At 41.4% G+C, this 461373-nt stretch carries 418 protein-coding genes, 1 tRNA gene, 2 other RNA genes, 6 pseudogenes and 1 CRISPR repeat array (2 of these 428 only partly in view); of the genes and pseudogenes, 259 read left to right on the forward strand and 168 right to left on the reverse strand.

The features are described 5' to 3' along the window. The 3 genes from glnE to AU255_RS01595 all read left to right on the forward strand — a co-directional run. A protein-coding gene (gene glnE, locus AU255_RS01585; RefSeq protein WP_080521243.1) for a bifunctional [glutamate--ammonia ligase]-adenylyl-L-tyrosine phosphorylase/[glutamate--ammonia-ligase] adenylyltransferase crosses the window boundary here: on the forward strand, nucleotides 1-2268 show its 3' portion. The gene continues 585 nt to the left of window position 1, outside the view; only the last 2268 of its 2853 coding nucleotides appear in the window; the start codon falls outside the window, past its left edge; the stop codon is at nucleotides 2266-2268. Between the two features lie 141 nt (nucleotides 2269-2409). Then, complete coding sequence (locus AU255_RS01590) at nucleotides 2410-3402, forward strand: SPL family radical SAM protein (RefSeq protein WP_080521244.1); 993 nt, start codon at nucleotides 2410-2412, stop codon at nucleotides 3400-3402. Beyond that, nucleotides 3390-4109, forward strand: coding sequence for an SDR family oxidoreductase (locus tag AU255_RS01595; RefSeq protein WP_080521245.1), 720 nt, complete (start codon nucleotides 3390-3392; stop codon nucleotides 4107-4109). Before AU255_RS01590 ends, AU255_RS01595 begins: the two co-directional genes overlap by 13 nt. A 216-nt stretch (nucleotides 4110-4325) precedes the next feature. On the opposite strand, the gene nth is transcribed toward AU255_RS01595, so the two are convergent. From nth to AU255_RS01615, 4 genes are all read right to left on the reverse strand, one after another. Continuing rightward, nucleotides 4326-4961 carry an endonuclease III gene (gene nth / locus AU255_RS01600; protein ID WP_080521246.1) on the reverse strand — a complete coding sequence of 212 codons (636 nt, stop codon included), beginning with the start codon at nucleotides 4959-4961 and terminating at the stop codon, nucleotides 4326-4328. A 373-nt stretch (nucleotides 4962-5334) separates the two neighbouring features. Continuing rightward, entirely contained in the window at nucleotides 5335-6153 is an 819-nt protein-coding gene (locus AU255_RS01605) for a 5'-methylthioadenosine/S-adenosylhomocysteine nucleosidase family protein (RefSeq protein ID WP_080521247.1), read from the reverse strand. Between the two features lie 15 nt (nucleotides 6154-6168). Further along, nucleotides 6169-6525 carry a SirB2 family protein gene (locus tag AU255_RS01610; protein ID WP_080521248.1) on the reverse strand — a complete coding sequence of 119 codons (357 nt, stop codon included), beginning with the start codon at nucleotides 6523-6525 and terminating at the stop codon, nucleotides 6169-6171. Between the two features lie 159 nt (nucleotides 6526-6684). Beyond that, nucleotides 6685-7578 (reverse strand): hypothetical protein, encoded by an 894-nt coding sequence (locus tag AU255_RS01615; protein ID WP_080521249.1) that lies wholly within the window; start codon nucleotides 7576-7578, stop codon nucleotides 6685-6687. Nucleotides 7579-7773: 195 nt separating this feature from the next. Between AU255_RS01615 and AU255_RS01620 the strand changes: the two genes are divergently transcribed. Continuing rightward, on the forward strand, nucleotides 7774-8700 hold the full coding sequence (locus tag AU255_RS01620) for a branched-chain amino acid transaminase (RefSeq protein WP_080521250.1): 927 nt from the start codon (nucleotides 7774-7776) through the stop codon (nucleotides 8698-8700). Between the two features lie 258 nt (nucleotides 8701-8958). Here AU255_RS01620 and AU255_RS01625 read toward each other — a convergent pair whose 3' ends face one another. Further along, complete coding sequence (locus AU255_RS01625; RefSeq protein ID WP_080521251.1) at nucleotides 8959-10236, reverse strand: O-antigen ligase family protein; 1278 nt, start codon at nucleotides 10234-10236, stop codon at nucleotides 8959-8961. Between the two features lie 101 nt (nucleotides 10237-10337). Here AU255_RS01625 and msbA point away from each other — a divergent pair, with 101 nt between their 5' ends. Further along, on the forward strand, nucleotides 10338-12086 hold the full coding sequence (gene msbA / locus AU255_RS01630; protein WP_080521252.1) for a lipid A export permease/ATP-binding protein MsbA: 1749 nt from the start codon (nucleotides 10338-10340) through the stop codon (nucleotides 12084-12086). A 180-nt stretch (nucleotides 12087-12266) separates the two neighbouring features. Here msbA and AU255_RS01635 read toward each other — a convergent pair whose 3' ends face one another. The 10 genes from AU255_RS01635 to AU255_RS01680 all read right to left on the reverse strand — a co-directional run bounded on the left by AU255_RS01635 (nucleotide 12267) and on the right by AU255_RS01680 (nucleotide 23494). Next, complete coding sequence (locus AU255_RS01635; RefSeq protein WP_080521253.1) at nucleotides 12267-14900, reverse strand: UPF0182 family protein; 2634 nt, start codon at nucleotides 14898-14900, stop codon at nucleotides 12267-12269. Nucleotides 14901-15037: 137 nt separating this feature from the next. Further along, nucleotides 15038-16312: a dihydroorotase gene (locus AU255_RS01640; protein ID WP_080521254.1), complete on the reverse strand. Its 1275-nt coding sequence runs from the start codon at nucleotides 16310-16312 to the stop codon at nucleotides 15038-15040. Continuing rightward, complete coding sequence (locus AU255_RS01645; RefSeq protein ID WP_080521255.1) at nucleotides 16312-17283, reverse strand: aspartate carbamoyltransferase catalytic subunit; 972 nt, start codon at nucleotides 17281-17283, stop codon at nucleotides 16312-16314. Before AU255_RS01645 ends, AU255_RS01640 begins: the two co-directional genes overlap by 1 nt. Nucleotides 17284-17291: 8 nt before the next feature. Beyond that, on the reverse strand, nucleotides 17292-17801 hold the full coding sequence (gene pyrR / locus AU255_RS01650; RefSeq protein ID WP_080521256.1) for a bifunctional pyr operon transcriptional regulator/uracil phosphoribosyltransferase PyrR: 510 nt from the start codon (nucleotides 17799-17801) through the stop codon (nucleotides 17292-17294). A gap of 2 nt (nucleotides 17802-17803) precedes the next feature. Then, complete coding sequence (gene ruvX / locus AU255_RS01655; protein WP_080521257.1) at nucleotides 17804-18253, reverse strand: Holliday junction resolvase RuvX; 450 nt, start codon at nucleotides 18251-18253, stop codon at nucleotides 17804-17806. After that, the gene (locus tag AU255_RS01660) at nucleotides 18246-18812 is read right to left on the reverse strand and encodes a YqgE/AlgH family protein (protein ID WP_080521258.1); all 567 of its coding nucleotides are present in this window, start codon (nucleotides 18810-18812) and stop codon (nucleotides 18246-18248) included. The genes ruvX and AU255_RS01660 overlap by 8 nt, the downstream gene beginning before the upstream one ends. 362 nt (nucleotides 18813-19174) lie before the next feature. Then, nucleotides 19175-20383 (reverse strand): UbiH/UbiF/VisC/COQ6 family ubiquinone biosynthesis hydroxylase, encoded by a 1209-nt coding sequence (locus AU255_RS01665; RefSeq protein WP_080521259.1) that lies wholly within the window; start codon nucleotides 20381-20383, stop codon nucleotides 19175-19177. Continuing rightward, nucleotides 20380-21594 (reverse strand): 2-octaprenyl-6-methoxyphenyl hydroxylase, encoded by a 1215-nt coding sequence (gene ubiH / locus AU255_RS01670; RefSeq protein ID WP_080521260.1) that lies wholly within the window; start codon nucleotides 21592-21594, stop codon nucleotides 20380-20382. The genes AU255_RS01665 and ubiH overlap by 4 nt, the downstream gene beginning before the upstream one ends. 52 nt (nucleotides 21595-21646) lie before the next feature. Next, nucleotides 21647-22951 carry an aminopeptidase P N-terminal domain-containing protein gene (locus tag AU255_RS01675; protein WP_080521261.1) on the reverse strand — a complete coding sequence of 435 codons (1305 nt, stop codon included), beginning with the start codon at nucleotides 22949-22951 and terminating at the stop codon, nucleotides 21647-21649. Nucleotides 22952-22960: 9 nt separating this feature from the next. Beyond that, nucleotides 22961-23494: a UPF0149 family protein gene (locus tag AU255_RS01680; RefSeq protein ID WP_080521262.1), complete on the reverse strand. Its 534-nt coding sequence runs from the start codon at nucleotides 23492-23494 to the stop codon at nucleotides 22961-22963. A 217-nt stretch (nucleotides 23495-23711) separates the two neighbouring features. Between AU255_RS01680 and AU255_RS01685 the strand changes: the two genes are divergently transcribed. From AU255_RS01685 to ssrS, 3 genes are all read left to right on the forward strand, one after another. Next, complete coding sequence (locus AU255_RS01685; protein ID WP_080521263.1) at nucleotides 23712-23933, forward strand: TIGR02449 family protein; 222 nt, start codon at nucleotides 23712-23714, stop codon at nucleotides 23931-23933. Beyond that, nucleotides 23930-24229 (forward strand): cell division protein ZapA, encoded by a 300-nt coding sequence (locus AU255_RS01690; RefSeq protein WP_080521264.1) that lies wholly within the window; start codon nucleotides 23930-23932, stop codon nucleotides 24227-24229. Before AU255_RS01685 ends, AU255_RS01690 begins: the two co-directional genes overlap by 4 nt. Before the next feature lie 11 nt (nucleotides 24230-24240). Continuing rightward, nucleotides 24241-24418: non-coding RNA, 6S RNA (gene ssrS / locus AU255_RS01695), on the forward strand. 64 nt (nucleotides 24419-24482) lie between these two features. Here the strand turns inward: ssrS and AU255_RS01700 are convergent. From AU255_RS01700 to AU255_RS01715, 4 genes are all read right to left on the reverse strand, one after another. Beyond that, nucleotides 24483-25592 (reverse strand): GNAT family N-acetyltransferase, encoded by a 1110-nt coding sequence (locus AU255_RS01700; RefSeq protein WP_332889022.1) that lies wholly within the window; start codon nucleotides 25590-25592, stop codon nucleotides 24483-24485. A gap of 65 nt (nucleotides 25593-25657) precedes the next feature. Continuing rightward, nucleotides 25658-26293 carry an electron transport complex subunit E gene (locus tag AU255_RS01705; RefSeq protein ID WP_080521266.1) on the reverse strand — a complete coding sequence of 212 codons (636 nt, stop codon included), beginning with the start codon at nucleotides 26291-26293 and terminating at the stop codon, nucleotides 25658-25660. Further along, on the reverse strand, nucleotides 26294-26878 hold the full coding sequence (rsxG, locus tag AU255_RS01710) for an electron transport complex subunit RsxG (protein WP_080521267.1): 585 nt from the start codon (nucleotides 26876-26878) through the stop codon (nucleotides 26294-26296). Further along, nucleotides 26875-27882: an RnfABCDGE type electron transport complex subunit D gene (locus AU255_RS01715; protein WP_080521268.1), complete on the reverse strand. Its 1008-nt coding sequence runs from the start codon at nucleotides 27880-27882 to the stop codon at nucleotides 26875-26877. Before AU255_RS01715 ends, rsxG begins: the two co-directional genes overlap by 4 nt. A 154-nt stretch (nucleotides 27883-28036) precedes the next feature. Here AU255_RS01715 and AU255_RS01720 point away from each other — a divergent pair, with 154 nt between their 5' ends. Beyond that, nucleotides 28037-28411, forward strand: coding sequence for an SHOCT domain-containing protein (locus AU255_RS01720; protein ID WP_080521269.1), 375 nt, complete (start codon nucleotides 28037-28039; stop codon nucleotides 28409-28411). Between the two features lie 256 nt (nucleotides 28412-28667). On the opposite strand, the gene rsxC (AU255_RS01725) is transcribed toward AU255_RS01720, so the two are convergent. From rsxC (AU255_RS01725) to metH, 5 genes are all read right to left on the reverse strand, one after another. Next, nucleotides 28668-30125 (reverse strand): electron transport complex subunit RsxC, encoded by a 1458-nt coding sequence (gene rsxC, locus AU255_RS01725; protein WP_080521270.1) that lies wholly within the window; start codon nucleotides 30123-30125, stop codon nucleotides 28668-28670. Continuing rightward, entirely contained in the window at nucleotides 30118-30639 is a 522-nt protein-coding gene (gene rsxB, locus AU255_RS01730; RefSeq protein ID WP_080521271.1) for an electron transport complex subunit RsxB, read from the reverse strand. The genes rsxC (AU255_RS01725) and rsxB overlap by 8 nt, the downstream gene beginning before the upstream one ends. Continuing rightward, a complete protein-coding gene (gene rsxA / locus AU255_RS01735; protein WP_080521272.1) occupies nucleotides 30639-31214 on the reverse strand; it encodes an electron transport complex subunit RsxA in 576 nt (191 codons plus the stop codon). The genes rsxB and rsxA overlap by 1 nt, the downstream gene beginning before the upstream one ends. Nucleotides 31215-31224: 10 nt before the next feature. Then, nucleotides 31225-31791, reverse strand: a complete 567-nt coding sequence (locus AU255_RS01740; protein WP_080521273.1) for a plasmid pRiA4b ORF-3 family protein — start codon at nucleotides 31789-31791, stop codon at nucleotides 31225-31227. A 118-nt stretch (nucleotides 31792-31909) separates the two neighbouring features. Beyond that, on the reverse strand, nucleotides 31910-35575 hold the full coding sequence (metH, locus tag AU255_RS01745; protein WP_080521274.1) for a methionine synthase: 3666 nt from the start codon (nucleotides 35573-35575) through the stop codon (nucleotides 31910-31912). A 99-nt stretch (nucleotides 35576-35674) separates the two neighbouring features. Here metH and AU255_RS01750 point away from each other — a divergent pair, with 99 nt between their 5' ends. Then, nucleotides 35675-35860, forward strand: a complete 186-nt coding sequence (locus AU255_RS01750) for a DUF2970 domain-containing protein (RefSeq protein ID WP_080521275.1) — start codon at nucleotides 35675-35677, stop codon at nucleotides 35858-35860. A 92-nt stretch (nucleotides 35861-35952) separates the two neighbouring features. Here AU255_RS01750 and AU255_RS01755 read toward each other — a convergent pair whose 3' ends face one another. Next, on the reverse strand, nucleotides 35953-36393 hold the full coding sequence (locus AU255_RS01755) for a hypothetical protein (protein WP_080521276.1): 441 nt from the start codon (nucleotides 36391-36393) through the stop codon (nucleotides 35953-35955). A gap of 334 nt (nucleotides 36394-36727) precedes the next feature. On the opposite strand from AU255_RS01755, the gene AU255_RS21015 reads away from it, so the two are divergent. The 20 genes from AU255_RS21015 (at nucleotide 36728) to AU255_RS01850 (ending at nucleotide 57644) form a co-directional block, all read left to right on the forward strand. Next, nucleotides 36728-36856 (forward strand): hypothetical protein, encoded by a 129-nt coding sequence (locus AU255_RS21015; protein WP_269844753.1) that lies wholly within the window; start codon nucleotides 36728-36730, stop codon nucleotides 36854-36856. Between the two features lie 270 nt (nucleotides 36857-37126). Then, nucleotides 37127-39028: a DCC1-like thiol-disulfide oxidoreductase family protein gene (locus AU255_RS01760; RefSeq protein WP_080521277.1), complete on the forward strand. Its 1902-nt coding sequence runs from the start codon at nucleotides 37127-37129 to the stop codon at nucleotides 39026-39028. 1564 nt (nucleotides 39029-40592) lie between these two features. Next, entirely contained in the window at nucleotides 40593-42461 is a 1869-nt protein-coding gene (mnmG, locus tag AU255_RS01765) for a tRNA uridine-5-carboxymethylaminomethyl(34) synthesis enzyme MnmG (RefSeq protein WP_080521278.1), read from the forward strand. Next, nucleotides 42454-43071 (forward strand): 16S rRNA (guanine(527)-N(7))-methyltransferase RsmG, encoded by a 618-nt coding sequence (gene rsmG, locus AU255_RS01770; RefSeq protein ID WP_080521279.1) that lies wholly within the window; start codon nucleotides 42454-42456, stop codon nucleotides 43069-43071. The genes mnmG and rsmG overlap by 8 nt, the downstream gene beginning before the upstream one ends. Next, complete coding sequence (locus tag AU255_RS01775) at nucleotides 43068-43835, forward strand: ParA family protein (protein WP_080521280.1); 768 nt, start codon at nucleotides 43068-43070, stop codon at nucleotides 43833-43835. The genes rsmG and AU255_RS01775 overlap by 4 nt, the downstream gene beginning before the upstream one ends. A gap of 4 nt (nucleotides 43836-43839) precedes the next feature. Further along, nucleotides 43840-44733, forward strand: a complete 894-nt coding sequence (locus AU255_RS01780; RefSeq protein WP_080521281.1) for a ParB/RepB/Spo0J family partition protein — start codon at nucleotides 43840-43842, stop codon at nucleotides 44731-44733. A 105-nt stretch (nucleotides 44734-44838) separates the two neighbouring features. Next, nucleotides 44839-45207 carry an ATP synthase subunit I gene (locus AU255_RS01785; RefSeq protein WP_233144530.1) on the forward strand — a complete coding sequence of 123 codons (369 nt, stop codon included), beginning with the start codon at nucleotides 44839-44841 and terminating at the stop codon, nucleotides 45205-45207. A gap of 19 nt (nucleotides 45208-45226) precedes the next feature. Beyond that, nucleotides 45227-46003, forward strand: coding sequence for a F0F1 ATP synthase subunit A (gene atpB, locus AU255_RS01790; protein ID WP_080521282.1), 777 nt, complete (start codon nucleotides 45227-45229; stop codon nucleotides 46001-46003). A gap of 42 nt (nucleotides 46004-46045) precedes the next feature. Further along, nucleotides 46046-46330, forward strand: a complete 285-nt coding sequence (atpE, locus tag AU255_RS01795; protein WP_080521283.1) for a F0F1 ATP synthase subunit C — start codon at nucleotides 46046-46048, stop codon at nucleotides 46328-46330. Nucleotides 46331-46373: 43 nt separating this feature from the next. Further along, entirely contained in the window at nucleotides 46374-46853 is a 480-nt protein-coding gene (locus AU255_RS01800; protein WP_080521284.1) for a F0F1 ATP synthase subunit B, read from the forward strand. Further along, nucleotides 46853-47383 carry a F0F1 ATP synthase subunit delta gene (locus AU255_RS01805; protein ID WP_080521285.1) on the forward strand — a complete coding sequence of 177 codons (531 nt, stop codon included), beginning with the start codon at nucleotides 46853-46855 and terminating at the stop codon, nucleotides 47381-47383. Before AU255_RS01800 ends, AU255_RS01805 begins: the two co-directional genes overlap by 1 nt. A 21-nt stretch (nucleotides 47384-47404) precedes the next feature. Further along, the gene (atpA, locus tag AU255_RS01810) at nucleotides 47405-48946 is read left to right on the forward strand and encodes a F0F1 ATP synthase subunit alpha (RefSeq protein WP_080521286.1); all 1542 of its coding nucleotides are present in this window, start codon (nucleotides 47405-47407) and stop codon (nucleotides 48944-48946) included. A 12-nt stretch (nucleotides 48947-48958) separates the two neighbouring features. Continuing rightward, on the forward strand, nucleotides 48959-49825 hold the full coding sequence (gene atpG, locus AU255_RS01815) for a F0F1 ATP synthase subunit gamma (RefSeq protein ID WP_080521287.1): 867 nt from the start codon (nucleotides 48959-48961) through the stop codon (nucleotides 49823-49825). A gap of 40 nt (nucleotides 49826-49865) precedes the next feature. Next, the gene (gene atpD, locus AU255_RS01820; RefSeq protein WP_080521288.1) at nucleotides 49866-51242 is read left to right on the forward strand and encodes a F0F1 ATP synthase subunit beta; all 1377 of its coding nucleotides are present in this window, start codon (nucleotides 49866-49868) and stop codon (nucleotides 51240-51242) included. 23 nt (nucleotides 51243-51265) lie between these two features. Further along, complete coding sequence (locus AU255_RS01825) at nucleotides 51266-51688, forward strand: F0F1 ATP synthase subunit epsilon (protein ID WP_080521289.1); 423 nt, start codon at nucleotides 51266-51268, stop codon at nucleotides 51686-51688. 479 nt (nucleotides 51689-52167) lie between these two features. After that, nucleotides 52168-53538 (forward strand): bifunctional UDP-N-acetylglucosamine diphosphorylase/glucosamine-1-phosphate N-acetyltransferase GlmU, encoded by a 1371-nt coding sequence (glmU, locus tag AU255_RS01830; RefSeq protein ID WP_080521290.1) that lies wholly within the window; start codon nucleotides 52168-52170, stop codon nucleotides 53536-53538. 1 nt (nucleotide 53539) lies between these two features. Continuing rightward, entirely contained in the window at nucleotides 53540-55369 is a 1830-nt protein-coding gene (gene glmS / locus AU255_RS01835; RefSeq protein ID WP_080521291.1) for a glutamine--fructose-6-phosphate transaminase (isomerizing), read from the forward strand. Between the two features lie 77 nt (nucleotides 55370-55446). After that, nucleotides 55447-56130 carry a DNA-3-methyladenine glycosylase I gene (locus tag AU255_RS01840; protein ID WP_080521292.1) on the forward strand — a complete coding sequence of 228 codons (684 nt, stop codon included), beginning with the start codon at nucleotides 55447-55449 and terminating at the stop codon, nucleotides 56128-56130. Nucleotides 56131-56436: 306 nt separating this feature from the next. Then, complete coding sequence (locus AU255_RS01845) at nucleotides 56437-57372, forward strand: hypothetical protein (RefSeq protein ID WP_080521293.1); 936 nt, start codon at nucleotides 56437-56439, stop codon at nucleotides 57370-57372. 26 nt (nucleotides 57373-57398) lie between these two features. After that, on the forward strand, nucleotides 57399-57644 hold the full coding sequence (locus AU255_RS01850; RefSeq protein WP_080521294.1) for a hypothetical protein: 246 nt from the start codon (nucleotides 57399-57401) through the stop codon (nucleotides 57642-57644). An 88-nt stretch (nucleotides 57645-57732) separates the two neighbouring features. Here AU255_RS01850 and AU255_RS01855 read toward each other — a convergent pair whose 3' ends face one another. Further along, entirely contained in the window at nucleotides 57733-58074 is a 342-nt protein-coding gene (locus tag AU255_RS01855) for a group II intron maturase-specific domain-containing protein (protein ID WP_080521295.1), read from the reverse strand. Between the two features lie 22 nt (nucleotides 58075-58096). Between AU255_RS01855 and AU255_RS01860 the strand changes: the two genes are divergently transcribed. The 4 genes from AU255_RS01860 (at nucleotide 58097) to AU255_RS01875 (ending at nucleotide 60595) form a co-directional block, all read left to right on the forward strand. Beyond that, nucleotides 58097-58345 carry a hypothetical protein gene (locus AU255_RS01860; RefSeq protein ID WP_080521296.1) on the forward strand — a complete coding sequence of 83 codons (249 nt, stop codon included), beginning with the start codon at nucleotides 58097-58099 and terminating at the stop codon, nucleotides 58343-58345. Then, a complete protein-coding gene (locus AU255_RS01865) occupies nucleotides 58320-59084 on the forward strand; it encodes an exodeoxyribonuclease III (RefSeq protein ID WP_080521297.1) in 765 nt (254 codons plus the stop codon). The genes AU255_RS01860 and AU255_RS01865 overlap by 26 nt, the downstream gene beginning before the upstream one ends. A 35-nt stretch (nucleotides 59085-59119) precedes the next feature. Further along, complete coding sequence (locus AU255_RS01870; protein WP_198942516.1) at nucleotides 59120-59728, forward strand: uracil-DNA glycosylase family protein; 609 nt, start codon at nucleotides 59120-59122, stop codon at nucleotides 59726-59728. A gap of 261 nt (nucleotides 59729-59989) precedes the next feature. After that, a complete protein-coding gene (locus AU255_RS01875) occupies nucleotides 59990-60595 on the forward strand; it encodes a DUF4405 domain-containing protein (RefSeq protein WP_080521298.1) in 606 nt (201 codons plus the stop codon). Nucleotides 60596-60751: 156 nt separating this feature from the next. Here the strand turns inward: AU255_RS01875 and AU255_RS01880 are convergent, their stop codons facing one another. After that, entirely contained in the window at nucleotides 60752-62518 is a 1767-nt protein-coding gene (locus AU255_RS01880) for an ABC transporter transmembrane domain-containing protein (RefSeq protein ID WP_080521299.1), read from the reverse strand. 439 nt (nucleotides 62519-62957) lie between these two features. On the opposite strand from AU255_RS01880, the gene AU255_RS01885 reads away from it, so the two are divergent. From AU255_RS01885 to AU255_RS02025, 31 genes are all read left to right on the forward strand, one after another. Next, on the forward strand, nucleotides 62958-63653 hold the full coding sequence (locus AU255_RS01885) for an ABC transporter ATP-binding protein (protein WP_080521300.1): 696 nt from the start codon (nucleotides 62958-62960) through the stop codon (nucleotides 63651-63653). Next, a complete protein-coding gene (locus AU255_RS01890; RefSeq protein WP_080521301.1) occupies nucleotides 63650-66190 on the forward strand; it encodes an FtsX-like permease family protein in 2541 nt (846 codons plus the stop codon). The genes AU255_RS01885 and AU255_RS01890 overlap by 4 nt, the downstream gene beginning before the upstream one ends. Nucleotides 66191-66192: 2 nt before the next feature. Continuing rightward, complete coding sequence (locus AU255_RS01895) at nucleotides 66193-67335, forward strand: lipocalin-like domain-containing protein (RefSeq protein WP_080521302.1); 1143 nt, start codon at nucleotides 66193-66195, stop codon at nucleotides 67333-67335. A 242-nt stretch (nucleotides 67336-67577) separates the two neighbouring features. Beyond that, nucleotides 67578-67850 (forward strand): hypothetical protein, encoded by a 273-nt coding sequence (locus AU255_RS01900; protein WP_080521303.1) that lies wholly within the window; start codon nucleotides 67578-67580, stop codon nucleotides 67848-67850. Between the two features lie 331 nt (nucleotides 67851-68181). Beyond that, nucleotides 68182-69036 carry a KPN_02809 family neutral zinc metallopeptidase gene (gene ypfJ / locus AU255_RS01905; protein ID WP_080521304.1) on the forward strand — a complete coding sequence of 285 codons (855 nt, stop codon included), beginning with the start codon at nucleotides 68182-68184 and terminating at the stop codon, nucleotides 69034-69036. Nucleotides 69037-69142: 106 nt separating this feature from the next. Continuing rightward, on the forward strand, nucleotides 69143-70282 hold the full coding sequence (locus AU255_RS01910; protein ID WP_080521305.1) for an efflux RND transporter periplasmic adaptor subunit: 1140 nt from the start codon (nucleotides 69143-69145) through the stop codon (nucleotides 70280-70282). Next, complete coding sequence (locus AU255_RS01915; protein ID WP_080521306.1) at nucleotides 70279-70938, forward strand: ABC transporter ATP-binding protein; 660 nt, start codon at nucleotides 70279-70281, stop codon at nucleotides 70936-70938. The genes AU255_RS01910 and AU255_RS01915 overlap by 4 nt, the downstream gene beginning before the upstream one ends. A gap of 127 nt (nucleotides 70939-71065) precedes the next feature. Next, nucleotides 71066-72271: an ABC transporter permease gene (locus tag AU255_RS01920; RefSeq protein WP_080521307.1), complete on the forward strand. Its 1206-nt coding sequence runs from the start codon at nucleotides 71066-71068 to the stop codon at nucleotides 72269-72271. 201 nt (nucleotides 72272-72472) lie between these two features. Further along, on the forward strand, nucleotides 72473-73672 hold the full coding sequence (locus AU255_RS01925) for an ABC transporter permease (RefSeq protein WP_080523251.1): 1200 nt from the start codon (nucleotides 72473-72475) through the stop codon (nucleotides 73670-73672). A gap of 455 nt (nucleotides 73673-74127) precedes the next feature. Continuing rightward, nucleotides 74128-75387: a hypothetical protein gene (locus AU255_RS01930; RefSeq protein WP_080521308.1), complete on the forward strand. Its 1260-nt coding sequence runs from the start codon at nucleotides 74128-74130 to the stop codon at nucleotides 75385-75387. Next, nucleotides 75380-76648 (forward strand): hypothetical protein, encoded by a 1269-nt coding sequence (locus AU255_RS01935; RefSeq protein WP_080521309.1) that lies wholly within the window; start codon nucleotides 75380-75382, stop codon nucleotides 76646-76648. Before AU255_RS01930 ends, AU255_RS01935 begins: the two co-directional genes overlap by 8 nt. Before the next feature lie 57 nt (nucleotides 76649-76705). Next, on the forward strand, nucleotides 76706-77035 hold the full coding sequence (locus tag AU255_RS01940; protein ID WP_080521310.1) for a hypothetical protein: 330 nt from the start codon (nucleotides 76706-76708) through the stop codon (nucleotides 77033-77035). Nucleotides 77036-77186: 151 nt separating this feature from the next. Beyond that, nucleotides 77187-77498 carry a hypothetical protein gene (locus AU255_RS21260; protein ID WP_158083120.1) on the forward strand — a complete coding sequence of 104 codons (312 nt, stop codon included), beginning with the start codon at nucleotides 77187-77189 and terminating at the stop codon, nucleotides 77496-77498. Between the two features lie 331 nt (nucleotides 77499-77829). Beyond that, nucleotides 77830-80052 (forward strand): NADP-dependent isocitrate dehydrogenase, encoded by a 2223-nt coding sequence (locus AU255_RS01945; RefSeq protein WP_080521311.1) that lies wholly within the window; start codon nucleotides 77830-77832, stop codon nucleotides 80050-80052. Nucleotides 80053-80818: 766 nt separating this feature from the next. After that, nucleotides 80819-82501, forward strand: coding sequence for a type II secretion system ATPase GspE (gene gspE / locus AU255_RS01950; protein WP_080521312.1), 1683 nt, complete (start codon nucleotides 80819-80821; stop codon nucleotides 82499-82501). A gap of 1 nt (nucleotide 82502) precedes the next feature. Further along, nucleotides 82503-83720, forward strand: coding sequence for a type II secretion system F family protein (locus AU255_RS01955; RefSeq protein WP_080521313.1), 1218 nt, complete (start codon nucleotides 82503-82505; stop codon nucleotides 83718-83720). Between the two features lie 32 nt (nucleotides 83721-83752). Continuing rightward, nucleotides 83753-84178, forward strand: coding sequence for a type II secretion system major pseudopilin GspG (gene gspG, locus AU255_RS01960; RefSeq protein ID WP_080521314.1), 426 nt, complete (start codon nucleotides 83753-83755; stop codon nucleotides 84176-84178). Then, nucleotides 84169-84630 carry a GspH/FimT family pseudopilin gene (locus AU255_RS01965; RefSeq protein WP_080521315.1) on the forward strand — a complete coding sequence of 154 codons (462 nt, stop codon included), beginning with the start codon at nucleotides 84169-84171 and terminating at the stop codon, nucleotides 84628-84630. The genes gspG and AU255_RS01965 overlap by 10 nt, the downstream gene beginning before the upstream one ends. Next, nucleotides 84620-85024 carry a type IV pilus modification PilV family protein gene (locus AU255_RS01970; RefSeq protein ID WP_080521316.1) on the forward strand — a complete coding sequence of 135 codons (405 nt, stop codon included), beginning with the start codon at nucleotides 84620-84622 and terminating at the stop codon, nucleotides 85022-85024. The genes AU255_RS01965 and AU255_RS01970 overlap by 11 nt, the downstream gene beginning before the upstream one ends. After that, on the forward strand, nucleotides 85021-85686 hold the full coding sequence (locus tag AU255_RS01975; RefSeq protein WP_080521317.1) for a prepilin-type N-terminal cleavage/methylation domain-containing protein: 666 nt from the start codon (nucleotides 85021-85023) through the stop codon (nucleotides 85684-85686). Before AU255_RS01970 ends, AU255_RS01975 begins: the two co-directional genes overlap by 4 nt. Nucleotides 85687-85717: 31 nt before the next feature. After that, nucleotides 85718-86629, forward strand: coding sequence for a type II secretion system minor pseudopilin (locus tag AU255_RS01980; RefSeq protein ID WP_080521318.1), 912 nt, complete (start codon nucleotides 85718-85720; stop codon nucleotides 86627-86629). A gap of 1 nt (nucleotide 86630) precedes the next feature. Further along, nucleotides 86631-87734, forward strand: coding sequence for a PilN domain-containing protein (locus AU255_RS01985; protein WP_080521319.1), 1104 nt, complete (start codon nucleotides 86631-86633; stop codon nucleotides 87732-87734). Next, on the forward strand, nucleotides 87718-88299 hold the full coding sequence (gspM, locus tag AU255_RS01990; RefSeq protein ID WP_080521320.1) for a type II secretion system protein GspM: 582 nt from the start codon (nucleotides 87718-87720) through the stop codon (nucleotides 88297-88299). Before AU255_RS01985 ends, gspM begins: the two co-directional genes overlap by 17 nt. Continuing rightward, entirely contained in the window at nucleotides 88299-88898 is a 600-nt protein-coding gene (locus tag AU255_RS01995; RefSeq protein WP_080521321.1) for a hypothetical protein, read from the forward strand. The genes gspM and AU255_RS01995 overlap by 1 nt, the downstream gene beginning before the upstream one ends. After that, entirely contained in the window at nucleotides 88895-91189 is a 2295-nt protein-coding gene (gene gspD, locus AU255_RS02000; RefSeq protein ID WP_158083024.1) for a type II secretion system secretin GspD, read from the forward strand. The genes AU255_RS01995 and gspD overlap by 4 nt, the downstream gene beginning before the upstream one ends. A 149-nt stretch (nucleotides 91190-91338) precedes the next feature. Then, nucleotides 91339-92832 carry a right-handed parallel beta-helix repeat-containing protein gene (locus AU255_RS02005; protein WP_080521322.1) on the forward strand — a complete coding sequence of 498 codons (1494 nt, stop codon included), beginning with the start codon at nucleotides 91339-91341 and terminating at the stop codon, nucleotides 92830-92832. Nucleotides 92833-92835: 3 nt separating this feature from the next. Continuing rightward, nucleotides 92836-94515 carry a glycosyltransferase family 2 protein gene (locus AU255_RS02010; RefSeq protein WP_080521323.1) on the forward strand — a complete coding sequence of 560 codons (1680 nt, stop codon included), beginning with the start codon at nucleotides 92836-92838 and terminating at the stop codon, nucleotides 94513-94515. Between the two features lie 141 nt (nucleotides 94516-94656). Continuing rightward, complete coding sequence (locus AU255_RS02015; protein ID WP_080521324.1) at nucleotides 94657-94926, forward strand: hypothetical protein; 270 nt, start codon at nucleotides 94657-94659, stop codon at nucleotides 94924-94926. A 38-nt stretch (nucleotides 94927-94964) separates the two neighbouring features. After that, nucleotides 94965-96506: a hypothetical protein gene (locus AU255_RS02020; protein ID WP_080521325.1), complete on the forward strand. Its 1542-nt coding sequence runs from the start codon at nucleotides 94965-94967 to the stop codon at nucleotides 96504-96506. Between the two features lie 278 nt (nucleotides 96507-96784). After that, a complete protein-coding gene (locus tag AU255_RS19645; RefSeq protein ID WP_143735832.1) occupies nucleotides 96785-97117 on the forward strand; it encodes a class I SAM-dependent methyltransferase in 333 nt (110 codons plus the stop codon). A 154-nt stretch (nucleotides 97118-97271) separates the two neighbouring features. Continuing rightward, nucleotides 97272-102074 carry a M36 family metallopeptidase gene (locus AU255_RS02025; protein ID WP_080521326.1) on the forward strand — a complete coding sequence of 1601 codons (4803 nt, stop codon included), beginning with the start codon at nucleotides 97272-97274 and terminating at the stop codon, nucleotides 102072-102074. Between the two features lie 347 nt (nucleotides 102075-102421). Here the strand turns inward: AU255_RS02025 and AU255_RS02030 are convergent, their stop codons facing one another. From AU255_RS02030 to glf, 4 genes are all read right to left on the reverse strand, one after another. Further along, nucleotides 102422-103810 (reverse strand): glycosyltransferase family 2 protein, encoded by a 1389-nt coding sequence (locus tag AU255_RS02030; RefSeq protein ID WP_080521327.1) that lies wholly within the window; start codon nucleotides 103808-103810, stop codon nucleotides 102422-102424. A 13-nt stretch (nucleotides 103811-103823) separates the two neighbouring features. Then, complete coding sequence (locus tag AU255_RS02035; protein WP_080521328.1) at nucleotides 103824-104717, reverse strand: glycosyltransferase family 2 protein; 894 nt, start codon at nucleotides 104715-104717, stop codon at nucleotides 103824-103826. 58 nt (nucleotides 104718-104775) lie between these two features. Continuing rightward, nucleotides 104776-105837: a S1 family peptidase gene (locus tag AU255_RS02040; protein WP_158083026.1), complete on the reverse strand. Its 1062-nt coding sequence runs from the start codon at nucleotides 105835-105837 to the stop codon at nucleotides 104776-104778. A 396-nt stretch (nucleotides 105838-106233) separates the two neighbouring features. Then, nucleotides 106234-107400: a UDP-galactopyranose mutase gene (gene glf, locus AU255_RS02045; RefSeq protein WP_080521330.1), complete on the reverse strand. Its 1167-nt coding sequence runs from the start codon at nucleotides 107398-107400 to the stop codon at nucleotides 106234-106236. Nucleotides 107401-108611: 1211 nt separating this feature from the next. Here glf and AU255_RS02050 point away from each other — a divergent pair. The 3 genes from AU255_RS02050 to AU255_RS02060 all read left to right on the forward strand — a co-directional run bounded on the left by AU255_RS02050 (nucleotide 108612) and on the right by AU255_RS02060 (nucleotide 111870). Next, nucleotides 108612-108989, forward strand: a complete 378-nt coding sequence (locus tag AU255_RS02050) for a hypothetical protein (RefSeq protein ID WP_080521331.1) — start codon at nucleotides 108612-108614, stop codon at nucleotides 108987-108989. A gap of 32 nt (nucleotides 108990-109021) precedes the next feature. Next, nucleotides 109022-110875, forward strand: coding sequence for a hypothetical protein (locus AU255_RS19990; protein ID WP_080521332.1), 1854 nt, complete (start codon nucleotides 109022-109024; stop codon nucleotides 110873-110875). A gap of 104 nt (nucleotides 110876-110979) precedes the next feature. Continuing rightward, nucleotides 110980-111870, forward strand: a complete 891-nt coding sequence (locus tag AU255_RS02060; RefSeq protein WP_143735834.1) for a peptidylprolyl isomerase — start codon at nucleotides 110980-110982, stop codon at nucleotides 111868-111870. A 415-nt stretch (nucleotides 111871-112285) separates the two neighbouring features. Here the strand turns inward: AU255_RS02060 and AU255_RS02065 are convergent, their stop codons facing one another. The 8 genes from AU255_RS02065 to AU255_RS02100 form a co-directional block, all read right to left on the reverse strand. Continuing rightward, the gene (locus tag AU255_RS02065) at nucleotides 112286-113341 is read right to left on the reverse strand and encodes an acyltransferase family protein (protein WP_080521334.1); all 1056 of its coding nucleotides are present in this window, start codon (nucleotides 113339-113341) and stop codon (nucleotides 112286-112288) included. A gap of 114 nt (nucleotides 113342-113455) precedes the next feature. Next, entirely contained in the window at nucleotides 113456-114655 is a 1200-nt protein-coding gene (locus tag AU255_RS02070; protein ID WP_143735835.1) for a hypothetical protein, read from the reverse strand. Nucleotides 114656-114861: 206 nt separating this feature from the next. After that, complete coding sequence (locus AU255_RS02075) at nucleotides 114862-116196, reverse strand: NAD(P)/FAD-dependent oxidoreductase (RefSeq protein WP_233144531.1); 1335 nt, start codon at nucleotides 116194-116196, stop codon at nucleotides 114862-114864. Continuing rightward, nucleotides 116180-117175 carry a lysylphosphatidylglycerol synthase transmembrane domain-containing protein gene (locus tag AU255_RS02080; RefSeq protein WP_080521337.1) on the reverse strand — a complete coding sequence of 332 codons (996 nt, stop codon included), beginning with the start codon at nucleotides 117173-117175 and terminating at the stop codon, nucleotides 116180-116182. Before AU255_RS02080 ends, AU255_RS02075 begins: the two co-directional genes overlap by 17 nt. Next, nucleotides 117172-118188 (reverse strand): glycosyltransferase family 2 protein, encoded by a 1017-nt coding sequence (locus tag AU255_RS02085; protein WP_080521338.1) that lies wholly within the window; start codon nucleotides 118186-118188, stop codon nucleotides 117172-117174. The genes AU255_RS02080 and AU255_RS02085 overlap by 4 nt, the downstream gene beginning before the upstream one ends. A 220-nt stretch (nucleotides 118189-118408) precedes the next feature. Beyond that, nucleotides 118409-120280, reverse strand: coding sequence for a glycosyltransferase family protein (locus tag AU255_RS02090; RefSeq protein WP_080521339.1), 1872 nt, complete (start codon nucleotides 120278-120280; stop codon nucleotides 118409-118411). A 194-nt stretch (nucleotides 120281-120474) separates the two neighbouring features. Then, nucleotides 120475-120831, reverse strand: a complete 357-nt coding sequence (locus AU255_RS02095; protein ID WP_080521340.1) for a DMT family transporter — start codon at nucleotides 120829-120831, stop codon at nucleotides 120475-120477. Then, nucleotides 120828-121778, reverse strand: coding sequence for a glycosyltransferase family 2 protein (locus AU255_RS02100; protein WP_080521341.1), 951 nt, complete (start codon nucleotides 121776-121778; stop codon nucleotides 120828-120830). Before AU255_RS02100 ends, AU255_RS02095 begins: the two co-directional genes overlap by 4 nt. Before the next feature lie 517 nt (nucleotides 121779-122295). On the opposite strand from AU255_RS02100, the gene AU255_RS02105 reads away from it, so the two are divergent. The 11 genes from AU255_RS02105 to AU255_RS02155 all read left to right on the forward strand — a co-directional run bounded on the left by AU255_RS02105 (nucleotide 122296) and on the right by AU255_RS02155 (nucleotide 137051). Next, nucleotides 122296-123084 (forward strand): ABC transporter permease, encoded by a 789-nt coding sequence (locus tag AU255_RS02105; RefSeq protein ID WP_080521342.1) that lies wholly within the window; start codon nucleotides 122296-122298, stop codon nucleotides 123082-123084. Next, on the forward strand, nucleotides 123081-124298 hold the full coding sequence (locus AU255_RS02110) for an ABC transporter ATP-binding protein (protein WP_080521343.1): 1218 nt from the start codon (nucleotides 123081-123083) through the stop codon (nucleotides 124296-124298). Before AU255_RS02105 ends, AU255_RS02110 begins: the two co-directional genes overlap by 4 nt. Next, complete coding sequence (locus tag AU255_RS02115) at nucleotides 124295-125182, forward strand: lysophospholipid acyltransferase family protein (RefSeq protein ID WP_158083027.1); 888 nt, start codon at nucleotides 124295-124297, stop codon at nucleotides 125180-125182. The genes AU255_RS02110 and AU255_RS02115 overlap by 4 nt, the downstream gene beginning before the upstream one ends. 136 nt (nucleotides 125183-125318) lie before the next feature. Next, nucleotides 125319-125573: a DUF3144 domain-containing protein gene (locus tag AU255_RS02120; protein ID WP_198942517.1), complete on the forward strand. Its 255-nt coding sequence runs from the start codon at nucleotides 125319-125321 to the stop codon at nucleotides 125571-125573. Between the two features lie 133 nt (nucleotides 125574-125706). Further along, nucleotides 125707-128637, forward strand: coding sequence for a glycosyltransferase (locus AU255_RS02125; RefSeq protein WP_080521345.1), 2931 nt, complete (start codon nucleotides 125707-125709; stop codon nucleotides 128635-128637). A gap of 495 nt (nucleotides 128638-129132) precedes the next feature. Beyond that, a complete protein-coding gene (locus AU255_RS02130; RefSeq protein WP_080521346.1) occupies nucleotides 129133-130845 on the forward strand; it encodes a hypothetical protein in 1713 nt (570 codons plus the stop codon). A gap of 6 nt (nucleotides 130846-130851) precedes the next feature. Next, on the forward strand, nucleotides 130852-131820 hold the full coding sequence (locus AU255_RS02135) for a glycosyltransferase family 2 protein (protein ID WP_080521347.1): 969 nt from the start codon (nucleotides 130852-130854) through the stop codon (nucleotides 131818-131820). Beyond that, nucleotides 131820-132455: a class I SAM-dependent methyltransferase gene (locus AU255_RS02140; RefSeq protein WP_080521348.1), complete on the forward strand. Its 636-nt coding sequence runs from the start codon at nucleotides 131820-131822 to the stop codon at nucleotides 132453-132455. The genes AU255_RS02135 and AU255_RS02140 overlap by 1 nt, the downstream gene beginning before the upstream one ends. Nucleotides 132456-132495: 40 nt before the next feature. Then, nucleotides 132496-133362: a hypothetical protein gene (locus tag AU255_RS02145; RefSeq protein ID WP_080521349.1), complete on the forward strand. Its 867-nt coding sequence runs from the start codon at nucleotides 132496-132498 to the stop codon at nucleotides 133360-133362. An 89-nt stretch (nucleotides 133363-133451) separates the two neighbouring features. Continuing rightward, nucleotides 133452-134618 (forward strand): glycosyltransferase family 2 protein, encoded by a 1167-nt coding sequence (locus AU255_RS02150; protein ID WP_198942518.1) that lies wholly within the window; start codon nucleotides 133452-133454, stop codon nucleotides 134616-134618. Beyond that, nucleotides 134619-137051 carry a GtrA family protein gene (locus AU255_RS02155; RefSeq protein ID WP_080521350.1) on the forward strand — a complete coding sequence of 811 codons (2433 nt, stop codon included), beginning with the start codon at nucleotides 134619-134621 and terminating at the stop codon, nucleotides 137049-137051. Nucleotides 137052-137383: 332 nt separating this feature from the next. Here AU255_RS02155 and AU255_RS02160 read toward each other — a convergent pair whose 3' ends face one another. The 4 genes from AU255_RS02160 to gmk are packed head-to-tail and all read right to left on the reverse strand — an operon-like array spanning nucleotide 137384 to nucleotide 139827. Continuing rightward, nucleotides 137384-137848: a hypothetical protein gene (locus AU255_RS02160; RefSeq protein ID WP_233144635.1), complete on the reverse strand. Its 465-nt coding sequence runs from the start codon at nucleotides 137846-137848 to the stop codon at nucleotides 137384-137386. Beyond that, entirely contained in the window at nucleotides 137839-138234 is a 396-nt protein-coding gene (locus AU255_RS02165) for a hypothetical protein (protein ID WP_080521352.1), read from the reverse strand. Before AU255_RS02165 ends, AU255_RS02160 begins: the two co-directional genes overlap by 10 nt. Then, a complete protein-coding gene (locus AU255_RS02170) occupies nucleotides 138231-139184 on the reverse strand; it encodes a cytochrome-c peroxidase (RefSeq protein ID WP_080523255.1) in 954 nt (317 codons plus the stop codon). Before AU255_RS02170 ends, AU255_RS02165 begins: the two co-directional genes overlap by 4 nt. Before the next feature lie 28 nt (nucleotides 139185-139212). After that, the gene (gene gmk / locus AU255_RS02175) at nucleotides 139213-139827 is read right to left on the reverse strand and encodes a guanylate kinase (RefSeq protein ID WP_080521353.1); all 615 of its coding nucleotides are present in this window, start codon (nucleotides 139825-139827) and stop codon (nucleotides 139213-139215) included. An 85-nt stretch (nucleotides 139828-139912) separates the two neighbouring features. On the opposite strand from gmk, the gene AU255_RS19995 reads away from it, so the two are divergent. Next, nucleotides 139913-140140, forward strand: coding sequence for a hypothetical protein (locus tag AU255_RS19995; RefSeq protein WP_158083028.1), 228 nt, complete (start codon nucleotides 139913-139915; stop codon nucleotides 140138-140140). A gap of 498 nt (nucleotides 140141-140638) precedes the next feature. Here the strand turns inward: AU255_RS19995 and AU255_RS02185 are convergent, their stop codons facing one another. The 21 genes from AU255_RS02185 to nagZ form a co-directional block, all read right to left on the reverse strand. Then, on the reverse strand, nucleotides 140639-141826 hold the full coding sequence (locus AU255_RS02185; protein ID WP_080521355.1) for an efflux RND transporter periplasmic adaptor subunit: 1188 nt from the start codon (nucleotides 141824-141826) through the stop codon (nucleotides 140639-140641). A gap of 165 nt (nucleotides 141827-141991) precedes the next feature. Beyond that, on the reverse strand, nucleotides 141992-145087 hold the full coding sequence (locus AU255_RS02190) for an efflux RND transporter permease subunit (RefSeq protein ID WP_080521356.1): 3096 nt from the start codon (nucleotides 145085-145087) through the stop codon (nucleotides 141992-141994). Between the two features lie 1195 nt (nucleotides 145088-146282). Then, nucleotides 146283-146816: a hypothetical protein gene (locus tag AU255_RS02195; protein ID WP_080521357.1), complete on the reverse strand. Its 534-nt coding sequence runs from the start codon at nucleotides 146814-146816 to the stop codon at nucleotides 146283-146285. Continuing rightward, complete coding sequence (locus tag AU255_RS02200; RefSeq protein ID WP_080521358.1) at nucleotides 146806-147462, reverse strand: helix-turn-helix domain-containing protein; 657 nt, start codon at nucleotides 147460-147462, stop codon at nucleotides 146806-146808. Before AU255_RS02200 ends, AU255_RS02195 begins: the two co-directional genes overlap by 11 nt. Continuing rightward, nucleotides 147463-148056: a hypothetical protein gene (locus AU255_RS02205; RefSeq protein WP_080521359.1), complete on the reverse strand. Its 594-nt coding sequence runs from the start codon at nucleotides 148054-148056 to the stop codon at nucleotides 147463-147465. Then, the gene (locus AU255_RS02210; RefSeq protein WP_080521360.1) at nucleotides 148053-148259 is read right to left on the reverse strand and encodes a hypothetical protein; all 207 of its coding nucleotides are present in this window, start codon (nucleotides 148257-148259) and stop codon (nucleotides 148053-148055) included. The genes AU255_RS02205 and AU255_RS02210 overlap by 4 nt, the downstream gene beginning before the upstream one ends. Before the next feature lie 20 nt (nucleotides 148260-148279). After that, a complete protein-coding gene (locus AU255_RS02215) occupies nucleotides 148280-150376 on the reverse strand; it encodes a hypothetical protein (protein ID WP_080521361.1) in 2097 nt (698 codons plus the stop codon). Nucleotides 150377-150711: 335 nt separating this feature from the next. After that, nucleotides 150712-151476, reverse strand: coding sequence for a hypothetical protein (locus AU255_RS02220; RefSeq protein ID WP_080521362.1), 765 nt, complete (start codon nucleotides 151474-151476; stop codon nucleotides 150712-150714). A 170-nt stretch (nucleotides 151477-151646) separates the two neighbouring features. After that, nucleotides 151647-152978 (reverse strand): DEAD/DEAH box helicase, encoded by a 1332-nt coding sequence (locus AU255_RS02225; RefSeq protein WP_080523256.1) that lies wholly within the window; start codon nucleotides 152976-152978, stop codon nucleotides 151647-151649. Nucleotides 152979-153319: 341 nt separating this feature from the next. Beyond that, nucleotides 153320-153454, reverse strand: coding sequence for a hypothetical protein (locus tag AU255_RS21020; RefSeq protein WP_269844754.1), 135 nt, complete (start codon nucleotides 153452-153454; stop codon nucleotides 153320-153322). Between the two features lie 183 nt (nucleotides 153455-153637). Continuing rightward, nucleotides 153638-155782, reverse strand: a complete 2145-nt coding sequence (locus AU255_RS02235) for a toprim domain-containing protein (protein ID WP_158083029.1) — start codon at nucleotides 155780-155782, stop codon at nucleotides 153638-153640. Between the two features lie 602 nt (nucleotides 155783-156384). Next, nucleotides 156385-157170: an ash family protein gene (locus AU255_RS02240; RefSeq protein ID WP_158083030.1), complete on the reverse strand. Its 786-nt coding sequence runs from the start codon at nucleotides 157168-157170 to the stop codon at nucleotides 156385-156387. Then, on the reverse strand, nucleotides 157133-157339 hold the full coding sequence (locus AU255_RS02245; RefSeq protein WP_080521366.1) for a helix-turn-helix transcriptional regulator: 207 nt from the start codon (nucleotides 157337-157339) through the stop codon (nucleotides 157133-157135). Before AU255_RS02245 ends, AU255_RS02240 begins: the two co-directional genes overlap by 38 nt. A gap of 143 nt (nucleotides 157340-157482) precedes the next feature. Then, on the reverse strand, nucleotides 157483-158463 hold the full coding sequence (locus tag AU255_RS02250; RefSeq protein ID WP_080521367.1) for a hypothetical protein: 981 nt from the start codon (nucleotides 158461-158463) through the stop codon (nucleotides 157483-157485). Nucleotides 158464-158572: 109 nt separating this feature from the next. Beyond that, nucleotides 158573-158836: a type II toxin-antitoxin system RelE family toxin gene (locus AU255_RS02255; RefSeq protein ID WP_080521368.1), complete on the reverse strand. Its 264-nt coding sequence runs from the start codon at nucleotides 158834-158836 to the stop codon at nucleotides 158573-158575. Further along, a complete protein-coding gene (locus AU255_RS02260) occupies nucleotides 158823-159005 on the reverse strand; it encodes a hypothetical protein (RefSeq protein ID WP_080521369.1) in 183 nt (60 codons plus the stop codon). Before AU255_RS02260 ends, AU255_RS02255 begins: the two co-directional genes overlap by 14 nt. A 31-nt stretch (nucleotides 159006-159036) precedes the next feature. After that, nucleotides 159037-160302 (reverse strand): tyrosine-type recombinase/integrase, encoded by a 1266-nt coding sequence (locus AU255_RS02265; RefSeq protein ID WP_080521370.1) that lies wholly within the window; start codon nucleotides 160300-160302, stop codon nucleotides 159037-159039. Between the two features lie 219 nt (nucleotides 160303-160521). Beyond that, nucleotides 160522-161388 carry a YicC/YloC family endoribonuclease gene (locus tag AU255_RS02270; RefSeq protein WP_080521371.1) on the reverse strand — a complete coding sequence of 289 codons (867 nt, stop codon included), beginning with the start codon at nucleotides 161386-161388 and terminating at the stop codon, nucleotides 160522-160524. A 13-nt stretch (nucleotides 161389-161401) separates the two neighbouring features. Then, nucleotides 161402-162145, reverse strand: coding sequence for an S-methyl-5'-thioinosine phosphorylase (locus AU255_RS02275; protein ID WP_080521372.1), 744 nt, complete (start codon nucleotides 162143-162145; stop codon nucleotides 161402-161404). Between the two features lie 249 nt (nucleotides 162146-162394). Next, nucleotides 162395-162937 (reverse strand): hypoxanthine-guanine phosphoribosyltransferase, encoded by a 543-nt coding sequence (locus AU255_RS02280; protein WP_080521373.1) that lies wholly within the window; start codon nucleotides 162935-162937, stop codon nucleotides 162395-162397. Next, nucleotides 162927-163949: a beta-N-acetylhexosaminidase gene (nagZ, locus tag AU255_RS02285; protein WP_080521374.1), complete on the reverse strand. Its 1023-nt coding sequence runs from the start codon at nucleotides 163947-163949 to the stop codon at nucleotides 162927-162929. Before nagZ ends, AU255_RS02280 begins: the two co-directional genes overlap by 11 nt. A 169-nt stretch (nucleotides 163950-164118) precedes the next feature. Here nagZ and mltF point away from each other — a divergent pair, with 169 nt between their 5' ends. Continuing rightward, nucleotides 164119-165480: a membrane-bound lytic murein transglycosylase MltF gene (gene mltF / locus AU255_RS02290; protein WP_158083031.1), complete on the forward strand. Its 1362-nt coding sequence runs from the start codon at nucleotides 164119-164121 to the stop codon at nucleotides 165478-165480. A gap of 106 nt (nucleotides 165481-165586) precedes the next feature. On the opposite strand, the gene AU255_RS02295 is transcribed toward mltF, so the two are convergent. The 5 genes from AU255_RS02295 to clcA all read right to left on the reverse strand — a co-directional run bounded on the left by AU255_RS02295 (nucleotide 165587) and on the right by clcA (nucleotide 172899). Next, a complete protein-coding gene (locus AU255_RS02295; protein ID WP_080521376.1) occupies nucleotides 165587-167014 on the reverse strand; it encodes a PilT/PilU family type 4a pilus ATPase in 1428 nt (475 codons plus the stop codon). 82 nt (nucleotides 167015-167096) lie between these two features. Continuing rightward, a complete protein-coding gene (locus tag AU255_RS02300) occupies nucleotides 167097-168263 on the reverse strand; it encodes a PilT/PilU family type 4a pilus ATPase (protein WP_080521377.1) in 1167 nt (388 codons plus the stop codon). 285 nt (nucleotides 168264-168548) lie between these two features. Further along, a complete protein-coding gene (locus AU255_RS02305; RefSeq protein WP_080521378.1) occupies nucleotides 168549-169550 on the reverse strand; it encodes an IS110 family RNA-guided transposase in 1002 nt (333 codons plus the stop codon). 452 nt (nucleotides 169551-170002) lie between these two features. Next, a complete protein-coding gene (locus tag AU255_RS02310) occupies nucleotides 170003-171463 on the reverse strand; it encodes a pyridoxal phosphate-dependent decarboxylase family protein (RefSeq protein WP_080521379.1) in 1461 nt (486 codons plus the stop codon). An 83-nt stretch (nucleotides 171464-171546) separates the two neighbouring features. After that, nucleotides 171547-172899, reverse strand: a complete 1353-nt coding sequence (gene clcA / locus AU255_RS02315) for a H(+)/Cl(-) exchange transporter ClcA (RefSeq protein ID WP_080521380.1) — start codon at nucleotides 172897-172899, stop codon at nucleotides 171547-171549. 377 nt (nucleotides 172900-173276) lie between these two features. On the opposite strand from clcA, the gene AU255_RS02320 reads away from it, so the two are divergent. The 9 genes from AU255_RS02320 to AU255_RS02350 all read left to right on the forward strand — a co-directional run bounded on the left by AU255_RS02320 (nucleotide 173277) and on the right by AU255_RS02350 (nucleotide 178381). Continuing rightward, nucleotides 173277-173498 (forward strand): 2Fe-2S iron-sulfur cluster-binding protein, encoded by a 222-nt coding sequence (locus tag AU255_RS02320; RefSeq protein WP_080521381.1) that lies wholly within the window; start codon nucleotides 173277-173279, stop codon nucleotides 173496-173498. After that, nucleotides 173495-173638, forward strand: coding sequence for a hypothetical protein (locus tag AU255_RS20000; RefSeq protein WP_158083033.1), 144 nt, complete (start codon nucleotides 173495-173497; stop codon nucleotides 173636-173638). The genes AU255_RS02320 and AU255_RS20000 overlap by 4 nt, the downstream gene beginning before the upstream one ends. Beyond that, entirely contained in the window at nucleotides 173638-174129 is a 492-nt protein-coding gene (locus AU255_RS02325) for a hypothetical protein (protein ID WP_080521382.1), read from the forward strand. The genes AU255_RS20000 and AU255_RS02325 overlap by 1 nt, the downstream gene beginning before the upstream one ends. Beyond that, nucleotides 174113-174547 carry an XdhC family protein gene (locus AU255_RS02330; RefSeq protein ID WP_080521383.1) on the forward strand — a complete coding sequence of 145 codons (435 nt, stop codon included), beginning with the start codon at nucleotides 174113-174115 and terminating at the stop codon, nucleotides 174545-174547. The genes AU255_RS02325 and AU255_RS02330 overlap by 17 nt, the downstream gene beginning before the upstream one ends. Next, nucleotides 174544-174693 (forward strand): hypothetical protein, encoded by a 150-nt coding sequence (locus AU255_RS21265; RefSeq protein WP_080521384.1) that lies wholly within the window; start codon nucleotides 174544-174546, stop codon nucleotides 174691-174693. The genes AU255_RS02330 and AU255_RS21265 overlap by 4 nt, the downstream gene beginning before the upstream one ends. A gap of 100 nt (nucleotides 174694-174793) precedes the next feature. Next, nucleotides 174794-175522, forward strand: a complete 729-nt coding sequence (locus tag AU255_RS02340; protein ID WP_080521385.1) for an oxygen-binding di-iron domain-containing protein — start codon at nucleotides 174794-174796, stop codon at nucleotides 175520-175522. 53 nt (nucleotides 175523-175575) lie between these two features. After that, nucleotides 175576-175800: an NAD(P)-binding protein gene (locus tag AU255_RS20230; protein ID WP_198942519.1), complete on the forward strand. Its 225-nt coding sequence runs from the start codon at nucleotides 175576-175578 to the stop codon at nucleotides 175798-175800. A gap of 2 nt (nucleotides 175801-175802) precedes the next feature. Then, nucleotides 175803-177143: a phytoene desaturase family protein gene (locus AU255_RS02345; RefSeq protein ID WP_198942520.1), complete on the forward strand. Its 1341-nt coding sequence runs from the start codon at nucleotides 175803-175805 to the stop codon at nucleotides 177141-177143. Next, nucleotides 177140-178381, forward strand: coding sequence for an FAD-dependent oxidoreductase (locus AU255_RS02350; protein WP_080521386.1), 1242 nt, complete (start codon nucleotides 177140-177142; stop codon nucleotides 178379-178381). The genes AU255_RS02345 and AU255_RS02350 overlap by 4 nt, the downstream gene beginning before the upstream one ends. A gap of 436 nt (nucleotides 178382-178817) precedes the next feature. On the opposite strand, the gene AU255_RS02360 is transcribed toward AU255_RS02350, so the two are convergent. Then, entirely contained in the window at nucleotides 178818-179237 is a 420-nt protein-coding gene (locus AU255_RS02360) for an HIT domain-containing protein (protein ID WP_080521388.1), read from the reverse strand. Between the two features lie 82 nt (nucleotides 179238-179319). On the opposite strand from AU255_RS02360, the gene AU255_RS02365 reads away from it, so the two are divergent. After that, the gene (locus AU255_RS02365) at nucleotides 179320-180360 is read left to right on the forward strand and encodes a hypothetical protein (RefSeq protein WP_080521389.1); all 1041 of its coding nucleotides are present in this window, start codon (nucleotides 179320-179322) and stop codon (nucleotides 180358-180360) included. 484 nt (nucleotides 180361-180844) lie between these two features. Here AU255_RS02365 and AU255_RS20235 read toward each other — a convergent pair whose 3' ends face one another. From AU255_RS20235 to AU255_RS02485, 24 genes are all read right to left on the reverse strand, one after another. Next, nucleotides 180845-181021 carry a hypothetical protein gene (locus AU255_RS20235; protein ID WP_198942521.1) on the reverse strand — a complete coding sequence of 59 codons (177 nt, stop codon included), beginning with the start codon at nucleotides 181019-181021 and terminating at the stop codon, nucleotides 180845-180847. Nucleotides 181022-181212: 191 nt separating this feature from the next. Continuing rightward, nucleotides 181213-182214: an IS110 family RNA-guided transposase gene (locus AU255_RS02370; protein ID WP_080521378.1), complete on the reverse strand. Its 1002-nt coding sequence runs from the start codon at nucleotides 182212-182214 to the stop codon at nucleotides 181213-181215. A 442-nt stretch (nucleotides 182215-182656) separates the two neighbouring features. Continuing rightward, nucleotides 182657-183247 (reverse strand): electron transport complex protein RnfA, encoded by a 591-nt coding sequence (locus AU255_RS02375; RefSeq protein ID WP_080521390.1) that lies wholly within the window; start codon nucleotides 183245-183247, stop codon nucleotides 182657-182659. Nucleotides 183248-183427: 180 nt separating this feature from the next. Further along, the gene (locus tag AU255_RS02380) at nucleotides 183428-183859 is read right to left on the reverse strand and encodes a GtrA family protein (RefSeq protein ID WP_080521391.1); all 432 of its coding nucleotides are present in this window, start codon (nucleotides 183857-183859) and stop codon (nucleotides 183428-183430) included. Nucleotides 183860-183907: 48 nt separating this feature from the next. Beyond that, nucleotides 183908-185374, reverse strand: coding sequence for an ArnT family glycosyltransferase (locus tag AU255_RS02385; protein ID WP_080521392.1), 1467 nt, complete (start codon nucleotides 185372-185374; stop codon nucleotides 183908-183910). Further along, nucleotides 185367-186314, reverse strand: a complete 948-nt coding sequence (locus AU255_RS02390) for a glycosyltransferase family 2 protein (RefSeq protein ID WP_080521393.1) — start codon at nucleotides 186312-186314, stop codon at nucleotides 185367-185369. The genes AU255_RS02385 and AU255_RS02390 overlap by 8 nt, the downstream gene beginning before the upstream one ends. A 334-nt stretch (nucleotides 186315-186648) precedes the next feature. Next, nucleotides 186649-187332, reverse strand: a complete 684-nt coding sequence (gene rsxE, locus AU255_RS02395; RefSeq protein ID WP_080521394.1) for an electron transport complex subunit RsxE — start codon at nucleotides 187330-187332, stop codon at nucleotides 186649-186651. A gap of 219 nt (nucleotides 187333-187551) precedes the next feature. After that, entirely contained in the window at nucleotides 187552-188232 is a 681-nt protein-coding gene (locus tag AU255_RS02400; RefSeq protein WP_080521395.1) for an FMN-binding protein, read from the reverse strand. Beyond that, nucleotides 188229-189287: an RnfABCDGE type electron transport complex subunit D gene (locus AU255_RS02405; protein WP_080521396.1), complete on the reverse strand. Its 1059-nt coding sequence runs from the start codon at nucleotides 189285-189287 to the stop codon at nucleotides 188229-188231. The genes AU255_RS02400 and AU255_RS02405 overlap by 4 nt, the downstream gene beginning before the upstream one ends. Next, nucleotides 189280-190626: an electron transport complex subunit RsxC gene (rsxC, locus tag AU255_RS02410; RefSeq protein ID WP_080521397.1), complete on the reverse strand. Its 1347-nt coding sequence runs from the start codon at nucleotides 190624-190626 to the stop codon at nucleotides 189280-189282. Before rsxC (AU255_RS02410) ends, AU255_RS02405 begins: the two co-directional genes overlap by 8 nt. 35 nt (nucleotides 190627-190661) lie before the next feature. After that, nucleotides 190662-192008 (reverse strand): electron transport complex subunit RsxC, encoded by a 1347-nt coding sequence (gene rsxC / locus AU255_RS02415; RefSeq protein ID WP_080523257.1) that lies wholly within the window; start codon nucleotides 192006-192008, stop codon nucleotides 190662-190664. A gap of 349 nt (nucleotides 192009-192357) precedes the next feature. After that, on the reverse strand, nucleotides 192358-192690 hold the full coding sequence (locus AU255_RS02420) for a hypothetical protein (RefSeq protein WP_143735840.1): 333 nt from the start codon (nucleotides 192688-192690) through the stop codon (nucleotides 192358-192360). A gap of 383 nt (nucleotides 192691-193073) precedes the next feature. After that, nucleotides 193074-198095 carry a 2-oxoacid:acceptor oxidoreductase family protein gene (locus tag AU255_RS02425; protein ID WP_198942522.1) on the reverse strand — a complete coding sequence of 1674 codons (5022 nt, stop codon included), beginning with the start codon at nucleotides 198093-198095 and terminating at the stop codon, nucleotides 193074-193076. Between the two features lie 1408 nt (nucleotides 198096-199503). Further along, nucleotides 199504-200463, reverse strand: a complete 960-nt coding sequence (locus AU255_RS02435) for a vWA domain-containing protein (protein ID WP_080521399.1) — start codon at nucleotides 200461-200463, stop codon at nucleotides 199504-199506. 4 nt (nucleotides 200464-200467) lie between these two features. After that, nucleotides 200468-201031: an MxaK protein gene (locus AU255_RS02440; RefSeq protein ID WP_080521400.1), complete on the reverse strand. Its 564-nt coding sequence runs from the start codon at nucleotides 201029-201031 to the stop codon at nucleotides 200468-200470. After that, complete coding sequence (locus tag AU255_RS02445; protein ID WP_080521401.1) at nucleotides 201028-202011, reverse strand: vWA domain-containing protein; 984 nt, start codon at nucleotides 202009-202011, stop codon at nucleotides 201028-201030. The genes AU255_RS02440 and AU255_RS02445 overlap by 4 nt, the downstream gene beginning before the upstream one ends. Beyond that, nucleotides 202008-202907 carry a hypothetical protein gene (locus AU255_RS02450; RefSeq protein ID WP_080521402.1) on the reverse strand — a complete coding sequence of 300 codons (900 nt, stop codon included), beginning with the start codon at nucleotides 202905-202907 and terminating at the stop codon, nucleotides 202008-202010. Before AU255_RS02450 ends, AU255_RS02445 begins: the two co-directional genes overlap by 4 nt. Nucleotides 202908-202913: 6 nt before the next feature. Then, nucleotides 202914-203765 (reverse strand): DUF58 domain-containing protein, encoded by an 852-nt coding sequence (locus AU255_RS02455; RefSeq protein WP_080521403.1) that lies wholly within the window; start codon nucleotides 203763-203765, stop codon nucleotides 202914-202916. Nucleotide 203766: 1 nt separating this feature from the next. Then, complete coding sequence (locus tag AU255_RS02460; protein ID WP_080521404.1) at nucleotides 203767-204396, reverse strand: MxaP protein; 630 nt, start codon at nucleotides 204394-204396, stop codon at nucleotides 203767-203769. A 42-nt stretch (nucleotides 204397-204438) separates the two neighbouring features. Next, complete coding sequence (locus AU255_RS02465; RefSeq protein WP_080521405.1) at nucleotides 204439-205461, reverse strand: AAA family ATPase; 1023 nt, start codon at nucleotides 205459-205461, stop codon at nucleotides 204439-204441. Between the two features lie 351 nt (nucleotides 205462-205812). After that, a complete protein-coding gene (locus tag AU255_RS02470) occupies nucleotides 205813-206094 on the reverse strand; it encodes a methanol dehydrogenase [cytochrome c] subunit (protein ID WP_080521406.1) in 282 nt (93 codons plus the stop codon). A gap of 14 nt (nucleotides 206095-206108) precedes the next feature. Then, the gene (gene moxG, locus AU255_RS02475; protein ID WP_080521407.1) at nucleotides 206109-206585 is read right to left on the reverse strand and encodes a cytochrome c(L), periplasmic; all 477 of its coding nucleotides are present in this window, start codon (nucleotides 206583-206585) and stop codon (nucleotides 206109-206111) included. Further along, nucleotides 206585-207466 (reverse strand): methanol oxidation system protein MoxJ, encoded by an 882-nt coding sequence (gene moxJ / locus AU255_RS02480; RefSeq protein WP_408606468.1) that lies wholly within the window; start codon nucleotides 207464-207466, stop codon nucleotides 206585-206587. The genes moxG and moxJ overlap by 1 nt, the downstream gene beginning before the upstream one ends. A gap of 77 nt (nucleotides 207467-207543) precedes the next feature. Beyond that, on the reverse strand, nucleotides 207544-209355 hold the full coding sequence (locus AU255_RS02485) for a methanol/ethanol family PQQ-dependent dehydrogenase (RefSeq protein WP_080521409.1): 1812 nt from the start codon (nucleotides 209353-209355) through the stop codon (nucleotides 207544-207546). Between the two features lie 284 nt (nucleotides 209356-209639). Between AU255_RS02485 and AU255_RS02490 the strand changes: the two genes are divergently transcribed. Then, a complete protein-coding gene (locus AU255_RS02490) occupies nucleotides 209640-210290 on the forward strand; it encodes a response regulator (protein WP_080521410.1) in 651 nt (216 codons plus the stop codon). Nucleotides 210291-210639: 349 nt separating this feature from the next. On the opposite strand, the pseudogene AU255_RS02495 reads toward AU255_RS02490, so the two are convergent. Then, nucleotides 210640-210816 (reverse strand): annotated as a pseudogene (locus AU255_RS02495) (IS66 family transposase); the annotation flags it as partial. 504 nt (nucleotides 210817-211320) lie between these two features. On the opposite strand from AU255_RS02495, the gene zigA reads away from it, so the two are divergent. The 9 genes from zigA to AU255_RS02535 all read left to right on the forward strand — a co-directional run bounded on the left by zigA (nucleotide 211321) and on the right by AU255_RS02535 (nucleotide 216911). Further along, nucleotides 211321-212529 (forward strand): zinc metallochaperone GTPase ZigA, encoded by a 1209-nt coding sequence (zigA, locus tag AU255_RS02500; RefSeq protein ID WP_080521412.1) that lies wholly within the window; start codon nucleotides 211321-211323, stop codon nucleotides 212527-212529. Further along, on the forward strand, nucleotides 212516-212749 hold the full coding sequence (locus tag AU255_RS02505) for a hypothetical protein (protein WP_080521413.1): 234 nt from the start codon (nucleotides 212516-212518) through the stop codon (nucleotides 212747-212749). Before zigA ends, AU255_RS02505 begins: the two co-directional genes overlap by 14 nt. Before the next feature lie 6 nt (nucleotides 212750-212755). Beyond that, the gene (locus AU255_RS20600; RefSeq protein ID WP_233144532.1) at nucleotides 212756-213043 is read left to right on the forward strand and encodes a hypothetical protein; all 288 of its coding nucleotides are present in this window, start codon (nucleotides 212756-212758) and stop codon (nucleotides 213041-213043) included. Next, complete coding sequence (locus AU255_RS02510; RefSeq protein WP_233144533.1) at nucleotides 212997-213539, forward strand: ZIP family metal transporter; 543 nt, start codon at nucleotides 212997-212999, stop codon at nucleotides 213537-213539. The genes AU255_RS20600 and AU255_RS02510 overlap by 47 nt, the downstream gene beginning before the upstream one ends. A 10-nt stretch (nucleotides 213540-213549) precedes the next feature. Beyond that, the gene (locus tag AU255_RS02515) at nucleotides 213550-214218 is read left to right on the forward strand and encodes a DUF1826 domain-containing protein (RefSeq protein WP_080521414.1); all 669 of its coding nucleotides are present in this window, start codon (nucleotides 213550-213552) and stop codon (nucleotides 214216-214218) included. A gap of 58 nt (nucleotides 214219-214276) precedes the next feature. After that, nucleotides 214277-214471 carry a phosphoribosyl-AMP cyclohydrolase gene (locus tag AU255_RS02520; RefSeq protein WP_080521415.1) on the forward strand — a complete coding sequence of 65 codons (195 nt, stop codon included), beginning with the start codon at nucleotides 214277-214279 and terminating at the stop codon, nucleotides 214469-214471. Nucleotides 214472-214516: 45 nt separating this feature from the next. Then, complete coding sequence (locus AU255_RS02525) at nucleotides 214517-215506, forward strand: CobW family GTP-binding protein (RefSeq protein WP_080521416.1); 990 nt, start codon at nucleotides 214517-214519, stop codon at nucleotides 215504-215506. A 1-nt stretch (nucleotide 215507) separates the two neighbouring features. Then, nucleotides 215508-215738, forward strand: a complete 231-nt coding sequence (locus tag AU255_RS02530; RefSeq protein ID WP_198942523.1) for a hypothetical protein — start codon at nucleotides 215508-215510, stop codon at nucleotides 215736-215738. Nucleotides 215739-216092: 354 nt separating this feature from the next. Next, complete coding sequence (locus AU255_RS02535; RefSeq protein WP_158083034.1) at nucleotides 216093-216911, forward strand: TonB-dependent receptor plug domain-containing protein; 819 nt, start codon at nucleotides 216093-216095, stop codon at nucleotides 216909-216911. A 103-nt stretch (nucleotides 216912-217014) separates the two neighbouring features. On the opposite strand, the pseudogene AU255_RS21270 reads toward AU255_RS02535, so the two are convergent. The 4 genes and pseudogenes from AU255_RS21270 to AU255_RS02555 form a co-directional block, all read right to left on the reverse strand. Continuing rightward, nucleotides 217015-217123 (reverse strand): annotated as a pseudogene (locus AU255_RS21270) (transposase); the annotation flags it as partial. Nucleotides 217124-217126: 3 nt separating this feature from the next. Beyond that, nucleotides 217127-218097, reverse strand: a pseudogene (locus AU255_RS02545) (IS1595 family transposase). A gap of 47 nt (nucleotides 218098-218144) precedes the next feature. Continuing rightward, a complete protein-coding gene (locus AU255_RS02550) occupies nucleotides 218145-218588 on the reverse strand; it encodes a transposase (protein ID WP_332889046.1) in 444 nt (147 codons plus the stop codon). Then, nucleotides 218551-218922, reverse strand: coding sequence for a helix-turn-helix domain-containing protein (locus AU255_RS02555; RefSeq protein ID WP_158083035.1), 372 nt, complete (start codon nucleotides 218920-218922; stop codon nucleotides 218551-218553). The genes AU255_RS02550 and AU255_RS02555 overlap by 38 nt, the downstream gene beginning before the upstream one ends. A 95-nt stretch (nucleotides 218923-219017) precedes the next feature. On the opposite strand from AU255_RS02555, the gene AU255_RS02560 reads away from it, so the two are divergent. From AU255_RS02560 to AU255_RS02570, 3 genes are read left to right on the forward strand one after another with little or no spacing between them, the layout of a single operon-like run. Further along, nucleotides 219018-220343, forward strand: coding sequence for a TonB-dependent receptor (locus tag AU255_RS02560; protein WP_158083036.1), 1326 nt, complete (start codon nucleotides 219018-219020; stop codon nucleotides 220341-220343). Between the two features lie 21 nt (nucleotides 220344-220364). Next, a complete protein-coding gene (locus AU255_RS02565) occupies nucleotides 220365-221723 on the forward strand; it encodes a hypothetical protein (RefSeq protein ID WP_080521421.1) in 1359 nt (452 codons plus the stop codon). A 24-nt stretch (nucleotides 221724-221747) separates the two neighbouring features. After that, entirely contained in the window at nucleotides 221748-222521 is a 774-nt protein-coding gene (locus AU255_RS02570; protein ID WP_080521422.1) for a hypothetical protein, read from the forward strand. Between the two features lie 622 nt (nucleotides 222522-223143). Here AU255_RS02570 and AU255_RS02575 read toward each other — a convergent pair. The 4 genes from AU255_RS02575 to AU255_RS02590 form a co-directional block, all read right to left on the reverse strand. Continuing rightward, nucleotides 223144-224094 (reverse strand): YncE family protein, encoded by a 951-nt coding sequence (locus AU255_RS02575; protein ID WP_080521423.1) that lies wholly within the window; start codon nucleotides 224092-224094, stop codon nucleotides 223144-223146. Nucleotides 224095-224096: 2 nt separating this feature from the next. Continuing rightward, on the reverse strand, nucleotides 224097-224621 hold the full coding sequence (locus AU255_RS02580) for an SRPBCC family protein (RefSeq protein ID WP_080523260.1): 525 nt from the start codon (nucleotides 224619-224621) through the stop codon (nucleotides 224097-224099). A 90-nt stretch (nucleotides 224622-224711) separates the two neighbouring features. Beyond that, nucleotides 224712-225356, reverse strand: a complete 645-nt coding sequence (locus tag AU255_RS02585) for a response regulator transcription factor (RefSeq protein ID WP_080521424.1) — start codon at nucleotides 225354-225356, stop codon at nucleotides 224712-224714. Next, nucleotides 225353-226660, reverse strand: a complete 1308-nt coding sequence (locus AU255_RS02590; protein WP_080521425.1) for a sensor histidine kinase — start codon at nucleotides 226658-226660, stop codon at nucleotides 225353-225355. Before AU255_RS02590 ends, AU255_RS02585 begins: the two co-directional genes overlap by 4 nt. Nucleotides 226661-226752: 92 nt before the next feature. On the opposite strand from AU255_RS02590, the gene AU255_RS02595 reads away from it, so the two are divergent. Then, nucleotides 226753-227706: a PQQ-dependent catabolism-associated beta-propeller protein gene (locus AU255_RS02595; RefSeq protein ID WP_080521426.1), complete on the forward strand. Its 954-nt coding sequence runs from the start codon at nucleotides 226753-226755 to the stop codon at nucleotides 227704-227706. 52 nt (nucleotides 227707-227758) lie between these two features. Here the strand turns inward: AU255_RS02595 and AU255_RS02600 are convergent, their stop codons facing one another. The 3 genes from AU255_RS02600 to AU255_RS02610 all read right to left on the reverse strand — a co-directional run bounded on the left by AU255_RS02600 (nucleotide 227759) and on the right by AU255_RS02610 (nucleotide 229904). After that, nucleotides 227759-228280: a PepSY domain-containing protein gene (locus AU255_RS02600; RefSeq protein WP_080521427.1), complete on the reverse strand. Its 522-nt coding sequence runs from the start codon at nucleotides 228278-228280 to the stop codon at nucleotides 227759-227761. A gap of 77 nt (nucleotides 228281-228357) precedes the next feature. Beyond that, nucleotides 228358-228963, reverse strand: coding sequence for a LuxR C-terminal-related transcriptional regulator (locus tag AU255_RS02605; RefSeq protein WP_080521428.1), 606 nt, complete (start codon nucleotides 228961-228963; stop codon nucleotides 228358-228360). Between the two features lie 56 nt (nucleotides 228964-229019). Then, nucleotides 229020-229904 (reverse strand): (Fe-S)-binding protein, encoded by an 885-nt coding sequence (locus AU255_RS02610; protein ID WP_233144534.1) that lies wholly within the window; start codon nucleotides 229902-229904, stop codon nucleotides 229020-229022. 448 nt (nucleotides 229905-230352) lie between these two features. Here AU255_RS02610 and AU255_RS02615 point away from each other — a divergent pair, with 448 nt between their 5' ends. The 3 genes from AU255_RS02615 (at nucleotide 230353) to AU255_RS02625 (ending at nucleotide 233719) form a co-directional block, all read left to right on the forward strand. Next, a complete protein-coding gene (locus AU255_RS02615) occupies nucleotides 230353-230601 on the forward strand; it encodes an OadG family protein (RefSeq protein WP_080521429.1) in 249 nt (82 codons plus the stop codon). 90 nt (nucleotides 230602-230691) lie between these two features. Further along, nucleotides 230692-232482: a sodium-extruding oxaloacetate decarboxylase subunit alpha gene (gene oadA / locus AU255_RS02620; RefSeq protein WP_080521430.1), complete on the forward strand. Its 1791-nt coding sequence runs from the start codon at nucleotides 230692-230694 to the stop codon at nucleotides 232480-232482. Between the two features lie 109 nt (nucleotides 232483-232591). Next, nucleotides 232592-233719, forward strand: a complete 1128-nt coding sequence (locus AU255_RS02625) for a sodium ion-translocating decarboxylase subunit beta (RefSeq protein ID WP_080521431.1) — start codon at nucleotides 232592-232594, stop codon at nucleotides 233717-233719. A gap of 1065 nt (nucleotides 233720-234784) precedes the next feature. Here the strand turns inward: AU255_RS02625 and ahr are convergent. Both ahr and AU255_RS02635 read right to left on the reverse strand, forming a co-directional pair. Then, nucleotides 234785-235801 (reverse strand): NADPH-dependent aldehyde reductase Ahr, encoded by a 1017-nt coding sequence (ahr, locus tag AU255_RS02630; protein ID WP_080521432.1) that lies wholly within the window; start codon nucleotides 235799-235801, stop codon nucleotides 234785-234787. Between the two features lie 523 nt (nucleotides 235802-236324). Beyond that, nucleotides 236325-237002 (reverse strand): hypothetical protein, encoded by a 678-nt coding sequence (locus AU255_RS02635; RefSeq protein ID WP_143735841.1) that lies wholly within the window; start codon nucleotides 237000-237002, stop codon nucleotides 236325-236327. Nucleotides 237003-237307: 305 nt separating this feature from the next. Between AU255_RS02635 and AU255_RS02640 the strand changes: the two genes are divergently transcribed. Continuing rightward, nucleotides 237308-238573 carry a TIGR03862 family flavoprotein gene (locus AU255_RS02640; protein ID WP_080523262.1) on the forward strand — a complete coding sequence of 422 codons (1266 nt, stop codon included), beginning with the start codon at nucleotides 237308-237310 and terminating at the stop codon, nucleotides 238571-238573. Nucleotides 238574-238802: 229 nt separating this feature from the next. Then, nucleotides 238803-240383, forward strand: coding sequence for an IS66 family transposase (locus AU255_RS02645; protein ID WP_080520980.1), 1581 nt, complete (start codon nucleotides 238803-238805; stop codon nucleotides 240381-240383). A 157-nt stretch (nucleotides 240384-240540) separates the two neighbouring features. On the opposite strand, the gene AU255_RS02650 is transcribed toward AU255_RS02645, so the two are convergent. Further along, nucleotides 240541-241029, reverse strand: a complete 489-nt coding sequence (locus AU255_RS02650) for a YchJ family protein (RefSeq protein ID WP_080521434.1) — start codon at nucleotides 241027-241029, stop codon at nucleotides 240541-240543. A gap of 169 nt (nucleotides 241030-241198) precedes the next feature. On the opposite strand from AU255_RS02650, the gene gnd reads away from it, so the two are divergent. The 7 genes from gnd to AU255_RS02685 all read left to right on the forward strand — a co-directional run bounded on the left by gnd (nucleotide 241199) and on the right by AU255_RS02685 (nucleotide 247982). After that, the gene (gene gnd / locus AU255_RS02655) at nucleotides 241199-242644 is read left to right on the forward strand and encodes a decarboxylating NADP(+)-dependent phosphogluconate dehydrogenase (RefSeq protein WP_080521435.1); all 1446 of its coding nucleotides are present in this window, start codon (nucleotides 241199-241201) and stop codon (nucleotides 242642-242644) included. A gap of 410 nt (nucleotides 242645-243054) precedes the next feature. After that, complete coding sequence (locus tag AU255_RS02660) at nucleotides 243055-243624, forward strand: Uma2 family endonuclease (RefSeq protein ID WP_080523263.1); 570 nt, start codon at nucleotides 243055-243057, stop codon at nucleotides 243622-243624. Nucleotides 243625-243659: 35 nt separating this feature from the next. Continuing rightward, the gene (gene zwf / locus AU255_RS02665; RefSeq protein WP_080521436.1) at nucleotides 243660-245144 is read left to right on the forward strand and encodes a glucose-6-phosphate dehydrogenase; all 1485 of its coding nucleotides are present in this window, start codon (nucleotides 243660-243662) and stop codon (nucleotides 245142-245144) included. Continuing rightward, nucleotides 245141-245806, forward strand: coding sequence for a 6-phosphogluconolactonase (pgl, locus tag AU255_RS02670; RefSeq protein ID WP_080521437.1), 666 nt, complete (start codon nucleotides 245141-245143; stop codon nucleotides 245804-245806). Before zwf ends, pgl begins: the two co-directional genes overlap by 4 nt. 204 nt (nucleotides 245807-246010) lie before the next feature. After that, nucleotides 246011-246574, forward strand: a complete 564-nt coding sequence (locus AU255_RS02675) for a hypothetical protein (RefSeq protein WP_080521438.1) — start codon at nucleotides 246011-246013, stop codon at nucleotides 246572-246574. Nucleotides 246575-246901: 327 nt separating this feature from the next. Beyond that, on the forward strand, nucleotides 246902-247303 hold the full coding sequence (locus AU255_RS02680; RefSeq protein WP_233144535.1) for a hypothetical protein: 402 nt from the start codon (nucleotides 246902-246904) through the stop codon (nucleotides 247301-247303). Nucleotides 247304-247499: 196 nt separating this feature from the next. Beyond that, nucleotides 247500-247982, forward strand: a complete 483-nt coding sequence (locus AU255_RS02685) for an asparaginase domain-containing protein (RefSeq protein WP_080521439.1) — start codon at nucleotides 247500-247502, stop codon at nucleotides 247980-247982. A gap of 218 nt (nucleotides 247983-248200) precedes the next feature. Here AU255_RS02685 and AU255_RS02690 read toward each other — a convergent pair whose 3' ends face one another. Further along, nucleotides 248201-248731, reverse strand: a complete 531-nt coding sequence (locus AU255_RS02690) for an REP-associated tyrosine transposase (RefSeq protein ID WP_080521440.1) — start codon at nucleotides 248729-248731, stop codon at nucleotides 248201-248203. A 142-nt stretch (nucleotides 248732-248873) separates the two neighbouring features. Beyond that, the gene (locus AU255_RS21030; protein WP_080521441.1) at nucleotides 248874-249269 is read right to left on the reverse strand and encodes a type IV pilin protein; all 396 of its coding nucleotides are present in this window, start codon (nucleotides 249267-249269) and stop codon (nucleotides 248874-248876) included. Between the two features lie 224 nt (nucleotides 249270-249493). Here AU255_RS21030 and AU255_RS02700 point away from each other — a divergent pair, with 224 nt between their 5' ends. Beyond that, entirely contained in the window at nucleotides 249494-249727 is a 234-nt protein-coding gene (locus tag AU255_RS02700; protein ID WP_080521442.1) for an asparaginase domain-containing protein, read from the forward strand. Between the two features lie 127 nt (nucleotides 249728-249854). On the opposite strand, the gene AU255_RS21035 is transcribed toward AU255_RS02700, so the two are convergent. Then, the gene (locus AU255_RS21035; protein WP_080521443.1) at nucleotides 249855-250295 is read right to left on the reverse strand and encodes a type IV pilin protein; all 441 of its coding nucleotides are present in this window, start codon (nucleotides 250293-250295) and stop codon (nucleotides 249855-249857) included. A gap of 76 nt (nucleotides 250296-250371) precedes the next feature. Here AU255_RS21035 and AU255_RS02710 point away from each other — a divergent pair, with 76 nt between their 5' ends. From AU255_RS02710 to AU255_RS02725, 4 genes are all read left to right on the forward strand, one after another. Continuing rightward, the gene (locus AU255_RS02710; RefSeq protein ID WP_158083037.1) at nucleotides 250372-250905 is read left to right on the forward strand and encodes a GspH/FimT family pseudopilin; all 534 of its coding nucleotides are present in this window, start codon (nucleotides 250372-250374) and stop codon (nucleotides 250903-250905) included. Between the two features lie 19 nt (nucleotides 250906-250924). Beyond that, entirely contained in the window at nucleotides 250925-251776 is an 852-nt protein-coding gene (locus AU255_RS02715) for a PilW family protein (RefSeq protein ID WP_080521444.1), read from the forward strand. Nucleotides 251777-251988: 212 nt separating this feature from the next. Then, nucleotides 251989-253197 (forward strand): pilus assembly PilX family protein, encoded by a 1209-nt coding sequence (locus AU255_RS02720; protein ID WP_080521445.1) that lies wholly within the window; start codon nucleotides 251989-251991, stop codon nucleotides 253195-253197. A gap of 12 nt (nucleotides 253198-253209) precedes the next feature. Continuing rightward, on the forward strand, nucleotides 253210-254277 hold the full coding sequence (locus tag AU255_RS02725; RefSeq protein ID WP_080521446.1) for a PilV family protein: 1068 nt from the start codon (nucleotides 253210-253212) through the stop codon (nucleotides 254275-254277). A gap of 228 nt (nucleotides 254278-254505) precedes the next feature. Here AU255_RS02725 and AU255_RS02730 read toward each other — a convergent pair whose 3' ends face one another. From AU255_RS02730 to AU255_RS02745, 4 genes are all read right to left on the reverse strand, one after another. Then, nucleotides 254506-254898 (reverse strand): GtrA family protein, encoded by a 393-nt coding sequence (locus tag AU255_RS02730; protein ID WP_080521447.1) that lies wholly within the window; start codon nucleotides 254896-254898, stop codon nucleotides 254506-254508. Next, nucleotides 254895-257435 carry a hypothetical protein gene (locus tag AU255_RS02735; protein WP_080521448.1) on the reverse strand — a complete coding sequence of 847 codons (2541 nt, stop codon included), beginning with the start codon at nucleotides 257433-257435 and terminating at the stop codon, nucleotides 254895-254897. The genes AU255_RS02730 and AU255_RS02735 overlap by 4 nt, the downstream gene beginning before the upstream one ends. A gap of 226 nt (nucleotides 257436-257661) precedes the next feature. Next, nucleotides 257662-258417, reverse strand: a complete 756-nt coding sequence (locus tag AU255_RS02740) for an HvfC family RiPP maturation protein (protein WP_080521449.1) — start codon at nucleotides 258415-258417, stop codon at nucleotides 257662-257664. After that, on the reverse strand, nucleotides 258398-259249 hold the full coding sequence (locus AU255_RS02745; protein WP_080521450.1) for an HvfB family MNIO-type RiPP peptide maturase: 852 nt from the start codon (nucleotides 259247-259249) through the stop codon (nucleotides 258398-258400). The genes AU255_RS02740 and AU255_RS02745 overlap by 20 nt, the downstream gene beginning before the upstream one ends. Before the next feature lie 266 nt (nucleotides 259250-259515). Between AU255_RS02745 and aroG the strand changes: the two genes are divergently transcribed. The 25 genes from aroG (at nucleotide 259516) to AU255_RS02870 (ending at nucleotide 283790) form a co-directional block, all read left to right on the forward strand. Next, a complete protein-coding gene (aroG, locus tag AU255_RS02750) occupies nucleotides 259516-260586 on the forward strand; it encodes a 3-deoxy-7-phosphoheptulonate synthase AroG (protein ID WP_080521451.1) in 1071 nt (356 codons plus the stop codon). A 13-nt stretch (nucleotides 260587-260599) separates the two neighbouring features. Beyond that, nucleotides 260600-261577, forward strand: coding sequence for a sulfur carrier protein ThiS (gene thiS, locus AU255_RS02755; RefSeq protein WP_080521452.1), 978 nt, complete (start codon nucleotides 260600-260602; stop codon nucleotides 261575-261577). Nucleotides 261578-261640: 63 nt separating this feature from the next. Beyond that, a complete protein-coding gene (trmB, locus tag AU255_RS02760; protein ID WP_233144641.1) occupies nucleotides 261641-262267 on the forward strand; it encodes a tRNA (guanosine(46)-N7)-methyltransferase TrmB in 627 nt (208 codons plus the stop codon). A gap of 108 nt (nucleotides 262268-262375) precedes the next feature. After that, nucleotides 262376-264316: a dynamin family protein gene (locus tag AU255_RS02765; protein ID WP_080521454.1), complete on the forward strand. Its 1941-nt coding sequence runs from the start codon at nucleotides 262376-262378 to the stop codon at nucleotides 264314-264316. A gap of 201 nt (nucleotides 264317-264517) precedes the next feature. Next, a complete protein-coding gene (mpl, locus tag AU255_RS02770) occupies nucleotides 264518-265867 on the forward strand; it encodes a UDP-N-acetylmuramate:L-alanyl-gamma-D-glutamyl-meso-diaminopimelate ligase (protein WP_080521455.1) in 1350 nt (449 codons plus the stop codon). Nucleotides 265868-266068: 201 nt separating this feature from the next. Beyond that, the gene (locus tag AU255_RS02775; protein ID WP_080521456.1) at nucleotides 266069-267055 is read left to right on the forward strand and encodes a PstS family phosphate ABC transporter substrate-binding protein; all 987 of its coding nucleotides are present in this window, start codon (nucleotides 266069-266071) and stop codon (nucleotides 267053-267055) included. Nucleotides 267056-267438: 383 nt separating this feature from the next. Continuing rightward, nucleotides 267439-269688 carry an ABC transporter permease subunit gene (locus AU255_RS02780; protein ID WP_080521457.1) on the forward strand — a complete coding sequence of 750 codons (2250 nt, stop codon included), beginning with the start codon at nucleotides 267439-267441 and terminating at the stop codon, nucleotides 269686-269688. A gap of 37 nt (nucleotides 269689-269725) precedes the next feature. Beyond that, a complete protein-coding gene (pstA, locus tag AU255_RS02785) occupies nucleotides 269726-271384 on the forward strand; it encodes a phosphate ABC transporter permease PstA (RefSeq protein WP_080521458.1) in 1659 nt (552 codons plus the stop codon). Between the two features lie 56 nt (nucleotides 271385-271440). Then, nucleotides 271441-272277 carry a phosphate ABC transporter ATP-binding protein PstB gene (pstB, locus tag AU255_RS02790; RefSeq protein ID WP_080521459.1) on the forward strand — a complete coding sequence of 279 codons (837 nt, stop codon included), beginning with the start codon at nucleotides 271441-271443 and terminating at the stop codon, nucleotides 272275-272277. Between the two features lie 25 nt (nucleotides 272278-272302). Beyond that, nucleotides 272303-273019: a phosphate signaling complex protein PhoU gene (phoU, locus tag AU255_RS02795; RefSeq protein WP_080521460.1), complete on the forward strand. Its 717-nt coding sequence runs from the start codon at nucleotides 272303-272305 to the stop codon at nucleotides 273017-273019. Nucleotides 273020-273239: 220 nt separating this feature from the next. After that, entirely contained in the window at nucleotides 273240-274142 is a 903-nt protein-coding gene (locus tag AU255_RS02800) for a LysR family transcriptional regulator (protein ID WP_080521461.1), read from the forward strand. Beyond that, nucleotides 274135-274710: a methyltransferase domain-containing protein gene (locus AU255_RS02805; protein ID WP_080521462.1), complete on the forward strand. Its 576-nt coding sequence runs from the start codon at nucleotides 274135-274137 to the stop codon at nucleotides 274708-274710. The genes AU255_RS02800 and AU255_RS02805 overlap by 8 nt, the downstream gene beginning before the upstream one ends. A 20-nt stretch (nucleotides 274711-274730) precedes the next feature. Then, nucleotides 274731-275123 (forward strand): rhodanese-like domain-containing protein, encoded by a 393-nt coding sequence (locus tag AU255_RS02810; protein ID WP_080521463.1) that lies wholly within the window; start codon nucleotides 274731-274733, stop codon nucleotides 275121-275123. A gap of 88 nt (nucleotides 275124-275211) precedes the next feature. Next, the gene (gene typA / locus AU255_RS02815) at nucleotides 275212-277017 is read left to right on the forward strand and encodes a translational GTPase TypA (RefSeq protein WP_080521464.1); all 1806 of its coding nucleotides are present in this window, start codon (nucleotides 275212-275214) and stop codon (nucleotides 277015-277017) included. Between the two features lie 53 nt (nucleotides 277018-277070). Then, the gene (gene hisB, locus AU255_RS02820) at nucleotides 277071-277664 is read left to right on the forward strand and encodes an imidazoleglycerol-phosphate dehydratase HisB (RefSeq protein WP_080521465.1); all 594 of its coding nucleotides are present in this window, start codon (nucleotides 277071-277073) and stop codon (nucleotides 277662-277664) included. Between the two features lie 183 nt (nucleotides 277665-277847). Next, nucleotides 277848-278489 (forward strand): imidazole glycerol phosphate synthase subunit HisH, encoded by a 642-nt coding sequence (gene hisH / locus AU255_RS02825; protein WP_080521466.1) that lies wholly within the window; start codon nucleotides 277848-277850, stop codon nucleotides 278487-278489. A gap of 49 nt (nucleotides 278490-278538) precedes the next feature. After that, on the forward strand, nucleotides 278539-279294 hold the full coding sequence (hisA, locus tag AU255_RS02830) for a 1-(5-phosphoribosyl)-5-[(5-phosphoribosylamino)methylideneamino]imidazole-4-carboxamide isomerase (protein ID WP_080521467.1): 756 nt from the start codon (nucleotides 278539-278541) through the stop codon (nucleotides 279292-279294). Further along, entirely contained in the window at nucleotides 279281-280057 is a 777-nt protein-coding gene (hisF, locus tag AU255_RS02835) for an imidazole glycerol phosphate synthase subunit HisF (protein ID WP_080521468.1), read from the forward strand. Before hisA ends, hisF begins: the two co-directional genes overlap by 14 nt. Next, nucleotides 280054-280443 carry a phosphoribosyl-AMP cyclohydrolase gene (hisI, locus tag AU255_RS02840; protein WP_080521469.1) on the forward strand — a complete coding sequence of 130 codons (390 nt, stop codon included), beginning with the start codon at nucleotides 280054-280056 and terminating at the stop codon, nucleotides 280441-280443. The genes hisF and hisI overlap by 4 nt, the downstream gene beginning before the upstream one ends. A 93-nt stretch (nucleotides 280444-280536) precedes the next feature. Further along, nucleotides 280537-280854, forward strand: a complete 318-nt coding sequence (locus AU255_RS02845; RefSeq protein ID WP_080521470.1) for a phosphoribosyl-ATP diphosphatase — start codon at nucleotides 280537-280539, stop codon at nucleotides 280852-280854. 53 nt (nucleotides 280855-280907) lie between these two features. Further along, nucleotides 280908-281144 carry a twin-arginine translocase TatA/TatE family subunit gene (tatA, locus tag AU255_RS02850; protein WP_080521471.1) on the forward strand — a complete coding sequence of 79 codons (237 nt, stop codon included), beginning with the start codon at nucleotides 280908-280910 and terminating at the stop codon, nucleotides 281142-281144. A gap of 3 nt (nucleotides 281145-281147) precedes the next feature. Next, nucleotides 281148-281456, forward strand: a complete 309-nt coding sequence (gene tatB, locus AU255_RS02855) for a Sec-independent protein translocase protein TatB (RefSeq protein WP_080521472.1) — start codon at nucleotides 281148-281150, stop codon at nucleotides 281454-281456. Next, the gene (gene tatC, locus AU255_RS02860) at nucleotides 281443-282198 is read left to right on the forward strand and encodes a twin-arginine translocase subunit TatC (protein ID WP_080521473.1); all 756 of its coding nucleotides are present in this window, start codon (nucleotides 281443-281445) and stop codon (nucleotides 282196-282198) included. The genes tatB and tatC overlap by 14 nt, the downstream gene beginning before the upstream one ends. A gap of 396 nt (nucleotides 282199-282594) precedes the next feature. Continuing rightward, nucleotides 282595-283053, forward strand: coding sequence for a DUF3465 domain-containing protein (locus tag AU255_RS02865; RefSeq protein WP_080521474.1), 459 nt, complete (start codon nucleotides 282595-282597; stop codon nucleotides 283051-283053). After that, the gene (locus tag AU255_RS02870) at nucleotides 283053-283790 is read left to right on the forward strand and encodes a pteridine reductase (protein WP_080521475.1); all 738 of its coding nucleotides are present in this window, start codon (nucleotides 283053-283055) and stop codon (nucleotides 283788-283790) included. Before AU255_RS02865 ends, AU255_RS02870 begins: the two co-directional genes overlap by 1 nt. Here AU255_RS02870 and folK read toward each other — a convergent pair. Beyond that, on the reverse strand, nucleotides 283779-284288 hold the full coding sequence (folK, locus tag AU255_RS02875; protein WP_080521476.1) for a 2-amino-4-hydroxy-6-hydroxymethyldihydropteridine diphosphokinase: 510 nt from the start codon (nucleotides 284286-284288) through the stop codon (nucleotides 283779-283781). The two genes, AU255_RS02870 and folK, sit on opposite strands and share 12 nt — an antisense overlap. A 2-nt stretch (nucleotides 284289-284290) precedes the next feature. Beyond that, on the reverse strand, nucleotides 284291-284644 hold the full coding sequence (gene folB / locus AU255_RS02880; RefSeq protein ID WP_080521477.1) for a dihydroneopterin aldolase: 354 nt from the start codon (nucleotides 284642-284644) through the stop codon (nucleotides 284291-284293). A gap of 109 nt (nucleotides 284645-284753) precedes the next feature. Between folB and plsY the strand changes: the two genes are divergently transcribed. Then, entirely contained in the window at nucleotides 284754-285326 is a 573-nt protein-coding gene (gene plsY, locus AU255_RS02885; protein WP_080521478.1) for a glycerol-3-phosphate 1-O-acyltransferase PlsY, read from the forward strand. A 3-nt stretch (nucleotides 285327-285329) separates the two neighbouring features. On the opposite strand, the gene tsaD is transcribed toward plsY, so the two are convergent. Then, on the reverse strand, nucleotides 285330-286352 hold the full coding sequence (gene tsaD, locus AU255_RS02890) for a tRNA (adenosine(37)-N6)-threonylcarbamoyltransferase complex transferase subunit TsaD (RefSeq protein WP_080523266.1): 1023 nt from the start codon (nucleotides 286350-286352) through the stop codon (nucleotides 285330-285332). A 113-nt stretch (nucleotides 286353-286465) separates the two neighbouring features. On the opposite strand from tsaD, the gene rpsU reads away from it, so the two are divergent. The 10 genes and pseudogenes from rpsU to AU255_RS02940 all read left to right on the forward strand — a co-directional run bounded on the left by rpsU (nucleotide 286466) and on the right by AU255_RS02940 (nucleotide 296297). After that, nucleotides 286466-286699: a 30S ribosomal protein S21 gene (gene rpsU, locus AU255_RS02895; protein ID WP_080521479.1), complete on the forward strand. Its 234-nt coding sequence runs from the start codon at nucleotides 286466-286468 to the stop codon at nucleotides 286697-286699. A 6-nt stretch (nucleotides 286700-286705) separates the two neighbouring features. Continuing rightward, nucleotides 286706-287155: a GatB/YqeY domain-containing protein gene (locus AU255_RS02900; RefSeq protein ID WP_080521480.1), complete on the forward strand. Its 450-nt coding sequence runs from the start codon at nucleotides 286706-286708 to the stop codon at nucleotides 287153-287155. 13 nt (nucleotides 287156-287168) lie between these two features. Continuing rightward, complete coding sequence (gene dnaG, locus AU255_RS02905; protein ID WP_080521481.1) at nucleotides 287169-288911, forward strand: DNA primase; 1743 nt, start codon at nucleotides 287169-287171, stop codon at nucleotides 288909-288911. Nucleotides 288912-288956: 45 nt separating this feature from the next. Continuing rightward, a pseudogene (gene rpoD / locus AU255_RS02910) lies at nucleotides 288957-290779 on the forward strand (RNA polymerase sigma factor RpoD). Between the two features lie 24 nt (nucleotides 290780-290803). Next, a tRNA-Ile gene (locus tag AU255_RS02915) sits at nucleotides 290804-290880 on the forward strand. Nucleotides 290881-290978: 98 nt separating this feature from the next. Continuing rightward, nucleotides 290979-292139 carry a methionine adenosyltransferase gene (gene metK, locus AU255_RS02920; RefSeq protein ID WP_080521482.1) on the forward strand — a complete coding sequence of 387 codons (1161 nt, stop codon included), beginning with the start codon at nucleotides 290979-290981 and terminating at the stop codon, nucleotides 292137-292139. A 24-nt stretch (nucleotides 292140-292163) separates the two neighbouring features. Continuing rightward, nucleotides 292164-293456, forward strand: a complete 1293-nt coding sequence (gene ahcY / locus AU255_RS02925; protein ID WP_080521483.1) for an adenosylhomocysteinase — start codon at nucleotides 292164-292166, stop codon at nucleotides 293454-293456. A gap of 159 nt (nucleotides 293457-293615) precedes the next feature. Beyond that, nucleotides 293616-294461, forward strand: a complete 846-nt coding sequence (metF, locus tag AU255_RS02930; protein WP_080523267.1) for a methylenetetrahydrofolate reductase [NAD(P)H] — start codon at nucleotides 293616-293618, stop codon at nucleotides 294459-294461. 212 nt (nucleotides 294462-294673) lie between these two features. Then, nucleotides 294674-295417 carry a 16S rRNA (uracil(1498)-N(3))-methyltransferase gene (locus tag AU255_RS02935; RefSeq protein ID WP_080521484.1) on the forward strand — a complete coding sequence of 248 codons (744 nt, stop codon included), beginning with the start codon at nucleotides 294674-294676 and terminating at the stop codon, nucleotides 295415-295417. Then, entirely contained in the window at nucleotides 295407-296297 is an 891-nt protein-coding gene (locus AU255_RS02940) for a CPBP family intramembrane glutamic endopeptidase (RefSeq protein WP_080521485.1), read from the forward strand. The genes AU255_RS02935 and AU255_RS02940 overlap by 11 nt, the downstream gene beginning before the upstream one ends. A gap of 59 nt (nucleotides 296298-296356) precedes the next feature. Here the strand turns inward: AU255_RS02940 and AU255_RS02945 are convergent, their stop codons facing one another. Both AU255_RS02945 and AU255_RS02950 read right to left on the reverse strand, forming a co-directional pair. After that, nucleotides 296357-296839: a YajQ family cyclic di-GMP-binding protein gene (locus AU255_RS02945; RefSeq protein WP_080521486.1), complete on the reverse strand. Its 483-nt coding sequence runs from the start codon at nucleotides 296837-296839 to the stop codon at nucleotides 296357-296359. Nucleotides 296840-296852: 13 nt separating this feature from the next. Next, on the reverse strand, nucleotides 296853-298088 hold the full coding sequence (locus AU255_RS02950) for a multifunctional CCA addition/repair protein (RefSeq protein WP_080521487.1): 1236 nt from the start codon (nucleotides 298086-298088) through the stop codon (nucleotides 296853-296855). Between the two features lie 133 nt (nucleotides 298089-298221). On the opposite strand from AU255_RS02950, the gene AU255_RS02955 reads away from it, so the two are divergent. The 8 genes from AU255_RS02955 (at nucleotide 298222) to AU255_RS02990 (ending at nucleotide 305524) form a co-directional block, all read left to right on the forward strand. Continuing rightward, on the forward strand, nucleotides 298222-299022 hold the full coding sequence (locus tag AU255_RS02955) for a sulfite exporter TauE/SafE family protein (RefSeq protein ID WP_080521488.1): 801 nt from the start codon (nucleotides 298222-298224) through the stop codon (nucleotides 299020-299022). A 14-nt stretch (nucleotides 299023-299036) separates the two neighbouring features. Beyond that, entirely contained in the window at nucleotides 299037-299207 is a 171-nt protein-coding gene (locus AU255_RS02960; protein ID WP_080521489.1) for a rubredoxin, read from the forward strand. 199 nt (nucleotides 299208-299406) lie between these two features. Continuing rightward, on the forward strand, nucleotides 299407-300870 hold the full coding sequence (gene guaB / locus AU255_RS02965; RefSeq protein WP_080521490.1) for an IMP dehydrogenase: 1464 nt from the start codon (nucleotides 299407-299409) through the stop codon (nucleotides 300868-300870). Between the two features lie 239 nt (nucleotides 300871-301109). Then, a complete protein-coding gene (guaA, locus tag AU255_RS02970) occupies nucleotides 301110-302696 on the forward strand; it encodes a glutamine-hydrolyzing GMP synthase (RefSeq protein WP_080521491.1) in 1587 nt (528 codons plus the stop codon). After that, on the forward strand, nucleotides 302687-303154 hold the full coding sequence (gene tadA, locus AU255_RS02975) for a tRNA adenosine(34) deaminase TadA (RefSeq protein ID WP_080521492.1): 468 nt from the start codon (nucleotides 302687-302689) through the stop codon (nucleotides 303152-303154). The genes guaA and tadA overlap by 10 nt, the downstream gene beginning before the upstream one ends. Before the next feature lie 246 nt (nucleotides 303155-303400). Further along, nucleotides 303401-304117, forward strand: coding sequence for an SIMPL domain-containing protein (locus tag AU255_RS02980; protein ID WP_080521493.1), 717 nt, complete (start codon nucleotides 303401-303403; stop codon nucleotides 304115-304117). 97 nt (nucleotides 304118-304214) lie between these two features. Next, nucleotides 304215-304622, forward strand: coding sequence for a Dabb family protein (locus AU255_RS02985; RefSeq protein ID WP_080521494.1), 408 nt, complete (start codon nucleotides 304215-304217; stop codon nucleotides 304620-304622). An 11-nt stretch (nucleotides 304623-304633) separates the two neighbouring features. Then, nucleotides 304634-305524, forward strand: a complete 891-nt coding sequence (locus AU255_RS02990; protein WP_080521495.1) for a c-type cytochrome — start codon at nucleotides 304634-304636, stop codon at nucleotides 305522-305524. A gap of 226 nt (nucleotides 305525-305750) precedes the next feature. On the opposite strand, the gene AU255_RS02995 is transcribed toward AU255_RS02990, so the two are convergent. Then, a complete protein-coding gene (locus AU255_RS02995; RefSeq protein WP_080521496.1) occupies nucleotides 305751-307808 on the reverse strand; it encodes a hypothetical protein in 2058 nt (685 codons plus the stop codon). A gap of 161 nt (nucleotides 307809-307969) precedes the next feature. Next, nucleotides 307970-308239, reverse strand: coding sequence for a hypothetical protein (locus AU255_RS03000; RefSeq protein ID WP_080521497.1), 270 nt, complete (start codon nucleotides 308237-308239; stop codon nucleotides 307970-307972). 181 nt (nucleotides 308240-308420) lie between these two features. Here AU255_RS03000 and AU255_RS03005 point away from each other — a divergent pair, with 181 nt between their 5' ends. The 9 genes from AU255_RS03005 to AU255_RS03045 all read left to right on the forward strand — a co-directional run bounded on the left by AU255_RS03005 (nucleotide 308421) and on the right by AU255_RS03045 (nucleotide 315154). Continuing rightward, entirely contained in the window at nucleotides 308421-309221 is an 801-nt protein-coding gene (locus AU255_RS03005; RefSeq protein WP_080523268.1) for a metal-dependent hydrolase, read from the forward strand. Between the two features lie 1022 nt (nucleotides 309222-310243). Next, entirely contained in the window at nucleotides 310244-311224 is a 981-nt protein-coding gene (gene ltrA, locus AU255_RS03015; protein WP_198942524.1) for a group II intron reverse transcriptase/maturase, read from the forward strand. Continuing rightward, the gene (locus tag AU255_RS21275) at nucleotides 311176-311511 is read left to right on the forward strand and encodes a group II intron maturase-specific domain-containing protein (protein ID WP_198942525.1); all 336 of its coding nucleotides are present in this window, start codon (nucleotides 311176-311178) and stop codon (nucleotides 311509-311511) included. Before ltrA ends, AU255_RS21275 begins: the two co-directional genes overlap by 49 nt. Before the next feature lie 129 nt (nucleotides 311512-311640). Continuing rightward, nucleotides 311641-312045, forward strand: coding sequence for a DUF1761 domain-containing protein (locus AU255_RS03020; RefSeq protein ID WP_080521499.1), 405 nt, complete (start codon nucleotides 311641-311643; stop codon nucleotides 312043-312045). A 58-nt stretch (nucleotides 312046-312103) separates the two neighbouring features. Beyond that, on the forward strand, nucleotides 312104-312970 hold the full coding sequence (locus AU255_RS03025; RefSeq protein WP_080521500.1) for a patatin-like phospholipase family protein: 867 nt from the start codon (nucleotides 312104-312106) through the stop codon (nucleotides 312968-312970). 119 nt (nucleotides 312971-313089) lie between these two features. After that, complete coding sequence (locus AU255_RS03030; protein ID WP_080521501.1) at nucleotides 313090-313332, forward strand: DUF6868 family protein; 243 nt, start codon at nucleotides 313090-313092, stop codon at nucleotides 313330-313332. A gap of 465 nt (nucleotides 313333-313797) precedes the next feature. Continuing rightward, nucleotides 313798-314019, forward strand: coding sequence for a group II intron maturase-specific domain-containing protein (locus tag AU255_RS21280; protein ID WP_198942526.1), 222 nt, complete (start codon nucleotides 313798-313800; stop codon nucleotides 314017-314019). Between the two features lie 173 nt (nucleotides 314020-314192). Continuing rightward, nucleotides 314193-314771, forward strand: coding sequence for an HD-GYP domain-containing protein (locus AU255_RS03040; RefSeq protein ID WP_080521502.1), 579 nt, complete (start codon nucleotides 314193-314195; stop codon nucleotides 314769-314771). A gap of 74 nt (nucleotides 314772-314845) precedes the next feature. After that, nucleotides 314846-315154 (forward strand): hypothetical protein, encoded by a 309-nt coding sequence (locus tag AU255_RS03045; RefSeq protein ID WP_080521503.1) that lies wholly within the window; start codon nucleotides 314846-314848, stop codon nucleotides 315152-315154. 3 nt (nucleotides 315155-315157) lie between these two features. Here AU255_RS03045 and ssrA read toward each other — a convergent pair. The 4 genes and pseudogenes from ssrA to gcvT form a co-directional block, all read right to left on the reverse strand. After that, nucleotides 315158-315534, reverse strand: a transfer-messenger RNA (tmRNA) gene (gene ssrA, locus AU255_RS03050). A gap of 130 nt (nucleotides 315535-315664) precedes the next feature. Continuing rightward, nucleotides 315665-315877, reverse strand: a pseudogene (locus AU255_RS03055) (cold-shock protein). Between the two features lie 435 nt (nucleotides 315878-316312). Continuing rightward, nucleotides 316313-319192: an aminomethyl-transferring glycine dehydrogenase gene (gene gcvP / locus AU255_RS03060; protein ID WP_080521504.1), complete on the reverse strand. Its 2880-nt coding sequence runs from the start codon at nucleotides 319190-319192 to the stop codon at nucleotides 316313-316315. Nucleotides 319193-319227: 35 nt separating this feature from the next. Continuing rightward, entirely contained in the window at nucleotides 319228-320316 is a 1089-nt protein-coding gene (gcvT, locus tag AU255_RS03065) for a glycine cleavage system aminomethyltransferase GcvT (protein ID WP_080521505.1), read from the reverse strand. Between the two features lie 209 nt (nucleotides 320317-320525). Here gcvT and hemC point away from each other — a divergent pair, with 209 nt between their 5' ends. From hemC to AU255_RS03085, 4 genes are read left to right on the forward strand one after another with little or no spacing between them, the layout of a single operon-like run. Beyond that, a complete protein-coding gene (hemC, locus tag AU255_RS03070) occupies nucleotides 320526-321452 on the forward strand; it encodes a hydroxymethylbilane synthase (RefSeq protein WP_080521506.1) in 927 nt (308 codons plus the stop codon). A 25-nt stretch (nucleotides 321453-321477) separates the two neighbouring features. Beyond that, nucleotides 321478-322245: a uroporphyrinogen-III synthase gene (locus tag AU255_RS03075; RefSeq protein ID WP_080521507.1), complete on the forward strand. Its 768-nt coding sequence runs from the start codon at nucleotides 321478-321480 to the stop codon at nucleotides 322243-322245. Next, nucleotides 322238-323467 carry a uroporphyrinogen-III C-methyltransferase gene (locus AU255_RS03080; RefSeq protein ID WP_233144536.1) on the forward strand — a complete coding sequence of 410 codons (1230 nt, stop codon included), beginning with the start codon at nucleotides 322238-322240 and terminating at the stop codon, nucleotides 323465-323467. Before AU255_RS03075 ends, AU255_RS03080 begins: the two co-directional genes overlap by 8 nt. A gap of 15 nt (nucleotides 323468-323482) precedes the next feature. Further along, nucleotides 323483-324709: a heme biosynthesis HemY N-terminal domain-containing protein gene (locus tag AU255_RS03085; protein ID WP_080521509.1), complete on the forward strand. Its 1227-nt coding sequence runs from the start codon at nucleotides 323483-323485 to the stop codon at nucleotides 324707-324709. Between the two features lie 187 nt (nucleotides 324710-324896). Here the strand turns inward: AU255_RS03085 and cmoB are convergent, their stop codons facing one another. Beyond that, a complete protein-coding gene (gene cmoB, locus AU255_RS03090) occupies nucleotides 324897-325871 on the reverse strand; it encodes a tRNA 5-methoxyuridine(34)/uridine 5-oxyacetic acid(34) synthase CmoB (protein ID WP_080521510.1) in 975 nt (324 codons plus the stop codon). Beyond that, nucleotides 325868-326599, reverse strand: coding sequence for a carboxy-S-adenosyl-L-methionine synthase CmoA (gene cmoA, locus AU255_RS03095; RefSeq protein WP_080521511.1), 732 nt, complete (start codon nucleotides 326597-326599; stop codon nucleotides 325868-325870). Before cmoA ends, cmoB begins: the two co-directional genes overlap by 4 nt. Before the next feature lie 118 nt (nucleotides 326600-326717). Here cmoA and hemF point away from each other — a divergent pair, with 118 nt between their 5' ends. The 3 genes from hemF to AU255_RS03110 all read left to right on the forward strand — a co-directional run bounded on the left by hemF (nucleotide 326718) and on the right by AU255_RS03110 (nucleotide 329107). Continuing rightward, nucleotides 326718-327623, forward strand: coding sequence for an oxygen-dependent coproporphyrinogen oxidase (hemF, locus tag AU255_RS03100; RefSeq protein WP_198942616.1), 906 nt, complete (start codon nucleotides 326718-326720; stop codon nucleotides 327621-327623). A gap of 62 nt (nucleotides 327624-327685) precedes the next feature. Next, on the forward strand, nucleotides 327686-327937 hold the full coding sequence (locus AU255_RS03105; protein WP_080521513.1) for a hypothetical protein: 252 nt from the start codon (nucleotides 327686-327688) through the stop codon (nucleotides 327935-327937). 108 nt (nucleotides 327938-328045) lie between these two features. After that, complete coding sequence (locus AU255_RS03110) at nucleotides 328046-329107, forward strand: transglutaminase-like domain-containing protein (RefSeq protein ID WP_158083039.1); 1062 nt, start codon at nucleotides 328046-328048, stop codon at nucleotides 329105-329107. Nucleotides 329108-329172: 65 nt separating this feature from the next. On the opposite strand, the gene AU255_RS03115 is transcribed toward AU255_RS03110, so the two are convergent. Further along, nucleotides 329173-329760 (reverse strand): DedA family protein, encoded by a 588-nt coding sequence (locus AU255_RS03115; RefSeq protein ID WP_080521515.1) that lies wholly within the window; start codon nucleotides 329758-329760, stop codon nucleotides 329173-329175. Nucleotides 329761-330518: 758 nt separating this feature from the next. Between AU255_RS03115 and AU255_RS03120 the strand changes: the two genes are divergently transcribed. The 4 genes from AU255_RS03120 to AU255_RS03135 all read left to right on the forward strand — a co-directional run bounded on the left by AU255_RS03120 (nucleotide 330519) and on the right by AU255_RS03135 (nucleotide 335181). Then, entirely contained in the window at nucleotides 330519-331133 is a 615-nt protein-coding gene (locus AU255_RS03120) for a paraquat-inducible protein A (protein WP_080521516.1), read from the forward strand. A gap of 251 nt (nucleotides 331134-331384) precedes the next feature. Next, the gene (gene rnr, locus AU255_RS03125) at nucleotides 331385-333700 is read left to right on the forward strand and encodes a ribonuclease R (RefSeq protein WP_080521517.1); all 2316 of its coding nucleotides are present in this window, start codon (nucleotides 331385-331387) and stop codon (nucleotides 333698-333700) included. Then, nucleotides 333701-334444, forward strand: a complete 744-nt coding sequence (gene rlmB, locus AU255_RS03130; RefSeq protein WP_080521518.1) for a 23S rRNA (guanosine(2251)-2'-O)-methyltransferase RlmB — start codon at nucleotides 333701-333703, stop codon at nucleotides 334442-334444. A 5-nt stretch (nucleotides 334445-334449) separates the two neighbouring features. Next, a complete protein-coding gene (locus AU255_RS03135; protein WP_080521519.1) occupies nucleotides 334450-335181 on the forward strand; it encodes a hypothetical protein in 732 nt (243 codons plus the stop codon). Nucleotides 335182-335447: 266 nt separating this feature from the next. Here the strand turns inward: AU255_RS03135 and AU255_RS03140 are convergent, their stop codons facing one another. From AU255_RS03140 to AU255_RS03160, 5 genes are all read right to left on the reverse strand, one after another. Beyond that, the gene (locus AU255_RS03140) at nucleotides 335448-337049 is read right to left on the reverse strand and encodes a phospholipase D-like domain-containing protein (protein ID WP_080521520.1); all 1602 of its coding nucleotides are present in this window, start codon (nucleotides 337047-337049) and stop codon (nucleotides 335448-335450) included. A gap of 26 nt (nucleotides 337050-337075) precedes the next feature. Beyond that, nucleotides 337076-338581: an endonuclease/exonuclease/phosphatase family protein gene (locus AU255_RS03145; protein ID WP_080521521.1), complete on the reverse strand. Its 1506-nt coding sequence runs from the start codon at nucleotides 338579-338581 to the stop codon at nucleotides 337076-337078. Between the two features lie 107 nt (nucleotides 338582-338688). After that, entirely contained in the window at nucleotides 338689-340296 is a 1608-nt protein-coding gene (locus tag AU255_RS03150; protein WP_080521522.1) for a glycoside hydrolase family 57 protein, read from the reverse strand. A gap of 5 nt (nucleotides 340297-340301) precedes the next feature. Beyond that, nucleotides 340302-341129 carry a DUF4912 domain-containing protein gene (locus AU255_RS03155; protein ID WP_080521523.1) on the reverse strand — a complete coding sequence of 276 codons (828 nt, stop codon included), beginning with the start codon at nucleotides 341127-341129 and terminating at the stop codon, nucleotides 340302-340304. A gap of 288 nt (nucleotides 341130-341417) precedes the next feature. After that, complete coding sequence (locus AU255_RS03160) at nucleotides 341418-342296, reverse strand: IS982 family transposase (RefSeq protein ID WP_080521034.1); 879 nt, start codon at nucleotides 342294-342296, stop codon at nucleotides 341418-341420. 447 nt (nucleotides 342297-342743) lie between these two features. Between AU255_RS03160 and AU255_RS03165 the strand changes: the two genes are divergently transcribed. Continuing rightward, nucleotides 342744-343442: a urate hydroxylase PuuD gene (locus tag AU255_RS03165; protein WP_080521524.1), complete on the forward strand. Its 699-nt coding sequence runs from the start codon at nucleotides 342744-342746 to the stop codon at nucleotides 343440-343442. A gap of 273 nt (nucleotides 343443-343715) precedes the next feature. On the opposite strand, the gene glnD is transcribed toward AU255_RS03165, so the two are convergent. Then, complete coding sequence (glnD, locus tag AU255_RS03170; protein WP_080521525.1) at nucleotides 343716-346334, reverse strand: [protein-PII] uridylyltransferase; 2619 nt, start codon at nucleotides 346332-346334, stop codon at nucleotides 343716-343718. Further along, nucleotides 346331-347095 (reverse strand): type I methionyl aminopeptidase, encoded by a 765-nt coding sequence (gene map / locus AU255_RS03175; protein ID WP_080521526.1) that lies wholly within the window; start codon nucleotides 347093-347095, stop codon nucleotides 346331-346333. The genes glnD and map overlap by 4 nt, the downstream gene beginning before the upstream one ends. 286 nt (nucleotides 347096-347381) lie before the next feature. Between map and rpsB the strand changes: the two genes are divergently transcribed. From rpsB to rpiA, 11 genes are all read left to right on the forward strand, one after another. Beyond that, nucleotides 347382-348125 (forward strand): 30S ribosomal protein S2, encoded by a 744-nt coding sequence (rpsB, locus tag AU255_RS03180; RefSeq protein ID WP_080521527.1) that lies wholly within the window; start codon nucleotides 347382-347384, stop codon nucleotides 348123-348125. Between the two features lie 145 nt (nucleotides 348126-348270). After that, nucleotides 348271-349149: a translation elongation factor Ts gene (gene tsf / locus AU255_RS03185; RefSeq protein WP_080521528.1), complete on the forward strand. Its 879-nt coding sequence runs from the start codon at nucleotides 348271-348273 to the stop codon at nucleotides 349147-349149. 161 nt (nucleotides 349150-349310) lie between these two features. After that, the gene (pyrH, locus tag AU255_RS03190; RefSeq protein WP_080521529.1) at nucleotides 349311-350030 is read left to right on the forward strand and encodes a UMP kinase; all 720 of its coding nucleotides are present in this window, start codon (nucleotides 349311-349313) and stop codon (nucleotides 350028-350030) included. Nucleotides 350031-350036: 6 nt separating this feature from the next. After that, the gene (gene frr / locus AU255_RS03195) at nucleotides 350037-350594 is read left to right on the forward strand and encodes a ribosome recycling factor (RefSeq protein ID WP_080523269.1); all 558 of its coding nucleotides are present in this window, start codon (nucleotides 350037-350039) and stop codon (nucleotides 350592-350594) included. Nucleotides 350595-350605: 11 nt separating this feature from the next. Continuing rightward, the gene (locus tag AU255_RS03200; RefSeq protein ID WP_080521530.1) at nucleotides 350606-351361 is read left to right on the forward strand and encodes an isoprenyl transferase; all 756 of its coding nucleotides are present in this window, start codon (nucleotides 350606-350608) and stop codon (nucleotides 351359-351361) included. Nucleotides 351362-351413: 52 nt separating this feature from the next. Beyond that, nucleotides 351414-352286 carry a phosphatidate cytidylyltransferase gene (locus AU255_RS03205; RefSeq protein ID WP_080523270.1) on the forward strand — a complete coding sequence of 291 codons (873 nt, stop codon included), beginning with the start codon at nucleotides 351414-351416 and terminating at the stop codon, nucleotides 352284-352286. Continuing rightward, complete coding sequence (gene ispC, locus AU255_RS03210; RefSeq protein ID WP_080521531.1) at nucleotides 352283-353467, forward strand: 1-deoxy-D-xylulose-5-phosphate reductoisomerase; 1185 nt, start codon at nucleotides 352283-352285, stop codon at nucleotides 353465-353467. Before AU255_RS03205 ends, ispC begins: the two co-directional genes overlap by 4 nt. After that, nucleotides 353467-354828 (forward strand): RIP metalloprotease RseP, encoded by a 1362-nt coding sequence (gene rseP, locus AU255_RS03215; protein ID WP_080521532.1) that lies wholly within the window; start codon nucleotides 353467-353469, stop codon nucleotides 354826-354828. Before ispC ends, rseP begins: the two co-directional genes overlap by 1 nt. A 43-nt stretch (nucleotides 354829-354871) precedes the next feature. Continuing rightward, nucleotides 354872-355591, forward strand: a complete 720-nt coding sequence (locus tag AU255_RS03220; protein WP_080521533.1) for a DsbC family protein — start codon at nucleotides 354872-354874, stop codon at nucleotides 355589-355591. A gap of 134 nt (nucleotides 355592-355725) precedes the next feature. Next, nucleotides 355726-356394 carry a ribulose-phosphate 3-epimerase gene (gene rpe / locus AU255_RS03225; RefSeq protein ID WP_080521534.1) on the forward strand — a complete coding sequence of 223 codons (669 nt, stop codon included), beginning with the start codon at nucleotides 355726-355728 and terminating at the stop codon, nucleotides 356392-356394. Nucleotides 356395-356491: 97 nt separating this feature from the next. Beyond that, on the forward strand, nucleotides 356492-357151 hold the full coding sequence (gene rpiA / locus AU255_RS03230; RefSeq protein ID WP_080521535.1) for a ribose-5-phosphate isomerase RpiA: 660 nt from the start codon (nucleotides 356492-356494) through the stop codon (nucleotides 357149-357151). A 317-nt stretch (nucleotides 357152-357468) separates the two neighbouring features. Here rpiA and ppc read toward each other — a convergent pair whose 3' ends face one another. Further along, entirely contained in the window at nucleotides 357469-360360 is a 2892-nt protein-coding gene (gene ppc, locus AU255_RS03235; RefSeq protein WP_080521536.1) for a phosphoenolpyruvate carboxylase, read from the reverse strand. 835 nt (nucleotides 360361-361195) lie between these two features. On the opposite strand from ppc, the gene cas1f reads away from it, so the two are divergent. Next, nucleotides 361196-362143, forward strand: coding sequence for a type I-F CRISPR-associated endonuclease Cas1f (gene cas1f, locus AU255_RS03240; protein WP_080521537.1), 948 nt, complete (start codon nucleotides 361196-361198; stop codon nucleotides 362141-362143). A 7-nt stretch (nucleotides 362144-362150) separates the two neighbouring features. Here the strand turns inward: cas1f and AU255_RS03245 are convergent, their stop codons facing one another. Then, a complete protein-coding gene (locus AU255_RS03245; RefSeq protein ID WP_080521538.1) occupies nucleotides 362151-362372 on the reverse strand; it encodes a hypothetical protein in 222 nt (73 codons plus the stop codon). Between the two features lie 105 nt (nucleotides 362373-362477). Here AU255_RS03245 and cas3f point away from each other — a divergent pair, with 105 nt between their 5' ends. From cas3f to AU255_RS03280, 7 genes are all read left to right on the forward strand, one after another. Then, entirely contained in the window at nucleotides 362478-365825 is a 3348-nt protein-coding gene (gene cas3f / locus AU255_RS03250) for a type I-F CRISPR-associated helicase Cas3f (RefSeq protein WP_233144643.1), read from the forward strand. Between the two features lies 1 nt (nucleotide 365826). Next, complete coding sequence (gene csy1 / locus AU255_RS03255; protein WP_080521540.1) at nucleotides 365827-367293, forward strand: type I-F CRISPR-associated protein Csy1; 1467 nt, start codon at nucleotides 365827-365829, stop codon at nucleotides 367291-367293. Further along, nucleotides 367290-368471, forward strand: coding sequence for a type I-F CRISPR-associated protein Csy2 (gene csy2 / locus AU255_RS03260; protein ID WP_080521541.1), 1182 nt, complete (start codon nucleotides 367290-367292; stop codon nucleotides 368469-368471). Before csy1 ends, csy2 begins: the two co-directional genes overlap by 4 nt. A 40-nt stretch (nucleotides 368472-368511) precedes the next feature. Continuing rightward, nucleotides 368512-369555 (forward strand): type I-F CRISPR-associated protein Csy3, encoded by a 1044-nt coding sequence (csy3, locus tag AU255_RS03265; RefSeq protein ID WP_080521542.1) that lies wholly within the window; start codon nucleotides 368512-368514, stop codon nucleotides 369553-369555. Beyond that, on the forward strand, nucleotides 369552-370175 hold the full coding sequence (cas6f, locus tag AU255_RS03270) for a type I-F CRISPR-associated endoribonuclease Cas6/Csy4 (RefSeq protein WP_080521543.1): 624 nt from the start codon (nucleotides 369552-369554) through the stop codon (nucleotides 370173-370175). The genes csy3 and cas6f overlap by 4 nt, the downstream gene beginning before the upstream one ends. A gap of 151 nt (nucleotides 370176-370326) precedes the next feature. After that, nucleotides 370327-370752: a TA system antitoxin ParD family protein gene (locus AU255_RS03275; protein WP_080521544.1), complete on the forward strand. Its 426-nt coding sequence runs from the start codon at nucleotides 370327-370329 to the stop codon at nucleotides 370750-370752. After that, the gene (locus AU255_RS03280; RefSeq protein ID WP_080521545.1) at nucleotides 370739-371326 is read left to right on the forward strand and encodes a zeta toxin family protein; all 588 of its coding nucleotides are present in this window, start codon (nucleotides 370739-370741) and stop codon (nucleotides 371324-371326) included. The genes AU255_RS03275 and AU255_RS03280 overlap by 14 nt, the downstream gene beginning before the upstream one ends. A 145-nt stretch (nucleotides 371327-371471) precedes the next feature. Next, nucleotides 371472-375467: direct repeats of the CRISPR family, unit length 28 nt; unit sequence GTTCACTGCCGCACAGGCAGCTTAGAAA. Nucleotides 375468-375645: 178 nt separating this feature from the next. Here the strand turns inward: AU255_RS03280 and AU255_RS03285 are convergent. From AU255_RS03285 to AU255_RS03315, 7 genes are all read right to left on the reverse strand, one after another. Further along, nucleotides 375646-376911, reverse strand: coding sequence for an NRAMP family divalent metal transporter (locus AU255_RS03285; protein WP_233144537.1), 1266 nt, complete (start codon nucleotides 376909-376911; stop codon nucleotides 375646-375648). Nucleotides 376912-377215: 304 nt separating this feature from the next. Beyond that, complete coding sequence (ilvC, locus tag AU255_RS03290) at nucleotides 377216-378232, reverse strand: ketol-acid reductoisomerase (RefSeq protein ID WP_080521547.1); 1017 nt, start codon at nucleotides 378230-378232, stop codon at nucleotides 377216-377218. 153 nt (nucleotides 378233-378385) lie between these two features. Further along, nucleotides 378386-378877: an acetolactate synthase small subunit gene (ilvN, locus tag AU255_RS03295; RefSeq protein ID WP_080521548.1), complete on the reverse strand. Its 492-nt coding sequence runs from the start codon at nucleotides 378875-378877 to the stop codon at nucleotides 378386-378388. Next, complete coding sequence (locus AU255_RS03300; protein WP_080521549.1) at nucleotides 378877-380613, reverse strand: acetolactate synthase 3 large subunit; 1737 nt, start codon at nucleotides 380611-380613, stop codon at nucleotides 378877-378879. The genes ilvN and AU255_RS03300 overlap by 1 nt, the downstream gene beginning before the upstream one ends. 954 nt (nucleotides 380614-381567) lie before the next feature. Then, nucleotides 381568-382110 carry a DUF2380 domain-containing protein gene (locus AU255_RS03305; protein WP_080521550.1) on the reverse strand — a complete coding sequence of 181 codons (543 nt, stop codon included), beginning with the start codon at nucleotides 382108-382110 and terminating at the stop codon, nucleotides 381568-381570. A 246-nt stretch (nucleotides 382111-382356) separates the two neighbouring features. Continuing rightward, nucleotides 382357-384222 (reverse strand): malto-oligosyltrehalose trehalohydrolase, encoded by a 1866-nt coding sequence (treZ, locus tag AU255_RS03310; RefSeq protein ID WP_080523271.1) that lies wholly within the window; start codon nucleotides 384220-384222, stop codon nucleotides 382357-382359. Nucleotides 384223-384227: 5 nt separating this feature from the next. Next, a complete protein-coding gene (locus AU255_RS03315; protein ID WP_233144538.1) occupies nucleotides 384228-384575 on the reverse strand; it encodes a glycosyltransferase in 348 nt (115 codons plus the stop codon). A 540-nt stretch (nucleotides 384576-385115) separates the two neighbouring features. Between AU255_RS03315 and AU255_RS03320 the strand changes: the two genes are divergently transcribed. The 3 genes from AU255_RS03320 to AU255_RS03330 all read left to right on the forward strand — a co-directional run bounded on the left by AU255_RS03320 (nucleotide 385116) and on the right by AU255_RS03330 (nucleotide 388430). Then, nucleotides 385116-385958 carry a D-hexose-6-phosphate mutarotase gene (locus AU255_RS03320; protein WP_198942527.1) on the forward strand — a complete coding sequence of 281 codons (843 nt, stop codon included), beginning with the start codon at nucleotides 385116-385118 and terminating at the stop codon, nucleotides 385956-385958. A gap of 302 nt (nucleotides 385959-386260) precedes the next feature. Next, complete coding sequence (locus AU255_RS03325; protein WP_080523272.1) at nucleotides 386261-387703, forward strand: helicase HerA-like domain-containing protein; 1443 nt, start codon at nucleotides 386261-386263, stop codon at nucleotides 387701-387703. Between the two features lie 37 nt (nucleotides 387704-387740). Then, nucleotides 387741-388430, forward strand: a complete 690-nt coding sequence (locus tag AU255_RS03330; RefSeq protein ID WP_080521553.1) for a type 1 glutamine amidotransferase domain-containing protein — start codon at nucleotides 387741-387743, stop codon at nucleotides 388428-388430. Between the two features lie 55 nt (nucleotides 388431-388485). On the opposite strand, the gene AU255_RS03335 is transcribed toward AU255_RS03330, so the two are convergent. Both AU255_RS03335 and AU255_RS19660 read right to left on the reverse strand, forming a co-directional pair. Beyond that, nucleotides 388486-390201 carry a hypothetical protein gene (locus AU255_RS03335; protein WP_080521554.1) on the reverse strand — a complete coding sequence of 572 codons (1716 nt, stop codon included), beginning with the start codon at nucleotides 390199-390201 and terminating at the stop codon, nucleotides 388486-388488. A gap of 851 nt (nucleotides 390202-391052) precedes the next feature. Continuing rightward, complete coding sequence (locus AU255_RS19660; protein WP_143735843.1) at nucleotides 391053-391256, reverse strand: hypothetical protein; 204 nt, start codon at nucleotides 391254-391256, stop codon at nucleotides 391053-391055. Between the two features lie 807 nt (nucleotides 391257-392063). Here AU255_RS19660 and rapA point away from each other — a divergent pair. The 3 genes from rapA (at nucleotide 392064) to sodB (ending at nucleotide 396606) form a co-directional block, all read left to right on the forward strand. Next, nucleotides 392064-394814 (forward strand): RNA polymerase-associated protein RapA, encoded by a 2751-nt coding sequence (rapA, locus tag AU255_RS03345; RefSeq protein WP_080523273.1) that lies wholly within the window; start codon nucleotides 392064-392066, stop codon nucleotides 394812-394814. Nucleotides 394815-394852: 38 nt separating this feature from the next. Continuing rightward, nucleotides 394853-395647 (forward strand): tetratricopeptide repeat protein, encoded by a 795-nt coding sequence (locus AU255_RS03350; protein ID WP_143735844.1) that lies wholly within the window; start codon nucleotides 394853-394855, stop codon nucleotides 395645-395647. 377 nt (nucleotides 395648-396024) lie between these two features. Next, nucleotides 396025-396606: a superoxide dismutase [Fe] gene (gene sodB, locus AU255_RS03355; RefSeq protein WP_080521557.1), complete on the forward strand. Its 582-nt coding sequence runs from the start codon at nucleotides 396025-396027 to the stop codon at nucleotides 396604-396606. An 85-nt stretch (nucleotides 396607-396691) separates the two neighbouring features. Here sodB and AU255_RS03360 read toward each other — a convergent pair whose 3' ends face one another. Both AU255_RS03360 and AU255_RS03365 read right to left on the reverse strand, forming a co-directional pair. Then, a complete protein-coding gene (locus tag AU255_RS03360; RefSeq protein ID WP_080521558.1) occupies nucleotides 396692-397075 on the reverse strand; it encodes a ClpXP protease specificity-enhancing factor in 384 nt (127 codons plus the stop codon). Further along, entirely contained in the window at nucleotides 397072-397713 is a 642-nt protein-coding gene (locus tag AU255_RS03365; RefSeq protein WP_080521559.1) for a glutathione S-transferase N-terminal domain-containing protein, read from the reverse strand. The genes AU255_RS03360 and AU255_RS03365 overlap by 4 nt, the downstream gene beginning before the upstream one ends. 432 nt (nucleotides 397714-398145) lie before the next feature. Between AU255_RS03365 and AU255_RS03375 the strand changes: the two genes are divergently transcribed. From AU255_RS03375 to AU255_RS03390, 4 genes are read left to right on the forward strand one after another with little or no spacing between them, the layout of a single operon-like run. Then, nucleotides 398146-398445, forward strand: a complete 300-nt coding sequence (locus tag AU255_RS03375; protein WP_080521561.1) for a DUF6763 family protein — start codon at nucleotides 398146-398148, stop codon at nucleotides 398443-398445. Between the two features lie 12 nt (nucleotides 398446-398457). Next, nucleotides 398458-399309, forward strand: a complete 852-nt coding sequence (locus AU255_RS03380) for an ATPase (protein ID WP_080521562.1) — start codon at nucleotides 398458-398460, stop codon at nucleotides 399307-399309. Nucleotides 399310-399314: 5 nt separating this feature from the next. After that, nucleotides 399315-400379, forward strand: coding sequence for a homoserine O-succinyltransferase MetA (gene metA / locus AU255_RS03385; protein ID WP_080521563.1), 1065 nt, complete (start codon nucleotides 399315-399317; stop codon nucleotides 400377-400379). A 24-nt stretch (nucleotides 400380-400403) separates the two neighbouring features. Then, nucleotides 400404-400871 carry a nucleoside deaminase gene (locus AU255_RS03390; RefSeq protein WP_080521564.1) on the forward strand — a complete coding sequence of 156 codons (468 nt, stop codon included), beginning with the start codon at nucleotides 400404-400406 and terminating at the stop codon, nucleotides 400869-400871. On the opposite strand, the gene AU255_RS03395 is transcribed toward AU255_RS03390, so the two are convergent. Further along, nucleotides 400865-401299 (reverse strand): hypothetical protein, encoded by a 435-nt coding sequence (locus AU255_RS03395; protein ID WP_080521565.1) that lies wholly within the window; start codon nucleotides 401297-401299, stop codon nucleotides 400865-400867. The two genes, AU255_RS03390 and AU255_RS03395, sit on opposite strands and share 7 nt — an antisense overlap. 373 nt (nucleotides 401300-401672) lie before the next feature. Between AU255_RS03395 and AU255_RS03400 the strand changes: the two genes are divergently transcribed. Beyond that, nucleotides 401673-405683: a VCBS domain-containing protein gene (locus AU255_RS03400; RefSeq protein ID WP_158083040.1), complete on the forward strand. Its 4011-nt coding sequence runs from the start codon at nucleotides 401673-401675 to the stop codon at nucleotides 405681-405683. A gap of 662 nt (nucleotides 405684-406345) precedes the next feature. On the opposite strand, the gene lpxA is transcribed toward AU255_RS03400, so the two are convergent. From lpxA to pap, 4 genes are read right to left on the reverse strand one after another with little or no spacing between them, the layout of a single operon-like run. Then, nucleotides 406346-407122, reverse strand: a complete 777-nt coding sequence (gene lpxA / locus AU255_RS03405) for an acyl-ACP--UDP-N-acetylglucosamine O-acyltransferase (RefSeq protein ID WP_080521567.1) — start codon at nucleotides 407120-407122, stop codon at nucleotides 406346-406348. 7 nt (nucleotides 407123-407129) lie between these two features. Beyond that, complete coding sequence (gene xerD / locus AU255_RS03410) at nucleotides 407130-408014, reverse strand: site-specific tyrosine recombinase XerD (RefSeq protein ID WP_080521568.1); 885 nt, start codon at nucleotides 408012-408014, stop codon at nucleotides 407130-407132. After that, nucleotides 408004-408522, reverse strand: a complete 519-nt coding sequence (locus tag AU255_RS03415) for a methylated-DNA--[protein]-cysteine S-methyltransferase (protein ID WP_198942528.1) — start codon at nucleotides 408520-408522, stop codon at nucleotides 408004-408006. Before AU255_RS03415 ends, xerD begins: the two co-directional genes overlap by 11 nt. A 2-nt stretch (nucleotides 408523-408524) precedes the next feature. Further along, nucleotides 408525-410009, reverse strand: a complete 1485-nt coding sequence (gene pap / locus AU255_RS03420; RefSeq protein WP_080521569.1) for a polyphosphate:AMP phosphotransferase — start codon at nucleotides 410007-410009, stop codon at nucleotides 408525-408527. Nucleotides 410010-410108: 99 nt separating this feature from the next. On the opposite strand from pap, the gene AU255_RS03425 reads away from it, so the two are divergent. The 4 genes from AU255_RS03425 to fdxA all read left to right on the forward strand — a co-directional run bounded on the left by AU255_RS03425 (nucleotide 410109) and on the right by fdxA (nucleotide 412295). Then, the gene (locus tag AU255_RS03425) at nucleotides 410109-410549 is read left to right on the forward strand and encodes a YeeE/YedE family protein (RefSeq protein ID WP_233144540.1); all 441 of its coding nucleotides are present in this window, start codon (nucleotides 410109-410111) and stop codon (nucleotides 410547-410549) included. Beyond that, nucleotides 410549-410962 (forward strand): DUF6691 family protein, encoded by a 414-nt coding sequence (locus tag AU255_RS03430; protein ID WP_080521570.1) that lies wholly within the window; start codon nucleotides 410549-410551, stop codon nucleotides 410960-410962. Before AU255_RS03425 ends, AU255_RS03430 begins: the two co-directional genes overlap by 1 nt. An 8-nt stretch (nucleotides 410963-410970) precedes the next feature. Continuing rightward, nucleotides 410971-411795 (forward strand): sulfite exporter TauE/SafE family protein, encoded by an 825-nt coding sequence (locus AU255_RS03435; protein WP_080521571.1) that lies wholly within the window; start codon nucleotides 410971-410973, stop codon nucleotides 411793-411795. A 176-nt stretch (nucleotides 411796-411971) separates the two neighbouring features. Then, on the forward strand, nucleotides 411972-412295 hold the full coding sequence (fdxA, locus tag AU255_RS03440) for a ferredoxin FdxA (protein WP_080521572.1): 324 nt from the start codon (nucleotides 411972-411974) through the stop codon (nucleotides 412293-412295). 38 nt (nucleotides 412296-412333) lie between these two features. Here fdxA and AU255_RS03445 read toward each other — a convergent pair whose 3' ends face one another. Then, complete coding sequence (locus tag AU255_RS03445; RefSeq protein WP_080521573.1) at nucleotides 412334-412864, reverse strand: gamma carbonic anhydrase family protein; 531 nt, start codon at nucleotides 412862-412864, stop codon at nucleotides 412334-412336. 158 nt (nucleotides 412865-413022) lie between these two features. Between AU255_RS03445 and AU255_RS03450 the strand changes: the two genes are divergently transcribed. Both AU255_RS03450 and AU255_RS03455 read left to right on the forward strand, forming a co-directional pair. Continuing rightward, nucleotides 413023-414057: an SPFH domain-containing protein gene (locus tag AU255_RS03450; RefSeq protein ID WP_080521574.1), complete on the forward strand. Its 1035-nt coding sequence runs from the start codon at nucleotides 413023-413025 to the stop codon at nucleotides 414055-414057. Continuing rightward, nucleotides 414057-414716 carry a TFIIB-type zinc ribbon-containing protein gene (locus AU255_RS03455; protein ID WP_080521575.1) on the forward strand — a complete coding sequence of 220 codons (660 nt, stop codon included), beginning with the start codon at nucleotides 414057-414059 and terminating at the stop codon, nucleotides 414714-414716. Before AU255_RS03450 ends, AU255_RS03455 begins: the two co-directional genes overlap by 1 nt. 161 nt (nucleotides 414717-414877) lie before the next feature. Here the strand turns inward: AU255_RS03455 and AU255_RS03460 are convergent, their stop codons facing one another. Continuing rightward, nucleotides 414878-416458, reverse strand: coding sequence for an IS66 family transposase (locus tag AU255_RS03460; RefSeq protein WP_080521576.1), 1581 nt, complete (start codon nucleotides 416456-416458; stop codon nucleotides 414878-414880). A 650-nt stretch (nucleotides 416459-417108) separates the two neighbouring features. Here AU255_RS03460 and AU255_RS03465 point away from each other — a divergent pair. From AU255_RS03465 to AU255_RS03485, 5 genes are read left to right on the forward strand one after another with little or no spacing between them, the layout of a single operon-like run. Continuing rightward, nucleotides 417109-417762: a DUF938 domain-containing protein gene (locus AU255_RS03465; protein ID WP_080521577.1), complete on the forward strand. Its 654-nt coding sequence runs from the start codon at nucleotides 417109-417111 to the stop codon at nucleotides 417760-417762. Between the two features lie 2 nt (nucleotides 417763-417764). Continuing rightward, a complete protein-coding gene (locus tag AU255_RS03470; RefSeq protein WP_080521578.1) occupies nucleotides 417765-418343 on the forward strand; it encodes a beta-class carbonic anhydrase in 579 nt (192 codons plus the stop codon). Further along, complete coding sequence (locus tag AU255_RS03475; protein WP_080521579.1) at nucleotides 418343-419077, forward strand: SDR family NAD(P)-dependent oxidoreductase; 735 nt, start codon at nucleotides 418343-418345, stop codon at nucleotides 419075-419077. The genes AU255_RS03470 and AU255_RS03475 overlap by 1 nt, the downstream gene beginning before the upstream one ends. A 9-nt stretch (nucleotides 419078-419086) precedes the next feature. After that, on the forward strand, nucleotides 419087-419695 hold the full coding sequence (locus tag AU255_RS03480; RefSeq protein ID WP_080521580.1) for a DUF1326 domain-containing protein: 609 nt from the start codon (nucleotides 419087-419089) through the stop codon (nucleotides 419693-419695). A 10-nt stretch (nucleotides 419696-419705) separates the two neighbouring features. Further along, entirely contained in the window at nucleotides 419706-420440 is a 735-nt protein-coding gene (locus AU255_RS03485; protein ID WP_233144541.1) for a DUF2182 domain-containing protein, read from the forward strand. Nucleotides 420441-420831: 391 nt separating this feature from the next. On the opposite strand, the gene AU255_RS03490 is transcribed toward AU255_RS03485, so the two are convergent. After that, nucleotides 420832-421224: a hypothetical protein gene (locus AU255_RS03490; protein ID WP_080521582.1), complete on the reverse strand. Its 393-nt coding sequence runs from the start codon at nucleotides 421222-421224 to the stop codon at nucleotides 420832-420834. A 188-nt stretch (nucleotides 421225-421412) separates the two neighbouring features. Here AU255_RS03490 and mnmH point away from each other — a divergent pair, with 188 nt between their 5' ends. Both mnmH and selD read left to right on the forward strand, forming a co-directional pair. Continuing rightward, nucleotides 421413-422522: a tRNA 2-selenouridine(34) synthase MnmH gene (gene mnmH, locus AU255_RS03495; RefSeq protein WP_080521583.1), complete on the forward strand. Its 1110-nt coding sequence runs from the start codon at nucleotides 421413-421415 to the stop codon at nucleotides 422520-422522. Continuing rightward, nucleotides 422522-424723 (forward strand): selenide, water dikinase SelD, encoded by a 2202-nt coding sequence (gene selD / locus AU255_RS03500; RefSeq protein WP_080521584.1) that lies wholly within the window; start codon nucleotides 422522-422524, stop codon nucleotides 424721-424723. Before mnmH ends, selD begins: the two co-directional genes overlap by 1 nt. A gap of 333 nt (nucleotides 424724-425056) precedes the next feature. On the opposite strand, the gene AU255_RS03505 is transcribed toward selD, so the two are convergent. The 5 genes from AU255_RS03505 to trhP all read right to left on the reverse strand — a co-directional run bounded on the left by AU255_RS03505 (nucleotide 425057) and on the right by trhP (nucleotide 429862). Beyond that, nucleotides 425057-426466, reverse strand: coding sequence for an aldehyde dehydrogenase (locus AU255_RS03505; RefSeq protein ID WP_080521585.1), 1410 nt, complete (start codon nucleotides 426464-426466; stop codon nucleotides 425057-425059). 337 nt (nucleotides 426467-426803) lie between these two features. Beyond that, nucleotides 426804-427757, reverse strand: coding sequence for a 4-hydroxy-3-methylbut-2-enyl diphosphate reductase (gene ispH, locus AU255_RS03510; protein ID WP_080521586.1), 954 nt, complete (start codon nucleotides 427755-427757; stop codon nucleotides 426804-426806). Nucleotides 427758-427764: 7 nt separating this feature from the next. After that, nucleotides 427765-428250, reverse strand: a complete 486-nt coding sequence (rraA, locus tag AU255_RS03515) for a ribonuclease E activity regulator RraA (RefSeq protein ID WP_080521587.1) — start codon at nucleotides 428248-428250, stop codon at nucleotides 427765-427767. Between the two features lie 57 nt (nucleotides 428251-428307). Beyond that, nucleotides 428308-428502: a YgaP family membrane protein gene (locus tag AU255_RS03520; protein ID WP_080521588.1), complete on the reverse strand. Its 195-nt coding sequence runs from the start codon at nucleotides 428500-428502 to the stop codon at nucleotides 428308-428310. 13 nt (nucleotides 428503-428515) lie between these two features. After that, entirely contained in the window at nucleotides 428516-429862 is a 1347-nt protein-coding gene (gene trhP / locus AU255_RS03525; protein ID WP_080521589.1) for a prephenate-dependent tRNA uridine(34) hydroxylase TrhP, read from the reverse strand. 502 nt (nucleotides 429863-430364) lie between these two features. Here trhP and rpsF point away from each other — a divergent pair. The 5 genes from rpsF to AU255_RS03550 all read left to right on the forward strand — a co-directional run bounded on the left by rpsF (nucleotide 430365) and on the right by AU255_RS03550 (nucleotide 434320). After that, on the forward strand, nucleotides 430365-430808 hold the full coding sequence (gene rpsF / locus AU255_RS03530) for a 30S ribosomal protein S6 (RefSeq protein ID WP_080521590.1): 444 nt from the start codon (nucleotides 430365-430367) through the stop codon (nucleotides 430806-430808). A gap of 23 nt (nucleotides 430809-430831) precedes the next feature. Continuing rightward, complete coding sequence (gene rpsR, locus AU255_RS03535) at nucleotides 430832-431062, forward strand: 30S ribosomal protein S18 (RefSeq protein WP_080521591.1); 231 nt, start codon at nucleotides 430832-430834, stop codon at nucleotides 431060-431062. Nucleotides 431063-431081: 19 nt separating this feature from the next. Then, nucleotides 431082-432017 (forward strand): YybS family protein, encoded by a 936-nt coding sequence (locus tag AU255_RS03540; protein WP_080521592.1) that lies wholly within the window; start codon nucleotides 431082-431084, stop codon nucleotides 432015-432017. 16 nt (nucleotides 432018-432033) lie between these two features. Continuing rightward, nucleotides 432034-432483, forward strand: a complete 450-nt coding sequence (rplI, locus tag AU255_RS03545; RefSeq protein WP_080521593.1) for a 50S ribosomal protein L9 — start codon at nucleotides 432034-432036, stop codon at nucleotides 432481-432483. A gap of 532 nt (nucleotides 432484-433015) precedes the next feature. After that, on the forward strand, nucleotides 433016-434320 hold the full coding sequence (locus tag AU255_RS03550) for a 3-deoxy-D-manno-octulosonic acid transferase (protein ID WP_080521594.1): 1305 nt from the start codon (nucleotides 433016-433018) through the stop codon (nucleotides 434318-434320). Here the strand turns inward: AU255_RS03550 and AU255_RS03555 are convergent. After that, nucleotides 434264-434974: a ComF family protein gene (locus AU255_RS03555; protein ID WP_080521595.1), complete on the reverse strand. Its 711-nt coding sequence runs from the start codon at nucleotides 434972-434974 to the stop codon at nucleotides 434264-434266. The genes AU255_RS03550 and AU255_RS03555 overlap by 57 nt on opposite strands. Before the next feature lie 114 nt (nucleotides 434975-435088). On the opposite strand from AU255_RS03555, the gene bioB reads away from it, so the two are divergent. Genes bioB through bioD form a run of 5 tightly spaced genes read left to right on the forward strand, consistent with a single transcriptional unit; the run spans nucleotide 435089 to nucleotide 439476 of the window. After that, a complete protein-coding gene (gene bioB / locus AU255_RS03560) occupies nucleotides 435089-436075 on the forward strand; it encodes a biotin synthase BioB (RefSeq protein WP_080521596.1) in 987 nt (328 codons plus the stop codon). Nucleotides 436076-436080: 5 nt separating this feature from the next. Continuing rightward, complete coding sequence (bioF, locus tag AU255_RS03565; RefSeq protein ID WP_408606469.1) at nucleotides 436081-437241, forward strand: 8-amino-7-oxononanoate synthase; 1161 nt, start codon at nucleotides 436081-436083, stop codon at nucleotides 437239-437241. Beyond that, nucleotides 437238-438014, forward strand: coding sequence for a pimeloyl-ACP methyl ester esterase BioH (bioH, locus tag AU255_RS03570; protein WP_080521598.1), 777 nt, complete (start codon nucleotides 437238-437240; stop codon nucleotides 438012-438014). The genes bioF and bioH overlap by 4 nt, the downstream gene beginning before the upstream one ends. Continuing rightward, complete coding sequence (gene bioC, locus AU255_RS03575) at nucleotides 438014-438808, forward strand: malonyl-ACP O-methyltransferase BioC (RefSeq protein WP_080521599.1); 795 nt, start codon at nucleotides 438014-438016, stop codon at nucleotides 438806-438808. Before bioH ends, bioC begins: the two co-directional genes overlap by 1 nt. Further along, nucleotides 438805-439476, forward strand: coding sequence for a dethiobiotin synthase (gene bioD, locus AU255_RS03580; protein ID WP_080521600.1), 672 nt, complete (start codon nucleotides 438805-438807; stop codon nucleotides 439474-439476). Before bioC ends, bioD begins: the two co-directional genes overlap by 4 nt. A gap of 184 nt (nucleotides 439477-439660) precedes the next feature. Here bioD and AU255_RS03585 read toward each other — a convergent pair whose 3' ends face one another. After that, nucleotides 439661-440080: an IS110 family transposase gene (locus tag AU255_RS03585; protein WP_158083041.1), complete on the reverse strand. Its 420-nt coding sequence runs from the start codon at nucleotides 440078-440080 to the stop codon at nucleotides 439661-439663. Nucleotides 440081-440529: 449 nt separating this feature from the next. Here AU255_RS03585 and AU255_RS21285 point away from each other — a divergent pair. From AU255_RS21285 to AU255_RS03615, 6 genes and pseudogenes are all read left to right on the forward strand, one after another. After that, nucleotides 440530-440643 (forward strand): annotated as a pseudogene (locus tag AU255_RS21285) (dethiobiotin synthase); the annotation flags it as partial. Nucleotides 440644-440843: 200 nt separating this feature from the next. Further along, the gene (locus AU255_RS03595; RefSeq protein WP_080521603.1) at nucleotides 440844-441242 is read left to right on the forward strand and encodes a bacteriohemerythrin; all 399 of its coding nucleotides are present in this window, start codon (nucleotides 440844-440846) and stop codon (nucleotides 441240-441242) included. A 384-nt stretch (nucleotides 441243-441626) separates the two neighbouring features. Beyond that, nucleotides 441627-442787 (forward strand): cytochrome c oxidase subunit II, encoded by a 1161-nt coding sequence (coxB, locus tag AU255_RS03600; RefSeq protein ID WP_233144542.1) that lies wholly within the window; start codon nucleotides 441627-441629, stop codon nucleotides 442785-442787. Nucleotides 442788-442846: 59 nt separating this feature from the next. Beyond that, a complete protein-coding gene (gene ctaD, locus AU255_RS03605) occupies nucleotides 442847-444460 on the forward strand; it encodes a cytochrome c oxidase subunit I (RefSeq protein ID WP_080521605.1) in 1614 nt (537 codons plus the stop codon). A gap of 156 nt (nucleotides 444461-444616) precedes the next feature. Next, nucleotides 444617-445144 carry a cytochrome c oxidase assembly protein gene (locus AU255_RS03610; protein ID WP_080521606.1) on the forward strand — a complete coding sequence of 176 codons (528 nt, stop codon included), beginning with the start codon at nucleotides 444617-444619 and terminating at the stop codon, nucleotides 445142-445144. Nucleotides 445145-445154: 10 nt separating this feature from the next. Continuing rightward, nucleotides 445155-446021, forward strand: a complete 867-nt coding sequence (locus tag AU255_RS03615) for a cytochrome c oxidase subunit 3 (RefSeq protein WP_080521607.1) — start codon at nucleotides 445155-445157, stop codon at nucleotides 446019-446021. A gap of 204 nt (nucleotides 446022-446225) precedes the next feature. Here the strand turns inward: AU255_RS03615 and AU255_RS03620 are convergent, their stop codons facing one another. Then, nucleotides 446226-446474 carry a twin transmembrane helix small protein gene (locus tag AU255_RS03620; protein ID WP_080521608.1) on the reverse strand — a complete coding sequence of 83 codons (249 nt, stop codon included), beginning with the start codon at nucleotides 446472-446474 and terminating at the stop codon, nucleotides 446226-446228. 78 nt (nucleotides 446475-446552) lie between these two features. Here AU255_RS03620 and AU255_RS03625 point away from each other — a divergent pair, with 78 nt between their 5' ends. The 11 genes from AU255_RS03625 (at nucleotide 446553) to AU255_RS03675 (ending at nucleotide 457891) form a co-directional block, all read left to right on the forward strand. Then, nucleotides 446553-447296: an SURF1 family protein gene (locus AU255_RS03625; protein WP_080521609.1), complete on the forward strand. Its 744-nt coding sequence runs from the start codon at nucleotides 446553-446555 to the stop codon at nucleotides 447294-447296. Then, nucleotides 447289-447885 carry a hypothetical protein gene (locus tag AU255_RS03630; protein ID WP_080521610.1) on the forward strand — a complete coding sequence of 199 codons (597 nt, stop codon included), beginning with the start codon at nucleotides 447289-447291 and terminating at the stop codon, nucleotides 447883-447885. Before AU255_RS03625 ends, AU255_RS03630 begins: the two co-directional genes overlap by 8 nt. Nucleotides 447886-447891: 6 nt before the next feature. Beyond that, nucleotides 447892-449829 carry a signal recognition particle-docking protein FtsY gene (gene ftsY / locus AU255_RS03635; protein ID WP_080521611.1) on the forward strand — a complete coding sequence of 646 codons (1938 nt, stop codon included), beginning with the start codon at nucleotides 447892-447894 and terminating at the stop codon, nucleotides 449827-449829. 5 nt (nucleotides 449830-449834) lie between these two features. Beyond that, nucleotides 449835-450497 (forward strand): cell division ATP-binding protein FtsE, encoded by a 663-nt coding sequence (ftsE, locus tag AU255_RS03640; RefSeq protein ID WP_080521612.1) that lies wholly within the window; start codon nucleotides 449835-449837, stop codon nucleotides 450495-450497. Beyond that, nucleotides 450494-451483, forward strand: coding sequence for a permease-like cell division protein FtsX (gene ftsX / locus AU255_RS03645; RefSeq protein ID WP_080521613.1), 990 nt, complete (start codon nucleotides 450494-450496; stop codon nucleotides 451481-451483). The genes ftsE and ftsX overlap by 4 nt, the downstream gene beginning before the upstream one ends. 127 nt (nucleotides 451484-451610) lie before the next feature. Next, nucleotides 451611-451847: an RNA chaperone Hfq gene (hfq, locus tag AU255_RS03650; RefSeq protein WP_080521614.1), complete on the forward strand. Its 237-nt coding sequence runs from the start codon at nucleotides 451611-451613 to the stop codon at nucleotides 451845-451847. A 32-nt stretch (nucleotides 451848-451879) separates the two neighbouring features. Next, a complete protein-coding gene (hflX, locus tag AU255_RS03655) occupies nucleotides 451880-453145 on the forward strand; it encodes a ribosome rescue GTPase HflX (RefSeq protein ID WP_080521615.1) in 1266 nt (421 codons plus the stop codon). Between the two features lie 116 nt (nucleotides 453146-453261). Continuing rightward, complete coding sequence (hflK, locus tag AU255_RS03660) at nucleotides 453262-454455, forward strand: FtsH protease activity modulator HflK (RefSeq protein ID WP_080521616.1); 1194 nt, start codon at nucleotides 453262-453264, stop codon at nucleotides 454453-454455. A 2-nt stretch (nucleotides 454456-454457) separates the two neighbouring features. Then, nucleotides 454458-455315, forward strand: a complete 858-nt coding sequence (gene hflC / locus AU255_RS03665; RefSeq protein WP_080521617.1) for a protease modulator HflC — start codon at nucleotides 454458-454460, stop codon at nucleotides 455313-455315. Between the two features lie 77 nt (nucleotides 455316-455392). After that, nucleotides 455393-456586: an ATP phosphoribosyltransferase regulatory subunit gene (locus AU255_RS03670; protein ID WP_080523276.1), complete on the forward strand. Its 1194-nt coding sequence runs from the start codon at nucleotides 455393-455395 to the stop codon at nucleotides 456584-456586. 12 nt (nucleotides 456587-456598) lie between these two features. Further along, entirely contained in the window at nucleotides 456599-457891 is a 1293-nt protein-coding gene (locus tag AU255_RS03675; RefSeq protein ID WP_080521618.1) for an adenylosuccinate synthase, read from the forward strand. Between the two features lie 710 nt (nucleotides 457892-458601). On the opposite strand, the gene AU255_RS03685 is transcribed toward AU255_RS03675, so the two are convergent. Both AU255_RS03685 and AU255_RS20245 read right to left on the reverse strand, forming a co-directional pair. After that, entirely contained in the window at nucleotides 458602-458850 is a 249-nt protein-coding gene (locus AU255_RS03685) for a hypothetical protein (RefSeq protein WP_080521620.1), read from the reverse strand. A 55-nt stretch (nucleotides 458851-458905) separates the two neighbouring features. Beyond that, entirely contained in the window at nucleotides 458906-459289 is a 384-nt protein-coding gene (locus AU255_RS20245) for a hypothetical protein (protein ID WP_080521621.1), read from the reverse strand. A gap of 553 nt (nucleotides 459290-459842) precedes the next feature. On the opposite strand from AU255_RS20245, the gene AU255_RS03700 reads away from it, so the two are divergent. Both AU255_RS03700 and AU255_RS03705 read left to right on the forward strand, forming a co-directional pair. Further along, on the forward strand, nucleotides 459843-460646 hold the full coding sequence (locus AU255_RS03700; protein ID WP_080521623.1) for a spermine/spermidine synthase domain-containing protein: 804 nt from the start codon (nucleotides 459843-459845) through the stop codon (nucleotides 460644-460646). A 10-nt stretch (nucleotides 460647-460656) separates the two neighbouring features. Next, nucleotides 460657-461373, forward strand: the start of a protein-coding gene (locus AU255_RS03705) for a YgiQ family radical SAM protein (RefSeq protein ID WP_080521624.1). 1428 nt of this gene lie beyond the right edge of the window; only the first 717 of its 2145 coding nucleotides appear in the window; it begins with the start codon at nucleotides 460657-460659; its stop codon lies beyond the right edge, outside the window.

The following is a 461373-nucleotide window of genomic DNA, read 5'->3' on the forward strand; positions in this document are numbered from 1 at the left end:
GTTTTAACAGACAGAAAAGAGACCAGTTACGGCGAGTTTTTTAGTCGTATTTGTCGGCAGTTGGTTAAAATTCTGGATGAAATCACGGCGGATGGTTTTGTTTTTAGAACCGATATACGTCTGCGTCCCTTTGGTGATAGTGGCCCTGTCATTATGACCTTTGATGGTCTGGAAAACTATTATCAGACTCAGGCTCGCGAATGGGAGCGCTACGCCATGGTTAAGGTTCGTGCGGTTGCAGGTGACACGCGGGGTGGTGAGAAGTTTATGGAGCTGATTAAGCCTTTTGTCTATCGCCGTTATCTGGATTACGGCGCGTTTGAAGAATTACGTTCTTTAAAACAACAAATTACGCAGGAACTACAACGCAAAGATCGTATGGATAACGTAAAACTCGGCCCCGGGGGTATACGAGAAATTGAGTTTATCGGGCAGGCGTTTCAATTAATACGCGGTGGGCAGGATGTCGCATTGCAAGAAAGGCGTATTCAGCATATTCTGGTCTTGTTAGGCGAAAAAGAATTAATTTCTGCTGAAGACAGCCAGCAATTACTCAGTTCCTATCGTTTTCTGCGCCGAGTGGAAAATCATATTCAGGAATTTCAGGACCGGCAGGCCCACGATTTGCCAAAATCAGAGCGCGATCAGACCATATTGGCTTTTTCTCTAGGTTATGAGGGTTGGGATAGCTTTAAGGCTGCCCTGGACCAAGTGCGCATGCAAGTACACAATGTGTTTAAGGAAGTCTTTTCCATGCCAGATTCTGCTGCACAGAGTCCCTCTACCAGCACAGAAATATGGATGGGTTTAGACCATGAAGATAGTTCGCTGAATCGATTAGCGAAGCTAGGCTATCGTAAGCCGGAACAAATCTACAGTTTACTCAATCAATTTAAAAACACCTCTGCGATTAAGCGCTTAACCAGTAAAGGTGCTAGCAATCTGGATAAATTAGTACCGAAAATGATTGATATGCTCGCCAAAGAAAAAAATGCCTATGTTACTTTGCAGCGATTATCAGCATTATTTGAAAACCTGGCGGGACGCAATGTTTATTTGGCTTTATTAGTTGAGAATGAAAAAGCCTTGCAGCAGTTGATCACTCTGGCCTCAGCTAGTCCCTGGATTAGTAAGTATTTATCTACCTATCCGGCATTGTTTGATGAGTTACTGGATACACGTTCACTCTATGAGCCTTTGGATAAAGTAGCCTTGCAGCAGCAATTAGCGCAACTAATTGAAAATATAGAACTTGCTGATACCGAGCAGATGATGATAGCTTTACGCAAATTCAAGCATATCAATGTGCTACGTGTCGCGGCGGCTGATATTATGGGGGCCGTACCACTCATGGTCGTCAGTGATTATTTAAGCTATATCGCTGAAGTTATTTTAGAGCAGGCAGTAAAAATTGCCTGGCATATTCTGGCTGAAAAACATGGCATACCACCAGATACCAGTGATGAGAAAATGCGCTTCGGGATCTTGGGTTTTGGAAAATTAGGTGGCATAGAATTAAGTTATAGTTCTGATCTGGATTTAATTTTTATTTATGATTACCCTGATAGCTATGCTTTAACCGATGGAGGCAAAAAGATCACTAGTGCGCAGTTCTATGCAACACTAGGGCAACGTATTCGTAGTCTGCTTAATACGCAAATGTTATCGGGAATGGCGTATGAGATAGATATGCGGTTACGCCCAAACGGTGATTCTGGTTTATTAGTCTCTGATTTAAATAGCTATGAAAACTATTTGAAAGATCAGGCATGGACCTGGGAGCATCAAGCGCTCGTCCGCGGAAGGTTTATTACTGGTGACAAAGAAACGCAGACTAAATACGAAGCAATTCGCCATAGAATTTTATGTTTAACAAGAAATGAGGCAGAATTAAAGCAGAAAGTTTGCGAAATGCGCGAAAAAATGCGTGAAACACTGGATAAAAGTGATAAACAAAGCTTTAGTTTAAAACAAGGTATAGGCGGTATTACCGATATAGAATTTATCGTACAGTTTTGCGTGTTGGCCTGGGCGGAAAAAAGTCCCAGCCTAACAACATATACCGATAATATGCGTTTATTAGATACACTCGCTGAACAGAAATTGTTGAGCCAGGAATATGTCAGTGCTTTAAAGCAAGCCTATTGCATTTTTCGTGATCGCGGACATAAAGAAGCCCTGCAAGAAAATAAAGCCTTCGCCGCACAAGACGAGTTGGTTGAAATACGTCAGCAGGTTGCCGATATTTGGCAAGTACTGATGACCTAGATATTTTCATCTAAGATTATCCCTGATAAAACATTAGTAGAACCAGCCGAGAAAATGGATAGTAAGCTATAAACCTATAGCACTTGCTACATTTACAGAATAAAGTCTCTACTCCCCAGCATTTTTAAAGACTGCTATTGAATGATTGAAACAATCTATATAGAAGAAAATATCCTGCAACATCCACGCGTGTTAGATATCTGTGCGCGCTTTCCTAAAGCCAGAAAAATTACCTGTGGACGATATGGTGAAGTGTTTAACCCTAAAGCACAGAATTTTCGTATACAAAAGCAACAACCTGCCTTAATTCTTGCTGAAAAGTACCGTGGATTTATGCTCAAAGCACCTCCGAATTATGGAATCGGAGCTAAGCATAATTACTATTTTTCCCATATGTTGAATTGCCTGTATGACTGTAGATACTGTTTTCTGCAAGGTATGTACCAGTCAGCGAATTATGTCTTATTTGTAAATTACGAAGATTATTTTACCGATATACAACGACTTAGTGCAGTAACACCTGATCAGGCAGTCCACTTTTTTTCGGGTTATGATTGTGACAGCCTGGCTTTAGAACCGGTCACTGATTTTGTCCAGGAATTTTTGCCTGTTATACGCGCTATTCCAAATGCCTGGATGGAACTGCGCACAAAGAGTACGCAAGTGCGTCATCTTCTGGATACTCCTGCATTTGAACGCTGCATTGTTGCTTTTAGTTTTACTCCGGATGAAATTGCCAGTGCATTAGAACATAAAGCTCCTGCTATTTCCAAACGCCTGGACGCGCTGAATAAATTACAAAATCATGGCTGGCCAATTGGCCTCCGGTTTGACCCGATTATTTATGAAGACGAATACCAGCTGCATTACCAAAACTTATTTAAAACAGTCTTTGCTAAAATTAATCCCGATACATTACATTCCGTTAGCTTAGGCGTTTTTCGGCTGCCCGATAAATATTTTAAAAAAATACATAAACTGTATCCAGAGGAAAAACTCTTTGTCAGCCCACTGGAGTCAAAGCAAGGAATGATGTCTTATAAAACAGCACTGGAAGATGAAATGATGACTTTTTGTACGCATGAACTGTTGGCTTATATACCCGAAGAGAAATTTTTTCCGTGCAGCATGTAAAGCGTACTGTTTTAGTCACAGGTGCTAGCTCAGGAATAGGGCGAGCCTGTGCAGTTAGCCTCTTAAATCAAGGGCATGAGGTGATTGGCATATCCCGAAACTGTCAGCAATTTACGCATGCTCATGCGCTATTTAATAGTGTAGAAATTGATTTAAGTGATTTAACGTCTTTACCCAATAACCTGAAGCAACTGCTTAAACAGTATCCTGCTATCGATGGCATTGTTTTCAGTGCCGGTAAAGGACAGTTTAGCAGTCTGGAAGAATTTTCCTTTATCCAGATACAGGAAATCATGAATTTAAACTTTATTAGTCAAAGCTTTCTTGCCAAAGGTTTTTTGCCGGCTTTAAAAAGAAAACCCTTGGCCGATTTGATTTTTATCGGCTCGGAAGCCGCATTGGCAGGGAGTCGCAAAGGCTCTATTTACTGTGCTAGCAAATTTGCCTTGCGTGGATTTAGTCAGGCACTCAGGGATGAATGTGCAAAAAGTTGTGTGCGCGTATCTTTGATCAACCCGGGCATGGTTAAAACAGACTTTTTTAAGTCTTTGAATTTTGAACCAGGAATGCATCAAAGTCAGCACCTTTATGCAGAAGATGTTGCTATCGCAGTTAATTATATTATCAATGCTCGGGCAGGAATTATTATTGATGAAATAAACCTTAGTCCGGCAAAAAATGTAATTCAATTCAAAAATAATGCTTGATTTTTTTAAAAATACACCCTGCGACAATTTGTCACATTTTCATTTGCAATTAACTTAGATATGATATATGCAACTCTTAAATGCACTCCCAAACGAGATTAGAGTTTACCCTCCTCTTCAAATGCGACTTAACTCAGTTAAGACGCATTTTTTTTTGCCGGAAATTCTATTCTTAAGGTATGTAATTTTAGAGATAGCTATAATTCCCTCGGCTTATCAAACATAACTCTTGTCTTTAAACTCACATAAATCCTCAATCACACAGCTTGCACACCGGGGCTTTCGAGCAATACAGGTATAACGCCCATGTAGAATTAACAAATGATGGGCATCCAGTTTGTATTGTTTCGGGACGTATTTATCCAGTTTAGCTTCAACCTCTAAAACATTTTTCCCCTTTGCAATACCTGTACGATTAGATACCCGAAAAATATGCGTATCCACGGCCATAACCGGCTGACCAAAAGCCGTATTTAAAATAACATTGGCAGTCTTGCGCCCCACGCCCGCGAGTGATTCCAGTTCCTCGCGTGTTTTTGGCACTTCTCCCTGATAATCATCAAGCAGTTTACGGCATAGTTTAATGATATTAGCGCCCTTACTATTATATAAACCGATGGTTTTTATATACTCCTTTAAGCCCTCTTCACCCAGATCAAAAATAGCTTGAGGTGTGTTGGCAATGGGAAATAATTTTGCAGTCGCTTTGTTTACGCCTTTATCAGTCGCTTGTGCAGATAAAACTACGGCAATTAGTAATTCAAAAGTGCTGTTATAGTTCAGTTCGGTAACAGGCTCTGGAATGGCATCGGCAAGTCGAGAAAAGATCTCCAGACGTTTTTCTTTGTTCATCGGTGGTTGTGTTTACAGTTCGGTTTTGAGAGTGAAACAAAAATAGTGCAGGATAAATTTATTGCAATTCTAAAATTTCTTTAAAAATATATTTGCTATCAAGGTAGTTTAGGTTAGTTAAAACTTTAGCAAATATAATCAGATTAAAAATCTTCAAACAAACAAAATGCTTCCTGTCCTTTTACCAGTGAATACTCACATGCTGGTGAATTTTTTCATAAAGCAGATTAACAAGCTTTTCCTTTTAGGTTTGTTCGTGTTATTTGTGCCCTATATGCAGAGAGCTTGTTTACTGTACAAGCAACACGAACCTACAATGATTACCTTAAAATACTGGCTTTCCTAAAAGTACCAATCTCCAGTACACAGATACTTAAAAACCGCCAAATACTTGCTCGCCAATTTCCTTGCGTAAGTAATCCAGTACCACTTGTCCTGAGGTCGATGATAACTCTGTTAAATCCAGTGGTTTGCCGGGAATTAAAATGTTCCTTTTGTTTAATAAGCTTTTTAGCTGTAATTTTTCATTGCTACTAAAGTGTCGTTGGTCGACAATTTCAGCAAAGTGATTTGCTTCGTCAAATTTATCCAATACTGCTAATTGACTTAATTGCTGAACATATTCTTCGATAATCGGTAATGCCCCCTTTACCCAGAGACTAACTTGCCCCGCGTTGATTAACTCACTGGAATTGTTTTTATTGTCGGAAATGATTTTTATACACTGGATTAATTCACTAGAACTAAAGCGAATAGCCGTTTCATAAAATGCAGAGGATTCCATTTCATACAGCGATGCGGAGGGGTAATCTAGCTGTGCTTTAGCAACAGTTGTAATAGTGTATGTTGAACATGGGGGGGAGGCAACTAATTGCGGATAATAACAGCGCCCGCTGTCCTGATCGACAATTTTATCTGCACAAAAAATGCGCGCTAATGCATAGTGACTATGCCCGGCTATGCCAATATTAAATAGTACAGGCAACGTAGGGCTAGGAAATAAAGCCAGGCTATACGCTACACCCGCGGCCATCGCTGATTTCCCTATGCCAGTCACCGTTAGCGTGATATGGGCATTTCGATAAATCGTAAAGGCATTGATGGATACCTCTTTTTTTAATTTAAAATGTTCGATTAACGGCTTTGCTTCACAGGGCAAGGCAACAAATAAATAGCAAAAAGATTCAGACATAATGTGGCAGTTCGATTAGATAAAACCATGCTTGGTAATGGCGACAGATAAAATATACCCAAAACAGGCCAGGGCAGCTACAAAAGCACCCCAGCGTATAATGCCGGTACCCCGCATCGCTATTACACCAAAACCAATATACACCAGCAACATAATAAATTTGGTGACAATCCAGCCGAATTCACCGGCCAGCCAGTTACCTTGAAAGATTAAAGCGACACCACTAAGCAATAAAACGGTATCAATTACATGTGGAGCAATTTTTGCTATTTTGGGTTGCAGCCAGTCGGGTTTAAACTGTGCCAGCATGATACGTGCGATAAAGCCGCTAACAGACAGCAAGATAAATAGCATGTGTATAGATTTAAGCATGGTTTTTCCTTAGAAAAAAGTGAGGCCAGATACAATTAGCTGAATAATTGTATCTGGTAAAAAGCAACGGGTGATTGGCTAACAAATAAAAGCAACACTCAAGAATGAACTAAAATATTTGTAGCTGTTTATTTACGTCAGTTTAAGCTGCAAGCTGGTTTATTTGAATTTCCTAGATAACCAGTCAAAAGCATTTTTTGTCATGGCAACGAGTTTAGGAAAAAATTCTACTCTTATAATTCTTCCTATAAAAGCCAGACTATTAAGACAAAACTCAGCGATGACTTTTATTGACCGCTGACAAGGCGAGCCAGGCTCACAAAACCAGGGGTTGTTGATAAACCACATTTCCTTCAGTGAGACTACCCACATAAAAGCAAATGAAGCCCCCATGCCGGCACCGGCAACGATAATTAATGAAGCAAACATCGGGGATAGCTTGGTTAGCCACCAGGATAAAATATCAATAATCAGAAACGCATAAGGCATGCCAATAGCGATGCTTTTATACTTGCTCGAAGCCGTTGTTGAGAAACTAAAAATCAGCCCGACAAACATAAAAATAAAGCTGATACCAAATAAATGAATATGTGAAACCCGGGTTAATGAAGAGAATGTTGCACCTTCATCCTGTTTTGCGAGTTCTTTGATATTTTCAAATTTAGTAAAATCTGGAATGCCTGATGCGCCTTCGTTATGGCACATTTGACATTTAGCTTCGATAATTTTTTGAGGTTTTAGATTAGTAAATTCTTTTTCTTCTGCACCATCTCGAATCCATTGCATAAGAGTAAAATTTTCCTGCTCTGTGGCCTTATCTTTCATGGAGCCATTAAGCTTTTTTTCTAAAACAGTTCCTGAGCGGTTACCATAATAGCTGTAGACAATATCATCAATTGATAAACCAAATTTCCCATCGGCCATGCCATGAGTAAAGAGGATTTGAATTAAGGCAAAAAGATAGCCAATTGCAACGGTGGTCAAGTAGCCCGTAAATAAAATTTTTACCGGCGTGTCCAGTTCACTTAATGTGATTTTTAAGTCTTTATTCATAGTATGGGGGAGGTAAAATATTAGGAAAAAGATATTTTATATGATATATGGGTTTTCGGGAAACCTCATTGCCGTAGGATGGTTTATTTTTTTACAATGTCGAACAATACGATAAGCGATATCGCGATAATGACAGTATAATGTCGCGCAATAACAAGTAATATTTTTATACGTATATTTAAGGTGATAACAAAAATGACAACAATGGACGATAGAGACGGCAAAATCTGGCTAGATGGCAAATGGGTAGAATGGCGCGATGCAAAAGTACATGTGCTGACTCATACACTGCATTATGGAGCAGGCGTATTTGAAGGCTTAAGAGCCTATCATACTGATCAAGGTCCTGCTATTTTCAAATTGGCCGAACATACCGATCGTTTATACCGTTCAGCTCATATCCTGAATATGAAAATTCCTTTTTCTAAGGAGGAGATCAATCAGGCGCACATTGGCGCGATTAGTAAAAACAATCTGGATAGCGCTTATATTCGTTCCATGTGTTTTTATGGCTCTGAAGGTATGGGCTTACGTGCTGATAATCTTAAAGTACATGTTATGGTTGCGGCATGGGAATGGGGCGCTTATCTAGGCGCTGAAAGTATGGAGAAAGGTATTCGTATCCGAACTTCTTCCTATACACGTAATCATGTTAATAGCACCATGTGCAAAGCCAAGGCGAATGGGAATTACATTAACTCCATTCTAGCCCTGCAAGAAGCTTTAAGTAGCGGGTATGATGAGGCATTATTGCTGGATCATGAAGGTTTTGTTGCCGAAGGCAGTGGAGAGAACTTATTTATAGTGCGTAACGGTATTCTCTATACACCAGAAACCACCTCTGCATTAGAAGGAATCACGCGCGAGACAATCTTAACCATTGCCAAAGAGCAGGGTCTGGAAGTTAAAGAAAAGCGTATTACCCGTGATGAAGTCTATGTGGCGGATGAAGCCTTTTTTACTGGATCAGCCGCAGAAGTGACGCCAATCCGGGAATACGATAACAGACAAATCGGCTCAGGCGCTCGAGGACCCATTACTGAAAAAATTCAGAGTTTATATTTTGACTATGTACATGGTCGTAGAGGTGACCATTCTGAATGGTTGGCAAGAGTAAAGTAAACAGAAGGAATAAAAAAATTTTGTGCCTACAATTAGCGATAGGCACTTGATAGCGGTAATGGCCTGAATTTTGTGGAAAATATGCTGAATCTATTGAATGATAAGCGGTTCTGGCAGTCCATGAATAAAGTATTTAGCTGTAAATAGGCGATAGGACATAAATTCTGGATAGTTAAAACTGTGCAACATTCAGAAATATTGGAAAGATCGATCCCCCCCAATTTGTAGAAAATTAAACAATTACTCAGTTCTTATTTTTTATTCATTTATCTTACTTTCTATACTACTAATCATCCCTGCAATAATAGCGACCATGATTGCGAAAAATAAAATCATTACATGATGACCAAAAGAATAATTCGTTAGCCCAAAAATAAAATAAGCGCCTACTGTCAATAGGCCCAAGAAGCTTAAGTATGTCGTATTGTCGGTATGTTTTGTCATAAGCGAGCTATAAAAAAAATAACTACTGCCCCCATATAATGCCAAATAAGCTAACAAGCCAAATATTCCAGTGGTAACGAGGATCTGCAGGGATTCATTGTGTACATGACCATATAATTCTATGTTCTTAACTTCTCCAGCATCTATCTTGTCTTTTAAGGCTTGTTCGAATTGCCCTGAGCCTACACCCAATAAAGGATGTTCTATAATCATTATGCGTGCGGCTTTCCAAAGTTCCAGGCGTGTGCCTGTAGATGATTTAGTTGTATTAGATGTGTCGTTGGAAAAATAGGCTTCAGTATTGTTATAAGCTAGATCGATACGTGTATTAACATAACTATTTGAATAATAAATAAGCAGCATACCCAATATTATACATAGAGCGCTGAATATTTTAAGATTTTGTTTGCCTGGAAAATACAATATAAATAAACTCAGAAAAAAAGGTATGGCTATCCATCCTCCCCTTGCCCCTGAGATAATGGACCCTGTTATTCCAAGTATAAAAGCAAGTACTGAAACAGCAATAAAGGTATATTTATAAGGTACTTGCTTAACTAAAATTAAGCCCGCCAGGCTCATCATTCCTAATAATAGACTAATATTACCAAAATTTATTTTGATCATATGTCCAAGGCTAATATAGTCTGCTAGAGCATGATTAATCACATAATAATATTGATATAACGCAAAAATGCCTGCACCTAGACTGCCCATTAAAATACCTACTGTTAAGGGCATTATGCTGGTTTGAGTTTTTCTTAATGCTAAATAAATGGGTATCACCAAAACAAACCTTAAATAATAGTCTAGATACCTTAAATTAAGATCTCTTAAAAAAACATCTAACGCGATTACTATGGGTAAGACGAGCAAAGAAAAAATCAATATTTTTTCTTTTGTATTTAATTCAATTTTAATTTGAAAACGATATATTAGAACAGCTATGGATAATATTAAAATAACTATTGCAGATATATTTACTCCATGGCGGACCGTTAATACCAAAGCGGGCATTGTGAATAATGAGAGCGATAGAGATTGTGTAAAAAATTTATCCATAAGTCCTGTAATCAGTATTTTTGCTGTCATTTTTAGTTCATGCTAAGCTAGATATTTATCTTGGAACTTTTTTATACCTGAATGCATGATTTCAATTTGAGTTCAGCTTATATTATCGCTTAATTTTCTGTATGACCAAAACAACATCTAGTTTTAACATTTATAAACGCTTATTGAAGTATGTAATTCCTTATATTAGATTTTTTATCATCAGTGTTTTCGGGTTTATCATTGTCGCTGTTGCCCAGCCTTTGTTTGCCGAGTTGGTCAAATTTATTATTGAAACCATTGAACATGGTAGTGAGGCAGATAACAAATATCTGCCGGTTTCAATTATTGCGTTGGTTGTGTTTAGAAGCATAGGCACCTTTTTTGGCAATTATTTTCTAGCTAAAGTTTCGGTCAATGTTGTGCATAAACTACGGCAAGAAATTTTTAATCACTATACCAATCTTTCTACTGAATATTTTGACGCGCAAAATAGCGGTCATTTAATTTCTTTGATTACTTATAATGTCGCCCAAGTCACTAATGCAACAACTGATTCAGTAAAAACATTTGTCAGAGAAGGGCTAACGGCTGTAGGCTTAATTGCTTATCTGTTATGGCTTAACTGGCAATTAACGCTGATATTTTTTGTTATCGCTCCCTTTATTGCCATTATTGTCACTGTTGTTAGTAAAAAGCTCAGATCTCTTAGTAAAAATGTACAAGATTCTATGGGAGATATGACCCATATCACCTCTGAGCTAGTAGTAGGCAACCGTGTGGTGAAATGTTTTGGCGGCTCTGCTTATGAAATCAAGCGTTTTAAAGAAAGTAGCTTATTTAACAAACAGCAGTCGCAAAAAGTAGCTTTGGTTTCTGCCATTCAAAATCCGGTGATGCAGATATTGATTTCATTTGCTCTATCCGGCTTACTTTATTTAGCGCTCACTATGATGAGTGCAGCAAGTACAGGTGATTTTGTTGCTTATTTATTAGCCGCATTTATGCTGCCTAAACCTATTCAATTATTAGTTCAATCAAATAATGAGATTCAAAAAGGTATTGCAGCTGCCACTGATATTTTTAAAGCTTTGGATGTAGCTCCGGAACTTGATCAGGGTACTGTAAATAAAGCAGACGGGAAAGGCATTTTACAATTTGAAAATGTTTCATTCAGCTATGCCAATTCGGACAAGCTTGCACTTAAGAATATTAATTTAAATATTAAATCGGGACAAACCATCGCAATTGTGGGTGCCTCTGGAAGTGGAAAAACCACTTTAACTAATTTAATTCCGCGTTTTTATGACTACTCTACCGGACGCATTTTATTAGATGGTGTTGAAATCAATCAATATACTTTAAGCTGCCTGAGAGAGCAGATTGCCTTGGTTACACAAAATATCACCTTATTTAATGATACCGTATTCAACAATATTGCTTATGGTATTTTAAGTGACATTGATGAAGCCGACGTTTTAAAAGCAGCGAATGACGCCTATGCAACTGAGTTTATAGAATCACTCGCGAATGGCATGCAAACTGAAATTGGTGAGCAGGGTATCCAGTTATCTGGCGGTCAAAGACAACGTTTAGCCATTGCCCGCGCTTTGCTAAAGAATGCGCCTTTATTAATTCTGGATGAAGCGACTTCTGCCTTAGATACCCAATCAGAACGCTATATTCAAAAAGCACTGGAACATGTCATGGCGCACCGGACAACTATCGTCATCGCACACCGTTTATCTACTGTTGAAAAAGCCGATGTTATTTTGGTGATGGACGCTGGTGAGATCGTAGAGCGCGGTACCCATATCGATTTATTGGCGCAAAATGGCGTTTATACCAGGTTATATGCACTGCAATTTAGTGACAATCACTCCAATGAGTAATAAGCCAAGTAATAATCGATAGTGAAAAAAGCAACTGCGCCATGAGCGCAGTATAAACCGCTCCAGAAACTGGCTTAATGACACAGAAATTTATTCTTGTTCCCTTAGCAGCAAAATATAATAAAAGGCCTAGCAGCTAATAAAAGCTTTAGGCCTCAAAATTTTTAATATATTGCCTGTCTACTCTGCTGACGTTCCTGTTCCTTGCGCATCTTCAGCACTTTTTATAAACTTCGTTTTAAGCTTCTTAAAGGCAGACCATAGGGTAGTATCCATGACTACTTGATTACCTATGGAAACAATGACCCGGGTAAGTTCAGGAATCTTGGTTTTTGTTGATATCATATAAATGGGTTGTACATACAAGATAGAGTGATCCCCCATCGGTATTATTACCATTCGTCCTTTAGCCACAGTCGAGCCATGCTGATCCCATAAAGTAAATTGCTCAGATATGTCCGGGTCCTGATCAATTAATGCTTCAACCTGCGCAGGGCCATTGACCTGTATATCTTTACCAAATTTATAGATTTGTAAATAGGGCTTATAGCTATTTTTACCGCAGCCTTCTATATCTAAGGTGCCTGCAAGCCCTACCATGCTGAGGTTGCTGCGATTAATGGGCGTCATAGGATTAATCATTACCAGCTCTTCTCTATCATTACAATGAGCAAAGTCCAAGGTTTGATAATAGGGCATGACATAATTTTTATTTACTTGGGCAAATTGCCAGGTTTCAGCTTGTTCATAAAACAATCCAGGTTGCCTTTGATGGTATTTGGCATATATCATCATTTGCATATAATAGAGCTCACGAGGGTAACGTAAATGCTCCTGTAACTCTACTGGCAAACTTTCCAGGCTGTTAAAAACCCCGGGGTAAGCTATGCGATAAGCATTAATAATCGGGTCTTGAGCATCCGATATATAATACTTAACAGCACCATCATAGGCATCAACCACGATCTTTACCGAGTTACGAATATAGTTAAAGTTCTCTGTACCGGATAAAAAATCATCTCTGGCAAATTTAGACACAGGATATTTATCCGACAAGGTATACGCATCCTGAATCCAGTAAAACCGCTCTTTAGTAACTACTAAATAAGGGTCTTTATCCAGATGTAAAAAGGGTGTGATGGCATTAATTCTATCGACTATATTGCGTCTTAATAAAATTTTGCTCTGTTTAGAAATATTGGTTGAGAAAAAAATCTTCTCATCTTTCTGATAGAATGCAAATAAAAGTTTTCTAAACATTGAAGGGATCGGGACACCTCCTCTACCCTTATACGCGCCGGTTATATCTTTATCGCTGCCCGTTATTCCGAGCACATCCAAATCATTTGGCACAATGGCATAGGTGTAATCCTCCTGGCCATAATATATATCCGGCACTTTAACAGAAAAGCCAACATTTGATTGCATGTTCAAATCGCGCAAGTACCATATGATGGGATTTCCCGCATCCTGTGCAGCGGGAGTTATGACTGCCCCATAGCCATGCGTATAGCGCAAGTGTTCATTCTCCCAGTTCTTCGCAGCAGCAGGTATTTTATCAATATTCAATTCACGTGCTGACAAATTCACTTGCTGCAGGTGTTCATTTAAGTAATAACGGTCTTCATCGACACTGTGAAAATGATAATAGGGTCGTATACCTTGTAACTGTTGATAGCCGTCGATTAAAAATTCTCTATCCCATACCGGAATATTTTCAAAATGCTTTAAAGTTCCCCATTTTTCTATATCCTCACTAGCATCTAGATTAACTTTATAATCAACAATTTTGATATTATTTAAATCATATGCAGCCAAAGTAGCCTTAATATTATTTTCCATAAACTGGCCTTCCGTTAATACCGGATTAGGGCGAACAATAAAGGTATCAATCAGGCTGGGAATAAAGGAAATATTTTGTAAGCCTAGTGCTAATAAAAATCCACCTAGAGCAATAAAAATGGGGATCATAGTGCGATGTTGGCGGGAAAAAACATAAATAACAGCTGATATAAACATCGCTAGCACTGAAACAATGCTCAGCCAGATCAGCGGTAATTCATAGCGTATCTCGACAAAACCGGGCCCGAAAAATACGGGTTCATGTGAATTAATATACAGTAATGAAAAGCGATCCAGAAACAGTCCCCAAATCAAAAATGACACGGTAAAAGCAAATAATATTGCCAAGTGGATCTTGGCGCCTAGTGGATACTCTTTATTTTGATTGGGTACAAAAACATGTTCTAACCAATAAAGCGCAGTTACCAGAAAAAACAAGATAATCGATGAGTATAAGAGCTCTTGCTGAATAAGCATATACAGCGGGTAGGAAAACAGATAAAAACTCACATCCTGTCCATAAACGGGATCTACTATGCCCGATGAACTGCCAAAGAAATATAATAAAGCGGTTTCCCATTGACTGTAAAAAGGACTAGCTATCGCAATCGCGAGTATTAAAGATAATGGTGTATAGATCTTAATTGATCCATGCATAAAGATATCAGCAAAACTTTGAAAGCGTTGACGTTTATCGGCGCTGACCAGGATCTCATCAGGAGGACTTAAACCTAAATATCGTGAGGCAATCCAGAAATGAAAAAAGAATATGCCGAAAAATATTATGGTTACACCCCCCGAAAAAATAAATCGGTATAGCAGTCTTAACCAGAAATAGCCTTCAAAATTAAGCGAGCGGAACCACCATAAGTCGACAAAGAAATCGACAAAGACAAAATAAAACAGAATATAGACAATGACAGCAAGCAACGTCAGCGCTAATAAAGCGGGTACCAATTTCCAGTTCCGCATGGAAGCCTCTTTTTATGTGAATTAAGCAATAATTTATATTATTATAGCAAAGCCTAGTCCAGGACACTCCGAGAATAGACATCGTTGTCAGGGAAAAGTGTACGTTATCTAAGGTGAGTTTCAGGGGGCTTTAACTTTCATTGTGAATAAATGATTTTACCGGCCTGAATGGTTGTCGTTACTTTTCCGCGCATAGTTTTCTGCCAAAAAGGGGTGTTTTGTCCTTGGCTTTGCCATGTTTCACCATTAATTTGCCAATCCGTATTGACATCAAAAACACAGATATCCGCGACACTGCCAACGGCTAAATGTCCTGTATTAATGGTTAAAATTTTTGCTGGCGATGCAGATAAAATTTCAATACCTTTTGCCAGATCCAGATGACCTTGCTCAACTAGTCGCAACATCAGGGGTAAAACAGTTTCCAAAGTAGACATGCCCGGTTCCGTTTCCGGAAATGCGCCTAATTTTGCATCGATATCATGTGGCTGATGGTCACTACAAACGGCATCAATCGTGCCATTTTTCACACCACTAAGCAATGCTTCTTTATCTTGCTGGCTACGTAAAGGCGGCGATACATGATAATGACTGTTATATGGCAGCATATCTGCATCTGTTAAATGCAAGTGGTGCATGGCAACATCGGCGCTAACAGGCAGCCCTAATTGTTTTGCCTTGGCCATTATTACAACGGAACGTTTACTGCTTAAGCCGCGAAAATGCACCCTGCAACCCGTAAGATCAATAAGCTCTATACACTGCATTAAAGCAATCGTTTCTGCTGCCACCGGAATTCCTGGTAAACCATAGCGGCTCGCCATGGCTCCTTCATGAGCACAGCCTTGATAACTTAAGGCCCGCTCTTGTGGGCAATACATTAATAATAAATCATGTGTTGCCGCATATTCCATGGCTCGCCGAAGTATTAATAAATTTTGAACTGGAGTCTGTGCATGGCCCACCGCGATGCAGCCCGCCTGCTTTAAGGCATACATAGAGCTTAACTCTTTGCCGGCTAATTTGTGGGTTAAAGCCGCAATAGGGTAGATATGTGTATAGGCACATTGTTCTGCCTTATCTTTAATAAGCTCAAGTACGGCAGGGGTATCAATAACCGGTTTAGTATCAGGGGGAATACATAAACTGGTAAAACCGGCACTGGCTGCCGCACGCGTTTCTGACTGTATGCTTGCTTTATGAACCTGGCCTGGTTCGCGCAAGCGCGCGCTTAAATCGATAAAGCCGGGACAAACTATTTGTCCTTGTGCATCAATTCTGGTCTGAGGGGCGAATCCTTCTGGTGCTTTGCCAATAGCAACAACTTTTCCATCTTCTATATAAATTCCAGCCTGTTTATTAACGTCATTTCTGGGGTCAATAATGTGCCCATTAACGATTTCAATACGCATTATTCAGTCCTCATATTACACTGCATAGCCATCGACATAACGGCCATTCGCACGGCTATACCATTAGTGACCTGCTGTAAAATAACTGATTGTGGACCATCGGCAACACTGGATGAAATCTCTACGCCACGATTAATGGGGCCGGGGTGCATTACCATCGCATCTTTATTGGCGATCTTTAATTTATCATCCGATAGCCCAAAACATTTAAAATATTCGCTTTCACTGGGTAATAGCGCGCTATTCATACGTTCTTTCTGTAAGCGTAGCATAATGATGACATCGACATTCTTTAAACCAACCGTTAAATCATGATAAACGCTAACACCGAGGCTTTCGACTTGTGCAGGTAATAAGGTTTTAGGTGCAATGACTCTGACTTCTTCGGCACCAAGAATATTTAAGGCATGAATCTGCGATCTTGCCACTCGCGAGTGCAAAATATCTCCGACGATGGCTATGCGTAGTCCTGAAAAACTTTGCTTCACACGCCGAATAGTAAACATATCCAGCATCGCCTGAGTCGGATGCTCATGTTGGCCGTCACCGGCATTAATAACGCTAATACGTGGAGCTGCATTTTCAGCGATAAAGTGGGCTGCTCCGCTCAGTGAATGGCGTACGACAAACATATCGACCTGCATCGCTTCCAGGTTGCGAATAGTGTCTAACAAGCTTTCCCCTTTGGATGTAGCAGAAGTCGCAATATTCATACTCAAAATATCCGCAGACAGTCGTGTTGCTGCAAGTTCAAAAGTCGCACGAGTACGAGTGCTGTTTTCGAAAAATAAATTAACTATAGTCTTGCCGCGTAATAAAGGAAATTTTTTAACCTGTTGCTCAGACATATCAGCAAACGATTCAGCAGTATCCAGAATTTCTGTTAATAAGCTTTTCTGCAAGCCCTCAATACTTAAGAAATGTTGTAATTTCCCGAGGGAATTTAACTGTAAGTTCTTATTAGCAAGCATTACCTCTCCTATGCAACTGACTGAAAGTCAATATCCAGTGGTTCTGGTCCAGTTAACTTAACACGTTGCCCAGCAGCCAAATTCATCTTGGCACCAATACAATCAGGACGTATAGGGACCTGTCGGCCATCACGCTCAATTAAGACGCCTAAAATAACCTGTCTGGGGCGTCCGTAGTCAAAAATTTCATTCAGTGCCGCCCGAATGGTGCGCCCGGTATAAAAAACATCATCAATTAAAATAATATCGCGTCCCTCAACAGTTAAGGGTAATTTACTTTGCTTTACTTTAGGGTGTACACCAATTTGTGAAAAATCATCCCGGTAAAAAGAAATATCCAGTAAACCCAAAGGTTCTTTGACCTTAAGCCATTTGTGTATTTTTTCAGCGATCCAGACTCCGCCAGTGTGAATACCAATTACAATAGGATCTATGACTTGTCTTTGTTCCATCGCCTGAGTGATCGATTCCTCTAATTGATTCAGTAAAAGCGGAATTTTTATATGCTCAATTGTCATTATTATTGTTGATTTAGCCAGGATTGAAGGATTAATTGTGCTGCGAGCTGGTCCTGTACTTCCCACAGTTTACTTGCATTGACTTGAACATCATCATACAGCATTTGTTTTGCCTCGAATGTTGATAAGGCTTCATCGATCTGAAACACCGGCAGATTAAAGCGCCCACTTAATTGTCGGCAGAATTTTAGCATTCTGGGCGTAATGGGGTTATCGCTGCCATCAGCTTGTCGTGATACGCCTACAACCAATCCTTCAGGTTGCCATTCCTTAATTAGCAGACTAATTTTTCCCCAGTCTGGTACCTGGTTTAGCGAACGAATAGTCTGCAGTGGGCTAGCTGTTTTAGTCGTTAATTGTCCCACGGCCATGCCTATTTTTTTATTACCAAAATCAAAACCTAAATAACTTCCTGAACTTAAAGCTGCTAACACGGGATCCTGTTTATGCATGGCCTGCCTGGCTGGTTAACAAGTTAATATCCAGGCCCATTTTATTTGCTGCAGCACTCCAGCGCATGCTGATCGGAGTATCAAATACAACGCTTTCATCATATTGGGTGCTCAGCCAGGCATTACTTTTCATTTCTGATTCAAGCTGATCTTCGCCCCACCCCGCGTAACCGAGGGTAATCAGAAATTTTCTGGGGCCTTTACCTGCGGCAATAGCTTTCAATATATCTCGGGATGTGGTTAAAGACAGAGTATCAGAAACTGCAATACTGGATTCCCATGCGTCATCAGAAGTGTGATGCAACACAAAGCCTCGTTCTTGTTGTACAGGTCCACCAGAAAAAATGGGAATAGCAGCTATCTTATCGTCGGCAGCAACTAGATCCATTTGTTCTAAAATATCGCCCAGAGTCATTTGCATGGGGTGATTAATCACCAGCCCTAATGCACCGTCACTATTATGCTGACAGACAAAAGTAACGCCATGAAAAAAATTGGGGTCTATCAGGTTTGGCATTGCAATTAGCAAATGATTTTTAAAGGAGTTGATTTCTTGCATAAAAAACTCTGGGTAATTTTTGGCTAAAGGGTTTTAGTGTTACCAGTACCTGCTTCTGCCACATGACAATAGTTTTGCAATCAGAGAGTAGGGCATCAACATACATGCTTACTCCATGGATTTAATAAATCAGCTGTATCTTGAATTATCTACATTTTACTGCAACATCCAGAGCAATAGGAATTATTCTGCTGCAAAGTGTTTTTTAATGTTCTTCTACCTGTTGCATATATATCGTTAATTAATTCAGCAAATATGAGCACAGTAAGATATTAAGCTATCATTATTTTGACTTTGCATCCATAAAATAAGATTTTTTTATCCAACGATTATAGTTTGTAGCAGACTAAAGTCGGCCCTATTTAATCACGTGCAAATGCAGGTAAATCATCTCTTAGTCCCATGGCGTAACGGTTAAAATAATTTTTTAACCAACCACTCTGATTAACCCAGCTCATTCCTGTTCCGCGCAGTTGTCGAAAACCTTCATACTGAACACTATACATTTTATTAATTACATCCATGCTACTCATCATTGCCAGATTATCACCTTTGCGCCAGCGTTCATATTGGCGCAATAACTTATGACTGCCAATAGGCCTACCGGCTAGTTTTGCATTGATAATTAATTCGGCAATTGCTGCTGCATCTAACAAGCCTGCGTTTGCGCCCTGGCCTGCTAAAGGATGCATGGCATGAGCGGCATCGCCTATCAATACAAAATGCTCAGCTGTATATTGATTCGCGTATTGAAAACGCAACGGGAAAGCACCACGCGGACCAACCGATTGCATTTCCCCCAGAACACCATCTGAGGCATGTTCTAAATTCTGCAGAAAATCCTCATCAGTTAATGCCATATATTTTTGAGCCGTTTGATGACTGAGTGTCCAGACGATAGAACATTGGCCATTTTTTAAGGGTAAAAACGCCAGGGGGCCTTCGGGTAAAAAGCGCTGCCATGCAGTAAATTGATGATGTTTTTCTGTACTTACTGTTGCCACCAATCCATCTTGTTTATATTCCCAGCCCGTGGTTTGAATTCCCGCGAGTTGACGTAAGACGGAATCACGACCATCTGCTGCAATAAGGATGTCAGCTTCTAGCGTGTTTCCATCATCCAATACGATATGCGCAGATGTGCTGTCAAGTTGAATATCAGCTACTTTTGCAGGGTATATAATGCTGGCATCTGGAAGTGTTTCCAGCCTGTCCCATAAAGAGGCTACGGTCACGCGATTTTCAACTAAATGACCTAATTCAGAAAATTCAGTGTCGGCAGCATCAAAATCCAGTATACCGGCACTGTCTGCATCCCAGACATGCATATGATCATACGGGCCAACTCCACGCTCAACCATTGCGGGCCATGCTTCCACGGCTTGTAAAATATTTTGTGAAGCATGTGTCAGCGCTGAGACTCGAATATCTACAGGATCTGCAGGCCAGTCCCTTGGGGGCTTATATGCATCAATCAGTGCGATGTCAATTCCTGCTTGCGCCAAGGCACAAGCTGCAGTCGCGCCAACAATGCCGCCACCGACAATGATCACAGCGTATTTTTTACTCATACTCGCCTCCGTATGCCAATATGCGGCATACGTGCATTTAAACCCATGGCATATCGCGCCAGTTGTTTTTTTGCACCTGGTATTATATCTAACAAAGCCAGGCCTGAGTTTCTGGCTACTGCAAGCGATAACCATTGATTTGAAAACAGTTTGACGACACTATCTGTAAAATTAGCTACCGTATCATGGTCTTTTTGTCGTTGTTGGGCGTACTGTTCTAACAAGCTCGGCGCGCCAATATCACCACCTTTTTGTGCTTCATTTAAAAGCATTTCAGCTAACTGAACGACATCCCTTAAACCCAGATTAAATCCCTGTCCAGCGACCGGGTGTAATTGATGCACTGCATTGCCAATAATAACCACGCGTCCCGAATGCAAGCTTTTTGCCCGAATCAGACTTAATGGAAAAGATCGTCTCGGAGCCGTTAAGCTAAATTGCCCCAACTTATACCCGAAACATGCTTGCAAACTTGCTAAAAATTCGTCATCACTGTCCATAATAAGCTGTTCTGCCTCTTCCGTAGTTCGTGTCCAGACCACAGCATAGTCTTGTTTAAACGGCAGCAAAGCGAGTGGCCCTGAGCTAGTAAAGCGCTCATAAGCAATATTATTATGTGCTAACTCGGTTTTAATTGTGGTAACAATGGCTGTCTGCTGATATTCGGTAACCGCCTGATCAATCTCTAGCAAGTTTCTAACAGTCGATTGACCGCCATCTGCGCCCACTACTAGCCTGGCGGATATACTCAGTGAAGCGTCAAGCTGTTTTAAACTAACGTGCGCATGCTGCTCATCAGAAGCAATGCCTATCACGCGCGCCGGGCATATTTGCTCTATCCCTGCTTGCTCGACTAATTGTGCAACCACAGTTTCTAAATCACGAGCAGTTATCACATAGCCTAATGCTGCGACCCCTTCTTTTTCTGCTGAAAGTCGCGTTTTACCAAAATGTCCTTGATCTGAAACATGTATGGTCTTAATAGGTGTCGCCAATGCTTTAGCATGAGACCAGATACCTAAGGACTCTAACATTTTTACCGATCCACTCGCCAGTGCTAAAGCGCGATCTCCCGCTGGTGAGTTATGCAATTGCTCTGGTGTATTGGCTTCAGCAATGGCAATTTTCAAAGGACTGTTTTGTAGTGCTAATGCCAGGCAGTTTCCTGCCAAACCACCTCCCACAATAAATACATCATAATCCTGCTTCATGTTTTAATTCCCTGCTGTAGCTAGTTTGATTAAAGATAATGATCCAATTTCCTTAGCGCATAATGGCTTCAATTTCGGCGATTGTCTTGGGTATTGTGTGGCTTAAAACCTGATAGCCCTGCTGGGTAACCAGGACATCATCTTCTATACGAATACCTATACCTCGCCATTTTTCATCCACAGAGGTGCAATCTTCAGGTATATAAATTCCAGGTTCTATTGTTAACACCATGCCAGGTTCAAGCAGGCGCCACTCGTCATTTATTTTATAATCTCCAACATCATGCACATCCATACCGAGCCAATGGCCTATACGATGCATATAAAATAGTTTATAGCCTTCCTCGGCAATTAAAGTATCTACATCACCCGTTAATAAGCCTAGTTCGACCAAGCCTTTTGTTAATACTTCAACCGATGCTTCATGTGCTTTATTCCAGGGCGCATCAACTTTAATTTCTTGCATCGCGGCTGACTGAGCATCAAGTACCAATTGATAGAGTAATTTTTGCTCATTCGAAAATACCCCATTCACCGGAAAAGTACGTGTAATATCTGCGGCATAATGATCACACTCTGCTCCGGCATCAATCAAGAGTAAGTCACCGTCTTTTAACACCGCCTTATTTTCAGTGTAATGCAATACACAGGCATTTTCACCCCCTGCAACAATAGAAGGATAGGCAACAGCCCGTAAGCCATTATCAATAAATTCATGAATCATCTCACCTTCAATCTGATATTCATAACGCCCGGCCTTGCATTGTTGCATTGCTCGAATATGCCCTTTAGCCGAGACATCAATTGCTTTTTGTATGAGATTAATCTCGGCGGGACTTTTAATCAGGCGCATTTCATGCAAGGTATATTCTAAAGAAACAAGCTCACCTGGCGCACTAATACCACTGCGAGTCTGACTGCGTATATGCGTGATCCATTCCATCAAATGATGATCTAAATCAGAATCGCGTCCCATGGGATAAAAAACTTTATGTTTGTTTTCTAATAAGCCGGGCAAAATATCGTTTAAATCATCAATCGGAAAAGAATCATCCGCACCATAATCTTGCGTAGCTCCTTCCAGACCCGCATGGGCACCTTCCCATAAGGCCTTTTTTTCATCAAATTCCTGACAAAATAAAATATACTCCCCTTGTTCGCGCCCTGGAATAAAAACCGCTAAAGCATCCGCTTCATTAAAGCCAGTTAAATAGTAAAAGTCACTGTCCTGGCGAAAAGGATAATCGACGTCCCGGTTTCGAATTCGCGTGACTGCACTGGCAATAATTGCAATATTACCTTTGCCAACTTGATTCATTAATAGTTCACGGCGTTTTTTAAATTCACTTGCTATCATTGTTAATTCCTAATGCAGAACGCTTTTTTCAATAACGGGATTTAATTCACTGCGAATTAACATAACCGCTGCCCGCAAATATTCCTGAATCTCTACGAAAGCATTTTCAGTTTCTTCAATATCATCTTCATCTATATCGGTATCAAGTTTAGTAAATTCAATAATATCCTTTAGTACTTCATCCACTTCACCGGGCCACTCACTATTCGACTGTACTCGCCCCATGCCAAATAAAAAGCCCTGACACCATTGCATTAGTGCAGTACAGCGCAAAGCCACTGTCTCGTCTTCTGCGGGTAAAAATAAATCGAACACAAACTCATCGCTTTCCATTAACTCTTTGGTTTGCTCAAATAGGTCATTCAGGTCAACTTTATCATCTTGCAGTATGCTTGGGCCCTCTGAAAAAGCTTCATTTATCCAGTCACTTGCTTCCGTATTTTTATTCAGGCATAACATGGCAACGGCAATTCCGTGCACTTCTGCAGCGCTGTCAGCTGCATCTTTTTGTAGAATTATTGAATTAAGGTCAGAATAGCTCATTGAGTTTTAATATAGTTAAATAATTATCATGGCGTGTATATTACACAGATCTAGCAGTAAAAATTCGGGTACTTATGCTAACATAGATCATTGAGAGAATTTTACACTAAAGTGTATAATCTCAAGGTAAAAGGATGCAACATAAAAACAATATATACACTATTTTTAAAACCAGGCGATCAGTTTTGTGAGTTAAGTTTAAGATAATGGATCATTTATGAACTCAAATAATCAGTCATTCGACATTAACGAACTCGAGAATAAGCTAGAAGAGCTAATACAGCGATATAATTTTGTGCGCAGTGAAAATACCACGTTAAAAGTCAAGCAAGACGAGCTGGTTAAAGAAAAAGCAAAATTAATTGAAAAAACTAATATGGCTCGCACCCGCGTTGAAGCGATGATTAGCCGCTTGAAAACAATGGAGCATGGTTCATGAGCATCCAGCGTCACCCCGTCGCTGTTAGCATTCTAGGTAAAGAATATAAAATTATCTGTGCCGAAAATGAACAAAACGACTTAATCGCTTCAGCACTGCAACTAGATCATCAAATGCGAGCAATTCGTCTCTCAGGTAAGGTTTCTGGTGGCGAGCGAGTAGCTGTACTTGCAGCCTTAAATCTAAGTGTCGAACTACAGCAATCGAAGAAAAATAGCAGCCCTGACAGTTCCAGTTTAAGTAGCCGTTTAAATAAAATGTATCTTAAGATCGAAACTGCACTAAAAACCGTTTAGAATATACCCTGTATCTCCTACAGTGTTCGACAGTGGAGTGGGTGTTTCTTGGACCTATTCTGACCCCGGGAGTCGATTCTTGTACTGGTGCGCATGTCCGTTCGCGGAAAGCCTGAAATGCAGGATAGATACCCACTTGAACCTTTTGGTTCAAGAACGATGCTTCACATCGGCACAGGTGGGAGATACTACTTACTTTAACGATTCTACAGTTGCTTTCACCCGGGCTCTGCATTTTCGATACTTGAGAATTCTAAACATGGACCTTAAAAGGTAATTGTTTTAAACAGGCCTGTTTATATTGCTGAATTATTTCCTGTTCACGTTGTAAAAAATCAGCGATTAGTTTTTTAAACTCAGGATTTAGAATCCAGTGGGCCGAATAGGTGTTAACAGGTTCAAAACCGCGTGAAATCTTGTGCTCTCCTTGTGCACCGGAATCAAATCTTTGTTTGTTAGATTCAATACAGTACTCCAATCCTTGATAGTAACAGGCTTCAAAATGTAAGCTATGGTATTCCTCATAGCACCCCCAATAACGGCCATACAAAGTATCACTACCAATAAAGCTAAGTGCTGCACCAACATATACTTGACCATTATTCGCTAATACCAGTAATATCTGTTCAGGCATGGATTGCGCCAGTTGTTTAAAAAAATCAATATTCAAATACGCAGATTGGCCTCTTTTTAAATAAGTCATTTCATAAAACTGAAAAAATACTTGCCATTGCTGTTCAGTTACCTCAATACCCGAAAATCTCTGTAATGTAATACCTTGTTTAGTGACTTTAAGCCGTTCTTTATTTATATTTTTGCGTTGTCTGGAAGTAAAGGATTGCAGGTAATCATCAAAATCACGGTAATTTTTATTAAACCACTGGAACTGAACACCAACTCGAGTAAGCATATCGATTGGCAGTTCTTTGATCTGCGCTGCATCAGGAAAAAGACAATGCAGGCTGGAAATATTGTGCTGTGCTGAGTAGAGTTTGATCGTATCAATACATAGTTGCATGACGACAGCAACATCCACCCCGGTTTTAACCAAGATGCGTTGCCCCTGGCAGGGAGTAAAGGGAATAGCGTTAAGCCATTTTGGGTAATACTCCATTCCGGATTGATAATAGGCATCCGCCCATTGCTGATCAAAAACATATTCACCACGGGAATGATGTTTTAAATATAAAGGCATGGCTGCAATCAATTCCTGCTGTTCAAAAACAAGCAGATGCCTTGACTGCCAGCCTTTTTCATCGCTGATTGATTGACTTTGTTCCAGCGCCAATAAAAATTCATGGCGTACAAAAGGGTCGTTGTTTTGCACCAGCTTATTCCAACAATCAGCATTAACGTCGGACATACTGTTTATTTGCTTTATCACCATGAATGAACCCTTATCCCAGGCGTTTGAAAATAACAAATTGACTATTCTTTAATGGCAAACACATTTTTTGCGGCAATCAATAAACCCAAGGTAATAAATGCACCAGGAGGGAGTAACGCTAATAATGTCCCTGAATAATCATCTAACACATTGATTTGCCAGTTTTTAGCTGCCTCACCAAATAATAAATCAGCTTGAGAGAATAATGTTCCAGCCCCCACCACTTCTCTAATTGCACCTAAGGATAACAGTGCAAAACTAAAGCCCAGACCCATAGCCAGGCCATCTAGCAGGCTAGGCATGATACGGTTTTTTGAGGCAAAAACCTCGGCACGTCCGATGATGGCGCAGTTAGTGACGATCAGCGGGATAAAAATACCTAAGGTTTTATAAAGTTCGTAAAACCAGGCATTCATCAGTAGCTCGATGCTGGTTACGATACCGGCAATCATTAACACGAAAAGAGGTAGTCTGATTTCCGGTAGGATGTATGCGCGCAGCGAAGAGACTAATCCGTTTGATAAGATCAGTGTTAGCGTAGTCGCAATGCCCAGACCTAAGCTATTGATTACTGTATTGCTGACGGCTAGTAGAGGACATAAACCGAGGAGTGCGACTAGAGCCTGGTTATTCTGCCACAGTCCATTGGTGATAATTGCTTGTGTGTTATGTGCCATTTATTGAAAAATAATCTGCTGGTTTTGCTGAAAAAAGAGCCCTGTTTTCTTCACTTCATTCACAATCGCACGGGGGGTAATCGTCGCGCCGGTGAATTGATCAAAGTTGCCACCATCCTTTTTGACGGACCATTGACGTGTAGACATATCGCTTAATGATTTATGTGTAAAGCTTGAAATCCAGGCAGATTTTTTAATTTCTATTTTATCTCCCAAGCCCGGGGTTTCTTGATGCTTTAGCACACGTACTCCCGTTATTTTGCCTGCAATAGTTATACCTATAAGTAAACGTATGTCGCCATTATAGCCGTGGGTTGTAGTACTGATTAGAATGGCAGCAACAGGTGCGCCTGATTTCCTGGCCCGATAAATAGTATAGGTCTGTAACTGTATGACATCGTTTGACAGATCATTGTCATAGCTGTCTCGATGCAAAACGGTTTGCAAGTTGTCCAGTAAAGCCTGGCGTTCATTGTCTGCAATTTTGTTCTTAGTGGCATGAAATACCAGAGAAACCATGCCGACAATCATAAATGAAAACAGACCAACGCGTAGGGCAGCAGTTACTGGAGACGTCGACTTCATTGCTGTTGATTGACAGGTTTAGGACGCAGGTAATAATCAATGCCAGGTGCGGCAAGATTGGCTAATAATACCGCAAAGGCAATAGCATCCGGGTAGCCGCCCCAGGTACGAATAATGTAGATTAATACACCGATTATTAGCCCATATATTATACGAGCTGTATTGCCGGTTGCCGCACTCACAGGGTCGGTGGCAATAAAGAATGCGCCGCATAAGCTTGCACCGGAGAACAAATGAAATACAGGTGAACTAGCTGAAGTCGTATCTATAAGATGATAAATACTGGCTGGCACACATAAACCGAACAGTACGGCAGCAGGAATATGCCAGCTGATGACTTTGCGGTATAAAAGCCATAGCCCGCCTAATAAATAAGTGAGAGAAACTAATTCCCACCCTTTGCCAGCGATAAAGCCAAATATAGAGGATTTTGGCATTTCTGTTAGCGATAGTCCCGAAGCTGTGTAGGTTTTTATACTATCCAGAACAGTTGCGGAGCTGAGGCCATCAAATGATGCCTGCTCTAAAAAAATTAAATCAAGTGAATCAAACACCGGCAAGAAAGTATAGGGAGTTTGCCATGAGGTCATTTGCAGAGGAAAGGAAATTAACAAAAATACATAGCCTGCCATCGCGGGGTTGAAAGGGTTATATCCTAGTCCGCCATAGACTTGCTTGGCAATGATAATGGCAAACAGGGTGCCACTAACGCTAATCCACCAGGGGGCGATAGTTGGAATGGCAAGCGCTAAAAGAGCGGCAGTAATCAAGGCACTTAAATCACACAAATGGACTTTAACAGGACGTTTTCTTAGCCACAGGCAGGCTGTTTCGGCGATTAGCGCCGTACTGCAGGCTAACAATAGCTGTAGCAAAACAGTATAGCCGAATAACCAGAACATCACGCCTAATGCGGGAAGTAATCCGATCAGGACTTGGCGCATTACTCGATTAACGCTGGTGTTAGCAGGTATAAAAGGAGAGCAGCTAGTTGAAAATTGCATTAATTATTGGCTCTGGGGAGGCTAGAAAAACATATCAATTAGGCCCGTATTATGGCATGTTTATTGGGCAGGTGAAGTGCTGTGTTACAATTCAGCGCTACACATAATCACTGTCTTAAGTACAGTTTAAATCAATAATAATTTGGAGTACGCAATGCCTTTATTACATATGTTATGGTTGATGTTTTTATTTTTCCTGATGCTCGCCTGGATATGGGTGATTATCGGAGTCATTAGCGACATTTTTCGCAGTAAAGACTTAGGTGGCTGGGGCAAGGGTTTCTGGGCGCTGTTCATTATTATCATTCCCTGGTTAGGTGTGTTGTGTTATCTAATCGTCAGGGGGTCGGGAATGCAGGAACGCTCTCTGCATATGCTGGTGGAATCTGAAAAGATGCAGCGTGCCTACATTAAAGAAGCGGCGGGGGCTTCTGTCGCTGATGAGATCGCCAAGCTGGCTGATCTTAGAGATAAAGGTATCGTTACCGAAGAGGAGTTCAAGGTCCATAAAGCTAAATTGCTTGCTTGATTTGCAACTTCGACGTTTATAACCGGCTACTAAACAGTAGCTGAAGAAATTCAGAAGTTAGTGTTTCTTCTGAAAGCAGGGGGGCATGGCTTATGAACCTGGAAGCAGCAGTTGAACGCTATAAAACACTATAAGTGACGGAATATAAAATATAATGATCTCAACTGCGGTTTCCAGGATGATAGTGGTTTGCTTGCCTTGTAAGCCCAGTGAATTTTCAGCATTAATATTCAATTCTAGTGTGCTTAAGTTTAAATCAGACTTTTTTTCTTTCTGCCGCTGCTGCTTTCATTTTATCAATAGCTGCCTGACGTTTTTCTGTTTTTGCTAATTTTTCTTGTTCTTCTTTGGCTCTGCGTTGTTGTTGATTTTGATAACGATTTTTGGCCAAGTTAGCTTGCGCCAAGTGTTTTTCTTTTATAATAAGTTCACCTTTTGCGGCACGAAAGCTTTGTACTAAAGGTATATGGCTGGGGCAAACTATATCGCAACAACCGCACTCTATGCAGTCAAATAATTGATAGTCCAGGCATTGCTCATACTGTTTGCTACGGCTATACCAATAAAGTTGCTGCGGGAGTAATTCAGTTGGGCAGACTGTGGCACAATTACCACAGCGTATGCAAGGCACTGCTGATTGGCTCTCTGCCAAATCACTGGCCGTCATTGCTAACAAGCAGTTAGTCGCTTTAATCACGGCGATATCATCAGAGCTAAGTGCAAACCCCATCATCGAACCGCCCATAATCAGGCGCTGTACATCTTGCGTATAACCACCACATTGTTCAACTAAATGCTTTATTGGCGTGCCGATTTTTGCGCGTATGTTTTTGGCTTGTTTAATACCTTTGCCGGTCACCGTAATGATACGTTCAGTAAGTGGCATTCCCAGAAATATTGCTTGATAAACTGCATAGGCGGTGCCAACATTTTGACATATGAATCCATATTCGGCAGGCAGTAAACTGGGAGGTATCTGTATTCCTGTTAAAACCTCAATTAATTGTTTTTCGCCACCTGTGGGGTAAATGGCTGGCACCGTTAATATTTCCAGATTCTGCTGGCTTGCCGCTTTAAGCAATGCTAGTTGCGCAATCTGCATAGTATTTTCTATGGCTATGATGCATCTTTCAGCGTGCAAGATATATTGCATGATTAAAGCACCTTGTACGACTTGTTGCGCACAAGTTTGCATCAAACTTACGTCACAGCTGATATAAGGTTCACACTCTGCGCCATTAATAATAAGGGTGCGAATAGTCCGTTGAGTTTGCAGTTTTACTGCAGTGGGAAAAGCAGCGCCACCTAATCCGACAATTCCTGCCTGGGCGATTTTATTGCTTAACGTTTCGGGTGCTTCAAGCTGATAATTGAGACACGGGGTAGCGTGACATGCTTCATTCAGACCATCAGTTTCAATGATAATACAGGTATCTGCCAGACCTGAAGGGTGTGCGATTATACGTGGTGCGATGGCTTTTATAATACCCGAGCTTGCAGCATGAATCGGAGTAGCAAACGGATTTTGCGAGGATGCAATCACCTCCCCTTTAAGTACGCGCTGACCTTGATGAACAAAGGGCGTGGCATAGCAATCAGAGCGCAGAAATAAAGGATAAATTAACTCTGAAGGCAAGGTAGATTCACTTATTTCAGAGAGCAGTTTATGGCTGTTTAGCGCTATTCCTCCAGGGAATTGCCATTGCTTATTCATTGTTGATCATCCATTGCCACTGTCCTGGCTTATTTTCCAGGGGTAGCATAATAATACAATCAACTGGGCACGGTGCGATACAGAGTTTGCAGCCAGTACATTCAGATGCAAGAACGGTGTGCATTTGTTTAGCTGCACCTAAGATGGCATCGACCGGGCAAGGCGGAATGCATTTTACGCAGCCTATGCAGTCTTGTTCAATAATAAAGGCTGCAGCAGGAATGTCGGGTTTGCCAAAGCTCGCATTTAAAGGTTTCGGGCTTACGCCTAGGAGATTAGCAAGAGCTGCAACGCCTTCATCGCCACCTGGCGGGCATTGATTGATATCGGCTGCGCCACTGGCTATGGCTTCAGCATAAGGATGACAGCCTGGATATTTACACTGAGCACATTGAGTTTGGGGTAATAAAGCATCAATTTGTTCAACTAAAGGATCGCCTTGTACTTTTAAATACCTGGCCGCATAGCCTAGCCCCAAGCCTAGTAGAGCGAATAAAAAGCACAGTAATAACATCAGGCTAGTCCAATAAAACCCATAAAAGCCATAGACATTAAGCCTGCCGTAATTAATCCTATTGATGCACCTTGAAAAGGAGCGGGGACATCAGCAACATCAATACGCTCGCGAAGTGCGGCAAATAAAACTAGCACTAGCGTAAAACCAAGTGCAGTGCCTATGCCAAAGAGAATCGATTCTACAAAGTTGTGCTCAGCCTGAATATTTAATAAAGCGACCCCCAAAACAGCGCAGTTGGTGGTTATTAAAGGTAAGTATAGACCTAATGAGCGGTGTAAAACAGGACTAAATTTATGCACAATAATTTCAGTGAATTGTACAACGACGGCTATCACAACAATAAAGCTAATGGTGCGTAAATACAGTAAGCCTAGAGGTAATAGCAGATATTGATACATTATATAACTGCTAACAGAGGCAAGGGTTAAGACAAACGTTGTTGCCAGCCCCATACCAATCGCCGATTCCAGTCTTCTGGATACGCCAAGAAAAGGGCATAGTCCAAGAAACTTTACCAGAACAAAGTTATTGACTAAAACGGTACTGATAAGTAAGAGCAAGTAGTGTTTCATACACTATGATTTAACAATAATATTCCAGCAATAACTGATTGCTTTCTCTGCTGTCTACGGTGACCGGATCAAACCCATCTCCAATCCAGTCTAGCTTTTCTTCATATTCAGGATGTTTAGGGTCTTCGAGTATTGTCAGTAAGTCAGAGTAGCTCCAAATGCCACCTCCATCTTCAGATAGGTAAGCGCGCTTGCCGGTGACACAATAGGTTAGTTTTTTATCTGGATCAAAAGGGCGTATTTTTTCCAGAGTGACTGTATGTATCCAGCTATCACCAAAATCATATTCATAAATTAAGCTTTCCGTTTCATGCTTTGGTAGTTGAGATAAGCGAAACTTACTTTCTTCTTTTATGTCAAAATCAAAGTCATTATCTTTGATGCCATAGAATCCGTGATCTTTAGTTATATACTGATGCGAAAGAGAACTTGCCCAGCCCATCGGAACTTGTATGAACAAGTGAAAGGTATCTAATTTTATATCGTTGTTTGCTAGCAAGCATCGCCAGATAAGTGGTTTAGAGCCTTCTAGGGATGCTTTTAACTGGTAGGTGGTGCGTAGTTGTTTAGTGTTCATAGGTGGCCTGTATGGGCTAGCAATGCAGATTCAATACAACCCGAATGTAGTAAATTCAGCACTACCAGTGGCTGCAAGACTGGTAGTGTTTTTTGAACATTAGTCCTTACCTGATTTCTTAGTGTAAATGTGCAGCCAGCCACCGCTCTGTTTCTTCAACAGAAAGGCCTTTGCGCCTGGCATAATCTTCCAGTTGTTCGTTGGTTATTTTTCCGACATTAAAATACTGTGAATCAGGGTGTGAAAAATACCAGCCACTTACTGCCGCCGTGGGGTACATGGCAAAGCTATCGGTTAATTCAATAGTGGTATTAGCTTGAACATTTAATAGCTCAAATAATTTGCTCTTTTCAGTATGGTCAGGACAAGCAGGGTAACCGGGGGCGGGACGGATTCCTTTATAAGTTTCTTTGATAAGCTCCTCTTTGCTTATGTCTTCATCATCAATATAGCCCCAGTGGTTCTTGCGCACTTCAAGATGCATATATTCAGCAAAGGCTTCTGCTAGACGGTCGGCAAGCGCTTTAAGCATAATGGCATTATAATCATCAAACTCGCTTTCAAACTGGGCTAATTTCTTTTCTATCCCGATTCCAGCGGTTACAGCAAATCCACCTATATAATCAGCCTGCCCACTGTCTATCGGGGCAATAAAGTCAGATAAACAATAATTAGGACGTCCAGGTGCTTTAATATTTTGTTGGCGTAAATGATGCAATACAGCTAATTGTTCTGTGCGTGACTCATCAGTATATAAAATAATATCATCTCCATCGCTATTAGCAGGGAAGAAGCCAATAACTGCATTTGCTTGTAGCCACTTTTCGGAAATAATTTGCTTAAGCATCACTTGAGCATCTTCAAACAAGGCGCGAGCATGTTTGCCAACGAGCTCATCATCAAATATATCTGGATAACGACCTGCCAATTCCCATGTCTGGAAAAAAGGCGTCCAGTCTATATACCAAACCAGCGTTTCCAGCGGAAAACGTTCAATGACCTCGATACCTAGTTTTTTTGGTGGGACAGGTGTGTGGTTATCCCAAACAAACCTATTTGCACGTGCAGATTCCAGATTATGTTGTTTGGTCTTTGCTTTACGACCTTTATGGCGTTCACGGACTGCCGCATATTCATCACGAATGCCTTGTACATAATCTTGCTTGTGCTCTGAACTGAGTAAATTACCGGCAACACCAACCGCACGGGAAGCATCAGGGACGTATACAGTTGCGCCTGTGTAATTTTCTTCAATTTTTACGGCAGTATGCGCGCGCGATGTGGTTGCACCGCCAATCATTAACGGAATGGAAAAGCCCTGACGCTGCATTTCTTTAGCAACATGAACCATTTCTTCCAAAGAGGGTGTGATTAAGCCACTTAAGCCAATAATATCGACATTTTTTTCTTTCGCGACCTGCAAGATTTTTGCAGTTGGCACCATCACGCCTAAATCAATGATTGCATAATTATTGCATTGTAAAACCACACCGACGATGTTTTTACCTATATCATGTACATCACCTTTCACAGTAGCCATCAGGATAGTGCCATTAGTTTGTATTTCACCTGATTTTTCTGCTTCCATAAAGGGCATTAAATAGGCGACCGACTGTTTCATCACCCTTGCAGACTTGACCACTTGAGGTAAAAACATTTTACCTGCGCCGAATAAATCTCCAACAACATTCATACCATCCATTAGCGGCCCTTCTATAACATGCAGTGTTTTTTCTGCTTGCAGGCGCGCTTCTTCGGTATCTTCCATAATAAAATCGGTAATACCTTTGACTAGGGCGTGTTCCAGGCGCTTATTAACGGACAGTTTGCGCCATTCTAAATCTTCTTTTTTGTTAACAGAGGCATCACCACGGTATTTTTCGGCAATCTCTAATAGTTTGTCGGTTCCATTCGCGTCGCGGTTTAGTACAACATCTTCAACCGCATTACGCAATTCATCAGGAATATCTGCATAAATAGCGAGTTGTCCTGCATTGACAATCCCCATATCCATGCCGGCTTGTACGGCATGATATAAAAATACTGCATGAATGGCTTCACGTACCAGATTATTGCCGCGAAAGGAAAAGGATACATTGGATACCCCGCCCGATATCATGGCGTGTGGGCAGGTGCGTTTAATTTCACGGGTGGCTTGAATAAAATCAACGCCGTAATTATTGTGCTCTTTGATCCCCGTGGCGATGGCAAAGATATTCGGGTCAAAAATAATATCCTGGGGAGGAAAGCCCACTTGCTCAACTAAAATTTTATAGGCGCGTTGGCAAATTTTGACTTTTTTGGCAAAGGTGTCGGCCTGGCCTTCTTCATCAAAAGCCATCACAATAACGGCTGCACCATAACGACGCACTAATCTGGCATGATAGATAAAAGTTTCTTCACCTTCTTTCATGGAGATGGAATTAACGATCCCTTTTCCTTGAATGCACTTTAAGCCCGCTTCAATAATATCCCATTTTGATGAATCTATCATAATGGGTACCTTGGAAATATCAGGTTCGGAAGCGATCAGATTTAAAAAATGCACCATTGCATCTTTGGATTCCAACATGCCTTCATCCATGTTGATATCGATAATTTGCGCGCCATTTAACACTTGTTCACGCGCGACTTCTAAGGCGGTATCATATTCCTCTTCAACAATAAGGCGTTTGAACCGTGCTGAACCAGTGACATTAGTACGTTCACCAACATTGACAAATAACGAGTCAGCGCCGATGGAAAAAGGTTCCAGCCCAGCTAATTGACAGCGAATTTCTATTTCAGGTATTTTTCTAGGGGCATACGGACGTACAGCTTCAATAATTGCTTTGATATACTCAGGAGAAGTACCGCAACAGCCACCGATAATATTTAAATAACCGTTTTTTGTCCAATCTGCAATTTCTGCAGCCATCTCCTCAGGTGATTCATCGTATTCACCGAATTCATTTGGTAAGCCGGCATTAGGGTGAGCTGAGACGTAAGTATCAACATGAGTTGATAGTTCCTCTATGTATTGGCGCATTTCTTGTGCGCCCAGTGCGCAGTTAAAACCGATGGAAATAGGCTTTATATGACTTAAAGAATTCCAGAAGGCGAGTGCTGTTTGTCCTGACAATGTTCGCCCTGAAGCATCAGTAATCGTGCCTGAAATCATTACCGGTAATTCTATGTTATGTTGCTCAAAGTATTGGTCTATGGCAAAAATTGCGGCTTTTGCATTCAAGGTATCAAAAACAGTTTCAATCAGTAAAATGTCTACACCACCATCTACCAGCCCTTCTACGGCTTCACTATAGGCTTCAACTAAAGCATCAAAGCTGATATTACGAAATGCCGGGGCATTCACATCGGGAGACATCGAGGCCGTTCTATTAGTTGGTCCTAGGGTGCCCGCCACAAAGCGAGGTTTGTCAGGTGTTTGCAAGGTGGCTTCTGTAGCCGCTTGCCTGGCTATTTTTGCTGATTCAAAATTGATCTCGTAGGCCAGCGATTCCATGTTGTAATCAGCCATGGCAATCGTAGTGGAATTGAAGGTATTGGTTTCGATGATATCGCAACCTACATCTAGATAAGCTTTATGAATAGCTTTAATAATATCCGGCTGGGTCAACGATAGTAAATCATTATTGCCTTTTAAATCAGAATCCCAATCACTAAAACGTTGACCTCGATAATCCTTTTCTTCAAGGTGATAGCCTTGAATCATTGTACCCATTGCCCCATCTAAAAATAAAATGCGCTGAGAAAGATGCTGGATTAAAATTTCTTTTTTGTTCATGAGGATCACTTGACGTTGTTGCTATTGGGTTTGCTTAGTAAGGCTAAAGATGATTTACTTGGCGGCGTTATATAATTATTCTAAATGTACGGAGGGGTTATGTCTAAGCCTACACTTAAACAGGTTATTCAAAGCGTGTTTGCCGCCGCTATTGGGGTACAAAGTAAAGCAAATCGTGAAAGAGACTTTGAGCAGGGCTCTTTGTCTAGTTATTTAGTTGTTGGAGCGATTGCGACAATATTGTTTATTTTATCATTGGTCGCTATTGTAGCGTTTATTCTGTAAGAATATCTCTTTCAGTAGTTAACTTCAGTATGTTGCAAAGCAAAAAGCCCAGTTTGAGACTGGGCTTTTTTTTCGTGTTATGTGCGTGAAAACTATTCTTCTGATGTTTTGAAGCTGTTTTTAATGCCCACAAAAACATCCGTAATGCCACTAACAAGATTTGTTATATTAAGTTCTTGTTTTAGCATATATTTTGTTCTAATAAATGCAACACTTAGCCAGCCCATAAATAGCGGCATGATTTCAAAAAGGATACCTAATACAGTACCAAAGAACCCTTCTTGAATGCCGCCTGTGCCACCACTACTTGTTACTCTATCTCCAATATCGACTAGGTCACGGTCATAATTAGCGCCTACATCATTACTAAAGCCATCGATAATAAATATATTTATATTATAAAACAGAACCTGAACAACAATAAACAAGACTGCGGCACCTGCTGTCCAAATTATTACGTTCTCCGTTTTAGCCCGTACTGCTGATCTGTATATCCAGATCGCAATCAAAATTGTTAATACACCACCAAACATTTTTATCCCCTTAATTTTTTAGTTATTTTTTGAAACCTTATACCTACAAAATTATTATTATTCTGCGTCATGCAGGCCACAGAAATATTTAAGCAAATCACATTATAAACATCTCGGCTTTATTATGACAATTTATCAGTAAAAAATATAGTCCTTAGACAGGATTAGATACTCATTTCAAATTAGGTTCTTGGAGAGAGGGTTATGGCGTAATTGACTAAAGCAGAGCAACTAATTCTTGACTTCAAAAAATGATCACGTATTATATTAAGTTCATTTTATGTCATAATTTTGACGTAAAGACTATAATAAATTACAAGAAGGTAGGACACTCATGGGTGCAATATTAGACGTTACTGAAATGTTAAAAGAGCCAGAAGGTATGGCTATCGCTGCAGTAGTTATAGCTGCTGGTTATTTCTTCGTAAAATGGGTTTTCGCAGAGCATGAAGACGACGAATAAGTAATATGCTTTTTTAGTCTTGCTTAAAAGCCTGCGAGTTTTTGACTTGCGGGTTTTTTTATGCCCGTCACTTTTGTAAGTTTCTTTAAAGATTCACCGTATGTTTTTGCTGGCTATGAGTCGTTATAGTCTGTAGTCAATTCTAAGATCCTTCGCTATTTCAATTGCTCCTGTTTGGTTTTCATCAAAAACACTCTAAAGCCTAAACGCTGTCGTATAAGCGAAATTCCATTATAATCTGTAGTATTATTACATTTAGATGAGTATCAAATGCTAAGCAATATTTCACGTATTATTGAACGCTATTATTTGCGTTCAGCGCCTGTCTTTATTATTGGCATCTTTCGTATCTTTTATGGGATAGTCGCATTCCAGGAAATTATATTTCTCCTCTATTTTAATCACCTTATTTTTGACCCTATACCTTATATAGATGTAGAGTTTCCGATGATTCCCCTATTCTTGAGCTTATGGGCAATCGTAGCCGGGTGCGTTATTGTAGGTTATCGAACTCAGGTTGCCATCATTGCAAACTATATTTTCTGGATAGTCTTCGTAAATTTTACGCCCATGCAGCGAGATTTTGATGGAGGCTTTGATTTATTTATGATTGGTGTTGGTTTTTTTCTAATATTTATGCCAATCGGACGAGCCGTATCGATTGATAATTTACTGTATAAGCTACAATTTAAATATCAGAATAGTCCTGTCCTACCTGAAAGGTGTAGTGTTCTGAGTTTGTTATTTCCAGTATTAATTTGCCTGGGCTTTCTATACTTTGATTCCGTAATACACAAACTGTTTGCACCGCATTGGCTTAATGGTTTAGGGGGGTGGTTGCCATCCTCCATGCCTTATTATATGTCGGCATTAGATTTATCATGGATGCTAAACCAGGAAATTTTACAAAAATTCATTGGTTACTTGATACTGGTATTTCAATTTACCTTTATCTTTTTATTCTATCGACGCTCCTTTCGCCCTATTTTTTTGCTAGTAGGGGCTGGTTTGCATATTGGTATTACTATTAGTTTTAATATTTATCCTTTTGGCTTGGGGATGTTATCCGTTTATATCTTAATGGTGCCCTTTTCCTGGTGGGCAGCACTGGCTAATAGGTTTATTTATCAGACACCTCAGTTGGTTGTGTTTTATGATGGCGATTGTCCTTTATGTAATCGTACGGCAACGATTATTAATCATTTTGATCTATTACAGGCAGTTGCGTTTAAGGACCTACAAACACAGATTGATAGTGCACCCCAGTTGCAAAAGTATGATCAGCAAGTCTTATTAGCAGATTTGTATGCAGTTGATCTGCAAGGGCGTGTTTATGAGGGAGTTGATACTTATATTCAGGTTTTTCAGAAAATGCGTTATCTGGCTGTTTTTGCCTGGCTTATGCGTGCACCTGGTATTTACCATATAGCTAAAGCACTGTATCGCCATATTGCTGATAATCGTGCGCGTAATGTTTGTGATGAATTTTGTTTGCCGGCGGTTTCGATAAAGACCTACCCGGTGGATTTATATAGCCGGATTTTTGAAAACTATGCGGTGCAAAAACCTAAGCAGTTTAGATTCAGAATGGCTAAAATTTTTATAATATTGGTGATATTACAACTTAATAGTAGTATCCATTATGGTTTTTTGTACCGATTGTATGACTTATCAAGTGTTGAAAATCCGGTTGTAAATCAACTGCGTTTGCTGAGCAATTCAGTATTAATGCTATCGACAACTTTTTTAGGTATTACTCCGCATGCTCTTTATTTGCATGACCATTTTCAGGGCTACGAAGACTTGTTAGCGATAACTTATATTGACATGCAAGGATACGAGCGGTGGCTGCCTTTTGTAAATCAGCAGGGGCGTATGTTGGCCCCAAATTGGGGAAGAGTGCACTCCATGTGGGCTAATATTGCAGTAACACCAAATATTAACCCTGAAAGGCTTAGTAAGTTTATTATGAAGGTGACAGCATTCTGGGGGAATAAGGTTGGATTGGATCTTAATCATGCACAATTTATTATTAAGCATAAAAAAATAAACTCTCCTGTGCAGTGGCGTATTAATTTACGTAAGGACAACTTATCTGGGGAATGGATAACCGTCGGTATCGCCACCTGGAAAAACAAACATTATCAATTGGATCTACAGGCCATTAAATAGAGTTTTATTTTTTATTTCAATTGCTTATGGTTTTTGTGGGGATTTTATTAAATAATAATTTAAATCCTTAAAGAGTGCTTTTGATAGTTAAGATTTAAATAATTAAAAAAAATGGTGTTGCATCAAAACTATTGTCATGTTATAAATTGTCCCGTGCTTTTTATGAGTACGAAACAACAATAATAATTTTTATCCTGAGGAGGATGACATGAAAAAAGTATTATCACTACTAGCTATCTCTTTAATGTTAATCGGCGGAACTGGTTGTATGGACAACCCTGATGGTAGCAAGCAAAAAGTTTCTAGCTCTATCTCTTTGTAAGAAAATGTAGGAAAAAGCCCAGGAATAACGCCTGGGCTTTTTTATGTTAAATAGTTCTTAAACTTCAGCAGTAATATCTCGATTAGTTCCTCGTATTTCAATACTTCAGAATAATACTGTACTTAAGCTCAATTTTTCAGAAATGCATCTCTAGAGTTAAACATCATTGTCTTTTTTTATGTCTTAGCGATAAGATATAATCTTTCATATGTAATTTATTTACACCTACTCACCTTAAAAAATCAATTAAGCAGGAATTCACTCTTAAGCTTTGGAGTTTGCAATTTGATTTTAAGGTCTTCACTGGCATGCTGAGGTTCAATGGCATGCAGTAAAATAAGAGATATAAAATCAGTGGGTTAAGGGTTGCTGATCTTGGTGCGTAAAAAAGAAAGGTTTTAGTTGAGACTAATTTTATAATTATATACTGAGTGAGCAGAAGGATTTTTTCTGGTAGTTCGCAATAGACGAAAGGGTAATTTGCTGTTGAATTCCCTTAAAACTTTAGGCGATCCAGAAATGAAGCGCCTAAAGCATTAAAAATGCTACCTTTGTTGATTTCTGTCCAGAGATTTATATTTTCAGTTTGCTGGCAAAACACGCACTGTAATTCCCCAAATAAAAACCCTTTACATTTAATTGTTCTGCATTGTGCGCTGCTTGCTACCATCAGGATCATCCATGCAACCAGTTCCACCAATGAGCATCAATGTGATAGCTAAAACTGATAATATTTTTTTCATCATTTTCTCCAGATTATTATTATTAATTTATACTTACAATAAGTACGGTTTATTTATATCATGACTACCTTTTGGATGCAATAGTAAGTTAACTATGTCATGAAAGCCAGCGAGTTATATATGATTTGCTCTGCCATACAGGGTAAGTGAATTTAAGTAATTACCTTAAAATGCTTGACGCAGAAGGGAAGCGAAGCTTAAGTAAATGCGTGATAGGATTGAGAAGATATCATCCCATTTTTTATGTAATGCACACATCGCATAAAAAATAGGGTGAAGTCTTTGTGTTTGGCTTTGCGCTGGTATTTGCTTTTATTTTGGAAAAATAATGCGTATGTTTTGCGACCAGTTTATTGGTCTCAGGTACGTTGTTTTTCAGCTGCTTTTTGCGTTTCTTTATAGAATAATTTCTTATTGATGGTCGATAATGTTATTTCTTTTGTGCAAAACTCCTACGAACAAATTAAAATACTATTTTATTAAATTTTAAAATAAGTCTGTGCAATTTACAAAAGAATTCGATGTTATCGTTATTGGGGGCGGCCATGCAGGCACTGAAGCCGCATTGGCAGCAGCGCGCACAGGTGCGCAAACGTTATTATTAACGCAAAGTATTGAAACTTTAGGGCAAATGAGTTGCAATCCTGCTATAGGTGGTATTGGTAAAGGGCACCTGGTCAAGGAAGTCGATGCGTTAGGTGGTGTGATGGCGCGTGCAATTGACCATGCGGGTATTCACTTTCGTATGTTAAATGCCAGTAAAGGACCTGCAGTTAGAGCAACTCGAGGTCAGGCTGATCGTGCACTCTACAAGCAATTTATTAGAAATGTTCTGGAAAATCAACCAAATCTAATGTTGTTTCAGCAGGTGGTATCGGATTTACTGGTTGAAGCTGGGGCAGTTGTTGGGGTGGAAACTCAGATGGGTTTGCAGTTCAAGGCAAGGTCTGTGGTTTTGACGGCGGGTACATTTTTGGGAGGTAGAATTCATATAGGCCTGCAGAATTATACTGGCGGGCGTGCTGGAGATGCGGCATCTATTGCTTTAGCTGCGCGCTTGCGTGAATTACCGTTTAGGGTAGGTCGATTAAAAACAGGAACACCTCCTCGTATTGATGGTCGTACGATAGATTTTTCGCGCTTAGAACAGCAACATGGTGATACGCCAGTGCCGGTTTTTTCAGTTATGGGGAATGCCAATCAGCATCCACGGCAGGTCCCTTGTTATATAACCCGAACTAACGAGCAAACACATGACATTATTCGTGGGGGGCTAGATCGTTCGCCTATGTATACTGGGGAGATTGAAGGTGTAGGGCCGCGTTATTGCCCTTCTATAGAGGACAAAGTGGTACGTTTTGCCGAACGAACTTCACATCAGATTTTTATAGAGCCGGAAGGCCTGAATACCAATGAATATTATCCGAATGGCATTTCAACCAGTTTACCTTTTGATGTGCAGTATCAGTTTGTGCGAACTATGTTGGGTTTTGAGCAGGCAGAAATTGTCAGGCCAGGATATGCAATCGAATATGATTTTTTTGATCCAAGAGATTTAAAAACCTCTTTAGAGACAAAATATATGCCTGGTCTATTTTTTGCCGGTCAAATAAATGGAACAACAGGATATGAGGAGGCGGCAGCGCAAGGTTTAATTGCCGGGCTAAATGCCGCCCGTAATGCACAAGGTAAAGAGAGTTGGTGTCCTGCGCGTGATGAGGCTTATATTGGAGTTATGATTGACGATTTAATTGCTAACGGGACCATAGAGCCTTACCGAATGTTTACAAGTCGTGCTGAATATCGTTTATTACTGCGTGAGGACAATGCAGATTTGCGTCTTACTGAAAAAGGGCGAGAATTACAGCTAGTCAATGATCAACAATGGGCGTTTTTTATTGAAAAACAGGAAAACATTATCCACACACAAAAAAAATTGCAAGCAAAGTGGATAAGGAAAGGAAGTCCTGAGGCAGAACGAGTCGCTGAAATATGGGGAAGTACATTGACTAAGGAAGTGAATCTGATGGACTTGTTGCGTCGTCCTGAAGTTAATATTGAGCAGTTGATGAGCTTTTATGAAGGACGGGGCGTCTCTGAGCAAGTTGCGCAGCAAGTTGAGATACAGGCTAAATATGCGGGGTATATTGAACGCCAACAGCAGGATATTGACAAGGCGAAGCGCTATGATCATTTAATTATCTCAGCGGATCTGGACTTTAATCTGGTTAAAGGGCTGTCCAATGAGGTGCGCGAAAAATTTATAACCCAGCGTCCTGAAACATTGGGTCTGGCCTCTAGAATTCCAGGTGTAACACCGGCCGCTATCTCATTGTTACTTATTTATATGAAAAAGAACAATGGGTAGTGGTCGTGATCTTTTACAGTCAGGAATAGAGCAATTAGGTCTACATGCAACAGCGGCGCAAATTGACACCTTGCTGGCTTTTGTAACACTGATCGAGAAATGGAATAAGGCATTTAACCTTACTGCCATTTGTGATCGTGATGAAATACTGCGCTTACATATATTGGATAGTCTGGCCGTATTGCCTTTTATTACAGGTAACAAAATTATTGATGTAGGTACAGGAGCAGGCTTGCCGGGTATTCCTTTGGCAATTTTTATGCCTGAAGTGCAATTTACATTATTAGATAGTAATTCAAAGAAAACGCGGTTCGTGCAGCAGGCGGTATTAGAATTAAAATTAAAAAATGTAGAAATAGTACATGGTCGGGTGGAAAATCTGGCTCGTAAAGGTGAATATGATGCTGTTGTAAGTCGGGCATTTGCAAGTCTGATTGATATTATGGATCTGACAGAGTATTTGTTGCAGTCTGAGGGGGTTTTAATTGCGATGAAAGGGCAAATTCCTGAGCAGGAGTTAAAAAATATTTCCAGATCTTATTTGGTTAAATCAATTGTTGTTCCAGGTGTTGAGGCTGAGCGGTGTGTGCTGCGGATAAATAAACTATGACAAAAATAATAGCAGTAACCAATCAAAAAGGGGGTGTAGGTAAAACTACAACCAGTGTAAATCTGGCAGCATCATTAGCAGCAGCAAAGCGTAAAGTGCTATTGATTGATCTGGACCCGCAAGGAAATGCTGCAATGGGTTGTGGTATTGATAAATCAAATGTGGCATATTCCAGTTGTGATTTATTGCTTGAAGATATGCCTGTTTCTGAAATGATAATTCCTGTGCCAGAATTTGAATTTGATGTAATAGCCGGAAACTCGGATTTGACTGTAGCTGAAGTGCAGTTGATGAAAATGACACAACGCGAGCGGCGTCTTGCAAATGCGCTACAGCAAATTCAGGATGTGTATGATTATATTCTAATTGATTGTCCGCCTTCTTTAAATATGTTGACTCTGAATGCGATGGTTGCGGCCAATAGTGTCCTGGTACCTATGCAGTGTGAATATTATGCCTTGGAAGGTTTGTCTGCCTTAATGGATACTTTGCGAAATATACAGGAAAAGGCAAATCCAACTCTATACCTGGAGGGGATATTACGTACTATGTATGATAATCGCAGTCGGCTGACTAAAGATGTGTCAGAGCAATTGGTTGAATATTTTGCAGATAAAGTATTTCGCACCTGTGTGCCACGAAATATAAGACTAGCTGAAGCGCCAAGTCATGGCATGCCGGTTTTGCAATATGATAAAAGTTCTCGTGGAGCGGTTGCATATATTGCTTTAGCAGGCGAATTAATCAGGAAGGAAAACAAATAAGCTTATGGCAGAAATAAAAAGAGGCTTAGGGAAAGGGTTAGGCGCATTAATGGGTGATATGGGCGCAAAGGAGTCGGTTAAAAATAATACTCAAACCTTGCCGGTAGAATATTTACAGCGCGGAAAATACCAGCCAAGAAAAGATATAGACCCGGAGCGCTTGCAAGAGCTTGCTGAATCGATAAAAGTTCAGGGAATAGTGCAACCCATTATAGTGAGGGAGGTTGGTTACAACCGTTACGAAATTATTGCCGGAGAGCGTCGTTGGCGAGCCGGGCAGTTAGCTGGTTTAGCTGATGTGCCAGTGCTGATAAAGGAAATTGATGACCGAGCTGCGCTTGCCATTTCTTTAATAGAAAATATTCAACGTGAGGATTTAAATCCTCTGGAAGAATCAGAAGCTTTTCATCGATTAATAGATGAGTTTGATTTAACGCATCAGCAAATTGCGGAGGCAGTGGGCAAGTCAAGGGCGGCAGTAACAAATTTGTTAAGGCTGAATGACCTGGAAGGCGAGGTTAAGTCACTGTTGGCAAAAGGAAAGCTTGGAATGGGGCATGCGCGTGCATTATTGAGTCTGGAGTCAGTAAAGCAAATTGCTCTGGCAAATAAGGTTTACGAAGAGGGCTTGTCTGTACGTGTTACTGAAAAATTAGCTCAGGATGCGCAGCAAGAAAAACCCGAAAACAAAATGCATGTTTCAGTGCAAGCCCATGAAAGAGTCATGGATAGGGATACGCAACGCTTGCAAGAAGCGATGACAAGTTTTATAGGCGCTAAAACGACTATTAAGCATAAGCAAAATGGTCAGGGCTCTGTAGTCATAAGCTATAACAGTCTTGATGAATTAGAGGGTATTGTGTCGCGTTTTGATATACAGAAAGAAAATCTGGTATAAAAAAAGGGCAGTAACTATTGAGTATTATTTCATTACAGAAAATCGACCCTTGCTTAAATCTGTTTCGATAGATATAATTCACCCAATTATTCGAGCAGGTTTAGTGTGAGAAAGATATTTAAGCTCTCCATTGTAAACAAGATTCTTGTCATACAAGCTCTAATCATTTTGTTTGTTGTAGCATTTTTTTTCTTATTAGGCAGTGAATTAAGTGTTAAATCAGCGTTTTATGGCGGTCTGGCCGCGCTGATTCCTAATTTGTATTTTGCTCGAAAAATCAATAAACACAAAGGTCAAGAAGCAAAAAAAATAGTTCGATCATTTTATGCGGGAGAATCAGGCAAACTGTTCATCACCGTTATTATTTTTGCGCTTATTTTTCAAGATCCTAAAATAGATGTTTTGGCTGTGCTGACGGCCTATATTTCAGCATTAACAGTTTTTTGGTTTGCGTTATTAATACGCAAATATTAATTTTTGAAAGCGAGGCAGAATGGCTACTGAAGCACACGCGGCGGAAGGCGCAACAGGATATATTGTTCACCATCTAACACCGTTATCAGTAGGGGAAGGTTTCTGGACATTACACTTGGATACTTTGTTTTTCTCTGCGGTTCTAGGTGCTTTGTTTATCTGGTTTTTTAAGGTTGCTGCGGAAAAGGCAACTATTGGTGTGCCAGGAACCGGGCAGGCTTTTGTCGAAATGATTATCGAGTTTGTTGATCAGCAGGTCAAAGATTCTTTCCATGGAAGAAGTGATTTAATAGCGCCTCTGGGATTGACTATTTTTGTCTGGGTGTTTATGTGGAACTTTATGGATTTATTTCCCGTAGATATTTTACCTGCTGTTGCCGGGATGATGGGGATGGAGTATATGCGTGTTGTTCCCAGTACTGATTTAAATGCAACCTTTGCACTTTCAATCAGTGTATTTCTATTAATTATCTTTTATAGCATTAAAATTAAAGGTATTTTGGGTTTTGCCAAAGAATTAACCTGTACGCCTTTTGGTCCATGGATGATGCCGTTTAACTTGCTACTAAAGCTGGTTGAAGAAATTGCAAAGCCTATATCACTTGCCTTACGACTATTTGGTAACTTATATGCAGGCGAATTGATTTTTATTCTGATTGCTTTGCTGCCTTGGTATATACAGCCTATATTAAGTTTTCCATGGGCGATATTTCATATTCTTATTATTACTCTTCAGGCATTTATTTTTATGGTATTGACAATTGTATACCTAAGTATGGCGCACGAAGATCACTAAATAAATTCTATCATTTTATATAACAATACTTTTGGAGGTATTATGGAACTTGCAGCGTTGATTGCAGATGTACAAGGTATGACTGCTATTGCAGTAGGTCTGGTTTTAGGTATGGGTGCTCTAGGAACAGCGATAGGCTTTGGTCTATTAGGTGGTAAGTTCCTTGAAGGTGCTGCGCGTCAACCAGAAATGGTACCTATGCTACAAGTTAAAATGTTCGTTGTTGCAGGTTTATTGGATGCGGTAACTATGATTGGTGTTGGTATGGCATTGTTCTTTACATTCGCCAACCCGTTCCTATCTGCTGTTGAAGCGGTTGCAGGATAAAACACTCTCGTAAGTTATTTTAACAGCAACATGAGGAAGGCTAGTGAGTATTAATGCTACACTAATCGGTCAAATGATCACATTTACACTTCTGGTATGGTTTACCATGAAGTATATTTGGCCGCCACTAATTGACGCTATCGAAGAACGTAAAGCAAAAATTGCCGAAGGATTGGCCGCGGCTGAAAAAGGCCAGGAAGATATGGAGCGAGCAGCAAAAAAAGCTGCAAACGTTTTAAGAGAAGCGAAACAACAATCAGCTGATATTATCAATCTTGCACAAAAACGTGCGAATGAAATCGTTGAAGAATCAAAAGGCACCGCCAAGCAAGAAGGCGAGCGTATGATCGAAGCGGCTAAAGCACAAATTGAACAAGAAATGCAGCAAGCGCAAGAAGCAATGCGTAAAGAAGTCTCTACTTTAGCACTAAAAGCAGCGGGACAAATTCTAAAGCAAGAGATTGATAAAGCTAAGCACAAAGAACTCATCAGCAAAGTTTCTGAGCAATTAGGTCAAGCATAATGAGTGAATTAGCAACTTTGGCAAGACCGTATGCAGAGGCAGTATTTAAAAGAGCAAAAGAAGTTGGCAATTCTCAGGAATGGTCTGATACCTTAGCCTTTTTATCTGCCATAATGCAGGATGAGAGCTTAGCTGCAATTGTGAGTAACCCTAGAGTTGGCGAAGATAAATTAACGGCACTATTGCTGGATATTTGTCAGGATCAAATCGCTGGTGAAGCGAATAATTTTCTTAAGCTATTAATAGAAAATAGCAGATTAATATTATTGCCACAAATTGCGGAGTTATTCGAGAATTATAAAGCTGAAGATGAAGGTTATGTCGATGTTGATGTTATAACTGCTTATGCTTTAACCAAAGCGGAAGAACAAAGTTTTGCAACATCACTAAAAAAGAAGCTCAATAAACAAGTAAATATTCACGCAAGTGTTGATAAAACTTTAATGGGTGGCTTTCTAGTGAAAGCAGGCGACAGTGTGATTGACGGCTCTATTAGTGGTCAACTTCAACAATTAGCTAAAAGGATCTAACAGCTTAGACTGAGAAAAAATATGCAATTAAATCCATCTGAAATAAGTGATCTGATTAAGAAACGGATCGAAAATTTCGACGTCAATGTCGAAGCGCACACAGAAGGTACCGTAGTCAGTGTGACTGACGGTATTATCAGAGTTCATGGCTTATCACAAGCAATGCAAGGTGAAATGCTGGAATTTCCTGGAAACTCTTATGGTATGGCCTTGAACCTTGAAAGAGATTCTGTCGGTGTGGTTATGTTAGGTGCTTACCAACATATCACCGAAGGCGATACTGTCAAGTGCACAGGTAAGATTTTAGAAGTACCTGTTGGTGAAGCATTGCTAGGGCGTGTCGTTGATGCTTTAGGTAATCCAATTGATGGCAAGGGTGAAATTGATACTGATCAAATGGCACCTGTTGAAAAAATTGCTCCAGGCGTAATTGCCAGAAAGTCAGTTGATCAGCCTATTCAATTAGGTTTGAAATCAATTGATGCAATGGTTCCTGTCGGACGTGGTCAGCGTGAGTTAATCATTGGAGACCGTCAAACAGGTAAAACAGCGATAGCGATTGATGCAATCATTAATCAAAAGGGTACAGGCATTAAATGTATCTATGTTGCTATCGGCCAGAAACGCTCATCAATTTCGAATGTAGTGCGTAAATTAGAAGAGCATGGAGCAATGGAGCATACCATTATTGTCGTTGCTTCTGCTTCTGAATCTGCAGCACAGCAATTCATTGCACCTTACACTGGGTGTTCAATGGGTGAATATTTTAGAGATAAGGGCGAAGATGCGCTTATTATCTATGATGATTTAACCAAGCAGGCATGGGCTTATCGTCAAATGTCATTGCTGTTACGTCGTCCACCAGGTCGCGAAGCATATCCTGGAGACGTTTTCTATATTCACTCCCGTTTACTGGAAAGAGCTTCTAGAATCAGCGCGGATGAAGTAGAAAAAATTACCGGTGGAAAAGTAAAAGGTAAAACAGGTTCTTTAACAGCGCTGCCAATTATCGAAACTCAAGGTGGTGACGTATCTGCTTTCGTACCAACTAACGTAATTTCCATTACTGACGGGCAGATTTTCCTTGAATCTGATTTATTCAATTCAGGTATTCGTCCAGCGGTTAATGCGGGTTTATCTGTATCACGAGTGGGTGGTGCAGCACAAACCAAGATCATCAAGAAATTAGGTGGTGGTACACGTCTTGATTTAGCTCAGTATCGTGAATTAGCTGCATTTGCACAATTTGCATCTGATCTGGATGAAAGTACACGCAAGCAAATTGAACGTGGACAACGTGTTACAGAATTGATGAAACAAAATCAATATTCGCCTATGTCAGTTGCGGAAATGGGTGTTTCATTACATGCAGCGAACGAAGGCTTTCTAGATGATTTAGAGGTAAATAAAGTACTTGCTTTTGAAGCAGCTTTACAATCATATATGAAGTCAGCGCATGCTGATTTGTTAAAAACGATCAATGATACTGGTGATTATAGTAATGAAATTAAGCAGGCTATTCAGTCTGCAATAGAAACTTTCATTAAAACGAATAGCTGGTAAAAGGGGCTTCTAATGGCTGTTGGTAAAGAAATACGCACCCAGATTGCGAGTATCAAAAATACTCAAAAAATCACTCGCGCTATGGAAATGGTCGCTGCGAGTAAAATGCGTAAAACAAAAGACAGAATGAATGCTACGCGTCCCTACTCAAAAAAGATTAGCCAGATCATCAAGCATCTGGCTCATGCCAACCCTGAGTATAAACATCCTTTTCTTGTTAAGCGTGAAGTAAAACGAGTGGGTATTATAGCTATTAGCTCTGATAGAGGTTTATGTGGGGGGCTGAATTCAAATTTATTCAGAAAAACACTTAAACAACTGACAGTGTGGAATAATAATAATATTGAAGTTGATATTTGTACAATTGGTGGCAAAGGCGCAAGCTTTTTTGGTAGTTTAAAGATAAACAAGGTAGGACAGGTTTCTAAATTAGGTGATACACCGCACGTAGATGATATCGTTGGTATTATTAAAATAATGCTCGATGCTTATTATGCGGGAACCATTGATGAGCTTCATGTTATGTACAACCAATTTGTAAATACCATGACCCAGGCACCTACTGTAGAAAAATTGATTCCTGTTATAGCAACTGAGCTTGAAAACGAAGAATTGAAAGGGCATTGGGATTATTTGTATGAACCTGATGCTAAGGAAGTTCTAGAAAATTTATTAACTCGCTATATAGAATCAATTGTTTATCAAGGTGTAGTAGAAAATAATGCCTGTGAGCAAGCGGCTAGAATGGTTGCGATGAAAAGTGCTTCAGATAATGCTGGCAATCTTATTGATGAGTTGCAACTTGTTTATAATAAAGCAAGACAAGCGGCTATTACGCAGGAAATTTCAGAAATTGTTGCCGGTGCCGCAGCTGTTTAGATCTTGCAAAACAAAGTTAAGTAATTAAGAGGACGACACAATGAGTTCGGGTAAAATCGTTCAGATTATTGGTGCGGTTGTGGATGTGGAATTTCCACGTGAAGCACTACCAAAAGTATATGATGCGCTTAAAGTAGAAAGCGTTGGACTGACTTTAGAGGTTCAACAGCAATTAGGTGACGGCATAGTACGCGCAATTGCAATGGGAACAACTGATGGTGTTCGTCGTGGCTTAGAAGTAAGCAACAGCGGTGATGCGATCAAAGTACCTGTTGGACAAAAAACCTTAGGACGTATTATGGACGTCTTAGGTAATCCAATTGATGACAAAGGCCCAATTGGAGAAGAAGACAAATGGGTCATTCATCGTAATGCACCTTCTTATGCTGAGCAGGCTCCGGCCAGTGAGCTTTTAGAAACGGGTATTAAAGTCATAGACTTGGTATGTCCGTTTGCTAAAGGTGGTAAAGTAGGTCTGTTTGGTGGTGCAGGTGTAGGTAAAACCGTCAATATGATGGAACTTATCCGTAACATCGCGATTGAGCACAGCGGTTTCTCCGTATTTGCCGGGGTAGGTGAGCGTACTCGTGAGGGTAACGACTTCTACCATGAAATGACAGATTCAAACGTTATTGATAAAGTCTCGTTAGTTTACGGTCAAATGAATGAGCCACCAGGAAACAGATTACGCGTAGCGTTAACGGGTTTGACTATGGCGGAATATTTCCGTGAAGAAGGACGTGATGTTTTATTCTTCGTAGATAATATTTATCGTTATACCTTGGCGGGTACTGAAGTATCTGCGCTATTAGGCCGTATGCCATCAGCGGTAGGTTATCAGCCTACACTAGCTGAAGAAATGGGTGTACTGCAAGAGCGTATTACCTCAACTAAAACAGGTTCCATTACTTCAATCCAGGCGGTATACGTACCGGCGGATGATTTAACTGATCCATCACCTGCAACAACTTTCGCGCATTTAGATGCAACGGTTGTATTGTCTCGTCAAATTGCTGAGTTAGGTATTTATCCTGCGATTGATCCATTGGATTCAAGCAGTCGTCAGTTAGATCCTTTAGTCATTGGTCAGGCGCATTATGATGTTGCTCGTGGCGTACAAGGTATCTTGCAGCGTTATAAAGAGTTACGCGATATTATTGCGATTCTGGGTATGGACGAATTATCTGAAGAAGATAAATTAACGGTAACCAGAGCACGTAAAATTCAACGTTTCTTATCACAGCCTTTCTTTGTTGCGGAAGTATTTACTGGTTCTCCAGGAAAATATGTTTCACTAAAAGATACAATCGCTGGTTTCCAGGGTATTATTGACGGTGAATACGACGACTTACCTGAGCAAGCGTTCTATATGGTTGGTTCCATAGATGAAGCGGTTGAAAAAGCGAAAAAAATGTAAGTTATTAACTTATAGGTAATATTATGACCATGACAATACATGTAGATATCGTAAGTGCAGAACAGGAGATTTTTTCCGGATTAGCGGAAATGGTTTTTGCTCCTGCTGAACTTGGCGAAGTAGGTATTACTCCGCGTCATGCGCCATTAATATCAAAATTAAACCCGGGTGAAGTTCGCGTAAAAGTGAGCGATAAAGAGTACCAGGAATTTTATGTTTCAGGTGGAATATTAGAAGTACAGCCACACTTAGTGACGGTACTTGCTGATACTGCGATGAGAGCTAAAGATATTGATGAAGCAGCAGCTTTACAAGCGAAAGCTGAAGCGGAAGAAGCACTCAATGATAAGTCGGGTAAAATTGATTATGCAACAGCGCAAGCGCGTTTAGCGGAAGCAATGATGCAATTAAGGGCACTGGATAGACTCAGAAAACGCGGTTCTTAATTTTTATATTGAGCGTGCGCATATAAAAGCCCGATAGCGGATTCGTTATCGGGCTTTTTTTGTTTTAGAACGCAAGTTTAAAGCTTATTTTTAGAATATTACTCTTATCACTGTCGGTTAATAATGCGATAATTTAGTTTGCAAATAAGATCAGCTAGTGGCATCAATCGGTGTTGAGTAATCATGGATATTGTTGCATTTATAAATACTGAAAAATTAAAAACAGTTTCAAGTTATCCTCAACAGTACTTTATAATTAAAATTGGCTAGCCTTAGAAAAGATATTTATGATGCGTTAGCACGGTTAAAAAATCATAGTACTCGATTAAACGAAACCTATAAACAGGGCTTCCTGGAGTAGCGAGGGTTATTTTGTAACATTTCATATCTCGAATCTACAGACATTTCAGTATCACAGCCCACGCAGATTATCGTGGGAACTTTAAATTAATAAAAGCAGAGAGGCGAAGCGTAAGCACATGAGCGTAAAAACTATCATATTAGCCGCAGGGCAAGGTACGCGGATGCGTTCTGCATTGCCAAAAGTTTTACATAAAGTTGCTAATCGGAGCCTGTTACAACATGTATATGATACAAGTAAGCTAATTGATGAAAATGAAATCATTATTATTTATGGTCACGGCGGCGAATTAGTTAAGGAGACATTATCCAGTCTTGATGCTCAGTGGCTAGAGCAAAAGGAACAGCTGGGAACTGGTCACGCGGTATTACAGGCCGATAGTCTGATTGAAAATGAGGATACAGTGCTTATTTTATATGGCGATGTGCCCTTACTTACAAAACATTCTATCGATAGTTTATTAGCAAATGTTACCCAACAGAGCATGGCTTTGTTAACGGTTGCGCTGGAAAATCCTGCCGGCTATGGTCGAATAGTTCGCGATGATGCTGGAAAGATACGCAAGATTGTTGAACAAAAAGATGCATCGGCTGATGAGCAACTGATTGCGGAAGTTAATACAGGCATTCTTGCCGTAAAAGGTGATCAAATAAAAAACTGGATTACCCGCTTAGATAATAATAATGCGCAGCAGGAGTTTTACCTGACCGATGTCATAGAAATGGCTGTTAATGATGGCATAGTAATAAAAACCAGCCAGCCCGAAAATGTAGATGAAGTGCTAGGGGTAAATAATCGTAAACAACTCAGTCATCTTGAGCGAGTTTTTCAGACTAGACAGACAGACTGGTTAATGAAGCAAGGAGTCACACTACTCGATCCTGCAAGAGTTGATTGTCGTGGAACATTTACATCATTAGGGCAAGATATATCAGTGGATATTAATGTTATTTTTGAAGGTAATAACAGCATTGGTAATAATGTCACAATTGGTGCAAATACCATTATAAACAATTCAGTTATTGCTGATAATGTAGAGATTTTAGCCAACTGTATTATTGATAATGCAGTTGTTGGTGCAGAAAGTAGAATAGGTCCTTTCGCAAGATTACGACCACAAGCTGAATTATCTGAGCAGGTGCATGTGGGGAATTTTGTCGAAATTAAAAAATCGACAGTGGCTAAGGGCAGTAAAATAAATCATTTAAGCTATATCGGTGATGCAACGATTGGAAGCCAGGTTAATATTGGTGCGGGTACGATTACCTGTAACTATGATGGGGTGAACAAATTTCGCACAATTATACAGGACGGTGCATTTATCGGTTCTGATACGCAGCTTATCGCCCCGGTAATCGTGGGTAAAAATGCAACCATAGGCGCAGGATCAACGATCACTAAAAATACCCCGGATGCACAGCTAACATTAACCAGATCCAGACAAATCAGCATACAAAACTGGCAAAGACCCGTGAAAAAGGAGCGATAAAATGTGTGGCATAGTTGGTGGAATCGCGCAAAGAAATGTCGTCCCTATTTTAATTGAAGGCTTAAAAAGACTGGAATATCGCGGCTATGACTCGGCAGGGCTAGCGGTAATAGCAGATAACAAGATTCATAGACAAAGAGAAATTGGCAAAGTCAAAAGCCTGGAGAATTTGCTTGCAGCAGATCCATTTGCAGGCAATATCGGCATTGCACATACTCGCTGGGCCACGCACGGAAAGCCAAGCACCCAAAATGCTCATCCTCATATCTGTAATAATAAGGTTGCCATTGTGCATAATGGCATTATTGAGAATCATCAGGCGTTACGAAATACTCAAAAAGCACAGGGTTACAAATTTACCTCGGAAACGGATACCGAAGTGATTGCCCATCAGATCTATCATGAACTGGAAAGTACGAATAGTTTATTACAAGCCGTAAAAAATACTATCCAGCATTTAGAAGGTGCTTATGCACTGGGTGTACTCAGTAAAGACGATGAAAATACCTTAATTACCTGTCGCAAGGGAAGCCCATTAGTTATTGGCGTAGGCATAGGTGAATATTTTATAGCCTCGGATGTAGCCGCGCTTTTACCTGTGACACAACGCTTTATCTTTTTAGAAGAAGGAGATATTGCTGAGCTAAAAACGCATAGCCTGATTATTTATGATAAAGATGATCAGATTGTGCAAAGGCCAATCAAAGAAAGCAGCTTAAAAGCAGATGCAGTTGATAAGTCTGGCTATCGACATTACATGCTCAAGGAAATTTATGAGCAACCAAATGCCATAGCAGAGACACTAGAAGGCCGGTTTATTGATAATAAGTTGCAGGATGTCGCCTTTGGACATAATGCGGCAGAAGTATTTGACTCGATTAAATCGATCCAAATACTCGCCTGTGGTACCAGTTATCACTCCGGATTAGTTGCAAAATACTGGCTTGAAGAATTGGGGCACGTACCCTGCAATATCGATGTTGCCAGTGAATATCGCTATCGAGAACCGGTACTTGCTGATGGAACCCTGGTAGTGACTATTTCGCAATCAGGTGAAACAGCAGACACATTAGCTGCATTGCTTGAGGCAAAAAGACGAGGCGCGTTGTACTCTTTAGCTATTTGCAATGTGCCCGAAAGCTCCCTGGTTAGAGAGTCGGATCTGGTGTTAATGACCCGAGCGGGTCCGGAAATTGGTGTTGCATCTACAAAAGCGTTTACAACACAGTTAGTCGCATTAATGTTACTGGTTATGGCGGTCGGTAAACGCTTTGCCCTGAGCAAGGAAAAAGAGGCAGAAATTACGGCTGAATTATTTCAATTACCACGCCATATAGAAGATGTTCTACAGATTGATGATGAGATTAAAATCCTGTCAGAGCAATTTGCCGAAAAAAACCACGCCTTATTTCTAGGTAGAGGTACACATTACCCTATCGCAATGGAAGGTGCTTTAAAGCTCAAAGAAATCTCATATATTCATGCTGAAGCCTATCCGGCAGGTGAATTAAAGCATGGGCCATTAGCACTGATAGATGCTGAAATGCCGGTAGTAACAGTTGCTCCCAATAACCATTTATTAGAAAAGCTAAAATCCAATATACAGGAAGTCAGTGCCAGGGGCGGGCAATTAATTGTTTTTCTGGATGAATCTATTGTCAGTGAGCCTGATGAAAATGTGCAAATAGTAAGGATACCCAAAGTGAATAACCTGATTGCGCCGATTGTGTATGTTATCCCCTTACAATTACTTGCTTATCATGTTGCTGTACTTAAAGGAACCGATGTTGATCAGCCGCGTAATCTGGCTAAATCGGTAACAGTGGAATAGTATTTAACAGGCTGAGCATAATCACACAATGAATGGATTAAATTGAAGCGCAAGATAACCCAGCAATGGTCATAAACATGCAGAGTTTTGAGCAAATCTTTCAGCGTGCGGTAAAAAGAAAGGGCGGCGAAGATCAGCTGCAATTACTATTGCCCCCGGTAAAGTCTATACAGGAAGTCTGCTTGCAGAAGGATGACAGAATATTATCATGCATGACCAAGTGCATTTTTCAAGCAGGGTTTAACTGGAAAGTCGTTGAAAATAAATGGCCAGAATTTGAAATCGTATTTAAAAAATTTAAACCACAAGTGCTGGAACTATTATCAGCTGAAGACCTGGAAGTCATCGCCAAAGACGCACGCATAATCCGCAATATGCAAAAAATAATGACAGTGCCAATAAATGCACAATGGATAAATGAAATCGCTGATGAACATGGAAGTTTCGCAAAATTTATAGGTTTATGGCCAACATCCAGTATTGTTGAGTTGTTTAAGCTACTTAAGAAAAGAGGTGCGCGTCTAGGCGGAAACACAGGGCCAAGAGTATTAAGATTGGCAGGAATAGACAGTTTTATATTAAGCTCTGATGTATTGCAGGCATTGCGCCAGGCGGATATAGGCCTGTATGGCTCAGCAACATCAATGAAAGATATGCAATTGATTCAATCCGCCTTTAACGCCTGGCATAAAGAAACACAGTTGCCGTATACGCACCTTAGTAAAATACTTGCCTTTTCGGTGAGTGAAAACATCTATTAAGCCTGGGTACCTATCCGGTATATTTAGCTAATCCTTGCAAAAGCTGGTGACAGCACCGAAAAATGGGACCAGGCCCTAAGGTGTCCTGACAAATTAATTATAAAAAACATAGGGATATACTCTTTTTTTATATAAAATGGAATTAAGGAATAATTGTCCGACTAATATCAACTTATCAAGGCAATTTTCCCTGATATTAAAAAGACAGGCAAAGTTGCCTGATTGATATCGAAATATCAAGTTATCAGGGTAAAAGTACCTGATAAGTAATAGTTAGATACTAAACCTTACCAAGGAAATCGAATCATGTGTACATCTAATGCGAATAGAGCATTGATAAATCTTAATAGTACAATGCAGATAGCTGAAATTTTCATCCTCAGAGTAATTCCCTTGACAATGCTTGTTATGATAGTTACAGGCTGTCAAAGCACGCCAATTTATCAGGCTTTATTTAATAGAGAGGAGGTAATTGCATCAGCAAAGTCAAAGATGAAGCTAATGGTAGACAACCGAACGAATGGTTATAATGAACCTGTTAGTCTATGTAAATCTAATGGTTTAGATTACCTAACGGATGATGGCCGTAAAGAGCCTTTCAATATTGTTTACCCAATATCAGATTGTAAAAGCTATGCTCAATCTCTTATTTCGAAAGCAAATGAAGAAGATCTTGCTGCGAAATTGAAAATGGAAGCGGAGAAAAATGAAAAGCAACGTGAAGAGGATCAAAGGCGTGCCGAAGAAGCTAAAATAAAGAAGGCTGAAATAGCCGCTGAAGAAGCGGAACGAAAACGCCAGCATAAAGTACTTACAACCAAACTCAAATCAGGAAAGGTTGCGCCAAAAAACTGGAGGCAGGCTATAATCGCTTTTAGTGCCAATGATGGTGCTTTCTTAGCCAGTGCGCCCAAGATAAGACCAGATGGAAAAATATACAGTACACAAGGTACAATAGCACTTGGAAACAAAGATGACACATTCATAGCGAAGTGGTTCCCTACTGATGCTCAATTTCTCGTTATGAGACGTTTAGGAGCCCGTAGTCGTTCTAACTTAGAGCCTAGGTATTATAAAGTCAAAGTACCAAAATTATTGAGAAAAGAGTATTATGAGAAAGCTAAATTGGGTGGCATGTTTGTTTTTGTGGGGAAATATGTATCAAACGAAGACTATGCCACTACTAATGGCCAAAATAAATCTATGCCAGTTTTTGAGGCAACATATTTACAATTTATTTGATAATAATTTTTTAAAAGAAAAATAAAATGCTAGAAGTAAAAATTCAGGATGTTACTGAGAATATAGCAGTTCCCGCGCCGCTGGGAACGCAAGAAAATCAACTACATATATATCCCAGACTATACTTTGTTGAATCTGGTCAAGCTGTTCCTGATAATATATACACCTTGAAGCAAGGTCAAAGGGAGGAAATGTGTGATATAACCGCTGGACAAATTCGAGGGATAGGCTGGGTTGATAAAAACCAGCCAATCTACATTGTTCTCAAGTAAAGGTATCTAAATCGGGTAAGAGCTGGTTTCTCTCCAGCTCTCCCCACACCACCCTGCGTGCGGCTCCGCACAGGGCGGTTCATCGCCATTATGAATAATGGAACTTCACCCATTGCGCTTCAACCGAGACTAAACCTTGCGATTTTAGCCAGTTGTTATTTAAAGCAAGTTGTACCGCCTTGGTTTTCGCAAGTCGGTAATATCCCTTTGAACTCATACCTAACCTAATCGCCGCTGATTCGGAAACGCCGAGTCGCATCAGATTACGAATACGTGTGCGTATCCTGCGCCATTGTTTTAAATAGCACATCCTGATACGTCGTCGTATCCATTGATCCAGTAACGGTATCGGTCGGTAATATTCGCTCAACCCAAAGTAGTTTCCCCAGCCTGAAAAATGGGGGTCAGGTCCCGAATTGCGAATTAGTATTGTTTAGGGTATATTTTCAAACATGGCTAAACCTCTCAGACTTGAATATCCTAATGCTTTATATCAGTTTACCTCGCGAGGTGATCGACGTGAAGATATCTATGATGGTGATGGTGATGGTGATGGAGATCGACTAATTTTTCTGAATATACTGGGTAAGGTTGTCACAGATTTCAATTGGCTCTGCCGCGGCTATTGTTTGATGAGCAATAAGCATTTTTTCAAACATCAGATGGAATCAACACATGAAAATAATTTCCTGGAATGTTAATGGAATTCGTTCGGTACAAAGTAAAGGCTTTGCCGAAACGCTCGCGCAGCTTGATGCCGACTGCATTCTATTGCAGGAAACCAAGGCGCAGAGCGATCAGATCGACAAGGCATTGGAAGGTATCGATGATTACCGTATTTATTCCAACTGCGCAGAACGCAAGGGCTATTCCGGTGTGACTATTTTATCCCGGCAAGAGCCGCTGCAAATTATCGACGATATCGGCATAGCCGAACATGATCGCGAAGGCCGAGTAATCGTCGCGGAATTTGAACAATTTTTTCTGCTGGATGTGTATGTGCCGAATTCAGGCCAGGGTTTGTCAAGGCTGGATTACCGGAGAAGCTGGGATCTCGAATTTCTGGCTTATTGCCGGCAATTGCAAAGCAAAAAACCGCTCATCGCCTGTGGCGATTTCAATGTTGCGCACCGGGAAATCGATATCGCCCGTCCGAAGCCGAATTATAATAAGTCGGCCGGTTATACCCAGGCAGAAATTGACGGTTTTAGCAGATTCCTGGATGCCGGGCTGGTCGATACCTTCCGGCATTTTCATCCGGATACCATAGCTTACAGTTGGTGGAGTTTTCGCGCAGGCGCCAGGGCCAGAAACGTCGGTTGGCGGATCGATTATGTGTTGACCAGTGAAACGCTGATCAACAAAGTAAACCAGGCCTTTATTCTGCCGGACATAACCGGATCGGATCATTGTCCGGTTGGCATCGACATCAATTTTTAAGCTCAATGTGTCCAATGCTTATACGCGAACAGTATATGCGCGAACACCTCGCCGCATTAGCTAATTGCCACCGTTGCTCCGCGATGACTGGTCCGGTTGTGACCGGGAATCCGGTCCTGTCGCCGATTTTATTGATTGGCCAGGCGCCCGGCGACAAGGAAGGCGGCTTTGGTAAATCATTTGCCTGGACTGCCGGTAAAACCTTGTTCAAATGGTTCGATCGCATCGGGCTTAATGAAGAAACTTTTCGGCAGCGTGTTTACATGGCTGCGGTGTGCCGCTGTTTTCCGGGCAAAAATCCCAAGGGCGGTGACCGAGTGCCGAGTCTGGCCGAAATCGATAAATGCGCGGGCTGGCTGCAAGCGGAAATCGATTTTCTCAAACCCGATCTGATTCTGCCGGTTGGAAAATTGGCGATTAGCCAATTAATGCCGGTCAAAAGGCTCAACGATGTCATTGGCAAACTTCACTCTGTCAACTTTCATGGCCACTGCTCCGAAGCGCTTCCGCTGCCGCATCCTTCCGGCGCGTCAACATGGTATCGAACCGAGCCGGGCCTCGGGCTGCTCGAATCGGCATTGACGATCCTGCAAAACCATCCGGCCTGGCAGCAAATTTGTAATGAAAGTTATTACTCCAGTTAGCCGTTAAACAGGGTATAGACAGGTAATAAACCGACGTCATAATCGGACGGGTTACTTATTTCAAGGTCGTTACAAAGCAAATCTTGTTGATTAGGAAAACTAGCTTCTTGAACTTTCTCGTTATGTTGTACTGAATCCGCTTCAGACGCAAGGCAGGATACAAAACATGGGGCATGGCCCCAGGTTTTGACCTTCCATGTTTGCAACTGTACCCGTTAAATGAGAGACTCTAAAAGCAAATAAGTCAGCCAGGGAATTTTTATGAAACGCGTTAATCTTAACTTTATTATCGATGTCGTCGCTTTCGTTGGATTTATAGTATTGACAACTACTGGTGTTCTTATGCGATATGTACTGCCTCCAGGTAGTGGCCACTATTCCACAATCTGGAGTCTTGATCGACACGAGTGGGGGGGTATCCATTTCTGGATATCAATTGTCTTTTTTTCCATACTTTCATTGCATTTAGTGTTGCATTGGCGTTGGATAGGAGGTGTTGTGACTGGCCGGCCTAACCAAAGCTCAGGTTTGCGGGTAGGATTAGGTATTGTTGGGCTTGTTACTGTAGTGGCACTCGCCATATCCCCGTTGCTTGTTCCAGTAGAGAGTGATTTTACTAACAATGGAACATCATTCCTTTCTAGTCATAAATATGAGGATACTTTAATTAATGGTTCAATGACGCTCAGGCAGGTAGAAGAAATAACGGGAGTACCTGCTATTTATATTATCAAATTCTTAAAATTGCCTGAATCAATATCAGTAACAAAACAACTGGGTACTCTGAAAAGAAAATATGGATTTGAAATGAATGATGTGAGAGAAATTGTTAAAGCATACAAAAAAAATAATCAGGTCGTAAAATAGAGTATACACATGCGAATCGTCAGTGTATTGATAAAAAAGGGGGCAGAAAAATCGGGGCCAGGGCCCGAATTGTGAATTATTCAGGAACAAATAGGCTCCGGTCCTGAGGTATCCAAAAAATGAATTTAACAGCCTATCATTAAAATGAGTAGTTGATCACGACATCTCCCCAAACTGCAAAGCCGCCAGTCTGGCATAAAGGCCTTTTTGCTCAAGCAATTGCTGATGACTTCCTATGGCAACAATTTTGCCGTGATTCATAACAACAATTCTATCTGCCTTCAATACGGTCGCGAGACGATGCGCAATAACCAGTGTAGTACGGTTTTGCATTAAATGCTGTAGCGCATCCTGAACCAGTTTTTCACTTTCTGCATCCAGCGAACTGGTTGCTTCATCCAGTAATAAAACCGGCGCATTTTTAAGAATGGCACGGGCTATAGAAATACGTTGACGCTGGCCGACTGACAGCCTAAGACCTCGTTCACCCAGAAAAGTATCATAACGCTCGGGTAATCGCTGGATAAACTCATCGGCTGCCGCAGCTTTAGCGGCTGTTTTGATTTCTGCATCAGTGGCTGCAATTTTGCCAAAGCGAATGTTTTCCATCACACTGGTAGCGAATATTGAAGTTTCCTGAGGAACGATGGCAATATGCTGCCGTAGTTGTTTGATATCGGCCTGGGCGATGTCAACCCCGCCCAGAGTAATGCTCCCTTGTTGTATTGCATAAAAACGTAATAACAATTGAAATACGGTACTTTTACCGGCACCTGAAGGGCCAACGAGTGCAATCGTTTCGCCGGGTGCAATAGTCAGGTTGAAGTCATGCAGGGCTTGTTGTTCAGGTCGAGAGGGATAATTAAAAAAGATATTTTGAAAGTGGATGCTGTCATGTGTAAATGCGGGTAGGGAATGCGGATTTTTGGGTGACATAATTCCCGGTTGAAATTTTAATAACTCGAGGATACGCTCCATGGCACCTGCAGCACGCTGGATATCTCCCCAGACTTCACTTAATGCTGCGGAATTGGTGGCGACCATCACCCCATAAAGCAAAAACTGGCTCAGTTCACCCAACGATATTTTCCCCGCTTGTACCCATTGCGCGCCTAACCAGATAATTGCCATTAATCCACTGAAGACAGTAAATACCGCAAAGGCAGATAACAGGGCTCTAGCCGTCAAACGGTGTTTTGCAGTAGTGAATGAATTTTCTACCGATACATTAAAGTGATGGCTATAAAAATCCTCCAGATTGTAGGACTGTAGTACGTTTATAGCATTGAATGTTTCCCCGGCTATGCCGCTGGACTCGGCAATGCAGTCTTGATTTTTTCTGGATAAGCGCCTTATTTTCCGCCCGAAAAAGATTAATGGAAGTACAATCAAAAGAATGATGATCAGAATTAAAGCAGTAAGCTCCAGGTTAGTCACCGATAACATGATTAAGCTGCCGATAAGTAACAAGGTAGAGCGTAAAGTGATGGAAATGCCCGCACCGATGACTGATTGGACTAAAGTGGTATCAGTGGTCAGGCGTGACAAGACTTCGCCTGTGCGGGTAGTCTCAAAAAAAGCGGGTTCCATTTTTAAAACATGCCGATACAATTTAGAACGTAAATCGGCAACAATACGTTCGCCTAACCACATGACCAGATAATAGCGAGTTGCTGAAAACACGGCCATGACAACCACAATAGCAAGCAGTAATAAAAAATAGCGATTTTGCATTTCGCTATGCTGCAGTAAATAGCCCTGGTCAATAATCAATTTTACGGCTATTGGTAAAGCCAACGCTGCTGCCGCCGCAATAATCAATACGAAAAACCCCATCAGCATGCGTAATTTATAAGGCTTAAAAAAATCGATCAGTTGTATTAGTGAACTAAATCTGCGATAACGAGATTTTGTTTTGGGCATAAGGTTTTAAAGATGAGTGAAATTGATGAAAGGGCCTTTGGGCTAAATTATCATCTTTTGAAAAAATGAGTTAAAGTAAATTTATAGGGTGTTCTTCTGGAACGAGGACTAAGCACCCTGGGCAACCGTCTTTTTAGTGCCCATCTTTTATAGCACAAGCTCTTGGCAACCTCGTATGGCCCGATGGGCACGCTGTCGCTTTGCCCATCCTACAATTATGTAAATTGCCTAAATTTTTTTCATACACTTTGACCTGATATTGACTGACAGGTTTTAATGACGTGTTAGATAACACAGTCATTAATCTTATTCGCTAATTATCATGGTTTCTTGCTTCAATATCTTCATGTCCTTGATGGCGAAAAGCAAGCTCGAGGCTATGGAAAAATAATGCACATTGTGCTGTGCACCCAGACTGTCACTTATCAATTGGCTCAATATGATTAACAAACCCGCTGTTGAATTTTCTCAACTCAGTAAATATTATCAGGAATCCGGACAACAGCAGCTGATTTTTGAGCATTTGAATTTGTCTGTCGCTGCTGGTGAATTCATCGTTTTGCTCGGCCGCAGTGGTTCGGGAAAGTCAACATTGCTTAATTTGATCAGTGGAATAGACCAGCCTTCATCAGGAGATATCTGGGCGAATGGTGTTAACCTTTGCGAGTTATCTGAGCATCATCGTACCTTGTTTCGTCGTCATCATATTGGTTTTGTGTTTCAGGCCTATAATTTAATCTCGACACTGACAGTCGCTGAGAACCTGTTATTGCCTTTGGAGCTGATCAAGCCGATTGGTGATAATGACCGGGATAAAGTGAGTGATTTACTGGCGCAACTGGGACTGGCTGATCGCCTTGATACCTATCCTGATCGTTTATCCGGTGGTGAGCAACAACGGGTTGCCATTGCCAGAGCACTTATTCATGACCCGGATATTGTTCTCGCCGATGAACCGACCGGTAATCTGGATCTTGAGACCGGCGAACAAGTCATAGCGTTATTAGACAAGCTGGTTCGCGATGCGGGGAAAACTCTGATTATGGCGACCCACAGCCATGAAGTCATTGGTCAGGCCGATCGAGTGTTTGCCATCAATAACAAGGCGCTGCAGTTAGTGACTGATACCCTATGAGAAACATTCTTAAAAAAGCCAGCCGCAATTTTTTATACCGGCATCCCTGGCAGCTCTGTTTGGCCATTTTGGGGATTACCCTGGGTGTCGCCGTTGTTGTTGCTATTGACCTGACCCTGGATAGTTCGTTACAGACTTTTACCCGGACCACTCAAGCCTTGTCAGGCAAGGCATCACATAGAATTGTTGCCAGTGATGGTGGTGTGGATGAAAAACTTTATACTGCCTTAAGGGTTGAACACGGCATACATGTGTTATCCCCGGTCATTAATTGTTATGTAGTTTCATCTGCTGCGTCTGAAAACACCTTTAAACTGTATGGTATAGATCCGATGATTGAAAGTACATTTCAATCATCCTGGCAGCAGCAACAGGGGACAGGGGCAGGCAATGCACTGCGCTTGATAAGCGAGCCTAACACGGTGTTGATGAGTCGGCAGACTGCAGAGAAAATGGGGTTGCAAATAGATGATCAATTGAGCGTTATTACTGATACGGGGTCTTATGAATTAAGAGTCATAGACTGGTTACCTGAAGATGATGCGGTAGCCAGGGAATTGTTTGAGAATTTGCTGATTACCGACATTGCCACCGCACAGGAAATATTGGGACTAGTTGGTAATCTCAGTGCGATTGATGTGATGATAGCCTCTGATCAAGAAGCAAAAATACAGGCCTTACGCGAGGCTTTACCTGCTGATTTGTTATTGATGTCACTGGATAATCAGGCGGAATCACTACAGCAAATGACCCATGCCTTTGCAATTAACTTAAATGCTATGGGCATGCTTTCACTATTAGTCGGAATGTTTTTGATTTATAACACCATGACTTTTTTAGTGATTCAACGTAGACGATTAATAGGCAGTTTGCGTTCGATCGGTGTCACCCGGCAGCAGATATTTCAGCTCATTATCAGCGAAGCCTTGATACTGGCAGTGATAGGGACGGTTTTAGGCATAGCATTAGGCATTATTCTGGGGCAGGGCTTATTACATATAATTTCTGGCACCCTCAATGCTTTTTATTTTCGGATTGATCATAGCACATTAATATTAAGTCCTGTGCAGATTGCCAAGGGCATTTTATTAGGTATAGGGGCGACTTTACTGGCTGTGTTAACACCCGCCTGGGAAGCTACTCGACAATCACCGCAGCACACTTTATTACGTTCACAACTGGAGACAGATGTGCGGCGATTAATGCGCTTTGCTGTTATTGTGGCACTCCTGTTTATTCTTTGTAGTTTCTTGCTTATCTTGTTGTCAGGCACCAATGTCAGGCTGGGATTGATCAGTCTTTTTTTGCTGCTGTTCGGCTTTGCCTTACTCACACCAGTGGTTACTTTGTTGCTGATGAATTTGCTGGAGCGTACTTTAGGCCGTTCTTCCAGTATTTTTGCAAAATTACCGGTGCGTATGGTGAGAGCTGAAATCAGTAGAACCGGCATTGCGATAGCCACATTAATGATTGCCGTTTCTGTCTCGATAGGTATGGACATCATGATCGGCAGTTTTCGCCTAACTGTTTCCGAGTGGCTGCAAACGTCTTTACAAGCTGATCTGTATGTTAATTTATCCGGTAATACGCAGGCAGCCAATAAATCGGATAATGATCATATATTGAAAACCCGATTAGCTGGGCTGGAAGGAGTGGAGATGCTCAGTAGTGTTCTGCATACCAGGTTAATCCGTGACCAGACGCTGACTAAAGTGACAGTGTTTGAATTAAATCCAAAGTCCAAACAAGGGTTTATTTTTAAACAACAGGGTAATGGTGTCTGGGAGGCATTTACTCAGCAAAACAGTGTTTTCGTCACTGAACCCTACGCGTATCATAATCAAACCAAGATAGGTGACAAAATTCTGTTGCACACAGACCAGGGGGAGCAGGCCTTTGAAGTCATTGCAATCTATGCCGATTACAGTGGAGATCAAGGTCATCTTGCCATGAGTCGCAGTAATTACCAAAAATACTGGCCAGATTTAGGCTTTACTGGTATCGGAATTTATGCAGCACAGCAAGCCGATAGGCAACAACTGGAAAAGCATGTCAAACAACTGCTTAAACCCTATCAAAGCGTCCGATCCGAACAGGCTATTTACCAGGCATCCATGCAGATGTTTGAACAAACTTTCAAAATCACTGAAATCTTGCGCCTGCTTGCCGCCAGTATTGCATTTGTCGGCGTATTCAGTGCTTTGATGGCATTGCAATTTGAACGTACGCGGCAACTGGGTATATTGCGCGCGATAGGTATGACACCCATGCAAGTAGGCCGGATTATCAGCATTGAAACCGGATTAATGGGGCTGATAGCCGGCTTGTTTGCCGTACCAGTGGGTTTTGTTATGGCTTATGTGCTCATTTTTGTGGTTTATCAGCGTTCATTTGGCTGGACCATGGCTTTTCATTTGGATGCTTTTGTCATTGTTCAAGCCTTGCTACTCGCATTTTTTGCTGCCTTACTTGCCGGAGTGCTGCCTGCAACAAAAATGGCACAGACCAAACCGGCTGAAGCATTGAGGTCTGAATAACCATGAAAAAACTGATTTACGTACTGCTTATTGTTGTCATATCAGTGTCAGGCTGGTTATTTTTAGCGCAACAAGAAGTCACACCGTCTGCATCGAAACCGGCCTCCAGCAATAATAGCCTTTTGTCAGCGGATAATGAGACCTATGCTCGGGTGTTAAAGCCCAGAACATTTGTATTTCCACAAGATCATGGTGCACACGCTGATTACCATGTCGAATGGTGGTATTTTACCGGTAATATACAATCTGCAACAGAACGTAAATTTGGTTATGAATTAACCTTTTTTCGCTTTGCCTTGACACCGGAGCAAAAATTAACGACATCAAAGTGGCGTAATAACCAGGTATATATGGCACATTTTGCCTTGACTGATGTGCAAGATAACAGGTTTTATGCCGATGAACGCTTTAGTCGTGCCGGGAATAATCTGGCTGGCGCGGAAGCAGAAAAATATCATGTCTGGTTATATGACTGGCATGCTGAAGCGGGCGAAGAGCTCGGTTCAGGCATTCATTTAGAGGCTAGAATGGATGATGTTGCCATTTCTCTAGACCTCAAGTCAGAGAAAAAAATTGCCTTGCAAGGCGTTGATGGTTTTAGTCAAAAAAACGCAGAGCCAGGTAATGCCTCGTATTATTACTCTTATACCCGAATGGCAACGACCGGCAGTATTCAGGTTAATCAACAGTCATTTGATGTCACCGGTTCAAGCTGGATGGACAGAGAGTGGAGCAGTGCTTCATTATCGGCACAGCAAGCAGGGTGGGATTGGTTTGCACTGCAATTGTCCGATTCCAGCGAGCTCATGTTTTATCGTTTTAGACGTAAGGATGGAATGCAGGACATTAATGACGCCGGAGCTGTATTTAATGCCGATGGTTCCAAAATAAGCTTAAATTTTTCAGATATTGCGATTCAGGTTCTGGATTACTGGAAAAGCCCGCATACTCATATTACTTACCCGGCAAAATGGCATTTGTCCGTTCCAAAGTTAGGACTTGAACTGGATATCACGCCTTTAATCAACGATCAGGAACTCAATGTCAGATATCGTTACTGGGAGGGAGCAGTGAGGGTGACAGGCAAAAAGTACGAGCAGGGTATTAACGGGCAGGGTTATGTGGAACTAACGGGCTATCAATAATTTAAGTTTACTCTGACTTCAGTTATATTCACTTATTTCAGGGGCGTTACAAAGCCATCCTTGTTGATAAGGATGGCTACCTTCATGAACTTTCTCGTTATGTTGTACTGAATCCACTTCGGGCAAAAGGCATGGTACAAAATATTGAAGATTGGCCCTGGAGTAGTTATCTGGCGATGATCGATGAAGCGCATAAATTTGTTCTTGAAGGCGTTGGGCAGAATATTGATCTATAGTCTGAATTGAAAGGCCAGATATATTTGGGTGATGAAGAGTTTGTGTCGGCTATGCAAGACAAGATTGAAATAAGCCAAGATGACTGGAATATCCCAAAAAAGAAAAAAAGGGCGCTTGCAGAATCATTATCGGTGATAGCCCAGCAAGCTGAAGATAGAAATTCGGCGATCATGACAGCATATGCAACCAGGGTATATAGCCAGCGTGAAATCGGTGAGTATTTTGATTTACACCCCAGCACAGTGGTTATTATTGTAAGGCGCGCAAGTAATTCGTGATTCCCGACCTGACCATACTTGTTGCTACATGCTTTTTAGATATAGCATAATGATTCCTGATTATCCATAACTCTCAGCTATATTCGTCATTCCTGCATGCTTTTAGCAGGAATCTCGCGGGGTAAGCAAAGATTCCCGATAAAAGACTTCGGGAATGACGAGACTATTAACATACCGATATTTAAAAATTTTTTTAATCTGGCTGTGAGTTGTACGTAATCAGGTAATGATTTAACAAACAGTAAGCTTAATATAATTGTCTTAGACAATGCACAGAAACGAGAATTTTTGTAGCGCAGTTAATGTATGAAATAAACCCAAAGAGCGGATCATGAAGTGGCGAAATCGTAGAGTAAGCGGTAATATTGAAGATAGACGGGCATCAGGTCGCAAAAGCTCGAGAAAAGTGGGTGGAATAAGCGCCATCATTATTACCCTGGCAGCGATGTATTTCGGTGTCGACCCTGGAATTATATTTAGTCTGCTGGAAAATACCGGCGGGCAAAGTTCTAGTGTGCAACAGTCTACTTATCGTCCTTCAGCAGAGCAACAACAATTAGCAGAATTTACAGGTGTTGTTCTGGCGGATACCGAAGATACCTGGAATATGCTTTTTCAACAACAGGGAATACGTTATCAGGAGCCTAAACTGGTTTTATTCACCAATACCGTTCGCTCCGCTTGTGGACATGCAGAGGCTGCAATGGGCCCCTTTTATTGTCCCGGTGATCATAAAGTGTACATCGATCTAGGGTTTTATCAGCAATTGAAGACGGAGCATAACGCACCAGGTGATTTTGCCCAGGCTTATGTGGTTGCCCATGAAGTGGGGCATCATGTACAGAATTTACTGGGTATTTCCACTAAAGTGAATAAAGCGCAGCAACGAATGAGTAAAACTGAAGCTAATCAATTATCGGTCATGCTGGAATTGCAGGCTGATTGTTTCGCGGGGCTTTGGGCGCATCATACTCAAAAGGCCAAGCAAATTCTTGAACAAGGCGATGTAGAAGAAGCCTTAAATGCAGCTAGTCAAATTGGTGATGATCGCTTGCAAAAGCAAGCCAGAGGGTATGCTTCACCTGAATCGTTTACGCATGGTACGTCTCGGCAGCGAGTGCAATGGTTTAAAAAAGGTTTTGCAGAAGGAACAATGCAAGGGTGTCATACATTTTTATCATTGTAAGACCAGTTGATTTTTTTAACCGTTTCTTGCAAAGCTTATACACTTATTATACAAGTTCAGGATTAATAATTTGTTCCTTAATAAATAATACAGGGAAAAGGCGTATATGAACAAAAAACTATTACTAATTTGTGCGCTTATTTCTATTGCAGCAGCCGTGGGATATTATTTTAGCAAAGGTCCTGAACGTATAAGCGTGACCCAATATAAAGTTGCACAAGGTGAAGTTAAAGCAAGCATAGCCAATACGCGTGTCGGTACGGTCAAGGCATGTCGCCGTGCCTATCTTGCCCCTGCAATCGGCGGTAATGTTGCCCAGTTATATGTTAAGGAAGGCGATAAGGTCAAGAGTCAGCAACTGTTATTAAAAGTCTGGAACGATGATTTAACGGCGCAATTAATCCTGCATAAAGCACAAATAAAAGCGAACCAGGCCACAGCTAAGCAATTTTGTGAAATAGCGGCAGGCACAGAGAGAGACTCACAGCGTCTGTCGCGTTTAAAAAAATATGACCGTATTATTTCTGAAGAACAATTAGACCGAGCCGCCACGAAAGCAAGAGCTGACAGAGCGCAATGTCAGGCAGCACAGGTTGCAATAGAAATAGCCAGAGCAAAACTGGAGATTGTGAATACGGATATTGAACGCACTCTGGTACGTGCGCCTTTTGATGGGACGGTTGCTGAAATTAATGCTGAGCTCGGTGAATATGTGACCCCTTCACCGCCTGGTATTCCAACTTTACCACCGATAGATTTACTGGATATCAGCTGTTTGTATGTGTCTGCGCCTATAGATGAGGTTGATGCCCCGCAAGTAAAGGTGGGTATGAGTGCCTGCGTGAGTCTGGATGCTTTTGCAAAAAAGCGTTGTTCTGGAACTGTTTCACGTATTGCCCCTTATGTTTTGGAAAAAGAGAAACAGGCGCGTACCGTAGAAGTGGAGGTTAAACTCAGTGATGCAAAAGATTTACAAGAATTATTGCCCGGTTACAGTGCTGATATAGAAGTCTTATTAGCCAGCAAAGAAAAGGCGTTAAGAGTACCGACTGAAGCCGTACTGGAAAATAATCAGGTGTTATTAATTACTGCAGATGGTGTGCTGGAACAGCGGCAATTTAAACCAGGACTGGCTAACTGGAATTTCATCGAGGTTTTGTCCGGCCTGAAGGAAGGTGATGCGCTGGTATTATCGGTGGGTCGAGAAGGTGTTGAACCGGGTGCTTATGTGCGTGTGGAAGAATGATTCAATTAGAAAATATTCAGCGTACTTTTCAGGTCGGTGATCAACTGATCCATGCGCTAAACAATATCAATCTAACCATTAGCAAGGGTGAGTATGTGTCGATTATGGGGCCATCGGGGTCTGGAAAATCGACTTTATTGAATGTTATTGCTTTGCTCGATCAGCCTAGTTCTGGAAAATATATCTTGAATGGTCGGGATGTTACTCAGCTAGATGATGATCAACTGGCGCGTGTACGCAGAGAAAATATTGGCTTTGTGTTCCAGTTTTTCCATTTAATTCCAAGGCTCACTGCTGCAGAAAACATCGAAATACCCATGGTTTTGGCGGGGATTGCCGTTAAAGAACGCAAACAGCGAATTGCTGAGGCATTGGCGGCGGTTAACCTGGAGCAGCGGGCGACGCATCGACCTGATCAATTATCCGGAGGACAGATGCAGCGGGTTGCCATTGCCCGTGCGATGATAATGCGCCCGGAAATATTATTAGCTGATGAACCGACGGGCAATCTTGACAGCAAGACCGGCCAGGAAATTATCGCCTTACTAGAAAAGCTGAATCAGCAACAAGTTACTCTGATTACTATTACTCATGATCAAACAATAGGTGATCGTGCACAACGCTGTATCCATTTGATAGATGGAAAACTACAATGACTGCAGGAAAAAGACTTTATTTACAATGCATAGGATGTGCTGAGGAACGAAGCGTATCAACTGTGGATAATGCACCTCCTGCGCCGGCACTTTCTATAGTTTTTTTAGCTGCCTGGCATGACAAATCATGACCTTTAGCGATACTGTAAACCAGGCCTATGCTGCGATCAGGACTCAACCCGTTCGAGTGCTGCTGATTGTTTTAGCTATGAGTATCGGTATTACTTCAGTGACCGTGTTAACGGCTCTGGGCGAAAGTGCAAGACGCTATATCGTGAATGAATTTCAGACTTTGGGTACGCATTTAATTATTGTTTTACCAGGTCGAAGTGAAACAACGGGTGGGCACCCGCCTATTTTTGGAGAAACGCCGAGGGATTTAACCCTGGCTGATGCACAAGCTTTGTCCAGTAGTCGTCATATAGCTGCGATAGCCCCAGTGAGTATCGGTGCTGCGCCAGTTTCGATAAAAGGCCTGGAGCGGGAAGCTACCATTATTGGCTCCACGGCTGCATTTCGTGAAGTACGTCATTTAAGCATGGCGCAAGGGCGATTCTTACCTGAAACCGATGCTGATCAAGCGCTCCCTGTCTGTGTCATAGGACAGACGATTAAAGATGAAATGTTTGCTCAGCAACAGGCACTGGGACAGTGGCTGCGCATTAGTGATCGACGTTACCGAGTCATCGGTGTGCTGGCTTCCGAGGGAGAATCTATTGGCGTAGACTTTGATGATATGGTGATTATTCCTGTTGCGTCGGCGCAAACGTTATTTAATCGTTATTCATTGTTCAGAATTTTAGTAGAAGCAAAATCAAAACAGGGCATGTATAAGGCTGTTGATGAAATCAGAGAGATAATCAAGGCACGTCATGAAGGCGAAGATGATGTGACCCTGATTACCCAGGACAGTGTGGTCAGTACCTTCGATGATATTCTGACGGCACTGACCTTAACGGTTGCCAGTATTGCCAGTATTAGTTTAGCCGTGGCTGGAATCCTGGTGATGAATGTGATGTGGGTAAGTGTTACGCAGAGAACGGCTGAAATTGGTTTATTAAAAGCACTAGGCGCAACCAGGCGGCAGTTAATAAGCCTGTTTTTGATGGAAGCAGTGATTCTTTCAGTCGCCGGGGCGGTGTCAGGTATGTTGCTGGGGAAAATAGTATTAGTACTCTTACAGGCAGTCTATCCAAATTTTCCATTATTTTTGCCCGTCTGGGCTATCTGGGCGGCTCTGGCAGTCGCCTTGCTAACTGCCTTGATATTTGGTGTATTACCAGCGAGAAAGGCTGCTGATATGGACGCTGTAACAGCTTTGAATAAACGTTGAAATAAGGTGTATTGATCAAATTCCAGCGTTTCAGTATGAGTTTATATGCAGGGTATTTGCTATCATTAAGTTAAGGAATGTTTTTATTACACACAAAGTGTCACAAGTAGGTTGAGTTACGTTATCAACGCTGGATAATCTTACTCATCATTCGTCAGTTGGCGAATTTATGTCATGCCTGCTTCTAAATATGAGGTACTTATGCGTTTTAGCGATTTAATTAGTCATGCGTATCGATCTGTTATCAGTCATAAGTTACGCTCGAGCTTAACAGCGTTAGGCCTGATTATCGGTATTGCTGCAGTGATTATTTTAACCTCGATAGGACGCGGTATTCATACTTATGTACTAGCCGAATTTACCCAGTTCGGTACCAATTTAATCGCTGTATTTCCTGGGAAAACGACAACTCTAGGCCTGTCCGGTGCAACTATCAGTACAGTGCGTCCTTTAACAATTGATGATGCACTCGGTATTGCTAACCTGGATAATATTCTTGCTACATTGCCGCTGGTTCAGGGTAATGCACGAATAGAAGCAGGCAATAAACAGCGACGTACGACGGTGCTGGGAGTCGGCCCCTCCGTGCCTGAGGTGTGGAAAATAAATATTGCCAGCGGACGATTTTTACCCGCACATGAACAAGCTAATCCACGCGCATTTGCCGTATTGGGACATAAGCTGGCAGCCGAGCTATTTGCGGGAAGAAACCCATTGGGGCAGCGTATCCGCATTGGTAGTGACCGTTTTCGTGTGCTGGGTGTTATGGAGAAAAAAGGCCAGATGATGGGTTTTGATATGGATGATACGATTTATATTCCAACTGCAAAAGCCCTGGCTTTGTTTGATCGGGAAAGTGTCATGGAAATTGATGTTTTATATAAGAGTAATACAGCGGCAAGCAGTATAGAAAAATCCATTACACGTTTATTAATTACCCGGCATGGTGGCGAAGATTTTAGTCTGATTACGCAGGACCAGATGCTCAAAAGCATGGACTCTATTTTAAATATATTAACCTTGTCTGTGGCGGCTTTAGGGGGGATTTCATTGCTGGTAGGTTCGGTAGGGATTTTAACTATTATGACCATCGCTGTTACCGAGCGTATTTCTGAAATCGGCTTATTGCGTGCTGTTGGTGCTGAGCAAAATACCATTTTTATGCTATTTTTATTTGAAGCTTTAGTGCTAAGTCTTGTTGGCGGTGTTATCGGTGTCGGGTTGGGGATTTTGATTGTGCAGCTTATTGGTTTTGTTGTGCCTGGTTTACCTGTACAGTTAGCCTGGGTATATATTATGGCAGCATTTGCCGTGTCTTTGTTAATCGGTCTTCTGGCAGGAGTTGTGCCAGCGATGAAAGCAGCCAGACTACAGCCGCTTGACGCTTTGCGCACTGAATAGTTTAATCTGGTAACCGCAGTTAAGCGCTATAAAACACTATAAGTGACAGAATATAATAAGCGTAAATGCTTGTCACCTGTCGGGTGACTATACCTTGCTTCACGGTTTTGTGGATAAATCTGCGCACGAAATACTACGTTACAGCTCTTGCCAGGGGCTACGGCTATCGCTTGCGAACTGTGCCTTGTCTTTCACCCGCAGATTTTCCACAAAATCCGTGCTCAACAACGGTTTCCAGGTTCAATGCTTCCCTGCGTGGACGGTTTTGCATAACACGGAATAGTATGATGTAAAACGCTTTTATCCTGTTTGGCGGGCTCAGGATATTAAAATCAGGTTCAAAAATAAAGATTTGATGTCATTCTAAAAGCACAGCTTTGACTCAATACCAAGTAGTGTGTTAAAAGTAAAAGCATTTTTAGGCCTGTAATGGCCAGACAGAGAAATCGTTAAGCATGAATAGCCCAGAAAAAATAAAAATAAAAGCGGCTGGCGTCGGTTACTTAATTAATCGTATTCAGACTTTGTTTGTTGGCATGTTACGAATATGGACGATTCCTATCGTCTTAATGTTGAGTGTCGCATCCGGGTTTACTACATTTTATGGGATGTCGCATTTTATCATTCCATGGATCGCTTTGGTGATTACCGTGGCTATTCAATCTATCGTTGTCATTTGTACCCTGGAACTTGCAAGCATACACTGGCGTGCAAATCGAACTCGATATTTTTCAGTACTCTTTTCATTAGTGATTGCATTAATAGCCTCGGTCTCTTTTTCGTATTTTAAGTTTTATGAGGTCTCTGAGAAGGATAGCATTCATATTCAGCGTTTAAATCATATCAGAACAGATTTAAAATCATACCTTGATGAGGTGCTGTCATTTAAAAGCAAATTGCTGGCACAAAAGCGAGCGGAGCTGGAGCAGGCATCTAAAGATGTTTCACAGGCTTATTTTGGAACCCACCCTGAAATAGTTGCAGGATACCGCAATCAGGTCGGGAAAGGGCCTTTCTGGCAACGTTATAATGAAATTTATTTGGCAAAAAAACAGGCTTTAAGCGAGCTGGAAGTGAAGTTTTCGGCATTAGATGAAAGTGTCTATCAGTTACAACCCAGACTGGCTAATCTGGATGTTGCTGCCAATGTGGAAACAGCTTATTACGACCTGCTTAACAGTTTTGAAACGGTGCAGTTCAACGTTAATCAGCTGTCGAGTGAGTTTGGTCAGTCTTTGCCCGAGCCGCCAATGTTGCTGACCTATAAACAGTTTATAGAGGATGTCAAGCCGAGCATGGCCATGTGGAATGGCTTTTCATTATTTGCTTTTGGTTGCGCGGCTATGGTTGATTTTTTTACTGTGCTGCTCTCGTATCGTATGGAATTTACTGCGCCAGGTCCATTGACTGCTGATGAAGAAGATCTGGTTTTTGAATGTTTACGGCAATTTACTCAGTTTCGAATTAACGAAAATGATGAACTGGAAATGGTCATTGAGAAAACTAATATTGAGAAGGCTCGGCGCTACTCTGACTGGTCCCGGATGTTTGCAGTTGGTCTGCTATTGAGTCGCGGTTTTCTGAGAAAAATTGATAAAAATACGGTAGAGTTTGCACCTAATTTATATCCCTTAATTGCGGCAAAAATGGGTGATAGAATTACTAAATTACGCGCCGAAGCTGAGCTGGCCAGGCAAGTTGGTAAGCATGAATAATCCAAATACTGAAATAGAGCGATGGTTAATTGAAGGTAGTATAGAAAATGATCTGACGCTGAATTCTGATGTGTGGGAAGTAGTTTTTGATGAAGGACGGCAACTGGTTGTTAGTGATTTTGGGCCCTTTCAGAAATTGTATTTACGTCCGCAAAAATTTATTAAGCGTTTTTATCATACATTGTACCCGCTACCTGTTGAAGACTGGCAGGTGTGTGGTCAAATTCAGCTTTATGATGAGTTTTGCACCATTGATACGCAACTGGATATTCGCTTTCAGGCAACAATAGAATATGCTCAGCGGCAAATGGAGAACCTGCCTGAAATTAATGAGCATATAAAACATACCTATCTTAAATCAGTTAGTGACCAGGTAAGTAAACATTTACTTAATTTACAAAATGATGAATGGGTACGCTCTGGTCTGGGTGATATAGAAAACGCTATTGCAATTACGGTTAGCGAAATGCTCATGTTAGAAAATATTGAGGCTCAGGCCCGTTGTTCTATTCAGGCGACATTTATAGAGTTTCCGGATGTGCAGCTGGGTAAAGAAGCCGTCTATCTAAGTGTACTGAAAAAGAATTATGAAGTATCTGAAGAGCAGAGAACAGAGCGTTATCGTCAGGAATTGCAGGCACAGCAACAACAACGGACACATCAGCAAAAACAGCTGGAGCAGATGCAGCAAGATGCTGAATTAGAACGTCAGAAACAGGCCCAAGATGCGGAGTATCAAAGGCAGTTATTACTCGATCAAGAGCTGCTACAGCGAGAACAATTTGTTATAGAATCACGACTGCATACAGATAAAATTCAGCATGATAACTATCTAAATGATATTACTGTTGATGTTCAGCTTCAGGCGAAGATGGAACAGGAAAAACGCACAAGAAATGCGACGCAAAAATCACAAGCAGAAGAATTGAGTCATCAGGCTTTATTAAAAGATCAAAAATTAAACGCTGATATTGAGGCGTTTAAACATGAGCAGGCAAGCTGGTTAGCGGCAAAAGATAAAGCTCATGCGTTGGAGCTGGAAAAAGAACAGGAGCAAAAGAAATTAAAACTTGCCATGGAAGCAGCCAATAAAAAGTATGAAGAGCAATTGCAGCTGGAAATTCAGCAGGAGATCTATAACAACACGAAAAATTCTGATATTTATCTGCGTAGAGAAATTGAGTTACTGGAGTTGGATAAAAAACGCCTGGAGTTACAATTGGCGATTCAAGAAAGCCGCAAAGCGAGTGACCAAAGTTGATAAATACCGGGCAACAAGGCTTATTGTTTGCAGCTTCAACACAAGTGGAGAAAATAAATGAAAACAAAAGTAGAAGTCTATCCGGCAGACGAACAAGAAAACGGTGGTTTTTGGGTGTGTGTCTGTATCCATGTGGGTAGTTATTATAAGCATATGGAAAAAAGCCGTATTCATTGCCTGGATAAACAGGCTGTTGCTGATGCTACCTGGAATGCATTGCATCATAAAGTTTGCCCTGAATGCGGGCATGTCTTTTCAACGCACGGCTGGGAGGGCATAGATGTGCATTGGCGCGCCAATCATGAGCATATTATTAGCTATGAAGATGCCTGGAAATTAATCAGCAAGGACAAATATGTAGATGTCATGCTGGCTTCGGCAGAGTAAAGCGAGATTAGTATTGAGTGGAACAATTTTTGCTTTCTAACTGTAGCTGATTACTGTTCATCCGGTGACAGGGTATCAAGGAAATATAAATGCTCTCTTTGTGCCCGGAAAATTTAGAGGTATTTACACTATCCTGCAGCATAAATAAGCCATAGCAAAGGGTCGTAAAAGATCAGGGGGATTTTTTTGTGATAACCCAGACTGTGAGGTCATTTATTTTGCGCAGGATAATGCAGTTATTAAGGTCGATGAATTACGCACTATTGTGGGTATCAAGGCGAAAACAAAAGCTGCTCTTGTCTGTTATTGTTGCGGTGTTAGCTCCGCAGACGCCAAGCACAGTTCGAAGCCAAAGTATTTGTTATTAACCATTGTCAGGCAGCGTAAGTGTGCCTGTGCGGTACGAAATTCTTCTGGCAGATGCTGCTGCTTGAAAGGTTTTCCAAAAAACATGAAAAACTAACTTAGAGTTTTCTTGCTTGGTTCTTTAATTGCAATATTCGCGTAAATTGATGTTCAATGTTTTTTTGCACAAAAAGAGATAAAAAACATAAACTTAAGCAATGAGGATTCATAACACCCCCCCCCGTTTTCTCTATAATAAAAATGTTAAGTTCCTTATGATCATTTACTTATGCTATTCAGATGATATAAAACAGGCAAAGTTATTTTATAGCTATTGAATTTACAAAGCAGTATCGGCTAAATGCGCAGTATCCAGCTAGACTTAAGGCAGATTTTATTTAATCTGTATTCCATTACTTTCTTTTAACGACATACTCGATAACATAATTATGCCAAGTTCAAAAATTATCTATACCGAAACTGACGAAGCACCTGCTTTAGCTACTTATTCTTTTTTACCCATTGTTCAGTCCTATTTAAAAGCAGCGGGCGTTGCGGTGGAAACAAGAGACATATCACTGGCCGCGCGTATTATTGCTAATTTCCCTGATAATCTAACGGCAAAACAGCAGCAAAGTGATGCGCTTGCAGAACTTGGTGAATGGGCGAAAACAGCGGATGCAAATATCATTAAATTACCTAATATCAGTGCATCGATTCCCCAGTTGCATGCTGCCATAAAGGAATTGCAGCAGTCAGGTTTTGATATTCCTGATTACCCTGAAAATCCCGACAGTGAGGCAGCAAAGAGTATTAAATTGCGTTATGCCAAAGTGCTAGGTAGTGCAGTTAACCCGGTGTTACGTGAAGGTAATTCCGATCGCCGCGTGGCTGCTCCGGTAAAAGAATATGCACAGAAACACCCTCATTCCATGGGGGCCTGGGCAGCAGATTCTAAATCACATGTCGCCTCGATGACTGATGGCGATTTTTATTCTAGTGAACAATCTGCAGTGATTAAAACGCCCGGTGAAGTAAAAATTGAGTTACAGAGCGATAATGGCCAGGTTCAGGTACTTAAACAAAAAACACCCGTACTGCAAGATGAAGTGATCGATTCTGCAGTCATGAGTCGTTCCGCTTTACGCGCATTTTATGCAAAGTCTATTCGCGATGCGAAAACACAGGGTGTGCTCCTGTCATTACATTTAAAAGCCACCATGATGAAAGTGTCAGATCCTATTATGTTCGGGCATGCGGTTAGTGTTTATTATCAGGATGTGTTTGTAAAATATGCGGAAACTTTTAAGCAATTGGGTATAGACACGCGCAATGGGCTGGGTGATGTGTATGCAAAAATTGTTCAGCTGCCAGATGATCAGCTCAAAGCAATTGAAGCTGATATCCAGGCGGTTTATCAGACTCAGCCAGAACTGGCGATGGTAAATTCAGACAAAGGCATTACTAACTTGCATGTTCCCAGTGATGTTATCGTGGATGCTTCAATGCCTGCTACATTACGTTCTTCAGGGCAGATGTGGGGGCCTGATGGTCAGTTGCATGATACCAAAGCGATGATTCCTGATCGCTGTTATGCCGGAATCTATCAGGAAGTATTTGAGTTCTGTCAGCAGCATGGCGCTTTTGATGTGACAACGATGGGTAATGTCAGCAATGTCGGTTTGATGGCGCAGCAAGCAGAAGAATACGGCTCGCATGATAAAACCTTTGAAATTCCTGAAAGTGGTGTTGTACGAGTGACTGATAATACCGGGGAAGTGTTGCTGGAGCACAGGGTTGAGCAAGGCGATATCTGGCGCATGTGCCAGACTAAAGATTTACCTATTCAAGACTGGGTTAAATTAGCTATTAAGCGGGCAAGGGCTACCGGGCAGCCTGCGATATTTTGGCTGGATAAAAATCGGGCTCACGATGCTAATTTAATTGCCATCGTGGAAGGCTATTTGACATCACATGATACCCGCGGGCTTGATATTCAGATCATGTCTCCGGTTGATGCCATTCGTTACACATTAAAACGTGTGCAGGCAGGGACAAACACTATCTCAGTGACCGGCAATGTATTGCGTGATTATTTAACTGATTTATTTCCAATTTTAGAATTGGGCACCAGTGCAAAAATGTTATCTATAGTGCCACTACTGGCTGGTGGCGGACTATTTGAAACAGGAGCAGGTGGTTCAGCGCCAAAGCATGTGCAGCAATTATTGGAACAAAATCATTTGCGCTGGGATTCACTCGGTGAATTTTTAGCACTTGCTGTTTCTCTGGAAGAGCTAGGAATAAAAGCCGGGAATGCAAAAGCACTAGTGTTAGCTGCGGCTTTGAATATAGCAAATAGCCGTTTTTTAAATAATAATAAATCGCCGTCACGCAAAGTAGGAGAATTGGATACTCGTGGCAGTCATTTTTACCTTGCCATGTATTGGGCGCAGGCCCTGTCTGAACAAGATAATGATAAAGAGTTAAAGGCTAAGTTCAGGCCTATCGCGCAACAGCTAACGGATAATGAGCAGAACATTGTTGCACAACTCAATGCTGTGCAAGGTGTGCCAGTTGATCTTACCGGATACTACCATCCAGACAAAGCATTGACTGCGCAAACGATGCGCCCAAGCGCAAGCTTTAATGCGATTATTGATAGTCTTTAAAGGGCTGAGATGTAATTTGACCCCGGGGTTTTGAGAGTGGTTGGCACGGCCTCTCTCTAATGAATGGCCGTGTCGTTAAACGTAAATAAGTAGATTTCAGTCAAGTCTGGACTTTTCGCTCCCTGTGCTTTGAGTCCAGCATAGCAACCCCGGATTAAACGCTTGTTAAATACAGTATGCCCTGCTGCGCGTCCCTTGAACCTAGAAACTTCAGTTGAATACGGATTTTCCACAAAACCGTGAAGCGAAGTATAGTCACCTAACAGGTGACCAGTATTTACGATTATTATATTTTATATTCAGTCACTTATAAAGTTTCCTGATTACGTACGGCCCACAGCCATATTAAAAAATATTTTAATATCAGTATGTTAATAGTCTCGTCATTCACGAAGTCTACCCAGTCAAGCGTGGGCACAAGCTTTATCGGGAATCTTTGCTTACCCCACAAGATTCTTGCTAAAAGCGTGCAGGAATGACGAATATAGCTGAGAGTTATGGGTAATCAGGTAAAGTTTTATAGTGGCCAACTGCGGTTTCCAGGTTGAATGTTCTATACGCATGCCAGCCCTAGTTAATGGGTTTTAATCGTTACTTTTGTGAATAATTTTTAGTCCAATGTTTTTACTGAATACATATTTTTATGTGCTCTTTTTCAGTATAAGATCAAATTTTTGTTATACTTAGCCACTGAGCCGTTTAAAGTTAAACAAATCTCAACGTCAACTTCGCAAGTCATTGTATTTTCACCACTAAATAATCCTGTATGAGCCATCAACAATTTATTGATACGCTAATTGCTCAGCAATCACTGCGCGAAAATGATTTAAAAAAAGTCACAAAAATCAGAGAGCAAATGCAAGAGTCAGGGTTGCCTTTGTTGCTGGTGAGGTTGGGTTTGTGTTCCGAGAAAGATGTGGCTAATGCTTTAGCGACAGTGACAGGTTTGCCTATTGTGAAGCCAGAAGAATACCCTGATACCCCAGTTTTGCCTGAGCAAATTTCCTTGCGTTTTTTAAAAGAATTTCATCTAGTGGGTATTGCGGCAGATGAGAATAAAATTGTTATCGCGCTTATAGACCCCGAAAACAGCTTTGTAGTGCAATCATTGCGGTTGATTTGTGATATCGAAATTGAGTTAAGAATTGGTCTCTTATCGGATATCGATAAAGCAATCGAGTCTCAGTATGATGAAGGTAAGTCTCAAATGGGGCAAATTACCGGTAACCTGGATGCGAGTGATGCATTAGATGATATTGAACATCTAAAAGATTTGGCCAGTGAAGCACCGGTTATTCGTATGGTGAATCTTATTTTTCAGCGTGCGCTTGAAAGCAAGGCATCCGATATTCATTTTGAACCCTTTGAAGGCGTTTTAATTATCCGATTGCGCATTGATGGTGTATTACAGAAAATAGAAGGGCCACCGGCAAGTGCGACCGCGGCGGTTATTTCCAGAATAAAACTGATGGCTAAGCTAAATATCGCGGAACGACGTCTGCCTCAGGATGGGCGTATTAAAATCCAGATGCAGGGCAAGGAAATTGATCTGCGTGTATCGACAACACCGACTATGTACGGTGAAAGTGTGGTGATACGGCTATTAGATAAAGAAAGTGTGGTATTTGATTTTGCTTCTTTGGGTTTTGAAGAATCAAATCTGCAACAATTTATTGAAGTGCTGAGTAAGCCCCATGGTATTATCTTGATCACAGGTCCAACCGGGAGCGGTAAATCGACCACTTTATATACTGCTTTAAGTCAGTTGAATACCCCGGAAAGAAAGATTATTACCGTTGAAGACCCGGTTGAATATCAGTTAAACGGTGTTAACCAGATTCAGGCCAAACCTAAAATCGGTTTAACCTTCAGCAGTGCATTGCGTTCCATTGTTCGGCAGGATCCAGACGTTATCATGATTGGGGAGATGCGTGACCTGGAAACTGCAAAAATAGCCGTACAGTCAGCATTAACAGGGCATCTGGTATTATCTACCTTACATACTAATGATGCTGCGGGTGCCTTGGCCAGGTTATTGGATATGGGGCTGGATGATTATCTTTTGACATCCACGGTGAATGGTATTTTAGCTCAGCGCTTAGTAAGAAAATTATGCATGCATTGTCGAAAGCCTTATCAGCCATTAGCCGAGGTTATTCGGGAGAAAGGGCTAAGTCGCTTCTTGAAAAATGGGGAATTGACACTATATCAGGCTACAGGATGTAAAGAATGTGGGGGTATTGGTTATAGTGGGCGCTTGGCAATTATTGAACTTTTGGTTATGAATGATGCGATAAGAAAAATGGTTATGGAACATAAGGAGTCCGGATTGATTCAAGAAGAAGCGGTACGTGGCGGGATGATGTCAATTTATCAGGACGGTTTGGCGAAAGCAGCGAAGGGCCTGACCACTTTAGATGAAGTATTACGTGTAGCCACGGAAGCATAAAGTGACTCTATTTGCGTTTAAAGCGGTCAATCAGGAAGGTAATGTACAGGAAGGCACTAAAGAGGCAGAAAATGAAGCTGCTGTCGTAAAATTCCTGCAAGCTGAAGGTTTGATTCCGGTGAAGATATCTCAATCGGGTTTGAAAGCGGCTTATCTATTTTCCTTTAAGAAAGATAAGGAAGGTCTGAGCGAAAAAGAGATTGGTCTTTTTACTAAAGAGCTAGCAACCCTGTTGCAGGCAGGTTTACCGATAGACCGGTCTTTAGTTGTATTAATGGATCTGATTGAAGAGGATTCTAAAATACACAGGCTGATTCAGAATGTACTACAGCAGGTAAAAGGCGGAGCAAATCTTGCGGATGCGTTGCAATCTGAATCCAGTGCGTTTTCACGTTTTTATATCAATATGTTACGTGCAGGTGAGGCGGGTGGTAGTGTCGATACTGTGCTCGGGCAGCTATCTGAATATATAGAAAAGTCAAAAGAGTTAAAAGACACAGTCAGTACCGCCATGATCTACCCGATTATTCTTGTTATTATGGCGCTAGGCTCAGTGTTTTTATTGCTTACTTTTGTCGTTCCGCAATTTACTGAAATGTTTGAAAGCGCGGGTAAGGAATTGCCCATGTCTACTCAAATCGTGGTTGGCACGGCTGAATGGCTGCAAAGTTACTGGTGGTTGCTGTTCATACTCGGCACAGGCGCTTATTATACTTTGCGTTATGAACTGAGCATTGGGCCGAGAAAAGCGCGCTGGGACGGTGTTATTTTATCGATTCCATTGTTTGGAGAAATAATTCGTAATATAAGTACCACCAACTTTACCCGCACTTTAGGGACACTTCTTTCCAATGGCGTGCCCATATTAACGGCGTTAGGAATTGTTAAAGGAACTGTCAATAATCTTGTTTTAGTGCAGGCATTATCTGATGCAGAAGAAAATCTGAAGCAGGGGAAAGATATGTCCAGTGCCTTAATCGAATCGGGACAATTTCCTAAAATGGCAACCCAGATGATTAAAATGGGTGAAGAAACAGGTAAAATGGAAGAAATGCTAGAGCGAACTGCTAATACCTATGACAAACAGCTGAAAATAACCATTGAACGGATGCTGGCCATGATGGAGCCGATTTTAATTGTGACTTTAGGGCTGCTCATTGCGGGAATTATCATTTCCATATTGTCAGCAATTTTAAGTGTCAACGACTTGGCATTTTAATCAAGAAATTAACAATAAAGATGAGAACAAAAATGAAAAAAGCAAATAACGCGATACAGGGTTTTACTTTAATAGAGTTATTAGTGGTTTTAGCCATTATTGGGCTATTAGCAGGTTTGGTAGGACCGCAGGTTATGAAGCATTTAGGCGGCGCCAAAACTAAAACAGCCCGGGTGCAAATTGAAGATCTGGCCGGTGCGCTGGATATGTATAAGATGGATGTAGGACGTTATCCCACTTCTAGTGAAGGTTTGCAGGCATTAGTTGAAAGGCCGTCGAGCGCTCGTTCATGGAATGGTCCGTATTTACGTAAAAATAATGTCCCTCAGGATCCTTGGATTTATGATTATCATTATGTTTCGCCAGGTGAGCATGGCAGCTTTGATTTATACTCATTAGGTGCTGATAATGCCTCTGGCGGTGAAGGCGAAGATCAGGATGTTAATAGTTGGGAATAAATAAAAAAACATATCAGAGTAGAGGATTTACTCTAATAGAGTTGTTATTAGTCATCGTAATTATTGCTATGGCTGTGGCTGTTGCTGCGCCGAATATAGGCTCTGGAAATCAAACGGCCAGTTTAAATGCGACAGCACGAGAAATGGCTTCGGCATTGCGTTTTGCAAGAGGGCATGCGCTGACACATCGCAAAGAAAGCGTGCTTTTAGTTAATTTAGAGGAAAACTCTTACCAGCTTACCGACAGATCAAAAGTATTTAAAATAACCAAGGATATTACGGTGATTTTAGATATTGCCCAATCACAGATTATTGATGAAAATCATGGGGGAATACGTTTTTTTCCGGATGGCTCCTCTACAGGTGGGCGTATCTCACTGGAATTAGGTGAGAATAAACGTCAGATAGATGTCAACTGGTTAACCGGGCAAGTTGAAATTGATGACTGGTAAACCTCGCGCGCAGCAAGGCTTTTCCTTGCTGGAAATATTAATCGCCTTTTCAATTCTGGCTTTTTCTTTAACGGTCTTATTGAATATTTTTTCAGGAGGATTAAGGCGTACTATCGTTTCTGAAGAGTATCAACAAGCAGTGATCATAGCGCAGTCTAAACTGGCTGCTGCAGGTGTAGAAAATGTGCTGGATAATGGAATGCAGAGTGGGGATATAGAGAAAAGATTTTTTTGGTCTGTACAGATGCAAGCGTTTGATTTGGATGAGCTGGGTCTGGATTCAGAAAATCAAATTGTAGTGCCCTATCAGGTGACGGCCAGGGTAGAGTGGTTAGCAGGCAGGAATAACCGACAGTTTGAGCTGACTACGATTAAACTGGCCAAAGTACAATGAGAATAGAAAAAAAAGCAAACCAGCCGGGCTTTACTTTATTAGAAGTCTTGATCGGTATGAGTATCATGAGCATTATGATGCTGTTGCTGTTTGCCAGTTTAAGAACTTGTGTGCAAAACTGGAATGCCGGGGAGAAAAAAATTGCTCAGGTAAGCCAGGCAGCCATTATCCAGAATTTTTTGCAGAGTAAGCTGCACTCGACGGTGCCTTTAGATGGCAGTTTTTTAGAAGAGCCACAATTTTCATTCCAGGGCAACCAGGAACAGATACAGTTTGTTGCTGCCATGCCTGCGAGTGCAGGACGCTTGGGGTTGCAGTTGTTTAAAATGAGTTTGCGACCCGCGGACAGAGGGGAGCAGGGAAATAATTTGCAAGTTGAAATGCAACCTTTTTTTCCGCAGGGAGAAAGTGATGCACAATGGAGTGAAAAACCTGTTGTTATTTTAAAGAAAATTCATAGTCTGCAGTTTGCCTATTTTGGCCCTGATAATGATGCTAGAGATAGTGATTCAAGCTGGCACGACGATTGGCTAGAGAAAGATAACTTACCTAAATTAGTCAGTGTAGATATCGAGCTGCTCAATGGTGAAATATGGCCGCAACTTATTGTTGCCTTGAAAGTTGATAGTGCTTTTTTTGAGGCTGGGAGCGGTCGGTTTTAAGATATAATGAACGGGAAATTTATGGACGTTAATGAGAGAAAATAAAGGACTCGCGCTGGTTGTCGTTTTATGGGTGACTACTTTATTAACCATTATGGCCAGTAGTTTTGCCCTTACGATACAGAGAGAAACTGCGATTACTGGCGGCTTAAAGGATAAGGCAGAAGCCTTCGCGCTCGCTGAAGGGGGGGTTAATTATGCAATTCTGATGCTGATAAGCAAAGACACTGAAAAGCGCTGGCAGGCAAATAGTAGTTTGTATGAAATTAAATTCGCAGGTAAAAGAATTCGCATTTTTATCGCGGATGAGTCTGGCAAGGTAAATATTAATCTTGCCAGTAAAGAACAATTGCAACAATTATTTAGCTCATTAGTAGAAGAAACAATGGCTGATAGCCTAAGTGATGCTGTGCTGGATTGGCGTGATGAAGACGAATTACAGTCCATTAACGGTGCGGAAAAACAACAGTATGAAGGGGCAGGTTTAAAATATTCACCACGTAATGATTTGTTTAAAAGTGTCGAAGAAGTACAGATGGTGCTGGGCATGACTCCTGAAATATATCGCCAGCTAGAGGGAAAGATAAGTGTTTATACAAATAACAAGGACATTAACCCGGTAACCGCAACACGCGAAGTGCTGTTAACCTTGCCTGATGTTGATGCGGAGATGGTTGATGAGTATTTACTGCAACGTGCAGAGAGTGAACGTAACGGCGAGACTGTTGCTAAGCCGGATTGGTACAGTGGTGGCGGTAATAGCAATGTGTATATGATTATTGCCGAGGCAATGATAGATCAAGATGTCACTGAAAAGATAATGGCAATTATGAAACAAGGCAATGCAAGAAATGGCTTACCTTTTGAAATTTTGAAATGGACTGAGGATTATCCTATGCCGTCCTTATTTTCCCCTGGGAATGATGAGCGGGTCATAAATTAATATGTTAAACCTTGATAGTGAAATTAATATATCACTGTTTTTTAAATGGTGGTGGCAACAATTAAGTTTTTTTGTGCCGCGAAAATTTCTTGATGCCCTGGCGCGAGAGAAAAGCCTGTTAGTGATTGAGATTACAGCGGCGATAGCGAAAATAAGCTTTGTCAATAATCAGCAAGAAACTGTTTTAGGTGAATTTGAATTTAATGAACTGGCTAAAGAAGAGTTACAAAGCTTAATTGCCAACAACAAGCAATATAGCGATGCGAAAATTGTCTTGCGTGTTCCTGAGCAATTATCAGTCACTCAGGATGTTTTTTTACCTGCTGCTGCGGAAAGTAATCTGCGTCAGGTTATGAGTTATGAACTGGATCGCTATACCCCTTTTAAAGCAGATCAGGTTTACTTTGATTTTATTAAACTTGGTCCGGCAAATAATAAAGCATTGGTGCATTTGTTGCTGGTGTTAGTGAAAAAAGACAGTCTGGAAAGCATGTATCAGCATTGTCTTGAACTGGGGTTGCAGCCGTTTTATGCTGATTCTGCAGCGCGAGTAGTCGGCTTTGATGAAAGCGCTAATCAATATAATTTACTGCCCAGCGATCTGTGCCAGAAAGCGAATAAAAAGCCATTGTTTATCATGCTGGGGTCAGCCATGGTGACACTAATATTAATAATTATCTTAATGATTTTACCGATAAGTAGTGCAACAGACCAATTAAACGAATTAAAACAACGCGCACGGAAAGTTGAAAAGGTAGCACTAGAGATAGAAGATTCTAAAAAAAGCATAGACTATTTGTTTCAAGCAACCCGGGCACTGATAGATAAAAAAAAGGCGGCTTCATCTGTTATCGAGCTTATGAATAAAGTCACTGAGGTTTTTGGTGATGATACCTGGGTTTCAAATTGGCGTTATTATGATAATACCCTGCAGTTAACAGGGCAATCGGGTAGTGCCTCTAATTTAATCGCATCATTGGAAAAAACAGAATTATTTAGAAATACCAAATTTATATCTCCGGTAACAAAAGATAACAGATCTGGTTTAGAGCGTTTTAAAATATCCACTGAAGTCATAATCAAACAACATGCAGACGCTGAATAACACACAACAACGATGGCTTGCACTTGGCTTATTATTCGGGATTATTATCAGTATAAGTGCGCTTGTGGTTTTGCCCTGGCTGAACAGTTTAAATGAGATAAACGCCGATATAGATGAGCAGGTATTTCGCATTAAACGCTATCAGCGAGTCATCGCCAGTCGAGAAGAAGTTTTAATTGATATAGAGCAAGGGCGCAAAGAAATTAATGCTCTGGGCTATTTTAATACCCAGGAATCTTCTTCATTGGCAACCGCAGAATTACAAAACAGCATTAAAGCCATGGCTGTAAATGCAGGAGGTGAGCTAAGTAGTTCGCAGGTTTTACCTAATAAAGAACAAGATGGCTTGGTGCGCATTACTGTAAAAGTAAAACTGACCGGCGATATGGAAATGCTAAGATCCCTTTTATATGAGATCGAAGATAAAAAACCCTTACTGATTATTGACCATATTACGGTAATACCCGGGCCAAAGAGGCGTAATAGAAAAACGCGTAAAATAGTGGAGACAGGAAATGTAGTGGTAACCCTGGAAGTATCCAGTTACATGAGGAAACAAATGTAATGAAACAGCTTAAATGGGAGTACACGCTGAGCTTGTTATTTATGGCCTGCAGTGGGTTAATACTTATTTTGATATTATTACAGGATAGTTATAGTAAAAGTCATTGGGAGAACATTCTGCAGGAAATAGATAACGTACAGAGTTCGGGTTTTACCTTGCAAAACGTTCCCAGCACGCAATTTAAAGAACATGCGCTAACAGATTATCACCAGATGCTGGAAAGACCTTTGTTTTTTAAGGAACGCATACCAATTGTGCCGGAAAGCCCCGAAGAGGCTGGAGAAATAAATGCAGAGGATGAAGTAAAGCCTGCCGAGGAATTTGATATGACCCTGATTGGCATTATTGATACGCCCGTTGGTGCCTACGCCTTATTTTACAACCCCAAGGCTAAACCGGAAGAACCAAAGTTTCAACGCTTGAAACTAAACCAGGAAATCAATGGTTGGCAAATTAAAGAAATACAATACGATCGTGTCATTATTTCCGCTGATGATAAGACAGACGAAATATTATTGGCAAAACCGCGGGTGCATAAAGCAGGAAAAAAAGCACCTAAAACAAACCCTTTTAAACAGAAAATTAAGAAGGCAAAATGAATTCTTGTAGAAAACGCATTAGCTTTCTCGGCTTGCTAGTGATCAGTAGTCTTTCCTTAACTGCTTGTGAGTCGCTGAGCAAATTCCATCTGGGACCCAAATTAGGCATCAAAATACCGATTCAAGAAGAGGGTGTGGAGCTGGAAGATACCAGTAAAGACAAGACTGAGCAGTCAGACGCTTCAACTCAGAGTGGCGAGACAGAACCAAGTGATGCGGTGATATTTTCACAATTAGATAATAATGAAGATATCAAAACCGAGGATAAGGCTTTGCAGAATAAAAAGTATATCGGTTCTGGTAAGTTTATGGCTAAAACATTAAAGCCGGCTATCACACAATCAAGGGCAGATGGAAAATATTCAATCAATTTTGATGCCGCAGATATAGGTGAAGTTAGCAAAATTATCCTTAGCGATATGCTGGGCGAAAATTACATCTTGAACCCGGCAGTGCAAGGTAGTATCACTTTACAAACGACTAAACCCCTGCACAAGGATGACCTGTTGCCAACACTGGAAATGCTGTTACGGGCCAATGGGGCTGTATTAATTAAGCGTGATGGAGTGTATCGGATAGAGCCAGATGCAGCAGGGGTGCATTCTGCAGATGCTTCTCTTATAACCGGTATGCAACTTGCAACAGGCTATCAATTGAAAATTATACCGCTGCAATATGTAGGTGCAAGCGACATGGCAGAAGTATTAAAACCCGTTGTGCCTGCTAGTGCCATTATTAGAATGGATCTGGCGCGAAACTTGTTATTTGTTGCGGGAACCAAAGAAGAATTAGAAAAAATAATTGATCTGGTTAATACATTTGATGTTAATTATATAGCAGGCTTGTCGTTTGGTTTATTCCCTTTAGAAAATACCGAAGTAGCTAGTACTGTTACCGATATCGAAGCTATATTTAATAAAGGCGAGCAAAACCCGTTATCGGGAATGCTGCGTTTTATTAGCATAAAGCATTTAAATGCTATTTTAGTGGTGACCCAGCAAAAAGCTTATTTACAAGAAGCGCAGAAGTGGATAGCGAGGCTGGATCAGCAAAATGGTGTGATTGGCGAGGGCGGCGTGATTGTCTATAAAGTACAGCATGTTGATGCCACGGAGTTAGCGGCAACATTAAACTCGGTAATCAGTGGTATTGCAACGACTAAAAGTAAAGCCGTTTCGATTGCACCTGGACAAAGTTTAGCGACGATTAATAATCAAGTTAATCAGCCTGCAAAAACAGCAAAAGTAACGACTAGCAGTGCGCAGGGAAATGCTTCTTTAGAAGGTGTCAATATTATTGCCGATGAGCCTAATAATGCCTTGATTATTATGGCTGAACCACAGCAATATCGAACGCTGAGTAAAATCATTAAACATCTGGATGTTATGCCTTTACAGGTATTAATTGATGCGAGTATTGTAGCTGTTAAACTAGATGGCAGTTTATCATACGGTGTAGAATGGTTATTCAGAAATAGTGGGCCTGATGGTTTGCAGGGTGTGGGGATATCTGGAAACGCCAGTTCATTAACTAGCCTGGCTCTTGATGCAGCAGCTGGCGGATTTACTTATGGGTTGGTATCGACGGGTAATGATGTGCGTTTATTATTTAAAGCATTGGCTAAAGATAATAAAATTAATGTGCTTTCATCACCTACATTAATGGTATTAAATAATCAGGAGGCCACGATTAAAGTCGGAGATTCGGTCCCTATTAGAACAACTGAATCAACCAATACCAATGCGTCAGTAAACCCGATTCAGACCAGTAGTATTACAATGCTGGATACCGGGGTGATTTTAAAAGTAAAACCCAGGGTAAATGCTAGTGGTCAAGTGATTTTAGAAATAGACCAGAGTGTTGATACGGCTTCAACAACAGAGTCTTCTTCCATTGATTCTCCAACGATATTAAAACGACAGATACAAACATCGGTTGCGGTTGTCAGTGGGGAAAGCATCGTTTTAGGTGGCTTGATTAATGAATCACATACTTTTAACAATACTGGAATTCCTTTTTTAAAGGATATACCTTATGTGGGCTGGTTATTTGGTTCGGTATCAAAAAGTGTAGTTAAAGATGAGTTGATTGTGGTTATTACCCCTCGCGTCGTACAGAATAAAATTGATGCACGTAAAGTCACGGATGAATTTAAACGCAAGTTGACGGGCATATATTATGATGAAGATGAATGGACGCCAGGTGCGGATCAACCCTTAAGAGGTTATGATGGTATTGAAATACAGACAGAGCAGCAGAGAGTAGAGCCGTTTGTAGCAGAGGAGCCATAGTTGCGTATCAATCCTTAGTTGACACTAGCAGGTAGAGTATCGCTTTTGTTAGTATGGGTGCTTTTGAGTATATTAGCGAGCTATAGCACGTGTTGTGGTTCTTTGTTTCGCAGACTGGTTCTACCTTAAACAAGAAATGCAAGATAATTATGATACGCAGTAAAATCAAAAGCGTCATACTGAAAAAGAACCGCTTAAAACAACAGACATACTCCGAGCTTGTATATGCACAACCAAAATGGAAACTGTTTGCACGTATGGATTATGCGGACAAATTTTATAATCAACCCAGGCCCATTGATTTTGTAAAACAGCAAATAATTCATCAGCAGCGCAGTCAGAATGTAATTGAACTGAAAGCTGCAGACTTTAATGAAAGTAATTTACTTAATGCAATTCAGTCCCTGAAAGAACAGGGCGGTGAAGTTCGTTTGCCAGCAGCAACCCTGGAATTACGCAATGCCTTGAATCTTACGCCGGGTATTTGTCTAACGGGGGTAGCTGGGCGAACCGAGTTGATTTTTAAACAATCTGATTATGGCATTATTATTCAGGGCGCTGCAGATAAGCCTGCAGGACAAGTTAGCCTCTGCAATATCAGGATTTTTCATCAAGGTGAGCATAAGTTTTGTGCTGCTCTGTTGGCCACCCATACTCAGGCACTACATTTGGAAAATATAGAGATTATCTCTCCCAGAGGGGTGGGTGTTTTATTAGCAGACAAAGTATATCAAACTAAACTTATTAATTGCCGCGTGCAATATGCTGGCTTAGTCGGCTTTATGTTTATTCGGGATGTGCATGAAACCCTGATGCAAAATTGCACGGCAGAATACTGTCAGCAAAGTGGTGTTTTTTTAACAGATTTAAAATTACCTGAGCACATTGATGCTCTGGATTTTGCAGCGCAGTTACATCATACTGATCATGTTATTGGTAACTTTGCGCCGTTTGCACCAGAAGACCCTTCGCCTTATCGCACTGATATCATTGCTTGTGTTTTTTCACATAATCGTAAAATGGGTATAACCACAGATGGCGTTGCTTATTTAAGCGTTAAAAATACTGTGATTGCACATAATGATTGTGAAGGAATTACTATTGATAACGGGTCATGGGGCTGTATCATACAGAATTGTCATATCTATAATAATGGTTGGCGTGGATTACAGCATGAAGTGGAGCTAGGCATCGATTTTGTCAGTGAAATGGGGCTAATGGATGATGGCAGTTCAAAGGCGAAATTGCCGGGAATAAGTCTGGATAATGCGGCTTATACCCGAGTTGAAAATAATCATATAGAATGTAATTGGGGAGACGGGGTTAAGTTTGTGCGAGCAGCTTATGCAAGTACGATAGCCAATAACTTAATTGAAAATAATAACCGTGGTGTGAATGATCGATTTCATTACTTTGGTATATTAGTCGGTGTTGCCGAGAGGCAACATCCTGAACAATATGACTTTGCCAGTTGTAATAACCGGATTACTGCTAATGTTATTTTAGGCGCGCATTTTGCTGGTATTCATTTAACGGATAAGGTAACAGGGAATATTATTGAAAAAAACCGCGTCAAGGGAGCGACATTTGAATCAATTGAGGTTCACGCACTATCAGGTAATTTAGTCAGCACTGATATTTAGCGTATGCAAAAACAACGCTGGGGGAAAAGACTCCTTCGTAAATTAATGCATGTCATTCCTGGCGTTTGTTTAACAGCAAGATCTACCTGGCAGTGGTTACGCTATTATCCCGCTGTTACACCTGCAGCACAGTGTTTTACGCTATGGAATCAAACTGATGGGTGCCCCGATTATCAGCAGTGGGTTAATCAGCATAGTCTACAGTCTCTAAACGATTGGCGCTTATTAAAGCAGCAAGCTTATCAATGGCAATTGCCACCCAAAATCAGCATTGTTACACCTGTTTACAATACTCAGCCAGATGTGCTTTATGAATGTATTATTTCAATTAGAGCACAAGCCTATCCCTACTGGCAGCTAACTCTAGTAGATGATGGCTCTTCAAATGCAGAAACTCATCGTTTATTAGCGTCTGCAGTTTGTAACGATCCTAGAATTAAAGTCTGTTTTTGTGCTAAGACTCAGGGGATTTCCAGGGCAACTAATTTAGGTATAGAAAAATCTACCGGGGATTACGTGATATTTCTAGATCACGACGATCGTTTATCCCTAGACGCCCTGTTTTACGTTGCGGAAGAAATTCAGCAGCACCCTGAAGTTGATATAGTTTATTCTGACAGGGATATGATTTCCCCAAAGGGTAAACGTTACATGCATCTGTTTAAGCCTGACTGGTCGCCAGAAACCTTGCTCTCAGGCAATTATATTTTTCATTTAATGTGCTATCGGCGTAGCTTATTGAACCAGTTACAAGGATACCGCCCGGAACTGGATGGTTCGCAAGATTATGATTTAATTTTACGCGCTATTGAAACGCAACCGAATGTGCGGCATATTCAGAAAGTTCTTTACCATTGGCGGCAATATCAGGGATCTGTTTCATTAGATAGCAGCGCTAAAGACTACGCATTTAAAGCTGGCGTTTATGCACTAAATCAGGCTTTACAGAGGCGAGGTATCGCTGGCGTAGCCTCAGAAATAAAGAGTCTGTGGCGTGGTAATTACCAGTTAGATTTAGTTTCTCCTGATTTACATGAAATTGAAGTGATTAATATAGCTTCGGATATTGGGGCGGATGCCTATGCAGTATTTATTAATCAGTCAGTGCAACAAGCACATACTGGGAAACCCTTTATTGCTCTTCTAAGTGAGACACTGACTCCCGTTACAGATAATGCGTTATGCCATTTAGCAGCATGGTTAAAAATGGATGGTGTAGGATTGGCTAGTGGCAGCATTATTAGTGATAAAAATTGTCTAGATTATGTCGGTGCAACTTATAAAAAAGACGCTAGTTTACTGCGTCCTTATCAGGGTAGTTTGGTTGACGAAACAGGCTATATGGCCATCAGCAGGCTTGCCAGAAATATTAGTGCCCCCCACCCTTATTGTGTGCTGATCAGGCGCGATCTATGGCAGCAGTTAAATGGACTCAATAGCGACTATCAAGGCTATTATGCCTTATTGGATTTTGCATTAAGAGCTTTGGCAATAAACTGGCGTTGTGTAAGTGTTCCCCAGGCTCAGTTTATAAGGCTGGGACATGATTTGTTAAACCACTTTCCTGAGCAGGATAAACAGTTATTTTTCCAGCATTGGCAACACTGGTTAAAGCAAGGTGATCCTTATTATAATAAAAACCTGAATAGAGAAAACCCAGACAAGCTATATTATATAGCCTAGTAACTCTCGGACGAAAACAACTAAACTGCGGTTTACGGTGGACAATACGGAAGGTATAAATTTAACAACTATCTTTGCGTGCAAAATAATCTGAGGTAGTAGCCGTGATGAATGTAGAGTGTAATAAATGAGAGCAGAACAATGCGTAATTTAATTTTATTAATGATACTGTTCGGATTATTTCAAGGTACTGCATACGCTGAATTAACCTTATTAAAAGAACAACTCTTTACAGATTCTGAGGAGTCATTTCAACGCCGTACATACTCTTATGATTTTGACGTAAGCCCGCAGGGTAGGGTGCATGCTATATATTCCAAGCCCGTAGCAAATGAAGACCGTAGTCAAATAATATATGTTACTAAGCCTGTAGGGGGGGCTGGCCCGATGATGGGCAGCGTACAGTCTTAGAGGAATTCGGTTCCAGAGAATCAATTTCTACATGGATCATGCTGGATTCTGCAGGGGTGGCTCATATAAGCTATATTGTCAGAAGAGGTTTTGTCGATGCTAATGGCACGGTACATGGGAGTGGTTTGGTTTATCAGAGAGTTGACAATGGGGTGCTGTCACAAAAAATAAACGTTTCTTCTGGTAGTTTTAATACCAGAATGCAGCTTAATAGTCATAATCAGGCGGTTTTTGCTCGTGAAACTGAAATTTTCTTAAATGAAGACGGTACCCAGCGTGAGCGTCCTTTTCCAAAAGGTTTGCAATTGACTATACCTTCAGTAACAGCAAAAGATAGCTGGAAAAAAATGATTCTGGATTTACCTGCTGCTGTGGATTATAGATTAACTAATTTTATCTATGAAAATCAGCGCAACCGTTATCATCTTGCTTATGGTGATCAGGACGCAGCTTTTCTGAGGGAGACCTACCTGACTACTAATCCGCCAGTCACGCCAGAGAGTCCATTGGTACCATTTCCAGCAGGGGTGGGACATAGATTGTGGTATGCATATTCTGATAATGTGACGGATGCTCAGGGAAATTTAAAAACCAAGTCAACCTGGCAAACATCCATTATTGATAATAGCGGGAATATCTCCGAAAATGAATTCTGGACTGATCTGGTATTAGATCAAAATGGTACACCTTTCGCTGCTAGTTTCCGGTATGCCACTGATGCTCAAGGTATTCAGCAGGGGACGTCCAATATTATCGGTAAATTCAATGGACATAGCTGGGATTTACAAGTTGTCGCTGGTAAAACAACAGGTGCATCTCCTCACCGTGCGGGTATGGGATCCAAATTACTTATAGATGACGGCGGCGGGTTTCATGGTATCTGGGATAATTCACCTGATAAACCCATAGATGGTATTAACAAACCTGTACCGGGAGAGGAACGAGCAAATGGAACAGCGATGTACCGTTACAGTCCTGACGGAGTGTCCTGGCAAGCAGCAGCTCGGCAAGTAATTTTACCATTTTCAATTGAAGGTAACTGCCGAGCAAAGATTCATAATGGTAAGCTATTGTTGATGGTGCTAGGCGATGCGCGTGATGCCAGGGTCGTTTTTTCTGAATATACATTTCCGGCTCCGACTGATAACTTATTTGAAATATCTTCTGATAAAATGTTTTATGGTGTGGGAGAAACGATAAGATTACATGCGCGTCTGCAGGGCAGTGCAACGGGAGATTTTTACGTGGTAGTTGCAGGGCCTTATAATCTTGATAACGCCGGTAATCTAGTGCCTGTAGCGTCTACTTTTCAAAATTATTACTTGACCCCAGCTCTTGCCTGGGAGGCGTTTTCTGATTTGTCGACGATTCGACCAGTATTGAATAGTTTTACGTTAAAAACGCTCAGCCTGGATTTTTCCTTTCCTATGGCGAATATTTCAGAGCCCTTTGATAAGTCTGGAAGATATGTAGTATATAGCGCAGTAAATGCACCTGAACAAGCTTTGGGTGACTTTCTAACACCAATTTATAGCTATGAAATTCATATTTGTAATCAGCCAAATTGCAGTGAATTATAATTTTTGTTTTGACATAATTCCTTTAGGGTAGGTCTTTTCTATGGTTTTTCTTGATTACGTACAAGGCTCAGCCATTATGAAAAAAGCCTTAATATCAGTTTTTTATAAAAAACCGACTTCGTCATTCCTGCTAGCAACATGCAGGAATGATGAGCGAGCTTGAATATGGCTGAGGGTTATGGGTAATCAGGTAGTTTTTAGTTAACTGTTCAGATTACACTCATTCATTCCTTTATTGGAAGAGGGTTAGGGCAGTGACATTTTTTTAATATCCGGATATGGAGGAACGAAAGCTGGAAAATGATAGTGTGTACCATACTGAAGTGATTAAGGAGGCTGACCAATTGCCTTGTTCATGCCCGACTTCAGTAAATATAGATGTAGCAAATTTATACTACTCGTTTACAAAAATGGTACGTCCTCTTTTAGTTGTTGAAATCGGGTGTTTTAATGGTTTTTCCACATTGCATTTTGCACAGGCACATAGAGAGCAGGGGTTTGGTAGGATTGTTTCAAGAGATGCTTTTGATTGGGACGTTGGCGCTGGTAAAGGGGGCAGAACAGGCAGTAGGTGTTGTTTTAAAATATTTTTTACGCGGAACTTTGATTAATTTAACTTTATATTATATTATTTCATTAAAAAAGCATTCTCAGTGCTTGAATATTGTTGATATATTATATAGCTAGAACAATAAATTGCAGTTTTCCCCAAATGTCTCATTGATGTGAAAAAGACATGCATACTTAATTTCCTGGTGCCGATTTATGAAAAATCACAGCGTTATTTCCGTTCCTGTTGTAAAAGAGCAGATCGGCATTATTTTATTTGCTTTACTTGCACTTTTTTTTAGCGGCGTAAGCCTGGGCGGTGTCAGAGACGATACTAATGACCGGCATAAATTGCGAAATTTTGACCACAGGATTAGGCACAATGCGGGTTTTGAGAGAAAGCCGGGGCCTGAGCAGGTTAACGTTCAAAAACGACTTCAACGTATGTACCCTGAATTAAAAGTCAGATTTGACAAATGGACTGGCGTCGCCCGAACAGTTATCAACCCATCCGGGCACCTATCTGAAGTCGGCGCGGACCCCGTTGGCTCAGTCCAGTCTTTTCTCAGCGACAACCATCCCCTGTTCGGTTTGACACTAGACGATTTCAGCGGATACCAGGTGCGTAACCAGGTGTTTTCAAAATTCACGGGCGCGACCCATATTTATCTGCAGCAGAATTTTGAAGGAATTCCTGTTTTCAACGGCCAATTCAATGTCAGCATTGACCGAAATCAACGCATAATGATTGCCAACAATGATTTTGTTTCCAACCTCAGAGGCGCGGTCAACACCATTTGGCCGAGGATCAATGTGCGGAATGCCATAAGGTTGGCAGCCTTTAATCTTGGCGTTGATGCACCCGGCGCGATCAAAATACAGCGCGCCAAAAACAGCCAGAATCAACTGGTGCGCGCCAATTATCCGACTCTATCGCAACAGGAAATCACAGCCCAGTTGAAATTGCTGCCTATCCGTGATCGGGAAACCCGTCTAGTTTGGAATATCGTCACATACGGTCCTGACGATACCGATTTGTATGAGTTTAATATCGATGCCGTAACCGGTGAGGTCTGGACCCGTTTCGACCTGACCAACAACGCTCAGTTCCAGGTGTATGAACAACCTGCCGAAAGTCCCAATCACGTTGTCAGCCCGCTGACTTTACCACCCGGGGACGGGCGTAGTTTTGTCATCGACCCCGAAAGCATTACGGCATCACCATCGGGATGGTTTGACAACAGCACAGGCATCATGAAGGGAAACAATGTCCATGCCTGTATTAATGCAGATACCAATAATACGTGTGATAATTCTGAGCCGACCTGTAATGTAAGCGATCCATTATCTTTTTTATGTGATTTCACAATTAATCTATCGGCTGCACCATCAAACTCCCGACCGGCCGCAGTTACCAATCTATTCTACTGGAACAATTTGATCCACGATATTCATTACATGTATGGTTTTGACGAACAGGCGGGCAATTTCCAGGAAAACAATTTTAGTAATGGCGGCTCAGGCGGTGATTCAGTCGAAGCACATGCCCAGGACGGCTCAGGAAGCTGCAACGCAAGATTCACCACGCCATCTGACGGCTCTAATCCGAAAATGGAGATGTTCACCTGCAACAGCACGACTCCTGACCGCGACGGCAGCCTGGATAGCGGTATTATCGTGCACGAGTATGGGCATGGTATTACCAATCGCCTGGTCGGCGGACCATCGAACGTCAGTTGTCTGCAGAATAATCAGCAACCCGGTGAAGGCTGGAGTGATTTTTTTGCATTGGCCTATACTGCTAAAGAAGGTGACCAAGGCACAGATAGTCGCGGCATTGGAACTTATCTTTTCGGTCAGGCCGCAGACGGTATTGGCATTCGAACCCAATATTATTCCACCGATCAAAATGTTAATAATTTCACCTATAAATCCATCGCCGGCATGGCGGTTCCCCATGGTGTGGGTTCAGTTTGGGCGCAAGCGTTATGGGAAGTCTATTGGGCGCTAGTCGACAAGCACGGTTTCGATCAGGATCTACGTACCCCCGAACCGGGTTGGGCCGGGAACCAACGAGCGCTTTTTTATGTCACCGAAGGGCTTAAACATACCAACTGTTCCCCCTCGTTTTTAGATACTCGCGATGGTATTATTGCCGCTGTTGTCGACACACAAGACAAATTTGGTACGGAAGATTTTTGTACTGTATGGCAAGCCTTTGCCGATTTCGGGCTTGGCGTAGATGCAGCAACTCCAGGCAATACCGCAACCACAGCAACCAATGGCTTTTCAGTCCCGGTCGAGTGCCAATGCTCGCCCTGGGCTGTCGCAAATGGTGGGCCAGATCAGAATATTTGCCTTAATCAATCAGTTACCATCGGAACACCCGCACAACTCAATAACAGCTACAGCTGGTCGCCGGGCGGACAAAGCTCTGCAGAAATTACGATTATTCCAGCAGCGACACAGACTTACACATTGACCGCAACAACCTCTTGCGGCAGTGCCACGGACCAGGTAACCGTCTTTGTCGATGACGGTTCTACGCCGGTAGGGCTCAATCAGGATTTTGAAGACGATATTAGTGTCGGCGAATGGACCGCGACGGGTTTATGGCACCATGTCAATAATTCGGCCTGCGCCAGCCCCGGATATTCATCGGCAACCAAGGCCTTTGCCTTTACTCAGGATGCTTCCTGTAATTACAATAGCGGTAGCACCAGCACAGGCACTTTAACCTCACCGGCGATTTCCGGTATCAGTGCGACGTCGACTTTGACCTTTGATTATTTTAGACAGGTTGAATCGTATTCCGGTGGTGCTTATGATAAAACCGAAGTTGAAATTGTTACTGCGGCCGGCTCAACTATGGTATGGTCGAGAGACTCCACCGACGCATCCTCTAACGCCTGGACAACCAGCGAGTCTATCGATCTCTCGAGCTATGAAGGTCAGACGATTCAGATTCGCTTCCTGTTTAATTCAGTCGATAAAGTGAGCAACAATTATAAAGGCTGGTTTATTGACGACGTTGTAGTCACCGGCAAGTCAGCTTGCGACGGTATCGGAGCGCCGGAACCCAACGTGGTTATTAATACGCCTGCAAACGATACAGCGTTTACCGAAGGCGATACAATCACCTTCAGCGGTACTGCGACGGACTTTGACGACGGGGATTTATCGGCACAGATTGCGTGGAGCTTCACTACAGAAGGTTCCGCTGCCGGACCTGTAGTACTCGGTGCTAGTCCCGGTGCCTCGGTTTCATCCATACTGCCTTTAGGTACGCACACAGTCACCGCGACCGTGACGGATACCGATTCAAATACTTCTTTCACATCAATTATCGTGACGGTTAACCCCAATAACCCGCCAAGCATAGAGATTACTGCACCATCAGGCGGCCTGACTTATACTGAAGGCGATACAATCACTTTTGCAGCGACGGCAAGTGACACCGAAGACGGACCACTGCCGCAGGGAACTATCATCTGGAGTTCCAGTCTTGAAGGTGCCTCTATCGGAAGCGGTAGCCCGTTGGCATTAACAACGTTATCCGTAGGCGAGCACACGATCACCGCGTCAGTAACCGATTCCGGCGGGAAATCCACATCCTCCGCGCCGATTACCGTGACAGTTACGCTCAATAGTCCGCCAAGCATAGCGATTACTGCTCCATCAAGCGGTCTGACCTATACTGAAGGCGATACAATCACTTTTGCAGCGACGGCAAGTGACACCGAAGACGGACCACTGCCGCAGGGAACTATCATCTGGAGTTCCAGTCTTGAAGGTGCCTCTATCGGAAGCGGTAGCCCGTTGGCATTAACAACGTTATCCGTAGGCGAGCACACGATCACCGCGTCAGTAACTGATTCCGGCGGGAAATCCACATCCTCCGCGCCGATTACCGTGACAGTTACGCTCAATAGTCCGCCAAGCATAGCGATTACTGCTCCATCAAGCGGTCTGACCTATACTGAAGGCGATACAATCACTTTTGCAGCGACGGCAAGTGACACCGAAGACGGACCACTGCCGCAGGGAACTATCATCTGGAGTTCCAGTCTTGAAGATGCCTCTATCGGAAGCGGTAGCCCGTTGGCATTAACAACGTTATCCGTAGGCGAGCACACGATCACCGCGTCAGTAACCGATTCCGGCGGGAAATCCACATCCTCCGCGCCGATTACCGTGACAGTTACGCTCAATAGTCCGCCAAGCATAGCGATTACTGCACCATCAGGCGGCCTGACCTATACTGAAGGCGATACAATCACTTTTGCAGCGACGGCAAGTGACACCGAAGACGGACCACTGCCGCAGGGAACTATCATCTGGAGTTCCAGTCTTGAAGGTGCCTCTATCGGAAGCGGTAGCCCGTTGGCATTAACAACGTTATCCGTAGGCGAGCACACGATCACCGCGTCAGTAACTGATTCCGGCGGGAAATCCACATCTTCCACGGCGATTACCGTAACGGTTAACTCCATCACACCAGTAGCATGCGATTTTACTGAGGATTTCGAAGGCGATATCAGCGCATGGTCTGCCACAGGTTTATGGCATCTTGCTGATGATTCCACTTGTACTAGCCCCGCTGCCGGATATTCGTCGGCAACAAAAGCCTTTGCCTATACTCAGGATGCTTCCTGTAATTACAACAGCGGAAGCACTAACTCGGGCACTTTGACCTCGCCGGTGATTTCCGGTATCAGTGCGACTTCGGCTCTAACCTTTGATTATTTTAGGCAGGTTGAATCGTATTCTGGCGGCTCTTATGATAAAACCGAAATAGAAATTATCACAGCGGCCGGCTCCACCGTAGTGTGGTCAAGAGACTCAAGGAATGCATCGACCGCCGCCTGGGCACCCAGCGAGACGATAGACCTGTCTAGCTATGCAGGTCAGTCCATCCAGGTAAACTTCCGCTTTAATTCAGTCGATAGAGTGGGCAACAAATTTAAAGGCTGGTTTATTGATGATGTCAAGGTTACCGATCAGTCCACCTGTAACTGAATCGATGGCCAGGGGTAAACGGGATTATGCCCGTTCCCCGCCGTCAGTTTCCGAAACGGTTTTTGATATAGTGCAAGTTATCTGGATTGTAGCTTAAGCGCACTGGCAATTGATTTTTACTGTTCCACAAGCGCGATTTATCACGACACAACCGAGTTTATTAACATACGCCTGAGCAGGATAAGCCTTTATTTTTTAAAACTGACAAGGCTGGTTAGAAAATGCTGGTCTATACTATAATCTAAACTTCGCAAAAAATTGTAATACTAGCCAGAGTAGTACTTTTATTTGGGATGAGGTAGCCGAGCTGGATGAGCAACAGAACATTGCTCATCCTATGCGTTGTATTATTTACCCGCTTGGTACCATTTTTTAACGAAAGAAGGGAGCTGTCTAATAATCCTGGATAATTGTGGTGCAGGTCGTAAGCAAAAGTACTCATCATTAGTAAATAAATTTTCTCTGGCAATCCATGATAAAGGTAAGATCGTTTGATAGTCAGATTGTAACGCTATATCGAATTTATTACGCAAACGAAAATATTTAAGATATCGCGACAGTACAGATCTCGGCATGAGGATAGGAATTGTATTGGTTAATTGGCGTTGTGGATTATGCGGAGGAACAATATAAAACACTTCCAGTTCAGGGCGATTTTTCATTGCACTGACAAAAATATGTTCAATATTGCTTGCTTGCATATTAATAGTCCATGGAACGACAATTTTTTTAATCGCTGGATCATTTAGAATACGACTTATTGTCGCTATTTTCTCAAATTTATAAGGTAACTGGATGTTTTTTTTACCCATAGTGCCTTGCTCAAAGTCTGTAATTGCCTGTACATGTAATTCAGCTAAATCCGTTTTACCTATTAATTGATAATATAAGTATTTTTTCAATGTTCTGCGAATAGTGTTTTTAACCGCAAGCTTGTCGCTGTATTTATCTAATAAATATAAAACATTGCGGTTATCATAATAAAGTATCCAGTTAGGTACTTTAGCGGCTGCGGATAAGTGCCAGATGAGAGACTTAGCTGATACGGCTATACGATGTCCTGTTTTTGCAGTACGTAGACACCACTCGACATCATCAAAGTGAATAAAAAAATCCATCCACAAGCCTGTCTGTTTTGCTACGGGGGCACGGATCAATAATGAAGCTGCTGCAACATATTCGACGTCCATTTGGGGTTGGCAATGCATTAGTACCTGGCTTAAGTCGGCATTATCGACTAATAGATCATCTATCTGTTTGCCGCGCCAACTTGGAATTTCTTCATAATGCCGATTAAATAACAAATTGCCGTTTTGTAGATCAACAAATGCCCCCATTTCATTAATGCGCCATGGATAATCCAGTTGCATCATGGTTGAGCCGGCAACTGCAATATCGGGGTTGGCATCAAGCACTGCAACCAATTCACTCAGGGCATTTTGATGCACGACTACATCATTATCTAAAAGCCATAAATAATCATAGCGAGATTCGGCTTGATCATATGCCCAGGTCAGTCCGGTATTAAAGCCACCGGTACCCCCCAGGTTTTCAGTATTTCGAATAATCTGGATGTCATCAAATTGCGCTTTTAATGCCTCAACAGTGCCATCATTACTAGCATTATCAATAACTAAAATATCCAGCTGATCTCTTGGGAAAGTAATCGATGACAGGGAATTTAATAGATCAAGCACATAGTCTTTTTTATTCCAGGTAACAATGATAATAAGGATTTTTTTGTTGAATTCATGCGCGTCTTAATAATTGATGAATAAGGCTATTTTGTTTCCAAAAAGGCAGAAATGATTTGCGTAAATCAGGTGGTAAAATATTTTTTGTGAGCGGCGAAAATAAGCCATCCCGCACGGCTTTAAAATAAGTGGCTACTTCGTTAAACCTGATGGCACGAGTCAGACCAATCACCATACGTGATAAAATTAAATAGCTTGCTTGAGGCTGAGGGTAATAACGGCGTATGAGCCACAAGGTATTACGCGTAGGGAAAAACACGCGTCGCCACCCTGGTCGCTGGCTCGGAATGCCGCGATGGACAATAATGCAGGCAGGGTCATAAAAAATATCATAGCCGTGTAAGCGCACCTGAAAACTGACATCTATCTCGTTTTGGTACAGAAAAAAATCTTCTGGATACCAGCCGATTTTGGCAAATAAATCGCGCCGGATAATAAAGCCGCAACCTATAAAAAAAGGTGAGCGAGAAAATACATCGCTAACCGGTAAATGCCAGCTCCATTGCGGTTTACCGTCAGGCATTTGAATATGTGCAGCAATAACGCCTATGTCGGGATGTTGATCCAATGATTGCAGAGCATGGTCTATGCCAACAAGGCTGAGTGGACAGGAGTCATCATCTAGAATTAATATATATTCGCCTTGGGCAATATTAAAACCAGCGCTGTAACCGGCAATACCGCTGTTATCTGCCAGCAGAATACTGATAATATCCGATTGTTCTTGCAAATATTCCGCTGTACCATCTTCAGAACCATTATCAACAGCAATAATTTCTAGATCATCACGATGAGCACAGAGTTCTTGTAAGCGAGCACTGGTAACAATCGTTTCGGCCAGTTTATTAAAGTTAAGAAAAACAATACTTAATTTTATAGGTGTAGTCATTTTTTACTGCGGTATGGCTGTGTAAAGGGTGATTTGAGAATGGCTGCTACTCTGGGTTTCACTCAATAATAAAATGCTCGATATTGGAATATTCACTAAGACAGTTACCGTTATAGCTCGTGATCGCAACATAAAAAGCACTACCTGCATCTAGTTTTACAGAAAAATCAGTGGCATGATTCATATCAAGACTATAAATCGTCTGTGCGTCAGGATAAGGGGCATAATTCAAGCGATAGCCAGAAGTCTCGTTTACAGCATTCCAGCTTGCGGTAATTATATTACCATCAATCGTAAGCTTTAGAGATGTCGGAGCGGGTTTTTCAGCGGGCGTACAAATATGATCAGAAATAAACGTAGCGTAATTCTTAAGGCGTGTATAGACGCCAAAAAGATCAGGGGCTGCGCATTTATCAAGTCCCCAGCTGGTAATGCCTGCCTGACGCCAGGTACCGCTTTCAGTATCAAAAACAACGAGTGGACCACCGCTGTCGCCAGTGCAGGTGTCTCTTTCGCCCAGGCCGTCACCGGCACATAACATACCGTCGATAATGAACCCCATCATGGCTACATTACATTGGGAATTATCAATAAGTGGCAAGTCGACCTGTTGTAAATCGGCAGGTAATTGCAGGGATGACGTAGACATAGAGCCCCAGCCTAAAGCAATGGCAGGTTTTCCTGCATTGTCCTGTGCTGTAAAAGGAGCCAGAACATTAATCGGCGTATTGTGTGAAGGTGTCGCTAATTTGATTAAGGCGAGGTCATTTTCTAAGTTAAAATTATTATAAAATGGATGGATTAAAATTGAGTCTACCTGTATGCGTTTACCATTTACACTATCTAATTTAAGCTGTGCCTGATTAATAATCACATCAAAGTCAGTGTTTCCTTTATCAAACACGCAATGAGCCGCAGTTAATATCCAGTCTTGCGCAATCAGGCTCGCGCCGCAAAAAACATTAGTGTAATCATTAAAAATAAGGCCGGCCATCCAGGGCCACGTTGCTGAATCTGCAGTTGTTCCACCAATTATTTTAGCCATTCTTTCGCTTGCAAAAGCAATGTTGGTGCTGGCTATTAGCAGGCTTAGTAAAGTAATAATAATTTTTTTTAACATGTCATTGTTCTCCATGTAATGCAATTTAGTTCCCTTCTATGAAGATAGATATGGCAAAGCCCACAGGGTAAGCAGAAGCGCAGGTGCAATCATTCGCCAGGGTGTGCCTAAAATAACTATTCATTTTGGGCGCGCAGATAGCTTGCCTGAGCAACGCAGAGGCATTTTCCGCACTCCTTTTATATTGTTAACAATATAAAAGGGATAGCTAAAAATATACCTGATTACCCGTAACTCTCAGTCATATTTGTTATCCTATGCTTCTAACAGGAATCTCATGGGGGAAAGCAAAGATTCCAGATGAAAGACTTCGGGAATGACAAGACTTTTAATATACTGATATTTTAAAAATTATTTTAATATGCCTGTGAGTGATACCGTATTCAGGAAAATATATTAACCGGGACTGGCAAACCTGGCATCAAACACGTGTAATGCTCTGGCAACAATATCATCCATATCATAATAGCGATTTTCCGCCAAACGCCCGACTAAAGTAATATTCTCAAATTGCTCGGCAAAAGCAAGATAGCGATCCAGCTTTTGTTTATTTTCATCGGTAAAAACAGGGTAATAAGGGATATTCCTGCTCGGGTTATCGCGCTCAAAGTCCTGAGGAAACTCTCTAACAATTGTTGTACCAGGGGTGACTTGCTGGCTGATATGCTTAAACTCCGTAATGCGCGTAAAATCATAATCATTCGGGTAGTTAACCGTCGTTTTTTCCTGAAATTGTTGGCTGGACAAATGTTCAAATTTAAACGCTAGTGAGCGATAAGGCAGTTCACCAAAACGGCTGGCAAATAATTCGTCAATAAGCCCGGTAAAAATAAACTGCCCAGTAAATTCGCTTTGCATAAACTGCATTCTGCCGGTTTCCAGGTCAAGCTTAAAAACATCTTTAAAATCAGTATTTAACATCACACTAATATGAGGATGGTCGAGCATGTTTTGAAAAACTTTAGTATAGCCCTGTGCCGGAATCGCCTGATATTTATCCTGAAAATAGCGGTTATCGCGGGAAATATGCACAGGCACTCGCCCTGTTACTTCGGCAGAAATATCTTCAGGCTTTTTGCCCCATTGTTTAGCCGTATAATTCACAAAAATCTTTTCATAAATAAAATCAGCAAGAAATTTCAGTTCTTTATCGTTAATTTTACGCAATTCCAGAATAGGAACTTTAACACCGTAACCAAAGCGGTCAATTAACTTTAGCTCAAGCGAGTCGGCGAGAGATTTAGGTAATAAACTGTGCAGGCTATTCAGATTAAACGGTACGGGCACCTTTTGGCCATCGATAAATGCCAAAACCTCATGTTGATAGGGCCGCCATTCGGTAAACTGGCTAAGGTAGTCGAATACCTGTTTATTATCAGTATGAAATAAATGCGGGCCGTACTGATGAATTAAAACGCCGTGTTGATCAAAGCAATCATAACAATTTCCGCCTATATGCTGGCGTTTATCAATAACTAAAACACGTTGCTGTCGCTGTGTCGCAAGGCGTTCAGCAAGAACAGCACCAGCAAAACCAGCACCAATAATAATTGTGTCGAACATAGACAGGAAAACAGAAGTAAAAAGAGTATATTATATAGGTAAATCTAGATATTAGCTGTTAAAAAGCGGGAAGCCATGATTTATCATCTGGTAACGCAAATATCTTTTTAACCTGGAAACCGCAGCTGATTACGGATTTTGTTGGAAATCTGAGTGTGAAACACAAGCACGGCTCGTAGGCAATGGCCGTAGCCCTTGTCAAGAGCTGTAACGCAGTATTTCGTGCGCAGATGTATCCACAAAACCGTGAAGCAGTGTACAGTCACCCAGCAGGTGACAAGCTTTTACGATCATTATATTTTATAGTGGTCAACTGCGGTTTCTAGGTTTAAGAAACCAAGAAGTAGGGCGAAGCTTTAGCCCTTATGTATTGCTCAGCCGGCGGGTTAAAGCTTCGCCCAGCAAAATGACTGTGTTGCTGAAATTAGCTATGCGCTGTCATTTTGTTGTCATGTAATGCAAATATACTCAGTATGTCTAAGTGAAGAGGAGAAGGATATACATGTCGTTTAAGGGAGACGGGTTTTACAGTGACTCTATAATAATAGAGTAAGCGTACCTGTAAATGCTTGTCTATTTGCGATATGTCAGAGCGTGTAATGAGCTCATAAACTTTGTCTTTAAGTTGAGACAGTTTTTAATGGTCATTTGAATAGCATTCAAGAATGATGGTGAAATATAGGCGCAGCCTTAAGTTGATTTAAATAAAAAGCATGATTTGATCCCCCTCTGCTAATTGTGGCACTAATGCTGCTTGTAATTTATGAGGGCTGGTTTGATATTTGTCTAATTAGCTTGAAAAATAAGTAAATGGCCTTATATTTATTTGTCGTGGATAAGGCAGTAGAGTAGTAGAGAGCAAAATTGTAATTTCGGTCCCTATATTGGTGCGCTATATTTAAGCCGTTAGGGAGGTTTCTGATAAGGCACCTTAAACGTTAACTGAATACATCGAAAATCAATAGGGTCAACGGTGGCTTGTGAGCTTGAATTGATTTCGGAGGGCGTAAGAAAGCATCGGTTGTTAGGGTGCAAGTAAATTTTAAGCACAAGCTTGTATTTTTAAAAATGTTTACTATAATATGATCTTGAGTGGCATGGTTAAAGTGCTTTGCTATGAAGTGAACGATTTACTTGTTTTAGTATGATTAATTGGGGGGGGTGTCATTTAGGTGTATATAAAATCCATACAGTGGGGATTATTCTCGCTTATGTTGTATGTTTTAAGTGGATGCGCTTCTTATGCTGAGCGTAATCCAGAAAAAATTGTCAGGCAGCGAGTTGCTGAGCGATGGGATGCGTTAATTGAAGGCCGGCTAGAGTCGGCTTATTCTTTTGAAACACCAGAGTATAGGGAGATTTACTCCTTTCCGGAGTATAGAATGACAATTCATGGAGTAGGTGCCTGGCGTAAAGTTGAAATAGACGATGTTGAATGTGTAGATGACAAATGTGTTGCAAGTATTGTCATTTATGCTAATATTACCCTTGGTAAGGGTTTTGGGGCTGTTGATAGTAATGCTCCTGCAAAGGAGAGCTGGGTACGAGACTCGATATCAGAACAGTGGTTTCATGTCTCAGAGCATTAAGTTGTATAATTTTTTTAATTTTGGAGAAGAAAATGTTTAAAAAAACAAAAATTGCTGCAGCTTCTGCAGTAATATTAGGGCTGTCAAGTATGGCTGCGCAGGCTGATGGGGATCTCGGCGTTGCGTTAAATGCTGCTCCGTCAGGCGGACAGGTGTTAGTTTTTCCATATTATAATGTTAATAACGAATTTATTACGGTCTATAATATTACCAACACCACTGATGCATATAAAGCAATAAAAGTACGTTTTCGCGAGTCAGATAATTCAAACGATGTAATAGATTTTAACGTTTATATGTCTCCTCATGATGTTTATACCATGCAGCTTGAATATGCACCTGCAGCTGGGCCAGGAGAGGATTCAGGCGGTGTTAAGTTAACAACGACTGATAAAACTTGTGCTTATCCAGCAATTCCAGCCGATGGTTTATTATTTAGATATGGCGTCTATGCTTCTACTGTAGTAGAGGATGTGCGTGAGGGATATCTAGAAGTCATTGAAATGGGTGAAATTGATGAAGAAGCCTATGTAAGAAGAGGTCTTGAAGGGGATGGACAGCTCATCGCTAGTGAAGGTCTTTTGCATGATGGTGATGGCGTGCCTGCTGACTGTAGTGTAATCGACAGAGCCTGGAAGCAAGCTGTATTTGTACAGGGTGGCGCAGAATCAAATGGAAGTATGCCTGGTGATGTTGACTGGGTTAATCCACTAGCAGTAAATTACCCCATGCAACCAACCGAAAGTGACAGAGGCTACTATGGTTTGGAATCGTTAGAAAGTCAGGCTATGGATACAGGCTTACCAAACGAATATATAGCTTATCATGGAACGCCAATAACTGAGCCTAAAGGCGGTATAGTGGGTACATCAATTTTGGTTGATTTAGCGACAATCATTGGATTTGTTGCTGAACCAACTTCAATTTTAAATTACTCGGAAGACGCACAGCATTATTTGTCTCAAGATGATCACTTTTTCCATTTACCTTCACTTGCTTCAGGTAGCAATGAGTACGCTTATCGAGCGCAAGGGCAATTGGTAGAGTATGACAATGTAGTAAGAGATTGGGGTCTGGATGATAGGGATATTTTACCAAAAACTCATATTCCTTCAGGAATTAACCCTATGCCAGTTGCGGATGTGATGTTAGTGACTACTTTAGGTAATCAATATTTCCTAGGCCAGCCTGGAGATGCAATTAATACGGTTTCTGATCTAGTTGTTGCTGCTCCGATGAGAAAGCATGCGATCTACAATGATTATCAATACCATGCAGAGGGTACTTGGGATCCTTTAGTTGACCTGCCTGATAATTACATTGCAGTAGGATCTACTCCTTTTACAACTCCTGGTCAAAATGGCCAATTAGCTGATGAATATGGTTATTGGGAATATCTGCCTACAGCTTATGATGTAAATGCTGATGTAGTTTATTATGATAGAGAAGAGGCTAGCTATTCAGTTAAGACTCGTGACTTCTCTCCACCATTTGCAATAGTGGATGAAATTATCTTTGACAAAGAAGTTAATATTCTTTCTTTACATAGAGATGGTACTGATCCACTGGATAGTGTTTTAGGGTCTGAAAATAAAGTGGACTTGACAATGCAGCCAGGTTTCAACAATGGATGGATTTCTTTTTCATTTGCTGAGACTCTTACTCGTAGCTATAACTTAACGGGTGATCGTTATGAAGAGTGGTTTAGCGAAGGTATTTGTTTAAAAGGTTGTAGGTTTGATGCTTTTGGTGTGCCACTACATGGTTTTATGGCTTCCAGAGTACCTGCTAGAGGTGGATATGTTGGTGAAGCATTCCCACACTTTTATACTAGAGTTGGCGAGAACATGAGTCATATTGAAGACGACTTAAACGTTCTTCAGTAGGGTCAATGATGGAATAAAGTTAAATGATTAGTTTCATTTAATTTTAAATTAAGTAGAGAAGGGTGGTGTGTTATGCATCACCCTTTTTTTTTGGAGTTTGGAAAGTGATAAAAAAAATGATTATTGCTCTGTGCTATGGTTTTACAGCGATTGCACAAGCAGAGCTGGTAACAGATAAGCAAGGCCATCAAATTAGTAATAACAATCTGGAAGTTCTGTTGGAAACAGCGCCAGTCGATGCGCAAAAAAAATTACTCAATAATAAGGCGCAGCTTAATGAGCAACTGGAGCAGCTTTATCTGCGCAAAGTAGTGGCAGAAATGGCGGTAAACGAAGGCCTGGATAAGCAAGGCTTGAATGTTGAACGTTTAGAGGCGGTCAGAAATAATGCGCTGTTCGCGCTAAAGCTAGATGCATTAAGAAAGTCAAATAACAAAGATTACACTAAATATGCGCAGCAACTTTATTTTGCTAATCAAGCAGATTATCCTGTTGCAGCGCGTGTCGATGCCGCACATATTTTAATCTCGACTAAAAAATTATCAGATGCCGAGGCTTTGGCAAAAGCAGGGGAAATTAGGCAACAATTGATGCAGGGCGCTAACTTTAATGAGCTTGCATTGAAAGAATCTGATGATAAAACAGCAAAAAATAATAAAGGTGAGTTGGGCGTTTTTACCAGTAAGCAAATGGTAAAGCCTTTTTCAGATGTCGTTTTTGCCATGCAGGTTGGAGAAATATCGGAGCCGGTAAAAACAAAATATGGTTATCATCTAATCAAGCTGAATAAAATAATGCCTGCAGGCGTTAAGCCTTTTGATGAAGTTAAGGCAGACATCATTAACAAGCTAAAGGAAAAAGACTGGGTAACTGCAAGAACTGCGTTTTTTGCACAGATCGTCAAAGAGAATGAAATGCAGATTAAAGAGCTCGCTGTTGACGAGTTTGTAGTCAAAAAGTTAGATGAATTAGAGAGCAAAGCAACTATTAAATAAACTACCAGCTCCCGTTCCTGTTTTGAGCATCACTGCCCATTAAGTAGAGGAATATTTAATTACACACAAAGTGGTTACTGTGTAGTGGGTTAGCTTTTTTTGCGAAGCAATAAAAACGCCTATGAACTTAAGCTGGGATATTATATATTAGTAGGGCGTGGCTTTAGCCCGCCAATGCCAAGCATCTTGGGGGCTTCATAAATTGTTGGGTTAGTTTATCTCTGCGCTAGCGCTAGATAAGCTAACCCAGCCTAGTAACTTCTCATTATTTGCGGTCAAATTTATATAAAAATATCGCCATTCCCGAAGTCTTTTATCGGGAATCTACGTTGAGCATAGATTCCTGCTAACAGCATGCAGGAATGACGAGCTGAAAAAGCTGCTTGCACCCTTTAATAATTAGAAGTTACCCAACCTACAAGATAACTCGTTGTTTGATATATAAAATCCCACGGCTAAACAGTAGCAATAACTGCTGAAAAAAAACAGCCACTATAATACTGATTAAAAATAAGCCGACAAAATTTAACGCGTTATAAGCGCTTAAAAGATCGCGGTGTTGAATAAAAAAGCGGATCACCAGGAAATGGTATAAATAAAAGCTATAACTTATTTTACCCAGTTTTCGCATGAGTAGAGACATAAACCAGGGTAGATAAACAGGTAAAAATGAATAGGCTCTTATTAACACGACAAATAGCACAGCAATAAAATTAAGCCACAAAACACTCAGTCTGGCATAAGCCAGGGGCGTCTGCCAGGTCTTCTGGTGAAACCATTCCAGCAGCATGATAAAAACAAGTACGGCTATAATGACATAGAGTTTATGCTTCGATTCACCAGATTGATAGGCAGCTAATATACCTAATATAAAGTGACTAAGACATAGCACCAGTGAGAAGTAGTAGTCCGGCAAGGTTACTTTGAAATGCAATACCCAGTATGCTCCGCCAGACAGGCAGAGCAGATAAATCACAGTCAAACCAGCTCGCCCGGTTTTCTGAACTATCCACCATAACAGTGGAAAGCTCACATAACATTCCAGCAGGCGATTAATAAACCACAGGTGTCCTATCGGACCCGGATAAACGCCCAGATTGTAACTAAAAATAGCGAGCATAATCTCAGGATCAGGCATGGACGTGGTGAAAAGCAGGCAATAGACCGCAATACACAAATAGTAGGCAGGGAAAATGCGACCTATACGTCTGGTAAAAAAAGTTTTTAAATCAAGTTGATCTGAATATGCCTTAGCCAATAAAAAGCCGCTCAGTACAAAAAATAAATACACGCAAAAATAGCCGTGGTATGCAAGTAACTCCAGTAGGTTTGAACTTTTCAGTGGTGTAAAAAAAGCATGTGCTATAAAGTGCTCATAGTGAAATGCAAATATTCCGCATGCTGCTAGCGCACGAATATGGTTGATTTTATCTGAGTAGTTAGGCTGGATTAATGCAAAAGCAGGAAGCATGGTAAGAAACTATTGTGTAAATAAGATAAATGTAGGGCGCGGCTTTAGCCCGCCTTTTGCACGCATAATAATAGCGCGCTAAAGCCCCTCCCTTCAGTCATTCGCTACTCTTGATTACCAGGACGATTTTATTTGCGCCATAATTTCGTTTCTAATATAGCGAGTCTGTTTTTTGCATAAGTGTATTAACTGATTCTTGCTTTCTTTATTTATTAACTGCAGGACTAGCCCTAGAAATAGCAGGAAAATCAGCTCTTGGTAACCTATCACGCTTGAATTTCCATTACTGCCTAAATAGTGTTGAAAAAATTCAATATGCAGGCCATCAGCTGATGCTAGAAGGTAGAGCGTTCCGGCGATAGTGTAAAGCAAATACATGAAGTTCGAATGTACAGAAATGCCAACGATACAGATTGCCAGGTATTGATTGGCTATAGCTGATGAAAACACAAGCAATGAGATAGTATATAAATATAGACTATCAAGTGGCTTTTTACTGCGTAAGACCAGCCCAAGCAGTGTTAGTGTGCCCAAAAATAGCAAGAATACCGGAATTTTATCGACGATAACACCAGGGGCACTCCCAAACCAGAAAGGCGCATTGGAAAAAGAGCGATACAGAAAGACATGATTCAATATACCATCAGCACCTTCGGGCAGGAAAGGCAGAAAGGTCGCTAAAAAGAATGTATAGGGGATGCATATAGTCAGTAGCTTATCGCGCCAGCGGTTATTTTTAAATGCCAGCCAGAGCGGAAACAGAAACAGTATGTGTTTTATGGACAGAGATAACCCCAGCAGGACTAATCCCGCTAAAGTGCTGTAGCTAAGATGGTTCTCATTGTGGTCAATTGTTTTAACACTCAGCAGTGCGATGAAAATAGCCAGATTTTCGAACTGGCTGTGATAACCGGTAATAATAATTGCAATGGGGTTCAGGAAAAATAGCGTTGCGATTTTAAGTCCATACCAGCGATAAAGGCAAGTGGCTATGGCAATATCAGTCAGACTTAAAAAAGAGGTTACTTTCCAGCGTAAACTGAGTAGCGGATCAGAGGCAGGGAAAGGGAGATAATCCAGAAATGACAGGATATAAAACCAGACTGGCCCATAATTGTAACGTTGGGTTTCTGCGTAGACGTTGCCTCCACCAGCGGCAATATCAGCCACAATTCTATAGGAGGTTATATCAAAGTTATAACCTCTTTGGGCGATAGCTAAGCGCAGTACCGTGCCCAGAGTAATGACTAATATAAACCAGACAAAACCGGGGATGGTGTTATCAGAAGAATATTTGGTAAGTAATTTTCTCATATTTTGAATAGCTAAAGCTCTTGCACGCCTGTTTATCAATTTTATCGTTCCCATGCTCCAGCGTGGGAATGCATCTTGTGACGCTTTGCGTCACGGAACGCTGAGTGAGCGTTCGCGTATGAATTCCCACGGAGACCGTGGGGTACTATAAGATAGGATGCGTTTCGTGCCTCAATACACCCTATACTTTCAGATTTAATTAATCTTTATTTCTGAATGATGATCTTTGTTGCTAGACGCTTGCCTATACTGCGTCCTTCGCGTATCGCATAATTAGTGCCTCGGTCTTCCGGGTATATTTGCGCCATCGAGCATAAATATAAACCTGGTACAGGACCTTCATGTGACGGAATTATCTGACTATAATTTTTTTCTACCACGGGTTGTGACCAGCGTGCTTTCCATACATGGTGTGCTAGAATCCAGTCACGCTGCAAAGCAGGAAACATTTTCTGTAAATAAGGCAGTGCGTAATCAAGTACTTCATCAGCCGTCATTTGATACAGTGCGTCAGTATGGGGCAGATATTTTGACAGATAAACGATATGTCTCCCTGCATAGGTCTCCGGTCGTTCAAAATTAGTATGCTCAATAACACCGACAAAAGGGAAGCTGGGGTCGTTAACATTAAGCCAGTAAGTATTGGATAGTAAGTGTTTCAGTTCCAGAACCAGGCATACATTTGCCAGATAATTGATGCGCCGCAGGCTTGCAAGATAATCGGAGTCAGCCCAGCCCTGAATCATGTCGGCTACTAGAGGAAGGGCAGTAGTGACTAATACATGATCTACTGTGTATGTGCCGCTAGAAGATGTTATTTGCCATTGCTTAGCGACCGGGTGAATTGCAGAGACTTTTGAGCGGGTTGATACTAGTCCTCCCTGAGCCTGAATGTTTACGGCTAAAGCCTCGGCAAGTGCAACAAAGCCGCCTTTGAAATAAGCCAGGCGTTCCTCGCCGCCCTTGCCACGGCTACCACCTCTTAGTTTTAATTTATTCCAGAACCAGACGGCTGAGATTTCCTCTGCTACAGGACCAAACTTGCCTTTAAGTAGCGGTTCCCAGACTATTCGATAAACATTTTCACCGCCCAGCTCTTTAAGCCACTCTGCCGCTGTTTTATCTTCCAGTTCCTGCCAGTTTTTAACTCGCCGTGCGCGTAGTGCAAGTAATCCCAGACGAATACGATCCAGGAAAGGCAAAGGCGTAAAATTAAGTAAATCCCAGGGGGTGGATAATTTGAAAAAGTTATTGGCATAATAAACACCGGTATTGGTAGCATTTATACTTACATTTTCTTTTAGGCCTAATTCATCAATCAGCTGCATAACATGCTGGTCATTGGTAAACCAGTGATGGTAGAAACGATCGAGTTTTTCTCCTTGCACATCAAACGCTGAGGCAAGTCCGCCAATTTCAGCTTCGCTTTCATGAACGCTTACTTGAATGCCCTGTTTAGTGAGTTCATAGGCTGCTGCAAGGCCTGTAAATCCGCCACCGATAATGGCGACATGAGGCTGAGTATTAAGTGTCATATTCATTCTTTATACGTGGTTTCTGAATGTTATTAGCCAGTAGGTATAGGCCTCCAGTGAGTGTTGGAGGCAGCCACAACAGTGCGTGGACTAATAATGCATAGGCAGTCGATGCCGCCGTTGTATTGCCCAGGCTAGTCATGGCCTTAATGGTGAAATAGTCAAAGGTGCCGATATAGCCGGGGGTGCCGGGAATGAGTGTGGCAAGAGTTCCTACAGGTAAGGCTAGCCAGGCTGCCTGAGTTAATTCAATAGCGGGTAGTAATGCCATTGCCACACACCAGAAAAGCATACCTTCTGACAGCCAGGCTGCACATGACCAGAGTATTAATTTCAGCATGGTGCCTTTTTTTGCAAGGTGTAGCAATGTGTTCAAGCCTTTATTGATTTCAACCGCTAATTTATAGCCAAAACCGGGGGATAGTTTAATTATAATGCGATTTAGCACCCGTATTAGCGGGGTAAATAGACGGGGAAAAAGTAACACCAGGATAATGAGTAAGGATAATGATATTAACATCATGCTACCCACACCGGCAAAGCGTTCAAAGTCTAGATGAAACATCGTCAGCGCAGCACCCAGCATAAGTAGAACCATCAGTAAATCCAGCAGGCGCTCGACAAAAAGAGAGGCCAAAACGATGCCGGAACTGGTTTTTAGCTGACGATTAAAGGCAAAAGCCCGCATTACATCTCCGGAACGAAAGGGTAAGACATTATTGACAGCAAAACTTGCTAACAGTGGTCCGGCACAATTTTTAAAGCTTAGCGTGGGGGAATCTTGCAGCAGCATTTTGCGCCATCGGGCAATGCGGCAGGCATATCCGCAGCAGAATGCGACTAGCGCAGCAAAGATCCATTCTGGATTTGTATTAGCCAAAACACTGCTTAACTCAGCAAAATTAACTTGCTTTGCAATTAACCAGATAAAAAATGAAGCAAATACCAGACCTAAAGTAATTCGGGCCATTTGAGTCGCTTTCATTTACGCTTCACGATAGGGCTGTGAGAATTTACAGGCTCTTCATTAGAAAACCCAAGATATTCCTTGACGATATATAAAGGGCGCTGTTTTACTTCATTGTAAATCCGGCCTATGTATTCTCCCAAAATTCCGACACAGATAAGTTGCACACCGCCAAGAAATAGAATGGCAATCATTAACGCTGTCCAGCCTTCAACCCAGGTATCAGTAAAAAGGCGCATGCCGATAGCATAAATGATTCCTCCAAGTGCGATACAGGCAGCTAACATGCCTAAGCCAATTGATATCTGCAAGGGTTTGGTTGAAAAGGATAGTATTCCGTCGGTGGCAAAACGTAACATTTTTCGCAGTGGATATTTGCTTTCACCGGCAAAACGTTTGGCTCGGTTGTAGGGCACGGCAATCTGTTTAAAGCCAACCCAGCTGACCATGCCGCGTACAAATCGATCGCGTTCTGGCATTGCTTTCAGGGACTCGACAACTGGTCGTGTCATAAGACGGAAATCACCTGTATCCAGAGGAATCGGAACATCGGAGAGCTTGTTTAGCAAACGGTAAAAAACCTGTGCGCTATAACGCTTAAAGGCAGACTCTCCTGAACGTCTGCTCCGGGTACCATATACAACATCATACCCTGCTTTCCATTTCTCTATCATTTGATGAATAACGTCGGGCGGGTCCTGTAAATCGGCATCAATAAGCACAACTGCATCGCCTTTTGCCGCATCTATTCCTGCAGTGACGGCAACCTGATGACCAAAATTTCTGGTGAAGCTGATAACTTTAATTTTGCGGTCTTTAATTGCAGCAGCGCGTAATTGTGCAAGCGTATTGTCCTCACTGCCATCATCAACAAATATAAGTTCTGTTTCTAGATCAACACACTCAGTGCAGAATGCTTTAATTTTGCGTATTGTTTCCAGTATCACTAATTCTTCGTTGTAACAGGGAATGATTAGCGATAATAGGGGTAATGAGGCATCATTCTGTTGTTTTGAGGGCTGTATAGGCATAAATAAGGCTTAATATCTTTGTCGTTTAGTTAAAACTATGTTCGTTCCCAGGCAAATAATTGTCAGTATACTCTTATTTATAATCTCTTATAGGAAGTCGTATTGATTTGGACAAGGTTGAAAACGCATTTGAATTACAGTGCCCACATAGCAATGAAAGATTAATAAAAGCGCGTTGAATGATTAAAGGCTATGTAAGGCAAATGTTTATTTGCATCATCTAGGGGCTCTGTATGACGGCTGAGTTAGTATGACTATCTATACTTGAAAGTAGTGATTTTAATTTATCAGTGTACTGCGCTAAGTCAGTTTTTCCATGCCAGACTATTTTTTGCTGATGCGTATTTAGTTTAAATTTAGGTGTCGCTACTATCCATCCATTTTGACTGGTGGCAGTCAGGGAAATTTGAGTTTTATCTTGTATATTTATTGGAAACGCGCCTTGATCCGGTATATCAACGATAGAATATTGTAATCTATTTGGCTTTTCTCTCCATAAGGTTGCCGAGTAGCTTATGCCTTTAGGTTGAAAAAGCCAGTTTAGTCGTCCTTGCTCCTGACTAAATGTGATCTGCAACATTTGGTCTTTTCCCGAGTTTAGAAGGTTTAGTGAGTTATTGATGATGGGCTTGATATTGACAGGGCTAAAAGTGCCATTATGATATTGAAGAAACTGGATAGCAGAAAGATCTATTTGATGGTCATGGGCAATTTGATCTAATAGTAATAAACTATTTAACTTATTGACAAAAATAAGTGCCGGAGCGGGAATGTGTTTTTTTGAATTATCATATGCGCGGCGAGCTTCTGAACCAACAAAAGCCCAGTAATTTCCATTTTCATTCGCATCCAGGATCAGTGCTTGCTTGGAAAAGTCTGTTTCTAATGCAAAATGATACATCGCTTCTGATAATTGTACGTCACCCGTTTTGTGCCGTTTTTCATCTAGCAGGCCCATTACACTGGCAATAATCAACCCACATGCACTGAGTAACTTGATGACCGGCAGGGCTTGCAATGCAGGTGTACGATTATTATCGGATTTAGCGGGTTGAAATATAATGGCTACCCAGATACAGAGCGCTGTCCAGATCGCGAAAAGATATCTGTCCGGCTGGTTAATGCCCGGGTAAAGTGTCAACGGGAGCAGGGGGGCGAATAGAATGATGATAGCAACAATCAATAATGGTATGTTCAGTAGTCCTTTGCAGGCTGCTATTAATGACATTATAGCGACGATAACTACTCCGGCAAGGCCCCAGCCATGCTTATCGAAAAGCAAAAATGCGACATTTGCTAATTGTTTCACCGTACTTAAATAGTTTATATCACTTTTATTGGTAACATACCCGCCCACCCATGCGCCAAGGACTTCATGGCGCCAGAGGGTATACGCGACAGCGACTAATACAAATGGCAACATGGCCATCAGTCGCTGCTTTAAGTTGCCAGCAGGTATGACAAACAATAGCCCTATGAGAGGGACATAAATCTCTTTGCAAGTCATTGCCAGTGCATACAGAATGACAGCAGATAATAATTTATAGCGCTTGCCATGACGTAAGTAATGTGTGAAAAAGTAAAGACTTAACAAGGAAAAAAGCATCCCTGTTAAGTAATGGTTGTTCATTAGCTTCTGAGTTAAGTGAAAGGTAGGTCTTCCCGTGAGAAATAAGATGATTCCGAGTGCTGCGGAGGGGAATGGGAGCCATAACCTTAATAAGGCATATAGGGATAATGCGGAGCCAATAATGACAAGCAACAAATGGGCATAAAAACCTCCTGGTTCAAATCCAAATACCGACAGGTTTAGGTCATAAAACAAGGCATTCCAGGGCGTGACATTAGCACCCGACTGAGCGCGTGTTATTGAAGGTTCAAAAAAATATTGCCAAGGGCTGTATTCAGTGGCAAACATCAAATGAAAGCCATCATCAGATCGCCAATATCCTCCAAGCGCATCCGCATGTAAGATTATTGTTAACAAGACAGTCAGCGCAATGATCAGTGACCATTCAAGCCGGCTAGGCGTCGGGTTGCGGAGAAATTGTGTAAGCGCAGTGATGCTTTTTGAGCTAGTAAATGTCTGCATATTTATTTTAAGAAAAAATGAATCTTTAGCATAGAAAATGTAAATTGGCTGATTTGAAAATGGCGAATAAAATACGCTTCATTCCTGGGTATATAGACAATATTATTGCGGACTATCTGCTAACGGACAGCCTGGGTTTGAGAGCGTCTTGATGATAAAAATAGCTTGCTTATAAAGATAAATACTTTATTTGCTCAGGGATAGCGAACCAGACAATATATGCCAGAGGTTATGAGAATCATACCCAGAAGTTTCAAATAAGAAATGTGCTCACCTAAAATTAATATACTTGCTACAGCAACCAGGAGGAAGGTAGCTCCTGCCATGGCGGGTGCAGCCAGTGACAACGGCAGCAGGGCAAATATGCGTACAGTAAGCACGAAACTTGCACCGTAAAGTATGATTGCAACAATAATCCACGGAGTCAGCCATGGGCTTATCCATGCATCCCAGCCTTTAATTAATGTACGGTCTGATTGGCTGGCCAGTTTAATCGACACTTGCGCAGCAACATTGCATAATATGGCGATAATAGAAAGAAGCCAGATCATTTATTACTTCCCTGGTTTTTTTTGGGTTTTATCAGGTAGCTAGGGCGGCCTTTGACTTCTTCATAAATGCGCCTCAAATAATGACTGATAATACCAAGCCCCATAAGCACTGTTCCGCCGATGATAACGATGAGTAAATTGATGGTGGTAAAGCCATCAAGCGCAACACCTTGCCATTTTTGCCAAAGGCTCAATATACCTATTATAAGGCCGAGTGCTAGACTAAAAGCACCTGTCCAGCTCACAATGCGTAAAGGTAAGCTGGATAGTGCGGTTATATTATCTATTGCATAACAGAGTAGCCGAAATCGACTCCAGCGGCTCCCCCCCGTCCCTTTTCTTAATGCAACTTTAAAGGGTATCCGTGCTGACGGGTATCCTGACCAGTCAATCAGCCCGCGGAAAAAACGTTGATTCTCGGGGAACGCCAGGTAAGTATTTACAACATGCCGGTCAAGTAGCTTAAAGTCACATAAACCGCGAATATTCAGATGAGTGAAAAAGTGAAATAGCGCATAAAAAATATACGAGAAAACCTTACTCGCTATGGGTTCTCTACCACGATCGGCCTTAATCGCTTCAACAACTAAAACGCCACTAGACCAAAGTTTTACCATCTGTGGAATTAATTCAGGCGGATGCTGCAAATCGGCATCAAGTATAATAACTGCCTTTCCCTCTGCGGCTTTAAGACCGGCGTGTATCGCTGCTTCTTTACCAAAGTTACGAGTGAGTTCGATTAGGTGAATGCGGGAATCATTGCGTGCTAAGGCTGCAATTTTTTCCACTGTGTTATCTGTAGATCCATCATCTACAGCAATGATTTCAATTGGCATGTCTTCGCCACAATATGCCGCTGATAAGATAGTCTGTAGATTTTGGCTTATGTCAGAGCTTTCGTTGAAAATAGGAATGACAAGTGATATTACTGGGGACGGGGTTGGCATTGCCTTAATCTCAAGCTAGCTATGTGATTAAGCATTTTATGTTTTTTTTCAGGGAGTCACAATCTTAAATGAACCCCATTCACTAAAATAGTCCTGAACCTAGTTATGCGAACTGTTATTCCACAAGTGAGCAATAGTCATAATGATGAGATTTCTTATACACGTCACTTTATCAACCAGGCTGGATTTTTAGACTAAGGAATAGTGTAAGATTTCGGCCACTATAGACTTTCAGATAAATAACGTCCACATGCCCAAACAAAAATTCCAGATTCATAAGGGCTGTAAAGAATTTGAATGCAAATTTAATATCTGAGAATCGGTAGACGTTTTCTTGCTGAGGACTGAAAATCTGAGCGCGAAGGGGTTTTATCTATGACCAGATAGTATGACGTTGTTTATATGATGATGGGCTGTATTACATCTTTTATGATAAAGTATATAATTTTGTGATTGGCTGCTTCTTGTCGTAGAGCAACAGCAAAGATTGTTTATCAAATCAGTTTAGGAAACTTTCTTGACTATAGTAAAAACCGTTTTTTCTCACACTCATGTCTTGCGTTTGTTAATCACGCGGGATCTTTCCAGTCGATACAAAGGAACCATGCTCGGTATTTTCTGGCTGTTTTTACAGCCTTTGATGATGGTGGTTGTCTATTCATTTGTGTTTTCTGTGATTATGAAGGTAAGAATTCCCGGCATGGACAATTCTTATGATTTTGCTTTGTATCTAATGGCTGCAATGATGCCATTTTTTGCTTTTCAGGATGCCATTCTGGCAGCGAGTAACTCTTTGTTCACTGGCAGCTCTTTATTGCATAAATCTACCTTACCCGCCTTGCTGATACCGTTAGTACCCATGCTGACTACGGTGGTGACAGAGATTGTTGCCTTAGTTGTTATCGTGTTAGCGACTTTTTTATTGCTAAAACAAGTGTCCTGGTATTTGCTGTTATTACCTGTACTGATTTTGATCCGGCTTTGTTTAAGTATTGCTTTGGGTTATATGGTGGCCACTTTATCGGTATTTATTCAGGATTTGCGCCAGGCTTTGGGTTTGCTGCTGACAGTGTTGATGTTTTTAACGCCTATTGTGTACCCAGTCAGCATGATTCCGGCCGAGTTTATACCGATGAATAATTTAAATCCCATGTATCATTTGCTGGATGCTTATCGTGCAGTAATTCTTAGAGGAGAAATGCCTGATATCGGACTGGTCTATGTCGCAGGTTTTTCAATCGTGCTGTTATTCTTAGGTATTTATTTTTTTCAAAAATCCATAGCACGTGCCAAGGATTTTGTATGAGTGCTTTAATCGCAACTGATTTAGCCAAGGCTTATCGACGCTATCAGAAACCAATTGATAGCTTAAAAGAGCTGGTTTTTAGAAGACAGTATCATGAGCAATTCTGGGCATTAAAGGGTGTCAGTTTTCGCTGTGAACCAGGCGAGGTTTTAGGTATCGTTGGCGATAATGGTGCCGGTAAAAGTAGTCTATTAAAGCTCTTGGCGGGTACCATGCAGCCTACACAGGGCGAATTGATTGTTAATGGGCGCGTGTCAGCAATTTTGGAGTTAGGCTCGGGCTTTCATCCAGATTTTACCGGGCTGGAAAATATTCATTTGGGGTGTGCAATGCTGGGCTTGAGTGCTGAGCAAATTGCTGCAAAAGTGGATGATATTATTGATTTTTCCGAGTTAGCTGATTTTATTTATCAACCGGTTAAAACCTATTCTTCGGGTATGTTTGTGCGCCTGGCTTTTTCGGTAGTAACATCAGTTGATCCTGATATTTTGGTAGTTGATGAGGCTTTATCAGTTGGCGATCAGCATTTTCAGAAGAAAAGCATGGATCGTATGATGGCGTTTAAGGATCAGGGCAAGGCTTTAGTCTTTTGTTCGCATAGTCTTTATCATGTCAAAGAGTTATGTAAACGAGCCATATGGCTGGATAAGGGCGTGATTCAGGCACAAGGTAATAGTGGTGAAGTCATTGATCAGTATAATGATCATGTGCGCATGCAGAATAGAGTGTCCGTTGTTAAGCCTGTTCAATCTGAAAGCATAGAAAAGACGGACAAAAGTCAGTTAACGGCATATTTAGTGGATGCCTCGTTACTACGTGTTAAAAAGACAGGTGATGATGTCGTTATATACCGGACTGGTGACGCCTTCCGAGTAAAGGTGATGGCGCATAAACAGAGCAGTCTGGCTCTAGAAGATGTGCATATAGGCATTATAATCAAACGCAATGATGGTGTGCAGTGTTTTGGTGTGAGTACTGTCTTGGATAACGTTGCTTTATTTACTGGCGAAGACAAAAATGACCTGGGTGTGGTTTATGAGATTCCTGAATTAACTTTATTGTCCGGACACTATAGCCTGGAGATCTGGTTAATTGATACCACCAGTGCGCATGTGTATGATTCCATGCAAAGTTGCTGTGAATTTAAAGTCAGGCAGACAGGCACAGAGGTAGGAGTAACGTATCTTGAGCATCAATGGAGTGCGCCGGTATGAATTTACGCTTTAAATACCGTTTTTTATTGCCTTTACTTGCGCAGCTGCCGCAAAGTATAGCTTATCGCCTTGCCAGCTTATCTGGCCGATTTTCGCGAACTGGGTATGTAGCCGAAAAAAACGTGATTATTGAGCAAATGCAAACGGTTTTTTCCGAGAAAGGTCGGGATGCACTGGAGGCCAGCGCTGATTATTTTTTTGGTATGGTTGAACGTGAGGCTTTAGATACCTTTTTTTTTAGAACGCGTAAAACAGCCCGGCAAGTAGAGCAATTTATTCGGTTAGAAGATTTTCACCATGTAACAGATGCCCGGAAGGCAGGGCAGCGTGTCATTATCAGCAGTGGTCATTTTGGTCGCTTCTGGATGGCAGGTGTGGGTATGCAAGCGCAGGGCGTTTCAGTGGGAACTATTACCCGTGATGGTGGGGAAACAAATGAGCATGGCTTGCCTGAAGATGAATATCAGTATCGACTAAAAAAACTGGCCTGGCTACAACAATGTTTTGGCGGACCTTTTTTGGTTGAAGGAGATTCAGCTCGACCTATTTATCGTGCCCTGAATGAGCATGTGATGGGTTTATTTATTGATGTTCCTTATTCGGGCGATAAAAATGGCTGTATAAGTTTGCCTTTTTTAGGTAAAGAGACTCGTTTTCCTTTAGGTCCTGCAAAAATCGCAAAAAGGGCACAGGCGTTAATTGTCCCTTTTTATGTGTTCGAGTCACGGGCAGGGCTGCGCGCAAAATTTTATCCACCCATTGATACTGAACATTTAAATGAGCAAGACATTATGCTTCAGTTGGTTGGATTACTGGAACAGCAGGTTTTAGCTTATCCCGAGCAATGGTGGTTGTGGCAGGCTTTACCGTTAATGAGGCAGTAAGCTGGTTTTACTGCGCTTTATGTTTAGGGCGGGACCGAACCAAGAGCATACCGGAAAACTAAAATATCGCCCCATATTAGTGGCTGGTTTGCCATAAAACGAAATTAATGATTTATTTAAAAAATGAGTGTGAAATATGACTAAACCAACAATGCGTGAATACAATTTGCTATCCGAGCGATTTATTGCATTAGCGAATGAAATGAAAAATGAAGGTAAAAGCCAGCAGATGATTAATGCTGCATTAATGTCTGCATCCGGTATTTATGCGACTTATACGGCAGCCGGGAACGCTGGCGGCTTAAAGCCCTCAGGAGTTGATCAGGTGGTTGCGGTGTATAAAGCTAATCTGGAAAATGTGCAGAAATTAAAACAGCAACAAGTTGAGTAATCATTGTAGGGCAGGCTTTAGTCTGTTGATGAGTGCAGGTTTAATCTTGATATAAAAATGTTGGGATCTAGTGAGCTAAAGTTCGCTCTATAGCTGTAAATATCCAGATCGTCGAAGTTTGTTAATAATATATATGAGTAAAAAAAAATACCAATTTACCCTTGATACCGCTGAGAAAAATGACTCGCATATGGGTTTGGCGCGTCGCATTAAGCCTCAGCAGCGCATTCTGGAGTTAGGCTGTTCGAGTGGTTATTTATCTGCGTTTTTGCAACAGGAGCTGGCTTGTGATGTAGTTGGGGTGGATATTGATGCGGATGTTCTACAGCAGGCTGCGCCTTTTTGTGTGCAGGCTATTGTTGCCGATCTGGATACTGATACCTGGCTGGCAGAAATAGAGGGTCAGCAGTTTGATGTTGTTTTATGTGCGGATGTCCTGGAGCACTTAAAAAACCCTGCGGCAATGCTGACCAGTTTAAAGCCTTTTCTACATGCTGAAAGCTATCTTTTAGCATCGGTGCCCAATGTCGCGCATGCATCTATACGCCTGGAGTTATTGCAGGGACATTTTGATTATGAAACACTGGGGTTGCTAGATGATACGCATTTACATTTTTACACCCGGGATGGTTTAATTTCAATGCTAATGCAAGCGGGATATGTCTGTTGTGATATTAGCTATAGCATACAAGATTTGGCTGATGAAGTCATTGATCAGCATTTAGCAAATGCGGGTTTGCAATCATCCCCAATGGCGCGTGAATTATTGCATACTCCTGACGCCGTTGCGTATCAGTTTATTATTCAAGCGCGTCCGACACCAGAAGAATTGTTGCAGCATTTGCCTCAACCTTTAGCGCCTAAGCCTTTAGTGAGTTCTGGCGTGTTTTATGGTGAAAAACAAGAAAAGATAGTTGCTTTGGCGCATCAACTAGAGACCGAACTAGAACATAACAAACATCATCAAAAGCATATTGGTCAGCTTGAAGAAGTAATAAAGTTCTTAGAGCAACGATTAAATACCGAAGCTGAACATAATAAAAATCACCAACTGGCTATTAAGGCATGGCAGGAGTCGACGGTGGTTTTAGATGAAGCATTATTTGATTTGACGGCACAGTTACAACTAGAGCAGGAAAAAAATACCAGATTATCATCAGAGCAAGTTTTCTTAATGGATAGAGTTGCCTGTTTAACAGATAATATCCAGCATCTGGAACAGGTTTTACAGCGAGTACATAATAAAATCAGTTACCGCGTAGTGCGCGGAATGAAAAACACACCGAAAAAAATATCAGGTCTTCTAAGCAAGACAGAAAAGGCTGATAAGCATGAGTTGATTAATTTTTTCGATTATGACGCCTGGCTTACGGCACAAAGTCAATGGCATGAACAGGAATTATCGGCATATAGGGGAGACGTTAAGACATGGCAAAATCCACCAAAAATTGCTGTATTAATGCCGGTTTATAATCCAGATAAAGACTGTCTGGTCAATGCCGTAGAGTCTGTTTTGCGGCAGGTCTATGGCAATTTCGAATTATGCATTGCAGATGATGCCTCCACTGCTGGTTACGTGCGAGAAGTTTTGCAGTCCTATATGCGGAAAGATTCTCGGGTTAAAGTCGTTTTTCGTGAGCAAAACGGGCATATTTCTGCGGCATCTAACAGCGCCTTGTCATTAGTCGAGGCGGATTATGTAGCCTTAATGGATCATGATGATTTATTGACACCCGATGCCTTGTACTGGGTGGTAAGAAGCATACAACAGCACCCTGATGTACAGTTAATTTATTCTGATGAAGATAAAATGGATTTGCAGGGAAAGCGTTATGCACCCTATTTTAAGCCGGACTGGAATCCTGAATTATTGTTATCGCATAATTTTATTTGCCATTTAGGCGTTTATAAGACCGCGCAAGTCAATGCCTTAGGCGGCTTTAATCCAGACTTTGATGGGGCGCAGGATTATGATTTGGCATTACGTTATGTCGCAGGGTTAAAACTTGAGCAGATTGTACATATTCCACGCATTCTGTATCACTGGCGTGCCGTTGCCGGTAGTACAGCAAATGGCGTACATGAAAAACCCTATGCCGAAGCCAGGATTGAAAAAGCTGTAGCGAGTGCACTAGAACGCCAGCACCGTCCTGCAGAGGTATCAGCACATAAGCAGTTGCCAGGTGCGGTACGAGTACGATATTTATTACCTGAGGTATTACCGCTAGTCAGTATAGTGATACCGACGCGCAACGGTTTCCATTTATTACACCGCTGTGTGGAAAGTATTTTTGCCAAAACCACTTATCCTAATTATGAATTAATTATTATCGATAATGGTAGTAATGATCTGGTTTCGCTAAGATATTTACAGCGTCTTCAAGAAAATCCTCGGGTAAGTATTATTCGTGATGATAGCCCATTTAATTATGCAGCCTTAAATAACAAAGCCGTTGCTGAAGCCAAAGGCGAAGTTATCGCTTTATTGAATAATGACCTGGAAGTGATTAATGCTGACTGGCTGGATGAAATGGTCAGTCACGTAGTACATCCTGAGGTAGGCGCAGTAGGGGCTAAATTATATTACCCAGATGACACTATCCAGCATGCGGGCGTTATTGTTGGTTTAGGTGGCGTAGCAGGGCATTCGCATAAGCATTCGCCAAGAGATAACCCCGGTTATTGCGGCCGATTATTATTAGCGCAGAATTTATCAGCGGTAACCGCAGCTTGTTTGCTGGTTAGAAAAGACGTATTTGATCAGGTCGGTGGTTTTGATGAACAGCATTTATCTGTCGCTTTTAATGATGTAGATTTATGTTTACGTATTCAGGAACAAGGTTTTTATAATGTCTGGACTCCTTATGCTGAAATGTATCATTATGAATCTGCTAGTCGAGGTTATGAAGATACGCCTGAGAAACAGGCGCGTTTTAATAAAGAAGTCGCGTATATGAAACATCGCTGGGGGGAGGGCTTGTTAAGAGACCCTGCTTATAACCCCAATTTAACTCTTGATCGAGAAGACTTTTCTTTTGCCTGGCCGCATGCTAATAACATATAAGGTGCGGGTTCTCGATGTCGGTCGGGTTCTTTGTATCTCAACTTTCTTTGGATTATTTAAATATTATAAAGTGGACTAAAATCAGTTTTAACCAGGCATTAAATACCTATTCAGCCATTAGCAGGTGGGCGCAAAACCTGCTTTCCAGTAGATGCTCCGGTGTTGTTCAGCTTAGTTAAGTGTTGGATTTTTGTGAGATGATTAAATTTTTATTTTGCTTTACTTAGGCTTTATTGACTGTGGTTGAAAGCACAGAAAAGCTATCCCGCTTTGCTTATAAATATTATTAAACAGTCCTCATGCTCGTTGATTACAAAAAGAGTTTTTTGTGTTGTGTGTTGATAGTTTGATATCACGAGTATGCATCACGAGCCTTTAATTGATAAGAATCAAGTTGTAATGATTCTTGAGTTAATACAAGAGTGCGATTCATTATATTGAATTAACGACCCGCTAGAGTATTTTTCAGGAAAAATATTTTTATACTTTAATTATATGCCAAGAAATACTATTTTTTATACCCTGCAATTTATTGCTGTAGCAATTCCAGCATCATTAATTTTATATTATGCAATTCACTCTGGCGGGCTCCCTGATAATGATTACTGGGGAGAAATTGGGCAAATTATCAACCGGAAAAACGGTGAGTTGTCGGTTAACTTGCTGGACTGGATTAGGCGTAGTAATGAACATTACACCTTATTGCCAAAAGTAGTTTATGCCGCTAATTTAATTATCACCGGGGGGAATAATATAGGCCTGAGTCTGTTTGCCTGGTTTATGGCACTGCTACAGGTATTGCTGCTCTATCAGTTATTGCCGGTTAAAAAAAAACAATCGTCTGTTTTGTTTACGCTCTTGTTATTTGCTGTTGCAGCTTTTACATTCAGTCCGAGACAGGCTCATAACTGGATTTTAGGCATGAGTGGTGTCGCCTGGATTACGGCTAACTTTTTTTCTATTGCTGCTATTATTGCGCTGCAACGTTATTCAAGGAGTAACAACAGGACTAGTTTCTACTTGATTTTTGGCTTAAGTCTATGCGCTATCGCTACCTATAGCACCAGCCTGGCATTATTTCCTACTCTGATTATTGCAGCATTTTTATATAAATTAAGTCGTCAAGATCAGCTGTCGATTGCTATATTCGGCATAAGTATTTTAAGCCTCTATTTTTTGACTTATAGCACGCCTGCTCATCATCCTGCCATCCAGCAATCAGTGCTTGTGCTGGCGACTTATATATTCAGTTTTATCGGTGCTTTATTTACACTGGAATTGAATTATGCATTGATTAGCGGTATTTTTGGTGTAGTAAGTTCGCTGGTTATGATTGCCTGTATTTATCATAAAAAAACTTACTGGTTTGCTATTATTCCGTGGATTAGTATTCAGCTTTATGTGTGCGGCAATGCTGCGATGGCTGCACTTGCACGTTCTGGCTTTGGTTTAGAACAGGTATTCGCTTCTCGTTATGGAAGCCTGCCAGCATTATTCTGGCTGGCCTGGATTATGGTGGCGCTGACTTTTTGTTTGCAGCAGCGTGCAATTTATCGCCAGTTTTCTCTGGTTATTTTATTAGGTATCAGTAGTTTCCTTATTTTTAACACCTATCGGGTCGGGCAATTTGTTGCTGAACCTTTGTTGAAACGTGCAGCACAAAAGTCATTGTCACTTGCCTCTATATACTCCCGTGCTATTGATATTGAATTGATTAATGCAACAGGCCTGCCGCTTATTTCATATCAGAAAATGGAATCGATTACCAGAAGGCTTGCTGTTGCTGAGCATATTCCTTTTAATGGTTTATTTGCGCAGTGCCCTGAAGTAGGCAGCAAGGTTAACAATATTCAGCTCGCTGGCACTGAACAATTCCAGGGTGTTTTTGATCATGTAAGATTGCGCAATGATCAGATTATTGAAGCTCAAGGCTGGGCTTATGATAACGGCTCTGATCCAGGCTGTATTGTATTAACCAATCAGGATAATATTGTAAGAGGTGTTGCTATTTATGGGTTTGATCGTCCTGATGTTGCCCAGGCTATACCTGCTATAAATAAGGATCATACCGGCTGGCAGGGCTACGGAAAAGTGCATATGCATGATAATATAGTTAAAGTTTATATGCTGACAGCACAGGGATATTGGTTACCATTAAACGGAAGTTTTCAAATACTTCGCCAACCTCTTGAGTTTCAAAAAATATAAACCCACATGAAGTCATCAAATAGCAGTGCATTATTTTTAAGCTTTGTCATTCCAGTCAAGGATGAAGTGCAGACCCTGGCAGGCTTATATCAAGGTATCAGTGATGCATTAAAACAAAGGGATAAAGACTTGCGTTTTGAAGTTATTTTTATTGACGATGGCAGTACGGATGGTTCCTGGGCAGAAATGACCCGCTTGACCGAGCAATACCCAGATGCGATTAAAGCAATAAAACTGCGCCGAAATTTTGGTAAAGCTTTCGCCTTATCAACGGGTTTTAGTGAGTCTAAGGGCGATATAATTTTTACTATGGATGCTGATTTGCAGGATGATCCAGCAGAAATCCCCAAATTTCTGGATAAAATTGCGGAAGGTTATGATGTGGTGTCAGGCTGGAAAAGCAATCGCCAGGACCCTTTATCGAAGACCCTGCCGTCTAAATTCTTTAATAAAATAACTGCAAAATTGACCGGAGTTTCATTGCACGATTTTAATTGCGGATTTAAAGCCTATAAAAAAGAAGTTTTAGAGGGAATTAAGATTTATGGTGAATTACATCGTTATATTCCGGTTCTAGCGCATGAACTTGGCTTTATCAGCGCTGAAGTCAGTATTAAACACAATAAACGAGAATTTGGCGTCTCCAAATATGGCTGGGAGCGTTATGCGCGAGGGCTACTTGATTTACTGACCGTATTAGCGACTACCCGTTATCTGAAGAAACCGGGTCATTTGTTTGGTGGACTAGGGGTATTATCGGGTATTGTAGGCACAATTATTCTGAGTTATTTGGGAATACTCTGGTTGATTGACGATAGTCCTATCGGTACTCGCCCTCTTTTTGCTGTCGGTATTTTAATGGTTATTCTTTCTATCCAGATGATTTCTATTGGAGTATTAGCAGAACTGATTACCCGGCATAGCGACTCGGGACCAAGCGATAGTGCGATAGCAGATAAGCGAGGGTGTAGCTAATGGCAAAAACACCCCTTATTGAAGAGGGCCTGGTTGTGGGAACCGGCTCGGATAAATACGAAACTAAAAACCCTTTAGCACAATACCTTTTGCGTCAATTTGATAAGAGTATTGCCGAGCTGGTCAATTTGGCCAGGCCCGATTCAATTTTAGAAGTCGGTTGCGGGGAAGGGCATGTAACGGATATTTTATTAAAAAATTCTACAGCAAATATTCAGGCACTGGATATTTCTCAAACTATTGTTGATATTGCCAGGGACGCAATTGATTCAACTCGCGTTGATTTTCAGCAATTTAATATTTATGATCTGGCAGAGAAAGATATCGCCGATTTAGTGGTTTGTTGTGAGGTTTTAGAGCATTTAGAAACCCCGGAAACGGGTTTATTAAGGCTTGCTGAGAAAGCGGCGCCTTATGCCATTATCAGTGTTCCTCGCGAGCCGTTGTGGCGTCTGTTAAACTTTATGCGTGGTGCACATGTAAGCAACTTAGGGAATAGCCCCGGGCATATACAGCACTGGTCACAAAAAGCATTTATACAATTTGTCGAAACGCAGTTTGAAATTGTCAGCGTCAAAGCACCACTACCGTGGACGGTATTGTTGCTTAAATCCAGACAATTTAATAATTCCTGATACATTGTTAAAGAAAATACTCACCACTTTTGGCTCAGTTGTGGCAATTATTTCCCTGGGTTTTGTTGGGGTGCAATTATCCGAAAACTGGGATAAAGTCGGTGCCTATCAATTCACTTTTGCTTCACTTGCCGGTTTATTGTTAGGCGCGGTTGTCTATGCTGGCGCCTGTTTTTTTCTATCATCTGCCTGGTATCAGATTCTTAGTGCAATAAGTTCACATTCATTGTCGGTAAAACTTTTACGTTCGATTTATGCACGTAGTCAGATTGCGAAGTATATTCCAGGTAATGTTATGCACATTGCAAGTCGGCATATCATGCTCAATCGTCTTGGAATAAGTCATAAGCCACTTGCTGTGGCCAGTTTAGCTGAAATGATAGGTTTAGTATCGGCTGCCGTTACTTTTGCCATTATTGGTGGCACATTGTACGATTTATGGGGGGAGTATCTTAAGCCGCAACTACTTTATATAGGTCTGGCGGTCATTGCCATGCTCCTGGTGTTACTGCCTTTAATTCGTATTGCATGCCTGAAGTATATTCCTGCAAGCCATGACCTTTTAAAGAAGCCACGATTACAAGGGGCTCTGTTTCGAGCTTACCTGGAATATTTATTGTTTTTTGCGCTTGCCGGTGCGATTCTGGTGGCTCTGGTTTTTCAATTAGATGGATATGTCAGCTCAAATAGTGTCTTTGCTATTCTTGCCAGCTTTGCTATTTCGTGGTTAGCTGGATTTATTACCCCAGGCGCACCTTCAGGGATTGGTATTCGAGAAACTATTCTGGTGGTGTCGTTAGATAAAATTTTACTCGCTGGAAACGGAGCATTAATTGCGATCTTATTCAGGTTTATGACCGTAAGTGGGGATGTGTTGTTTTTTATCATTGCTGGCGGACGTAAGTAAAAATAATAGAACCTTGCTGTGTGAAGCAGAGAATAATCTTTGTATAATGCTTTATGTAGAAAATTTAACAACATAATCAGGAATTTGATGTGGAATTGACAATTTTAATGCCTTGCTTGAATGAGGCGGAAACGCTCGCCGTTTGTATAGAAAAGGCAGACTCTTTTATTAAGCAAAATAATATTGTTGGTGAAGTTGTCATTGCTGATAATGGCAGCACCGATGGTTCGATAGATATTGCCGAATCATTAGGTGCTAGAGTCGTGCATGTTCCTACACGAGGTTATGGTGCGGCTTTACAAAAAGGCATAGAAGAGGCTAAAGGTGAGTTTGTTATCATGGGTGATTCCGATGACAGTTACGATTTTAGCAATTTAATGCCATATGTAGAGCAGTTACGTGCGGGTTATGATCTGGTTATGGGCAATCGCTTCAAAGGAGGTATAGCTAAAGGGGCGATGCCTTTTTTACATAAATACTTAGGCAATCCAGTACTCAGTTTTCTGGGACGTTTGTTTTTTAAAATTCCGGTAGGGGATTTTCATTGCGGCTTGCGCGGTTTTCGACGCGATTCTGCGCTTTCATTAGGCCTGACTACGCCAGGTATGGAATATGCCAGTGAATTAGTCGTTAGAATGGCTTTGGCAGGCGGTTCAATCAAAGAAGTACCAACAACGCTATCTAAAGACGGTCGTAGTCGTCCGCCGCATTTAAATACCTGGCAAGATGGCTGGCGTCATTTGCGATTTTTGCTGATGTTCAGTCCTCGCTGGCTGTTTTTTTATCCTTCCCTTTTTATTCTTTTGCTTGGGGTCATATTAACCGTTTTATTGGCGCCAGGGGCAGTCAGTATTACACCAAATATTACTCTGGATATTCATAGCATGATTGTCGGTTGCTTTTGTGTGCTGGTGGGCCTGCAAGGTGTTTCCTTTGCCATTGTTGCCAGGCGCTATGCTGCTTTACGTGGCTTTTTACCGTTTACCAATCAAGTTCGTTATCTGGTAGATGCAGTCACTCTTGAGCGCGTACTGATTGTAGCGGCAGTCTTTTTTATTGGTGGTCTGGGTGGTTTAGCCTATTGTGTTAGCAACTGGTTTTCCGTGCACCTTGGAGCACTCGAGTATGGAAGTCTGGTGCGCGTATTGATGCTTGCGGGAACTTCTGTCGCGATTGCAGTGCAATTAGCATTTACCTCCTTTCTAGCTGAAATTCTGGAAATTAAAAGTAATAATTCATACCAAAAAGTTAGCTGAGTGATTGAATTAAACTGGAAAACGGTACGCTTTATTGTGGTGGGCATTTTGGGTGCGCTGGTCTATTTTATATGCAGCTATTTATTTTTGACCTATACCCGATTACCCGCCTTCCTGGCAAGCTTGTTTGCCTATGCCTGTTCATTTGGATTTGCCTATCTGGGTCAGAAATTATGGGCATTTCGCTCTGTTTCTCCACATAAGGTAACTTTATTTCGTTATGCTGTATTGCAACTGAGTTGCGCAACTTTCGCGGCTACTTTTACGCAGGTATTTGTCTCTTATACTGACTTATCACCTTTGTTGTTATCAGGTCTGGCTACAATGTTTACCAGTGGTATAAGCTATATTGTTTCTTCTTGCTGGGTGTTTGCCGATGCTTCAGAGCAGGAGGTTGCAATAAGGGCATCGTCTGACAAGCCAGGGTATAAATCAGTGTCGTCAGTATTTCTTATACAAAATCACTGGCGAGTAATGCTATTGATGTCGCTATGGTTAGTTGCTTGTACTCTGTTTAGCTACTTATATTATTACCTGCCCTGGAGTGTCAATTTATATGCCGGGCATGATGATGCATTGTTTGTTGGTCTTGCTAAATTTTTAGTTGCGGGGCATTGGTTAGGCCCTTATTCGCAATATACTTTAATGAAAGGCCCGGGGTATCCTTTATTTTTGGCATTGACTCATATACTCGGCTTGCCATTATATTTATTAGCAGCTATTTTGCATTGCATTGCGGTCAGTTTTTTTGCCTGGACTCTGTATCGACTTAGTCAGTCGCGCATCTTGTCTATATTGCTATTTGTCCTGTTATTATTACTACCATTGGTTATTTCCAGTGGCCGAATTATTCGCGATCAGATTTATCCCGATCAATTTTTATTGGGTTTTTCCGCATTGATTTTTAGTTTGTTTATTGCCAATACCTTTGTTAAACGGAGCATTACTGCGTTTATAGCTGGACTGGTGCTTGCATGGCTTTGGCTAACGCGCGAAGAGGGCGTCTGGATCTTACCTTCTGTTGTTTTGCTGACCGTTTTTGCGCTTTGGCAATTCTGGCGTAATAAATGCTTTAAACAAGGCATAGTAAGCTCTGTGTTAGTCGTTATTCTGAGTTTTTCCAGTGTACATATTGTTTTTCAATTTATAAATTGGCGGGCTTATGATCGCTTTATAGGACTTGATATCAAGGAAAAAAACTTTAAGGCGGCATTATCTGCATTACAAAATGTGCGTGTCGGTGAAGCCATTTCTCATGTACCTGTTTCTCAGGCGGCAATGTTAGCTATTTATAACGTCAGTCCTGGTTTTTCAGAATTGCGACATTTTTTTGATATAGACGGAATCGGTTGGCGTGATCATGGCTGTGGTTCTTACCCGTGGGCTTGCGGTGAAATTGCCGGCGGCTGGTTTATCTGGGCATTAAGGGAGGCTGCTGCTAGTAAAGGTTATTATCAGACGCCCACAAAGGCAGCGGATTTTTTTGCTAGAATCGCAAGAGAAGTTAATCAAGCCTGTACAGATCAGCGGTTAAGTTGTAGCAACAGTCTCAGCGCTTATATGCCCGAGATTTCCCAGCGAGATATTGATAAAGTTCCTGAAACTTTAGAGCAGTTACTTGATATGTTATTACTGAGTAATTTTTCTGCAAATAATATGCGTTTGCACTCAGCAATTGAGGGGGACTTTTCAGGTAAACGGTCGGTAATGGATTTTTTACATAGTCAGGATCGTTTTTTCCTGGACGAACAAGGCGTTGAGATTTTTGGCCGATATACAGCTATTAATGAGAATAATGAAGATTTAGATTTTTTAATAGCAAATAAACAAGGGCAACCTTCTGTCTATACCCTGAAACAGCTGTCTTCTAGAGCAGATATGCTTGGTTTCTACCCATTTGTTATGCAAACTCCTTGTTTAAAGGAGTGCAGTCTTTCGATTAGTGTTGGCGGGCAGGAAAAGTTTCATGAGTTTATTCCTGATCATGATCAAGTATTTAAACAAGCACAAGCGATTACGATAGGTAACTTGCAGGTTTTTTTTGAAAAAGTAGTCAGTGGTAAAAGGCAGTATACGGCTGTGGTAGGTGCAGGTGAAAAGGCAACACTGAAGGTTCGGCAGATGTTGTTTGAGGCCTTTAAGTTGATATTTCCAATATTACTATCATTGGGCTTAATTGCATTTTTTGTGCTCACAGTCTTGGCTTTTAAACAGCGACATTTTTCAGTTTTATTTGTACTCAGTGCCGCGCTATGGGGTGCGGTACTGGCCCGATTAACTATTTTATTTTTAGTGCATATCAGTTCATTTCCGGCTTTGGAAAAGTTATATTTTATGCCCGTTTACAGCTTGGTAATAATTGCTGCGGTGATCAGTTTATATTTATTGATTGAGTGGCTACGAACTCGTCCCGAACCAGAAATATTAACTTGAAAAAAGCTGTTCTCATTTAATGTGCTAAGGAGGCAAAAAGGCCTTTTCCTCAGAATGTGTAAACATTCAGCTGGGCTTAGATTTTTATTGAGAGCATTAAGATACTTAGCCCATCGTGGTTGCTTCTAGTGCTGAGGCTAAATTGAAAATATTTATTCTGTGGATTTAAAAGGAAACCTGATTACCCATGAGTTTCCGCCAAGTTAAAACAACCAACTACTGAGTACGTCATTCCTGCATGCTCTTAGCAGGAATCTAACCAACAAGGAATAGATTCCCGATAAAAGACCTCGGGAATGACGCGTTATATTAAGTGTTACTGTCACTTCACCCTAATTTGGCGGAGGCTTCTGGGTAATCAGGAAAGGAAATGAAAAAGAGGCCATTAGACGAACAAACAACAAAATTACACCAACAATGAGAAAAATAATTGAGATATAAAACCCTTTTCTCATTGTTCCGGTTTTGCCCAGAATCGATTGCAAATCAGCAATATACAGTGTAAGTAAAACATGCGATTGCTCCGTAACAACAGCATTGAACATATTGCTTAATAGGCTATTTAACTTATGCCGGTGGTCAATAATAATTTGAGCATGTTTTAATAATAACCTAAGCTGTTGTTTGGTTTTAGTGTTTAAAGTTACATTGACTGAGTCATTTTTAATGGTCTCGATCATTCCTGGTAGTTCAGACGGGTAGGACGAGTTGGTGCTTACATCTGATATGATAATGTTATGTTCCAGATTATTTAACTGCTCGATTAAATTATTAGTCTGACTTTGTTTTAGTAGCAGCTGTAATTGCGTGCTAGCTTCGGGGAAAAAAGCAGGGAATTTCGGTAAATCGCATGCAAACTTTTAAATTTTTCTGCCTCATTACTAAAGCTTAGTACCGACCTATTTAGCGCAATGCTCTCTGGCGTATCTAGTGAAAGTTGTTGTGTGAGCCTGGTTAAGTTTTGCTGAACAAGCGTAACATGGTCATAATCAATATGTTCTCCCCTGGAAACCTGGATAATAGCTTTACATAATAGAGAGGCTTGCTCATTAATATTCCAGATCAAATCCGTGTTTTTTTGATAATTCTTGTAGTCGACCTGGGCAAGGGAATAAAAACTTGTGGCTGATATTAGCATGGTCAGTATAAAGAGTAGAGGCAGGGCTTTTTTTACTCTATTCATAAAGCAGTGTTTTGATATTGCCCAGTCAAGGTTTTAAGAAATAAAACAATTTTATTGATATCTTGTTGATTCGACGCTCGACCGAGTTGGTAGCGCATCATGATTGCTGTTGCATCTGCTAATGTTTTTGTGGAGCCATCATGAAAGTAAGGTGCTGTTAAATCAATATTTCTTAAACTCGGAACTTTAAAAACATATTTATCCTGCTCATTTTGAGTTACCTGGAAACGACTTAAATCGGCAGCAGTGATATGACCTCTATCTGCAAAATAATCCCCCATCACACCAAAGCGTTGGTATAGATTACCTCCGACTGCAACTCCCTGATGGCAAGAAATGCAACCATATTGCTTAAAAAGTCTATATCCTTCAAGCTCCTCGGTTGTTAATACGTTGGGATTGTTTTTTAGGTATAAATCAAAACGGCTATTCGACGTGAGCAGGCTTTCTTCAAATTTCACCAGTGCAGACTTGATATTGATAATAGTTAGCCCCGTCGTAAATGCTTGATTAAACTGTGCTATGTAAAAAGGGTCCTGCTCTAGTTTGGATAGAACTTCAGCCCATGAGCTATTCATTTCTATAGGATTGCTGATTGGGCCATCTATTTGATTCAGTAAATCTGCAGCACGCCCATCCCAGAACTGGCGAAAGTTAAGCGAACTATTAAACACAGTAGGTGAGTTAATCAGGCCCTTGTTACCATTAACACCACTTGAGACAACTTGACCATCTGCGCCACCATATTTTAGCGAATGGCAGCTAGCGCAGGACAGCTGGTTATTTTCTGACAGACGAACATCATTGAACAGCAGGCGGCCTAATTCGACTTGATCAGGAGCACTGATAACAGGATCGGGGATGGGTTTTATCGGTTCATTTAACAGCGGTTTTGCGAGAGCAAAACGACAAACTAGAACAAGTAATAAGCTTGTTAAAAAGTTTGCCATAGTGAGGTGGAGGGACATGGAAAATTTATTAAACGAGTAAATCGACTAATAGCACCTTTAACTTTTCTTGTTGTCTCTGAATATTTAATCTGTTTGCCAGGATAATTGATTTCAATTCTGTTAATGCGGTATTAAAATCATCATTGACTATCAGGTAGTCATACTCTGCGTAATGACTCATTTCATTTACTGCATCCTGCATACGGCGGTCAATAACAGCCTCGCCATCTTGCCCGCGCTCTTTTAATCGGCGGCGCAAAACTTCTGTGGAAGGCGGCAATATAAATATACTGATGCTATCAGGAAGTATGCGCCGGATTTGTTCTGCACCCTGCCAGTCTATTTCTAAAATAACATCTTTACCGCTATTCAGGCTTTGTTCAACTGAGCTTTGAGCCGTGCCATAAAAATTATCAAAAACCTGCGCGTATTCAAGAAAAGCTTGTTGATGAATCATTTTTTTGAATGTATCAACTGAGGTGAAAAAATAGTCAATAGCGTCAATTTCACCAGGCCTCCGGGCGCGAGTGGTGTGAGAAACAGAGACTATCAGTTTATCCATATGAGGGATAAGTTTCTTGATTAAACTGGTTTTACCTGCACCAGAAGGTGCCGAGATAATAAAAAGTTTACCTTTGTTCATGTTGCTGCCTTTACTCTATACTTGAATCCGTGATATTTTCGTAACGGAATTTATTTATTATTGTCTGGTTTTTATACAGTTTAATGTGCAAAAAAGGAATGCTAAAAACGTCTGTGTGAGTTTGAATATAAGATTTTCTACAACTTTATACTTAGCGCAACAAAACAGTTGTAACATTGCTACTGTAATCTTGGCATTAAACGGCCAGGTAATCAATAAAATTGAGTTAAATGAAGGCAATCAAAAAGTCGTCATTCGCTGTGAAGGAGATAAACGCAGTTCGGTTATTGATCCATTATCCACAAAACCGTGAAACGGAGTATAGTCACCCGGCAGGTCACAAGCATTTATGATCATTATATTTTATATTCAGTCACTTATTGTGCTTTAAAACGGTCAACGGCGGTTTCCAGAATGATTGGAATTAAAAGGAGGAATCAATAGATTGGTTAAAGCTCATGCAAGAAATACCGGTGGGCGGTTGCTTTTGCTGGATCGAAATTGAAATAGCCCAAAAGAATCTTGGAGTCTATATGAACGGCGTGTGGAATATTGCCCTTTTGTAGACAAAGGCAGTTACTATGCGCATCGTTTCTGTCAATTGATCAGTGGTTTTTGTCGACGCACGAGTAAAAACACATTTAGCTTTATGCTGAGAAAACACTAAAAACGTTGATAAAATCTATTTGCACATTATGCTGTCTGGGCTTTATCCGGAAAAGCTCTAGTGGCTCGATGAGTGCAATCTTTGGTCTGTTCGGATGACCTGACTTTGACTATATTGAGGGCAGCCTCGCCAACAATTATTTTCTTAGGGCTTGCTATCGTCGGCCTTGACAGGCTGCACCAGGATACCCGGTTTTTTTATTTTCTGTAGGCCTTGAGATATCACCTGTTCTCCATTTTTCAGTCCTTTTTTTATCACCCAATAGTGTTTATAAGCAAAATCTTTTTTGACCATTCGTTGTTCTACCTTATTATCTTTGCTCAGGACATAAACAAAACTGCCCTGCTGCGTTTCCAATAGAGCGGTTTGCGGTATCAGCAATGCATTGGGAAGTTTGCCTACAGTCAGATTTAAAGGTACATACTGCCCTGGTATCAACATCAATCCCAGATTGTTTTGATCGTTTGGGTTTATTTTTCGATTGGGAAATATAGCTCTTGTCGCCATTGTATCGGTCTCGGGGTTATAGCTGGCACTGGTATAATCAACATGCCCCTGTTCAGGGTATATTGCCCCGTTAGGCAGAATCAATGTGCCGGTAATATCACTGCGTTTTTTTGGCCCCAGACCCTCATTTGACAATTCCTGAACTGTATAGGAATCGCGTCGGCTCACGTTGAAATCGACGTAAACTGGATTAAGCGAAGTCAAAGTCGTTAAATCAGTTTCCTGGGCGGTCACTATGGCGCCTTCATAGACCTGAGTTTCCTGTATCCAGCCGTCAAATGGTGCCACTATGAGGCAATATCCCAGATTTAGTGCAGCCTGTTCAATATCTGCTTTGTCTTTGTCTACTGAAGCAGCATACATTTTTTGCTTGGCGTCAGTGGCATCCCGTTTTTCTTTGGAAACAAAACCTTTTTTCGCCAACTCGTTATAACGTGCGAGTTCAAGGTTCCAGAACGCCAGACTGGCCTGATCTTTTTTCAACTGTGCATTGGCAGCATTCAGTTGTGCCTGAAACGGCCGCGGATCAATTTGATACAAAGGGTCGCCGGTTTTTACTTCAGTGCCTTCTACAAACAGACGCTGTTCGATATAACCCGAAACTTGCGGCTTGATAACCACATCTTTGTTAGCTTTGACGGTACCAGAGAACTGCACGATGATCGGTACAGTCTGCTGCAGAACCGGGGCAGCAACGACTTTTGGTGGCGGTGGCGGCACTTGTTGCTTATCTTTACCTCCGCAACCGGATAGCAGCGATATTGTCAGCATAATGCCGGTCAGTATGTTCAGGCCGCTGTAATTGCTATAGAGATGTTTAGGCATTGTACTCACCAGAGTTCCAGAGTTTAATATAGTGTATATATACAGGCTGGACAAAAATAGTCATTTAATCCGCCATGTAATAATTTAAGATGCTGTACCAGCACTCAAGCAGGATAACGCAGGAAAAATCTTGTTTTATCCTGAAGCAGCGTAAAATAACGCTGATCACGATGATTTTCGCTCCCGAAGACGCTCGATGATAACATAAAACAAAGGCACAAAAATGATCAACACAGTCGCCAGTGTTAAACCACCCACTACGGCTGTCCCCAATGAACGGCGAGCGTTAGCTCCTGCGCCACTGGCTAAGACCAGTGGCATCAAGCCGAGAATAAAAGCAAAAGCGGTCATTAGGATCGGGCGCAGACGGATTCGCGCAGCTTCCTTCGCCGACTCCAGAATGCCCATGCCATTATCATGCAAATCCTTGGCAAACTGCACGATCAAAATGGAATTCTTGGCTACCAGCCCGATCAGCATTACCAGACCGATCTGACCATAAACATCAAGATTCATATCGCGCAGTGCCAAAGCTCCGATAGCTCCCAGCAAACCCAAAGGGATCGCCAGCAAAATCATGATCGGCATGGACCAGCTTTCGTATTGCGCCGCCAGCACCAAAAAGACAAAAATTAACGACATGGTAAAAACCACCGGAGCAAGGTTGCCGGCCTCCTTTTGCTGGTAAACCATGTTGGTCCATTGATAACCGAAACCCTTCGGTAAATAGTCCGCCGCCAGTTGCTCCATTACCACATTTGCCTGTTCCGAACTATAACCCGGCGCGGCGCCTCCGTTAATCTGTACCGAACTGTATTCGTTGTAATGTGGAATATTATAGGGTCCGACGATGGAGTTGATTGTCACAAATGCGCTGAGTGGAATCATATCTCCATCCTTGTTGCGTACCTGCAATTGAGTGATATCATACTCACGAAACCGGGCATCCTTTTCCGCCTGCAGATATACCCGGTACACCCGGCCATATTTATTGAACTGGTTGACGTATAGCGACCCCAGATTTATCTGCAGGGTATTGAAAATATCGTCTAAATCAACACCCCTGGTCATGGCTTTTACCCGGTCCACTTCGATAAAACGTTGGGGTACTTCTGGATCATATGTAGTGTAAACACCTGCCAGCTCCGGTTTTTCATGTGCTTTGGCAATAAATTGCCGAACCACCTTGGTCATTTCTTCGACTCCAAGGCTGTTAAGATCTTGAATTTCAAAGTTAAAGCCGCCGGTGGAACCCAGGCCAGGAATCGGTGGCGCATTGGCTACCATAATCACAGCTTCGGGAAGCTCAGAGACTTTTGCCCGAAGGTGTGCCATGATCGCCTTAAGCTGGGTATCCTTGCTCTTGCGTTGATCATAGGCATCCAGAACTACAAAAAAAATCCCTGCGGCAGGATCCTGGATTCCATCGATCAGATCATAACCATCAATTTCTATGCTGTGGCTAACTCCGGGAACTTCTTTGGCAATCTCCTCTATCTTGCGCATTAATTGTTGAGTGCGTTGAAAAGAGGCTCCAGAAGGTAACTTAGACATGATAAAAAGGTAACCCTGATCTTCTTCGGGGACAAATGCGGCTGGAACCGACCAGAAAAGTACTAAAGATAGTGCGCACAACCCAAGAAATGCTATTACCACCAGCCCCCATAATCTGACCAGGGTTTCGACAGCGTTGGCATAGGTATTGGCCAGTTTATCGAAAGCCCGGTTGAAGGCACGAAAAAAAGCATGTTTCTCGCCTGTTTCAGGACGCAGAAAAACTGCTGCCAACGCCGGACTCAAGGTTAAGGAGTTGAAACCGGATAACCCCACTGATATGGCGATGGTCAAGGCAAATTGGTTATACAACTGGCCGGTCATCCCGGGAATGAATGACACCGGAATAAATACTGCCATCAATACGATTGTTGTCGCTATAATCGGCCCGCGTACTTCGGACATGGCCAACTCGGTGACTTTTTGCATATCTGTTGCACCGTTCTCTAAATGTCGGTTGACGTTTTCCACAACCACAATCGCATCGTCAACTACCAATGCAACCGCTACTACCAGCCCCAGTAAACTCAGGGTATTGATGGAAAAACCGAACGCAAGCATAAACGCCAGGGTACCGATTAGCGATACCGGAATCGCAATCGTAGGAATGAGTGTGCTGCGAAAATTCTGTAGAAAAAGAAACACCACCAGCATTACCAGAACAATGGCTTCTAACAGGGTTATCAACACTTCCCGGGTCGACTCATCAATAAAACGGGTGGTATCGTAGTGCACATCCCATTGCATATCTTCCGGGAAATGTTCAGCCAGATCGTTCATTGTGGCACGTACTTGCTTGGCGATATCAATGGAATTGGCATTGGCCAGCTGATATACGGCGATAGCTGCGGTAGGGCCTCCATCAAGATGAGTGGACCAGGTATAATCCTCGGAGCCGAGCTCTACTCTGCCCACATCTTTGATCCTGACCACAGTTCCATCCGGATTGGCGCGAATCACAATATTTTCGAACTGTTCCACATTGTCCAGACGCCCCAGAGCATTAAGCTGAAATGCAAATGTCTGGCCGATCGGGGCCGGTGGATCCCCCAACTTACCAGCCGCGACCTGGTTATTCTGTTCCTTTATCGAGTTTTCCACGTCCATTGCAGTCATCCCCATATTGGCCAGACGCTCTGGATCTAGCCAGATACGCATTGCATATTTACGCAGGCCAAAGTTATTGATCGACGCCACCCCTTCAATACGAGCCAGTCGGTCGGTGATATGGATATCGGCATAATTTTGCAGATAAGCTTGGTCGAGACTTCCTTTGGGGGAAGTCAAGTTGACGATCAGAACAATATTGCTGGACTGTTTGGTAATGGTCAGCCCTACCTGATTGACTTCGGGCGGCAGCTGCGACAGCGCCTGATTGCTGCGTGTCAACGCCTCCATCTGAGCGATGGATTGATCATATCCAACCTTGAAAGTCATGGTAATGATGGCATCACCATTGTTGGTGCTGTTAGAGGACATGTAAATCATCCCCTCGGCTCCGTTAAGCTGTTGCTCCAGCGGGGTCGTCACGGTTTTTGCAACGACATCTGAACTGGCACCGATATATTGCGTGGATACCTGTATCTGCGAAGGGACTAGCGGTGGATATTGGGCAATCGGTAATACCAGCATACTGATTATACCGGCCAGGATCATCATCAAGGCAATAGCGGCGGCAAAGATGGGGCGTTTGATAAAAAAATTCATTTCCGGCTGCTTCCTGATTGCTGATGATTCATTCGATTATAACGGGCATGGCTGACAGGCACTTTAAATTTTTACCAACCTAACCATTGATCCCGCTTTGTTTGTGCAAAATAGTATAGAGCATATATTTGTTTAATAGGCAATCAAAGGAGCAGCCAGTAATGCTGTTAACAATCAGTTAAATAATATATAAATCAATATTATATAGATACATATCTAGCTTGAAAACTGATCTTGCGCTAATAAATAATAGCTCACAAAAAAGATTTATTAAAAATTGTACCTTTAAAATAGCTGGTGGTACACGCAAAATATGCCCTGGTAAGGGGGATTTTATTGATACAGCCTATTAAAATACTACTCTATATTTTGTACTTGAATATTGATTGACGTATTAACCTATTGTTTTAATTTAAGTTAATTTGTCGGTTATATTTTTTGGTACACGCCTTGGTACACGTTTTTAATGAGTGCCTAATTAATTTGCTGATACAAGATAGCTTAGAATTTTAATTTGAACAAACAATTTATTCATAATAACTTTGGCATCTATTGCCACCAGATTGAAGACACAAAAAAACCGCATTGAAATTAGCGGCTATGTTTCTGTGTATTAAAATGTTGTACGCTAAATCTCATAACCAAAACGGACTTTCAAGTCCGTTTTGACCATCTCAATAAACTTACTATGTGGCTTTTGTTGGGTGGCATTTCACACACTAAATTAATTTGTGTCCTTCCAGGCGGACGGTTGATTGCATAACCAAATACGACTTTCAAGTCGCATTAGCAATAGATAATAGTTTTCAATTCTGAGTCAATATCCAAATATGCATCCGGGTGCACATTTGACAAAAGCCTAGCCTATCTTAGTGCGCTTTCCAGATAATTTGCGTTGCCGAGAATTCGGCCGCGTTAACGTTTCTAAGATGCTGAGATATTAGCATCATTGCTGTATTCTTTGGAGTTGCCTCTATCTAATATTTCAGTATTACATTTTTCATTTTGTAATACTGATTTACGATCACCACCATTCTCATTAAGCACAGGCACATTAGCCGCAATCTCTGTAATACCAATTACGCAGGCGGATCATCTTTAACCGGTGGTGTAGCATCCTGAACTGGAGCAGGTGGTGCAACAACCTTTTTAAGTGCAGCGGTCAAGATCCCTATTCCTATGCCAATCATTTTAATCAGTCCTTTGGGTCAAGGCCGCGCTCAATACGCATTAACCGACTTCGCTCATGGGCTTTATCCATAACTTTAATAAAGTTTTCCATAATGAATTCTATTGAAGTTTCATTTACATCGATAGCCGCATCAACCTCTACCTTATCGCGCCACTTGGCAGGTTGTCTGTTTCTTAGCCATAGCGACTGAGCACGGTAATCAGGTGGTATCTGCCTTTTTATTTCGATGATAGTTGTTCCACCATCGCCATCCGGTACCACTTTTTCTTCTATAACTGAGTGAGCACCAATAGCACTTTTATATAAACTTTCAGCCACATTAGCATCAGCCTGAAGCTTTCCGGCCTTTATGGACTGCCAAAACTCATGGTGTTTATCCTTCCACCTGTTCAATGTTCGCAATGATATCCCGAGTATAGGCGCAATATCTTTATCAACCAAGCCCAGCAAACACAGCTTATATGCTTGCTCTGCGTATTTAGACTCATATTCTATAGCTGGACGTCCACGTTTACGTTTAACCTTTTCATTTTTCATTTGGTAATTTCTCTAATTTTAGTTTTAAAACTTTCGCTCTCAGTAGTCTTGCTTGGATGACATTAATGGATCTCTTGAATTTTTCAATTGAATTAACCAGGTTATTGCCGCCTCGCATGTCGTCAAATTCAGAATTAAGCTCTCGAAACCTATCAAGGGATGTAAAAATGTTTTCCAATGAAATCATCGACTTTTTTACTAAATAATCGATTGAGTCAATTTTTCTTAAGAGCTTTTGTTGCTGCACAGCTTGGCTAAGTAGTTGATTTTTAAATTCTTCATACATCCATTGCCCCACCTGGCGTTCATAGCAAACAACCGGATCTCTTTCCCAGTCATCAGTTATGCCAAAAAGATAATCAATTGAAACATCGAAAACTTCAGCGGCTCGTCTGATTAATTCAAGCTGAACGTGATCCGCATCAAGCGCATTTTCAAGCCTGCCAAGATAAAACTCATCAACGCCAAGCAAATCAGCGGCCTGCCTTCTGTTCAATAGGCAAAGCCGGCGTGACTCCATTAATCGTGAGCCCACGATCGTCAGCATGGAAATTTCGGCCTTGTTACCTGGTCGAATAGGCTCAATTTTCGCAGGTTCGGGCTTACTCTCAGATTTTTTTAGCTCTGAATTGATGAGGCTTTGCATTTAAATCAGGTCTGAATACTGAATTTGGCATGTCGGGTTGTTTCTAAAACTCGTTTCGCTCTCCAAAAAATGATTATAGAAATAAGTTTCAGTAATAACCCCAACATCATAAAACGGCTTGTCTTGAATAAACTTTTTAAGCTTAGCCTCATCTTGTTTTAGTTCAATTATTTTTCTGTCTAAGTTGTCCAGCCTGGTAATAAGTTCATTTTCAGGCAAAACCCTATCAATCTCACTCGCTGAAAATCCCTTTTGTTGCAGCTCTTCACGTTTTTCCTTGTGGGATTTCTCAAGCCCAGGGCGCAATTTCTTCAGGCCTTCAATTCGATCAGGAATTTTATTAACGTATTGAAATGCTTGGTTAATTAACACCTCGTCGCGGTTATCTTGAAGGGCATTAGCTTGATTTAAAATTGACTGTTGTTCGCTTAAGATCTTCTCCATAAACTCTGAAAATTTACTGACCTTTTGTATTGCTGCCTCATCGAATGAAAGATCAGAGTGCTTTAGTTTTTTGATTGAGTCAGAAACCTGGGATAAAGCAGATAAAGAGCTTTTAGCTAATAAGATTTGTGTTGATGTAATTGTTTTCATTTATTTTTTTCCTGGTTAAGTTTTAATGATTCAATTGCTGATAGCGTTCTCGAGAGAGTATCAGCGGTTTCATTTTTGAGAGTTTTCTCTAAAAACTTGGTGGCTCGATTTCGAACCAGAGTTGCTTTTGTTGTGCCAATTGGCCGGCCTTGTGGGTTTTTTTTACGTCCCGCTGGTTTCAGCGTCTCCAATTTTTCGGTCATAATTTTATCCTCAAAATTAATTAAAAATTACGTGAACAGTGGGCTATACCACCCGTGGAAATATGTGCAATATCTCTATCTTCTACATCCTGGCCCACATCCCCTTTGTCAATCACAACATTGATTTGCTTATTGCAACTGCTATTTATTTGTGAAACTATTTCAGGTGCATCATTTATCTTACCGGCGGAATTAATAACCGGAACAGATGGGGATTTAATTGAGTTTGTCCCTGTTTTTTGCATAGCGGCACTTACTTTTTCAGCTAAACCAGAAATAGCCATTGCTCCATCAGCGGCATACTTTGATGCCTTAGTTCCATTTGCATCAGTCCCGTCAATACCATCTATAAAAAGTTTATTTGCACCACCTGCACCTTTTAAATGTGCAGCCTTAGCATAAGCGGCTATTTTTCCCGCTGAATCACCTTTTTTAATCGCACCAAAGCGCATACCGGTAGCTATATTCCTATTGGTGTATTTTGCAAAGGCTTTATCCTGTAATACTGAATCACTTAAGAAAGCCTCTTTTCCTCCCTTTCTAGCCCAGTTAATATCATTGTTTAAGAAGTCAGCTTGTCCGCCTTTAAACCAGTTTTTACCGCTTTTTTTCTTGGCCTCTTTAAGGTTTTTCAAACTAACAAACCCTGCGTCTGCAAGTGCATCCGCGCTAAATTGATATTTACCAATATAGCCATAATCATTTTCTTCTCTTGGATCACCACCTGACTCAGTTCTTTGCGTATCAGCGGCAAGTGCTCTGCTTTGTGCGTCTGTCAGGCCGTTTATATGCCCGCCTTTAAAATCAATACCCGCTTGAACAGGGTTAAATTTTTTCTTTATGCTTGTGTAAGATTTACCCATTGTCGTATTCTCTTTTATCCAATTGCCAGCATCTTTGAGTTTATTGGAGGCTTCCGCTAAATCTTTCTTTACATCAACGCCTGTTTTTTCTTTTATAAAATTATTAGCCGCCTCTTTTCTGTCAAAAAACCATCTCAATGTTTCTGTTTTTATGCTTTCCCATATACCCAAGAATTCTTTTGAAACAGCATCCCACGTACCGACTATTTTCCCAGGGATATCATAATCACGTAACGAGTTAACCCAACCACCGATGCTTTCACCAATAATCTGACCGGCTTGGTCACCAAAAAACATACCTGTAGCACCACCCACAACACTACCAATAACGGCTCCAACTGGCCCCGCAAATGATCCCGCCATTGCGCCTAATTTAGCACCAGCAAGCATACCGCCTACCGTCCCAGTAGCACCGCCTAATGATGATCCATTTTTACGGTCTTTTTCGCGCCTGCTTAAATCACTATCTTCTGTGTTAGATATACCAAAAATAGAGCCTACACCCGTGAGCAATGCACCTAGTAAAGGTATTTTCTTAAGTAATTTTGGTGCAAACCCAAGTAGAGACTTACCAGGCAATGAAGAACCACCACCCGACCTGTTTAATGTATTTTCTTCAATATCTTCAAGCGTCTTTGTTGTTGCTTTACTTGATTCACCCTCTTGTTTTCTAAAAAGATTTATTGATTTGAATATCTTTTCAAACCATGCAAGTTTTCTATGTTCAGACTTTTGCCCATAGGAAACTTGAAAACTTCTCGATAATGGCTGTGCGACTTCATTAAAAGCCTTAACAGAAGGATCTATACTATCCATTCCATTGGCTGTGGATATAGTGGAGCCCAGTTTATCAGCCAATCCATTAATGAAGCTTTTTCGCTCATTCTTTTGAGTATTATTTGATGTAAATCTACCCTTATTATCACGGCTACCCAAACTATTCTGTAAAGCCCCTGAAGATCTAAATCTCCCATTTGCATCACGCGCCCTAGATGGTTCACTAGCTGCTCTTGTCCGCTGCATTTGTGATGACCTGGCGTTTGGCGTGATTATCCTGGAACTTTTAATGCTTTGGCTTTTTGTTACTTTTACGCCTGCATAAGATCCATTAATAAGCGCATCTTTAATCAACGATAAATCTGTTTTTATTTTTTGCAGGAACTGATCTGCTCGTTTTATATCAGCAACAACTTCCCCGACTAAAAATCCTTGAGAATCACTTATCATTTTTTGGTCATTTTTTTTTGTATTCAAATATGGCTTAATTTTATTGGGTAAAAAAGTGGTTATTTGGCGGTTTTTCCGTGTTTAACCGCAATAAATTAACCACCATCATTGAATATAGGTAGACGTAAGTCATTGATTTTATTAGCCCTAACTTTAGCCCTGTCTGTGATTCATGGCTTATGAATCAATGACTTAGCTTTTTTTACAGTGCTCTATTGTTTGAAGAATCCCAATTGACTGGTAATCTTGGTTTCCCCAATTGGGGAATTTATGCTTATTTGAATTTTGCATCGATAATCAATATATTTTGATGGCTGAATTTTCAGCCGTCAGATTTTAACTAAATTGGCAACTTAATATATTTAGCTTGCATCATAGAACACTGCATCAGAACCGCTCAATCCCTTAACCACTTCACGCATAATCAGATATTTAACCTGGCGTGTTTTTGGTAAATGACTATCGAAAGCCGTCCAACCATCTACTTGAGCTTGCAGCCATTGAGGTACTTCTTGCTTTGATATGCCAATACTGCACAGGGCGTTAATAAAAAACCCGTCAAGGCTGATTACTTGGCGTTTACGCTCTTTATGGTCTGTCACATAGAACGCAATGCGTACATCATCAAAGTTATTAGCCTGTGAAATTAAATTACTATTATGTGAATTAGTTTTCACATGGTTATGCTTGACCGAAACACCAGTAATCACATTATTTTTCAATGTTACTTCAAGTAGCTGTGTAACTATCTCTACAGGTTGTGAAATTAAGTCCATATCTATCTGTGATTTTATTTCTACATCCTGTGAAACTATATTATCAGTAGGGTGTGAAATACTTTCTACAGTCTGTGAATTTATTTCTACAGATGTTTTCTGTTGACCTGGTTCAGGTATTTGCTTTGGCTTAGGCTCTGAACTTGTATCAGCTTTATCTAATTGCCCACCCTTTAAATACTCGTAAACCCTTAGTCTATCCTCGGGTGATAGCCTACGAACTTTAAGATCTATGCTCAATGCAATCTTGGCCTCTTTAGTTGCCCTTGCTATTTGCTCTTGTGACTTGGGGCTAATGCCCAATAATTCAGCAATCACTGGTTGTAATGCTGTTGTCCCGTCATAACTCATATTATTTAATCCTGTGAAATTATTTTATATGTGTGTGAATTTATTTACACAATATCACTGTGAATATATTTTATCTACATGTGATTTTATTTTCACAGTCTTAACGCGTTCATTTTGTATATGCTCCCAATACTCGTCATAGCTGATAAAGCCAAGTCTTTGTATTAATTTCATTGAATTACCTCAAAGCCTTGTTGTTCATAGATAGCTAAACGCTTGTTGAAGGCACTCACACCAAAGCCGCACTTATCGATAATGTCCAGGATATAAGCAAAGCGTTTACCCGTGTATGGTCTACGCGCTCTACCTATCGACTGAATTAATCTAGTTGCCGCAGGGCTTGCCTTATCGATAACTGCCGATACAGGGCTCGCAAATATAAGTGATGAAAGCTTTGGTATGTCCACGCCTTCACTTAGTAATGATAATGTACCTATAATTAATTGAGCATCCTGTGATTTCTTCATACGCTCAGCGCGAACCTTAGCAGGTAATTGACCATGCAATACCAGCGAATCAGTGCCACGCTCCTTAAGCATAGAGGCCAATAGCTCGCAATGCCTTATTTGGCTACACAAAATAATCGTCCCCATAGCCTGACTTGACTTAATGGCATATCCAACTATTTTTAAGTTTCTGCTTTCATCATCCACGAGTGCATTTAAAAACTCAGCCCAGCTTTCCACCTCAGTATTAAATTCATGCTGCACTGTTTTAATGCGTACAGGCAACACTTTACCCTCTAATTGATCCTCTTTTACTTCAGAACATATTTCACCAAGAGCCCCGTGGATCATAAACTCTAAATTGTCGCGCCTCTGAGGTGTTGCACTTAAACCATATCTATACTTGCAATTAAGTCCGTTTATCACGGTAAATGCCTGGCTTGCTGGCAGATTGTGGCATTCATCAGCAATCACTAAACCATAATTAAGTTGTGAGCAGTCACGTTTATTAAGGGTCTGGGTTAATCCTATGGTGAACTGTTCTCCTTCAGTGCTTTTGCCACAACCTATAAGGCCAGCATCTAATCCCGTAAATTGTTTAATAGCACCAGTCCATTGATTAGCAAGGTCTTTAGATTTAACGAGTATCAAAGTTCGCTGTTGTAATTGTGATGCTAATGCAATGCCTGAAACTGTTTTACCCGCACCTGTAGCGGCAACACAAACACCACCATTAGCAATAAGTGCCTTATTAACAAATTCGTGCTGGTAGTCTCTCAGGTCTCCTAAAAATGGGATATTTACAGGCACTTCATTGCGGTTATCGATTACTTCGGGGCTGAATTCCTGTAATAGATATTCAAGTATTCCAATTGGTGCTGTAAGTTCTCTCGATTGCTCAATTAATTGAATATAGCGTTCAACATTGTAGGTACTTCTGCCAAAATCTAAAGCATTCTGATACTTGGGATTATCAAAAGTGAATTGGTCAATAATCTTACGTTCATTATCGGGCGTGGTTTTAATTTCGATTTTGTTTGATAGCGTGATTTTCATAATAATATTTTTTATAGGTAACATAGGTAACAATACTCTTTAGACCTTATATTTAAAGGCTTTAAGTGTTACCTTAATTGTTACCTAATGTTACCTTTGTTACTTTGTATTGATTTATTGAGTAGCTGTTGAATGACTGTTACCTCATTGTTACCTTTGCTAAGGTAACAGCTAAGGTCAATAACTACGCGGCATGTAAGGCATTGTTACCTTTGTTACCTCGGTTTTCGTACTTAAAGTACCAGCATTTCCCTTGATTCCCGAACGCACGACTATTTTTAATTTCTGTGAATCCATCAACTAACTTTAATTGCTCGAGTAATTCAGTTTTATTCCAGGTTTCAATTGTAGGTACTTCTGCCAAAATCTAAAGCATTCTGATACTTGGGATTATCAAAAGTGAATTGGTCAATAATCTTACGTTCATTATCGGGCGTGGTTTTAATTTCGATTTTGTTTGATAGCGTGATTTTCATAATAATATTTTTTATATAATTTACAAATTTACAAACTATTGAAAGCCTTACGTATCAACGCTTACGCTGTAAGGTTATTTGTAAACTTTTGTAAGGACTGTAAAATTAATTACCTATATTTGAATTTTGTAAGGTCTTGTAAACTTTTGTAAGTTTTTAAAACCTTACACTACAGACCAGTATCTACAAGGCCTGTAGGTGTTTGTAAATTTGTAAGGTCGGTTTTTCTGTTTTGAAGTACCAACACTCTTTTGGTTTGTGCTTATCAATCACTCTTGATATTTTTTTTCCTGAAAATCCATCCACTAACTTTAATTGCTCGAGTAATTCAGTTTTATTCCAGGTTTCATTAGTAGATTTTATTGCTGTCGGCATGTGGACAATCAGGTGATGCTCATCATCACGACAAACGCCTTGTTGCTCGTTAAAACCATCGATACATTCCATGAAATAATCAGCTAACAATAACTCGCTCCTTGCTGTTTCAATCTTACTCATGGCCGATTGAAGGGTGAAATTAAGTAAATCATCTTTTATTGCTGGTTTAGCAATCTCCATGAATAACGAAACTCCAGCGTAGGCTACTGCATGATTTTTGGCTATACGATCAATTCCCACACCCTTGGAGCGTAAATAATCGGCTGTTTCATTAATAACGGCATTAATATCTTTTTCAAAATGAACGCGATTGCCCAGGATAAAATGCCCTATGCCTGCCAGCTGCTCAGGTGAATAAGTTTTTAATTGTTGCCATGATTTGTAGGTATCGTCTAAACCATCATGAGTAAATTTTATAGATACAACGCGCTCTTTGGCTGGTTTACTGACAAATTGCTCAACATTTTGCACAAATGCCAATGCACCTGTAAATTTAAGATCGTGCACCTGGTTATCATTTGTTGTTTGGGCCCGAACCTGTAAACTATTTCGGTTATATAGCGGCAATATCGAGTCATATTGAAATCTGCTATCATTTTTACGCCCCTCTAGCATTGCCGTGACCATGCTAGATTTTTGGCTAATAATTCTAAGTTCCCCTTTTTTAGTGTTGGCTCCACTCATAGCCAAGCCCTCAGAATCAATAAAGAAACATCTATTGAGTGTTGTGGTTAAATCAGTTTTGCCGCAATGTGGATCACCATGAAAGCTCATGAACGGGAAGAACCCAAACTCCTTAAAAATGAGATGAGAGAAGCATGTTGCTATCCAAAACCCTAGAGCAAGCATGCCCTTATCACCGTATGCTCCATGCAGATCACTAATGAATTTTCCAGCATCGACATTATGAATACGGGTAACGCTCTTATCCTGCCCGCTAAATGGCTTTAGTCTGTATTGATGAAAGTAGCCATCTCTATCAATCCCGTGGTGATTCCCATTTTTGTCATACATAAAATTATTAAACACATAACAATCAGAATGAGAGTCATAGCCCAGTGCCTGGCACTCGCGAACTTTAATAGGATTTTTCTTGAACAAGTATTCTGCTAGCAAAGTAAGATCGTAGCCATTGCCAAAAAACAATAATCTGTATTGCAGTAATTTAGATTTAAAGTCATTGAGTGCTGAAAAGTCGGCGCCTTTAAAGCGTATCGTGTTTATGCCCTCACGATTTGATACGGCATTGATGATATGACACAAACGGCTTTCATATTGCAGGCTGGCATCCTCAATCGAATAGGCGATATCAAGTATGCAATCCAGAAGTCTAGTGACCTTATGCTTTTCCGGCCCATCGTCTTTTAATTCAAATGATCCTTTATACGTTTGCCCTTTAAACTCAAAAACCATGTTGCTATATGGTCTTTGCTCACAGTATTTTTCGTAATAATCTTTTGCGCTATTTGCTAAAGCTAGGGATCCATTCCAATGACAACGCGTTAGTGTTTCGTTTTTTTTGTCACCAGATAAATCACCGCTTAGCAATAAATCATTCCAGTCTTTACCATTGGGTGGAATTCGCACATCAAAGCTAATTAAGTGCTCGGTAAGATATTTTTTAAACTTATTTAACGCTTTAATTCCAGCGATATCATTGTCAAAACCAAGTACGTAATTAACACCCGGTTTAAAACATTTTTCTGGATTATGAACGCTTGATAGCGTAGCAATGGCGGGTAATCCAGATTGCTCTAAAGCTAGTGCATCAAAAATACCCTCAACAACATAAACTTCTTCGGCTCCTATTACTGAATCAGTTTCGTAGCATTCGCCCTTGTAGGTTGTGAGCCTGGTTTTATTGCTACCCGTATAATCAATGAGTCGTTGGAATGTTACACCATCAAATTCAATGCTGACTGTAGGATAAGTTTTCCCTTTTTCAGTCACAGAACCTTGAGAAAAATTAAGGCTTGCCGTATCTATCCCCCGAGCCTGCAAAAATGCCTCAGCTGTTGCACGTGGGTTCGTTGGCGTGGGTTTAAATCGTTCTTCAAAAGTGTTGAATAAATCAGGGTAAAGCTCGCGAGTTAAAGTCTTGGCTCCGCACTGACTCATGCGATGACACATAACCACATTAGGCTCTTCGATATAGGCATACGCTTCATGTTTGCCGCAATCAGGACATACAATCCCGTCAATTTTACCCCCTGATTCCCGCGCCTTTGGGCTGTCGGACAATAAACGCTTTTTGATTTCAAGGTGTGTTTCTTTCCAAAAATCAGTCATTAGAAGCACCCCTAAATTAGTAAAGATATAAAGCGGTGCTTACCGCTCATATTGCGCTGTAAAACTGATTTCAGTTTGACACGTGGAAAAAATTCATCGCCCATGCGAAATGATTTATTTGATAAATTTTTCATTTTATTTGGCCTTTTTACGAGACAAATAACCAACAATAAGCTATACTTATGTCTCTTTTGTTTGTATAGCGTTTTTTAGTTTGTTGGTTATTATTAGGCCCCGTAAATTAATTAGTTTATGGGGCTTTTTTATGCCTGCTCATCAAGCGTGTAGGTGATTTCATCACCGTACTGATCCATCAAGGCTCCAAGTGCAGTAATAGCCTGTTCCTCCGTCTCATATTCACCTGAAACAAACGGCTCGTTATTGCGGGTGACGTTTAATAAATAAATCATAATGCAGTCGGGATATTGACGCGCCTGGTTGAATGTCACACGTTCAGCAATGAGCCGTTTTGTGCCTTTGGACAGCACATTGAATAATGAGGTTTTGCGCTGGTTGTTATGATCGATCTCGTCAAGCAGGCGCACTAGCTCCAGCGCATCATTTTTTAATGTTGTGAGGGTGTTGGTATTGGAATCAAGGCAAAATGACTCGATTGAATAACCGATTATCTCTGCCTGAATATGTAACGTTTTTTGTTTGGTTTCGCTAACAGAAATAGTCAGCGGTTTTTGGGTATTGGATTTAGGCATCGGCTTATGTCCTATATAGGGGAATAAACCACCGTCCTTGAGTGCAAAATCTTGGGCGATGGACTGTATCAAGTTTGCACTACCGGTATAGGCACCGGCCAACCAAATTAATGGTTGCTCAATACAGCCCACCATAAAGGATTTAACAGGGAATAATCCCTTGTTAATAATTTTTGATGGACATAAAAAAACCAGTTTAGATACTGGCCTTTTCTGGCCTATACTCGGAGTGCAAATTCCGGCCCCTGAATGTTTCAGAGGCGTGGTAATGATAGCGGCTGCTACTGAACTAGTCAACATATTAAACAGCACCATCGCGTCTTGACTCAATCCAAGCATGAATCTCTTCCGCTTTAAACGCTGTAATCCCGTCTGACAATTTTATTTTATCTGGGAAACCTGGTTTTTTTGCCCATCGCCAAATTGTTGAGATACTGACACCAAGGCATTTAGCCGCTGTTGCTGGTCTGATAAGTCCGGTTTCCGGAAGTTTTTTTGTAGCTGGCATATTGTGTTGCTCCTAGTTGATTTAATTTGAACTGGGAACAGTTTGCCTGCATTTTTTTGAGTTGTAACGTGGGTAAAACTCGCTTACCTAGGTAATTTGCCTAGGTAAAATTATGTTATAACTTAATGATTTTAAAGTTATTTTCATCCTAAAATATTTTTTAAGAAATATTTACCTTTTTCCTGTGTTGCGCCTTTAATGCCGCACATCTTGCGGTCTCGTAGCTCCCATACATTTTCAAAAGCACTAATTCCTATATTCCAGTGACTCTTTCCTTTGTGCCTATCTTTTAACACCTTAAGAAATAACTTCTTTGGTATGGGTAAGGCTAGTACGTCAATTTGTACTTTGCCCTGGGCAGTTTTAACAAGTAAATCAATAAAGTCCTCTAAATCTTTTAGACGCTTTTCATCGCCAATCCCTATTGAGTTAGTGTTGGTTTCAATTTTAGGCGAACACAAATGAACTTGAGAGCCATCAAACCAGTTAGCTATTAACCAATTTTCATCAAAAGGAATATGCTTCAAAAAGTCATCTTTATGAATAAGGCAGTCTTTTGCATATCCTATACAACGATAATCAGTAGGTTTTATCTGTGTGTTAAGTGTATGCTTTAATCCATTAAGTAATTGTTTAAGGTTTCTAGCACGAATATTATTTAAACGCTCTACAGGGTGGACTTCCTGAATTTCATCAGTTGGTGACGTGTCTTTAGTGGTTAAAATCCAGTAATTATCCTGCTCATAATATGTCACTTCCCCTCTATAATCAGAACAACTAGTACTAAGGCCTGATCCATTTCTTACTGCATTAGTGATAACGCCAATAAAGGTTTTAAGATTTGATGCTGCGCTGCTTTTTAATATTTCTGGATATGGATTTTCGTCCTTTCCTTCCATCCACTGCCATCCATTAATATCACCATAATGAGGCAATTCATTAGTACGGCATTTTTCAACCAGGTACTGGGAAAACCTAGCTCTCTCATTTTCATCATCAGAGGTTAACTCAACAATTTGCCTTATTTTAAGTCTGTCTGGTAATTTTCGATATTCAGCTCTTTGCCTTACAGTTAGTCCATTCAGTGATTTCAGTTCATTTAAGATTGCTTCGGGTAAAGCCATTTAACAACACTCCCGTTAAAAGTGTATTCGTTCCAGAAGGGTTACCAGTCAAGCGGGGAACGAGTCCGCCTTTCGGCTTGCATGGCCTAGACTGGTGATTAATTATAACCTAGTATTTATAAATTTCTTTACGGTGACCGATCTTAATAACATCAATCACTAGTACATCATCAAAAATAGAGTACACCACGCGATAATCGCCTGTTCTTATTCGATATGTATTAGTTGAACCTGTTAGTTTTTTGCACCCGCTTGGGCGTGGTTCATGTACAAGCCCTTGTAGCAAGTCGATTACTTTTGCGATAACTGGCTTAGGTAGTTTAAGTAGGCTTTTTTCCGCTGATTTTTTTAGCTCTACCTTATAGCAAGTCATTGGCTTTAAGTTTTTTAATTACACTATCAAGTGATACGGTAGGCTCGTTTTTTAACTCTGCAACAGTAGCAAGGTCTTTTAAATCCTCTAATAATTCATTGTATTCATGTATTGGCAAAATGACGGATATTTTTTGCCCTGATTTATCGGTTATAAATTGTTCGTGCATGGCTGTTCCTCTTTTATTGTTTAATTATAGCTTATGCTTTTTTTCGTTTAATGGGTATCACATTTAAGGCGACATTGCCTTCGCATATCTCCAGAAAATCAGCTAATGCTTGCAATGCTTGTTTACGCTCTTCAAAATAATCATATCGGTTATACACGCCCTCAACACCTTTGATCTTGTGATTAATACAGCGTTCTCCAATGTGTGGGGGAAAGCCTAGTGCCTCAATATGAGTTCTTGCTGTACGTCTAAAGTCATGAATAGTAAAGGTTTCTGAGCCCTCTGGCATAGCATTAAGAACCTTTTTAAGTGCTACGTTCAGGGTGCTTTCGCATATGTGGGGTAATCGTCTTTCCTGTACTTTTCTTGCTGGTAATAGCCACTCACTTGATTCTGATAATCCAATTAACTCATTAATAGAATCGATAGCCTGATTTGGTAGGGGGATTATGATTCCTGCTTTTGTCTTAGTATTGTCTTTGGTTAATGTCCAGGTTCCAGCCTCTAAATCAAAATCAGATAGTCTCGATTCTATAAGCTCACTTTTACGAACACCCAGCATCAACAATAAGCGCATGGTAATTAAGTTTGCTCGTGAAAAACCTTTAGCTTTACGCATAGCAGCAAAGAAATTTATTAATTCATCCTGGGCCAGGTATTTATCCCGTGATGATTCTTTACCACCCGCATCCGATGTTTCAAAAGCAGAGGCCGGGTTATATTCGACAATGTGACGCTTAACAGCATAATTAAACATGTGTTTCAGTATTCGCAATACGTCATTAGCCACTGTAGGCGCGCCACGATCAACAACGGCTTTAAGTATCGCGTCTATGTGCATAGGCTTTACCTGGTCAACTGCCAGCTTACCAATATAAGGCTTAATGTCTCTTTCAATTTTAGATCGTACTATATTAGGATGTTTAACATTTCCGGCTACCTGGTCATTAAAATATTTATCCGCTAATTGTCCCGCTGTAAAGGCATTTGCTTTGGCCTCCCTTTTTTCCACTTCCTTCGCTTTACGTTCACGTTTCTCATTCGCTACGTTATAGCCAAGTGACACCCGTGCGGATAATTCTTTGGCCTGTTTTCTGGCATCCGCTAAAGATAAATTTCCATAATCACCGATACCCAAAGTTTCTTGTTTACCAGCAAGCCTAAATCTAAATATCCAGCGTGGCGTTGAGAATGTTTTTCTGTATGAAATGTATAAACCATCGCCATCACTTTTGCCTTCAAAACGTATATCGCTTTTAATCCAACTCTTGATTTGTACATCAGTGAGATTTGCCATATTTCTTACACCCCTTATAGTTTGCTTGCTGCGCTAGTGTGTACCAAAGGATTGTGTACAAAACAGCTTTTGGTACACGTTTTGGTACACACTTTTCATGCGATTAGATGACATTATTATGCGATTAGATGATATAGGTTGCAACTCAACAGACATAAAAAAACCGCTTATGCAGCGGCTTTATTGGGTTTATGGTATTGCGTGAATACGTATGCTATATTATTCTATGTTCTGTACTTGTTCGCGCATTTGTTCAATCAGAACTTTAAACTCGATAGAAATTGCAGTCATCTCTTTATCCGCTGATTTCGAACCTAAAGTATTTGCTTCTCTATTCATTTCCTGCATTAAAAAATCCAGACGGCGACCAATAGGCTCACTTTGTTCTAAAATACGTAAAACTTCCATGATATGTGTGTCTAGTCTATCCAGTTCTTCATCCACATCTAGTTTTTGAGTTAATAGAACCATTTCCTGTTCCACGCGGTCGTTATTGACTTCGGTAACTAATTCAGCAATATGATGTTTAAACTTAGTGCGTAAGTGCTCTAAAACCAGAGGCATTCGGTTTTGTGCCTGCTTAAGTAGCTTCTGCATTTTTACGCAGCGGCTGGAAATTAGCTCGCTAAGTTGAGTGCCTTCACGTTGTCGTGCCAGTATTAAATTATCGATGGCTGTTTCTAAGAGTGCTACTAAGGCTTGTAATAAGGCCGTTTTGTCACTTTGTTTTTCAATCTGTATGCCAGGAAAAGCAAGAACTTCAAGTGCCGAAAAGGGTTGCGGCCTATCCATTATGTGTTCAATACTCTGAGTGGTTGCTAGTAAAGCTGAAACAGCATCCATGTCAATGCTTAGCTGTTGCTGCGCGAAACTATGTTTTTTAAAACTAAGGCTGCATTCGATTTTTCCACGCTTCAGATTATCACTGATAATACGGCGTATATCTGCTTCGGCAAACCGAAATCGCTCTGGAATTTTTAAACTGATATCACAATAGCGATGATTTACTGAACGTAGTTCGCAGTTTATCGTCAAGTTTTCAAAATCCATTTCGCTATTGGCAAAAGCGGTCATGCTATTTGTCATTTGTCAGATCCTATTAAGATGTGTGTAAGAAAAAGTGTTGTAATAATTGTTCTGTATCTGCCATACCCTGCCCAAGGTTTTTAATGATTTCCGGCATAGTAATTTCACCGGCGGACTTGCCGGCTGCCCAATTAGCTATAACAGCACAGCAGGCATAAGGAATTTCCAGTTCTCTGGCAAGTACTGCTTCGGGCATACCTGTCATACCTACCAGGTCACAGCCATCACGCTCCATACGCGCTATTTCCGCTGATGTTTCCAGTCTGGGTCCCTGTGTGCAGCCATAGACTCCATTAGTCTGTATATTTAGTTGCAGTAATTTGGCGCTATTTATTAATTGCTGGCGTAGATTTTCATCGTAAGGAAAAGTGAAGTCAATATGCTTTACTGCTTCCTTTTCTTCGGCAAAATAAGTATGTTCCCGGCCATAGCTATAATCAATGATTTGCCTAGGGATAGCAATACGTGCTGGATACATTTCAGGAGTAATACCTCCTACAGCTGCAACAGCAATAATTTGCTCTGCTCCGGCTTGTTTTAAAGCCCAGAGATTAGCGCGATAGTTAATTTTATGTGGCGCAATAGTATGAGGATCGCCATGACGCGCCAGAAAAATGATTTGTTGTCCACAAAACTCGCCTATGCTACAGGCAGAAGAGGGTGAACCATAGGGGGTCTGGTAATATTTTTGCTCAATGATTTTTATCGCTTGTATTTGAGTAAGTCCAGAACCACCGATAATTGCAGTTGTTTTCATTTTTGTACTTTACAGGGTTGGCAAGGTGTTTATTGGCATGAAGTGTAATAGCGGTTAGGGATGTACATAAAATAACTTAAACAAAATATTTATTGGGAGCGGGCTGACAGTCTGCGTTTCGCAGGCAAGCTGCTTGTATTCCCAAGCTGAAGAAATTATTTCAGGCACATTCTTTAGCTATTGCCGTTAGCAGAAAAAAGCTAAAGCTTTTTTACTCCTGTTTTTGTATCAAATAGTTTAAGCTGTCACTTACACTTCGGCGCAGGCATAGATCCCGGACGCATTACGCAAATATCCTTTATAATCCATACCATAACCATATATATAGTGGTTTGCAACTGATAAGCCTATAAAGTCAGCTTGTATTGGCTTTACTTTATCAAGCTGTTTTTCGACCAATACTGCGCTATAAATCTGGCTTGCTCCCTGTCCCTGGCAGTATTGGTAAATAGCTTTAAGTGTGATGCCTTCATCAAGGATATCATCAATAATAAGTATGTTTCTATTGTGCAGAGAACTTGCCGGTTTTTGTATCCAGTTCAAATTACTGCCGCTGGTTTGCTGACCATAACGGCTGACATTAATAGCATCGAGTGTTAACGGAAAGTTAAGCCTAATCATCAACTTGCCTGTAATGACTATACCGCCATTCATGACACAGAGTATGACTGGATTAGCTTTAGTCAGGCGAGCATTAATGTCTTCTGCCATTGCATCTATGGCATTTTCTACCTCGTTAGCCGAGTATAGTAAGAGGGCGTTTTTTTGTACCTGTTGAATTTCATTGAGCATAGGAATTAGACAGCTTGCTTAACTGTTCACTTACTGATTGCCATCTGCTGCTGGTTTTTAGCTGTTGCGGAGTCAGGCTGTTTTTGCCCAGCATAGCCAATAAGCGTTGTTCACGAATAGGGCCAGGTTCAATCGGAGTGCTTTCTAAAACCTGTTCCGCCGCAGATTCATTGTTACACACCAATATCATATCGCAGCCTGCCTGACGTGCAAGTTTGGCCCGTTCAGTAAAATCACCAACACAGGCCGCGCCTTCCATGCTTAGGTCATCACTAAAGACAGCACCATTAAAACCTAATTGTTTGCGTAAAATCTCGTTTATCCAGATAGCAGAAAATCCAGCAGGTAATTCATCAATTGCCGGATAAACGACATGTGCAGGCATAATGCCTTCTAGCCCTTCTTGAATCAATTGTTTGAAGGGTAGAATATCTTTACTATAAATACTGTCAAAATCCCGCTCATCAACCGGTAATGCCAAATGAGAATCCAGAGCAACCGCGCCATGTCCCGGAAAATGCTTGCCGGTAGCGGCCATTCCAGCGCTCTGCATGCCTTTTCTAAAGGTACTGGCGAGTTGACAGGTTAGTGCGCAATCTTTGGAAAAAGAACGGTTACCGATAATCTGGCTAACGCCACAGTCTATATCCAGCACCGGTGCAAAGCTAAAATCAACGCCTAGTACGAGTAATTCAGATGCCATTAACCAGCCCGCATTTTCGGTTAATGCCGGATTTTCTGCATAAGCAGCGACTGGTGGCAAGCGAGTAAATCCATTTTGAAAGCGTTGTACCCGTCCACCCTCCTGGTCTACCGCAATCAGTATGGCCCCCTTTCTTGCTGCTTTGATTTGTTGGCACAGTTCCGCTACCTGCAGTGGTTCAGCATAATTTTGGGCAAATAAAATAATAGCCCCGGTATTCGGATGGGCAATTTTTTCTTTATCGTATTGACTGAGCGTAGTGCCGGAAATATCAATCATGATAGAGCCAATGGGCAGCTGTTTTTTCATTTTTCTGTGCGAGTGTGTTAGGTTTTTTAGCTTAACAAAGCAAAGTAGCCAATGAATTATTAAGATAAAATAGACAATTATATACAATCTTTGCTATCATTATCAATTTTAGTATAAAAAGTTTTATTGTCAGGTCACTATTTCAACAAAAACCATGCGGAGAAAAATATTGTCCAGACTATTTAAAATCCTAGCATTTTTGATGATTTCTGCTTTCCTGTTTATCAGTTGTAGTGAAACCGAAACCGATCCGGTAATGAAAGATCTACTTCGACAGGATAAATTAATTGTACTGACACTGAATTCACAAACAACTTACTACCTTGGTACGGATGACGAACCGGCGGGATTTGAATATGATTTGACTAAAGCTTTGGCGGACTCACTGAATGTCGAAGTGGAATATAAAGTGCTCGATAATATTGAAGATTTGCTGAATGCTATCAACAGTGGAGAAGGTCATATTGCAGCGGCAGGATTGACACGAACAGATACGCGTGAACAGAAGTACCTTTTTGGCCCTGACTATAAAGCAGTGCAGCAACAAGTGGTTTGTCACCGTCAGTCTATACTTCCTAAAGATACCAGTGAATTACTAAACAGGTCAATACTGGTTGTCGCTGACAGTAGTTATGAAGAGGCTTTGCAAGAGCAACAACAAGACTACCCGGAACTAAAATGGGAAACCACCAGCGAGCTATCGGCTGAGCAAATACTGGAAAAACTGGTTAGCAAAGAAGTTGATTGTACCATAGTGGATTCCAGTGTATTTTCCTTGAATCACCGTTATTATCCCGATTTAAAAGAAGCATTCCCGTTTTCAGAAGAACAAAGTCTAGCCTGGGTGCTGCCTCCAGATTCTGCTGCTTTCAAGCAATATATTAATGACTGGTTTGAAAAATCAGAAAGCAACTCGGCTTTGAATATCATCGATGAACGCTATTATGGCTACGTTGATATGTTTGATTTTTATAATAACCATATTTATTTAAAGCGGATTAAATCGCGATTACAGGAATACGGATCTGCCTTCAGAGAAGTCGCAGAACAATATGAGATTCCCTGGACTTTACTGGCAGCCCAGTCATATCAGGAGTCTAACTGGAACCCCGAGGCGCTCAGCCACACCGGCGTTAGAGGATTAATGATGCTGACCGAGGCGACTGCTAAAGCAATAGGCATTAAAAAACGTACCGATCCCCACCAGAGCATTAAAGGAGGCGCAAAATATCTGAACCAGATGCTAAAAAAAGTGCCTGAGGATGTTGCAGCAGAAGATCGGATTTGGTTTGCTCTGGCTGCTTACAATATCGGTTTTGCACACCTGCTGGACGCCAGAAAACTGGCTAGCGAATTAGGTAAAAACCCGAGCACCTGGCTTGATGTAAAAGAAGTATTTCCGCTATTAAGCCAAAAGAAATATTATAAAAATTTAAAATATGGCTATGCCAGGGGTATGGAGCCAGTCAGATATATTGATCGGATACGTTATTATCAGGATGTATTAGTCAATTCTTTGCAGAGCGCATAAGCCATTTGCAATGATTTAGAAATTGAAACGCTATACTTGTCCAGGTTTTATGAGCTACTTTGGGGGGTAGGTTTTAGCCGGCACCCCAAACTTGACAAGTTAATAATTAACCAAAATTAATTTTTGCTTCCAGATCATTTTGTGAATCTGCATTTTTCAGAGTTTCTTCCAGGCTTATACGCTTTGCGTTGTATAATTCCAATAAGGCATCATCAAAAACTTTCATGCCCTTGTTGCCACTGGTTTTCATTGCCACTTTAATTTCATTCAAGTCACCCTTTAAAATCAAATTGGCAATATGCGGAGTGTTGATCATAATTTCAATGGCGGCACAGCGTTTACCCTGTAAATCAGGAATCAGGCGCTGGGAAATAACGGCGTTCAAGTTGCTGGAAAGATCCATAAATAATTGCTTATGATACGCCTGAGGGAACATATTGATAATTCGTTTCAATGCCTGGTTGGCATTATTGGCGTGTAAAGTGGAAATACATAAATGCCCCGTGTTGGCGAGTTCTAATGCCGCTTCCATCGTTTCGCGATCGCGAATCTCGCCAATTAGAATAACATCCGGTGCCTCACGAAAGCTGGCTTTCAGGGCGCGCGCATAAGAGGCGGTATCAACCCCAACTTCTCGCTGGTTTACGATAGATTTTAAGTTGGGATGTGAGAATTCAACAGGATCCTCGATGGTTAAAATATGTCCTGCAGCATTTAAATTCCGGTGATTAATCATTGCAGCTAAAGACGTTGATTTACCCGATCCGGCGCCCCCTACTATCAGTAATAATCCACGTTTATACATAATCAGTTCAGATAATACTTCAGGCAGATCAAGCTCTTCAGTGGTCGGAATAGTTGCAGGAATCAAACGCAAGACTATGCCTACGGTGCGGCGTTGATAAAACACGTTGACCCGAAACCGTGCACTGTCATCAGGAAGACTTATGACAAAGTCCAGATCTTTGGTTTTTTCAAATTCCTCAATCTGATCTGCGTTCATAATGGCATAGGCAGCTGATTTTGTTAACCCGGGTGTCAGTAGATAACTATCCAGTTCAACTGCGGCACCATAGACTTTTGTTTTAACCGAAGAGCCTGAAGTAAGAAACAGGTCAGAGCCTTCCATTTGGACAACTTTTTCCAGATAGGGCAGGATGTCTAACTGTTCTGCAGGTGCCTCGCCAAAGACTTGTATATTTTCCCGAACGGGCAAGCTTGCTATTGGATTGCGTTTATCTTTACTGATAATCAAAGAAAGTTCACCCTCCTGTTCTGTCAGTTCAATAATAAACTCGATTTCACCAAATAATGGTGCAGCAAACCTGAGTGATTTATCGATAGAAAACTCTAATCTTTGCGTGTGATCAGTCAGTTCTGTGAATAGCGTATGTAGTATTTCACTGCTTAATATGTTGCTACCAACTGCTTTTTCCTGTTTTTCTAGCCGTAAGCGAGGAGCTGAGCCAACATTTAAATGCAAACTGTCGGCATCTTTTTCGACCATTAATTTTATATAGGGTGAGATATCCATAGTGCTTGTATTCGTTTTTGAGTTGGACTGAATATAGGTTGTTTTTTTTCAAGGTATCCACAGTAGAGCGGTCTAGCTTGTTTTACATCTGGTCTTCATCATCAGCATCTTCTTCTTCTTCTTCTTCTTCGGTAGACTGTAGTGATAAGCCCCTGTTATCTATAGTACTGCCTGCATCAAATTTGACCTTTAGGCGTAACTCATTGGCTGAGTCTGCATTTCTAAGGGCTTCTTCATAGCTAATCCGGCCTTCCTGAAATAATGCAAAAATAGCCTGATCAAAGGTCTGCATGCCGAGTTCTCGTGATTTAGTCATAATAGCTTTGATGCCAGAGACATCTCCTTTGGCAATTAAATTCGAGATCAGAGGTGTATTAATTAAAATTTCAATGGCTGCACAGCGCTCGCCATCCAATGTTTTTATCAGACGCTGAGAAATAATGGCACGTACATTTAAGGACAGATCCTGTTTCAGTTTGATTTGTGTTTCTGCTGTAAAGAAGCCCAGGATACGATCTATCGCCTGATTTGCGTTGTTTGCATGCAATGTGGCAAGTGCCAGGTGACCTGTTTGTGAAAATTCTATGCCAAAATTCATAATTTCCTTATTACGAATCTCACCCAAGACAATGACATCAGGCGCCTGACGTAAGGTGTTATGTAATGCGATTTCCCAATCGCTAGTATCAACCCCCACTTCACGTTGCATAATGACGCAGTTTTTATGTTTATGTACATATTCGATGGGATCTTCAATAGTGATAATATGACCATAACTGTTTTCATTACGATGATCCAGCATGGATGCCATTGATGTTGACTTGCCGGAGCCTGTACCACCAACCATAATGATCAAGCCGGTTTTGGACATAATAATGTCTTTCAGCACAGCAGGCAGACCGAGTTTTTCAAAGCTGGGGATTTCAGCAGCAATAGTTCGTATTACCAGGCCTTGCATGCCTTGTTGAACAAAGGCGTTGACCCGAAAGCGACAAAGGCCTGCAGGTGCGATGGCAAAATTACACTCTTTGGTTTCTTCAAATTCTTTTAACTGCTTATCATTCATAATGCACTGGGTAAGCTCTTGTGAATCATTCGCAGATAAGGCCTGTGTTGACAGAGGAGTCATAATGCCTTTAATTTTTATGGCGGGGGGAAAATCAGCAGTAATGTATAAGTCAGAGCCATCTTTATCCAGCATTAGTTTTAATAACTTATGCATAAAGGACATTGCTTCATTTCTTTCCATAGGAATCTCTTTGTAGAAGGGTAAATAGCAGTCTTGTATTTAACAGAGTCTGATACAAACCGTAGGGTTTTTCAAGGAACTGGCCAATCTTAAATTATACCTTGCGCGATAATGGATTGCGAGGCACGTATGGCGCTTATACCTTGCGCAATAATGGATTGCGAGGCGCGTATGACGCTTAGATGTTTTGCTTGGAAATATGGGCTATCGTTTTAACACGGGACATATTGAAAACTGTAGATACTCTATTAAAACGCAAGCGTGAATGCATAAAAATTTATATTTTTATGCATTTATAGTGATAGGTAACGTATAAAAACGAGCCCCATCGAATTTTTTGTTAGTACGTAACATGCCATGGATGGCGTGTAATAATTTACGCATCACAGCACAGACCGCTTGTACTTTCTTTAAGCCATTATCCTCAATCAAGTGATGATAATAGCCTTGAATATTCGGCTCGAATCGGCTGGCAACCAAAGCTGGCATATACAAGGCCTGACGAATATATTTATTACCCACTTTGCTAATGCGTGGCTTTTTAGATACGCTACTACCTGAATCAAATATCCTTGGATCCAACCCTGCATGAGCAACCCACTGCCGCGCAGTCATATCCTTAGGCAAGATCATCAGTTCACTCAGTATTTGTACCGCTGAGGCTTGTGCAATCCCTTTGATGCCGGTGATTAATGTATAAGCTTGCTTCAGATCTTCATTTTGATGAATAAGGTTAAGTGCACTGTCGCGCAAGGTTTTAATTTGTGCGTCTAAAATATCAATCAACTGCTCTGTCTGTTCAATCACCAGCACGGGTGTTTCCACTGTTGATTCCAAAGCATGAAGCTGGTTTTTAGTTTGTGTTTTTTGCTTACTTAAGGCGGCAATACGACGCGCAGTCGCTCTTAAGCTAATACATTCATCGGCTGGACGCTCCCAGGCTTCAAAAGGCATTCTTTCAGCATAAATCGCTAAATTCTCTGCATCAATCGCATCGGTTTTGCTGCGCGTCATTAAGGCTTTAGCAAAGTTGTGTGCGGCTTTGGGGTTAATCACCATCACTTCAATACCGTCTGCTCGACTAAGAGCGACAGCTAAATCAAAATGATAGATGCCTGTTGCCTCGATGCAAACCTTTGTTTCTCCTTTAAGTTTTGTTAAAGACTGAATAATTGATTGATGACCTAAAGGGGTATTATCAAAGGATTTCGCTTTACGTGCCTTACCATTAACCATGACGACAACAACTAATTCCTTGCAACTCACATCAATTCCGACAGTATTCATTTTTTATCCCATATTAAGTATTACAATGATCACTGGTTTCCCAACCCTGACACTTCACCTACCGTCCTTGTGAATGCAGACTCAGAAGCATAGCTTACAGGTCTCAGATACTCCACGGCATGGATGACGAGGGTGGGGAGCCAATCTACGAGCAAGCTCAAAGCTTAAGGTTGGGCCGGCTTCCCCAGAAAATCAGTTATTACTATAATTGTTTTGTGTTAAATAATCTTGTGTTTAAGAGATATGTTTAATATACAAGGGCGCGGCTTCAGCCCGTCAATGCCAGAGATCATTTAAAGGCGAGCTAAAGCCGCGCCCTACAAGTCTATTGAATGTCCCGTCTTAAGTTTGTAGCCGAAATATGTATCAAATAATTTTCTTATCTTAGGCGCGCAGGCAGCTTGCTTGCGCAATGCAGACGGGCCGTCCGCGCTCCCCAAAAAACAGGTTGCTCAAGTTGTTGGATGCATATCCCTGAGCAGATTATTCCCGGTTTCAACAACTGCGTCTACCAGTTCTCTTGCATGTTGCTCGGTCGTTCTGGCCCCGACAAAACAAGGACGAATCACCAGGATGCCATTTAAGATTGTAGTGCTGGGAATGCAGCGCCCGTCTTGAACTAAATGGCGATGGATCTGCTTGTTGAGGTCGTTCAAGTTTTGTACTTTATCACTTACATATCGAAAACAGCATATCGACAAAGTAGGCTCCTGTACCACTTCCAGGGCAGGGTGTTTACGGGCCAAATCCGCCACCAACCGCGCCATATCATTATGGCGGCAAATGCGTTCCCGCATACCCGTTTTACCGATTTCACGAATTAATGCCCATACGACTGCACCACGTGAAGGCGCAGATAATTCAACGCCAAAATCATGGTAAGGAACCCCCATACTGAGCATGGAGTTTTGAATATTGTCATCATGACAAGCTCCTTCAAGATAATCCGCAGCCCCCTGACTAAAAGCCCGATTTAGAATACTACGGTCGCGCACATAAGTTGCACCGATTCCCACTGGAGCACCGAGCCATTTATGTGGATCGACAATTACCGAATCGGCGAGTGACAGGCCTTCATAAAGAGGCCGTATACGCGGATCAAGTATGCCGGGTAGACCATAAGCTCCATCCACATGAAACCAGATCTGGTATGCCGCAGCTATTTCAGCAATTTCACGCAGCGGGTCAATGGCACCGGTATTTGTCGTTCCTGCATTAGCCACTACTGCAACAGGTACAAAACCAGTGTTAGCATCTGCCTGAAGTTGCCGGCGTAATGCGTTTGGACATAACCGTCCGTTATTATCGGTAGCAATAGTAATGACAGCAGAGCGTCCCATTCCCAGTACAGCAGCAGCGCGATGAATAGTGCGATGGCATGCACTACTTGCATAAATTCGACAAGGCTTTTGTACGCCATTTTCAGCCGGATTAAGGCCCAGTCGTTCAAATGCCCATTGTCTGGCAGCTCCCAGTGCAACTAAATTGGCTACAGAACCGCCACTGCTATAGATACCTTTCATTGTTGAAGGTAGAGCAAACATCTCTGCCATCCATTGCAGGGATAGCTCCTCAAGATAGTTAAAAGCCGTTAAACCGACTCGTTGAGGCGCTGCAACAACACCACTCAAAGTGGCCAGTACCCCTATTGATGTGGCTCCGGTAGTGATGAAAGACGTGCAGCCTGGTTTCGGGACTTGAGATCCATTGGGGATGAGATGTTGTCCGATGATATCGAGTAGCTGTTCACAGCCTATGCCTTGATCAGGTAAAGGTCCGCCCAGTGCAGTTTTCCAGCTCTCTTCATTGCACATGGCATCGGGGTGCTCAAAACGAAGATAATTAGTCAGATCCTCGCCTAATCGCTGTAATAATTCCGGTAGTTTTCCGCACTCTGCGTGCTCTTGATACATGCTGCTATCCTGTTTTATGATGTTTAAGGCAAAACTTTAGCGCCATTTTAATGCATATAGAGTATGTGCTTTTGCTGGATCTTTCAGAGTTGTTTATCCCGCTTCAGTATACGCTGCAATAAAATACTGTATATCGGCTTTCCACCCAGTAATTCTGCAGTAACGGTGGCAGTAGCGACCGTTAATATTAAAGGCAGGATAAGTGTGTAGTTATTGGTTAATTCTATGCTTAAAGCGATTCCTGTTAGCGGTGCCCTGACTGTTGCCGCAAATAGCGCACCCATTCCTGCTACGGCAAATATGCCCGGTTGTAAATTTAGAGTTGGAAAATAGACGTTTACATAATGTCCGAACCATAAACCTAATAGCGTACCTAATGCCAGCATTGGCGCAAATATCCCCCCGGGTGCGCCGCTGCTATAACTGAGTATCGTGGTGCCAATACGTATGAAAAACAATACAATCAATAAACTGATCGCACCGGTATGTTGCATGGCCCAAAGTAGAGTCAGGTCTCCACTGCCGGTAGTTTCAGGCCATATACTGCCCAAATATCCAATGACACCTCCGGTGAGTAAAATTAATAAAGTGTTGTTTGAGCTCCTGTTCCTGGAAAACAAATCCAGGCCGATAATCAGATAACGGTTAAACAGTATGCCCAGGATGCCGAAGATCAGCCCCAGAATTAAAAACAGAGGTAATGACTTTAGTGGCGCTGCGGCAAAATGTGACATATTGATCGCCGGCACTTGCCCCATATACAATCGAACCACGACAGCCGCAACAAAAACAGCCATCGCAACGGCTTGGACCGAATAAGTTCCGTATTTAAACTGCGCACGCATCTCTTCCACAGCAAACAAGATTGCAGCCAGAGGCGTGTTAAACGCCGCTGAAAGTCCTGCTGCTGCACCGGCAGTTATGAGAGTATTTCTGTTGTCGCTGCTGGTTTTAAATATCACTGAGATCATATGTCCGATGTTGCCACCCATGTGTATGGTCGGTCCTTCCCGTCCCATGACCATACCGCTGCCAATGGTTAATACTCCACTAATAAATTTGATCGGGAGTAAGCGTTGCCAGTGGATGTCTCTGGAGCCTTCAAGAGCTCCCTCGATTTCCTGTACGCCACTACCTCCAGCTTCAGGGGCAAAACGGCGTACGATTAATACGGCCAGATATAGCATGAGTGCTGTACTGACGGCTGGCAGTAACCATTGTAGTATCGGATGCTGATTAAATTGTTGAATAAATCCATTACGCCATTGAAATACGGCATCGACACAGATATGAAACAAGGTGCCAATAATACCGGTTAATAGCCCGGTCAGCATGCTGAGTCCCAGCAACATAATAATGTATCTGGCGGGCATTAAAAATGCCTTGTTGAGGCGCGAAGAAAACTGGAAGGATTTTTTGGGGATGCTGAGTTTCATTAGTTCGGGGGTAGGGTTAAAGTCTGCGCCATTAATTCACAGGGTTCTGCTATGATATAAAAAATCATTTTAAGGTATTTGTCTTGCTGGTGCTATGCATTATAGTAAAGTGAAAGACACCATTGTTTCGGTGTCTTGCTCTCAAAAATTCAGTTCGCTATAAGGCTTTTCAAGCGTGATTGTGCGAAGTATATTTAAGTATTTTGTATCCGCATGGCGCTGGTGAAACCGGTTCAGCACCTGATGTTTACAGCCTTTGTTGCTTGTAATGCAGTGTAATTCTTAGGAAAAAATAGCATAGCATTGCGAGGATTGTTAGCTGCTATAAAGCGCACTGTAGTTGCGAGGAATATGACTCATTTTACGGAATAATGTATATGTCAGACTTTTTGTTAAATCGTCAACACATTAGCCACGACCTAAGCGAAGGAATGGTGTTACTCGACTTTCTGCGCAGGGACCAAAAGTTAACAGGCACAAGAGAAGCCTGCAGGGAAGGTGATTGTGGTGCTTGTCTGTTATTGTCAGGTCAACGTATTAATGGCAGCATGTATTATCTGCCAGTTATTAACAGTCATGCTGTAGAGAAAAAGCGATGACAATCATGCCTGTGTATTTTGGTATTGCCTTTATTGACTTAGTGAAAGCGATACAACGTTTTAACCCTGATTATACGCCTGTTTTTTCAGCACCGATGACTGCAGAGAAAGTTCTGTTAGCCTTGTATAGTAAAGCCTGATGGCAGGCATCAGCTGGCATAATGTCGTCACCGGGGCTGTCCTTTTTGCAGCGGGTGATAGTATAGGCACTCTGATAGCAGGAGACTTTTTGTATCAGCGTATGCTGGGGATGATGGTATTGGGCGGGAGTCTTTATGCCTGGGAAATCCCTTCTTATTTTGCGCATTTACAACGCCGGTTTAATAGGCAGGGATATCCGAATGCCTTTAAGCGCACCATCGCTGCCGGACTGTTTTTTAATCCTTTATGGATTGCCAGACATTTGTTGTTTATCAAACTGTTTTCCGGGCAATGGCAGACGATCTCGCCAGATATATTAGTGGTTGCTACGGAGTCATTTATCTTTTGTTTCCCGTTTTCCTTGCTGGCAAATTATTTGATTCAGAATGTTATTTTTTTTCGCTGGCGTTTTCTGGTCAGCTCTATTTATTCAGCATTAACGGTGATTTACTTTGCCTTAAGCGAGGTGCTTTTTGCAACAACAAGCTGAATTCTGGCGTCACTGCATTCATACTTTAAACAACAAGCAAGCCCTGGCTTTATTATTTGTCGTTGATAGCCATGGCAGTTCACCTGGCAAGGCAGGGGCTAAAATGGCCATTACTGCCGACGGGACACGATTTGGTACCCTAGGCGGCGGACAAATTGAATATGATTTATCTGAGCAGGCGCTTGCATTAATACAACAGGATAGTTGTTCGCGCTTGTTTTGTGTGCAACATAATGGTACAGGGCAGGTATGTGGCGGCTCGCAAACAGTTTTGTATTATCCTTGTACGCTGACTGATTTAACTGTATTGCAAGATATTCATAATGCTTTGCAGCAAAAACAAGTTTGGCAATTAGTTCTTATGCCGGGATTAGCCAGCATATTGAAGCGGGTGAGCAGGCCTATGTCTTTATCATGACCCATAGCCACCAAACAGACCAGCAGGTATTAGCAGAATTAATAAACAGACAGTATGCTTATATAGGCGTCTTAGGTAGCACACAGTTAATTGGCATTTTGAATTATTTTGCGCATGTATATTATTTTAAATGGTGTATGCTGTAATTGATCAAAACAGCCGAATAACGATAGAGATTAATCAGCTAATTCTGACTCAAATGCTGGTTTTAATGGTCGTGGTGGGCTATATTGCGAGGAGAGAATCATGAGCATTATAAATAGTGAATCGGGAACCAACGTACATGAAGTTTCCGACGGGATTTATCGCATCAATACGCCAGTTGTCATCCAGGGGGGAGGTGGTTTTTCATTTAACCAGTACCTCATTGTCGATGATGAACCCTTGTTATTTCATACAGGTCCACGAAGAATGTTTCCTCTTGTGCGTGAAGCAATTCAGAGCATACTTCCGGTCGAACGACTGCGCTATATAGCCTTTTCCCACGTTGAATCGGACGAATGTGGATCACTTAACGAATGGCTTGCCGTAGCTCCTCAGTCCATGCCTCTTTGTGGTACGGTTGCGGCCATGGTCTCAATTGAAGATCTTGCTGATCGTGCTCCTCGTGCTATCGCTGACGGTGAGATGATTTCTTTGGGCACACATCGTGTGCGCTGGTTTGATGCCCCCCATTTGCCACATGCATGGGAATGCGGCTTTCTGACTGAAGAACGCACGCGAACATTGCTATGCGGCGATCTTTTTACCCAGGGCGGCAGGGATTTACCCGCGCTTACAGAAACGGATATTCTCGGACCCAGTGAAGCCTTCCGACATGAAATGGATTACTTCTCACACACTAAAAATGCAGATATGATGCTTGAACGCCTGGCAGCTACTGAACCCACAACGCTTGCATGTATGCACGGTAGTGCATGGCATGGTGATGGGGCAAAGGTGCTGCGGGCTCTCGCTGACGCCCTGTCTGCTTAGTACAAAATCAAAAAAACCAGATTGTTTATTAATTCATTCCCGTAGGTGCCAAGATGCCAAACACACAGCCAAATTCAGCCCCCGACTATCTGATACTGGGTAGCGGACTTGCCGGTTTATCCTTTGCGGCATTAATGGCCAAGGCCGGAAAGAAAGTAAAAGTTCTTGAAGCGCATGAATTCCCGGGGGGTACGGTCATACCTTTGTTGAAGGTGACAAATACCGGTTTAATGCGCAACTGCATTATGTCTGGAATTGCGGAGCAGGGGAAACGGTAAACATGTTTCTCAGGAAACTGGGTCTTGAACAGGCGGTTACCTTTGAGCAGTACGATGCGAACGGTTACGATCATATGCGCATACCCGGGTACGAGCTGGATATCCCTTTTGATAAAGAGCAATTATCGGCACGCCTGGCTAAACTTTTTCCCGAACATGCCGGTCCAATACGTAATTTTATCAATGAAGTATGGCTCACCGCAGCGGAAATAAAAAAACTTCCAGAACATCCTGGTATTGCTTATGTGTTGAGCCATGCGCTTGGTAATCAGCGAGTTATTAAATATCACAAGTCTACGTTGCAGGATGTATTTGATGCATTTAAATTACCGCTAGAGGCGCAAACTCTTTTGGCTCTTCAGTGGCCAGACTTTCTATTGCCGCCAAAAAAACTTTCTTTCTTTGCCTGGACAGCTCTGTTTACAGGGTATTGCCGCGGTGCCTATTATCCAACGCATCATTTTGCACACGTTATAGATTCATTGGTCAAAGTCATTATGGAAAATGACGGGGAAATTATTTACCAGCAAAAGGTAACAAACTTCATCCTCGATGAAAATCGAGTGGCGGGTGTAAAAACCATAGACATGCAAGACCGTACTGTGTTTCAAGAGCATTATGGACAGGATATTATTTGTAATATTGATCCGCAACATGCGGCCGCTATGATTGGTAAGCATCATTTTTCCAGTTCCGTACGGGCTAAACTTGATTATGAATACTCGCCTTCGAATTTTGTCGCTTATTGTGTCGTTAAGGGCATTGATTTAAGTGATTTCGGTTTTGGCCGCTGGAACTTATTTCACAGCGAACAAGCTGATCTAAATAAAGCTTTTGACGATATGTATGATCGAGCCGATTACAGCGCCCTCAGTTTTGGCGTGACTACACCGGGATTCCTTACCGATGACCCTGGTGATTGTCCGGAAGGAGAGCAGATCATTCAGTTTATAACGGTTGCCAACTATCATTATTTTCATGACCTGAAGATTCGCGATGCAGGTGCATACAGGAAAATGAAAAAACAGATTTTTGACGCCATGATCGACATCATAGAGCAAAAATACGTGCCTAATTTCCGGGATTTTATAGTCTTTAAAATGACTGGCAGTCCGACCACCAACGAAAGTTTCTGTGCTGCCCCCGAGGGGAACTCCTATGGATCGAACCTGACGCCGGAAAATTTTTCTGCCGGGCGTCTGGATCACAGAACATCACTGAAGAATTTCTACTTTTGCAACGCATCATCAGGTGCGCCCAGTTTTACCGGTACAATCAGAACAGGTTGCGTATTGTACGAGAAGTTATCCGGCGATTCGGTCCTGGATGCAGATCTTTCATGAAAATTGCCATAGTGGGCGGCGGTGCGGCAGGCATGACGGCCGCTTATCTACTGGATAAAGTACATGATGTCACAGTGTTTGAAAAAGCACCGGTTCTGGGTGGAAATATACGCACGCTGAATAAAAATATTCGTTGTGACTCTCTGGATCATCGCATGACCCTCGATAACGGAGTGATCGAATTCCAGCGTGATAATTTCCCGAATTTTCATAAATTAATGCATGAGCTTCAGGTTAAACTCGAAGAGGTTCAAGTTTCCAGCGAACTTTTCCTTGCCAATGGTGATTATTACAAATCCACGGGAGCAATCCGTTATGGTTGTAAAACCAGATGGGAACAGATTTTCCAAACCCTTAAACAGACTCCTGTTATGTTGTCGTACTTGTGTATTCTTGCCAGGATAACTTTCGCTAGCCAGGATTCATTGCGTCATCGTCCGGTCTCAGATTATTTAGGTAATGATATCAGTGCGAGGTGGCTAAAAATGCTACTTATGTATGCTTATTCCATGCCTTATACAACGATTGATGATTTTCCGGCGGAAATTGGCATGCCATTACTCGCAAACTCGGGCATGTTTACCAGGTGGGATCGTATTGAAGGGGGCGTCTATACCTATATAGAAAAAATCCTGGCTGATTTTCGTGGCACAATTCATTGTGCTGCAAGGCTCGAGGAAGTCACCAGGGTTGCAACCGGTGTGCAAATAACAATGCTGAATGGGGAGCAGCAGCATTTTGACAAAATTATTTTCGCCACAACTCCAGGCCAGGTGCTGAACTTATTGAAAGATCCTTCGGAAAGCGAAATCAAGCGCTTTCAGGCGTGGAAAGAAAATGTTATCGATACGGTGATTCATTCGGATACTTCAATTTACAAAAATTTTGGTGTGACTTATTTTTGTGAATTTGATCTTTTCCAGAATAAAGGTAATCAAGGCTGTGGCTACAATGCTTATTTAGACCGCTTATGTGGCATAGACTCCCATTCGGATACCCATTTTAGCCTTGCCTATAATCTGCAACAACAAATAGCCGCGGAAAAAGTGATTGATACACAGCAGCATACAACGCCTGCTTATAATGTAGAGGCTATCCGTTATCGCCAGGAAGTTCTGGAAACAAACGGCGAGAATAATACCTACCATGCCGGCGCCTATCTTTATGATGGCTTACATGAAGGTGCCATCACCTCAGGTTTTATGGTATCTGATCTATTAGGTGGATTACGCTTGTAAGATCGGCTGGCGATGGTTATTTTTTCTGTCGTTAAAAATTGATTTACCTTTCATTGTTTTGTAGGCATCCTTCATTTCCCAGTTGACACTTTTGTTGTTTTTTACTTGGGAGCGCGGGGCTCGCCCGCGTATGGTTAATAAAAGGGCTACAAACTTAAGACCGGACATTCAATAGACTTGTAGGGCGTGGCTTCAGCCCGCCTTTAAATGATCTCTGGCATTGGCGGGCTGAAGCCACGCCCTACAGTTTTCAATATGTCCTGTGTTAAAAACGACAGCCAATAAAAGCGGGCAAGCTGCCCGCGCTCCCAGCACTTCAAAAATAGAGAAGTGTAAACTACTTTAGGGGTAATATGAAATATGCCGTTTTGTAGCAGAGGTTTATGCATAGTTTTCTCATATTCTGAGTTCAAAGCAGATCAATAAGGCATAAAAACTATTTTACTTTTGAACTATTTATTAATTCTTTCAGCAGGTCTAGCGTATTTTCAAGATCTTTTGCTGAATAGTCTTGTGCATCAAACTTTCCCCAAATGGGAGCCGGCCAGGCTTTGTCGGTTTTATATCTCACTACATGATGAATATGCAGTTGCGGAACCATATTACCCAGGGCAGCGATATTCATTTTATCGGCATGGTACAGGGTTGCCAGTTGCTCTGCGATATAGCTGGATTCACGCATTAACTGTTGTTGATCAGCACTAGCAAGCTGGTGTATTTCGGTGATATTCTCTCGCTCAGGTACCAGTATCAGCCAGGGGAACTGGCTATCATTCATCAGTAAAACACGACATAATTCCAGTTTGCCGAGTTCGGTACAATCTTTTTTTAGTGCAGCGTGCAGTGTAAAGGACATAAAAGCAGAGCGGGGCTTGAAATTTATAGTTAAAACAGTGTAACGTTAGTAACAGATAATAACAATAATAATAAAAGCCTTTATGACTACACTTACTGCTAGCCCTGCCCAAGGCAATGCACCGCTTGCCGTTTCTTATAAGCTATTGCTGAGCCTGTATGCCATTATCCCTTTATGCATGATTTTGCAACTGACCGACAGCTATGCTTTTGGTGGTGCTTTATTGCAATTTTTACCGAGTAGCCCAAGTCACTTCATCATCTTTCAATTGCTATTTGGTACGCCGCATATTCTTGCCAGTGGAATTTTAATCACGACTAATAAAGAATATTTTACTTTTTATCAGAAAAAAATTCTGTTTATGACTTTGGCGCTTATGCTGTTTTTTTCCATAGCGAGTCAGGTGCTTTCGTATTATGTGCTTTATATCATGGTCGCTTCGTGGACTGTTTATCATGTTTTAAAACAGCAGCATGGGGTAGGGCGAGGGATTTATCAATTGCCTGGCTGGGCATTTTATTTATTATTGTGGTTAAGCATAGGCGCGGGAATTAGCGTATATATGGGGATTTTTTTAAAAAATACTTTAACTGTTCAACAGGCAGAATGGGTTAAACAGGCGGCTGGTGGCCTGATTATTTGCTTACTATTATGCACTTTCTGGTGTCAGCGGTATGTAAAGACTCGGTTTGGTTGTTTATTTATGTGGTCAAACTCCTTATTGATTATTACCAGTTTTTATTTTTATGCACAGCAATATTATTTTCTGGCAATCTTAATTCCAAGATTGGTGCATGATGCAACGGCTTATGTTTTTTATGTGACGCATGATGTAAATAAGCATGCCGGGCATCCACAGAATTTTTTATATCGCTGGGCTGCAAAAATAAAGCTCAATGTTTTTATCGTGCTGCCGTTACTTTCCTTTGCCTTGACCTTTCTCTTACAAAGGTATGGAGATCAATGGGTTGATGCGCTTACGCAATTTTTCTTCGGCATGGAAATCAGGCAGGCAGTGACCGTGGGTTTGATCGGGTATTTTTCTTTGATGCATTATTACACCGAGGCATTTACCTGGAAGTATGGCTCGCCTTATCGGAAATATATACGTTTTAAGCCTTGATATAAAAATACCTGGCGCCGAAGCCGGCGTATAAGCATGGATAGTACGAACCAGCTTACAGGGCAGAACTGAACATTAATCAGATTTTAACTTGTCCACATCCATAGGACGTAATAGTTATTGTTAATATAGGATTTTTATTTAGCTATTATGCTGTCAATCCCGGATGACCGGAACGTTTTTCAGCAGGTACAGGATTTATTAATAAGATGTGGCCGCACGGATGATTGTCAAGAGCGCCTTACCGACGACATACAAAGCCGTGGTTGATTTGATTAGCTATAGCTTTCTAGTGATTTACGGCTAAGCGATCCATGTGTTTAATTTTATGTTTTAAGAATATAGTTCCTGAAATTGCCAGCCCAAGTGATATAAATGGCCAATTCATAAATGATTTAGCCGCGGTCAGTCTGACAGCATGGTAGGACGGAGGCAAAGGTTTGATTAACATTAACGATTAATAACTTATAGGGTTGGCGAAGATTTATTTCTCACACACGCCACCTTTACAGCCACAGTTTTTGCCGCAACCTAATCCTTCTTCTTTCATGGCACCAAATTCAGGGTGTTTGGCGGCATATTTCCTGGCGAATTGCTGGATATAGATCCAGGCAATCATCAGTACAAATATAACGGCCATTGCAATAATGAAATTTAGCATTTGTTTTCTCCGTAATTTTTGTGAGACACCTATTTAAGAGGAAAATAGCGCTAGGAGCGAAATAGCTTTAGCTATTTCCGTAACAGCAATAGCTGAAGAGACTGTGAAAGTATTCAATAATATACCTAAAAGGACAGGCTCCGTAGATACTCTATTAAAACGCAAGGGTGAATGCATAAAAATTTATATTTTTATGCATTTATAGTGATAGGTAACGTATAAAAACGAGCCCCATCGAATTTTTTGTTAGTACGTAACATGCCATGGATGGCGTGTAATAATTTACGCATCACAGCACAGACCGCTTGTACTTTCTTTAAGCCATTATCCTCAATCAAGTGATGATAATAGCCTTGAATATTCGGCTCGAATCGGCTGGCAACCAAAGCTGGCATATACAAGGCCTGACGAATATATTTATTACCCACTTTGCTAATGCGTGGCTTTTTAGATACGCTACTACCTGAATCAAATATCCTTGGATCCAACCCTGCATGAGCAACCCACTGCCGCGCAGTCATATCCTTAGGCAAGATCATCAGTTCACTCAGTATTTGTACCGCTGAGGCTTGTGCAATCCCTTTGATGCCGGTGATTAATGTATAAGCTTGCTTCAGATCTTCATTTTGATGAATAAGGTTAAGTGCACTGTCGCGCAAGGTTTTAATTTGTGCGTCTAAAATATCAATCAACTGCTCTGTCTGTTCAATCACCAGCACAGGTGTTTCCACTGTTGATTCCAAAGCATGAAGCTGGTTTTTAGTTTGTGTTTTTTGCTTACTTAAGGCGGCAATACGACGCGCAGTCGCTCTTAAGCTAATACATTCATCGGCTGGACGCTCCCAGGCTTCAAAAGGCATTCTTTCAGCATAAATCGCTAAATTCTCTGCATCAATCGCATCGGTTTTGCTGCGCGTCATTAAGGCTTTAGCAAAGTTGTGTGCGGCTTTGGGGTTAATCACCATCACTTCAATACCGTCTGCTCGACTAAGAGCGACAGCTAAATCAAAATGATAGATGCCTGTTGCCTCGATGCAAACCTTTGTTTCTCCTTTAAGTTTTGTTAAAGACTGAATAATTGATTGATGACCTAAAGGGGTATTATCAAAGGATTTCGCTTTACGTGCCTTACCATTAACCATGACGACAACAACTAATTCCTTGCAACTCACATCAATTCCGACAGTATTCATTTTTTATCCCATATTAAGTATTATAATGATCACTGGTTTCCCAACCCTGACACTTCACCTACCGTCCTTGTGAATGCAGACTCAGAAGCATAGCTTACAGGTCTCAGATACTCCACGGCATGGATGACGAGGGTGGGGAGCCAATCTACGAGCAAGCTCAAAGCTTAAGGTTGGGCCGGCTTCCCCAGAAAATCAGTTATTACTATAATTGTTTTGTGTTAAATAATCTTGTGTTTAAGAGATATGTTTAATATACAAGGTTGGGGTGAGATTGCGAACCCCAACAATCAATGGCTTACCTAGCCTCATTGTTGGGGTTTATGCTTCACCCCAAACCTACGCATAATACTTTCACAGTCTCTAAAGCTATTGTACTCCACTAACTATATCAATATTAGTTGATATAGTTAGTCTATTGGTTATTAGCGGACTGAAGTCCTTTTTATGCTGTCGCTCCACCAAGACCGGCAAAGCCCATAAACGTCAGGGATAAAATGCCTGCCAGCATCATGCTTAATGCGGCGGCCTGGGTAATATTGGGTAAATTAGATAATTCCAGTTTTTCCCGTAGTCCAGCCATTAACACTATAGCAAGAGCAAAACCGGCACCTGCACCTAAGCTGAAAGACACTGATTGTAAAAAGTCATATTCACGCGAAGTTTGAAATAGTGCAACGCCCAAAATGGCACAATTAGTGGTGATTAAAGGCAGGAATATACCCAAAGCTCTAAACAAAACAGGGCTGAATTTCTTAAGCACCATTTCAACTAGCTGAACAGACGAGGCAATCAAGGCAATATAGCTGATAAGACGAAGAAATTCCAGGTCAAACGCTGTTAGCACCAGATTAATACCATAAGAACAGGTGGAGCTGACAAACATGACAAACATGGTCGCCAGTCCCATATTAAAGGCGGTGTCGCGTTTAGCCGAAACTCCGACAAACGGGCATAGGCCTAAAAACATCGCTAGCACGAAGTTGTTAATCAAAAACGCACTGAGAAAGATAAAACTGAGAGATTCCGGGTTCATGATGTTACCTTGTCGAAATAAAGATTATAATTGTACAGGTTTTGGTTGTTCAGGAACGAGGGTTTAATAATACCCGAAAGTATGGCACAGGATTTTGGCTTCACAGGCGTGTTAGGAAAACAGGCGCATAGCAGGCTACGCAACTGGTTTTCTAGCGCGGCTGTGAAGCCAAAAGACAAGTCAGACTCGGGCATTATTGAATTCTCGTTCCTTAATGGGCCTGAACGTGTAATAGCGGTTAACCAGAAAATTACATAAAAAAACGATACCTGTGGCGATCACTTGCACATACCAGTAAGCAATATTTTTGGGTTGCGGGATTAGCTTAGGATAGGCGAGGTTCTTTAATAATGCAAATAATTCAGGGGTCGTCGCTAGCCAGAAAATTACTGCATTTAGCCCAAACATGGTACCGCTAACAATCAGGTAACGCATGAAAAATCGACTATGTGGTCCGCTCACCTTGAATGTCCAGTGAAATTGAATATGGTAATTCACTAAAAATCCACAGGCAGCGCCGATCATGCTTGCATGTAAAGGCGTGGTCAGCTGGTATTCCAGCAGAGCAATTAATGCGCAGAAATGTACCGCTGTGGCCAGGCCACCAGAAATAAAATAACGAAAAAAGTGTTGAAGAAGTTGTTGCGGTGCATACGCCGGTTATTTCTCTTTTAACAGTGCATATTTGCGGTACTCTGCAATAAGTTCAAAGTTTTGTAATAGGCTGGAAGGTAGTCTGGGGATATTATTTGTTTCCACAATTATATAATCTTCAACTGAATTAGTTTGTAATGCAGTTAGTGATAGTTCATCTATTTTTATACGTCCGGCGCGGCCTTGTGTGTGAAAGTCAATCGAAAACAAACGCTCGCCTGCATACGATAGCTGGCTTTTATCTGATTGCCTGGAATTTTTAAAAATTTCGACTAAATATTTCTGGTTTTTCTCAAAGTTTAATTTTTCAGGCGCAGTCCATACCAGTCCCATAAATAATAGACCAGCAACTGGAATGATTAGCCCCGCATACAGCCATTTGCTTTGCATGATCGATCTGATGTCAAAGCGCAGACATAGCATTTCAGTAACCATGATGGCAAAAGCAGGTAGCCCGGGTAATACATAAGTGTAAAGAATATTACCCGAAAAGGTGAAAAAAACCATAGGCGCAATAGCCCAAAATATTAGATAGCTGTGGAGACTTCCCTGACAGGAATTTTTGAGCGTAATGGTTTTATTTTTTCTTAAAGGCCAGCTTAAAACACTGCCTAAAAATATCAAAGACCAGGGGAAACTGGCAAATAGCCATAGCAGCCAGATTTTTCCTCGCGTATGCTTATGTGCAACTCCGTATAAATCACCATGCCAGCCTGGATCGACAAAACGCTTAAAATGCTCGCCGACTAAAAAATAATTGATAAACCCGGGGCTATCAATTTCCGCGATGATATACCAGGGTACCGCTATTAATAGCATCAGTGCAGAACCTTTAAACCAAGGGACCTGCTGCCAGGCGGCCAGCCATTGTTTTTCCAGAATAACCCAGGCAATAAGGGGCAGTAAGACTAATACGCCGACAATAGGACCTTTAACTAATAAGCCAAAACCCAAACCAACAAAGAATAAATAGCTCCATTGTCTGGCTTGTTGTGCATCTGGATTGTTTAAGGCATGCCAAAAGCCAATCATGGATAAACTGATACACAGGCATAAAGCCATATCGGTCATTACGGCACCGCTGGCAATAAAAAACAATGCGGTGCTTAATAATACGATGCTGCTGAAGGCTGCTTTATCCTCACTCTGTATTACTTTAGTGAAGCGGGAGCTCAGCCATAGCACCACGCCAGCTAATAAAAAGACTGGCAAACGCGCAGCAAATTCAGAATAACCAAAAAGCTTGAATGAGATGGCAGTTAGCCAGAAGGTCAGCGGTGGTTTACCCCAAAATGGCAAGTCATAATCAAAGGGTGGCATAATCCAGTTGCCAGTTTCTATGATTAAGCGTGGAATTTCTGCATACCGGGCTTCGGTTGGGTCGTGTAGCGGATATTCAATGATACCGAACAGGCGTGTTAAAATTGCAATAAAAATAATTGCCAGGGATAACTTACTGAAGGTTTTAATCATCTAATTTAACAGTATAGGTTTTTTTTATAAAATACAGTGGCCTTTGTTTGGATTCAATAAACATATGTCCGATATATTCGCCTAAAATGCCAATCGATAGTAACTGTACGCCTGAGAAAAATAATATAACGGTAATCAGTGTCGGGAAGCCTTGTATCGCTTCACCAAATAGCAGAGTCTTAATAATATAAAAAAGCCCTAAACCAAAAGCGCCAAGCGCGGTTATAAATCCAGCATAGGTCGCCAGTCTTAAAGGTTCTTGAGTAAAGGAAGAGATACCTTCGATGGCAAACTTGATGAGTTCCTTGTAGTTCCAGTTGGTTTCACCTGCAAGCCGAGGGTCTCTACTGTATTCTATGGCAGTTTGAGGAAAACCTATCCAGGAAAATAAACCTTTCATAAAGCGTTTACGCTCGCGTACCTGATTTAATGCATCGACAGCCTGGCGACTCATTAAGCGAAAATCGCCGACATTTTCCGGGATTTCATGGTCACTGATTTTATTAATCAGTTTATAAAACAGGTGCGCGGTAAATTTTTTAAAAAAATTCTCGCCTTTGCGTTCAATACGTTTAGCGTAGACCACATCAAAACCTTCGTGCCAGGCTTTGATCATCTCCACAATCAGTTCGGGTGGGTCTTGTAAGTCAGCATCAATGACCACAACAGCGTCTCCTTTCGCTTCATCAAGCCCCGCTGTCATGGCAATTTCTTTACCGAAATTACGACTTAAATCAATAATTTTAATGCGCTCATCCTGCTGCATGAGTTCGATTAAAATTGCTAAGGTCTTATCTTTACTGCCGTCATTAACGTAAAGCATCTCGACTTGCATATCGATTGTTTTAACAGCTTCGGATATGCGCTGCTGACATTCCTTAATCACTTCCTGTTCATTATGAAAAGGAATGATAATGGATAAAAGTTCGGTTGGTTTCATAGTTAATGTTTTGTGACGACGAGACAGCGTGGAACCTGGTAAACGATTTTCATCGTTATTGGGGCTTTGCCATTAAGTTAAGGCAACAGCACATCCTATGTCATTGTCTTAACTGAATGGCAGTAACGCAAAGCATGGGAACGAGATTTGTCAAAGTTAAGTGCGCAGTTACTTTTTAGTCTCTTGGATCTATCAGCATGCAAGGTAAAATCTCTAAATCGCTCTTTCTGTATGTAGATGACGACATTTTCGTATATAGGTTCCAGAAAAAACCTGGTAATGGTGAGCTGCCCTGCCATCAAATAGGTAGTTAAGAAATAACCGGAGCAAGTCTTTAGCTATAATTTTCTGATGGCAACTTACCGTGAGATATTGCTTCATCTCGTAATATTAATTTACTGGTTTTACGTTGTTTCAGATAATTAATCAGTAATAACCAGCAGCCTAAGACGATAAACCCACCCGGTGGTAAAATCATCACTACCCAAGGTTCAAACTGGGTGCTAAACACCTGATAGCCCAATAATTGGCCAGCGCCTAATAATTCTCTTACTCCGCCTAGCATTACTAGTGCCAGAGTAAAACCCAAGCCCATACCTAATGCACTCACTACTGATTTAGTGAATGAGTTTTTTGAGGCATAGGCTTCCGCACGGCCTAGAATTAAACAGTTCACCACGATTAACTGAATAAAAGCACCGAGTCTATTATATAAATCCAGACTCACCGCCTGAATAATATAATCTACCAAGGTCACAAAAGTGGCGATGATAATAATATAAGTGGTGATTCGCACTTGCTTGGGAATAAAGTTGCGTAAAGCAGACACCAGGGCATTAGAGCAAACAAGTACAAAAATACTTGCTATGCCCATGGCCAAAGAGTTCAGTACTGAATTAGTTACCGCCAAAACGGGGCATAGGCCGAGCATCATAACGAATACAGGGTTTTCTTTCCAGATACCCGTTGTAAAGACATCGAGTGTTAAGGGTGTTTCTTTTTTTGTGGCTTGAGTCATAATTCACCTCATTTTTTCTTGTTTCCACATTCAGCGTGGGAATGTATATTTGACGTTCTGCGTCATTTTATCAGCAGTGACACGCTTTAGTTCCGTAGGTTGGAATGAGATTGCGAACCCCAACAATCAATGGCTTACCTAGCCTCAGTGTTGGGGTTCATGCTTCACCCCAACCTACGCATAATACTTTCACAGTCTCTAAAGCTATTGCGCTCCAGCTTATTGCTGTCCTTTTTTTAATAGTTCTAAATTTTCTACAACAATCGGCAGTACCGCCTGCGCACTTTTATTTAACATGCGCCCGATTGCATTAGAAGTAATGGTTGAACCAGAAATGGCATCTATTTGCCAGTCATGTTGTTTAGTGCCATGACGCACTGTTTTAATCGCATTTTCTAATCCGGATTGTGCCATATTAATCTCTGCATCTAAACATTTAAAATTAGCTAAAAAATCTTTGTCAGTAGTGATTTTGGTGCCAAAACCCGGTGTCTCTGTGCTTTTCAAGACATCAAAACCAATTATACAGCCGTTATCAGGATTGTACCCATAGAGTATTTTAACAATATCCTGATAACCTTGTGCAGCTGCATTGATGGCCACACCGACCAGTTTGTTCTGTTTGTCATAACCCGCATAAATAAGTTCACCTACCGTTTTGTCATCAGCTAGAACGAGCTTATCTTGATCAACCACAAAAGTCAGACGGCTTTTTGCCAGGGGTAAAACCTTAAAAATGGCACGTTCTGTAGCCAGACGCTGGTTCTCGGCAATAATGGGCTTGGTAAATTCATAGATCAGAACTACCAATAAACCCGAAATCATTGCAACCGTGGCCAGGGTGCTGATTAACCTGGTGCTCGAAGGCAGCTCAGGAACCTGATTTTCTGGAGTGCTCATGATTTATCCTGCTTATTCTTACGCGCACCATAAATACGCGGTTGGGTATACGTTTCAATAATAGGCGTTGCCGCATTGCCGAATAAGATCGCGTACATCACCGCTTCGGTTAAACCGCCAAATAATCGAATAACAACGGTTAATATTCCCACTAAACAGCCAAACACGAAAATCCCCAATGGAGTCACCGGAGAGGCAACCATATCGCTAGCCATAAACACAGCAGCAAACATTAGACCGCCTGAAAATAACATAAATGCAGGCGAGGGATATTTATCCGGATCGATAAAATAAAAAAGCTCTGCGGATATTGCTGTACCAATTATAACGGCTGCAGGAATGCGCCAATCAAGCATTTGTTTGTACACTAAATACGCTCCGCACACTAAAATTAACAGGACCGATGTTTCGCCGGTTGAGCCTGCTACATTGCCCATAAATAAATCATAAGAATCGGTTATTATCCCTTGAAATTTCATCAGTGCTAAAGGGGTCGCACCGGTAAAGCCATCTATGGCCACTTGTATTGACCAATCCGCAGTAGGCAGAGGTTTCATAAAAGGCAAGGCCAGCGTCGAAGGTATAAACTCGACAAAACGGTCTGTAGCTAAGGCCGGTGTCCAGGTAGTAATAGACACAGGAAAAGCGGCTTGTACAAAGGCGCGCCCCACTAATGCAGGGTTGAAGAGATTAAAGCCTAACCCGCCAAACAAGGTTTTGCCCATGGCAATCGCAGTAAATCCGGCTACGGCACCCATCCATAAGGGAAACCCCGGTGGCAAGGTCATGGCCAGCAACAGTCCACTCACTGCCGCACTGGCATCCAGAATGGTTGATTTTTTACCTGACATTTTGCAGAAAAAATGCTCGGTTGCCATGCAGGACATTGCGGTTACCAGTATCAAAGCCAGCGCACTAATACCAAAATGATAAACAGAATAAATTACCAGAGGTAGCAAGGCATAGACAACATTACGCATGATTTGCGCAACAGTCGGTGCTTTACGGATATAGGGCGAAGTGCGTATATCAATTTTTAAATCAGATTTAGCCATTTTGTAGATGCCTTTCACGGTTTAGTGTTTTTGCAATTCTAAAGTATTGCACTAACGGGATATTAGAAGGGCAAACATAACTGCAGCAACCACATTCAAAACAGTCATTCAGGTGATATTTCTCTTCCATGACATCATATTGTCGTTTGGCCGCTAATAAACCGAGTTCAGATGGGTTTAAATTAATGGGGCATGCCTGCAGACAGCTGGAGCATTTAATGCAAGGTGATATGTCATCACGCCTGGTTGCTCGTTCATCAAGCACTAATACGCCGCCGGTGCCTTTGGTAATTGGCACATCAAGAGAACGTACCGGTATGCCCATCATCGGGCCGCCGAGAATGACTCCGGCTTCTTTACCTTTAAAGCCGGCATGATCCAGAATATAGCGTAAAGGTGTGCCAATCGGTGCCAAATAATTCCCGGGATTTTCCAGACTATCGCCGGTTACAGTGATCGTCCGCTCAATCAGTCCATGACCCTTGGGTAACAAAGCACCTATCTTGGCTAAGGTGGCAACATTAAAAATGGCTAATCCTGCGTCTGAGGAACGGCTTCCCGACGGGATCTCGATACCTAATAGCGAATAGGCAAGCATTTTTTGCGCCCCCTGGGGGTATTTAGTAGCGATGGCTTTGATGCGAATACTGTTATCATCTGGCAAGTGCGGTTCAATAGCATGTAAAACATCCATTTTATTATCTTCTATACCGATAATTGCCTTAGGCGCATCTACACATTTCATACTGATACGAATACCCTGCAATAAATGTTCTATTCTTTCTAACATAAGACGATGGTCAGTGGTTAGAAAGGGTTCACACTCACAGCCATTCACCAGTACGGTATGAATTGAGCAGTCTGCAGGAGTCTGCATTTTTACATGGGTTGGGAAAGCAGCACCTCCCAAGCCAACTATGCCAGTATTCTGTACTGCCTGAATGAGCTCCTCACGGGACATTTGCAGGTAATCGAACTGAATATCAGAGTCTAAAAGCTGTTGCCCGGAGCTGAGTGATGTGGTGATGATAATAGCTGCTTGCTTACCCCCCTGCGCTGTTTTAGCCAGACCAATTTCTTTGATCGTGCCGGTAACGGGCGCATGAATAGGCACAGACATAAAACCATCTGCTATGGCAATGAGTTCTCCGCGTGTGACCAGTTGACCTTTAAATACAATGGCTTTAGCAGGTTTGCCTACATGCTGTGCCAAAGGAACGATAATTTCAGGTGCAAAAGGCAGGCGACGCGTCGGTTTGGCGTTAGTTTCTGCCTTGTGTTCCTCAAGGTGTATGCCGCGAGGAAAGGTTTTTTTGCCAAATAATCTTAATAAGTTCATAAATTCCCTTTTACCGGTAGGTGTTTTTTAATTTGTTAGCTGTTTTGTAGATGTCTCTCTCGGTTTAAGGCTTTTGCTATCCTAAAATACTGAACCAGAGGGATATTCGAAGGGCAGACATAACTACAGCAACCACATTCAAAGCAGTCATTGAGGTGATATTTTTCTTCCATAACATCATATTGGCGTTTAGCGGCTAATAAACCCAATTCTGACGGGTTTAAGTTAATTGGGCATGCTTGTAGGCATTGTGTGCATTTGATGCAGGGCTGTATGTCATCACGTTTGGTGGCGCGCTTATCTAATACCAGCAAAGCTCCCGTGCCTTTAGTAATCGGTACATCCAGAGAACGCGCAGGCATGCCCATCATCGGGCCGCCAAGAATAAGCTCTGCTTCATCGCCAATAAATTCCGCATATTCCAGTAAAAAGCGAACCGGTGTGCCAATCGGTGCCAGGTAGTTGCCTGGTTTTTTTACGCCATCGCCGGTGATGGTAATAATGCGTTCGATTAAGCCTTGTTTTGCAGGCAGAAGCGCTCCCAGCTCAGCCAGGGTGGCCACATTAAAAACAGCTAAACCAACTTCGGACGGCAGGCCACCGGATGGAATTTCTATGCCTAATAAGGAATAAGCCAGCATCTTCTCTGCGCCCTGAGGATATTTTGTTTCTACGGCTTCAATCGTAATGGTACCGTCATCAGGTAAATAGGGTTTTATCGCTGTTAATACATTTAGCTTGTTATCTTCTATGCCAATAATTGCTTTTGGGGCATCGACAGTTCGCATGGCAATGCGAATGCCGAGTAATAAATTATCGATTTTTTCCAGCATAACCCGGTGGTCAGTGGTTAGAAAGGGCTCGCATTCGCAACCATTAACCAGTACTGTGTGAATTTTACGGTCTGGGGGAATGGCCATTTTTACATGGGTAGGAAATGCAGCGCCACCAAGGCCAACAAGACCTGTATTTTGTACAGCCTTAACCAGTTCCTCACGCGACATTTGCAGGTAATCGTTACGCTCACCAGAATCCTGGACCTGCTGACCAGAGTTTAAGGACGTAGTAATGATAATCGCTGGCTGTTTGCCCCCTTTCGCAGTAGGAGCAATATCAATTTCCTTGACTGTACCGCTAACAGGCGCATGGATAGGCACTGACATAAAGCCATCCGCTTCGGCAATGACTTCACCGCGAACAATATGCTGACCTCTAAAAACAATCGCTTTCGCAGGCCTGCCGATACTTTGTGCCAAAGGCACAACTATTTCAGCAGCAAAAGGCAGGCGACGCGTGATTTTAGCATTAGTTTCCTCTTTATAGGCATCAGGATGAATGCCGTGAGGAAAGGTTTTTTTGCCAAAAAGTTTAAGTAGGTTCATAAGTATTTTTTGCTTAATACCGAATGCAATATTACAGAATTTTTTAGTCTGTATAGGCATTTGGGTACACAGCGGATGTTTTTACGTTATTATTTTATACCATAAAGCGGGTTGCTAGATTGTTTAGTTGCAGGCGGAATCATTTTCAATCAATATCATCTTTCCATATTGATTGTTTTAACATATTTTTTCTCCCGGATTATTGCTTAATATTGAAAGATTGCAAAATCATAAGAAACTGAGATTTTAACCCGGCAAAGGCTGGATAAGGTGCTAAAGCTCCAGTTTCAGGCTGTTCAAGTATTATGACTATGACGCGTCTCAAACAACAAGAGCACAGCAACGAGCGTTATGCTTTATTTTCTTCCTGCCTGGAGTTTTCTAAAGCAAGTAAATAATGAATTAGATCAGCATGATTATCAGGAATTTTCCATTCCCGTTCTAACACGAAATTTCTTAACAAGGTATCTATCCAGGGACGGTTAGATTGTGCCTGATGGATAACAATCAGGAATGACTTTTCTTGAGTTATCAGGGTAAAGTCTTCAATCCATAAATTGGTGGCATCCTGCTCTCCAGAAAGCAGCATTTGTGCATAAAGTTTGCGCTCTTCAGAATTAAAACTGAAATCCGTCAGTTTTGCTACTCCTCTAGCTTTTTTATTTGCTGCCCATAGTATCATTGTCTTCGGAGTTTTTTTAATTACGAATTTTACTAAGGTTTTTTTATAACTCATTAAGTTTCAAATGAATGCATTCTTGTCGTATATGTTTATGGCAAATAGTTCAGGTCAAAGCGAAGATGCGCAGAGAATACAGAGTCATGTCTGACAGCAAGACATGCTGCACAATACGCTTCAGGTATTTAAACTATTGGGGGCACACATTTTAGTCTACATGAATTGGCAATATTGAATTCTCGTTCTCATAAGTGCTGGAACGTAGTTTTTGCAAGCCAGTGTGCAACACTACAGGTTTAAAGCCACGTTCTAACTTTCAGACATTCTATACTTCGCGCGGCCACTAGAAAACCGCATCCGTGACCGCGCGAAGTATAACAGCAGACTTACTGAAATTTTTCTGCGCGTTTAATTAATTTATCCAGGTTCTTCTCATTAGGGTTCCATGGTGTGCCCGGGTGAATAATCACGGCAGTACATTTTTCGGCGGCTTTAACAATATCTTCAAAAGTTCCGGCTGTCGGGTCAATGACAACGGCCTTTTTATCTTCATTGTATTTGAAGATTTTTGGATTAATCTCGACACATTCATCACACGTTGTACAGTCTGGCGTTTCTATCCAGACTGGATCATAGCCGCCAGCAGCAGGCGAAGCTTTTGCAGCAGTAGTCGTTGTTGCTTGTGGCGCTGCAGCACTGGCTGTCTGTGTTTTAGCAGGGGCTACTGCTGGTACAGGTACTTGAGGCGCATTCGCTGCCGGTGCAGCTGCTAAAGCCGCCGCTAATACGCTAACATCACCACCATTGCCGCCCGCTATAGACATTAAATTAGACGCAATACTTGATGCCATTTCCGCTTTCGCCTGGGCGGCAATGGCATCGACATCAATCTCCACTTTATCAACACCCGCCAAACCTTTTAAGGTGCGCCAGAAGTTACGGCGTTCAATGGTGGCATGGACAATTTCAGGGTCGATGCCTACGCGTACCAAAGTATTAGAATCAGGATGTACTGCGTAAACATAGGGCGTATGTTCTGCCATCTCATCATGCGATAAATCAATAAACTCATGTAGCGGCACCATGTCATCGTGCCATTGTGACGGTGCGATAAATTTAAAGTGCTTTTGAAAACGGCCTTCGGTCATGGCCCAATCCGCAAAGGTTAGTGGTACGGTCATGGTATCTTCAATGCCGTATTCATCAACATATTTAAGTTCGTAAGTGGTCCAGTCTTTGTCTAAGTCCGGATTGCCTTTGAGTGACATGCTTTTTTCCCAGGTGTCATCTTCACGTGGGTCGTAAGTCATTAGCGGATAAGCGCGTGCTTCAACGGCTAATTTGCTTTGCATATCGGCAGCATCGTCTGCAACGCCGTGTTCAGGCTGGCAAACCGCATAAATATTAAATACCGCAGGGCCGCGATAATTTAAACCGTCAATATAGCCTTCTATTAAATGATTTGGGTGGGCAATCGAGCTTTGCAGCGTGTAAGTAGTTCTGTGCGCCATGGCAATTAAACTCATTTCTTTGCGGCGCTCTGTTTTGCCTTTCCATTCCTTGCCATACGGGGCCATATCCGATACTTGTCCGGTAAAGCCTGAAGTACAGGCCTGACCTCCCGTATTAGAATAAACCTGAGTATCCAGAATCAATATTTTTAACGGCATACCCGACATAATACTGCGCGACAGGTTTTGTAAGCCTATATCGTACATTGCGCCATCGCCGCCTACTGTTACCACGGGTGGACACATTAAGTATTCTTCTTCGCTGAATTGGTGCCAGTCGAAATATTTGAAGAAATGGTCGCTTTCTTGTTTGTCGTATTTTCCGGCAATTTCCAATTCCGCCATGCGAATCGCTTTAAAACCATCCGCCATTTTGACCATATGCCCTTCAAAAATGCCCATCGCTAAAGACGGTGCATCCTGGAATAAATTATTCGCCCATGGAAAAGGGTAGGGGTTAAAAGGGAAAGTTGAGCCCCATACTGAAGAACAGCCGGTGCTGTTAGTGATGCCCATTTCCACACGGCCATTGCCGGTCACGCCTTGCGTATATTGCCATTTTAAATGCTTTAATTTAGCGACAATCTGTGAGGCCCATTTTAACCATTTGGCATCAATAGGGTCGCTGGCTTTACCTTCACTTAAAGAACTGCTTAACTTGGATAACGTTAAATCAACATTTTTATTCGCATCAATTGCAGCTTCGACCGCTTCTATATCACTAATATCCAGTTTTTCTGATAATTTCAAACGGATATGTTTTTCCATGCCTGTTATCAGCTGTTCAATTTTGGCCACTTGTTTTTTAGCACGCGGCTGCATTAGTGCAGTTACAGTGCCGGTAAATAAATGCACGATGGTTTTTTCACCACAGCCTAAACAAGCGCCATCGCCACAATTCATGGAAGCATAGGTGCGTTTATCCAGAAGCATGGTGGTTAGCGCGCCAACTTTTTCATCTAAATCATCAATACGTTTGTATTTAGAGTTCGAGGTTGGCAGATCGTTCCAGTATTCCCAGTCATTGCGTAGCGTTTTTATACTTTCGACGGTTTGTGGAGTTGGCTCTAAGGCTTCATCAGGACAAACCTGTACACATTCCATGCAACCTTTACAGGTCATCGGGTTAATAGTGATCGAGAATAAGCCGCCATTATTAGGGGTACGCTTATTTACCGCATCGTGGTATGGCTTGGTAATGGCAAATTTAAAGCTGCCCATGGCATCTTTAAACCATTCAAACTCCTGTTTGACCTCGGCCTGTTCGGCTTCGGGATATTCTTTAATGGTTTCGCCTATCGATTTATTAAAAATCGGGTCTAAAACGGTACCTTCTGATTTATCGGCAGTTAAGGCATGATATTTTTTTTCTACATTACGAATGGCACGGCGCAAATGCTTGACTGTTTTGCCGGTTTTTTCGATACGTTTGATATTGGTTTCAAACACTTCATTAACGCTGTTGATCAAGCCTGGAATGGCACTATCAGGGCAGACGGTATAACAGTCGCCACACGCAGTACAATTTTCCGGTATCCATACGGGATGCTCAAAGCGAACCTGTGTCATGTCCCGGTAAATGCCGCTAGCAGCAGGAATAATGCTCAGTGCAAGAAATGGGTCGGCCAGATTGTCATTGGCGCGGCCGTTAATATAATTGGTTCCCGTTTGCTCAAAGAAACGATGAATATCCGATAACGGATCGTCATTTGCCGGTTTTTGTAACAACATCAGTGGCGCAGTATTTTCTTTCTTAACTGCCCACGGAGCGACATCACCCACCTTCATTTCCTCAACCGCGAGGTGTTTAGTTTCGCTAAAGCCACGCTTTACAGTACGGAAATTTTCCTCAACTACCTGTTCGCCTTTGCCGCCAAATTTGGCTTTGATGGTGTCATGAATGGCTTGTAAAATATCGTCCTTGCTTTTCCCCGCATTTTTAGCGATTGGAGACGATTCAAAAAATGCACCCTGAAAAGCAATGCCCTGCATACGAAATTGTAAATCAGGGTGATTAGTTTCCTCGCGGGCGATTTTAAAGCCATCCAGGTACGCGACTTTGATGTTTTTATCAACGATATATTGTTGCGAGGCTTTCGGGAAAGTACGCCAGACTTCTTCAGCTGTTGCCAAATCACTTTGAATAATAAACACGCCATTTTTATTCAGGCCTGCCAGTGGATTTGAGTGTGTGAAAACGTTGGGATCCGGTGCTATGACTACATCTACATGCGCATATTCACAGGTAATGCGAATCGGCTCGGGTGCCGCTGATAAATAATAAGTGGTTGGCTGGCCTTTTTTCTCTGAGCCGTATTTGGGATTTGCTTTGATATTATAATCAAGCAAGTCAAACAAAGTCATTGCCAGGTTTTTACCTGTGGTGATTGCTCCCCAGCCGCCAACGGAATGCATACGCACGGTCAGCGAGTCTTTGGGCATTAAATTTGGATTTTCTGAGCCTTTTAGCGCTAAATCACGAATCGCCGGGTAAGCATCGACAACTGATTGCTGTTGAATTTCCTGCTTAGGCGAGTAGGCCTGGCTACGTACAAAGTCTATGCCCAGATAGAAAAATTTCTTACGCTTCCCCTGCGGTAGCATATTTTCTATCGCAGCAATAATGCCTTCGGGTTGTAAGTCACGACTACCCAGGCCAAAGCAGGCTGAATAAAGTGGTGAAGTGTCAGTGACTTTATTATAAGACGCATATTCAGGGAATGGGATTTCTTTGGCATGACCATTTTCAAAAGCCTTGGCCATGGCGTTACGGATTTCTGAAATGAGCGGCAAATCTTCTGATAAGGGCTGATCGGTGCGCTCCATAACAGTAATACCTTTACGACCTTTGGCAATAGCAGAAATCAGATCGCCAGGGAACGGGCGGAAAAAAGTCATATTTACTACGCCCACTTTAATATTACGTTTTTCACGTAAATAATCAGCGGTTGCCTGTGCAGTATGAATGACACTGCCCTGGGCTATAATCAGGTATTCCGCATCATTACAGCGATATTGACCAATACGATTGTAGCGTCTGCCGGTCAGTTCATACCATTCATCCATACACTCATCTGCAAAGTTTTGCACATGGTCAAAAAAGTAAGGCCGTTGACCGGCAACAGATTGCATGTAGGAATCCTGGTTTTGTACCACGCCAGACATCATCGGTTTATCGACATCCCAAACAGCAGGAATTCTACGCCGGCTTTCACCAAATATAATTCGTTGTGCAGGCGTTGGGCAGATAATAATATCGTCTGGTAGGCCTAAGAATTCTTCAATTAACTCACGTTCAGGTAATTGCAGGGCTTCAATTAAATGTGAAGTTAAAAATCCATCCTGAGCGACAGCTGCCGGATTTAAACTAAGTTCGGCAATTTTACGGCTAATTATATTTAGATCGGCCACCTCCTGATTATCTTTGGCAAACACCTGAATAAAACCAGTGTCGTCCATGCAATGATAGTCATCATGACCACAATGCACGTTTAAAGAAGCTTTAGTAATCGCGCGGCAGGCAATATTGAGCACATAGGGCAGACGTTTACCTACGGCAGCATATAAAGACTCATGCATATAGGCGATGCCTTGTGATGAGCTAAAGTTTGTGGCACGCAATCCGGTCATAGACATGCCTGCGGTAATCGCGGCTGCTGCATGTTCGCCTTCTGGTTCGACAAAAATAAGCGGGCGACCGGAGATATTTATATGCCCTTTGCTTTTTTGTTCAGCCCAGCCTTCACCCATATCAGTAGAGGGCGTAATAGGAAAAGCGCCGGCTGCATCACTGGCTTCTCGCTCACACATGACGACCGCTGCATTGCCATCCATTGCCATGCGAATACCCGGATATTTAAATTGTTTGTCTTTATCTTTTTTGCCGAAAATAGCCATTTGTTTTTCCTTCTAAAAATGGGTGTGTAGTCTTAATTGTACAATGGGGGTAATTTTTTTAAAATCTATAGGGTTACAGCGGTGGTAGAACCAGTATTTATTGCTTATTATCTCATATGTTTCCATGTAATAAACTAATCATATTCTGGGTTAGCCACCTGATATGGAGCAAATACTTTACTTATCTTTTTCTAACGCGGGAGCGAGAACAAAATAGTAGAATAGCGCTCAGGTCAGCGTTAATTGCAATGTTCGCTGCTTCATATAGACAAAGCCCTGATGCCTTTTGTTTGATTGGCAGCTTCTTAAGTTTGAGCATACAGAGAATGCAGTTCCATAGATGTATGGGTATTACTAATCACACCTTGATTAATAGCTCATTTAAGTGTGAATTAAGAGCTAAAAATTAGAAGTTAGTTCAGTCTTAGACCTTAAAATTTTGAGAAAGACATCATTTTCCCTCAATAATCAAGGTTAAAAATGGACTGGTAAGAACAACTAATAACAATACATTTATTTATTTGAAAATAAAGCAAATATGCGGATCGACACTTACGAAGTTGACTTCCAAAATTACTCTGCTATACAGCTTTTATTCAGCGACTTAACAAGGTTGCAGATGTTTTTGCTCCTTTATTTAAATCATTCAAGCAAGGGAAAGAGGCAAAAAATAATGGGTAAGCTTGGCTAATTGATTTATTGCCCGTTACATTAACGAAACTAAGTTACCGATTCAAAGTCTGGGTTACTCAAGGTATACAGGAGTAACGAGTGTAAGTAAATATGATGGCACGGTTTTTTGTTTGCGTTCGGACCTCACTTCATATTTATGAATTGTACGACGGTAAAACTTGTCAAAGACCTGATGCCAAAGTTGTTGAGCAGGAGCAACAATTAACTGTATTGGCGCCTGTTAAAAAACAAAAGCGGCAAAAATACTTGGAGCCGCTGGATCAAAGGCTATCGACCGCAGTTTCTCGAGTTCGCTAACCAATTGAGACTTTGTTTGGTTGGATCGAAAATGGGTATTGAATGTGTTGATAAAGTTCTTTATTACTTTGGACTGATGGCTCATGTACTTGGAAAATTATCAGCAGCCATGTTTTTCTGGAATTATCTACGTGCAAGCCCTTAATTCACACACTTAAAACGGGTATTAAAAGCCAATGCGAGGCAATAAGTAAGTAATAAAATATATTTAACATTTCAGGATAGGTAGAATGAAGTGTATTTTTTTAGGTATGTAATAACCCGTAAGGATGGGTGGCGAAATCCATCATTTTAGGTAGGATTGATGGATTTAACAAAAACGACGATCTACGCATCTACACGAGATATTGAAATAATAAATTTAGAATAAATATTAACAAGTATTTAATAAGGCCCATTTTTATACAAAGCATGATTTTCAATATTTTTTGGTCAAGTGCGGAAAATAAACCCAACCCAGTAGTATTAATGTGAAAATAGCAAAATAAGGACGATTATCAGATAAAATCTGCTGTTGTTTCGAAAATGCGGGGGTTTGTAGTACCTTACTCAATAATTCACTGCTTTCCAAGCGGTGGTATGCCCATTCAACTTGCTTACTGAGTTGTTGTAAATAAGGTTCGTACAAACGTGTTAAATGTTGATCTCCTGCTACTTTAGCGCTGCCGAAAGGGGCATTTCGCGCATTATAACCCTCTACGGGAACCGATGAAGTGGGCGCCATACCAAATGTTGAACGATGAGGAACATCATCTTGTTTATAAACTCCATGTTGTTGGCCTTGATTGTTGTATTTAGGAATAGGAACATTTTGCAAGCCCCCTACGCCAACTAACACCCCTTTCAGTTTCGTTTTTAAGCCGCTAAAATCTGTTTTATAGCGAGGGTTCACGGGCGGTGCTTCTTGCCCATCGGTAAAAAAAACAATATGGCTATCGTTGTTTTGTAATTGAGTAATTGTACTTGCAAGTCCTTTACTGATACGGCTATCTGCCGCCCATGCCATCCTCCAGTCTATACTGTTAATCACCTTGTCAATTTCTGCATACGATGCACAAACTTCGATGGGTTCAAATAATAAAGTGGATTTTCTTTCCGTAAAAAGTCCTAAGCCGATTTTAGATTGGCACGGGAGTTTCAATACCAGCTCATTCAGCGCCTGTTTAACAAGTTGCAGTCGACTAACGGCTTCATCTTTTAGCTGATAATCTCTAGCATTCATGCTGCGTGTTATGTCAATGATAAATGTAAAGTTATAAACGGGCTGAGATTTAATTATTTGAGGCTTAATAAATAAAGCTAACATCGCTAATAAGGCGAGGCTTAAACAATAAAACCGATAATCTTTCAGAATTTTTGATAATTGCTGTCGGTTCATAACTTTAAGGCAAACCACGAGGAAAGCCTGGCACGGTAGCCCAGAGTTTTGCTTTCTTTTCAGGGATGGGGTCATCCTTTTCCATAATGATTCGATCCATTTCTGGTAATAAACGCATGGCAACTTCTAAATTATATTTTGCATCCCAATAATGACTGTCCAGTGCCAAGGCTTGTCGGTAAGCTTGTTTTGCTAAGGCGGCCAGTGCCGTTGCTTCATTGATTTGCATGGAATCAGCAAGTTCAATAGCTTGTTCTAAATACGTGTTACCCAGATTATAGCGACTAATAGTTTGCATTTTCAGACTGCCTTGATTAATGATCTGGCTTAAATTGGCTTGCGCTTCTTTATAACGATGCTTCTGTTTAAGATATGTGGCATGCGCTAATAGTATCTCTGGATCACTATGCTTAGTCTGTTCAAGTGTTACATCCTGGCCTTGATTTAACTGAGCAATTAATTGATTACTACTCGCTATTTGATAGTAAGAAAAAGCGCTTTGCAGAGCAATGACCAAAACAATCATTAGTGTGCCCCAGTAAGTGTAATGGCGTATAGCTTTTATCATAGACGCACCTCTGCAAGTTTACAGGCCCATAACAGACTGATAAAAAGACTGGCGAATAAATAGCACTGGTTTGACAAATCTTGTTTAGGAATTTTTTCTACATAATGTAAGGGCATGTTTTCTAATTTGTTTATATCATTAATCGCTTCTTGTACGGCATCGGGATTTTCTGCCTGATAGGCTTTATAGGGAATCCCTAAGCTTTCAAAAAACAAATGTAGGTAACGTTCGGGCATTGCCCCTGCATTATCATCTCGTGGGTTTTCAGGTTTATCGTATAAGCCTGCACTATTTTCACTGCGCATAAAGATCCAGTACAAACGCACGTTATACTGCTTTGCCCAACGTCTTATATTGGTCTCACTGTCAGAGTCAATCACAGCCGCACCGTCAGAAACTAACAAAATAATACGTGAGCCAGTCTGGGTGCTTTGTTGTTGAAAAAAAGACAAGCCCATAGCCAGCCCTTTACTAATATTGGTATAAGCCAGTGCTGGTAAATCAGTGGCAGAAACGGCGGCAAGTGCGGCCTGTTTGTTTTCAGTCAATGGCATAAAAAATAGCGGTGAGGTACTATATCCGGCCACACCAATACGATCATGCTGACGTTTTTTTATGAACTCACTTAACAATCGCTTAGCTGCACTGGCTTTTGATTCTTCGCTGCCATCGGGGGCTTTACCCGCATAGGTATAATCCATACTTTTACTTCTATCCAGCAATAACACGATATGTGCACCATAACCAATGCGCTCCCTGCTCTGTTTGCCTCGATTTAAACCTGCTAAGGCTAAAACCAGACAAGTAATTGCAGCCATAGCAATCAATTTCAGCAAGACCGAAAAAAATGTAGAGAGTGTATCAGTGGGTAATATCTGTATTGAAGGATAAGAATTGTGACTCATACCATTATTAAATAAGGGTAATAATGTCAGCAGCAAAGCCAGCAATACCCAGGGATGATCGACAGTAAAATTCATCGTTTGCCTCGTTCTATCTGCAGGCAATGCTGGCACAATAGTTTTATTTTATCGTGATCATTTGTTCTAAGCTGACTATCAGCACTAAAATAGTATTGGTTTGAGTAATTATAAAACCAGACCAGTTCATTATTTAACTGTTGATACTGCGGAAACCGTTGATAAAAATCTGCCAATCGATGTTGAAATAAGGGCTTACCATTTAACTGATTTAACGCCTTATGCATGATGGTTAGCATATCAGACAAGTCATCGTCCGATAATTTAGCTAATTGCCGTGAAGGGTATTTAAATATCTGATATTTAGGTAAAAAAGTTAATAGACCATAGAGCCATGCGAGATAAGCGGCCAATATAAAGGCAATCAGCAAGCTGATGATCAAGCGATTAATTGCGTTGGTGTCATCCAATAAGGGTGCGGGGGTATCTGCACGCATATATTCTTTGCCCTCATCTTTTCTAATCGCCAATTCTCGTAGAGGAGCAGTTGTAAAATTCCAGCGTGGTACAGTTTTTTCTGTGGTGTTTCCAAACTGCTTGAATTGTAAAGTAACACTCGGTAATTCAAGCATTTTCACCTCTAAAGGTGCATAAAATAATTGATAGCTCAGGTCAATTTGATAACGAATCCCTGCTTTGACTTTGGTTTTATCAATTTTAATCCTATTCAAGTTAAGCCAGCGATTAACCTCGCCTTTGCTTGGTATGCTGCTGGATTGCAAAGCCAATCCGTCTCTAGCCTCTATAATAATTCGTCGCTTGATTTCATCACCAATCACATAACCAAAAGGACGCGGGTTTTGTACTTGGAATAATGTGACGGGGTCATTAATTGAGCTAGAGCATCCACTCAACAACAAACCTATAAAAAAAATAAAAATAATATTAAGCGACATCTGTTTTTAACCTGCAAGCTGTAAAAAATACTGGCTAATTGATTCGGCACGATACCCTTGCTTCAGAAATAGTGGTTCACAACCAAAGCTTCTAAAACAATGTTGTAATTGTTGTTTTCTTTGCGCAAATGCGGTTTGGATTTTCTTTTGCAACGATGGCCGCATCCACAAAGTGCGCGTTTTTCCTTGCTCCAGATCAGAAAATTTCACCACACCCCAGCGGGGTAAAGCACTGCTTTCATGTTGATCCCATAACACCAGAGGCACGACCGTATGTTTATTGAGTCTCTGCATTTGTTGTTGAATGTTGTTAATCGGCATATAAAAATCAGATAACAAAAACACCAAAGCAGAACTGTCCGGAAGATAATCAGCTGCTTGAGTAAAACTTTCGGCCTGACCAGTGAGAACACTTTGTTGAATCTGTTTAGCCATTTCAGTTACTCGTCCTTGCTGCAGATTTGCTGGTGAAATAAGTAGTTGAGGATCAATTAACTGACCACAGCCAACAAAGCCAAAGCGATCACCGGTCGCATGAGCAGACTTAGCAACTGACAACAGGCAATCAACAAGCACATGCTGTTTATTGTATTGCCCCTGATAGCTCATAGACGCGGATAAATCAGCCAGTAAAAAGACATCTAAACGGGATTGTTGCTGAAAAGACTTAACTTGATACTGAGCAAAAGGATTTAGCATGCTGGCTCTTAAATCAATATGCCTTGGGTCAGGCGCTGCAATCAGAGGTTTATGCTGTTTAAAAAGAAGACCATTGCCTACAATTTTACCTGCATGAGCGCCTGGAAATACATTGTATTGTGCGGCTTTTCGGTAATAAAAAATGTTGTTTTCTATCATCTTACGATTGATTAATAACCAGCATAACAAATGCGATCGTAAACAGCAGATAGACAGGCACACTATATTTTAAAGGACTGGTTACGATCAGATAAACAACGCCTGAGTAATTTTTATGTTGGCGGTTGTAAAGTGATTCACCCAGCAACCAAAGCAGTGAATTAGCAATAATTAATGCCACAATACTTAAGAAACTGGCCTCAGTAAACAAGAAGGATTTTGTCGTTAATAGATCCGCCCGTTCATTGGTATGAATCAAATTAGCCAGTAGAATTCCCAATATTAACGCGCCTTCATCAAAGGCAACCAGAAAAAAACCATAACTGAAATAACGAAAACGTTGGCAGTTTTTTTTGAACCGGGTTGATCTTTGATCCAGATAAACAAGAGGCAGACTCAGACAAAACAGTAATAACCCGATAATACTGATTAATGCCCAGAATTTAACCCCAATAGCCGAATTAAGTGAAGTTGTGTAATATGAGGCATAAGAGACACCACTAAAATGATCTAATCGTTCGGCAATAATGGCACAGACAAAGCCCACACCTGTCCAGTTTATATAAATACCCAGTAAATCTCTAAAACCACTTTCTGGGGTGATTACTTTAAAAAACGCTTGTTTAGTCATAGGTGTTTTATTTTTATCCTTACATAACTATTTTGTTATGGGTTATGGTGCGGCGATTCCCTCAAGAATGCCGGTAATGAGTTCTGGCATTAGCTGTTCTTGTCGATAGCTGTAAATTGGATTTAAAAAGATGCGGTGTGCCATGGAAACTTGAAATACAGCCTGTAAATCTTCAGGTAATAAAGTAGTTCTATTCTCCAGCCAGGCATTCACTTTGGCCGCACGAATTAAAAAGCTCATCCCTCTTGGGCTGGCGCCCGACTGAATCAGTTGATCCATTTCGACATCGATTAATTTAATACCGTATTTTTTTGGGTACTTACTGGCTTTCCATAAATCCAGGACATAATTTTTTAGCATGGCGCTAGGCTGAATACTTTGTTGAATCTGCTGGGCTAATTCATTTAATTGGTAATAGGCGATATTCCCTGTTTCCACTGTTGCAATTAACTTATCTACATCATGAAAGCGAGAGTTAAAAATGAGTTCTTTTAATAGACCGTCATCTGTTGGCATGTCTATATTGATTTCCATCATAAACCGGTCACGAGCAGCGGCAGGTAGCTCAAAGGTTTCTTCTTTTTCTATGCGATTTCTATCGGCAAAGACTTGAATATGAGGAAATTGGTATTCTTGATTAAAGGCGCTAATACTTCTTTCAGCCATTACTCTAAGTAGCAGAGAATGGACTTGTGGACGTGCCCGATTTATTTCATTAAAGAAAAAAGTCGCTAAACTGTCGCCTTGTTTCAGTAACGGTCCGGGATCTACTTGTGGTTTACCTTTATTATCCAGGTAGGTGTAATAAATCAAATCTGATGGCATTAAATCTATGGTGCCTTCAATTCGCTGATAATCCCCCCCTAAGCCTTGTGCAACTGCGCGCAGCAAGGTTGTTTTTCCAACCCCAACATTACCTTCAAGTAATACATGCCCACGAGCAAAAACAGAAATAACGCAATGTCTTACCGCTTTTTGTTGCCCTAGAACCGTATTGTTGATTTGTTGTTCGAACTGTAAAGCTAAATCTCGCCAGTCGCTAAGTTGATTATTCAAATTTATCATCCAAAAAAAACTCCAGCTCGGAGGAGAGAGCTGGAGTAAATGCTAATATTAGTCTTTACTGGAAGCAATTTGAGTCTTCCAGAAAGGGGCAGGGCGCACTTCGTGTATTTATCGTTGCAGGTTACAATCGCTGATTTCGTTGGCAGCCGTACGATTGAAACAGGCAAGTAGCTACCTATGACGCTATTTCAAAGCGTGACTTTCGACAAAGCTAGCATTTCCTGATTATGCAGCTTTCCCGCTTCCATGCAGGAAAATCAACTCAATATATATCTATGGCGATAATCACTCGAAGGTTGTGCCACATACACCTTGGGGGTGCAAGGGGTTAGCCTGCAAGATGAGGTGTCTTTAAAGCTCATCTACATCATAAACAAACGTACCTGTTTTATTAAAATGGGCTGAGCGCTGTTTATTGCGCGCTTCCATTTCTTTAATTGAGACCGATTGTTTATTCAGTTCGTTGGAGTCATGCTTGGGATCATACTTGCTACCAGCCACTTTAGCGGGGTAGCCTGGTTTTGGTTCCCAGCAATTTCCGGGTTCTTTACAATTAGTACCGTCATAAGCCTGAGCCGTAAACGATACAGATGCCGTTAATAAAACAGCAATTGATAATATTTTATTTTTCATCGTTATCTCCTGAGTTATTTTTTCAGCCATTTGGCTTTTTTTGGTTTCCCTGTGTAGATAGATCGTATCCAGGCCATAATTTGTAGCATTTCATCAGTATTGAAATTGCCGTACTGGGGACCCATCATGCCATTGGCTCCCCCAAATAAAATTTCAAATAAACCTTTGTCTGTTGCTATGGCAGGATAGGTCCAATAATCATCCGCCAGACCTGGTCCTAGCTTTCCTTCCGCCTCATGTCCATGACAACCTGAACAGCCTGTCATATATAGGCTTTCGCCATGCTCAATAGCTTCTTTATCTGTGTTATAGGGGTTCCTTCCATCTTTCATAAATTCTTTAAAAGCAGGGGTATCACCGCCTTTTTTGGCGAAACTCATATCTAATTCTGTACCTTGTATTGCATGTCGCAAGGTAATATCTGCCTGTGCAATATTACCGATAAAAGCAGTTGCTAATACTGTACTTGTTACAATGTGTTTAAATTTCATTATGTATCCTTATTGTTTGATAGCTGTACGACCTTCACTTCAGGTAATAAGGGGATGCCTTCAGCGTCTAAGAGATCATTGATTTCAGCTTTCTGCTGTTTAATAAAGTGATTCAGTCGTTCTAGTAAAGCCGTATCACCTTTGCGTACCGCCATAGACGTGCTGTAATGTTGGCCTACTTTTTTACCATCAGAACGGATGCTGTTATCTGGAATAACAGTCATTGCTAACAGTGTCGTGGACTCTTTAACATAGCGGGCTGCTGATGGCCCCCAAAGTACTGCAACTTCTGCTTTGCCACTGGAAACATCATTCACTAATTTACGGGTATCATATTTAACATACTGGTTACGGCGGGATTTAAAGCCTACTAATTCCTTGTTATAGTTAAACATATCACTGTATCGACCAATAGCCCGAATCATTACTTCCGAGGGTGTGCCTGGAATAAAGCCAATACGCTTCACTGAACGCAGTACGTCACTATCCCAGTCTTTTAAGTCTAAATCATCGTCTTCTCGTGAAATAAATGTATAAGCTGAGCGATAATAAGGTTCAGTGGTTAAAACCCGTGGGTCACCCGCATCTACACCAATAACAACATCACATAGACCTTTGTCTAAAAAGTCACGGATAAAATAACGCGGGTCTTTCCAGTAGACATATTTGATTTTACGATTCAGGTTTTGCCCCATTAAGCGGGTTAGCTTGTTTTCAAAGCCTTCTTCTTTTTTATTGGAGTAAGGCATTTCATCTTCTGCTGCGCAAACTTTAAGCTCCTCACCTGTTGGAGCCATGGCAATATCGGGTTGCGCGTTTACTACACAGCCCGTCATCAATGCTAATCCCATTAGGCAAGGTACTGTTGATTTTAGTATCATGTTGTTTTTTATCTGTCTGTATTTGAATTATTGAAAGAAGCACTTTTAGCTTCAGCTAAAAGTGCTTCTCCACTTTATTAATCCAGTGCAAAAACCATCACACCACCACCCATTTGTGTGTAATGCGCTAATTCTTTAAACGCGCCTACGGCACCTAAACCCGCAGTTGGATCTTGCAAATCAAACACTAAACCAACACCAGGCCAACCACCTACGCCATAATAGATAGCAACAAATTGTTTACCTTTGTGCTTGTAGGTAATCGGGTGACCAATTACCCCTGAAGGTAGTTTAAATTTCCAAAGCTCTTCACCGTTTTTAGAGTTAAGCGCTTTGATATAGCCGTCTAATGTACCGTAGAAAACCAGATCACCAGCTGTTGCCATGGTGCCACCCCAGACTGCAAATTTCTCAGCAACTTCCCACTTAAATTCGCCCGTTACTGAATCCATCGCTTTTACCTGACCCAGTGTACCTTTAGGACCTGGATACATATTAAGTGTTGCGCCTACAAAGAATTGTCCTGCCCGGTATGGCAGCATGAACGGTTCCCAATCCATACAGATATGGTTGGTTCCCATAAAGAATGTCTTTTTGACTGGGTCGTAAGACTCAATGCCCTGGTTATGGTAGCCCATCGCAGATGGACAAATACCTTTTGCTTCATGATCCATATGTGTTGAATATTCTGGATCACGAATTGGAAGGCCTGTTTTTAAATCAACTTTTTTAACCCAGTTAACCGTGTCATCAATTTTAAATGCATTGACTAAATCGCCATTTTCACGGTTTAAGGTATAAACCAGACCATTTCTATCAGGATGGGTTAGTAATTTAGTCATTTTTCCTTTGACCATTTGCTCCGATAAACCCATATAGTTCACACCAGCGTAATCCCATTCGTCATGCGGTGTTTTTTGGTAACCAAATTTTGCTTTACCCGTATTAACATCACGTCCCCAGATGGTCATCGTCCATTTGTTATCACCTGGACGCATGGTTTCGTTCCATGGTGCAGGATTGCCTGAGCCGTAGTAAATCATTTCCAGATCACTATCGTAAGCGTACCAGCCCCAGTTTGTACCGCCACCGATTTTCCAGGCATCATCCTCCCAGGTTTTAGTCCCTAAACCAAACTGTCCATAATGTGGATTGTCTTCATTAAATCCCTTACCTATACCTATATCTTCATCGGGTCCTGTCGCATACACACGCCATACCTGGGAGCCATCCTTAATCTTATAGGCCGTTGCATAACCACGCACACCTAATTCAGCCCCCGCACTTCCTACAATCACCATATCCTTGGCAACAAATGGCGCGGAAGTTAAAGTTGAGCCCATAGCGATATCTGAATTTTCCATTTTCCAGATCAACTCCCCTGTTTTTGCATTAAGAGCAACAACATGACCATCTAGTTGATCTTGAAAAATAGTCGGAGGGTAATCCTTAGTTCCTGGCGCATAAGCTAAACCTCTATTGACTACATCACAACAGGCAACAGCACGAGCTGCCGGGTTTTGCTTAGGCTTGTATTCCCATAAAATTTTATCTGGTTCATTTAAGTCAATCGCAAAAATATTGTTCGGAAAAGGAGAGTGGACATACATAATGCCATCGACCACCAATGGACCGCCTTCATGACCATTTAGAACTCCTGTTGAAAAAGACCAGACAGGTTTTAGATTATGAACATTTTGGATATTGATCTGATACATATTACTGTAATGACTGGCATCATAATCTTTGGTCTGCATCACCCAGTTAGTGTTCTGCTCAGATAAATCTTCCAGTCTTTTATTGGCATTTGCTTGCTGTGATATGGCGAGCATACTCGTAGAAACCAGTAGAGTAGTTACCATATTCCGAGCAAATTTTTTAATTTGCATATTTCCTCCAGATTGACTTTGTAGTAGAAAAGCATTCGCCAAATCATTTTGTTTTTTTTATAAAAACCCACCTGATCAAGTTAGCGATAAATCTGGCAAATGCTTGCGCCTATTTTATTTTTTTGCCCTCTTTTTGGATACGGAATAAGTGACTAATTAAGCAGGAATAAACCGCGATTTAACCCAGGAAAAATTCCTGCCGCTAGATACCTTCTATAAAAAGGAAAAGCTCCTATATCAATTCAAAAAAGAATTGTTCATGATGACTCATTTTTAAGTGATGAATTATGTCTAAAATTAGCGTATTACTTGTTGACGATCATGCCGTCGTAAGAGCAGGTTATAAGTCTTATTTGTCTCTATCGGAAAAAATAGGCGAGATCCATGAAGTGGACTCTGGTGAATCAGCCTGTCAACAGTATATGCAACAACCTGTTGATGTGGTGGTTATGGATTTATCCATGCCGGGTATGGGAGGGCTGGAGTGTATCCGGCGACTCATTAGCCGTGCCCCGCACTGTAAGATTCTGGTCTTCAGTATTCATAATGAGATAATTTATGCAACCCGCGCGATAAAGTCAGGTGCTAAAGGCTATATCAGTAAAAGCAGCCTGCCTGAAACGTTAGTCACTGCCGTCTGTTCTATCGCGCAGGGACATACCTATATAGATGCAGCCATGGCTCAACAACTTGCGGTTATTATGGTGACTGAGCAAGATGATGAATATAAAATTAAACAGCTTTCACCCAGAGAGTTTGATGTTTTTTGTCTACTAGCTAATGGAAGTAGCCCACGTGATGTGGCAGATAAGCTACATTTAAGTTATAAAACAGTTTGCAATCACAGTACCACCATCAAGGAAAAGTTGGCTGTTAAAACAATGGCAGAGTTTACCTTGATGGCTGCCCGGCAAGGGTTAATACAAGCTGAATAGAGCCATTTTCGCTCCTAAGCAATACAAGTCATGCTATATTGCCAATATAATTAACTCTGGCAGGTAATACAGAGGCGCTGGAAAGAAGTTTGTGAATACCCTGATTTCAAAGACTTACCCCCTAAGTTTGTGTAGAAGTTATTTCTGCGAGTAAGAGTCAACGCGAAATAGATGAGAAAAAACAGCTGTATTTTGAAGCAGGTGCAAAAGAGTTTTGGACCTGTGATGAAGGTGGAAGGGATGTATGCACATAGGCTTTCAGAAGTTAATTGGATGAGCGTTGCGAAATCCGACATGATTATGCACGATGCTTTGATTATGAGTGATGACACTTACACGGCATCACATCGCTCAGTGCATATCTGACATGGCAAAATATTTTAGCCCTGTCCATGCTACGAAAACACCCTGATATTTTTTGATGAACTTTTGTCATTCGAATGGCATTTTTAGCGGTATTAGTAGTAAAGGGAATAGCTTCATTTTCCAAAAAGCGCAACACATCCCCTTCAAAATTAAGAAGCCTTGATGTGTCAACACTTTTATGGAATCAAAACTGACGTAATGAAAATATCCGAGGTTTTATTGCTAACATCATGGCTGTATACAAATCTTTTTGAAAAGTAAAGTAATCGCTTTTAAAATATTATGATATGTTATATCATTACAATTTAATTTACACTATCACTTACTATTTTTTACTTCAACTGGGAATGAGCATCATATGAACCGAAAGCCCGATATTTGTTTTTGCCTCTTAGCGGTCGCGATTGCACCGACCACTTATGCAACCGAACAGCAGAACATGGATGAAAACATCTGCGATTCGACTTCGTATTTGCGCAACTCTGCCCCGAAAATAGGATTGAGGGTGATTTACTGATGAACGTGTTAAAAATTCATCAATCCATCGTCATGCCTGTGCGTTCAAAAAAAACTTGGGCTGCCCCTTACACGGCATCGATATTGATAAAGCGAGCCACTTACTCAGCTCTGTCCAAGAAAAACCAGCTAACAATATAAAAATTTTATGACTGAAAAACGCTTACCCGTCACCGTCTTATCAGGCTTTTTAGGCGCGGGTAAAACCACGCTGCTCAATCATATTCTTGCCAATCGCGAGGGCTTGAAAATAGCCGTGATCGTTAATGATATGAGCGAAATCAATATTGATGCGACGCTGGTTAAAAATGAAATCACGCTCAATCGTGCCGAAGAAAAACTGGTCGAAATGAGCAACGGCTGTATTTGCTGTACCTTGCGTGAAGACTTGCTGGTAGAGGTCGGGCAGCTCGCTAAAGCAGGCCGTTTTGATTATTTGCTGATCGAATCCACCGGTATTGCCGAACCGATGCCGATTGCCGAAACCTTTACCTTCAGAGATGAAGACGGCCTCAGTTTGTCCGATAGTGCCACGCTGGATACGATGGTCACCGTAGTCGATGCGGTCAATTTCATGCGCGATTATATGGATGCCATGTCGTTGAAAGAACTCAATGCAGGTCTGGGCGAGGACGACGAGCGCAATATCGCTGATTTACTGGCCGAACAGATTGAATTCAGCACTGTCATTTTAATCTCTAAAGCTGATTTGATTTGTAGCGATGAGCGGGACAATTTAACCACCATTATTAAATCCTTAAATCCTGAAGCAGAGATTATTCCGATGGTGATGGGGCAAGTGCCGCTACAAAAAATTATCAACACTGGACGCTTTAATTTTGAACAAGCCGAGCAAGCACCCGGCTGGCTGCAAGAACTGCGCGGCAACCACACGCCGGAAACTGAAGAATACGGCATTTCCAGCTTTGTTTACGCTGCTCGCAAGCCGTTTCATCCAAAACGGTTTTACGATTATTTGCATCGCGACGATTGGGACAACGGCACTTTGCTGCGTTCCAAAGGCTTTTTTTGGCTGGCATCTCGCCCCGAATGGGTGGGTAGCTGGTCACAGGCGGGCGGCACCATGCAACATGGTTGCGCTGGTCAGTGGTGGGCATCGGTGCCGGAAACGCAATGGCCAGAAGAGTATGTTGCTGATATTCAGGCCCATTGGCAAGCCCCGTTTGGCGACTGCCGTCAGGAGTTGGTGTTTATTGGCCAAAATATCGATGCCGAGCAAACGCGCAATGAATTGGATCAGTGTCTGTTGACTGATGATGAATTATCTGCCGGCGAAACGATATGGAAAACCTATCAGGATAATTTTCCCGCCTGGCTGGCTGATGAACACGCTTGATCAGGCTTTTCATGTCCTTGGCTCGCTATTGTTGATCAGCCTGGCTGTGTTATCGCTTCGGGTTCAATGTCAGCGATTAAAACTTACGTTTACCCGTGCCTTTGTGGCCGTGCTGCTAGTATTATTGGCCGATGCGGCCATGCACCTGCTTCCCGATGCGATTGCGTGCTTTATTTATGGCACACAAAAACACTACGTCTCAACAAACTTTTATGAGTGAGAAATCATGATCCTTTCAAGGGTAGTCATTGCCGGTACTATTGGCGCCAGTTTTCTGGTCAGCTTTGTCTCATTGTCCGGGCTGTTTGCCTTATGGGTTGAGACTGAGCGGCTTAAACGCATTATTCCTTATCCGGTTGCTTTGGCGGTCGGTGTTTTTGCTGGGCGATGCCTTTATCCACCTGATTCCCGATGCAGTCGCGCGGCAAGGCTCTATTTCCACCGTCTGTTTGACGGTATTACTGGGGATGTTTTTATTCTTCGTGCTGGAAAAACTGGTGCGCTGGCGTCATGACCATCACATCGATGTGCCCGGTCAAGACGAGGATATTCGCCCCATCGCCAAGATGAATTTAATGGGTGACGCCGTGCATAACTTTGTCGATGGCATCTTGATCGGCGGCAGTTTTATCGAGGATCCGGTGCTCGGTTTTACCACTACGCTGGCGATTATAGCCCACGAAATTCCGCAAGAAATAGGTGATGTCAGTGCGCTGGTGTATGGCGGTTATTCACCGGCAAAAGAGGTGTTGTACAACTTTTATTGCTCGCTGAGCGCCGTTGCCGGCGCGGTGTTTACCTTGCTATCCAGCCAGTTGGCCGAGTCATCGTTAGTCTTTTTACTGCCGATTGCAGCGGGTGGTTTTATCTACATCGCTGCCACCGACATGATACCGGCGTTGCACGAGCATTCCAGCATAACCCATCTGGTCGGGCAAACCCTTATCTTTGCTTTGAGCATTGGTTTTATGCAGTCCATCATCATCCTGGAACAATCTTTATTAAATTAATGAGGTCAATATGAGCGCTAACGCACACCATTTAGTACCCCCCTTTTATTTCAGATCTTACCTGTCTGATGAGTTGGCTGATTTAACACAAATCTACCAGCCCGCCATCAATCTTTGTGTGGTGCAGCGTAAAGTGGATAACGAGCTGAAACGCTTTGTCGAACATTTGTTAAAACAACCCCATCCAGTCGGTTTTGTAGAAATCATTAATGCTACCTCGTTCGATTTCATTAACTTATTGCCGCAGACAGAACATTTACCGGGTTACCAGGCATTTTGCAAAGACGTCGCCCATTTAGTGGCGATGTATTGCGACTTATTCGATCTGAGCCATGTTGGATTGCGTTTGCGCACCCTGGATCATGCCATGTGCCCCAGATTTCATACCGACGCAGTGACTTGCCGACTGGTTTGTACCTACGGCGGTGTTGGCACCGAGTGGCTGGAAGAGCCACATGTTGATCGACGTAAACTGGGTACGGGGTCAGGTGGTTTAAAGGATGAATGCTCAGGGCTGATTATGGATGCTGATGCCATCCAGACCATGCCCGCTTATGCGATTGGATTACTGAAAGGCTCGCGTTGGGAAGGCAATGAGCAATATGGCGCAGTACACCGTTCGCCGCAATTAACGCCCGACTCACCGAAACGTCTGTTATTGACGCTGGATTTTGCCTGAGATGAGGAAAAATGACCGTATTAACACTATTTACCGAACGCGATAAGAAATCTGCCGAATGATCGAACGCACAGAAACCTTGCCTATCGGCGCCAACCTGCCCTGGCCGGATGTCCTTGAGCATTTGCCGTTCAACGCCGACGCCCTGTTGTTGCTGGTTGATCAACTAGGTCCCGCTTGTCACACCGGACGGCGCAGTTGTTTTTACAACGCTGTGCGCGGCAACTGGGTCGAGATCATCAGCACACTATAATATTACAGAAAATAATTCTTTATAACCGCTATCCTGGAGAACCCAATGCTTGATCCTAATAGCTTCACACCTGTGCCCGTAACCATTTTGACCGGTTTTTTAGGTGCTGGAAAAACGACTTTGTTAAACCGTATTTTGTCTGAACAGCATGGTCATCGTATTGCCGTCATTGAAAATGAATTCGGCGAAGCCGGCATTGATAATGATCTGTTGATTCAGGGCGAAGAGCAAATTGTTGAAATGAACAATGGCTGCATTTGTTGCACTGTGCGCGGCGATCTCGTGCGCATTCTGGGCGAGTTGGCTGAAAAACGTGAAAACGGTTCATTGATTTTTGAGCGCGTAATAATTGAAACTACTGGGCTTGCCGATCCTGCCCCGGTCGCGCAAACGTTTTTTGTCGAACAAGATATTGGTGAATATTATTTGCTCGACGGGGTTATTACTGTCGTTGATGCCAAACATGCCCTGAAACAACTTAGCGAGTGTCATGAAGCCGAGGAACAAGTGGGTTTTGCTGACCGCTTATTATTATCCAAAACCGACCTGATAACGCCAGAAGAAGTGATTGAACTAGAAACGCGATTGCGCCTCATCAACGCCCGTGCGCCTATTGCTCATGCGCATTTTGGTGAGACCGACATCAGTGAAATTCTCGACATACGCGGCTTTAATCTCAATGCCATCCTGGAAATTGAACCTGACTTTCTGGGCGATGTCAGTCATGCGCACGATGCCGGTATCACGTCTTTTGTCTACCGTACTGAGCAAGCCTTTGATGCGGCAAGAATCATCGGTTTTATGGATGTGATGGTCCGCGATTACGGTAATGATTTATTGCGCTATAAAGGCATCGTGCATATTGCGGGTTGTGATCGTAAGGTGATTTATCAAGGCGTACATATGCTCCTCGGAGACAGTATTGGCGAGCTTTGGGCAGCTAATGAAGTCCGCCAATCGGTGTTAGTCTTAATAGGTCGTAACCTGCCTAAACAAGAAATCTACACGGCATTAGACAGTTGCAGGGTTATTTAATATGTTAACACGCTTAACAGGCGGGCGACTTTTCGATCCTGCCCAAGGATTAAATGGAACGATTCAAGATGTGTGGTTTCGTGATGGCATGATAGTTTCCCCGACTGAGGTCGGAGCGTTGCCAGATGCGGATATTGATGTCTCCGGCAAAGTTGTCATGGCCGGAGCCATTGATATTCATAGCCATATCGCCGGTGGCAATGTTAATACCGCACGTTGGTCAACCACATAAACCGGCTACCGTTATGCACAAGCGGGCTACACCACCGTCGTCGAACCTGCCGTGCTGCCAGCCAATGCGCTAGATGCGCATTTACAGATGGCCGACATTCCGAATTGAAGCTGAGTTTCCTCTAAGGTTACTTTTTCACTGCTAAAATATTTTTGTAAACCCTCGACAAAAATGTTATGTTATAACATAACAAAAATAAAAGACAATATGATGTCTTGCAAACGGTAAGCGAATAGCGTTCAAAACGGATCAGTTTGTTTATACCAGATCCTAACAATCGCCAGTTTTACTGGTAGCTAAAGAGATGAGATGTACCACTCAGATTTTAACCGAATAATAATATTAGGTATTTGCATGTCCAGTCCAAACGGTTTTATTTCAGTGTCTTTTGCCGAACCCGTTGATCTGGACGTCATGGAAATCCACGGCGCACCCATCAACACTATTCAATCACCCAAGGAAAGTTTATTGCAGGGTGATGCGCTACGATTAAAACAGAATGATACCTTAGGCAAAGTACTGGAAGGGGAATTAGGCGTGAGTAACGCTTCTTTTGGTCCGGGTGTCGGCATACCCGTTATTCGCGGCTTTTCTGGATCGCGCGTGCGGATGATGCAAAATGGTCTGGGTAGTCATGATGCGTCTAGTTTAAGCCCGGATCATGCGGTTGCGATAGAGCCAATTTTTGCAGAAAGCATTCGTATATCACGCGGCTCGGAAAATATTCGTTATGGTGGCAATGCCATTGGCGGTATTGTTGAGGTTGAAGATTATCGCATCCCTGAGCGACGCCAGGAACAACTTCTGAGCGGTTGGCTGGAAAGTCGCTACGATACCAATGGCAATGGGACGCACTCGGCATTTAGGATGAATCTGGAAAAGGACTGGCTGGGTATGACCATGGGAGGCTTTTATCGACATCGTAATGATACGCAAATACCGGGTTCCACCATTGACGAGAATAATATTGAACAACAATTCGGCTTAACCGACATAAATAATTCAAAGGGCACGATACCGAATACCGACAGTGAAAGTTACGGCGGTTTTGCCGGTGTTTCCTGGTTAGGGGAAAAGACGATGGCCGGTATGTCGGTCAATTATATCGACAATGAATACGGTGTACCCAGTGGCAGTAATGCTTTAGACCCCAATATTACATATCCCACTTAAATAGCGAACTTCATTGAGTGATTAACAAAGCTTTGAGCATTATCTGTACTGATGCATTTCAACCCTTCGGCATAAGCTTGATATAACGCTTCAACGGTTCGTGGTCTTTGTTTGCGTAAGTACTGTTTAATTTTATTCCATGCTAATTCAATCGGGTTAAGGTCAGGTGAGTAAGGCGGTAGGTAAATAAGCTTTGCTCCTGTCTTTTGAATAGGCTATGTCACCGTTAAGTATTGAAAATCACCCAGAGCAGAATGTAACAATTGCTCAGGGGTTAGATTGTGGTTCCGATCCATAATTCTGCACCAAGCCAAATAATTAGGTAAATACTTGGTGGCTACACCATGAAAGCGGTCTAGCCATGATTTAAAACGGTGGTGGTATGCATTGACATTTTGTATATGATAGGCCCCTTTAGTCACCCGCTGCCCTTGACTCATGTTAACGATTTCATGAGATACTTTTTCAGCTTTACAAAATGCACATAAGTTGGATTGCCATCACTCACAAGGAGGGCATCCTGGTCTAGTATTGGCTTTAAATGCGTATCAAGAACAATTTTGCTTATTGGGCCATTACCTGTCACAAAATCTACGGTTTGTTTTGAGCGATCACGAGCAATTAAAATGCAAATTTGCTCATCAGAAATCCCTCGCTTAGTCGCACAGCCCCCTCGTTTCCTTGGTTGACGATTGAGATGGCGTTCTCCTTTATGTGACTCAAGTAAGTAGGTTTCATCAGCTTCTGTAATGCCATGAAGAGCACTGGGACGATCCTGCTGAATCCAGCTTAAAAAACGGTGCCGCCATCGAAAGGTTGTATTTCGATGCACATTAATTTCTTTAGCTGCCTGCCGGACAGTCAATGATTCTGCGATAGCTCCTAAGTAATCAAGCCACTTTGACTTGAGGCGTAGATGAGCAAGAGGCGTTCCTGTCAAAGCATTAAATGTCTTTTTGCAGGCTTTACAGCGGTAGCGCTGAAGGCCATCTTTTATTCCATGCCTGTGGCTTTCGGTATGGGAGCAATGAGGGCATTTACCTTTGCTATCAAATATTGTTTCAATTAAATCAAAAACCTTAGGTTCGTCCTCTAGTTGATCCAGTGCTTTCGTTAGAACAGTGCGTTGATGGTGGTCAAGTTGATTTATTTCGGAAATGAACTCTAAAAACTCTGGGGCTTTCATAACTATCTCCTTAATTTACATGGGCTTTATTTACTTATACGCTCTTGTTATATGAAATTCCATACTTTACGGTGACATAGCCTTTGAATAAGATCCTTAATTTCATCTACTTTATGAACTGAGGCATTATCCATCACAACATAGTCACCTTCAGCGAGTAAGGGGCAAAGAAAATGCTTCAAAAAGTAGAGGAATACAAGTCCTGTCATGGTTCCTTCAAAATTTAAGGCGGTTTTCATACCGGCTGATGTCATTGCCCCGACCATACTTATACGCTGCCCTTTAGCAACCGGCGCTTCATCATAAACACGCTGATCTGACGGTGCTCGCCCATAAAGAGGTGAGAGATTCAGTCCTGCGCCCATTTCATCAAGAAAAATGAGCTTATCGAGCGATATATCGGCGATTTCAGTGCAATAGTCTATTTTTAGCTTTTTAGTTCGGTCACAATATTTAGCTGGATCGTACGGACTTTTTTTTATATCGAATATTCATACGCTTAAGAGCTCTATCCATTGAACTTTTCCCCATGCTAATACCAAAGTGTTCAGCATATCGGTCACAAAGATCATTTAGTGTCAAATCAGGCTTTTTTATTAGCCATTCTTTTATCTCAAGAGCACCCGCTTCATCTACTTTTGGTGCAACATGCCCGCCTACTTTTTTGGCTGCAATCATGCCAGTTTCCTGGTAATGTTGCCATAAGGTATAAACAAAAGAATAAGAAACAGCGAAACGTTTAGCTATATCAGGTTTACTTTGTTTGTCTATCTCAATAGCATTGAGCACTTTTTTTCGAATATCGACTGAGTAAGGGGCTGGCACAAAAATATGATTGATAACGGAGAACTGGGAAAGCTATAGTACATTAAAATTCAATTCATTAATACGGGAAATGTAATAGTCTGGATGGTCTTGAGTTGATACTACCACAACTTGAGGATATAAGCGGTTTCGAGGATGTTTTAGGAAAAGAGGCCTTGTATCCTGATATACGCATAGACCTGAAAAACATCCGCTATGATTTTAAAGGCGAATGGAACGATCCGATAGAGGGTATTCACAATATACGTTTTCTTTATGCCTATGTTGACTATCAACATACAGAAAACGAAGGCGGGTCAGTTTTTACAATGTTTGAAAATGATACCGGAGAAGGCCGTTTTGAAGTCGATCACCATTTTGGCGAGGATTTCACCGGCACACTTGGCGTGCAATGGACGGATCAGGATTTTTCCGCGTTGGGTATAGAAACCTTTGTACCGGAAACCAAAAAAAATTCCTGGGGCATATTCACCACCCAAAACTATCAATGGAATGATTGGCTCTTTAGCGGTGGGGTTCGTTTTGAACAGACAAAGATAGATCCCGATGCAGATAGCCTTAGTTTACGGGGCAGCGCATTACCGCCTGCCGCCTTACCGGATGAACTGAACTTTAACGCGGTATCAGGTTCGCTGTCAGTTACCTGGAGCATCATCCCCGAACAGGCCGATATTTATTTGGCGTTTGACTATGCGCAACGTTCACCCGATATACAGGAACTTTTATCATTCGGCCCGCATTTATCGACGCGTACCTTTGATATAGGCAATGTCGCTTTAAATAACGAAACCATGCAGCGTATTGACCTTGGATTCGACTGGCAATCCGATTGGCTGAACGTCAAACTGAACGGCTTTTATAACTGGATTGATGATTTTATCTATCAACGCAATACCGGTTTATTTTACGAAATTGATAATGAAGTGATTCGTCAGCGTTGTGTCAGTGCTGCAGAATGTGTGCCTATTTACGCCTATAACCAGCAAAATGCAAGGTTTGTAGGTTATGAGGCGGAAGCCAGTATGCCGGTCTTCGAGTCATCCTTTGCCACCGTCTCGTTGACCGTGTTCTCTGATTATGTACGTGCACGTTTTAAAAATGATGATGTGCCTCGCATACCGCCGTTACGCTATGGCGCAGAATTAAATGTTGGTAATTATGACTGGAACACAAGCTTACGTTATTCGCGTAGCGAGGCGCAACGCCATAGCGGAGCAAATGAGACTGAAACCGATGGCTATAACCTGCTCAGTTTCAGTGCTGATTATCATTGGGATGATACAGGCTGGGGAGATCTATGGGTATTTACCAAAGCAAGCAATCTATTGAACGAGGAAATCCGCAATCCTGTCTCCTTTTTAAGAAATTATGCGCCCGAGCCAGGCTTTAGCTTTGTTGTCGGCTTTCGGGCAGATTTTTAATAATAGTGGTACCAATTTATTATGTTGATAAATATATCAATCACACAAACGCTTTCTATCCTGTTGATGTTCGCTTTTGCGCCTATGGCGACAGCGGCTTCCATCCTGCACCTGGACGTAGAAGTCTGGGGCGAGGACGGTGCTTTATTTGCCGGCTATTGTCAAACACCTGGTGTAGCAGGTTGTGATCTGGATGGATTATTTGCCGAGCTGGGTTTACCGGAAGACAATTTGCCAATAGAAGCGGCCAGCGGCAAGCTGATTTTTATTGCTGATTTTCAAGATTTGTCCGGTGGTGACTTTAAAACCAAAAATCCTGGGTTTCGCTCCGTTCAAAGTGCCTTATTGCCCAATGAACTGCTCAGTTACCGGGCTTTGGGTCATTTGCGCTATTGGGATACGATGCAATCGGCCTGGGTGCAAGCGCCAGAATATGTGCAGATCGCGCTGTATGGGGGATTGGAAGCACTTGATGGACTGGCTACCGATTATGCGGCTTGCGCAGGTCAATTGCTTTGTTTTGACGCAGATAATTTCAATACCGAAAGCGCTACGGTTTTTTCAGGCGATGGTATTTCTGGCAGTCCGGAACTGGTTGTCGATCTTACTAACCAGTCAGGCATTTTACATACCCATCTAAGTTTTTTTCTGGAAAACCGGCAAGGTGAAACAGGCGGGCCAACAGGCGCATATTTAATTGAAATGCAATTACTGTCGAATGCGCGCGCCATTCCAAGTACACCATTTCTGATACTTTTCAATGCGGGTCTGGACAGTCGGCAATTATCCGAGGCCATATCGGCTTTAGTTGCTACTAACAACACTAACCCGCCTATTGTCACTTTACCTGATAACCTGGTTAACTCCCTCTCTATTTTAGGCGATGTGGATTTGGACGGTGATGTGGACAGAATGGATGTCGCCTTGATATTACTGGCCGAACAAAACCGGGAAGTAGTTCAGGCCGATAACATCATGTTTGATGTCGATGGCGACGGTCTAATTAACCGACAGGATGCTCATCATGCTAAAAGTCTGTGCAATCTAAGATTGTGTCGTATTCCCGAAGCCGGACAAATAGACCCAGTTATGCAAGTTGCCGTTTTCGACAGCAACACTGGACAACTGGCGTTAAATGACGTGCAAATCAACACGCTACATTATCAGGCAGTATTGCAGCAAACCGGTGAAAATCTTTTTACTTTGCAAACACATGACTCTGCCAGGACACGTTATACCTTACCGGCAAAATACAATGCCCATAGCGGCTTACTTGAAATACCTGCATTATCGGTAGAAAACCGATATTTTCGCGTCATATTGCGAAATATCGGAAACTTCACTTTTCAATTGGAAACCATTGAAGAAATTGAAAATTAACCTCCTCTATAAGGAAAATAAATTATGTTTAAAAAAGCGATTATTTCATCTTTGTTATTAGCATCCAGCTTCACAGCTCTAGCCGAAGAAGAAGCTCATTTGCATGCGGGTGATTTACAACCCTGGCGCATTGGCGCTGAAATAAATCTCAATAGTCAATTATTCGAGGTAGACTTTGGCGACCTGGGTGGCGGCGCATTCGCAACCGATGAACCGGGTGTTGATGTCAATGTAGAAAAAGGTGCCTTTCAACCCGGCAACTGGTTACAGTTTCAACTCCAAGGTCAATTACTATTCTGGGATGGCGACGAATGGACGACTGCAATGCCTAACGAAGAACATGTGAATATCATTGATGCTCTGGATAACACGGTGAGCATCGATGCTCATGGCGTTTCTGAAGGCTTAGCCGTCATTGGCGAGATTGATGCCAACGGCGCATTACATGCGCATATTGACTTTTCTCTACTAGATGCCAGTAATAATTTGAATGGTAGCCAGGGTGCTTACAGAATAGAACTCAAACTATTTGAGTCGGCTGCTAATAGCGATCTATCAGTTTCTTATGCGGCAAAGCCGGTGGTGATTGTTTTCAACCAAGGACTGGAAGAAGCCGAATTTGAGCATGCGATCGAAGCATTGGGTGATGATCCACATGAAGCAGTCATCTATGATGATGTAAGCGGCATTTTATCCATCCTTGAAGTCAAGGCCTTCGGTAGGCATTACAAAGTCGAATTACAAGACCAGGGCGATTTCCTCTTTAAATTAACGGATGCGGAAGAAATATCAGAGTAAGATGATCATGCAAATCATCAACATTAACTGGATCCTGCCAATGGTTGTAATTTTATAAGTTATTACTGGATAAGAAGTTATAAACCATTACTCGTTTTGGTTTAAATAGGGTGTTAAGCGCTGCTATGAGATACGTTTCTAAACTCTCTACAGCGTTTAGTTCCCTTGTGCGAAATAACCTGATGTCGCGCGCGATAATTACCTCAAAAATCATAAGATAACTGACTAAGCTGCAACTTTAAGATACTAAAATACAATTTAACAAAAATAAAAACCAAACCATATGGGCCGTGCTGTCTCACCGATCTCGACATCAATTTTTAAATCAATATAATATTTGATGCCCATATTGAAAAAGAACCAATATGAAGTGAAATTTAACCCTAATTTTATCTGACAAATGGATATAATTAAACTGATAGCGCGTAGGGTGAAATAGCGCAACGTTTTCCACCAAAAGATGGCAAACAAGCGCAGCAAAATTTAATCCCTTAGAGTACACCGTGATTTTATAACAGCAAATAAAGATGATTTTTTATCCACCGAGAATAGTTCACTGTTTCGTTTGTTGTTCAACAGGCCGGAAAATTCTATTGCGGTTCGCTTGATAAGCGATTGCTTGCTACTCAGTTGAACAGGCGATAGATTTTCCCGCAAACTGACCAAAAGCCCGACTTCCATCACCTACGTTGATTCGATTTATTTCTTTATCAGTTTGGCTGTTAAATACGCTTAAACTTCCATCAAACCAATTCAGCACAAATAAATGCTGATTTTCCTCATCCACAGCGATATTTTCAGGATACGCTCCCGTTTTTAAGGTGCGGATAATTTTTTGAGTTCTAGAATCAAGTACACTCACCGTATTTTCCAGTTGATTGCTCACATAAACTTTGTGATGTTCCCGATCTACTGCAACACCATATGGCATGCGTCCTACGCTGATACGTTTTATTTCGGTTAAATCCGCTAAATCAACAATACTCAGGGTGTTGCCTTGCGAATTTGCGATATAGGCAAATTTATCATCCATTGCAAGTGCAAAAGGTGCCTTTCCGACCGCTATGCTTTTAATCACTTTAAAGTAGTGAGTATCTAATACCGAGATGCTATTATCCTCTCTATTCAACACCCATACTTGTGATTCGCAGGCATTTGTAGCAATTCCTGCTGGCGACTTTCCAACTGTTATTTTTTTTATCATACGTCCTGTACCTGGATGAATGATCTTAACGGTATTGCTGGACCAGTCGCTAATAAAAAGCAGTTTACTAGCAAAAACAGCGCCAAAAGGGCTACCTCCGACACTTATGTGCTCTAAAGGAATTAGCTTTTCATTGTCAATAAAACTGATCATGCCCAGCTCGGGATAGGTAATTGCTAACCACGGATTATGCGAGCTAATAGCAATACCAGCAGGACCTTTGAGGGTAGGAATCGTGGTTTTTAATGTTAAATCAGTGCGTTTAAATACGCTAACACTCTCACCCTGCTGCTGATTAATATAGAAATACGGATTACTCGCTACGATAGAAGAAAAACCACACAACAAGGCAAAAGTTAAAAGCAACATATTTATTTTTCTAGTGTCTCTTTCAGGCCTTGTAATCCATTTTCAATAAAGCTGTTCATTGCTTTAACGGCTGCTTCATCATTGAGTCTTTTGGGGGGCGTGTTGCCTGTATCACCTCGATAATAACGACTCTTCCATTTAACTTTAGTATTATTATCATCTTCAGCAATTAATTGAATTCCTGTGGTATAAGAGCTCACTGGAAAGACATCTGTATTTTCAGTCTTTAAACGATAATTGTATTCATGATCAGCATCGCTAAAATAATCCAGACCTTCCTCTAATACACCACTTTCCATCGTTATACGCCGTTCGCTGCCAGATTCGTTTTTACCATCTCCTACGCTGGATATAACATCAGGATGCCAATTTGAAATATCATCAAAGTTTTTTATCACTGCCCAGACCTTGTTTATAGAAGCGTTAATAATAATACTTTTATCGGCTTTTTTAGGCGTTGGTCCGTGAGCGTTAGCTGCCATTGAAATAACTAAAAAGGGAATTATAAATAGTGTGCTTAATTTCATGTTCAACTCGTGTAAAAAGCGGCTATTATCAAACATAAAACAGGGGCTGTAACGGGAATTATTCTTGAGTTTGTGCGGGAATATTTCCCTTTAATGCTTTATTATCCCCAGCAATATTGCAATATGTGCTAATTCGGCAATGCTAGATACTTGTAGTTTTTTCTTAATCTGAGTGACGTAGTTTGCTACCGTTTTATAGCCTAAACACAATTCATCGGCTATTTTATGCGCTGTTAAGCCCTTAGCCAATAATCGGAAGACATCAAACTCTCGTGCCGAAAATGTTTGTGCGATGGCTTGAAAATCATGTTCAGAGACTTCATCAGTAATTTTATTGAGAAGCCCATGCTCAACGTAACGCTGCCCATTCTGAATACCTTCTATGGCGTCTGACAAAATTTCAGGCGCACTGTTTTTTGTAATATATCCTTTTGCACCTGCATTCAAAGCTCGGTTAACATAGACCTGTTCATCATGTATACTAAATACCAAAATATTTACCTTTTCATCACGTTGCACAAGACGTTTGATAGTTTCCAGGCCTCCGATACCTGGCATAGATAAATCAAGCACAATAATGTCCGGCTGACAGGACTGATAAAGCTGAATGGCTTGCTCTCCACACTCTGCTTCAGCGATCACTTCTATATTGGGTGAAGTCGCTAGCAGCAACTTAAACCCCGCTCTTACAACAGCGTGATCATCGACTAACAAAACTTTAATTTTACTGTTCATAATAGAGGAATTTCTGCCTTAATTTGCAGTCCTTTGTTTACTTGAGACTGTATTTTAAAATCACCGCCTAATAGCTTGATTCTTTCTTTCATACCTAATAGACCAAACCCGGATGAGAGTTGGTCGAGATCACAGCCTAGACCATCATCAGTAATTAATAAAATAAGTTTATCAGAATCAGGTTTGATTTGAAGACTGATATTGACCTGAGTGGCCTGTGCATGGCGGATAATATTAGTCAGACTTTCTTGAATCACTCGAAATATTTGTATCACGATGGTTCGGTCTATCTGGTCGACTGCATCATCATAATGCAAAGTAAACATAGTCGGTGTATTTCTGACTTCCCAATGGTGAAGTAAATCATCCAGCGTGGCTTTCAAGCCTAACTCTGTCAATATTAAAGGATGTAACTGTTTCATCATTGAGCGTACAACAGTCATTAAATGGTCGCAAATTTCAATCATGGATGTGGTTATTTTCTGCGTATCTGTTTTTTCATGTGCCGCAGTTACTGCCATCACTTTGATCGCCGTCAATGATTGACCAAACTCATCATGTAATTCTTGAGATAAGCGCTGCCTTTCTTCTTCCTGAATTTCCAAAGAATGCTGAGTCAAAGCTCTGTTTTGTTTTTCTGTATTACCCAGCACATCTGTCATATGATTAATTGCTTTGGCTATGTCATCATATTCTTGGGTAGAAAAATCAGCTAATTTCTTCTGGTAGTCTCCTGTTTCAATACCTTTAAGATGTTCAATGATTGAATGGATGGATTTTATGGTTTTATTAAACACTAATTGAACTGAAAGGAATGTCAAAAATACCAGAGCGAATAGAGAGGTAAAAAACGCAATACTTTCTTGCCAGACTTCTGAAATTTCATCCATCGGGTTGGCTTGAATAATCAGCTTCAAAGGTATGTTGTTAAGCGTTTCAATCGGATATTCTATTTTAGGGTATTCACCGAGCACTAAATTGATAAACCAGTCAGGCGGTGTTTTATCTAATTCATGCAATTGAGGGTGATCAGAAATATTCACAATCTCCCCTGACGATGTTTTCAGTTGAATATTTAAGTGCCGTGTCTGTTTCAGGCGACTCAAACGAAACATCCAGTCAGTTTGATGGGTTTTATTCGACCCTATCCCAATTTTAATTAACTGCAATGCCAGGCTAATGGAAGAGTCAACCTCGTTACTTACCGATTGTCGCGCTTGCCAAATACCAATAGAGCCTCCCAGGAAAAGAATACACAGCGAAATCAATAAAATTCTGACACTAATTTGGTAACGTAAACTCATTGGGAAAATTTCCTTATTTGTTGTGGCTATTCCAGCCATACACTGAAAGGTGCTATCTTGACACACTGTTATAATTTTACACGGGGTATACCATGAAGCAGATTTTAGCGGCTGTCTTATTTTTAATCAGTAGCCAGGTTAATTCAGAAACACTCTATGTCACACTGGAAAAAGATAACGCTTTGGCTGTTGTCGATCCCATTGCAGGTAAACTACTAAAAACGATTGCCATTGGTCAACGTCCTCGCGGTATTGTATTAAGTAAAGATCAGCAGCAACTCTATATTGCCACCAGTGACGATGATACCATTCAAATTATTGATATTAATACCTTAAAAGCAGTGGGCACGTTGCCGTCAGGGGAAGACCCGGAAACCTTTGCAATGAACCCGTCGGGTGATCAGCTTTATGTCTCGAATGAAGATGATAGTCTCGTTACTGTGATTGATATTAATAATGCTAAAGCCATAAAAACCATACCCGTAGGTGTAGAACCAGAGCCGGTAACCGTCAGTCCTGATGAAAAATGGGTGGTCAGTGCTTCTGAAGCTACCAATATGGTACATTGGATAAACCGGAAAACATTAACCGTTGAAGATAATACACTGGTAGATCCACGCCCCAGAGGCTTAAGCTTTAGCGCAGATAGTAAACGACTGTGGGTGACTTCTGAGATGGGTGGAACCGTAACCGTGCTAGACGTAGCAAGTCGTACCAAAGTTAAAACCATTAATTTTGAAATCCCTGGCGTAAGCGCTGACAAAATCCAGCCAGTTGGTATTATTGTGGACAAGGAAAATCATTGGGCTTTGGTGGCATTAGGACCGGCTAATCGTGTCGCGTTAATTAATGCCCAATCATTAGAAGTGGAAAACTATTTTTTAGTAGGACAAAGAGTCTGGAATCTGGCTTTCTCACCTGACCAAAAGCGGGTATATAGTACCAACGGAGTGAGTAATGATATATCTATTATTGACCTGAATTTGATGAAGGTCACTAAATCCATAGCTGTAGGGCGCTATCCCTGGGGGCTAGTGGTTAAGTAATCTGATGGGTTAGGTTTTAAAACCTAACCCGGTTTACAAGCGAGAGAAAAATTTACCTTTTTTCGTCCGCTTCTTCTCCAATTTCCCATTCCTCAATGGCAGTTTCGATAATTTTTCCTGTCGCGGCATCCACTTCTACTTTTGTTTCTACGCCTTTAGTATTAACAATATCAAACTCATATGTAGCATTACCATTGGCTTCAATTTCATACTCAACTTCTTCAATAACACCGGGATACGTTTTTAAAGCAATCGCTTTAGCATCCTCTTCAGTCACTTTCATTTTACTTTTGAAAGCCAGGCTATTAGCCGAGCTAACTTCTGATTCAGTTTCAAAGATTTTGCCGCTATTCACGTCACACATAAATTCCCACTCAAAGCCATTGGCATCTTCAAGTTCAAATTCATAGACAGCTTTACCTTCAATATTGAGTTTTTCTAATTTAACTAACTCTCCTGTTTTTTGTTTTTGGATTGCAGCAATACATTTTTCTATGCCTTGATCGGCTGCATATACGCTGAAAGAGGCCCCGATAGCAATAATAAATGCGCTATTAATAATTGATTTACTCATTGATAGTCCTCTGGAAAAGTAAAGAAAATTTCATTAAATCAGGAATAATTCCCATTTTTTGGGAATTCTAGCTTTTTTTAGTTGATTAGTCCATGTTTTTTTGCAAGTTTAAAAATGCTTTGTTGGTTCTTTATTTCTAATTTTTTTCTTAACTGCGCTTGACAATTAAAAGCCGTTTTAGTGGTTATTGACAATTGCTCTGCAATTGCTTGAATGGAATAGTCTTCAGCAAGCATGCAAAATACATCATATTCTCTGGCTGTTAATTGTTTAAAAGGTAATAATGTTTTCTTTATTTGTCGTAAGGCTAAAATTTGAATGAAATCAGGTTCTAAATAAAGCTGACCATGGGAAATAGATTGTAAACAGTCTTGTACTTTTTTCTCACCGGGTTGCGTTAGAATTCCTGATGCACCCAACTGTAGATATAGTAGTGACTGCTGAATATCAGTAGCATTAATCACAAGCCATTTTATGGCTTTTTTCTGCTGATATAACTGGATTTGTCGAGTAATTTCCTCCATACCTAATGCGGCATCAAAAAAAATAAGCCCAGATGTATGTTTATAGTTAAGAATATCTTCCAGCTTCGTTATTTCATGTAGGGTAATATCATTTAAACGTTGAAACAGTTTAGCACTAGGTGACTTTTTGATGGCTGAGGAAATGAGTATAATATGCATGACGTAATAAGCTGTATAACTTAGGAGCACAAAAACAGCTTTTTGTGCTCCTAAGTTTACCCTATCGGTAAGGAACCTGTACGATGTGGTTTCATACCTTCTTTGCCCTTACTTGCGTGGGTGGAGCCCAGTTTACTATCTAGCCAGACGATAGCGCCCGTTGGGCAGCGCTCAATAGGTGTGCGGTCAACATCAAAATCCTGATATTTTTCATAATTAATAACGGCTAGATTATTTTTTATTTCTATTAAGCCTTTTGGCGCATCAACAACACATTTTTCACACGCGGTACATGCTACTTCACATTCTTGTTGCGCGGTGTCGCCTTCATCTAAACTTTTACAGGCAACATAAAGCTTCTGGCTGACTGGCATCAGGGTAAATAAATCTTTGGGACAGACCACGACACAATCATTGCAGGCGGTGCACTTGTCTTCAATAACTATGGGTAAGCCATGCTCATCCATATAGATTGCGTCAAAGTCACAGACATCAGCGCAATCTCCCAGACCCAGACAGCCCCAGCTACAGCCTTTGCCGCCACCAGAAACGACGGAAGCAGCCTGGCAGGATTTTAAGCCCTCATATTTTGCGCGTGTGTAAGCAACATGAGTTCCGCCTGCACAAGCCAGGCGCGCAACTACTTTTTCATGGTCGCCCATACCAACTCCCAGGTAAGCTGCAATTTCTGCATTGCCTTCCGGTGAGTTGACGGTGCATGCTGACGGGTTTTTAGTGCCTGCTACGACGGCCTCGGCAAAAGGACGGCATCCAGGTGTGCCACAGGCGCCGCATTGTGCTTGAGGAAGCATGTCGTCTACTTCTTCAATACGCGGGTCTTCGTATACAAATAGTTTCTTATTGGCAATCGCCAGAATGATTGCAAGTACAGTGCCGAGAGCAATCATAAATAGAGCGGCAGTGACAATGGTTGAAATCATGGTAATGGTATTAAACTCTAGGAAGTAAAGACAGGGGGAATTATAATGTTCAGGCTTTGTACCTGATAACGCATCTTCAGCACTATTATAGTGTTTATTAAGGATATGACTATGACCGCAGGTTCTGAAAAAAAAGGCGGAAAGAGCTTGCTAATAATTGTATTCATTCCAATCCAGTCCTTGGTGGAGGTGTGTATAACTTATAAAAGTGATGACTGATTCTACAACTAATTTAAGCTGCACAAAATAGCATTTATTGTAAGGTTAAGGGGGATGTATTTAAATTAACTGTTAATTTTAGCATGAAAAAGGCTACACAAGACACGTAATGCTTGACTGTTTGCATAAAATCTGCGGTTTTTTTAGTGAGATGAAAGCGCATGCAAAGTTGTTAAATGCTTATATTTTAGCGATAATGCTAAAAATTTAATAACAATGGTCGGTAATTATGAATGAAGCGATGACACAAGGGGTAGAGTTGATGCTCACGGGAATGGGTATTGTGTTTCTTTTCCTTGTGATGTTAATTGCTGTAGTAAAATTAATGGCTTACTGCGTCGCTACTTTTATTCCTGAGGTTGACGTAACAGCAACTAGAGCAACACCTGTTCAGGCGGTTTCTTCAAATGCTATTTCTCCCAGTGTGACAGCGGCAATAACTGCAGCAGTCCATCAACATAGAGCGAAGCATAAATAAATATCCAATACCCACAAGGTAAGAGACTGAGCTGTTACCCACAAGGTAAGAAAATCTGCGGCTGAAAAGTCAGAGGAAATAATTATTATCATGACACAATCAAAAAAGCCGGTAGGCATAACTGAAGTCGTCTTACGAGACGCGCATCAATCGATTCTGGCAACACGTTTACGTATTGAAGATATGTTGCCTATTTGTGAAAAATTAGATCAGATAGGCTATTGGTCTATTGAATCCTGGGGTGGTGCAACCTTTGATGCGTGTATCCGTTATCTGGGAGAAGACCCGTGGGAAAGGTTACGTTTATTAAAAGCCGCAATGCCTAATACGCCACAGCAAATGTTGTTTCGCGGACAAAATATTTTAGGCTACAGGCATTATGCCGATGATGTAGTCGATAAATTTGTTGAGCGCTGCGTGATTAATGGTATAGATGTATTCCGTATTTTTGATGCGATGAATGATATGCGCAATATCGAACATGCGGTTAAAGCGGTTTTAAATACAGATGCACATGCACAAGGTACTATTTCATATACACTGAGTCCTGTTCATACTACTGCAAAATGGGTTGAGCAAGGCAGACAAATTGAAGACATGGGGGCTCACTCTATCTGTATTAAGGATATGGCGGGTTTATTAACACCTTACGCTGCTTATGATCTTGTCTCACAGCTAAAAAATGCTGTTGATATTCCCGTGCATCTACATTGCCATGCAACAACAGGTTTAAGTGTTGGCACTTTAATTAAAGCGATTGAAGCAGGTGTCGATAACGTAGATACAGCGATTTCTTCCCTAAGTATGACCTATGGCCATAGCCCCACTGAGTCTATTGTTGCCACTATGGCAGGTCAAGAACGTGATACCGGTCTGAATTTAGAAAAACTGGAAGAAATTGCCGCATATTTTAGAACAGTACGACTTAAATATGCAGAGCACGAAGGTAGCTTAAAAGGAGTTGATGGACGAATTCTATTGGCACAAGTGCCCGGAGGTATGTTGACTAATATGGAAAGTCAGCTAAAACATCAGGGCGCAGCAGATAAGTTTGATGAAGTGCTAAAAGAAATTCCACGTGTACGTGAAGATTTAGGTTTTTTACCTCTTGTGACTCCCACTTCACAGATTGTCGGTACCCAGGCGGTACTGAATGTAATGACTGGTGAGCGCTATAAATCAATTAGTAAAGAAACCGCAGGCGTATTAAAAGGTGAATACGGTAAAACTCCAGCACCTGTTAATGCTGAATTACAGGCCCTGGTTTTAAAAGACGGAGGCGAAGTTATTTCCTGTCGCCCTGCTGATTTAATCGCGCCAGAAATGGATGCTTTAGTTGCAGAAGTTCAGAATAAGGCAAAGCAGGAGGGCGTGACTTTAGCCAGTAATGTTGAAGAAGATGCCTTGATTAATGGTTTATTTGTCCAGATCGGCTGGAAGTTTATTGCTAATCGCGGTAATCCTGAAGCTTTTGAACCTGCACCAGACTCGGCAGCTTTTGCTGCAGCAAAAGTGCCAAAAACAGACGTGGAAAGTTATACTGTCAACGTTAATGGTGAGAGTTTTGATGTTGCCGTTGGTCCTGGTGGGGTGGGATTAGCTATTTCCACTGCAGCGCCCCCCCAGCCAGTTAATGCAGTAGCGGCACCCACAAAGCCACCGTTAGCAAGTGGCGCTGTTGTAGCGTCTCCATTAGCGGGTAATATTCTGAAAATTAATGTTATTATCGGTGCGGTGGTCGCTGAAAGTGATGTCGTCGTGATTATGGAGGCAATGAAAATGGAAACGGAAGTTCGCACTAGAGTTGCTGGTACAGTAAGCGCAATTAATGTTAAAGAAGGTGACTCGGTTACTGTTGGAGATACTTTGATTTCTTTATAGCTCTAAAAAGCGCTGTTCAAATCTATCTTTAATAGCATCCATTAGCTGCGCGTTAATGGGTGCTATTTTCTTGTTTACAACACACTTACTAAATAAATAGAGACATTCTATGGAAAATCTCAGAAGCTTGTGGCATAGCACGGGAATATACAACTTTGAAGGGCCACAGGTCATTATGATGCTGATAGGCTTTTTGTTGCTTTATCTCGCGATAAAAAAAGGTTTTGAGCCGTTATTATTAGTACCCATAGGTTTTGGAGCGATTTTAAGTAATATTCCGGTGGCCGGTATTGCTGAGCCTGGCGGCATTTTATACTACCTTTATGGTGGCATTAAAACGGGTGTTTTTCCGTTATTGATTTTTATGGGTGTGGGAGCGATGACCGATTTTGGTCCCATGCTGGCCAATCCTAAAACTTTATTATTAGGTGCGGCTGCACAGTTTGGTATTTTTACCACATTGCTAGGAGCAATAGCCTTAAATGTGATTCCAGGTATTGAGTTTTCTATGGCTGATGCGGCAGCTATTGCTATTATTGGGGGCGCGGATGGGCCAACAGCAATTTACGTGGCATCAAAACTAGCACCTGATTTATTAGGTGCAATTGCGGTCGCGGCATATTCCTATATGGCTCTGGTACCTTTAATTCAGCCACCTATTATGCGCGCGTTAACGACACCAGAAGAACGTAGCATAGAAATGCAGCAACTGCGTTTTGTAAGTAATACAGAGAAGATTATCTTCCCGCTGATGCTTATTTCTCTATGTACATTGTTACTACCCTCGGCAGCGCCACTGGTAGGCATGCTTTGCCTGGGTAACTTAATGAATGTCAGTGGCGTGGTTGAGCGGTTAAGCAAAACTTCGCAAAATGAATTAATTAATATCGTTACTATTTTTCTGGGCCTTGCAGTGGGTTCAAAAATGAGTGCAGATAAATTTTTACAGCCGACTACTTTAGGTATTTTAGCGCTAGGTGCGGTTGCGTTTTGTATCGGCACAGCATCAGGTGTTTTGATGGCTAAATTAATGAATAAATTCAGTCAGACTCCGATTAATCCATTAATTGGCGCGGCTGGTGTCTCTGCAGTGCCGATGGCTGCTCGCGTGGCCAATAAAGTTGGACTGGAAAGCAACCCGCATAATTTCTTATTAATGCATGCGATGGGACCCAATGTGGCCGGCGTTATTGGTTCAGCTGTAGCAGCAGGGGTGTTGTTGAGTTTGGTGAAATAGTCCAGTTTATCTGTAAACGCTAAAAAGCCCTGGTCAGTGTGTCTGTCCAGGGCTTTTTTTATGCGTAATTTCTTATAGCGGTCAACTGCGGTTTCTAGGATTATTAGGGCGGGAGCAAAAGTGTCGGGTGCTGTTGGTTCAGTTTTAAATGGGGTATATGGCCTATCTATGGGTTATATGACCCATTTATTTTCTTGTGAAGTTTAATTGAAGTATAAAAGTATCCTGACAGCGTATTTTACATTTCATTAAGTTATTGAAATTAAATGTATATAAATTTATTTTAAGGCGATTTATAAAGTCTAATAATTTATGGCATATATAATGCTTTAATACTTGCGATATGAGTGTTATTGATAGCGCGCTATATCCGATTTATTTGAATGTGTTTTTGTCAATAAGCAATTAAGGAGCGCGCAACAGGATAAGGCGTGTAATAAGGATGTTGGATTAGGAAAATGCAGAGCTGGATGCTTAATGCAGGGATTAAGGAACTGTTTTGGAAAAATCAGTATAAGCAAGGAGGACAGGGATGGCCGGATCAAAGTCTAGGGAAAGACTTTGGCTTTTTAGGATAATAGCGACGCAGGGAGTTATACAGGAAACAGGGAGGATTACAAGAAAGGATACAAGCAAGGACGCAAGGCAAGATGGTTCTACAGGGAAACTTAAGCAAGCAGAATTTTCATGTAGCTTACAGTGCAATAGGGATATAGGTAACTAGTTACCGGGATAATTATTTTGTTAAAAACCAGGCTTTATCTCTGTTGCGAATTCTCGCTTGAGAAAGCCTGCTATTTCGAGAGGAGTGCCTGCAAGTTTGGGCGCTCCTTTTGTCGTTTATAAGGAATGAATTGATATGGTTTGATAAAGTCGAGCACATATTAACAGCGACTTGTGGCATTATCCACAAAACCCGTGAAGTAGAGTATAGTCCCGCAGCAAGTGACAGGAATTTACGGTTTCAGTTGCTTATGGTTTTTTATGGTGGGTTAACTGTGGTTTCCAGGGTTATTGCAGGTGCACTCTTCTTTGTGCAACAAGTCGAATTAAGATGCCAATCAATCAAGAAAAATCTGTATCCAGTACAATCCGGTAGCGTGCTTTGCCTGATGCTAAATGCTCTAGCGCATCATTTACACGACTCATGGGAAAATGTTCGACTTGTGGGCGGATATCATGACGAGCAGCAAATTTTAGCATAGTTGTCAGGTCTACGGAGCTTCCGGTAGGCGAGCCAGAAATGCTTTTCTGGCCAGAGATTAAATCAAAGGCCGAAATTGGCATAGGATCCAGGACGGCTCCTACTACATGTAATCGACCATTGGGTTTTAAAGTTTTCAGAAGACTGGCCCAGTCCAGCGCAACATTCACCGTTACAATCAGCATATCCAGCGTATTGCTGGCCTGAAGCATAGCTGTCGTATCCTGGCTGGAAATAACATGGTGCGCGCCAAAACTTATCGCTTCTGCCGTTTTTGATTCATGCGAGGTAAACGCGCTCACTTCACAGCCCCAGGCTTTAGCAAACTTAAGCCCCATATGACCCAGTCCGCCAATGCCCACAATACCCACGTGATCAGTAGGCTTAACGTCAAAAGTGAGGAGTGGTGAAAATACCGTTACGCCTCCGCACAGTAAGGGTCCTGCGCTGGCAATATCCAGACTATCAGGTAGTGGAATAACCCAGGCCCAATGCGCTCTGAGTCTTTGGGAAAAACCACCGTGATGACCTACTATTGTAGGTTGTAATGTTGAGCAGAGATTATTATTGCCACCCATGCACTGATGACAATGCATGCAACTGCCGGAATTCCAGCCGATACCCACGTACTGACCAACATGTACGCCTTTAACCTGATTGCCAATTGCAATAACCCGGCCGATAGCTTCATGCCCCGGTACTACGGGGTATTGCGATATACCCCAGTCATTGTTGATGATGGATAGATCAGAATGACACAGACCACAATATTCAACCGCAATTTCAACGCCTTCTGGATCCAGTGCCCCGGGGTTAAAGGCGAAGCGTTCTAGTTTTTGTTTGGGGCCGTGACTGGCCCAGGCCTGGATTTCTGTCATCTGTCTGCTCCTGGTGAATTTACTAACCACCCTCTTTTTATCCGCTAAAAGTCTGGTGAGTTAGAGAGTTTGACGACTGAAAGTCGTGATACAGGGTAAATAGCCCTGTTGCCTAAGTTCACACTTGCTTTGTAAGCTAACCACTTAAACTTAAGCAACCATAGCATGGACAAAGGAGGTTTATCTCGTGCCCATCACTGATATCGTAAAAGATGGGCATGAAAAAGCGTTTTGCCCATCCTGCAAGTCTCTTTTTCTCATAATGACTATGAGAGATAAATCTGTTCGCCGAAAAGGTGAAGGTTTTAACCATTATAAATGGAAAATAAAATTACTTGATTACCCACAACTCTCAGCTATACCTCGTCATTCCTGCATGTTTCTAGCAGGAATCCAGTAGGTTAAGCATAGATTCCCGATATAAGACTTCGGGAATGACGATATCTTTAACATATTGATATTTAAATATATATTTTACTATGGCTGAGGGATATGGGTAATCAGCTAAAATTGTAAATTAAACTTACGGGTCGGGTTTATTTTCTGGAACAATCCAGTCATTCGTCACGACTCCGTGGGTATCAGTGAAAGATTTTTTAGTAAGCTCCCAGGTATCCTCGCCTATATTGATAAAGCGTCCATAGGTATCTATGTTATTCAGGTCGGTGAAACTGAACGGGCCGATAAATAACAGAAACGTAATGTCAGAGTAATGAGTTTCCGCATAAGCAGTTGGCGTCTGCGCGATAAGCCTGCCGTCACTGGTCCAGAAGTTGAGCTGAATCTGCGCACGTCCACGCTGAGCATTATCATGGAAGAGACTGACGGATGAAGTGCCCATCGAGCCTGGAATGGGAAAGCCGATAATGAAAGGATCGGTATCGCTACCGGCAAACTGCAGAACCGCCTCAATTACCGGAAGGTTTTCCGATGCATTGGTGGCAATATCCACTCCCAGAGAAATAAGATATTGTCGAAGCTGGGCGTGAGTCCAGCTGTCATCATGAGTATCGGGGGACACCACTGTTATTTTCCAGCGCCCATTGCGAACCGCTTTGAGAATTGGTAACTTATGTACTGCCCGAAGAATGGCTCCTCGTGTCAGCTGTTGTTCGAGAGCTGTCCGTCCGTCTATCATCATCCCGGGATTAAAACAACCGCTGATCAAAATACACAGAAATATGATGTATACAGTACGCATAGTGCAAGAAACAAATAATAAAATATTTAATTCAATTTTAACGTATTATTTTTGGCAATAAAATTTACTTCATTTTGTGTAATAAATATGCCTGCGAGAATCACCACCTAAGCACATGTTTATACGTTTTATTATGCAGAGATAGTGTCATTACTTAACAACAAAATGCATATAATACCGTATATGAATCACTACGATTGCATATTTGTCGCTGGAAGTGAATCTTAGTGGGCTTAACGCCCACGCAAATAGCGTGCATTGCACTAATTGCATTATCCTTTTCACCAGGTTTAACTAATCCGCCCATGACTGAAAACAAGACAGCTACTTTTTCTGCCGCCATTATTGGCGGAGGTCCGGCGGGGTTAATGGCTGCCGAAATGTTAAGTCAGGCGGGAGTAAAAGTTGATCTTTACGATGCGATGCCATCGGTAGGACGGAAATTCTTACTGGCCGGCAAAGGCGGATTAAATCTAACCCATGCCGAACCTTTTACCGATTTTGTGACCCGCTATGGTACTGCGCAAGCTGATATTGAGCCTTTATTAAATGACTTTAGTCCGCAAATGCTACGCGACTGGGTTAGCGACTTGGGCATTAGCACCTTTGTCGGTTCATCACAGCGCGTGTTTCCGCTGGAAATGAAGGCAGCGCCGTTATTAAGAACATGGTTACATCGCCTGCGCACAGCTGGCGTAAAAATACACACCCGACACCGCTGGCTGGGCTGGGATGCGAAACAGGCGCTACGCTTTAGCTACCTGGAAACAGAAAAAACAGTTATTGCCGATGTCATCGTGCTGGCATTAGGCGGTGGCAGCTGGGCTAAATTCGGTTCAGATGGATTATGGCTGCCTTTACTCGCGCAACGCAATATTGCTATCGCGCCATTGCAGCCCGCTAATTGCGGTTTTATCGTGGCCTGGAGTGATTATTTTCGCGAACGCTTTGCTGCGACACCGCTAAAATCCGTAACGTTATCTTTTACCGATGCTGCGGGACAATTACACACGAAAAACGGTGAGTTAATGCTCACGGCTTCAGGTGTGGAAGGCAGTTTGATTTATGCATTATCGGCTCCGCTGCGGGAAACTTTAAATGCACAGGGATCGGTTACAGTGTATCTGGATTTGACGCCTGATAAAGACTTGGCATGGGTCAAGAGCGCGCTTTCCCGCAGCAGAGGCTCAAGGTCTATGAGCAACCATTTACGTAGTAAAGTCGGCATTAGCGGGGCAAAATCAGGCTTATTACGCGAATATTTATTTACCAGCGAATTTTCCGATATAGCAAAGTTAGCTGCGGCTATAAAAGCCCTGCCGATTCAGTTAATCGCCACTCGTCCCATTGATGAAGCAATCAGCACCGCAGGTGGTGTGTGTTTTAGCGCCATGAATACACAGCTGATGCTTAAAAGCCTGCCGGGTGTATTTTGTGCCGGTGAAATGCTGGACTGGGAAGCGCCAACCGGTGGTTATTTGCTTAACGCCGCATTTGCCAGTGGTCGAGCAGCAGGCATAGGCGCGCTAAACTGGCTACAGTCTGTAAAAGCAAATAAAGAAACTGCATGACACACACACTTTGCCATCCAGGCAGGGTGGGGCTTTTAGTCTGCTTTGTATTGCCGACATTGCAAAATTATCTGCCGGCCGAAATATGCCATGAAATAGACTAACCTGCTTACCCACAACTCTCAGCCACAATGGAATAAAAATTTAAATATCAGTATGTTAAAAATATCGTCAGAAACTTCTCATTATCCACGGGAAAATATTAAAAAGTTGCTTTACAATATATTCTATGAACTCGCCTAAACCTGAATTACCAGAGATAAACAAAGAAGATCGCACACCGCTAGTCGATGTGTTATTGGAAATGCTTGCCTGGCAACAAAAGCAGATTGATGAGTTAGCACAAGAGATACTCAAGCTTAAAGGCGAAACCACAAAGCCTAAAATCAAACCGAGTACAATGGATAAGGAGGGTGCCCCAGGAAGTGATGACTCCTCATCAAAAAGGAAAAAAGGCCCAAGGCGCAGTAAAAAAGGCAACCTCAAAATAGATGAAACCCAAATTATTCAGCCGGATGAAATCCCGGAGGGTTCACGCTTTAAAGGGTATCAGGATCGTGTTATTCAGGATATTACCTTTCAAACTCATAACATTCGTTATCGTTTAGCAGAATATATAACGCCAGAGGGTCTTACGATTTTAGGTCAGCTTCCTGAAGACATTCAGGGAGGTAGTTTTGGTAAAAGCCTTATTGCCTTTATTCTCTATCAATACCATCACCAACATGTCACACAGCCATTACTACTGGAACAAATTCGTGATTTAGGCGTCGATATTTCGAGCGGTAAGCTCAGTTATATACTAACAGAAGATCTGGACGATTTTCATGCCGAAAAAGATGAATTACTGAAGACGGGATTATCCGTTTCTAAATATATTCATACAGATGATACTGGCGCACGGCATAAAGGGCAAAATGGCTATTGCACACATATTGGCAATGATTTTTTTGCCTGGTTCAGTAGTACAGAAAGTAAAAGCAGAATCAATTTTTTAAACTGTCTATCACAAGGCAAAACAACGCTTTATACATTGAACACAGGTGCCATTGAATACATGGCACAAAATAAGCTGTCTGTTGTAATCTTGGCGACACTGGAAAATATCAGTGTCTGCATTAACACGGCACCTGACTGGTGCGAATGGCTGGATCAGCAAGGCATCGTTAAACCTCGGCACAGAAAAATAGTCACGGAAGGTGCTTTGATGGGAGGGCTGCTAGACCAAGGCATTTCCTCTGACTTTTCAATTATCAGTGATGATGCAGGGCAGTTTAACGTCTTTGATCATGCCTTGTGCTGGATCCATGCCGAACGAGTGATTAATCGCCTGATTCCTTTAAATGACAGCCATACCAAGGCAGTAGATGACGCACGCGACCAGCTTTGGTCGATTTACCATGACCTGAAAGCTTATAAACTTAATCCTGTTACCGAACAGGCGAGCAGTATCAGGCAGCGCTTTCAAATCCTATGCAGTACCAAAACCTGTTACGAAACGCTTAACCAGGCCCTCGGGCGAATGGGGAAAAATCAACATGAACTCCTCCGTGTACTCGACAAACCCTACCTCCCACTTCATAACAATTTAAGCGAACGGGATATAAGGGATTACGTCAAGAAACGAAAAATCAGCGGGAGTACACGAAGTGATGCAGGGCGGAAAGCCCGTGATACTTTTGCCAGTCTCAAGAAGACCTGCCGAAAGCACGGCATGTCATTTTGGGGTTATTTAAAAAGTCGCTTACTGAAGTTAGAAGGGATTCCTCCGTTATCGGAAGTCATTCGTGCGGCCGCTGCCAGTGGATAATGAGAAGTTACTATCGTCATTCCCGAAGTCTTATATCGGGAATCTATGCTTAACCTACTAGATTCCTGCTAGAAACATGCAGGAATGACGAAGCATAGCTGAGATTTGTGGGTAATCAGGTAGATTAATGCAGTGTTAATAAACATAAATATTACGCCTATTTTTTTCCGCAGCAGCGCTTGAATTTCTTGCCACTTCCGCAGGCACAAGGTGCGTTTAAACCCTGATTAAAAGAACCCTGGTCTAATGCTATGGACTTTACCTTGCCGTCCAGGTAATACCAAAGCCCCTGCTTTTTGATAAAACGGCTGATTTCATTCATAACGCGTTGTTCGCCATCGATAGTGAAATAGGCTTTGAATTCTACAATCCCTTTATGGTCTTTTGCGCAACCATTTTTTATCAGCAATATCTCCAGTCGAGTCCATTCGCCGGTATCTTTAGAAAAATCAATTGTAGCCGGGCGCGTAGCCTGATCCCAGGTCTTTAGTAAATAAGCCTCATTATGCTGTGCATAAGCAGTAAATCGAGAGCGCATTAATGCTTCTGCGCTTGATGCATCAGAATGTCCGCTATGCAGTAATTCACAACACTGCGGGTAAGTTAAGCTTGAGCCACAAAGACAGTGAGCGGTATCAGTAGACATAATGGAGAGTATTAAAGCCAAAGATTAAAATTGTATAATAGCAAACATGCCCTGATTTCGGTAAAAATGCGTAAAAGAATAAGGCTAAAAACATCATTTTGCTGTATATTATTCACGTTTAAAACAGGCATACTCTGTTGTTATTACAATAATTTAGGTGAGCAAACGAATGAAAGCGGATATTGGGTTAATTGGCCTTGCGGTCATGGGGCAGAATTTAGTTTTAAATATGAATGATCATGGTTTTAAGGTGGCGGTACATAACCGTTCACGGGGAAAAACAGATGATTTTTTAAAAGGTCCTGCAAAAGACACTCCAATTACTGGTGCTTATTCTCTGAAAGAATTGGTCGATAGTTTACAAAGTCCTCGTGTTGTTATGTTAATGGTGAAAGCAGGTGATGTTGTCGATAGTTATATTGATCAGCTGACACCTCTACTGTCAGCAGGTGACATCATCATTGACGGTGGGAATTCTTTATATACGGATTCTAATCGTCGCACAGTAGCATTAGCGGAAAAAAATATTCTTTATGTCGGTTCTGGCGTTTCAGGCGGCGAAGAAGGTGCACGCCATGGGCCTTCAATTATGCCTGGTGGCAATAAAGATGCCTGGAAAACTGTACAGCCGATTTTGCAGGCAATTTCAGCAAAAGTAGACGGCGAGCCATGTTGTCAGTGGGTTGGTGAAAACGGTGCCGGTCATTATGTAAAAATGGTGCATAACGGTATTGAGTATGGTGATATGCAGATTATCTGTGAAGCCTATCAATTACTTTCAGAAGGTTTAGGTTTAAGTGCCGATGAAATCCAGGGTGTTTTTGCCGAATGGAATAAAGGTGTTTTAGATTCTTATTTAATTGAAATTACCACTAATATTCTGGGTTTTAAAGATGCAGATGGTGCACCTTTAATTGATAAAATACTAGATACGGCAGGGCAAAAAGGGACAGGAAAATGGACCGGTATTAACGCCCTGGATTTAGGCGCTCCATTAACGCTGATTGCAGAATCTGTTTTTGCACGCTGCGTTTCTGCACAAAAAGAAGAAAGAGTCAACGCTGCGAAAATTCTGCCCCAATCAACAACAAGTTTTTCTGGTGATAAGCAGGCAATGATTAAAGCGATTGGCGATGCGGTTTATGCAGCAAAAATTGTTTCTTATGCACAGGGCTTTGGCCTGATGCGTGCGGCAGAAAAGGAATATGGCTGGAAATTAAACTATGGCGGTATCGCGCTAATGTGGCGCGGCGGTTGCATTATTCGCAGCCAGTTCTTGAATGATATTAAGCAGGCTTATGATGCTAATCCGGAGCTCGATAACTTATTATTGGCTGATTATTTTAAAGATGCAATTGCTACAGCTGATCAGGGTTGGCGTGAGGCCGTTATATTGGGCGTGCAGTTAGCTGTGCCTACCCCAGCATTTTCATCAGCATTGGCTTATTACGACAGTTACCGTAGTGCACGTTTACCTGCTAACTTATTGCAGGCCCAGCGTGATTATTTCGGCGCCCATACCTATGAGCGTTTAGACAAACCGCGCGGTGAGTTCTTCCATACTGACTGGACAGGAACGGGCGGTAAAATGGCTTCAACGACTTATAACGCTTAATATTGGTATTTCATCTTGTTCCCATGCTCTGCGTGATACGTGTTTTTTACCGGATTAAAATGCTATGAAACGTAGGGCGCGGCTTTAGCCGCGCCTAATTTTGCTTATAATCTATGCTGATTACCCGCAACTCTCAGCCACAGTGGAATATAGGTTTAAATATCAGTATGTTAAAAACATCGTCATTCCCGAAGTGTTATATCGGGAATCTATGCTTAACCTACTGGATTCCTGCTGGAAACATGCAGGAATGACGAAGCATAGCTGGGAGTTGTGGGTAATCAGGCAATCTATTGGCGGACTGAAGCCGCGCCCTACAGGCTGGTTTTATAGGCAGTACAATCAGCATATGGATATGTCCGTTATTATCCTGATTTTAAGCTTGAAACCCATGTATAGGAGTTCTGATGATGCAAACTGCAGAAAGTCTTTTTTTTACAGTTGATAGTTATCTTGCCTGGGAAGAATTGCAGGAAGAGAAGCATGAATATGTCAATGGCGAAGTTTTTGCCATGGGCGGAGCACGAGGTGAGCATGTACTTGTTAGCTTGAATATGGCATCGGCATTAAAGCAGCATTTACGCAGAACGCCCTGTCAGACTTATATGTCTGATATGAAACTTCGCGTTGCGCAGATGGATGCCTTTTTTTATCCTGATGTTATGGTATCTTGCGCTAAAGAAGATCACCAGGCGGAGCAGTTTTTATCTTCTCCAGGTTTGATTGTAGAAGTATTGTCAGACTCAACTGAAGCTTATGACCGGGGGGCTAAGTTTTCAGCGTATCGACATTTATCGAGTCTTAAAGAGTATGTTTTGGTCGATATCAAGATGCGCAGTGTTGAGTGTTTCAGACGTACTGCTGAGAGTGAGTGGTTGATGCACGTTTACACAGATGAGCAAGTATGTGAATTTTTGAGTTTAGGTGTCTCTATTGAGATGGCCGTTATTTTTGAGGATATTGTTGATAGTCAACAGTAGCCAAACCCATTATTAAACAATTAAAGGAAAAAACAGTGAAAACTGACCCCTGTACTTATGTTATTTTTGGCGCAACGGGAAATTTAGCGCATATTAAATTAATTCCCGCGCTTTATCATCTTGATATAGAAAACCGGCTGGATGATGGAACCAAGATTATTGCTATTGGCCGCCGCCCCTGGGATAACGAAAAATGGATCTCAGAAGTACGCTTAATGCTTGAAGCAAAGGCACGAGGTGGTGTTGATGAAAAAGTATTTCAACGTTTTATTGGTCGCTTGCAATACCACAAAGGTGATTTGAAACAAGCTGAGTGTTATAGCAGTTTAGCGGTTTTACTCAGTGATACGGAGCAGTTTCCGCAGAATATCGCCTTTTATCTGGCGATTAACCCTGAAGACTTTAGCCCGGTTATTGAGCGCTTAAGCGTACCAAATTTATTAGAAGAAAAGCATTTCTGGCGTAGAGTCGTAATCGAAAAGCCTTTTGGCACTGATCTGGAAAGTTCACGTTCTTTACAAAAAAGAATCAGTAAACATCTGCGTGAAGAACAGATTTACCGTATCGATCATTACCTGGGTAAAGGTATGGTGCAAAATGTTCTGGTATTCCGCTTTGCCAATGCCATGCTGGAGCCTTTATGGAATCGTAATTATATCGATCATATCCAGATCACTCATTCGGAGCAGTTAGGGGTAGGTACGCGTGGTGGTTATTATGATCATACCGGCGCTATGCGTGATATGTTGCAAAGTCACCTGCTGCAGTTACTGACATTAGTTGCCATGGAACCGCCTGTGTCAATGAATGCAGAAGATTTACGCGATGAAAAAGTAAAAGTTCTAAAATCTATCCGTCCGATTCCTGAAGAAGCAGTACATGCCCAGTCATTTCGCGCACAATATTCACAAGGCCGTATCAATGGTGAAGATGTGGATAGCTATCTACAGGAAGAAGGTATTCCTGAAAATAGCGTGACCGAAACCTATGCTGCAATGAAGCTATACATAGATAACTGGCGCTGGCGTGGAGTGCCTATCTACTTGCGTACCGGTAAGCGCATGGAAAAAACACAATCCAGTATTTCCATCTGTTTTAGACATGCACCATCGCAACTGTTTAAAAATACCCAGGCGGAAAAAATCAATCAAAACTGGTTGTTGTTAGGCATACAGCCTGAAGAATGTATCCGTATGGAAATGACCGTTAAAGAGCCCGGTCTGGAAATGAAAACACGGCTGAGTAATCTGGATGCCAGTTTTCGCAATGAAAATGAGCAGCCATCAGATGCATACGAAGACTTGTTGCTGGATGTCATTGAAGGAGATCGTTCATTATTCTTGCGTTATGATGAAGTTGAATACGCATGGAAAATTGTCGATCCGATTTTAAATAAATGGGCTGTTGAGCGCGATTATATTGAAACGTATCCAGCAGGTTCCTGGGGGCCTAATGAGCGCCGCTTATTTGACAAGGAAAGTCAGCATTGGCGCAATACCTTACAGGCAGAAAAAAAATGACCCAGAATGTCAACTGGACATCTTATGATTCAATAGAATTGCTGGCAGAGGCAGTTTGTCAGCGAGTATTAGATGCAGCTGCAAAGGCAATTGCCGCCAAAGGTTCTTTCAAACTGGTTTTAGCGGGAGGCACGGCTCCCGTCAAAGCTTATCAGCTTTTGGCAGGCAGGCAGGCAGACTGGAGTCAGTGGCATATATATTATGGCGATGAGCGATGTTTGCCTGTGGATAATAGCGAACGTAATAGTCTGGTTGCCGAGCAGCAATGGCTGGATCTAGTGGCAATTCCCAGGACACAGATTCACCGTATTGCTGCTGAACTGGGCGCTGAAGCCGGTGCTGAGCAATATGCCAAAGAGGTTGCTGCGGCAGGTAGTTTTGATCTGGTACTGTTAGGCATGGGTGAAGATGGACATACCGCGAGCTTATTCCCGGGGCATGTGCACAATGTTAATGAACTGACTCATGCAGTACACAATTCACCTAAGCCGCCATCGGATCGGGTGACCCTAAGTGCAAAAGCCTTAAGTAATACGGCCGAGCTAATTTTTATTATCTCTGGTAATAAACAAGAGGCTTTGGCTGCATGGAAAAATCAGCAAGATTTACCGGTAACACACATATGTCCGGCCTCGGGTGTAGATGTGCTATTGAGTGTTTAATGAACTTCTTTAGTCAATAAATAAACTAACAGTAGGGCGGCGCTTTAGCCCGCAGGTAAATCATTATCTGCGGGCTAAAGCGCCGCCCTACGGTCGTTTAGGTTGCCACTCATATTATTCAACATGATTTTGAGCTGTGGCAGCATCAGTAAAAATAATTTCAAAGTGAAATAACAATAATAACTATAAAATAGGAGACCCTTAATGAAAGCCTGTGAATCAACTACTACCCAGGAAGAACACCGTGTCAATATTGGCCGTAATCATAAAAACATACCGCCATGGCGGCGCGGAATAGGCCTGGTACTGGTTTATTTGCCTATACTTACCTGGCCTTTTGTATTGACCAGTGCACTTTTATCCTATTACCATTTGAAAATGGTAGGTGCAGAAAACCTGAAAACCTTATTTGACTTTCTGCCCAAACGCGAAACTCATCGATATACCATGAAAAATCAGATTACCATGGATGCCAGTTTTTTCTTAAGTCTGGCGCAGACACGACTATACTGGATTTTAAACTGTACCTGGTACTGCCCGGTTAGTGTTGGCCTGTTTGAATGGCATGCCTATCTGGTAAAGCTGATTGAGAACTGGTGGTGTCCGTTTAACCATGGCAGAAAACAAGGCTACGATAATGCCAAAATTGACCAGTCATTTTGGCATATATATCCTGAAGACGAAGTAAAGCTGCATCAAGATGATCTGGAAAACCCGATATGGAATGAAAAATGCAGTCAGTGCGGTAGTGCAGATCAGGGAAAATAAGTTCACATACTTGACGGCCTTTGGATAAGGGCATATAAGGAACATAAGTTTCCTGATAATTGAAAAACTAAACATAGCAATATCTGGAGTTGTGCGATTATTCACCGGGCTTGGGCGTAATGAGGCAAACCTGTTTAAAAATACGCCTGCCTGCCCAGATATCTCGTAAAGATTGGGAAACTTCAGACCAGGAGTAAAAGAGCTTTAGCTATTTTGGCTACAAACTTTAAGACGGGACATTCAATAGACTTGTAGGGCGTGGCTTCAGCCCGCCTTTAAATGATCTCTGGCATTGACGGGCTGAAGCCGCGCCCTACAGTTTTCAATATGTCCCGTGTTAAAGCGATAGCCGCTAAAGCCCTTGTGCTCCTGAATCCTGATTCGTTAATCAAAAAAGGAGTTATCAAAATGAGTAACTGTTGCAGTGACCCGACAGAAATCCCCAAGGTTGATCCCAGAGATCTAGTGCGCGAGCAAACCCGCTATGGTGACCTGGTAAGAGAACTGTTCACCGGTGATCCGGAAAAGCTCATGATGCATGAATTAAGGGAAGCAAATGCCTATTTAAGAGAGCTGGCAGCATTGCACGCACACTACCCGTCAGTACGCCTTGCTGCAATAGCGCTACTGGAAAAACCCAGTTTGTCCGTATTGCAACGTATAGTCGATAAAGAGCCTGAATCAGAGATCGGCAAAGCTGTAAATGCACAGCTACAAAAAATGCAATGATAAGGAACATTCACGAAATAATATAAGCAACTTGTAGGATGGGCAAAGATCTTTTTCGTGCCCATCTTTATATAGTACGACCATCAGTAGCTATGCAGTAAAATGCTCTCCCGAAGCCCTTGAAGACCTGGAATCAATGGCTGAATATTATTGGTAAAGCCACCAGCTTTTTTTCAAAATAAATTTACTATCTCAAATGATACAAATATTTATCACCGGCGGCACATTAGACAAACGCTACAACGAACTGAATGGTGAGCTGGATTTCCCGGAAACACAGCTCCCTGCCATGTTAAAACAAGCTCGCTGTACTGCAGAAATTGACCTGCAATTGCTAATGCTGAAAGACAGCCTGGAAATGACTGACAAGGATCGGGAAGACATAAAGCAAAGCTGCATAGCCTCTAATGCACAACAAATCATCATCACCCATGGTACCGACACCATGGTAGCAACAGCAAAACACCTGGCTGAATCCATCAAGGATAAAACCATCGTGCTGGTTGGCGCAATGGTTCCCTATACGATAAAGCAGTCAGATACTTTATTTAACCTGGGCTGTGCGATAACAGCAGTGCAATTAATGCCGGCAGGTGTTTATATCACCATGAACGGCAAAGTATTTGACTGGGATAAAGTCGTAAAGGACAAGCAGCACGGAGAATTTAAAGTAATATAGGATATGTGTTGAGGAACGAAACGCATCACAGTCTTATGCCGTAAATGATGCGTTTCCTGTCGTCAACACATCCTATGGACTATTAGACTTTATGTTTTACCTGCATTTTTAAGCGCCGTAAGACAGATAAATTTTTATTCCTGTAATATATAGCTACCGATAATCCGTCATGTTCACCACTAATATAGGATGTGTTGAGGTACGAAACGCATCAATCTCTATTCACCGCCGTCAATAACAAATTCTCCCGAATGTCCCCAGTCCTTTGAATAGACACCTCTTGATACATAATGATGAAAACTTGAATAAGGCCAGTCACATGCATATTTTACCTGGCCATGTTTAACGGGATTCCAATGAATATAATCCACATGGCTATTAAAATCCTTCTGGCTGATAATCAAGTGGGCCCAGAAGCGACGTTGCCAAATGCCGCGTTCTTGCCGCTTTGTCCTGCTATGTGAAATATGCTCTCCCTTAGGTATTCCTCGAGAAAAATAACTTTTAAGCAATTTCCAGCGTGTTGAATAATCAGCATCTCCATCAGGTAGAGTCCAGATACAATGCAAATGTTCAGGCATAAATACAATCGCATTGATTGTGCAAGCGTGACGTTCTTTTACATAACGAAACGATTCCCGCAATAAATTAATTTCATCAACCAATAATGTGCTTTGATATCGATAAGCTAAATTAACGGTAAAAAACCACATAGCCCCTTTAACATATAGCCGCCGATAATCCGTCATATTCGCCTCCAATCCAATAGACCGCCTCTTAAAGCAAGAATTTGATGATTCACTTCCAATATAGGATGTGTTGAGGTATGAAACGCATCACAACCGTTTATCGCGCATGACGCGTTTCCTGTCGTCAATGCATCCTATGCGCTTATTTTCCCCAGCAATAGTCATCAACACCAGTAGCAGTTTTGTCGCCATTCTGGTCTATCGTGAAAGTGCCGCATTTAGAATCGGTATGCGGGCTTTTAGGTGCTGCAGAAATGCTATAAGCGGATGCCGTATTCCCGGAAACAGAAATTGTATAATAACCATCCGGTGATGTAGTCGATACACCAATATCTGATATTGATCCATAAGTCGTGTGATTAGCACGCCACTTTTCTTGTGCCAGTATCGCACTTAATAGAGCGGCCTTGGCATCAGCGCGTTTAGCGCGTTGAACATATTCAACATAGGCAGGCATAGCAATAGCCGCTAAAATTCCAATAATAGCCACAGCAATCATCAGCTCAATCAGCGTAAAACCCTTATTAAATTCTTTCATGGAATTAACCTGCTAAAATAAGAGGAAATACGCAAAAAGCATAGCACAGTATGGCCTAAAAAAAGGAGAGAAATATCTTAATTAGGTAGATACTTTCAAGGGTAAAATGACTATGAATAATACACGGGGTTTGGGATTTACTTTTCCGAACTTATGGTGACTATAGCGATAGCGGGAGTTTTAGCCTCTAATGCACAGCAAATCATCATTACTCATGGTACACCATGGTAAAAACAGCAACTTATCTGGCTTTATCAATCAAGGATAAAACGATCGCGCTGGTCGGAGCAATAATTCTCTTCACAATAAAGCAGTCAGATGCTTTATTTAACCTGTGTTGTGCGATAACAGCAGTGCAATTACTGCCAGCAGGAATCTATATCACTATGAACGGTAAAATATTTGCTTGGGTCAAAGTCGTAAAGGACAAGCAGCGCGGAGAAATTACAGCAATATAGGATGTGTTGAAAAACGAAACGCATCATAGTCTTATGCCGAGAATGATGCGTTTCCTGTCGTCAACACATCCTATGCGCTTTTCAAAGGTGGGGAGAAACGTTGCACCGCTACCTGGGCCAACCTAGCCTATGGCGTTGGGCATGCAACCGAGGCACTACTGGTAATTAGTGCATTTTGGTCGATTGTCAATGTTGCGCAAGTATCCTGGTTCTGTCCCCCAGTAGACTTTGGTGTTGCTGTAATGGTGAATGCAATCGCAGTATTTGTAATGACGGCAAAGGTATAGTAAGTAGATGCTGGTAGGCTAGTCGGTAGGGGGCTTGCTGTAGGATCAAGGAATTGGGCAAGTAGAGCAGATGTTGCGTAACCGGTATTTATTACTCTATATTTTTGCTGAGCCTGAGCTAAACGAGAAAGCTCTCCTTTAGCATCGTTACGTCGAGCTTTACGAACTGAATCTAGATAGGATGGAATTGCAATAGTAGCCAAAATACTAATAACGACAACAGTAATCATTAGCTCGATAAGCGTAAAGCCGGAAGTGTGATATTTTTTTTTAAAAAGCATAATAGATCTCTCAGAGCAAAGTCATAAATATAGTATAGTTTAAATGATACATATCCGATAAAAGGTACTTAATAATATGCATATTACACGGTTAAAACAGACGGGGTTCACTCTCACGGAATTGATGGTCGTTATTGCTATTGTCGGTATTTTGGCAGCAGTAGCCGTCCCGTCTTTTAATGATTCTATAGAAAGAAGTCGGCTTGTTAGTGCTAGTGAGGCAGTCATAGCCGATTTACGCTGGGCCAGAAGTGAAGCGATTAAACGTAATAGAAAAACTAGAGTCACATACACAACGGGCGCGTCATGGAGTTACACAATTATTGTTGATTCTAATAATAATGATACTTATGGGGATACAGTAGGTGGTATTGCAGATGAGACAATTAAATCAGTGACAGGGAGTAACTTTCCTTCTACAAGTATTTCATCAGTAGCTTTTAGTTCGGTAGCCTACACTACTTTTGATCCTGTCCGTGGTACGGCTAGTGCTGGGAACGTCATTTTAACCTCTTCAGCCTATTCAATTAAAGCAACGGTCAGCACATTAGGACGAACTAAGCTTTGCGCGGTAAGCAGTAGTTTTTCCGGTTACAGTGTTTGTCCATAAGATTAAAGAGGTATTAAATATGCAAAAATCAAAACGCCAAACAGGTCTTACTTTAGTTGAATTACTCGTTGGTATGCTGGTCGGCATGATTGTCATGGCGGGTGCCATCAGTATTTTTAGTAACTCCTTCAACAGTCAATCTGATAATATTCAATTAACTCGCTTGAATCAGGACTTGCGTGCCATGATGGATATAATGGAACGCGATATTCGACGAGCGGGGTTTGTAACATCTGATCCTGATAATAATTTTGCTTCATTGCAAGCTAATCCATTTTTTGACAGCGCCACTGGTGGTGCTACCACGGATATTGGTATTTATAACTCAGGTGCCTGTATCGTGTATTCCTACAATAGTGACAATGATAGCCCCCCCGTGGTGGATAGCAATGAGAGGCGGGGATTCTTATTGGACGGCACTAATTTAGAAATGCGTAAGTATGGAGCGACTAATGAAAACTGCTCAACAGGTGCAGAGTGGGAAACTATTACCGATCCTGGAATTGAAATCACTGCATTACAATTTACATTAACGACATCAACACTTAATGTCACAAGTATGATAAATGATGATGATGGTGATGGCACGGTAGAGCCAAGTGATTCAGATGGTATTCCTTATGGCGATGATGATGGTGATGGTTTATGTGACTGGACTGACACAAATAACGATGGTGTCCGAGATACTAATGAGCTTGAGGTCTGCAATACTTGTACGCGAGATGGTTCTCCACCTGATCCTGCCTGCCTTTATGTGCGCAATGTAACTATTTCACTCACCGGTCGTCTAGCTAATGATACAGCCGTCACCCAAACCATTACCGAAGAAATCCGCATTCGTAATGATAAATTTGTCGCCGCAGTTCCTTAAGGAACGAGGTTTTAATAATGCCTGAAAGTATCGCGCAGGATTTTGGCTTCACAGGCGTGTCAGGAATACAGGTGCATAGCATGCTACGCAACTGGATTTCTAGCGCGTCTGTGTAGTCAAAAGACAAGTCAGACTCGGGCATTATTGAATTCTCGTTCCTCACGTTAATACTAAAAACGCTTAAAACCGAAATAACACTTAGGAGGTTTCAAATGAAATCACTGCATATTAACAGCAAAGCAAAACAACAAGGCGCAGCGACAATATTAGTTGCATTGATTTTAATGATGATTATGGCAATTATGACGCTCACGATCTCACGAACTGGCATGTTAGAACAGCAACTGGTGGGTAATGATATACGCGCCAGAGAAGCTCAGGAGGCTGCGGAAGCAGGCCTGGAATATGCAATTGCCTGGGGAACAGAAAATCCTATAGCGAGTAGTATGACATGTACTTCAGCTAATGAAACAGACTGCCCGACTTTTGCTCAAGTAACAGGCTCGACCTCTTCAGAAGCTTACAATTACACTTTAACCTTTACTAAGGGAGCCGATGCTATCAAAGTCACTTCTGTGTCTCAAGGAGCAACAGATACTACCATATCGGCAACTTCTGAGACCTGGATTAAGCAAATCGCAGACTCCTTGTTTGGAGATGGTGATACTATGCCTGAACCTTGGGTTATCGCAGGTTGTATTACTTCAGCCCCCACCGGTAACCCAGGTACATTTATCTTAGGATCTAGTCATAATGCGGTAGTCTCTGGCACAAGTTCCAATGCGGCTTGCTTACCACAAGGACATTTAGATGTAACTAATTGGACAGATACCAATGGCGATGGCGTTAAAGATAGCGGAGAGGAGGGCGCGTCAGCTCCATTTAATACTGGCTTGTTTTCAGGTTGCCCTGCAACCGATTGTGCTTGGGATTATGCCTTTAAAATGAGTCTAGTAGATGCTAAGCAAAAAGCGACTGATGCAGGGCATGTTTATGGTGGTTCAATACCTTGCGGCCCATCTGGGTCACCGGGGATTTATATTATCAATAATGGCGGGCCAATTAATAGCGGTGATATCAGTGGTAGTTGTTCTGGTACTGGTGTTGATAACGCAACAATTGGTGAGCCTGGTAAGCCAATTGTATTAATTGTGCCAACATCGGCAGGTTGTCCTAAGTTTAATGGTGGCGTTACCATTTACGGTATTGTGTACTATGAATCAACTACAGCTTGCGCATCACAAGGCTGGGGAGGAGCTACAGTATATGGCTCAGTTATTTGGGAGGGTGATGTTGATAAACCTAATGCGAATACTGAATTTATTGAGGTCGATCACGGGAGTGGTAGCTCTTTGAATGATGTATTTCAGATGAGTATAGATGATGCTACCCGGATTCCAGGCACCTGGAAAGACTTTTAAGAGGGTTAAAAAATGAATAAAATTTTACGCAAAAAAATAGGCGGCTTTGGTTTACTCGAAGCAGTTATTGCGGCTTTAGTCGTTGGCGTGGGAATGCTAGGCCTGGCAAAGCTGCAAGGTGTTACTTTATTAAATAGCAGTGAAAGTCGTCTGCGTACCGATGCCTTAAATTTAGCACAGGAAAAAATGGAGGACCTGCGTACTTTTGCTAATAAGTCGGTATATTCAACATTAGCAGATGGGGGCAATGCCAATACGGAAGATATTATGGCGGGCGGTAATGCAAATTTTACCCGAGCCTGGACTATAGCAGACTGCTCGCTCGCCACGCTACCAAGCGGTTGTTCGGTGCAAGGAAGTTATAAATCTATTAATGTGAGCGTGACCTGGGCAGACCCTCAAGGAACCCAGCAGACTGTTCAATTAACTTCGTTTATCGCCGAAACAGATCCAGTGAAGTCGGGGTTGGTGCTTGCTCTTGGCGCAACATCAACATCCACTAGTTCTACATCATCCACCAGCTCAACATCATCCACCAGCTCAACATCATCCTCAAGTTCAACTTCATCCACAAGTAGTACTTCTACAAGTACCTCCACAACAGTACCAACGACAACAACAACCTTAGCTGGTGGAGGGATATGCAATTGTAAGTTTCAAAATTTAATCCAGGGTATTTCAGTTGAATCAGGCAGTGCATTATGCTGTACTGTACTGACATGTCTGACTGCTATTGCTAATGACATCGACACCCTAGAAAATAATTCATATTGGAGCGCCATTTGTTCCGGTGTGACGACAACAACGGCATCAACGACCACCACAACGGCTCCTACGACTACAACCACAGCCGCGCCGACTACGACTACAACTACGACATTATGTACTACTGTCGTAAGTGGTTCGCGGAAAAATAATAATTCTGTAAATTCAACGAATCCTTCAGGAGATTGTACTCAAGGAGATCCTTATAGTTGTACCGTTACAGCAGCTATGGGGACTATTATTATAGTTTCTGACACAAAAAGTAAATCTCAGTCTACTGACGCCAACTGTTCGAGCCAGACTGTAAATTTTTAGAGTATTTACAAAAATTTGAAAGCTTTCTCCAATAGGAGAAAGCTAGTATATAGTAGCTTGATGGGCACGCTATTGCTTTGCCCATCCTACACAGATTTTTAACTTGTTTAAGTTATTTCATGCACGTTCCTAAGCTGTTTAAAATAGTGTTTAAGTCTTGCCAAAAGAGAGGGAGTACCAGAGCTTCATTATAAACAGGAACAATGATGCTTAATGTGATATTGGAAGTCATATTTTTTTAAATACCCACAGTTTGCAGATGATAAAATTGCTTAAAATCAATAGCGTTTCGATGAGCACTTTTAAGCCCATGATATAAAACATGGTTGTTGATAGTGTTTTCAAGGTTAATAATAATGCGCTTGAGAGTGCTGTGTTAATAAGCCATAAACTTAAGTAGCGTAATAATGATGAGCTAAATTTTGTGTTTGAGGCATTGAAAGTCCAGAATTTATTAAGCATAAAGGCGGCTATTGCGCCTGCCGAGCGTGCGGCGATATTGGCGTGGATGATTGGCAACTGAAACCACAGCTGTAATATTGCAAAAAGAGTTATATCGACTAAATAGGCAATTCCTCCACTTAATATATAGCGTAAGGGCACTAATAAAGGGGTGTTCATTTATTTTTCAGTTGTTGCGTAAAGGCATGGTTAGGGTATCGGCTACGTAAACGCAATTCCAAAGATGAGGCCATCTCATCCTGCTTATCCATGCGGTGTAAACGCGCCAGTGTGTAGAGGCTTTCGGGCAACCAATAGCCATTATAATGATCAATTAACTTTTGATAGCGATGCTTACTTGTTGCTCTGTCACCATTCAGTTCATGCGCTTTGGCAGCCCAGAATAAGGCTTCCTCTTGAGTTGCAGGGCTGTTGCGTTGTCCTTCAATATGATCAAAATCATCCGCAGCTGTTTTATAGTCCTGTTGATTCATTGCTTTCCAGCCGCTACGGTAATAACGCTCGGGATCATGGTAATATGCATCAACATTAATGCCCGTTAGTAAGCAAAACCATATTAATAAACCTGAGCTAATAGAGCTAGGTAACGGTAATTGAGGGCGAAAGCTTCTGTTTTTTTCAGTTGAGATTGGGCGGCGCTTTTTTATATTGTAAAGTAAATAAAATACGATAGTACAAACCGCTAAAAGGCTGGTAATTTGTCCTAACTGGCCGATCAGTGTTGTTGCATACACCAATTCAACGTGAGTTGTTTCTGGAACAACTAACAAATACCCAGGCGCCGCCATATAAATTGCGCCTTTGCTAGTGAGTTGCCAACGAGGATGATAAGCTATTTTAACAATATGTGCCGTACCAGGCTGGTCGGTGGTAAATGTTATTTTTTCACGTTCAAAGTTGAGTTGTTGAATGTTCGCAGGTTTAGACTTTTTAAATATGATTTGTTCGGGAGCATTGTAAACAGGCCAGACATTGACATTTGGATAGCGTTTAAACCAGTTAAATGCATGTTCTTTCCAGTTGTTTTCATTAAAGTGACGTAACGGTAAAGAAGGAGACTGAATTAATTGACTTGTAAAGTTTTTTAAGCGATAAACGCTAAATGGCTGGGCTGTGGCAGTTTTTTGAAAAAGTGGGCTATTTTCAAGAGCGGCATTTGCTTTATCACTGCGTATTAACAGCTCATTTGCATGTAATAAATCCATATGCACTGCAGCTTTAGGAATATCCATTGAAGCACTCGGAAAGCGAACTAAGGGTGAGGATGGATATTGTGAAACTTCAGATTGCAGGTGATAAATAGCAGGTCCGAGGATGGCGGATTCCATATATAGCCCTTCTAATACAGGGCGTTGATTGAGGAACATGGGTAATGCTTCCAGCGCGCGAGTCGAGCCTAAATCATTATTTACTGGGGCATGTTCAAAAACCAAGCGTGGTGAATCAAGTTGACCGCTTAAAACAGGAAATAGCGATTTTAATACTTGCCAGGTGGGCTTGTCTTCATAGCCGCTATGGTTCCATGCAGACCAGTGTGAAGCTTGATGAGTGGTATGGTATAACCAGAACCCCATGAATAATATACAGCAGGCCGCTAAACTATGAATCAGTTTATGGGCGTAACGATAGGGTAGGCAGAGGCAAGCGATTTTAAGTGTTTCACCAAATACCCAGGCTGATAGGATGGATGCTAAAAGCCAGACATATGGAAAGAACCGAATGTCAGCAAGTCCTACACGGTTAGCGCTTACCCAAAATGTAATCGCTAGCAGCAACGTTGCGCTGACAAATGCGAGGGCACTATGGGAGCTCTTAGACCAATATTTACGCATAGCGGGAAAACAGTAAAAAACTGCACTCCCGATGCCTACAGCAAAAACCGGATATAAACTTTGGGGGAGATAATCGAGCCAGTTTTTTGATATATATGTGCCATCATTTGGAATAGTTAAGCTGTGCATTTCAAGCATTGGCCATAACCAGCCGGCTAATAGGCAAAATGCTAACCCATGAACTAATGCTAAATATCGTAATGAGGCTTTAAAGTTGCCGCAAAACAGTAAGAAAAAACTGCTAAAGCCGATAAGTAACAAGGCATATCCATGAGCAAAGCCTGTTAAAGCTTCTAGTAAGCCACCTAAAATCCAGAAATATTGCCCTTGTAAAGCTTTGATCCAAATCGTCAATGTAAGAAACGCAAATAGCATGCCGTAACTGTACGAAAATTCACCTGCTAGAATAGAAAGAAGATTGCCACCCCAGATTGAGTTTTGTTCATGCAGTAAAAAAGCAAGCACAGAGATGCCCGCAAAAAAACTGGTTAGGCGATTGTAGCCAAAGTATCGAATACTGAACCCATAAACAGTCACTGGCAAAATTATTGCCGCTGAGAAAACAGTCCATTTAAATGCTAAAGCAAAGGGTAGCCATTGATTGAGCAAAAAAATAATAATAAAAGGTAAGGGAAAGTAATAAGATAAAAAGGGAAACCCTCCAAATACTTCAGGTAACCACTGAGTCAAACCCTGTTGCGGAAAATATTGACAAAACTGAAAGGCGTAAAATACATGTGAGGCAGTGTCTCCCCCAGTAGGGAGACGATTTAAATTAAGCCAGTAAGGGTTGATGACGGCTATAGGGGTATACAGTAAAATTAAAATAGCTAGTATGTTCAACCAGTAGTGAAGCGAACGCATGATTTGTTTTGATAATAATGTGAAAATAAATAACAGGTTGTACTGGCATTGAGATGAAAAGAGGTATTTTGTTTGTCTTTTTGTGGCAATAAATAGGGGGTACCTTTTATCCCTAGAACACGGTTAGGCGAAAACTAAAGTATCGTGCGTAGCCCCATGTAGGGTGGGCAGTATTTTTTGCTCACCTTGTTGATGCAATAAACGGTGGGAGGAATGCCGCTCACCCTTATGCTACTAATATAATCTGCTTATCTATAAACTGCTGTATTGCCTCGATAGCTGAGTCGTGTAATGCTGCGTTCTGATTATCAGGCAGAACTGTTGTTAAGCAGTTGGCGATACTTATGGGTTGCTGGTTTTGTAGGGTCTGCAATAGATAAAAGCTCATGGCAGCAAGTTCAATGAATCTTACTGTATCTTCCTGATCACGGTAGACCACAAGATAGCTGGGCTGTGCGGGCGCTTGAGCGGGCAGGTAGTCGGGGGATAGTTTATGTACCGGGTAGTGATATGCTAAAGGCCAGGCCAGGGGGGAGAGGCTGATTGTTTGTGATACATCAGTTAGTTGCTGTGCCTGTGTTTCAGGCAGTTCTGCCCGGGAAATGGATAAGGCCATTTCCACCCATTCATAATGCGCAAGTTCCAGCATAAATGGGTAATCATCTGCGCTGGCGATCCTCTCCTGTTGCAGATACATAATAAATTCTTCAGGAATTTCTGAAAAATACGGTGTAGTGCTGGAGTGACGGGCAAAAAAATCCTCGGCGAGTTGCTGCCATTGTGCGTCGTTCAGGATTCTGCGTAAAACCGGGAAGTTGCTGGACAGGAAGCTTTCTACATTATTAAAGCATAGCTCGCGATACATTTGCATGCGTTCAGGCTTTATGTCTTCTGGGCAAGCCACGGTGGCAGGGTTACGGATATATGAGGTAAATTCTGCCTGTCTGGCTTTAAAGTCGACTTTATGCTGAGAGCTGTTCATTATGTGTGTGCCATGCGTTTTGTATCGATTTAATAATGCCTACTTCACGTTCAAGTTCAGCTACAGCGGGGATATTGAAGTCCCTTTCCAGCAGTGTCGGAAAAACGCCAAAGAGTTCGTAGGCTTTACCCAGCAATTGCCATACCGGGTCGATCACTGCAGCGCCGTGGGTGTCAACCAGAAAATCCTCTGCTTCAACATAGTGTCCGGCTATATGCGCATAACTGATGCGTTGCGCTGGAATCGCCTGTAAAAACTGTTCGGCATCGTAGTGATGGTTCACGCTGTTCACATAGATATTATTGATGTCTAGCAGTATGTCACAATCAGCTTCTGCAACCACGGCATTAAAAAAATCAATTTCAGCCATTTCCTGCCCCGGTGCGGCATAGTAGGAGGCATTTTCGATGGCTATTTTTTGTTGCAGAATGTCCTGTACTCGCCGTATGCGTTTAGCTACATGATGCACGGCTTCTTCTGTGAAAGGAATGGGCATTAAATCGTAGAGATGTCCTTCGTGACTGCAGTAACTTAAGTGTTCGCTATAAAACTTGATTTTATGTTGCTGCATAAAGTCTTTTAAGTCTTTGACAAATTCTTCGTCGAGCGGGTCTGTGCTGCCTATGGATAGCGATAAGCCGTGGCAGATGAAGGGATAGCGTTCAGTCATTGCAGCAAATTGTTTGCCGGGTTTTCCGCCCAGTGGCATCCAGTTTTCAGGTGCAATTTCATAAAAACTGACATTTTTGAGTGGCGCTGCCAGTGCCTGTTCAATAAAAGATCGGCGTAAACCAAGGCCGGCGTCATGTACCAGCTTTTGTGTATGTTGCATGATTTTCCCCCGGTTGTTGTGTTGGCTAGGCCGTTTTTGGAGCGGGACTATAATAAGCCTTATTCAAATATGGCGGTAGGGCGCGGCTTTAGCCCGCTTTGATACGTTTTTCTGGATATTGGCGGGTTTAAAGCCGCGCCCTACATAATTGGTTAAAATTATAGCCTTTCCTGTTTTAAAAAGGCAGGCTTATTTGTTGCTATATTTATGTGTTAAAATGCCGGATTAAATATTCTAATCGTGATAATCGTTTTTTCGTATAGCTAATGCATAGTCAATATAATACAGATAATTTAAGAATTCGAGAGACCAAAGAGGTTATGGCACCGGTGCAAACTCATGAAGAGTTACCGATAACCGAAGTGGCTGCTAAAACGACGACTGAGGCTCGTGCAGCAGTACATAATATATTAACTTCTCAGGATGATCGTTTGCTTGTCATCGTAGGGCCCTGTTCCATACATGATACCCAGGCAGCTCTTGAATATGCACAGCAACTAAAGGTGCTTCAAGAGGAGCTCAAGCAAGACTTGCATATCATTATGCGTGTTTATTTTGAAAAGCCGCGTACAACGGTGGGCTGGAAAGGATTGATTAATGATCCTGATATTGATGACAGTTTTAATATTAATAAAGGTCTGCGTGTTGCGCGCAAGTTATTACTTGATCTGAATACTCTGGGTGTGCCAGCGGCTACCGAATATCTGGATCTGATTACCCCGCAATATATTTCTGATTTGATCGCCTGGGGAGCCATTGGTGCAAGAACCACCGAGAGTCAATGCCATAGAGAGCTGGCTTCCGGCTTGTCTTGTCCTGTTGGTTTCAAAAATGCTACTGATGGCACCATTGAGATTGCCAATGATGCTATTAAGGCAGCAATGCAACCGCATCATTTCTTATCAGTGACGAATGCCGGGCATTCCGCCATTTTTTCGACCACCGGTAATGAAGATGTGCATATTATTTTGCGTGGCGGTACTGACGGGCCTAATTATGATGCGGTGAGTGTCGATAAAGTTGGTCAAAGTATGGACAAGGCAGGTTTAAAAGCGAATATCATGGTTGATTTAAGTCATGCGAATAGTTTAAAGCAATGTCAGCGACAGTTACTGGTTGCCGAAGATGTGGCTGAGCAAATAGCCGGTGGTGACCAGCGCATTATGGGGGTCATGATTGAGAGTCATTTAAAATCCGGGCGACAGGATGTCGTGCCGGGGCAACCACTGGTTTATGGGCAAAGTATTACTGATGGCTGTATAAGCTGGGCTGATACCACGATTTTGCTGAAGGATTTAGCACTTGCGGTGCAAAAAAGACGAACTGTAAAAAACTAACAGGAACGAATGAATGAATGTTTATGTAAATGGTGAAACGAAACAATACGCAGAAAAAACGACTGTGGCGGATATTGTGAGTGATTTGGGTTTAGCCAATAAACGTATTGCTGTTGAATTGAATAAAGAGATTTTACCTTTTGATCAATATGCACAAACCGGTATTAAAACGGAAGACAGACTGGAGATTGTGCAGGCGATTGGTGGTGGACAGGAGGATAGTTTTACTATTGCCGGAAAACACTATAAATCACGCTTATTGGTCGGTACGGGTAAATATAAGGATATGCAGGAAACCCAGCTAGCGATTGAAGCGAGTGGTGCTGAAATTGTAACCGTTGCTATCAGACGAACCAATATAGGCCAAAATCCGAATGAAGCTAATTTATTAGATATCATTTCCCCTGATAAATACACTATTTTACCCAATACCGCTGGTTGTTTTACTGCTGACGATGCAGTCAGAACCTGTCGTTTGGCGCGCGAGTTACTGAATGGGCATAAACTGGTTAAACTCGAAGTGCTGGCGGATCAAAAAACCTTGCTTCCTGAGATAGTCGAGACATTGGCTGCTGCTGCATTATTGGTGAAAGATGGATTTGATGTCATGGTCTATACTAATGATGATCCCATTATTGCCAAACGCCTCGAAGAGCTTGGATGCGTTGCAGTGATGCCACTTGCAGCCCCTATTGGTTCAGGTTTAGGTGTGCAAAACCCCTATAATATTCTGACTATCGTTGAAAATGCCAAGGTTCCTATTCTGGTTGATGCGGGTGTCGGTACGGCATCGGATGCTGCGGTTGCAATGGAGTTAGGGTGTGATGGTGTGTTAATGAATACTGCGATTGCCGCAGCCAGAAATCCGGTTTTAATGGCATCAGCAATGAAAAAAGGCATACAGGCTGGTCGTGAAGCCTTTTTGGCAGGTCGGATGCCGAGAAAACGGTTTGCTTCGGCTTCTTCACCTTTAGATGGTTTGATTGGGTAAGCTGTGCAAGAAGAAGGACGGGATGCGCCAAGAATAAAAAGTTTTATTCGCCGAATTGGGCGCATGACAACAGGGCAAAAGCAAGCACTGGATACTCTCTGGGAAAGATATTGTCTGGATCATGAGCTTGTGTATGATTTTGCAGTGCTATTCGGGCGTAGCGCCCCTGTTATTCTGGAAATTGGTTTTGGAAACGGTGAGAGCCTGGCGACAACCGCCGAACAAAACCCCGATAAAGACTATATTGGCATCGAGGTACACAAGCCAGGTGTCGGTAATTTATTGGCGCAACTAGAAAGAAAGGGCATTACTAATGTCCGGGTCTTTTATTATGATGCTATTGAAGTTCTGGAAAAATGTATTCCCGGGCAAAGTTTATCGGGAATACATTTATTCTTCCCTGACCCCTGGCATAAAAGAAAACATCATAAAAGACGCATTGTGCGGCCTGACTTCGTGCATTTAATTGCGCAGAAACTCATTTCAGGGGGGTATTTTCATGCGGCCACTGATTGGCAGCATTATGCCCAGCATATCTTGAAAGTTTTGACCGCAGCGGAGCAATTCTCTAATCAAAGTTCCAGTCAGGATTATTGTCCAAGGCCCGATTATCGTCCTTTAACAAAATTTGAACAAAGAGGGTTGCGCCTGGGACATGGCGTCTGGGATTTGATCTTTACGCGGCGTTAAAAAGTCAGGATGTTTTTTTTGCATTTTTTAGACTACTATTTATTCAAACTTATGTATGCAAATCAGCATTAGGCTTAATTGAATATCAGCAATAAAGGCACCAGAAGAATGGAATTTAAAACGCAGCTATATGAATATGCTCAATGGCGACATGAAGTTGCCCAGACAATTGAGATGTATCGTGAATGGTCTGATCGTTGTGGCCTAAGTAACAGAAAAAGTAGCGAGACACTATCAAATATGCTCCAGACCTTAAATGGAGAGCGTGTTACTTTGGCTTTTGCTGGTGAATTTTCTCGTGGTAAAACTGAATTGATTAATGCCCTGTTTTTTGCCGAAATGGGGGGAAGACTTTTGCCTGTGACTACTGAGCGCACTACGATGTGCCCTGCAGAGTTGTTTTATGACGCTGCTACTCCGGGTTACATGCGTTTGCTGAATATAGAGACCCGGCTTGAAGATACTTCCTTAATTGAGTACAGGGACAATTCTAGTAGCTGGAAACAAATTGATCTGGATTATGATTCTCCTGCACAGTTACAGGAAGCGTTTAAAGAATTATTTGCGGTTAAGAAGGTATCCCAGGAACATGCTAAAAATCTGGGCTTGTGGAATGAAGTTGAGGCCAGCGAGTTGGGTTTGCTTGATGCAGAGGAAGTAGAAATTCCATGCTGGCGATATGCTTTAATCAATCTCTCGCATCCTTTATTAAAACAAGGCTTATGCATTCTGGATACGCCAGGTTTAAGTGCTTTGGGAATCGAGCCTGAATTAACCTTGAATATTTTACCCGCCGCTGCGGCAATTATTTTTGTACTCGCCGCAGACAGAGGTATTACAAAAAGAGATTTTAAAGTATGGCATTACTACATTAATAATGTGCGAGGCCTCGCTAAGATTGAGATTGCCGTGGTGATGAATAAAATGGACATGCTGATGGATGAGCATTTGGATACAGCTGAGTACGATCGCTCAATTGCGGACCATGTTGACAATTCGGCTAAAATGTTAGGTTTTAATAGGCAACTTATTTTTCCTGTTTCTGCCAGGCAGGCTTTGGTGGCTAAAAATAAACATGATGTAGCGTTACTGGAAAAAAGCCATTTAGCAGGTCTTGAATCTTATCTTGCAGATAATGTTGTGTTACCTCGATATACGGCATTGAAACAAAAAATTACCCTGAACATCGATTTTTTGCTGAGTGAGTCTTTAAGTTTGAGCGAAGAAAAATATCAATATGCATTAGATCAATTAGAGGAGTTCAAGAAAATTGATTGTGATAATGCCGAAATGATGGATCATTTGTTGATTGAAACTCGTGAACGTCAACAGGCTTATTTGCTTAATGTGAAAAATTTTCAGGATAGTTATCGGTTTTTTGCAGTTCAGTCCGAGGTCTTAGTAGATTCGTTATCGAAAATCACGGTTGATGCAGTCATACAACGTAGCAAAGATGAGTTAATTCATAACCTTACTACCTATCATCTTAAGAAGAAGATTCAATTATTATTTGATGAGCTACGCGATTTATTGCAACACGCAGTTGAAGTTAATAATGAAACAGGAAACTTAACGAAAGAGATTCATAAAAAATTTGGTCATGAATATGGATTTAAAGATGTTGAGCTAAAGTTATTCAGCCTGAGTGAATATCAGTTTCAGTTAGAATGTATATTGGAAGAAGGTGAAATTTTCCGTTCCAGCGCTAAAACAACCATGACTGAACAAACAGTTGTGGTTAAAAAACTGTATAGCTTGATCATTTCTAAAGTTCGTAAAGTATTTAACCGGGCTCATCAAGATGCCAAATATTGGCGTAAAATGGTATTTTTACCTCTAATGCATCAAATTCAAGACCATAAAAAGCAAATAGATAGCCGCTTGCACATGTTGCATAAAATTAGCGGATCTAAAGAGGATGTTGCGGAAAATATTGCCTTTCTTGAGGAAAGGTTAATGTCATTAGGAAAGCAGCGCTCAGAATTACAGACGATTATTGGCGCGATAAAACTTGATGAGTATGCTGCGCTGATCCCGCGCATTGATTAGCTTGTTTGTCCAGTGCAGACGGGACTATTCGCGTGTCTCCAAAACAGAATACTGATAAAGTATTTGCTACGCATTCCTTACTATCTAGGTGTAAGCATCTTTCAGAAGCAGGCTTGTTGAGCTAAAAAAGCTTTTGCCTGCGCTAGCCTGGTCTGCATACACATCAATCTTTTAAGTTCGCACATTTAACAGGAGCGCTTTGTGCATATTCATATTTTAGGTATTTGCGGTACGTTTATGGGGGGGCTTGCCTTAATTGCCCGAGAGCTAGGGCATACGGTAAGTGGTTCCGACCAAAATGTATACCCGCCCATGAGTACTCAATTAGCTGAACAAGGTATACAGTTAATGCAAGGTTACAGTGCGGATAACCTGCAGTTTAAGCCGGATTTAGTAGTTATTGGAAACGCGATGTCGCGCGGTAACCCGGAAGTCGAAGCGGTGTTAAATCAGGGCTTAAAATATACCTCGGGTCCACAATGGCTAGCGGAATATGTATTGCAGGATAAATGGGTTTTAGCCGTTGCAGGAACCCATGGGAAGACCACTACGAGTAGTATGCTGGCCTGGATTCTGGAACATCAGGGTTTTAATCCGGGTTTTCTGATTGGCGGAATCCCTATGAACTTCGGTGTTTCAGCGCGATCAGGTGAGTCTGATTTTTTTGTGATTGAAGCGGATGAATATGATTCTGCTTTTTTTGATAAGCGTTCCAAGTTTGTCCATTACCGGCCACGCACAGCGATTTTAAATAATCTGGAATTTGATCATGCGGATATTTTTGAAGATTTAGCCGCCATTAAGCGTCAATTTCATCACCTGATCAGGACCATACCCAGTGAAGGGCTTATTATTTGCCCTGAAGCAGATAAAAATATACAGGATACCCTGGCTATGGGTTGCTGGACTCCTGTACAGCAAATCGCTATCGACCAGGATACAACATGGCAAGCGCAATTACTTGAGCAGGATGGAAGTCAATTCAGCGTTAGCTTTAATCAACAAGTCCAGGGTCAGGTTGAATGGCAATTAACCGGCTTGCATAATGTGTATAATGCTTTGGCTGCAATTGCAGCGGCACGACATATTGGCATACTACCTGGCGATGCAATCACCGCCTTAAAGAAATTTAAAAATGTGAAACGGCGTATGGAGGTGATTGCGAATATAAAGGGCGTTACCATTTATGATGATTTTGCCCATCATCCCACGGCAATCAAAATGACTCTGGAAGGTCTGCGTAAACATGTTGGCGCAGAGAAAATAATTGCTGTGCTTGAGCCGCGTTCAAATACCATGCGCATGGGTATACACCGTAAAACACTGGCTGAATCATTAGCTTTGGCAGAGCGAGTGATTATTTATCAGCCTGAAAATCTGGGCTGGGATTTATCCGAGCTAAAAGATTATGCAGATAATATTCAGTTGTGCAGCTCAATTGATGACATCATTAGTGAACTTGCTCGCGAAGTTCAGCCAAATAGCCATTTTTTGCTGATGAGTAATGGCGGTTTTGGCGGCATTTATCAGCGTTTACTCAATGAACTCTAAGTTACTGACACTATTTAGGGTGTAGGCTTTAGTCTGGGCCTGCCACCTTCCATCCTCATTTTCCCATAATGCTCTTATTGCTCATGCTTTCGCGTGGGCATAGAGAGTGAGTTCCCGCAGCGAAAATAAAGTCATGTCATAAGATTGTCATATTTCTTGTGCATAATAGACACTATATTAATCTGAAAATGAGAGTTTAAAATGAAAATGACGTCTAAAGTGAAGTCTTTAGTTGCTGTTGCTGGATTTGTTTCTGCATCTCTGGCAAGTAATGTAGCATTAGCTGTACAAACAGTTGATCCTGGCCTCGTTGAATATAAAAAAGAAAGTGGTGTTTCCGGTAATCTGTCCAGTGTTGGGTCAGATACTTTAGCAAATCTTATGACATTATGGGCTGAGGCGTTTAAACGTAATTATCCGAATGTTAATATTCAGATTCAAGCAGCGGGTTCTTCAACTGCGCCACCAGCGTTAACTGAAGCAACAGCTAATATCGGCCCTATGAGCCGTAAAATGAAAGATAAAGAGTTAGATGCTTTCGAAAAGAAATACGGGTATAAGCCTACAGCGGTTCCTGTTGCAATCGATGCTTTAGCTGTGTATGTGAATAAAGACAACCCCATTGAAGGGATGACTATTGCGCAAGTTGATGCCATTATGTCATCTACGCGTAAATGTGGCTATCCAACAGATATCTCTACCTGGGGTGAGGCTGGTTTGACAGGTAGCTGGAAAGACAAAAGCATTCAGTTATATGGTCGTAACTCAGTATCAGGAACATACGGATACTTTAAGAAAAAAGCTTTATGTAAAGGTGATTACAAAAATAATGTCAATGAGCAGCCTGGTTCAGCATCAGTTGTACAATCGGTTGCAACTTCCTTAAATGGTATTGGATATTCAGGTATCGGTTATAAAACATCGGGCGTTAAGGCTGTCGCTTTAACCAAAAATATAGGTTCGCCTTTTGTAGATGCAACACCTGAAAATGCTTTATCTGGTAAATATCCATTAGCACGTTTTTTATATATTTATGTTAACAAGAAACCTAATCAGCCTTTAGCGCCTCTAGAAAGAGAATTTATCAAAATGGTGCTTTCTAAAGAAGGTCAGCAGATTGTTATTAAAGATGGTTATATTCCTTTACCGGCTAGCGTGGTTGAGAAGAGTTTAGCTGAGCTAAATTAAACATACAACCGCATCTGTAATTGCGTGAAGTTTAGCCAATGCAAGAACAAGGAGAAACGGATTTTTAAATAAATAAGGATATTATGTGGCAGGGATGCCACTTTAATTTAGGTTTCATTTATCGTTTCTTTAACGTAATGTGTGAAAAAACTAAAAAGCCAGGATTCATGTTATGTGGTCCTGGTTTTTTTATGTCTGTATTCATGCATGGGCGCTTGCGAACTATGCAAATGCTTCAGTGACGCTTTATGTACAGAAATTAGCCTATGGAAAACCGTAAATGTGGCTGTGTAAAGTGTATAAATCCATTTCATAATTTTGTCATAATAGCCTTGTATAATAGGAGGATGATTTTTGACTCAATTTTTTCAAATACATAAACTATGCCAGCATCAAAACTTCAGATAAGCGCCACTTACCAAAAGTGGCGCAAGATAAAAGACCAAATAGCCCGCTATTGTGTTGTTGCTGGCGGTCTAGGTGTGATTGTCGCCATTGTATTAATCTTCTTCTATTTGATGTATGTGGTCTATCCGCTATTTGTCTCTGCAGAAGCGCATGAGCTACATCAGTACAAGGTACCTGAAGTATCTGCAGGTAAAACCCTTTTTCTAACCTCTGAAGAGCAGAATGAAGTTGGGGTACGTTTTACCAATCAGGGCAAGGCGGTTTTTTTTGCTGTCGATAGTGGTAAGGTCCTTAAAACGGAGTCTATCGGTGTGCCTGCAGGTGCGAGCATTACGAGTTTTGCTGTAGGCTCGGCATCTAAAGGCTTTGTAGTATACGGGCTGGATAATGGCGGGGTTATTGTAGTCAGGCATAAGTATGGCATAACGTATCCGAATAATAAGCGCTTAATTACACCGCAGTTAGAATTCCCCTTAGGAACACAAGCTCAGCAAATCGACCCGCAGGGGCAGGCTATTATTTATATTGCTTTTAGATCGAATGAGTCAGGCACAACATTTGTCGCAAAAACCGCAGATGAGCGGGTGTTATTAACAAGTTTTTTTAAAGAAGAGTCACTTTTTGCTGATGACGAGAGTATGGAACGTACTGATGTCACGCTGGATATCAGTGCTAAAAATCTTGAGTATCTGTTGTTAGATAAGGAGCAGCGGAATTTATATTTAGCAACTCATGATGGCGACTTAAGTTTGTTTGATATCAGCGATAAACAGCAGCCTGTGCTGATTCAGCATACGCATATTTTAAATGTTGGTGAGCAACTTAACAGTCTGGTTTTTTTAACCGGTGAATTGTCTTTACTGGCGGGCGACAACAAAGGCTTTGTCAGTCAGTGGAGTCTGGTGCGTGATGCAATGAATCACTATTCTTTGCAGAAATTACGCGTATTTAAGATTTCTGATCTACCCGTGATTGCAATAGATGCTGAGCAACGCCGGAAAGGATTTGTGACCGTTGATGCAGAAGGTGTTGTGGGGGTCTATCATTCTACCGCTGAAAGACAGTTGCTAAAGGTGAAAGTGACCTCCGCAGCGCCTGAATTATTAGTGATTGCGCCAAGAGCCAATGCTTTCATGCTAGAAGATAATCAGGGCATGATTCAAGTCTGGTCAGTTAAAAATGAGCACCCTGAAGTTTCGATAAAATCAATTTGGCAGGAAGTCTGGTATGAAAGCTATCCACAGCCGGCCTATATCTGGCAGTCTTCTTCATCAAGTAATGATTTTGAACCGAAGTACAGTTTAACTCCGCTGGTTTTTGGTACCTTAAAAGCCGCTTTTTATGCGATGCTGCTAGCCGTGCCTCTGGCTATTATGGGCGCTATTTATACCGCTTATTTTATGGCTGCTCCATTACGTAGAGTGGTAAAACCCAGTATCGAAATTATGGAAGCTCTGCCAACCGTTATTTTGGGTTTTCTGGCCGGACTTTGGCTGGCACCTTTTATAGAAGAACATTTAATGTCAGTTTTTAGCATATTACTGGTGTTGCCTGTCGCAGTGTTGCTATTTGCTTTTACATGGCAGTTATTGCCCGAGAAATTACGCTTGAAAGTGCCAGATGGATATGATGCCGCATTGTTAATTCCAGTTATTTTTTTAGCGACGCTCTTTGCTTATAGCATAAGCGCTCCTCTGGAAGACTGGCTGTTCAATGGCAGCATTATCGTCTGGTTTAATAACGAACTGGGTATAGGCTATGATCAACGCAATTCTCTGGTGGTTGGTATAGCCATGGGTTTTGCCGTGATTCCAACTATATTTTCCATAACCGAGGATGCTATCTTCAGTGTTCCTAAACATTTGACCGTAGGTTCTTTAGCCTTAGGTGCAACGCCCTGGCAAACCATGACTAAAGTCGTGTTGTTAACTGCGAGTCCAGGTATTTTTTCCGCAGTCATGATAGGTCTTGGGCGAGCGGTAGGCGAAACCATGATTGTATTAATGGCAACCGGAAATACCCCGGTGATGGATTTAAGCGTGTTTCAGGGTATGCGTACTTTGTCGGCTAATATTGCTGTTGAAATGCCGGAGTCTGAGGTGGATAGTACGCATTACCGCGTACTGTTTTTAGCTGCGCTGGTATTGTTCAGTTTTACCTTTGTTTTTAATACTCTGGCTGAATTAATACGCCAGCGTTTACGTGATAAATATAGCTCATTATGATGATTGATAATATAAGTTCAGTTTTAAAGGGTGCGGTATGATTCGTCAGTGGTTTAAAACAGGTGCACCGTGGGTTTGGCTAAATGCTGCTGCCGTAAGCTTAAGCTTGATTATGGTATTTGGTTTATTAATTTTGATAGCTATCCGGGGACTGGGACATTTTTGGCCTGCTCCTGTCGCTGCTTTTGAATATGTGGAAAAAGGCAGTGATCAGGCTAGCACGGTTATCGGCGAAATTGTTGAGTCCCAGGTACTCAAGCCTGAACTTGCCAAAGCAGCAGGTTATACGCCTGAACAGGCTGCAGCAGGTCTAACCCAGTATTTAATAAAAACAGGTAACCGGGATATCAGTGGCCTGGATTTTCGCTGGTTGCTGGGAAAGGATATCAAGCAAACTGATTACCCTAAGCTATTAATGGTGCTGGAACGCCGAGAATGGGGTAATTTCTATGGTTATTTAGAAAGCATTAAACAGGATGGCAAAATTGTTGCCGAGGGCGTTGACGCCTGGACTGCTTTGACAGCGCGTATGGAGCGTACGCTGGAAATTTTTGAACAAATTAAAGAAATTGAAAAGCATGATATTGGTGCGATAAATTACCAATTAGAACGATTACGTCTGAAGCAACGCAAATTTGAATTAGAAGACACGCTTGATGCACAGGCGAAACAAAGTATTGCTGTGCAGACAGCAGCGTTCGAAAAAAAATATCAGGCCTTACAAAGTCATTTAGCGGAACTAAATCAGCAAATTAAACGTGATACTCTGGTCGCTAAAGCAGCAAACGGACAGGAAGTTGAGATCGCATTAGCAAAAGTGGTGCTTTATTACCGGCCGAATGCAATGAATGTGTTGCAAAAAACAGGACATTATTTCAGTAAAGTCTGGGAATTTTTAAGTGATGATCCACGCGAAGCCAATACTGAAGGTGGGGTGTTTCCTGCCATTTTTGGGACGGTTATGATGGTTATGATCATGGCTGTTATCGTCACGCCTTTTGGTGTGGTTGCCGCCGTGTATATGCGTGAATATGCCAAGCAAGGCGTTATGACGCGTATTATCCGTATTGCAGTAAATAATCTGGCGGGTGTGCCGTCTATTGTCTATGGCGTATTTGGCTTAGGTTTTTTTGTGTATATTCTGGGTGGTAATATTGATGCTCTGTTTTTTCCGGAAGCCTTGCCCGCACCTACTTATGGTACTCCTGGTATGCTGTGGGCATCATTAACTTTGGCATTGCTTACTTTACCTGTTGTTATCGTTTCAACAGAAGAAGGCTTGTCGCGTATTCCCAAATCTATACGCGAAGGCAGTCTGGCTTTAGGGGCAACCAAGGCGGAAACATTATGGCGCACGGTTTTACCGATGGCCAGTCCGGCCATGATGACCGGTTTGATTTTAGCCGTGGCCAGAGCGGCGGGTGAGGTTGCTCCGTTAATGCTGGTGGGCGTGGTAAAATTAGCGCCGACACTGCCTCTGGATGGCAATTTTCCATTTATTCATTTAGATAGAAAATTCATGCATTTAGGCTTTCATATTTATGATGTTGGCTTTCAAAGCCCCAATGTTGAAGCTGCCAGGCCGTTGGTTTATGCCACTGCTTTGCTATTAGTCTTGGTCATTATTGGCTTGAATTTATTTGCTGTTGGCATAAGAAACCATTTACGTGAAAAATATCGAGCATTAGAAAATTAAATGCGTGACACTGCATTAACAAGAACATTAATTAAAAATATATTGAGTAATCCCCTATGAGTACAAAACCAGCACGTAGCCATGCCATCGACATGAGTGCTATAACACAAAGCAGTCATGGGCAGCAGACAATTGCTAATAAAACCAGTATTAATATCCACGATTTAAACCTGTTTTATGCTGACAAACAAGCCTTGCATAATATTAATATGCAGATACCTGAAAAACAGGTAACGGCTTATATTGGACCGAGTGGTTGTGGGAAATCAACTTTATTGCGTTGTATTAACCGCATGAATGATTTAGTAGATAGTGCCAGGATCGAAGGCAGTATTTGCATAGAAGGAGAAAATATTTATCGATCAGGCGTTGATGTTGCTGCATTACGTCGTCATGTTGGTATGGTGTTTCAAAAGCCAAACCCATTCCCCAAGTCCATATACGAAAATGTCGCTTATGGCTTGCGTATACAGGGAATTAATGACCGAAGGATCCTGGATGAAGCGGTAGAAAAGTCATTGCGTGGCGCGGCGATTTGGGATGAGGTAAAGGATCGTTTGCAGGATAATGCTTTAGGGCTGTCAGGTGGACAGCAACAACGTTTGGTGATTGCGCGCGCTATTGCAATTGAGCCGACCATTTTATTGCTGGATGAACCGTCATCTGCACTGGATCCGATTTCGTCATTAAAAGTTGAAGAACTGATTAATGAATTAAAAGCAACCTATACTATCGTTATAGTCACGCATAATATGCAGCAGGCCGCTCGTGTCTCTGATTTTACAGCGTTTATGTATATGGGGGATTTAATTGAATTTGGTGATACCAATACCATTTTTACCAACCCTGAAAAAAAGCAAACAGAAGATTATATTACCGGGCGTTACGGATAAATTACGACATTAAGCGAGCAAACAAATGGAAAAAAAACATGTAGGTCAACACATTTCTCATAAGTTTAATGAAGAAATAGAGGATATTCGCAATAAGGTTCTTATTATGGGAGGACTGGTAGAGCAACAAACAATCGATGCCGTTGAAGCTGTGGTCACCGGTAATATTGAATTAGCCGAAAATGTCGTACAAAGTGATAAAACGGTTAATGCTCTGGAGCAGGAAATAGATGAAGACTGTATGCTGATTATTGCAAAAAGACAGCCAGCTGCATTTGACTTGCGCTTATTGATTGGTATTTCCAAAACTATTACCGAGTTAGAAAGGACTGGCGATCAGGCGACACGTATAGCAGAAATGGCGTTTAAACTTGAAGACAATAATCGAGATTTATCAGACTACAGAGAATTAAAGCATTTATCAGAGTTAGTCAGACATATTTTACATGACGCACTGGATGCTTTTGCCCGCTTAGATGTTGAAAACTCAGTTGAAATTTTGACGCGAGATAAGGAAATAGATCAGGAATATGTGAGTGTTTTTCGCCAGTTAACTCTTTCAATGATGGAAGACAGCCGTAATATTAAACGTGCATTAAACATCATGAGTGTTATACGCTCTTTGGAAAGAATAGGTGATCATGCCTGTAATGTCTGTGATTATGTGATTTATGCAGTTAAAGGCGCAGATGTGCGTCATATGCCGGAAGATGAAATTAAAAAAACTGTCTTAGGAACGTAAATTTTTTTTGAAATGTACGTGACAGACTTATACATCACTGATATAGGGAACAGGTCTTTAGACTTTATTTAATAAAAGGAACTATAGAATACGCACTCTGAAATCGCCAATTTTATTTGGCAATTTTGTCGTTGATTTTTTATCCTGCCTAATATCAAGAAACCAGTGATTAGTCTATGCTATATAATGGATTCATTTTGCAACGTCTATTGGGTAGCTTATGGATAAATTAACAGCAATGAAGGTATTTGTCAGAGTTGCCAAAGCAGGTAGCTTTGTTGGTGGTGCGAAAGAAATGTCAATTTCCCGGGCAATGGCTACCAAACATATTGGACAGCTTGAAAGTCATCTGGGTGCGCGCTTATTTAACCGTACCACAAGGAGCTTAAGCTTGACTGATGTTGGTGCCGCTTATTTAAAACGTTGCCGTACCGTATTGGGCGATATTGACGAGATGGAAGATGCGGTGACGCAATTGCATACCGAGCCACGTGGGAAATTGAAAATTAGTTCTCCGCCCATTATTGGCGCATTATATATAGCACCAGCGATTTCGGAGTTTTTGGCTATCCACAATGATCTAACTGTCAATTTGGTTTTGCAAACAAATTTTGGTGACTTGGTGGATGAAGGAATTGACATTGCTATTACGTTTGGTGGTTTAGATGATACTAGTCATGTGGCAAAAAAAATAGCAAGCTCTCGGTTGGTTGTGTGTGGATCTCCTGCTTATTTTGCTGAGTATGGTAAGCCTTTGCTGCCGGAAGATCTGGAAAATCACAGTTGTTTGATTAACTGGACTTTTCCGCCGCGGAATAAATGGAAATTTAAAGGCCTGGAAGGTGAGAGAGAAATCCAGGTTCATGGACGTATGGAAACAAATGCGGCTGATCCGATACGTATCGCTGCCAAAAAAGATCTGGGGTTGGTTATGCTGCCAGAATATATTGTTGCTCGTGACATAGAAAAGGGCTATTTACAGGTTGTTTTGGATGACTATGCGATAGCACCGGTGGATATTCATGCTGTGTACCCTCATCGTAAATACCTGTCTGCGAAAGTGCGTGCATTTCTGACATTTCTTGAAGAGTGGCTAAGAACACGTTCTGCAGTACGTGAATAATCCGGTTGCCGACAAGTGGAATCGCATTTATGCCTCTGCCTCTGCTGCGTCGAATCCTGCAGCAGTGTTATCCGAGAATCTATTTTTATTACCACAAACTGGCACAGCGCTGGATTTAGCCAGTGGCCTGGGTGCCAATGCTCTGCTTTTAGCCAAGCAAGGCCTGACGACGCAGGCATGGGATATTTCAGCTGTCGCATTGTTTAAATTACAACAGCAAGCAGATGCTGAAGCCTTAGCAATAAAGACATTCACTCGTGAAATAAGCACGCAAAGTTTTTCTCCTAACTGTTTTGATGTCATCGTTGTCAGTCGATTTCTTGACCGTTCGATTTGTGATGCGATAATGGTCTGCTTGAAAATGGGTGGTTTACTGTTTTATCAGACTTATACGCAGCATAAAAAAATTGAACTAGGACCTAAAAATCCACGCTTTTTATTGGCAGAAAATGAACTACTAAGCTTATTTTCCTTGTTGAAGCTGGTTTATTATCGGGAAAACTCAGCAATAGGTGAGATACAGCAAGGTTTAAGGAATGAAGCTCTGTTCATCGGGCAAAAGGTTTAAGTATAACGAGTTATAAGTATATGATAGAGAATTTAACACCACACCAATCATGGGCTTTAATGCAGGCTAATCCAGATGCCGTGTTAATTGACGTCAGAACAAAGGTTGAGCATGATTTTGTTGGACATCCTTTGAATGCAGTTCATATACCCTGGAAAGAGGCCCCAGACTGGCAGCTAAATCCGGAATTTATTGCACAGGTCAAACGCGCTGTGAAGGATAGTTCAGTCCCTGTCTTGTTGCTGTGTCGCAGTGGTGCGCGTTCATTAGCAGCGGCAGAGGCCCTGCAGCAAGCAGGTTTTAAGCACCTGGTTAATATCCTTGATGGTTTTGAAGGCGATGTGGATAAGCATAAACATCGAGGCAATCTAGGTGGCTGGCGTTTTTCTCAATTACCCTGGGAGCAATCGTAGCAGAGCTTATTGACGTAACAAAAGAATTAAAAACTTAGATGTTTTCAAATTAGAAAACATAACATTTATTAACAATAGTACAAATAAAGTGATACAAAAACTGAGAAATATAGCAATCATTGCGCACGTTGACCATGGTAAAACAACTTTGGTTGATAAATTATTAGAGCAGTCAGGTACTTTTTCCGATCATGAAAAAACCTCTGAAAGAATGATGGATTCAAACGATCTTGAAAAAGAGCGTGGAATTACAATTCTGGCAAAAAATACTGCAATTGACTGGAATGGCTACCACATTAATATTGTGGATACACCAGGACATGCTGACTTCGGTGGTGAGGTTGAGCGTGTTTTATCCATGGTTGATTCCGTTTTGTTATTGGTTGATGCGGTTGATGGCCCTATGCCACAAACCCGTTTTGTCACTAAAAAAGCTTTTGCTTTGGGTTTAAAACCTATCGTTGTGATTAATAAAGTTGACCGTCCAGGCGCACGTCCTGACTGGGTTGTTGACCAAACTTTTGATTTGTTTGATAACTTGGGTGCCACTGATGAACAATTAGACTTCCCAATTGTCTATGCCTCTGCATTAAATGGATTTGCTGGTTTAGAAGCGGATGTATCAAGTGGCGATATGACCCCTTTATTCCAAACCATCGTTGATAAAGTGGCGCCGCCGCCTGTTGATGTTGACGCACCTTTTCAAATGCAGGTTATCACCCTGGATTATAATTCCTATGTAGGTGTTATCGGTATAGGACGTATCCAGCGCGGTAGCGTGAAGAGAAATATGCCTTTGACCTTAGTGGATATTGAAGGTAAAACGCGTAGCGGTCGTATGTTGAAAATATACGGATTCAAAGGCTTGGAACGTATTGAGGTAGATTCTGCACAGGCGGGGGATATTATTGCATTCTGTGGTATTGAAAATCTGCAAATTTCCGAGACTTTATGTCATCCTGATCATGTAGATGCGCTACCGGCATTATCAGTTGACGAGCCTACAGTGAGCATGACCTTTCAGGTTAATAATTCACCGTTTGCGGGTAAAGAAGGTAAATTTATTACCACACGTCAAATTTATGATCGATTACAAAAAGAATTGCAACACAATGTTGCTTTGCGTGTTGATCTAACTGATGATCCAGATAAATTTAAAGTGTCAGGCCGTGGTGAATTACATTTATCTGTCTTGATCGAAAATATGCGCCGTGAAGGCTTTGAGATGGGGGTTTCTCGCCCACAAGTTATTATCAGAGAAATTGACGGCGTTAAATCAGAACCCTTTGAAAATGTAACCATTGAAGTTGAAGAGCAACATCAGGGTACTATCATGGAAAAATTGGGTGACCGTAAAGGTGATCTAAAAGACATGGTTCCAGATGGTAAAGGACGTATCCGTTTAGAATATATCGTCCCTTCTCGCGGATTATTGGGATTCCAGACAGAGTTCTTAACAGCGACTTCAGGTTCTGGTTTGTTCTATCACGTATTTGATCATTATGGACCTGTAAAAGAAGGGGCTGTTGGTAGTCGTATTCGTGGAGTATTAATCTCCATGTCTAAAGGTAAAGCGGTAGATTACTCCTTATATCCTTTGCAGGCACGTGGTGAGCTATTAGTGGTAAATGGCGATGAAGTCTACGAAGGTCAATTAGTGGGGATTCATTCACGTACCAATGATTTGGTGGTTAATCCAACTAAACCTAAGCCATTAACTAACGTACGTGCATCTGGTACGGATGAAAGCTTGACCTGTGCACGAATCCAAAAAATGACTCTTGAGCAGGCGTTAGAGTTTATTAGTGATGATGAGTTAGTCGAGGTAACACCTAAATCAATTCGTCTGCGTAAAATTTTATTAACTGAAAACGAGCGTAAACGCGCGAAGTAATAATAGCATGGGGCGGGCAATGCTCGCTCCATGTATTTTAACAATGTAAAACGATGACAGATAGAATCGCAAGCGTTGAACGTAATACGTTGGAAACGCAAATTAGCATTAGCATTAATCTGGATGGTACTGGAAAGGCCAGTTTTGATACTGGTGTGCCTTTTCTTGAACATATGCTGGATCAAATAGCACGTCATGGCTTAATTGATATGGATATCTATTGTAAAGGCGATGTGCAAATCGACGACCATCATACGGTAGAAGATATCGGTATTACTTTAGGTAAAGCATTTGCTCGGGCTTTGGGGGATAAAAAAGGCTTGTTTCGCTATGGCCACGCTTATGTGCCATTAGACGAAGCCTTGTCGCGTGTAGTAATTGATTTTTCAGGTCGCCCGGGGTTACATTATGAAGTTGAATTTAAGAGAGCAATGATCGGCAGTTTTGATGTTGATTTATTTCGTGAATTCTTCCAGGGTTTTGTCAATCATGCGGGCGTAAGTTTGCATATTGATAATTTGAAAGGTATTAATGCACACCATGTTGCGGAAACAGTGTTTAAAGCAATGGGGCGTGCGGTACGTATGGCAATTACCGAAGACCCGCGTATGGCAGGGATAATGCCATCGACCAAAGGGGTGCTGTAGTTGGGACTGCAGGATTTAGCCTGCTTCTCTTCTACTTGAGTATTTAGCGCATTTTGCTTCAGCATATGCAGATAGCAACTTAATTAAAACGCATAGTGAAATCCAGCATATTTTAACAACATTAGAGATTGCTGGCTTAGCGTCTGTTTTATATATTTTTAAACGATTTACTTATTAATCCAAATGTCTTCTGTAGCAGTCATAGATTATGGCATGGGCAATCTCCATTCCATTGCCAAAGCTTTGCAACACGCAGCACCTGAAGTTGATGTCCGTGTTGTTTCTGATAAAAAATCCATATTATCCGCTGATCGTGTAGTATTTCCCGGTGTAGGTGCCATACGTGATTGTATGCATGCCTTACAAGATACAGAGTTAAACCAGGTCATTGCTCAAGTTGCTCAAACTCGACCCTTGCTCGGTATTTGCCTGGGAATGCAGGCTTTACTGACTAATAGTGAAGAAAATGGCGGTACTGAATGTTTGGCTATTCTGCCAGGCCAGGTTAAGCACTTTGCAGCAGATTTACATGCAGCCAATGGCGAGCGATTGAAAATTCCGCATATGGGCTGGAATCAAGTAGAGCAACATCATCATCCTCTCTGGCAAGATATTGCACAAAATAGTCGCTTCTATTTTGTGCATAGCTATTATGCGGAGCCTGACGATCCTGCTATCGTTGCAGCGACAACTGAGTACCCTGAAAAGTTTGCTTGTGCTTTAGCTAAAGATAATATCTTTGCTGTGCAGTTTCATCCTGAAAAAAGTCAAACAGCGGGATTACAGTTACTAAATAATTTTTTACATTGGGATGGACTGGCTTAATTTAAGCGATTTTCCTGATTTTATTTTCACTCTATATTGAGGCAAAAAAATGTTGTTAATACCCGCCATTGATTTAAAAGATGGTAAATGTGTACGTTTACGTCAAGGCCGTATGGAAGATGACACAGTATTTTCAGATAATCCAGTTGAAGTTGCTGGGCGTTGGGTTGCTGCAGGTGCACGACGTATCCATTTGGTCGATTTAGATGGCGCTTTTGCCGGTAAGCCAAAAAATGCTGATATTATTCATCAAATTGTTGCTGCTTATCCCGATGTGCCAGTACAAATTGGTGGCGGTATACGTGACGAAGAAACGGTCATCGCCTATTTAGAAGCTGGGGTGCAATATGTCATTATTGGTACTAAAGCGGTTAATGATCCGCATTTTGTTCGTGATCTAGCGCTGGCTTATCCAGGACATATTATTGTTGGTTTGGATGCTAAAGACGGTAAGGTTGCTGTTAATGGCTGGTCTAAGTTGTCACGTCATGACGTCATCGATATGGCGAAAAAATTTGAGTCATATGGCGTTGAAGCAATTATTTATACCGATATTTCTCGTGACGGCATGATGAATGGTGTTAATGTTGAAGCGACGGCTAAGTTGGCCGCGGCTATTAATATCCCTGTGATCGCTTCGGGTGGTATTACCAATATGGATGATGTTAAAGCTTTAGCTGCCGCCTCAGAAGACGGTATTATGGGTGCTATTACTGGTCGTGCTATTTATGAAGGCACTTTAGATTTTGCTGAAGCGGAGAAACTAGCCCAATCTTTTCCTAAAGGTCATTATGAGCTTAGCTAAACGAATTATCCCGTGCCTGGATGTTGATAATGGTCGCGTTGTTAAAGGCGTAAAATTTGTTGATATTCGTGATGCTGGAGATCCTGTCGAGGTGGCGCGTCGATATGACCGAGAAGGTGCAGACGAAATTACCTTTTTGGATATTACCGCAACACATCATGATCGCGATACCATCGTCCACGTGGTTGAACAGGTCGCTAGTGAAGTTTTTATCCCTTTAACGGTCGGCGGTGGTATAAGGAAACTGGAAGATATCCGGCGTATGCTGAATGCGGGGGCGGATAAGGTTGGCATTAACAGTGCGGCCGTTTTTAATCCTGAGTTTGTTCGCGAAGCCGCTGAGAAATTTGGTTCGCAATGTATTGTTGTCGCAATAGATGCTAAAAAAGTCAGCTGTGAAGGTGAGGCTAATCGGTGGGAAATTTTTACTCATGGTGGCCGTAAAGAAACCGGTATTGACGCCATTGAATGGGCGAAGAAAATGGTTGACTATGGCGCCGGTGAGATTTTATTAACCAGCATGGACCGAGATGGTACACGCGAAGGTTTTGATTTAGCTTTAACACGAGCTATTAGCGAAGCAGTGGCTGTTCCTGTTATAGCCTCTGGCGGCGTGGGTAATTTGCAGCATTTGGCTGACGGTGTTACCAAGGGTAAAGCAGATGCAGTTTTAGCGGCAAGTATTTTTCATTTTGCAGAATACAGCGTGCAAGAAGCTAAAGAATATATGCAGAAAGAAGGTATCGAGGTGCGTTTAGCGTGAGCGAGACATGGCTGGATGAAATACGCTGGACGGATGATGGGCTAGTACCGGTCATTGCTCAGCAAACGGGTTCGGGAAAAGTGGTTATGTTTGCCTGGATGAATCGTGAGTCTTTGGCTTTAAGTTATACAGGTGGCTATGCCGTTTATTGGTCGCGTTCACGTAATAAATTATGGCGTAAGGGTGAAGAATCCGGCAACAGGCAAAAGATTGTATCAATCTCTATAGATTGTGATGAGGATGTGTTATTGCTAGAAATAGAGCAAGAAGGCGGTATTTCTTGCCATACAGGCAGGGAAAGCTGCTTTTATAGAACTTTGCAGGATGGGGTTTGGCAAAAGAATTCTCCTGTCTTGAAAGATCCTGCAGAGATATATAAAAAATAAAAAATACTATAAGGCTTGGCTTTAGCCCGCCTTTAATGCGGAAACAGGCGGGCTAAAGCCACGCCCTACGCGCCATCTTTATAGGGAGTAAGTATGAGTGAAGTTTTAACTGAATTGGCTGTTATTCTGGAGCAACGCAAGCAAGAGTCAGCGGAGTCTTCGTATGTCGCGAGTTTATATGCAAAAGGTTTGGACACCATTTTAAAGAAAATTGGTGAAGAAGCGACCGAAACAGTTATCGCAGCCAAGGATGGAAATAAAGAGCAGATTATTTATGAAACGGCAGATTTGTGGTTTCATTGCATGGTATTGCTTGCCGAACAAGGTCTGCATCCTGATGATGTCTTAAATGAATTACAGCGACGTTTTGGTTTGTCTGGTCTGAAAGAAAAAGCGCAGCGTCAGAAATAAGCATGCTTCGCAGGGTGGCAGCGGGAAGTATAATAACCTAAAGAGGAATTATCATGGGAATCAGTGTAACTCAGTTATTAATTGTATTAGTCATTGTGATTGTTTTATTTGGCACCAAGCGTCTGCGTAATATGGGCGGTGATATAGGGGGGGCTATAAAGGGCTTTCGCTCAGCAATGAAAGAGGGTGAAGAAGATAAAAATCTGACAGAAAAAGAGAGTGATGTTATTGATGCTGAAGTGATTGATACCGAAGTGACAGAAAAAAAATCAGAGCAAGATAAAGTTTAAGCCATGTTTGATATAGGTTTTTGGGAACTTTGCATGATCGGTCTGGTCAGCTTGCTGGTTATTGGGCCTGAAAAATTGCCCAAAGTTGCACGTATTACAGGTTTCTGGTTAGGCAAAACCAGACATATGGTCGCTTCAGTAAAAGAAGAAATCAACGAAGAACTTAAGCAAGAAGAGTTAAGGCAGTTATTAAATGAGCAGCAGACCAAGATTGATTCCATGACTAAAGACCTGGACTTGAATGGTCAGGCAGAGCAATTTTTAGACGCAACTAAAGAACCGGTGGATAAAGAAAAGCATGGTGGAAAATGAAGAACAGGAACAGCCATTAATTTCTCATCTTGTTGAGTTACGTAATCGTTTATTAAGGGTTGTTGTAACAGTTTTGCTGATTTTTCTGGCAATGGCTCCTTTTGCCAACGAGATTTATAGTTTCTTGGCCAAACCCTTGATGCAATTTTTACCTGCCGATACATCGATGGTAGCGATTGATGTCGTCTCACCATTTTTAACGCCGTTTAAACTGGTTTTGGTCGCCTCAATATTTATTGCAATACCGGTTATTTTGTATCAATTCTGGGCTTTTGTTGCTCCTGGGCTGTATGCACATGAAAAGCGAATGATCGCTCCTTTGTTAATTGCCAGTACGCTTTTATTCATATTAGGAATGGTGTTTGCTTATTTTGTAGTATTCCCCCTGGTCTTCGGTTTTCTCACCTCTGCAGCACCTGTCGGTGTGTCAGTGATGACCGACATTGCCAAATATCTGGACTTTGTGCTGACGATGTTCTTTGCCTTTGGAATGGCATTTGAAGTACCCATTGTCACGATAGTATTGGTATGGGTAGGTGTTTTTACTCCTCAACAATTAGCTGAAAAGCGTCCCTATATTATTGTTGCCGCTTTTATCATAGGCATGTTTTTAACCCCGCCTGATGCTATTTCTCAAACTTTGCTTGCAGTCCCGATTTGGTTGCTATTTGAAACAGGTTTGTTATTTTCCCGCTTGTTTGTCAGAAAATCCGACTCTAAGCAGATAGCATCCGATAAATAAACGCTGCTTATAAATCGCGTAATCCACTAAATTACCTCATTAGGATACAGGAATCGGTCAATTTGAAGCAGAATTTCAATTAGATTTTTTCTCGGAATAATGGTGCGGATTATTACCATCAAGGCCTGTATTAAGCTGGAATGTATGTATACTTCGCGCGGCCACATATGCGGTTTTCTAGCGGCCGATTTTAGCCGATAGCTGCGTTGCTGAAACAGTTGCGTAGCTTGCTATGCGCCTGTTTCAGCGCCTTGCTTTCGACTAAAATCAACTCGCTATTTGTCAGCATCCGTGACTGCGCGAAGTATAGCTGCAACCTAGAGGTCCCGTGTTTTCAGATTCAAATCACTGCTGCAGAGAATCGTGCTCTGTATATTACGCTGAGATAGTCTCAATATGAAAAAAATCCTTATTTTATTAATAGCCGTTGCGCTAGTTATTTTTGAGGCTTACCAGGGGCAAGATTCGCCTTTATCCACGGAGGGATTATTACAAACTTTCACTAGTGACAATAGTGTAAATGTTAATGACGGCCTTCAACGTGCTTTTAAAAATAGACAAAGTGACCTGCAGATTCAGGGAAAAGGTGTAGTGATAAAAGTATTACGAGATGACACTAAAGGCTCAAGACATCAAAAGTTTATTATCAGGGCTGGAGCGGAGCAAAGCGTGTTGGTGGCTCACAATATAGATTTGGCACCAAGACTTGACGGTTTGAAAAAAGGCGATGCAGTTGAGTTCAATGGCGAGTATGAATGGAATGCAAAAGGCGGTGTTATTCATTGGACGCATAAAGATCCAAAAGGCTATCATGTTCCTGGATGGCTAAAATATAATGGCAGGATTTATCAATAATGACGGCAAAAAAAAATATTTTAATTACGGGCGGAGCAAAAAGAGTAGGTGCTCATTGTGTGCGCTATTTACATGCGCAAGGCGCTAATATTTTACTGCATTATCGTGCATCTAAAGACGACGCTGTAACTCTAGCTGATGAGCTGAATGGGCTACGGCCCGATTCCGTACGGATTTATCAAGCTGAATTGCAGAATATAAAAGCCTTGCAAGGATTGGCAAATGCAGCTGAACAGGCATGGGGCGGTGTAGATGTTTTAGTCAATAATGCCTCGGCATTTTATGTCACTTGTATGGGTGAGGTAACTGAATCACAATGGGATGATTTGCTGGGAAGTAATTTAAAGTCCCCCTTTTTCTTAATTCAGGCACTCACTCCAGTATTGCAAAAAAGGAATGGGTGTGTGGTTAATATAGTTGATATTCATGCAGAACGAGGATTAGAGGGATACCCCGTTTATTCCATTGCAAAGGCAGGTTTGGCGGCTTTGACAAAGATACTTGCTAAAGAATTAGCCCCGCAGATACGGGTTAATGCAGTGGCTCCAGGTGCGATTTTATGGCCTGATCATGAACTTGCAGAGCAACAAAAACAGGAAGTGCAGGCTAAAATTGCGTTGCAACGTACTGGTTGCCCTGATGATATTGCCAAGGCGATTGCTTTTTTAATTTATGATGCCGAGTATGTGACAGGTCAAGTCATAACGGTAGATGGCGGGCGTACCTTATTTAGCTAGGCTCTTTATACCTGGTAAATAGGGTATTTTCTGTTGCTTAGCAGTACTTTTATCGAATTCCTGCCAAAGTTTTTGGTAACAGATATTCTTGACGGGATGATGCCGTTCAGGCGCAATTTCAGCGAGAGGTTCAAGTACAAACGCATAATTGAGAATATCATTGTGCGGGATAGTGAGTGTTTCTGTGGAGATCACTTGTTGATCATACAAGAGTAGATCCAGATCCAGCGTGCGCGAGGAAAATTTTTCTTTAGTCCGTATCCGGTCGTGATCAGTCTCTATATTTTTTAGCTGCATGGCGATGTGTAGAGGGTCATGGTCGCTGTAAAAAGAAATGACCAGATTTAAAAAGGCATCTCCCGAAAAACCGACCGGTGCTGATTCATATACACTGGAATAGGTGAGGCTGCCAAACCTGTGCTGCAATACCTCAAGAGCAGAAGAAATATTATGCTCTCGATTGATATTGCTACCTATGCTGATAAAACAAAGCGGCATTTTTACTTCACGCCGCGTTCAATAATAATACCGACATCACTGGCACCGCTGATCGCACCTTTTTTATTCAGTGTTAGCTTGACCCAGGGGACCTTAAATTCTTTACGAATCGTGCTGATGATTTCTTCAGCAAGTTTTTCAACCAGAAAAAAATTACTTTGTTCAACAAAGCTTATAACGTGTTGGGAAACAGCCTTGTAGTCTAATGTGTTTTCTATATCATCTGTGGCAGCCGCTTTCTGGATGTCATGAGCCATTTCAATATCCAGAATAACTGTTTGTTTGGTTTTGCGTTCCCAGTCATAAATACCGATAATTGTATCAATTTTCAAGCCACCTAAAAAAATAATGTCCATTAAGACTCCAGTTATTATTATAATTACACCTATTGTTTAGGCAATTGTATCAGGGAATTTACCCTGTTATGCAGTAGTGAACTCATATATTTAAAAATAGGATAGAAAAATGATCGAATGGCTTTTAATCCCTGCTGCATATTTATTGGGCTCCATTTCCAGTGCAATTATTGTATGTAGAGTGATGGGGCTGCCTGATCCCCGTGCTGAAGGCTCCGGAAATCCGGGTGCGACTAATGTCATGCGGATTGGCGGGAAAAAAGCGGCTACAATTACTTTATTGGGTGATATGCTCAAAGGCTTAATACCAGTCTTATTGGCACAAATTTTAGATGTAGGTCCTGTCATTTTATCCGCGGTGGTTCTTGCCGCTTTTTTAGGTCATTTATATCCGGTTTTTTTTGGTTTTGCAGGTGGAAAAGGGGTGGCTACTTCTTTTGGTGTGCTGTTGGGAGCAAACTGGATGCTTGGTTTGGCCGTGGGTTTAACCTGGTTTGTCGTTTATAAGCTATTTAAAATTTCTTCTTTGTCCGCTTTAGTTGGGGCAACGCTTGCTCCTTTTTATGTTTATTTAATTATGGGTATGCAGCCACTGGTGTATGTGGCTGCTTTGATTGCAGTTATATTAATTTGGCGGCATAAAACGAATATTCAACGTTTATTGGCAGGTGAAGAAAAGTAACGTTTATAACTCATTTGTTTGTAACAATTCATCTATTGGCCAGCGAGGCCTGGCATTAATGCGTAAAGATTCCTGTTGTTGGGCTAACAGTCGCTGGCAGCCCGCATAGGCAATCATTGCGCCGTTATCAGTGCAAAATTCAGGCCTGGGAAAAAATATTTCAGCGCTTTCTTTAATGACCATCTGCGTTAATATTTGACGAATGTGGGTGTTAGCGCTAACTCCTCCGGCAACAACAAGCCGTTTTAATCCCGTTTGTTTAAGGGCGCGTTTGCATTTTATTGCCAGTGTTTCAGCAGTCGCTTGTTGAAAGGCAAGGGCAACATCAGCTTTGTCCTGTGCTGTTTGCTCGGTTTGGTTGAGTGTATTCATGGTAAAGGTTTTCAGTCCGCTAAAACTGAAGTCCAGGCCGGGGCGGTCGGTCATGGGACGAGGGAATTTAAATCGATTTGCCTGACCTTGTACTGCAAGCTTTGATAACAAAGGGCCGCCAGGGTAAGCCAGTCCTAGCATTTTTGCGGCTTTATCAAACGCTTCACCTGCAGCATCATCCAGAGATTCACCCAGCAGCTGATATAAACCGATACCTTTGACTTCGACTAATAGCGTGTGGCCGCCTGAAACCAGTAAAGCGACAAAAGGAAATTCTGGCGATTGCTCTTCTAACATAGGTGCAAGCAAGTGACCTTCCATATGATGCACGCCTATTGCTGGAATATTTAATGACCAGGCCAGGCTTTTGGCGGTAGCTGCACCAACTAACAAAGCCCCTATTAAGCCAGGGCCAGCGGTATAGGCAATGCCTTGAATATCTGTTTTAGCAAGCTGGCTGTGATGTAGGCATTCATCTATCAGTGGTATAAGTTTGCGTATATGATCGCGTGAGGCCAGTTCAGGAACAATGCCGCCGTATTCATTGTGCATCGCAACCTGGCTATATAAACTATGGTGGATAAGTCCTTTGTCGCTATGGTAGAGAGCGACTCCAGTTTCATCGCAAGATGTCTCAATTCCTAAAATGTACATTGATTTTTTGATTTTAAAAAAATTACTGCTATAATCGAGGGTTTCGCTAGCTGACAAGTATAGGGTTCAGCTGGCACAATGTGATTTTGAATTTTAGCAAACTGGAAAAATTTATGCCCGCAATTAAAGTTAAAGAAAACGAACCATTTGATATTGCTCTTCGCCGTTTTAAACGTTCATGTGAAAAAGCTGGTGTTCTGTCTGAAGTACGTCGTCGCGAGTTTTATGAAAAACCAACAGCAGAACGTAAACGTAAAGCTGCTGCAGCTGTAAAGCGCCATCTTAAAAAATTATCACGTGAGCGTTATGCGTTGAAAAATCTGCGTCGTGGCCGTCCACTGCTGTAAGCAAAGATGACTATTATGCAAGCTCGTCTTAAAGACGCAATGAAGCTGGCAATGAAAAGTCGGGAAAAAGTTCGCTTAGGGACTATCCGATTAATATTATCAGCGATTAAGCAAAGAGAAGTGGACGAACGTATTGTTCTGGATGACCAGCAAGTCATTGTTGTGTTGGATAAAATGCTAAAGCAGCGTAGAGAGTCAATCAGACAATATCGTGATGCGAGTCGAGATGATTTGGCTGCAGTGGAAGAAGCTGAAGTTTTGGTAATACAGGAATTCTTGCCTCAAGAATTGACTGAAGAAGAAATTAGTGACTTGGTTAAGTCGGCTATTGCAGATAGTTCGGCAAGCTCAATTAAGGATATGGGTAAGGTCATGGCAATATTAAAGCCGGCCATGCAAGGACGAGCAGATATGGCTGTGGTAAGCACAAAAATAAAGGCGATGTTAGCGACTTAAGGCTTAGCTGATTATGGCTGGCAAAATCCCCCGATCATTTATAGATGACCTGTTGGCCAGGGTTGATATTGTTGACCTGGTAGATTCTTATGTTCCGCTGAAGAAATCAGGTAGTAGTTATGTTGCTCGTTGCCCTTTTCATACTGAAAAAACACCCAGTTTTGTGGTAACACGTAATAAGCAGCTTTATCATTGCTTCGGCTGCGACGCGGGTGGCAACGCCATTAATTTTTTAATGGATTATAGTCATCTTAATTTTGTTGAGGCTGTGGAAGATCTAGCAGATTTTGTCGGTGTACCCGTGCCGAGAGAATCAGCTAATAGGGCAATAAAGAAGGATAATGTAACTGAAATTTTTCAGGTGCTTGAGCAGGTTGCTGGTTTTTATGTTCAGCAGTTACGTGAAAATGAGTCAGCTAAGGTAGCAATCGATTACCTTAAATCCCGTGGTTTGAGTGGCGAGATAGCGCGTGAGTATCAGATCGGTTTTGCGCCTGATGGCTGGGATACATTATTAAAGCGGTTTAATGCCCGGCAGCTTATTGAAGCGGGATTGGCGATACCCAAAGAAAATGGTTCGGTTTATGATCGTTTCCGTGGCCGTGTGGTTTTCCCTATCCGCGATAGAAGAAGCAGAAAGGGCCAAGTTTTGGGCTTTGGTGGCCGGGTTCTGGATGACTCTTTGCCTAAATATTTGAACTCACCTGAGACAGCTGTTTTTCATAAAGGACGTGAGGTTTATGGTTTGTATGAGTTGCTCGCCAGGAACTCAAAACCAGAACGGATTGTTGTAGTCGAAGGTTATATGGATGTGATTGCGCTGGCTCAGTTTGGTGCAGCTTGTGCGGTGGCAACTTTGGGAACGGCAACATCAAAGGAACACCTGGAATTATTGTTCCGCTTTAGTTCAGAAATTGTATTATGTTTTGATGGGGATAAAGCTGGAAGAGAGGCTACCTGGCGTGCAGTTCTATCGGCTTTTCCCAGTCTTAGGGATGGCAGGCAGGTAAAAATAATGCAGTTACCCTTGGGTAGCGACCCGGATACATTTATCAGAGATCGGGGGCTGGAAGAATTTGAGCGTAGTGTGCAGTCGGCACAAGCCTTATCGGATTATTTTTTTGCACGAGTTAAACAAGGCTTAAGTCTTCGTAACCTTGAAGGCCAGGTTAATTTAGCTAAAAAAGTAACTGAATATTGGGGAAATTTGCCAAATGGTGAATTTCAGCTGCAGATGGAAAAGCAGTTAAGAAGCCTATGTAATATAGAGGGGCTGGATTTATTTGAAAACCACGCTAAACTTAAAAAACAAATAGAGAATAAGAGGCTTGTTGACAAGCAGAGGCGCGACGATAATTCATTTACGCCTGTAAGAGTAGCTATTTCTTTACTGTTACAATACCCTGATTTTATAGAAGTAATTGAGCAAAAAGAAATAAACTGGCAGTCTATTAATTTGCGCGGTGCTGATTTGTTAAAAGAGGTGGTTGAAATTATTTTGCAGAGTCCCAATATTAAACCATCACAGTTGTTAGAATATTTTCGAGATCATGAATATGAGAAGCATGTTAAAAAAGTAGTTAATGATCATTTTCTTATTTCGGGAAAAGAAGAGCTAAAAGAAGAGTTTTCAGGCGCAGTAGATAGGTTAATTCAACAGGGAAGGGATGCTCGTTTTGCTGAGTTAAATGCAAATGTGAGTGACTTAAGTGCATATGAGTTGCAGGAAATGCTAGCACATACTAAGCGCAGATAGTGTAATTTTCTCATGCCATACGGCATGGATTTTTAAGAGTACATCATGAATCAAGAACAGCAGCAGTCCCAACTTAAACAATTAATTGCTAAAGGAAAAGCACAAGGTTATTTAACTTATTCCGAAGTTAATGATCACTTGCCTAGTGAAATAGTTGACCCTGAACAAATAGAAGATATTATTGGTATGATCAATGGCCTTGGTATCAAGGTTCATGAGTCTGCCCCGGATGATGAAGATTTATCTGAGGAAGTTGCCTCTGATGACGATGACGATGATGCAGAAGAAGTTGCAGCATTGGCTTCGGTTGATAGTGAGTTTGGGCGTACCACTGATCCAGTCAGAATGTATATGCGTGAAATGGGCTCCGTTGGTTTGTTAACCCGGCCAGAAGAGTTGAAGATTGCACGTAGAATTGAAGAGGGTCAGCGCCAGATTGTTCGGGCTGTTTCTCGCTCCAAGCTCGTTATTGACTCATTGTTTGCTGATTTTGCAACCATCGGAGAAGAAAATGGTTTGCGTTTAACCGATATTCTAAGTGACTTTATCGACCTGAATGAGCCAGATTATGATGATTCCAGAGTCGCTGCAACTCCGGTAGATGCTGCTGACAATGACGCGGATGACGCTGAAGATGAAGCTCCTGAGCCAACGGGTGCAACCTTTGAAGAGGCTCAAGAAAAAATTTCCGAAATTAGGGTAGCATATAAACGTGTTGAAGCTTCTATAAAAAAGCATGGCTATCAGCATGATAAAACTGAACAGGAATTTGAAAATCTTTCTGAGCGTTTTCTTGAAGTTAAATGGGCTCCTCAGTACTTCAAAAAACAAGTTGCTATGGTTGCGGGGATCACGAAAAGCATTCGTGAACAAGAAAGAAATATTATGGAGCTTTGCGTTAAGCAGGCGAAAATAAATCGTAAGGATTTTATTGATAATTTTATTGGCAATGAAGCAAATTTAAAATGGTTATCCCGCTTTGCAGATAAAGATGAGGCAATTGCAGCTGTTTTAAAGTTAAAAGAGAAAGAAATTAAAAGAGTAGAGGCGCATTTTGCTGCAATAGAAGAAAGTCATGGGTTGTCCATTACCGAGCTGAAAGATATTAGCCGCCGTGTGTCTATCGGTGAAGCAAAGTCCAGACGCGCAAAAAAAGATATGATTGAAGCCAATTTAAGACTGGTGATTTCAATTGCAAAAAATATACTAATCGCGGTTTGCAGTTTTTGGATTTAATTCAAGAAGGAAATATCGGTTTAATGAAAGCGGTTGATAAATTTGAATACCGTCGCGGTTATAAATTTTCGACCTATGCAACCTGGTGGATACGTCAGGCAATTACGCGTTCAATTGCGGATCAGGCAAGAACAATACGTATACCAGTGCATATGATTGAAACGATTAATAAATTAAATCGTATTTCAAGACAGATTATGCAGGAAAAAGGCAGAGAGGCAACGCCTGAAGAATTAGCGGTACATATGGAGATGCCAGAGGATAAGGTACGTAAGGTACTAAAAATTGCTAAAGAACCCATTTCTATGGAAACGCCGATAGGTGATGATGAAGATTCACATTTAGGTGATTTTATTGAAGATTCAAAGATGCTTTCACCGGTTGAGTCTGCTACAATAGAAGGCTTGAAAGAATCCACTCAAGGTGTATTAGCAGGGCTAACGGCACGAGAGTCGAAAGTGCTACGTATGCGTTTTGGTATTAATATGAATACTGATCATACGCTGGAAGAAGTTGGTAAGCAGTTTGATGTAACTCGTGAGCGCATTAGACAGATTGAGGCGAAAGCGTTACGTAAGTTACGCCATCCATCGCGCTCTGATCAGTTAAGATGCTTTTTAGACGCAGAATAATGCGCATCTAAAGTTTTAAGTTTAGGGCCCTTAGCTCAGTTGGTTAGAGCATCCGACTCATAATCGGCAGGTCCCCAGTTCGAGTCTGGGAGGGCCCACCATACATAGAAAGGCTGCCTTAGGCAGCCTTTTTTTTTATACCTGAGCGCATATACAGGTTCAGGGTTATATTTATCCCTTATTAAAGAAGGACCATAAAATGAGCAATAATTATATTTTTACTTCTGAGTCGGTCTCAGAAGGTCATCCTGATAAAGTTGCTGATCAGATTTCCGATGCAATTTTAGATTCTCTACTTGCAAAAGATCCTAATTCACGAGTGGCGTGTGAAACGCTAGTTAAAACTGGAATGGTTCTTATTGCTGGAGAAATTACCACTAATGCCTGGGTTGATACGGAAGAGGTGGTGAGAGGAGTCGTTAAAGAAATAGGTTATAACAGCTCGGAAATTGGTTTTGATTATGAAAGTTGCGCAGTCCTAAATGCTATAGGTAAACAATCTGCCGATATTTCCATGGGGGTTGACGATAGCGAAGATCATGAACAGGGTGCTGGAGATCAGGGTTTAATGTTTGGTTATGCCAGCAATGAAACTGATGTATTAATGCCTGCCCCCATTACTTTCGCGCATCTTTTAATGAAGCGTCAGGCAGAAGTGCGTAAAAATGGTACTTTGCCCTGGTTGCGCCCAGATGCAAAAAGTCAGATTACCTTTCGTTATGAAAATAACAAGCCAGTTGCCATAGATGCAGTGGTTTTATCGACTCAGCATTCACCTGAAATGGGCGGTAAACTACTAGAAGAAGCGGTAATGGATGAAATTATTCTACCTACTTTACCGAAAGAGTGGTTGCATGCAGGTACGAAATATTTCATTAACCCAACTGGTCAATTTATTATTGGTGGTCCTGTCGGAGATTGTGGATTAACGGGTCGTAAAATAATTGTTGATACTTACGGCGGTATGGCTAGACATGGTGGTGGTGCCTTTTCAGGCAAAGATCCTTCAAAAGTGGACCGCTCGGCAGCCTATATGTGTCGTTATGTCGCAAAAAATATTGTTGCAGCCGGACTGGCGCAGCGCTGTGAGATTCAAGTGTCTTATGCGATTGGTGTGGCTGAACCTACCTCTATCAGTGTGGAAACTTTTGGTACGGGTAAAATCAGCGAAGACAGGATGGTTGATATCATTAGAGATGTTTTTGATTTAAGACCTAAAGGTTTGATTGCTATGCTGGATTTATTAAAGCCTATCTATTTACCTACAGCTGCTTACGGACATTTTGGTCGGACTGAAGATACATTCAGTTGGGAAAAAACAGATAAAGTTGATGCTTTAAAAAGCGCTGCAGGTCTTTAACATTAAATAAACTGGATATTAAACATGAGTTCACAAGATTATAAAGTAGCCGATATGGCTTTGGCTGGATGGGGCCGTAAAGAAACATTAATTGCTGAAACGGAAATGCCAGGTTTAATGGCTTTACGTGAAGAATTCGGTGCAGCACAACCGTTAAAAGGTGCGCGTATTGCCGGATGTTTGCATATGACAATTCAAACTGCAGTATTGATAGAAACGCTAACTGCGTTAGGTGCTGAAGTACGCTGGTCTTCATGTAATATATTTTCGACACAGGATCATGCAGCTGCAGCAATGGCTGCAGCGGGTATTCCTGTATTTGCCTGGAAAGGTGAAACTGAAGAAGAAGCTGAATGGTGTATTGAACAAACCATTATTGGGCCTAATGGCTGGCGCCCGAATATGATTCTTGATGATGGCGGTGATTTAACCGTGATGATGCACACTAAATTCCCGGAATTAATGGCTGATGTTAAAGGGCTTTCTGAGGAAACCACGACGGGTGTATTACGTTTGTATGAAATGGTTGCTAAAGGTACTTTAAAAGTACCTGCATTCAATGTAAACGATTCTGTGACTAAATCTAAATTCGATAACTTATATGGTTGCCGTGAATCTTTGGTTGACGGTATTAAACGAGCTACAGATGTAATGATCGCCGGTAAAATTGCAGTGGTTTGTGGTTATGGTGATGTTGGTAAGGGGTGTGCGCAATCTCTGCGTGGCTTAGGTGCTACTGTTTGGATAACTGAGATTGATCCAATTTGTGCACTACAGGCATCAATGGAAGGTTTTCGTGTTGTGACGATGGAAGATGCTGCGCCACAAGCTAATATCTTTGTAACAGCAACGGGTAATTATCATGTTATTACTCATGAGCATATGCAAGCGATGAAAAATAACGCTATCGTGTGTAATATCGGTCACTTTGATTCAGAGATTGAAATTGCAGCACTACGCCAGTACACATGGGATAACATTAAACCTCAAGTCGATCATGTGATCTTTGCTGATGGTAAAAAAATAATTGTCCTGGCGGAAGGTCGTTTAGTAAACCTGGGTTGTGCAACAGGTCATCCTAGTTTTGTGATGTCTAATTCTTTCTGCAACCAGGTTTTGGCTCAGATGGAATTATGGGAAAATGCGGCTGATTACGAAAATAAAGTTTACATTTTACCGAAAAAACTAGATGAAAAAGTCGCTCGTTCGCATTTAGAACAGCTGGGTGTGCAATTAACACAACTGACATCTGAGCAAGCTGAATATATTAGCGTACCGGTTGAAGGCCCTTACAAAGCGGACCATTACCGTTACTAATATTCAATGTTGGTCCGGGTTATTTATCATGCAAGGTACAGAGCAGATAACCCGGCTCCGTTATCCAGGATTGATATTGGGCTTATGTTGTTTTTTACCAAACAATAATAAATCTAATCTGACCTACACTATATTATTGGCCCTTATGCTTAAAATATGATGATGACAAAAGAAAACAAGGCAGACTTATTTAGTTTTGAATTTTATCCACCCAAAACAGAAGAGGGGGCGGCCAATTTAGAACAGGTTCATCGTGATCTGGCCAAACTAAATCCAGACTTTTTCTCGGTAACATTTGGTGCTGGTGGATCAACACGCGATAAGACCTATGATACTGTAGTTAAAATTCAAAAAAGTGAAATAGCTGCTGCGCCTCATTTATCCTGTGTTGCTTCAACTAAAGAAAATATCCGTGATATATTAAAAAATTACCGCGAGCATGGCGTATCTAAAATTGTCGCCTTGCGCGGTGATTTACCTTCAGGCATGATGTCTGCCGGCGAATTTCGTTTTGCGAATGAATTAGTCGAGTTTATTCGGGCGGAAACGGGTGACCATTTTCAGATCCATGTTGCTGGATATCCAGAGATCCACCCTCAAGCCAAGAATGCCACTGAAGACTTTAACAACTTTAAACGAAAAGTCGATGCTGGTGCGGATTCAGTGATTACTCAGTATTTTTATAATGCAGAAGCTTATTTTTACTTTATGGATAAATGTGAAAAAAATGGCATAGATATTCCCGTTGTGCCGGGTATTATGCCGATAACCAATTATTCACAATTGTTTCGTTTTTCCGATATGTGTGGTGCAGATATTCCACGCTGGATGCGTAAAACACTGGAATGTTTTGGTGATGACAAGGCTTCAATTATGGCTTTTGGTGAAGACGTGGTGTCTAAATTATGCCAGCAATTACTGGATAATGGTGCACCGGGTTTGCATTTTTATACCATGAATCAATCAAAAGCAACTTTGGCAGTTTGGAATAATCTGAAGTTTTAATCAGTTACTAAACTTGTTATCAAAAAGGCAGGCAAGGCATAATATGCTTTGCCTGCCTTTTTTATTGCACTCGTTCCTATGCAGAGCGCAACGAGTCGAAAGCAAGAGCTTCAAGTCCTTCATGGTAAAGTAAGAACATTTGCCTGGAGTCAGTGCCAGATGCCCGCTTATATTGAACGAGTCCGGGTAAGCAAGGTGTTTTAGGAAAGATTATGAGAGTTTCACGATTATATGTTGCTATGCCTTTGGTTTTACATGAAACCATTGAGCTGGATGAAGATAGCGCCCATTACTTGCGTACGGTTTTAAGACTAAAGAAAACGCAAACAATTACCTTATTTAATGGTGAAGGTGGCGAGTATCAGGGCAAAGTTGTTGAGGTATCACGAAAACGTGTATTAATTGAGCTATTGTCTTTTACTAATCGGAGTGTCGAGTCAGGCTTGCATGTTATTTTAGGATTAGGAGTGTCGCGCGGCGATCGTATGGATTTTTCGGTGCAAAAATCAGTAGAATTAGGCATAGCAAAGATTACACCCTTGCAAACGGAACGGTGTGTTGTACAGTTAAAAGCAGAAAAAGGTCAGAATAAAGTACGGCATTGGCAGAAAATCGCACAGCATGCGACTGAACAAAGTGGACGTACTTTTAGGCCTACGGTTGAAGCTGTTGAAAATATTGAGGCATGGGTAAAGCAGCAGACTGGTCTTAAGCTTTTTTTAGACCCATTTGCTACGCGAACCCTTAAACAATTACAGCCAGAAGGTAGGCAAGTTACTTTATTAGCGGGGCCTGAAGGTGGATTTTCCGAACAAGAGCGTGAAATGGCAAAGCAGGCCGGGTTTATTCCCGTGCAGATGGGGCCACGCATTTTACGTACTGAAACAGCCGCGCTCACCGCTATAACAGCGGTACAGGTTTTATGGGGCGATTTAGGAAGAGAAGATGCTGAATAAAACGCTAATAAGCTTAATACCTTTTTTAGTGCTGCTGCTTTTTTCCATCATTGCCTGTTTTATCGGTTACGCAATCTTTATTTTGCTGGATGGGGCGGCTGAGTTGAGTCGAATTATAAGTCGAGTGACGCAGGTCATGCTGATTTTAAGTATATATCCGCTAATGCGCTGGTTAGATATCAGTATCGCAGATATGGGATTTGCGCCTGTTAAAGTATTTCTTAAGCAAATGACGGGAGGTATGGTTTTAGGTTTGGCTACTTTGTTGCCTGTGCTGGTACTCAACTATGCTCTGGGAATTACGGTTGTTGATATGCATAATGTTTGGGCTTTAGATAAGTTGCTTATTAGTTTGTTAGTGGCTTTTTTATTGGCTTTGATGATTTCATTATTAGAAGAGCCCATGTTTAGAGGGATTTTAATTTCTGCTTATATAAAGCGTATCGGAATAACAGGGACTATTTTCGTGAGTTCTTTGTATTATGCTGTATTGCATTTTATTAAAACAAAAACATCTATAGCCGTTGAAGAGGCTGAGTTTTCAGATAGTTTTAAACTTTTATTAGAAGCCTTTGAAAATTTATTGAATCCTGATAACTTTGGAGCTTTATGGGCATTAATAATGGTGGGATTTTTTTTGGCCGTAATGCGCACCCGACTGCAGCTTGGTCTGGCGTGGTGCATAGGTTGCCATGCAGCGTGGGTATGGCAGATTAAAATGGCGCATAAAATAACAACAGTAGATCAGAACTCGGAATTGCTTTATTTGGTCAGTCCATATGATGGTGTTATTGGTCCAATGGTAGCAATATGGTTGACTCTGGTTTTAGGTGTTTATCTGGCTTATGAGCAGTTTGTAAAAAATAAGCAACAGGGGTAGGCTTTAGCCTAAAAGTCTACCCCAACAAGATGACTATAAAATGAATAATAAAAAGGGTTTTAATCCCTGAAATTATTAAATTGCAATGGCTGTTCTAGCTCCTGCCCGCGCAAAATCTGCATTGTTTCTTGCAGGTCATCTCTTTTTTTACCGGTTACCCGGATTTTTTCGCCTTCAATGGCTGTCTGTACCTTAACCTTGCTATCTTTAATAATCTTAATAATTTGTTTTGCTAAAGGTTTATCAATACCTTCTTTAAGTGATAGCGGTTGTTGTGCTGTTTTTGCAGTTTCTTTTACATCGCCAGTTTCTAAGCAGCTAATATCTATGCCGCGCTTAGTCATTTTAGAAAATAAAATGGGCAGCATTTGTTGTAGCTGGAAAGGTGATGCGGCTTTCATCAAGATGGATCCATCATTTAATTCAAATTCTGCATTAGAGCCTTTAAAATCAAAACGAGCACCTACTTCTTTGTTGGCCTGGTCTATAGCATTTTGTGCTTCGTGCATATCAAGTTCTGAAACAATGTCAAAAGACGGCATATTAAATCCTGTTTTATAAATTTTGGGTGAAATGGTGTTTTATTTTACTAATTTCATGAGTGCGCAGTCTATGGATGGCTAAGCCAATTTCTTTACCTTGCAAATTTTCGTCCGTAACCGCTGTGCTATCTATGCACTTGGCAGCCTTTAAGGCTGCTCGAATATAATCCGCCTGGGGGTAGGGCTGATTTTCAAGCCCCTGGCGACCCCTGGCATCCGCTTCGCAGGCTAGCAAAAAATCACTGATTTGATTTTGCTTTTTAAAGGCACCTATACTGGCAAGCATATCGCATAGTGTGCCCGGCCGTAATTCAAAGGCGCGATGACAATGGGTATGGTATTGCATCACCTGTAAAGCCAGTTTTTGATGATTATTAGGTATTCGAAGGCGCTGGCAAAGCGTTTTCAATGCATTGATGCCCAGGGTCTCATGTCCGTGATGACTGGGCCATTTTTCAGCTGGCGTTAGAGCTTTGCCTAAATCATGCGTCAGGGCAGCAAAGCGCACCGTAGTTTTATCACTCAATAAAGCGGCCTGTTCCAGCACCATTAATACATGTATCCCGGTATCAATTTCCGGGTGATGCTGGGCAGGCTGCGGGACACCAAACAGGGCGTCTAACTCTGGAAAAATACGTGCCAGTGCATTGCAATCGCGTAAAGCCTGGAAGTAGGCGGCAGGTGATTGTTCGCTTAATGCTTTGGCTGTTTCAGCCCAAACTCGCTCCGGTACGAGGTGATCAATTTCACCTTGCACCACCATTTCATGCAAAAGTTTTTGTGTCTCAGGTGCAATACTGAATCCTAAGTGTTGATAACGGGCACAAAATCTTGCAATGCGCAATACCCGCACAGGGTCTTCACAAAAAGCAGGTGAAATATGGCGAAATATTTTGTTCTCAAGGTCTTTCTGCCCCCCGTAAGGATCGAATATTTCACCATTATCCATAATAGCCATGGCATTAATGGTCAAATCTCTGCGTATAAGATCATCTTCCAGACTAACATCGGGTGTGGCATGGACAGCAAAGCCTTTGTATCCGTGAGTGGTTTTTCTTTCGATGCGAGCCAGAGCATACTCATCTTTTGTTTCTGGATGCAGAAACACCGGGAAATCTCTGCCTACTTCAGTATAGCCACGTGCGATCATGGCTTCCGGCGTCTCGCCAATGACCACCCAGTCCCGTTCGCGAACAGGAAGCTTAAGGAGTGTGTCACGTACTGCGCCGCCGACTAAATAGGCTTTCATTATAAAAATAAGTTTTTAATTAAATGTAAATGCATGATAAATGATTCGCGGACTATTTGGAAATCTGCATTTTACTGAAAGACGAGTGTATAGTGTCAGGAATTGAATATTATAATGATTTATAGACAATAGAATGTTAGAAATATTACTTATTTGCCTTGCTTTTGGTTGCTTTTCAGGTATTTTAGCGGGGCTTTTTGGTCTCGGGGGCGGCTTGGTGCTGGTGCCTTTTTTCCTTTTTTTGCTGGAATCACGTGGCATCGCGAATGAATTGCTTATGTTGATGGCGGTGGCAACCTCATTGGCAACAATGATTATTACTTCTATAGCGGCAACCTTAATGCAGCATCGTCTGGGTGCTGTAATCTGGAAGAGTGTTTTTAATTTATCTTGTGGTATTTTGTTTGGGGTAATTATAGGTACTATAGTAGCTGATTCGATTTCATCTGATAACTTACGCTTTATCTTTGCCCTGTATATGTTATATGTCGCTATAGAGATGGCTGTGTCTAGCAAAATTGAAGCTAAGTTTAAGTCTCTTAGCGCGCGTACTATGACTATGTCGGGCTCTGTTATAGGTTTTGTTTCTGCGGTATTAGGTATAGGTGGAGGAACTTTGACGGTTCCTTTGCTGGCCAGGCATCAGGTGCCAATGCGCAATGCAGTTGCAATTTCGAGTGCATGTGGTTTGCCTATAGCGGTTGTGGGAACGATAAGCTATGCAATATTGGGATGGCAAAAAATGGGTTTGCCTGATGGCAGTGTGGGTTACGTATACATACCAGCCTTTTTAGGCGTAGTAATGAGCAGTATGTTAACTGCGCCTGTCGGTGCTAAATGGGCAAACAAATTGCCTACAAGACAGCTGAAGCGTTATTTTTCTCTGTTGTTGTTTGTAGTGGCAGCCAAGCTATTATGGGCTATTTTTAAATAAGTCAGGAGTTTGCCATGGTTGAATATAAAAAATATCGTTGTATGGAATGTGAACATATTTATGACGAGGAAAAAGGTGACCCAGATAGCGGTTTAGCACCGGGAACATTATGGGATAATATTCCCGAGGATTGGGCTTGCCCCGTGTGTGGGGCGCCTAAAAGCTTTTTTAAGCTAATGGAATAACCCCGGTCCTTTTATTGAGGAAGGCATTGCCATGTCTGCAGGGAGATGCTTCAAACTGTTAATACGTAAAAGTGACTTTTAGCAGGGTTGAAGTCCTGCCTTGCGCACATTTTCATGTATCTTCAGCTTATGCTATTAAACGCGCATTAAATTATAGTATAATGCTCGGTTAATTTTTATTGATTGGACGGAAGGTGTTATGCAAATTATACAGGAAGCCTTAACTTTTGATGATGTGTTATTAGTCCCTGCTCACTCAACAGTGATGCCGCGTGAAGTATCAATGAAAACACAGCTAACGCGCAAGATCTCGCTTAATATTCCACTGGTTTCTGCCGCAATGGATACGGTTACAGAAGCAAGATTAGCGATTGCAATAGCACAGGAAGGGGGTATTGGAATTATTCATAAGAATATGACGATAGAGGAACAGGCCCAGGAAGTCCGTAGTGTCAAGAAATATGAAAGTGGTGTAATAAGAGAGCCTATTACCGTGGCTTCAACGGCAACAGTCCGTGATGTTTTAGCGCTAACTAAGGAACATAATATTTCAGGTGTACCTGTTATTGATGGTAATGAATTAGTAGGCATAGTCACCAGCCGTGATCTGCGTTTTGAAACACGCCTGAATGAATCTATCGCTAATGTGATGACACCTAAACCACGGTTAGTGACTGTTAAAGAAGATTTTACTCAGGCAGAAGCTTTAAAACTGTTACACGAACATCGTATTGAAAAAGTGTTAATTGTTAATGATGATTTTCATTTACGCGGCATGATTACCGTAAAAGATATTCAAAAAGCGAAAGATTACCCTATAGCCTGTAAGGATGAGCTGGAGCGCTTACGCGTGGGTGCCGCCGTTGGTACAGGTGAAGGCACTGAAGAGCGTATAGCCGCTTTAGTTGAAGCCGGGGTTGATGTCATTGTGGTTGATACTGCACATGGCCATTCGCAAGGCGTGCTAGACCGTGTGCGCTGGGCGAAACAAAACTATCCTGACCTGCAGGTCATTGGTGGTAATATCGCAACTGCGGATGCAGCTTTAGCTTTAGTAGACGCCGGTGCTGATGGTGTAAAAGTAGGTATTGGTCCGGGATCAATTTGCACTACACGAATTGTAGCCGGTGTTGGTGTGCCGCAGATTTCTGCAGTGGATAATGTAGCCCAGGCTTTAAAAGGGACAGGCGTGCCTTTAATAGCCGATGGAGGCATACGTTACTCGGGGGATATGGCTAAGGCTTTAGCGGCAGGCGCATATTCAGTTATGTTGGGCGGACTGTTTGCAGGAACGGAAGAAGCACCCGGTGAAGTTGAGTTATTTCAGGGACGTTCTTACAAGTCTTATCGCGGCATGGGGTCGATTGGCGCAATGGCGCAACAACAAGGCTCCAGTGACCGGTATTTTCAGGAAGATACCGACTCATCAGATAAATTAGTACCAGAAGGTATTGAAGGGCGTGTGCCATATAAAGGCAGCTTAGTGGCGATTATTCATCAGTCGCTGGGTGGAATTCGTTCCAGTATGGGGTATACCGGCTGTGCAACCATTGATGAGTTACATGAAAAGGCGCAGTTTGTAAGGGTAACCAGTGCAGGTATGCGTGAAAGCCATGTACATGATGTAACCATTACTAAAGAAGCGCCGAACTATCGGGTTTAATAAGTAATCCAGTTGCAACCTTATATTTCGAGGCTCCTAGTGAGCCTCGATTTGTTTATAACCCAAGTTTTATATGACCGTAGATTGGAATAGATTTTTTTGCGCAGCAATAAAAACGTCATCAGGCATAATGCGTATTCCACCGAAAAATGTCGGTTTTCGCTTCGAGCTTTGCTGGTCGTTACTAGTGCTTCGCGAAGTAAGCTAACCCGACCTATAGAACAACCTAAGAGATCACCGTGAATCAACAAACAACAGACATTCATGCGCACAAAATTCTTATTCTAGATTTTGGCTCACAATACACTCAACTCATTGCACGACGCATACGTGAAATTGGCGTTTATTGCGAAATTTATTCTTGTGACTGCAATGATGAGGAAGTTTATGCGTTTAATGCAAAAGGTATAATTTTATCTGGTGGACCTGAATCTGTTACCGCAGGTAATACGCCAAGAGCACCGCAAGCAGTCTTTGATGCAGGCGTTCCGGTATTAGGTATTTGTTATGGTATGCAAACCATGACCGAGCAATTAAATGGCAAAGTAGCGTCTTCAGAGCATCGGGAATTCGGTTATGCGCAAGTCAGGGCGCGCGGACATTCTAAATTATTAACCGATATAGAAGACCATACTTCAGCAGAAGGGTATGGTTTATTAGATGTGTGGATGAGTCATGGCGATCGCGTTGTGACTTTGCCCGAAGGCTTTAAACTGATAGCAAGCTCTGATGGCGCGCCGATTGCAGGCATAGCCAATGAAGAGAAGGGTTTTTATGGTGTACAGTTCCACCCGGAAGTGACGCATACTAAACAAGGTGGACGGATATTAAGTCGCTTTGTATTGGATATTTGTGGTTGCGACGCCTTTTGGGACTCAGCACATATTATTAATGAAAATCTGCAAAGAATTAAACAAAAAGTAGGCAGTGATCACGTTGTTCTTGGTCTTTCAGGAGGCGTAGATTCCTCTGTCGTTGCTGCATTATTACATAAAGCGATAGGTGATCAGCTCACTTGCGTATTTGTTGATACCGGCTTATTGCGCCTGCATGAAGGCGATCAGGTTATGGCAACCTTTGCGCAAAATATGGGCGTAAAAGTCATTCGTGTTGATGCTGAACAACGTTATCTAAATGCGTTGGCGGGAAAAACTGACCCGGAAGAAAAACGTAAAATCATCGGTAATTTATTTGTCGAAATATTTGATGAGCAGGCGGGCAAATTAATTGATGCAAAATGGCTGGCACAAGGCACAATTTATCCTGATGTCATTGAATCAGCAGGTGCAGCGAGTGGTAAAGCGCATTTAATTAAATCACATCATAATGTCGGTGGTTTGCCTGAAAATATGACGTTAAAACTGCTCGAACCCTTACGCGAGTTATTTAAAGATGAAGTGCGTAAATTAGGTACGGAATTAGGGTTACCCTACGATATGATTTATCGCCACCCATTTCCAGGGCCGGGTTTGGGCGTGCGTATCTTGGGTGAAGTAAAAAAACAGTATGCCGATTTATTGCGTCAGGCTGATGCGATTTTTATGGAAGAGTTATACAAGCAGGATTTATATCAAACAGTGAGTCAGGCTTTTGCTGTATTCCTGCCGATTAAATCCGTTGGTGTGATGGGCGATGGTAGACGTTATGATTATGTCATTGCATTACGCGCAGTTGAAACGATAGATTTTATGACCGCGCGCTGGGCACACCTGCCGTATGATTTTTTAGGTCATGTTTCAACACGCATTATTAATGAAGTCGATGGTATTTCACGCGTAACCTATGATATTTCAGGTAAACCACCTGCAACGATTGAATGGGAGTAGCCTTAGCCGAAGATGAAGCCTGGATGCGTCATGCCATCAGGCTGGCGCAACGTGCTGAAGCACAGGGAGAGGTGCCGGTAGGTGCCGTTCTGGTTTTAGATAATAAATGTATGGCAGAAGGGTGGAACACGCCTATCACTGCCAATGACCCGACAGCACATGCTGAAATAATGGCTATTCGACTGGCGGGGCAAAGACTGGCTAATTATCGCTTGCTCGACTGTACCTTATATGTCACCTTGGAGCCTTGTGTGATGTGTATGGGAGCAATTGCCCATGCACGCGTTAAACGCCTGGTTTTTGGCGCAATAGATGCAAAACGTGGCGCAGTATGCAGTGCTTTAGAACTAGCTAATGCCGATTTTCTAAATCATCAGGTCGACTGGCAAGGTGAGATTCTTGCAGAAATCTGTGGCGATTTATTGCGTGATTTTTTTAAAGCGAGACGCAAAAGATAACAATATTTCGAGCAAGACCTGGATAGGTGCATAATACACTATTTATCCTGGGAGCACAGGCACAGGGGGCAGCTTGTCAGGGAAATGCTGCAGAAGCTCATCTGCACACCCAATAAATAGCCCGCCTAAGTTATATTTGCTACACATCCTTTAGTCCATTATGCTAACGGTTAGCCACACCCATTTCCTGGTTTGTATGATACTGAAAAATAGATATATTTAATTGTTGGATTACAGGAGAAAGACATGCATGAAAATAATAAATTAAGTGCTTTTATTCTGGGCGTGTTTATATTTCTCGGTCTCGCCGCTTTCGGTTATCAGTTAGGCAGCGCAGCCATCCGGGTAAAAGAATATGAACGCACGGTTACGGCAAAAGGATTATCCGAACGCGAGTATGATGCGGACATAGTCATCTGGCCGATACAATTTACTGAAACCAGTAATGATCTAACTCAACTTTATAAGTCCATAGAGGCGAGTAATTCAAAAATAACTGACTTTTTGCTGAAACAGGGCATAAAAGCTAGCGAAATAACACTTGCTTCCCCGGTTATTACCGATAAATCTGCACAGCAATATGGTGATGCCAAAGCAGAGTTCCGATACGCAGCATTGCAAACGGTCACCGTGTATTCCAAAAATATCAGCAATGTTCGCGATGTTATGAAATCTTTGCCAGTTCTAGGTAAAAGCGGGATAGCCTTTACCGGAAATAATTATCAGGATCAGACTGAGTATATTTTCACCCGGCTTAATGAAGTCAAGCCGGAAATGATTGAAGAGGCAACTCGCAATGCCAGAGAAGTGGCAGAAAAATTTGCCGCTGACTCAGCAAGCAAGCTGGGGAAAATCAGAAGGGCATCACAGGGACAATTTAGTATCAGTGCCAGAGATAAAAATAGTCCGCATATAAAAAAAATTCGCGTCGTTTCTACAGTTGAGTACTATTTGTCTGATTGATAGCCGCGTAGTAAGTTGTGGCTATCTTGTTAATGCATAACCTCAGCAAACTGCATGTCATCGTATTAAAGATATAATGCATATTTAGGAGAACTTTATGAAACGCCTTACATTATCCGTTTTATTGCTTACATTAGTGCCCCTGGTTATGTCGAATAGTGCTGTGGCAGAAAGCAAGAAAACTCAGCATAAAGCACATCATATTGTCATCATTTGGCTTAAGCAGCACGGCAATGAAAGTATGCGTCGTCAATATATCAAAGCAAGCAAACGCCTCGCCAAATTACCGGGTGTACTTGCTTATAATATTGGCACCGTAGCTGCCGTTAAGCGTGATTCATCAGTTCATGCGCTGGATGATTCCTACGATATTGCCATTTCCAGTACTTTCGAGAATCAACAGGCGCTGGAAAATTATTTAAATCATCCAGAGCATAACAAAATCATTCAAAACGCTCTAAAACCGTTAGTTGATAAATACAAGATTTATGATTTTGTTGAATAAATGGGTGTTGCATGGACATAATCAATTATGAACTACAACTGAGTTTATTACTGATCTTGATGCTTTTTTTCAGTAGTGCGCATGCGGAACAAGCAAGCTTAAGCATACGCAAAGATGATTTAATGGTTAAAACACTCACGGTTAAGCAATTCAGGCAGTTGCAAAGTGATCTCACATCATTAACCGTTGATAATCCGACCGATTCTAAAGTCCATGTTTACCAGGGTATTTTATTAAAGACTTTATTAACACGATTTTTTGGTAAAGATTGGCAACAATTCGATGCGCTTAAGTTTAGCTCGCAAGATGGTTATCAGCCTATTATCCCAATCGCCAATGTCATGGCACATACTGGTATGATTGCGATTACGGAAAAAGGTCAGCAAAGCTTAAGTCATTTGCCGCGCATCAATGGCGAAACTGTTAATCCGGCACCATTTTTTTTGATTTGGGAAAATATTAATGATGCTCCCGCTAGAACAGATGAGTGGTTAAGCTGGCCCTGGCAATTAACAGACATAGAGCTTACCCATTTTGCCCGAGAGTATCCAAATTCGGCACCACCCGCGACCGCCGATGAAAAAGTAACCCAAGGCTTTCTGGCCTTTCGGCAGCATTGCATGAAATGTCATGCGATTAATGGCGATGGTGGAGAGATGGCACCAGAATTAAATTATCCTGTTAACGTCACCGAATATTGGCAACCCCAATGGTTGGCACGTTTTATTGATGACCCTCAAAGTGTAAGAGCCAATAGTAAAATGATTGCTTTTTATCGGGATGTAGAAAATAGAGCGGCACTGATAGAAACAATTATTGCGTATTTAAAAAGAATGAAGAATAAGAAAATAACGGCAGCACCTAAAGCGGTCATGGAAACCAAAGGAAGCAGTAGCGATTGAAAAGCTGAATGTATCCTTTGCCCGCTATGGGGGAATCAAGGTTAATCAAGGGGAGCCTCAGCCAGCTTGATTTAAGTTTTTAAAAGATAAAAGGGGTCGAGTAAAAGGGCTACGACCCCTTCGACCCCTTTTACTTTAATTATTAAACCATCAATAAATCTATAACATATTGATTTATTGATGATTTAACTGACGGGTAGCGGTATTTCTAGCTGACCCCTTGATCCTACTTCGAGCGCAGATCAATATAGGTGACCGCCAACGGATCATCGAGGGCCTGCAGCACTTCCACCGTGTGGTTCGGACTTCCTTGCGTGTAGGTAACACCCTCAACTGGATTGTTGCCCGGACCGCCGGGGTTATAAAACGGCTTGTACCCTTCCTCCGTGGAGGGGACGTCGACCGCTACTATCTTGCGCATAACTTCCACGTCGCCCTTGAGGACGATGTCAATTTGGTTGTCCTTGTCTTCACCGTAACAATCATTTCCCTCGACCACTTGGCCGGGCGCCCCGAGCTCGGCGAGACCGACCACCTGGATCGTTTTACCATCTATGGTATAATCCTGGCCGGACTTTAGAAGCGGGACCAGATCCCCCGCGTTGTTCTTGACCTGCACGCGGAAGAACGTGTCGTATTCAGTGGGTTTAAGGCCCGTAACACCGTCAGGGGTGTAGCCGCCGGTAGTGTATACCCGAAGGCGGTACTGCGCATCGGCTCCGTAAAGGGCAGTCCCATCATTGGGCGTGTAGGCGGTAAAGCCTGGTGCTCCACCGTCCCCCACCGCCGACATGACGTTCAGTTTAGCGCCGACAAGTTTGGGTCCAAGCCCAGGCGTCTTGTACGGCGATCCCGGAGCGTCTGCGTACATCCCCACTGCCGATACCAACGAGCCGCCGGGACCGATCAACATCATGGGGGTATCATCCTCCACGACCTCAACCTTCGTCGGGAAGAGAACATCGGGATCGTCGAGGTCCAGGCGGTTTCCAAATTGCCCAAATAGTACGACGACGCCACGCTCGTTGTAGTCCGAATTAGGTGAGAACCCCCCGACGTCGGCCATCACCTGGCTGCCATCATTCAGGGTTACCATGAAATCGGTGCCCTGCACCGTACTCAGTAGTGGGGGATAGGAAAACTCAACGGGCATGCCACCGGCGTAAGAAACCGCTGGGGGGCCCCATATCCCCTCCACCATTTGCGGGCTCACGGCGGAGGTGTAGTTTGCCACCCCCGGCGTCACGTCTCCACAGCCACTCAGTGTGTTCCATGTACCTCCGGCTTCAATGACGGCGGGTTCACTCGCGGGCAAATCGGTCAAGTCAATACCTTCAATACCGATAATGTTGGAGAACCCAAGTCCAGCGGCCATCATCATCGGAGCCTGAACCCACAAGTCCGAGTTGATAACGATATCCAGGTGGAGGACCTGATAAGCACTCAACCCATCACCAGGAAGCGTAAGGGTCATGTCAGAGCCTTCTGGCTCGAAGATGATTTTGCCAATCTGCTTGCCGGCTTTCGTGATCAGTTCGAGTTCCACCTTCGCCAGGTCCGTCGCCACGCTGAAGTTCGCCGCAGCTTGCCTCGGCACTAGTTGACTGGAAACAACATTGCCTTCGGCATCCGAACCGACGATGCGGATTTCTGTGACATCAAGCGTGACGTTATCCTGCAACATCGATGTGGCATCCACAATCGTTCTCTTTGCGTAACATCCTCCGTTACACAATTGCTCATTAGCACCATCTAAGGTATCGAAAAAATACCATACTCCATTTAAATAATACCAAATTTCATTCAATGCACTGTCTATGGCTACAATTTCAACAGGTGACGTATAAAAACGAACATAATAACGGCCATGGCTATAATCCGTGCTGGAGTGAGGAGATAAATATTTCAAATAGACTGATTCAAGTTTATTAAAAATAATTTCAGCTTTTTCCTGTGTACTTTGTGAAAAAGCTGCAGTTAGTAATTCTTGATTTGTTCCAACATTGACAGGAATATTACCAAAGGTTCCTCCGACAACATATACTGAATCATTAGCGTTAACCCCTAGATAAATATTATTGTTATAAGGGCCGCGATAATATGGCCACTCGGGAGGGGAAATTTGGGTTGCTAATGCAGGACTAAAATATTGTGGAAAACCCTGTTCAGCAAGGTTAAAAATTTCTTCAGCCTGTTGACTTGTCACTACAGCCATAGCAAAGTTACTCACTAGCAGACCGAACAAAAAGCACAATAATACCAACTTCGTTGTCATAATTTTCATATTATATTCTTCTAAAAATGCACAGTTATACTTCTAAATATAACACTATTTAAAACACATTACTTTTAGAATCAGGACTTCCTCGATTCGCATGATATAAGTGCAAAAATAATGGGGTCAGGTCTTTGGTCTATGATTGTCTACGTATAGTTAATCATAGATCAAAGACCTGAATATCCCTCAGTGCTCTGCTGCCTGAAAACCAAAGCTGTTCCTCGTCTAGTCAGAAGAACAATGTTGGCATAGGAAGTATAATATCGATCTGCAAGCAGTAAATCATGTTTGCCGAGAGATTGAATCAAATAAGAAAATAGTGATGCTTCACCCGTTCCTTTGCCTTGATAAGGACCAATGGTATAATCAACACAGCTTCCCGTTGCTAATGACAACAAGCCTACCAATCGTACGATAGGAAATTCAATTATATCCAATACGTAGTTAAAGCCTAACTTTAAATATCCGAAAATCCTTATTATTCAAGTGCATGAGTTGCCACTGGTAACAGCATTACTGGCTAACCCCTTCATTTCCGACACAATCAGCCGAACCTCAAGATTTATTTTCAAAAAATATTTTACTTATTTAGCTCCCTCCCAAGGACAAGTCAATACTGTGGCCAACTTTAAAACGCATTTATCTGTTGCATCTATCGCTTCTAGTGGTGCTGCAAGTCTTGCAGTTAATATTCAATTAATTGATTTACTGGATGCGCCCTGGCTTATTTTAGTGGGGACTATTGGCGGATTGTTACCAGATATTGATTCAGATAATTCAAAACCAGCCAAATTACTGTTTCTATTATTGGCCATTATTAGCGCATTAACCGTACTATCCATATTTTCAATCTCACATGAAATAACGGAACTATTTAACCCTGATAAATTGGTTTGTGATTTATCAATATTTAACACCTCGAGCCTACTATCAGCATTGAGTGAAAAATGCATCTCCCTTTCCTTATTGTTAATTGTATTGACGACATTTGTTATCGTGCGCTATTTGTTATTTGCTGTATTTAATTCATTAACAGTACACCGAGGTGTATTTCATTCTATTTTGGCAGCAATATTCTTTGCATTGTTAGTCACCTGCATAGCTCATTTTTACCTCCAGCAAACAATCGAATTTTCGTGGCTCAGTGGCTTGTTTGTCTGTATAGGTTTCATCGTGCACTTATTACTGGATGAAGTTTTTAGTGTTGACCTGTCCAATTCCAGGATGAAAAAGTCCTTTGGGACAGCTCTGAAATTATGCAGTTACAACAGCTGGTCTGCATCCATCATAATGCTACTGTGTACTCTGACACTTTATTACACTAGTCCTCCTCTTGCCTCAACCATCAATAGAATATATTTACAAATCGCACCTACTCAGCATATTGCTTTCGAAGGGGGAAATGAGAAGTCAATATAGTTCACAAAATTCTAATTGTTATTGTAGTTGCCGCAGAAAGATTATGATTACGGCAAATAAGGACAAATTCACGGCAGACAGTACAAATAGCAAATGAGTTTTTCAACTGGCGGGCCCATTGCGATCACAGGCATCAAAGCAATAAAGGGCTCTGCTCCTGAGGTATCCCCACGAATTTAGACCGCCTCCAGCTTCTCAAAATATCCTTTCAACATCGTCTGCGCTAATTCCAGATAGTCCGCTGGAAGCTCAAACTGAACATATTTACACGCTATTCGAGCAAGGAAAATTACAGAATAGGGTGTTCGATTTTTACCGGTATTGACCCAGATATGCCGCTCAGTTCCGTACGTTAAAACCCATGGATCAATTAAGTCAACACTGTTTGCCGATTTTGATATAGCTATCAATATAAAGTACGTTACAATTTCAGATAAGAAACTTTTATTTAGAGCCTTGCAGAAAGTTAAACTATTACCAGTCAAGTAATTTAACAAGTTGCTGCATGCGGAAAGCTGCTTTGCAGCTTCTGGTGAGCAAGGCGTGTGTGTCGGGCATGGCACAGAACTAGAGAGGTGCAAGTCCTCTTGCCAGGTATTTGTGAAGCCGAAGGCTAGCGAAAGGACAAGGTTAATATCGTGAGGTATTGGCTGAAGGAAGTACAACGCAAAGTTGCGGGGTGACGAACAGGAACTGGATATAAGGTGTGACGTATTCGAGACCAGTGGGCACGTGACCATGAAGTCTTCCACTCACGCAAGGGATACGTTTTATAAATCCAGCATCTACGCAACGAAAGCTCTGTGCCTTACCCCGAGAGATCTGTTATATGTGCAAGGAAAGCACTGAAATCAAAGCAATTTGATTTGATCGTATAACAGAAGTCAGCAGAAGACATAGTAGGTGGTTCCTTCCTTGTACCACTGAAGGTCAGAACATTATTGGAGAATGAATAAGATGAAGTATTACGCCGTTTTCACAGACCAGTGGACGCAATCTTTCAATTAGAAAGGCAAACCGTAATGGGAAAAGCTTATACTCATAGCTCCAGCGAAGAACTATCATTGATGGCGCAAGTATTAGAAAGAAACAATCTACTGCAAGCGCTAAAACAAGTTGTCCGTAACAAAGGTGTTGCTGGTGTTGATGGAATGACAGTAGAAGAACTGCCTGACTATCTTACACAGCACTGGCCAGACATCAAAGCCAGACTGGAGACAGGAATATACAGTCCACAGCCTGTACTGCGAATAGAAATTCCCAAAGCAAACGGCAAGAAGCGAAAATTGGGTATCCCGACGGTCATAGACCGAATGATACAACAAGCCATCGCCCAAATTCTTAGCCAGCGATGGGAGCTGCAATTCCATCCCAACAGCTATGGGTTTCGTCCACTGCGGAGTGCCCAACAAGCGGTATGCACTGCACAAAGCGAAATAAACAATGGCAAGCAATGGGTGGTTGATCTTGATCTTGAATCCTTCTTTGACCGTGTGAATCATGATAGACTCATGAATACATTAAAGAGCGAGATCAAAGACAAAACACTGTTGCGATTGATCAATAGCTACCTCAAAGCAGGCATTGAAATTAATGGACAGTATGAGAAAACAACAGAAGGCGTTCCACAAGGAAGCCCGTTATCTCCATTACTAGCCAATATAGTGCTGAATGAGTTAGATTGGGAGCTGGAAAAGCGAGGCCACATCTTTGTTCGCTATGCCGATGATTGTCAAATCTATGTAAGCAGTCAGCGAGCAGGTGAACGGGTAAAACAGAGTATAACGTACTTTATAGAACATACCTTAAGACTCAAGGTCAATGAAAGCAAAAGTGCGGTAGATCGCCCATGGAAACGAAAGTTTCTGGGTTTTACCTTTAGCCCACGCCGAGGACATAAATTGAAAGTCTCCGAAGCAGCATTGGAGAAGCTCAAATATACGGTGAGAGGGCTATGTCGTCGAACACGAGGAAAATCACAAATCAAATTATTGCGGAGCTAAGAAAGTCCCTGCTTGGTTGGAAAGCATATTTTGGTATAGCCGAAGTAAAGAGTCCGCTACGTGATATAGATAAATGGATAAGACGGAAGTTACGGTGTTATTTATACAAACAGTGGGGTAGGTCAGGCTACCGAAAGCTCAGGAAACTAGGTGTCAAACGGCAATTGGCTTGGAACACTGCTAAATCAGCGCATGGCCCTTGGCGATTGAGTAATAGTCCAGCTTTGACTTACGGCTTGTCGAATAAATACTTTACAAACTTGGGGCTACCTTCATTGGTAGCATGATATGAAACGTAATAATGAACCGCCATGGTACGTGATCCGTATGCCTGGTGGTGTGGGAGGAGAGGTGCTGTGAAGCATCTCCCTATCCCGATTAAGCGTTTTTTTCACTAAACCGAAAAGGTGATCTCTATGGAATATTTTGGTCTTAATCTGGCTGGAATTCTTGTGGCAACTTTTATAGGAATGGCTTTAGGAGTCTTATGGTATTCGCCGCTTCTATTTGGAAAACGGTGGATGGAGAGTATTGGAAAAACACCAGATACATTAGGTGGTACTACTTTGCCAATGATAGGTAGCATAGTCGCTAATCTGATGACTGCAGTGGGTGTCTCTATTTTATTTTCATTTATTGACGTGGAAAGTTTATCGATGGGTATTGCAATTGGCCTAACTCTGGGATTACTTATTATATTTCCAGCTTTACTATCAGATAATCTGTTTTGTGGCTGGGGGAATCAGTTATTATTCATTCAGTCGGGCTACCGTGCTTTAAGTGTTTTGCTAATGTCGGTTGTCTCGGTATATTTTTCGTAGTTGCGCCTAACAAAGTGCTGCTGCGGAAATTAGCTCTAGTTAAACGAGTAAATTACATATGAAATCAGTATCTTTAGTTCTTGGTAGTGGCGGTGCTCGTGGATTGGCACACATTGGTGTAATTCATTGGCTGGAAGAGCACAATTACCGTATACAATCCATTTCAGGATGTTCTATGGGAGCCCTTATTGGTGGCATTTATGCCGCTGGGAAGTTGGATGAATTCGAAAAATGGGTTCGCGCAATAACAAAGCTGGAGATTATTACTTTACTTGATATTTCATGGAATAAAAGTGGACTGGTCAAGGGCGACAAGATTATCAACACTCTTATCGATCTCGTAGGCGATATGAAGATTGAGGACCTACCGATTAAATATACTGCGGTTGCAGCAGACGTAAACGAAGAAAAGGAAATATGGATTAATTCAGGGCGACTGTTTGATGCCATACGCGCCTCGATTTCTCTGCCTATGCTTTTTACACCTCACTATTATATGGGGGCGCACTTAATCGACGGCGGTGTACTTAATCCAGTTCCTATCGCTCCAACGTTCAGTGATAACACAGACATCACCCTTGCAGTAAACTTGGGTGGTAAATTGATTTCAAATTCTAATGCAATAGATATTAACGATCACCAGAAGAAAAAAAATAACGATGGAATAAATGAAAAAATCAATAATTATATACAACAGCTTAAGAACAAGATTGATCTCCCACAAGAAATAGACTGGGGAGCCTACGAAATAGCTAATCAGGCATTTGACGCTATGCAAAGTACCATAGCCAGACAAAAGCTAGCGGCCTATCCGCCAGATAGAAGTATTGAAATCGCGAGGAACGCCTGTGGCACACTCGAATTTGATCGCGCTGATGAAATGATCACACTCGGTTATCGCAAGGCTCAAGAGAGTTTCACTTGACAAAGGGTTCATATTCTTACTATCTTGTGTACAGTTAACAATTCGTTCCAGAGCGACATTCGTTAGGTTGCAGCCACTTATCTCAATCGTTGGATGCAGAAACATAAAGGAGACACATCATGGATATTCAGACAATGACAGCATTCTTTATGTGGTGCACCATCATAAATGGTGGCATATTCATTTTGTGGACAGTGTTTTCCATATTCGCCCCTGATTTTGTGTATCGCATGCAAAGCAAACTGTTCCCAATTTCCCGAGAAACCTACAACGTGGTCATTTACTCGTTTTTCGGGTTATTCAAGATCGTCTTTTTGGTCTTCAATGTTGTTCCTTACGTGGCGCTACTGATTGTCGGATAAAAAAGACCATCCAATTAGTCATTCAAACCGGTCGGGAATATGCCGCGTGCTTTAAATCAGGTCTGCAGCCCGGGGGCTTAATTCTGTCGTGTGTGTTGGAGATGGCACAGAAATAGAGAGATGCAAGTTCTATTGCCAGGTATTCGTGACACCGAAGGTTGGCGAAAGGACAAGGTTAATGTTGATGTTGATCTCGATCTTGAAACCTTCTGTGATCGTGTGATTTATGAAACGTTTGTGACCATGTTACAGGGTGAGATCCAAGACAGACCTTAATACTCAAGGTCAATGAAAGCAAAAGTGCGATAGATCGACCATGGAAACGTAAGTTTCTGTGTTTTACCTTTAGCCTACACCGAGGGCATACATTAAATGCCTCCGCAGCAGCACTGGAGAAGCTTAAATATACGGTGAGAAAGCTATGTTGTCGAACACAAGGAAAATCAATTTAATGCGGAGCTAAGAATGTCCCTGCCTGGTTGGAAAGCGTATTTCAGAATAGTCGAAGTGAAGAGTCCACGTGATATAGATAAATGGATAAGACGGACGTTACAGTATTATGTATACAAACAGTGGGATAAATCAGGCTACCGAAAACTCAGGAAGCTCGGTGTCTTGGAACACAGCCAAATCAGCGCATGGCCCTTGGCGGGGCTGAGTAATAGTCCAGCTCTGACTTACGCCTAATCGAATAAATACTTTATAAACATGAGGCTACCTTCACCGAGAAGAGCATGATATGAAACGTAGTAATAAACCGCCATGGAACGTGATCCGTATGTCTGGTGGTGTGGGAGGAGAGGTGTTGTGAGGTATCTCCCTATCCCGATTAGATCACACGGCAACCATTGGAGCATTCCATGCCAACCCTAATACGACAATCCGATTGCCTTGCAGCAGCACTTCGTAAACGAGATGCATACACAGAAGCTCACTGCGGCCGTGTTGAATCTCTGAGTGTGCAACTAGGGCTCCGGTGCCACCTTAACGCTTATGAAATCGGACTCCTACGAGTAGCTTCGAAACTACATGACGTAGGCAAGATCGGGGTCCCTGACTATGTTTTGTTAAAATCTGGAGACTTGGACGCAGGTGAGCTCGAAATAATGCGGTCTCACGCTGAGTTAGGGCAGGATATCTGTAACAAACTTCCACACAAAGACGCATCAAAGATTAGTCTTTATGTTCGGCATCACCATGAAGCGTTCGATGGCAGCGGCTATCCGGACGGATTGTCGGGAGAGCACATTCCAATCTACTCAAGAATCATATCCTTGGCAGATAATTATGATGCGATGTTGACAACGCGGTCTTATCATCGCGCTCGCTCCCATGCGCAGGTCATGGAAATAATGGAGTGTGAATGTGGGAAAAAAATTGATCCTTTTTTATTCGGGCACTTTGAAAAAATAGTGGCGAGTGCCGCGGGTGCCCCCTGACTGGCCTAAACTGGCGTTCAAGCGGAGCTTCGACTCTACGTTATGCATGATTCAAATCAAAGTAGGAGAAATTAATGGAGATTGATGACATAAAGGGCGATAAAGATGCTGCCAATCTGATTCTAGAATTAACTAAGAATTGGGATAAATCGGTTGAGCTTGGTAATTCTGAAGAATTGCCGCATTTTTACAGCGAAAACGTTGAATGTTTTGATATAGGCTCTCAAACCATTTTAGTAACACCGTGTTTGATGAAGTTAGGGTGGTGTTATCAAGAAGCTAAGATTTTATGGAGCCTTATAGGATGCTATAGGCATAAAAAAACCCGGAAACCTGGTATTAACAGGGTATTTCGGGTCTATTTTGAATCTTGTGAAATCTGAATTTGGTGGAGGCGGCGGGGATTGAACCCGCGTCCGCAAGCATTCCGCCTAAAGGTCTACATGCTTATCTCGTGCTTTTTATTTAACTAATGACTACCCGCCGAGCCAGGAAAATCATTAGCGATTTCGATTGAATTTAACGTTTTGAACTCCGAACCAAGTTCTGACGCGATCTTATGTAATGTGACTTCTGAATGTCCCGAAAGACGCTACACGCATAAGTACATGTAGTCAGAAGAATGGTGCTGTGTTTAAGCAGCTAAAGCCATTGAGTAGTTATCGTCATTTGCGAATACTTGTGTTCAGTAGGTTTTACGTGGTGTACTGTCCACGGCATGCACTCAAGGTTTTGCTACCCACGTCGAAACCAGGTCGCCCCCAGGATTGTACTAACAAAGAAGATTGATGCTTTTAATGAAGACTTCAAGAGCTAACATAAAAAGTATGCTGATTTTTGTGTGTGTTTTTTAAAAAGTCGCAGCCCATCAAGAGCTACGACTTGTTTAGCCTTTAGATAACGTTTACGTTTTCAGCTTGCGGGCCTTTTTGGCCTTGCGCAACTGTAAACTCAACTTGTTGGCCTTCGTCTAATGACTTGTAGCCGCCTGAGTTATTAATTTGTTGAAAATGTACGAAAACATCGGCGCCTGATTGTTGTTCAATAAAGCCATAGCCTTTATCAGAATTAAATCATTTTACGGTGCCAGTAGTTGTAGTAGACATAATGAGTCCTATAATATTTTTTATATAAAGCCTTAGAATAAGGCAGGTAAAGCTGATAATGAGGAAATTACTTAATGAAGAACAGGACGAGCGACTACAGAACAAACGGAAGAGACATCGAATTGGTAAAACAAGGGTAAATCAAATTTTCTAGCTGGAACCTATTATAAATAGATTATTAGGATTGTCAAATATTATTTAATTCTTATATTTGGGTATCACGTCAACTATCATAATTACTTAGACTCTCGCCAAACACTTTTTATGCTCAGATCTAAATGGAAAGTGACCATGATGTGCTTGAGTTATCATGCTTATGCAATTTTTATTTTTTGACGACAGCCGAATATCCGTGCTCAACTGCGGTTTCTGAGATTATCAGTTTTCTGGATACTCTAGTGTAAGATTGTTTTGTTTGAATTCAGTTCAAACCAACTATAAACAAGTACATTTTAAGTGGCGATCGCCATAAGTTTCATCGATACGACCGACAGGGGGCCAGTATTTATTTTCATATTGGCTGTTATCTGGAAAGAATGCCTGTTGTTTGCTATACGGGTGTGGCCACTCATCAGCGATTAGGCTTAATTGCGTATGTGGAGCATTAATCAATAGATTATCTTGTTTGTCAGCAACGCCGTTTTCTATAGCGGCTATTTCTTTACGAATGGAAATCAGGGCGGCACAAAACTTATCCAGCTCTGGCTTATTTTCACTTTCGGTGGGTTCTATCATCAGCGTTTCATGTACCGGAAAAGAAACGGTAGGCGCATGATAGCCGTAATCTATTAAGCGTTTTGCAATATCGTTTACGGTGATTCCGCTGGTTTTTTTAAAGGTACTACAATCTATGATGCATTCGTGAGCAATCCAGCCATTTTTCCCCTTGTATAAGATAGGGTAATGGGGGGCAAGCTTCATGGCTATGTAATTTGCATTTAAGATAGCGGTTAAAGTGCTCTTTTTAAGTCCTGCTGCGCCCATCATGGCAATATAGGCCCAGGGTATACTAAGGATATTGGCAGATCCCCAGGGGGCAGCTGAAATAGTGCCGATACTGGTTTCACCATTTGCTGCAGGGTTTACGCCGGATACAACAGGATGCACGGGCAAATATTCAATTAAATGCTCGCCTACACCAATAGGTCCAACGCCCGGACCTCCACCGCCATGCGGAATACTAAATGTTTTGTGCAGGTTAAGATGGGCGACATCTGCACCTATTTTTCCAGGGCGGGTCACACCGACCAGCGCATTAAAATTTGCCCCATCTAAATACACCTGGCCCCCGTGCTGATGGATAATCTGGCATATTTGACAGAATGATTCTTCAAATACGCCGTGTGTCGATGGGTAGGTAATCATGATGGCCGCCAGAGAACTGGAGTGCTCAGTAACAATTTCTTTAAGCTGTTCTAAACTTATATTGCCTTGTTTATCGCAAGGAATATTAACAATAGTGTAACCCGCCAAAGCTGCGCTTGCTGGATTAGTGCCATGTGCTGATTCTGGAATCAGGCAAATATTACGCTGACTTTCACCGCGTGATTGATGATATTTTTGAATGACTAACAAGCCACTGTATTCGCCTTGAGAGCCTGCATTCGGTTGTAGAGAAAATGCAGCGAAGCCGGTTAAATCACAGAGCATGTTTTCCAGTTCTTCAAATAACTGCTGGTAGCCCTGCGCCTGATAAGTGGGGATAAACGGATGCAGACTATTAAATTCATACTGCGAGATGGCTTGCAATGAAGTGGCTGAATTCAGCTTCATGGTGCAGGACCCCAAGGGAATCATGGATCGATCTAAAGCAATATCCTTAGCTGCCAACAAGCGCATATAACGCATCATTTCTGTTTCTGAATGGTAGAGATGAAATACCGGGTGCTGTAGAATCGAGTCTGTTCTAAGTAAAGAATCGGGTATGCATTCATCGATATTTTTATCGATTTCTATCAAGTCTGGTAATTTTTTACCGGGTAAGGCGAAGATTTTCCAGAGTTGCCGGATGAGCTTTCGAGAACTGCTTTGATCTAATGAAATACCCAAGGTATTGTTGTCAATAATACGCAGATTAATCTTCGCTTCTTCTGCTCTTGCGGCTATGCGATGTGCTTTGTAAGGAGTTTGTATGATAATGGTATCAAAGTAAGATGTGTTAATTACCTGATAACCTAACTGCTCGATCCCCTGAGCAAGGATTTGGCTGTAACGATGTACGCGTTGAGCGATCATTTTTAACCCGTATTCGCCATGATAAACAGCATAAAATCCTGATAAAACCGCTAATAACACCTGCGCTGTGCAAATATTGCTAGTCGCTTTTTCACGTCTAATATGTTGTTCACGGGTTTGTAAGCTCATGCGGTAGGCAATATTACCGTGACTATCCCTGGATACGCCTATTATTCTGCCAGGCATAGAGCGCTTATGACTGTCTTTACAGGCAAAAAAAGCGGCATGAGGCCCACCATAGCCCATAGGGACACCAAAGCGTTGCGCATTACCAATCACTATGTCGGCATCGAATTCAGCAGGTGCTTTGAGTAATACCAGGCTGAGTAAATCTGTGGCAATAGTAAGTAATGCGGATTTTTCGTGGGCTAGTTTGCCTAGCTGATGAAAATCCTTAATTTCGCCAAATGTGTCTGGATATTGGACAAGAATGCCAAAGCATTGCTGCTGTGCAAAATCTTCTAAGGGGTCACCTAATACTATTTTCAGGTCGAGTGGTTTTGCATGTGTTTGCAGAACAGCAATCGTTTGTGGATGACAGTGCTTATCGACAAAATAGTTATTCGAGTCACTTTTACTAAGGCGTCTGCTCATATTCATTGCTTCAGCAGCGGCTGTCGCTTCATCTAGCAGAGATGCGTTGGCAATATCCATGGCTGTTAAATCAATGATCAACTGTTGAAAATTAATCAGCGCTTCCAGTCGACCCTGGCTTACTTCTGCCTGGTATGGCGTATAGGCTGTATACCAGGATGGATTTTCAAGAACATTACGTTTTATGACGGCGGGCATGACGGTATCGTAATAACCCATGCCGATCAATGATGTGAAGGTTTTGTTACGCGCGCGTATTTTACGTAAATAAACGATTGCAGCACGCTCGCTGATGGCATCGACCAGCATTAAAGGGTCCTGATCGACTATATTGTCAGGAAAAGCTGTAGGGATTATATCCTCCAGTGATTGTAAGCCCAGTTCATTTAATGTTTCTTGAATTTGCCGGTCATTCGAACCTATGTGCCGATGCACGAAATTCCCACGCATTTCCAGTTCTGATAAAGGTGTTTTTGTATTGGTCATATTAAGTACCTTGGCAATAGGAGAGTAGTACCTGCTCAGCGGTAATAGCGATGTTTTACAAAAGGCAGCTGGGTAACGGTGACTTCAATATCTTTATTGCGTTGTTTGCAAGTAAGCTGGCTTCCAGGGGCAATAAGCTCAGTTATGACATAGGCCATGGCAACCGGTTTTTGTATGCTAGCTCCAAAGCTGCCACTACTGATATAACCGGCTTTATTGCCCTGCAGATCAAATAATTCGGTTCCTTCTCTGAGTATGCTTTTACTACTTGTTGCAATACCGACTCGATAGTGCTCTGCCCCTTCGAGAAATTGATAGCGAACTCTTTTAGCGCCTAAATAGTCAGTTCGATCTTTTGCAACTAGCCATGATAAATTTGCTTCTATTGCTGTGATCTCTACTGAAAGTTCATGACCATACAGGCAAAGTCCTGCCTCCAGACGCAGGCTGTCTCGTGCTCCTAAGCCTATAGGCAATACTTCGGTATGAGACAGCAGCAATTGCGCCAGATTTAAGACATTATTATTAGTAACGGAAATTTCAAAACCATCTTCACCGGTATAACCGCTACGGCTAATAGTGCAAGGGATACTATTAATGTGGGTTTGACGTACACTCATATAAGGCATAGTGCTAAATTGAGTGTCGTACTGGGTAAGTACTGTAACGGCTTGTGGTCCTTGAAGTGCTAATAGGGCTTGCTCTGATTGAAATGCAATCTGGCAGTGGTGAGGCAAGTGATTCTGCAGGTGTTGTAAGACAATGTTTTTACGCGAGGCGTTAACAATGAGTAGCAGGTGAGTGCCAAGGTTTGCAATGATCAAATCATCAATAATGCCTCCAGACTTATTGGTCAGCACTGTATAGCGTTGCTTTCCTGGAGGCAGGTTCTGTAAGTTGCTAGGGACTAGCTTCTCTAATTCAGCGGCGCATTGTGCTCCGTTCAGGTGTATTTGCCCCATATGGGAAATATCAAATAAACCAGCCTGGGAACGGGTATGCAGGTGTTCTTTAATTATTCCTGAGGAATAGTGTAGCGGCATTGCATAACCGGCAAAAGGGGTCATTTTCGCTTTCAGTTCAGCATGCAGTGAATATAATGCGGTTTGTTCAATAGTTTGCATAGCAATATTTATCTGGTTTCTGTTGAAAAAAGGTGCTTGCTACTTTTATTGTTTTTATTATTTCGTTTACTATAGTGGAAAAGAAATATTTGTGCGCATTTTTTAAGAAAAAATTAGTAGAACAATAAAAACACAGATAAATGTGCTAATAAACGGCATAAAAAAGGTACAATGTTCGGCGTTATTGCAAAAGGAAATTAGGAAAACTAGTGACACAGCGAATTATTAAAATAGCAACACGACAAAGTCCTCTGGCATTATGGCAGGCTGAAAATGTAGCGGAAAGACTACAACAAGCTCACCCCGGCATAAAAACCGAATTAGTGAAAATGGTGACTAAAGGCGATAAAATTCTCGACGCTCCTTTAGCTAAAATTGGTGGCAAAGGTTTATTTGTTAAAGAGTTAGAACAGGGCATGCTGGAAGGCTCGGCTGACATAGCGGTGCATTCCATGAAAGATGTCCCGGTTGAATTTCCGGAAGGGTTGCATTTGGCAGTTATTCTACTGCGCGAAGACCCTTATGATGCCTATGTGTCCAATCACTATAAGTCGATAGAAGACTTACCAGTCGGTGCGAAGGTTGGTACCTCTAGCTTGCGTCGTCAATGTCAATTTGCAGAGCGTCAACCGCATGCGCAAATTTTATCCCTAAGAGGTAATGTAAATACTCGGCTAGCCAAACTTGATGCGGGCGATTATGATGCCATCATCCTGGCGGCTGCCGGCTTAAAACGCCTGGGCTTCGAGCATAGAATTACTCAGTTGCTAGACAGCAGCGTCAGCTTACCCGCAATAGGGCAAGGGGCTGTCGGGATTGAATGCCGAATAGATGATATAGAGATGAATCAGTTACTGGCTCCATTACAAGACGTTGAAAGTACTATTAGAGTAAAGGCAGAGCGAGCCATGAATGCGCGTTTGAATGGTGGTTGTCAGGTGCCTATTGCCGGGTTCGCCGAGTTGCAAGGAGAGCAGTTGTTTATGCGTGGTTTAGTAGGCAAACCTGATGGTAGTGTTATGTATCGCGCGGAAAAAACGGGTCCTATGGAAGAAGCTGAGTCGATTGGTCGAGCGGTGGCTGATGAACTCCTGTCAAAAGGGGCGGGCGAGGTTTTAAAGGCATTATACGTATAAGTCTGAATAGCTATCGCCTGGAAAAATGTACACAGGAAAAAAAATATTAGTTACACGCCCCAACCATCAATCGGAAAATATGTGTCGGCTGATTGAACAACAAGGCTGGCAGGCTATTCGTTTTCCGGTGATAGCGATTAAAGCCAGGTCATTATCTACTCAGGAGATAAGGCGGGCGGAGAATATTGACCTATATCAGCAGGTTTTTTTTGTCAGTGTCAATGCGGTAAATTTTGCACTACAGATAATTAATGGCAAAATGAAGGGCTTGCAAAAAGTCTCTTGTATCGCGTTGGGCAACGCGACTTATAAGGCTTTAACAGCTCACGGAATTAGCAATATATTAGTGCCGGAGCAGGGATTTAATAGCGAAGCGATACTGGCCATGCCTGAAATGCAGGACATGCAAGGACAATCCTGTCTGATTATAAGAGGTGAAGGTGGCCGGGAGTTATTGGCAGCTAGTTTACAAGAACGTGGCGCAACAGTAGATTATCTGGAAGTATATAAGCGTGCGATGCCTATAACTGATAATCGTTTGGTAAGCGAATATTTGCAGCATAAGGCAGTATCTGCCATCCTTGTTTATAGTGGCGATGCACTGAATAATCTGTTAAAAATGCTGGCCAAACAAGATATTAATCAGAATTTGCTAAATACTCCTCTCGTAGTTATTAGCCAGAGAGTACAGCATTTGGCTAAAAAAATCGGATTTAAGAATATTGTTATTGCTGATGAAGCATCTGATGCAGCAATGATGAATGCATTATTGAATGGGGAAGAATGTGGCTGAAATTATAGAAGAACAAAATCAACAAAAGGTAGCACCAACTCCGGCGTCAACACCTAAGCAAAAGAAATCTGGCAATGGAGCCTGGTTTGGACTGGTTATTATATTAATTATTTTAGGCCTGGCTGGTGCAGGTTTTCTGCTATTGCAACAATTGCGTGATAAACAACAAGACCTGGGCGGCGTACTTAGTAAGGATTCTCAACAGATGCAGGAGTTGACTAAACAGATTTCGGGTTATCAGAATCAGTTAGTGGCAATTCAAACGCAATTATCCAGTTTAAGTGCAGAAGTAGGTAGTAAAGAAAGTAACTTTGAACATAAATTAAATGAACATAGCGACATACACAATCAACGTTTAACTAACGTCGCAGAGCGATTAAAAGAGTCCATACAGCATATACAAAGGCAGTTAGGGAAAACAAGAGGTGACTGGCTGGTTGCCGATGCGGAGTATTTATTAAGTGTTGCTAATCGACGACTGCATTTAATGGGCGATGTTGCGACCGCAATCGAAGCTTTAAAAGCTGCGGATAATCGTTTGCGTGAGAGCGGTGACACTGCGGCCTTTAAAGTGCGGAGCCAGATTGCTAAAGAAATATCCTTAGTTAAAAAAGTAGAAGTTGCAGATGTTGTGGGTATTTATTCAACGCTGGATATGCTGGAAGAAGATGTTGACAAGCTCAATGTATTTCTACCCTACTCGGGCAAGACGAAAGACCAGCAAAGCACAAGTAAAGTATCACCAGACACACCTGCGGCAGATGAGACATCTACTGATGATGTAAATGATATGCTAGATAAGGCATTGGTTGAAATTGAAGGTATCATTACTATCAGACGGTTAGATAATCCGGTAACGACAATCATTAGCCCAGAACAGAAAGCATTTATAACCGAGCAGTTGAGCACGAAGCTAGCTATTGTCAAGCTTGCCTTAGTTCAACATAATGATGCGCTTTATCAGGCCGGGATTGATGATGTTCAACAATGGTTAGATAAAAACTTTACTAAAGATGCGGAATATAAACACTTCCTCACTGAACTAGAGCAGTTAAAAAGGATACAGCTAAGAAGTAATTTCCCGGACATTAGTCAATCACTCAAAATGCTAAGAGATATTGCTAAGCTAAGACTGGATTCAGATCAAGCCTCTCAGTCGGAGCAAGAACCGGATATAGAGCCTAAACCCTTAACGCAACCTGAAACTCAGGAAGCTCAATAAAAAGGGAATTCTAGTATGAAAAATATTCTATTTTTTTTAGTAACATTAGTTACCGCTCTTGGTTTTGCCTTTATTGTTCATGAGTGGATGCTGCAATATAATGATCCGGGCTATGTGCTTATTGGTGTTGGTCACTGGGCTATGGAAACATCCTTAATTGTTTTTACTGTTGGACTCATTATCAGTTTCTTTATTTTTTATGTCTTGTTCAGGATTCTGGGCTGGTTAATTCGGCTTCCTGGGAAAATCAAAACGCGTGGTAAATCAGTTAAATTTAATCGTTCACAAGATGCCCTGATTGCAGGTCTGGTTGATTCAGCAGAGGGTAATTGGGAGCGCGCAGAAAGAACGTTGATCAAACACGCTTCAAATAGTGGTGCGCCTTTAATACATTATTTAACTGCTGCGCGTGCTGCGCATTCCCGGGGAGCAATGGATAAGCGTGATGAATATTTGCGTCGCGCAACCAAAGATGCTCCTGGATCGGAAATGGCAGTTGGCTTAACTCAGGCTGAACTAAATTTATCTCAAAAACAATTTAATCAGGCACTGGAAACATTAACAAAATTGCACTCTATTGATTCTTCGCATGCCAGTGTTTTAAAATTGTTACATCAAACTTATCAGCAGTTGGGGGACTGGAAAGCGATCCGTTCCTTGTTACCAGCATTTTATGAAAATAAAGTTTTTATGGAAGCGGAAGTGAGGTTATTAGAAGTAGAGACTTACAGTGTTTTACTTAAAGAAGCTTCAGAACATGCAGATGCACGAGAAATTCAGGAGCTTTGGGATAGTGTTCCTGAGCACGTTAAAACGATGTCGGGCGTCCCCGCCATTTATTACGCTGCAATGATAGAAGCAGGGGCGGGAGCAAATATTGAACAAGAACTGATTAAATCTTTAAATAATAAATGGGATATGACCTTGCTGGTTTTATTTGGCAGCGTACAGTCTATAGATTTTCGTGGACAGTTGGAAATGGCCGAAAAATGGTTATTGCAACATGGCAATGACGCTATCTTGTTACGTGTTTTGGGCAAAATTTCCATTAAATGTGAATTTTCCGAGAAAGCTAAAAAATACCTTGCTAAAAGTATCGGTGTTGAGCCGACTGTCGAAGCTTATCGTATTCTGGGAAACTTTCTTGCACAGGAAGGTGATCAGGAGCGTGCGAGTGAATGTTACAAGCTTGGCCTGGAGTTAGCTTCGACCCAAGTGATCAGTGTTGCTAGTGAAATGTAATCGTTAGTAACATTTACAGTAGGGCCGACTTTAGTCCGCTTAAAGTATTTTATCAGGCGTAACATGCTTTATTATTTTAGCTATTGCACTCCTGCTAATTGAATGGCATTAAGGGTTTTCCTGGAAATTTATACAGGAATGCTTTACATAATGCGTCATAAATTGCAGGAGCATGATAACTTGGGAATTAATCAATTGTTGCAACAAAAGTTGCTCGTCTGGGTGCCGGATGGCCTTCAATCGTCAAATCAGGATTATTCGGATCTAAAAAGTCCTGAAGAGAATTAAACGTCATCCACGGTGTCGAACGTTGTTCCAGCATACTGGTTTGATTTACATCTACAACACGTATATTTTTAAAACCACAGCGTTTCATCCAGCTTGCTAATGTATCGCAAGTAGGGAGAAACCAGACATTGCGCATGCGTGCATATCGATCTACGGGAACTAACACTTCGCCTTGTTTGCCTTCTATCACCAGGGTTTCTAAAACCAGCTCACCACCACTGCGTAAACAATCTCGTAAGTCTGTTAAATGATCAATTGGCGAACGACGATGGTAAAGTACGCCCATGGAAAACACAGTATCAAAAATATTGGTTTTTTCGGGTATCTCTTCTAGTGTTAGCGGTAAAACATACACGGGTGCTTCACCATATAAACGGCGTATTGCCTGAAACTGTAATACATGCAACTGCACAGGATCGACACCGATTACCATTTGCGCGCCGGCACCCAGCATGCGCCAACAGTGATAGCCATTACCACAGCCTACATCCAAAACCAGGCGGTTATCTAATGGAGTTATTTGATCTTTGATCCGTTCCCATTTCCAGTCGGATCGCCACTCGGTGTCAAGGTGTAAATCAAATAAATCGTAAGGTCCTTTACGCCAGGGAAACAGGTTCTTTAAGCCAGCATCAAGCTGCTGCCATTGTGTTTTAGATAGTTCATCTGCTCGACCAATTTTGAAGCCCTCATTATTAAGCTGTAGACTAGGATTTTTCGGGATAGGTAATTGTTCAACGGCGGCATTCCACTTGGAGAAATTACCATGTGCTTCAGGATTAAGTTTTTGCTGAATTTGACCGGGTAAGATTGCACTCCAATGTTCTGCATTTCTTGTTGTCAGTAGCTCGTAGAGCGGTTGATAGTCAATCATTTCAGGGCAATTATGGACGCAAAATTAAAATATTGAAACCAGACCTCGGCATTATCAAAGCCCGATTGTAACAGTCGGTTTTTATGTTGGGTGAATGTTTCAGGGATTAACACATTTTCTAGTGAAGCGCGTTTTTGACTGATTTCCATATCACTATAGCCATTCGCTTTTTTAAATGCATGATGCATCTCGGTTTGTAAGGATTGCTGTCTTAAATCACTAAAAAATAGTTTTTCAGAGAGAACTAATAAGCCACCAGGCCGTAGTCCGGCATATATCTTCTTAATAAAGGCATTGCGGTCAGCCAGAGGGATAAATTGCAAAGTAAAATTCAATACAACTACTGAGGCATTTTGTATTTTAATATCCTGAATATCGCTACACACCAGTTCGACAGGAATTGATGCGGTATCTCTTGTTATAATTTTTTCACAACGTGATAGCATGGCAGTCGAATTATCTACAGCAATAATTTTACAGTTTGCTGCGGATATTTTATGCCGCATGGACAGCGTAGCGGCACCTAATGAGCAGCCCAGGTCATAACAAACGCTATCCGCCTGAGCAAAGCGGCTGGCTAGCAAGCCAATAGCAGAAATAATAGCACTGTATCCAGGTACAGAACGTTGTATCATATCCGGGAAAACATCGACGACGCTGGCATCGAATTTAAAGCCATCGATATCGCCCAGCGGACTTGCGTATAAGGTATCTTTTTGTAAATTCATTGTAATTATCATAAAAATAGAAAGTTAATTTTACTTAAAAATTACCACTTTGTACGCAGAAAAAACTTTAAGGAGAAAATGAATAGTGACTCAGCTTAATAAAAATCAACCCAGCCAAATTCAAATTGAACAAGTAAAAGCATTTTTATTCGGTTTGCAAGATAGTATTTGTACAGGATTGCAAGCCGAAGATGGCGGCGCCGTGTTTGTCGAAGATTCCTGGGATAGAGAAGAAGGGGGTGGTGGGCGATCAAGGGTGTTAACTAATGGAACGATTTTTGAACAGGCAGGCGTTAATTTTTCCCATGTATTTGGGCAGAAACTTCCGGCTTCTGCCACAGCGAAACGACCAGAGCTGGAGGGGCGTGATTTTCAGGCGATGGGCGTGTCTTTAGTGATGCACCCACATAATCCTTATGTACCGACTTCACATGCAAATGTACGTTTTTTTATCGCCGAAAAACCGGACGAAGATCCCATTTGGTGGTTTGGCGGTGGCTTTGATTTAACGCCCTTTTATCCTTATAAAGAAGATGTGATAGCCTGGCATAAAACCGCAAAATCTGCTTGTGATCCCTTTGGTAAAGAGGTTTATGCAAAATATAAAAAATGGTGTGATGAATACTTTTACCTCAAACATCGAGATGAGACAAGAGGTGTGGGGGGGCTATTTTTTGATGATTTAAATGCACCAGGGTTCGAGGAAAGCTTTGCTTTTATGCAAAGCGTTGGAGAGCATTTCTTAAAGGCGTATTTGCCGATAGTACAAAATCGTAAAGCGACAGAATATGGTGAACGCGAGCGTAATTTTCAGCTCTATCGTCGTGGACGGTATGTTGAATTTAACCTGGTCTACGATCGCGGCACTTTGTTCGGTTTGCAATCAGGAGGACGTACCGAATCGATCCTAATGTCCATGCCGCCCGTTGTGCATTGGAAGTATGACTGGAGCCCTGAAGAAGGCAGTCCTGAAGCAGTATTGTATGCAGATTATTTACATGCCAGAGACTGGCTGGCAGAATAGATTTTTTGAACGGGTGTTTCAGTCACTAGTCACTTATTATTGAAAATATCAAGGCGGGCATAATGCGGATTAAATTCTTAAGCAGCAGCTTATTTCTAATTGTATTCACGGCATGCACAACGAAAGTAGTCCAGGCACCTAAAACGGTAATGTTGGGTTCAGACCGGGATGCTCATGCATGCATTTCATCAGCAGGTTATAGATGGTGTGCGGTTACTCAGCAATGCGAACGCCCCTGGGAACTGGCAAAAATGCAGAAATTTGCCAACACACGGTCTGCATTTGATAAATATTGTGAAAATCCTGAGCAGTAGTCGCACTTTGAAGATCAGAGAACGTTATCAAACCACAATTAAATTTAATGAGTTGCAACGTACATGCAAACCATAAAGAAAAAGGAGAAAGTTTTCTTGAAGATATTGATGACAAATCAATTTTATAGAACTAATACGTCGACTGACAGAGTCTGGACAGCCCCCTTTGGCTGGATACATGTCTTGTTATTCTGTCTGTGTTTATTGATAACAGAATCCTGTATTGCCGGTGAAAAGCAGGGGTTTATAAAAATTAAAGTTGATTTAAAGGTCTCTCAGTCATCACAAGTAGCAAAAATATGGATACCTTATCCTGTTTCAGACGAGAATCAACTGATTGAAAATATGGCTATTAAAGGTAATTTTGTAAACTCTGCGGTTTATACAGAACCCCAAAGTGGCGCATTATACTTCTTTGCTGAATGGCCGAAAGAAATTCAGGAAAAAGACATGGAAATGGGCTTTAAAGTAAGTACTAAAGAACGCAAAAATACAAATTTGCTAGATACAGGTGCGCCAGTTCCTCTTGAAATACAAAAGTATTTAGCGTCAGACTGGTGGGTTCCAACCGAAGGGCAGGTAGCAGAAATTGCCAATAGCATACAAAAAGACAAAACCGGCATTTTAGAGAAAGCACGCGCTGTTTATGACTGGGTGGTCGAAAACACCTATAGAGATCCTAATGTAAAAGGATGTGGTCTTGGTATCGTCGAAGTTACTTTAAGTAAACGCAGTGGAAAATGTGCTGACCTAGGCTCTGTCTATGTGGCTTTGGCTAGGAATGTCGGCGTTCCGGCAAGAGAAGTGTTTGGTCTCAGACTGGGTAAAAAAGCAAACCAGGATATTACTGGTGGTTATCATTGCTGGGCAGAATTTTACTTGCCTGGTGCGGGCTGGATTGCAGTAGACCCAGCTGATGTAAGAAAGAAAATGCTGGTTGATAAATTAGAGCTGGCCGATGTAAAGGAGCTTCGTGAATACTTTTTCGGAGGGGTTGATGCAGACAGAATGGTGCTCGAAACAGGCGGCAGAGGAATTACTTTACAACCTGCACAAGAATCTGAGCCTGTTAACTACCTGATGTATCCGTATGCAGAAATTAATGGCAAGGCATTAGATTACTTTGATCCGGAAAATTTTCGTTATTCAGTTCAATTTAAACAACTATAGCACCTCACCAGACTGAGCCAGGCTTGAGTTTCCTTTGTTGTATTCTGCTAGTCTTCAAGTGAGCTTTAAGTAGCCCGTTTCTTGCGATACCAGAATACACCGAGCGCAATAAACGCCAGCGCAAAAACTATGCTGTTTGCCTGTTGTATATAGATAATAACGCTTTCACCATAGTGAAAATACAGCGTAAAGAAACTGATAGTCGAGATTGTACAGGCTAGCAAGTCGGACAAGGCAAATTTGATAAAATTCATTTTCCCCAGGCCTGCAGTTAAAAACAGCGCATTTCTAACGCCAAATGGGATGAACCGGCCTAATAATAAAGTAATCACCCCGTATTTTTGATAGTACGCATGAATCTTGGAAATTCTTTCGTGAGACACCATATTGGCAAAAAAGCGGATCTCAAATATCTTTGGTCCGATAAACCTGCCTAAACAGTATGAGATAAAATCAGAAAAAAAGGCCCCCAGATAAACAGCCATGAACAAGTGAGGCAAATAATCAGGGTGCTTGCTGGCCAAAAGAGCGGAAATAAAAATCATGACATCTTCAGATACTGGGATATTTAATCCAGCTAATAGCAACGCGCTAAAAATAATAAAATGGGCATGATGGATATGAGCGTGAATAAGTTGTATCAGTTCTTCCATTGCTGTTTTTGTGTGTTTAAGCGAACAAAAATATTTTATATTATGCCTCGTTTATATGAGCGAGGGACTTGTTTTTTAGCTGACCGGGAAAACGACGCTTTTGCAAATTGATTGATCTGATGCTCTTCAGACAATTTCAGTTAAAGACACATTTGGATATTCCTTTATCGAAGCCCCCTCAAACCTAGAAACCGCAGTTGACCGCTATAAAACATAAGTGACTGAATATAAAATATAATGATCGTAAAGGCTTGTCACCTGTTGGATGATTCTACTCCGCTTCACGGTTTTGTGGATAAATCTGAGCACGAAATACTGCGCTACAGCTCTTGCCAAGGACTACGGCCATTGCCTGCGAGCTGTGCCTTGTCTTTCATACGCAGATTTTCCACAAAATCCGTAATCAACTGAGGTTTCTAGGTTAAATAGCCTTCGTATTACTGACTTAACAAAGCGGTATATGCCATCTTGCAGGCAAGCATTATGCTTAAAGAAACTGTCACTTTTGTGTTGGTGTTATGGCTGTTTGTTTTAGTTGCTCATATTTATTTCTAATGATATTGTGAATCAGATTTTAAAATAGTCCTGTTATCTTAAACTATTCCAGGTTGGAGCAGCTTATGAAGCTCTGGTATATTAATTTAGTGTTACGCATAGCTAATGACTCATCTTGTGCAATATGTTAACAACCTCTTTTATCGGGTGTTTTTAAAAAGTAGAATATACATTAATTTACCGAAAAATATGAAAAATCACTCATGAAAAAATACCTTCCAGCATTCCTGTTTATTCTGTCTATTGGCTTTTTAATTTCAGGCATTATTCAGCCTTTTATGACTATTAAGGCAGACATCAATAAGCAAGAATTATTCGATATTGCAGCGAAAGAATTTTTGCCGCCTGATCAGCAAGGTAATGATTTTATTCAACATATGTTGCAATCGGTATTACAGGAAGTTAATTTTGAAGGCTCTATTACAGCATTTGAAATTACTCGCAGTTTATTAGAAACGATGAGTGAACTGATTTCGCATGATCATGTTATCGTTGGCTTGTTGATCGGTTTATTTGGTCTGGTTATTCCGTTTTTAAAGATTGTTCTTACGTTGATTGCTTTACTTTTAGCATCAGGAAAAACCAGAAATGATCTGTTATTAATCAACAGTGTGTTAAGTAAATGGTCTATGTCTGATGTATTTTTGATGGCTATTCTGGTTGCCTTTTTTACGGTAAATGCCAATGCACAAACGATTAATACTATACAAATGAGTGCTAAGCTAGAATCAGGTTTTTATCTGTTCGCTACTTATTGTTTATTAGCGATTATTGCGAGCCAGTTAATGCAATTCCAGAAAGAGAAAACTGAGGAATAAAGAGTGTCATGCGAAATCCATGCTGATTTAATAACAGGGCTTCAGAAGAATTAAGTATTGATACTGGAAATAGACGACAACTTGATATGATGCTTGTCGTTCAATGATCGATTTAAATTGCGTGCTGGTGAAATTAATTGCAAACCTCCAAGAGGTAAACATTTGCACGGTATTATGTATCTTGCGTTATGATGGCGACTATATACTTTTTGGATATAAAAAACTTTGAATAAAAAAAGATTATTAAATTTATGAGCAAAGACTCAGATAAAGGTTTGGACTTTAGTACCATAACCGACCCTTATGCACAACGTGAGGCTGAGAAATATGAACAGCCGATACCTAGTCGAGAATTGATTTTACAACTGATCGAGAAAGGTGGGCGACCGATAGGGCGAAAGCAAATTGCGGAAGCGTTTGCACTGGAATCAGATGAGCAATTAGAGGCCTTACGTCGACGCTTAAGGGCTATGGAACGTGATGGGCAGCTATTGTTTAACCGCCGTCAGCAATATTGCCTGGTTGATAATCATGATTTAATCCCGGGGCGAATCTTAAGTTACCCTGACGGTTTTGGCTTTTTAAAGCCTGATGACGGGGGGGAAGATTTGTTTTTATCTCCACGGGAAATGAATCGTGTGTTACATAATGATCGTGCCCTGGTGCGTGTTTCAGGAACGGATAGAAAGGGGCGTCGGGAAGGTAAGATCGTAGAAGTATTAGAGCGAAACACCAAACAAGTGGTCGGGCGCTTTATAAAAGAACATGGCGTGCAATTTGTGCAGCCGGATAATAAAAAAATCACCCAAAATATTTTGATTCCTGGTGGCAAAGGAAATGGCGCTAAAAAAGGTGATATGGTTGTCGCGTCCATCATCGAACAGCCTACTTCAACAAGTCAGCCTATAGGAAAAATTACTGAAGTGCTAGGTGCGCATATGGCACCGGGTATGGAAATCGATGTTGCTATTCGCACTTATGATTTACCTAGCGTCTGGCCTGACGAAGTCATTGAGCAGGTTAAGCCATTTAAAAAAGTGGTTTCCGAGGAAGCGAAGCAAGGCCGGGTTGATATACGCAATGTACCATTAGTTACAATTGATGGTGCCGATGCGCGTGATTTTGATGATGCCGTTTTTTGTAGTAAAACGCCTAATGGCTGGAAGCTCCTGGTAGCGATTGCGGATGTATCGCATTATGTGCAACCGGGCAGTGCTTTAGACCTTGAGGCAAGAAACCGGAGCACCTCGGTTTATTTTCCTGAGCAGGTTATTCCGATGCTGCCCGAGATATTATCTAATGGGTTGTGTTCAATAAATCCTGATGAAGATCGTTTGTGCATGGTCTGTGAGATGATTATTAATGCTCAGGGACAAGTAACGCGTGCGAAATTTTTTGATGCAGTGATGTGCTCCCATGCGCGGTTAACCTACGATAAGGTATCCGCAATGCTGGAACATAATAATAGTAAATTAAGAAAACAATATAATGCTGTACTGCCTCATTTGGAGGAAATGTATGCTTTATATAAAGCCATGCGTGGGCAACGTGAAATACGTGGCGCAATGGATTTTGATACTCAGGAAACGCAAATTGTTTTTGCTGCAGACCGCAAGATTGAGAAAATTATTCCGGTACAGCGTAATGACGCGCATAAACTGATAGAAGAGTTTATGATTGCTGCGAATAGTACAGCAGCGCGTTATTTGAATCGTAAAAAAATGCCGCGCTTATTACGTATTCATGAAGGTCCTTCAGAAGAAAAAATTCGTACATTAAAAACCTTTCTAGGTGAAGTGGGTTTGCATATGGGCGGGGGTGACAAACCAACTCCTGTTGACTATATGCATTTGACCAATAGCATAAAGGACAGACCAGATGCGCATTTAATTCAGACTGTGTTATTACGCTCTATGTCACAGGCAGTATATAGCCCTGAGAAAAAGGGGCATTTCGGTCTGGCATTAGAGGCTTATACTCACTTTACTTCACCTATACGTCGTTATCCTGATTTAATGGTTCACCGGGCAATTCGGCATTGTTTACAGGGTAAAGCGCCAGAAAGTTTTTATTGTGGTTTTCCTGATATAACCACTCTGGGTGAGCATTGTTCATCTAATGAACGGCGTGCAGATGAAGCAACACGTGATGTGGTCAGCTGGCTAAAATGTGAATATATGCAGGACAAAATAGGCGAATCTTTTGCCGGTGTTATTTCTGCAGTTACCAGTTTTGGATTTTTTGTCGAGCTTTCTGATTTATATGTTGAAGGTTTAGTGCATGTGACGTCCCTGGGGCAAGATTTTTTTAAATTTGATCCGACAAGTCACCAGTTAAAAGGTGAGCGAACTGGAGTATGCTATCGGCTGGGTGATAGCGTGAATGTAACAGTCATCAGTGTAAATCTGGATGATAAAAAAATGGATTTTGATTTGGTCGGCATACCGCGCAGAGGTGCGCCGCAGTCTGTAGAAAAAAGTTCGAAAAAGCCTAAACATGATGATAAGAAGAAATCTAAGTATAAAAAAAGGAGAAGTAAAAGTAAGCCAGGTAAAAAGGGTGTGTAAATGAATCTAGCTAAAATATTTGGCGTTCATGCTGCACAGTCAGCACTGGATTATGCCCCTAAAAAGATCAAGCAAGCCTGGGTAGATCAGAAGAGACAGGATGAGCGCGTCTTGTCTATCGTTAAAGGGCTACAAAAGCATAACATCAGAGCCGAAAAAGCGGATCGTAAAAAGCTGGATAATTTGTCCAAAGGCAGCAATCATCAAGGTATTATTTTAGAAGTTGAAATGCCAGCGATGCGCTCTGAAAGTGATTTAAAAGCCGTGGTTGAAAGTGCCAAACAAATACCATTTTGGTTGATTTTAGATCATGTACAAGATCCGCAAAATTTAGGCGCTTGCTTAAGAACGGCTGATGCGGCGGGGGTGCAAGGCATTATTATTACCAAAGATCAAGCGGTAGGTATCACGCCTACGGTATGCAAGGTAGCCAGTGGTGCTGCGGAAATGGTACCTGTTTACCAGGTGACTAATTTAAGTCGCACCATTAGCTGGTTAAAAGAACAAGGTATCTGGATCGCAGGTGCAGCAGGAGAGGCAGAGCAGACCATCTATGCTACAGATGTTAATATGCCACTGGCTTTGGTAATGGGTGCTGAGGAAAATGGCATGCGTCGATTAACCCGTGAACAATGTGATTTTTTAGTGAAAATTCCAATGCAAGGGAGCGTCGAAAGCTTGAATGTTTCAGTTGCAGCTGGCGTATTGATTTATGAGATTTTTAGACAACGGTTGGGGACTTAGAGCAATTGAGCATTCTTGATCAGTTAAGAAAGGAGGCAGACGAGAAAAAAAACTCTGAGCAACAGCAAGTTGATCTGGAGCAGTTACAGGCGCAACGTTATAAAACAGAAATTTTGCCTAAAATGCAGGAAATATTTAAATACATGCAGGAATTGGTGAAATATTTAAATTACCTTGATGTGCCTGTACAGGTGAAAGAGTATAGTTCCCGTTATCCGCAACTGGGCTCCTTAATGCAAAAGGATTACAGAATTAGTACCGATAGTTTTGGTGGTTTAGCAGATATAGATAAACTAAAGCATATTAATATTACTTTTTACTGTGAAGGTGAGGGGACGTTTGAGTATGTCGTACGCAGTAAAACAGATATTGAAAAGGAAATTGCTTTTTTACACTCCAAACGCTTAAGCAATAAGACTCATAGGGTCCCAGGTCATAAAAACGAAGATATACTTAAGTTTCTGGTATTGCGTAAAATACCGGTACGTTTACGTTTTGAAGTGGATTATGAAAAATCACTTATAAAGGTCATCATTAATAATTATTCACAATTTTCTATTTATACGGAATCATGGCAGGCAGAAGCAATTGACCACGATTTCTTAGATGCAGTGACACGATATTTATTGCGTAAAGATTCTGAATTTATTAAACCTGATATTACTGATGAAGAGCGTAATTCCTTACGCAAAAAACTAGCTAAGATTAAGAAAACTGAGCAGGGAATATTTTGGTGATATTTAATTTCTCAGGAAACAAAAAACAGTAAAGGGGCATTTGTTAAATAACTTAGGCAACTCATTTTTTGGGAGCGTGGATAACCTGTTTGTGTTTTGCAGACAAACTGTGCCTGAGACCCTAAGATAAAGGCATTATGTTAGGTTAAGGGTGAGTTTTTTTTCTTCGTGCAATTTACTTTTTCAACCAGGAGTAAAAAAGCTTTAGCTTTTTTACTCCTGGTTTGTAGTAGATTAAATATCGTGATGCGCCTAAATAATTAACGCTAATAAATCCTGAATGATTGCTGTATTTGTTCAAATTCATGCAGATAAGGTTTTGCAACTTCGTGATTAGCTGCAATAACGACTAAATCATGCGAGAAAACGGAGGTGTTATACCAGTTAAAACTACCATCGATAACAATATAATCATCAATAATGCAGTATTTTGAATGAATCGGAGAATACGGCACTGGGTGGTCATCTTGTCCATAAACGAGCCCCACATGAACTCCAGAGTTTCTTAAGCGCTCTATAACCGGTAGCAAGGGGCGATTTAACTCCTCTTCCATACTCCTTTCAACGCCAATCTTACCTTGCCTGGCCAAATGTCCATTAAACAGAATATGTACATATACGCCTCTATTTTTAGCGTTGATTAAGGCGCTAATAACACTGTCATTATAATTACCTAACAATTCACCAATCAAAAATAAGCTAATTTTAATTGAGTGTTTCGCACGGTTTATTTCCGCCAGAATGGCATGATGCGGAAGATAATTTTCTCCATTCGCCATGAAGTGTCTGCCAAAGGTATAGAGTAAATTAAAGTGGCTTAAAGGATCTATACCATAGCGCTGGATAACGCCACCGCGCTGACTTTGAAAGATATTATCCAGTATTCGACACATGCCCTTGGAATGAAAGGTCATGCCAGATTCCCAGTTGGCCCACCAGCGTTCAAAAGTAATATTAAACGACCCCAAAATACAATCTTCATCATTAAAAATAATGAATTTGGTATGCATATCGGGCTCGACTTCTATTAAGTGATGATCAGGGCTGCAAACTACACCAATCAATTCAACCCCTGCACTTTTTAAACGTGAATAATTATGGCTATTGGTCATGGTCATTTTGCGCCAATCTACCAGGCACTGGACAAGTACTCCTTGTTCACTGGCATAAATCAAATGACTGGCAAAATCGGCATCATCAATACAATCCACACTGACTTTGATGGTACAAAGCCGGTCATGATTTGCATGTTTGCAATGAATTACCTTATCGATCAAATCGTGGATATAGCGTTTAGGGTGATAAGGGTGATTAGGCTGGCCTTTGGTGAATTTAGGTACCAGGTGTAAAGAGTCAAAATGATGATTTATCCAGTCGACATCAGCTTGTAATTCATGGGCTTGTAACTCATAAGTGCGGTAATGATTCTGAGTGGAATGCAGACTGTTTATCTCTCTGTATTGCGGTGTGTCAGAATCAGCATGCAATTGCGCCCAGTCCATAAAAATATATTCTTTTTCCGATGGAATGGAGTGCTCGTCCTGATGAATAATAAAGGAAAATTTGACACAATTGATGACACCAAAAGAATTGGAGTAAGGGTGTATATAAAAATCTCGGGTGCGGCGTTTATGATGATTCCATTTAATATCATAGGCATCTGTATCAACAATGTATGTTTCGCAGATATTATGTTGACGATAGACTTTAAGTACGATTTTTAGGTTAATCTGAGCGCCATGAAACATTTCAAATTCAATTTTTCCCCAGCGAAGAAAAAATTGATGATTAAAATCATTTACTCGCGCAAATGACCCTCCTAGTTCACCATGCACTGGTTTGGCAAAATGCTCAGCTATTTGTTGCATACCATTACCTTTTTGATTATTTTTTGTTAAAGAGATTCAAAAGTCATTAAATAGCCGCAGTGATCAGAGACACGCCCATAATCTTCATCTGTAAAAATAGTCCTTGCGGAAGTGGCTCGTAACTGAGCATCTTTATCCATAAAGATATAATCGATGCGGTAATCGTCAGCAAGCAAGTCTTGCCAGTGCGCATCATTTACCTTGAATATTTTATCAAACACGCCTTGTTTATTCACGGCTAGATATTGATCTTCGTATTCACCCGAATCAACCACCATTTGATAACCATTTGCTCCAGCTGTTATATTAAAGTCACCACATAATAAAGTCGCTTTAACATCATCGTTTTTATTGTTTGCGGCCCATTCACGTAATCGATGAAATTGCTCCTGAAAACCACCTTCCAGCCAACTTAAATGTGCTGAAAATATATTTATAAATCCAATATAAGGCACATAGGCGCGAGCGGTGACGACCTTTCTTGAATTGATATCGTAAATATCATGACTATCTGATACATACCGGGATTCGTGATTTGATAAAGGATAACGACTTAGCATTGCAACCCCCTCTCTATATTTGTCAAAGCCTAAATGAGACCAATCGTGGTATATATGAAAAGGTTCGGACAGACGGTCATTAATAATTCTGGCAGAATTAGATTGCCAGTCTCCCTGGCCGTCATTCCAATATTCTGCGACTTCCTGCAAGCAAACAATATCTATATCCAGATCATTAATAGTGTTCGCTATGGTGGTGAATTTTTTATCCTGATTTTCTTCCTGATAGCAATGTAGATTTAATATCAATACCTTGAGTTGCTCTCGTTGAAAGGAATAATTATGCCCTTCATTATTATCCCAGACTGTTTGCTTATTATTTTCACAACTGATGACATATTTTAAGTTAAACAGCTCCGTATGGTGGATTTTGCCTACCCAGAGTTGAGTTCCATATTGATTCGGGTTTCGTGCATTGCTATGAAATGTTTTATTCCAGTAACAGCGTTGATATTCACAAACTGTTTCTTTGGACGTTTTCCAGTCATTGATAGTCCAGTGGATGGTGACTTTTGTGGCGGCAAAAGATTGATCGACGGCAGCAGTCAGGTCAATAGTTTGCTTATCACCTTGTAACTGATTTTCAAAAGCAACATTTTGTAAAGGCTGTTTATCCGTCAGTTGAATGCCTGAATCAGCTTCGCTCCTGTAATTATTGTTGTCATTATTGAGAAAATATTCATTATCAGCAACCCGATAACGGATATTAAATTCAATATTTCCAGGGAGTGATAGTTCTTCAGTTAAGCTTGTTGTAACACTTGCAGACCAATATTCCTGGCCATTGCCCAGCATACTGTGATATTGCGCAGGCAGTTGTTGCCAGATTTTATCTTCTCCAGCCCAAAAAATGTCAACTTGTTTATCATAGCCGATATTTTCAAGCGCCAAAAAAAACGTTAGTTTCTGTTGAACATGCTTAGCCTTGCGAATGATGATATTTTCTACATAGAGCAGTTTAATTTTATTCATGCTTAATAGTACTCCTTGGTAGGCTTATATTATTGGCAGAGTTTTTACCTAAGGGTCAAGTCAAATTTTAATCGTATCAAGAATTTACACGCATTTGTTATCAACAATTACTCAAGATTTTGTTTTGGTACATTGAAATTTCGAAAATCAGTATTTGGAAAAACATCATCTAAAATTTCTAGAGCACTTAACTCGCGTTCATTTATAGCATTATTGCGAATACTATCACGTAAATAATTAAATCTTGCTAAATGATCGGTGATACGTTTCGTTGCGTATTCAACGGTGGTCCCGGTTTGCATGATAAAGGGCCAATCCGATGCCTGGGCCAATAATAATGAACGTGCAGCCTGATTCAAGGCTCTTTCCTGCAGTGGGCTGGCTTTAACTCCCTGAAAAGTGATGGCTAGTTTTTCCATATCTGCTCCCGCTTTGTGTAATAAGGGATATATCCAGTCGTTGGTTTCATTAATCCAGAAGTTAGAATAGCCCTGATCGCCCCAGGTAGATGCGGACGGTGTTGCTACCTGATGGTCTGAGACTTGTTTTAAATAATCAGAGCAACTAATTGTTTTTACCCCGTTAGTATTTTTATCCGCAAAACGCAGTACCCATTCCAGCCACTGTGGCCCTTCAAACCACCAGTGCCCGAAGAGTTCGGCATCATACGGCGATACTATGACTGCGGGACGATCCATATCGGTGCTCAGTCGATTGATTTGTTGTTGACGTTTGTTGATAAAATCCTGCGCATGTAACCGGGCTTTATATGATGCCTGTCGAGGCTGATATACTTCTTTGGGGAGATCAGCTCCCGTTACCCGGTGATATTTAATGCCGGTATTAATGCGAATATGTCCGTCCAGAATATAAGGTGCAATATAGTCCATATCCAGATCGAAACCAATATCCCTGTAATATTCGCGGTAGTCGTAATCTCCCGGATAGCCTTCATGTGAGCTCCATACTTGACGTGATGATTCTGGGTCACGAGCAAAGGCCATAACATTATTACCACAATTCAGTGGTGCATAGACACCATTTCGAGGTGATTCACTGGCATTTTCGATACCGTGCGAATCTACAAAGAAATAATTAATGCCTGCATTTTTCAGGTGCTTTTCCAGTCCTGGATAATAACCGCATTCGGGTAGCCAGAAGCCAGACGGGGGGAAACCAATATGCGTTATAAAGGTCTCAACGCCGGTATTGATTTGATTGCGAACGGCTGCTTCACTTCTATTCAGTAATGGTAAAAAACCATGCGTAGCCGCGCAGGTAATCAACTCCAGATTTCCAGCCGTATTAAACTTCTTAAAGGCAGTTAATAAATTACAGTCATATTGATTAGCAAATATATCCAGCGTATCCAGATATAAGCGTCTATACAGCCTGGCTAATTTTTGATATTCCGGCGTACTTCTGGTTCTGATAATTTCTTTTTCTGCCAGTTCTAATCGGTTATTTATATAGTTTATGTAGCGCGACTGCAATAACTGATCGCTTAACATTAAAATAAGCGGTGGTGACAGTGAAAGAGTCAATCTATAATTCACACGATCCTGGTGCAATCGTTCAAGAGAGCGAATTAACGGCACATAACATTCTGTAATTGCTTCAAATAACCAGATTTCTTCAAAAAAACTATCGTATTCCGGGTGGCGTACAAATGGCAGGTGTGCATGCAGAATAATACTAAGAAATCCTTTTTTCATCGGCACTAAAATAAACGGCCTGGACCGGAAGTATTGTTAATTTTAGTCTTGGTTGTTTTAGAGGATGTATGCGTTTTTGCAATTTGTTTTGCTAGCGTCGAATGAGACGAAGTAGTTATACTTTCGGCGTCACTTTCTTTTTCAAATACTTTTAAATCGTAACCATAGCCCTGAAAATTTTTTAAAATCAGAGCCTCAGACCAGGGAACTTCAGCATTTGTTTCAGTAACATAATTATCTTCCGATGGTTGTTCAGTTTGTGGGATATTTTTACTTTCAATAACGTGGTCTTCAGTGACCTGATTTTTTTGTGGCTGATGATTTCTTATTAGCTTGTCTTCCTGTGTCTGGCTGAATTGTAAAGCATTTACAGTGTTATCGATGTTGATCTCAGATACTGGACTTTGGCGTGGAACATGAATGGTCTCGGCAGTAGCCAAAGCACTGAAACTATCGTCTGCGTTGATCTCGCCGATAACAGCTGAATAGGCTGATGCAGCAACTGGCAAATGCACTTTTTGCCGGTTCTGAAATCCCTGCACCTTGATATCGAAACTTAATTTGACATTGCTGGGATCTGCGCTGAGTTCGGGTAAAGTGTAAATTCTCAAGGCCAATTGCTTATCTAGATGTTCGATTATATTTTCAGTTTCGCTTTGTTTCAGGTTCCAGTAAGCGTAAAGATTAACTGGGTCAACTGGCATTAGCACAAGCTCTGGCAGGTGTCGGTTATCATGAGGGGCGTATGACTGAGTCACTTTCTCGCTAATATCTAATAAAACTTGTTGAGAGATTTTGCATTGAGGGTTAAATCTTGACTTCCAAAATTTCATGGTTAATCAATTTGTACGCGAACGTTAGATTACATTTTACTAAGGTGCGGTATGTTACCACCCCTCCCTTAGAATGGGACGCTTTCGAATATAAACGTTTAAAAGCATAATTAAGTGCCAGGAAGAGCGAACTAGCATTCTATTATGATCAGAAACGCGCATAATTTTCACCGCATACCTTAGATTATACAAGTTACTTAAGCGTATGCAAGTTGCGGCATGAAGACGAAGGCGTTCATTTAAAAAAACTTCTGCAAGCCTTAACTAACCTGAGTTCGGGATAAGACGTCATAACAAAGGTAATAAATCTTCTCTACGTAAGTTGAGTGCAGGCTTTTTTTCCTGGTAAGAATAAGCAACTAAACAAGCAACAATATTGATCATATAATTCGTAAGCGAACGATGTCTAGAGTGCTCAAGCTGAAAAATATTTTTAAGTTGATCATTGATAGTTTCAATAATGCTACGCTTTCTCAATAAAAGTGCATCAAAAGCAGCTATGACTCGTGGTTTCATATTTTTCTTGAGAGTTGTGATTAACTCAACATCATCGGTTGCTAAAAGTTCAGTGAGTTTTTTAGAAATATATCCTCTATCGCCAAAAAGCTTTCCAATCAGATTTTTAGCCAATTTTGGTACGGGTTTACGGTCATCAACATTCCCTTTCGTGATTGAAAAAGAAAGTATTTCCCCTCGATCATCCACAATAATGTGTAATTTAAACCCATAGAACCAGCCCGTAGAAGACTTGCCTCGTTGGGCCACATCTTTGAAAGTTTTATGGCGCGGAATACGAATATTTTTACAAACGCAAAGGGGTGTTGAATCAACAAATGCAATACCTTCACTTCGGCCACAACGTGTTTGCATAAAAGCCGTTAAAGGACCGATAATATCGGGCAATAATTCAATGAAACGGTTATAACTCGGCACCTTTGGGAAAGCTTTAGATAAGTTTTTGGGCAAGTAGCGTAAATAAAACCATTTAAATGTGTCATACCCTGACTGATGATAGTAAACAATCAAAGTAATTATTTCACTGGGGCTAATGCAACGCTTTTTCCGTCTTTTCTTTTCACCGTTTTCTATTTGGGTTTTCTCCCAGTGGGGTAAAAAGGTTTTACAAAAATCATCTACATCACAAAATAATCGGGTTAAACTTAGCATTGGGCAGTCTTAGAAAAAATAAATTCTTGGTTGTTTCTATTTTTTCAGATTTTCAAAAGACTGCCCACCTTTTCTTATCCCGAACTCAGGTTAACTATTATATGGACAATACGTGTAATAGTTAATCTTGGTGAAGAACTTAATTAATAAATTAAAGCTAGCTATTAGCCAGAATGGCAGATCTGTTGTTAAGCAACCTTAATGACAATAAAAGCGACTAATATCTATTAGTTAACGCTGAGTTTGATGCAGCAAATAAATTATTTTTCCCTCTCCTTTTATTTAGTAAAGCCTTTACTGGCAACATATCGCATAAAATTCTCAGGAACCGTAGTTTTTTGATTTAGTATTATTGTTTGACGAAAAAGCCTTAGTCGTGCTTATATTTAGTATCACAATCATAGGATTGTGTAGATTTACAATAATTATAATAAATGAGGAATGAGTATGGAATTAATTACAACAAGTCTCGGTGTAGAAATGCTTTTGCGCTGGGGACATTTTATGGCTGGTATTACATGGATAGGTTTGCTTTATTATTTTAACTTTGTTCAGACTGAATATTTTAAAGAAGCAGATGCTACATCAAAATCAGATGCTATACAAAAATTAGTACCCAAGGCTTTATGGTGGTTTCGTTGGGGAGCGATGTTTACTTTATTAACCGGCCTGGGTATCTTTGCTGTTCGCGGTGGTGGAATGTCTATGGATATTTATGTAGGCGCACTACTAGGCTTATTTATGTTTTTAAACGTCTGGTTAATCATTTGGCCTAATCAGAAAATTGTTATTGCATCGGCAACTCAAGCTGCGGGAGGTGGGGTTGCCTTGCCTGAAGCGGCAGGTGCATTAGCTACAGCAGGCTTGGCATCACGAACCAATACACTATTTTCTATTCCGATGCTATTTTTCATGGGAGCGTCTGCTCACTACCCACATAGCTTTAGCATATTAGCGTTTCTTGTTGCTGTTGTTGTTATCGTCGCTCTTGAATTCAATGGTGCTTATCCTGCTATTAAACATATTGATGTATTTAAGAAGCTGCCTGAGGGCGGTAAGATGAAACTGTATGCCAGCGTCAATGGCGTGATCTATTGTGGACTGGGTTTAACAGTTATCTTGTTTTTGATTCTAGATTTGTTATAAGTTCAAACTAGTACAACTGAAGTTTGTGCGGTAGTTCTATTGTCCTGAGCTACCGCATCTCTTACACTGAATTTATTTGATCAACAATACTCTCCTGCCATTTTTTTTCCCATTCTTAAATTCCTTAAATGCTGCTTAATAAAACTGTACTGATATGAGTTTAATTAGTTAGCATCGAAAATAGTGAAGAGTTGATCCTGTATGGCTTCTGGCTTAAGACGATTACGAACGATATCCAGGTCTACAGTAAATCACAACTGATACCGTTATGTATTAGTTTTCCAGTTGCTGCTTTAACTCATCAATAAATGTCTTTTGCTGTTCGGGGCTGATCAGCTGTTTGTCCTGTGTGGTCAGGATAAACATATCTTCCGCGCGGCTACCAATAGTAGTGATTTTTGCATTCAGAAGATTGTAGTTATACTTCCTGAAAAGCTGGCCTAATTTTGATAGCAGGCCTGGGTGATCGGTGGTTATTAACTCTAAAGTATGAGAACGGTTTTGTGGGTCTGGATGGAAATACGCTTTGGTAGTGATAGGGAAATGCTCTGCCTGGCGTGATTGTGGGTGTAAATTTTGATCAAGTTTACTGTGTTGGTTTTTTAGTTGTTGCTTAACAGTAGAGCAAATATGAAGTTCTCTGTGTAGGTCGTTAATTGGAGCGCCAGATTGTTCCAATACCTGAAAACTATTTAGCGCGTATTGGTTATGCGAGGTAATAATTCTTGCATCGAGAATAGTCAATCCCAGTTTATCTAGCGCTGCAGTGGTACGTGAAAATATAAAGTCTTCTTGTTGATGGAGTGCATAGATAAACACTTCGGCGCTGCCACGTTGAGTTTGAGGTCGCAAAAGCACTAAAGGTAGGTCTTGTTCTGAGCAGTTAAGGATCGCAATGGTATGCCAGATAATTTCATCGGGATAATAGCGGAGAAAATAATCGGAGTTGATATGCTGCCAGGCATTTTTTATGCTGGTGTCGGAAATTCCTTTTTTTATCAGCTCCTTGCGAGCTTCAGTTTTTGTTGTCTGGATAGTCTCTTGCTGATTAACGGGATTTTCCAGTCCGCGTCTCAAGGCGTTATGAGTTGCAATGTAAAGCTCTTTAAGTAAAGAGTCTTTCCATGAGGTCCATAGTGAGGGGTTGGTTGCTCGAATATCTGCAACGGTGAGTAGATACAGATAGTTTAGATATTCTGCTTTGCCAACTTTTACTGAAAATTCATGGATGACATCTGGGTCACTAATGTCTTTACGTTGAGCTGTGGTAGACATGATTAGGTGGTTTTTTACTAGCCAGCAAATCAACCTGGTATCGTATTCCGATATGTTGTGATCGACACAAAACTTTTGTGCTATGACTTGGCCTAGTTCGGAATGATCTCCTTTTTTACCTTTCGCAATATCGTGGAATAATGCGGCTATATATAATATATGGGGTTTTGGGATTAATAGAAATATATCATTACAAAAAGGCATTTCATTGTTGTGCCTTGCCAGGGCAAAGCGGCGCAGATTACGGATGACAAATAGCGTATGTTCATCAACGGTATAGATATGAAACAGGTCATACTGCATACGCGCAACAATATTGCCAAAACTAGGTAGATATGCAGCTAATACACCATAACGATTCATATAGCGTAACACATGAGTGATACCTCGTGGCTGGCGTAAAATATTGATAAATAGTTCGCGGGCCTGGGGGTCTTGGCGGAAGTTATCATCAATTAAATACAGGTTACTTCTAATAAGTCGAATCGTTGTCGCTCTAATGCCTTTGAGAGAGGGTGTTTTTTGCAGTAACAAGAATATTTCTAATAATGCGCGCGGGGAAGTTTGAAAAACAGTCACACTTCGTGCGGCAATATATCCTGCTATGCTATCAAACTTGTCGTTTATGACTTGTGCTTGATAGGTGTTGTCATCATGGGCTAGGCAGTGTTCGTTGAAAAATTGTAATAGTGTTTCATTGAGGCGCTCTAATTGCATCACTGTTTTAAAATAGTGTTGCATAAATTGTTCTACACCCTCGTTATTTTGTTGTTCGGTAAAGCCGAACCAAATTGCCAGGTCGCGCTGGTAATCAAACAATAAACGATCTTCACAGCGACCTGTTAGTAAATGTAGAGCAAAGCGAATTTTCCATAATAACTCCTGTGCAGAAAATAATTCCTCATATTCGGACTGTGGAAGAAAATCATATTTGGTTAATTCACGTAAAGTCTTACACTGGTAGTGATGTTTAAAGACCCAGGCTAAAATTTGTAAGTCTCTCAGGCCGCCTGGGCCTTCTTTTATATTGGGCTCCAGGTTGTAGGCTGTATTATGAAATTTTGCGTAACGTAACTGCTGCTCTTCAATTTTAGCTTGATAAAAGGCCTCGGAAGACCAGGGGCGTGTCTCTGCTAGCTGAGTGCGGAGAGTCGCGAGTAGCTCGTCATTTCCGATCAGATGACGAGACTCCATCAGGTTGGTTAAGATGGTTTGATCCTCAGTGCAGGCTTTTACGCATTCAGAGCTGCTACGCACACTTAATCCCAGCTTTAAACCGGTATCCCAGAGAAAGGTGCAAAACGCGCTGAGCTGCTGTTTGTCATTCTCAGTGGTGCTGTCATGAAATAGCACCAAAATATCGATATCCGAATAAGGAAACATTTCTTGTCGACCGTAGCCACCGACTGCAATTAAGGCAAAATTTTCTATGTTATGAGTAATAACACGGGTCCAGATGAGGAGCAGTAATTTATCGATAAACTTTGATTTGGCGAGCAAAAAATCTTGAATAGGTTTTTGCGGTGAGAAACTGTTTTTTAGATGGGTATTATGCAGTTTTATCGCCTGTTTAATCTGTTTGGCTCTGCTCAGATCTTGAGTATTGATAGTGTTCACCGCTCTTCTTTGCGTAAAGTCAGTATCTCATGTCCTGTCGGGGTTACAAGAATAGTATGTTCCCACTGAGCTGAGAGAGAGTGGTCTTTGGTAATTGCTGTCCAGCCATCTTTCAATACTTTCATATGACGTTTGCCAATATTGATCATTGGCTCTATGGTGAGTATCATATTTTCCTGGAGTGCAATTCCTGCGCCTGGTTTGCCATAATGTAAAACTTGAGGTTCTTCATGAAATTTTTTTCCGATGCCATGACCACAGAACTCGCGAACAACTGAATAACGATTGGATTCGGCATGCTTTTGTATGGCATAGCCTATATCACCTAAAGTACAACCGGGTTTAACTTGCTCTATCGCAAGCATTAAACATTCCTGAGTAATGCTGCATAAGCGTTTGGCGTGAGGCGCGACTTCGCCTACGTAAAACATTTTGCTGGTATCACCATGATATTCATCTTTAATAACAGTGATATCAACATTAATAATATCCCCTTTTTTTAATTTTTTATCGTTGGGGATACCGTGACAAATTGTATAATTTACTGATGTACATATTGATTTCGGAAAACCGTGATAATTTAGTGGTGCAGGAATGGCATCCTGCTCATTAATGATGTAATCATGACAAAGCTGGTCAATTTCGTTGGTAGTAATGCCCGGAACAATATAGGGTTCAATGAACTCAAGCACTTCTGCAGCAAGTTTACCGGCGATACGCATTTTTTCGATTTCAGCATCTGTTTTAATGGTGATGGTCATGATTGTAAGCTTAAGGAAAATAAATGAATGGTTATGGTATCAGACTTTGAGAGTAGATAAATTTTAACAGGGTATTCGTTGTTGTAAACAGATAAATATGGTATAAAGATAAGTTCATTAGTACTTTAGCGCGGTTAATAAAAGGAGTCGTGCGAAGTATGATTAAAACTCACATTTATCGTCACAGTTGGTGGGGTGCCCGTTTTTTATAAAACTGGTTTCTGGCTGGGATAGGTGGAGGCGTAACCCTTTCGGAATAGTTTCCGAAAAATTATTGGAGAAAAAAATGGCCGCAGTATCAATGCGTCAAATGCTAGAAGCAGGTGTACACTTTGGACACCAAACTCGTTACTGGAACCCGCAAATGGCGCCTTATATTTATGGTGCACGAAGCAAAATTCATATTATTAATCTGGAAAAAACACTTCCACTGTTTAATGATGCGATGAATTATGTAGGGCAAATGACAGCAAATAAAGGTAATATTTTGTTTGTTGGTACCAAAAAATCTGCACGTAAAGCGGTTGCTGAACAAGCTATCCGTTGCGGAATGCCTTATGTTAATCACCGCTGGTTAGGTGGTATGCTGACTAACTTTAAAACGATAAAAAAATCAATCGGTCGTTTAAAAGAGCTGGAAGCAATGACAGCAGATGGTTCTATGCAGCAACGTTTCAGTAAAAAAGAAGCGCTGGGCATGGAACGAGAAATGGAAAAGTTAGAGCGTAGCTTAGGTGGTATCAAAGACATGCGCGGAACGCCAGACGCTATTTTTGTACTGGATGTAGGCTACGAAAAGAATGCGCTGAGTGAAGCGAGAAAATTAGGTATCCCGGTTATTGGTATTGTGGATACAAACAACTCACCTAAAGGTGTTGATTACATTATTCCTGGTAATGATGATTCAATTCGTGCTGTTAAGTTGTATGCAGAAAGTATTGCGACTGCTATTTTAGAAGCGAAAACAGCAAGACTGGATCTTTCAGCTAAAGCTGATGAGTTTGTTGAGCAAGTAGCTGGCGCTGAATAAACTAGATGGCAAACAACAAGCCGTTGCTTGTTGTGTTGGTTTTTTTGGACGCCCCCATTTGGGGGCGTTTTTATAGAATTAGACTTGAGTTTTTGATGCAGTAAAGTCAATGATTCAGGTTAAAGAAATTTAAGGTATATATAGCATGAGTGTAACTGCTGCAATGGTTAAAGAACTGCGTGAAAGAACGGGTTCTGGAATGATGGAATGTAGAAGAGCGTTGGTTGAAGCCAATGCTGATATGGAGCTTGCAATCGAGAACATGCGTAAAGCAGGTTTGGCGAAAGCGGATAAAAAATCAAATCGTATTGCTGCTGAAGGACGTATAACAGTAGCGCAAAGCCCCGATACTAAGCATGCCGTTATTATCGATGTTAACTGTGAGACCGATTTTGTTGCAAAAGGTGATACTTTTAAAGAATTTGCCAATGCAATTGCAGAGGCGATTTTAGCAGCAGATGTGAATACGGTAGAAGAAGCATACGAGCTTAAGTTAGCCAATGGTAAAACCATTGATGAAGCTCGCCGCGGATTGATATCTACTTTAGGTGAAAATATCACTTTAAGACGTTTTCAAAAAGTAGCAACTGAAGGTGGTACAGGTTTTTATTTGCATGGCGAAAAAATTGGAGTATTAGTTGAGTTAGCAACAGCGGATACTGAATTAGCTAAAGATGTTGCAATGCACATCGCAGCAAGTAAGCCTATGTGCATTGCTGAAACTGATGTACCAGCTGAAACTGTTGAAAAAGAAAAAGCGATTTTTGTTGCACAGGCTGAAGAAAGTGGTAAGCCAGCAGCAATTATTGAAAAAATGATTGGTGGGCGTATTAAGAAATTCCTCGCTGAAGTTACTTTGGAAGGTCAGGCGTTCATTAAAGATGATAAAGTTACTGTTGCCCAGCTTGTTGGTGGTAAAGGCAATAAGGTTCTAAGCTTTATTCACTTTCAAGTGGGTGAAGGTATAGAGAAAGAAGAAGGTGATTTCGCCGCTGAAGTTATGGCGCAAGTCCGCGGTAGTTAAGATTCGTGTCAGACCTTCGGAGTTTTTACTCCGAAGGTTTTTCAAGTCTAGAGATGCAGACAGGAGCACGCATATTAACAATAAATTAACGGATTATAATTTATTTATGCACACGCAAGGCATTATAAAATACACATTAGCCACAAAATAGGAAAGTAGTTATGACTAAACTCATTTGCCAAAGAATTATGCTTAAGTTAAGTGGTGAAGCTTTAATGAGTGAAACTGGCGGAAATATAGATCCCGCTATCGTAAAACGCCTGGCGACAGAAGTAAAAGATCTCTGTGACGCTGGTGTAGAGGTTGGTTTAGTCATAGGTGGTGGGAATATATTACGTGGAGCGGAGCAGGCTGCGGAAGGCTTGAATCGTGTGACAGGCGATCAGATGGGCATGCTGGCGACAGTAATGAATGCCTTGGCAATGCAGGATTCATTGGAATTTTTAGGTCAGCCTGTTCGTGTTATGAGTGCTTTAAAAATTAATCAGGTTTGTGAGGATTATATTCGACGCAAAGCTGTTAGGCACCTGGAGAAAGGGCGCGTTGTAATTTTTGCAGCAGGGACAGGAAACCCCTTTTTTACTACAGATACTGCGGCAAGCTTAAGAGCGATCGAAATTGATGCACATCTGATGATTAAGGCGACTAAGGTAAGGGGCATATATTCGGCAGATCCTGAAAAGGTTGCAGATGCGGTTTTTTATCCAGCATTAACTTATGACGAAGCACTTGATCAACGCTTGAATGTCATGGATACGACGGCATTGGTGCTTTGTCGGGATAATGATTTGCCCATGCGGGTTATGAATATTTTTGAACCAGGTGCCATTATGCGCTTGATGCAAGGTGAAGACATAGGCTCACTTATAGAGCGAGGATAAAAAATGATGATTAGTGATATTCAACAAGACGCATCAGCTAAAATGGAAAAGAGTATTGATGCACTTAAAAAAGGTTTTACAAAAATAAGAACGGGCCGTGCTCACCCCAGTTTGCTGGATCAGGTTGTGGTGTCTTATTATGGTACTGATACACCCTTGTCTCAGGTAGCGAACGTTGCGGTTGATGATGCCCGTACTTTAGCAGTAACACCATGGGAAAAAAGCATGATGCAAGCGATTGAAAAGGCGATTATGTCCTCGGATTTAGGTTTGAATCCAGTGACCAATGGTAATGTTATTCGTGTTCCGTTACCTATGCTAACGGAAGAGCGTCGTCGTGATTTAGTTAAAGTTGTTAAAGCAGAAGCTGAAAATGGGCGTGTCTCTATTCGTAGTATTCGCCGCGATGCAAATACAGAAATTAAAGAAGCATTAAAAGAAAAAATGATTTCCAAGGATGAAGCACATGCAGGCGAAGAGAAAATTCAGAAAATTACCGATGAGTATATCAAGCAGGTAGAAAAACTTTTAGAGGCAAAAGAGGCTGACTTATTGTCGATATAAGGCATATCATTATGCAAGTTGAACCAGGCGAAAAGGATAAATCGCTTTATCCCAAACATATAGCCATTATCATGGATGGTAATGGTCGCTGGGCGCAACAGCGTCATTTACCACGAATTATGGGCCACCCGTCTGGAGTGAAAGCCGTGAAACGTGTGGTTAGGTTTTGTGCTGAGCAGGAAATACAGGTTTTAACTTTATTTGCTTTCAGTAGTGAAAATTGGCGCCGTCCTAAAGAAGAAGTTTCTAAGTTAATGGGGCTTTTTATGTTGACCATGCAAAAAGAAGTTAAAAGCCTGAATAATAACAATATTCGCCTTCGATTTATTGGTGAGCGCGCTAATTTTTCTGAGAAAATTCAGCAAAAAATGGCTAAAAGTGAACAGCTAACGGAGAATAATACCGGCCTAACGCTGGTGATTGCTGCAAATTATGGTGGTCATAGAGATATAACCCTGGCTTTAAGAAGTATCGCTGAACAGGTTAAAGCCGGAATTATTGAGCCTGATGAGATCGACGAGACCATGATTGCCGACGCTTTATCTGTTCCAGATTTACCTGATCCTGATTTATTTATTAGATCTGGCGGGGAAAAGCGAATTAGTAATTTTCTGTTATGGCAACTTGCCTATACAGAATTCTATTTTACCCCTGAACTTTGGCCGGACTTTAAAGCAGAAACCATGCAAGCTGCGATTGATGATTTCCTCACCCGGGAGCGTCGCTTTGGTCGTACCAGTGAACAAGTTCAAAGTATGTCTAACTAGACTTTAATTGTTTACCGTCTTTTTTATAACCTTTTTAGAAAATAATAAAAATATGTTACTTCAACGCGTTATTACGGCCTCAGTATTAGCACCATTGGTGGTGTTGGCTATCTTCATATTGCCCCACGTTTATTTTTCTCTTGTCTGGGGAGTCGTTTTATTGATTGCGGCCTGGGAATGGGCAAATTTGGCTGAAGTCAAAACAGTATTTGGCAAGGTTTTATATCTGTTTACTTTGCTGATACCTATGTTATTCCTGCATTTCTGGACACAAATACTGGAAATCCTGGTCCAGTTAACTAATTGGCCGGAAATTCGAAACTATTCAGTTGGTATTGAATTTCTGATGATTCCAGCTGTTTTATTCTGGTTTTGGATAATGCTTAAAATACGCAAGTCTGGAGCTGAATTATTAGAACTCAAGTTAAGTCTGGGTAAAAGATTATTTATTGGTGGTTTTGTATTGATTATAGCTTGGTTCTTTTTATCGCGATTAATGGTATTAGAAGAACCTGCGATGACAATGTATTTATTCCTTCTTATTTGGGCAGCTGATATTGCAGCTTATTTTGCAGGGAAAAAATTTGGTATAACCAAGTTGGCGATTGAAATTAGCCCGGGGAAAACAGTAGAAGGCATGTATGGTGCGATAGCCGCTGCAGTCGTCATGGGCTTGTGTTTTACACTTTACTTTGGCTTTTCTGTATTAAGTATCATAGACTTTGTATTGCTTTCAGCGATTACCGTACTGGTTTCTATTTATGGTGATTTATTTTTTAGTGCTGCAAAACGTATCCGTGGCGTCAAAGACAGCGGCTCTATTTTGCCGGGTCATGGTGGTATTCTGGATCGTCTGGATAGCTTTATTGCTGCGATACCAATATTTTATGCGGGTGTTTGGTTTATTCGCTGGATGTATTCATGAAAGGGATATGTATATTAGGAGCCACAGGCTCTATAGGTGTTAGTACTTTAGATGTGATAAAACGCCATGCTGATCAATATAAAGTGATTGCATTAACAGCAAATACTAATATTGATGTGTTGTTTGAACAATGTTTAGAGTTTAAGCCCGAATATGCGGTAGTGGTTAATACCGCAAAGGGCGCAGAATTTAAAGCTAAAATAGCAGGTACTGTCATAGCGGATATGACCGTACTATGTGGCCCGGAAGCTCTGGTTACTGTCGCTACTCTGACATCAGTCAACTCTGTGATGGCTGCTATTGTAGGGGCTGCGGGTTTATTATCTGCTTTGGCTGCTGCCCAGGCAGGTAAAACGGTATTACTTGCCAATAAAGAGTCGCTGGTTATGTCAGGTGACATTTTTATGCAGGCAATTAAAGACTCGGGTGCCGTGTTATTGCCCATTGATAGCGAGCATAATGCAATTTTTCAGTGTATGCCGGCTAACTATACAGCCGGGCATGATGCGCCTACAGCAAGACGTATACTATTAACAGCTTCAGGTGGACCTTTTAGAACAACACCACTTGATGAGCTGGCAAATGTAACAGTAGCGCAAGCAGTCGCACATCCTAAATGGGATATGGGCAGAAAGATTTCTGTTGATTCAGCTACCATGATGAATAAAGGCCTGGAACTTATTGAAGCCTGTTTATTGTTCAACATGCGGCCAGAGCAAATTCAGGTTGTGATTCATCCACAAAGTATCATTCACTCGATGGTGGATTATGTAGACGGTAGTGTTCTCGCGCAGATGGGTAATCCTGATATGCGCATTCCTATTGCTCATGCAATGGCATGGCCAGAACGTTTTGATTCCGGTGTTGCTCCCCTGGATATTTTTGCGGTTAAACAGATGGATTTTGAACCTGCTGATTTACAGCGGTTTCCATGTTTACGTCTTGCAATGGAGGCCATTTCAGCGGGTGGTATTATGCCAACTGTTTTAAATGCTGCCAACGAGTGTGCCGTTGAGTCCTTTTTGAATGAACAAATACGTTTTACGGATATTCCTGTCGTTATTGAACGCAGCATGAAGAAATTTAGTGCAACTCAAGCTGATACATTAGAGCATATTCTTGAAGCAGACCAGCAAGCCCGTGAGCAAGCGCATTTAATCATTAAAGAATTAGTCGTTTAATGGATACTTTAAATTCCCTGTTTTATTTTGCTGTCGCGGTTGGCTTGCTGGTTGCGGTTCATGAGTTCGGACACTTTTGGGTAGCCAGGAAAACCGGGGTAAAGGTGTTGCGTTTTTCAATCGGCTTTGGCAAGGTTATCTGGAAATACCAGAAAAATAGTGCGTCGACCGAGTACGTATTATCAGTTATTCCTCTGGGTGGCTATGTCAAAATGGTCGATGAGCGTGAGGGAGAAGTTTCTGCAGCCGATTTACCATATGCCTTTACCCGGAAGTCTTTATGGGCGCGCACAGCTATTGTTGCAGCAGGGCCTGTATTTAACTTATTACTGGCGGTAATTATATATTGGGCCGTGTTTATGCTTGGAGAGACAGGCATGCGTCCTCTGGTAGGTGCCGTTGAGCCTGGTACACTCGTAGCGCAGGCAGGTTTTGTTGAAGGCGAAGAAATTGTTAACGTAAATAATATAAGGACGGTGACCTGGCGAGAGACCATCGAAACAATCATGTCATCAGTAATGGATGCTGAGCAGGGCTTGCCTGTCGAAGTAAAAACTGAAGATGGTGTTCTGCTTACCCATACATTAATCATACCTTTCGACGTCAGTCAGCAACCGAAGCGGTTATTTGAAGAGTTGGGTCTGAATGCCTGGCAACCCCCTTTACCGCCTGTGATAGGCAGAGTAATTGAGAATAGTGTTGCTGCACAAGCAGGTCTGCAACCGGGGGACTTGATTATTAGTGCGGATGGCATTGAATTGACGGACTGGATGGACTGGGTAAAGTATGTTCAAGACCATGCAGGGCAGGTTATGAACTTGTTAATTGAACGTGATGGACAGGCGCTGACTATTGCACTGAAACCAGAAAGCGTTATTGAGAATGAGAAGATAACAGGTAAAATTGGTGTTGGTGTACAGGTTCCGGAAGGTTTGCAAGAATCCATGATGGTCGAATACTCTTTGCCTCCTTTACAGGCATTGCAAGCAGCCGTCGAGCGTACCGTGTATTATTCCGGTGTCACCTTAAAAATGATGGGTTATATGTTTATTGGCAAAGCATCGGTGGAAAATTTAAGCGGACCGGTTAGTATTGCAAAATATGCAGGAAAATCAGCAGAAATGGGTCTGGTATCCTTTTTAAAGTTTTTAGCAATAGTCAGTATTAGTTTAGGCGTACTCAATTTATTACCTATCCCGGTTTTAGATGGAGGACATCTATTAATGTTTGCCATTGAAGCAATTAAAGGCAGTCCTGTGTCTGATAATGTGCAAATAGTTTTTCAGCAAATTGGTATGACAGCATTGTTAGCATTGATGGCTTTGGCAATGTTTTTAGATATAGAGCGCTTATTTCAATAACGAACAGCCCCTAAGGCCATGTTCTTAATTCTATGGATTAATTATGAAAAAATTTATACAGATTTTATTAGCAGGTAGCTTGTGTTTATCTGTTTTTGCACACGCGGATGTGGATAAAGAAGCACTGAAAACAAAGTTAAAGGAAACCATGCCCTCATTGACTATTGAGGATATAAAACCTTCAGAAATAAAAGGTTTGTATGAGGTTATGGCTGGTGCAAATATATTCTATGTTTCAGAAGATGGAAGGTATCTTATTCAGGGGCGCATGTTTGACTTAGTGGACAAAAAAGATCTAACTGAAGAAAAATTAGCTGTGGCTAAAGCAGCTTTGATCAATGCAGTGCCATTAGAAGAAATGATCATTTTCAAAGCACCTATGCAGAAATATGTGATCAATATTTTTACTGATATCGATTGTGGTTATTGTCGTAAGTTACATTCAGAAATTGATCAGTATATGGCAGAAGGCATCACTGTAAGGTATTTATTCTTTCCACGCGCAGGGAAAGATTCGGAATCATATAAAAAGGCAGTTTCAGTCTGGTGCTCGGATGATAAAAATGCAGCATTAACAGCAGCTAAAACCAGCACAAATCCACCACCTGAAAAGACCTGTAAAAATCCGGTAGAGAAACAGATGGCTTTAGGTGATGAGTTAGGCGTGCGTGGTACACCGATGATGATTAGCCCAAAAGGGTATGTTTATCCAGGTTATATGCCTGCCAAAAAATTAGCTGAAGCGCTAAGTCAGGAACAATAAAAAAGTAGGTCAGAACGATAGTTCGCTAAGTTTAGATAAGAGGCATAGAGCTATGTTACGATTAAATTTGCATACAAAACACTGCTGGCACTATGCTACAAAATATAAAAAAATAATTAAATTGGAGAAATGATATGACTGATAACTGGATTGCACCTTCTATTCTTTCAGCGGATTTCGCAAGATTAGGCGAAGAAGTAGATAATGTTTTAGCCTCAGGTGCGGATGTTGTGCATTTTGATGTAATGGATAATCACTTTGTACCAAATTTAACTATTGGACCATTGGTTTGCGAAGCCCTTAGAAAACATGGTGTCACTGCACCCATTGATGTTCATTTAATGGTACAGCCTGTTGATCGTATTATTCCTGACTTTGCAAAGGCAGGAGCGAGCATGATTACTTTTCACCCTGAAGCTTCTACGCACATCGATAGAACGTTACAGATGGTTCGTGACCTGGGTTTAAAATCAGGTTTGACATTTAATCCGGCGACGCCTTTACATTATCTTGATTACGTAATGGACAAAGTTGATATTATTTTATTAATGTCAGTGAACCCTGGTTTTGGTGGACAATCGTTTATTCCTGCAACACTGGATAAATTGCGTGAAGCAAGAAAAAGAATTGATGATAGCGGCTATGATATTCGCCTGGAAATTGACGGTGGCGTAAAAGTAGATAATATCCGTGAAATTAAAGCCGCCGGAGCAGATATGTTTGTTGCCGGATCTGCTATTTTTAGTCAGCCGAATTATAAAACGGTTATTGACGAAATGCGTGCTGAATTAGCGAAAGCTTAAGCTTGAGAGACAAGCAGATAGGTAAGTTGGCTAAAGCGTAGCGTAGCCAACTTTTTCCTGTTTTAAATGTTACGTAAACAGTTAGGAAAATAGACGCATGACACAAGACGAAAGCAAACGTAAAGCTGCAGAAGCGGCTTTACCCTATATTAAAGACGTTTCAATATTAGGCGTAGGAACAGGTTCTACTGTCAATCATTTTATTGATTGCCTCGCGGACTTTAACTTGACAAAAGATATTCAAGGTGCGGTTTCAAGCTCAATTGCAACCACAGAAAGGCTGAAAAAAATCGGTATTCCAGTGATGGAATTAAGCGAGTCAGGCAATCTTGATGTGTATGTAGATGGTGCTGATGAAGTTAATCCACTAAAACAGCTTATTAAAGGTGGCGGTGGTGCTTTAACGCGTGAAAAAATCATTGCTGGAGCAAGCAAACAGTTTGTTTGTATCGTTGATGAAAGCAAAGTGGTTAAAGTTTTAGGGAGTTTCCCGCTGCCTATCGAAGTCATCCCAATGGCACGTAGCTATGTCGCACGCGAAGTAGTTAAATTAGGCGGACAACCGGTCTGGCGTGAAAACTATATTACCGATAACGGTTGTGAAATTATCGATGTACATAATATGGAAATTGCAGAGCCATTAGCCCTGGAAAGGTTAATCAATAATCTTGCTGGCGTTGTTTCAGTCGGTATTTTCGGCTTAAGACCGGCTGATGTAGTGCTGATTGCAAAAGAGTCTGGCGTAGAAACTATGTAATATCAAGATTTATACTTCGCACGGCCACGGTTGCGAAGTATATCTTTCTACCATAATGTAGAATACGTCGGATAAAAAAAGGGCTGGTTTGTATTATAAAATATGCAAACTGGCCCTTTTTTTGTTTAATTCTTTGGTGCTACTAATAAAAAATTACTCGCTGGTTTGATTGAACCCGTCTTGTTTGGTTTTCAACGGCCTCGTTAGATATCAGTAAAAAATAGCACTTATCAGAAACGTAATTTATACCTGACTCCTGATTATTTTGACTGATCCCCCCCTCCGAGGGGGGGGGAAAGACAACCTCAGTGACTTGATTAGCCAGTGTTACGCAAACCAGCCGCAATGGCATTGATACTGTTCAGAAGCTCAGGCAACCAGAGCGCTTTTTCTTCTTCGGAGATCTGGTCTGACTTGTAGCGTCTTAGCAGGGCAATTTGTATATTATTTAGAGGCACAAGATAGGGATTTCGTCGGCTCAGTGAAAGTGCAAGACTGGGTGTGTCTGCCATTAAAGTCTGGTTACAACTGATTTCAAGAATGCGTTGTTCTGCACGCTTGTACTCATCAGCAATCAGAGTATAAACCGTTTGTGCAACTTGCTGGTTCTGTCCAAGCAGACTGTATTGTGCACCGATATCGAGATCAGTTTTGGTCAGCGCCATCTGGATATTGCTGACCAAAGCTCTAAAGAACGGCCAGTTCTGATACATCTCTTTGAGTTGCGCATCACCATGCTGTTCAATCCAGTTATCTAAAGCATACCCCGTGCCTTGCCAGGCTGGGAATGTTAGTCGCGCTTGAGCCCAGCCAAAGATCCAAGGAATGGCTCGGATTGAAGATTTAGATAAATTCCCCTTTTTACGGTGTGACGGGCGAGAACCAATATTCAATAATCCAATCTCGGTCACCGGCGTTGCTTCGTAGAAGAAGTTAAAGAACCCTTCAGTATCGTCGGTCAGTTTTCTAAAACAGGCTTCGCCATCTTTCGCCAGTTTTTGCATGACCTCAAAGTACTCAGGGTTATCCTTCACTTGACTTTGTACAACGCCTGTACTGGCTTTCATAAGGCCAGTTACGCCCAGTGAGAGTTCATACATTGCTGTTTCAGTATTACTATATTTGTTGGACAGTACTTCACCCTGTTCGGTGAATTTAATGGAGCCGCGCACTGTTCCTGTCGGTTGTGAAAGGATGGCAAAGTGTGTTGGTCCGCCACCACGGCCAACGGTTCCACCACGCCCGTGAAATAAACGACAATCTACTCCGTGCTCATCAGCTAATACCATGATTTGCTGCTGCGCCACATAGAGTCCCCAGGCAGAAGATAAGTTGCCACCATCTTTTGCCGAATCAGAGTAGCCGAGCATGATTTCCTGCTGGTTACCGGATGCTTCAAGCAGAGCCTTGTAGGTGTCGTTCTCAAATAATGCCTGTGTGACTGGCACAATATGTTCTAAATCGACGATGGTTTCAAATAGTGGTGCAATTTGAATATCGCAATAAGGTTTTCCCGCGTTATAACCTGCCAGGCCTACCTGATGAGCTAAAAACAACACTTCCATAATATGGCTGGCTTCATGCGTCATTGAAATAACATAGTTATTAAAAGCCTTTTCACTGATGTCTTTACGCATCTCACGAACAACGTTAAACACCTCCAGAACTTCTTTGGTCATATCATCAAGAGCGAGGTGTTGAATATCGATGATAGTTGCAGAAGCAACATGCTGGGCAAGAATATCCAGTTTTTCTTTTTCTCTCAGGCTTTTGTAATCGACACCTAGATGCGAAAAAAGGTCAGCGACCGCTTCGGTATGTACAGTAGATTCCTGACGAATATCCAAACGCATCAGATAGAAGCCAAAAGTCTTAACCAGGCGAATCAAATCCTTTAATTCTGCATTTGCTACATTTTCATCGCCATGACTACATAGGGAGTGATGAATCAATTCCAGGTCATCCAGGAAGTCAGATTCAGAGTGATAGGCAAAGTGGCTTTTATCGATGGGGTCATCATCAATACGTGCTTCAAGATATTCGATATTCTGCTGTAGTTTACCGTGTATCAGGGCCAGTAAACGACGGTATGGCTCATCTTTAAATCGCTCAGGACGTTTTTTAAAAACAGCAGCAATTAAATGATCATCTGCGTTTTCTGAGCGCTGAATAACATCTTGTGAAATAGGACTGATAAAGCGCGAGTGCGTGAGTTTGGAACCCAGATCAAGAACCCGTTGCTGATATTCATAGATGACAGCCCGGGACTGTAACAGTAGGGCCTGAACTGTTGTGTTATGCGTTACAAATGGATTACCGTCTCGATCTCCGCCTATCCATGAACCAAAGCTCAGGAAGTTTGGCGTTTCAATGTTATCGTCAGGGTAGTGTTTAGCAATGGCACGTTCCATGTAGCGATAAACCTCTGGAACGGCATCAAATAACGACTGACGAAAGTAGTATATTCCGTTACGAATTTCATCTTCCACAGTTGGTTTTTGGCGGCGCACTTCATCGGTCTGCCAAAGCACTTGAATTTGCATCTCAAGCATTTGATAAATAGAATCTTTTACATATTTATTATTGTAAGTATCTGCTTCATTCAAGGCGCCGATGTCGAGGAATATTCTTCTTAAGTTATCCATCACTGCGCGTCGTTTTGATTCTGTCGGATGGGCAGTGAAGACAGGAATATAGTGCAATTTATTTAATAGCGTCTGCACCTGTCCAGCATCCAGGCCTTGTGCTTTGAGTTCACCTATAGTATTGAGCACAGAACCCGTCCAGAATGGACCTTCTGACTTAAGCTGGCTTTGTCTTTCATGATACTGGTGTTCTTCTTCTGCCAGATTGACTAAACTAAAATATAAATTGAACGCGCGAATAATCGGTGCAAGTTCTTTTGCCGATTGAGATTCGATAAATTCGGTGAGTTCAGCTTGTAATGCTGGATTTTCTGCTTGCTCAAGTTGCAAATAACCAGTACGTAGCTTTTCTACAGCATCAAAAGCGGACTCACCAACTTGTGATTTAATTACTTTACCAAGAATATTGCCTAGTAATTTAATACGTGCTCTGAGAAGTTTATCTCGAATTTCGGTATCTGCGGTAATGCTGTTTTTAATAGGATTTATAGCAGTGTCAGCCTCGGTATAAGATTGATTACCCTTAGCTGCGCTGGATGGTAAAGTCTCGTTTTCTATATTCATGTGTTTACCTGTATGTTCGGCAACTACGCCGATAGGTTCAATTAAAATTACTGGTTTAACTTTACTATTTTGGCTGTCATTTAGCTAGCTGATTGCACATAATTCTCAGAGGTTCATGAGTGTTCTCCTTAAACCTAGAAACCGTAGTTGAGTACGGATTTTGTACTCAGATTTTTCCACAAAACCGCGAAGCAGAGTATAGTCACCCAAAAGGTGACAAGCCTTTACGATCATTATATTTTATATTCAGTTACTTATAATGTTTTATTGCGGTCAACTGCGGTTTCTAGGTTAAAACATAAGCCAACGTAAATGGGGTCTACCATAGAATTTTGCAGCAATTCACAAGTTAGGATTAAGTGGTAAAATTGATAAAAACGTTCCTGACTACCCATAACTCTCAACTATATTCGTCATTTCTGCATGCTTTTAGCAGGAATCTCAGAGGGTAAGCAAAGATTTCCGATATAAGACCTCCGGAATGACGAGACTCTTAACATATCGATATTTTAAAATTTACTTTAATATGGCTGTGAGTTGTACGTAATCAGGAAAACTTTTACCTTAAAATGAACTGATAAGTGACAACAAATCGATTTTCAGATACATAATCTTGCACACTGTGCGGTAATATAGAGAGTATTTAGGTCTATCAGGATAAAAAGTGTGCCATCACTATTTTTTTGTCGCTGCAATTTATTGAAGGTCTTATTTTATCATTTTTAGGCTGTTCAATCCGACAAGCTCCAAGACGAGCGTAAATCGGCTAGGCTTAAAGGAAAAGTTAGACCCCATTTTTCCACAGAATAACTTTTAGTAAAAAAGGACATATTACATGGAACAACTAACGGACTTAAAAGCCATACTGCATTCCAAACGAGCTAATATCTATTATTTGGAAAAATGTCGTGTGATGCAAAAAGATGGCCGAGTGCTTTATTTAACCGAAGCCGATACCGAAAAACAATATTGGAATATCCCGATAGCCAATACCACCTGCATACTCTTGGGTACTGGCACCTCCATTACCCAAGCCGCCGTTAGAATGCTCGCCTCAGCTGGCGTATTAATTGGTTTTAGTGGTGGCGGTGGAACACCCTTAATAGCTGCCAATGAAATCGAATGGCTCTCACCGCAAAGCGAATACCGACCCACAGAATATGTACAAGGCTGGATGGCTTTTTGGTTTGAAGAAGATAAACGCTTAAAAATCGCTAAACAGTTCCAGCAACAACGCATTACTTACATGCAAAAGATCTGGGGTAATGACCGAGAACTGAAAAATGAAGGATTTAGCCTGGATGATCAGGATATCCAGCAAGCATTGACCCACTTCTCTGCAAAAATAGAACACTGTCAAGATGTCACTAATTTATTATTAATTGAGGCACAGCTCACCAAATCCCTGTATAAAATCGCCGCCAACAACACCAAACAAAAAGACTTTGTGCGTCAGCATGACAGCATTGATGATGCTAATGCCTTCTTAAATCACGGTAATTATTTAGCCTATGGATTAGCCGCCACCACACTCTGGGTGCTAGGCATACCACATGGTTTTGCAGTGATGCATGGTAAAACCCGACGCGGAGCCTTGGTCTTTGATGTCGCGGACTTAATCAAAGATACCTTGATACTCCCTTGGGCCTTTATCTGCGCCAAAGAACAAGCCACCGAACAGGAATTTCGCCAGCAATGCCTACAAAACTTTACCCAACATAAAGCCCTGGATTTTATGTTTGAAGCCGTTAAACAAGCCAGTGTAGAAGGTAAAGACTTATGATGGTCACTTATCTATGAGCTAATTCTGCATTATTTTTTATTAGCTGTTCTAAACTGGTTATTTCGCCGGTTTTTTTATAGTCTGCATAAGATTCATCCGCTCGTTTAATGGCTTCTTGCTCTGGTTGATAATCAAGAATAAAGCTTTTTATCAACTCAGAAATACTCACCCCTTTTTCTGAGGCAATAGTCACTAATTGATTTTCTAATTGTGGGTCTAAAGTAATCATGTTTCATACTCTTTGTTGGGTTGAAAAAGAAAATATTTTAACACTAGATCATTAAAAATGATGATTGAGGATGTTTTAAATGAGTTTAAAGGATAAATAGCTATGATGGTCACCTTCGTCTCACAATGCGAACACAAAGCTCTCAATAGAACCCGCCGCGTATTAGATGCCTTCGCAAATCGTATTGGCACCAACACCTGGCAAACGGTCATTACTGAAGATGGCTTGGATGCGGTTAAAAAATTATTACGCAAAACGGCAACGAAAAATACGGCCGTTTCGTGTCATTGGATACGGTCGAGGAGTCGCAGTGAATTTTTGTGGGTGGTGGGGAATAGAAGAAAGTTTAATTTTGAAGGGGTTGTGCCGGTGAATTATACACAAAAGGAAATAACCCAATATATGGATAAAAATCAATGGCAAACACTAAATGTAATTCAATACGCAGCGGCTATTTCTGCGTTATTTCATGACTTTGGTAAAGCGAATACATTATTTCAAAATAAAATTAACCCTGATAAAAAAACAAATTCATTTGAGCCTTATCGCCATGAGTGGGTATCGCTAAGGTTATTTCAAGCATTTGTGGGCGATAAAGATGACATGCAATGGCTAAATACATTGAGCCAAATTGAATGCGATGAATTTTCTAAGTGTTATAAGGATGGCTTGAATGGAAGAAGTGTTGCTGATAATCATCCTATTGAAAATTTACCACCATTTGCTAAATTGGTCGCTTGGCTTATTCTTACACATCATAAACTGCCGATTTATCCTAAATGGAAAGTAAATCAACCTCCACGTTTAGAATATGTTAATCAATGGTTTATTGGTGAACATAGTAATTTTGATGCTATCTGGAATTCACATAACTGTAAAGATCCAGAACTAGAAAAATTGATAGCACAAAACTGGACGTTTAAAAAATTACCTGTAGCGAGTATGCAATGGCGTTCCAAAGCTTGCATGGTTGCCTCTGAGGTTAGAACAAAATTACAACCATTGTTACAACAAAAAACCGATTGGCTAAATGGTCAAATTTTTACAACACATCTATCACGTCTTTGCCTAACTTTAGCGGATCATTATTATTCTTCTCAAAACATCACGCCAGAATGGCAAAACCCTAATTACGATGTTTATGCCAATAGCGATAGAGAAACAAAACAGCTTAAGCAGAAACTTGATGAACATCTTATAGGTGTTGCTCATCATGCCCAGAAAATTGCCAAAGCATTGCCTAAATTTAATGCTAGTTTGCGTTCATTGGAGGAAAACTTTTTCCTTTCTAATAATGTAAGCAAGAAACATAAAGAAAAATTTGGTTGGCAGGATGATGCAAAAAAGTTAGCGGGGCAAATGAGTAAAACCAGTATTGAGCAAGGTTTTTTTGGTATTAACATGGCTTCTACTGGAAAAGGAAAAACATTAGCTAATGTAAAAATAATGTATGCACTTGCTAATGAGACAGGACGGGTAAGATTTAGTGTTGCACTTGGTTTAAGAACGCTGACATTACAGACTGGGCGAGAATACAGAACAGAATTAGAGCTTACAGATGAAGAACTAGCTATTGCAGTCGGTGGTACGGCAGTAAAACAACTGTTTGAAAATGAAGAAAATAAACGCATAAATATAGAAGAGCAAGCAACTCAACCCGAAACGGGGAGTGAATCACAGGATGAAATTTTAGATAAAGATTTATATGTTGATTACACAGGTGATATTTACCAACATAGTCTCAGTGAATGGACAAAGACAAATGATTCGTTAAATAAGCTTATTCATGCGCCTATTTTAGTCAGTACCATTGACCATTTAATGCCAGCCACAGAAGGGACAAAAGGTGGTAAACAAATTCCTGCCATGTTGCGTTTATTAAGCTCTGATTTAGTGCTGGATGAACCCGATGATTTTGGGCTTGAAGATTTACCTGCATTATGCAGGTTAGTAAATTGGGCGGGTATGTTAGGCAGTCGAGTTCTATTATCGACAGCTACCATGCCACCAGCTTTAGTTTATGCCTTATTCCAGGCCTATCAGCATGGTTGGGGAGAGTATGCTAAAGCCAATATTTCTCATTGGAATGGTGAAATTGCTTGCGCTTGGTTTGACGAGTTTAAAAACACTTACAAAGATGGGCAAGAACAATACAAAGACTTCCCATTATTTAAAAAAGCACATGAAAATTTTGTAAAAAAACGCATTAAGAATCTGAATGCCGAGACTAAACCGCAACGAAAAGGGAAGATTATTAATGTTGAGGACTATGAAGGAATAACGGTTATTGCCATTATGGCAAAAGCCATACAGACCAATGCAATAGAGCTGCATAAAAATCATCATCAAGCTCAAAATAATATCAATATTTCCATTGGTTTAGTGCGTATGGCAAATATTAACCCATTGGTTGCAGTTGCTAGAGAGCTATTGAAGTTAGATGCTCCCGCAGATATTTGTATTCATTACTGCATCTATCACAGCCGCTATCCTCTAGCGATACGTTCTCATTTAGAAAGTAAGCTGGATAAAATTCTTAATCGTAAAAAACCAAATGAGATTTGGCAACAAGACGGGATAAAAGATAAATTGCAAGAACATCCTCAAAATAATCATATTTTTATTGTTTTGGCATCGCCTGTAGCGGAAGTAGGGCGTGATCATGATTATGATTGGGCAATTGTTGAACCCAGTTCAATGCGTTCTATTATTCAATTAGCAGGGCGTGTGTTAAGGCATCGAGATGACATACCTGAAACGCCAAATATTCTTTTACTGAATAAAAATTATAAGGCTCTTTCTCCTTTAAATAACAATATTTGTTTTGAAAAGCCAGGATTTGAGTCAACGGAATTGAAGGTCATTAAATCACATGATTTGAATGATGTTTTAACCGCCAAACAATATGAAGAAATTAATTCTATTCAGAGAATTACACTGCCAGAGCAATACCAAACGATTGGAGGCTGTTATAAAAATTTAGTTGAGCTAGAACACAAGGCTTTGGTTAAAAAACTGTTATCAGGAAATGAACCCGCTAAATTATGGTGGGAAAGCAACCCCCAATGGTGTGGCGAAATGCAAAGGCAACAGCGATTTAGAGATTCAAAAAAAGATGAAGCTTATTATCTTTGTCTTAAAGATGAGCATTCAAATACCTATTGGCAATGGAAAAATGAAGCTGTTTATCCTCCAAAATTAGGTGATCTAAGTGGTATAGAAATTAACGATGATGTACCGATCGAATTTGGAAGTAATAGTCATTTTTGGTTTGATTTAAGTGCAAAAACAATCTATTTCGAATTAATGAATGACCCAAATATTGATATGGATGATTTATTAGCAATTAGTTATCGTTTTGGTGAAGTACGTTTAATTGAATATAACAAAAATGAAATTAAACAATACAGTTATCACGAAAATTTAGGGCTGTATCAAAAAATAGGAGATTAGGATGAGTGAAGAAGCCAGAAAGCTTGAAAGCTGGGAAAGTGTGATTGTTGATTTTTTTGAAAAAAAGATAGCACAGTCCAAACTTTATAAAGTAAGAGAGTATATTGAAAAGAAAGACAAAGATATTAATTCAGAAAAGGATATAAAGAAGGTTGAAAAGCTAATTAAGGCAAAAGAAGACAAGCAAAATGAACTAAATGAATTAAGAATTGACGCTCCTTCAACTGAGATTAGGCTGTGGATAGATAAAGCAAGTCAAACAAAAATTGCGAAAGGAAAAAGAATAATTAAAGCAACTCATGTTTTAAGATTTTCTCATAGCTCCTCATTATCTGATGGCTTTATGCTGGAAGAAAAATCTAATGATATGATTCTTACAACGTCATCACTCAAAAAAACGCTCACATATGATTTAGCTCATAACAATGGTGCATTAATTACTGTATCAAGGTTTTTAGCTTTGAAGTTATCAGAAAAACTGATAATTGACTTAATTATTGATGGAGATTATAGCTTTTTAAACCCATTTGCTGAAAATCAAGAGCAGCTTGAAAAGTGGAGTAATGGATTCGATAAAATTGTTGAAGAAAGAGAAATTAAAACAGCAGATAAAGCTAAGCAAATTTACTTTCCTTTAATTAAAGGTGATGAACAAGTTAGTATAGATAATATTAACTACCATTTAATTACGCCTTTATTTTCATCTTCTTTAACTGAAGAGTTTTTTACTATTGTAAGTAACCTTAAGTTTGGTAAAGAACAAGAAAATATTAGGAAGCAATTAAAAGTAAGTAATGAAAACTCACCTAAATATCACCATAAAGCATATATTGATTTCCCAAGTTTAGGAATACAAAAATTTGGAGGCGCACAACCACAAAACGTTTCAATGCTTAATAAAAACCGCAGTGGAAAGAGTTATTTATTTTCATCTCAACCCTCTACTTGGCAAAGCCAACTCAAGCCGCCTATTTATAAAGCTTCTTTCTTCGATAATTTTAGCACTAGCCATATTAATGAAGATATTAATTATCTTCGTGATTTTTTGCTTCGTTTTGAACGTATTGACCTAAGTATTAAAGACCCTAAACGTTACGCTCATCTAGTCCGTTGGGTGAATAGCATCATTGATGAAGTTTTGTTTTATACCGCGAGCATTCAAAAACTGCCGCCTGATTGGTCTGCAACAGATAAGATTAAATTAAAACCTGAACACCAATATTTTCTTGATCCTTATCGAGCCGAAAAAGAGTTTCAAAACCAACGTTTATCCACAGATTGGCAAACGATTGTTTGTAATGATTTTGCCAGATGGCTTAACAATAAACTAATAGGTCAAGAGAAAAAATTTACCCCACAGTCTGGGCATACACGTCTATGGAAAAAATTATTTGAAGAACCACTAAGAGAAGATGTTGAAGCCATTAAAACGGAAATCAAATATAACCAACAGGAGAAAAAGGTATGAGCCAGTATATTCTGCTAAATCGAATAAAAGTACAAAATGCCAATGCAATTGCTGGTTTTACTTGGGGCTTTCCTGCGATTACCCATTTTTTAGGCTTTACTCATAACCTCGCTCGCAAACTGGCAGAATCCGATAGATTTAAGGATATTTCTTTAACAGGTTGTGCGGTCATTTCACATCAGCATCATGTGCATACTTACCGTTCCTCTTATGATATTGAGTTTACTCAAAGCCGTAACCCGCCTTATTTAGATTCACATAATAAAGCAGATACGCCCCCCGTCATTGAAGAAGGAAAAATGAATATGACGGTTTCATTGCTGATTGGCTATGAAGGCAATATAGGCAATCGTCAAGATAGTTTTATCAAATGGCTTAGCAAAACCTGTCTTTTACAACGTTTAGCAGGAGGCACAATCCTTAATATTAAAAACATAGAGTCTTACACACTAGATGAAAATAACATAAGAATCATCAAACGTAAGTTATTACCAGCGTTTGTATTAATAGATCGTTCTAATTTCCTAGAAGAACACTATCAAACAAAATTGACTGAAAATAATGAAGTTGAATTACTTGAGGCATGGCTGGATTTTGTGGCTCTCAAGCAAAAAGCACGGCCTAAATCGGATTTAATCAACAAGTATATCCAGACATTAAATAAAAATAATTCAGATAACCTACAAGAAACTCAATTGTTTGAGAGTTGGCAAAAACATCTGCAAACGCCTTACCAACAAGAGCTTATTCCCGATGAGCTAATAACTTATTTTAACGAACTGGAAAAAAGCAAAGCCCATGAAAAATTGTTAGCACAGTGGCAAAATTATTGTAAACCCGATGAAAAAACCGATGCGGATTGGGAGTATATCGACAAACCTAAAACAGGCTATTTAGTTCCCATCATGACAGGTTACAAAGCCATATCCAAAGTTTATGAGAACAAGGATGTAGAAAACACCCGAGACGATGAAACCGATGTTTGCTTTGTTGAATCAGCTCACAGCATTGGTGAATGGCAAAGTGTGCATCGGCTAAAAAATGTAGACGAAATCAGTCACTGCTTATGGCACTACGATTACGAAGAAAACTGGTATTTATGTAAACAAAAGCAAATACAACAGCAAGAAACGAGTAATAACGAAATTATCATTGAAAATCCAAATGATGATTTCTGACTAAAACACTATTATTTAATTAAATGACAAGGAAAAAACAATGACTATGAAATTACCAAGCCTACTTTCATTTGAACGCAAACTAGAAACCTCTGATGCACTGATGTATTCAGGTAATTGGAGTGATATTGGTATTGAAACAATAGAAAATGAACAAGAAATAGAGGGTAAAATTAGAAAAATTGAACGACCAGCTTGGAAAGAAATTCCTATTACTAAACGTAATAATCGTTCCACACAAAGTGCTTACGGTATTGATGATGCAAAAAAATCTGAGCCTAATCCTGTATCATCAGATAGTGATGATGCTAATTTACCGCATAATAAAGATACCTTAAAAGTCAGCTACACATTAAGAGTTATTGGAAATGTAGGTAAACCTTTTGCTTGTAATGTTCCTGATTTTGAAACCTTAATTACCGAAAAAGTTAAAACTTTTAAAGAGAGTGAGACAGGACTAAAACAATTAGCTTCTCGTTATGCTTATAACATTGCTAATGGGCGTTTTCTATGGCGTAACCGAGTTTGTGCTGAAAACATAAAAATACATGTCTTTCATGGTGAAACAAATCCTCCTTTAGAATTTACAGCGTATGATTTTGCATTAAATAATTTCGATGAAAATAGTGACAATAATAATCTCAAAAAATTAACCGAAGTTATTCTAACAGGGTTAAATAGTCATGAAGACTTTATCTTTCTTAAAATTGATGCTTATGTAAAACTGGGCAATGGTCAACATGTTTTTCCATCTCAAGAAATGAATATGAATGAAAAAGGTAAAATATTATTCAAGCTGAATGAATGTGCAGCCATACATAATGTAAAAATAGGGAATGCCTTAAGAACGGTTGATAATTGGTACGATGCTGCTGAATTCCCAATAGCGGCAGAACCCTATGGTTCAGTGACACAAAGTGGTCAAGCCTATAGAAAAAGTAAAAATGATTTATACACGCTTATGGAAGCATGGGTAAATGAAACAGAAAACAAACTGAATGATAATGATAAAAGTTATATTATTTCTAATTTGATTCGTGGTGGTGTTTTTAGTGGAGAAAGTAAAAAAAAGGCTAAGAAATGAAATACTACATAGAACTAACCTTAATACCCAATGATGAAATCCCGCTTCATTTTCTCTGGGAAAAACTCTATCAACAACTGCATTTAGCACTGGTCGAAAACCTTATTATTAAGGAAATTAAAAAAAATATTAAAGGTGAAGAAATCGAAAAAAAAATATCAAAAGTTGGTGTTTCTTTCCCCAAGTACAATAAAGAAAAATGCTATTTGTGCAATAAATTACGCTTATTGGCATTGGAAAAAGAGTATCTGGAAGCCTTAAATCTGGATAAATACTTTGCTAGACTTACAGATTATGTTCATCAAACCTGCATAAAAGAAATTCCAGTAGATAAAATCACTGGTTATGCTTTTTTTAAGCGTGAGCAAGTTAAAAGTAATAACGAACGATTGGCCAGACGTAGAGCAAACAAAAAGGGTATTTCCAATGAACTGGCACTTAATTTTTTTACAAAAAAAATGGAAGTAAAAAGCAAAGCACCATTTATTTACATTAAAAGTCAAAGTAATGGTAAACGCTATCCTTTATTTATTTTGATGGAGGAAGCCAGTATAAAGTCTGAGAGTGCAGAATTTAGTTCTTATGGACTAAGTAGTATTAGTTCTGTGCCTATTTTCTGAAAATTTAGAGAGAGGGGGAGCTGTGACTAGGTTTTACCCAAGTGTTCACTGCCGCACAGGCAGCTATAGCCCATGGTTTTGAAACGGCAACGCCATATTGTAGCAATCTGCTACAATATGGCGTAATAACAATCAATAATGAGATTTAACTATGGCAAAAGCAGCGTCTCCAATTCGGTTACAACAAAGTTTAATGCAAGCGGCAGAATTATCGGCCAAACGGTTTCACCGTAGTACAGCAGAACAAATTGAATATTGGGCTGATCTGGGGCGGAGTGTGTCATCAGTCTTAGATCCTGATGTATTGTTATCCGTAGTATCAGGCGTGGTTACAATAAAAACAGAACCTGTTTTTAGTTCCAGTATTGACCCAGATAAAGTTTTTCAATCACTGGAAAATGACCGCAAGGAAGGAGCCTTAAGCAATACGATCACAACGAGTGCTATTAATTACCAAGCCTCAATAAAACATCCTGGGTATTTGGAACAAATTGACCCAGCGGGCAATATAACAACCGGCCAATTTGAGAATGGGCAGTTTATAGCGCTAAAGGCTGAGTTGCTTGAAAAAAGATAAACAGCTTTGGCTGCTTGCGGGTGGTAATGGCGCAGGCAAAAGTACGTTTTACCAAACACGACTACAACCCTTAGGGTTGCCTTTTATCAATGCAGATGTATTGGCAAAACAGCTTTATCCTGAGCAGCCAGAACAACACAGTTATGAAGCCGCTAAAATTGCCGCAGCGATGCGTATGCAATTATTACAAGAGGGGCGTAACTTTTGTTTTGAAACGGTGTTTTCGCATCCGTCAAAAATAGACTTTGTGGCGCGAGCAAAAGCAATGGGTTATCAAATTGTACTGGTATTTATCCATTTAGAACTCGTCTCGCTTAACCAGGCACGAATTGCACAGCGAGTGAGTGAAGGTGGGCACTATGTACCAGAAGAAAAAGTCCTTAGCAGAATTCCCAGAGTATTACACAATATTCAACAAGTTTTGCCTTTATGTGATCACAGCTACCTATTAGATAATTCACGCTTCGATAATCCTTTCCAGCAAATCGCTGAAATACACACCGGACAACTTTTAATACAAAAAGAACCGTTGCCAGCGTGGGCACAAGAATTGCTGAAAGATTATTTGGATTGAACACAGGTTATTTTGACCAAAGTTTTTTAAGCTCTTTAAAAATATATATAAATTAATAAGTTATAAACGGCAAAAAATTATTGGTGTTTTGATGGAAAAAAACCTAACTGCCTGTTGTAACTATTTTTTTGTGCTTTATACTGTAGTTCACTGCCGCACAGGCAGCTTAGAAAAAAGCAAAGGCTTTACGATGAAATAACGGGTTGTTCACTGCCGCACAGGCAGCTTAGAAACATTGCAGTCAAATGAGTTTGTAATAAGTGTGGTTCACTGCCGCACAGGCAGCTTAGAAAAGCTATCTGGAATTAATCTCAATTCACCGTTTGTTCACTGCCGCACAGGCAGCTTAGAAAAAAGTATAAGGGTGAGGATAAAAATGGTTTAAGTTCACTGCCGCACAGGCAGCTTAGAAAACGCGCGCTTGATTGGGCCGAGGGATTAAGAGGTTCACTGCCGCACAGGCAGCTTAGAAAGTGATTATGGGGTTTTTCTGCGCACAGCTAAAGTTCACTGCCGCACAGGCAGCTTAGAAAGATGCAAGTGTTCTAAGCTCTAATAAAAAAGGGTTCACTGCCGCACAGGCAGCTTAGAAACGACAGTATAAAATTGGATGATGGCGGGGAAAAGTTCACTGCCGCACAGGCAGCTTAGAAAGCCATACATGCTATTAAAAATACTAAATGAGCGTTCACTGCCGCACAGGCAGCTTAGAAAGGCAATGTGTACTCACCATCAACTGACAAGCCGTTCACTGCCGCACAGGCAGCTTAGAAATGCTAACATTGCTACGTTAAAACCGATAACCGGTTCACTGCCGCACAGGCAGCTTAGAAAGTCATTGCAAAGTTAAAAGAAAAGAGCTGGGTGTTCACTGCCGCACAGGCAGCTTAGAAAAGCGGCGCTTTAAGCAATTTATTAATCAAACTGTTCACTGCCGCACAGGCAGCTTAGAAAGGTTGAATTAACCATGGGACATCCTAATAGTAGTTCACTGCCGCACAGGCAGCTTAGAAAATAGAAACTGATGGGGGTAGAGGTTATACGGGGGTTCACTGCCGCACAGGCAGCTTAGAAAGACTGAATTAACCATGGGACATCCTAATAGTAGTTCACTGCCGCACAGGCAGCTTAGAAAGTCTGGTGCGGATCTTGCAATTATCCCTCACTGTTCACTGCCGCACAGGCAGCTTAGAAAAGTAGAGTACCCATACAAGTTTAAAAACAATCCGTTCACTGCCGCACAGGCAGCTTAGAAAAGGTAGTTACTCATGTGCCAGGGCGTTTGTCAGGTTCACTGCCGCACAGGCAGCTTAGAAAGTTTAAATACATAGTTAAAATTGAAGATGTAAGTTCACTGCCGCACAGGCAGCTTAGAAAAGGCAGACCTTTTAAGTCTGATAAAAAGCAGCGTTCACTGCCGCACAGGCAGCTTAGAAATGGTTTTAATGTTCTGCATAAAATATTAGCTAGTTCACTGCCGCACAGGCAGCTTAGAAAAATGCTGATTCGCCTTCCTTTGATACTACTGAGTTCACTGCCGCACAGGCAGCTTAGAAATAGCAACAATTGTTCATCTTCGGCACACGAACGTTCACTGCCGCACAGGCAGCTTAGAAATGGAAGCGAGGATCATTATTTAATAATTGATAGTTCACTGCCGCACAGGCAGCTTAGAAATACTTCAAATGGTTCTAGTGATGAATCGCGCCGTTCACTGCCGCACAGGCAGCTTAGAAAAGGAGTCAGTCTGATGACGGGGTTCGCGTGATGTTCACTGCCGCACAGGCAGCTTAGAAACATTGAAGTTGATCTTCCTAAAACTAATTGTTGTTCACTGCCGCACAGGCAGCTTAGAAATTCTACTATGAAGGATGTTACATGCTTACGCAGTTCACTGCCGCACAGGCAGCTTAGAAATATAAGGTGTAAATTGCCTGATGGGTCACAGGGTTCACTGCCGCACAGGCAGCTTAGAAAAACTACAGCTTGCAATTCTGTATTCGATGAACGTTCACTGCCGCACAGGCAGCTTAGAAAATCATCACAAAAGTATTCAGTTGGACAAACTCGTTCACTGCCGCACAGGCAGCTTAGAAATGAGCGTTTTAGTCGTTGGGGATCTTCAAGTAGTTCACTGCCGCACAGGCAGCTTAGAAATAAATTAAAATATCCTGGCGGTTTTAAATTTCGTTCACTGCCGCACAGGCAGCTTAGAAATGTTCCAGAAAATGACACGGCACAAAACAATGGTTCACTGCCGCACAGGCAGCTTAGAAAGGCATAGTATATGTTGGTCTCCTGAGCTAAGTTGTTCACTGCCGCACAGGCAGCTTAGAAAATTACTTTAATTAGCACATCTATTTTTAAATTGTTCACTGCCGCACAGGCAGCTTAGAAAATATTGGTGATCCTGCACTTCGCCGATTTCGCCGTTCACTGCCGCACAGGCAGCTTAGAAAAAGTTCTGAATGTATAAAAATTTCAATTTCCAGTTCACTGCCGCACAGGCAGCTTAGAAATTATTCGTGCTTATGAATCTATAATTTATTTTGTTCACTGCCGCACAGGCAGCTTAGAAACAGGACATGGGTCTGTTTACTTTTTTAAAGATGTTCACTGCCGCACAGGCAGCTTAGAAAAGTACGGCCAGTGATGGGACAATTACCAAGTTGTTCACTGCCGCACAGGCAGCTTAGAAATGAAAGCATGATGACTAAGAATTCGCCATTAGGTTCACTGCCGCACAGGCAGCTTAGAAACGCTTCAGTGGTTTGAATAGTGGCTTTAATCGGTTCACTGCCGCACAGGCAGCTTAGAAAACGTTAGATGCGCAGCCAGTTTATGTCACAATGTTCACTGCCGCACAGGCAGCTTAGAAACAACGAAAAATTAGGGCCATCATCTAAAACAACGTTCACTGCCGCACAGGCAGCTTAGAAATTTTGAGGGTAGGCCGGATTTTCGTGAATCTTGTTCACTGCCGCACAGGCAGCTTAGAAAGATACAAAAGGTAATTTTGCTTTACCAGCGATGTTCACTGCCGCACAGGCAGCTTAGAAAGGTTGATGCATTTATGGATGATAGGCTGTCTAGTTCACTGCCGCACAGGCAGCTTAGAAAACTGATAAAAGGGAAAAGCCATCTCAGGAATGGTTCACTGCCGCACAGGCAGCTTAGAAAACCTGACGAATTTCATTATTTCCACTCCAACTGTTCACTGCCGCACAGGCAGCTTAGAAAAATTATGAACATCTAGTTTAAGTTCAGAAATAGTTCACTGCCGCACAGGCAGCTTAGAAATTCTTCATGTCCTTCGGGTCACGAATCTCCTGGTTCACTGCCGCACAGGCAGCTTAGAAATACTGACAAGCTGCATGAGATCCATGATGCGATGTTCACTGCCGCACAGGCAGCTTAGAAACTGTAAACTGGATGGCCACGCCGCATACTCGAGTTCACTGCCGCACAGGCAGCTTAGAAACATTGGGCATATAGCGGAGATCAGGATCAGCGGTTCACTGCCGCACAGGCAGCTTAGAAATACCGGAACAAACAAATTATATTGCTAGTCAAGTTCACTGCCGCACAGGCAGCTTAGAAAGCTTGGAAGTGAAACACTTGTCATTTCAACAAGTTCACTGCCGCACAGGCAGCTTAGAAACAAATAAATATCGACATCGGCTTTCAAGCTATGTTCACTGCCGCACAGGCAGCTTAGAAAAGTACAACACGAACTCATCGACCAACCCACTAGTTCACTGCCGCACAGGCAGCTTAGAAAACGGATAGCTAACCGGCAATCTATGGGCAGCAGTTCACTGCCGCACAGGCAGCTTAGAAAATTCCAATGCTTTGCAGCATATTCAAAGAATTGTTCACTGCCGCACAGGCAGCTTAGAAAACGCCGGTGACAATGCCACGGTAGTTCTGGCCGTTCACTGCCGCACAGGCAGCTTAGAAAAGGAAGTGCTCCATTTAAAAATTGGTCAGAAAGTTCACTGCCGCACAGGCAGCTTAGAAAAAAGTGTGGAGTACTACACTGGCCGAAGCCCTGTTCACTGCCGCGCAGGCAGCTTAGAAAATTGCGTGATGGCCGCTCGATCCCGGTGACATGTTCACTGCCGCACAGGCAGCTTAGAAAATAAATAGCGTGTTACGTGTTACGTGTTACGTGTTACGCGCTACGTAGTTCACCGCTGTACAAGTAGCTTCAGTATAAAGTCATGTTGATGTTAAGGTGATACGATTTAATTAAAGTTAAGCTGATCTCAATGATTTTGATGAGTTATTGTGTGTGTTTCATTCCAGCAATAGCTGTTTTAAAGTAGCAAATAAGCAATTGAACAAGCAACCATAATGACCAGGCTCAGCCAGCACCAAACCCACATCACTTTCCCGGGGCGCGCATAAGCGGGCACACTTTTACCAAGCATAGCCAGCGTATTTAATCCAGCAAGTACAGGACCAACTACAAATGCGATTATGGTTGCAACTTTAACCATGGCCTGCATAGATGTTAAAAAGAAAAACAATATCAATACCGTGCCTGCAACTGTAAAAATCAACCAAAAAAGATAATGTCTTTTCTGGTTTTTATGATTCATCATTTCTGGAAACAGTAACTCACTGGAGGCACTGAGTGTTCTGGGGTATGCATCCAGACAGGTCGGTGTGGTGCTGAACATAGTGGTAAATGCCGCTACCGCAACAATGGGGTATGCCCAGCTACCCAGTGATTTCTGGTATAAGTCCATTAATTGTCCTGCAAAGACTGTACCATCCGGGCTAAATGTTTCTCCGCTGCCATACATAACCAGCCCGCCCAGTAATAAAAAGCAGATGGCGAGAAAAGCAGTGCCAAAAAAACCTACGCGAAAATCAAATAATGCGGCTTGCATATCGGTGGTTTCACCTGAGCTTTCATTGTTTGATTCTGCCCAGATAGAGTGCCAGACGGAAATATCGATCGGTGCAGGCATCCAGCCCAAAAATGTAGCCAGGAAAATTAAATGCGCTGTTTCATTAAAGGAAAAATGTACCTCTGCGGTTTTGTAATAGCCTGGGTTATTAAAGATCAGCATGGTCACTGCTAATACTGATGTAATTGACAAAATCAGAATAATAATCTTTACCAGTTTATCCAGTAACCTGTATCTGCCCGTTGCCAGCAGAATAGAGCAGAGTATTAGCAGCCCCAGACTAATCAGTACGGCTAATCTTTGAGGATCAAGCCCGCCTAAGGATTCTAAATGGAAAATGTTGATTAACAAGCCTGCTGTCACTACTGTCACAGCAGACTGGGTGATCAGCATGGACATCAAGGTGATTGCGATATAAATCCAGACTCCCCAGCTGCCTGATTGTTTATATCCATGAAGAATATTACGACCGGTTGCTGCTGTATAACGAGGTCCGAATTCAAAAAAAGGATATTTCACCAGGTGAATGATTAAAATAGCCAGGATCAGATCAAACCCGAACATGCCGCCCGCTTTGGTGGATTGAACCAGATGGGAAACGCCAACAGCTGCGCCTGCATACATAAGGCCGGGGCCAAGTTGGGATAATAAACTTCTTTTGGTCATTTTCATATGTTGCAGTGCCCTCGGATTTTAAGACAATTTGTCTTTGTCGACTGTCTATAAGTTAAGGTCTTCATTCTGTGTCTTGTCGCATTGGGCGGAGGAGTGCGTAGCGTGATGATATGGATTCTGCTCTGTAGAAAGGCATTCCAATTCAGGTAAAGGAATCAGAGTGAGTCAGGTTGTTAGTTGGATATTTGCAAGTTGGAATGGCGGGCGTTTTCCGGTTGCATGCTTAAATTATTAATCAGGCATAAAAAAAGCCCATCAAAAATGGGCTTTTCTGTACAGCTATTGTGGATTAAATCTAGTTTTTAGTTTTATCAACAATTTGGTTTGCGGCAATCCAGGGCATCATAGCGCGAAGTTTTGCGCCTGTTACTTCAATTGGATGCTCGGCATTTAAACGACGTTTAGCGGTCATTTCAGGGTAGTTGGTCATACCTTCCATGATGAATTTTTTGGCGTATGCTCCTTCTTGAATGTTTTTAAGTGCTTCACGCATTGCTGCGCGGCTTTCTTCGTTAATGACTTTAGGGCCAGTAACATATTCGCCATACTCTGCATTATTAGAAATTGAGTAGTTCATGTTTGCGATACCACCTTCAAACATTAAATCAACGATCAATTTTAATTCGTGTAAACATTCAAAATAAGCCATTTCCGGCTCATAACCTGCTTCTACTAATGTTTCAAAACCCATTTTCACAAGCTCAACAGCGCCGCCACATAATACCGCCTGTTCGCCGAATAAATCAGTTTCTGTTTCTGCGCGGAAAGTCGTTTCGATAATACCTGAACGACCACCACCAATGGCAGAAGCGTATGACAGGCAAATTTCTTTCGCTGTTCCTGAGGCATCCTGATGGATAGCGATTAAATCAGGAATACCACCACCACGCGTAAACTCAGAGCGTACTGTGTGTCCAGGTGCTTTAGGTGCGATCATGATCACATCTAGGTCAGCGCGTGGAACAACTTGATTATAAAGAATGGCAAAACCGTGAGCAAAAGCGAGTGCTGCACCTTGTTTGATGTTAGGCGCAATTTCTTCTTTATAGAGTTGTGACTGAAATTCATCAGGCGTTAAAATCATAACTACATCTGCGTTGGCAACTGCAGTTGCAACATTTTCAACCTTTAGACCACAAGCTTCAGCTTTAGCAACAGAGCTGGAGCCTGCGCGTAAACCAACAACAACATCAACACCTGAGTCTTTTAGGTTGTTAGCATGCGCGTGTCCTTGTGAACCGTAGCCAATAATAGCAACTTTTTTACCTTTGATGATTGAAAGGTCAGCGTCTTTATCGTAATAAACTTGCATTTGTTTTCCTGTATTTTAAATAAAATATTTCATTAAGAATGTGCAGATCATTGCAGGATGGGGCGCTAGCAGCGGCTTTGCAAAGTCGAAAAATGAGCCCCATCTTGTTAGCCGTGTATGCTATTTCCTGCGCAGTTCTGGTTTGTCTGTTGTTTATAAATGTAAACCATTTTCACCGCGCGACATGGCTGTAGGGCCAGAGCGAACGGTTTCAATTATGCTGTCTGCATCGAGTGCAGCGACAAATGCATCCAGCTTATCAGATGCTCCGGTCATCTCAATAACATAACTGTTGCTGGTGACATCAATGATCTTGCCGCGAAAAATATCTGACAGTCGATTGATTTCGCCGCGTGTCTCATCGTTGGTTTTAACTTTTACCAGCATCAGTTCGCGCTCTACATGCGCTACTTCGGCAAAATCGATCAGCTTAACAATATCAATTAATTTGTTAAGTTGCTTGGTAATTTGCTCAATAATATCTTCACTGCCGCTGGTCACCAGTGTCATTCTTGATAACGTCAGGTCTTCAGTTGGTGCAACGGTGAGTGATTCAATATTATAGCCGCGCGCTGAAAACAGACCTGCGACACGTGATAAAGCACCTGCTTCGTTTTCGATAAGAATAGAAATAATATGTCTCATTATGCGAGCTCCCTGTCGATAGGTGTGCCTGGTGCTACGCGTAAAGTCATTTCCTGATGGCCTTTGCCTGATTCAATCATAGGGTAAACGTTTTCAGTTCTGTCAGTGATAAAGTCAATAAAAACAGTGCGATCTTTCATGGCAAATGCTTTTTCCAGTGCCGGTTTTACATCCTCAGGTTTTTCTACACGTATGCCAACATGACCATAAGCCTCAGCCAGAGTAACAAAATCAGGAATGGTATCCATATAGGAATGTGAATAACGGCTTTCATAGGAAAACTCCTGCCATTGACGCACCATACCCATATAGCGGTTATTTAAATTAATAATCTTAATCGGCGTTTTATATTGCAAGGCGGTTGAAAGCTCTTGTATACACATCTGAATGCTGGCTTCACCGGTGATACAGGCTACATCAGCATCAGGGAACGCTAACTTTACCCCAATGGCAGCCGGAAGGCCAAAGCCCATCGTGCCTAATCCTCCAGAGTTAATCCAGCGACGCGGCTTATCAAAAGGATAAAATTGTGCTGCAAACATCTGGTGTTGACCCACATCAGAGGTAATATAAGCATTGCCTTTAGTCACTTCATAAAGCTGTTCAACAACGGCTTGTGGTTTGATCAAATCACTGTCGCGATCAAACTCCAGGCATTTGGCTTCGCGCCATTGATCAATCTGGCTCCACCAGGCTTCAAGTGCTTTTTTAGACGGTCTCTTTTTGTGTTCTTTTAATACGTCCAGCATTTGTTCAAGCACTAGCTTAACATCGCCAACAATCGGCACCTCGACTTTAACCGTTTTTGAAATAGACGCGGGGTCAATATCGATATGGATAATAGTGGCATGCGGGCAAAATTCAGCTAATTTACCGGTCACGCGATCATCAAAACGCACCCCGATAGCGAGGATAACATCACTTTCGTGCATGCCAAGATTTGCCTCATAAGTGCCATGCATACCCAGCATGCCAACAAACTGCTTATTAGTTGCAGGGTAAGCACCTAAGCCCATTAAGGTGTTGGTAATGGGGAAGTTAAGCATTTGTGTCAGCTCGGTAAGCTCTGCACTTGCATTTCCCAAGACCACGCCACCGCCAGAATAAATCATCGGGCGTTGTGCATTTAAGATCAGATCAACAGCTTTTTTAATTTGTCCCGGATGCCCTTTAGTTGCAGGGCAATAAGAACGCATTTTGATTTTTTTAGGATATTTATACGGTACCTTGATATTCGGATCGGTAATATCTTTTGGAATATCCACAACAACCGGGCCTGGGCGACCTGTCGTAGCCACGTAAAATGCTTTTTTCAGGGTCTCTGCAATATCATTTACATCTTTAACCAGGAAATTATGTTTAACGCAGGGGCGGGTAATGCCGACCATGTCGACTTCCTGAAAAGCATCGCTACCAATCACTGCACAGGGCACCTGACCTGAAATGACCACCATGGGAATAGAATCCATATAAGCCGTGGCAATTCCGGTTACTGCATTAGTCGCGCCCGGACCAGAAGTAACCAGAACCACGCCCGGCTTACCTGTTGCACGCGCATAAGCATCAGCCGCATGAGTTGCGCCTTGTTCATGCCTGACTAAAATATGTTTTACATCTTTTTGATGGAAAATTGCATCATATAGATGTAATACTGCACCGCCAGGATAACCAAAAAGAAATTCTACACCTTCATCTTTAAGACACTGAACGACTATCTGTCCGCCACTGAGTTCCACTTTTAATACCCTCTTTAAAACTCATACTATACTTATGCAAAAGCAGCAGGCAGTAAAACTGATTTCTGCTGTTAGTGCTGGCATAGCTGAAATTAAAACCCGAATTGAAAAAAAGCACATTTTTTATGGGCTAATTTTCTGATCTAAGTTTATAAAAAATCTATCCAAAATAGCTGAAAATAGCTGTTTCGTCAAGAATTACATTTGTTTTCGTAGCTTGGGAAGCGGGCCGTTCGCAAGTATATTGCTGATTTTTTCTCCTTCTCATGCGGCCTCGTGAATAAGTTGATTGTGATGATCTGCACCCCTATATGAATTCCCGTGAAAATCGTAGGGATTAGCACAAAGAGCATGGCGGAATCGAAGATAAATGCTATTTTTTTGATAAGGCTCAGACAATCGGGTCTCACGGAAAATAACTTGATACCCTATAAGCCAAATGTAGGTTGGCGCTGAGGCACGAAGCTCAACAAATTCAGCGAAATATCCTGTTGGACATTGCAAGCTCAGTACCAACCTGTGCATTTAAGCTTCACTTTTCATAATCCTAGAAACCGCAGTTGAGCACGGATTTTGTGGAAAATCTGAGTGTGAAAGACAAGGCACAGCTTGCAGGCAATGGCCGTAGCCCTTGGCAAGAGCTGTAACGCAGTATTTCGTGCTCAGATTTATCGACAAAACCGTGAAGCGGAGTATAGTCACCCAACAGGTGATAAGCTTTTACGATCATTATATTTTATATTCAGTCACTTATAATGTTATATAACGGTCAACTGCGGTTTCTAGGATAATGATAAACGCACCCACCCTAAGGGCTATAAATTGCTATGAGAGTTGGAGTTTGAAAAGAAAACCGTCTAAAAAAGCATGCTATTTTTACGTAAACATTGCAGGCCTAATTATTGTTGCTGAGGTTCTCCGAATATTCCAGCCCGATATGCAAGACGATTTTGTTTAACGTGGCGTATGTTTGGATGGCGGGGTATATCGCTGATCCAGAGTTCTATCTATCTTGACGGCAAGACTTTCTACCGTTTTCACCGTGAGCTGTTTATTCGGGCCCTTGGCTTCGGAGATGTAATTTCCTACCAGCTTTGCATCGCTGACACGGACTAAATGTCCCATTAAATAGGCAAATAAAAAGCTGGGTTTATGCAGCCTGCCAACCAGCACATAATCAGCACCATATTGTTTAGCCAGATTTGCAGCAATATCATCATGGTCAAATAAATAACCAGTACCTCCCGTAGCATTTTTCTGATCTATTAACGGTATATCAATAATCACATAATCCGCTGTTTTAAGCTCTGCTTCCAATAGAGGTTTTATGGACGCTGTGCGTTCAATTTCTGCAGCTGTACGTGGAATCAGGGTTAAGTCTTTAAGCTCAAAATCAAGAATTGCAATTTTGGTTTCTGCACTAGCGCTAAGACTGAATAGACATAATACGCAAGGAATGAATAATCGAGAAATCCATTGGCAATTAAATATGTTCATAAAAAACTCTCGTGATGAAATAGCAACTCAGATAGATCGTAGGGCGGTGCTTTAGCCCGCTGATTATGCATTATCCTGTTTTGAAATGGTTGTGATCTTTGAGCATTAGCAGGGGGGGGCGTGTTTGCTATCAAAAATGTTACAAACTTCTTGATCTATTAATTTCGTGACTATATTTATACTGCCCAAGTATAAATACTCGCCTGACTTTGATGGTTCAGTCGCATTTCCAGCAACTTAATAAGACTAAATTGCTGGTACAGCATGATTATTCTCGAATAAATATACGACAGTCCATCTGTTCAGTTTACCTTGTTTAATAGATTCCATGGCATCTGGTGTGCTGCTAAATAATAATTCACCCGAATGATCCGTCTCTATTTCGACGGATTGATCACCTAAATTAGCCAGTAATTTTAAGATCGAATTATCGTTTATCTGCCAATGCACTATTAATGCTTGATGCTTGATAACCCAATAACTGGATTTCCCACCTTTAATATCTTTCAGCAAAGGTTGTAGACGCAAACGCCTGATACGTAATAATTCCTGATGATATTTCAGCCATTGCAAATGCGGCAATATATTTATTTCATCCCAATCTAGCTTCGCGGACATAAAGGTGTCAGTGGCGTTGGGTAATTGAATTTTATTCAATATCTCTGGGTCGTTATATTCAGTGAATCGAGAAAACTCTTGAAATCGACCTTGAGCAATTTGCTCGCCTAATGGGTCTGGGAAATCAACAAAGTAGGTAAAAGGCTGGCTGCAAGCCCATTCCTGCCCCATAAATAATAAAGGCGTGGAGGGTGATAATAATAAAATAGCGGTGGCGGCCCGCAATGCTTCTGCTGGACATAAATTTGCTAAGCGTTCACCAAATGCTCTATTGCCTACCTGGTCATGATTTTGTAAAAAATTCACAAAAGCAGTCGGGGGTAAATCTGTACTCATTTCACCGCGTAATTTACCATTGCGATAAGCGGATACCTCACCTTGATAAGCAAATCCTTCGCTCAGACAACGGCCTAAATATTGAATAGGGTGTTGACTATAATCCTGATAATAACCGCTATTTTCGCCAGTTAACAAGATATGCAGCGCATGATGAAAATCATCGTTCCATTGAGCAGTATAAAAATTATACGGATGTTCGGGGCTGGGGCTTAGGTAATGCGCAGTATTATGATCATTTTCTAACACTAAATGTATCTGCCGATCATAAGCCAGGTCTTTGCGCACTGCTTCCGCTAAACATTGCAGAAAACCGGGTTCATATGAATCAAATATGGCATGTACGGCATCTAATCGTAAACCATCGAAATGATATTCTTCTAACCAGAATAAGGCATTATGTATAAAAAATTGCCGCACGCAATGGCTATTTTTACCCTCAAAATTAATCGCGTTACCCCATGGTGTTTGCAAGTCGGAAGTAAAAAAGTCAGGTGCATAATGTGCCAGATAATTGCCTTCTGGGCCAAAATGGCTGTACACCACATCATTGAAAACCATTAAGCCTTTGGCGTGTGCACTGGCAATTAAATCCTTCAGTTCATCCGGTGTCCCATAACTACTATCGGGTGCAAAAGGCAGTACGCCATCATAGCCCCAATTGCGTTGCCCCGAAAACTCGGCAATAGGCATCAACTGTATGGCAGTTACCCCCAAATCAACTAAATAATCCAGCTTATTTTTGACGCCATTAAAAGAACCTTCTTCGCTAAAGGTGCCGACATGAATTTCATAAAAAACCGCGCTCTCCCAAGGTAAGCCTTTCCATTGATCATCTGACCATTGAAAAGCATGAGGGTCTATAACCTGACTGGAACCATTAACATCCTCAGGTTGATAGCGTGAGGCGGGGTCAGGAATATATAATTCATCATCGATTCGGTATTGATAATAAAAACCTTTATACGCGAATTGACTAATAATACCGAACCAGCCATCATCTTCAGCAGCCATCATAAAGCGTACTTCTGGTGCCAGTCCTTGTAAGCACAGTTCAACTTTCTTGGCGCCTGGTGCCCATAAGCGAAAACTTATGCGACCATCATCAAGTATTTTAGTTCCAAAAGGCATAAGGTGATTGCGTTGTACAATTGACATGATTTTTAGCCCCATTCTATGCGATTTTCTGAGCCATACTGTAAGCCCAGCATTAAGGTTAAGTATTCGCGTACACATTGTTGTGATTTATGTCCTATATCCGGCATTTTTTGCTGGTTATGAAATAAATAACGAATACGTAATTCTACACCTTCTAGTGTACTGACTAAAAAGCCGGTATGAAAGTTAATCACTTGTAATCGGATACCCCCGGTATCGCCACCGATAGTCGGCTTGCCTTGGCATAAGGCTTTAGTCACTGTCAGGCCAAAAACTTCTTTAGTTGATTTTTGCAGAATAACATCCGCTAAACGTTGTAAGGCATTAATGCTGCGATGCGCGTCCGGGGGCAAGATCAGCACCTTAATATTAAAGTCATCTTCTGCGGCTAATCGAACTTCAACGACAGTATGTAAAAAAATAAAATGACGATAGTCTATAGTTTCTCTTCTTGGTTTAATGGCATTTTCTAGTTTTTATCCTACGTATTCCCGTTGGTTGCCGTAGAATATCTACTCTTAATTACGGCTTATTGAGTCGATATTCAACACTTGTCGATCCCGGATAGACGTTTGCTTTTCAGGTATTGAAATAAACAGTTAATAGTTGTCAGGATCAGCTTTGTAATAGGTGCATTTAGTATAATCTTCGTCAGAAATTTATTACAAGTTCAGTCCATCTGAAAAAATATGTACAATTCTATTCGTACGATTACCTAGGAATAACTACCTGTAGCATTCATAGCTTTAATACACATTAATCCTGTCTTATTTATGCATTAAGCATGGTAATGAAGGAAATATATAAATCGGAGTAATAGTATTAATATTCAACAATTAAATACTGATTTTGGTATTGAAAATCAAATTTTATGCGTCGCAGGAAAGGGGGGCTTGCCTTGTATACAAGTGAATAACGCTAAAGCCTCGGCATTAATTTCCATCTATGCTGGTCAGGTTTTATCATTTAAGCCCGTTAATCAAACTGAAGATTTTATGTTCATCAGTGAGAATGCCTATTTTGCCGAGGGAAAAGCAGCTAAAGGCGGTGTTCCCATTTGCTGGCCCTGGTTTGGCGCGGCTACTGAACTGGATCATATCACTCAGGAAAAGAAACCAGACCATGGATTTGTGCGCACACGTTTCTGGTCAGTTGTTACGGCTGAGATGCTGGATAATGGCGATACTAAAATAGTCCTTGAGATCAGCGATACAGAAGAAACCCGAAAAATCTGGCCTTATAGTTTTAATCTTATATTAGAAATCCTGATATCTGATTCGCTTACTCTTCAGTTAACAACACGTAATACCGGCAAGCAGCCTTTTTCTATCACAGAAGCCTTGCATACTTATTTGAATGTCGGTGATGTAACACAAGTCGAAGTTTTGGGTCTGGAAAATACCGAGTATTTAGATAAAAATTCGGGTTTTGCTAAAGCCTATCAGGCTGGAGTAGTCAAGATCTTCGAACCGACAGACCGTATTCATAGCGCTATTACACATCAGCTGATACTGGCTGATCCGGATTTTAATCGCAAAATTAAAATCAGTTCGTCAGGGAATCAAAATGTTGTAGTGTGGAATCCATGGATTGAGGGTGCTACTACAGTTCAGGATCTGGATAAAGATGACTATAAACGCTTTATCTGTCTGGAAGTTGCAAATGCAGCAGGGCATGATGTGGAAATTAAGCCCAATTGCGAATCCAGATTAAAAGCTAATTACAGTGTTATTTGAGTTTGAGCAATCAACTTCCCAGCGTTAAACTTCAAACCGGTCGAAGTTCTTAAAAAACTGCGCTGGCCTCCTGGTTATTTTTTGCTATTGCTATCTTGCATTATATAAAGCCAGGTATACAAAATTATCGCTGATAATCTTTACGTGATTCTGATGATCCAGGAGCTGATAAATTAATTATGCTAAGTCTGATGGCCGCAGAAATGGGTGGTTTTCTGGTGTTATTAATAGGCTTTTTCATTCAAGTCTTTTAGTATACAGTTAGTATTCAACAGTTAACACTAGGTGAAAAAGGGATGGCAATGCAGGAAATATTAATTGGCGCAAATGAGAACAGGCAGGTAATAATGGATGCCGCCATGGGTAATCGCCATGGTATGATTTCTGGTGCAACCGGGACGGGTAAAACAGTGACTTTGCAGATTCTTGCAGAGGGTTTTTCACGCCTCGGTGTGCCGGTGTTTATGGCGGATATTAAAGGTGATTTATCGGGTATGGCCAAAGCAGGTCAGATGCATGAAAAAATCACTGAGCGTGTACAGAAAATCAGGATAAATAATTTTCAGTTGCGTGCCAATCCCACCGTTTTCTGGGATATATTCGCACGTAATGGTCATCCTGTACGTACCACTATTTCTGAGATGGGCCCTTTATTACTCAGCCATTTACTGGAACTGAATGATACTCAGTCCGGGGTTCTGTATAGCTGTTTTAAACTTGCTGATGACCAGGGCCTGTTATTGCTGGATTTAAAGGATTTGCGTGCGATGCTCAACTGGATGGCAGAAAATTCCAAAGATCTGAAATCAGAATATGGCAATATTTCTTCAGCCAGTGTCGGTGCTATTCAGCGCCGCTTGCTGGTATTGGATGAACAGGGCGCGAGTGAGTTTTTTGGTGAACCTGCGATAAAAACTGATGATTTCCAGCGTACTGATTTTTCCGGCAATGGTGTGATTAGCATCCTCGATGCAACTGAATTAACCTCAAAATCGCCCCGATTGTATGCCGCGTTTTTATTATGGCTACTGTCTGATTTATTTGAAACATTACCCGAAGTTGGCGATGCTGACCGGCCAAAACTGGTCTTGTTTTTTGATGAAGCACATTTATTATTTGATCGTGCGCCGCGAGTGCTGGTGGACAAAATCGAACAGATCACGCGCTTGATACGTTCCAAAGGGGTAGGTATTTATTTTATCAGCCAGAGCCCTCTGGATATACCCGGAGATGTATTAGGCCAGTTAGGCTTGAAGATCCAACATGCATTAAGAGCGTATACGCCGAAAGACCGTAAAGTGATTAAAGCGGTAGCTGAAACTTTTCGTAGTAATCCAGCGCTGGATACAGAACAGGTCATTAAAGAATTAAAAACCGGTGAAGCACTGGTTTCGGTGTTAAATGGAGATGGTAGTCCAACACCCGTTGAGCGTATTTTGATGCGTCCGCCTGAATCACAAATCGGTGCATTGTCAGAGGCTGAGCGTATCGAAAGTATAGGTCGTTCGCCTTATAAAAATCGTTACGATCAGGATGTAGATAGAGAGTCTGCCTATGAAATGCTCAAACAAAAAGCAGAGCAAATGGCACTAGCAACTGAGCAGCAGGAAAAGTCAAAGAGTAGTCGTAGCCGTCAATCGGCAGGAGAAGCCATGTTAAAAAGTGTAGCTCGTAGTGTGGGTAGTCAGTTGGGTAGACAGATAGTCAGAGGGATTATGGGGTCATTATTTGGTGGGCGGCGATAATCTTTTTTTACGAGTTAAAAATCACAAAGGAAGGTACATGAAGATTCTAATGATACTTACATCACACGACCAGCTTGGTGATACAGGCATGAAAACTGGATTTTGGCTAGAGGAATTTGCTGCGCCATATTATATATTTCAAGATGCAAATGCCGAAATTACCCTTGCATCCCCTAAGGGAGGGCTGCCCCCTCTGGATCCCAAAAGTGATGATCCTGCCGCTCAAACGGAAGTGACCCAGCGTTTTAAAAATGATCCAGAAGCCCAGGTTAAGTTGGCTAATACGCTCAGGTTAGAGGAGATTTCAGCTGAAGATTATGATGCAGTGTTTTATCCCGGAGGCCATGGGCCGTTATGGGATTTAAGCAATAATGCTGATTCAATTGCCATAATTGAATTAATGTATGCGGCGGGGAAGCCTGTAGCAGCTGTATGTCATGCTCCAGCAGTCTTGCTGCACGCTAAATCAGCGGATAATAAGCCATTGATTCAGGGAAAGTCCGTAACCGGTTTTAGTAACACCGAAGAAGCCGCTGTTCAGCTTACCAATATAGTCCCTTTTCTGCTTGAAGATAGCCTAAAAGCAAAAGGCGCTAATTATGCAAAAATCGACAACTGGCAATCTTATGCTGTGACAGATGGAAATCTGGTAACAGGGCAAAACCCCGGATCATCAGCAGCTACAGCAAAAGCGGTATTAGAATTACTTCAAGAAAATCACTCCTGATTGAAACGCATGTATTTATCACGGAGATAAATACATGCGAATTCTGGAAGCTTTACTATTGTTTAGCTGTGGCAATAAAAAGTTCAATATGCATTGCAGCAGAGCTCAGATGTAAAAGTTTATTTAACCGACAAATAACGGGTTCAATGTTTGCTCTATGCAGGTTAATAAATTCACCTGGTTGGAACTTGCCATCATTAAAAATCAGACTGTCTGATGAGTTAAGTGCTTTTATACCCTGTAAGAAAATTGCCCATGCATAAATAGCATCATGACTGGGTACGGAAATATAGGAAATTTCAGATCCCAGCGCTAATAGCTTGATGCCTAATTGCAGCTTATTTTCAGTTAACTGAGCTAACCTGCAGACTATGCCGATCTCCAAGCTATTGTGATTATTTATACCGATAATATCGCCAATTTGTACTGTTGAATGGTTAATGTCTGTATCAAAAATAATCCTGTAGCCTTTGATGCTACTATTTACTATATAAAATGTATCCGGGTTAATAGGCGCATCGCTTTGAGGCGATGGATCAGATGTAGCCCAGATATTCTTTCTAAGAGCATACTTCTTTGCTTGATCAAGTTTGCTTTGCTCGTTTCTTAATAGTCCTATTCGATGATGATCTCTCATTATTGCATCTAATGGTTCATAACCCTCCGTGACTAATTGAATGTCCGGGACTGCCCAGCCTCCAGCAACTTTGGAACTTGTTTGATCAACGTGATTTTTATTTTTTGCAACAGGTGTTAATGGGCTGGCATCGTGCAGTTGTTTAATAATATGATTAAAGCCAATAATGCCATTGTGCTCAGTTTGTTGATTAAAGCGGGTGAACTTTCGTCTTTGTGACAGACTTAAAGATTTCGATGCCTGTATGATGTGCTCGCGATTTATGGCTTTTATAACGCCTGTTCCAGGTGCCTCATGCGTTGCGTTTTTGTTAATTTGTATGGCAGCAGTGTAAGCAGAAAAAAAACGTATTGCGCCTTGTTCGGATTGTTTAAAGTGGGTTAAATTAATAGGTGGCTTATCTGTTGTTAAATTCAGCCCAGAGTATTGGGACGTTTTTTCAACAGGAAATTTTGTGTCCAGTAGCATTATGGAGGTGTGTTTTTCTACACAAGCAGAAATAGTTTGCATGTCGCGTGGGCGAAATTGCTCTAATTCACAGTGGTGAAGTGCCAAAAGATGTTTGAATGCCTTGCTAACGGTGTTGCTGTGATAACCATGTTGCTCAATGTTTATATCCTGAATTTCAAGTTTAGATGCTAAGCCATAGAACTTATAAGCCTGTTTCCAGAAGTCAGTGTAAACTTGTTGATAGACTTCAGAGATATAAATATAAGCATTAATTAAAGCTTGCAGGCCATAAAATAATGTCACTACGTTCGACAGTTCACTTGTTTTAATAAGGCAGCTTTCGAAGCCATTAGCCAGTTCTGCATATATGGATACAATATTTTGTATATTATTCCTGTCATGTTTTGCAAGCGGAAGCGAGCTATTTAAAACAGGTTCGCTCAGCGGTGTTAAAAAAATAAGCATGGATTTATATATGCTTTGCAGCAGCAATGATTTTTGATGCTTAGATAAGGTATTTTCCTGATTAATAGCCAGTATCGCTAATAATACCTGATGCTCTTGTTCGGTAGTGGAGCTATTTTTCAGAGATAAAAACCATTGATTAAATGCCTTTTCGGTTAATTTAAAAGGAACCTGGAAGTGAGTTTCAATATGAGTCGTATTAAATTTATATGTATCCATTTTTATCCTTCAATAAAATCATCATGCTTCATTTACATATATTAAAAATAATAACCACGTCCTATCTACGTGGCTAGGTTCATAGGCTTTAATCTGACGAAGTTTTAGGTCTGCTCATGTAACCTGGTATGTCTGTTGTTACAACATCGAATTTTGGTTGATAAAGTGTTTTTTTAAGTATCAAAAAGCACACGGGTTTATGCTGAGCGATTAGAGGGTTAAAAACTATAGTAACTACTCAGCGTATTTAAATAATCGAATGAAGATATAAAGCAAATTCTGGCTGCTTTCCTTCAAATACAAGCATCATTGCCTGCGTTGCACTCACTCCGTGTTTACGACATGTTGGTAGATACCCGCTGACACGGCAAAATATTTCAGCGCCACCGGTACTACGCAAACACTCCGATATTTTTTGATGAACTTTGCTTATTCGTGTCGCATTTTCCGCAGCATTATAGGAAAACGGCACACAGATTTGTCATAAAGCGCAATACATCCTCTTCATAATTATTAAGCCTTTCCAGTAAGTTTCTAGTCTTAGTGCGTTTAGCGCTTCCTCGTTTTACTTCTGTACAGCTATTTAGGCAGCGGATATTTAATGACCGCTTTGCCGAGTAATTCTCTATATTGCACTTGCCTTGATCAGCTTCTTTATCCGTCAGTATGCCCCCGCTTCATTAACAACACCATTAATTTTCTCAAGTAATTGTTTCATTTCATGTGCTCATTCTTGTTTTCCTTGTTCACAAACACGCGTTAACTCTCTCAAGTGATGCGCATTACAGAGTGAATAGGTGTAGTCATATTTATAGTAGGGTTTCCAGTGATCATAACATCAAATGCCATAATTACTGGGTAAAATCGCACAACATATTCATGGTTTCTGTGCAGCATCTGGCATGAGGAAAGAAGTGTGTCCATTGATCATTTGGACGTCCCATGTCGCCAATGGCGCTTACCATTAATATTAATGCCTGTTTTATCTGTATAAACACACGATGATTCGACAAAGTGTTCTTTGCTAGTCGATTCAAACTCGGCTTATTGTTCATGCGTCTGTTGATAGAAATTATACAGCGAACGTTCGCTGCTTGGCATGTCTAGTTGATCAGCAAGATACTTTTGTATTCGACTGTATAGTGATAGCTGGTATTGAGATAAATAAACCGCATGGGCCTTTGCTCCATGAGCATATTGTACGGCTTTAGTGACCTCATCCGGAAAAGCACTGACCTTGTGATAAGAGGTCGATTAACCAAAATCACTCTAGCTTCAGGCGATAGGGGCTTTTTCATTTTCCTTGATAATGAGCCGATAGACTAGTTAAACTCTATCCATAATAAAGCGGACTAAATGATCTTCAGATACATAATCTTGCCCGATTATCCTCGAGTTTCCGCCATTTTAAAAACCACTCACTAATGAGTATGTCATGACTTATGTTCTTAGCAGGAATCTAACCAACAAGGAATAGATTCCTGATAAAAGACCTCGGGGATGAAGCGCTATATAGTGTGTTACAGTCACATCACCCTAATTTGGTGTAATCAGGTAATCTTGAGCACTAGGCGGTAAGAAGATATAGGGAGTATCTTGGTCTGAGGATTAAAGTTTGCTATCACTATTTGTCTTGTTGCTGTCATTTAATACAGGTTTAAATTTATCATTTTTAAGTTGTTAAATCCGACAGACACCTACTGGACTATATAAAAAGAGATATAATACACTTTTATTTAGAGCTATTGTATAAGATTTCAGAGATGATTTAGATCAAACCACTAGCGATGAAAAAATCAGTGAACTTTGAGTGTTAGTCAAATGTGTAAACAATTATTAAAAAAGAAAAGGATTGAATGTTAATGATTGGATTTGTAGTCGGGCAACGATGGATAAGTGCTTCAGAACCAGAGCTAGGACTGGGCATAGTGACAGCAGTGGCAGCTAATCGAGTGACTATTTCATATTTAGCCAGTGATGAACGCAGAGTTTATGCGCAAGATAACGCGCCTTTAACCCGAGTGCGGTTCTCGATAGATGACAACATTGAAACTAATAACGGGCAGCAGGGGCGTGTAACAGCCATTAATGAATATGAGGGCGTTATTCATTACCAAGTGTTGAGTGAGCAAGGAAAAACCATTTCTGTTGATGAAACGGCTTTGAGCCATCATATTCAGTTTAACAAGCCACAAGATAAGTTATTTATTGGTCAGGCAGAAGAAGGGCGTTGGTTTACATTACGTTATCAAACCTGGCAGCATTTGCACCGCCTGCATAAGAGTCAGGTGAAGGGGTTGCTCGGTGCGCGCACATCTTTAATCGCTCATCAATTGTACATAGCTCATGAAGTTGCGCAGCGAGATAAAGTACGGGTTATGCTGGCCGACGAAGTAGGGTTGGGTAAAACCATTGAAGCGGGCTTAATTTTGCATCATAGATTACACATGGGCTTGTCAGAGCGCATTTTGGTCATTGTTCCTGAAAGCTTGTTACATCAGTGGTTGGTTGAAATGTTTCGGCGTTTTAATTTAAAATTCAGTCTTTTTGATGAGTCCCGTTGCGAGGCATACGAGGATGATAACCCTTTTCTGAGTGAACAATTAGTTTTATGTAGTCTGGACTTTTTTACACAAAATCCACATAGAAGAGAGCAGGCTGTTCAGTCCGGCTGGGATATTGTTGTAGTGGATGAGGCACATCATCTGCAATGGACTGAGCACGCCCCAGGAAATTCCTATTTGTTTATTGAGCAATTAGCCGAGCATACATCAGGCTTGATTTTGTTAACGGCAACGCCTGAGCAGTTGGGTAAAGAAACGCATTTTGCTCAGTTAAGATTGCTCGATGCAGATCGGTTTTATAGTTTTGAGCAGTTTCTTGTGGAGCAGAAGGAATTTGAGCCTATTGCTCGTTTAGCAGAAAAGATAGTACATCAGATTCTGCTAAATGATGTAGATAAAAAATTATTAGCTAGCTTAGTCGATCAAAAATTAACAACAGATTTTTTACATAATATAGAGGACATAACGTTAAGGCAGGATGTGATTGATCAGTTAATTGATCGACATGGAACGGGGCGTATTTTATTTAGAAATTCGCGTCATGTGGTACAAGGCTTTCCTCAGCGAGAAGTCTATACTTATCCTTTGCAACAGCAGACAGGAGAAAGTGAGAATATTTATCTGCAATGGCTCGTGACACAGTTAAATGCGCTGGATAAGTTTCAAGTTTTATTGATTTGTAAAAATACCGAAACAGTCATCAGTTTGCATAAACAATTGCGTGATAAATACGCGTTTAATGTCGCTGTGTTTCATGAGGGAATGAGCATTATTGAGCGTGATAGGGCGGCTGCCTATTTTGCGGATCAAGATGCACGGGTACAAGTATTGCTTTGCTCGGAAATTGGCAGTGAAGGTCGTAATTTTCAATTCGTACATCATTTGATTTTATTGGAATTACCTGAAAATCCTGATTTATTGCAGCAAAGGATTGGTCGACTTGACCGAATAGGTCAAAAGCATATTATCAAGATTCATGTGCCCTATATTATAGGTAGTAAACAACATAGCTTATGCTGTTGGTATGAAGAAGGGTTAAAGCTGTTTCAGGTAAATAGCAATGCGGCAAGTGAGGTGTATCGGTTACAAAAACAGCCTCTTACAGAGGTTTGTTTGAGTAAGGAGCAACAAGGATTAGACCCGCTTGTTGTTTCGGGAAAAATGCTTCTAGCCGAAATTGAAGCGCAAATGCACCAGGCTCGAGATGTATTACTAGAGTTGAATTCCTATCGGCAAGAAGTTGCCGAGAATCTTATCACTGCTATTGAAAACATTTCACAGCCTCAGGTCTTGTGGCGATATATGGAGGATATATTTGATTGTTTTGGCGTAGACTCTGAGTACCATTCTGAAGACTGTGCTATTTTGCAAGCAGGTCAGTTGCAGAGAGTTAGTCATTTTCCAGGTCTGCCCGAAGACGGCGTAACAGTAACGGTAAATAGAGAGATTGCTTTAGCGCGAGAAGATATGCAATATTTAACCTGGGAGCACCCTATGCTGGTGTCAGCAATGGACTTGGTGTTATCTGGAAATATAGGTAATGCAGCATTAAGTATTATCAAGCATAAGGAATTAGTCGCTGGGCAGTATTTGCTGGAATGTCTTTTTTTAGTTGAGTGTAGTGCACCTATGTCATTGCAATTAAGCCGTTTTTTACCTGCAACACCGATACGTATTTTAATGGATCAAAAACAGCAGGACTTAACGGCGTATTTTCAACATGATGAATTGTACGAAGTGGAGGATAAAATTGAAACGGAACAAATTGCTGCATTTATAAATGGTGAACATAAAAATATTAATGCCATGATTGCCAGTGCTCAACAAAAATCTGAAACAATCATGCAGGCTATTATTAGCCAGACTAATACTGAGATGCTTAAGGTCCTAGCCAAGGAAATAAAGCGTTTAGATGCGTTGCGCCATGTAAATTCAGGCATAAAACCAGAAGAAATAAGGACATTAAAAAACAGCGCAATTGCATCTCATGGATATATTAAAGGTGCTAAATTGCGCTTGGATGCAGTTCGATTTATCATAACAAGTTAGGTATGACAATCTGGTTGTTTAGCAGGTAAAGTTGATTATTGCTTGATATGCTGGGTGTTGGTGGAAGTTATAATAATAAAATTCAAGTATTGAGGAAAAAAATGGGCTTATTTGGTTCGATCGCTGGTAAATCAAAAGTAAAGGCGGCTAATAAAAAAGTACAGAAAGCGCGAGTAAATGATGATGTTGCACAAGCTGAAAAATTGTTAGCTGAAGCAATGGTTATTTATGAAAGTATACCGTCTGGTAATTCTGCTTTTAATGACGCGCTGTATAACTGGGGGATGGCGTTGCTATACTCGGCTCGATTAAAGCAAAATGCTGAGTCAGTCGCTCTTTACCAGGAAGCGGGAAAAAAGTTTTCATATTGCCTGGTGGCAAAACCTGACTATTTAGGTGCGGCTCTGGACTGGGGTGTTGCTTTAATGGAGTTGGCTTCTTTACAAAACGCTACGGATAAAGAAACAAACTATGTTTTGGCAAAAGAAAAATTTACCATTGCAGATAATATACAAGAAGGGGTTGCCAGTTATAATTTTGCTTGCTTACACGCTGTGCATAATGAGTTTGATGCTTGTAAAAAAGCGTTAGAGCGTGCTCTGGATTACGGTAACCTGCCTGATAAAGAAGATATTTTAAGCGATGCGGATATGAGTATTGCTAAAACGCAGCCCTGGTTTAATGATTTTATTGTTTCAATTGATGCACCTGAAAGTGAAGAAGATTCAGAGCAAGATAAAAAATCTGAAAAAAAATCTAAAAAAATTGTCTATAGTAATACTACGGTGCGTACCGATGGATATAAGGTTGAATATGACAAAAAAGAAAAATAGGGCGTAGTTTTTTTGTGCCTGCGTGGTGATCCTTGATCTGGTAAATGATTTACGTTGATAATTGTCTGTAATATTGCAAGGCAATAGTTGCTAATCTGTAAGCATGTTATTTATCTTTGCAGTGCGGGCGACTTGCTTGGACTACACCGTAGATGTAGTATTGCCGCTCTCCCCAAATATGTTAGCCACGTTAATGGATATGCTTCCTGTAGCATGTTGAATATAATTCTGTACTAAAATACTTGGTATTCATTGGATTAATAACTTATACTCATTGCATACAACAATAATATGGATATTTTGCTAAAATATTACCATGATATCCAGTTTAATTGGTGTTGATGAAATTTTAATTATACTATTTAGGAGAATGTTCAATGGTCTATGAATTACCTGCTTTACCTTATGCGAAAGATGCATTAGTGCCTCATATTTCTGAAGAAACTTTAGAGTTTCATTATGGTAAGCATCATCAAACCTATGTGACAAATTTGAATAATTTGGTGCCAGGGACTGAATTTGAAGGTGCTTCATTAGAAAGCCTGGTAATGCGTGCATCTGGCGGTATTTTTAATAATGCTGCACAAGTATGGAATCATACTTTTTACTGGAATAGTTTGTCACCTAATGGCGGCGGTGAACCAACGGGTGCTTTAGCTGATGCAATTAATGCAACTTTTGGGTCATTTGCTGAATTTAAAGCAGCATTTACTGCGTGTGCGGTGACAACTTTTGGTTCTGGCTGGGCGTGGTTAGTAAAAAATGCTGATGGTAGTCTGGAGCTGGTTAGTACAAGTAATGCGGCTTGTCCTTTAACCGCAGGTCAAACGCCTTTATTAACCTGTGATGTATGGGAGCATGCTTACTATATCGATTACCGTAATGCGCGTCCAAAATATCTAGAGGCTTATTGGGCGCTGGTTAATTGGGATTTCGCAGCTGAGAATTATGCTGGATAAGCTTAAGGAAAAATAAGGTGTTTTACACGCCTTTAAGCTAAGAAAAAAGCCTGAATTTGTAACGAACTCAGGCTTTTTTATAGTTTTATTTTACCACTCGAAGATGCGGTCGTGCTGGAGGCGGTGAATTTTCAGGCGGAGGCGTATCATCCTCTTCTTCATCTTCCAGATCAAAGACCATGCCTTTGCCATTTTCTTTTGCATAGATAGCCATCACGGCGGGGACAGGTGCAATAATATGCATGGATTGTCCATTGAAGCGGGCATTGAACTCAATCGCTGTATTGCCCAGCAACAAGTCCTGAATTGCTTCAGGGCGCATATTAAGGACAATTTTGCTATTTTCAATATAATCCTTTGGTAATGCCGCATGGGGGTGCGTCGCATCGACCAGTAGATGAGGCGTTAAATTGTTATCAATAATCCATTCATAAATGGACCGGATAAGATAGGGTTTTAAAGATGTCATTTTTTGACGGGTACTTTAGCCATTTCTTGCTCTTCTTCGCTTAAACTTGCATGGAAGGCATCCCGCTTAAAGAGTCGTTGAGCATATGCGTCAATGACACTTGCGCTTTCAGGTAAGTCGATACCGATATCAGGTAAGCGCCACAGTAAAGGGGCTAGTGAACAGTCGATTAAAGAAAAATCTTCGCTCAGAAAAAACTCATTAGCTGCAAACAAAGGGACTGCTGCAATAAGGCTCTCTTTAAGCATTTTTTTCGCACGGGCAGACTTTTTTTCTCCTGAATTGAGTATTTCATCCAGTAAATGATACCAGTCCTGATCTATACGTTTAATGATCATACGCGCATTAGCTCGAGAAACAGGGTCCATTTGATGCAGTGGTGGATGAGGAAAGCGTTCATCCAGATATTCCATAATGATGCGTGAATCATATAAGACCAGATCACGCTCAACTAATGTTGGTGAAGTGCCATTAGGGTTGAGTTCCAATAGACTTTCTGGTGGATCGCTAGGATCAAAATATTCAATTTCTGCAGTGACACCTTTTTCGTGCAGGGCGAGTCTTGTACAGTGACTTAGCGCGCAAGTAGGCGAAGAAAATAATGTCATGACTGAACGACGAGTATTAACAGTTACCACGAATCATAACTCCAAATTAGTTAAAGATTTGACAAATTCAATCATTATAGCATACCTCATTGTAACTAGTTTGAGCGTATTTGTTATTTCAGACAAACTCATTATGAAAATAACCTGGCCGGCTTTAGGTTTAGGTGAGCAAGCAATTCGACTTTCAGGTGTATATGACCGGCTTTGATGCTAAACAAGGCAATTTTTTTATTCGGTTTTTTTATAATGTAAGCGATTAAAACACTCTTTCCTCATTTTTACAAACCCATACTCTAGTCTTGCAATCTATAACTCATAGGCTTAACATCGCATTAAAACTACTGTTAAAATGCGCTCTGCAGAATATATGGCAGTTGGATGAAATGGATAGATATCAAGCTATTTTTTTGTTTTTTTAGCTGAAAAATATTTTACTAGAACATACACAACAAGGAATTAATTATGGCTACTGTAACTGACCCCGTAATCGATCAATGGTATAAAGATGTAGAAAACAAGCTATTATTTAAAGTCGTTGCTATTGAAGAGAGTGATGACAGCATTGAAGTGCAATATAATAATGGCGATATAGGCGAATTTGATAATGAAAGCTGGTATAACTCAACTTTTGACTTTATAGAAGACCCGGAAGACTGGAGCGCTCCATATGATGATCTGGAGGCAGATGATTTGGGCTACTCTAACTCAGACACTCGCCGCAGCGACCTGGACGACACGCCACTAAAAGAATTTCTGGACTAGGAAAAAAGCTGCATGAAAATGAGTTCCGAGGAGTTCCTGCAATGGAACTCCAAAAGCATTACGCTATTAGCTATGTCTGGCGCAGGAAAAACAACACTGGCAAACAAATTACCCCGAGAAAAATGGTTTCATTATTCCGGAGATTACCGTATTGGTACCAAATACTTAGGTGAACCCATACTGGACAATATTAAACAACAGGCAATGGAAGTGCCATTTTTAAGAGACTTGCTACTCTCTGATTCTATCTATATTTGTAATAACGTTACGGTAGATAATCTTACTCCTGTTTCCAGCTTTTTAGGCAAAATAGGTGATAAGGACCAGGGTGGTTTGACACTTGACGAATTTAAACGCAGGCAAGCTTTACATCATAAAGCTGAAATAGCAGCCATGTTTGATGTCGGTGAATTTATTCATAAGGCGGAGGATATTTACGCGTATAAAAATTTTATTAATGATGCCGGTGGCAGTGTTTGCGAATTAGAGTGTGAAGAAGTGTTGGAGTACCTGGCGCAACAGACGCTGATTATCTACATCAAAACCTCAGATGCATTGAATGAGACAATTATCAATCGTGCTAAAACTTCGCCAAAACCGCTTTATTATCGCGAAGCATTTCTGGATGAAAAGCTTGCGCAATTTATGCAGCAACACCACTATACTGATGCCAATACTCTCCCGCCTGATGAATTTGTCAGCTGGGTTTTTCCTGAATTATTTAAGTCTCGCTTACCTCGCTATCAGGCGATTGCCGATAAATATGGCTATACATTAGATGCATGCGATGTCGCCAGGGTAGGCAGCGAAGATGACTTTATTCAGCTTATTGCGGCTGCGATAGCCGAGCAAACACCGAAATAAATGCTATGCCTCTAGTTGCTCACACTCAATTACCTACATTCCAGCGCCTAAAAGAGGAAGGTGAGGATATTCTTAATCCTGACCGTGCTACCCATCAACATATCCGCGAATTACATATAGGCTTTCTTAATATAATGCCTGACGCAGCATTGGAAGCGACTGAGAGACAGTTTTTTCGACTGGTAGGCGCCTGTAATCAAATCGCCCAGTTTCATGTACACCCTTTTACAATTAAAGGTTTGCCCAGAAGTGAAACAGCACAAGCACACATCAGTCAATACTATGAAACCTTTGAACAGCTTAAACAGGATGGCCTGGATGCCTTAATCATCAGTGGCGCAAATGTGACGCATGAACATCTGCAGGAAGAAGACTTTTGGCAACCTTTAACGGAAGTGTTTGAGTGGGCCAAGCAAAATGTCACTTCTATTCTTTGTTCTTGCCTGGCAACACATGCATTAATTCAATTTTGCTATGGCATAGAAAGAACCCGCTTACCAACCAAACGCTGGGGAGTTTATTCGCATAAAGTGATAGACAGAAAGCATCCATTAACCGCTGAGATCAATACCCGTTTTGATGTACCGCATTCACGCTTTAATGAAGTCTTTCAAGAAGACCTGCAACAACATAGTGTTAAAGTTCTGGTGACCAGCTCTGAAGCCGGTGTCCACCTGGCGGTAAGCCCGGATGGTTTTCGCATCGTATTTTTTCAAGGTCACCCTGAATATGATGATATCAGCTTATTGAAAGAGTATAAACGCGAAGTGATGCGTTTTATTAACCTGGAAATTGATGAATATCCTCCTGTCCCAGTGCATTATTTTAATTCTGAAGCACAAGCTATTTTCCATGCGTATGCCAAACAAGTGCAAGCTGCACAAAAAAATCAGCTCCCTATTCCCTCTTTCCCTGATCAGGAAGTTGAACCTTTTTTAGACAATACCTGGCGAGATACAGCAAAGGCGGTGTTTAATAATTGGTTAGGAAAAGTATATCAAATAACCAATCAGGACAGGCGCCTGCCCTTTATGCCGGGGGTAAACCCGGACAACCCTCTTGATTTATAGTCATAGCATAACGCTAAGATTTGCATGCATGCAGTTTTTTTACAACAAGCAATAGACCTGGCCGAAAGAAATGTACATGCCGGTAACGGCGGGCCGTTTGGTGCGCTCGTCTGCCTGGATCAAAAAGTCATTGCCGCCTGTAGTAATAGCGTTAGCTGCAACAACGATCCTACCGCCCATGCAGAAATACTGGCAATCCGTAAAGCATGCGCTGAATTAAACACATTTCGATTAACTGATTGTGTGCTTTACAGTAGTTGCGAGCCCTGTCCCATGTGTCTGGGTGCTATATACTGGGCTCGCCTAAATCAGGTTTACTTTGCCTGTAACCGATATGATGCTGCACTGGCCGGGTTCGACGACAGCTTTATTTATAATGAAATTGCCGCTTCAGCGGAAAAAAGAATAATTACTATGCAACATATTGAGCTAAAAGAGTCACTTAGGCCTTTTATTGCATGGCAACAACAGGGAAATAAAATTCTCTATTGAGTTTCCTCTGCATTTTCTGTAGCAACGTCTTCTGAAACTGTCGCTTTATCTCTGATTTTAATTAACCAGCCATCTTTAGCTTTGCATTCAGAAGTATTATGTGCACTGACATGTATTCGCGCATACTTTCCAGTTAACGATGCTGGTAACTTAGCTGAAACAGCATAAAAACTATTTTTATCAACTATATTAAGCTCTAAAGGGACATTTTTTGCAGCAGCCTTAATTGTAGACGGGTCTGCATACCCCGAAACTGTAAAAGAAATCTCGGATTCAGGGTCAACTTCTGCTTTATGCTCAGGTGAAAAGGTTTTAAACTGAGGGTCTTTACAAGTTGTCTCGACATTACCTGCATTATAAGCAAAAGCAGAACCAGCAAAGCCAATACTAGTTATTAAACTAGCTGAGATTAAAGATTTTTTTATCATTATTTTGTCCTCTTTGTTTTAAGCAATAGGGATGAAGTTTAATGCGGTTTATAATAGATATCCCAAAGTTCTCCATACCCATGTAAAAAGTGTGACAACTAATTCAGACTCGCGTAGAACGGACTTTAGTCAAGTTTAAGGGTATTAATACTCACAGAGATCATAACCCGCACACAAATATTTTATCATTAATGATTTAGCTAAAGAACAATAATTACCCATGCGACAGCAAAACATCTAGATGATTGATTTTAAATTATTTTTTAATTTTAAAAAAAGACTAAGCACAAGCAAAACGCTTGACTATAAACAAAAACAAACTAAACTTCCAGACTACACTAATTGCCGGCAAGGTTTTAGACAATCTCTCTCTATGCATATAAAACACATCTCACTATTAGCAGCGCTTCTTTTATTTAGTTCATTTAATGTCAGTGCTTTGAGTATTGGAGGGAATACTGGTCCCATTAAGACAGATCCAGCACCAGCCAATAGCTTTCCAGATGCCAATGATGATCATAATTCTACAGTAGTGATTTCTAATACTTCTGCATCCGGCGACGTTAGCGCTAATGATTTTTACGCTACTAGCTTTACCTTGGGAGGGTCATGGGTCGGTACTTATGGGCTTATCACCGCATTCGATTCAAATGGTGAATATACTTATGAGCTTTTTGATGGCACTACTAATGATAGCTTACCTTCAAACGGTATTGGAACTGACCGTTTTCAATATACTTGTCTAAACGCAACAGGAAACTCTGATGCAGCATGGCTTATCATTGATGTTCGAGCTAGTCAGATCAAACCTCCAGTCGCTCAAGATGATTATAATTCTACCGTTGTCAACGTTTTAACATCCGCAACAGGCAATGTAGGGGATAATGATCTTAATGGAAGCATATTCACATTAAATGGTTCAAAAACAGGACAATATGGTCTGCTTACCTCTTTCACTTCAACAGGTGCATATACCTACGAACTTTACGTCAACACTAATAGCTCTAATTTGCCAGCTAGCGGTGTAGCGACTGATGTTTTTACCTATACTTATGCAAACGAAAATGGCGTTACAGATACCGCTACGCTGTTTATAGATATCAGTGCAAACCCTGCTAAACCAATCGCCAACGATGACAGAGATTCCACTATTGTCGGTGTATCAACATCTGTAACAGGCAATGTTAGTATTAATGATCATTATGGAAGCAACTACTTTCTCCTGGATTCAAAAGTAGGTCAATATGGCTTTCTTACTTCTTTCTCTTCGACCGGTGAATATACCTACGAGCTTTACGCGAGTACTGACAATTTCAGACTACCTTCTAATGGCGTTGCCAACGAACATTTCAAATATACCTATGCAAATGAAAGTGGCCTTACGGTTACCGCATGGCTGGTTATAGATGTCAATCCTAATCCTAATCAGCCTATTGCAAATGATGACTATATATCTACTATTGCTGGCGTATATACTATTGCAGAAGGCAATGTTGGAATTAATGACCGTTATGGCAGCATCTTTACACTCGAGACCTCATGGACGGGGAAATATGGATCGATCACCTTTTTCGATTCGGAAGGCAAGTATACTTATGAACTTTTCGAAGGCACTGATAGTACCAAACTGCCTGCTGATGGAGTGGGTATTGACCGTTTCAGATACACTTATTCAAATGCCCAGGGCTCAAGCGACACAGCCTGGCTAATTATAGATGTCAGCTCTAACACAACCTTACCTATCGCTGAAGATGATTTTAATTCTGCCGTAATAGGTTTTCATACAGTGGCAACAGGTAATGTAACAGACAATGACCGTTACGGGTCTATCGCTACACTCTATGACTCCGGCACCGGTTTATATGGTACGATCACTTCCTTTTCTGCAACCGGTGCATATACTTACACTCTTTTTGAAGACGCTGACCTTACATTACCTGCTGGCGAAGTCGCAAGGGAGCGCTTCTTATATATTTATTCCAATGCACAAGGTTTAAGTGATTCGGCATGGCTAACCATTGAAGTAAGCGCCAATCCAGTCCAGCCTAAAGCACCTATCGCTAATGATGATTATATTTCTACTGTCATTGGCTTATATCCCACTGCCACCGGAAATGTCAGTAACAATGATTTTTATGGCAGCATTTACTCGCTTGATCAATCATGGTTAGGTCAATACGGTGCGATCACTGCATTTAACTCAGAGGGCGAATTTACCTACACGCTTTATGACAGTACCACTATTGCCAGTCTACCAGCCGACGGCGTTGGTATTGATAGTTTTACCTATACTTATGCTAATGACAAGGGGATAACAGCTAACGCCCGGATTATTATCGATGTACGAGGTAACCCTACCCATCCTATCGCTAATGATGATTATATTTCTACAGTCGTTAACACGCTTACTACGGCAACCGGTAATGCTAGTATCAATGATCTTTATGGTTCTATCTATACGCTACCCGGCTCATGGGTCGGCCAATATGGCTCGATTACCTCATTTAACTCTGATGGAACATTTAGCTACCAACTTTTCGCAAGTACGAGTAATGAAAGTTTGCCGGTTGATGGTCCCGGAATTGAGCGCTTTCAATATACTTTAGCTAATGCAAAAGGCATCACTGATACTGCCTGGATTATCATAGATGTCCAGCCTGACCCTGCGCAAGCAAATACGCCTATTGCGAATGCGGATCAAGCCTCTGTGGTCATTAATGCTCGTCCGACGGTATCTGGTAATGTGATTGATAATGACCGGTATGGCACCATAGTCAATTTCACTGGATCATCGACAGGAAAATATGGCTTTCTTGACGCCTCAGGTACATCCGGTCAGTTTACCTATCAGTTATTTCCGAGTACCACTAATATAGACTTACCTGCTACAGGAACTGACACAGAAACATTTCCCTATACACTTTCAGATATTGATGGCAAAACAGATACATCTATATTACTGATTAATGTCACTGCCGACCCTAGTGGCTCTGACACACTGATTGCAAGAGATGATCATGCAACTTATATTTCCAACAAGACCTTATCACTGGCAGGCGATGTCACCCTTAACGATTCAAATGGTGATTATGTAGTCCTTACCAGTCCGCCAAGCACTGAATATGGTCGCATTGTATTACAGTCCAACGGTAGCTACATTTATGAGTTGTATGAAACATCATTCAGCGTTATTAAATTAAAAGCCGGTGAAGTCGTGACAGACGAATATATTTACCAATATTTCACCAACGCAGGAGCAAGTGCAACAGCTAAACTCATTGTTCAAATTATCGGCAACCCTGTTGATGCAGATGGCAATACTATTTTTGAGAATCCATTTGATGAACCTTATGATAATGTTGATGTGGAATTTAACGACAGTTCTGGAGAGGCCACACCGCTTAATTCAGGCAGAAATATCAAAGGCCATCTGCATGAGCCAGGTGATAAAGACTGGTACTATCTAAATAGTGCGGGCAATGAGATTATTACGCTGGAGGTTTGCCCGGTAGGCACCAGTTGTTTTGGTAAAAAAAGCTGGGTACTTTATGTATTTGATAGCGCTGAAATCGCTGGCAAGGAAGCGGATACAGTTGCTTTGCATCGTTGGGTCGATGAAACAGGTACTAACAAAAATTTGACTGGTTCCCCCATTATCAAATCAGTGGCGGGCGAATCAAACCATATGTACCTGGCTTATAAAAAGGGCTTTTTTGATGGTGCTTTGATAGGTATCGTAGATCCTTGCTTTGATACTTTAAACGCCGTTGATATTGGTGTGGGTGATGGCGCAAAAGATTACTTTATTGCTATATCATCTCCTCTTAAAGGTGATTCAGGCGGTGCAGACTCGTGTGGAGAAGGTTCTGTTGTTTTAGAGCGGCCGGGACCACCAGCAGCAGGAAAGGATGCAGAAGACATTGCAAAAGTATATGCAACCACTGAAGAGTATATTGAAGTTTTTCCATACAGTGACGACCAATATGCTATAAAAATCACTAGCACCGGGCTTCCTCCGTTATTAACAGACGCGGCAGCCTTAAGCTCTGCCACTTTTGACTCCAATACGGGCGCACTTGAGGTTCCTAAAGTGCGGGTTAATGATCAAGTATTTCAGGCTTCGTTGAATTTACAAGCTCAAGAGGCTCGTAGCGCTAACAATACGCTAAAATTTACTTTATCGGATATTGGCGCTCTAAACCTTGAAGAAATGCTAGATGCTTACCGCGCAACCTACAACCCTGCAAACCAGCAGGTCTTGATTCCGCGAGTAACACATACAAATACCGGAGATGCCTATTCAGTTATTTTGCAATATCATGTTGGCAATAATGAAGGCGCTGATGCCTGGCTTGAAGCAATCAGTATTGTAAAAATTGAATAAATACCAACGGTATACTCCGGGCGGTGACGGTTGTGCTGTTCTAACACTAGAAAACCGCAATCGTGGCCGTGCGAAGTATCACTAAATCGCCTTGTTCTTTTCCGGCAGGCAAGTTTATTAAATATATTGTATAAGCAGTTTTTAGCCTTGTTTATTTATTGTTCACGACTAAAAACTGCTCCAGCAATTGTAATAACCTCTCTACCCAACGCGTCTTGAACTGAGCAACCTGTGTAAGCTATTGACTCTAAAGTCTGTCGCTGTTAATCTCAGAGGGCGCTCTGTAATATTATCTCTTTGGTGACTTTCCTGGTTAATCTTTTCTACTTTCAGAACACCGGAACTCAGTCTAATAAAATCAAAAGCTTACTGACTTTTCAAGATAATAAGGTGAGACTTAAATGCGTAGGTTGGTGCTGAGCTTGCGAAGCCCAACAGGATATTTCGCCGAATTTGTTGGGCTTCGTGCCTCAGCGCCAACCTACATTAAGCTTACAGGCTATCAAGTTATTTTCCGTGAGATCAGGTTGTCTGACTTTATAGCGATACTTGTACTCATTGATTTTCCTGATTCCCCAGCAATTCACAGCTAATTTCCGCAGGTCAACTATACCTGTATCATGGGCCTTGAACTCAAGCAGTGTTTGAAGGCTATTCAAGTTCTATTTCCGATCTAATTCCATAAATCCATGCAGTCCGCGTTTGGATTTGATGGCCAGCCATTGCTTTAAATATTTTATTTCTTCGGTATTCTCAAGGTGCTCAATACTTGCATTTTGCCTAAGCAATCTAAAAGCGCTAGAAATGATTTTATAACGATCGCCTGTAATTCCGGCGCGTTTTAAGCCTAAGGTGTTTAAACGGTAATGTTTGGCTGGATAGCCTGCAATTAAACAAAAGGGAATAACATCTTTATTAAGTCCTGTTGTACCCTGAACAATGGCATAAGAGCCGATTCGGCAAAACTGGTGAGCAACAACACTGCCTCCCATAAAGACTCTGTCACCAATTTGGACAAAACCGCCTATGGCCACATTATTGGCAAAGATAGTGTGATTGCCTATCTGGCAATCATGGGCAACATGACTGTTATTCATAAAAAAACAGTTTGAGCCGATGCGGGTAATGCCATTTACTTCCGAGGCTCTATGTGCAGTAAAGCCTTCTCTAAACGTGTTATTGTCGCCTATTTCCAGCCAGGAAATTGTTTCTTCTTTAAAGCTGGTGTCTTGTGGCAAGTCGCCTAACACGACATGGGGATGTACTGTATTGCCTGTACCCATTTTAGTGTAGGGACGGATGACAGCATGGGGTCCAATTTTACAATTATCGCCAATTTGAGTATGGTTTTCGATAACGGCAAAAGGGCCGACAGTAACATTTTCGCCTATGCTGGCGTGTTCTGCGATATAGGCACTAGGGTGGATGTTTTGCGTCATTTAGATGTTAGCCTCGTGGATGATAGTGTGAATGTAGATCTTTTAATCGCTCATTGGCGATATGGGTATAAATTTGAGTGGTGGACAAGTCACTATGACCCAATAAGAGTTGTACAACGCGTAAGTCAGCGCCGTGATTTAATAAGTGTGTAGCAAAGGCATGGCGGAGTGTATGTGGCGATAGCTCTTTGCTGATGTCTGCCTTTTTTGCATAGCGTTTGATGATATGCCAAAATGCCTGGCGCGTCATGCCTGTGCCCCTGTTGGTCACAAAAACAACATTGCAGGGACGCTCGGACAACAACGCTTTGCGGCTATGTTGCATATATTCTTCCAGGCAATCCATAGCTTGTTCGCCAATGGGGGTCAGGCGTTCTTTATTGCCTTTGCCTGTGATGCGTAATACCCCCATGCGTAGATTAATCTGATGGGTTGTTAATGAGACGAGCTCTGAGACACGCAAGCCAGTTGCATAGAGCATTTCCAGCATGGCTTTGTCGCGAGAGCCTAATACCGAACTAGGTTCTGGAGCGTTAAGCAGTAACTCAACATCGTGCTCAGATAAAGACCCAGGTAACCGGCGCCCAATGCGTGGAGTATCTATTAAAGCGGTAGGGTCGGAGTCAATATGATTTTCGCGTTGCAAATAAGTGTAGAAGCGCCTCAGGCTAGATAAAATTCTAGCTGAAGAACGCGAGCTAATGCCTTGCTCATAGCGTTGGCTGAGAAACAAGGCTATATCACTATTGCTGGCCTGATTTAAAGGCTTTTTAGCTAAACTTTTGTTGAAAATACGTAAGTCACTGGCATAAGCGCTCAGGGTGTTTTTACTTAGACCGTTTTCTACCCACAGGGCATCGATAAAGGCATCAATTAGCTGCTTAGATGTCATGAATCAACATTTTTTCATGTTGTAAAAGCGCTGCTTTTATTTTCACCAGCTTTCCTGTGCTTGCTCCGGCATAGCCACCGATACCTGTCATGGCAAGTACCCGGTGGCAAGGAATAATAACCGGGAACGGGTTTTGGCGGCAGGCATTAGCTAATGCTCTGGGGGAGGTATCTAATTCCTTGGCTAGTTCACCATACGTTCTGGTCTGTCCTAGAGGAATTAGGCTCAGCGCGCGCCAGACTTTGTGCTGAAACTCGGTGCCTTGTTGTAATAGAGCCGTGCTGATGGCTATTTTACCGGTTAACCAGTAGTGATTCAGTTGTTGTTCGAGTGCCGTGGGTGAGGCTCCCCTCTCAGCCTCTAGTGGAGGCGCTAAAAGCCATTGCAGCTTGCATAACAGCTTGCCTCGCATCTGTATTGCCAGCGAACCTGCAGGGGTGGTGTAGCAATACGTTAGCAGCGGTTCTGGTTTTTCTAGCGTCTGCCAGTTTAGTTGAGAATGAGACATTGTTAATCCAGAGATTTTTCCAGTGCTTCACAATAAGTTTTGATAACCTTGATTCGGGCAAAGCGTTTGTTATTTGCCTCAACTAAAGTCCATGGGGTGGTCTGTGAGCTGGTGCGGGCAACCATATCATTGACAGCAAGCGAATACTCATCCCATTTGTCGCGATTGCGGTAGTCCTCTTCAGTGATTTTGTGTTGTTTATAACTGATTTGCTCGCGTTGTTTAAAGCGGTGTAATTGTTCGTCTGGATCGATATGTAACCAGAATTTTAACAAAACAATGCCGTGATCAGTTAAGGCTTCTTCGAGGTTAGTGATTTCAGAGTAAGCACGAGTCCATTCCTGTTCGCGGGCAAAACCTTCAACTCGTTCGACCAGCACCCGACCATACCAGCTGCGGTCATAAATGGTGATACGACCGGCGCGCGGCATATGTCGCCAAAAACGCCATAAATAGTGTTGTACGCGTTCTTCATCGGTCGGGGCGGCAATGGAAATGACCTGATAGTTTCTGGCGTCAAGTGCATGCGTGAGGCGCCGGATTGCTCCTCCCTTGCCGCCTGCGTCCCAGCCTTCAAAAACCAGGATACTGGAAATCTTTTTCTGATGAGCAAGCCTTGCCAGCTTGTTAAGCTTGCCTTGATAAAAGTTTAATTGTTCATTGTATACTTTTTTATCTAATTCCAGGCTGAGGTCCAGTGAATCTAAAATTTTAGGTTGATTGCCATGAATGATCTGTGGAGATTGAGTTGGTTGAGGCATGCTTTGTATCAATTCATGCGTTTCGATATGTGCTTTAATTTTATCCAGAACATGTTGCCCTACAGTAAGACTACTGTAGCGGATATCACTGCCATCGATAATCCGCCAGGGGTTTTGTGTGCTACTGGTTTCTTTTAATACCGTTTCAGCGACACTGGCAAAGTCATCGTACATTTTTAGATGTTTTTTATCTCGTTCGGTAACTTGCCATGCTGTTTCGGGGTTCTTTTCCAGTAGTTTCAAGCGCTTTTTTTGTTGTTCTTTTTTTAAGTGTAACCAGCATTTTATGATTAATGTGCCGTCGTCAGCGAGTTCTTGCTCTAATTGCTTGATTTGCGTGAGTTGTAACTGTAAATCAGTATCTGTTATATCATTGTGCACACGCAGAGCTATAGGGGCGCTATACCATGAGCCAACATAAATGCCTATTGTGCCTTTTGCGGGCATGGTACGCCAGAATCGCCAGAATTTGGGGCGCTCGAGTTCTTCATCACTAGGAGAGTCGTAGGCATTTGTGCGCATATAGCGAGGGTCTAGCCATTCATTAAGTAAATTAATAACATCGCCTTTACCTCCGCCATCAACACCTGAAATTAAAATAATGACAGAAAAGTTATACGCGCTTAATTGCTGCTGTATGGTTAATAATTGCGTGCGTAAGGTGGGTACTTTTTCATTGTAGTCAGTTTTACTGACGGTGTGTCCTAATTCAGCGATTTCAAACATAGCAGTGCTTTTTAGTTAGTTTATAAAGAGGAACAAGTACAGGTGTTTGCTACCAAGCCATTCAAGCCCTTATAATGACGCAATTTTAAATTAATCTCAATGGGTAAGTCTTTGGAAAATTTTACACCTGTTTCTGCTTTGTCAGGAGGAGCATTAATTGGTTTAAGTGTAAGTTTGCTGCTTTTATTCAATGGCCGTATGGCGGGCATCAGCGGAATTATGAATGGAATGTTTAGCGCCCCTAAAAAGGAAGAAATCTGGCGTGGTTTATTTCTAATGGGACTGATTCTCGGTGCATTTATATTCCAGTTACTGACTAATAATAGCTTGCAATTACGTCTTGGCTATCCGATCTTGCTAATTATTTTGGGTGGTTTCCTGGTCGGTTTTGGTACCAGAATGGGGAATGGATGTACTAGCGGGCATGGTATTTGTGGTATTGCCACTTTTTCGCTCAGATCGATTGCTGCAACAATAACTTTTATGTTAAGCGGCATGATAACCGTTTTTATACTTAAGCACTTGCTAGGAGTTGCTTAATGATAATCAATCTGATTGCATTACTGGCGGGAATTATTTTTGGCTTAGGTTTGGCTTTATCGCAAATGATTGATCCCAATAAAGTGTTGAATTTTCTGGATGTAACAGGAGACTGGGACCCAAGCCTGGCCTTTGTTATGATCGGTGCGTTAGCGGTGACTATACTAAGCTTTCATTTTATTTTAAAGCGTTCTGCCCCGCTATTGGATTCTGGCTTTCATGTGACTAAACAAGTTATTATTAATAGGCCATTATTATTAGGCGCCGGACTTTTTGGCATAGGGTGGGGAATGACCGGTTATTGCCCGGGGCCGGCAGTAGCAAGTTTAGGGCTGTTTTCAGTTGAAGGTATTGTTATGGTCATTGCCATCTACGCAGGTTTTTTTAGCCAGCGCTGGATAGCCAATAAATAAGTGCAGAAATGGAATATTTAGAAGTTGTTGTATCCTTTATCCTGTCTTTTGAATTAATACATATTGCAGCGGGTAGTTTAGTCGGCTTTGTGATTGGTTTGACAGGTGTTGGTGGTGGCTCATTAATGACACCGATACTGGTACTGGGCTTTGGCATTGCTCCGACAATCGCCGTGGGTACCGATCTCTTATATGCGGCAATCACTAAATGTAGCGGTATCTTTTTTCATCATAGAAATAAAACAGTAGATTGGAGAATTGTAGGCTTATTGGCTGCGGGCAGTGTGCCTAGCTCTATTATTACAGTTGTTTTGCTGGAACACATTAAGGCTGCCGGATTTAATTTTGACCGATTAATGATGCTCACCTTGAGCATTATGCTGGTGCTCACATCATTTATTATCTTAATTAAGGGACAACTGGTTTCTTATGTTAGTCATTATCATGGAGATTCAAAAGTTGTTATCTTGCTTAAAGCATATCGTCCTCATCTCACGGTACTTTCAGGTGTTGCTTTAGGCATATTGGTGACCATTTCTTCAGTGGGAGCCGGGGCAATTGGTTCTGCTATTTTATTTTTACTCTATCCGCGTAAAAAACCGGTAGCAATTGTCGGTACTGATATTGCCCATGCAGTTCCCTTGACCGCGATTGCGGGGATGGGGCATATGCATTTTGGTTCAGTAGACTACGAGTTGTTAGTTGGTTTGTTGGCAGGTGGAGTCCCTGCGATTTATTTAGGCAGCTTGGTTGGTAGATATATTCCAGATCATTGGTTGAGAATTGCGATAGCTTTAATATTATTTGCCATGGGTGTAAAGCTGGCTCTATAAGCGGCATTTTTAATTTTTCAAAAGAACACGTCTAATAATGTGCAATTTCCCATTTCTTTCTGATAGAATGTTATGCTAATTTAGTATCTGGATGATCTATTTGGATAGTTTAAAGTGTTGCCCAGGCGCAGTTTAAACACATAATTTTTAATGAATTTTATAAAAGGTATTTTAGTATGACTTTTGTAGTTACCGAAAACTGCATCAAATGTAAATTTACGGATTGCGTTGATGTATGTCCTGTTGATTGCTTCCATGAAGGACCTAATTTTTTGGTTATTGATCCTGATGAATGTATTGATTGCACGCTGTGTGAGCCTGAATGTCCTGCAGAAGCGATTTTTTCTGAAGATGAATTGCCAGAGGGTCAGGAACAGTTTATCGAACTTAATGCAGAATTATCTCAAATCTGGCCGGTTATTACTGATGTCAAGGAGCCTGAAGCAGATGCTGAAGACTGGAATGGCAAACCAGATAAAATAGACTTACTGGAAAGATAATAAGGCGTGTGCTAAAAATCTAGGTGAGTAAGCTTTGCTTACTTGCCTAAATATTCATTTTTTAGCAGGACATAATGTGCGGATGAATATTCCAGAAATTCTTTTTCGCTATCGCTTAAAGCACGCGTCTTTTTAGCGGGTGAACCGATATAAAGATAGCCGCTTTGTAAAACTTTTCCTGGCGGAACTAAAGCGCCAGCTCCGAGCATCACATAATCTTCTAAAACGGCATTATCCAGAATAATGGCGCCGATACCGATCAGGCAATAATTACCCACAGTACAAGCATGTACGACCGCCCTGTGTCCTATGGTGACTCCTTGGCCTATTTTTAATGGCGCCTCCTCCTGGGCAAATTTCCCTGCATGAGAAACATGTAACACGCTACCATCCTGTATATTCGTGCTTGCGCCAATTGTCACACTGCCGACATCGCCTCGTATGACAACGGTAGGCCATACAGATACATGATCTGCTAATACAACATCGCCAATAATAACGGCACTGTCATCAATATACGTCCCCTCGCCTAGTTGTGGGAAGGTGTTTTTAAATGCTCTAAGAGGCATAGACATTTCCTGCTTTATTCAAATATTATTCATTATGATACGGTTATTTCAGGTATTATTCAGCTATTAAATAATAGCTAGCACAGTTGATTTCTGGAAAATTGAAATGCTTTATTATCAACTTGGCTATTAAATATAGCGCAATTTAAGGAGCATTTATGGCACTGTTTGATGGTATAAGACGACAATTACGTACGGTTATTCAATGGGAAGCACCTGCTGAAGGTGCTTTATTCCAGCAATGGCAGGGTAATGGGGATGAGCTAAAGAATGCATCAAAATTAATTGTTGCTTCTGGACAAGGGTGTATTTTTGTTTATGAAGGAAAAGTGAAAACCGTACTCAATGAGGCGTGCCTGGTTAATTTAAAAACGGATAATATTCCTTTCTGGACGACAGTTAGCAAGTTTATGCAGTTTTTTGAAAGTGAGCATAAAGCGCATATTTATTTTTATAGGCGCACAAAAATTCTGGATCAAAAATGGGGAACGAGCTCACCTATTAAGTACGATGATCCAAAATATAAATTTCCTGTCACTTTACTTGCTTATGGAAACTACAGTTATCGTATTGATGATCCTAAAGCATTCTTTGTTAATGTCGTGGGCGCTGAAAATAATTTTTACATCGAGGATTTCCGCCAGGTCATGTCCAGTCGCCTGGTTCATCCCTTGACTGATTTTCTGGCAGAAAGTCGATATTCCTATGCTGAGATCGATGCTAATCGTGAAGAAATTGCAGCAGGGATGGATGCTCAATTAAAGCAGGAATTTTTGAAAATGGGTTTTGCAATTACTGATTTTCGGATTGAAGGTACTGATTTTGATGAAGATACTTTAAAGCGGATCAACAGAATTGCAAACTTAACAGCAGAGGCACAAGCTGCTGAGGCGGTAGGGTTAGACTATACAGGTATACAGCAATTGGAAGCAATGCGCGAAGCAGCAAGAAATGAAGGCGGTGGAGCGGGGTTAGGTATGGGGCTGGGCGCCGGCATGGGTATGGGGCAGATGATGTCGCAAACGATGGGAGCTAACTTTTCTACGGCTAATAATGGTTCGAGTGCTGACACGGATGCTTCCAGTTCTGAGCTCATGCAAAAACTAGCGCAATTAAAAAAAATGTATCAGGCAGAATTAATATCAGAAGATGAGTATAGTGCTAAGAAAAAAGAAATTCTGGATAGCATGTAATGGCACGATGTAAGAGTTGCTCAGCCCCTCTGCTGGCAAATACAAATCGTTGTCAATATTGCGGCGTACGCAATGATGTAGATTTGCAGTCAAAGCCTTATGTCATGACGCATAAAAAGGCCTCTGATCGGTTGTGTCCACATTGCAATAAACCATTACAAACCATCCAATTGCAGTTAGATGAGCAGCTGTTTATTGAGCGTTGTGCCGACTGTTTAGGCTTGTTTTTTGATTTGGGAGAGTTGGATATTTTGCTAAATCATTCGGTTAGTCATGTGAATTCAATTAATCTGGCACATTTAGATAATATTAATGCAGACCGCTATCATAAAAAACAAGTTGTAAAATATATTAAATGTCCTGTCTGTCGAGAGTTTATGCATCGTAAAAATTTTGCGCACAAAAGCGGAGTAATAGTGGATAACTGCCGCTTTCATGGTCTTTGGTTAGATAGCGGGGAAGTCATGCACTTGATGGAATGGAAGAAAGCAGGCGGGCAGTTATTACATGAGCAGGGGCAACGGAAAAAGACGCATAAAGTCAAGCAAACTCAAGTAGCACGATCTAAGCTGTGGGATGCTTCTGTTAACCAGAGCTCATTTGGCCTGGAAACAGATGTGCTGGAATTTTTAGCGTCCGTCGTTCAAAAAATACTCTAGTGAAAAATTTAATTAAATAACCCTGAATTCAGATTTTCCCAATACTCAATTCCGCTTTATATTGTGCAAGTTCAGGACTGTGGTGAATATAAACTTCACAACAGTCACCAGGCCGAGCAAATACGCTTAGCTATTTTTGCTTTGGCATAGGTAACTTCTCATTATCCACTGGCAGCGGCCGCACGAATGACTTCCGATAACGGAGGAATCCCTTCTAACTTCAGTAAGCGACTTTTTAAATAACCCCAAAATGACATGCCGTGCTTTCGGCAGGTCTTCTTGAGACTGGCAAAAGTATCACGGGCTTTCCGCCCTGCATCACTTCGTGTACTCCCGCTGATTTTTCGTTTCTTGACGTAATCCCTTATATCCCGTTCGCTTAAATTGTTATGAAGTGGGAGGTAGGGTTTGTCGAGTACACGGAGGAGTTCATGTTGATTTTTCCCCATTCGCCCGAGGGCCTGGTTAAGCGTTTCGTAACAGGTTTTGGTACTGCATAGGATTTGAAAGCGCTGCCTGATACTGCTCGCCTGTTCGGTAACAGGATTAAGTTTATAAGCTTTCAGGTCATGGTAAATCGACCAAAGCTGGTCGCGTGCGTCATCTACTGCCTTGGTATGGCTGTCATTTAAAGGAATCAGGCGATTAATCACTCGTTCGGCATGGATCCAGCACAAGGCATGATCAAAGACGTTAAACTGCCCTGCATCATCACTGATAATTGAAAAGTCAGAGGAAATGCCTTGGTCTAGCAGCCCTCCCATCAAAGCACCTTCCGTGACTATTTTTCTGTGCCGAGGTTTAACGATGCCTTGCTGATCCAGCCATTCGCACCCGTCAGGTGCCGTGTTAATGCAGACACTGATATTTTCCAGTGTCGCCAAGATTACAACAGACAGCTTATTTTGTGCCATGTATTCAATGGCACCTGTGTTCAATGTATAAAGCGTTGTTTTGCCTTGTGATAGACAGTTTAAAAAATTGATTCTGCTTTTACTTTCTGTACTACTGAACCAGGCAAAAAAATCATTGCCAATATGTGTGCAATAGCCATTTTGCCCTTTATGCCGTGCGCCAGTATCATCTGTATGAATATATTTAGAAACGGATAATCCCGTCTTCAGTAATTCATCTTTTTCGGCATGAAAATCGTCCAGATCTTCTGTTAGTATATAACTGAGCTTACCGCTCGAAATATCGACGCCTAAATCACGAATTTGTTCCAGTAGTAATGGCTGTGTGACATGTTGGTGATGGTATTGATAGAGAATAAAGGCAATAAGGCTTTTACCAAAACTACCTCCCTGAATGTCTTCAGGAAGCTGACCTAAAATCGTAAGACCCTCTGGCGTTATATATTCTGCTAAACGATAACGAATGTTATGAGTTTGAAAGGTAATATCCTGAATAACACGATCCTGATACCCTTTAAAGCGTGAACCCTCTGGGATTTCATCCGGCTGAATAATTTGGGTTTCATCTATTTTGAGGTTGCCTTTTTTACTGCGCCTTGGGCCTTTTTTCCTTTTTGATGAGGAGTCATCACTTCCTGGGGCACCCTCCTTATCCATTGTACTCGGTTTGATTTTAGGCTTTGTGGTTTCGCCTTTAAGCTTGAGTATCTCTTGTGCTAACTCATCAATCTGCTTTTGTTGCCAGGCAAGCATTTCCAATAACACATCGACTAGCGGTGTGCGATCTTCTTTGTTTATCTCTGGTAATTCAGGTTTAGGCGAGTTCATAGAATATATTGTAAAGCAACTTTTTAATATTTTCCCGTGGATAATGAGAAGTTTCTGGCATAGCCAATAACACACTGTAATACCGCCAAATACACTGGATGTCATATCTCATAATTCTGGATGGTTAAACTCATTTCTTCGTCGAAAGGACATTTGCTGATACACAGATATTGCCTTGATTGCTTGAAGTTAGTGAAATGTTACAGTCAATATATTTTAAGCCCTAAAATAATCTAAGTTATAGTTTTCAATATTCAGGGCACATTTCTAGTGCTCTCGATTTGATACGTTTCTTAAGAAAACAAGCTGTCGTTAATGTACTATTTTCAACTACTACTGACACAGCTCCTGCACTAATTATTCACTCGCATGTATCAATTTGATAATAAAAGTTTACATAAAATCAATAGACATTAAACAGGGATGAGAACGATATATGCGCAGGGTGCTCTTGAATATGAATTTCAATTTTTGAAGTAATACTGCACAACATAGATAAATAAAAAATAATAAGTTATTGTTTTATATTGAAAAATTAAATGGTATGGAATATGCTGCCTTCTTTATAGAAGGCTGGCATTAATTACAGTTAGTGTTCTAAATGGATTATAAAATATAAAAAAAACAATACTAATAAACGAGGTTCCTATATGAGTACTGAAAAACCCCCTTTAGATCCACATCCTTTAAGTGAATACGTCGCGTGGGCCGGTAATCGTAACCGTGAACCTATCTTAGGGGTCTTAAAAGAGAAGTTACCCAAAGATTCAGGCCGAGTACTGGAAATGGCCAGCGGTAGCGGTATGCATATCAACTATTTTGCTCCACATTTTGAGCATTTGCATTTTCACCCCTCGGACAGAGATGTTGATGTTTTTGATAATATCAAAAACCTTAGCCGCGAGCATGGAAATGACAATATCGCAGATCCGGTTCATCTCGATTTAACTAAGCCAGAAACCTGGTTTAATGAAGAAATGAAAGGTTCTTTCGCTTCTATTTTCTGCATTAATATTTTTCAGGTTGCGCCAATTTCTATTGCTGATGGCATGATGGAATGCGCGGAACACTTACTGAGTGATGAAGGTTTTTTGTTGATTTATGGGCCTTTTCAAGTCGAAGGTGAATTTTCAACAGAATCAAACCAGGAATTTCATCAGACTTTAAGTTCAGCTGGGGTGCCTGAATGGGGGTTAAAAGATGTTGCTGATTTAAAAGCGGCTGCAGCGAAACATGGGCTGGAATTAAAAGAACAAATCAGCATGCCGGCTAATAACTTTTCTCTTGTCTTTGGAAGAATTTAATTATGTCAAAAATACTGACTGAAGTTTTACGTGCTAACAGGAACTATAGAAGTGATTTTGATAAAGCTGATTTACCGATGCCGCCAGGACGTCAATTTGCCATTCTAACCTGTATGGATGCCAGATTAGATCCCGCCAAATATGCGGGGCTTGCTGAAGGTGACGCGCATGTTATTCGTAATGCCGGTGGTCGTGCCAGTGATGATGCTATACGTTCTCTGGTCATTTCTTACAAACTCTTAGGTACCCGCGAATGGTTTGTTATTCATCACACGGATTGTGGCATGGAAACCTTTACTAGTGAAATTATGACTGAACTGCTAAATAGTAGCCTTAAAACCGCGTCAGTTGATGCAGATGGCTGGCACGATTGCTGTGAAGGCCCAGGTTCAACAGAAGGTAAATATATTAACTGGCTTACTATTAAAGACCAGGCGATAAGTGTTACTGAAGACGTTATCAGAATTAAGTCGCATCCCTTAGTACCGTCTGATATTCCGGTTTATGGTTATATTTATGATGTTAAAACCGGCGGTTTAATTGAAGTACCTACAGCAACTGAAGCGGGTCAGGCAACGTAATGAGTCAGCAACCTTCAGCGGTTATTATTGGAGTTGGACCGGAACGCGGTTTGGGTGCCACATTGGCAAAACACTGTGCTGCAAAAGGATTACATGTCTATATAGCGGGGCGTAGTGAAGAAAAACTTCTTCAAGTGGTTAATCGTATTGTGGAAAATGGCGGTCAAGCGACTTCCGTGGTAGCTGATGCGACGCAAGAATATGATATTAACCATTTGTTTGATGTTATTCATTTTGATGGTGCTGCACTAGAACTTGCTGTCTACAATGTAGATAGCAATATTCCTGCGCCTATTTTAGAGACTCAGGCAGAAACTTTTACCAGGCTATGGCAGCAAAATTGTCTGGGTGCTTTTTTATTTGGCAAAGAAGTCATTGAGTGTATGCTACCTAATAAACAAGGCACTCTTATTTTTACCGGTGCCACCGCCTCTCTAAGAGCAAAACCACCTTTTACAGCGTTTGCATCGGCAAAAGCGGCATTAAGGTCATTAGCGCAAGGCTTGGCGCGAGAATTTTCTCCCGCAGGTATTCATGTTGTGCATGCTATTATAGATGGTGTGATTAATGGTGACCGTGCTGCCCAACAATTTCCTGATTATTACCAATCCAAAGGCGAAGAGGGTATGCTAAATTTGGAGGCTATAGCCGAAACTTACTGGTCTATGCATTGCCAGCACCCTAGTGCATGGACACATGAATTAGATCTTAGGCCTTTTAAAGAACCCTTTTAGGTGAAAATAATGACTGAAAAAAATGATTGGAAATTACAAGGCAGTTATTTTGAAACTTGTAACTGTGAAACGGCTTGTCCTTGCATTTGGTTACAAGATCCTTCAGAAGGTGACTGTAAATTATTGGTCGCCTGGCATATAGATACAGGTCACCTTGAAAACAAAGCTCTGGACAACCTTAATGTCGCACTGGCCTGTTATGCACCGGGCAATATGAAGGACGGTAACTGGCAAGCGGCTTTATATATAGATGATCAAGCGGATGATGCTCAGGTTGATGCCATTACCCAAATTTTTAGTGGCCAACACGGAGGGCATTTAGCCATTTTGATGAGTTTTGTTACTGAAGTCTTAGGCATCAAAAAAGTTAAAATTGATTATCAGGAAGATGGCAAAAAACGCAGGATGTCCATTCCTGGCATTGCCCAGGCAGAAATAGAAAGCATTCAAGGTATCACAGGGAGCGAGTCGACTATTAGCAATCCACCGTTATGTGTTGTCAGTAGTCATCCTTCAATCGTTGCCAAATCCAATCAGTATCAGTATCAGGATTTTGATAAAGACTGGCAGTTCAGTGATCGTAACGGTTACTACTCAGCCTTTACTTATCAGCCTTAACTTATTGCCTGTGCCGAAAATCCTTATTCTACTTATTGTTATTACTCTCACCGCATGGGGCTTTCTGGTATATCAATATTGGCAAATGAATACTTTGTCTATGTCGGAAATGTGGATGCCGCCCGAATCGGCCTGGCAATGGCAACTCACTGATTTTGCGGTTGTCTATACGATGTGGGCAGCCATGATGGCGGCTATGATGCTACCTTCTGCTGTGCCGATGATTAAAGCATATAGTAAAAGCTGTCAGCAACGTTATGGAAATGACGCGCCTTTCAGCATTCTTTTTAGTCTCGCTTATCTACTGGTCTGGCTGGTATTCAGTGTGCTATTAACCGCATTGCAATGGCAGTTACACGGATTGCAATGGCTTTCCGCCATGATGGAAAACAGCAATGCGTTTTTAGCCGCCGGTATCTTGATTATGGCAGGCATCTATCAGTTTACAGCATTGAAGAATGCCTGCTTGCAGCACTGCCGCTCACCCTTCAGTTTTTTGTTAAATTCCTGGCAGAATGGCAGACAGGGCGCTTTTAATATGGGGCTTATTCATGGCGGTACCTGTTTGGGATGTTGTTGGGCCCAAATGTTGATTATGTTTGCTGTTGGTGTTATGAACATAACGGCGATGGTACTCATCACTTTATTTATTCTGCTGGAAAAGAGCTTGCCTGCCAATGAACAACTCCTCAGTAAAACAGCAGGGGTGATGTTATGTGTTTGGGGCGGCTTTATTTTACTGTAAAAACTTTCTTCTTCGAGTTTTATAAAGGTGCCCTTTTTATAATCAAATCTTTGCTATAAACCGCTTGTTATCGGCGTAAGAAATTAGCTGCTATTTATATGATACTTATTTACATTTCATATAATGCTTTTGGTACACACCGGTCACTATTGCTGATTTGCAAATGACAAGGGAATCACATGCCAATCTGACTGACTGTAATAAATTGATAGCAGCATTTCAATTTGCGATTTTATTGTGATCAAATTTGACAATAAAATAAGCAAAGCCTGGTTGGTATCACTTGTTACAAGCGTTATTTCCTGATTTTTGATCGACAAATATGTAGCAATAGCTTTAAGTCAGTACTCTAAACAAGGCAGAACTGACTGTGTTAAATTAGCGCTTTAGATTAAGCATCTTCCTGTTCTGGTCTTTCAGCTTTGAGAAGTTCGGCGATAAGCTCTACGTGAGATGACATGTGTGCCGGGACAGGAATTTCCCATTCTTTTTTTGCAATACGGGAAAGAATATTACCCAGCCAGATGCGGTTCGATGTGGCTTGTTGAATGACAAATTTGTAGGCCCCCTCTTCGGTAATAATGGCAAAGTCTTCCAGCCAGACATCAATCGTTTCTGATTCACCAACGAGTTGTATTTGTACATATACCTGTCGCGTTTCAAGGTCAAAATTAAAACCTGTTAATGCTGCTATGTCTTTAAGAACGATATTTGCTATCAATTTAACGACGCTATTGGGGGTCAGTTTTATGGCTATTTTTATTATATTTGCTTTAAAACTCATTTTTTTACCTCATTCTGATAATGTATGTTCTTTCATTTTACCCTTTCTTTACTGAGCATATTTAAATTGTTATAAAAATCGACCTGATGATGTACAAGTATCAGCTATAATAAAAAGCTAATATTCTATCGGTTAAAAACATACACCTCCGTTATTTCCGAAATTAATCAATATTGAGACGGCGTATAATGATCAGGCAAGATGCAAATGATTACCTAAGGCTTTTTTTACAAGACATACCCTTAATGGATGTCCGGGCACCTGTTGAATTTAATAAAGGGGCTTTTCCAAATAGCCAGAATATTCCCATTCTTGATGATCAGCAGCGCGAAGCCGTAGGTACTTGTTATAAGCAGGATGGTCAGGATGCTGCGATTGCTTTAGGTTTACAGCTGGTCACTGCTGAAATTCGTGAACAAAGACTGGAGCAATGGAAACGGTTTGTAAATGCTCATCCAGAGGGTTTTCTGTATTGTTTCCGTGGTGGTTTGCGTTCACGCACGACACAAGCCTGGTTGAAAGAGCAGGGGATTGACTACCCGCTTATTAAAGGCGGCTATAAAGCCATGCGCACTTATTTGTTGCAGCAAATGGAAGTCAGTTCAGAACAGATTCCATTGGTGATTTTAAGTGGATTTACCGGTTCAGGAAAAACACATGTCTTAAAGAAAACCAGTCATCATGTTGATCTGGAGGCACTGGCTAATCATCGGGGCTCTGCTTTTGGTAGTGATGTGAATGATTTTCAGCCTACTCAGATAAACTGGGAAAATCAATTATCAATTGATTGCCTCAAGCATCGACATCACTATCCACAGTCAGGATTATTACTGGAAGATGAAAGTAAACGTATAGGGCGCAATATTTTGCCGGATTGTATCCACCAGAAAATGGAACAAGCACCCTATATATTCCTTGAACGCGAGCTGGAGCAGCGTGTAGCAATTATCCGTGAGGATTACTTTACAAGCAGTTGGCCGCTTTATCAGCATCAATTTCAAGATGCGGCGGATGAAAAGTTTTCCTCTTTTATGCTGGGGGGGCTGGCGCGTATAAAAAAACGTCTGGGAGGCGTTCTTTACCAAAACATAAATGCCTCTTTTACGCTGGCTTTGGAGCATTTATTTGCAACGGGTAAAACAGAACTATTTGACGCAGGTATCCGTTTGTTACTGCAGAAATACTATGATCCTATGTACCTGTATCAGTTAAAAAATAAACAGCGTGAGCTTTTATTTCGTGGGGCCGAGTCAGAAATTCTGGCCTGGGCTGATGATCACTTAAAGACGATGACATAATGAACCTGGTGCCGATATTTAAAGATCTTGTATTAGTCGGAGGCGGTCATACCCATGCACTTGTGTTACGCAAGTGGGCGATGAATCCGTTGCCGGGTGTGCGCATTACCTTAATCAGCCCTCAGGCTTTGACGCCTTATTCAGGGATGCTACCTGGATTGATTGCGGGGCATTATAGTTTCGAACAAACGCATATCGATCTGGTGAAATTGTCATTGTGGGCTAATATTCGCTTTATTCAAGACAGCGTGACGGCAATTGATGCTGCAAGCAATACTTTAGAATTGAAGAACCGTCCTGCTACAGAGTTCGACGTGGTTTCTATTGATATCGGTTCAACACCGAATCAAAGCATTGAAGGCTCTGCTGAATACACGACACCGGTTAAGCCTATCAGTGAATTTTATCAGCGCTGGAATCAAATTCAGAAACACGCTCAACAACAAAAAATTAGATCGCTGGCGGTTGTTGGCGGTGGCGCCGGCAGCGTTGAAGTTATTATGGCTATCGCTTTTAAACTCAAACAGTTTAATACATCTATACAGTATCATCTGATAACAGCCGCTGATGATATATTGCCCGGCTATAACCGCACAGTCATAAAGCGAGTAAAACAACAGCTTAAAAAATATCATATTGAAATTCATAGCTCGACCCGGGTTGCCAGGCTTGGTCAAAATACTATTTATTGCCAGAATGCCGATTCGATCGTAGCTGATGAAATTATATGGTGTACTCAGGCGGCAGGTTCAACATGGTTACAACAAAGCCAAATTGAGTGTGATGATGCGGGGTTTATGAAAGTCAGGCAAACCTTGCAATCTTTAAGCTACGAGCATATTTTTGCGGCCGGTGATATTGCTAATATGGTTGCAAATCCCAGGCCGAAAGCTGGCGTGTATGCAGTAAGACAGGCAGATACTTTATTTCATAATCTGCGTGCGGTGTTGCTCGATAAATCATTGCTTGAATATCGACCACAGGATGGTTTTTTGAGCTTATTGGCTCTGGGTGAAAAGCGAGCAACCGGCTCAAAATCATTGTTTAGTTTCTCTGGCGATTGGGTCTGGCGCTGGAAAAGTTCGATTGATAATAAATTTATGCATCAGTTTCATCAATTACCCGTGTTGCCGATGGCTTCCGCAACGATGATTAATCCGGCGCTCATAGCAGATGCAGAAAAAACAGAGCAACATGATCCGTTAAAGCGCTGCACTGGCTGTGGAGCAAAAGTGAGTGCGAGTGTGTTACAGCAAGTGCTTAACGATGTGCTGGGTATCGGTTACTATCAGCCCCAGGATGCGGTGCGCATTAGTAACAATGCCGAGATTATTTATCAAAGCGTTGATGCCCTGAATGCGTGTATTGACGACCCCTGGTTGTTTGGGCGGATTGCGGTTAACCATGCGCTGAGTGATCTGTATGCAATGAACCTGAAACCGGAGTCAGCACAGCTACTCATTACCCTGCCTTATGCCGGTCAATCTATACAAAAAAGGCAATTAAAGGCGCTATTGCAGGGAATTTCCTTACAACTTGAAACCCTGCAATGTCGTTTTGTGGGCGGGCATACTTCAGAGGCAAGCGAGCTTTCAGTGGGCTTAGTGGTTAATGGTATTCTGCAGGATAAACCTTTATTTAATAAACAAGGTTTAAATCCCGGTGATAAGCTGGTTATCTCCAAACCCTTGGGAACAGGAGTGATACTGGCCGCTGCAATGCAGGATAAATGTGATGGAGTGATTTTTAATCAGGCCATACACTCTATGTTGCAAGCAAATGACCAGGCAGCAAGGGTTCTGAGCAAACTTAATGTCAAGGCATGTACCGATGTAACAGGCTTCGGGCTGTTAGGGCATTTGCATGAACTGTGTCTGGCATCGGCTTGTTCCGCCAGCCTGAATTTAAATGCCATTCCATGCTTGCCAGGTGCCGAAGCGCTAGCCCGAAAAAATATTAAAAGCAGTCTTTACGCGCAAAATCTAAAGACTTTTGCGGCAATGCAATGGCCAGACGCGATCACTCAGCAATCCCGTTTCAATCTGCTTTTTGATCCGCAGACCTCGGGTGGATTGCTGGCTGGCATACCCGCTAAGACCTATATTGAACTTGATAAAAGCTTCCATCAGCAGTTTTATACTATTGGCGAAGTGTTGGCGTTTGATGATTCATTAGTGCGTATTCAAATTCAGGATACCTGACCTTATTCTATATAAATCAAAATCTTACTGACTTTTTAAGATGCCAAGGTGAGACTTGAATGCGTAGGTTGGTGCTGAGCTAGCGAAGCCCAACAGGATATTTCGCCGAATTTGTTGGGCTTCGTGCCTCAGCGCCAACCTACATTAAGCTTGCAGGGTATCAAGTTATTTTCCGTGAGATCAGGTTGTCTGAACCTCAAGAAATGTCTGAGCAAACCCATAGTTACTCTCTAAATTTAGTTGACAAATAAGTGGCCGCTCTTGTCTTTTAAATTATACCCGAGTGACTGGCCTGTTGTTGCATTCCGTGACACAGAACCTATAAACGAAGAATCACTTCAGAAACTTACGCAGCAGATTTATTTTATTACCATACGGCGCATAAGTTAAGGGATTATCCATCCAGCTAGCGCTCTTAAGTACACCTTTTTTATGTGAGAAACATTCAAAACCATCAAAACCATGGTAAGCCCCCATGCCACTTTCACCGACACCGCCAAATGGCAAATGATGATTACCTGCATGGAAAATGCAGTTGTTAATGCAGGCTCCTCCAGACTGAATAGTGTTAATGATTTCCTGCTGAACTGCCTTGCTTTCACTAAATAAATAACAGGCCAGTGGATGATGTGGTAATTGATCTACAATGTTATAAACTTCATCCAGCGTTTCATACTCCAATACCGGTAAAACCGGGCCAAATATCTCATCGGACATCACTTTGTCAGCTAAAGTTACATCACGCATCACCGTAGGCGCAATATAGCGAGTTGCTGCATTGCTTTGTCCGCCAACTATCACTTTTTTTTGATCAATTAGGCCGCAAATACGCTGAAAATGGTTGTCACTGACGATACGTGCAAAATCAGGGCTGGTACTGGCATCTTTACCATAGACTTTGATAATGCGCGCTTTAATCTTGTTTAGAAACGTTTCTTTTAGTGATTTATGCACTAAAACATAATCCGGTGCGACACAGGTTTGCGCTGCATTCAGAAATTTACTACTCACTATACGATTAACAGCAATATCCAGCTTGGCGTCATCATGGACGATACACGGGCTTTTTCCGCCTAACTCCAGAGTAACAGGCGTTAAATTTTTAGCCGCAGCACTCATAACAATAGAACCGACTCGAGGACTACCGGTAAAAAAGATATGCTCAAATTTTTGTTGCAGTAAAATCGTAGTTTCGTTGACTTCACCTTGGATATAAGCAATATATTCCGGGGCAAAGGTTTCACTGATAATTTTGCGAATAATCGCACTGCAGGCAGGTGTCATCTCCGATGTTTTTATGACAGCGGTATTGCCTGCTGCCATGGCAGCAATCAAGGGCGCAAAAGTCAGCATTACTGGATAGTTATACGGTGCGATAATCAGATTAACACCCAACGGAGAATAATAAATACGGCTGGAGCCCGGCTGGGTCAGCAGCGCAGTCATGCGCCACTTTGGCTTCATCCAGCTTTTGAGTTTACTCAGTGTTGTTGATAAATCATGAAGTGTAAACCCCGTTTCAGATAGATAGGATTCAAACTCTGGCTTGCCCAAATCCTGTTTTAAGGCGACATGCATTTCAGTTTCGTATTTGATCAACGCAGCTTTAAGTTTTTGCAGATTATCACTGCGGCTCTGATAACTTTTGGTTGCACCTGATTTGAAATAATCATGTTGCTTGGCAACTATCTCGATAATTTCTTGTTCAGATGTTGCTTTATTGTTTAAGTTATCAGTCGTCATATTTATATTTCCATAATGTTTATAAAACAGTAGAGTGGAATTTGTTCCGCTGTTAAACGAGCTTAGTAGTTTAAGCAGGCTAAAGCCGGTTCTACCTCTTTATACAATTTAATACGCCTGCATCGATTTAGTGCCCAAAACAGATAAAGAATAGTACATTCACACATATAGCTAATTAACAGGAAATGACTTATCAAATTTACATTTTTTTTAAAATCTCAAATGTGACAGAAACATCTTAATTTATGATTTAATCTGACAGACTCCTGGGAGAGTGGACAGATTTTTCTTGTCCACATAAATATTAACCAGCCTGATAGCCTGTCAGTCAGTTTGATCAGCGTTGTTGCATATGTAGTTGTAATTCTCTAGGTAATGTAAAAACAACTTTTTCTTCAATGCCTTTAATCTCAGTGACTGTTTCGCCGCCCCATTCCTGTAATTGTTTAATAACTTCCTGTACAAGTACTTCAGGAGCGGATGCGCCTGCCGTTACACCGACAACATCAATACCAGTGAACCAGTCTTTATGCATGTCACTTGCAGTATCAATCAAGTAAGCTGACTTCCCTAGTTGCTCTGCAATTTCCCGTAAACGGTTTGAGTTAGAGCTGTTAGTTGAGCCCACAACCAGAATAATATCAGCTGTTTCAGCAAGGTCGTGAACAGCATCCTGACGGTTTTGCGTGGCATAGCATATATCATCTTTCTTTTGCTCTTGAATATGCGGGAAGTGTTCGTGCAGTGCATCGACCATGATGCTGGTATCAGTCATTGATAAGGTGGTTTGAGTTACGTAGGCTAGATTTTTCGGGTTATTAACTTTGACAGTTTTGACATCCTCGGGTGTTTCAACCAGGTATATAGCGCCATTCTCAGTGCACTTTTCATATTGCCCCATTGTGCCTTCTACTTCAGGGTGGCCTGCATGTCCAATCAGGAAAACCTCTCTATCCGCTTTAGCATGTTTAGCAACCTGAATATGAACTTTTGTAACCAGAGGGCAGGTTGCGTCGAAGACGGTAAGGTTTCTTTCTACAGCTTCTTGCTGTACTTTTTTGGACACACCGTGTGCACTAAATATCAGATAAGAGCCTTCAGGGACATCGGATAATTCTTCTATAAAAATAGCGCCTTTTTCTCTGAGACCGTCAACTACGGTTCGGTTATGTACGACTTCATGACGGACATAAATTGGAGCGCCAAAAGCTTCGAGAGCACGGTCAACGATTTCAATTGCGCGGTCTACGCCAGCACAAAAACCTCTAGGGTTAGCAAGTTCAATTTTCATGGTTTTTTTAAGTTAATGGATTTTGGGAAACAATAATGCCGTCGTTATCTGCATAGAGATAATGATCGGTTTTAAAATGAACGCCGGCAAACACACAGGTATTATCACGTTCTCCAGGCCCTTTTTTATGGCTTTTTAATGGGTACGTGTGTAACGCGCGAATGCCAATGGGCAGCTGGTTAATCACATCAGAGTCGCGGATGCAGCCGTAAATAATAATGCCCTGCCAGCCATTTTGGTAAGCAGTATTTGCCAGGTTTTCGCCAAGTAGAGCACAGTGGAGAGAGCCTCCTCCGTCAATGACTAAAATGCGATGGCTAACTTTTTTTTCTAATAATTCACGTATTAAAACATTGTCTTCAAATACTTTAACGGTGCTGATTTGTCCAGAAAAACAGCGCGTTGAGCCAAAAGCTTTGAAAATGGGTTCAGCTATTTGAAAGTCGGCAGCTGATGAATGCTTGTCGCAAAGGTCGGCAGTTGTGAATGTCATGCAATAATATTGGGATAGTAAGGCATAGAATCAAGCTTCTATGCCTTGTGATGTTGTTTATTCTGTGTCACTTGTTTTACAGGTTGATATGCCTAAAGGTAGATAAGCTGGACACCAGTTAATCAAGCCTGTTGCTATGGGAATAATGCCAATGGCACCCCACCAGGATTGAAAATATGCCCCCGCTGCAATAATAATGATGCCTGCAGCAATTCTAATTTTTTTATCGAGTCCACCAACATTAGCTTTCATAATTCTTGCCTCATTAAAAATAACGGGCTAATAAGCCCAGTTTATTCTGGAACGCGGGGATGGGAATTTTAACTTCATAGCCGCCGCCTGATGCTACCTGCATTTCATGTCCATACATATCTTCCATGCGTTTGACGATAATATCATGATTTCCATCTGGGTGTATAAACTCCAGTTTGTCACCAACTGAGAACTTATTTTTTACCAGAATTTCAGCGAGTCCCGTGTTTTCATCGTAAGCCCTGATTTCACCGCAAAATTGTTGCTGATGGCTTTTAGAGTAGCCCGATATATAGTTTTGATGTTCGTGGGTGTGGTGGCGTTGATAAAAGCCATCGGTATAGCCACGATTGGCAAGGTTTTCTAATATACCAATCAGTTCGGGTTGAAAATCTCTACCTGCCAAGGCATCGTTTATCGCCTGCTTATAGGTTTGCGCTGTTCTTGCAACATAATAATGCGATTTGGTGCGACCTTCGATTTTTAGGCTATCGACACCTATTTCTACCAGACGATGCACGTGTTCAATAGCGCGTAAATCTTTGGAGTTCATGATATAGGTGCCGTGCTCATCTTCCATGACGGGTAAAAGTTCTCCCGGGCGACCTTCTTCTTCGAGAAAGTAGACTTCATCAGCAAGCGGATGGCGCTCAGCACCGCCACAGTTGGCGGTGCTGGCATTTAAGTCGTTCATAGAGATGGCGCTGCCATCCAGAACAAAATCACCTTCTGCATTTTCATGGGCTGGTTTGGTGTCATATTTCCATCGACATGAATTGGTGCAAGTGCCTTGATTAGGGTCGCGATGATTAAAATAACCTGATAATAAACAACGTCCGGAATAGGCAATGCAGAGTGCACCGTGGACAAAAACTTCCAGCTCCATATCGGGGCATTCCTGACGGATTTCGGCAATTTCATCAAGTGACAACTCGCGCGATAAAATAATGCGTTCAACCCCCATTGTTTGCCAGAATTTAACGCTCGCAAAATTGACTGTATTGGCTTGTACGGATAAATGTATCGGCATGTCAGGCCAGTGTTCACGGGCCATCATGATTAATCCCGGGTCGGCCATAATGAGTGCGTCAGGTTGCATGGCAACAATAGGTGCAATATCCTGGATAAATGTTTTAACCTTGGTATTATGGGGAATTACATTGGTTGCCAGGAAAAATTTTTTCCCTAAAGCATGTGCCTCGGCTATGCCTTTTGCGAGATTTTCGTCAAGAAAGTCATTGTTACGTACCCGTAGGCTATAACGCGGTTGCCCTGCGTAAACAGCATCTGCACCGTAAGCGAAAGCATAACGCATATTTTTTAAAGTGCCAGCAGGGGAAAGTAGTTCGATTTTTTTCATGATTTATTATAACGGTGATTGTTTATATATTTTACCTGATTGCGTGCTGCTAAAATAGTTTAGATATTTTGTGATAATAGCTTATTTAGCCAGTTTATTTTTTATGTTCACTGATGAAGCCTAATTGGCTGACATTTATTCAGTTTTAAATTCGTTTTTATTATTAAGCAAGACATAAAATGTGTGAAGGACGAAGAGGCAAATGATTGTTTAATAAGAGGATGAGCATTAAACGGGGGGTGTTTTTTTGTCATCGAAGTTATCGCAATAAAATACAGGAAATAAATGCTGCAAAACTTTTCAAGTTTTTGATGTTTCTTAGGGTAAGCTGAATGACACTGCCGGAAATAAGCCCGTTATTTGCAGGTAAGTCTTAAATCAACTTTTTTGCAATATAAGTAAATATAAAATATAATGCTCGGTTCTTTAATGGGGCGTCAGAACCCTCCTTGTCTTACTATCTATTTTAAATGATAGAAGGCTTTAACCCGAAAGGAAAATTATGCGACATTATGAAATTGTCTTTTTAGTTCATCCTGATCAAAGCGCTCAAGTGCCGGCAATGATAGATCGTTATCGTGCATCTATTGAGGGTGCATCAGGATCTATTCATCGCTTGGAAGATTGGGGGCGTAGACATCTAGCCTATCCAATTAAAAAGCTGCAAAAAGCACATTATGTATTGATGAATATCGAATGTGATCAAGCAACTCTTGCTGAGTTGGAAAGTAGCTTCCGTTTTAATGATGCGGTGCTGCGTAGCATGACTTTATTGATGGCAAATGCGGTTACTGGAGCATCGGTTATTGCATCAGCATCTGTAGAAGAAGTTAAGGCAGAGAGAGTAGCGCCTGAAGTGCAAACTGAAGAAGCTGTTGCAGAGCCTGAAGCAGAAGCAGCAAAAGCAGAAGATGCTGATACTGATTCTGATTCTGATAACATTTAATAAAATACATAGAGGTTAAGCTTATGGCACGTCAAATGAGACGCAAAAAGCATTATACTTTTGGTGCGGAAGGTGAAAGCAATGCAATCGATTATAAAAATATCGAACTGCTTGGTGAATTCGTAACTGAAACAGGAAAAATTGTTCCTAGCCGTATTACGGGAACGACTGCAAAAAATCAAAGACAAATAACAACCGCTATTAAACGTGCGCGTTATATTGCCTTGATTCCATTTTGTGACGCACACGAATAATTAACATCAGGTTGGCACAGTGAATTTTTTAGCGAATTTTATTATGAAAGGAAGAATGCAGGCGATGGCGGTTGCTTCTTCTTTTGCTTTGCTTTCACTTCTTATGCCACCTGTCAGTATTGTAAGTTCAGCAACAGTAGCATTGATTACATTGCGCCGTGGAGCGTATGAAGGCTTGTTGGTATTATTCAGTGCCAGTCTTGCTGCTGCAGCATTAGGTTTAATGGTTATAGGTAACTTCCAATTTGCTTTTGGCTATGTGCTTGTTTTGTGGCTTCCGGTCTGGGTGCTGTCAATTGCATTGCGCGAAGGCCGACATTTGTCGCTGGCTTTTGAAATCGCTTCTGCATTAGGCGTGTTGTTTGTTATAGGTTTTTATGCAATTGCTGAAGACCCTGCTCTGTATTGGCAGACAGTGTTGAATGGAATGATTCAGCCTATGTTGCAGGCATCTGAAGTGCCCGTAGAGCAGATTGAGCAGACGGTTGTCATGTTGGCCAAATATATGACCGGCATTATTGCGATAGGATCTGTTACAGGATTATTACTAGGCTTGTTATTGGCACGCTGGTGGCAGGCTAATCTATATAATCCCGGTGGTTTTGGCCGCGAATATCTGTCTCTGAGTATGCCGTTGCGTTTTACTATGGCGACGATTATCATTTTTATAATTGCTGCGGTAACCAGCGGAATAGTTTCAGAGCTGGCATGGAACATAGGTATTATTTTATTTATGTTGTATGCCTTTATAGGAACAGCCATTTCGCACGCTTTAATATCGACCTTTAAGGCGAGACGCTTTTTATTGCCGTTCTTTTATATAAGCGTTTTTGTTGTTCCACATATAGTGATACCGGTAGCGATTATTGGTATCAGTGATACGTGGCTGAATTTACGAAAAAATATCCCCCCCCATCCAGTACTTAAAAGTATTGTGAAATCGGTATGCCGATAACTATGAGGAATTAAAGATGGAAGTTCTTCTTCTTGAGAAAGTTGTAAACCTAGGTAACCTAGGTGATAAAGTAAGTGTGAAATCAGGATATGCTAGAAATTATCTGGTTCCACAAAAAAAAGCTGTAATGGCGACAAATGAAAAAATTGCTGAATTTGAAGCGCGTAGAGCTGAACTTGAAAAAGCGGCTGCTGAAAAATTAGCGAAAGCTCAAAAAAGAGCAGATGCATTGAACAAAATTGAAGTTGTTATTGCTCATAAAGCCGGTGACGAAGGTAAGTTGTTTGGCTCTGTAGGTACGCAGGATATTGCTGATGCAATGACGGCTGCCGGCACTGACGTTGATAAGAGTGAAGTGCGTTTACCTGAAGGAATTATCCGTTTTATAGGCGAATATGAAATTAGCGTGAACCTTCATGCCGATGTCACTGAAACGGTAACAGTCCAGGTTGTTGCAGAAGTCTAAGTTTTGATAGCATTAATTTTCGCTGGTGTGGTAATTAGCCATTCCAGCGATTTTTTTTGTTCTAAATTTAAGTCGATTTATAAGTCTAGCTCCCTTTAGAATATGGTGCTTGCAAGCCAATACACGCTGGTATTGCTGAATATCATCAAGCATTATCCTGGAAACCGCAGTTGAGCACGGATTTTGTGGGAAATCTGAGTGTGAAAGACAAGGCACAGCCCGCAGGCCGTAGCCCTTGGCAAGAGCTGTAACGCCGTATTTCGTGCTCAGATTTATCCACAAAACCGTGAAACGGAATATAGTCACCCGACAGGTGACAAGCATTTACGATCATTATATTTAATATTCAGTCACTTATAATGTTTTATAGCGGTCAATTGCGGTTTCTAGGATTATGCATGAGCCCATGTTTTAACATTAAAATCTGGCTCTCTGTTCCCGTTTTTTAGTATATCGTTCGTATATACTTCATCTTTTTTTGTATTATTTTCTTGAGGTATTAGCCCAGTGCTTAGGCGTGGATATTGACACTATGTATTACTTCTATATTGCTTTGTTTTACCTGCTATTACCTTTTTGGTCTATTTTTCATTATGTCAGAGGGCTAAAGAAGAAAGATTACCATGCTCGATGGAAAGAATTTTTAGGCTTTTATGCAAAAAATCATGCTCAGCAAGTCATCTGGCTGCATGCGGCATCAGTTGGCGAAGTTGAAGCCGCCAATGCCTTGATTAATTATTTTCACGATAACTCTGTTTATCCTGTGTTAGTAACCACAAGTACAGAGCCTGGATATCAACGTGTTCTGGCTTTGCAGGGCAATAGAGTCGAGCATGTGTATATGCCTCTAGATATGCCTGATGTCATGTCGCGTTTTTTTAATCATTTTCAGCCCCGGTTAGTGCTGATTATGGAAACGGAGATCTGGCCGGTTTTGTTCACAAAGTGTGCAAATAAATCGATTCCTCTCTTTATCGTTAATGCAAGATTGTCCGAAACATCTGCTAAAGGTTACCGAAAGCTGCGTTTTTTCTTGCAAAAAGTCTTTGCTGGTATTTCAGGTGTTATTGTACAAACAGAAGTGGATGCATTGCGCTATCGTGATATAGGTTTAAACGCAGAAAAAATCAGCGTATCAGGTAATATTAAGTTAGATATGATAATTCCTGCGTCTATAAACGAACAGGCCGCGCAAATTAAGCATAATTTATTCCCCGGGCGCCTGATTTTTATTGTTGGCAGTACTCATCAAGGAGAGGAAGGACTTTTTTTAAGTGCATATCAACGTTTAAAGCAACAATTTCCATCGCTATTATTAATTTTGGTGCCACGTCAGCCAAAACGAGCGCATGAAATTTCCAGCTTATGCCTGGCAGATAAGCTTAGTGTTGTCAGGCGAACAGAAAGTAAGCCCTGTGCGGAATCTACGGATGTATTTTTGGTGGATACTATTGGCGAACTGAAGCAAATGTATGCGGTTGCAGAGTGTAGTTTTGTTGCGGGTAGTATGGTGCCTATTGGCGGGCATAATATTTTTGAGCCGATATTACTGGATGTGCCGGTATTATTTGGACCCTACATGAAAAATTCTGAACTATTAGCCCAGCAGTTACTTGATGCGAAAGGGGCGGTGCAATGTTTTAATGTGGAAGATATTGTTAACAATGTGGCGCTTGTCCTGAGTCAGCCACAAGTGAAAAATCAATTGGTGAGTGCAGGGCGTGTTTTTGTTGAGCAAAATAAGGGCGCGTTAGGCAGAACGGTGGAAGTAATTAATCGTTTATGTGGCACGCGCACAAACCCAGACATCAACCTGACTGACACCACTCGACTTTAGGGTTTTAGCCAACTCATTAGCTGTTGCGCCAGTGGTCATTACGTCATCCAAAATAGCAATATGTCTGGCTTTAGGTGTTTTTATCATCTTAAAGGCATTTTTAATATTTTTGTGTCTTTGCTTTGCTGTTAAGGAAATTTGATGAGGTGTGTTTTTTACATGTAGACAACAGTTGTTATCAATAGGGATAGACAATTTTTGCGCAATAATTTTGGCGATTTCCAGAGTTTGATTAAAGCCCCTTTGCCGGTAACGTTTTGGGTGCAGTGGTACAGGAATAATGAGTTGTGGAAGCTCCGCATTTGTAGCTAGATAGTCTGTGAGTAGCAGACCTAGTAAACGAGAATTTTTATAGGCACCATTAAATTTGCAGCGATTAATCAGGTAACGCATTGCTCCCTTATGCACAAAAGGTGCATAGGTTCTATCAAAAGCGGGATGATTCTTCAGGCATTCACCGCATAATTGTAGATTCAGGCTGTCGCTTGCAAATGGTTTTGCACAACAATAACAATGATTTCCTCCTTTTATTAACCCGTTGTAACAGGACTGGCAGAGGTCCATGTGCTGCATGCCTCGATTTCCACATAAGATACAGCTAGGCGGTAGCAAACTATATTGTATAATATCGTACCAGTTGTTTACTATTTTCATTATATTAGGTTGATTAGTTTTGACTTAATCGATCATCCTGAAAAAATTAGTTGTGCTAGATGTTGTGAGTAACTGATTTTTATTAGAATAATACTGACCGTGGAGGTTAACAGAATGTCATCACATCCAATTAATGCTAATTCTATACTACGTCATAACTGGCAGCTAGAGGAAGTGAAAGCTTTATTTAGCCAGCCGTTTAATGACTTGCTTTTTCAGGCGCAAAGCATTCACCGCAGTCATTTTGATCCCAATGAAGTGCAAATCAGCAGCCTGTTGAGTATTAAAACCGGTTCATGCTCGGAAGATTGCGGGTATTGTCCGCAAAGCGCGCGTTATGATTCAGATTTAACGCCAGAAGCACTGATGCCCGTTGAGGAGGTCTTGAAATCGGCACAACAGGCAAAGGAAGCCGGTGCCTCACGTTTTTGTATGGGTGCTGCCTGGCGTAGTCCTAAAGATAAAGATGTCGCACGAGTCGTAGAAATGGTGAAAGGTGTAAAAGCATTGGGTATGGAAACCTGTGTGACTCTGGGGATGCTAAGCGATGAACAGACTAAAACCTTAAAAGAAGGCGGTCTGGATTATTACAATCATAATCTGGATACTTCAGAAGATTATTATTCAGAAGTGATTACTACCCGAACTTATCAGGATCGTTTGGATACTTTAGAACGAGTACGCGATGCCGGTATTAATGTCTGCTGTGGTGGTATTGTCGGCATGGGTGAGAGTGATGATGACCGGGCAAATCTATTAATTGAATTGGCGAATTTACCTAAGCATCCGGAAAGTGTGCCGATTAATATGCTGGTACAAGTGGAAGGCACACCTTTGATGGGGACCGATAAGCTGGAGCCATTTATGTTTATTCGTATGATTGCCGTCGCACGTATTTTAATGCCGCATTCTCGGGTCAGGTTGTCCGCAGGGCGTACAGATATGTCTGATGAAATGCAGGCTCTGTGTTTTTTTGCAGGCGCAAATTCTATTTTTTATGGCGATAAGTTATTAACGACTGATAACCCCATGACGAATCATGATTTAGCTTTATTTGATCGTTTGGGTGTGCGGTCAGCTGGTTCGAGCTACGCAAGCTAATGTTGATGGATTCGAGTGGTCTAGCGGAGTCACTTGAGTTATTAAAGCAGAACAATTTATATCGCTCCAGACGGGTGATTGATTCTGTCCGGGGTGTCAATGTACTGGTGGATGGTCGAGAGCTTATAAATTTTTGCAGTAATGACTATTTAGGCCTGGCGAGTCATCCGGATGTCGTCGCATCATTCCGGCGAGCAGCTAATCAATATGGTGTTGGTAGTGGCTCTGCGCATTTAGTTTGCGGGCATGGGCGAGAGCATCATGCTTTAGAAGATGAACTGGCGGAGTTTACCGGGAGAGACCGTGCCTTATTATTTTCAACGGGTTATATGGCAAATCTGGGTGTTATAACGGCGCTGATGGGCAAGGGTGATGTTATTTATCAGGATAGACTGAATCATGCTTCTTTATTAGATGGCGGTTTAATGTCTGGAGCACGATTTAAACGCTACTTGCATAAAGATATGCACAATTTACAACAAAAAATGCATATCCAGTCGCCGGGGCAAAAAGCAATGATTGTAACGGATGGGGTATTTAGTATGGATGGTGATTACGCCCCTTTACAGGCATTGTCTGCCTTGGCACAGCGACAGGCTGCTTATTTAATGGTAGATGATGCGCATGGCTTTGGTGTGTTAGGTGCCACTGGTGCTGGTTTGGTGGAGCAGTGCCAGTTAAATCAACAGCAAGTGCCTGTGTTAGTCGGTACATTAGGCAAGGCATTTGGTACCAGCGGCGCATTTGTTGCGGGTTCTGACGTTCTGATTGAAAGCATCATTCAAAAAGCCAGATCCTATATTTATACCACAGCTTTACCCCCGGCTATTGCCGCTGCAACTAGAACAAGTTTGCTTTATGTTAAGCAAGATAATTGGCGTAGAGATAAACTAAAGAAACTGGTGCAACGTTTTCAGGCAGGTGTCAGGCAAATAGGTTTATCATTAATGCCTTCTGAATCGGCTATTCAGCCTATTATGCTAGGTGGCAGTCAGCAAGCAGTACAGGCCAGTGATTATTTATTTCAACAAGGATTTTGGGTCAGTGCGATACGTCCACCGACTGTACCTCAGGGAAGTGCGCGCTTACGTATTACCTTTTCTGCCTTACATAATGAACAGCAGGTTGATCAGCTATTGAGTGCCTTAGAGTATTTGCCGGTATGACGGCTTTGCATCAGGAAATATACGGGCATGGTGAGCCGATCGTCATGCTGCATGGCTGGGCAATGCATACAGGGGTATGGCGAGATTTTGCGCAATTGCTGGCGGCAGAGCATCAGGTTGTATGCCTGGATTTGCCAGGGCATGGACGAAGCGCGAGTATTGCTCCTTATACTTTAGACGCAGTCGTGGATGCAATCTATACACAGCTACCTGAAAAGGCGAGTGTATTGGTGGGCTGGTCACTGGGTGGGAATATTGCATTACGACTGGCGGAAAAATACCCACAGCGAATTAAATCCTTACTGCTGATTGCCAATAACCCGCATTTTATCGAAATAGAGTCATGGCCAGGAATGCCTCCCCAGCTTCTTCAAGAGTTTGCTAATAATTTACAAAACAACTGTATGCAGACCTTATGGCGATTTTTGAGTTTGCAGGTGCAGGGGAAGGCAGATGTCAAATCCAGTTTAAAGCAAATTAAACGGGCCATGCAAGAATGTGCTCTACCTGATCCTGATGCCTTGATGGCTGGCCTGAGCATGTTACAGACAATTGATCAAAGAGACGCTTTAAGCAATTTAAACAAACCTGTACGGATGATTTTAGGAGAGTTGGATACCCTGGTGCCGGTATCTGTAGGTAAGCAGTGTCAGTTATTATCCGCGCAGATTGATATAAAAGTTATTCCCGGAGCGGGACATATACCTTTTATCTCTGATCAAAAGCTGTTATTGACTCTTATACAGGAATTTATGTTACGGAGTAATCGTTAATGGCAGGAATTGCACTGGATAAAAGACACATCAGACAATCCTTTGCCAATGCAGCGCAAAGTTATGATGCAATGGCTGTTCTGCAACGCCAGGTGGGGCGTGAATTAATCGCTCAGCTTTCCTTCTCGCATGATGCTTTAGTGGTCGATGTAGGCTGTGGGACTGGTTTTTTTACCCAGCAATTACGCGACAGATCGGTTTTAAAAAATATTATAGCTTTGGATATAGCAATGCCTATGCTAATTAAAACCCGGCAACGGCTAAATGATAATAATGTTCCATTACTGTGTGCTGATGTGGAGCGGCTGCCAATAGCAAGTTTTAGTATTGATGCGATAGTGTCTAATTTAGTCTTGCAGTGGTGTCAGGGTTTAGATCAGTTATTTGTTGATGTGCGTCGAGTTTTACGAGCTCAGGGTCAGTTTGCATTTTCTACCTTTGGCGAGAGCGCGTTGTGGGAGTTAAAATCGGCTTGGGCGAAAGTTGACGATTATCCGCATGTAAATGATTTTTGTAGTTTGCCGGAAATTAAACAATTCATGCGGGCAGCAGGCTTCATAGATGTGCAGTTAGAAAGTCGTGTATATCAGGTCAAATATGGAAGCGTTATCGAACTTATGCGTGAGTTAAAAGGCATCGGTGCGCATAATGTTAATCAGGCACGTAATAAACAGTTAACCACTAAGAGAAATTTACAGTCTTTGCTGGCAGCTTATCCAGTAGATGATGACGGCAAGATTACGGCAAGCTATGAAATTATTTATGTACAGGCAAGATCAGGACAGAACATATGAGCCAGGGTTATTTTATAACTGGAACAGATACCGGAATAGGTAAAACCTGGAGCACAATTTCCTTAATGCAGTATTTTAAAAATCAGGGTCAAACTGTCCTTGGCATGAAGCCTATTGCTTCGGGCTGTGATCAAGTTGATGGGTGTTTAAGAAATGAGGACGCGCTATTAATACAACGGCAAGCATCGCTAATTCTACCCTATGAAGATGTCAATCCTTATGCATTTGCCTTGGCAGTTTCACCGCATATTGCTGCTGAACAGGCGGGTGTTGAGATAGATCTGGATAATATTGTTGAAAAATATCAGCAAATTGAAAAACTTGCTGATGTTGTGCTGGTTGAAGGCGTAGGCGGGTGGTTAGTGCCTTTGAATGCACAGGAAGATGTGGCTGATTTAGCTTTAAAACTGGATTTACCCGTTATTGTAGTTGTAGGTATCCGTCTGGGATGTATTAATCAGGCAAAACTGACATTTGCAGCTATACAGCAGTCAGGGGTGCAGTGTCATGGCTGGATTGCTTCCTGTATTGATCGGGAGATGTTGATGTTAGATGAAAATATACAGACGCTCTGTCAGTCGACAGAGATGCCATTATTGGCTGTATTGTCATATATGGAAAAGCTGGATCCTGAATGCTTTTCCAGGGAGGTTCGCGCTAAACTTTGATACCGCAAATCAGGGCGATTTTAAAAAAACCAGCAACTGGCTAAAAGTCAGGTTTCACTTGATGAATCCTTTGTGAATTTATGGGGCAAAGTGGTTATGATCATATCAGCCAGGTAGGGTGGGCAGGTTTTTTGCCCACCTTGTTTATGGGCAAATGGTAAAGCTGTTTGTCCACTCTACCAGGCTATAATTCGCAATTCGGGACCTGAACACCTTTAGCGAGCGGCAAGTGATCCTGAAGTTGAAACAACTCAAGCATTTTGTGAGTATCAACCAAATCAGATTTTGCGGGTGCGGGAAAGATCTCTTTAAACCGGGCGAGCTTGAGGTTGTTGACGTTGTAAAGCTGATAACCGTGGCTCTGAATCTGGCTATCCAATGGTCGAGCCCAGCCATTGTAACCTTCCATAGCAACGTCTACAGGTAGATTGTATAAATGCTCTTGCAGCTTAATACGGCTAAAAAAATACTGAAACCCTGCTGGTGTATGCGTAATCGAAAATTCATCCAGAATCCCTCCCTCAGAAAGGCCAATAGCCACATAATGCTCGTGACTACCGATATCAACTGCAACTTGTAAATGGGCTAAATTATGAATGTTCATGACGGTCTCCATAGGTCAACGTTAACAGTGGATACAACACCATCCTGCGTCTCGTCTACTTAGTAGAGCCACAAATGACCCCAAAAAAAGCCACATGAAATCACTCGGCACCATCCCAATAAAGACGTCTCGGACGGCGCAAGTGGCGGGGGCGGCATTTCAAGTTCGAGCCGTTACCCTAAAGTACGACGGACCCCGTGAGCCACACCCCCACCAAGTTCAATTTTACACCCCTGGCAAGATGCCCGCCACTTGCTTTGAAGAGAATTCCTGGTTGCTAAATAATCAAAAAAAATTCGGCTTGCACTTGTAGATATAAATATATAGATAACTTTTCCTATAAACATCATATCTATTACTCACTTGTCATTTCTCTCCATAATTCTATAGTAGACCCTGTTCCCCTGGCTGATTTAGCTCTAAAACTGGATTTACCCGTTATTGTCGTCGTGGGCATCCGTTTGGGCTGTATTAATCAGGCTAAATTAACATTTGCGGCATTACAAAAAACCGGGGTAAATTGCCTGGGCTGGATTGCTTCTTGTATGGAGCGGGATATGCTGATGCGGGATGATAATATACGCACGCTGCGGTCAGTCGATAGATGTGCCTTTGCTGGCAGTATTGCCTTATATGGAAAAGCTGGATCCTGAATATTTATCCAGGAAGATTAGCGCTAAACTTTAAAACCATAAAAACTTTAAGTTTATATGGTTTTATGTATAATGTCCTCTCCAATAATAATTAAAAAACGGAGAAAATAATGGCTTTAATCACTTGGACAGCAGAGCAATATGGTACTGATGTGAGTTTTGCAGATGATGAGCACAAAGTATTGTTTGGTCTATTGAATAAATTATATGATCTTGCCACAGGTGGTGCTGATCGTGCAGATATAGGGAATGCACTGGATGCTTTAATTGCCTATGTCGTTGATCATTTTGCGCATGAAGAAAAGGAAATGGATGCCAAGGGATATGCAGGGCTAGCTGCTCATAAAGCAGAGCATGATGCACTGGTTGGTATTTGTGCTGATTTACAAAAAAAATTCCACGCTGGTGATATAGAAGTGACTGAAGATACGGGCACTTTTGTTAAGAGTTGGCTGGATAGTCATATTCCTGCATTTGATATGCCTTATGCAGGTGCATTAAACGGCTAAATGTATACAGTACATTGTAATCAGAAAGGGCCTGTGAGTTTTCTTGCAGGCCCTTTTTTATTGACTAATAAAGTACAGTTAATAATGATGTGTGATTTTGATGTATATGATTTAAGTAAAAATATAAGGAAAGAGTATGTGGTTTAGTACATATATTAATTTATAAAGCTTTAAAAGAGAAAAACATCCCTAGCTTAGCAGAGACTCATGAGTTAAAATTACGAAGTTTTTTGTGATAACAATAAAAAGGATTGCGGCAAAGGGAGTAAAAGCTGATCACAACGATTTTGGAACAGGAATAGCTCATATTTAGACGCTAGGTCGACGTTCCGCGTTTAATGCATTCAATCAGTTTATTATTAATAGAGAGGAGGTTACTCCGTGGTGAAAACAAAGCAATTATTCGCAGGTCTGGCCCTGATGACCATTGGTCTAGGGCCGGCTCAGGCGAACTATACTCTTAACTTAATGGAGGGTGTGACATCAATTAGTCGTGATGTATACGGTCTACATATGTTGGTGTTGTGGGTTTGTGTATTCATAGGTGTCGCAGTATTCGGTACCATGTTTTACTCAATCTATTTTCATCGTAAGTCGAGAGGATATAAAGCATCGAATTTTCATGAAAGCACCAAAGTGGAAATTCTTTGGACGATCATACCAACGGTGATTTTGATTGTGTTAGCTATTCCGGCGACTAAAGTCATGTTGGAAATGAATGACACGAAAGATTCAGAGATGTCCATTAAAGTCACGGGCTGGCAATGGAAGTGGGAATATGAATATCTGGATAGCGGAATTCGCTTTTTTAGTAGTCTTGATGAGGCAAGTAATAAAGCACGGCAGCTTAATTCAGGTATTGATCCTCGAACAGTGCCGAATTATTTATTAGAAGTTGATAAGCCATTAGTCGTGCCTGTTAATACTAAAATTCGTTTTCTATTTACTGCTGCAGATGTTATTCACTCATGGTGGGTGCCTCAATTAGGCTGGAAAAAAGACACCATTCCAGGTTATATAAATGAATCATGGACATCAGTAGATAAAGCAGGAACCTATCGTGGGCAATGTACAGAGCTTTGTGGCAGAGATCATGGTTTTATGCCAATTGTAGTCATTGCAATGGAAAAGCCTGACTATGAAGCCTGGGTTGCCAAGCAACAAGGTATTGCAGTTGAGAATGCGGCTGCAGCTGAGAAAGATTGGTCTCAAGAAGACTTGATTGCAAAAGGTGAGAGTGTGTATGCGAATAACTGTGCATCATGCCACATGGCAGATGGCGCAGGTTTGGCAGGTACTTTCCCTTCTATTACCGGGAGTTCAGTCGTAACGGGTGATATAAATGCTCAAGTTGAATTGATGCTCAAAGGTAAAGGTATGATGCCAGCTTTTGGGCAGATGCTAGATCCTGTTGATTTTGCTGCGGTGTCTACTTTTATTCGTAACGGTTTAGGGAATTCAGTCGGCGATTCAATTCAGCCTACAGCAATAAAATCTTTACAAGCAGCTATTCCTGCCGTCAAGTATGACGATGATGACGAATAATATATTTCATCATCGAGTATTGCATCGAATTCTATATAGTATTTTAAGAGGTATTAATTATGTCTGCTGTTGTAGCTGAGCATGAACACGATGATCATCATGATCATGGGCCTGAGAAAGGCTTATTAAGGTGGATAATTACCACCAATCATAAAGATATTGGTACGCTGTATTTGTTATTCGCACTCGCCATGTTTTTCGTTGGCGGGACAATGGCATTGATTATACGTGCTGAATTATTTGAGCCGGGTATGCAGTTTGTCAGCCCGCAATTCTTTAACTCAATGACCACGATGCATGCCCTGGTCATGGTATTTGGTGCAGTTATGCCAGGCTTTGTCGGCTTTGCAAACTGGCAGATACCGTTGATGATTGGTGCGCCAGATATGGCATTACCAAGAATGAATAATATGAGTTTCTGGCTATTAGTCGCTGGGATACTTATGTTAGCCAGTACTTTATTTATGGAAGGGGGGGCACCTGCATCAGGCTGGACTTTATATCCACCTTTAGTATTGCAAACTGGCGCAGCCTTCCCTTTCGCAATTTTCTCGGTACATTTATTGGGTATCTCGTCGATTATGGGAGCGATTAATATTATCGCAACTATTTTGAATATGCGTGCACCAAAAATGACTTTGATGAAAATGCCATTATTCGTCTGGACATGGTTGATTACTGCATTTTTATTGATTGCGATCATGCCGGTGTTTGCTGGTGCGGTAACCATGCTATTAACCGATCGTTTCTTCGATACCAGCTTTTTTGATGCGGCCGGTGGTGGTGACCCTGTGCTTTATCAACATATTTTCTGGTTCTTCGGACATCCTGAAGTGTATGTGATGATTCTGCCTACTTTTGGTATTGCTTCTACGATTATTCCAGTATTTGCGCGTAAGCCATTATTTGGTTATAGCTCTATGGTTTACGCGACAGCAGCGATTGCATTTCTATCCTTTATCGTTTGGGCGCATCACATGTTTACTGTGGGTATGCCGATAGCAGGTGAGCTGTATTTTATGTATGCAACTATGCTCATTGCGATTCCTACTGGCGTTAAAGTGTTCAACTGGACGGCCACCATGTGGCAAGGGTCAATGACTTTTGAAACACCAATGTTATTTTCAATTGCTTTCGTAGTGTTATTCACTATGGGTGGTTTTACCGGCTTAATGATGTCCTTGGCTCCGGTTGATTTTCAGTATCATGATACGTATTTTATCGTGGCGCATTTTCATTACACTTTAGTACCCGCTTCAATCTTTATTTTGATGGCTGGGGGTTATTTCTGGTTACCTAAATGGACTGGAAATATGTATGATGAAAGACTGGCAAAATTTCATTTCTGGTTATCGGTCATTTCAGTAAATATCTTATTCTTTCCGCAACATTTCTTAGGCTTGGCAGGTATGCCGCGTCGTATACCAGATTATGCAGTACAGTTTACTGACTGGAATATGGTTTCCAGCATTGGTGCGTTTATATTTGGCTTTAGTCAGTTGTTATTTCTTTATATTGTGATTAAAACAATTAGGGGCGGAACCGGTGAGAAAGTTACGGATGAAGTTTGGGAAGATGCGCATAAGCATGGTTTAGAGTGGACTTTGCCTTCGCCAGTGCCATACCATACTTTTGCCACTCCACCAGAAAAGATTCCAACTGAACACTTCTAAGGAGTTATGTTGCCTTTGCCTGCATCGCATTGAAAATATGCAGGCAAAGTAAGCTGAAACAATGAAAACTAAAACAAAAAATATTTTGACTGCGGTCGTGTTAACGGTTGTGGTGATTACAATTTATGTTTTTGCTGTTATAAGAGTTACTTCTTCGTGAAGCCTGATTTAGAGCAGAGGAATAAAAAAACAGTACGTGCCTTGCTTCTTTTAGTGCTAATGATGTTTTTATTTGCAGTTGCCTTGATACCTTTGTACGATATTTTGTGCGAAATTACAGGCATTAATGGAAAAACCAGGCAAGAACCTTCTGCTTTAAATTATACGACTGATACACAGCGAGAGTTAGCGTTCGAATTTATTACTTCAAAAGGTGCGGGTACCCAGCTAGACTTTAAAGCGGATAAGTATCAGATAAAAGTACATCCTGGCGAAGTCATAAACATGACTTATACAGTAACTAATAAAACAGACAAACGCATGTTTGCCAAGGCAAATCCTAGTGTTACGCCAGGGCCAGCAGTGAGCTATGTTAAAAATACTAAGTGTTTTTGTTTTGCAACACAGGTTTTTGAAGCAGGAGAGACTAAGCATCTTGAGGTGCAATTAGTCGTTGATCCTGCTTTACCTAAACATTACAAAAGACTGACATTTGGACTTACATTTTATGATACTACAAATTAAATAGGGGATAATGATGTCTACAGGCGCATATTACATTCCACATAAGGCAACCTGGCCGATTGCTGCAACGGCGGGTTTATTGACCTCATTAGCGGGTTTTGCAAATTACCTGAATGGTAATGCTGCAGGATCTACTTTCATGCTGCTGGGTCTGGCTATTTTTATAGTTATGCTGGGTGGCTGGTTTACGCTGCAAGCTAGTGAAAGTGAAACCGGCACATATAACCATTATGTAGGAATTTCTTACCGTATGGGGATGATGTGGTTTATCTTTTCTGAGATTATGTTTTTCGCAGTATTTTTTGGCACACTTTGGTATACGCGAAATTTATCAGCCGACTGGTTGTCAGGTATAGGTGATGGGCCAGGACGCTCTACAGCGATGTTATGGCCTTCATTTCAGTCAGTATGGCCTTCCAATGGTCCTGGTCATATTGGTGGTGAATTCGAGCCTATGGGTGCTTTTGGCTTACCTTTGCTTAATACTTTGATCCTGCTAAGCAGTGGTGTGACCTGCACCTGGGCGCACCATGGATTACTTGCCAAAAATCGCCCGCAACTCATTAAAGGTTTAGCAGCGACTGTTATTTTAGGCTTTTTATTTGTCGCCTTCCAGGCGATTGAGTATCAAGAAGCTTACCATGAAATGGGGCTTACATTGGGCTCTGGAATCTACGGTTCAACTTTCTTTATGCTGACTGGTTTTCACGGTGCGCATGTATGCATTGGTGCTATTATTCTGACAGTGGTTTTATTTCGCAGTTCTAAAGGTCATTTTACTCCGGAAAATCACTTTGCCTTTGAGGCGGCTGCCTGGTATTGGCATTTTGTTGACGTGGTATGGCTAGGTTTGTTTATTTTTGTTTATTTGTTATAAACGAATTGCCGAGCAAAAAAGCACTGCCTTGTTATAAAGGCAGTGCTTTTTTTTTGCCAAAACCAAGTGTCGCTAATAGTTTCAGGCAGTAGCGTCGATTTTAGCCCGCAAACGATGTGTGTCAGGAGGGGGCTGAGGAACGCAGGATAATCAGTTACGTTCCTGTGCTGGCTGCGTTGCTACCAGGCGCAAATTTTAAATTAACTATTTTTGTTGTTCAGCCATTTTTTCTTTCTGCAATTGCATTTGCATGCCTATCCCTGATGGCTGGATAAGTCCACTCATTAAAGCAATAGCCAGCAAGATAAATAAAGCGAGTGAAATACTAATTCGGTAGGTCAGAGCTTTGACTGTTTTCTCTGAAGACTCTTTATTTTTTATGAGATGAAATAATGCAATACCTAGGCTGGCGATAATCGATAAAAAAACCAGAATAATAAAAATCTTTAGCATAATGTTAAGATGTGCAGTAAGTAAAAAAATAATAGTTATATCTTAATACATAACAAACATAATAGTAACGATCTATCAATGAAGCCGAGTTTTAGTATATGCCACTGTAGAATAAAGGTTCTACCACTGATTGTTTTTATTTGTGTGCTCGCATTACTTCTACGACTGGGATTTTGGCAGTTAAGCCGAGCTGAAGAAAAAAGGGAATTATTGGCTAATCAATATTCAAAGATGCAAAAAGAGCTACAACCTATAGGTGAATTATTAGCTGAAAGTAATGATCTAAGATATAGGCGAGTTATAGCAGAAGGACACTATGATACGCAGCATCAGATTTTATTAGATAATCAGATTCATGATGGAAAGGTGGGTTACTTTGTTTTAACCCCCTTTATTCTTGCGGATGAGAATAAAACTTTATTAGTCAACCGGGGGTGGGTGTTGATGGATAAGAACAGGCAGGAGATGCCGGATATTGATTTTAGCCCTGCTGCAGAAAAGTTATCCATTATCGGAGTGCTTAATCATTTTCCAGACGTTGGCTTGGTATTGGAAGGAGCTGATGAGCCAGGGAAAGGATGGCCCTCCTTAGTGCAGATAATAAATAAACAAAAAATGACTAAAAAATTGAATCAGCCAATTATAGATTTACAGTTACAGTTGTCAGTCGAAGAGCCTTATGGCTATGTACGCGAATGGCAAATCCATACACGTATTCCCCCAGAGAAGCATACCGCTTATGCCTTTCAGTGGTTTGCACTTGCGGCTACTTTAACTCTTTTACTCCTTTGGACAAGTTGCAGAACACCAAAAAATGATTAAGCAAATACAGAAAAACCATCGTACGATTATTATTTTAGCCTTAATGACGATTATTCCTTTTTCGTTCGCATGGTATTTAACGACAGATCCCGATTTCAAGCCCTCTGCAACTAATAAAGGCGATTTAATTATTCCTGTGATTACAACGGAGGACTCTGATTTACAGGGGATTGATGATTTTTCAATTAACAATATTGGGCAATTGAAAGGCCACTGGGTGATGTTGAATATTATTCCTGCAAATAATTGTAATAAGCTTTGTGTAGAAGCCATTCATGCCACCAGGCAGTTACGTTTAATGCTCAATAAAGATTTAACGCGTACCCGACGTGCTGTTATTGTTATGCAGGGTCAACAAGAGGCTGAATTTCAACCTTGGTGGGATGAAGATGATCGCTTAATAAAGGTGAAGCCGTCTCCTGCATTGGCTATAAAAATCAAGCAACAGTTGGGCGGTAAGATCGCGGAGGGCAGGTTATTATTAATGGATCCACTTGGAAATATTATGATGCAATACTCGTCTGAGTTTGATCCGTATGCTGTTAAAAGTGATTTGAAAAAATTACTTAGAATTTCTCAAATTGGGTAGACAGATATGTTCAGGTTATTTACATTTTTAGTTTGTTTTTTGGTTTTAGTACTGACAGCAACAGGAATATACCAGCGTGTTACGCATGTTGATATGGTGTCATGTACCGAACTTTCTGGCTGTTATGCACAATTGACGGAAATGCTCAGTCAGACAGCAATCAGTAGTCAAGCTGTAGTGCAATTAATCCATTATACAAGTGCTTTTGGCTTGCCGTTATTTCTTGGTGCAATGCTAATTACGAGTTTTGGGTTAAAAACAGCGCGCCTTAAAATAATAATTTACACAGTTTTATTAGCCGTTTTAGTCGCTTTACAGATTCAACTGGACATGCATCAAGAGTTTCTGCCAAGTCTGGCCGTTTCTCATTTTGTACATTATTTAATAAGTGCATTGGCCTTATTCCTTGGCTTCAGTGTTCTCTTAAGCAGCCAGTCTGGCTACATTAAAAAAACCGATGCCAGCAGTCAATGGTTACTCTATTCAGGTGCCATTCTTTTGCTGCTGCAACTGTTATTAGGTGCATGGCTTGCTGCAAATAATGCGGCATTGGTATGTGGTGACTTCCCGCGTTGTTTAAACAGCTGGTGGCCACAGGCAGATTACCAAAATGCATTTAATTTGTTTGCCCCTTTATCCTTTAGTGCAAAAGTTGCTTTGAACTGGATGCATCGCATCCTGGCAGTAGTGATTTTTGTATTTCTGACCTGGCTTATGCTGCAAGCGACTAAAAATCGTGTTAAACAAATACGCTGGGCCGGTGCAGCAATAAGTATATTATTGCTGCTTCAATTTGCTGCGGGTATAGGCATAGTCAAGATGGCTATGCCAGTATGGCTAGTGGTTATTCATAGTATTAATGCACTTGTTTTGATGTTGCCGCTAATCGCCATTCGCTTTTATAGCAGATATACAAATCTAGATCAGCAAAAAGAAGTAGCGACTCAATTAATTGATCATGAGCCGTTAATCCCTGTATCTGAATTGGCAGCAGTGCAGCCTGAGCCGGTCGAACCTGAATCTCTGTATTTACGTTTAAAATCACAATTAGGCAAGACACGCACAGGTTTAGGTGCTGCACTTTCAGTGATTACTTTTGCGAATAGAAAAATTGATCAGAATTTACTGGAAGAGATTGAAACCAGCCTGTTGATGGCTGATGTTGGTATGGATGTTACAACGGAAATTATTGCCAGGCTGGAAGAAAGTGTAGAGAAGCATCAGGTACAAGATGTTAATGCCTTATCTGCATTGCTTAAGCAGCAGCTGCTGAAATTATTAGAGCCAGTCAGCCACCCTTTAGTGATTCCTGAAAAACAAGGTCCTTATGTCATTTTAGTTGTCGGTGTAAATGGCGTGGGAAAAACCACAACCATTGGCAAGCTGGCGCAAAGATTACAGCAGCAAGGGCATAGTGTCATGCTGGCAGCGGGGGATACCTTTAGAGCTGCGGCAGTAGAGCAGCTACAAGTGTGGGGTGAACGTAATAATATTCAAGTGGTCGCTCAGCATACAGGTGCTGACTCTGCATCGGTTATTTTTGATGGTGTACAATCTGCACAGGCAAAAGGGATAGATGTGCTGATCGCTGATACAGCAGGCCGCCTGCACACCAAATCAAATTTGATGGAAGAGTTAAAGAAAATCAAACGCATTACCTCTAAAGTAGATGCAACTGCACCGCATGAAGTACTGCTGGTATTGGATGCGGGAACAGGACAAAATGCGCTTTCTCAAGCTGAACACTTTAACAAATCGGTTGAATTAACCGGAATTGCACTAACCAAGTTAGATGGTACAGCGAAAGGTGGTATGATATTTGCGTTGGCTAAACAAATTGGGGTGCCTATTCGTTTTCTTGGTGTAGGAGAGGGTATAGATGATTTACAAGACTTTAATGCAGAACAGTTTATTGATGCATTATTTGGCGAAGATGCGCATTAAAGCTTATGTTGACTGTTGATCATGTATTTAAGCGCTATGCAGATGCAGGCGATGCCTTACTTGATGTGAGTTTTCATCTAGGAAAAGGTGAGATGGCATTTTTAACGGGTCACTCAGGTGCAGGAAAAAGCACCTTGTTAAAACTGATTGCCGCAATTGAGCGTTGCTCGCGTGGACAAATACTGTTTGACGGGCAAAATCTGAATCGATTAACTGATAGGCAAGTTCCCTACTTACGACGTAAGTTAGGTCTCATTTTTCAGGACTATAAGTTACTGTTTGATAAAACGGTATTTGACAATGTTGCGTTGCCAATGGTTGTTGCTGGTGTAGGGCCGCATGAAGTTGCCAGACGTGTACGTGCATCATTAGATAAAGTTGGCTTGTTGGGTAAAGAGAATAAGTATCCCCTGGCTTTATCGGGAGGAGAGCAGCAGCGCATCGGGATAGCTCGTGCCGTTGTTAATAAACCGGCATTGATTTTGGCGGATGAGCCTACTGGAAATCTGGATCCTGAATTATCCGCAGAAATTATGCACTTGTTTGAACAATTTAAGCAAGTTGGCGTCACTGTTTTAATTGCCACACATGATATAGATTTAGTAAGTAAATTAAATCATAAGGTGTTGAAATTAGAACATGGCAGACTGTTGGGGCAGCACGCATGAAACCCGTTAGAAAAGCACGAGGACAAAAAGTCAGAAATAGCAATATTATCAAGCGTGGGCCAGAAAACCGCGTTTTAACCAGTCTGAAGCTACAAACTCAGTCGCTTAATTCTAGCTTGCTACGCCTGTTAAGAGCTCCTTTTACATCGGCAATGGCAATTATAGTCATGGCGATAGCAATCGCTTTGGCGGGTAGTTTTTATGTTTTAGTGAATAACGCTCAGCAACTGGTTGATTCCTTACAGACTGGAAAACAAATATCTTTGTTTTTACATGAGAAAATTAGTGACGATGAGGCCAGGGTGCTAGCTCAGAAATTACTGACTAATGAGGCGATAGAAAATGTAAATGTCATATCCAAACAGCAGGCATTAGCAGAATTTCAACAATATAGTGGTTTTGGTGCGGCCTTGAATGCGCTAGAGAGCAACCCGCTGCCTGCAGTAATTCAGGTCTTTCCTAAAGATTCTCTAACGAAAGCCAGTCAGCTAAAAGAACTATTGCAACAAATGCAGCATGAGCAAGCGGTTGATTTTGCGCAAATGGATATGCAATGGCTTGCACGTTTACAAGCCATCATGAAAATGGCAAATCGCGTCGCGCTTATTTTAACGGGCTTACTGGCAATTGCCGTGTTGTTTATAATTGGCAATACCATACGCTCTGAATTGCAATCACGTAGAGATGAAGTGATTGTGACAAAATTAGTAGGAGGAACCAATACTTTTATTTGTCTGCCTTTTTTATACACGGGTTTTTGGTATGGTTTTATATCAGGTGTATTGGCGTGGTGTGTTATTAGTTTGATATTATTAACGGTTAATACTCCGATAGAGCAATTAGCGTTACTCTACCAAAGTCAGTTTCAAATACAGTTTTTGAGTTTTAGTGAATCAATCTATTTGCTGATGGCATCATCTACTTTGGGAATGTTAGGTGCATATACAGTAGCTAGGCATCAATTAAGCATATTAAAGCCAGAATAGTATTGAATTTTAGCATTGCGTCCTTATATCTTGTAAAGCGGACTAATTATCGGTAAGGTATCGATTCAGGTAGTTTTGAATTACCCTGATCGGGCAAAACAAATAACAAAAAAAAAGGGAGAAAAACATGCCAAAAAATCAAAATTTACAGGATACTTTTTTAAATTCACTTAGAAAAGAGCATACTCCTGTATCTATTTTTTTAGTGAATGGCATTAAATTGCAAGGCCGTGTTGATTCATTTGATCAGTATGTTGTTATGCTAAAAAATACTATGGTGCAAATGGTTTATAAGCATGCTATCTCAACTATAGTTCCAGGTAAACCCGTGACTATGATAAATAAAGAAGTTGGAGTTGAATAATTTGAGAGCCCGTATAAGCAAGGAACTTAACCTTGTTTGATCGCCCAGAATCCGGAGAAAGAGCTGTTCTGGTGCATATCAATCTTTACGAAGGTCAGGAAGATTTAAATGAATTAAAAGAATTGGCGAGGTCAGCAGGAGCAGAAGTTGTTCATGTCTTGACAGGATCACGCAAGTATCCTGATGCTAAGTATTTTATCGGTTCCGGTAAGTTAGAAGAATTAAGGGCAGTCATTGAAGAAACAGAAGCAGATCTTGTGCTGTTTAATCATGTGTTAACGCCTAGTCAGGAGCGTAATTTAGAGGCTGCACTGGAGTTCCGTGTCGTTGATCGAAATGGTTTGATTCTGGATATATTCGCACTGCGTGCAAAATCATATGATGGAAAATTACAAGTTGAACTGGCACAGTTAAATCACTTGTCTTCGCGTTTGACCCGTGGATGGACTCATCTGGATAGGCAAAAGGGTGGGATAGGCATGCGTGGAACGGGGGAAACTCAGTTGGAGGATGACCGACGACAGGTCGGTGCACGTATCAAATTAGTGCAAAGCCGTCTGGAAAAAGTTGTTAAGCAGCGTCATCAAGGGCGTGCGAGGCGAAAGCGATCTGAAACGCCAGGTTTATCCTTGGTAGGTTATACTAATGCGGGGAAATCTACATTATTTAATCGTCTGACCGGCGCAGATATATATGCGGCAGATCAGTTGTTTGCGACGCTGGACCCAACGCTAAGACGCTTTAAATTACCTAATGCTGCAGAAGTTGTGCTGGCAGATACAGTTGGTTTTATCCGCCATTTGCCGCATGAATTAGTGGCTGCATTCAAATCAACTTTGCAGGAAGCAACAGAAGCTGATTTATTGTTACATATCATTGATGCTAATGATGAGTATCGGGCTGAAACTATAGCTGAAGTCAATCGTGTACTTAAAGAAATTGGTGCTGATACTAATCAGCAACTGGAAGTATTTAATAAAATTGATCTTCTCGATGACTTTGAGCCACATATAGATCGTAATGATCAGGGGTTGCCTATACGTGTTTGGGTATCAGCAAAGACAGGAGCTGGCATGGGCCTGCTGTTACAGGCATTGGCGGAAATATTTTCCGCGACTAAAGTTACCCGCTTATGTCATTTATTACCTAGTCAGGGCAGCGTGCGAGCAAAATTGTTTTCAGTTGCTCATATTATGCAGGAAGATTTTACCGAGCAGGGTGGGTGGGATTTGCTGGTAGAAATTGATCAACAGTACATGGGGGTCTTAGGAGATGTGGATGTTGAAGAAATTATTTAACAATGATTGTGTAATAATGAGTTTTTTAGGATAATTGCTGAATATAATAATAGGAATTTGGCTAGGTGTTTGATTAAATATAATTAATTTTTGCAGTATAAATGTGGAGTTAGAGAATGTCTTGGAATGAACCGGGCGGCGATAAAAACAAAGACCCTTGGAGTGGTCGCAACGAGGAAAATGGACCTCCCGATTTAGATGAGGCGATTCGTACGCTACAAGATAAATTAGGCGGCTTGTTTGGTGGCAATAAAGGCGGAGATGGCAATGATGATAATTCTCCTCCTTCACTTAAAGGCCTGGGATTTTTGGCTATAGGTGCAATCGTTCTCTGGGGGGCGAGTGGTTTCTACGTTGTTGATGAAGGAAATCGCGGTGTTGAACTACGCTTTGGTAAATATGTTGCGACAACTCAACCTGGTTTGAACTGGAAGTTTCCAGCACCTATTGAGAGTGTCGAGATTGTTAATATTTCTCAGGTACGCTCTTTAGAAGTTGGATATCGTTCAGGTGCCGGCAGTAAAGGGTCTGTTGCACAAGAAGCACTGATGTTGACTAAAGATGAAAATATTGTTGATGTACGTCTAGCTGTTCAGTATCAAGTGAATGACGCAAAAAAATATTTATTTAATATCCTCAATCAGACTGCTACTTTGAAACAGGTGACTGAAAGTGTGGAGCGTGGGGTTGTCGGTGGTAATACAATGGATTTTGCGCTAACTGAAGGTCGTAGTCAGATTGTTGCCGATATTAAAACTGAAATTCAGCAGGTTATGGACTCTTATGACTCGGGTATTATTATAACCAGTGTTAATTTACAGGATGCCCAGCCACCCGATCAGGTGCAAAGTGCTTTTGAAGATGCCATTAAAGCTCGGGAAGATAAACAGCGTCTGATTAATGAGGCAGAAGCTTATGCCAATGATATTGTGCCTAAAGCGCGAGGCGCGGCAGCAAGACTTATGCAGGAGTCAGAAGGTTATAAATCACGTATCATTTCTGCAGCAGAAGGGGATGTGAGTCGTTTTACACAGATTTTAAAAGAATATAAAAAAGCACCTGAAGTGACTCGGCAACGTATTTATCTAGATACGCTGGAATCGGTTATGAGTGGTACTGATACAGTCATGGTTGATGTTAAAGGTGGCAATAATCTTTTGTACTTGCCATTAGATAAGCTGGGAGCTAAGTCAAAGGCAGTAAATAAGCTGGTTAATACCTATCCATCAGATCCAACAGTAAATCAGCCTTTCAACGCAATCAACACGCCTCGACCTTCAAGTCGTGGTCGTACAGAGAGAGGACGCTAAAAATGTCACAAAATAAAATTTTAGTAGGCCTTGGTGTTGTATTTACTCTTGTCATGATGAGCATTTTTACTGTTTCTGAAACAGAAAAAGCAATTAAGTTTAAATTTGGAGAGATTGTTGCATCAGACTATAAGCCCGGTTTACATTTTAAAATTCCTTTCATTAATAACGTCAAGAAATTTGATTCGCGAATTTTAACACTAGATTCTACGCCAGAACGTTTTTTAACGGCTGAAAAGAAGAATGTGATTGTAGATTCATTTGTCAAATGGCGAATTGGTGATGTGACAACGTTTTATACTTCGGTTGCGGGTGATACCTATCAGGCGAATGTGCGTTTAGATCAAATTATAAAAGATGCGTTTCGTAGTGAATTTAGTAAACGTGATATCAAACAGTTGGTATCCACTGATCGCAGTGTCGTACGTGAGGCGCTAATAGCCAACACGGCAAGCGCAGCTGCCAAGTTGGGTATCGATATTGTTGATGTTCAGGTAAAACGTATTGATTTACCTAAAGAGGTGAGTCAGTCTGTTTATAGTCGTATGGAAGCAGAACGTGCCCGGGTAGCGCGTGAGTTTAGATCGCAGGGTTCAGAGGCGGCAGAACGTGTTCGTGCGGATGCAGATAAGCAAAAAGAAATTATTTTAGCGAATGCTTATCGCGATGCTGAGGTTACTAAAGGACAGGGTGATGCGACCGCATCTGAAATTTATGCTAAGGCTTATGGTCAGGATGTTGAGTTCTATGCTTTTTATCGAAGCATGGCAGCCTATAAAGAAACTTTTGCTAACTCGGCAAACCTGATGGTCACAGAACCAGATTCTGATTTCTTTAAATATTTCAAACAAATGAAATAAGTAAAATTATTTACGTGGATTGAATGAAAAAACGCTTCGCTTATGCGGAGCGTTTTTGTGTGAATTGGATAATTATCATGTTACATAGAGACCCTTGGCTGCTGCCAGATGGTGTTGAAGAAATTTTACCTGAAGATGCGCAATACTTAGAAAGTTTAAGACGTCAGTTACTCGATGTTTTTGAGTGTTGGGGTTACCAAAAAGTGGTGCCGCCTTTTATCGATTATTTAGATTCACTATTAACCGGGTCTGGACATGACCTGAATTTACAGACCTTTAAATTAACAGATCAGCTTAGCGGTGAAATGTTAGGCATACGTGCTGATATGACACCTCAAGTCGCAAGAATTGATGCGCATAGTTTAAGTCATCAACAGGTATCACGCTTATGTTATGAGGGCACTACATTACATACTCGTGGTGATGCTCTAGACAAAACCCGAATTCCTATGCAAATTGGAGCTGAATTGTTTGGTCATGCAGAGATTGATAGCGATATCGAAGTTATTCAGCTGATGCTTGAAGTCCTGGCGATGGCAGGGTTGAAAAATGTGCATCTGGATTTAGGACATGTAGGTATATATCGTGGGCTTGTTGCTCAAGCAAACTTGACGGAGCAGCAAGAGTTAGAGCTATTTGAGGTATTACAGCGTAAAGCTAACAGTGAACTCGTCGAACTATTAGAAAAATATGCGGTAGCGGCAGATTTACAAACTATTTTTTTAAGCTTGCCTAAGTTAAATGGTGATAAATCAGTATTGGCTAAAGCAAGAACAGTTTTTGCCACAGCAGATACATGCGTCAGTAATGCTTTAATGCAACTTGAGGAATTGGCGGATATTTTACACAGTTATTATCCTGCATTAACCATAAGTTTTGATCTGGCGGAATTACGTGGATACCACTACCACACAGGTATGGTATTTGCTGCATTCGTTGCTGAAGTGGGTAAAGAAATTGCGCGTGGCGGACGCTACGATAATATCGGCCAGATATTCGGCAATGCAAGGCCGGCCACGGGCTTTAGTGCAGACTTAAAAGTTCTGGCAGCGCTGACTAAAAAAAGTCAAACAGCAGCAGACATTGTAAAAATCTTTGCACCTTTTGTGCTGGGTGATCGTGCTTTGGATGAAAAAGTGCGTGACCTTCGGGCTAGTGGCAACATAGTCATTAAACAACTATCTGGACAGCAAAGTAATGCTGAGCATTTAGCTTGTAATCAAATATTGGAAAAAATTGATGAGAACTGGGTTCTTGTCCCGTTAAATTAATCTGGAACTGTTATGGGTAAGAATGTTGTAGTGATCGGCACGCAATGGGGCGATGAAGGCAAAGGTAAATTAGTTGATTTATTAACCGATCAGGCAAAGGCTGTCGTGCGTTTTCAAGGTGGCCATAATGCCGGGCATACTTTGGTTATTGATGGCAAAACGACTGTTTTACATTTAGTTCCTTCGGGTATCCTGCGTGAAGACGTACAATGTTTAATCGGTAATGGTGTAGTGTTATCCTCCGAAGCCTTACTGAAAGAAATAAAAATACTGGAAGATGCAGGGATTCCAGTGCGTTCACGTTTATTAATCAGTGAAGCCTGTGCATTAATTTTACCGATTCATGTCGCGATAGATCAGGCTCGTGAAGTAGCTAAAGGTGATAAAGCTATTGGAACTACGGGGCGGGGTATTGGTCCGGCTTATGAAGATAAAATCGCCCGACGCGGAGTGCGTGCAGGAGATTTGTTAAATACTGAACTGTTTACTGAAAAACTCAGAGAATTAACTGCGTTTCATAACTTTATGCTCACTGAATACTACAAAGTGCCGGCAGTTGATTTTGAGGTTATGTTAGCGGAGACTTTGATGTTAGCCGAGCAAATAAAACCGATGCTAACTGACGTTGCAGAAAAGTTACATAACTATCAGGCTCAGGGAAATAATGTATTATTTGAAGGTGCTCAAGGTGCTTTGCTGGATATCGATCATGGGACCTATCCATATGTAACTTCATCAAGTACTACTGCTGGCGGTGCGGCTACAGGTACTGGTATAGGTCCTTTAGATATTGATTATGTTTTAGGTATTACAAAAGCTTATTCAACCCGCGTGGGTAACGGTCCATTTCCAACGGAATTAGATGATGCCTATGGTCAACATCTGGGAGAAAAAGGCCATGAATTTGGTGCGACAACAGGGAGAAAAAGACGCACTGGCTGGTTTGATGCTGTTTCCATGCGCAAATCTGCTCAATTAAACTCCCTGAGCGGCATGTGTCTTACTAAATTAGATGTATTAGACGGTCTGGATAAAATTGGAATTTGTATAGCTTACAATATTGCTGGCGAAGAAGTGACCGTTGCTCCGTTAGGTGCAGAAAAATATGCGGCCTGTGTACCTGTTATCGAATATATGGAAGGCTGGACAGATGTAACCAGAGGTATTACTGAGCTAGATAAACTACCTGCAAATGCGCTAGCTTATATTAAACGTTTAGAAGAACTTGTAGGTGTTGAAATTTCTATCTTATCGACTGGTCCGGAACGCAATGAAACCATTGTTTTGAAAAATCCATTTGTGTAATTCATTTGCAAGCCCCAATCTTTAGTGAGGGCAAGTGAGCAGTTCAAAAATTTGGCAGATTCAACTTTGAAGTTCTATTCCAGAAATCATGCTACTTCACGCTCAGTATTAAAAAATACAGCGTGAAGGATGTCATATTTTAATGTTTTTTGAAGTCGATGGTTGAGCTTATTCATGACAGCTTCGACTTCCTAATTACTTATATTCACAAAGCTACAGCCTTTAGCAATGTATTGTCTTATCAGCTCATAAGTGTCCACATTCAATCCTCGCTCCCAGGAAGCGTATGGATGGGCGAAAAAGAAATTAGTTTCTAGTTTTTCCGACAGCATTCCCTGACCCACAAACTCTTTGCCATTATCTGCAGTAATAACCATTATCTGCAGTAATAATATGTGTCTTATCCAGATAAGGCGCAAGTAGTATGATAATGGCCTCTGAAACGACTTTGGCCTGTTTGCTATCGACCTTTATAATCAAGGTGAATTAGAGCCCTGATCCACTATCGTCACCAAGGCCTACCTTGTGGTTTTTACGAATGACAGCATCATCTCACTGTCCGCGATTCGTGTCTTGTTTTTTTCCTTCAGAGGGGAGCCAGTTCAGGAATTTTTCATTCATTTGTATATTATCTTGCATCATAGTCTCCATATGATTTGAGCACTTGGTGTATATCGCTGATTGTTTTCAATTATTTCACTTTATCTCTTTCATGTTTTTTCTATCCAGGCAATGCATTTCCAATGAGCGGACAAACGTCTTAATGTGCAGCGTTGTTGAATATCAGATATAAATCCTGGAAAGGATAAAATTGCATTGATATGCTCAACGATTGCTTCTGCAACAAATTGGTTTTTATCTTGTAGGTATAATCGAATGAGCATACCGGTTCTTATTGCTATTTGCTCAGGGCTATCATTTGCTGAAATAGCAAAAATTGGGTATGGGTTTGGGCTCATGTTTTTTACTTATGACTAGAATTGAGTGGTTAGTGAAAAGGCGGCGTATCAAGGTTCATTTTCCAGCGAGGCAATTTTGTAGGCAAAGCTTCATTAGGCATTGCTTTGAGCCTGAATCTAAACATCGGATGTCTGCAGCGCAAATTTGCTTATTTTTTAAGAGCTCATTTAATTTCTCTTTGCTTATTTCTAGGCAGATGGGAAGTGAAGCTTTATTGTTCGCTGCTTTTTGTATCCTGCGGGAAACTACTTTAGGAATAAAAAATAAACCATATATGAAAAGTACGGGATGTGTTGATGCACGAAGCGCATCAAAAAAAATAGTAAGAAGTTCATGTTGTTTATCTTTATCTTCAGATAATAGTATCTCGACTTTTATTTGAGGAAAAAAGTTTAATAGTAGTGTTCTATGCAATTTAAAGTCGTTTAAAAGGTACATAACATACTCCATGTTTAAAAAGTTATATTAATATTATTGCAAATGATTCTTGTTTGCAATAATTTTTTTATTGATCTGCTTTATGAAACTCAAGTCATTGTTTTTGACTTTTCACAAATGAGCGGGGGTTGTTTATTTTTGCGAATGTTCATTTTGGGCGTCTTTGTCCACAACGCGGCAAAAGCTTACCGGGATTAATTAAAAACTGCGCTGCCTTGATTCGCCCTGTATCCACTTATAAAAACCCTAAATGGGATTTTATTTTATTGCCTCAAATAGCTTGACGCGATGTCGGAAAGCCTTGTATTTTCTCGACATCAAAAAAACGCTCCGAGAATACATCCGGCTATATCACTATCATGGGCTAAAAAACCTTCACTTTGCTTAGGCCCCGCTTCCAGGATTTTCAGCGAATGTTTAATAACCAAGAAAAATGGATAAATTCTTAGTATAATGATCTTTAGTCTATACATATCGTATAGTGCACTTCCCGATTTTTTTGGCAACATAAGCATATAGTGCCTAGATCTCTCTCCCTCTTTTTTAGTGATTTATGTACAAATACAACGGTCTACTCATCCACCAAGAGCAAGATGAGCAAGGCCTAATTGAAATTGTCGAAACTGACGGCGTACGTGCTTTACATTTTGGTACGTATCCCAGGCAAAGTAGTATGCTTACTGATACACCCAATGAGTTACATTCAAAATATATCAGAGCGATGATGGTATGGCTTTTATTTAAAGAGCAGCCTGAGAATGTTTTGATGATTGGAGTGGGCGGGGGGTTATTAAGTAAATATTTACTCTTTCAATTTCCTCAATGCCGGATAAAAGCGATAGAGTTTCGTCAGGCAATCATCAAAATTGCCCGGCGTTTTTTTGCTTTACCCCTTGATCCTCGCTTAAAAGTTAAAATAGGCGATGGGGCTCATTATATCAAGCAACAAAGTCAAAAAATGCCGGAACAACATGATTTAATTATCATTGATGCCTTTGATGATGAAGGTATGGCTGATACCATGCAAGGGATCAGTCTATTTTCGGCTTGTAAGGAATTGCTCACCGATCACGGATTATTAGTGATAAATTTATGGGGAACCGATAAGGATTTATTTAGGCAAATAAGTTGGGAGATGAGCTCAACTTTTGACGGGAAGGTGTTGTTTTTACCAGTGCGCGGACGAGGTAATATCATCGCTATTGCCTTTGCGGATGGGGTGGGTACTTTCTCAATGAAAACATTAAAGGCACGAGCAAAGCTGCTTGATGAACAGTATCAAATTGAATTTTTAGATTTTATTAAAGATTTAAAAAGAAACAATAGTAAAGAATTAAAACGAGTAATAAAAGCATGAATATCCAAATATGAACATATTTGACGCCAAACATATCTTTTCCTACCGGAAATATTGGGCGCAACGTTTTGGAACGGCACAAGAATTGCCAATGAGCAAAGCAGAAATGGATATTCTGGGCTGGGATAGTTGCGATGTCATTTTAGTGACCGGGGATGCTTATATAGATCACCCGAGTTTTGGCATGGCTCTGATTGGTCGAGTACTGGAAGCTCAGGGCTTTCGTGTAGGTATTCTTTCCCAGCCCGATTGGCAAAGCGCGGAGGATTTTACTCGCTTAGGCCGGCCTAATTTGTTTTTTGGTGTAACTGGGGGCAATATGGACTCCATGGTCAACCGCTACACAGCCGATAAGAAAATTCGTTCTAATGATGCCTATACTGCAAACGGTGAGGGTGGCAAACGACCCGATAGAGCGGTCAATGTATATTCCCACCGATGCCGTGAAGCCTATAAAGATGTGCCGATTATTATTGGTGGTATCGAAGCGAGTTTAAGGCGTATTGCACACTATGATTACTGGTCAGATAAAGTCAGAAAATCAGTTTTACTGGATTCCAAAGCTGACTTATTGGTGTATGGAAATGCGGAACGTCAAATTACCGAAATTGCACATCGTTTGGCAGCAGGAGAATTGATTACTGATTTAAAAGGTATACGCGGCACAGTACATTTTGTAAAACAAGTGCCGGCTGGCTGGACTGTTAAAGACTCTTCCGATATTGAT

The sequence above is a fragment of the Methyloprofundus sedimenti genome (genome assembly GCF_002072955.1).
GTDB lineage: Bacteria > Pseudomonadota > Gammaproteobacteria > Methylococcales > Methylomonadaceae > Methyloprofundus > Methyloprofundus sedimenti.

Excerpts from the sequence above, each read along its gene's own strand:
- AU255_RS01920 (WP_080521307.1), top strand. The coding sequence starts at position 71,066 with ATGACCTTTAGCGATACTGTAAACCAGGCCTATGCTGCGATCAGGACT.
- atpD (WP_080521288.1), top strand. The coding sequence starts at position 49,866 with ATGAGTTCGGGTAAAATCGTTCAGATTATTGGTGCGGTTGTGGATGTG.
- AU255_RS02110 (WP_080521343.1), top strand. The coding sequence starts at position 123,081 with ATGAGTGCTTTAATCGCAACTGATTTAGCCAAGGCTTATCGACGCTAT.
- AU255_RS02715 (WP_080521444.1), top strand. The coding sequence starts at position 250,925 with ATGCAAAAATCAAAACGCCAAACAGGTCTTACTTTAGTTGAATTACTC.
- csy3 (WP_080521542.1), top strand. The coding sequence starts at position 368,512 with ATGACTATGAAATTACCAAGCCTACTTTCATTTGAACGCAAACTAGAA.
- AU255_RS03325 (WP_080523272.1), top strand. The coding sequence starts at position 386,261 with ATGCAGGAAATATTAATTGGCGCAAATGAGAACAGGCAGGTAATAATG.
- AU255_RS02370 (WP_080521378.1), bottom strand. The coding sequence starts at position 182,214 with ATGAATACTGTCGGAATTGATGTGAGTTGCAAGGAATTAGTTGTTGTC.
- AU255_RS02870 (WP_080521475.1), top strand. The coding sequence starts at position 283,053 with ATGACGGCAAAAAAAAATATTTTAATTACGGGCGGAGCAAAAAGAGTA.
- rseP (WP_080521532.1), top strand. The coding sequence starts at position 353,467 with ATGGATACTTTAAATTCCCTGTTTTATTTTGCTGTCGCGGTTGGCTTG.
- zigA (WP_080521412.1), top strand. The coding sequence starts at position 211,321 with ATGACTGAAAAACGCTTACCCGTCACCGTCTTATCAGGCTTTTTAGGC.
- AU255_RS02365 (WP_080521389.1), top strand. The coding sequence starts at position 179,320 with ATGACTACACTTACTGCTAGCCCTGCCCAAGGCAATGCACCGCTTGCC.
- AU255_RS02120 (WP_198942517.1), top strand. The coding sequence starts at position 125,319 with ATGACTAAACCAACAATGCGTGAATACAATTTGCTATCCGAGCGATTT.
- trhP (WP_080521589.1), bottom strand. The coding sequence starts at position 429,862 with ATGAAAAAAATCGAACTACTTTCCCCTGCTGGCACTTTAAAAAATATG.
- AU255_RS01740 (WP_080521273.1), bottom strand. The coding sequence starts at position 31,791 with ATGAACACTAAACAACTACGCACCACCTACCAGTTAAAAGCATCCCTA.
- AU255_RS02255 (WP_080521368.1), bottom strand. The coding sequence starts at position 158,836 with ATGACTTGCTATAAGGTAGAGCTAAAAAAATCAGCGGAAAAAAGCCTA.
- AU255_RS01675 (WP_080521261.1), bottom strand. The coding sequence starts at position 22,951 with ATGATAGCAAGTGAATTTAAAAAACGCCGTGAACTATTAATGAATCAA.
- ilvC (WP_080521547.1), bottom strand. The coding sequence starts at position 378,232 with ATGCAAGTTTATTACGATAAAGACGCTGACCTTTCAATCATCAAAGGT.
- AU255_RS01935 (WP_080521309.1), top strand. The coding sequence starts at position 75,380 with ATGAATAATCCAAATACTGAAATAGAGCGATGGTTAATTGAAGGTAGT.
- AU255_RS03275 (WP_080521544.1), top strand. The coding sequence starts at position 370,327 with ATGGCAAAAGCAGCGTCTCCAATTCGGTTACAACAAAGTTTAATGCAA.
- AU255_RS03115 (WP_080521515.1), bottom strand. The coding sequence starts at position 329,760 with ATGGAAGAACTGATACAACTTATTCACGCTCATATCCATCATGCCCAT.
- AU255_RS01975 (WP_080521317.1), top strand. The coding sequence starts at position 85,021 with ATGAGAATAGAAAAAAAAGCAAACCAGCCGGGCTTTACTTTATTAGAA.
- gspD (WP_158083024.1), top strand. The coding sequence starts at position 88,895 with ATGAATTCTTGTAGAAAACGCATTAGCTTTCTCGGCTTGCTAGTGATC.
- AU255_RS01985 (WP_080521319.1), top strand. The coding sequence starts at position 86,631 with ATGTTAAACCTTGATAGTGAAATTAATATATCACTGTTTTTTAAATGG.
- AU255_RS02300 (WP_080521377.1), bottom strand. The coding sequence starts at position 168,263 with ATGGAAAGAAATGAAGCAATGTCCTTTATGCATAAGTTATTAAAACTA.
- AU255_RS02205 (WP_080521359.1), bottom strand. The coding sequence starts at position 148,056 with ATGAAAACAATTACATCAACACAAATCTTATTAGCTAAAAGCTCTTTA.
- AU255_RS02450 (WP_080521402.1), bottom strand. The coding sequence starts at position 202,907 with ATGTCGCTTAATATTATTTTTATTTTTTTTATAGGTTTGTTGTTGAGT.
- AU255_RS03120 (WP_080521516.1), top strand. The coding sequence starts at position 330,519 with ATGAAAAAATACCTTCCAGCATTCCTGTTTATTCTGTCTATTGGCTTT.
- gspE (WP_080521312.1), top strand. The coding sequence starts at position 80,819 with ATGAGCCATCAACAATTTATTGATACGCTAATTGCTCAGCAATCACTG.
- nagZ (WP_080521374.1), bottom strand. The coding sequence starts at position 163,949 with ATGAAAAAACAGCTGCCCATTGGCTCTATCATGATTGATATTTCCGGC.
- AU255_RS03105 (WP_080521513.1), top strand. The coding sequence starts at position 327,686 with ATGCGGATTAAATTCTTAAGCAGCAGCTTATTTCTAATTGTATTCACG.
- AU255_RS02090 (WP_080521339.1), bottom strand. The coding sequence starts at position 120,280 with ATGCAGACATTTACTAGCTCAAAAAGCATCACTGCGCTTACACAATTT.
- rraA (WP_080521587.1), bottom strand. The coding sequence starts at position 428,250 with ATGACATTCACAACTGCCGACCTTTGCGACAAGCATTCATCAGCTGCC.
- AU255_RS02130 (WP_080521346.1), top strand. The coding sequence starts at position 129,133 with ATGCCAAGAAATACTATTTTTTATACCCTGCAATTTATTGCTGTAGCA.
- AU255_RS02700 (WP_080521442.1), top strand. The coding sequence starts at position 249,494 with ATGGTAAAAACAGCAACTTATCTGGCTTTATCAATCAAGGATAAAACG.
- rapA (WP_080523273.1), top strand. The coding sequence starts at position 392,064 with ATGATTGGATTTGTAGTCGGGCAACGATGGATAAGTGCTTCAGAACCA.
- AU255_RS02650 (WP_080521434.1), bottom strand. The coding sequence starts at position 241,029 with ATGTCTACTGATACCGCTCACTGTCTTTGTGGCTCAAGCTTAACTTAC.
- AU255_RS01925 (WP_080523251.1), top strand. The coding sequence starts at position 72,473 with ATGCGTTTTAGCGATTTAATTAGTCATGCGTATCGATCTGTTATCAGT.
- hflK (WP_080521616.1), top strand. The coding sequence starts at position 453,262 with ATGTCTTGGAATGAACCGGGCGGCGATAAAAACAAAGACCCTTGGAGT.
- AU255_RS02685 (WP_080521439.1), top strand. The coding sequence starts at position 247,500 with ATGATACAAATATTTATCACCGGCGGCACATTAGACAAACGCTACAAC.
- AU255_RS02525 (WP_080521416.1), top strand. The coding sequence starts at position 214,517 with ATGCTTGATCCTAATAGCTTCACACCTGTGCCCGTAACCATTTTGACC.
- AU255_RS01625 (WP_080521251.1), bottom strand. The coding sequence starts at position 10,236 with ATGACAGCAAAAATACTGATTACAGGACTTATGGATAAATTTTTTACA.
- AU255_RS01895 (WP_080521302.1), top strand. The coding sequence starts at position 66,193 with ATGAAAAAACTGATTTACGTACTGCTTATTGTTGTCATATCAGTGTCA.
- folK (WP_080521476.1), bottom strand. The coding sequence starts at position 284,288 with ATGCCGCTTTGTTTTATCAGCATAGGTAGCAATATCAATCGAGAGCAT.
- AU255_RS20230 (WP_198942519.1), top strand. The coding sequence starts at position 175,576 with ATGCCAAACACACAGCCAAATTCAGCCCCCGACTATCTGATACTGGGT.
- AU255_RS02515 (WP_080521414.1), top strand. The coding sequence starts at position 213,550 with ATGAGCGCTAACGCACACCATTTAGTACCCCCCTTTTATTTCAGATCT.
- AU255_RS02390 (WP_080521393.1), bottom strand. The coding sequence starts at position 186,314 with ATGAAACCAACCGAACTTTTATCCATTATCATTCCTTTTCATAATGAA.
- atpE (WP_080521283.1), top strand. The coding sequence starts at position 46,046 with ATGGAACTTGCAGCGTTGATTGCAGATGTACAAGGTATGACTGCTATT.
- AU255_RS01865 (WP_080521297.1), top strand. The coding sequence starts at position 58,320 with ATGAAAATAATTTCCTGGAATGTTAATGGAATTCGTTCGGTACAAAGT.
- AU255_RS01640 (WP_080521254.1), bottom strand. The coding sequence starts at position 16,312 with ATGCGTATTGAAATCGTTAATGGGCACATTATTGACCCCAGAAATGAC.
- ispH (WP_080521586.1), bottom strand. The coding sequence starts at position 427,757 with ATGAAAATTGAACTTGCTAACCCTAGAGGTTTTTGTGCTGGCGTAGAC.
- aroG (WP_080521451.1), top strand. The coding sequence starts at position 259,516 with ATGCATAGTCAATATAATACAGATAATTTAAGAATTCGAGAGACCAAA.
- AU255_RS02445 (WP_080521401.1), bottom strand. The coding sequence starts at position 202,011 with ATGAATTTTACTGTCGATCATCCCTGGGTATTGCTGGCTTTGCTGCTG.
- ahcY (WP_080521483.1), top strand. The coding sequence starts at position 292,164 with ATGAGTTCACAAGATTATAAAGTAGCCGATATGGCTTTGGCTGGATGG.
- glf (WP_080521330.1), bottom strand. The coding sequence starts at position 107,400 with ATGTTCGACACAATTATTATTGGTGCTGGTTTTGCTGGTGCTGTTCTT.
- AU255_RS02520 (WP_080521415.1), top strand. The coding sequence starts at position 214,277 with ATGATCGAACGCACAGAAACCTTGCCTATCGGCGCCAACCTGCCCTGG.
- AU255_RS02935 (WP_080521484.1), top strand. The coding sequence starts at position 294,674 with ATGAGAGTTTCACGATTATATGTTGCTATGCCTTTGGTTTTACATGAA.
- AU255_RS02240 (WP_158083030.1), bottom strand. The coding sequence starts at position 157,170 with ATGCTTGGATTGAGTCAAGACGCGATGGTGCTGTTTAATATGTTGACT.
- AU255_RS03110 (WP_158083039.1), top strand. The coding sequence starts at position 328,046 with ATGACAAATCAATTTTATAGAACTAATACGTCGACTGACAGAGTCTGG.
- AU255_RS03520 (WP_080521588.1), bottom strand. The coding sequence starts at position 428,502 with ATGAAAGCTAATGTTGGTGGACTCGATAAAAAAATTAGAATTGCTGCA.
- AU255_RS01605 (WP_080521247.1), bottom strand. The coding sequence starts at position 6,153 with ATGTCTGAATCTTTTTGCTATTTATTTGTTGCCTTGCCCTGTGAAGCA.
- AU255_RS20600 (WP_233144532.1), top strand. The coding sequence starts at position 212,756 with ATGATCCTTTCAAGGGTAGTCATTGCCGGTACTATTGGCGCCAGTTTT.
- tatC (WP_080521473.1), top strand. The coding sequence starts at position 281,443 with ATGGTGGAAAATGAAGAACAGGAACAGCCATTAATTTCTCATCTTGTT.
- hfq (WP_080521614.1), top strand. The coding sequence starts at position 451,611 with ATGCCAAAAAATCAAAATTTACAGGATACTTTTTTAAATTCACTTAGA.
- AU255_RS03505 (WP_080521585.1), bottom strand. The coding sequence starts at position 426,466 with ATGACGACTGATAACTTAAACAATAAAGCAACATCTGAACAAGAAATT.
- AU255_RS02275 (WP_080521372.1), bottom strand. The coding sequence starts at position 162,145 with ATGAAAACAACTGCAATTATCGGTGGTTCTGGACTTACTCAAATACAA.
- pap (WP_080521569.1), bottom strand. The coding sequence starts at position 410,009 with ATGTTTGAAATCGCTGAATTAGGACACACCGTCAGTAAAACTGACTAC.
- AU255_RS03025 (WP_080521500.1), top strand. The coding sequence starts at position 312,104 with ATGAAATCAGTATCTTTAGTTCTTGGTAGTGGCGGTGCTCGTGGATTG.
- AU255_RS01870 (WP_198942516.1), top strand. The coding sequence starts at position 59,120 with ATGCGCGAACACCTCGCCGCATTAGCTAATTGCCACCGTTGCTCCGCG.
- AU255_RS02600 (WP_080521427.1), bottom strand. The coding sequence starts at position 228,280 with ATGAGTAAATCAATTATTAATAGCGCATTTATTATTGCTATCGGGGCC.
- AU255_RS02800 (WP_080521461.1), top strand. The coding sequence starts at position 273,240 with ATGGATAAATTAACAGCAATGAAGGTATTTGTCAGAGTTGCCAAAGCA.
- AU255_RS02035 (WP_080521328.1), bottom strand. The coding sequence starts at position 104,717 with ATGACTACACCTATAAAATTAAGTATTGTTTTTCTTAACTTTAATAAA.
- gnd (WP_080521435.1), top strand. The coding sequence starts at position 241,199 with ATGAAAGCGGATATTGGGTTAATTGGCCTTGCGGTCATGGGGCAGAAT.
- AU255_RS02845 (WP_080521470.1), top strand. The coding sequence starts at position 280,537 with ATGAGTGAAGTTTTAACTGAATTGGCTGTTATTCTGGAGCAACGCAAG.
- map (WP_080521526.1), bottom strand. The coding sequence starts at position 347,095 with ATGACCATCACCATTAAAACAGATGCTGAAATCGAAAAAATGCGTATC.
- AU255_RS19660 (WP_143735843.1), bottom strand. The coding sequence starts at position 391,256 with ATGAACAATAAGCCGAGTTTGAATCGACTAGCAAAGAACACTTTGTCG.
- AU255_RS01890 (WP_080521301.1), top strand. The coding sequence starts at position 63,650 with ATGAGAAACATTCTTAAAAAAGCCAGCCGCAATTTTTTATACCGGCAT.
- AU255_RS02170 (WP_080523255.1), bottom strand. The coding sequence starts at position 139,184 with ATGGCAAACTTTTTAACAAGCTTATTACTTGTTCTAGTTTGTCGTTTT.
- AU255_RS01615 (WP_080521249.1), bottom strand. The coding sequence starts at position 7,578 with ATGAATAAAGACTTAAAAATCACATTAAGTGAACTGGACACGCCGGTA.
- AU255_RS01760 (WP_080521277.1), top strand. The coding sequence starts at position 37,127 with ATGCTAAGCAATATTTCACGTATTATTGAACGCTATTATTTGCGTTCA.
- rplI (WP_080521593.1), top strand. The coding sequence starts at position 432,034 with ATGGAAGTTCTTCTTCTTGAGAAAGTTGTAAACCTAGGTAACCTAGGT.
- AU255_RS01880 (WP_080521299.1), bottom strand. The coding sequence starts at position 62,518 with ATGCCCAAAACAAAATCTCGTTATCGCAGATTTAGTTCACTAATACAA.
- AU255_RS03620 (WP_080521608.1), bottom strand. The coding sequence starts at position 446,474 with ATGCTAAAGATTTTTATTATTCTGGTTTTTTTATCGATTATCGCCAGC.
- AU255_RS02680 (WP_233144535.1), top strand. The coding sequence starts at position 246,902 with ATGTCCCGTGTTAAAGCGATAGCCGCTAAAGCCCTTGTGCTCCTGAAT.
- AU255_RS03140 (WP_080521520.1), bottom strand. The coding sequence starts at position 337,049 with ATGCAACAAATAGCTGAGCATTTTGCCAAACCAGTGCATGGTGAACTA.
- fdxA (WP_080521572.1), top strand. The coding sequence starts at position 411,972 with ATGACTTTTGTAGTTACCGAAAACTGCATCAAATGTAAATTTACGGAT.
- AU255_RS02460 (WP_080521404.1), bottom strand. The coding sequence starts at position 204,396 with ATGACTAAACAAGCGTTTTTTAAAGTAATCACCCCAGAAAGTGGTTTT.
- bioB (WP_080521596.1), top strand. The coding sequence starts at position 435,089 with ATGTCATCACATCCAATTAATGCTAATTCTATACTACGTCATAACTGG.
- gspM (WP_080521320.1), top strand. The coding sequence starts at position 87,718 with ATGCAGACGCTGAATAACACACAACAACGATGGCTTGCACTTGGCTTA.
- AU255_RS03430 (WP_080521570.1), top strand. The coding sequence starts at position 410,549 with ATGATAATCAATCTGATTGCATTACTGGCGGGAATTATTTTTGGCTTA.
- selD (WP_080521584.1), top strand. The coding sequence starts at position 422,522 with ATGAACCTGGTGCCGATATTTAAAGATCTTGTATTAGTCGGAGGCGGT.
- ltrA (WP_198942524.1), top strand. The coding sequence starts at position 310,244 with ATGGGAAAAGCTTATACTCATAGCTCCAGCGAAGAACTATCATTGATG.
- AU255_RS02725 (WP_080521446.1), top strand. The coding sequence starts at position 253,210 with ATGAATAAAATTTTACGCAAAAAAATAGGCGGCTTTGGTTTACTCGAA.
- AU255_RS02455 (WP_080521403.1), bottom strand. The coding sequence starts at position 203,765 with ATGATAGAAAACAACATTTTTTATTACCGAAAAGCCGCACAATACAAT.
- cas6f (WP_080521543.1), top strand. The coding sequence starts at position 369,552 with ATGAAATACTACATAGAACTAACCTTAATACCCAATGATGAAATCCCG.
- atpG (WP_080521287.1), top strand. The coding sequence starts at position 48,959 with ATGGCTGTTGGTAAAGAAATACGCACCCAGATTGCGAGTATCAAAAAT.
- AU255_RS03075 (WP_080521507.1), top strand. The coding sequence starts at position 321,478 with ATGTACACAGGAAAAAAAATATTAGTTACACGCCCCAACCATCAATCG.
- metK (WP_080521482.1), top strand. The coding sequence starts at position 290,979 with ATGAGCAATAATTATATTTTTACTTCTGAGTCGGTCTCAGAAGGTCAT.
- sodB (WP_080521557.1), top strand. The coding sequence starts at position 396,025 with ATGGTCTATGAATTACCTGCTTTACCTTATGCGAAAGATGCATTAGTG.
- gmk (WP_080521353.1), bottom strand. The coding sequence starts at position 139,827 with ATGAACAAAGGTAAACTTTTTATTATCTCGGCACCTTCTGGTGCAGGT.
- AU255_RS02985 (WP_080521494.1), top strand. The coding sequence starts at position 304,215 with ATGAAACGCCTTACATTATCCGTTTTATTGCTTACATTAGTGCCCCTG.
- AU255_RS02990 (WP_080521495.1), top strand. The coding sequence starts at position 304,634 with ATGGACATAATCAATTATGAACTACAACTGAGTTTATTACTGATCTTG.
- AU255_RS02345 (WP_198942520.1), top strand. The coding sequence starts at position 175,803 with ATGTTTCTCAGGAAACTGGGTCTTGAACAGGCGGTTACCTTTGAGCAG.
- ilvN (WP_080521548.1), bottom strand. The coding sequence starts at position 378,877 with ATGAGACATATTATTTCTATTCTTATCGAAAACGAAGCAGGTGCTTTA.
- AU255_RS03490 (WP_080521582.1), bottom strand. The coding sequence starts at position 421,224 with ATGAGTTTTAAAGCAAATATAATAAAAATAGCCATAAAACTGACCCCC.
- glmU (WP_080521290.1), top strand. The coding sequence starts at position 52,168 with ATGAGCGTAAAAACTATCATATTAGCCGCAGGGCAAGGTACGCGGATG.
- AU255_RS03040 (WP_080521502.1), top strand. The coding sequence starts at position 314,193 with ATGCCAACCCTAATACGACAATCCGATTGCCTTGCAGCAGCACTTCGT.
- rpsB (WP_080521527.1), top strand. The coding sequence starts at position 347,382 with ATGGCCGCAGTATCAATGCGTCAAATGCTAGAAGCAGGTGTACACTTT.
- AU255_RS02530 (WP_198942523.1), top strand. The coding sequence starts at position 215,508 with ATGTTAACACGCTTAACAGGCGGGCGACTTTTCGATCCTGCCCAAGGA.
- rsxG (WP_080521267.1), bottom strand. The coding sequence starts at position 26,878 with ATGAAGTCGACGTCTCCAGTAACTGCTGCCCTACGCGTTGGTCTGTTT.
- AU255_RS02995 (WP_080521496.1), bottom strand. The coding sequence starts at position 307,808 with ATGAAAATTATGACAACGAAGTTGGTATTATTGTGCTTTTTGTTCGGT.
- metH (WP_080521274.1), bottom strand. The coding sequence starts at position 35,575 with ATGAACAAAAAAGAAATTTTAATCCAGCATCTTTCTCAGCGCATTTTA.
- AU255_RS02070 (WP_143735835.1), bottom strand. The coding sequence starts at position 114,655 with ATGAGAAAATTACTTACCAAATATTCTTCTGATAACACCATCCCCGGT.
- AU255_RS02950 (WP_080521487.1), bottom strand. The coding sequence starts at position 298,088 with ATGAAAGCCTATTTAGTCGGCGGCGCAGTACGTGACACACTCCTTAAG.
- AU255_RS03450 (WP_080521574.1), top strand. The coding sequence starts at position 413,023 with ATGGCACTGTTTGATGGTATAAGACGACAATTACGTACGGTTATTCAA.
- gspG (WP_080521314.1), top strand. The coding sequence starts at position 83,753 with ATGAAAAAAGCAAATAACGCGATACAGGGTTTTACTTTAATAGAGTTA.
- AU255_RS19990 (WP_080521332.1), top strand. The coding sequence starts at position 109,022 with ATGTTTAAAAAAACAAAAATTGCTGCAGCTTCTGCAGTAATATTAGGG.
- dnaG (WP_080521481.1), top strand. The coding sequence starts at position 287,169 with ATGGCTGGCAAAATCCCCCGATCATTTATAGATGACCTGTTGGCCAGG.
- AU255_RS02635 (WP_143735841.1), bottom strand. The coding sequence starts at position 237,002 with ATGCGTACTGTATACATCATATTTCTGTGTATTTTGATCAGCGGTTGT.
- atpB (WP_080521282.1), top strand. The coding sequence starts at position 45,227 with ATGGCTACTGAAGCACACGCGGCGGAAGGCGCAACAGGATATATTGTT.
- hflC (WP_080521617.1), top strand. The coding sequence starts at position 454,458 with ATGTCACAAAATAAAATTTTAGTAGGCCTTGGTGTTGTATTTACTCTT.
- AU255_RS02575 (WP_080521423.1), bottom strand. The coding sequence starts at position 224,094 with ATGTTGCTTTTAACTTTTGCCTTGTTGTGTGGTTTTTCTTCTATCGTA.
- AU255_RS02640 (WP_080523262.1), top strand. The coding sequence starts at position 237,308 with ATGACTGAAAACAAGACAGCTACTTTTTCTGCCGCCATTATTGGCGGA.
- AU255_RS03425 (WP_233144540.1), top strand. The coding sequence starts at position 410,109 with ATGGGTAAGTCTTTGGAAAATTTTACACCTGTTTCTGCTTTGTCAGGA.
- AU255_RS03395 (WP_080521565.1), bottom strand. The coding sequence starts at position 401,299 with ATGATAAAAAAATCTTTAATCTCAGCTAGTTTAATAACTAGTATTGGC.
- AU255_RS01715 (WP_080521268.1), bottom strand. The coding sequence starts at position 27,882 with ATGCAATTTTCAACTAGCTGCTCTCCTTTTATACCTGCTAACACCAGC.
- metF (WP_080523267.1), top strand. The coding sequence starts at position 293,616 with ATGATGACAAAAGAAAACAAGGCAGACTTATTTAGTTTTGAATTTTAT.
- AU255_RS02945 (WP_080521486.1), bottom strand. The coding sequence starts at position 296,839 with ATGCCGTCTTTTGACATTGTTTCAGAACTTGATATGCACGAAGCACAA.
- treZ (WP_080523271.1), bottom strand. The coding sequence starts at position 384,222 with ATGTCAATTGTACAACGCAATCACCTTATGCCTTTTGGAACTAAAATA.
- AU255_RS02165 (WP_080521352.1), bottom strand. The coding sequence starts at position 138,234 with ATGAATAGAGTAAAAAAAGCCCTGCCTCTACTCTTTATACTGACCATG.
- AU255_RS02565 (WP_080521421.1), top strand. The coding sequence starts at position 220,365 with ATGTTGATAAATATATCAATCACACAAACGCTTTCTATCCTGTTGATG.
- AU255_RS03400 (WP_158083040.1), top strand. The coding sequence starts at position 401,673 with ATGCATATAAAACACATCTCACTATTAGCAGCGCTTCTTTTATTTAGT.
- cas3f (WP_233144643.1), top strand. The coding sequence starts at position 362,478 with ATGGTCACCTTCGTCTCACAATGCGAACACAAAGCTCTCAATAGAACC.
- cas1f (WP_080521537.1), top strand. The coding sequence starts at position 361,196 with ATGGAACAACTAACGGACTTAAAAGCCATACTGCATTCCAAACGAGCT.
- AU255_RS02005 (WP_080521322.1), top strand. The coding sequence starts at position 91,339 with ATGATACGCAGTAAAATCAAAAGCGTCATACTGAAAAAGAACCGCTTA.
- AU255_RS03685 (WP_080521620.1), bottom strand. The coding sequence starts at position 458,850 with ATGAGCCCAAACCCATACCCAATTTTTGCTATTTCAGCAAATGATAGC.
- AU255_RS03470 (WP_080521578.1), top strand. The coding sequence starts at position 417,765 with ATGTCAAAAATACTGACTGAAGTTTTACGTGCTAACAGGAACTATAGA.
- msbA (WP_080521252.1), top strand. The coding sequence starts at position 10,338 with ATGACCAAAACAACATCTAGTTTTAACATTTATAAACGCTTATTGAAG.
- AU255_RS03615 (WP_080521607.1), top strand. The coding sequence starts at position 445,155 with ATGATGTCTACAGGCGCATATTACATTCCACATAAGGCAACCTGGCCG.
- AU255_RS02745 (WP_080521450.1), bottom strand. The coding sequence starts at position 259,249 with ATGCAACATACACAAAAGCTGGTACATGACGCCGGCCTTGGTTTACGC.
- AU255_RS02710 (WP_158083037.1), top strand. The coding sequence starts at position 250,372 with ATGCATATTACACGGTTAAAACAGACGGGGTTCACTCTCACGGAATTG.
- ahr (WP_080521432.1), bottom strand. The coding sequence starts at position 235,801 with ATGACAGAAATCCAGGCCTGGGCCAGTCACGGCCCCAAACAAAAACTA.
- AU255_RS02140 (WP_080521348.1), top strand. The coding sequence starts at position 131,820 with ATGGCAAAAACACCCCTTATTGAAGAGGGCCTGGTTGTGGGAACCGGC.
- AU255_RS02865 (WP_080521474.1), top strand. The coding sequence starts at position 282,595 with ATGAAAAAAATCCTTATTTTATTAATAGCCGTTGCGCTAGTTATTTTT.
- AU255_RS02010 (WP_080521323.1), top strand. The coding sequence starts at position 92,836 with ATGCAAAAACAACGCTGGGGGAAAAGACTCCTTCGTAAATTAATGCAT.
- AU255_RS01860 (WP_080521296.1), top strand. The coding sequence starts at position 58,097 with ATGGCTAAACCTCTCAGACTTGAATATCCTAATGCTTTATATCAGTTT.
- AU255_RS01645 (WP_080521255.1), bottom strand. The coding sequence starts at position 17,283 with ATGCTTGCTAATAAGAACTTACAGTTAAATTCCCTCGGGAAATTACAA.
- AU255_RS20245 (WP_080521621.1), bottom strand. The coding sequence starts at position 459,289 with ATGTACCTTTTAAACGACTTTAAATTGCATAGAACACTACTATTAAAC.
- bioH (WP_080521598.1), top strand. The coding sequence starts at position 437,238 with ATGACGGCTTTGCATCAGGAAATATACGGGCATGGTGAGCCGATCGTC.
- AU255_RS02085 (WP_080521338.1), bottom strand. The coding sequence starts at position 118,188 with ATGCCTATACAGCCCTCAAAACAACAGAATGATGCCTCATTACCCCTA.
- AU255_RS03390 (WP_080521564.1), top strand. The coding sequence starts at position 400,404 with ATGCATGCAGTTTTTTTACAACAAGCAATAGACCTGGCCGAAAGAAAT.
- tsf (WP_080521528.1), top strand. The coding sequence starts at position 348,271 with ATGAGTGTAACTGCTGCAATGGTTAAAGAACTGCGTGAAAGAACGGGT.
- AU255_RS03020 (WP_080521499.1), top strand. The coding sequence starts at position 311,641 with ATGGAATATTTTGGTCTTAATCTGGCTGGAATTCTTGTGGCAACTTTT.
- AU255_RS02020 (WP_080521325.1), top strand. The coding sequence starts at position 94,965 with ATGCTGGATTCTGCAGGGGTGGCTCATATAAGCTATATTGTCAGAAGA.
- AU255_RS02660 (WP_080523263.1), top strand. The coding sequence starts at position 243,055 with ATGCAAACTGCAGAAAGTCTTTTTTTTACAGTTGATAGTTATCTTGCC.
- AU255_RS03415 (WP_198942528.1), bottom strand. The coding sequence starts at position 408,522 with ATGTCTCATTCTCAACTAAACTGGCAGACGCTAGAAAAACCAGAACCG.
- AU255_RS03460 (WP_080521576.1), bottom strand. The coding sequence starts at position 416,458 with ATGAACTCGCCTAAACCTGAATTACCAGAGATAAACAAAGAAGATCGC.
- AU255_RS02220 (WP_080521362.1), bottom strand. The coding sequence starts at position 151,476 with ATGAGTTATGACGGGACAACAGCATTACAACCAGTGATTGCTGAATTA.
- AU255_RS03445 (WP_080521573.1), bottom strand. The coding sequence starts at position 412,864 with ATGCCTCTTAGAGCATTTAAAAACACCTTCCCACAACTAGGCGAGGGG.
- AU255_RS01930 (WP_080521308.1), top strand. The coding sequence starts at position 74,128 with ATGAATAGCCCAGAAAAAATAAAAATAAAAGCGGCTGGCGTCGGTTAC.
- AU255_RS01680 (WP_080521262.1), bottom strand. The coding sequence starts at position 23,494 with ATGAGCTATTCTGACCTTAATTCAATAATTCTACAAAAAGATGCAGCT.
- AU255_RS01845 (WP_080521293.1), top strand. The coding sequence starts at position 56,437 with ATGTGTACATCTAATGCGAATAGAGCATTGATAAATCTTAATAGTACA.
- AU255_RS03475 (WP_080521579.1), top strand. The coding sequence starts at position 418,343 with ATGAGTCAGCAACCTTCAGCGGTTATTATTGGAGTTGGACCGGAACGC.
- AU255_RS01780 (WP_080521281.1), top strand. The coding sequence starts at position 43,840 with ATGGCAGAAATAAAAAGAGGCTTAGGGAAAGGGTTAGGCGCATTAATG.
- thiS (WP_080521452.1), top strand. The coding sequence starts at position 260,600 with ATGAATGTTTATGTAAATGGTGAAACGAAACAATACGCAGAAAAAACG.
- AU255_RS03360 (WP_080521558.1), bottom strand. The coding sequence starts at position 397,075 with ATGACATCTTTAAAACCCTATCTTATCCGGTCCATTTATGAATGGATT.
- AU255_RS02305 (WP_080521378.1), bottom strand. The coding sequence starts at position 169,550 with ATGAATACTGTCGGAATTGATGTGAGTTGCAAGGAATTAGTTGTTGTC.
- rlmB (WP_080521518.1), top strand. The coding sequence starts at position 333,701 with ATGAATCTAGCTAAAATATTTGGCGTTCATGCTGCACAGTCAGCACTG.
- AU255_RS02075 (WP_233144531.1), bottom strand. The coding sequence starts at position 116,196 with ATGAATATGACACTTAATACTCAGCCTCATGTCGCCATTATCGGTGGC.
- AU255_RS02440 (WP_080521400.1), bottom strand. The coding sequence starts at position 201,031 with ATGATAAAAGCTATACGCCATTACACTTACTGGGGCACACTAATGATT.
- ruvX (WP_080521257.1), bottom strand. The coding sequence starts at position 18,253 with ATGCATAAACAGGATCCCGTGTTAGCAGCTTTAAGTTCAGGAAGTTAT.
- AU255_RS02190 (WP_080521356.1), bottom strand. The coding sequence starts at position 145,087 with ATGAATTTTTTTATCAAACGCCCCATCTTTGCCGCCGCTATTGCCTTG.
- AU255_RS21020 (WP_269844754.1), bottom strand. The coding sequence starts at position 153,454 with ATGAAAATCACGCTATCAAACAAAATCGAAATTAAAACCACGCCCGAT.
- AU255_RS02185 (WP_080521355.1), bottom strand. The coding sequence starts at position 141,826 with ATGCCTAAACATCTCTATAGCAATTACAGCGGCCTGAACATACTGACC.
- AU255_RS01755 (WP_080521276.1), bottom strand. The coding sequence starts at position 36,393 with ATGTTTGGTGGTGTATTAACAATTTTGATTGCGATCTGGATATACAGA.
- AU255_RS02955 (WP_080521488.1), top strand. The coding sequence starts at position 298,222 with ATGTTAGAAATATTACTTATTTGCCTTGCTTTTGGTTGCTTTTCAGGT.
- AU255_RS02225 (WP_080523256.1), bottom strand. The coding sequence starts at position 152,978 with ATGAAAATCACGCTATCAAACAAAATCGAAATTAAAACCACGCCCGAT.
- AU255_RS03145 (WP_080521521.1), bottom strand. The coding sequence starts at position 338,581 with ATGAATAAAATTAAACTGCTCTATGTAGAAAATATCATCATTCGCAAG.
- AU255_RS03435 (WP_080521571.1), top strand. The coding sequence starts at position 410,971 with ATGGAATATTTAGAAGTTGTTGTATCCTTTATCCTGTCTTTTGAATTA.
- AU255_RS21265 (WP_080521384.1), top strand. The coding sequence starts at position 174,544 with ATGACCCATAGCCACCAAACAGACCAGCAGGTATTAGCAGAATTAATA.
- AU255_RS02780 (WP_080521457.1), top strand. The coding sequence starts at position 267,439 with ATGCCAGCATCAAAACTTCAGATAAGCGCCACTTACCAAAAGTGGCGC.
- AU255_RS01690 (WP_080521264.1), top strand. The coding sequence starts at position 23,930 with ATGAGCATCCAGCGTCACCCCGTCGCTGTTAGCATTCTAGGTAAAGAA.
- AU255_RS02605 (WP_080521428.1), bottom strand. The coding sequence starts at position 228,963 with ATGCATATTATACTCATTTCCTCAGCCATCAAAAAGTCACCTAGTGCT.
- AU255_RS01805 (WP_080521285.1), top strand. The coding sequence starts at position 46,853 with ATGAGTGAATTAGCAACTTTGGCAAGACCGTATGCAGAGGCAGTATTT.
- AU255_RS02470 (WP_080521406.1), bottom strand. The coding sequence starts at position 206,094 with ATGAAAAATAAAATATTATCAATTGCTGTTTTATTAACGGCATCTGTA.
- tatB (WP_080521472.1), top strand. The coding sequence starts at position 281,148 with ATGTTTGATATAGGTTTTTGGGAACTTTGCATGATCGGTCTGGTCAGC.
- AU255_RS01660 (WP_080521258.1), bottom strand. The coding sequence starts at position 18,812 with ATGCAAGAAATCAACTCCTTTAAAAATCATTTGCTAATTGCAATGCCA.
- AU255_RS02200 (WP_080521358.1), bottom strand. The coding sequence starts at position 147,462 with ATGCAAAGCCTCATCAATTCAGAGCTAAAAAAATCTGAGAGTAAGCCC.
- AU255_RS02900 (WP_080521480.1), top strand. The coding sequence starts at position 286,706 with ATGACTATTATGCAAGCTCGTCTTAAAGACGCAATGAAGCTGGCAATG.
- AU255_RS19645 (WP_143735832.1), top strand. The coding sequence starts at position 96,785 with ATGGAGGAACGAAAGCTGGAAAATGATAGTGTGTACCATACTGAAGTG.
- AU255_RS01885 (WP_080521300.1), top strand. The coding sequence starts at position 62,958 with ATGATTAACAAACCCGCTGTTGAATTTTCTCAACTCAGTAAATATTAT.
- AU255_RS01945 (WP_080521311.1), top strand. The coding sequence starts at position 77,830 with ATGCCAAGTTCAAAAATTATCTATACCGAAACTGACGAAGCACCTGCT.
- AU255_RS02375 (WP_080521390.1), bottom strand. The coding sequence starts at position 183,247 with ATGAACCCGGAATCTCTCAGTTTTATCTTTCTCAGTGCGTTTTTGATT.
- AU255_RS02400 (WP_080521395.1), bottom strand. The coding sequence starts at position 188,232 with ATGAGCACTCCAGAAAATCAGGTTCCTGAGCTGCCTTCGAGCACCAGG.
- AU255_RS01980 (WP_080521318.1), top strand. The coding sequence starts at position 85,718 with ATGAGAGAAAATAAAGGACTCGCGCTGGTTGTCGTTTTATGGGTGACT.
- tsaD (WP_080523266.1), bottom strand. The coding sequence starts at position 286,352 with ATGTACATTTTAGGAATTGAGACATCTTGCGATGAAACTGGAGTCGCT.
- pyrR (WP_080521256.1), bottom strand. The coding sequence starts at position 17,801 with ATGACAATTGAGCATATAAAAATTCCGCTTTTACTGAATCAATTAGAG.
- tadA (WP_080521492.1), top strand. The coding sequence starts at position 302,687 with ATGGGAGTAGCCTTAGCCGAAGATGAAGCCTGGATGCGTCATGCCATC.
- AU255_RS01700 (WP_332889022.1), bottom strand. The coding sequence starts at position 25,592 with ATGTCCGACGTTAATGCTGATTGTTGGAATAAGCTGGTGCAAAACAAC.
- AU255_RS03330 (WP_080521553.1), top strand. The coding sequence starts at position 387,741 with ATGAAGATTCTAATGATACTTACATCACACGACCAGCTTGGTGATACA.
- rsmG (WP_080521279.1), top strand. The coding sequence starts at position 42,454 with ATGGGTAGTGGTCGTGATCTTTTACAGTCAGGAATAGAGCAATTAGGT.
- metA (WP_080521563.1), top strand. The coding sequence starts at position 399,315 with ATGCCTCTAGTTGCTCACACTCAATTACCTACATTCCAGCGCCTAAAA.
- rpe (WP_080521534.1), top strand. The coding sequence starts at position 355,726 with ATGACTGATAACTGGATTGCACCTTCTATTCTTTCAGCGGATTTCGCA.
- AU255_RS02195 (WP_080521357.1), bottom strand. The coding sequence starts at position 146,816 with ATGAAAAATGAAAAGGTTAAACGTAAACGTGGACGTCCAGCTATAGAA.
- AU255_RS03555 (WP_080521595.1), bottom strand. The coding sequence starts at position 434,974 with ATGAAAATAGTAAACAACTGGTACGATATTATACAATATAGTTTGCTA.
- AU255_RS21275 (WP_198942525.1), top strand. The coding sequence starts at position 311,176 with ATGTCGTCGAACACGAGGAAAATCACAAATCAAATTATTGCGGAGCTA.
- AU255_RS02260 (WP_080521369.1), bottom strand. The coding sequence starts at position 159,005 with ATGCACGAACAATTTATAACCGATAAATCAGGGCAAAAAATATCCGTC.
- AU255_RS02940 (WP_080521485.1), top strand. The coding sequence starts at position 295,407 with ATGCTGAATAAAACGCTAATAAGCTTAATACCTTTTTTAGTGCTGCTG.
- AU255_RS01635 (WP_080521253.1), bottom strand. The coding sequence starts at position 14,900 with ATGCGGAACTGGAAATTGGTACCCGCTTTATTAGCGCTGACGTTGCTT.
- AU255_RS03595 (WP_080521603.1), top strand. The coding sequence starts at position 440,844 with ATGGCTTTAATCACTTGGACAGCAGAGCAATATGGTACTGATGTGAGT.
- AU255_RS03465 (WP_080521577.1), top strand. The coding sequence starts at position 417,109 with ATGAGTACTGAAAAACCCCCTTTAGATCCACATCCTTTAAGTGAATAC.
- rpiA (WP_080521535.1), top strand. The coding sequence starts at position 356,492 with ATGACACAAGACGAAAGCAAACGTAAAGCTGCAGAAGCGGCTTTACCC.
- AU255_RS03165 (WP_080521524.1), top strand. The coding sequence starts at position 342,744 with ATGGAATTAATTACAACAAGTCTCGGTGTAGAAATGCTTTTGCGCTGG.
- AU255_RS02690 (WP_080521440.1), bottom strand. The coding sequence starts at position 248,731 with ATGACGGATTATCGGCGGCTATATGTTAAAGGGGCTATGTGGTTTTTT.
- AU255_RS02980 (WP_080521493.1), top strand. The coding sequence starts at position 303,401 with ATGCATGAAAATAATAAATTAAGTGCTTTTATTCTGGGCGTGTTTATA.
- ctaD (WP_080521605.1), top strand. The coding sequence starts at position 442,847 with ATGTCTGCTGTTGTAGCTGAGCATGAACACGATGATCATCATGATCAT.
- bioC (WP_080521599.1), top strand. The coding sequence starts at position 438,014 with ATGGCAGGAATTGCACTGGATAAAAGACACATCAGACAATCCTTTGCC.
- AU255_RS02675 (WP_080521438.1), top strand. The coding sequence starts at position 246,011 with ATGAAAGCCTGTGAATCAACTACTACCCAGGAAGAACACCGTGTCAAT.
- AU255_RS02115 (WP_158083027.1), top strand. The coding sequence starts at position 124,295 with ATGAATTTACGCTTTAAATACCGTTTTTTATTGCCTTTACTTGCGCAG.
- AU255_RS02505 (WP_080521413.1), top strand. The coding sequence starts at position 212,516 with ATGAACACGCTTGATCAGGCTTTTCATGTCCTTGGCTCGCTATTGTTG.
- AU255_RS02535 (WP_158083034.1), top strand. The coding sequence starts at position 216,093 with ATGTCCAGTCCAAACGGTTTTATTTCAGTGTCTTTTGCCGAACCCGTT.
- hisA (WP_080521467.1), top strand. The coding sequence starts at position 278,539 with ATGTTGTTAATACCCGCCATTGATTTAAAAGATGGTAAATGTGTACGT.
- rnr (WP_080521517.1), top strand. The coding sequence starts at position 331,385 with ATGAGCAAAGACTCAGATAAAGGTTTGGACTTTAGTACCATAACCGAC.
- AU255_RS02385 (WP_080521392.1), bottom strand. The coding sequence starts at position 185,374 with ATGATTAAAACCTTCAGTAAGTTATCCCTGGCAATTATTTTTATTGCA.
- AU255_RS01620 (WP_080521250.1), top strand. The coding sequence starts at position 7,774 with ATGACAACAATGGACGATAGAGACGGCAAAATCTGGCTAGATGGCAAA.
- AU255_RS03305 (WP_080521550.1), bottom strand. The coding sequence starts at position 382,110 with ATGAACATATTTAATTGCCAATGGATTTCTCGATTATTCATTCCTTGC.
- AU255_RS02015 (WP_080521324.1), top strand. The coding sequence starts at position 94,657 with ATGCGTAATTTAATTTTATTAATGATACTGTTCGGATTATTTCAAGGT.
- AU255_RS02420 (WP_143735840.1), bottom strand. The coding sequence starts at position 192,690 with ATGATACTATGGGCAGCAAATAAAAAAGCTAGAGGAGTAGCAAAACTG.
- AU255_RS01665 (WP_080521259.1), bottom strand. The coding sequence starts at position 20,383 with ATGAGTAAAAAATACGCTGTGATCATTGTCGGTGGCGGCATTGTTGGC.
- AU255_RS03455 (WP_080521575.1), top strand. The coding sequence starts at position 414,057 with ATGGCACGATGTAAGAGTTGCTCAGCCCCTCTGCTGGCAAATACAAAT.
- tatA (WP_080521471.1), top strand. The coding sequence starts at position 280,908 with ATGGGAATCAGTGTAACTCAGTTATTAATTGTATTAGTCATTGTGATT.
- oadA (WP_080521430.1), top strand. The coding sequence starts at position 230,692 with ATGACACAATCAAAAAAGCCGGTAGGCATAACTGAAGTCGTCTTACGA.
- AU255_RS02570 (WP_080521422.1), top strand. The coding sequence starts at position 221,748 with ATGTTTAAAAAAGCGATTATTTCATCTTTGTTATTAGCATCCAGCTTC.
- ftsE (WP_080521612.1), top strand. The coding sequence starts at position 449,835 with ATGTTGACTGTTGATCATGTATTTAAGCGCTATGCAGATGCAGGCGAT.
- AU255_RS03030 (WP_080521501.1), top strand. The coding sequence starts at position 313,090 with ATGGATATTCAGACAATGACAGCATTCTTTATGTGGTGCACCATCATA.
- AU255_RS02320 (WP_080521381.1), top strand. The coding sequence starts at position 173,277 with ATGTCAGACTTTTTGTTAAATCGTCAACACATTAGCCACGACCTAAGC.
- AU255_RS02960 (WP_080521489.1), top strand. The coding sequence starts at position 299,037 with ATGGTTGAATATAAAAAATATCGTTGTATGGAATGTGAACATATTTAT.
- AU255_RS03335 (WP_080521554.1), bottom strand. The coding sequence starts at position 390,201 with ATGGATACATATAAATTTAATACGACTCATATTGAAACTCACTTCCAG.
- AU255_RS01970 (WP_080521316.1), top strand. The coding sequence starts at position 84,620 with ATGACTGGTAAACCTCGCGCGCAGCAAGGCTTTTCCTTGCTGGAAATA.
- AU255_RS01840 (WP_080521292.1), top strand. The coding sequence starts at position 55,447 with ATGCAGAGTTTTGAGCAAATCTTTCAGCGTGCGGTAAAAAGAAAGGGC.
- gcvT (WP_080521505.1), bottom strand. The coding sequence starts at position 320,316 with ATGCAAACTATTGAACAAACCGCATTATATTCACTGCATGCTGAACTG.
- ypfJ (WP_080521304.1), top strand. The coding sequence starts at position 68,182 with ATGAAGTGGCGAAATCGTAGAGTAAGCGGTAATATTGAAGATAGACGG.
- lpxA (WP_080521567.1), bottom strand. The coding sequence starts at position 407,122 with ATGACGCAAAACATCCACCCTAGTGCCTATATCGCAGAACACGCCAGC.
- pstB (WP_080521459.1), top strand. The coding sequence starts at position 271,441 with ATGAGTACAAAACCAGCACGTAGCCATGCCATCGACATGAGTGCTATA.
- trmB (WP_233144641.1), top strand. The coding sequence starts at position 261,641 with ATGACAACAGGGCAAAAGCAAGCACTGGATACTCTCTGGGAAAGATAT.
- mnmH (WP_080521583.1), top strand. The coding sequence starts at position 421,413 with ATGATCAGGCAAGATGCAAATGATTACCTAAGGCTTTTTTTACAAGAC.
- AU255_RS02360 (WP_080521388.1), bottom strand. The coding sequence starts at position 179,237 with ATGTCCTTTACACTGCACGCTGCACTAAAAAAAGATTGTACCGAACTC.
- AU255_RS02645 (WP_080520980.1), top strand. The coding sequence starts at position 238,803 with ATGAACTCGCCTAAACCTGAATTACCAGAGATAAACAAAGAAGATCGC.
- AU255_RS01915 (WP_080521306.1), top strand. The coding sequence starts at position 70,279 with ATGATTCAATTAGAAAATATTCAGCGTACTTTTCAGGTCGGTGATCAA.
- AU255_RS01995 (WP_080521321.1), top strand. The coding sequence starts at position 88,299 with ATGAAACAGCTTAAATGGGAGTACACGCTGAGCTTGTTATTTATGGCC.
- rpsR (WP_080521591.1), top strand. The coding sequence starts at position 430,832 with ATGGCACGTCAAATGAGACGCAAAAAGCATTATACTTTTGGTGCGGAA.
- AU255_RS02730 (WP_080521447.1), bottom strand. The coding sequence starts at position 254,898 with ATGAACACCCCTTTATTAGTGCCCTTACGCTATATATTAAGTGGAGGA.
- AU255_RS02405 (WP_080521396.1), bottom strand. The coding sequence starts at position 189,287 with ATGGCTAAATCTGATTTAAAAATTGATATACGCACTTCGCCCTATATC.
- AU255_RS03380 (WP_080521562.1), top strand. The coding sequence starts at position 398,458 with ATGAAAATGAGTTCCGAGGAGTTCCTGCAATGGAACTCCAAAAGCATT.
- rsxE (WP_080521394.1), bottom strand. The coding sequence starts at position 187,332 with ATGACTCAAGCCACAAAAAAAGAAACACCCTTAACACTCGATGTCTTT.
- rsxA (WP_080521272.1), bottom strand. The coding sequence starts at position 31,214 with ATGAAACACTACTTGCTCTTACTTATCAGTACCGTTTTAGTCAATAAC.
- AU255_RS03480 (WP_080521580.1), top strand. The coding sequence starts at position 419,087 with ATGACTGAAAAAAATGATTGGAAATTACAAGGCAGTTATTTTGAAACT.
- AU255_RS02245 (WP_080521366.1), bottom strand. The coding sequence starts at position 157,339 with ATGCCAGCTACAAAAAAACTTCCGGAAACCGGACTTATCAGACCAGCA.
- AU255_RS02065 (WP_080521334.1), bottom strand. The coding sequence starts at position 113,341 with ATGCTTCCTGCTTTTGCATTAATCCAGCCTAACTACTCAGATAAAATC.
- AU255_RS03625 (WP_080521609.1), top strand. The coding sequence starts at position 446,553 with ATGAAGCCGAGTTTTAGTATATGCCACTGTAGAATAAAGGTTCTACCA.
- AU255_RS02625 (WP_080521431.1), top strand. The coding sequence starts at position 232,592 with ATGGAAAATCTCAGAAGCTTGTGGCATAGCACGGGAATATACAACTTT.
- AU255_RS01720 (WP_080521269.1), top strand. The coding sequence starts at position 28,037 with ATGCCTTTATTACATATGTTATGGTTGATGTTTTTATTTTTCCTGATG.
- AU255_RS02590 (WP_080521425.1), bottom strand. The coding sequence starts at position 226,660 with ATGAGTTTACGTTACCAAATTAGTGTCAGAATTTTATTGATTTCGCTG.
- AU255_RS21015 (WP_269844753.1), top strand. The coding sequence starts at position 36,728 with ATGGGTGCAATATTAGACGTTACTGAAATGTTAAAAGAGCCAGAAGGT.
- rsxC (WP_080521397.1), bottom strand. The coding sequence starts at position 190,626 with ATGAACTTATTAAGATTATTTGGCAAAAAAACCTTTCCTCGCGGCATA.
- AU255_RS02485 (WP_080521409.1), bottom strand. The coding sequence starts at position 209,355 with ATGCAAATTAAAAAATTTGCTCGGAATATGGTAACTACTCTACTGGTT.
- AU255_RS02100 (WP_080521341.1), bottom strand. The coding sequence starts at position 121,778 with ATGCCAACCCCGTCCCCAGTAATATCACTTGTCATTCCTATTTTCAAC.
- AU255_RS02040 (WP_158083026.1), bottom strand. The coding sequence starts at position 105,837 with ATGTTAAAAAAAATTATTATTACTTTACTAAGCCTGCTAATAGCCAGC.
- AU255_RS03285 (WP_233144537.1), bottom strand. The coding sequence starts at position 376,911 with ATGACCAAAAGAAGTTTATTATCCCAACTTGGCCCCGGCCTTATGTAT.
- AU255_RS03045 (WP_080521503.1), top strand. The coding sequence starts at position 314,846 with ATGGAGATTGATGACATAAAGGGCGATAAAGATGCTGCCAATCTGATT.
- AU255_RS02080 (WP_080521337.1), bottom strand. The coding sequence starts at position 117,175 with ATGAAAGCGACTCAAATGGCCCGAATTACTTTAGGTCTGGTATTTGCT.
- AU255_RS03150 (WP_080521522.1), bottom strand. The coding sequence starts at position 340,296 with ATGAAAAAAGGATTTCTTAGTATTATTCTGCATGCACACCTGCCATTT.
- phoU (WP_080521460.1), top strand. The coding sequence starts at position 272,303 with ATGGAAAAAAAACATGTAGGTCAACACATTTCTCATAAGTTTAATGAA.
- rpsU (WP_080521479.1), top strand. The coding sequence starts at position 286,466 with ATGCCCGCAATTAAAGTTAAAGAAAACGAACCATTTGATATTGCTCTT.
- rsxB (WP_080521271.1), bottom strand. The coding sequence starts at position 30,639 with ATGTTATTACTGTGCTTTTTATTCGCTCTACTAGGCTTGGGGCTAGGC.
- AU255_RS01910 (WP_080521305.1), top strand. The coding sequence starts at position 69,143 with ATGAACAAAAAACTATTACTAATTTGTGCGCTTATTTCTATTGCAGCA.
- AU255_RS02735 (WP_080521448.1), bottom strand. The coding sequence starts at position 257,435 with ATGCGTTCGCTTCACTACTGGTTGAACATACTAGCTATTTTAATTTTA.
- AU255_RS03700 (WP_080521623.1), top strand. The coding sequence starts at position 459,843 with ATGTACAAATACAACGGTCTACTCATCCACCAAGAGCAAGATGAGCAA.
- AU255_RS01685 (WP_080521263.1), top strand. The coding sequence starts at position 23,712 with ATGAACTCAAATAATCAGTCATTCGACATTAACGAACTCGAGAATAAG.
- hisB (WP_080521465.1), top strand. The coding sequence starts at position 277,071 with ATGACAGATAGAATCGCAAGCGTTGAACGTAATACGTTGGAAACGCAA.
- hisH (WP_080521466.1), top strand. The coding sequence starts at position 277,848 with ATGTCTTCTGTAGCAGTCATAGATTATGGCATGGGCAATCTCCATTCC.
- AU255_RS02615 (WP_080521429.1), top strand. The coding sequence starts at position 230,353 with ATGAATGAAGCGATGACACAAGGGGTAGAGTTGATGCTCACGGGAATG.
- hisF (WP_080521468.1), top strand. The coding sequence starts at position 279,281 with ATGAGCTTAGCTAAACGAATTATCCCGTGCCTGGATGTTGATAATGGT.
- AU255_RS03375 (WP_080521561.1), top strand. The coding sequence starts at position 398,146 with ATGGCTACTGTAACTGACCCCGTAATCGATCAATGGTATAAAGATGTA.
- AU255_RS02125 (WP_080521345.1), top strand. The coding sequence starts at position 125,707 with ATGAGTAAAAAAAAATACCAATTTACCCTTGATACCGCTGAGAAAAAT.
- AU255_RS20000 (WP_158083033.1), top strand. The coding sequence starts at position 173,495 with ATGACAATCATGCCTGTGTATTTTGGTATTGCCTTTATTGACTTAGTG.
- AU255_RS01705 (WP_080521266.1), bottom strand. The coding sequence starts at position 26,293 with ATGGCACATAACACACAAGCAATTATCACCAATGGACTGTGGCAGAAT.
- cmoA (WP_080521511.1), bottom strand. The coding sequence starts at position 326,599 with ATGAATTTACAAAAAGATACCTTATACGCAAGTCCGCTGGGCGATATC.
- AU255_RS01850 (WP_080521294.1), top strand. The coding sequence starts at position 57,399 with ATGCTAGAAGTAAAAATTCAGGATGTTACTGAGAATATAGCAGTTCCC.
- guaB (WP_080521490.1), top strand. The coding sequence starts at position 299,407 with ATGCAAATTATACAGGAAGCCTTAACTTTTGATGATGTGTTATTAGTC.
- AU255_RS03245 (WP_080521538.1), bottom strand. The coding sequence starts at position 362,372 with ATGATTACTTTAGACCCACAATTAGAAAATCAATTAGTGACTATTGCC.
- AU255_RS02310 (WP_080521379.1), bottom strand. The coding sequence starts at position 171,463 with ATGTATCAAGAGCACGCAGAGTGCGGAAAACTACCGGAATTATTACAG.
- AU255_RS01825 (WP_080521289.1), top strand. The coding sequence starts at position 51,266 with ATGACCATGACAATACATGTAGATATCGTAAGTGCAGAACAGGAGATT.
- moxG (WP_080521407.1), bottom strand. The coding sequence starts at position 206,585 with ATGAAATTTAAACACATTGTAACAAGTACAGTATTAGCAACTGCTTTT.
- rsxC (WP_080521270.1), bottom strand. The coding sequence starts at position 30,125 with ATGAATAAGCAATGGCAATTCCCTGGAGGAATAGCGCTAAACAGCCAT.
- ftsY (WP_080521611.1), top strand. The coding sequence starts at position 447,892 with ATGTTCAGGTTATTTACATTTTTAGTTTGTTTTTTGGTTTTAGTACTG.
- AU255_RS02510 (WP_233144533.1), top strand. The coding sequence starts at position 212,997 with ATGTTTTTATTCTTCGTGCTGGAAAAACTGGTGCGCTGGCGTCATGAC.
- AU255_RS03630 (WP_080521610.1), top strand. The coding sequence starts at position 447,289 with ATGATTAAGCAAATACAGAAAAACCATCGTACGATTATTATTTTAGCC.
- AU255_RS02050 (WP_080521331.1), top strand. The coding sequence starts at position 108,612 with ATGTTGTATGTTTTAAGTGGATGCGCTTCTTATGCTGAGCGTAATCCA.
- AU255_RS02720 (WP_080521445.1), top strand. The coding sequence starts at position 251,989 with ATGAAATCACTGCATATTAACAGCAAAGCAAAACAACAAGGCGCAGCG.
- ispC (WP_080521531.1), top strand. The coding sequence starts at position 352,283 with ATGAAAGGGATATGTATATTAGGAGCCACAGGCTCTATAGGTGTTAGT.
- AU255_RS02435 (WP_080521399.1), bottom strand. The coding sequence starts at position 200,463 with ATGAACCGACAGCAATTATCAAAAATTCTGAAAGATTATCGGTTTTAT.
- AU255_RS21280 (WP_198942526.1), top strand. The coding sequence starts at position 313,798 with ATGTCCCTGCCTGGTTGGAAAGCGTATTTCAGAATAGTCGAAGTGAAG.
- AU255_RS02280 (WP_080521373.1), bottom strand. The coding sequence starts at position 162,937 with ATGCTCAATGAAATTCAACAGGTACAAAAAAACGCCCTCTTACTATAC.
- AU255_RS02595 (WP_080521426.1), top strand. The coding sequence starts at position 226,753 with ATGAAGCAGATTTTAGCGGCTGTCTTATTTTTAATCAGTAGCCAGGTT.
- AU255_RS20235 (WP_198942521.1), bottom strand. The coding sequence starts at position 181,021 with ATGCTAAATTTCATTATTGCAATGGCCGTTATATTTGTACTGATGATT.
- AU255_RS03160 (WP_080521034.1), bottom strand. The coding sequence starts at position 342,296 with ATGCTAAGTTTAACCCGATTATTTTGTGATGTAGATGATTTTTGTAAA.
- AU255_RS02810 (WP_080521463.1), top strand. The coding sequence starts at position 274,731 with ATGATAGAGAATTTAACACCACACCAATCATGGGCTTTAATGCAGGCT.
- AU255_RS02325 (WP_080521382.1), top strand. The coding sequence starts at position 173,638 with ATGGCAGGCATCAGCTGGCATAATGTCGTCACCGGGGCTGTCCTTTTT.
- AU255_RS02270 (WP_080521371.1), bottom strand. The coding sequence starts at position 161,388 with ATGACAAATAGCATGACCGCTTTTGCCAATAGCGAAATGGATTTTGAA.
- AU255_RS02610 (WP_233144534.1), bottom strand. The coding sequence starts at position 229,904 with ATGATTTCAACCATTGTCACTGCCGCTCTATTTATGATTGCTCTCGGC.
- nth (WP_080521246.1), bottom strand. The coding sequence starts at position 4,961 with ATGAACAAAGAAAAACGTCTGGAGATCTTTTCTCGACTTGCCGATGCC.
- glmS (WP_080521291.1), top strand. The coding sequence starts at position 53,540 with ATGTGTGGCATAGTTGGTGGAATCGCGCAAAGAAATGTCGTCCCTATT.
- AU255_RS03550 (WP_080521594.1), top strand. The coding sequence starts at position 433,016 with ATGTATTACTTCTATATTGCTTTGTTTTACCTGCTATTACCTTTTTGG.
- xerD (WP_080521568.1), bottom strand. The coding sequence starts at position 408,014 with ATGACATCTAAGCAGCTAATTGATGCCTTTATCGATGCCCTGTGGGTA.
- ftsX (WP_080521613.1), top strand. The coding sequence starts at position 450,494 with ATGAAACCCGTTAGAAAAGCACGAGGACAAAAAGTCAGAAATAGCAAT.
- AU255_RS01875 (WP_080521298.1), top strand. The coding sequence starts at position 59,990 with ATGAAACGCGTTAATCTTAACTTTATTATCGATGTCGTCGCTTTCGTT.
- folB (WP_080521477.1), bottom strand. The coding sequence starts at position 284,644 with ATGGACATTATTTTTTTAGGTGGCTTGAAAATTGATACAATTATCGGT.
- AU255_RS02465 (WP_080521405.1), bottom strand. The coding sequence starts at position 205,461 with ATGATAAATTTGAATAATCAACTTAGCGACTGGCGAGATTTAGCTTTA.
- AU255_RS01590 (WP_080521244.1), top strand. The coding sequence starts at position 2,410 with ATGATTGAAACAATCTATATAGAAGAAAATATCCTGCAACATCCACGC.
- AU255_RS02350 (WP_080521386.1), top strand. The coding sequence starts at position 177,140 with ATGAAAATTGCCATAGTGGGCGGCGGTGCGGCAGGCATGACGGCCGCT.
- AU255_RS03200 (WP_080521530.1), top strand. The coding sequence starts at position 350,606 with ATGCAAGTTGAACCAGGCGAAAAGGATAAATCGCTTTATCCCAAACAT.
- AU255_RS02740 (WP_080521449.1), bottom strand. The coding sequence starts at position 258,417 with ATGAACAGCTCTCAGCATAAAGTCGACTTTAAAGCCAGACAGGCAGAA.
- moxJ (WP_408606468.1), bottom strand. The coding sequence starts at position 207,466 with ATGATACTAAAATCAACAGTACCTTGCCTAATGGGATTAGCATTGATG.
- rsxC (WP_080523257.1), bottom strand. The coding sequence starts at position 192,008 with ATGAACCTACTTAAACTTTTTGGCAAAAAAACCTTTCCTCACGGCATT.
- AU255_RS02250 (WP_080521367.1), bottom strand. The coding sequence starts at position 158,463 with ATGGCTTTACCCGAAGCAATCTTAAATGAACTGAAATCACTGAATGGA.
- AU255_RS02135 (WP_080521347.1), top strand. The coding sequence starts at position 130,852 with ATGAAGTCATCAAATAGCAGTGCATTATTTTTAAGCTTTGTCATTCCA.
- AU255_RS01750 (WP_080521275.1), top strand. The coding sequence starts at position 35,675 with ATGTCTAAGCCTACACTTAAACAGGTTATTCAAAGCGTGTTTGCCGCC.
- AU255_RS01940 (WP_080521310.1), top strand. The coding sequence starts at position 76,706 with ATGAAAACAAAAGTAGAAGTCTATCCGGCAGACGAACAAGAAAACGGT.
- csy2 (WP_080521541.1), top strand. The coding sequence starts at position 367,290 with ATGAGCCAGTATATTCTGCTAAATCGAATAAAAGTACAAAATGCCAAT.
- clcA (WP_080521380.1), bottom strand. The coding sequence starts at position 172,899 with ATGAAACTCAGCATCCCCAAAAAATCCTTCCAGTTTTCTTCGCGCCTC.
- AU255_RS21030 (WP_080521441.1), bottom strand. The coding sequence starts at position 249,269 with ATGAAAGAATTTAATAAGGGTTTTACGCTGATTGAGCTGATGATTGCT.
- AU255_RS02775 (WP_080521456.1), top strand. The coding sequence starts at position 266,069 with ATGAAAATGACGTCTAAAGTGAAGTCTTTAGTTGCTGTTGCTGGATTT.
- AU255_RS02295 (WP_080521376.1), bottom strand. The coding sequence starts at position 167,014 with ATGGATATCTCACCCTATATAAAATTAATGGTCGAAAAAGATGCCGAC.
- plsY (WP_080521478.1), top strand. The coding sequence starts at position 284,754 with ATGATCGAATGGCTTTTAATCCCTGCTGCATATTTATTGGGCTCCATT.
- bioF (WP_408606469.1), top strand. The coding sequence starts at position 436,081 with ATGGATTCGAGTGGTCTAGCGGAGTCACTTGAGTTATTAAAGCAGAAC.
- AU255_RS01775 (WP_080521280.1), top strand. The coding sequence starts at position 43,068 with ATGACAAAAATAATAGCAGTAACCAATCAAAAAGGGGGTGTAGGTAAA.
- AU255_RS03155 (WP_080521523.1), bottom strand. The coding sequence starts at position 341,129 with ATGAAATTTTGGAAGTCAAGATTTAACCCTCAATGCAAAATCTCTCAA.
- AU255_RS02585 (WP_080521424.1), bottom strand. The coding sequence starts at position 225,356 with ATGAACAGTAAAATTAAAGTTTTGTTAGTCGATGATCACGCTGTTGTA.
- gcvP (WP_080521504.1), bottom strand. The coding sequence starts at position 319,192 with ATGACCAATACAAAAACACCTTTATCAGAACTGGAAATGCGTGGGAAT.
- atpA (WP_080521286.1), top strand. The coding sequence starts at position 47,405 with ATGCAATTAAATCCATCTGAAATAAGTGATCTGATTAAGAAACGGATC.
- pgl (WP_080521437.1), top strand. The coding sequence starts at position 245,141 with ATGACCCAGAATGTCAACTGGACATCTTATGATTCAATAGAATTGCTG.
- pstA (WP_080521458.1), top strand. The coding sequence starts at position 269,726 with ATGATTCGTCAGTGGTTTAAAACAGGTGCACCGTGGGTTTGGCTAAAT.
- AU255_RS02210 (WP_080521360.1), bottom strand. The coding sequence starts at position 148,259 with ATGACCGAAAAATTGGAGACGCTGAAACCAGCGGGACGTAAAAAAAAC.
- AU255_RS01610 (WP_080521248.1), bottom strand. The coding sequence starts at position 6,525 with ATGCTTAAATCTATACACATGCTATTTATCTTGCTGTCTGTTAGCGGC.
- AU255_RS02340 (WP_080521385.1), top strand. The coding sequence starts at position 174,794 with ATGAGCATTATAAATAGTGAATCGGGAACCAACGTACATGAAGTTTCC.
- AU255_RS03205 (WP_080523270.1), top strand. The coding sequence starts at position 351,414 with ATGTTACTTCAACGCGTTATTACGGCCTCAGTATTAGCACCATTGGTG.
- rpsF (WP_080521590.1), top strand. The coding sequence starts at position 430,365 with ATGCGACATTATGAAATTGTCTTTTTAGTTCATCCTGATCAAAGCGCT.
- AU255_RS02265 (WP_080521370.1), bottom strand. The coding sequence starts at position 160,302 with ATGGCAAATCTCACTGATGTACAAATCAAGAGTTGGATTAAAAGCGAT.
- bioD (WP_080521600.1), top strand. The coding sequence starts at position 438,805 with ATGAGCCAGGGTTATTTTATAACTGGAACAGATACCGGAATAGGTAAA.
- AU255_RS03585 (WP_158083041.1), bottom strand. The coding sequence starts at position 440,080 with ATGAACATTCATAATTTAGCCCATTTACAAGTTGCAGTTGATATCGGT.
- frr (WP_080523269.1), top strand. The coding sequence starts at position 350,037 with ATGATTAGTGATATTCAACAAGACGCATCAGCTAAAATGGAAAAGAGT.
- cmoB (WP_080521510.1), bottom strand. The coding sequence starts at position 325,871 with ATGATTGACTATCAACCGCTCTACGAGCTACTGACAACAAGAAATGCA.
- AU255_RS02095 (WP_080521340.1), bottom strand. The coding sequence starts at position 120,831 with ATGATCTGGCTTCTTTCTATTATCGCCATATTATGCAATGTTGCTGCG.
- AU255_RS02025 (WP_080521326.1), top strand. The coding sequence starts at position 97,272 with ATGAAAAATCACAGCGTTATTTCCGTTCCTGTTGTAAAAGAGCAGATC.
- AU255_RS03675 (WP_080521618.1), top strand. The coding sequence starts at position 456,599 with ATGGGTAAGAATGTTGTAGTGATCGGCACGCAATGGGGCGATGAAGGC.
- AU255_RS03085 (WP_080521509.1), top strand. The coding sequence starts at position 323,483 with ATGAAAAATATTCTATTTTTTTTAGTAACATTAGTTACCGCTCTTGGT.
- csy1 (WP_080521540.1), top strand. The coding sequence starts at position 365,827 with ATGAGTGAAGAAGCCAGAAAGCTTGAAAGCTGGGAAAGTGTGATTGTT.
- AU255_RS02425 (WP_198942522.1), bottom strand. The coding sequence starts at position 198,095 with ATGGCTATTTTCGGCAAAAAAGATAAAGACAAACAATTTAAATATCCG.
- AU255_RS03220 (WP_080521533.1), top strand. The coding sequence starts at position 354,872 with ATGAAAAAATTTATACAGATTTTATTAGCAGGTAGCTTGTGTTTATCT.
- pyrH (WP_080521529.1), top strand. The coding sequence starts at position 349,311 with ATGACTAAACTCATTTGCCAAAGAATTATGCTTAAGTTAAGTGGTGAA.
- AU255_RS02765 (WP_080521454.1), top strand. The coding sequence starts at position 262,376 with ATGGAATTTAAAACGCAGCTATATGAATATGCTCAATGGCGACATGAA.
- ppc (WP_080521536.1), bottom strand. The coding sequence starts at position 360,360 with ATGAATATAGAAAACGAGACTTTACCATCCAGCGCAGCTAAGGGTAAT.
- AU255_RS02580 (WP_080523260.1), bottom strand. The coding sequence starts at position 224,621 with ATGAAATTAAGCACACTATTTATAATTCCCTTTTTAGTTATTTCAATG.
- AU255_RS03670 (WP_080523276.1), top strand. The coding sequence starts at position 455,393 with ATGTTACATAGAGACCCTTGGCTGCTGCCAGATGGTGTTGAAGAAATT.
- AU255_RS21035 (WP_080521443.1), bottom strand. The coding sequence starts at position 250,295 with ATGCTTTTTAAAAAAAAATATCACACTTCCGGCTTTACGCTTATCGAG.
- ubiH (WP_080521260.1), bottom strand. The coding sequence starts at position 21,594 with ATGAAGCAGGATTATGATGTATTTATTGTGGGAGGTGGTTTGGCAGGA.